This window comes from Gordonia zhenghanii, from assembly GCF_021738965.1.
Lineage (GTDB): Bacteria > Actinomycetota > Actinomycetes > Mycobacteriales > Mycobacteriaceae > Gordonia > Gordonia zhenghanii.
Map to the genome: position 1 here is coordinate 286146 of NZ_JAKKOQ010000001.1, position 461373 is coordinate 747518.

The following is a 461373-nucleotide window of genomic DNA, read 5'->3' on the forward strand; positions in this document are numbered from 1 at the left end:
CGACGACCATCTCGACGACGTTCGGCTTCTCCACGATCCGCTCGACGATGTGATCGACGGACTTCTCCACGACTTTCTCGACGACGTTGGGACGTTCGACGATCTTCTCGACGATCCGCTCGACGGGCTTCTCGATGATCTGCTCGATCACGTTGGGGATCTCGAGGAGTTTGTCGACGATGTGATCGACCGGCTTCTCGACGACCTGCTCGATGACGTTGGGGACTTCGACGATCTTGTCGACGACGTGGTCCACCGGTTTCTCGACGACGTTCTCGATGACGTTGGGCTTCTCGACGACGCGCTCCACTTCGTGGTCGACGTCCTTCTCGATGACCTTCTCGATCACGTTCGGCTTCTCGACCACCCGCTCGACGACATGATCGACGATCTCCTCGACGATCTTCTCGACGACGTTCGGCTTCTCGACGATCCGCTCGACGACATGATCGACGTCCTTCTCGACGACCTTCTCGATCACGTTCGGCTTCTCGACGATCCGCTCGATCTCACGATCGACCGACTTCTCGACGATCTTCTCGATCACGTTGGGCTGTTCGACGATCCGCTCGATGACCCGGTCGATGGGCTTCTCGACGACTTCCTCGACGACGTTCGGCTTCTCCACGACCCGCTCGACGACATGATCGACAGGCTTCTCGACGACCTTCTCGACGACGTTCGGGGTCTCGACGATCCGCTCGACGACCTTGTCGACGGGCTGTTCGATGACCTTCTCGATGACGTTCGGCTTCTCGACGATGCGTTCGATGACGTGGTCGACGGTCTTCTCGATCGGCTTGTCGACGAGTCGCTCGACGACCACGTCGCGCGGTACCTCGACGACCTTGATGACCGGCTTCTCGACGATCACCTCGATGATCTTCTCGACCGGCTTCTCGACGGTCTTGTAGATCACCTCTTCGACGGGGACCTCGATCTCCTTCTCGACCGTCGTGTAGACGTTCTTCTCGACCGGGACCTCGATGACGTGCTCGATGATCTTCTCGACCGGCTTCTCGACGGTCACTTCGATGACCTTCTCGACCGGCTTCTCGATGACCTTCTCGACGATCGACTCGACCGGGACTTCGACGATCTTGTCGACGAGGGTGACGATCGGCTTCTCCACCATGCGTTCCACGGTGACGGGCTTGTCGACGATCTTGTCGGTGATGTCGACGATGAGCTTCTCGATCACGCGCTCGACCTCAGCGGGCCGTTCGATGACTTCGTCGACGACGGTGACGATGAGTCGCTCGACGAGCCGCTGGATCTCCACCGGCTTGTCGGCGATCTGGTCGAGAACGGTCACGATCGGCTTCTCGACGAGTCGCTCGATCTCGATCATCGTCTCTTGGATGTCGTCGACGACGGTCACGACCGGCCGTTCGACGAGGCGCGGGAGTTCGACGGGCTTGTCGACGATCTCGTCGACCACGGTGACGACCGACTTCTCGACCATGCGCGGCAGTTCGACCGGGGTCTCGACGATCTCGTCGACGACGGTGACGACCGGCTTCTCCACCATGCGCGGCAGTTCGACCGGGGTCTCGACGACCTCGTCGACCACCGTGACGATCGGCTTCTCGACGCGCCGGACGAGTTCGACGGGCTTGTCGACGATTTCGTCGGTCATCGTGACCGACGGCTGTTCGACGACGCGCGGGACTTCGACGGCCTTGTCGACGGCCTTGTCCACGACGGTGACGATGGGGTGCTCGACGACGCGTTCGACGTCGACGGGGCGCTCGACGATGTCGTCGACGATGCTGATGACGGGCTTCTCGACGAGGCGGGGAATGCTGACCGGCTTGTCGGTCAGGTCGTCCTCGACGGTGACCACGGGACGCTCGACGATGCGCTTGACGTCGACGGGCTTGTCGACCACGTCATCGACGACGGTGACGACCGGCTTCTCGACGAGCCGGGAGACGGTGGCCGGGCGGTCGACGACGACGTCCACCGTGTCGACGACGAGGCGTTCGACGATTCGCTCGAGCGTGATGGGCTTGTCGATCACCGTCTCGACGGGCTCTTCGACGAGCCTCTCGACGGTGTATCCACGCTCGACGACATTGTCAACGACCTCCAGCGGAGGGTTCATCATGTCCGGGCTCGTCATGTCCCTGTCGTCGCCTTCAGCCATCACCACTCCTCGAACCGGGTTCCACCTCTGCGGACAACGCTTCCACAAGGACGAGTTTTCCACGCCGCGCCACGCGGCACGACTCCAAGTCCACAATAGGTGGCCTGCGGCCTTCGGGTCGCCCGCCCCGGTCCAACGCAAAAACCCCCTGCCTGAGCAGGGGGTTTTGCGTGGCCAGAGTCGGGATCGAACCGACGACCTTCCGCTTTTCAGGCGGACGCTCGTACCAACTGAGCTACCTGGCCAGAGAAGTGTCGGTACCGAAACCGAACCTCAAGCGACCCTGACGGGACTCGAACCCGCGACCTCCGCCGTGACAGGGCGGCGCGCTAACCAACTGCGCCACAGGGCCATATTAAATTGTGCGTCTCGACCTTAGCCGATCAGCTCCTGTTCACCGAATCAGGTGTGGAGCTTCTCGATGTGAGTCGATCTGCGTACCCCCTACGGGATTCGAACCCGCGCTACCGCCTTGAAAGGGCGGCGTCCTAGGCCGCTAGACGAAGGGGGCCGGTGCTTGTTCCCGCTGGGAGCGAGGACAACTTTATGGCACGTGGTTCGTAAAACACAAATCGCGTGGTCAGTTACTGTTTTCAACCCCATCGTCCGCCGGTCGACCTCCTCCGCCGGTCGAGCCTCAATGCTGGTCGAGCGGAGTCGAGACCCCTGCCCCACAACCGACAAGAGCCCCCGCGACGGACGTCGACGGGAGCTCTCCCAGTGCCCCCAGCAGGGCTCGAACCTGCGACCTGCGGATTAAAAGTCCGTAGCTCTACCAACTGAGCTATAGGGGCATGCCGCTCAATGCAGCGCTTCTACCTTACATACCGGTCGTAGCGGCCCGGAATCACCCACTCGCGCGAGGAGCGCCGCCATCACCTGTCAGCGCGCTGACTCGACCCCGGCCACTGCGCCGACCGCTTCGACGAGAGGCGGAAGGAAGTCTTCGGCTCCGAGCACGCAGCAGGCGTGACCGCCGTCGACGTCGAACCGGCGGGCGCCGGGGATTCCGTCGACGAGCAACTGCTGGCGTTCGGGCTGGACGATCTTGTCGCGCGTGGACACCACGACGGCTGTCGGCACGTCGATCTCGGACAGCCACGGCCGCGAATCGAACCGGGCCATCGCGCCGGCGAACTCGCCTTGGTCGCCGAGGTTGGTGGACGTCATCTGCGCGAACGCCCACCGAATGTGGTTGCCCTGCCAGTCGTCGAGTCGTTCGGCTGCCGGTGTCGGGAGCACCTTGTCGACGACCTTGAGCGCTTTCCCGATTCGTTCCTCTGCGGCGAGCCGTTCCGGGTCGAGGCTCGAGAAGAACGGTCCCGTCGAGCACAGGACGAGTGCGCCGACTCGGTCGCGGTGACGCTGCCAGGCGAGTTGCGCGATGCCGCCGCCCATCGAGAAACCGGCAGCCGTGAAGCGGTCGATGCCGAGTTGGTCGGCGACGGCGACGACGTCGTCGGCGCAGTCGTCGAGGGAGAAGTCGGCAGAGCGGATGCCTCGGCCGTGCCACCGGTGGTCGATGGTCACGACGTGGAAGTCACGGTTGAGCGCGGGAATCGACGGATACCAGCACAGCAGCCCGGAGGTGCTGACTCCGTGCAGCAGAAATACCGTCGGCGCGTCAGCGGGCCCGGACTCGGTGATGTACGTGGTTCCGCGCCCAGGCAGTTCGAGGGACCGGCCGTCGGGCAGGTCTCGGACCGGGTACGGCTTGGCGGCGTGGCGTGCAGCTCGTCGGACGGTGCCCAATCCGTTCACGGCTGCGTCACGAAGACGCGTACCGCCGGTTGGCGAGTGATCGCCGGTCTGCGCGGTTGGTTCGGTCATGGAGACGAAACTACACCTGCCGGCTTGGACGAATCTGTGAATTCGTATCAGATGTGACGTCGATCTGACATACTGTGCCGTCGTGATCCCTATCGACCGCCCGAAACTCGAAGGCTCGATCGCCGTCGGCGACAATCGTCGCCGGCGCATCGGTTTCTCCGAGTTCGGCTCCCCCGACGGCCCGACCATCGTGTGGCTCCACGGCACCCCCGGTGCCCGTCGCCAGATCCCCACGGAAGCACGCGAGTACGCGGAGACGCGAGGCTTCCGCTTGATCGGCCTCGACCGCCCCGGAGTGGGCTCGTCCACAGCGCACTCGTACGACTCGATCGCCGACTTCGCACATGACTTCCAGACGGTGTTGAACACGCTCGGCGCCGACCGATTCTCAGTGATCGGGCTGTCGGGCGGCGGCCCCTACTCGCTCGCCGTCTCGCACGTACTCGCCGACCGAGTGGTATCGACCGGGATCGTCGGCGGCGTCGCCCCGGTGAACGGTCCAGAGGCCATCGACGGCGGCGCCATGGGGTTGGCCAAGCACGCTGTCGGACTGATCGACGTCGCAGGCAAGCCGATCGGCAAGGCGCTGAGCACGGCCCTGTCCGTGGCTCGACCGATCGCCGATCCGGCGATCGGCGTGTACGCGCGCTTCTCCCCCGAAGCCGACCGTGAACTGTTGGCGCGCCCGGAGTTCCGCGCGATGTTCTTGGACGATCTCCTGCACGGCGGCAGTCGACGCATGGACGCGCCGTTCGCCGACCTGCAGTTGTTCGTCCGCGACTGGGGATTCCGCGTCGCCGACGTCCAGGCCACGATCGAGTGGTGGCACGGCGACGCCGACAACATCGTGCCGTACGAGCACGGCGTCCACATGGTCTCTCTGCTCCCCGACGCCACGCTGCACACGCTGCCCGGCCAGAGCCACCTGAGCGGCCTGAACTGGTCCCTCGAGATCATCGACACCCTCCTCGACGCCTGGGACTGATCTCTATTCGCCGGTCGAGCGGAGTCGAGACCTCGAGCGGCCCCCCGCTGGTCGAGCGGAGTCGAGACCTCTACCCCGTCGTCGCGAGTGCGGCAGCCAGCCCGAGGACGACCGACAGCAGCGCCACTTCGATTCCGGCGTTGCGGATGGACGTCGCTTCGTCGACGCCGTGGCGACGGGCCTTCGCGAGCCACGCCGTGCGGTGCCATCGCGCGAGTGCCGCGGCGGCGGCGAGGAGGACGATCTTGGCGACGAGGATCCGACCGTAACCGGTGTCCCACCATTGGGATCCGACCCCGATGCGGGCGACGGCCGCGACCACGCCGGTCACCGTGAGGACGGCGACGACTCCGAGCGCACGCTCGGAGAACGCAGGCAACGACCGCGCCCATCCGCCGCGTCCGCGGACCGTCAGGACCAATGCGCCGAGAGATCCGATCCACCACGCTGCGGCGAGCGCGTGCGCGCCGACGACGAGCGGCACCCACGACGACTGTCCCGCGTGTCCGGTGACAGATGTGACGAGGATGCCGACGGCGGCGATCGCGGCGACCACGTAGGCGTTGATCTGCGTCGACCCGCGGGACGTCCACCAGGCCCAGGCGAGGACGGAGAGGGATCCGAGCACACAGACGACGATCGGGAGTCCGGACTCGACGCCGGTGGTGAAGTCGCCGACTCCGACCTCGAATGCGCTGACGCCGACGCGTTGCGCCACTTGCAGCCACGCCGCGACGAGCGATGTCGCACCCCAGACCGCGGCGACGACGGCCACCGCGTCCGGGGACGGTTCGGCGTCCACGAGGCCGAGCATGCCGAGCCCGAACAGCAGGCTGACGGCGGTGATGGACAGTCCGTCCGCCCAGGCGGACGGCTCCGGGCGCGCGAGGAGCCACGCGAGTGCCACCCCGACGACCACGGCGAGCACCGCTGCTGCGGCGACGAGTGCGCGGCGACGGGTCATCCGGGGATCAACTGCGGCGACGCACCAGGACGAATGCGAGGCCTGCACCGACCAACAGGACCACCACGACGATCGGAACGATGATGTACCAAGCCTTTACGCCGCCTTCACTCTCCGACGGAGTCTCATAGTCCTCGGGCACCACTGCTCCGGGCGTGCCCTCGCCTGCCGTGGTGAGGGTGAAGGTCGTCTGGCCTTGAACGGGGTGCCCGTCGGCCGACGTGACCCGGAAGTTGACCTTGTACTCGCCCGCGGGGCCGAGCCCGTCGATCGGGACCGAGATGTCACGACCGTCGACAGTCGGCTCGCCCTTCTGCCAGAAGTGGCCGTCCGGGCCGACGACCTTGAGGGTCGCGTACGCCGTCTGCAGGTCTTCGTTGAACGTCAACGTCACCCGATCGGGTGCGGTGTCGAGCGACGCACCGTCTTCGGGTGACGCTCCGGTCCGCGCCGAATGTGCCGACGCCGGGCCCGCGAAGAACCCGCCGAGCAGCGCGACGACAGCGACGACGACGGCGATCGCCGTCGACTTGGTGAACAACCGGAACATCAGAACTCCCTGCCTGGAAAGGATTGCCAGATGGGTCCATCGTTGCACGCCCACTACCCTGTACGTGTGTCGGTCTACTCACATGGTTTCGCCCGCATCGCGGCCGCCGTTCCCCCTGTCGCTCTCGCCGATCCCGCGGAGAACGCGGCCCGCACCATCGCTCTTCTGGCGCGCGCCCACGACGAGGGCTCCGCGCTCGTGGCGTTCCCCGAACTGGGTCTGTGCGGATACAGCGTCGACGACCTCGTTCAGCAGGACGCGCTCCTCGACGCCGTGATGGACGCGCTCATGGCGGTCGTCGAGGCGACGCGGAGGTACTCGCCGGTCGTGCTCGTCGGCGCCCCGCTGCGGATCGACGATGCCCTCTACAACTGCGCGGTCGTCGTCCACGACGGCCGGGTGCTCGGGGTGGCTCCGAAGTCGTATCTGCCGAACTACCGCGAGTTCTACGAGCAGCGGTACTTCGCGGCGGCCCGCGACGCCGTCGTCGACACCGTCACGCTCGGCGACCATGAAGTCCCGTTCGGCGCCGACCTCATCTTCGAAGCGGTCGACCTGCCCGGCCTGCGCTTCCACGTCGAGGTGTGCGAGGACGGTTGGGTGCCGATCCCGCCGAGCACGTGGGCGGCGCTCGCGGGCGCGACTCTGCTCGTCAACGTGTCCGGCAGCCCGGTGACCGTCGGCAAGGAGGAGTACCGGCGTTCGCTCGCGGCGAGTCATTCGGCGCGCAACGTCGCGGCCCACGTGTATGTGGCGTCCGGATTCGGGGAGTCGACCACTGATCTCGCGTGGGACGGCGACGCGTTGATCGCCGAGAACGGCGCGATCCTGGCCCGGTCGGAGACGTTCCGGACAGACGCGCAACTCGTCGTCGCCGACGTCGATCTCGACCGGATCCGCCAAGAGCGATCTCGCATGATCAGCATGCGCGACCAGGTCGGCGACTTCGCCGACCGGGCGCGTGAACTCCGACGCATCCCGTTCGAGTTGGACCCTGCCGAATTCGTCTCCGGGAGCAGCGTCGACGATCTGCGTCGCACCGTAGCGCGGTTCCCGTTCGTTCCGACCGGTGTCGCCGATCGCGATGAGCGGTGCCGTGAAGTCCTCGACATCCAGGTGCAGGGTCTGGTCGGGCGGTTGAACGCCACCGGCATCCGCAAGATCATCATCGGCGTCTCCGGCGGTCTCGACTCGACGCTCGCGCTGCTCGTCGCCACGGCGGCCTTCGACCTGCTCGGACTCCCCCGCTCGGACATCCACGCGTACACGATGCCCGGATTCGCGACCGGCGACGCGACGCTCGCCCGCAGCCACGTCCTGATGGACTCGCTCGGCGTCACCGGAAACGAGTTGGACATCCGGCCGTCGTGCATCCAGATGCTCACCGATCTCGGACACCCGTTCTCCGACGGCGAACCCGTCTACGACGTCACCTTCGAGAACGTGCAGGCAGGCGAACGGACCTCGCACCTGTTCCGGCTGGCGAACTACTTGGGCGGCATCGTCCTCGGCACGGGCGACCTGTCTGAGCTCGCGCTCGGCTGGTGCACGTACGGGGTCGGCGACCAGATGTCGCACTACAACGTGAACGGCTCGGTGCCCAAGACCCTGATCCAGCACTTGATCCGGTGGAAGATCACGACCGGCGGCTACCCGGATGCGACGGTCGGAGCGCTGCGCGAGATCGTCGACGACGTCATCTCCCCCGAGCTCGTTCCGGCTGACGCGGACGGCAATGTGCAGAGCACCGAAGACACCGTCGGCCCCTACGAGCTGCACGACTTCTTCCTCTACCACCTGACCCGTTTCGGTTACCGGCCGTCGAAGGTCGCTTACCTGGCCCGTCAGGCGTGGGGAGACAAGACGCGGGGCCCGTGGTCGGACATGCTGACCGACGCGCAGCGCAACGAGTACGACGACGCGACCATCGCCACATGGCTCGAAGTGTTCTTGAAGCGGTTCATGGCCAACCAGTTCAAACGGACGGCGATGCCGAACGGACCGAAGATCGGCTCCGGCGGCTCGCTCTCCCCGCGCGGCGACTGGCGCTCCCCGTCCGACGCCCCGTCGACCGCCTGGCTCCACGAGTTGCGCGGCGACGACTGAGCCCGGTCGAGCGACCCTCTGCCGGTCGAGCGACCCTCGCTAACGCTCCGTCAGTAGATCGAGACGAGCAGGTCCAGACCGTCGGCCTGGCACAGGCGGTGCATGTTCAGGACGTCCGCGAACGCGGTGCGCAGGCGTTCCGCGGGGCGGTCGGTCCAATCGTCCGGGTACACCTCGGCGGCGGTGAAGGCAGCGAAGTCGGCGGCCCCGACGAGTGCGTCGACGTCCACAGCGTCGAGTGCGGCGATGATCCGCGACAGGTCGTCGTGCGGGGTCACTCCCACGAGTTCGTCGCTCTCGAAGGCATACACACCGACCACCGCCTCGCTGAGCGGGTCGTCTTCGATCGGCTCAGCAGCGGGCGCGCCCGCCAGGAGGAAGTGCAGACCGTCCCACGCGGTGTCGATGTCGACGGACGGCGCGCCGGCCGCGAGCACGCTCTCGACGTAACTGACCGCGTCGTCGGGGTCGACGTCGCCCAACCGGTCGGCGAGACCGACGGGCACGCCCGCGTAGACGGCGAGCACTCCCACGTCAGCCCTCCGACACGTCGAGCGTCTCGCCGCGGTCGACTGCGTCGAGCAGCAACGCGAGTTGGTCGTGGAACGCTCGCGCCATCGCCGAGATGTCGCTCGCGAGATCGGTGCAGGTCAACAACCCGACGTTGAGTTCGGTCCCGGCCGAGAACACGGTCATGTTGAGCCCGAGCCCGTGGAAGATCGGGGCGAGCGGATACACCGATTCCACGCGCCCGCCGAGCATGTACATCTCAGACGACGGTCCGGCGACGTTGGAGATGATCGCGTTGAAGACCGGCGGGTGGAGCGCCGCGACGCGCCGGTCGCCGTACAGGCGCATTATCGCGCCCATCGAGTTCCCGGGCGCGAACTCGGCGAACGATCGCAAGATGTTGTCGTCGATCTCGTGGAAGTGCGCCTTCGACAGGGTCGCGTACTCGCGCGCCACGCGAATCCGCTCGAGCGGGTCGGCGACGTTCGACGGAAGCCGAGTGAACATGCCGTTCACCTTGTTGGTGCCGGACTCGACCAGGTCCTTCTCTTCGGCGCCGCGCACCGAGACCGGCACGAGTCCGACGAGCGGGGCGTCCGGCAGTTCGTTGTGCGCTTGGAGGTATTCGCGGAGGGCTCCACCGGCCATGGCGAGGACGATGTCGTTCATCTTGACGCCGAAGTGGTCCTTCACGCGTTTCACGTCGGCTATCGGGAGCTGCGTCAGCGCGATGGAGCGACGAGACGACAACGGTGCGTTGAATCTCGTGTGCGGCGCGAGGAACGGAGCGGGCATTCCCTGGCCGCTTCGGACGCGACGGAACCATTCGAACGGAACCGGCACCGTCTTCGGGACGAGTTTGAGAGCGGCGACGGGACGCTGCAGGAAGAAATTGACCGCGCCGCCGACTGCGAGATCGCGGCGGGACGCCGCGCCCGCGGTGGTCGCGACACGTTCGGGATCGAGTTCGGGCGGTTCGGGTGTTGCGGTGGCGAGTTCGCCGAGGAGGTCGGCGACTGTCGCGCCGTCGACGCATGCGTGGTGCATCCGGAGCATCAGCGCGATCTTGCCGCCCGCCATGCCTTCGAGGATCCAGATGTCCCACAGCGGCTTCTTGCGGTCGAGCACCTGCCCGATCAAGTGGCTGCAGGCCTGCGCGAGTTCTTCGACGCGGCCGGGCGACGGCACCGCAATGCGGTGGACGTGGCGTTCGATGCGGAAGTCGTCGTCTTCGATCCACACCGGGTGGTCGACGTTGGTGAGCGAGTCGGCGAGCTTGCGCCGAAGCGATGGGAGCGCAGTGACGCGTCGAGCCATCTCGGCGCGCATCGCGGCGAAGCTGTAGCCGCCGGGAACCGTGGACGGGTCGAGTTGGAGGATCGTGGCGACGTTCATCACCTGCGACGACGTCTCCAAATATAGGAATGAGGCGTCAAGCCCACTCAATCGCTCCATGCCACAAACCTCTGTCCTCGTGCGTCTTTCACATTAGGCCGCGTGCTGGCCCAGCCACAGCAACCACAGCCCTCACAATAGACCCGCGCACCGGCACAGAATGCGGCGGTCACGGACTGCGAAACGCGACGCGCCCCCGCCGGCATGGCGGGGGCGCGTCGACGCTGATCAGCTGAAGGTCTGCGTCAGACGCTGGCCTTCTCCTTCTTGGCGGCTTCGCGTGCCAGGAATCGGTCGCGCTGCTCTTCGAACCGCTTGGCGTCGACCTCGGTCTTCTCGAGGTACGCGGCGAGTTCCTCGCGGGCCTGCTCGCCTCGCGCGGTGAAGTCGTTGCGCTCGAAGATCTTCCACTTGCGCATGATCGGCCACACGACGTCGTCGAGGTGCTGGCGGATGTCGTAGATGCCGTGCTTGGCCATCGTCAGGCTCATCCGGCGGAAGTTCGGCATGCCGATGCCCGGCATGTCGAAGTTGCTGACGACGCCTGCGATCGCTTCCATCGCCTGGTCCGGCGCGAGGTCGAGCGCGGCGGCACAGATGTTGCGGTAGAAGATCATGTGCAGGTTCTCGTCGGCCGCGATGCGCTGCAGCATCCGGTCGGCGACGGGGTCGTTGCACGCCTTGCCCGTGTTCTTGTGGCTGACGCGGGTGCCGAGTTCCTGGACGGCGACGTAGGCGACACCGCGCATGAGGCCGTTCAGGTCGTCCGAGTGCGCGCCCTTGGTCATGTTGGCCATGCGGTCGTTCTCGAGGGCGACGGGGTCGACGCCGCGCGTGACGACGAGGTAGTCGCGCATCACGATGCCGTGCCGGTTCTCCTCGGCCGTCCACCGGCCGACCCAGGTCCCCCAGGCACCGTCGGGCGAGAAGTACTCGGTGATCTCACGGTGGTACGACGGCAGGTTGTCCTCGGTCAGGAGGTTGAGGGTCATCGCCGCCTTGGCGACCGGGTCCAGCCGAGACTGCTCGGGGTCCCAGTCTTCGCCGCCCATCGCCGCGAAGTTGCGGCCCTCGTCCCACGGCACGTAGTCGTGGGGATGCCAGTCACGCGTGAGCGACAGGTGACGGTTCAGTTCGGCTTCGGCTGCCGGCTCCAGTTCGGTGAGGAGCTGGACTTGAGTGAGGTCGGGCACGGGGCTGATGCCTCCTGAAATAGTAGGCCTGTGACCCACCGCACAATAGGATAGTTGAGTTCTGGTTGCAACTACTGACGTTGCAACTTCTGCGATGGGGGTTGTGTCCGCTGATCTTACCGCGAGTCACACCTAAAGCGAGTCTGCGTAGAGCGGGACGGTGACGACTTCGACGTTCTGGACGTTGTCGGCCGCGAGGAGTCCCCGTACCGCATCGGCGGTGCGCGCTTCGGCGAACACCATGCGAACAGGCTTGTCGCCTGCCGCAGCTCGCGCGTCTCGCGCCTGCGCCGCCAACTGCTGGGTTCCCGCCCATCCGGCGTCGAGTGCACCGTTCGATCCGACGTGCGCGTCGTATCCGGGGCCGTATGTCAGGAGCAGGGTTCCGTCCTTCTCCCGACCGTCGAAGGCGAAGTCGCCGACTTTGTAGACGTAACCGGACGGGACGAGCGCGATCTGGTGATTGAACCGTCGCGCTTCCTCGGTGGCCTTGGGCGCGGTCATGGCCCAGCCCTTGGCCGACTCGCTGACGGTGATGCCCGTCTTCGCTGCGGCGTCGAGCACCGCAGGATCGACTTCGCCGTTGACGGTGACGGTCATGCGCGACGACGAGTTGACGTCGGCGTTCTCCGGGAACCGCACCGAACAGGTCACTCGGCCGCGGCCGTTGACCGGCATCGTTCCCTTCGCATCACACTTGCCGATATCGCGGCCATTCGAGGTCATCGACGAGGTGAGAGCGACGTCGACCGTGCCCCGCGCCAGACCGGGCGTCGTGTTCGACAGGTTGTAGGTGACGACGCAGCGGGAACCGCCGCAGTCGAGACCGCCGTCGGGATCGGCGACGACGATCTCGCGCGAACCGAGCTTCCCCGTCTGCACCAGGCCCTTCGCAGTCGAGTAGAAGTCACGGATCCCGGCGTCGTCGACCGGCGACACCGTCAGATCGGCTGAGGCCATCGCCAGATCGCCGCCGAAGCCCTTGCCGAGCGGTCCGCGCACCGCGACCGCGGCCCCGTCGTCGTCGACGCCGACGGTCATCGCGGTCGCCTGGTAGCGGCGGACGCCTTCGACGCCGCCGTCCGCGTCTTCGACCTCGACCTCGGATACTCCGACGGGATCGACGCCGTTGTTGACCCGACGGTCCGGAGTCTCACTGCCGCGAGCGAGCGGGGTGCCTTTCACTTCGGTGCCGCCGAGGCTGGTGTCCTGCTGGCGGAGGACCGCTCCGAGTCGGGCCGGGCGCAGTGCGTCGCGGAGGTCGATACCGAGGGTGGCCTCGTCGACGGCCACCCACTTACCGGTCGGCGACTCCTCGGTGAACACTCCTGCGGGCTGCTTCTCTCCGGGCCGCTTCTGCCAGAACTCCTTGTCGCCGCGAGCGTAGGTCTGTCCGGCGATCTGCAGCCACTCGGCGCTGCCGTTGCCCTCCATGCTGATGTCGCCGTGCACGTCGCCCGCCGCAGTGACAGTCAGGTCGGTGGCCTTGATCTTGACACTGCCGCTGTCGAGCTTCGAGGTGATCGTGCCGTTGTACTTCACCGCCGGGGCGTCGGCCAGGGAGGTCGACGCCTTCACGAGTCCCTGCAATGCCTGCATCTGCTCGTCGGGGACGGCTGTCCCGTCCGACGACGGGGCGAGGACCCCGGACAACGTCACGGCCAGCACCACGATCACCGCTGCTGCGGCTCCGCCTGCGGCTACAAGGTTCTTACGCACGGATCGGTTCTCCCCACCTGATCAAGGTCGCGGTCAGCTTCGGATCGATACTCGCACGGTCGGCCCGCACCCGAACGATTCGGTCCATTCGGTCGGTGGACCCGACCACCGGCAAGCCGATCTACTCCAGCGGCATGGAGTTCGCGAGTTCGAGCAACTGGTCCTTGGTCGCATCCGGTGCACCGATTCCGATCCATGTGTCCGCATGGTTCTCGGGCCGCAGGTGGACGACGTGCTTGGCTCCGTCGTAGTAGCCGGTACCGAACCGCCACTTCACGGCTTCGATCCCGGGACGTCGCGACGCGGCGGCGAAGACGGTGTCGGTGGCCTGGGTCGAGTCGAGCCACGCGACCGACAGCACGAGTTCGTCGCTGTCGCACGCGATTCGAGCACGCGACAAGACGTCGCCGCTTCCGTCGTCGGCCCGGCCGATCTCGTCACTGAACCCGTAGAGCGTCCACCCGCACTCGATGCTCTTCCAGCCGGTCAGGTCCGGGGCCTGCGGCAGCAGATCAGGGAACTGCTTGACGAACGGGGCGTACACACCCCAACTGGATCCGGCGGTCACTTCGCTCGCCGAGCTCGACGCCGACACGACGCCGCCAGAGACCGCGCGCACTGTGTAACGGTGCTTTCCTGCCTGCGCCTCGTCGTCGACGTACGTGGTCGAGTCTCCGTCGTAGACGACGACCGCGTCGTCGCGGAGCACCTGGTAACCGTCGGCGCCGGACACACCGGTCCACGCGATCTTCACGCCCTTGGCGTCCGCCGACGTCGTCAGTCCCGACGGCGCGTCCACCGCTCCAGATCCGCCGACTGTGAAACGGACGGCGAACAGGCATACGAGGAAGACGACGACGGCCAGTCCCGCGATCGCCCACCAGACCCGCCGAGGGCCGTTGTGATCAGACATCAGAACGGAAGCCTCCCCAGAAGATCGCGAGCCTGCTTCGTACTCTTGGTCCCCGGATAGGCCACCTCGACGAAGGTCCGAGAATGCGGGCCGTCGTCTTCGTCGAACGTGAACACCGACCGCGACTCGCCGTCCTCGGCACCCGTGTGGATCATGCCTGTGCGGTTCTGCGCCGACTTCATGGTGTACTCGGTGTCGTCGCGGATCGGGGTCCGACCGGTCGCGCCCAGACTCGCGGTGTCGTGGTCGGGGTAGACGAAGATCCGGACTTGGTATTCCGTCGCGCCCGAATCGCCGTCCTTAGTACAGAGGATGCTGGCGGCCGGCCGCCGATCGGAGGCCCTCGGCCCTTCCGCTCGACACTCCAGACCGTCGAATCCGCCGGTGCTCACTGGTGTCGCGGGCAGCAGTTGCGGATACATCGCGGCGACGTCGCCGAGTACGCCCCAGGTGAGACTCACGTCGACCGGGTCGGATGAGGAGAAGTCCGATCCTCCCTTGGTCGTGCTGCGCGCGGCGACCGAATACGTGTGCTCGCCGGGGAACGGCGTCGTGTAGGTGAACGAGGTGTCGCTCACGGTCCTGATCACCTCGTCGTCTTCTTTGATGAGATATTCGCTGGCGCCGGGGACGCCGTCCCACGACATCTCGACGCCCTTCGCCGTCGCGTCGACCTGCACTCCCGTCGGCGTCCCGAGTCCGCCGCCGGACGCCCACGCGAAGCCGCCGCCGATGCCGACCGCTGCCGCAAGCACGACCGCCGCCGAGGCGACGACCGGAACACGCCGATACCACGGCGCCGCGGCAGAATTCTGCGGAGACGGCTGCCCGGCGTCCGGCCCGAAAGCGCCGGTCGCGGTGTTGCGCACGGGCGCCCCCGGCGTGTTCGCGAACGACGGCGGGACCACCGGGCCCCGCCCGGTGAACAGTGCGGTACGCAGCGCCTGCGCGAACGCCAGGCACGACGGCGGTCGCTGGGTCGGATCTTTGGCGAGTCCGACGGCGAGCACCGCGTCGACGGCGGGTGACAGACTCCGGTTCCGTTCGCTGGCGCGAGGCGGCTCGGCGAACATGTGCGCCGTCATCAGTCCCTGAATGCTCGTCGAGTCGTACGGCGAACTGCCGGTCAGGAGTTCGAAGGTCGTCGCGGCCAACGAGTACAGGTCGGTCCGACCGTCGACGGCGCGACCGTCGATCTGTTCGGGCGAGCAGTACCGCATGGTGCCGACCGTCGTACCGGTGCTGGTGAGCTCGCCGGCGGCGTCGCCGAGCGCCTGCGCGATACCGAAGTCGGTGACTTTCACCGCGCCGGGGAGGATCGGATCCTGGCCGGGGGTGATCAGGATGTTGGCAGGCTTCACGTCGCGGTGCAGCACTCCGAAGCGGTGCGCCACGTCGAGACCCGCGGCGACCCCGTCGACGACGTTCGCGACCAGCCGCGCGTCGAGCCCGCCCGGCGACTGCTTGACGATCTTCGACGCATCGGTGCCGGGCACCAACTCCATCGCGATCCACAGGACGTCGTTCAGCGCGCCGCGGTCGTAGACACGGACGAGATTGGGGTGGACCAGTGGCGCGACAAGATCGGCTTCCCGCTCGAAGCGCGCACGAACGACGGGGTCGCTGGCGTGCGCCGAGCGCAGCACTTTCATCGCGTCACTGCGCGGGAGCCGGGGGTGCCGGACTCGGTACACCTCGCCCATGCCGCCCGCTCCGAGCACGGCTTCGACGCGATACCCCGCGACCTCGTCTCCGACTTCGAACATGCGCCGCATGCTACCGGTAGGCCACCCAACCACCCGATTGCACGCAGGTCGGGTGAATGACCCGCGCTAGGGGCGAAGCTACGGCGTCGGACCGAAAACTGGAACGTGTTCCACTTTGCTTCCAACTCCCCTACCATCGGCCCTCATGACCGATTCGTTCAGCGCCCGAGAACTCGATGCGGCGTTCGCCCAGTTCCAGAAGACCGTCGCCGAAGTGGCCGAGCATCGGGACTGGGACGTGTGGGCCGACCAGTTCACCGAAGACGCCGACTACATCGAACACGCATACGGCACCATGCACGGACGCGACGAGATCCGCGTCTGGATCAACAAGACGATGACCGAGTTCCCCGGCAGCCACATGACCGGGTACCCGTCGCTGTGGCACGTCACCGACCCGTCCACCGGTCGGGTGATCTGCGAGGTCGACAACCCGATGCGCGACCCCGGCGACGGCTCGGCGTTCACCGCAACCAACATCACGATCCTCACCTACGCAGGCGACGGCCTGTGGAGCCGCGAGGAGGACGTCTACAACCCGATGAAGTTCGGCCTCATGGCTCGCAAGTGGTGCGACCGCGCCGCCGAACTCGGCACGCTCGACGACGATGCCCGTCAGTGGATGGAGACCACCGGGAAGATGTTCGCGCGGCGGAGATAGCCCACGCGACCACCGTAAACCTACGGTTGAGTAACAACGCGGTTGTGATGCGCGACAAAACTGGTGGCGATGAACTTGGGACCACTGCCCAACTGACGTAGCCTGAAGGGATATAAGTGCACGTCGACCGCAAGCGAGCCGACTCACACCCGATAAGCCGCATGCAGAACCGACCGGAGGAATTTTCACCGATGGCACGCGAACTGACTCAGATCGAGCTCCTCCGGGAACTCGAAACGGTCGCCGAGGACAACGTCAATCGGCACCTCAAGACCGCCCGCGACTGGAACCCGCACGACTACGTTCCGTGGGACGACGGCCAGAACTTCGCAGCTCTCGGCGGCGTCGACTACGACCCCGAGCAGTCCAAGCTCGACGAGGTCGCCAAGGCCGCGATGATCACCAACCTCCTGACCGAGGACAACCTGCCGTCGTACCACCGGGTGATCGCCGACAACTTCTCCATGGACTCCGCGTGGGGCCACTGGGTCGGCCGCTGGACTGCCGAGGAGAACCGCCACGGCATCGCCATGCGCGACTACCTCGTCGTCACGCGCGGCGTCGACCCCAACGCGCTCGAAGAGGCGCGCATGATCCACATGACCAACGGGTACGACCCGATCCTCGCCGCCGCCGACCGCGCCGACGAAATGCTGGCCAACGGCGAAGAGATCGGTCTACTCCACTCGGTCGCATACGTGACCTTCCAGGAGCTCGCGACCCGCGTCAGCCACCGCAACACAGGCAAGGCGTGCAACGACCCGATCGCCGACCGGATGCTGCAGCGCATCGCCGCCGACGAGAACCTGCACATGATCTTCTACCGCAACATCTGCGGTGCAGGCATGGACATCTCGCCCGACCAGACGCTGCGCGCCGTCACCGACATCGTCACCAACTTCCAGATGCCCGGTGCAGGCATGCCGAACTTCCGTCGCCACGGCGTTCTCATGGCCAAGCACGGCATCTACGATCTGCGCCAGCACCTCGAAGAAGTGATCCAGCCGGTCCTGCGCAAGTGGAACGTCTTCGAGCGCAACGACTTCTCCCCCGCTGGCGAGAAGACGCGCGAGGAACTCGCCACGTTCCTCGACCAGCTCGACAAGGATGCGACGCGGTTCGAAGAGATGCGCGACCGCGCCCTGGCCCGAGAGGCAGCCAAGCGCGAGAAGAAGGCATCCTGAACACCGCGACACTCGATGCCACCGAATCCCGACCGGACTTTCTGACCGGTCGGGATCCGTTGCGTATCGGCCCGATCGAACTCGCCAGCCCGGTCGTCCTCGCGCCGATGGCAGGCGTCACCAACGTGGCGTTCCGCGTCCTGTGCCGTGAACTCGAAGCGCAGCGCACCGGCACGGTCTCCGGTCTGTACGTCTGCGAGATGGTGACCGCCCGCGCACTCGTCGAACGCCACCCCGTCACCATGCACATGACGACGTTCGATCCGAGCGAGACGCCGCGGTCGATGCAGCTCTACACGGTCGACCCGGAGTACACGTACCAGGCGGCCAAGATGATCGTCGACGAGAACCTCGCCGACCACATCGACATGAACTTCGGCTGCCCCGTCCCCAAGGTGACGCGTCGCGGCGGCGGCTCCGCCATCCCGTACAAGCGTCGACTGTTCCGCAACATCGTCGCTGCGGCCGTGAAGGCCACCGAGGGCACTGACATCCCGGTGACCGTCAAATTCCGTATCGGGATCGACGACGACCACCACACGCATCTCGACGCCGGACACATCGCCGCCGAAGAAGGCGCGCAAGCCGTCGCCCTTCACGCACGGACCGCCTCCCAGCGCTACTCGGGCACCGCCGTGTGGGACGAGATCGCCCGACTCAAAGAACACGTGACGTCCGTTCCGGTCCTCGGCAACGGCGACATCTTCGAAGCCGACGACGCGGTCGCCATGATGGAGCAGACCGGATGCGACGGCGTCGTCATCGGCCGCGGATGCCTCGGCAGGCCGTGGCTGTTCGCCGAACTGTCCGCACGACTGCGCGGCCTCGACGCCCCCGTCCCCCCGAACCTCGGCGAAGTGGGCCAGATCATGCTGCGCCACGGTTCGCTCCTCGCCGCACACCACGGCGAAGACAAAGGCATGCGTGAGATCCGCAAGCACATCGCCTGGTACCTACGCGGGTTCCCGGCAGGCTCCGACCTGCGTTCGCAGTTGTCGCTCGTGAAAACCCTCGACGACCTGCAGCGACTCATCGACGGACTGCCCGCCGACACCCCGTTCCCCGAGGACGCTCACGGCCCGCGCGGCCGCCAAGGATCGGCCGCCTCCGTCGCACTGCCCGACGGCTGGCTCGACGACCCAGAAGAAGACATCGTGCCCGAAGGCGCCGAGATCATGCACTCGGGCGGCTGAGCCCGCCGCGACGGCACGTCCATCATTAAACTTTCAGGTCGGGCCTCTATCATGTTCGAAGCCCCTGACCAGTAAGGTTCCTCCGTGAGTTCAGATCGACCCGGCGACGACCAGTCGGACGCCCAGCCGACACCGCCTCGGCGGTCCCGTCGCGGCGGACGGTCGTCCGACTCCTTCGACTTCCGCGACCGCTTCGGCGACACCGGAGCACTCCCGCGAGTCGACGGGCTCCGCGAGCCGTCCAGCCGCGAAGAGTACGTGCGCCCGCGCGGTCGGCTCACGGTCCGTCAGCTCATGGAGCAGATGGACGCCGAAGCCGCCGCATCGCGCGGCGCGGCGCAGCGGCCCGAACAGCAGCAGCCGGAACGCCGACGACGACCCAGCCGCCCGGCGCCCCCGACCCAGACTCCCCCGGCCCATACTCCTCCGACCCAGTCGGCTCCCCCGCCGCAACGTCGGGCGCCCCGACCTCCGACCCGACCGGCAGGCCCGCCGGTCCCATCCGCATCGGAACCTGAAGAGACCCGGTCGATTCCGCCGGTCGCCGGATACGAGTGGGAGCCCGTCGACCTCTCCGACGAGGCGACGGCGGCCCGCGCCGCCAGCGAGTCACGCGGTCAGACTCCCCCGTCATCGGCCCCCTCGTCATCGGACCCCTCGTCATCGGACCCCGCGGAGCCGACGCCCGAGACCGACTCCACACCGGACACCGAGAAGATCCCCGCCGTCGCTGCGGCCACGACCGACGCCGCAGGGAGCGACTCCGACCGACCGCGGCGTCGACCGCTCGAACCGACCCCGGACCTGACCGCCGCGATCAAGCGGATCCGGCCGAGTCAGCCGACCATCACCAAGAAGGCGCGCACCCGCAAGACCGCGACCACCAGCGGTCGAGTGCTCGTCGCCCTCGCCTGCATCCTCTCCCTCGTCGGCACCGGATACGTCTGGAACCTCAACCGGACGTTGAACGGCGCCTGGAACGTCGTCGCCGCCCTGAACCCCGACGACGCGAACGTCCGGGACAAGGAGGGCCAGCACGGCGACGAGACCTACCTGATCGTCGGCACCGACACTCGAAACGGTCAGAACGCCGACGTCGGGGCCGGCGAAGCAGGCACCGTCGAAGGCGCTCGCGCCGACACCATCCTTCTGGTCAACGTTCCTGCGGACCGGAGCCGCGTCGTCGCAGTGTCATGGCCGCGCGACCTCGCCGTCGACCGGCCCGAGTGCGAGCAGTGGGACTTCGCGACCAAGGAGTACGGCTCCGCTCTTCCTGCCGCGAACGACGTCAAGATCAACAGCGTCTTCGGCGACGGCGGTCCCTCGTGCCTGGTCAAGACGATCACGCAGATGAGCGGCCTCGACATCAACCACTTCATCGCCATGGACTTCGCCGGCTTCGAGCACGTCGTCCGCGCCATCGGCGGCGTCGAAGTGTGCTCCAAGGTCCCGTTGTTCGACGACCAGATCGGCTACATCGTCAAGACCGCGGGCCGCAACATCAAGCTGACGCCCAAGCAGGCGCTCAACTATGTGCGCGCGCGCCACATCGCGGTGGAAGGCAATGGCGACTACGGCCGCATCAAACGCCAACAGTTGTTCTTGTCGTCCCTTCTACGGTCCACCCTCTCGAGCGACGTCATCACCAACCCGAACAAGCTCACCAAGATCGTCAACACGTTCATCGACTACAGCTACGTGGACCAGGTGGACACCAATGCGCTCATCGATCTCGCTCAGTCGATGCAGGGGATGGACGCGGGCGCCGTCACATTCCTGACGATCCCCACCGCGGGCACCTCCACCGACGGACAGTTCAACGAACTTCCGCGCACCGACGCCATCGACGCCATCTTCAACGCGATCATCGACGACGAGCAATTGCCCGGTGAGAAGAAGAAGGCCGACGAGAAGAAGCCAGAGGCGCCGACGACGACGAAGGCACCCGAGCGCAACGAGATGACCGCTCAGTATGCGGCCAACTTGATGGTCCGCGTCCTCAACGGCGCCGGTGAGCAGGGGCTCGCCGAGACCGTGATGAACGAACTCATCCGACAGGGCGTCGAGGTCTCCGGCATCGGCGATGCGTCGGTCGACATCGACCAGACCGTGGTCCGCTACGGCTCCGGCGAGAAGGACTCCGCGGCGACCGTCGCATCGATGTTCCCCGGCGCCAAGATCCAACTCGACAAGACGGTGAAGACCGGCGTCCAGGTGATCCTCGGAGCCGATTACGGCGGCATCGAGACCGTCGGGGCACTCCCGGACGCCGGCTCGACTCTCACCACCGGCCAACTGCCCGAGAACACCTCGCACGGCGACCTGCCAAACGATCTCGCCATCACCAATGCCGGGGACACCACGTGCAGTTGACACGCCTCCCAGAGTTCACGCCTGATTCACCCCGGACTCCGGTCTGCGTTCCACACCGATCAGTACACTCGGCCTATGCGTGACGCCTACCAGGAGCAGATGGCTGCCCTGAACTCTGTCCTCGGCCAGATGGTCGACGAAGTCGGTCGTGAGATGGCACTGGCCACTCGCGCGCTCTTGGAGACCGACCTCGAACTCGCCGAGCAAGTGATCTCCGACCACGACGCCGTCACCAAGCGCTCCGTCGAAGCCGAAGACCTCGCCTTCCAACTGATGGCGCTGCAGGCTCCGGTCGCGGGTGACCTCCGCTCGATCGTGTCGGGATTCCAACTCGTCTCCGAGATCGACCGGATGGGCGCGCTCGCCCTGCACGTTGCCAAGGTCGCCCGCCGCCGTCACCCCGCGAAGGTCCTGCCCGACGAGGTCGCAGGCTACTTCGAAGAGATGGGCCGTCTCGCCGTGGAGCTCGCAGGCAACGCGCGCCGCGTCGTCGAGACCCAGGACTACCATGATGCGCTCACCCTCATGGACGACGACGACGCGATGGACGACCTGCACCGTCACCTGTTCACCGTCATGATGGACCGCGAATGGGAGCACGGCGTCGCGGCAGCCGTCGACGTCACCCTCCTCGGTCGCTACTACGAGCGCTACGCCGACCATGCCGTGCTCATCGCCCGTCGGGTCGTGTTCCAGGCGACGGGCAAGACGCCCGAGCAGTTGCTCGAGGCGTCGTAGAGTCCTTGCCGTCGCAGGCATCGACGGGGCATTGACACTGCTCCAACCGTTCGGCAGTCTGGATTCACGTACGTTTTGAGAACGTTCGTTTCCAGAATTCTCGCCCCTCACAGAACGGCGAACTACATGCCTGACCTCAGTAAGTTCTACATCGACGGCCAGTGGGTCGCCCCCGCTGGCGGCGCAACCTCCCTGGACGTCATCGATCCCGCAACCGAGCAGTCGGTGGGAACAGTCGCCATCGGCGGATCGGCCGACGTAGACGCCGCAGTCGCCGCAGCCAGGCGCGCATTCGACACGTGGTCGCAGACCAGCGCCGACGACCGCATCGCCGTCATCGGCGCAGTCATCGCCGAATACCAGAACCGTGCAGCCGACCTGGCCGCCGCCGTCACCCAGGAAATGGGCGCCCCCGCCGGGCTCGCATCGGCGGCCCACGTTCCGATGGGGATCGCCCATCTGGCCACCGCAGCCGAAGCGCTCAAGACCTTCTCGTTCGCCGAAGATCGCGGATCGTCCCGCATCGTCAAGGAACCGATCGGCGTGTGCGGCTTCATCACGCCGTGGAACTGGCCGCTCAACCAGGTGATGTGCAAGGTCGCGCCCGCTCTCGCGACGGGCTGCACGATGATCCTGAAGCCCAGCGAGGTCGCCCCGCTCTCGGCGGCAGTCGTCGCCGAGATCTTCGACGCGGCAGGCGTTCCCGCCGGTGTGTTCAACCTCGTGAACGGCGACGGCCCCGGTGTCGGCACTGCGCTCGCATCGCATCCGGACATCGACCTGATCTCGTTCACCGGGTCTACCCGCGCGGGCGTCGAAGTGGCCAAGAACGCGGCGCCGACGGTCAAACGCGTCGCCCAGGAGCTCGGCGGCAAGAGCCCCAACATCCTGCTCGACGACGCGTCGCTCGGCTCGAACGTCGCCGCGGGAATCTCGACGATGATGCTCAACTCGGGGCAGTCGTGCAACGCGCCGAGTCGCATGCTCGTCCCCGCCGCACGCCTCGACGAGGTCACGTCCGTGATCGAGACGACGGCAGCCGACATCACCGTCGGCGACCCCAACACGAGCGTCCGGCTGGGACCTGTTGTCTCGCAGCCACAGTTCGACAAGATCCAGGGCCTCATCGAACGCGCAGTCGCCGACGGCGCGACGCCGGTGGTCGGCGGACCGGGTCGGCCGGACGGCCTCGACACCGGCTACTACGTGAAGCCTACCGTGTTCACCGGGGTCACCAACGACATGGAGATCGCCCGCACCGAAGTGTTCGGTCCGGTCCTCGTCGTCATCGGCTACGACGACGTCGACGACGCCGTCGCCATCGGCAACGACACCGAGTACGGCCTCGCAGGCTATGTCTCCGGCGAGGACGTCGACGAGGTCCGCCGCATCGGCTCCAAGCTGCGGGCCGGCTCGATCTCTCTCAACTCTGCGCAGCTCGACCCGGCGGCCCCGTTCGGCGGCTACAAGCGCAGCGGCAACGGTCGCGAATGGAGCGACTACGCCTTCGACGAGTTCCTCGAAGTGAAGTCCCTGCTCGGCTTCGCGTAGAAGTCCCGGCCACAAGCCGGTCGAGCCCTAACCGCCGGTCGAGCCCCTAACCGCTGGTCGACCAGCAAAGATGGGCTCGACCAGCAAAGATGGGCTCGACCAGCAGAGGTAGAGGTGGGCTCGATCCCTCTTACCCGAAGCGGCCGGAGATGTAGTCTTCGGTCTCTTTCAGTTCCGGGTTGGCGAACAGCTTGGCGGTGGGGCCGGTCTCGATGAGCTCCCCCGGCTTGCCCGTCGCCTTCAGATTGAAGAACGCGGTCTGGTCGCTGACGCGAGCCGCCTGCTGCATGTTGTGGGTGACGATGACGATCGTGTACTCGCTCTTGAGCTCGGCGATGAGGTCTTCGATCGCGAGAGTCGAGATCGGGTCGAGCGCCGAACACGGCTCGTCCATCAACAGCACCTGCGGCGACACTGCGATGGCGCGGGCGATGCACAGGCGCTGCTGCTGTCCGCCGGACAGTCCGCCGCCCGGCTTGTCGAGACGGTCCTTCACTTCGTTCCACAGGTTGGCTCCGCGCAGGCTGGCCTCGGCCACCTCGTCGAGCTTCGCCTTGTCGCGCACACCGCCGAGCTTCAAGCCGGCGACGACGTTGTCCCGGATCGACATCGTCGGGAACGGGTTGGCGCGTTGGAACACCATGCCGACCGTGGTGCGCACACCGACCGGGTCGACGTTCTTGTCGTACAGGTCGAGGTCGTCGAGCTTCACCGAGCCCGTCGTGTACGCACCCGGCGTCACCTCGTGCATGCGGTTCAATGTCCGCAGCACCGTCGACTTGCCGCAGCCGGACGGTCCGATGAACGCGGTCACCGACTTCGGTCGGATCTTCAGGGAGACGTTCTGCACGGCGTGGAACTCGCCGTAGAAGACGTTGAGGTCTTGAATGGTCAGGCTCTTCGCCATGGTCAGTGTCCTTGCTTCGCGGGTCCGGTGAACTGCGAGATCAGTCGGGCGATGAGATACACGATCGCAACCGCGATCACCAGCGTCAGCGCTGCGCCCCATACCGTCTCGTAGCCGCCGGGGCCCTTGTTGTACTCCTGCAGCATCATCAGCGGCAGCGACTGCTGGTTCCCGTCGAACGGGTTGACGTTCATCGCGCGCGTCGCACCGACGAGGATGAGGACCGGAGCCGACTCCCCCATGACTCGTGCGACGGCCAGCATGATGCCGGTGATGATGCCCGACATCGCGGTCGGCAGAACGACCCGAAGGATCGTCTTCCACTTGGGCACGCCCAGTGCGTATGCGGCCTCGCGCAGATCCTGGGAGACGATCTTCAGCATCTCCTCGGTGGCGCGGACCACCAGCGGCACCATCAGCAGGACGAGGGCGAGGGCGACGACCAGACCGGATCTGGGCAGGCCGAGCGTGGTCCGCCAGACCGCGTACACGAACATCGCCGCGACGATCGACGGCACACCGGACAGGACGTCCACCATGAACGTGGTGACGCGTGTCAACACACTCTTGCGTGAACCGTATTCGACCAGGTAGATCGCCACGAGGACCCCGAGAGGAACCGCGACGGCCGCGGCGATGGCCGTCTGGATCAAAGTGCCGACGATCGCGTTGGCCGCGCCGCCGTACCGTTCGGACTCCAGCCACCAGCTCGGGTCGAGGACCGGGCCGATTCCGCGGGAGACGAGCGTCCAGAGGAGCCAGCCGAGGGGCAGGATCGCGAGGAGGACGGCCAGCGACACGCTGACCCGGACAGTGCCGTCCGTCAGCTTCCGACGGGTCGACATAGTTGTCAGTTCCATGCTCACGCCTTCCTGGCGATCACCGCGCGAGCGGCCGCGTTGACGATGAAGGTCAGGGCGAACAACACCAGACCGGCCGAGATGTAGGCGCCCGTCTTCAGCGGGTCGTCGAACTCAGCTGCGTTGTTGGCGATGATCGTCGCGAACGTCTCGCCGCTCTCCAACAGGTTGAAGTTGATCGGGCCCGCCGTCGAGATGATCAGCATCAGCGCCATCGTCTCGCCGAGCGCACGTCCCAGTCCGAGCATCGAGCCCGAGATGTATCCGGAGAAGCCGAACGGCAGGACCGCGAACCGGATCACCTCCCACTGGCTGGCACCGAGGGCGAGGGCGGCCTCACGGTGACCGTGCGGGGTCTGTGCGAACACCTCACGGGTCACTGCGGTAATCACCGGCAGGATCATCACGGCGAGCACGATGCCCGCTGTCAGCACTGTTCCGCCGGTCGACATGTTCGCGGCGTTCTCCGGCCGGGCGAAGAACGGCAGGAACCCGAGGTTGTCCACGAGCCATTGGTTCGGGCCGGTCATCGCCGGACCGAGGACGAGGATGCCCCACAGGCCATAGACGATCGACGGGATCGCAGCGAGCAGGTCGACGACGTACGCGATCGGGGCGGCCAGACGTTTCGGCGCATACTCCGACACGAACAGTGCGATACCCAACGACACGGGCATCGCGATGATCAACGCGATCACCGAGACCAGGACGGTCGCATAGAACTGCCGCGGGATACCGAAGGCGAGTTCCCCGGACGTCGTCCACGGCCCCTGGAAGGTGAAGAAGTTCGCGGTGTTCTCGGCGAGCGCAGGGATCGCTTGGATCAGCAGGAAGATCGCGATCAGACCGATCACGACGGAGACGAGCAGGCCGGAGCCGGTGGACAGGGTGCGCATCACGCGGTCCCCCGTCCGCGATACGGCCGAGCCCGTCTGGCGCGACGAGCCTCGACGGCCCGAAGGCGGAGCGGGCTGCTTGTGCGCAGCTCGCCCCGCCTCAGGTTCCGTCGAGGCTGCTCTGTTCACCGAGCCCTCGACAGTGGTGTCCGGACTCGTCACAGTGCGTCGATCGTTCCGCGCAGAGTCTGCTTGAACGCCTCGGGCAGCGGCACGTAGCCTGCCTCAGCGAGCCCGCCCTGTCCCTTGTCGAGAATGGTGGAGAACGCCGACTTCAGGTTCGCGGACACCTGCGTGTCGTCGTAGCCGGTGGAGCAGACGATCTCGTAGGTGGTAAGGACCAGCGGGTAGGCGCCCGGCTCCTTCATCTTGTACAGCGCGTCGGTGTCGACGACGAGGTCCTTGCTGCCCGGCGTGACGAACTTAGCCGTGTCGAGGGCCTTGCCTGCCGTCTCTGCGGTCAGCGCGGTGGGGCCTGCCCCGAAGTCGATCTGCGAGACGCCGAGATCGTTCTCGGTGGCGAAGCCCCACTCGACGTAGGCGATCGAGCCCGGCGTCTTCTTCACTGTGTCGCCGACGCCGGTCGACTTCGCTGCGGCCGAACCGCCGTGACCCGTCCACTCTTTGCTGTGCTCGTACGGCCAGTCCTGCGGAGCCGCAGCGTTGAGGTACTTGGTGAAGTTGTCCGTGGTGCCGGAGCTGTCGCTGCGGTGCACCGGGATGATCTTGGTCGACGGCAGGTCGACGCCCTTGTTCAGGGCGGCGATCGCCGGATCGTTCCACTCGGTGATCTTCGAGTCGAAGATCTTCGCGAGGGTCGGCGCGTCGAGCGTGAGCTTGTCGACGCCGTCGATGTTGTAGGCGAGGGCCACCGGGCCTGCGACGAGCGGCAGATGCCATGCATCGTTGCCACCGCAACGCTCCTTGGCCTTGGCGATCTCGTCGTCCTTGAGCGGCGAGTCGGAGCCGGCGAAGTCGACGTCGCCCGCGATGAACTTCTTGATGCCGTCACCCGAACCGGAACCGGTGTAGTCCAGGTTCACGCTGCCGTCCTCGGTGAGGACGTCGGAGAACATCTCCATCGCCTTCTGCTGGGCGGTCGAGCCCTCGCCGGTGATGGAGCCCGCGTCGGACGAGCTGCTGCATGCGGACAGGACAAGGGTGGCTGCCACTGCGGTGGCAGCGGCGGCACCGGCGCTGCGAACGAGCTTGGGGTTGACGCTCATGGGGTCGATGGCCTTTCGGTCTGCTTCGTGGGATTCGAAGAGAACGTATCCAGGCACGGTTAGGCGGAGGCGACGTGTCGGTGGCCGGGTGAGAAACAATCGGGACGAGTAAAAGAACAAAAGGTGTCGCGCAGACGAATCACCTGTTGCGGCGTCACGCCTTTCGATATGTGATGTCGGCGCGATACCTCGTGAAGCCGAGTCGGGCGTACGTGTGCAGGGCCGCGGTGTTGTCGCCTTCGACGTACAGTTCCACTCCGCTCAGGTCCCGTTCGGCTAGATAGTGCAGACCGGCCAGCGTCAGGAGATTGCCGAGCCCGCGCCCCTGCGCGCTCGGGTCCACGCCGACGATGTACACCTCGCCGAGGTCAGGCTTGTCGACCTTGGTCCAGTGGAAACCGAGGAGCGTGTCGGGATCGGCGGCGTCGAACGCAAGGAACACGCCGGCCGGGTCGAACCAGGCCGCCCCGGTCCGCTCGTCGACGTCGCCCTGCGTCCAGCCGCCCTGCTCGGGGTGCCAGTCGAAGGCCGCGTTGTTGACGCGAAGTATCTCGTCGTCGTCGCCGGGACGATAGGTGCGGACGACGAGGTCGTCGCGTTGCGCCAGTTCGAGCAACGGCTCGGACAGCGGTCGCCGCAACTGCAGCAGTTCGCGATGACGCTCCAGTCCCAGCACGTCCGCGACCCGACCGGCCGCAGGCAGGTCGCCGTGCGCCCACACCTGCGGTCGGTCGCCGAGCTCGGCCGCCGCGTCGAGCACTGCATCGACGAGCACCCGCCCCTCGCCCGCACCGCGGTGTTCGGGGTGGACGACGGCCTCCGCCATCGGAGCCTCCCCGTCTCGAGCGTCGAGAACGTTCCCGTAACCGTGCTCGGTGACGATGTGCAGCGCTCCGCCGTTGCGGACCGCGAGACGGTGCTGCTCGCTGAGCGGCTCGACGCCGTCGACTCGCTCGGCCTCGTCCAGCACGGTCAGTGCGTAGTCGACGTCTGCCGCGGTCAATGCGCCGCGCACGATTCTGCTCGGGAAGGAGTTGCTCATGCGTTCCGAGGATAGTCGGCCCTCATGCCGATCGAGCGGACCGAGTTCTCAGTCCGGCTCGCCTGCACCCGACTCGTCGGCTGCGCGACCGACCGACGGCTTCACCGCCTTGTAGCCGACGTTCCGCACCGTGCCGATCAGCGACTCGTGATCCGAGCCGAGCTTGGCGCGCAGGCGACGCACATGGACGTCGACGGTGCGGGTCCCGCCGAAGAAGTCGTAGCCCCATACCTCGTGGAGCAGTTGGGCGCGGGTGAAGACGCGACCAGGGTTCTGCGCGAGGTATTTGAGGAGCTCGAACTCCTTATACGTCAGGTCGATGGGTTTACCGCGCAGCCGGGCCGTATAGGTGCTCTCGTCGATGACGAGCTCGCCCAGCGTCACCTTGTCCGACAGCTCGGGCTCCGGTGCGGTGCCGCGAGCCGCCGTCAAGCGGAGTCGGGCGTCGAGTTCGGCCGGCCCCGTGCCGGGGAGAAGGAAGTCGTCGATCCCCCAGTCCGAGTTGACCGCGACCAACGAGCCTTCGCCGACCACAGCGACCACACGGGAGCCGGTCGATTCGAGCAAGCGGCACAGACTGCGGGCGCTCGTGAGGTCGGAGCGAGCGTCCACCAGGACGAGCTCCGCCTCGGAGGCGCTCACCAGCGACGACGTGTCGGCCGGAGCCAATGTCACGTCGTGGGGCAACAGCGTCAGGGATTCCAGTACAGAGTCCGACGAAGACTCCGACGTCAACAGCAACAGGTCCACTCACCACTCCGCTCTCGTCGTGGCCTCTTGGCTGAACTGTCGATCGACGCTGGTCGCAGCTCGTGAAGATGTGATGTCAGAATAGACCCGATGTCCCCATCTTCCCGAATCCGACCCGTGCGCCGCGTCGCGCAGATCGCCGCCGTCACCGCCGTGGCGGTCGTGATCGTCCTGGTCATCGGCTTTCTGGTGGACAATCTCGCGGCGTCACGGGCTGAGCATGGCGTTGCGGTGGCGGTCGAAGAATCACCGCGTGTGGACTTCGAACCCGAAGTGACGCTCGGCGGCTTTCCCTTCCTGACTCGCGCAGGCGACGGCCGCTTCCCGTCGTTGGCCATCAGCGCGCGAGGCGTCACGATCACCGGCTGCGGCGACCGCGGCGAATGCACTGCGACGCTCGACGCCCGACTCGACGACGTCACGACCGGCGACGTGTGGAACGTCGACGCGGCGACGCCCATCCACGCGGGCGCCATCACCGCCGAGACCCGCATCGACTCGGTGAACCTCGGACGACTCATGGGGATCACCGATCTGTACATCAACACCCCCGCACCCGAGGGCAAGGCCGGCGGCGGCGGTCCCGGCGACGGACTCCTCGAACGCACCGACGGCATCATGCTCAGCGGGACCGTCCCCTACCCGGGCTCGCCCGAATACGAGCACGGGCTCCCGCCGTCGGCGTCCGGTTACACGGCGCCGAAAGTGAAGATCAGTGTCAGCGCCCGAGTGTTCGTCGTCGACGGTCTCGTCCACGTCGAAGCCACCGACCTGTACGACGGCCCCGAGGACCACTACTCCGCTGACGTCCCGCCGGAGTTTCGCGCACACGTTCTCAAACGCTTCTCCAGCGTCCTGCCACCGCTCCCGATGGCGTGGAACACCGTCCCGAGCAAGGCTCTGAGCAGGGGAAGCGACTTCATCGTCACCGGGAACAACGATCAGAGAATTGTCAAGCCCATCGATTACTCCACCGCCGTGATCCCGGGATCCTGACCCTCTGGCGTTGTAAAGTTTCGACGTCTCCACCCGGACTGCGACAAGCCCACGGGTGACAGCGCTCGTATCGCTTCGAAAGGAACACACATGGCACGCCCCGATGTCCTGGTCAGCGCCGATTGGGCTGAGCAGAACCTCAATACCGACAAGGTCGTCTTCGTCGAGGTCGACGAGGACACGTCGATCTACGACCTCAACCACATCCCGGGCGCCATCCGCCTGGACTGGCGCGAGGACCTTCAGGACGGAGTCCGTCGCGACTTCCTCGACGCCGAGGGCTTCTCGAAGCTGCTCAGTGAGCGCGGCGTCGCCAACGACGACACCGTGGTCCTCTACGGCGGCAACAACAACTGGTTCGCCGCCTACGCGTACTGGTACTTCAAGATCTACGGCCACAAGGACGTCCGCCTGCTCGACGGCGGTCGCAAGAAGTGGGAGCTCGACGGCCGCGAGCTGAGCAGCGACACCGTCAACCGCGAAGCCACGAACTACGTCGCGCAGGCAGCCGACACCTCGATCCGCGCATTCCGCGACGAGGTCATCGACTCGATCGGTTCCAAGAACCTCGTCGACGTCCGCAGCCCCGACGAGTTCTCCGGCAAGATCGCCGCACCCGCCCACCTCCCGCAGGAGCAGGCACAGCAGCGCGGCCACGTCCCGGGAGCCATCAACATCCCGTGGTCGTCGACGGCGAACGAGGACGGCACGTTCAAGTCGGACGAGGACCTCACCGCGCTGTACGCGGAGAAGGGCTTCGACGACGCGAAGGAGACCATCGCGTACTGCCGTATCGGTGAGCGGTCGAGCCACACCTGGTTTGTCCTGCAGGAACTGCTCGGCAAGACGAACGTCAAGAACTACGACGGCAGCTGGGTCGAGTACGGCTCGCTCGTCGGCGCACCCGTCGAGCGCTGACTGCCCGTCTTCACTGAGAGGAAATTCCCACATGTGTGCAGCACCTAAGCAGGGCCAGTCCCTGCCTGCAGGCGTTGACGTCGAGAAGGAGACCGTCCTGACCGGACAGGTCGTCGACGGTTCCGGCAACCCGGTCGCAGGCGCGTTCGTGCGCCTGCTCGACGGCACCGGCGAGTTCACCGCCGAGGTCGTCGCATCGGCCACCGGCGACTTCCGGTTCTTCGCCGCTCCCGGGACCTGGACGCTCCGCGCGCTCAGCTCGCAGGGCAACGGCGACGTGACCCTCTCGCCCGAGGGCCCCGGCGTCTACAACCAGGACGTCGCTGTCGCGAAGTAGCACCAGAGACTCGATGCCCCCGGTCCGTCGGACCGGGGGCATCGTCGTCTCCGGCCCCGTCGTGCGACACGGTGTGACATATCCTGCACTCGCCGACCACCGTCGTGCGGTCGAATCCGTCCGCGGTAGAATCTGCTACGTGGTCCTCTTCTTCGAAATCCTGCTTGGTCTCGCGTCCGTGCTCATCGTGTGGTTCGCGTTGTACACCGTCTACCGCCTGGTCAACGACGAATCATGACTCGGTCGGGCAACGAGGCGATCTCCGACGCCGAGCTTCGCGCTCAGGAGACCGCCGGTAGAAACGTGCCCGTGATCGGTGACGTTCCACTCCCGGTCGACACCGCGAATCTGCGCGAGGGCCCGGACTTGAGTCCTGCCCTGCTCGCACTGCTCCCGATGGTCGGCGTCTGGGAGGGCGAAGGCGAAGGCCACGACCCGATCAGCGGCGACGACTACCAGTTCGGCCAGCAGATCGTCGTCAGCCATGACGGCGGCGACTACCTCGTCTGGCAGTCCCGGTCGTGGAAGGTCGACGACGACGGGGCCTATGTGAGCCCCGACCTCCGTGAATCCGGATTCTGGCGGATCAGCGAGGACGACGACATCGAGCTGCTCCTCACCCACGCCGAGGGCGTCATCGAACTCTTCTACGGACGTCCGCTCAACCAGACGTCCTGGAACCTGACCACCGACGTCACCCTGCGCACCGAGACCGGCGTCCACACCGGAGGCGCGAAGCGCCTGTACGGGCTCGTGCCCGACGGCGACCTGGCCTACGTCGAAGAACGCGTCGACGCCGACGGCGAACTCACGCCTCGGCTGTCCGCGAAACTCCGTCGCGTCATCGGATAAGCAAAAACTGACACCGCTCAGCGTTCGCATCGGCCTATAGGCCGGTGCTCACGCTGAGCGGTGTCAGTTCTGAATCTGATTCGGCTCTATGCGCCGGTCGACGCCAGTTCCGCGTCGATGCGGAGGACGCCGGAGCCGTCGCCGTCCACCATGCGGAGACGTCCGAGGATCTCCGCGACCGTGGACTCTTCTTCCACCTGCTCGGAGATGAACCAGTCGATGACCGGGCGCGAGTCGAGGTCGCGCTCGTCCTCGGCCTGGCGGTACAGCGTGCGGATCCCCTCGGAGACCGCACGCTCGGCCTCGAGCGCGATCTCGAAGACGTCTTGGATCTTCTCGACCTTGATCGACGGGATGCTGATGTCGCCGATCACCGGGTGGTTGTCCCGATCGGTGAGGTGGTCGATGAGTCGGTCCGCGTGGGCCAACTCTTCGGCCGACTGAGCGCGCAGCCACGACGCCATGCCGGGCAGGTCGCGCACATCCATCTCGATCGCCAACTGGCGGTACAGGAACGACGACTCGTACTCGCGGGTGATCTGCTTGATGAATTCGCCTTCGAGTTCTTCGCTCATCTTCATGGCGGTTTCCTTACGTTTCAGAGAGACAGAATTCAAGAATGACGAGGATTCAAGAATTCTCGAATTCTTCCGGACACAATCCAGAATAGCCACGAATATAGATCCGTCCAGCCAGGTACGGCATACCTTATCTGCAGGTCAGGGCCATTTGATCGGCGAATTATATGAGGCTTTCCTATCTCAAAGAAGGTAAGGGTAAATAACCTTTGAAGGCGATTCCGCTGGTCAGCTGATTTCGATGATCGGCACATCGTCGACGGCGGCAGGCTGATGCGTGATCACCACCACGATTCGCTCCGGACCGAAGATATCGGCGGGGTCGCAGATCCGGCGCAACATCTCGGGTTCATCGGCCGGATCGAGATGCTCGGTCGGTTCGTCGAGAACGACGATCCGCGACGCGTGCACCAGAGCCCGAGCTACGAGTAGTCTGCGCCGCTGGCCGCCGCTGACCGATGCGGCGCCGGCCAGCTCGGTGTCGAGCCCCGCCGGGAGCGCCGCCAGCCAACCGCCGAGCCCGACGTCGGCCAGCGCGTCGACGATCTCGCCGTCGGTGACGTCGCCGCGAGCCACCCGGAGGTTCTCCCGGACGGACGTCGAGAACAGGTGCGCCTCCTCGGCGAAGTACGCCGCCGACTCTTCGAGGGCGGCCGGCTCGCTCGTCACCGATCCGCTGAGCGGTGCGAGCAGCCCCGTGAGCGTCATCCCCAGTGTCGACTTCCCCGCTCCGCTGCGGCCGGTCACCAGGAGCCGGTCGCCGGGCCGCAGATCCAGGTCGACGCCGCCGTCCGGGCCGAGCGCCTCCTTGCGCCCCCACTGCAGGCCGCGCGCGGTCAACGACGCCGGACGCGGATCGAACACGGGATCGGCGGTGAGCGTCGTCGATCCTGCTGCGTCGACCAACGCCATCACGCGTGCCGCGCTCTGCCTTCCGGACTCCCAGGCGATCGCCGCGTCGGTCAACGGCCCCGTCGACTCGAACGACGACAACGGCAGCAGGACGAGGACGCCGAACAGCATCGGTGTGACGACGCCGTCGGACGATGATGCGTCCATCAACGATCCGGGGAGTCGCGACGCAAGGTCGACGGCGATCACGGCTGCCGCGACGACGCTGACGAGCATCGCGACCGGCGTCATCGACGTCGCGGCCGCCTGCCGCGCCGCGGCGGCGTCGACGGCGCGAGCGTGCCGGTCGTCGGCGTCCCGCAGTCGGGCCAGCGCCCGGTCGCGACGCCGAGCCACGGTGAGTTCGCCCGCGTGCCAGAGCAGTCCGGTGACGTCGGCGCCCACCTGTTCGCGGGCGTGCGCGCCTGCGGCGACGATCCGCGTCGATGCGCGCGCCCCCACCAGCGGTGCGAGCACTCCGCTGATCACCAGGGCCACCGCGAGGACCACGGCCGACACCGGGGAGACGGCCGCCATGATCGCCACGGCGGTGAGCGAGGTGACGGCGCCGACCGCCATCGGCACCAGGCCTCGGACCACTGCGTCGCCGATCTCGTCGACGTCCTCCGCCGTACGGGCCAGCAGCGCGGACCGGTCGGATCGGACGGTCACTGCGGGGTCACCTCCGGCGAGAGCGCGGTATACCCGCGCCCTGGCGGTCGCCATCGCGCGCAGCGCGACGTCGTGGGTGGCGAGACGTTCGAGATAACGGAACACGGCACGGGAGATGCCGAGAGCGCGTACGGCGGTCACGGCGACGGACAGGTACAGGACCGGCGGCATCTGCCAGGCCCGCGTGATCAGCCACGCCGACAACGCGGCGAGGGCGAGCGCCGACAATGCACCGCCCGCGCCGAGACCGATCGCGACGAGCGGCGTACGACGCCGCACCCCGGCGAAGGCGAGAGCGCGCAGCAGTGGGTCGTCACCGAACATCGGCGGCCTCCGGCGAAACGGCGACGACAGCGTCGGCGATCGCGAGCGCCGCGGGGCGATGCGAGACCAGTACCACGGTGGCGCCCGCAGCGGCCCGCGCGACAATCGCGTCCAGGACCCGATCCGCAGTGTCGTCGTCGAGGTGGGCGGTCGGTTCGTCGAGGAGCAGGAGCGAGGCGTCGGAAGCGAGGACCCGGACGAGTGCCAGACGCTGCCGCTGGCCAGCCGATAGCCCCGAGCCGTCGGAGCCGAGCATCGTCGCGGCGCCGCGCGGAAGATCGGCGAGGACGTCGTCGAAGCCGACTGCCGCCCCGGCTCGGTGCACAGCGTCGGTGTCCAGCTGGCCGAAGACCGACAAATTCTCGTCGACCGTTCCCGGGACGATCACCGGGTGCTGCGGCAGCCACGCCACCTGCGCGTGGAAGTCGCCGGGTGCGAGCTCGCGCACGTCGATCCCTCCGATGCGGACCGCGCCCTCGTCGGGTGTCTCGAGCCCGAGGATCGCCGACAGCAGCGTCGACTTGCCCGATCCGTTGGGGCCCGCGACCACGGTGATCCGGCCAGGCGCACACTGCGCGCTGACTCCGCGAGGGGTCCAGCCGTCGCGGGTACGGATTCCGATGCCCTCGACGTCGACGGCCCGTCCCGCGACGTCGAGCGACCGGTCGCCTGCCGTCCGGCCGGTACGCGCGCAGACGTCGAGCACGTCGCGCGCAGCGTGGATTCCGTCCTGCGCCGTGTGGAACGCCGAACCGATCCGTCGCAGCGGCGCATACGCCTCCGGCGCGAGGACGAGGGCGAGCACGCCCGCGTTCAGGCTCATGTCCCCGAACACCAGCCGCAGCCCGATGCCGACCGCGACCAGCGCGACACTCAACGTCGCGAGCATCTCGAGCACGGCCCCGGACAGGAACGCGATCCGCAGCGACGACATGGTGGTCCGGCCGAACTCGCGGCCGAGTTCGTCGACGCGACGGGTCGGGCCGACCGCGCGACCGATGGCGCGCAGCGTCGGGAGTCCGGTCAACAAGTCCAGCAGCTGCGCGCTCTGCGTGCTCATCGCGTCCAGCTTGCGCTCGGTCCGGTCTCGGGTGAGCAGCCCGATCAAGACCATGAACAACGGAATCAGCGGGATGGTGATCACGATGATGACTGCCGACGGCCAGTCGGCCCACGCGATCACGGTGATCACCAGCGGAGTGATGATCACCGTCGACATCAGGGCTGGCAGGTAGTCGGCGAGGTAGTCGACGAGGGCGTCGAGCCCGCGCAGCACGATGGTCGACGAGCGGTCGCGTTCGGCCGCGAGACGGTGCGGCGACGTCCGGGTCGCGTCGGTCAGCGCATCCAGCGCACGCACCCGCAGCTCGGCGATCGTCGCCAACGCCGCCCGATGGGCGTACCGCTCCTGCAGGTACGACATGCCTGCCCGCGCCGCGAACGCCGCCGCGATCACCGCCACGTGCACGGCCTGGGCGCCGAACGTCCTCGACGACGGATCGGTGACGAGGTCCCCGAGGAGTCCGGCGAGGGCGACGGCCCCCGCGATCACGGCGATCACCGTGCCTACGGAGAACGCTGCGACTGCGATGCTGTAGCGACGCGCCGACGGCGAGTACTGCAGGAGTCGCGGATCGAACGGCGGGGTCCTAGCGTCGTCCGACATCCGGAGCCCCCTCGCGCAACGGCAGGCCGCCGTGCTCGGGGATCCGGTCGACGGAGAGCCGCTGACGGAACACCCAATACGTCCACGCCTGGTAAGCGATCACGACGGGAGTCATGATCCCGGCAGCCCAGGTCATCACCACCAGCGTGTAGTGGCTCGACGACGTGTTGCCGACGGTCAGGTTGTACGCGGCGTCCGTCGTCGACGGCAGCACGTTCGGGAACAGCACGCAGAACAGCAGACCGACGGTGCCCGCGATCGCGACGCACGTCGCACCGAACGAGAGCCCCTCACGACGCAGACACGCGCCGACGACCATCACGACGGCGGCGGCCGCGGAGATCCCGACGATCACCCACGTCCAACTCTTGCCGTACTCGAGCTGGGTCCACAGCAGGAAGGCCGCGGCGACGACAGCGGTCGGGACCGCCAGGCGCCACGCGAGGGTCTGTGCCTCGTCGCGGAGGTCGCCCGTGGTCTTCAATGCGAGGAACACGGCTCCGTGGGTGATGAACACGAGGACGGTCGTCAGACCGCCGAGGAGCGCATACGGATTCAACAGGTTGAAGAACCCGCCCGTGTACTGGGCGTCGGCGCCGATCGGGATGCCGCGGACGACGTTCGCGAACGCCACGCCCCACAGGATCGCGGGCAGCCACGACCCGAGACCGATTCCGACGTCACACCACGCGCGCCATTTCCGGTCGTTGATCTTGCCGCGCCACTCGATGGACACGACGCGGACGATCAACCCGATCAGGATCAGGAACAGCGGCAGATAGAACGCCGAGAACATGGTCGCGTACCACCCGCCGAACGCGGCGAACAGCGCGCCGCCGCCGGTGATCAACCAGACCTCGTTGCCGTCCCAGACCGGACCGATCGCCGACAGGAGCACTCGACGACGTTTGTCGCCGTCGGGCTCGCTGCGACGGCCGAGAAACGGGAGCAGCATGCCGACACCGAAGTCGAAGCCCTCCAGGACGAAATACATGACGAACAGGACCGCGACGAGCGCGAACCAGAATGTCTCCAGACTCATCGGTGCACTCCCTCTAGTACGCGAACGACAGTGGCTTGGCGGAGTCGGGGTCCGAGTCCGCTCCGACGTCGGGGGCGATCGCGTCCTTCTCGTTGGGTCCGTCGATCACATAGCGTCTCTGCAGGTAGAACCAGACGACGCCGAGCGCGCCGTACAGCAGGGTGAAGCCGATCAGCGAGGTCAACACGGTCGGCGACGTGTGGTTGGAGACGCCGTCCTGCACCAGCATGTGGATGCGGAGCGGGTCGCCGTCCGGGTCGGCCCAGTTCGGGACGACGACCCACGGCTGGCGGCCCATCTCGGTGAAGATCCAGCCGGACGCGTTGGCCAGGAACGGTGTCGGCAGCATCCACAGCATCACCGTGCCGACTCTGCGCGGGACCACGCTTCGCCTTCGTCGCAGATACCAGAGACCGGCGATGGCGACGACCACCGAACCGAGCGCCCACGTGATCATGGCGCGGAAGCCCCAGTAGGTGACGAACAGGTTCGGCGCGAAGTTCTGGTTCGGCATGTTCAGCGCCTGCTGGTACTGAGCCTGCAGTTCGTTGACGCCCTGAACCGTGCTGTCGAAGGTGTGGTCGGACAGGAACGACAGCATGTTGGGAATCGCGATGATGTGCTCGATGTTGTCGCAGTTGTTCTGGCGGCCGATGCTCAGCACCGAGAAGCTCGCGCCGGTCTCGGTCTCGCACAACGATTCGGCCGCTGCCATCTTCATCGGCTGTTGTTCGAACATGAGTCTGGCCTGTTGATCACCGGTGATGAACAGGCCGATGCCGGACGCGAGTATCACCCAGAGGCCGAGAATCGTGACCGGTCTCCATAGGGTGGCGTTGTCGCGACGCGACTTGTCAGGAGTCGCGTCGATCTGGCTGGGCGACGTGGTCGCGGGCACCTGCGAGTCGTCGCCCGAGACTGCGGCCTCCTCGAGCTTGCGGGCACGGTAACCGTTGCGCGCCATCCACCACAGACCGATGACGGCGACGAAGGTCGACGCGGTGAGGAACGCGCCCGCGATCACATGGGGGAACGCGACGAGGGTCGTGTTGTTGGTGATGACGGCCAGGAAATTGTTCATCCGCGGGCGCTCGCGCGCCTCGTCCCAGACGGCGCCGACCGGGTGCTGCATGAACGAGTTCGCGGCGATGATGAAGTACGCCGACGCGTTGACGCCGATCGCGACGAGCCAGATGCACGCGAGGTGCACGCGACGCGGCAGCCGGCCCCACCCGAAGATCCAGAGCCCGATGAACGTGGACTCGAGGAAGAACGCGACCAGGCCCTCCATCGCGAGCGGTGCGCCGAACACGTCGGCGACGTACCGGCTGTACTCGCTCCAGTTCATGCCGAACTGGAACTCCTGCACGATTCCGGTCGCGACACCGAGCGCGAAGTTGATGAGGAAGAGCTTGGAGAAGAACTTGGTGGCTCGCAGCCACTGTTCGTTTCCGGTGCGATGCCAGACGGTCTGCATCACCGCGATCAGTGGTGCCAGACCGATTGTCAACGGCACCAGGATGAAATGATAGACGGTCGTTATTCCGAACTGCCACCTGGAAATATCAACGACATCCACGCTCGCCTCACAATCATCGATTCCAAGAGCCGGTGCCCCGAGGCCTCCTGCCGAGCCCTCTTACTACGGAGCGTAGTAGCAATAGGCTGGAATACAAGCCCTTCGTGACCTACGAGACCATGACCATCATCCCGCTGCGGTCGCCTCGATCACGAGCTTTTTCACATCGACGGCGCGATTCGATCGTTCACGAAGCACACAGTCGTCGATTCGCCGCACCCGTGCCGCAAGAGTCAGTGCTGAGAGCAGCCACACGCCGTCCGCTCGGATCAGGTCGTCCGGGGTCATTCGCCGGTGCTGCACCCGAACGCCGTGTCGGTCCGCCGCGTCGAACAGCGCCGCCTGTGTGGTCCCCGCGAGTATCCCGTCGTCTGGCGGCGTCGCGGTCAGCCCGCCGTCGATCACCGCGACGACGTTGGCGCGCGGACTCTCGAGCACCGAGCCCGCGGCCGAGAGGTAGATCGCGTCGTCGAACCCGAGACCGCGGGCGTGCCGCAGAGCCGCGGTGTTGCGCGCGTAGCTCAATGCCTTGGCTCCGGACAACTCCCACGGCGCAGCGACGTCCGGATCGTGAGCGCGAGTCAGAAGGGTCACACTGATGCCGTCCCGCCGAGCGGTCGCGGCCCGTTCCGGCACCGGGGACACCGTCACGAACGCGGTCGCCGCGCTCGGTTCGGATTCGCGACCGCGGGTGTAGACGATGCGCAGCGCGCCGTCGATCGACTCGCCCCACGCCTCCTGGGCCACGAGGACCGCCCGACGCAGCTTCGCGACGTCGGGCTCGGGCAGATCGAGCCGTTCCGCGCCGTCGACCAGCCTCGCCACGTGTGCGTCGACGAGCCGGGCTCGACCCTCGCGCACCAGAATTGTCTCGAAGACCCCGTCGCCGTGCAGGACGCCGAGGTCGTCCGCGTACACCAGCGGCGCCTCTGCATCACGGAGGAGCCCGTCACCATCGACCACGATCACGTCGTCCACCGTAGACTGGCGACATGTCTGCGGAATCGATTCAGCCCGCTCCCTCCCCCGTCCTCACGTCGACGCCCGGAGCCGTCCCCACCCCCGACGGCGATCGGAGCCCCGGCGTCGCCTGGCACTACGGCGATCCGCTCGGTGAACAACGACACGCGACGCGCAGCGCCGCCGTCATCGATCGCAGCGACCGCGGCGTCATCGAACTCGCCGGCCCCGAACGGCTCACCTGGCTCCACACGATCTCCTCGCAGCACGTGTCGGGACTCGCGAATCGCCGCAGCGCCGAGAACCTCTCCCTCGATTTGAACGGTCGCGTCGAAGACCACTTCGTCCTCACCGACATCGACGAGGTCACCTGGCTCGACACCGAAGCCGACCGGAGCACTCCGCTGTTCGAGTTCCTGGCCAAGATGGTCTTCTGGGCGCAGGTCACTCCCACCCACCGCACGGACATGGCGGTCCTCACCCTGGTCGGGCCGGACACCCGTTCCGGAGCGATCGCCGAACTGCTCGACATCCCCGCCGACGCCGACGTCTACGCCGCAGGCGACCTCCCCGAACTGCATCACGACGACGAACCGCTCGGCTTCTGGCGCGTGATGCCGCCGATCGGCGAAGGGCGGTCCACGCCGGTCGTCGACGTCGTCGTACCGCGCGACGACCTGACCCGCTGGTGGAACGAACTGACCACGGCGGGCGCGCACCCGGCGGGCATGTGGACCCTCGACGCGCTGCGCGTGGCCGCGGGGCGCCCGCGACTCCACGTCGACACCGACGAACGGACCATCCCCCAAGAAGCCGACTGGATCGGCGGGCCGGACGAACACGGAGCCGTCCACCTGGACAAGGGTTGCTACCGCGGCCAGGAGACTGTGTCGCGCGTCGCGAACATCGGGCGCGCGCCGCGTCGCCTCGTCCTGCTCCACCTCGACGGCAGTTCGGCCACGCGCCCGGAGACCGGCTATCCGGTCACCGCGGGCGGACGCACGATTGGCCGGATCGGCACCGTCGTCGACCATTTCGAACTCGGTCCCATCGCGCTCGCACTCGTCAAACGGTCGGTACCCGTCGACGCTGAACTGATCACGGGCGAGGACGAGTCGGGCGCCGCCGCGCGGATCGACGCCGATCTGTACACGTCAGACGACGCGGTCCCGGCCGGGCGCGCCGCGCAGGAACGGCTCCGCGGACGCTCGTGACCTTGTGAGACTCGTCATGTGACGCCTTTCGCCGTGTTCTCATGCGGACGCGAGGAGACTTAATTGCGTCCGCGCGCTAGACTGTCAGTACGAGAACTACTAACGAATAGAACGGGGCCGCCACTAAGATGGCCGCCCCGTCATTGTGCGAGGGGGTCCCATATGGGCCGCGGCCGGGCTAAAGCAAAGCAGACGAAGGTTGCACGTCAGCTGAAGTACTCCACTCCGAGTACTGACTTCGACAGCTTGCAGCGTGAGTTGTCAGGCGGGAGTGGCGAGCATTCGTTCACCGACACCTGGTCGGACGACGACAGCCGAAGCGACGAGTGGCGACACGCCTGACGGCTGTCTCCACACCTCTATCGCTGCGAAGCCATTCGTGCGGAAATCCCCCACTCCTGCTACGGCGGGTTGGGGGATTTCGACTCGCTTCGTCCGCTCAACGAACGCGACAACCACACGAGGAAGGCCGTCGACCTACGCGAGGTCGGCGGCCTTCGTCGTTCGGGTGATCAGAACCGCGAATGGTCTCCGACCAGCTGAGCGGAGCCCTTCTCCGCAGAGTCGGCACGCTTGATCGAGCCGAGGACCCAGTTGTCGACATGGCGGGCGGTGAGGATCGCCTGCGCACGATCGGTGTCTTCGGGAGCGACGATCGCGACCATGCCAACGCCCATGTTGAAGGTCCGTTCCATCTCGGCGCGTTCCACGCGGCCGCGCTGCGCGATCAGCGAGAAGATCGGGGCAGGCGTCCACGAACTGCGTTCGAGGACCGCTTCGAGGCCGGTCGGGATGACGCGACCGAGGTTGTCGGCGAGGCCGCCACCGGTGATGTGCGCGAACGTGCGGACTTCGGTCTCGGCGGCGAGCGCCAGGCAGTCCTTCGCGTAGATCCGAGTCGGCTCCAGAAGTTCTTCGCCGAGCGTGCGCTCGAACTCTTCGACGTGGCCGCCGAGGTCGAGGTGACCCCATTCCAGGAGCACCTTGCGAGCCAGCGAGTAGCCGTTCGAGTGGAGACCCGACGACCCCATCGCGATGGCGACGTCACCCGGCCGGACCCGGTCGGGTCCGAGGATCGAGTCGGCTTCGACGACGCCGACGCCGGTCGCCGAGATGTCGTAGTGGGTGTCCTCCATGACGCCCGGATGCTCAGCCGTCTCGCCGCCGAGGAGCGCGCAGCCCGCGTCGACGCAGCCGTCGGCGATGCCCTTCACGATGTCGGCGACCATCTCCGGGATGACCTTGCCGACGGCGATGTAGTCCTGCAGGAACAACGGCTGTGCTCCGCAGACCACCAGGTCGTCGACGACCATCGCGACCAGGTCTCGGCCCACGGTGTCGTGAACGCCCATCGCCTGCGCGACGGCCAGCTTGGTGCCGACGCCGTCGCTCGACGCCGCCAGGACCGGTTCCCGGTAGTCGCCCTTCAGCGAGAACAGCCCGGCGAATCCGCCGAGACCGCCCATGACTTCGGGCCGCGTCGCCCGCTTGGCGTGCGGCGCGAACAACTCCACAGCACGCTCACCCGCATCGATATCAACACCGGCTGCCGCGTACGACGCACCGCCCGCTGCATTCCCGGATGCCTGGTCGGCAGCCCCGTCCGTCATGGTGGCGCTTCTCCTACACACTCGCTAAAGGCGTGGCCGAACACCGACCGTCGCCATGGTCAACGCACTCACGCTACCTGAGTGCGGGGGAGATTCTCTCTCCGAGATCAGAAAGTCAGGGGCGCATGACTGCGCTGACGTTGTCGTTCGGAGCGGCGAGCCGGTCGGGGCCCGCATCCTTCGACGCAGGCATCATCGTCTCCAACACTGCTTTGCCCATCGCGGTCTCGGACGGGAGTTCGATCGGGTACGTGCCGTCGAAGCAGGCCGCACACAGTTCGGAAGGCTTCTCGCCGGTCGCTTCGACCATGCCCTCGACGCTGATGTAGCCGAGGCTGTCGGCACCGATCGCCTGACGCACGCCGTCTACCATGTGCTCTTCGGACTCCATGCCGTTGGCGATGAGTTCGGCAGGCGACGCGAAGTCGATGCCGTAGAAACACGGCCAGCGGACGGGCGACGACGCGATGCGCACATGCACTTCGACGGCCCCCGCTTCGCGGAGCATGCGGATGAGGGCACGTTGGGTGTTTCCGCGCACGATCGAGTCGTCGACCACGACGAGCTTCTTGCCGCGGATCACTTCGCGCAGCGGATTCAGCTTGAGGCGGATGCCCAGCTGGCGGATGGTCTGCGACGGCTGGATGAAGGTGCGCCCGACGTAGGCGTTCTTCATCAGACCCTGCCCGTACGGGATCCCCGACTCCTGAGCGAACCCGACGGCGGCAGGCGTCCCGGACTCGGGGACCGGGATCACCAGTTCGCCTTCGGCCGGCTGTTCACGTGCCAGGCGACGGCCGATGTCGACGCGCGCTGAATGCACCGAACGACCGTGGATCACGCTGTCCGGGCGGGCCAGGTAGACGTGCTCGAAGATGCAGAGTTTGGGAGTCGGCTCGGCGAACCGAGTGCTGCGGACGCCGTTGCTGTCGATCGCGAGGAGCTCGCCCGGTTCGATGTCGCGGACGAACGACGCGCCGACGATGTCGAACGCCGCGGTCTCCGAAGCGACGACCCAGCCGCGGTCCAGTCGGCCGAGCGAGAGCGGACGGATGCCGTGCGGGTCACGTGCCGCGTACAGGGTGCTCTCGTCCTGGAAGGTGAGGCAGAACGCGCCCTTGAGCGTCGGCAGGAGTTCGACTGCCGCCTGCTCGAGAGTCTTGTCTGCGGCGCCGTGTGCGAGGAGGGCTCCGACGACGTCGGAGTCGGAGGTCGCCGTGGTGTGCGGACCGTACAGTCCGAGTTCGCGCGCACGAGAGGCGAGCTCAGCGGTGTTGACGAGGTTGCCGTTGTGTCCGAGCGCCACACCGCTGCCCGCGTCGGTGTGCCGGAAGATCGGCTGCGAGTTCTCCCACGTCGTCGAACCGGTGGTCGAGTATCGGCAGTGCCCAACCGCGACGTGCCCGATCATCGAGGCGAGCGTCTGCTCGTCGAACACCTGGCTGACCAGGCCGAGGTCTTTGAAGACGAGGACCTGCGCGCCGTCGCCGACGGCGATTCCGGCGGCTTCCTGCCCGCGATGCTGCAGCGCGTAAAGGCCGTAATAGGTGAGCTTTGCGACGTCCTCGCCGGGCGCCCACACCCCGAAGACCCCGCATTCCTCGCGCGGCTCGTTCTCGACCTCGTCCGGCTGCGTAGCTGCGAGAAGATTGCGGGAGTTGATCGAAAGATCAGTCACTAGGCGACGCTCCATGTCGTGGGCTGGACGGGCGTTCCCCAAGCGTACTTACTCGCAGGCCGGTTACGAAAGCTGCGCGACGTCGAAGTGCGCAGACTAACGGTCACCACGTGACGAACGACATACAGGCCACGGCCACATACAGTCACCACCGAAGGGAATCGACAGTGCAAGCACGATCAATGACCCTGACCGCGGCCGCCGCTGTAGGGACCGCCGCGGCGGCGAGCAGTCGTCCAAGCGCGTCGTCGGACCGGACAACACGCTCGAATTCCCGAGCGTGAAGACCGGAGTCGGTCGTGTCACGTTCGTGGCGTCCGTCTCCAACACCAGTTCGTTGAACCCGAAGCATCTGACGTCCGGCCAGTGCAGCGCCGAGCAGAAGGCGTTCTAGGACGCCGCTTCTCTAGGACGATGCTAGGGCCGTAACGGGATCACCGGCAGGTAGGCGGCGACGTCGCCTGCGTGATGTCCGGACACGCTCACTCGGTGATCGTCGACTGCGGCGTCGAACGAATCGAGACCCGTCGCCAGGAGGAGCCATTGGCGAGGCGACGTCTCGAGGACGTTCGGCGGCGTCCCGCGTGTGTGGCGGACCCCTTCGATGCATTGGACGGCGACGAACGGCGGCACCCGCAGTTCCACCGAGTTGCCGGGAGCGTCCTGGCCGACGGTGCGCGCCGTCGTCCGGACGGCCGCGGCGAGCTCCTGCCGCGACGGTGCCGGGAGCGTCTCGTCGCGCAGCCAGTCGGCGACGGCGAGCACGGCGGCGCGCGTCTGCGCCGGGTCGACTCTGTCTCTGGGCCCCATCGGACTACCCGGCGAACGGCGCGATCGCGCCGCGGTCGACGATCTTCTCGACGACGTCGTCGTCGGTCCGCTCCTGACCGATCCGCAGGGTCTTGTTGCCGCCGTGGTAATCGCTCGATCCGGTGGTGATCAGGCCGAGGTCGGAGGCGATGCCCATCAGTTCGGCGCGGGCCGCGTCGTCGTGGTCGGGGTGGCGGACTTCGAGTCCGGCGAGCCCGACGTCGACGAGGGTCTCGAGGACGGGTGCGGACAGCACGGCGGCCGCGGTCCGGGCCCGCGGATGCGCGATGACGGGGACACCGCCCGCCGCGACGATCATGGTGATCCCGTCCACGAGCGACGTCGACCGCAGCGAGACGTGGTGTGGTCCGCCGTCTTCGAGGATGCCCTCGAAGGCCTCCCCGACCGACCCGATGACGCCTGCGTCGACGAGGGCGCGAGCGATGTGCGGTCGACCGATGTTGCCGCGGCCTGCCCTGTCCCGGACCTGCTCGAGGCTGATCGGGTATCCCGCTGCGACCAGGCTCTCGACGATCCGTGCGCCCCGGTTGGTGCGTTCGTCGACGATCCGCTGCCATTCGGCGGTGATCAACGGATGGTCGCGGTCGAAGAGGTATCCCAGCAGGTGCACCGACACCAGCGCGCCGTCGCCGCCCGGATGCTTGGTCGAGAACTCGGCTCCGGGCAGCACCCGCATGCCCGACGGCACATGCTCGGCGGCCTGGTCCCATCCGTCCGCCGTGTCGTGGTCGGTGAGCCCGACCGTCGTGAGTCCGGCCGCCTGCGCGGCCGCCAAGAGTTCCTCCGGTGTGTCGGTCCCGTCGGAGAAGCGGGTGTGCGTGTGGAGGTCGGCAGTGAGCATGAGTCGATAGTAGTGATCCGCGGTAGAACCCCGACCATCCCACTAACCCTCTCGTTGGTGTCAGTGGGTGACACCAACGAGAGGGTTAAGCGTCGAGATCGACCCCGACTTCCAGAGCGGAGTCGCGCACCAGGTTTTTTGCGCGTTCTGAGTTCAATTCCGCGGCCGTGTGACGAGGTGGCGCATTGCGCCGCGTCGTCCCGAGAAGTCCCAGGTAGCGGAAAACAGCACGAGACCGCCCGGTGGCGGAATGCGCTGCGGCGTGTCAAGACCCACCACCATGGCCGAGTGAACGGTACCGAAACGCGTCTACTGTCCCATTGATGCAGTTCAGGACCGATGTTCGACGACGCCTTCGCGCTGATGACGCCCGTGTCGTCAGCGACGTGCTGCGTCGTGGCATCGATCGCGGTGACCACACCGGCGCGTTGCACGAGCAGACGCTCAGCCACGAGTTCGGGGTGTCCCGCAACGTCGTCCGAGATGCACTCTCGATCCTCGCGGGCGAAGGTCTGATCGATCGGTCGCCCCGCGTCGGAACGCACGTCGTACGACGCCGAGCGGTGCACGGCCTCGACGCACTCCGCGGACTGAAGGAGACGCTGAGCGGTCACGGCGAGGTCCGAAACGAAGTCCGTGTCGCCACCCTGGTCCGTCCGCCGGCGTCGATCGCCCACCGGCTGCGGCTCGAAACCGGCGACGACGCCGTGTACATCGAGCGCACCCGATACCTGGGGGACGAGCCGCTGAGCCTGGACCTCACCTACCTGGTCCCCGACCTCGGCATCCCGCTCCTCGAGCACGACATCGAGTCCACCGACGTCTTCGCGTTGCTCGAGCAGGTGTCCGGACGTCGTCTCCACTCCGCGGAGCAGTCAGTGGAGGCCGCCGTCGCCGACCCCCACTCGGCCGCTGTCCTCGGCATCGCTGCGGGGTCGGCCGTGCTCCTACTCGAACGCCTCGCCTGTATCGGGCCGGACGCACGCCCCGTCGACCTCGAGTACATCCGTATGCGGGGCGACCGAATATCACTGCACACCAAGTCGTTCCGTGACCCGCAGTCACGAAGCCCCCGCCCCGAACAACAACCGATCGGAGATCTCCCGTGAGTCTCTTCAACAACCGCACCGACGTTCCAGTGACCATCGACGAATCGCTGTGCATCGACGGATGCACCTTGTGCGTCGAGGTGTGCCCGCTCGATTCGCTGGCCATCAACCCGGAGTCCGGCAAGGCGTTCATGCACGTCGACGAATGCTGGTACTGCGGGCCCTGCGCCATCCGCTGTCCAACCGGCGCGGTGACCGTCAACATGCCGTATCTCCTGCGCTGACCGCTCCAACCGGCTCGCCGTCTCGTCCCCTCTGCTCGCTCACCCCACACAGCCCCGTGAGGTCCCCACATGTCCAGAACCCCCTTTTCCATACGGCGTCGGCCGGTAACACGGCGCGGACTCACCGTGGCGGCACTGACCGCCGCCGCGGCTCTCACCGTGTCCGGCTGCTCCCTGTCGCCCGGCGACTCCTCCGACGCGACGACGGTGGTCGTCGGCTATCAGTCGAAGACGATCAACACCGTCACCGCGGGAACCCTGCTCCGCGAACGCGGCGACCTCGAGAAGCGTCTGGACGAGGTGACTGAGCGAACCGGGGAGAAGTTCACGGTCCGGTGGGAGGACTACGACACCGGAGCACCGATCACCACCGGGATGATCGCCGGAAAGATCGATATCGGCTCGATGGGCGACTACCCGATGCTCATCAACGGATCACGGGCCAACGCGAATCCCGCTACCGCCACCTCGATCCTCGCCGTCACCGGTTCGTCTCCACGAGGTTCGCTGAACATGGTGGTCACACGGCCTGACTCACCGATCCGTTCCCTCGGCGACCTCGCCGGTAAGCGTGTGTCGGCGAGTGAGGGTTCGGCAGGCCACGGCACCCTCCTGACCGGCCTGGCGCGCGACGATGTGGCAGGGGTCGACGTCACCAATCAGCAACCACAGGTCGGCGCGTCCGCACTCGAGAGCGGCAAGGTCGATGCGCTCGCCCAGTTCGTCGCCTGGCCCGGACTGCTCGTGTTCCAGAACAAGGCACGCCTGGTGTACGACGGGGCGCAACTCGGCGTCCCGACGCTGCACGGAACGATCGCCCGCAACGGCTTCGCCGATGAGCATCCCGATGTCGTGGACGCTTTCCTGAAGGCTCAACTGGACGCCACCGAGGCGCTGGGCGACGACCCGCTCGGTGCAGCCCAGACAGTGGCGAAAGCAAGCGGCCTCCCGCCCGAAGTCGTGTACCTCTACAACGGTCCGGGCGGCACCGACTTCAATCCAGCGATCAAACCGTCCCTGGTGAAAGCCCTCGAGGGCGACAAGCCGTACCTCAAATCGATCGGATCGTTCCCCAACCCGGTCGACCTGAACACGTTCGTCTCGGACACCGCATTACGCAAGGCCGTATCGGAGACCGGCGGCGACTACGACGCACTGCTGAACCGACAGACGAACGACGCACAGGCGAACGGCGAAGTGTGGTTCTCCGGCAGCGACACCAGGAAGACCGCGGACTCGACGTCCGTTCTCCGTCTCGTCCGAGACGCCCGGAAGCAAGGACGGCACGTCACGGCCGCCTACATCACCGATCCGACCCTCGGCACGCGCTGGTTCGCCGATCACGCGGTGTGGCTACGCGACGGCGCCGCGTTCACCGCGTTCACCACGGACGACAGCGCTCGCACCTACCGACAGACGCATCCGGCAGCCGTCCCCGTCACCTACGAGCAGGCACTGAACGAGGTGACCGGATGACTACTCGAACCCCGATCGCTCCGATCGACGCCGACTCGCTGCGCGAGGGGCCCGAGATCGACCCGGCGGCAAACGATTCCACGGAACAGAGGGGTGCGGCCACGTCGCGACGAGCACTCGTCTGGCCGCTCCGGATCGTCACCGTCCTGGCAGCCGTCGGGCTCTGGCACCTACTGGCCGCGTCGGATGTGGTGCTGTGGCTGCACTTCGACGTGATTCCGACCCCCGCCGACGTCGCGTCGGCGTGGTGGGATCGCCTGCAAACGAGCGAGTACTACCTCGACCTCGGCCAGTCGCTCATCCGCATCGGCTCCGGATTCGTTCTCGCCGCGGCGATCGGCATCCCGCTCGGGATCGCTCTCGGACGGCCGACGTTCGCCGAAGGCACGCTCGGCGCACTCACGGAACTGGCTCGTCCGATCCCAGCGATCGCGTTGGTGCCCATCGCGATCCTGGTCTTCCCCAGCGACGAGGGCGGGATGGTGTTCATCACCTTCATTGCTGCCCTGTTCCCCATCGTGGTGTCGACGCGGCACGCGGTCCGCGCGCTGCCGACCATCTGGGAGGAGTCAGTCCGCACGATGGGCGGGACTCGCCGAGACGTCGTATGGCGCGTCATCCTGCCCGGCATCACACCGGGAGTGTTCGGCGGCCTGTCCGTCGGCATCGGAGTGTCCTGGATCTGCCTCATCTCCGCGGAGATGATCTCCGGCAGGCTCGGCGTCGGATACCGGACGTGGCAGTCGTACACCGTCGTCGACTACCCGGGTGTCTTCGTCGGCATGTTCACCATCGCTGCGCTCGGCGCCGTGACGTCCGGCGCCATCGAACTCATCGGACGTCGCATGACTCGCTGGCTCCCGCGCGGCGACCATCGCTGACCGATAGGAAGGACACCACCCGCTATGAGCACCACCATCGACCTCGTCGACCTCACTCTGCGGCACGGCGATCGCACCATCATCGATCGACTGACGTTGTCGGTGTCCGCCGGTGAAGTCGTCGTCGTCACCGGACCGTCGGGATGCGGCAAGTCGACCCTGTTGCGCGCGGTCGCCGGTCTGCGCCCGATCGATTCGGGCGCTGTCATATCGCAGGGCCAGCCCGTCACCGGCACCTCAGGCAACCGCGCGATGGTCTTCCAGGACGATGCGCTGCACCCGTGGCGCACCGTTCGCCGGAACATCCTGTTAGCGCTGACCCTGCGCGGTGTTCCGCGTTCGCAGCGGAAGGCGCAGGCCCGACGGTGGATCTCCGAGATCGGTCTCGACGGGTTCGCCGACCATCTGCCCAAAGAGCTGTCCGGCGGCATGCGTCAGCGTGTCCAGTTGGCTCGCGGCCTCGCAGGCGCGCCGCGAACACTGTTGATGGACGAGCCGTTCGGAGCGCTCGACGCCCAGACTCGTTCGTCAATGCAGCAGTTGCTGATCCGAACTCTCGAGGCGCATCCCGCCACGGTTCTGTTCGTCACCCACGACATCGATGAAGCCGTGCTTCTCGGCGATCGGGTGGTGGTGCTCGGACGTGCGGGTGAACCCGTCCGCGCTGTCGTCGACGTTCCCCACCCGCGAACACCGGGCGCCGACAACACGGTGGCGCGCAATGCCATCGCCGACGCACTGCCCCGATCACACGACCTCACACCTAGCAAGGCGGCATCATGACCAGCCCCGAATCGACCACGTCCACCGGCGCATCGTCGCACGAGTTCACCGCCCCCGCCGTCGACGACGCGCACCGCCTGGACTGCGACGTCCTCATTATCGGCGGCGGCACCGCCGGATCAATGGCGGCGTTGACCGCTGCCGAGAACGGCGCCGACGTCCTCCTCCTCGACAAAGCGCACGTGCGGCACTCCGGCGCACTGGCGATGGGCATGGACGGCGTCAACAACGCCGTCATCCCGGGCAAGGCGACTCCGGAGGCCTACGTCGCCGAGATCACTCGGGCCAACGACGGCATCGTCGACCAGAAGACGGTCTATCAGACGGCCACCCGCGGTTTTGCGATGATCTCGCGACTCGAGCGATACGGCGTGAAGTTCGAGAAGGACGAGTACGGCGAGTACGCGGTGCGCCGCGTCCACCGTTCGGGGTCGTATGTGCTGCCCATGCCGGAGGGCAAAGACGTCAAGAAGGTCCTGTACCGGGTCCTGCGCCGTCGGGACATGCGGGAGCGCATCACCATCGAGAACCGGCTGATGCCGGTGCGGGTTCTCACGGAGAACGGACGCGCGGTCGGCGCCGTCGCATTGCATACGAGGACGGGCGACTTCTACGTCATCGGCGCCAAATCGGTGATTCTGGCGACCGGGCCGTGCGGACGCCTCGGACTCCCGGCCTCCGGTTACCTGTACGGGACGTACGAGAACCCGACCAATGCCGGCGACGGTTACTCGATGGCGTTCCACGCAGGAGCCGAACTCTCCGGAATCGAGTGCTTCCAGATCAATCCGCTGATCAAGGACTACAACGGGCCCGCGTGCGCGTATGTTGCGAATCCGTTCGGCGGATACCAGGTGAACGCGGACGGCGACCGGTTCGTCGACTCCGACTACTGGTCGGGCGACATGATCGGCGAGGTGAAGCGCGAGATCGAGTCGGCTCGCGGCCCCGTCTACTTGAAGGTCTCGCATCTTCCGGAGGAGACCGTCGGCGCGCTCGAGTCGATCCTGCATACGACAGAACGACCCACTCGAGGGACCTTTCATGCGAACCGCGGGCACGACTACCGCACCCATGACATCGAGATGCACGTCTCCGAGATCGGGCTGTGCAGCGGCCATTCCGCTTCCGGAGTATGGGTCGACGAGAACGGCGCGACCACCGTCGACGGTCTGTATGCGGCAGGCGATCTGGCATGTGTGCCGCACAACTACATGATCGGCGCATTCGTGTACGGCGAACTGACCGGACAGCACGCGAGCGACCGAGCCCGCGACATCGCGTCGCCCACCGACCTTCCCGCCGATCAGATCGCCGCGGCTCACGAGTTGATCTACCGTCCCCTTCGCCATCCGGACGGCCCGCCGCAGCCTCAAGTCGAGTACAAACTGCGACGCTTCGTGAACGACTACGTGGCACCGCCGAAAGCGTCGACCAAACTGGGCATCGCCATCGAGACCTTCGAACGGATGCGCAGTGAGATCGCCGAGATGGGGGCACGCACACCGCACGAATTGATGCGGTGCGCCGAGGTTACGTTCATTCGCGACTGTGCGGAGATGGCTGCGCGCAGTTCGTTGACTCGGACCGAGAGTCGTTGGGGCCTGTATCACCAGCGCGACGACATCGTCGAACGCGACGACGAGAACTGGGGTTATCACCTCAACATCCGCAAGACGTCGAATGGCGAGATGCAGTTCATCGGGCGCCCCGTCGCCCCCTATCTCGTACCGGTAGAAGGACTCGATCACCTTCCCCCGCAAGACCGTTCGGTCATCGACATCGAGCAACCCGGCATCCGAGTCGGCCCCGGAGGCACTGCACCGGGCGTCGTCGAATCGCCGCGGTCGCCCGCGGCTCCCGTGTCGGAGCCCCGCGCACCGCTGTCCCCGCGCATCGCGGAACTGGTCGCACTCGAATCACCCGAGATGGCAGATGTCCTCGACTACCTCGCCGACTCCGACGCAACGGTGCGCCGTACCGCGGTCGCCACCCTCACCGAGCACACACCGGACGGCTTCGACATGGCTCTGGCCCGCGCACTGAGCGACGACGATCCCGGCGTCCGACACCTGGCGATCGATTCACTGCGCGAACTGGTGGAGGTGCTGTCCGCGAAACCACCGTTCGTGGAGAGTCTGCGCGAGAGTACGTCGTCCGACGACCACCGGGTGCGCGCAGGCGTCCTCGACCTGCTTCGGGCACTACGCGAGGGCGACACCGATCTGTTCACCGACCGGCTCGGCGACCCGCACCACGCCGTGCGCATCGAAGCGATCCGTGGGCTCGTGTCACTCGACTCCGCCGAGCAGATCGCGTCTGCAGCATCCGATCCGAACCGCGAGGTACGTGTGGTCACCGCGCAGGGACTCGCGACAGTCGGCGACGGCGCCGACGCCGTCCGCACGCTCGCTGCGGACCCGGACCCACTCGTCCGCGCAGCGGGTCTGGCTGCACTCTCGACGCTGGGCGATCCGGCGACCGACTCGAGAATGCTCCAGAAGGCGCTGCGCGACAACGCATGGCAAGTTCGCAAGGGTGCGGCGACAGGACTGTCCGTCGCTCCCAGCGACGATTCGGTGGTGGCGCTGACCCCACTGGTCACGGACCCGCACGGAGACGTGCGCAAGGCTGCGGTGAACACGATCAGACAGTGGTCGACGCTGCTGCCGGTCAGCGACCTGCTCGAGGCTGCTCGACTCGACGAAGACGCTGACGTACGAGCGGCGGCCCGCTGACCCTCGCCGGGGCGGGCGCGCTCAGCCCGTCACCAGCCCCCGCCCGGTGATCAACGGCAGATCGAGCGCGGTGACCAGCCCCGGATCGGCGGCGACCACAGCGGGAACGGCGTTGACCAGACGCTGAGCGGTGACGATCATCCCGGACACATTGTGGTCGCCGTCGCGACCGTGGTGCGTCATCTCCACCGCCATGACCGGCTCACCGGTCACCTCGATGCGGTAGCACCCGTCGCCTTCCGCAGGAGTCGGCCAGTCCGGGCACTGGTCCGGATGCGTGCGGGTGTAGTGCTCCAACACGATCCGGTCCACGCCGTCGACCTGCCCGACCACTTGGAAGTGCAGCGCCGCCATCGTCCCATCGGGAATCGTCAACGAGACCGTGTCGACGTCGCCCTCCGCGGCGACACGATCGAAGCGTTCGACGAGCGGCTCGTCGAGGGTGACACCGAGTCCAGCCGCGAGCTGTCGCACGACGCTCCCCCACGCCAGCGACAGGACACCGGGAGTCAGGAGCATCGACTGATGGTCCATCGGCTTGCCGAAGCCGAAGATCTCCGACATCACCACCGGCTGGTAGTACGTGGAGTAGTCGGCGATCTCCATGACCCGGACTTCGTCGATCTGCTGGGAGAGACTTGTGATCGACAGCGGCAGAACATCGTTCGCAAAACCGGGGTCGATCCCGTTGACGTGCAGGCTGGCTCCGCCTTCGGCCGCCGCCTTCTCGATGGCGTTGACCATCGCCTCGGGGAGGACGCCGTACGGGAACTGCAGGACCACCGGCCCCGACGAGACGACGTTCACCCCGGCTGCGACGAACGCGGTCAGGTCGGCGATCGCTTCGGCGACACGGTCGTCGGTCATCGCCGTGTGCACGATGGCGTCCGGCTTGAGCGCCAGGAGCGCGTCCCGGTCGTCGGTTGCGATCACCCCGAGGTCGCGGTCCAGACCGGCGAGCCGCCCGGCGTCCTTGCCTACCTTGGCCGGATCGGACACCCACACTCCGACGAGTTCGAGATCGGGGTGGGCGTCGATACCAGTGATCGCATGTCGGCCGACGGTTCCGGTGGACCATTCCACTACGCGCAGAGTCATGGTCTCCACGCTAAAGCCGATCGCCGAAACATGTGGCCGATTGACTGGACAGGTGTCCGGATCATGGTTCCGGGCAGCGCCCGGGCCTACGCAGGAACTTCGTACGTGTACGTGTACGTCGGGTCGGGGGTCGAATCGGTGTTGATCGCCCACGCGATGATGAGGACGATGACGATGACCGCGAGCACCACGCCGATCCCCATGCTGATCCACGCCCACATCGCGGCCTTCTTGGACGATTCCGCGGCCTGGGCGGCCTCGGTCGTCCGTCCCGCATACCAGAGTCGGCCGACGGAGTTCGCCTTCGTGAAGCCGACGATGCCCAACACCAGCGGCGCGATGCCGACGAGCGTGCCGTAACAACTGAGCGTCAGAATACCGCCGAGAACCATCGCAACGACCGATGAGATCTGCCCGGTCTGCGGCGGGCCCGCCGGCGGTCGAGCCCCGAACTGCTGTCCCGGATACGGGTAGGGCGTCCCGTACGGCACCGGAGCCGGCGCCGGTGGCAGGGGTGGCGGAGCGTACTGAAACCCGGGATCAGGCTTGGGCACACCGACCTGTGTCGGCTCGTACGCGGCCCACTCGGAGTCGTCGGACTGCGAACCGTAGGGGTTCTCCGGAGTAGTCACTGCAGATCAGACCTTCAGACTGTCGAACGGTGCGACGGGAATGTTGCGGATCACCAACCAGCCGAAGATCACCACGAGAACCACCGTCGGCGTGTAGCGCCAGTGCTGCCAACTGCGGACACGTCGCCCGCGCCACAGTCCGACCGTGTACGTCACGAACGCGACCGCGAGGAGCGCGAGAGCGACCACGACGACGGCGTTGTAGTGCAGTGCCGCGCCGAGGTCGCCGTGCAACAGGCTGTACACCGCTCGCGACGCTCCGCACCCCGGGCAGTCGATGTGCAGCAGGGTCTTGGTCGGGCACGGCGGGATGATGCCGCCCGGAGTGGTCGGATCCGCGAACCACACGAACGTCGAGGCCGCGCCCACCGCCGCGACGACCACCGCCGGCCCCGCGACGCGATGCCGCGAGACGGCTGTCGCGACCCCCAGCATCCGGTCGGTGGTACTCGCGGCGTGGACGGTCATGGCACTACACCGTCGAAGTGGAGACGGCTGCCGCGATGACGACGACGTAGATGATCACGAGGATCACCCACGACGCCGCCGCGGCGATGGCACTCCACATGGCGAACTTCTTCGCGTCGTCGGCGGCCTGCTGCGCGCCGGCATAATCGCCCATCGCCCACAGCTTGCTGACCGACGTCGCCTTCACGATGGACACCACACCCAGCGGCAGGCAGCAGAGCACAGTGCTCAGGATGGCCCACACCAGATTGTTCTCAGGTTCCATCCCCGGGTGCTGACCGTAGCCGTATTGCGGCTGCCCGTATTGCGGCTGACCGTACTGGGGCTGACCGTACTGGGGCTGACCGTACTGGGGCTGACCGTACTGGGGCTGACCGTACTGGGGCTGACCGTACTGGGGCTGGCCATACTGCTGCTGACCGAACTGCTGTTGGTCGTACTGGGGCTGCCCGCCGTCCGGTTTGTTGAACGGATCCTGGCCGAAGCCGCCCGGGTTCTGCGGAGTAGTCATCTAGCTCTTTCGTCGTGTGCAGAGATCGAGATCCGATCAGCTGCTGAAATCGTAATAGCCCGCCGAATTGCCGGTCGCGGCCAACACGATGAGTGCGACGACCCACAGGACGATCGCCACAGCGAAGACGATCCACCCGATGTTCGACCACTTCTTCGCTTCGTCGGCCGACCGATGCGCGCCCGCGGCGTCGCCCCGCTGCCACTGCCCGTTCACGGCGTTGGCCTTGACGATCGCGACGATTCCGATGATGCCCGCGACCAGACTCAGGCAGGTGACGCACGTCGCCAAGAAACCGAGGACGGTGAGGACGATGGCCGAGATCATGTTGTTCGCAGGCGGGGGTCCCGATGCGCCCGCGGGCCCGGCCGGATACGGGTTGCCCGGGTACTGGTTGCCCGGGAAACCGGCCCCCTGGTAGCCGGGTGCAGCCCCGTACTGGGGCTGACCCTGCTGGGGCTGTCCGAACGGATCCTGCGCGGCCTGCGGTGTCTCGCCGAATTGAGGTGTCTCGCCGAATTGGGGCGGCTGCTGAGGATCCGGCTGCGTCGGATCCTTCTTCAGGTTGGGAGTCTGTCCGAACTGCGTCTCGGCGAACGGATCAGGCTCGACGTTCGGGTCGCCGTTTTCTCCGGGCGGATTCGTCATGTCGTCCCCTCGTCGTGCCGACCACCGGATTGGGTCGGCGCGCACTGATAGTAACTGGTCGCCGACCCGATCGGCCCGAACTGCGGTCAGCCGAACAGCTTCGGCAGCGTCCCCTCGTGAACGTCGCGGAGCTCGTCGAGCTTCACCGCGAACTGATCCTGGACTTCGAGCTCGTCACTCCCCTGGTCGACCACCCCGATCCGTGTCCACGGCATCGAACGCGCGGTCAGCATGCCGGTGAACCGTGTCTCCTCGGTCCGCGGAACGGCGACGAGAACGCGGCCCGCCGACTCCGAGAAGAGCCACACGAACGGATCGACGCCTTCGGGAAGCAGGACCCGGCAGCCGGTCTCCCCGGCGAGCGCGGCTTCGGCGACGGCCTGGATCAGACCGCCCTCCGAGATGTCGTGCGCGGCCGAGACCAGTCCGTCGCGGGAAGCCGCGACCAAGATGTCGCTGAGCAGGCGTTCGCGCTGCAAGTCGACCTTCGGCGGCGTACCGCCGAGATGATCGTGCTCCACCTGCGCCCAGATCGACCCGTCGAACTCGTCACGGGTGTCGCCCATGAGGACGAGCATCTCGCCTGGCTCGGTTCCGATGCCGGTCGGGATACGGCGCCGCACGTCGTCGATCACGCCGAGGACGCCGACCACCGGCGTCGGCAGGATCGCCGTGCTTCCGGTCTGGTTGTAGAAACTCACGTTGCCGCCGGTCACGGGGATCCCCAGTTCGGCACAGCCGTCGGCGAGACCACGCACCGCCTGGCTGAACTGCCACATGACGGCGGGATCCTCGGGCGAGCCGAAGTTGAGGCAGTTCGTGACCGCCGCAGGCGTGGCGCCGGACACCGCGACGTTGCGGTATGCCTCGGCGAGCGCGAGTTGCGCGCCGGCATACGGGTCGAGATAGGTGTATCGGCCCGACGCGTCGGTCGAGATGGCCACGCCGCGGCCGGTCCCCTCGTCGATGCGGATCATGCCGGAGTCGGCGTGCTCGGCGAGGACGGTGTTGCCGCGGACGTACCGGTCGTACTGCTCGGTGATGAACTTGCGGCTGCACAATGCCGGGCTGGCCAGCATCTTCAGGAACGTCGCACGCAGCTCACCGCCGGTCTCGGGGCGGGCGAGTCCGGACGTGGTCGACGAGACGACGGCGTCCTGCCACTCCGGGCGAGCGAGCGGGCGGTCGTAGACGGGCCCGTCGTGGGCCACGGTGCGCGGCGGCACGTCGACGACGCAGTCGCCGTGCCACATGATCTCCAGGTGCTCACCGTCGGTCACCTCGCCGATCACAGTGGCCAGCGCATCCCACTTGCGACACACGGCCATGAACTTGTCGACGTTCTCCGGGGTGACGACAGCGCACATGCGCTCCTGCGACTCACTGGAGAGCACCTCGGCCGGGGTCATGCCCTCGGCGCGCATCGGCACCTTCTCCAGGTCGATGCGCATACCGCCGTCGCCGGCGGCCGCGAGCTCGCTCGTCGCACACGACAGGCCCGCACCGCCGAGGTCTTGGATGCCGACGACGAGGCCTTCACGGTAGAGGTCGAGGCAGCATTCGATGAGCACCTTCTCGGTGAACGGGTCGCCGACCTGGACGCTCGGCAGCTTCTTGCGCGACGGGCCGCCCTCATCGGAGTCGTCGAACGTCTCCGATGCCAGCACCGAGACGCCGCCGATGCCGTCGAGCCCGGTCCGGGCGCCGAACAGGATGATCTTGTTTCCGGCGCCCGAGGCGAACGCCAGGTGCAGGTCTTCGGTGCGCAGCACACCCGCGCACAGTGCATTGACGAGCGGGTTGCCCTGGTAGCTGGCGTCGAACACCGTCTCGCCGCCGATATTCGGGAGACCGAGCGAGTTGCCGTAGCCGCCGACGCCGCGCACCACGCCGTCGACGACGCGCCGGGTGTCGGCGGCGTCTGCGGCGCCGAAACGCAACTGGTCCATCACGGCGATCGGACGCGCGCCCATCGCCATGATGTCGCGGACGATGCCGCCGACACCGGTAGCCGCGCCCTGATAGGGCTCGACGTAGCTCGGATGGTTGTGCGACTCGACCTTGAACGTCACGGCCCAGCCATCGCCGACGTCGACGACACCGGCGTTCTCACCGATGCCCGCCAGCATGCCTGCGCGCATCTCGTCGGTGGTCGTCTCGCCGAAGTATTTGAGGTGCTTCTTGGACGACTTGTAGCTGCAGTGCTCGGACCACATCACCGAGTACATCGCCAGTTCGGCGTCCGTCGGCCGACGACCGAGGATCTCGCGAATACGGGCGTACTCGTCGTCCTTCAGACCCAGCTCGGCGTACGGCTGGGCGACGTCCGGCGAATCGGCGGCGTGGGAAACGGTATCTACCTGGGCGCTCACATCGGACAGTCTATGCGAGCCTCCACCGACGACGCCGATCGACCAGGTTGCCCGATTTCTCCCCGTATCGAGACGCCGAGGATTAGATTCGTCCCCGACAGCCAGGTTTCGGGGGGACTCATGACTGATCTGCGTGCACGCGACTGCTTCGACGCCGGTATCGCCGGTCTCGGCCTCACGGTCTGCGACGATCCGCCACCGCCTCGGACCGCGTTCACCCGCGCGACCGAACTGGACCCGACCATGGGCGACGCCTGGCTCGGACGCCTCGCGGCGGGCGACCGTTCGGGCACCGTCCTCCACGGTCTCTACCTCGCCCGCGGGACGATCGGAGTCCAGCAGCGTCGCGTCGGGCTGCCCCGCGGGGCCCTTTCCGGGCTCGCGCCGATCGGCCTGTTCATCGACTATCCGATCACCTGTGCCTCGCGTGCTGCGGCGGCGTACGCGTCGTCGTTGATCGACGGCGACGACCTCGACGGTTCGCGACGGGTGCTCGACGACGTCGATCCGAGCGAACCGGTGGCCGCCTACTGCCTCAGTGTCTGGCATCTTCGGGCAGGCGACTGGCGAGCGGTGCTGAGCGCGACGAACCGGCGTGACGGCTGGGCCGATCCGGTGCTGTCGGCGGCCGCCGACTACGTCGCCGGAACGGCCTGCATCCAACTCGGCCTGTACGACGAGGGGATCCGCCTGCTCTCCGCAGCACGCGAGAGCCGCCTGGACAACTGCCGCGCTGCCGCGACGTTCGCCATCGGGATGGCGTTGCGGACACGCGGTGACGAGGCGCAGGCGCGCGCCTGCTTCCAGGAGGCGTACGCCCTCGATCCTCGACTGTCGGACGCAGCGCGCGCACTCGAGGACCCGTCGTATCGCCTGGTCGTCGAGACTCCGACCGATTCCACCGACACTGTCGCCGGTGACACCGACCGTGCCGACGTCCTCGCTGCGGCCGACGCCGACCTCGCTGCACAGATCGGCCTCACCGCGGTCAAAGACCAGGTGGACCGGCTGCGGTCGGCGGTCCTGCTCGCGAATCTTCGTGCAGCGAAAGGGCTTCGGACGTCGACGCGGAGCCTGCACCTCACGTTCACCGGCCCACCCGGCACCGGCAAGACGACGGTGGCTCGGATCATCGCCCGGATGTATCGCGGTCTCGGCCTCCTCGCGAGCGACACAGTGGTCGAGGTCAGCCGGAAAGACCTCGTCGGCGAGCACCTCGGATCGACCGCGCCGAAGACGTCCGCGGTGATCGATTCGGCGTTGGACGGCGTGCTGTTCATCGACGAGGCGTACACGCTGATCCAGGAGGGACTGTCCGGCGGCGACGCGTTCGGACGCGAAGCACTCGACACGTTGTTAGCGCGCATGGAGAACGACCGAGACCGGCTCGTCGTCGTGATCGCCGGGTACGACGACGAGATCGACCGCCTCCTCTCGGCCAACGAAGGGCTCGCGTCGCGCTTCGCGCGCCGGATCCGGTTCGGGTCGTACTCGCCGAGCGAACTGGTGCGGATCGCCGAGTCGATGGCGCACGCGCGCGACGCCCGACTCTCAGCGGACGCGGAGACCTGCCTGTCCGCGTCGTTCGAACGGCTGTGTACGACGACTGTCGGCCGGCGGCCTGCGATCGACGTCGCGGGCAACGGCCGTCTCGTCCGCAACGTCATCGAGGCCGCGGAGGAGGAACGCGAGCACCGTCTCGCGTCGAGCATCGACATCGACCGCCTGTCGGAGACCGACTTGATGACGTTGACCGGGCCCGACGTCCGCGCAGCACTGTCGCGCTACACCGTGCGGTGAGCGATCTGACGCTGGCACCGACCCGCTGCGAAGCGTTACCGTCGAGAGATGCGCACGATCGGAACCTCGTTCGTGAGTCGGGCTCATCCGTCGTGAGCACCGACGTCGAACAGACCAGACTCCGACGCAAGGCGCACGATCTCGGCCTGATCGCGATCCTGCTCGTCGGCGTCACCGTGTTCGCTGCGATCGGCGGAGCCCTCTGGACGGCGGGTTCCCGCGATCCGTCGGTCGGCGACTACGTTCGCGACGTGCTGATCACCGCCTGGATTCCGGCAGTCGCGGCCGGCTCCGTGTACGCGCGAAGCCGAGTCCTTCGACGACGGGCCGTCACATCCCCAGACGCTGCAGGATCGCCTCGGCGACGTCGGCAGGCGAGCCGTCCGGCGGACGGATGACGAACTCCGGTGTCACGGGGCGTTCGTACGGCGAGTCGATGCCGGTGAACTGCAGGATCTCGCCTGCCCGAGCCTTCGCGTACAGGCCCTTCGGGTCCCGGGCCTCGCAGTCGTCGAGCGGAGTGTCGACGAACACCTCGAAGAACGGGAGGTCCCGCGCGGCGTGAATCTCCCGCGCACGCTGTCGTTCGGCAGCGAACGGGCTGATCAACGACACAAGCGCCACGGCGCCGGAGTCCGCGAAGAGTGACGCGACTTCGGCCGTCCGACGGATGTTCTCGCGTCGATCGTCGTCGCTGAAGCCGAGGTCGGCGTTGAGACCGTGCCGCAGATTGTCGCCGTCGAGGAGGTAGGCGGGCCGCCCTTCGGCGACCAGCCGTCGTTCCAGTTCCGTCGCGATCGTCGACTTGCCCGATCCGGACAGCCCCGTGAGCCAGATGGTGGCTCCGCGGTGGGCGCGATGCTCGCGCGTCACCTTCCCGGATTCCCAGACGACGTTCGAGTCGTGGGCGACCGGTGCTCCGATCATCCCGGCCGCAACGGTCGCGTTCGTCGCCTCGTCGATCAGGATGAAACTGCCGGTCTCCCGATTGCGGCGGTACTCGTCGAACATCATCGGCCGCTGACAGTGCAACGACATGCGGCCGATCTCGTTGAGTTCCAACCCGTCGGCGGTCGGGTCGCGGTGCAGCGAGTTGACGTCGAGTCGGTACGTCAGCCCGGTCACCGACACCCGTGTCTCCCTGGTCCCGCACAGCATCAGGAAGGTGTCGCCCTCCGACATCGACCTCGCGTCGGAGAACCAGCAGACCATCGCGTCGAGGTCACGACCGACGTGCGGCCGGTTGCCGGGACGGACGATCATGTCGCCGCGGACGATGTCGATCTCGTCGGCCAGTTCGATGGAGACGGCCGAACCCGCCGACGCCTCCGACCACTCTGCGCCGCCCGGCCCCCAGAGCCTGGTGATCTCGGTGCCGAAGCCACCAGGCAACGCGACCACCTTGTCGCCGACGGTCAGTCCGCCGCCCGCGACGGTCCCCGCGAACGCCCGGTGGTCGAAGCCGTCCGCACGCTGCGGCCGGATCACGTACTGGACCGGGAATCGAGCGTCGATGAGGTTCTTGTCCGAGGCGATGTGCACCGATTCGAGATGCCCGAGCAGGGAGCGCCCGGTGTACCAGTCCATCGTCTCGGACCGTTCGACCACGTTGTCTCCGCGCAATGCCGAGACCGGAACGAACGTCACGTCCGTGACGTTCAGTTTGGCCGCGAACGCCGTGAAATCGTCGACGATCTCGTCGTAGCGCTCCCGTGAATAGTCGACGAGGTCCATCTTGTTGACGCACACCGTCAGGTGCGGAATCCCCAGCAGCGACGACAGGAACGCGTGCCTGCGCGTCTGCTCCAACACCCCTTTGCGGGCGTCGACGAGGATGATCGCGAGATCGGCGGTCGACGCGCCGGTCACCATGTTGCGGGTGTACTGCACGTGCCCCGGAGAGTCGGCGACGATGAACTTGCGTTCCGGGGTCGAGAAGTAGCGGTAGGCGACGTCGATCGTGATGCCCTGTTCGCGCTCGGCGCGCAGGCCGTCGGTGAGCAGCGCGAGGTCGGCCTGCTCGTCGCCGCGCTGCGCACTGGTGCGTTCGATCGCGTCGAGCTGGTCGGTGAAGATCGACTTGGAGTCGTAGAGGAGTCGCCCGATGAGCGTCGACTTCCCGTCGTCGACGCTGCCTGCGGTCGCGATGCGGAGCATGTCGTCGGCCATCAGAAGTAGCCTTCCTTCTTGCGGTCTTCCATTCCGGCTTCGGAGATCCGATCGTCGGCGCGGGTCGCGCCGCGTTCGGTGACGCGGGTCGCCGCTACTTCGGCGATCACCTTCTCGGTGGTGTCGGCGTCGCTCTCGACGCAGCCGGTGCATGTCGCATCCCCGACCGTGCGGAATCGCACGCGTTCGACATGCGCCTCCTCCCCCGGGAACTTCTCCAGGAATCTGGTGTCCGCCAACAACATCCCGTCACGCGGGACGACCGGGCGTTCGTGCGCGTAGTAGATCGACGGCAGGTCGATCTCTTCGGCTCCGATGTACTCCCAGATGTCGTGCTCGGTCCAGTTGCTCAGCGGGAACACCCGGATGTGCTCGCCGCGCGCATGCCGCCCGTTGTAGAGGTTCCACAGTTCGGGTCGCTGATTTCGCGGGTCCCACGCGCCGAACGAGTCGCGGAAGCTGAAGACTCGCTCTTTGGCACGTGCCTTCTCCTCGTCGCGCCGGGCGCCGCCGAAGACCGCGTCGTATCCGCCGTCCCGGATGCCGCGGAGAAGTGCCGCGGTCTGCAGCCGGTTCCGGGAGTTGCCGGGACCGGTCCGTTCCACGACACGACCCGCGTCGATGTCGTCTTGAACGCTGCTGACCACGAGCCGAGCTCCGGTCTGCTCCACGAGCCGGTCGCGGAACTCGATCACTTCGTCGAAGTTGTGGCCGGTGTCGATGTGCATGAGGGGGAACGGGACCGGCGCGGGCCAGAATGCCTTGCGCGCGAGGTGGAACATGACCACGGAGTCCTTGCCGCCGGAGAAGAGCATCACCGGACGCTCGAAGGTGGCCGCGACCTCTCGGAAGATGTGCACGGATTCGGCTTCGAGTTCCTCGATCACGATCAGAGGCCTCCTTGACGTGTCGAATATTCGACACCTAGTGTTGCGAATGTGTCACAAACAGTAGGACGGCAGTCGACCCGACGTCAACCGTCGCCCCCGACTCGGCGAGCAGCCGTCGTGATGGACTGCGTCGTGACCCTCGCAGGCCACTCTCCCACTCTGGCCGACATCGTCCGCGAGACGACGTTGCCGCGCGCAACGGTGCACGCAATCGTGTCCGAACTCGCCGATCTCGGATGGCTGCGACGTCACGACGACCTGACACTCGCGGTGGGGCCCGCGTTTCTGGCGACGGCACGTACCGCGATCGGCGACGATCCGCTCGCGACCGCCGCACGCCCCGCTCTGGAGCGCCTCGTGGCCGAGACCGGAGCCGTCGCCTTCCTCGCCCGCCGCGTGGACACCGACACGATCACCGTCGTGGAGTATTGCAGCCCCGCCGGTTCGGGGCGTCCCGCTACGGAAGGCTGGGCCGAGCCGGGCCGCCCCATCAGCCTGCAGCCGCCGATCTGCCGAGAGTTCGTCGCGTGGTCGGACGCTGCCGTCCGCGACGCGTGGATCGACCGCGCGCTCGAGCCCGAGCGAGACCGACTGCGCGCGGTACTCGCCGAGGTCAGACGACGCGGTTACTCGATCGAACGGATCACCGACGATCACCGATCGGTGATCGGCGCACTCACCGGCCTCGAGACAGTCCCCGCCGACCTGCGGGACCGCGTCCGAACCCTGCTCGGCGAACTGTCGGCGATCGACTACCTCGCCCCCGAACTCACCGACGACGCCGACGTCGGAGCGGTCACCGTCGGTGCGCCGATCACCGACGACCACGGCCGCGTCGTCGGCTCTATCGTCGCGTGCCCGCATACGACGATGCCCGGACGCGAGTTGAAGCAGTGGGGCGAGAAGACCGCCCGGGCAGCACGGCACGCTTCGGTGTAGTTTTTACAACTACAGGTTGTAAAAACTAAGGAGACGCCCCGATGCCCGACATCACGCTCGACGTTCGCGAGATTCCGAAGCCGCAGCGGCACCCCAAGATCTTCTCGTTGTTCGACGGCCTCGCAGTCGGCGAGGCGATCATCCTCGTCAATGATCACGATCCGCGTCACCTGCACGACGAGTTCGAAGCCGACCGTGCAGGCGGCTACTCGTGGGACTACCTGGTCCGCGAGAAGCGCGACTACCAGGTCCGAATCGGCAAGACCACCGCGGGGACGCCGCCCCGCAAGCTCGGCAACACCGCCGAGCTGACGAACGCGGCGGTCGACGCGGCCGACGTCGCGTGGAAGCTGACCTCGCCCGACCGACACCTCGACTCGAACCTGATCCGTCTCGCAGCCGACGGCGAGATCGCCGCGCACGCGGGCGGCGAGGTCGACGTCCTCGTCCACGTCATCGCGGGCTCCGGGCAACTCGGCACCGAAGCGGGCGATCTCGAGGTGGCCGCAGGCGATCTCCTGTGGCTGCCCCGTCGCTCACAGCGGGCGTTCCGGGCCGGACCAGACGGACTGAGCTATCTGACCGTCCACACCCACCGGGAGCCGACGTTGAACATCGAGCCGCTCGCACTACGAGAAGCGTAGTCATGACGTACGTCATCGCTCAGCCCTGCGTCGACGTGATGGACCGCGCCTGCGTCGAGGAATGCCCCGTCGACTGTATCTACGAGGGCGGACGCAGCCTGTACATCCATCCGGACGAGTGCGTCGACTGCGGCGCCTGCGAGCCCGTGTGCCCGGTGGAGGCCATCTTCTACGAAGACGACGTCCCCGACGAGTGGGAGCCGTACCTCAACGACAACGCCGAGTTCTTCACCGAAGTGCTCCCCGGGCGGGACGCACCGCTCGGGTCGCCGGGCGGCGCCGCCAAGCTGGGCCCGACAGGCAGCGACGCGCCGCTCGTGGCGTCGTTGCCGCCACAGGAGACCGACACCTGATGAGCGTGCGCACCACCGTCCTCGACGCGTTGCGCGACGCGGCCTCCCCGGTGACGGTCGCGGACCTGTCCGCGCAGCTCGACACCCCGCCGACCACGGTCCGGTTCCATCTGAAGTCGCTGACCGACGACGGGCTCGTCCAGGCTGCGCCCGGTGCGGGCACCGGGCGCGGCCGGCCACAGATGCAGTACCGGCTGCGGCCTGCCATGGATCCGGCGGGTCCGCGCGATTACGGATTCCTCGCCGACGCCCTCGTCGACGCCCTCGACGGCACGCCCGACGGTCCGCAGCGCGCGATGGCCGCCGGTCACGAACTCGGCCTCGCTCGCGCGAGCACCGACCGCGGGGCGGCGCAGGACGTGATGACGGTGCTCGCCGATATGGGGTTCGCACCGTCCGTCGCCCGCGGTAAGCGCAGCGGGGACGGCACTGCCATCAGGCTGGGCCGATGCCCGTTCCTGGAGGCCGCCCGGCGCCGGCCCGGGATCACCTGCTCGGTCCATCAGGGACTGATGCAGGGCGTCTTGGACGCACACCGCGACGGCGGGACCGTCGCCCGCCTCGACGCGTTCGTCGACGGCGATCACTGCCTGGCTCAACTGTCCGACAGGTCCCGGTGACACCGCGCGGACACCGGGTCGACGTCGACCTCTACACCGCGGCGGGCGCCGCATTCGTAGTCGTCGGCGGACTGGTCGCCGCCGTGGCGAGCCCCCTCGATCTGGCCAAGGGAAGTTGGCTCGCCGCCTATCTCGTCCTCGTCTGCGGCGTCGCACTCATCGTGATCGGTGTGGCGCAGCAGCAGCTGACCACTGCCGTCCCGACACCGATGCAAATGTGGCAGCTCGCCGGCTGGGGTGTCTCGAACGCCCTGGTGATCGCCGGTTCGCTCAGTTCGATTCCCCTGATCACCGACGCCGGGTCGATCGTGCTCTTCGCGACCCTTGTACTCACCGCCTGGCTCGGTCGAGGACTCCTGGGCGCTCGCCGCGCTGCCGGATACGTCTACATCACGGTCCTGATCGTCCTCGCCGTCAGCGTCCCCATCGGCTCGGTCCTCGCCCACGCGCGAGCCTGAGGGACGGGCGGAGGGCAGCCGCCCGGGCTACCAACCAAGCACTTGCTAGGTTAGAGTCGATCGCATGAGCACTGCCGTGATCCCTCCAGCACTGGGTCCCGACGACCTCGGCCCCGACACCTCGCCCGTCGCCTACGAGACGGGCGGCCCGGACGGCGCCGTCGCCTACGTGACGTTGAACCGACCGGATTACCGGAACGCCCAGAACTCGGTGATGACGTACTCGCTCGACGCCGCGTTCCGCAAGGCCGTCGACGACTCCGCGGTGAAGGTGATCGTGCTGCGCGCCAACGGCAAACACTTCTCAGCGGGTCACGACATCGGTACGCCGGAACGCGATTTCGACACGTATTACCCGAATACGGCCACCCTGCATTGGGATCACACTCGCGGCGACGGACAGCCGTTGGACAGCAGTCAGCGTCTCGCCCGCGAGATCGAGGTGTACGTGGGCATGTGCCGCCGGTGGCGCGACATGCCCAAGCCGGTCATCGCCCAGGTGCACGGGGCGTGCATCGCCGGCGGCCTGATGCTGGCCTGGGCGGCCGACTTCATCGTCGCGTCGGACGACGCCTTCTTCTCCGATCCCGTTGCACGCATGGGAATCCCCGGAGTCGAGTACTTCGCGCACGCGTTCGTCCTCGGCGCTCGCCGGGCCAAGGAGATCCTGTTCACCGGGCAGCGGTTCACCGCTGCGGAGGCTCTCGACTGGGGCATGGTCAACCATGTCGTCCCCCGCGACGAGTTGGCGGCGAAGGTCGACGCGATCTGCGAGCAGATGGTCGCGATGCCGATGCAGGGGCTGTTCCTGAGCAAGAAGGCCGTCAACATCTGCGAGGACCAGATGGGGATGCGCAACGCGATGGACTCGGTGTTCGGCTGGCATCACTTCGCCCATGCAGCCAACGACGCCGACTCCGGCGACTCGCTCGGCGGCATGGACGCCAAGTCGATGAAGAACGCCGCCGAGAAGAACGACACCGAGAAGGGCACCGCCTGATGGACCTCCTCTTCGACGACGCCGCCCAGGAGTTCCGCGCCGAGGTGCGGTCGTGGTTGGCCGACAACGTTCCCGCGCAACCGCTTGGGTCGATGGACACCGCTGAGGGCTTCGAAGCTCATCGTCGCTGGGAGGCGACGATGGCCGAGGCCCGCATGTCCGTGGTGAGCTGGCCCGAAGAGTTCGGTGGGCGCGACGTGCCGTTGCTGCACTGGGTGATCTTCGAGGAGGAGTACTACCGGTCCGGCGCACCCGGTCGGGTGAGCCAGAACGGTATCTTCCTGCTGGCCCCAACACTTTTCGAGCACGCCAACCCCGATCAGCTCGCCCGGATCATGCCGCGCATGGCGCGTGCCGACGACATCTGGGGACAGGCGTGGAGCGAGCCGGAGTCGGGCTCCGATCTGGCATCGCTGCGGTCGACGGCCACCCGGACCGACGGCGGATGGCTGCTCAACGGCCAGAAGACGTGGAGTTCGCGGTCGAGTTTCGCCGATATGGGCTTCGGTCTGTTCCGGACCGACAAAGAGGCGAGCAAGCATCGTGGCATCACGTACTTCATGTTCGATCTGACAGCGCCCGGAGTCACCGTCCGGCCGATTCCGCAGCTCGACGGCGAGCCGGGCTTCGCCGAACTGTTCCTCGAGGACGTCTTCGTCCCCGACGATCCCGCCGACCCGGGGAACTCCGGGGTGATCGGCGCGGTGGACAACGGCTGGAAGGTCGCGATGAGCACGGCGGCCAACGAGCGCGGCCTGTCGCTGCGTTCGCCCGGCCGGTTCCTCGCCGCGACCGACCGCCTCGTCGCGCTGTGGAAGGAACACCGCGATGCGACGCCCACGTCGGACGAAGCGGTGGCCGACGCGTGGATCGGTTCGCGCGCCTACGAGTTGTCGACCTATCAGACGGTGAGCCGTCTCGCCGCGGGCGGACAGCTCGGCATGGAGTCGTCGATCAACAAGGTGTTCTGGTCGCAGTGGGACATCGCCACTCACGGAACGGCACTCGACCTCCTCGGGCCGGACGCCGAACTCGACACCGGCTGGATGGACGGTTACCTGTTCTCACTGTCGGGGCCGATCTACGCCGGTACCAACGAGATCCAACGCAATGTGATCGCTGAGCGACTGCTCGGCCTGCCCCGCGGAGACCGATAGACATGGAATTCCTTCTCAACGACATCCACACGGACCTCGCGCAGACGGTCGACGGCATCCTCGATCGTGCCGGCGGCGTCGCCGTCGCCCGAGCGTGGGCCGAGAACGGGGATCATTCCGCCGCGCTCGACGTCTACCGGCAGCTGGCAGAGGCCGGGATCACCGGACTACTTGTGCCCGACGAGATCGGCGGAAGCGGTGCAGGCGCCGTCGAGATGGTGGCGGCCGTCGAACGCCTCGGCTACGGCGTGCTGCCGGGTCCGGTCGCCGAGACGTTCGCCGTCGTGCCCGCTGTCCTGGGCGCGGGACCGCAGTTGGACGCTCTGCTCGGCGGAACTCCCGCGACGTGCGCACTCCCCCCGGTGTGCCCGCGAGCAACCAATCCCGACGTCGCGACGCCGTACCTGATCACCGACGACGGCGTGTTCGCCGCGACGCCCGGCGAGCTCCGCGCCTCGGTCGACCCGACCCGCCGCGTCGCCGAGCTGTCGTCCGACGAGCCGCCGATCGAGCCCAGTCCCCTGCTGATCGAGCGGAGTCGAGATCTCGGAGCCCTCGCCACGGCAGCCCAACTCATCGGACTCGGATCGGCGATGCTCGACCTGGCGGCCGACTACGCGAAGTCGCGTAAGCAGTTCGGTCGAGAGATCGGATCGTTCCAGGCGGTGAAGCATCATCTGGCCGACGTCGCGATCGCGATCGAGATGGCGCGTCCACTGGTACACGGCGCGGCCGTCGGGATCGACGGTCAGGCGCCGGACGGAACCGGCGTGGGCCGTGACGTCTCGGCGGCCAAGGTGGCGGCGGGTGACGCCGCGCATCTGGCGTACCGCCACAGCCTTCAGGTGCTGGGGGCGATCGGCTACACGGCCGAGCACGACTTGTCGTTGTACCTGACGAAGACCCGCGCGCTGCTGTCGGCGTGGGGAACGCCCGCCCACCATCGGGCCCGGATTCTGGAGACCCTGTGACCTCGTCCGTCAGCGCCGACGAGCGCGCCGCCCTCGCCGACTCGATCCACGACGTGCTGCGCAAACGATCGACTCCCGAGTCGGTTCGCGCGGCCATGCGCGGCAGCGGGCGTGTCGACCGTGACCTGTGGGGCACGCTGTGCACCGAGGTCGGGGTCGCGGCTCTCGCCGTGCCGGAGCGCTACGACGGCGCCGACGTGTCGTGGGCGGAGACCGCCCTCGCCGTCGAAGAGATCGGCGCGACGCTGTCACCTGTCCCGATGTTCTCCTCGGCGGTACTCGCGGTCGGCGCGCTGCTCGCGTCGGAGGACTCCGACGCCGCGCAGCGTCTTCTCCCCGGACTCGCTTCGGGCGAGAAGACCGGAGCGTTGTGCTGGGCCGGAGCGGCCGGCTGGGATGTGCCCGGGGTGCAAGCCGAAGCCGGTCTGCTGTCCGGGACCGCGGAGTATGTGATCGACGGCGAGTCGGCGGACGTGTTCCTGGTGCTCGCCGGAGCAGGCGACGGCGGTCTGATCACGCTGCACGAGGTGGACGCGTCCGCACCCGGCGTCACCGTGACCGCGCTGCCCGTACTCGATCCGACGCGAGCGTTGGCCAGGGTCTCGTTCGACGAGGTGTCTGCGACCGCGATCAGTTCGCCGCCCGACATCGCCGACCGGATCCGCACGCTCGCGTGGGCGATGCTGTCAGCCGAGCAGGTCGGCGGGGCGGCGCGAACGCTCACGCTCACCGTCGAGTACACGTCGGCGCGTCAACAGTTCGGCCGGACCCTCGCATCGTTTCAGGCGCTCAAGCACCGGATGGCCGACATGTTCGTGTCCGTGGAGGCCATGCGGTCGATGTCTGCGGCGGCCATCGCCGCCGTCGTCGACGGCCGCAGCGATGCCGCCGAACTCGCGGCGGCGGCCCACGTCCAGTGCTCCGAGGAGTACATGCGGGTGACGGGCGAGGCGATTCAACTCCACGGCGGAATCGGCATCACCTGGGAGCACGACGTCGGCCTGTACTTCAAGCGCGCGCAGGCGGACGCCCAGTTGTTCGGACAGCCGCACACGGCTCTGCAGTCGATGAGCCTCTAGCCGCACTCAGCCACTGCCCGTGACCGTCAGTCCGATCAGCGCCACGTTGAGGACGACGACGGCGACGACGGCGGCGACGGACGCCCAGCGCAGCCACGGGCCGTCGACGAACTGGCCCATCAGCGTGCGGTCGGACGTGTAGCGACGCAGCGGGATGATCGCGAACGGGATGCCGAAGCTCAGCACCACCTGCGACACGATCAGCGCGGTGGTCGGATCGATGCCTGCGGCGAGGATGATCAGCGCGGGGATCAGGGTCACCGCCCGTCGCACGATCATCGGGAACTGCTTGCGCAGCATGCCCGCCATGATCGCGCCACCGGCGTACGAGCCGACCGAGGTCGATGCGATACCGGAGGCCAGCAGTCCGACGGCGAACGCACCCGCGACGACGGGTCCCAGTGCGTCGCGGACCGCGGCGTGCGCCCCTTCGATGCTCTCGGTGCCCGGGTGTCCGTACAGGCTCGTCGCGGCGAGTACCAGCAGCGCGATGTTGACGATGCCCGCGAGCACGAGCGCGACCCACACGTCGACTTTGGTGGCGGACAACAGCTTCCGGATACGCTGCGGGGTGGTCGGCGCCCCGTGCCGGTCGACGACGAGCGACGAGTGCAGATAGATCGCATGCGGCATCACCGTCGCGCCGAGCATCGACGCGGCGAGCAGGACCGTCTCGGCTCCGTCCAGACGAGGGACCATCCCGCCGAGCACGCCGCCTGCGTCGGGCGGGCTGACGACGAGTCCGGCGAGGAACCCCACCACGATCACGGCGAGCAGTCCGACGATGATGGTCTCGAACTGTCGCTGCCTGCGACGGTTGGCCGTGGTCAGCAACGCGATCGAGATCACGCCGACGATCACGCCGCCGAGCGGCAACGGCAGCCCGAACAACAGATGCAGTGCGACGGCTCCGCCGATGACCTCCGCGATGTCGGTGGCGCCCGCGACGACCTCGGCCTGCGCCCAGAACGCGAGCCGCGACGTGCCGGGGAGACGGTCGCCGAGCGTCTGCGGCAGCGTCCGTCCGGTGACGACGCCGAGCTTGGCCGACTGGTACTGGACCATCACGGCGATCCCGTTCGCCACGACCAGCACCCACACCAGGAGGTACCCGTACTTGGCTCCCGCAGTGATGTTGGCGGCGACGTTGCCCGGATCGACGTATGCGATCGCGGCGACGAAAGCGGGACCGAGCAGGGCGCCTGCCCTCACATTCACGTACTTTCGCCTCATCCGCAACATTGGATAAGGGTAGCTAGTCCATCAAAGTTCGGTCAACCGAACTTTACTGAGGCGAGCGTCTCATTGTGCGACGAAAAGGGTCTCGACTCCGCTCGACCAACGAAAAGGGCTCGACCAACGAAAAGGGCTCGACCAACGAAAAGGGCTCGACCAGCGGGAAGGGCTCGACCAACGGGACAGCGATCAGGCGAAGGCGGCGCGCACCTGCTCGGCGGTGAGGCCGTAGTCCTCCAGCGAGTACTTGTGCGCGGGTTTGCGATCGCCCGACTTCGACTCGGCGTCCAACGCCGTCATCGCCGCGCGAGCCTCGTCGGACATAGCGGTACCGAGAGCGTCGTAGACGCGGCCGACGGCGGCGAACGGGTCGGCCCGCAGCTCGTCGAATCCGACGTCCACGAACTGGGCCGGATCGTATTTCGCGCGGGCCGCCGAGAACTCGCGGAGACCTCGCGACCACAGCTCGAGCTGTGTCCTACCGATCGTGGCGCCGGTGAACACCGTCGAATGACCTTCGGTCGCATGCTCGGCGAGACTACACATCGACGGGATGATCGTCTCCGGAGCGCGGTGGGTCTGCACGACGATCGCGTCCGGGTAGGCCGCCATCAACGCGTCCAGCGCGAACAGATGACTCGGGTTCTTGAGCACCCACCGTTTGCCCGGATCGTTGGACCCGATCAGCTGAAGATTCCGGCGATGCCGCTGGTACGCGGGTGTCCAGTCCTGTGTCTGCAACCAGTCCGAATACGTCGGCAGGTATGCGAGCGACTCGTACGAGATCGACATGAGCGACTGCCGCAGCAGCTGCCAGCACTCCTCCACTTCGCTCGCGCTCATGTAGTGCAGCCCCATGAACTCGGGATTCTCGACGTGATGCTGAGTCAGACCGGCGTCGATCTGTTGAAACACCGGATTGTCGGCCCACGTCTCACGCGGCGGACGCGGCTGCGGGAACTCCGCGAGCCACATCTGGAGCCCCTGGTGTGCCGGATCGGCAGCCAGCAGACGGTGCAACGCAGTGGTGCCGGTACGCGGGAGACCGGTGACGAAGACCGGCCGGTCGATGGCGACGTCCACGTAGCCCGGATTGTTCTTCCACCCGGCCTCGCTGAGCAGACGCGCGATCAACGCGCCCTTGAGGAAGAACCGGAACATCTTGCTGCCGACCTCGGTGAGGCCTGCGTCGGCTCGATAGGAGTCGAGCAGCACCTGGAGGCCCTCGAGGTAGTCCTGGTCGCCGAAGTCGTCGAGACCGACGGCCCGAGTCGCGGCGGCGTGCAGGTCGTCGACTGTGCCGACCGTGGTGCGCGGCTCAGACATGGTATTCACCGCAGTTGACGTCGAGGGTCTGCCCGGTGACGGCGTTCGCCATCGGCGACGCCAGGAACACGGCGGCGTCGGCGATCTCGTCCGGCTCCGGCAGCCGCTTGAGATCGCTCTTCGACGCCGTCTGCTCGTACACCTGCTCCGGCGTGATCCCGTACTTCTTCGCGACCTCGCCGAAGTACCATTTGAGCTGGTCGTCCCAGATGTATCCCGGTGCGACGCTGTTGATCCGGATGCCCTGGTCGCCGAGTTCGGTGGCGAGCGACTGCGACATCGCGAGCAGCGCCGACTTCGCCACCTTGTAGCTTCCGTACCGCGGCTCCGAATGACGGATCACCATCGAGTTGATGTTCACGATCGATCCCCGGTTGTCCGCGAGAGTCGACGTGAACGCTTTGATCACTCGCAGCGTGCCGAGCACGGTGAGCGACAAGCTGGCCTCGATCTGATCGAAGTCGGTGCGCGCCAACGGCTTCATCGACGGCATCGCGAACGCATTGTTGATCAGGACATCGGCGCGGCCGAACTCGTCGACGGTCTTCGCGACGAGGTTCTCCACTGCAGCGTCGTCGGTGATGTCGGTCGGCACGACGAGGACCTGCGCCCCGAGGTCGCGGACTTCGGCCGCCACGTCGTTCAGCCGCGACTCGGTACGCGCACCCAGCACGACCTTCGCGCCGTTCGCCGCGGCCCGCAGGCAGAGTGATCGGCCGAGGCCCGGGCCGACGCCCGATACGACGACGACCTTGTCGGTCAGAAGTGCCATGGTGCAGGTCCTCTCGGGGATGAGCGCTAGCCCAGCATGCGGTTGGCGAAGGCGCGCTGCCGCTCGGCGATCCGCGCGGACCAGCCTGCGGCGTCGATGCGGTTCTCGTCGTAGAACGGGAGATGGTCGGGGACGTCGGCGTCGTCGACGACGACGCACGTGGGGCCGAGTTCCGGTCCGACCGGCTCGTCGACGCGCTGCCACCGGAACTGCAGGATTCCGCGGCGACGCCCCGTCGTCTCCACCCAGTTGGCGACGCCGGGATCGTTGGCCGAGATCACCAGTCGGATCATTCCGTCCGGGTCGGTCTGCGCCTGCGCCGAGTTGAGCGAGGTCTGATGGTTGACGTAGTCGAGCGAGATGTACCAGAGGCTGCCCAGCTGGAAGCCCTGGTACGGCGCGTCCGAGCACGGAACCGTGACCACCATCGACGTCCCTGCGGGCAGATCGAAGTGGCCGACCGACGAGTACTGCGTCGCCAGCCCGCCCGGCGTCGTGCGGGGCGCGGTGAACGTGTTGACCGGCTCGTCGAGGTAGAACCACTTCGGGAAGTTGAACCACGTGTCGATGCGCGCCTTCAACATCGCCGCCGCTATCGCGTAGCGGCGTGCGGCCTTGGCCTCCGTCAACTCCGGCGGCGGCGTGCCCGCGGTGTCGACGCGTTCGATCGTCACCGAACCGCGCCGCTGAGTGGCCCAGTCCGAGTAGACCTCGCGCACCGCGAGCATCGACGCGCCCTCGCCGAGCAGGAAGTGCCCGGCGCCCGAGTCGGTTCCGTTCGGACCGAACGTGATCTCGAACGATCCGTCGTCGGCGATCTCTATCCGACGGTCGTCGAATGCGTCGTCTCCGCCGGGCACATTCGTCGGGGTGTAGTCGCCGCGCAACACCTGGAAGCTCAGGTCGGCCGTCGTCCCGCGCACACCGCGCACGATGTACGTGGCGTCGGCTTCGACGGCGGCGTGGTAGTAGATCGTGTCCGGGTTGTCCAACCCCATCTTCGCGTACGGCCCGGTGGACGTGACGAAGGTCGGATGGCTCTTGCTGTGCGTACGAGCCAGCTGCAGGATCGACGAGATCCCGCCAGCCAGATAGTCGAGTCCTTCCGCACGGTCCGCGTCGGTCTCGGCGAACTCGGCCGCCGCGATGCGTGCTTCCGCCTCGGCGATCGCATCGGTGAACGGCTTCGTCACCGGCGATTGCTGTGCGTCGTCCCCGGCTACAGCCATGTGTCCCCGCCGTTCCACGTGAGGAAGTTGTCGAGCTCCTCCTGGGCGGGCGTGACGCGCGGATGCTCGGTCGACAGGTAGCCGCCGCGGTAGAACAGCAGCGGCTTGTCCTGCAGTACCTCGCCGAGGACTTTCGCCCGGCCGATCACCACTTCGTGGTCGCCGCCGTCGTTGACGTTCTCGACCGTGCACTCCACCCAGGTGAGGCTGTTGCGGATCACCGGCATCCCCTCGGGCGACCGATCCCATTCGACGGATGCGAACTTGTCCTGTCCGGGCGCCCCGAACACCGCGCTGACCGCCTGCTGCTTATTCGACAGGACGTTCACGACGAACGAACCGCGTTCGGCGATGACCGGCCACGTCCGCGACGTCTTCATCGGGCAGAAGACCACCAGGGGCGGATCCAGCGACAGCGCAGCGAAGCTCTGACACGCGAACCCGACGGGCTCGTCGTCGGCGTTCATCGACGTGATGACGGTGATTCCGGTGCAGAACTGGCCCATCGCGGTCCGGAACTGCCTCGAGTCGAAGTCTTCGGTGCCGTACGGGGAGAGGGGAGCCACGTCGATCAGCCCTTCATTCCGATGGTGAAGTCGTGGCCCCACAGGCTGACGGCCGTCGATTCACGCGCGACCCAGTCGTCGTCGTCCACCGTGCGTCCCTCGCAACCGAACTCGACGTCGAATCCGCCAGGCGTCTTCATATAGAACGAGTACATGAGGTCGTTGACGTGCCTGCCGAGAGTCGCCGACATCGGCACCTTCTTGCGCAGCGCGCGGTCGTGAGCCAACCCGACGTCGTCGGTGTTCTCCACCTCGACCATGAGGTGGACGATGCCGGTGCTGTTGGGGATCGGCAGGAACGCCAGCGAATGATGGCGCGGGTTGCAGCCGAAGAAGCGCAGCCACGGCGGCTCGTCGCCCTCTTCGCGCCCGACCACCTGCGGAGGCAGACGCATCGAGTCCCGCAGTTTGAAGCCGAGGACGTCCCGATAGAACGTGAGCGCCTTCGCGTCGTCCGTCGTGGTCAGCACCACGTGGCCGAGGCCCTGCTCGCCGGTGACGAACGTGTGACCGTACGGGCTCACCACGCGTCGGTGCTGGAGCGCGACGCCCTGGAATGCTTCGAGCACGTTCCCGTCCGGGTCTGCGAACACGATGAGTTCGGCGACGGCACGGTCGGCGATCTCTTCGTCGGTGCCCTCGCGGAACTCGATGCCCGCGTCGGTCAGGCGATCGCGCACGTTCTGCAGCGCGGCGGCGTTGGTGCACTCCCACCCCGAGCACGCGAGATGGTCGCGGTCGGACGGGACGATCACCAGCCGTGCCGGGAAATCGTCCATCCGAAGGTAGAGAGCGCCGGGAATCGACCCCTTGCCCTCCACCATGCCGAGGACCTTCAGCCCGTACTGACGCCACGCATCCATGTCGGTCGCATCGATCCGCATGTAGCCCAGGGACCGGATGGGGCTCTGCTCGTCAAACATTCTCAATCCTCAAGAAGTAGAAGTGATCTGGAGACCCTGGCCTCACACCATGGTGTCGCCGATGGGGATGCCGAACTCCCCGTTGCCGTAGGCGACGTAGGCGCGCTCCGGATCGTTCGCCGCGTGGACGCGACCGGCGTGTGCGTCGCGCCAGAATCGCTGGATCGGCGTGCCGTTCTCGAGTGCGTGCGCACCGGAGTTCTCGAAGAGGCGATCGATGGCGGTGATCGCACGGCCGGTGGCGCGGACCTGGTCGCGGCGGGCGGCCAGACGCATCTCCATCGGCACCTCCTCGCCTGCGACGATCAGGTCGTACTCGTCCTGCAGGTTGCCCGACAGTTGACGCCATGCGGCGTCGATGTCGCTGCCCGCTTCGGCGATCCGGACCTTGGCGAACGGATCGTCCTTGGCCTTCTCGCCCGCGTACGCGGCGCGGACGCGCTTGCCCTGGTGTTCGACGTGCGCGGTGTACGCGCCGTACGCCATTCCGACGATGGGCGCCGAGATCGTCGACGGATGGATGGTGCCCCACGGCATCTTGTAGACCGGAGCGGTGTTCTTCTCCAGGCCCGGAGCCTGGCCCGTGCTCATGGCGCGGAAGCTCAGCATGCGGTGGGTCGGGACGAAGGCGTCCTTCACCTCGATGGTGTTCGACCCGGTACCGCGCAGCCCGACGACGTTCCACACGTCCTTGATCGTGTAGTCGCTGCGCGGGAGGAGGAAGCTGACGAAGTCGACGGGCTTGCCGCCCTTGAAGACCGGGCCACCGACGACCACCCAGTCAGCGATCTCGCAGCCGGACGACCAGGCCCACGAGCCGTTAACCGTGTAGCCGCCGTCGACCACTTCACCGGCGCCCATCGGCGCGTACGACGACGAGATGCGGACACTCGGGTCATCGCCCCAGACGTCTTCCTGCGCCTGCTGCGGGAACAATGCGAGATGCCAGTTGTGGATGCCGACGATGCCTGCGACCCAACCGGTGGACCCGCAGGCGGTCGCGATGCGGCGGACTGCTTCGTAATAGGTCACCGGGTCGGACTCGTAACCGCCCCACTGCGCAGGCTGCATGAGTTTGAAGAATCCGGTGGCGTCGAGCATCTCGGCGACCTCGTCGGGCACCCGGCGCGCGTCCTCGGTCGACTGCGCGCGTTGCTCCAACTCGGGCAGCAGCGCGTCGATCTTGTTCAGAACCTCCTGCGCGGCTTCGCTCCGCTGTGCTCCCATGGGCCACTCCTGTTCGCTCTTCATGTCGATCACTCCTGTCAATATTAGAACACGTTCTCATTCTGACTGGAACCTGTTCTACTATTGAGTCATACGAGTATCGCGCCAGCCCCGACGCGACCAGACACGAGCAGCAAACAGACATCGAGGAGGAACAGATGACTGACACCGACATCCGTGAGATCGACACCGGAACCCCGCCCACCCGCTTCGCACGAGGTTGGCACTGCATCGGCCTGGTGGCCGACTACACCGACGGCAAGCCGCACTCGTTGGAGATCTTCGGCACCAAGCTCGTCGTCTGGGCCGACAGCGAAGGCAACGTGAAGGCGCTCGACGCCTACTGCCGCCACATGGGCGCCGACCTGTCGCAGGGCAAGGTACGCGGCGACAACATCGCCTGCGCGTTCCACGGCTGGGAGTGGAACGGCAAGGGACGTTGCGCAGGCGTCCCCTACGCCAAGCGTCATCCGAAACTGGCCAAGACCCGCACCTGGCAGACGATGATCCGCAACGGACAGGTCTTCGTCTACAACGATCCGGAAGGCAATCCGCCGCCCGAGGACGTGGTCATCCCCGAGCTCACCGAGTACGGCGCCGACGGATGGACCGACTGGACCTGGAACCGTCTGGTGATCACCGGCTCCAACTGCCGCGAGATCATCGACAACGTCGTGGACATGGCGCACTTCTTCTACGTGCACTACGCCCTGCCCGACTACTTCAAGAACGTCTTCGAGGGCGAGACCGCGGCACAGTACATGAACAGCCGCGGCCGCCCCGACATCGCTCTGACGTCGGCGTACGGCGACAGCAAGCTGGAATCGATCGCTGCGTATTACGGTCCCTCGTACATGCTCAATCCGATGGTCCAGTACTACGGCGAGTTCGCTGTCGAGACCATCCTCACCAACTGCCACTACCCGATCGACTCGAACTCGTTCGTCCTGATGTTCGGCGTCATGGCGAAGGTCCCCGAGGGGCTGACCGACGCGCAGGGCACGAAGATGGCGAAGAAGATCAGCGCGGGCATCGAGGTCGGCTTCCTCCAGGACGTCGAGATCTGGAAGCACAAGACCCGCATCGACAACCCGCTCCTCGTCGAGGAGGACGGCGCCGTCTACCAGCTCCGACGCTGGTACGAGCAGTTCTACACCGATGTCGACGACGTGACCGACGAGATGACCGGCCGCTTCGAGTACGAGATCGACACCGAGAAGGCCCTGGAGAACTGGGACATCGAGGTGCAGGAGAACCTGCGGATCCAAGCCGAGGAGAAGGCTGCCGAAGAAGCGGCAGCCGATTCGGGCGCATCGGTCTGATGACCGAGCCAGGTGCGGCCGGCGCCGGCGGTTGGGCGAAGGCGCCCGACTACTCGGCCGATCCAGAACGCCTGTCGACGATCGCGGCGGCCACCGCCCGCGATCGTCGGCACTATCTCTCAGGCGGGATGACCGAGATCGAGTGCCGTACCTGCCACGCGTGCGTCATGGTCAAGAAGACCAGTCCGCACCACACCAGCGTCCAGTGGACCGACGACGCCCGCGCTCGATGCACCGAGATCTCGAAGATCCGCGCCGACGGCGGCAACCCGGCGATGCTTCCGTCGTGCCCGCGCATGTCGGCGAGCATCGAGCACGGTGTCGCCGAGGGCATCATCCCGCGCGAGTCCCCGACGAAGGATCCTGACGGGTACTGGTGAAGCGCTGCATCGCGCTCCTCACGAGTGGACACTGAAACCGACCACCATTCGTGAGGAGAGGTTTCAGCATGCCCGACTACACTGCGGCCGACGGCGCTCCGATCTGGTTCGATCTGGCCAGCTCCGACCCCGACCGCGCTGCCGCGTTCTACGGTGAACTGTTCGGTTGGGACGTGTCCGAGCCGAACGCCGAACTCGACGGCTACCGCAATTTCTCGGCCAACGGCCGATTGGTCGCCGGGCTGATCCAAGCACCGGGCGAGGGCGTCGCAGACGTCTGGTCGGTCTACTTCAAGGTGGCCGACGCAGCGGCCGAAGTCGAGAAGGCGCAGAGTGCAGGCGGCAGCGTGATCGTGCCCCCGATGCCGGTCGGCGACCTCGGGGTGACGGCACTCCTGACCGACCCTGCCGGGGCGGCGTACGGACTCTGGCAGGTGGGCTCCCATGCGGGATTCAGCGAGCGCGGGACGCATGGAACGCCGTACTGGTTCGACGAGATGACGATGGACTACGCCGCGTCGACCGACTATTACACCCGGACTCTGCACTGGGAGCTCGAGGAAGTCGGCACCGGCGGCGATCCGAATTCGACAGGCCCCGACCGCTATTCGGTGGTCACACCGCCGGGAGCAGCCGACAGCGCGGCGGGCATCATGTCTGCGGCCGGGATGTTCGGCGACGGCCATCCGTCGTTCTGGCAGGTCTACATCACCGTCGACGACGTCGCCGCGACCCTCGCGAAAGTGACCGCACTCGGCGGCGAAGTCCTGATGCCCGGCGAGGTGACCCCGTGGGGAACGCTCGCCTCGTTCAAGGACCCGATGGGCGCCGCGATCTGCCTGGGCCATCCGCCAGCCGGGATGTGACGACGTGGCGGCCGATTCACTGGGACCGGACTGGGCCAGGCACGGAGCGGGTTGGGCAGCGAACGACGCGGTCTTCGACCGGATCTTCGCTCCGGTCACCGACGCGATCCTGACGGCGGCGGACCTGACCGGAGCCGTGCTCGACATCGGCTGCGGCACCGGAACGCTCCTGGAACGAGCGAGCGACCTCGGAGCCTCGGCGGTCGGCGTGGACATCTCCGCGGACATGATCGACGCCGCGGCGCGCCGAGTCCCGCAGGCGAACGCGGTGGTCGCCGACGCACAGACCGCCGATCTGCGCGCACTCGCCGCCGGGGAGGGCTTCGACCGCATCGTCTCGCGGTTCGGAGTCATGTTCTTCCCCGACCCGGTCGCCGCGTTCACGAACATCCGCCGTTCGACGGCGCCAGGTGCATCGATGACTTTCATGTGCTGGCAGGACGGGCACCGCAACCCGATCTTCACGCTGGGAACCAGCACGCTGATCAAGGCTCTCGATCAGAAGCCTGCCCGGCCGGAGCCCGGCAGCCCGGGACCGGTGGCCTTCGCCGACCCGGACTACCTGCGCGGTGTCCTCACCGACGCAGGCTGGTCGAACACGAGGATCGACGACTTCTCGTTCCGTGCCGATTACTCGTCTGCGGACAGCGACGGAGTCGAAGAACGTCTCGCCGTCATTCTCGCGACCAGCACCGGACAGTCGGTCGAGGAGGCGGTCCGCGCGAAGCTCGGTGAGTCCGGCTGGTCAGACCTGCTCGACGGCGTACGCGAGAGTCTGCGCGCCGAACGAGCAGATGGCATCCTCACGCACGAGGGCCACTGCTGGCTGGTGTCGACGAGAGCCGGGACGTGACGACGATCGACCCGTAGCGTCAAAAACTTTTTCGACAACCGACCCATCTGCTCCGCCTTCTCAGCCGAAGTACTCCTGACAGCTGACGAAGGAGGACCGCGTGAGCACAGACAATCTCGTCCATTCCACCCGGACCGCGGCGGAACTGCCGCTGACCGCCGCACAACGCGGCATCTACTACGCCCAGCAGATCGACCCCGATGTGCCGATGTCGGTCGCTGCGTTCGTCGAGTTCCACGGCAACGTCGATGCGGACCGACTCGAGATCGCGGTGACCGAGGCTGCCCACGAGACCGAGGCAGGTCTGCTGCGACTGATCTGGAACGAGGAGGACGAGCCGACCGTAGTGGTCGACGGCGACCGCGACGTCACACTCGGCAGGCGAGACTTCTCTCGACACTCCGATCCGCGCGCGGCGGCCGAGAACTGGATGGACGAGCACCGTGCCCACGTTCCCGACCTGTTCACCGATCCGCTCCTCCAGACGTACCTGTTGACGCTCGGACCCGACCACAGCATCTGGTACTGCTGGGGCCATCACCTGGCCTTCGACGGGTACGCCGCGATGTACATGATGCTGCGAGTCGCTCAGCGCTACACGGCAGGCGACGGCAGCGCCCTCCCCGAAGCGACGATCGCATCGATGGCCGAGGTCGCAGGCATCGACGATGAATACCGCAGGTCGGACCGGTTCAGCGACGACCGCGACTACTGGTCCAAGCGCCTCGGACGAGACGTCGACGCCCTCCCGACCACGTCGTTCTCGGGTCGAAGCGACGTGGCGGCTCCCCTGGCGACCATCGTCTCCGAGTCTCTCGACGACGACGTCGTCGAGCGAATCCGGTCACGCGCCACAGCTCTGCAGGTCCGACCGGCCTCCGTGATCACCGCGGCAGTCGCCCTCTACCTGGCCCGGTTCAACGACACCGCAGACGCCATGCTCAGCCTTCCGGTCGCCGCGCGCGATACCGCGTCACTGCGCACCTCCGCCGGACTCACCTCCAATGTGGTGCCCGTCCTGGCGAACATCGACGATGCTGAGCACCCGTGTCGAGTCGACGACCTGATTCGCAGCGTCAACAGCGACATCAAGCAAGCCGTGCGACACCAGCATTTCCGTCACGAAGACATCATGTCCGAGATTCTCAGCGCAGCGAACGGTAAGCGCGGCTTCTTCGGACCGATGGTCAATGTGATGTTGTTCTTCAAGCACATCGATTTCGGGCCGCTGGCCGGCGCGCTGCACATCCTGTCGACCGGACCGGTCGAGGACGCCTCGGTGAACGTCTACGACTCGATCTCCGGCGGCATGCATCTGGACCTCGAAGCCAACCCGAACGTGTACGACGACGCCGACGTCCACGCGCATCATCAGCGACTCGTCCACTTCCTCACGCGTTTCGTCACAGCCGACCCTGCGCTGCCGGTCACCGCTCTCCCCGTCGCGACCACCGACGAGATCGCGCTGGCAGACCGGTGCTCGGTCGGTCCGACCGTCGACTACGGCGAGGCGACGCTGACCGATCAGCTCTCTGCTGCGTACCGTCGCTTCGGCGACTCGACTGCACTCATCGACCCCGACGGGACGACCCTCACATACGACGAGGTCGGCCTCCGTGTGGCTGCGACGGCAGCCGGCCTGCGCGCCCGCGGAGTCGGAATCGAAGACGTCGTCGGCGTGATGTTGCCGCGCGGCCTCGACCAACACATCGTGCTGCATGCGGTTCTCGCGACCGGAGCCGTCTTCGTCCCCTTGTCCCCGGACGAACCCGACGCACGGCGCGAGCGCATCCTCGACATCGCCGAACCGGCACTGGTCGTCGTCGACGACGACCAGGAGCCGATCCCCGCACCGACCGCTACACCGCAGTCGCTTGAGGCGTCGGGCATCGCCGGATCCCCCGAATTCACAGCGCCGCCCACGACCGTCCACCCCGACAACGGCGCGTACCTGCTGTTCACCTCGGGCTCCACCGGAGCCCCGAAGGGGGTTCTCATCACCCATCGCGCTCTGGTGAACCGGCTGTCGTGGATGCAATCCGAGTACCCGCTGACATCCGACGACCGAGTTCTCCAGAAGACGCCTGCCAGTTTCGACGTGTCCGTATGGGAGTACTTCTGGCCGCTGACGGTCGGAGCCGCGGCGGTCGTCGCCGCACCGGACGGTCACCGCGATCCGTGGTATCTGCGACGCGTGGTCGAGGAGACCGGCGTGAGCGCGATGCACTTCGTGCCGTCCATGCTCGCGGTCTTCGCCGAGACCCTCGGCTCCGACCCCGAGACGATCGACCGGACCCGCTCCGCCCTCACCTCGGTGCGCACCCTCTTCACCAGCGGCGAAGCACTCACCCCGGGAGTGGTGAGCGCAAGCGCAGCACTCACCGGGGCACCGATCCACAATCTGTACGGGCCAACCGAGGCCGCCATCGACGTCACACACCACAACGCCTGCGATCGGACTGAGCCGGTCATCCCCATCGGCATTCCGGTCCACAACACCACCGCATACGTGCTCGACCGGCGACTCGACCCCATGCCGACCGGAGCGATCGGCGAACTCTATCTCGGCGGCGTGCAGTTGGCTCGCGGATACCTGGGTCGCTCCGCCCTCACCGCCGATCGTTTCGTCGCGGACCCGTTCGGCGGCGGTCGGCTGTACCGGACCGGCGACCTGGTACGTCGGCGTCGCGACGGCGAACTGGATTATCTGGGACGCACCGACTCGCAGTTCAAGATTCGCGGTCGCCGTGTCGAACTCGGCGAGATCGAGAACGCGCTCGCCGATCTCCCCGGCGTCCTGGCTGCGGGCGCGGTCGTCCGCGACGACCTGCTCGCCGAGCGGATCGTCGTCGGCTACGTCAGCGGTGACGGACTCAGCAGTGACGGGATCAGCAGTGACGGGATCAGGGACCGCGATCTGCGCGGCGAACTGTCTGCGACGCTTCCGTCCCACATGATCCCGACCGTCGTAGTCGTCTGCGACTCACTTCCCACCACCTCGAACGGCAAGCTCGACCGCCGGGCACTTCCCGATCCTGATCTGGGCGGACCGGCCGGAGGCAACACCGAGCGCGACACACCTGCCACCGATCTGGAGCACCTCGTCCACGACACCGCGTGCGCCGTGCTCGGCGTCGACGAACTGCCCATGACGGTAGGTCTGATCGAAGTCGGCGGAAACTCGCTGGCAGCGACTCGCGTGGCCGCACGACTGTCCACCGCCACCGGCGTCCGTCTCGGGATCCGCCACATCCTCGACGCGACCGACATCCGCGGAATCGCCGAGGCACTGCGCACGCGCGGCGTCGCCGACGATGCACCCGCTGCTGCCGCCCGGTCCACGCACGCATCGATCGACGGACCGGTACCGCTCTCGCCCGCACAACGGCGCCTATGGCTCGCCGCACGTCTGGACTCCGCATCGGCCGCGGTATACAACATTCCGTTCACCGTCCGGCTCATCGGCGACCTCGATGCCGACGCGCTCACTGCGGCGCTGAACGACGTCGTCGCACGACACGAACCGCTGCGCACCACCGTCCGCGACACAGACGGAGTGGCGTTTCAACAGGTGTGGCCTGCGGACCGGCCGCTCCTGGACGTGGAGCGAGCCGACGCCGGGACACCCGAGAGCGTCAAGGACTTCGCCTCGCGGCCGTTCGACCTGACCGCGGACCTCCCCATTCGGGCTCGCCTGATCTCTCATGACCGGCACGACCACACCCTCGCCGTCGTGATCCATCACCTCGCCGCGGACGGCTGGTCACTCGGTCCGCTCGCCGACGATCTCGCCGCGGCCTACCGCGCGCGGCGCGTGGATCAGGCTCCGACGTGGGCCGAGCTGCCAGTCACCTACCGGCAGAGCGCCGCGGACCGGCACGCCTGGCTCGACGATCCTGCGTCGGACGCCGGCGCTCAGCTCGAGTACTGGGCGCGCGTCCTCGCCGATGCCCCCGTCGACACCGAATTGCCCTACGACCGTTCCCCGTCGCACGCCGATCGCCGTTCGGGCGCACATGTGCGGGCGCCGATCGACGCCGCCACCCGCGGTCGTCTCATGTCGCTGGCGAGCAGGTACGACACCACGCCGTTCATGGTGGTGCACGCGGCGGTGGCCGCGCTCCTGCGGACGATGTCGAGCATCGACGACGTCATCGTCGGAACTCCGGTTTCGGGACGCGGCGACGACGAACTCGATCCGTTGATCGGCATGTTCGTCAACACTCTCGCGCTGCGTACTCCGGTCGACAAGAACGCGGCGTTCTCGGACCTCCTGTCCATCGTTCGCGAACGCGATCTGGCCGCATTCGACAACGCGGACGTACCGTTCGATCGGGTGGTCACCGACTTGAACCCCGCTCGCAGCAGCAGCGGCCAGCCCTACTTCGACGTGTCCGTCGCACTCGAGGACGCCGCCCAGATCCGTCTGGACATCGCAGGCCTCGCCGCGACTGCCGCCAAGATCGATATCGGGACCAGCAAATTCGACCTCGAGTTCACCATCATCGACCGTGCCGACGACAGCCTCGGGATGGATCTCGACCTCGGCTACGCCGACGAACTCTTCGACCGGGTGACAGCCGCGGGCCTGGCCTCGCGCTACGTCCGACTCCTGCAGACGGTCACCGCCGAGCCCGGCATGTCGATCGGGGACGCGTGCGTACTCGATCCCGCGGACCGTCTCGACCTCGTGCCCGCGGTCGGCGGCGGACGACGCCCCGTGGAACATCTCACGCAGTTGCTCGGTTCGGCAGCGGCTGCCGAACCGTTCCGTCCCGCGATCGTGGATGCGGCGGGTCGCCTGCGGCTCACCTATCGCGAACTGGACGAGGCCTCCAACGCTCTCGCCAGAACCCTCATCGACAAGGGCGCCGGACCAGAGAGCTATGTGGCGGTGTCCCTGCCTCGCGGCGTGGACTGGATGGTCGCGGTGTGGGCCGTCGCCAAATCGGGCGCGGCGTGGGTACCGGTCGACCCCTCATACCCACCGGTCCGGACCGAGTTCATGCTCGACGACTCCGGTGCGTCCGTCATCGTCACCGACACCGCGTCGGCGACGCAGTTGCCGACCACGACCGCGCACACAGTGGTCGTACTCGACGCAGACGACGTCCGGACTCCGCGGCCCGGCGACGACGTCTCGGCGGTCACCGACGCCGACCGCATCGCGCCGGTCGACGTCGATCAGCCCGCGTACCTGATCTACACCTCCGGGACCACTGGTCGACCCAAGGGCGTCGTGGTGAGCCATCGCGGTCTCGCCGACTTCGCCGCCGAGCAGGTGTCCAGTCTGTCGCTGACCGGAGACAGCCGCACGCTGCATCTGGCGTCACCGAGCTTCGATGCGTCCGTGCTCGAAGTGATCATGGCGGTCAGCGCCGGGGCGAGCATGTGCATCGCGCCTGCGGACATCGTCGGCGGCGGTGAGCTGTCCGCACTGATGGCCGACGCCGCGATCACCCACGCGTTCCTCACCCCGTCGCTCCTGACGACGATGTCGCCCGACGACCTCCCGCGCTTGCGCACCCTGGTCATCGGCGGCGAGCATCCCAACGCCGAGTCCGTCCGGCGCTGGTCGGCCGGCCGTCGTCTGATCAATGCGTACGGCCCCACTGAGACCACCGTGGTCGCAACCATGTCGCAGGGCCTGGATGCGACCGACTCGGTGACGATTGGCCGGCCCATCCGCGGCGTGTCCGCGCTGGTGCTCGACGAACGGCTCCGACCGGTGGCGCCCGGCGTAGTCGGCGAGCTGTATCTGTGCGGCTCGCACCTCGCTCGGGGCTACCACGGGGCACGGCCGTTGACGTCCAAGCGTTTCGTGGCGAACCCGTACGGCGAGTCCGGCGAACGGATGTATCGCACGGGCGACCTGGTCCGCTGGACCGCGAGCCACGCCCTCGAGTTCCGCGGACGCGCCGACCATCAGGCCAAAGTGCGAGGCCATCGCATTGAACTGGGCGAGGTCGATGCCGCACTGCTCGCCGACGACGCCGTTCAGAACGTCGTCACGATCGTGTCCGGGACTCACGACGCCGCTCGGCTCGTCGCCTATGCCACGGCGCCCCGGGGCGAAGTACTCGACGACGCCGCGCTCCGCGGCGTCCGTGACCGACTCACCGACCGGCTCCCCCGCCACATGGTCCCTACGACGATCATCGCGCTCGATGAGATCCCGGTGACGCACGCGGGCAAGATCGACACCCGGGCGCTGCCCGCGCCCGAGACCACGTGGGATCGACACGCGCGCACTCCCCTGCGGGGCGACGCCGAACTCGCGGTCGCCGACGAGATCGCTCGCGTGCTGGGCATCAGCGCCGATCATCTCGGCCGCGAGTCCGACTTCTTCGAGCTCGGCGGCAACTCCTTGTCGGCCACCCAGTTGGCGACGGCACTCGAGAATCGCACCACCGCCCACGTGCCCGTGCGTGCCCTGTTCGACAACCCCGACGTCGCCGCGATCGCTCGGCTGATCGGCGACACCGCTGACACCGGTCTCGTCCGCGACGAGCAGCCGAGGGCCCCACTCGTGCACGACGACAATCCCGACGGCCCTGCCGAACCCGGTTCCGCTCAGCAGCAACTCTGGTTCCTCAATCAGCTCGCGGGCCCCGACGAGGGCGCGGCCTACAACATCGCGTTCGCTCTCCACCTGGACGGCGACCTCGACGTCCAGGCGCTCGAGGGCGCGCTACGGCACACCGTCGGCCGGCACGAGCCGCTGCGCACGCGATACCCCGCACACGACGGGCACCCGACACTCGACGTGCTCGAGGACGTCGACGTGACGCTGACTGAGGATCTCGCCACTGACGACGAATGGGAGCAGCAGGCACGCGCGATCGCCGCGCAGCCGTTCGACCTGACCGTCGAAGGCCCACTCCGCCTGGCCTTGCACCGTCTTCCCAGCGTGGACGACCGACCGGCACGGCACCGACTGACACTGGTCATCCACCACATCGCCGCTGACGGAGCCTCCATGACTCCGCTCGCCCGCGACATCGGGTCGGCGTACGCCGACCTGCACGCTGGTCGTGACCCGCAGCAACCGGCGCCCGCCTTCTCCTACAGCGACTATCTGCGCTGGCAGGCCGCCGGACTCGCAGGCGGATCGCACTCCCAGTCGGCGACGCGCTTGGACGAGCTCACCTCGTGGTGGCGCGAGAACCTGGCGGGGATGGGCCACGCTCCCGTCCTCGCATCCGATCTCGCCACCACCGACCAGCCGACCGCGACCGGCCGCGCGGGCGTGATCGAGACAGCGTTCGAGGACGACCTCCGCGCCGCCCTGCAGACTCACACCGTCTCGGGAATCACCGATTTCATGACTGTGCACGCGGTCCTCGCAGCTCTGCTCCATCGGATGTCTGCCGACCCGTCCGCACATGTCGAGACCGGGGTAAGCGACCTCGTGATCGGCACACCGGTCGCAGGCCGACCAGATCCCGGACTCGCAGATCTGGTCGGGATGTTCGTGAACTCGGTACCGCTGCGCACCCGTGTCGACTCGAATGCTCCGTTCACCGAGTTGCTCGCCGCCGTCCGCGACGCCGACCTCGACGCCATCGCGAACGCCGACATGCCGTTCGAGAAGTTGGTGGCCGCCATCGCACCGCCTCGCACCGGACGACACCCGCTCTTCGACATCGCCGTCACACTCGACGACGCCGTCGGCGGCGGCGCCGAAGTCCAGCTCCCAGACGTGACTGCGTCCGCCCATGAGATCGGTACCGGCGGAGCACGTTTCGGCCTGGAACTGCGCATTCGTGACGGCGTCGCGCGCTTCACCTACGACGTCGGGCTCTACAGCGAGCAACGGATCGCCGACCTCGCACAGCGATTCACCGGACTCGCCCGACAGATCGCCGACGACCCCGAACGTCGGATCGGCGACTTCGAACTCACGCGCGCAACCGACGGCCCCGCCGACGCACACGCCGCAGCGTCCGAACCGGTCCACCTGGCCGACCTCGTCGACCGCGCGGTACGTACCCGACCCGACGCCGTCGCCCTCGACGACGGCGCCGTCCGACTCACCTATCGCGATGCGGGCCGGCTCTCGGACCGGTGGGCGCGAGCCCTGACTGCGTGCGGTGTGGGCTCGGACGACATCGTCGCGGTCTCAATCGAGAGGTCGACGGAGTCGGTGCTCGCCACGTGGGCGATCGCCAAGACCGGAGCCGCCGTCATGCCGGTGGATCCGAGGTATCCGGCCGGCCGCGTCCACCACATGCTCGCCGACTCTGGTGCCACGATCGGCATCACCACGTCGTCGCATCGCGACGATCAACTCCGACCGAGCGGTCCCGCTGATCTGCGGTGGATCACCGTCGACGAGTTGACGGCGGACCTGCCTGGTGCGCGCGGCCTGTTACGCGATCGGCCGGCTCGACGAGTCGACGGCTGCGCGTACATCGTTTACACCTCCGGCACCACCGGAGTCCCGAAGGGTACATCGATCACCCACCGCGGGCTCGCCGCGTTCGCCGCGACCCAGACGCGCCGCTACGGCGTGGATTCGACTAGCCGGACCCTGCACTTCGCTTCGCCCGGCTTCGACGCCGCGATGCTCGAACTGCTCCTCGCGCTCGACGCCTGCGCCACGATGGTGATCGCCCCTACCTCGATCTACGGCGGTGACGAACTGACCGAGTTCCTCGCCGAGGAACAGGTCACTCATGCATTCGTGACCCCTGCGGCGATGTCTGCCGCTGCCCCGCGTGACCTTCCGGACCTGCGGTGCCTCGGGGTCGGCGGCGAGTCTTTCGGCCGCGAGCTCGTCGCACGGTGGGGAGCCGATCGCACCTTCTTGAACTGCTACGGACCGACCGAGGCCACCATCGTGGCGATGATCGCGTCGATTACCCCTGGCGCGCCGATCACCATCGGCACTCCGGTGGACGGTGTCCGCGCCGTCGTTCTCGACTCACGTCTTCGGCCGGTGCCGCCGTTCGTCCCCGCCGACCTGTACCTGATGGGGCCCGGCCTGGCCCGGGGCTACCTGAACCGGCCCGGCCAGACGTCGACGGCCTTCGTCTCGGCGATCGACGGATCGGGCCGACGCATGTACCGGACGGGCGATCTCGCCTCGACCGATCTCACCGGAACCGTCACCTTCCAAGGACGCAACGACCGGCAGGTCAAGGTCCGCGGATTCCGTATCGAACTGGACGAGATCGACTCGGCTCTCGCCGGGCACCCAGACGTCGGCGCCGCGGTCACCGAGGTTCATGGGTCCGGCGACGCAGCTCGCCTGGTCAGCTATGTGACCGGCCTCGGCGACGGTTCGGCGAGGCCGGCGGAGATCGTCGCGTTAGCCGCGCAGCGGCTCCCCCGGCAGATGCTTCCGTCGATCATCGTTCCGATCGACGCGATCCCGATGACGGTCAACGGCAAGGTCGACAGGGCCGCGTTGCCCGCACCCGAGCCTGCTGCGCACACCTCGTCGCGCCGCCCGGCGGGCGACGCAGAGGAGGTGCTCGCCGACCTGGTCGCCGACACCTTGGGACTACCCGATGGCAGCGTCGGAGCCGACGACGACTTCTTCGCGCTCGGGGGCACCTCGCTCGCAGCGACGACGTTGGTCAGTCGGATCAACGCCGTTCATCGCGGCGATCCGATCCGCGTCCGGTCGGTCTTCGACGACCCGATCATCGCCCGGCTCGCGCGGCTGCTCGATATCGATCCCAATGTAGATCCCCGGGTCGATCCGAGCACCGCGCACGACGACGTCTCCGCGATCGTCTCACCGGATCGTCCGATGCGCTTTCCGCTGGCGCCCATGCAGCGCCGGATCTGGTCGCTGCACCGCAGCGATCCGGACGCCCTCGACTACGCGATGCCCTTCATGCTGCAGCTGCACGGCACCCTCGACGCCAAAGCTCTGCGCGACTCCCTCGTTGATGTGGTTACCCGCCACGCCGTTCTGCGGACGTTCTACACCGACACTGCCGACGGTCCCGTCGGCATGGTGTCCGACGATCCCGAACAGGTCGTCGGTGACATCCAGACCGACGGCATCGAGGCAGATGCGACCGGTCCCGAGTCGATGCTCGCCGCCCTGCTCGCGCGCCCGTTCGACCTCACCCGCGACGCACCGCTGCGGGCGCTACTCACCGGCGACGGCGAATCTCACGCACTGGTCCTCGTCCTGCACCACATCGCCGCGGACGGCGGGTCCATGCCGACCATCGTCGGCGACCTGCTCGAGGCGTATCGCGACCGAACCGGAGCTGCCTCGCACCGCGCGCCGCGGCCGCCTGCGATACCGGACTACCGCGATTACGCACTCGCATCAGACGCCGTCCGCGAATCTGCGGATCTCGAGTACTGGACGTCCGCGCTGACCGGCGCTCCGGCCGTCACGAGTGTGGACGCCGATCCCGCACGGGCCGATCAGACCGGCGGATCCACCGTCGAACTACCGATCGACGACGCGCTGCGCGACGAGGTCGCCGCCTTCGCTCGCACCAACTCGACGTCCGCGTTCACCGTCCTTCACACCGCGCTGGCAGTGCTGCTCAATCGACTCGGAGCCGGTGACGACCTGGTGATCGGAACGCCGGTCGATACGCGCGCCGCGTGGAGCCCTGGAACCGAGGCAGGCCTGGACCTGCGCGCGATGGTCGGAATGTTCGTCAACACCGTCGCGCTGCGCACGACGATCGATCGAAACGCGAGCGCACAATCACTCCTGGAGCGTGTGCGGTCTCAGGACCTCGATGCCTGGGATCACCTCGCAGCGCCATTCGACGACGTGGTCTCGACTCTCAATCCGACTCGCGTCTCGGGTCGTAGCCCGCTGTTCCAGGTAGCCCTGTCAGTTCACGACTTCGTCGGCTCGATCGCAGGCGAGCAACTTCCGGTGTCTGCGGATCTGGTCGGCGAGATCGCCGAACTCGATACGCACACCGCGAAGTTCGACTTGCAGTTCACCGTCACCGGAATGAACTCGCAGTCGAGGGAGCCTCGGCTCGCGTTGACATACGCGCGAAATCGATACGGTCATGCGGACGCAAAACAGCTAGGTGTGCGTCTGCTGCGTGTGGTCCGCGCCCTCGTCACCGACCCACAACGCTGCATCGGCGACATCCGCATCACCGATCCGCTAGAAGTCGCTCGCCTCGCTCCGTTGTCCGGGTCCTCGGCGACGCGTCCGCGCACATACTCGGATCTGCTCGACGACGCGGTCCGGCGTAACCCCGGCGGCGTCGCCGTCACCATCGGGGACCCCGCGAGGACCACGGTCGACGTCACCTATCTCGACATGTACGAGCGGGCCAACCGCCTGGCCCGACAGCTGTTGAACCGGGGCGTGGCGCGAGACCCGGAGTCGGTCGTCGCCGTGGCGATCCCCCGGTCACTAGAGGCGATCGTGGCGATCTGGGCGATCGTCCGGACCGGAGCCGCGTACGTCCCCATCGACCCGATGTACCCGGCTGACCGGATCGCGCACATGCTCCACGACGCGGGCGCCGGCCTGATCATCACGACGTCCGATCACGCGAGCACACTGCCCGCTCGCGGCACGCCGACCCTCGTGATCGACGAGTCCGCCGTGCGACGAGAGCTGGCGTCGACCTCACCCGCGCCGATCAGCGACGACGAGCTGCCGCGGCCGATCGACCTCGATCAGTTGGCCTACATGATCTACACATCGGGTTCCACTGGAACTCCCAAGGGCGTGCTCGTTCCGCACCGCGGGCTCGCCGCAGTCCACGACGAGCTCGCCGCCCGCATGTCGCCCGACACCACCTCGCGCGTTCTGCACTTCGCCTCACCGAGCTTCGACGCCTCAGTGCTCGAGTTCCTGTTGGCGGCGGCAGGCGCATCCGCTCTGGTCGTCGCACCGACGACTGTCTACGGCGGAGCCGACCTGGAGGGCGTCATATCGCGCAGGCAGGTGACACACGCGTTCATCACTCCAGCGGCCGTGTCGACCATGTCGGCCGACGACACGTCATCGCTCACCACGCTCGCGGTCGGCGGTGAAGCCGTCTCGACCGACCTGGTGCGGATGTGGGCCCCTGGTCGGACCCTCCTCAACGTGTATGGCCCGACCGAGACGACCATCATCACCACGGGCTCGGAACCTCTGGTCGCGGACGATCGCGTCACCATCGGACGTCCGAACAACGGGGTGTCAGTCGTCGTTCTCGACAATCGTCTGCACCCGGTTCCCGCGGGTGTTCCCGGCGAGCTCTACCTCCTCGGGCCCCAGGTCACCCGCGGCTACCACGGGCGCCGCGCACTGACCTCGACGCGCTACCCCGCGGCCCCGATGGTCCTCGGTCCCGAGTTCGCCGGGCAGCGAATGTACCGTACGGGCGACCTGGTCCGGTGGAACCACGACGGACACCTCGGTTACATCGGTCGCACCGACGATCAAGTACAGGTGCGTGGCTTCCGCGTCGAACTGGGCGAGATCGACGACGCGTTGTCTTCGGTGCCCGGTGTCCGTGCCGCCGTCACGGTCGCCGACCACACGCCCGGCCAGACGGTTCTACACAGCTATGTGACACCCGCCGGCGATTCGGGGGCGCTCGGCTGGGCCCCACTCGAGCCAGGATCGGTACGTCGGGCCCTCGTCCGGCGACTGCCCCGGCACATGGTCCCCAGCACAGTCACCGTCTTGGACCGGCTCCCGCTGACCGCGGTCGGAAAAGTCGATCGACGCGCACTGCCTCGCCCGACCGTGCCGACGACTGTCGGCGGCGACGCCCCGATCGGTGCTGCCGAACAGCGGATCGCCGACACGTTCGCGGACGTCCTCGGGGTCGACTCGGTGGACCGCGGCGACAACTTCTTCGACCTCGGCGGCGACTCCTTGCGTGCGACCACGCTCGTGACGAGTCTCCGGCAGGCGGGCCTTCAGGTCACGGTTCCCGACGTGTTCGCTGCGCCTACCCCCGCCGAACTCGCGGCCGACCTGGCCGACGACGCCTCAGATCGTCAGTCGTCGCCTGCCCTGGCCCCACTGTTGACGCTGCGGCGGGGCGACCCGGGCGCGGGCATGGCTCCGCTGTTCGCGATCCACCCGGCGATCGGCCTGGCGTGGAGTTTCACGACGCTGCTGCCGCACGTCGACGACGACCGTGCGGTGTACGGACTGCAGAATCCCACGCTGTCGGGAGCCCAGGCCGCAGAGTCGATCGAAGAACTCGCCGCCGACTACCTCCGGCGTATCCGCGAAGTGGCTCCGCACGGACCCTATCGACTCCTCGGCTGGTCCCTGGGCGGACTGATCGCGCAGGAGGTCGGAGTCGCACTGCAACGCGCCGGGGAACGAGTGGAACAGTTGACACTCCTCGACTCGTACGTGTTGGCCGATCACGCCGGCTTAGCGGGCGGCGAATCCCTGCGAGATCTGCTCGGAGAGTTCGGCATCGACACCTCCGACATGGTCAACGATCCCGACGGGTCGGCCGTCTCGACCGCCGTCCGCGCTGCGGGCGGACCGTTGGCCGAGCTGTCCGACGACGACCTCGAGGCGGTCCGTGCGACGTTCGAGTCCGCCGCGTCCCTCGCCTGCCGGTGGGTTCCGCGAGTCTTCGAAGGCGATGCCGTGTTCATCACCGCCGACCGAGGTGGCACCGGAGTCGAGGCCCGCGCCGACTGGATCGATATCGTCACCGGATCCCTCGCCGACGTACACGTCGACTGCACTCATGCCCGAATGTTGCTGCCCGACAACGTTGCTCAGTACGGGCACGTTGTCGAGAACAGTCCATCGAACCAGGGACGCGGCGACCGCCGCGACACCCCACGAGAGGAGAACTGATGAGCCCCAACCCATTCGACGACACCGACGCCACCTTCACAGTGCTGGTCAACCACGAGCTGCAGCACTCATTGTGGCCCGAGTTCGCACCTGTGCCCCACGGTTGGACGCCGGTGTTCGGTCCCGAAGGGCACGCCGAATGCCTCGAATACGTCGAGTCCAACTGGACCGACATGCGGCCGGCGAGCCTCGTCGCATCGATGGAGCGGGCCGCAGACCGCAAACGCGCCGCCGCCACGCAAGCGACGATCATCGATCACCGGGAGGAAGTCCGTGGGACGGCACAACGCAAGCACGCTTGAGCGGGAGGCCCCGCCGGGCGGCTGTGACAGCGACGACGCCCCGACCGCGGGCCTCGCACCCGTACGCCACTCGACCGACGCCCTCGTCCTGCGAGGCGTGACGAAGACGTTCGCTAGTGGACTGCTCGGGCGAGGTCGGCCGCATGTCGCGGTGGATCAGCTCGACCTCACTGTGCCCGCCGGATCGATCCACGCGATCCTCGGCCCCAACGGCGCGGGCAAGACGACCACGGTGTCGATGATTGCGACCCTCCTGCGTCCCGATTCGGGCGAGATCCTGATCGACGGCGTCGACGCAGTCGCCACGCCGTCGGAAGTCCGCGGACTCATTGGGGTGTCCGGTCAGTACGCGGCCGTCGACGGCAACCTGAGCGGGTTCGAGAACCTGCGCATGGTGGCACAGCTGTACGGAATGACGAGACGGGAGGCCTCGGCACGGGCACGCGAGATGATCGACGAGCTCGATCTCGTGGCCGCAGCGGACCGACCGATGCGAACCTACTCGGGCGGCATGCGGCGCCGCCTCGACCTCGCGGGCGCCCTGATCAACCGTCCACGCCTGGTGATTCTCGACGAGCCGACGACGGGGCTCGATCCGCGCGGGCGCAGGCAGATCTGGGGCGCGATCAAAGAGCTGACCCGCACCGGGACCACGATCCTGCTGACCACCCAGTACCTCGAGGAGGCCGATGAACTCGCCGACGACGTCACTGTCGTCTCGGCGGGCGCCGCTCACGCACGCGGCACACCGTCCTCGCTCAAACGTGAGTTCGGAGACGCCGAGCTGACCGTCGAGGTAGCACGTACGGGGGCTCTCCGAAGCGCGGTGGATGTGATGACCACTCTCGCGGATGTCGGTTCCGGACCTCCAGAGCAGCTCGACGACGTGCGTTTTCGCGTTCGGGTCGAAGCCGGGAGCCGCACCGCAGTACGTGCGGTGACGGCCCTGAACCGGATCGGGGTCGAGGTCCTCGACGCCGGTGTCACCGCACCGACCCTCGAAAGTGTCTTCCTCGCCTTGACCGAACCGATCGCCACAGACGACGAAGGAGGTGCATCTGATGTTCGCTGACACCGCAGTCCTGGTGGAACGCAATCTGATCACTGTTCGCCGCATACCGACACTGTTGCTGAGCGCGACCGTGCAACCGCTGATGTTCGTGTTCCTGTTCGCTTACGTGTTCGGCGCGACTCTCGGCGGTGGTCAGTATCGGGAGTTCCTGATGGCGGGCATCTTCGCCCAGACCGTCCTGTTCAATTCGGCGTTCACCACCGTCGGACTGGCCAACGACATGTCGACCGGCATCGTCGATCGCCTCCGGTCTTTGCCCATGTCGAGGCTCGCGGTGATCGCAGGCCGCGTCACATCCGACATGCTGCTGGGCATGGTAGGGCTGACGGTGATGGTCGCGTGCGGATTCGCGATCGGGTGGCGTATTCGCGGGAGCGCAGTCGACGCGATGATCGCTTTCGCGCTGCTGCTCCTGTTCGCGCTTGCCATGGCGTGGGTCGGCGCGATCACCGGGCTGGCCGCGCGAAACGTCGAGGTCGCACAGAGTGTCGGATTCCTCTGGATGTTTCCGGTGACCTTCCTCTCGAGTGCCTTCATTTCGGCGGCCAGCCTCCCCGGGCCGCTGCGCGCGATCGCCGAGTGGAACCCAGTCACTGCAGTGGCCACCGCGTCCCGCGATCTTTTCGGGAACGCCTCGCCTCCGGACTTCCCAGACCCGACCGGATGGCCCGCCGACCACGCACTCGTCTACGCACTCATTTGGAGTGGAGCCCTGTTGATCGTGTGCATCCCGCTCTCGCTCTGGCTGTACCGTCGATCAGCAAGTCGATGAGGATCGCTGCAGAGGCATTCCAAAACCCACGAAGTACCTGTGTCAGCACTGCGAGGAGGTGACCATGCACCCGAATCAGACCGGCAATGGCGATGATCGCTCACAACCTGACCTGTCGCGGCTGCTCGCCGCATCGGCCGCAGGCGACCAAGCTTCGTTCGCACGCCTTTATGATCTCACCAATGCACGCGTATACGGGCTGGTCCTTCGCGTGCTCAAGGACCGCAGCCACGCCGAGGAGGTGGTGCAGGAGTCGTATCTGCGCTATTGGCAGCAGGCCGACCAGTACTCCGCAACGCGCGGCAACGTGGTCAATTGGATGCTGACGATCGCCCACCGCCGATCAGTCGACCGGATCCGGTCCGAGGAGTTGTATCGCAGGCGCGGTTCCGAATACGCGAACGCCAACGCCGCAGTTCCGCCGACACCGGTCGTCGAACTCGTCGAGCAACACGATGAGTCGGTGACGCTGCGCATTTGCCTCAGTCGACTCACGAGTCTGCAACGTGAGGGCATCGAACTCTCCTATTTCGACGGAATGACCTACCCCGAGGTGGCCGCGCACACCTCGACACCGCTGCCGACGATCAAGTCGCGCATCCGCGACGGACTGCGCAACCTGCGTAACTGCGTTAAGACCGGAGAACAATGACTGACCGAGAGTGGCTCGACGACCACGTCGAGCTGTATGCCATCGACGGCCTCCCCACCGACGAGCACGACGAGGTGCAGGCCCTGCTGGATCAGCTCGACGCCGAGTCTCGGATCGAATACGACGACCGCGTCACCGACGTCCGCGAACTCATGCACGACTACGCGCGGCGATACACACGAGATGCACCCGCGACGCTTCGCGCCCGCGTCCTCGCCGATTTCGACGCAGGCGCTGGCCACCGGGGCGACCCGCCACACCAGGAGCCACCGACCGACCTGTCGTCCCGAAGGCGTCACCGCATGGCTGTCGCGGTCGGCGCGGCCGCCGCGGTCGTGGCCGTCCTGTTCGGCGGCGGCGTGCTCGTCGGAAATTCCATCACGCCTGACGAGCCGTCCACGACACAGCAGGCCGATGCGGTGGCCGCCGTGTTCAGCGCCCGGGACGCCACGCTGTCGGTCGGCGACCTCAACGATTCACGCGGCGTCCTCACCGTCGTGAGTTCGAAGTCCCGTAATCAGGCGGTCGCGACCGTGCGAAACATCGACAACCCAGTGCCGGACGACCGGACGCTGCAGTTGTGGAGCATGGGGAGCAGGCCGGAGCCCGTCTCCGCCGGACTCCTCAATGGCTCTGCAGGCTCGCCAATCCTGATCGACGCCCTCGACTCGACCACCGCCTTTGCGGTCACGGTCGAGCCCAAAGGTGGCTCGACGGCTCCCACGACGCCTGTGCTCGGACAAGTAGCGGTGTGAGGACGGCGTTCTTTCCCCGTCGATCCGACTCGTCTACCCTGTCCTATAACACGTTCTATAACTTGTTCTAGTTTTGTGGACTCGACCACGCTAGAGGGCGAAGGGAAGTAGATGGACAACGAGGAGTTCGACGTCATCGTCGTCGGAGCAGGCGCAGCCGGACTGTCGGCAGCACTGACCGCGAAGACTAAAGGCCTGAACACCGTTCTGATCGAGAAGTCGCCGTACTGGGGCGGCTCCACCTCGCGGTCGGGTGGCGGCGTGTGGATCCCCAACAACAGCGTGCTGCGCCGCGACGGCGTCGAGGACACCGTCGACGATGCGCGCCGCTACGTGCACGCGATCATCGGTGAGCACGCTCCCGCCGAGAAGATCGACACCTACATCGACCGCGGTCCCGAGACTCTCGACTATCTGATGGCCAACGCCCCCCTCGACCTCGAATGGGTCAAGGGCTACTCCGACTACTACCCCGAGGCCCCCGGCGGCCGGTCGGGCGGACGCTCCGTCGAGCCCAAGCCGTTCGACGCCGCGCGCCTCGGCGACGACCTCGACACGCTGCACCCGCAGTACACGAAGGCTCCGCTGAACATGGTGGTGCTCCAGTCCGACTACCGCTGGCTCAACATCGGCATGCGTCACTGGCGTGGCATCCAGCGGATGCTGAAGGTCGCGCTCCGCTTCTTCATCTCGCGCACGCGCGGCAAGAAGATGATCGCGATGGGCGCAGCACTGGCTGCCGAACTCCTTCTCGGCTGCCGCCAGGCACACGTCGACATCCGGCTGAATACCCCGCTCACCGATCTCATCACCGAAGACGGCAAGGTTGTCGGCGTGATCGCCGAGGTCGACGGCGTTCCGACCCGACTCCTCGCCCGCCGCGGCGTGATCCTCGGGGCAGGCGGATTCGAGAACAACGCAGCGATGCGCGCCGAGTTCCAGCGCGCCCCGATCGGCACCGAGTGGACGACGGGCGCCCCCTCGAACACCGGCGACGCGATCAACGCCGCACGAAAGACCGGCGCAGGCGTCGCGATCATGGACGACGCGTGGTGGGGTCCGACGATCCCCCTCCCGAAGGGCCCGTGGTTTGCACTGTCGGAGCGATCGGTTCCCGGGTCGTTCATCGTCAACCTGCGCGGCGAGCGCTTCATGAACGAGTCGCTGCCCTACGTCGAGGCCGTGCACAAGATGTACGGCGGCGAGTTCGGTCAGGGCGAAGGGCCCGGCGAGAACATTCCGGCATGGCTGGTCTTCGACCAGCGGTGCCGTAACCGCTACATGTTCGCCGGCGTCACCGCCCGCCAGCCGCTGCCCAAGAGTTGGCTCAAGTCGGGTGTGGTCGTGAAGGCCGCCACCCTCGCCGAACTGGCCGAGAAGACCGGTCTGCCTGCCGACAAGCTCGCCGAGACCACCTCGCGGTTCAACGGCTTCGCCCGCGCAGGCAAGGACGACGACTTCCATCGCGGCGACAGCTCGTACGACCACTACTACGGCGACATCACCAACAAGCCGAACCCGAGCCTCGGCCCCATCGACAAGGGTCCTTTCTACGCGGCCAAGATGGTGCCCGGCGACCTCGGCACCAAGGGCGGCGTCACCACCGACGTCGCCGGACGCGCGCTGCGCGAGGACGGCTCGGTCATCGACGGGCTGTACGCGGCAGGCAACACGAGCGCGCCGGTGATGGGCCACACGTATGCGGGCCCCGGCGCCACGATCGGCCCGGCACTCGTGTTCGGCTACCTCGCGGCGCTCGACGCCGTCGCAAAGTCGTCGGCTTCGACCACCACCCGCGCGGAGGCCTGACCCATGCCCATCGATCCAGCAGTCGCGGTCGGCGCCGACCTCGGCGAGCAGACATTCTCGTGGACGCCGCGCGAGGTCGCGCTCTATAACCTCGCGGTCGGCGGCGCGTCCGATCCGATGGACACCGTCGGCCTGCAGTACGTCGACGACGCCGCACCGAAGGTCCTGCCGTCATTCGCGACTGTCGCCGCGAACTTCCTGGCGACACAGGCTCCCAAGGTCGAGTTCCCGGGCGTCGACATCGATCTGGCCAAGGTCGTGCACGGCAGCCAGCAGGTCCGGGTGCACCGACCACTTCCCGCGTCCGGCACCGCGACGATGCGCACTCGGATCGCCGAGGTCCAGGACAAGGGCTCGGCCGCCGTCATCATCCAGGAGTCGGAGACGGTCGACGAGTCCGGAGCCGCGCTCTGGACGGCTCGCTCGTCGATCTTCGCGAAGGGCGAAGGCGGTTTCGGCGGCGAGCGCGGAGCGTCGACGCGCGTCGAGCTCCCCGACCGCGACGCCGACCATCGCATCACCGTTCCGACGCTCCCCCAGCAGGCGCTCCTGTACCGGTTGTGCGGCGACCGCAACCCGCTTCACAGCGACCCGGAGTTCGCACGGGGAGCCGGGTTCGACCGTCCGATTCTGCACGGCCTGTGCACGTACGGATCGGTCTGTCGCGCTGTCGTCGACCAGATCTACGGCGGTGACGCGTCCGCGGTGGTCGACTACTCGGTGAGTTTCGCCGGAATCGTGTTCCCCGGCGAGACATTGCAGATCGACGCCTGGGAAGATGGCGGACGACTGCTCGCGGCAGTGAGCGTCGTCGAACGAGACGGCGCCGCGGCCCTGGGCAATGTCGTAATCAGCACTTCCTAGCCGAAAGGACCTGCATGTCCACGTCTCTGCTGCCCGTTCTCGACGATAACCGAGAGGCGATGACGTCCGACTTCACTGATGTCATCGACGCGGAGGTGAAGAAGCAGTCCGGTCTGTCGGGCACCGCGGTCAAAGCCGCGTACTCGGCCGCACAGAAGGTGAAGCCCGGCGTGGTCGCGAGCGCGACCAACAAGATGCTGCCGGACTTCCTGACCGCGCTGTCGCCGTTCTGGGACTCGAAGCCCGCGGGCACGCCGTTCGGCGAGCATCTGGCGAGCAACGGCGACGCTGCGGCCGAGGCTCTGCTCGCCGTCACCGACGGCCGGGCCGCATCGGCGCCCTCGGGCCTGGCCAAGGCGTACAAGAGCCTGCGCGGCAAGGCGAAGGGCTACGTCATCGACGCTCTGCCCCCAGTGGGCGGGGTCATCGAGAAGTACGCAGCCCGGTAGGCCCTCAGACGATGCCCGGATCAGACGCCGTTCGACGCACCTCGCGTCGGGCGGCGTCTGTCGTCTTTCGGTCAGGCAGCTGTGGTGACGATGAGGACGAGAACCGCGATGATTCCGACCACCCCCGCCACCAAGGCCAGCAGGCGCCCGATGTGGAGTCGGACATCGCTCAATTCGGGAGACCGCGCAATTCGATCTGCAGCCATGATCATCCACTTTCGTTCGTGTGGGGCGGTTATTTGCCCGTGTGACTACAGTTACACGAGTTACCAGAGAAACAGGTGAACTGACGATGCGTGTCGGATATCGAACGGGTGACGGATCGACGTCGCTCCGAGTCGGGTGGCTCGTCCTGATCACGTGCGCCGCAGTCAGCTTAGTCGTAGCGGGGATCGCCGCACTCAACACGGCACTGCCCGACATCGCCGCAGACACCGGTGCCACGACCGGTCAGATGACCTGGATCCTCGACAGCTACACGCTGATCCTCGCCGCCCTCCTGCTTCCGGCAGGCGCGATCGGCGATCGCTTCGGACGCCGCAGCATCCTGTTGATCGGCCTCGTCGTCTTCGGCCTCGGTTCACTCGCCGCGATCTGGGTCGACAGCCCGACCGCACTCATCGTCACCCGCCTCGTCGCGGGCGCGGGCGCCGCGCTGATCATGCCTACCACCCTGTCGTTGATCACAGCTGGTGTCCCGAAAGACAAGCGCGCCTTCGCTATCAGCGTATGGGCGGCCGTCGCGGGCGTCGGCGCGATCGCCGGTTTCTTCGTCACCGGCGTCCTGCTCAACTACTTCCACTGGCACTCGGTGTTCATCACGTTCGCCGCGTCGACGGCCATCGTCTTCGTCCTCGTCCTGACCATCGGCTCGTCGAAGGACGAGCACCCCGGCAGGTTCGACGTCATCGGGTCGCTCACGTCGACCACGGCGATCGCAGGCGTCGTGTTCGGTCTCCTCGAAGGGCCGCACCGCGGTTGGACCAACCCGCTGGTCCTCGTCAGTCTGTGCGCGGGCGTCGCATTGACCGCAACCTTCATCGTCGTCGAACGCCGACGGACCGCCCCTCTGCTCGACGTCGACCTGTTCCGCAACCGCGCGTTCGCGGCAGGCTCGGTGTCGGTGATGTTGCAGTTCCTCGCGTCGTTCGGTCTGTTCTTCCTGATTCTGCAGCAGTTGCAGTTGGTGTTCGGCTACTCGCCGCTCAAGTCCGCGGTCGCGTTGTTCCCGCTCGTCCTCGGCGTCGGATCGTTCGCACTGATCGGCAATTGGATCGCCGTACGATTCGACTCGCTGCGATTCGTGATCTCGATCGGCATCGCCATGACAGCGGCAGGCGTGATCGCACTCGGCGTCTTCGACATCGACGTCTACTGGAAGGTCGCCGTGATGCTCGGCGTCTGCGCAGTCGGCATGGGTCTGGCCATGGCCCCGTCGACCACCGCGATCATGTCGAACACTCCGGTGGACAATCAGGGAGTCGGGTCGGCAGTCAACGACACCGCCCGCGAGATCGGCGCGGCGATCGGAATCGCGTTGGCGGGCAGCATCATGGCCGCAGGCTATGAGAGCCGGATCGGGCCGACCGCCGACGCAGCTGCCGCGAAGATCTCACCCATCGACCCCGACGCCGCCGCGGCCGCAGACGAGGCGATCCGCAACTCGATGGCGGGTGCGGTGAAGGTCAGCGACCAACTTCCGCCGATGGCATCGAGCCTGGCCGACGAGATCACCGCGGGCGCACGGGCCGCGTTCGAAGAGCCGCTGCAGACGTCGTTCGTGGTCCTCGGCAGCGTCCTTGCGGTCGGCGCGGTGTTCCTCGGTTGGTTCACTCCGCGCAAAGTCGTCGAGGACGCCCTGTAACCCGTGGACACTGCACTCACCCAGTCGTGGTCGCACCGAATCGGAACCGACCCGGTGCTCGTCTACCCGGACGGCTGCATGGACTTGGTGTTCGACGGCGAGACCGTCTCGGTGGCAGGCGCCGACACCGGTCCGAGGTTCGTCTCGCGTCGCCCCGGCGACCTCGTCTCGGGCGTACGGTTCGCTCCCGGCGTGCTGCCAGCCGTCCTGGGTGTCCCCGCCGGTGAGTTCACGGATCGCACAGTTCCATTGGCTGACGTTTCGCCCGCGCTCGCTCAGCGACTGCGAACACCGCAGGACGCACAGGCCGCCGCGTCCGTCGCTGTCGAGTCCTGGATCGGTCCGGCCGTACTGGCGCTGTCCCGAGGCGAGCGAGCGGCGCAGACCGCCGATCTACTCGGCCTCAGCGAACGTCAACTCCATCGCCGCTGCGTCTCGGCGTTCGGATACGGCCCGCGCAAGCTGCAGGTGATCCTTCGCGCGGGCGATGCCATCGAGATGCTGCGCGGCGGTCTCTCGCTGTCGGACGCGGCGACGGCAGCAGCCTACGCCGACTATCCGCACCTGTACCGAGACATCGTCCGACTCACCGGACGCCGCCCGGCCGAATTCAGTCCCGCCCCGTAGTTCAGTCCGCGCGTAGTTTCAGGCGCCAGCCGCGTACAGGTCGACCTCATTGCCGTTCGGGTCGCGCACCGTCGCATAGCGCTGGCCCCACGGTGCATCGAACGGCGGGCGGACGATCTGCGCGCCGAGACCGGCGAGATCGGCGACGACGTCGTCGACCGCAGCGGGCGACGGGCACTCGAACGCGAGGCTCATCGGCGACGAACCCTTCTGCGGCCGTGTCCAGTCGGGATCGAATCCACGGACCGTCGACACCGGATCGAACATCACCCGGAAACCGCCGAGGTCGGCTTCGACGTGCGGTGCATCGTCGGCGGCGACCGGGATTGGCAGGCCGACCCGGCGATAGAACGCGAGGGTCGCCTGCAGGTCGTCGCACACGATCGACAATGCGTTGAGGCGGGGCGCGGAAGCATTCGTCTCTGTCATGCCGATGACGTTAGACCGACATCATTCACATCGTCATGAACGTTTCGGACGTGCGCACTCTGCCATACCACTGTGCCGTCCCTCACGCCCGTAAGCTAGCCTTCTTCGCGATCAGGACATTCTCGCGAGGAGGCGCCCCCAGATGGGTCGACACGACACCTACACCGACGACGGTGCTGGCCACAGCACCGGGTTGCGGGTCGGTCTGTCCGTCGCACTCGTCGCAGTCCTCGCCGTCGGCGTGTACGTCGTCTGGGACAAGACCCGGCCGTCGTGCGACGAAGTCCAGTCCGTCTCGGTGATCGCCGAAGGCGACCTCGCCGACTACGTGACCGACATCGCCGACCAGACCGAGAGCTCGTCCTGCTTCGATTTCACGGTGGAGGCGGTGCCCGCCAGCCACGTCGACGACCGTCTCGCCGGTGATCAGGCCCCCGACATCTGGGTCGCCGAGTCGCAGTCGCGAATCCGCCAGGTCGGGACCGCGCTGGGCCACACCTGGTCCGGGATCGGCCCGTCCATCGGAACGTCGCCGATCGTCGTCGCGGGCCGGGACCTGCCGAAGATCCAGTCCTGGTCGAAGGTCCTCGCCATGCCTCCGCTGCGCGTCGACCCGCCTGCGACCAGCGACGTCAGCAACGCCGCCGTCATCGGCGCGCTCGCCGAGATGTCGGACGGCTCGATGACCCACACCCAATTGATCGAGACGTTGACCGGTCGCGCCCTGCGCATGAACGACGAGGACGGCACGCCCGACCTGAAGAAGATGGCCGCCGATGACGCGCCGTCGATCGCGCTCGTCTCCGAACGCACGTACGCCACGTTCACTGCCGAGTCCGGCGCCGAGGCTCCAGAAATCACGGCGACTGTTCCCGCGACCGGGACCGTCGCCCTCGACTACCGCGTCGCGAACGTCGCCCCCACGGGTCGGGCCGTGACGTCGAACGACGCGATCATGGCGCTCGCCGACACGGTCAAGACCGACGACGGCGCCCGCATCCGCGCCGAGCATCACATCCGACCGGCCGACGGCTCACCGCTGCCCGACGGCGAAGGCGTCGGGAAGGTCGCCATGACCGATGCTCCCGATCGTGCGTTCATCGACAACATCGGCCGCAAGTGGACGGCCTTGACCCGGCCGATCCGCACACTCGTCGTCCAGGACGTGTCGGGGTCCATGCGCCAGGAGGCGGGCGGGCGATCGCGCGCCGCCCTGCTTAAGGAGGCATCCCTCTACGGCCTCGGCAAGCTCCCCAAGAACACCGCGCTCGGCTACTGGGAGTTCAGCATCGACCGCGGCGGCCCCGGTGTCCCCTACCGCGAAGTCGCTCCGATCGCACCGGTCATGGGCAAGACCGACGGAGTCCCCAACCGTGACGTCCTGGGTACCGCCATCGACACCAGCCTCAAGAATCTCGGCGGCGGCACCGGTCTGTACGACACCGCGCTCGCCGCGTTCAAACAGGTGTACGACAGCTACGATCCCGCGTACTCGAACAGCGTCATCCTCATGACCGACGGCCGGAACGAAGACCCGCACTCGATCACCCTCGACCAACTCGTGTCCGAACTGAACATCATGAAGAACCCGGCGCGACGTATCCCGATCGTCACCATCGGCATCTCCGACGACGCGGACGCCGATGCGCTCAAACGGATCTCGGATGCGACCCGCGGCAGCACGTTCATCGCACACGATCCCAAGGACATCGGCTCGATTCTCCTCAAGGCCGTGTCGTACCGCGTCGAGGACGCCTGAGCGCAGACGCCCGGAAAATCAGGTGCGCCCGTGTCGCCGCCTGGGTAACGTCGCCGCCACATGTCTACTCCTGCACATACCTCGATCACTCTGCGCGACGTCACGTTCGCCTGGCCCGACGGCTCGGTCGCACTCGCGCACCTCGACGGCGCGTTCGGCCAGGGACGCACCGGGCTCGTCGGCCGCAACGGCTCCGGCAAGTCGACGCTTCTGCGCCTGATCGCCGGCAAGCTCGCGCCGACGAGCGGCCGCATCGACACATCCGGCGACGTCGGTTACCTGCCGCAGACGCTCACGCTGCAGGCCGACACCGACGTCGCTCGACTCCTCGGCGTCGACCGAGTTCTGGCAGCACTTCGTGCGATCGAGTCCGGCGACGTCGACGAGAAGCATTTCGAGACCGTGGGAGACGACTGGGACCTGCCTGCACGCATCGAAGCGGCACTCGAGCGGATCGGCTTGTCCGCCGACCATCTCGACCGTCGGGTAGCCGACGTCTCCGGCGGCGAGGCCATGCTCCTCGCCGTCGCGGGCCTGTCCCTGCGTCGCACCCCGATCACACTTCTCGACGAACCGACCAACAACCTCGATCGGGCTACGCGCGCGCGGCTCGCCGACCTCGTCGACGACTGGCCGGGGACGCTCATCGTGGTCAGCCACGACCTCGAACTCCTCGAGCGCATGGATGCGACCGCCGAGCTGTACGACGGTTCGATCACGACGTTCGGCGGCCCGTACAGCGCCTGGCGTGAGTCCGTCGACCTCGAGCAGGCGGCAGCTGTGCAGGCCGCGCGCACCGCTCAGCAGGCTCTGAAGTCCGAGAAGAAGCAGCGGGTGGACGCCGAGACGCGACTGGCCCACCGCGCTCGCACCGGCAAGAAGGCGCAAGCGGACGGCGGGCTGCCCAAGATCCTCGCGGGCGCGCGTAAGCGTCGAGCACAGGAGTCCGCCGGAGCGCTCCGTGGGACCCTCGACGGCAAGGTCGAGTCGGCGCAGGCCGCCGTCGACGCCGCCGACGCACGCATCCGAGACGACGACGACATCACCCTGGATCTGCCCGCTCCGGACCTGCCGCGCGGTCGCCGTCTGATCGAGTTCTCCACCGTGCACGGCGACGTCGTCGTCCAGGGCCCGGAACGCGTCGCCGTCGTCGGCCCCAACGGATCCGGGAAGTCGACACTCCTCACCCGACTGGTCGGCGGCGACGGCCTGTCGACCGACTCGTACGGATATCTGCCGCAGCGCCTCGACGGACTCGACGACGCGGCGAGCGCCCTGACGAACGTCCAGTCCGTCGCACCCGCCGCCACCCGGGGCGATATCCGGAATCGCCTCGCGCGCCTCCTCATCCGCGGCGCAGCCGTCGACCGGCCGGTCTCCACTCTGTCCGGCGGCGAGCGCTTCCGAGTGTCGTTGGCGAAGCTCCTATTCGCCGAGCCGCCGCCCGAGCTGCTCATCCTCGACGAACCGACCAACAACCTCGACGTCACCAGCGTGCGCCAGTTGACGCAGGCACTCGACGCCTACCGCGGCGCGCTCCTCGTCGTCAGCCACGACTACCAGTTCCTACGGGAGATCGGGATCGACATCGTGCTCGAACTCGATGCGAACGGGACGATGCGGCAGATCCCCGAACTCTAGAACTGACGCTCAGCCCGGCAGATCGATGCTCGGCATCGTCGGCAGGTCGGACTTGTCCGGCAGCACGTCCTTAGCCGCTCCCGGGCAGAAGGATCCCATGGCCGCGCCGACGACGGCTGCACCCTGCCCGGAGTTCGCTGCCTGACTGACGCCCTTCGCAGCGTCGGAGACGCTGGTGCCGTTCTCGAGGTCCTTGCAGATCTTCTGACCGACCGAGACTGCTTCGTCGTCGTCAGCGAACTTGACTCCGGTCACCTTGACGGCCGACAGGTACGCCTGCCGCTGCGACGAATCCGGTGAGTCCGAACTCGAGTCGTCGGATCCACACGCTCCGGACACGAGCGCGACAGCGACGATCATCGGGGCGACGAACGCGGTTCTCAGACGCATGACGGATCTCCGTTTCTCGGGGAAGGCAAGTGCACTCACTCTAAGCGCACGGACCGAACTTGTCGGTGATTCAGTCCGTCGCGGCGGCGGACTTGGCCCAGCGGTAGTCGGCCTTGCCCGCAGGCGTGCGCTTGACCTCGTCGACGAAGACGATGCTGCGCGGAACCTTGTACCGGGCGATGGTCTGTCGGCAGTGCTCCTGGATCTCCTCCAGCGACGGCTCGGCCGCACCGGCGTTGAGGCTGGCGACGGCTCCGACGCGCTGGCCGTACTTCTCGTCCGGAACCGGCACGACCAGCGCGTCCGCGATCGCCGGGTGACCGTGCATCGCGGCCTCGACCTCTTCGGCATACACCTTCTCGCCGCCCGAGTTGATGCACTGGCTGCCGCGGCCCTGGAACACGATGTGCTTGTCTTCGGTGAGGTAACCCATGTCGCCGAGCACCGAGATCCGGCGGCCGTCCGGCAGGGTCGGGAACGTACGCGCCGACTTCTCCGGGTCCTTGTAGTAACCGACCGGTACGTTGCCGACGCGGGCGATCAGACCCGGCTCGTTCGGCGTGGTGATCTGCTCGAACCGTTCGTCGACGACCATCATCCGGTCGGTCGGCGGCACCGACAAGTTGCCGCTCTCGTCCATCATGATCTCGCCGTCGTTACCCGATTCGGAGGCGCCGAAGTTGTCGCGCATCAACATCTCGGGCTTCACCGCGAGCATCCGGTCTCGGACGGACTTGCTCCAGATCGCGCCGCCCGACGTGATCGAGAACAGCGACGACATGTCGGTGGAGTCCTTCTGCCGCTCCATCGCCTGCACCAGCGGGATGCCCATCGCGTCGCCGACGATCAGAATGATCTGCGTCTGGTCGCGGGGAATGTTCTCGATGATCTTCTCGGCGTCGAAATCGCGTTCCAGGATCAGTCGGGAGCCGAGTGAGATGAACGTGAACAGCAGGTACGACGCCGCGCCGTGCATCAGCGGCGCCGCGATGAGTGCGGCGATCGACGGGAAGTTCGGCACCTCCCGGGTGATCTCGTCGAGATCCTCACGCGGGTCGCCGTACGGGTTGCCGCCCGAGATCGGCTTGCGGAAGAAGTCGTCGTGTCGCCACACCACGCCCTTCGGGTACCCGGTGGTGCCGCCCGTGTAGATGATGTAGTGCTCGTCGCCGGTACGGGTCTCGAAGTCCCGTGTCGTCGACGCGCTCGTGTGCCCGCCGAAGTCGACGATCTCCACGGTCCGTCCGTCGAGAGCCGCGGCGGCCGCCGACAGCTCCTGGTCGACGTCGCCGATCACGAAGACAGTCGTCAGCAACGGAAGCTTCCCCATCAACCGGGCGACGGCCTGCTGATGCTCGGGCAGCTCGACGATGATCGCCTTCGAGTCTGAGTTGTCGAAGATGTACTCGAGTTCGGCGTCGGTGTAGCGGTAGTTGACGTTGATCGGTGCGGCCCGCACCTTGAGGAGCCCGAGCAGGCTGGTGACGTGTTCGACGCTGTTCTTCAGGAACAGCGCGACGTGATCGTCCAGCCCGACGCCGTGGGCGGCCAGCATGTGCCCGACCTGCGTGGTGAGCGCGTCCATCTGGGCGTACGTGTACGAGGCGCCCTCGTAGCTGAGGACGACGCGGTCGGGCACTGTGTCAGCGACAGTCTCGAACACGTCGGCGAGGTTGAACTTCATCTCGGGTGTCTCCTAGAGGTGGGATCCGTGAGGTGGAATCAGAGTGTGAGGACCAGGCCCGACGTCGGGACGCCGGTGCCTGCGGTGACGAGTGCTCTCGACGCGCCGTCGACCTGGTTGACGGACTCGCCACGGAGTTGGCGGACAGCTTCGGCGATGCCGTTCATTCCGTGGATGTACGCCTCCCCGAGCTGGCCGCCGTGGGTGTTCAACGGCAGCCGGCCGCCGACTTCGAGTGCGCCTGGCTCGGCGACGAAGTCCTTGGCCTCGCCGCGCCCACAGAAACCGAGCTCTTCGAGCTGGATCAGCGTGTACGGCGTGAAGTGGTCGTAGAGCACGGCCATGTCCATGTCGTCGGGGCGCAGGCCCGACTGTGCCCACAACTGCCGTCCGACGAGCCCCATCTCCTGCAGCGCAGGCAGCTCGTCCCGGTAGTAGCTGGTCATGATGAACTGATCGGTTCCGCTGCCCGACGCCGCAGCCGCGATCGACACCGGGGTGGTGCGCAGATCCTTGGCTCGTTCGGGCGAGACCACGACGATCGCGACGCCGCCGTCGGACTCCTGGCAGCAGTCGAGCAGGTGCAGAGGCTCGGCGATGTACCGCGAGTTCTGGTGGTCCTCCAAGGTGATGGGCTTTCCGTGGAAGAACGCCTTCGGGTTGACGGCCGCGTGCTTGCGGTCGACCACCGCGATTCGACCGAAGTCCTCACTGGTGGCGCCGTACTCGTGCATGTAGCGCTGCGCGGTCATCGCGACGAACGCGGCAGGCGTCGACAACCCGTGCGGATACGAGAACGCATTGTCGGTGCCCGACGAGTTCTCCTGATTCGCGACGGCCGCGTTGACCTGGCCGAACCGGTTTCCCGACCGCTCATTGAACGCCCGGTAGGCGACGGCGACGTCGCACACGCCGGTGGCGACCGCCATCGCCGCCTGCTGCACGGTGGAGCACGCTGCTCCACCGCCGTAGTGGATGCGCGAGAAGTACGTCAGTTCGGGGATGCCGACGGCGCGGGCGACGGCGATCTCCATGTTCGTGTCCATGGTGAACGTGACGAGGCCGTCGACGTCCGCCGCGGCGAGCCCGGCGTCGTCGAGGGCCGCGTTGATGCATTCGGCGGCCAACCGCAGTTCGCTGCGGCCGGAGTTCTTGGAGAAGTCGGTCGCACCGATTCCGGCGATCGACGCCTTCCCCGACAGTGAGCGGGACCCGTCTGTTCCGGTCATCACGCCTGCTCCTTCCGAGTGAAGACGACTGTGGAGATCACGTGCTTGCCGAGCGAGTTGGTCCCGGTCACGGCGACGGTGACCCGTTCGCCGTCTGCCCCGCCTGCCTCGACGTCGGTCACCTCGCCGGTGAAGGTCAACGCGTCGTAGGCGTACCAGGGCACTCCCAGTTTCAACGCGATCGACGCGATCGCAGCCCGTGGTCCCGCCCAGTCGGTGACGAAGCGCTCCACCAGACCGGTGTCGGTGAGGATGTTGACGAAGATGTCCTTGGACCCCTTCTGGTGAGCGAGGTCCCGATCGTGGTGCACGTCCTGGAAGTCGCGGGTGGCGATAGCAGTGGACACCACGAACGTGGGGGTCGCGTCGATCGTCAACGGGGGCAGCGCTGCGCCCACCGAGATGGTTCCGGCGGTCACTGAACGCCTCCTTCACTGGGCGTGAACGCGTACAGCGTCCACGCGGGCCGGTCGCCGTCTGCCGGGAAGTCGAGGAACGTGACCTGCACGGGCAACCCGATCCGGACGTCTGCCGGGTCGACGTCCCGGAGTTCGCCGAGCAGCCGGACTCCCTCGTCGAGTTCGACGAGGGCGACGACGAACGGCAGCGGACGGCCGGGAACTTTGGGTGCATGGTGGACGACGTGGCTGTACACCGTGCCCCGGCCGGAGGCCACCTGATAGTCGGTGGCGCCGAACTCGCCGTCGTCGCCGCGCGGCTTCCAGCTCGCGGGGATCGGCGGATGCCGCAGCGAACCGTCTTCGAGTCGCTGGATGCGCAGTTCGTGGGCGGCGACGCCGTCCCAGAAGAACGCGGTGTCGCGGGAGGCCGTCGGCCGGATGAGCTTCGCGGGATCGAGGTCGGGAGCCGGGTTCGCGGGCTTGTTCGAGCCGGGAGCGAACTTGAGGATGCGGAAGTTCATCTCCGCGACGACCTCGTCGGTGTCCTTCACTCGCCACGTGTTGCGCGTGGTGAAGAACCAGCCTTCGCCGAGCGCCGTGTGCTTGGGCCCGACGACGTCGACGAGCTCGGCAGACAGCGTCATCTCCTCGCCGGGCGCGGTGTACCGGTGGTAGACGGTGTCGCAGTTGGTCGCGACTACCGAGGTATAGCCTGCCGCGTCAAACAACGCGGTGGCCTGCCCCAACGGATCGTCGTCGGCGCGGACGCCGTGGAGTCCGCGCATGGTCCACACCTGGGCCATCGCGGGCGGTGCGACGATCCCGTCGTGCCCGGCCGCGCGGGCCGCGTCGTCGTCGACGTAGATCGGGTTCGCATCGCCCATCGCCTCGACCCAGTTGTGGATCATCGGCCGGTTGATCGGGTCGCGTCCGACGGTCGGCGCGCTCGCGCCGGACGCCTTGATCACGTCGGCGGCCGCGCGGATCTCGTCGACGGTCGATTCGGGAGTGATCGTCGATTCTGGAGAGCTCACTGCGACTACCTCTTCACTCGCGGCAGGCCGAGGCCTGCGGTGCCGATCATGTCTCGCATCACCTCGTTGACGCCGCCGCCGAACGTGATGACCGCGTTGCGTTTGGCCATCATGTCGAGCCAGTCGACGAGGTCGGCGGTCGCCGGGTCGGCGAAGTCGGCGTAGCGGCCGATCACCTCGTCGACCATCCGGTGGATCGCCTGCACACGTTCGGTGGAGAACACCTTGGTCGCGGCAGCGGACGCCATCGAGATCTCGCCGCTGGACGCGACCTGCCAGTTGAGGAGTTCGTTGAGCCGCTCGTACACGTCGATCTTCGCGAGCGTGCGACGTACGTCCGGCTCATCGTCGACGCCCGTCGAGCGCGCCCACTCGCGGACTTGGTCCGCGATTCCGCTGATACGTCCCGACGGTCCGAGCATGACCCGCTCATGGTTGAGCTGGGTGGTGATCAGCTTCCAGCCGTCGCCCTCCTCGCCCACCCGCATCGACACCGGGACTTTGACGCCGCTGTAATAGGTGGCGTTCACGTGATGCGCCCCGTCCGCGGTGATGATCGGGGTCCACGAGAAGCCGGGATCGCGGGTGTCGAGGATGAGGATCGAGATGCCCTTATGCTTGCTGACCTCGGGGTCGGTCCGGCAGGCCAACCAGATGTAGTCGGCGTCGTGGCCGCCGGTCGTGAAGATCTTCTGGCCGTCGACGATGTAGTTCTCGCCGGTCTCGTCGAGAACGGCCTTGGTCGTCAACGACGCGAGGTCGGTTCCGGCGTCGGGCTCGGTGTAGCCGATCGCGAAGTGCACGTCTCCCGCCAGAATGCGCGGCAAGAACTTGGCCTTCTGCTCGGTGGTGCCGTACTTCTGCAGGGTCGGTCCGACGGTCTGCAGGGTCACCGACGGCAGCGGCACGTCCGCGCGGATCGCCTCGTTGGTGAAGATCTGCTGCTCGATCTCGCCGAAGCCGCGGCCGCCGAACTCGGTCGGCCAGCCCACGCCGAGCCAGCCGTCGGCGCCCATCTGCTTGATCACCTTGCGGTAGGTGGGGCCGTGGCGTTCGGTACGCATCGTGTGCGCGTCGTCGTCGCTGATGAGCGTGGAGAAGTAGACGCGCAGTTCGTCGCGGAGCGCGAGCTGGTCGTCGGTGAGCGCTATGAACACGCGAGCACCCCCAGAGTGCGATCGGAGCCGCCGACCAGTCGGGCGAGGTCTTTGGCGAGGGAGAAGTAGCGGTGCAGCGGGTACGTCACGTCGACGCCGACACCTCCGTGCAGGTGCGTCATGGTCCGCATCGTGGCAGGCAGTTCGGACGCCACGGTGTAGAGCGCGGTGCCGAGGTCGACCGTGGCGTCGCGCCCCTGCGCGAGCTCCCACGCGGCGGCGACGGCGACGAGATCGAGCGTCGCCGACACCACGTACACGTCGGCGAGCTGCTGACCGACGGCTTGGAACGCTGCGATCGGCTTCCCGAACTGGTTGCGGGTGCTGACGTGCTCGGCCGTCCGCGCGATGGCGCCGGTCAGCAGACCGGACGCGTAGGCGGCGAGTAGCGCACGGTAGACGTCGACGAGCCGCTCGACGGGCGCGTCGAGCACCCGGTCGGCACGGGCGCCGTCGAAACGGACGGTGCATTCACCCCACCCGGACGACGACGTGGTGCGCGTGATCGTCACTCCGTCGGCGTCCGCGGCGACGACGGCGACGCCTGCGTCGGTCGTCACGAGAAGACGCTGTGCCGCGTCTGCGTGCAGGACACCGATCTTGACGCCGGTGACGACGTCTCCGGCCGATCCGCCGGTCACGGTGGTCGCCTGCGGGTCGCCGAGGGCCGAGCCGGGCTCGCCGATCGCGACGGCGACGGCTCCGAAGTCCTCGCGCACGGTCAGACCTGCCGCCAGCGTCCCGAGCAACGGGGTGACGACGGCGTCACGACCGGCGCGGGTGACCAGCGGCCGGAGGGAGTCGACGTCCAGGTCGTCGCCGCCGACGGCCTCGGGCAGCGGCATCGCGGGGAAGCCGGCGTCGACGAAGGCCTTCCACGCGGCATCGTCGAAACCACTGCCGTCGAACCGGCTCTCCCAGTCCGGCTCCAGACGGCGCACGACTTCGTCGGCGGCCTCGTCGACGGCTGCGGCTGCGGGGTCCAAGGTGAAGTCCACCCGTGCCTCCAATCTACAGAATTAGAACTTGTTCTATTTGTATCAGATCGACTGTGCGACCGGTCACGTGTTCACCCGCGGGGCAGACCGAGAATCCGTTCAGCCGCCGCGTTCTTGAGGATCTGGGTGGTTCCGCCCGCGATCGACAGGCAGCGGTTGAGCAACAACAGCTCGGTCGCCGTCGTCGACGCGAGGGCCTCGACGCCGAGCAGATCGGTCGCGAACTCCGGCACCGCCTGCCGGTGGACGACACCGATCAGTTTGCGGACGCTCGACGTCACACCCGGATCGGTGCCCGAGAGTCGCTGGACGACGGCGCGGGCGTCCAAGACCCGGCCGATGTGCGCGTCGGCGATGATTCCGCCGAGCACCCCGGTCTGCTCGGCGTCGAGGTCGACGCCGTCGATCTGCGTCAACAGCGCGTCGACCTCCTTGCCGAGCCCGGAACCGCCCATCGCGACGCGTTCGTTGGCGAGCGTTGTCCGCGCCAACCGCCAACCGCCGTTGATCTCGCCGACCACCATCTCGTCCGGCACGAACACTTCGTCGAGGAACACCTCGTTGAACATGGCGCGACCGGTCAGCTCTCGCAACGGGCGGATGTCGATGCCCGCAGCAGCCATGTCGACGAGGAAATAGGTGATGCCCTTGTGCTTGGGGGCGTCGGCGTCGGTGCGCGCTAGGCAGACCGCCCACTGCGACATGTGCGCCTCCGACGTCCAGATCTTCTGGCCGGTCAGCAGCCACCCGCCGTCGGTCCGCACCGCCCGGGTCCGGAGCGACGCGAGGTCCGAGCCGGCTTCGGGCTCGCTGAACAGCTGGCACCAGCGGATGTCTCCGGCGAGCGTCGACGACACGAACTTCTCGCGCTGCGCGTCGGTTCCATGCTCGAGGATCGTCGGCAGCGCCCACCCGGCGATCACGAGATCGGGCCGGACGACGCCGACGCGGTCGAGCTCGGTGTCGATCAACAGTTGCAGCGCAGGACCGGCTCCGAGACCGTAGGGCTCCGGCCAGTGCGGGGCGAGGAGCCCGGTCCGTGCGAGCGCGGCCCGACGTTCCGATTCGGGTGCGGCGGCCACCTCCTCGGCCGCCGCCGCGATCTCCGGGCGACGATCCTGCACAGAGTCGAGGTCGAGCGAGAACTCGCGGCGCATCCCCTTACGTCCCAGCTGTGCGAGCTCGGCGCGCGCACCGCTCCCCTGACCGAGCAGCATGCGCGCTGCCAGTGCCGACCGCAGGTACAGGTGCGCGTCGTGCTCGAACGTGAAGCCGATGCCGCCGAGCACCTGGATCGCGTCCTTGGTGTTGGCAGGCGCGAGGTCGGCGACGAGGACAGCTGCGGCGAGTCGACTCAGCCGAGCCTGCTCCGCCTCGCCGGCTTCCAGCGCGGACGCGAGGTCCCACGCCGCGGCCGCGAGCTGTTCGCTGCGGGTGAGCATGTCGGCGCAGATCTGTTTGATCGCTTGAAACGAGCCGATCGGGGACCCGAACTGGGTGCGGACCTTCGCGTAGTCGACGGCCACATCGAGGGCGTGCCGCGCGACGCCTGCCTGGTAGGCGGCGATGCCGAGCGTGAGAACGGCGACGAAGGTCTCGCCTGGCCCCGACTCGACGGGACCCAGTTCGACGAGCGACGCGACGTCGACGCCGGACAGTCGGACGCGACGCGGGACAGCGGTGCCGTCGAGCGGGCCGTCCATCGCTGCGGCGTCGACCGTCACGGTGGACGCGTCGATCAGCCACCACCGCGCGTCGCCGTCACCGAAGTCGAACGGCGCCGCGACTGCGACACCGTCCGTCCAACCCGGCACCGGGCCGAGGTCGACCGCTCCGTCGACCACGACGAACGGGGCGCCCGTCGCCGTAGCCGCGGCGGGAGTCACCACCGGCTGTTCGCCGCCAAGCAGCGAGTCGGCTTCGGCTGCGCCTTGGGAAGCGGTCACGTAGGCGGCGGCCACCGTAGGGGCGAGTGGACCGGGAACCAGCGATGCTCCACACGCTTCGAGCATCACCGCGACGTCGATGAAGGTACCGCCCGCGCCGTTCCGCGATTCGTCGACGGCTGCCCCGAAGATCCCGAGTGCGCCCAGTTCGGCGAATGGCGCGCGCCACGAGGCTCCCGCATCGTCTACATCGGCCCGCACCGCCTCGACCACTGATTTCGCGGCCGCCCACTCGGTGACACTGTCGTATACAGCCTGCTGATCGGATGACGTGGCGATAGTCACGGGATATTCCTCTGCGTTTCTGTTGGTGCGGCCAATTAGAACCTGTTCTAATGACACCTAGGGTGTACACCACGCGAAGTGCCGCTGCCAACCAGCGACAGCCCGATCATCGAGGAGGACGCCGCACATGGCAGGCCCGGCCAGCACCACGAGCGAGAACCACCCGGCGCCACCACCGGCCCCTGCTCCGACGTCCGGAGCCGAGGTCGGCTCGGCGGCGCAACGCGAACGACGGCGCCGAATCCTCGATGCGACGCTCGCGCTCGCATCGAAGGGCGGCTACGACGCGGTGCAGATGCGCGCGGTCGCCGACAAGGCCGAGGTCGCCGTCGGAACCCTCTACCGGTACTTCCCGTCGAAGGTCCACCTCTTGGTGACCGCACTCGCGCGCGAGCTCGAACGCGTCGAAGGTCGCGTCGACCGCACCCAACTGCCGGGCGAGAACGCGATGGAGCGCTTGAAGTTCGTCCTCGACATGATCACGTTCGCGATGCAGCGCGACCCGCTGCTGACCGAGGCGATGACGCGAGCGTTCATGTTCGCCGACGCATCGGCCACCGTCGAGGTCGATCGAGTCGCAGGCACTATCGACCGACTCCTCGCAGGCGCGATCCTCAATCCGGACGATCATCAAGAGCCGTCGGAGAAAGAACTCGCGATCGCGCGAGTCATCTCGGACGTGTGGATGTCGAACCTGGTCCAGTGGCTCACCCGCCGCGTCTCGGCCGCCGATGTGACGAACCGGATGGCGCAGACCGTCCGACTTCTCCTCGACAAGTAGGCCCCCGCACCAATACCACTCACGCGCGAGCCGGGATCACGCCGCGCCGAGGTCCTTCGCGATGGACGGCCACGTGGTGTGCAGGTCGCGCTGCCAGTACTCCCACGAGTGGGTACCGGTCGGACGCGTCGTCAGCTTCGTCTCCACGCCTGCCTTGTCGAGCGCCTGCTTCATCTGCTGGGTGCAGCTGTTGACGACTGCCTCGATCGCTCCGCCCATCAGGACCTGATCGAGGAGCACCGCCGGATCACCGTTGATCAGGCGTGCGCTCGGCACGTCGTAGCGACCAGGCAGGCCGGTGCCGGTGGTCATGTAGACCTTGACGCCCTTGAGCTTGTCGGCGTTCAGGTACGGGTCGTTGGCCTTCCAGCCGGGGCCGTCCAACGGTCCCCACATGTTGGTGATGTCGGCGCGTCCCCGGTCACCGACCACGGTCCGGATGTACGCCTGCCCCAGCGGGTCGCTCGTCCGGGCGCATCCGCTGTAGGCGGCCACGGAACGGTAGAGCTTCGGTGCGGCGATCGCGAGGTTGAACACCGACGTGCCCGACATGGAGATGCCGGCGATCGCGTTGGCCCCGGTCGTGTCGAACGCTTTGTCGACGAGCGGCGGCAGTTCCTCGGTGAGGAACGTCTGCCACTTGTTACGGCCGAGCACCGGGTCGTCCTTCTGCCAGTCCGTGTAATACGAGAACGCGCCGCTGTTCGGTGTGACGACGTTGACGTGTTTGCCTGCGAAGAACTTCCGGTAGTCGGTCTTGGCCTTCCACGTCGCCGAGTCCTCACCGCCGCCCGCACCGTTGAGGAGATAGAGGACCGGAGCGGGCCGTGCGTCATTCTCCGGGTGGAGCACGCTGAGCGAGATGTTCCGCCCCATCGAGGCCGAGTACACCTCGAGCGAGGTCTCCCGCGAGGTGACAGCAGCGGTGGAGACGATGCGTGACGGAAGCGGGGCCGTCGCCGGAGTGCTCGGCGCCTCGGTCGACGGCGTCGCGGTCGGTTCCGCGGACGCGGTGCCCGCGCCAGAACACGCTGCAACAGCAACAGAGAGTGCGGCGACCCCACGCACGACAGACACTCGCATCATTAACCCCACCAGTCCCTTCAGAAACAACTGCCACAGCAGTGTAGCCCGTCGCGACGTATTTCGGGAACCGCAATCAGCTCCCCATACCCGACAACACGCCGCCACACGCCCCTTCCGATGCGGGAAGCCACTCGGCGGGCGAGTAACCTGCCTACAGTCACCAAACGCGCCCGCGCGCGCCCCGAAGGACGAGACGGACCGCTACACCTATGTCAGATAACGCAGGCGACCCCACCGGCGAGAAGGTCGTGACCACGGCGCAGGCCGATTCCACCCCGAAGGGCAAGCCGGTCAAGAAAGACCGTCACCTGTACCAGATCGACTTCGTTCGGCTGGTCACGTTCGCCGGGGTGATCCTCGACCATGTGATCCTGGGCATGGTCCCGTACACCGCCGTCGTCGCGCAGGGCGTCGGTCTGATGCTCCGCTACACCCGCTACTGCTTCTTCGCGCTCACCGGGTTCGTGCTGACCTACCAGTATCGCAATCGCGAACTGCACGCTCCGTCGTTCTGGCGCAAGCGGTACAAGCTGATCGGCCTGCCGTTCCTGGTGTGGTCGCTGTTCTACTGGCTCAAGAAGCACTACGACGCAGGCGGCATCGACGGCGTCACCGGCATCTTCGCGAGCGTGCACGACGTCGAACTCGCGGTGAAGAGCATCGCGTACGACCTCATCACCGGCCACGCCGCATACCACCTGTATTTCATGTCGGTGAGCATGCAGATCTACCTGGTGTTCCCGGCCGTGCTGTGGATGATCAAGCGGACCTGGGGCTACCACCGCTATCTGCTCGCGCTCAGCGCTCTCGTCCAGGCGTGGTTCATGTACCAGATGGTGCGTGGCGCCCCGTCCGCACTGTTCGAGTCCGGCGTCCTCGGCGCACTGTGGCGTTACCTGCCGGTGACGATCCTGCCGTACCAGTTCTTCATCTTCGCCGGCTGTCTCGCGGCATACCACTTCGACGCGTTCACCGTCTTCATGAAGCGGTGGCGCTGGTTCATCGTCGGAGCCGGACTCGCCACGATCATCACCACGCTCGTCTACTTCGCCCGCAAGGCGAACCTCGCGACCGGCATGGCAGATCCGGCCGCGGGCACCGAGGAGATGTTCCGTGCGACGAACGTCTTCATGCTGCACAACGCGTTCGCGCTGTTGTCGATCATCTGCATTCTGTACATCCTCGGCACGATCTGGCAGGCACGACGGACTCCCGGTTCCACTCCCGACACGATTCTGCGCAAGGGGTCGGACCGTTCGTACGGCATCTACCTCGCGCACGTCTTCGTGTTGTCCGAAGTCATGAGCACCACCCGAGCGTGGACCGACCTCAGCCTGTTCTGGAACATCTTCTTCACCTACCTGATCACGATCATCGTGACCGTGGCCCTGGTGGAAGTCCTGCGGCGCAGCCCAGTCAGCCTCATCACCACCGGCCGCGAGCGTGAGGACTGGCGCCAGCAGCGTCCGTTCGAGTCGGCCCTCATCGCCGCGGGCGGAATCGTGTTCGGCCTCGCGCTGCGTTTCTGGGGAAATACGTCGATCGGCTCGCTCATCGCCGCGATCGGCGCGCTGCTCCTCCTGTCGGCGGCTGTGGTCGCTTACCGCCAGCTCTCGGAGACTCGCGAGCAGCGAGCCAACGATATCGCCGCGGGCCTCGCGGCCGGCGCTCCGTCGCAGGTGAACGAGATGGACGATCCGGTGACCGACGCTCCCGTCGACAAGTACACGGCTGCCGACGATGCGAAGCCGGTGAAGAAGTAGCCGGTTAGCGCATCTTGTCGATGACCAGGCGCGCTACCCCGTTCTTACCCGCATTCGTCGGGTGATACGGCGGCGTGCCGGGGAAGCCCTGCAGCCACGGGTCGGGCGAACACACTGTGTGCGCCTTTCCGGTCTGCGACGGCTGGACGAGCATCGAACCGGTCGCGTGAGCGGCCTGTGCGGTGACCGCTGCGAGGGAATCGGCGACGACTCCCGTTTCGACGATCTCCCACGGCGCGAGCGGCAACTTCCGGCAGGCGACGTCGGCGACCGAGACCACCGGCGGATAGTCGACGAACACGATCTTCGCCTTCGGAGCGCGGGCCCTGATCGCGTGCACGATCTGCTCCATCCGACGCTCGACCGAGGCGAACGACGCGGGGGCCGGCGCGGGCGACGGGGTCCGATTCGCGTTGCAGTGCAGCGGGTGGACTCCGGCCATCGCAAGGTTCACGCAACTCTGGACTCCGAGCCGACCGATGTAGCCGACGTCGTTGCCACCGGTCGTGAGCGTGACGACATCGGTGTCCGAAGTGACGGCGTCGATCTGGGGAGGCTTGTGGTAGCGCTTGGACGGCTTCAGAATGTCGGAGGTCGTGGACCCCGCGCAGGTGACGTCGACGAGTCGGTATCCGAGAGCGTCGGCCACCTTGTTCGGGTAGTTGTCCTGGCTTCGACCGCAGTTACTGGGGCCGCGTCGATTCGATTCCGGTCCGGATGCGAACGAACTGCCCATAGCGACGTAACGGGGTTTCTCGACAGGCGAATTCTGGGCCGCCATCAACGGTCGAGCCGAAGCAGTTCCGTCGGCGTCGCGCGCAGTCGCGATCGAAACGCCGACACCCGCCACGACCGCCATCGTGAGTACGACGATCAGAACGCGCGACAACGGGATTCGAGACGAAAGCATGACTCGTAGTTTCACACAGGAACCTGTGAAGAACACGAATCCCCAGGACGTTCCGCGTGTGATCTTCGACCTGGACTCAAGACACGAGTGTCACCCTCGCGGAGGACCGAAGTTCGGCGGCTGCTGGCCATAGTTCGGGGGCTGCTGGCCGAAGTTCGGGGGCTGTGCGGGACCGAAGCCGGGCTGCGGACCGAAACCCGGGCCGATCGGACTCTTCGGTCCGCCGAGCTTCTCCGGGAACACCGTGGCGAGCATGGCCACGGCGCCCACCGCCAGAGCGATCAGCGAGAAGACGAGAGTCAGCCACAGGCCATACCCTGCGCTCGCATCGCTGCCGTCCACGTCCCCCACGTCGCCGCCGAATGCTCCGAGCGGATCCGCGACGAAGACGATGGTGGCAATGGTCGTCGCGAACCCCGCGGCGGCGACGATGACCGCGCCGATGCCCGGGAAACGACGAACGGCGAGCAGGGCACCGCCCACGATGAGGAGAACGCCGAAGACGATCGTCCAGATCGCCGGCGACCCCGGGCCGTCACCGCCGGATTCGTCAGGGTCGATCTGCGACTCGTCGATGAGTCCGTCCGGAACCCCGTCCGGCATGCTGATGTCGACATCACTCGAGTCGACACCCACTCCGGTGACCGTCATCTCCAAGTTCACCTTCATCTCGCCTGCACCCGGAATGGGCTCAGAGATCGTCGCGCTCAGCGACAACCACGTCAGGAAGCTGAACACGATCAGCAGCACACCTACGACGACCGCACCGAGACCGACCATGAAGGTTCTCTTGTTCGGTGCAGCGGTCGGCGCGAGAAGCCGACTCTGCAACGACGGCTTCGCCGCAGGCCCGAAGTTGGGCGGCCCGAAGTTGGGCGGCGGCTGGTTAGGGGGTCCGTACGACATGATTCTGCTCCCGACTCGCTGCATTCACGACCGGCAGGAGCGCCGATCGTCGACATCTGAATCGTAGACGGCCTCCGGATTCTTGTTCGGGTCGCGTCATTCGTCCGACTCGGAAGATCCGACTCCGACGCGGGAAACGACGAACGACCGGCGGGTTGTCCGCCGGCCGTTCGTCGTGAGGGGTCTCGAGTCAGGCGTCGCTGTCGCCGCTGCCTGCCGTCTTGGTCAGTTCGACCGCGTCGTCAGGGATGTCGCGCGGCTTCTCCGAGCCGGCGAAGGTGAAGAGGGCGTCGTCGCCGTCGCCTTCGCCGTCCCAGTTCTCGACGTCGACCAGAATGATCTGGCCACCCTTGATCTCGTCGAACAGGATCTTCTCGGAGAGCGGGTCCTCGATCTCGCGCTGGATGGTGCGACGCAGCGGGCGCGCACCGAGCACCGGATCGAAACCGCGCTTGCCGAGCAGACTCTTGGCCTTCTCGGTCAGCTCGATCGCCATGTCCTTGTTCTTGAGCTGAGTCTCGACACGGGTGATCATCAGGTCGACCATCTCCAGGATCTCGTGCTCCTTGAGCTGGTGGAAGACGATCACGTCATCGATACGGTTCAGGAACTCGGGGCGGAAGTGCTTCTTCAGCTCGTCGTTGACCTTCTGCTTCATCCGCTCGTAGTTCGAGCCGCGACCGTCATCGGTGCCGCTGAAGCCCATGCCGACGGCCTTGGAGATGTCGCCGGTGCCCAAGTTGGACGTGAAGATCAGCACCGTGTTCTTGAAGTCGACCGTGCGACCCTGGCCGTCGGTGAGACGGCCGTCCTCGAGGACCTGCAACAAGGTGTTGTAGATCTCCGAATGCGCCTTCTCGATCTCGTCGAACAGCACGACGGAGAACGGCTTGCGGCGGACCTTCTCGGTCAGCTGACCGCCCTCGTCGTAGCCGACGTATCCCGGAGGCGCACCGAACAGGCGCGACGCGGTGAACCGGTCGTGGAACTCGCCCATGTCGATCTGGATGAGCGCGTCGTCGTCACCGAACAGGAAGCCGGCGAGCGCCTTCGAGAGCTCGGTCTTACCGACGCCCGAGGGGCCGGCGAAGATGAACGAGCCCGACGGACGCTTCGGGTCCTTCAAGCCGGCACGCGTACGACGGATCGCCTTCGAGACGGCCTTGACGGCGTCCTCCTGGCCGATGATCCGCTTGTGCAGCTCGTCCTCCATACGGAGCAGACGTTTGGTCTCCTCCTCGGTGAGCTTGAAGACCGGGATACCGGTCCAGTTGCCGAGGACCTCGGCGATCTGCTCGTCGTCGACCTCGGCAACGACGTCGAGATCACCTGCACGCCACTGCTTCTCACGCTCAGCTCGCTCTGCGACGAGCTTCTTCTCCTTATCGCGGAGGCTCGCGGCCTGCTCGAAGTCCTGCGCATCGATCGCCGACTCCTTCTCCTTGCGCGCGTCGGCGATGCGATCGTCGAACTCGCGCAGGTCTGGCGGAGCGGTCATCCGGCGGATGCGCATGCGTGCGCCGGCCTCGTCGATCAGGTCGATCGCCTTGTCCGGCAGGAAGCGGTCGTTGATGTAACGGTCCGCGAGCGACGCGGCAGCCGCGAGCGCACCGTCGGTGATCGACACCTTGTGGTGCTGCTCGTAACGGTCGCGCAGGCCCTTGAGGATCTCGACGGTGTGCTCGACCGACGGCTCGCCCACCTGGACCGGCTGGAAACGACGTTCCAGTGCCGCGTCCTTCTCGATGTACTTGCGGTACTCGTCGAGGGTGGTCGCACCGATGGTCTGCAGCTCGCCGCGCGCCAGCTTCGGCTTCAGGATGCTGGCCGCGTCGATGGCGCCTTCTGCGGCGCCCGCGCCGACGAGCTGGTGCAGCTCGTCGATGAACAGGATGATGTCGCCGCGGGTGTTGATCTCCTTGAGGACCTTCTTGAGGCGTTCCTCGAAGTCACCGCGGTAGCGGCTGCCCGCGACCAGGGAGCCCAGGTCGAGGGTGTACAGCTGCTTGTCCTTGAGCGTCTCGGGGACGTTGCCCGACACGATCGCCTGGGCGAGACCTTCGACGACGGCGGTCTTGCCGACGCCGGGCTCACCGATGAGGACCGGGTTGTTCTTGGTACGACGCGAGAGGACCTGCATGATCCGCTCGACCTCTTTCTCGCGCCCGATGACGGGGTCGAGCTTGCCCTCCGACGCGGCGGTCGTGAGGTTACGACCGAACTGGTCGAGGACCAGCGACGTCGACGGGGTCCCCGCGTCGGACGAGCGCCCGCCGGTGCCTGCCGTCTCCGGCTCCTTGCCCTGGTAGCCCGAGAGCAGCTGGATGACCTGCTGGCGGACCCGGTTCAGGTCGGCGCCCAGCTTGACCAGCACCTGCGCGGCGACGCCTTCGCCCTCGCGGATCAGACCGAGCAGGATGTGCTCGGTGCCGATGTAGTTGTGGCCGAGCTGCAGAGCCTCGCGCAGGCTCAGTTCGAGGACCTTCTTGGCGCGCGGGGTGAACGGGATGTGGCCGGACGGAGCCTGCTGGCCCTGGCCGATGATCTCCTCCACCTGACTGCGCACGGCCTCGAGTGAGATGCCGAGCGACTCGAGCGCCTTTGCCGCCACGCCTTCACCCTCGTGGATGAGGCCCAACAGAATGTGCTCGGTGCCGATGTAGTTGTGGTTGAGCATCCGCGCTTCTTCTTGCGCCAGGACGACAACCCGGCGTGCGCGGTCGGTGAACCGTTCGAACATTGTTCTCCCTCGATTGCTTGCGCCCCGGTCGTTGCCGCGCAACCGCGGCAGAGTATGACGACCAGCCCTACGTCCACCTTAGTGGTCGTGCCTGGCCGCCCGCTCATTACTCCGGTCTCGGGCGGACGCCGTCGACCACGATGGGGGTCTGAGGTTGACAACGCTGCACGCAGGACTGATGTTCCCGCGCGACTACGCCGTGAGCGAACGCCGCTCAATGCACCCCCGCCAGGCACGGATTCACCCGAACCGGACCCGCCGACCACATTATGCGTGTTACTTTGCGCCACACCATAAAACACTCGGCAAGTCGGGGACCGGCCATGACACGCACACGAACACGCACGCCACTGACAGTCAAGTGGCGGTACCTCACCGTGGTCGCGATCGGATCGGTGATCGCGCTGTTCGGATCGTTGGCCGTCGCGCCCGACGCGAACGCCGCCAATCACTTCTTCGGCGACATCTCCGACGTCGCCGTCGACCGAGCCGACTGCGGTCCCGGATCGAGTCCGGAGCGGGCCCTGCAGGGGCAGGTCACCGCCGAGGACCGGAACTCGGGCCGCTCACGTCGGGGCTACCACTGCAACCTCTCCGAACTCGGCAACGTCCGCGGCGCCGGGGGCGGCATCACGTCGGTCACCTACGACCACTGCAGTTACACGGGCAGTCTGTTCCCCGGGAACAATCTCGTCCGTCAGCCCGGCGTGCAGGTGGTCGACGTCGCGGATCCCAGCGCCCCGAAGGTCGTCGGGTCGTTGACGGCTCCGGCGATGCGCGGCGGCACCTGGGAGACCCTCAAGGTGAATGAGAAGCGCAAGCTTCTCGCCGCCACATCGGTCCCGTTGCTGTGGGGCGGCGGATACTTCGCCGTCTACGACATCTCCGACTGCGAACACCCGCGCCTGCTCAATCGCGGCCCCGGCACCGCGACGCCGCTCCCCTTCACCTCGCACGAGGGCGGATGGTCGCCGGACGGCCGCACGTACTGGGCGTCCGGCGTCTTCCCCGGACACCTCAGCGCCATCGACGTCTCGAATCCTGCGTCGCCGCGCGTCATCTGGCAGGGGTTGCACAGTTTCCTCGGGCACGGGTTCGGCATCTCCCCCGACGGTAAACGCATGTACCTCTCGAACATGGCGGGCATCACCGTCCTCGACATCAGCTCCATCCAACGACGAGCACGGTTCCCGCAGGTTCGACACGTTGCCGCCTACCTGTGGCCGGACGGTCAGCTCAACCAGCACTCGATCCCGGTCACCTACCACGGCAGGCCGCACATCATCACCGCAGACGAAGGCGGATCGGGCGGTGTCAAGGTGTTCGACGTGACGCGGGTCAACAAGCCGAAGTACAAGGCGCAGATCAAACTGGAGATCAACCTGCCGGAGAACCTCGACACGAATCTCCGCGACTCGATGGGCAACAGCCTGTTCAGCAGCAACCCGCACTACTGCGCGGCGGACCGCCCCGACGATCCGACAACGCTCGCCTGCTCGTGGGAGTCGTCCGGCATCCGCGTCTTCGACATCCGCGACCTGTCGAAGATCCGCGAGATCGCCTATTTCAACCCGCCTGCGCAGAAGAACGCGACAATCGTCGACCTACCGAACTCCGCGCACGTCCTCGGCTCGATCATCGGTGTCCCCGCCATCGAGTTCCTGAGTCTCGGCATGTCGATCGTGAACGGGAAGGCCAAGCTCAACGACGCGCTCGGCCCCCGTTCGGGAATGGTCGTCGGCGGCGACATGTCCACCGACTGGTGCTTCTCACCACCCGAGTTCCACGGCGACCAACTGTGGACGACGTGCTCCGACGGCGGTTTCTACGCATTGCAGTTGAGCCCGGACGTCTACACGCCGCCCGCAGACCAGGAGTCCGTCTCGGGATGACACGAGCCACCATCGCAGCGTGCGCAGTGCTCGTGGCACTCGTCGTGGCCGCCGCAGGGTTCTTCGGCGGAGTCGCCTGGGAGAACCACCGCGCCGAACAGCATTCGCACGAACCGACTCCCGCAGACATCGGGTTCGCTCAGGACATGGGCGTGCACCACGACCAGGCGATCCTGATCGCGAACACGTTGACGGCCGACGTCGCGCCGGAGATCCGCGGCCTCGCCGATCGGATCGCCGCGACGCAGACCGCGGAGGCGGCCACGATGCGCGGATGGCTGGACTGGTTCGCGCTGCCGCTCACCTCCGAACATCCGATGGAATGGATGCATCCCGGCGAGCACGAGCACTCGACACCGCCGGACCCCGACGAGCCGCCGATGCCGGGGCTCGCGAGCGCGGACGAGATCGCCCGACTGTCGGACGCCCGCGGGACGGCGGCGGAGATTCTGTTCCTGCAATTGATGACCCGACATCATCGTGGCGGCGTCGAGATGGCGACGGCCGCACAGAACTCGGACACTGCGTCGGCGGCCACCCGAAGGCTTGCGCTGTCGATGATCACCGAGCAGGGCGACGAGATCGGGCAGATGACCCTCCTGTTGCGCGCTCGTGGGGTCGCCCCGTGACTCGTCGCCTCCCCTTCGGTATGGACTCCTTCGGTATGGGCTCCTTCGGTATGGGCTCCTTCGCCGCCGTCGGCGCAGCAGCGCTGGTCGTGGCGGCCGGCCTGGTCCTCGGCCAGCCGACGGGCGCCGAGAACACCCGCGGCCACGGCGTGTTGGACGACTACGCATCGACGCCGTCGACGGCATGGACTCTGGACGACCAGTCACTGCCCGGTCTGACCGGCGACGGCGACATCACGATCGCCGACACCTCCGGCGACGACTGGCTCGTCTCGTACACCGCCGGAATCCGGCGCATGTACGTCCTCGTCGACGCCGGCACCGGCGCGCAGCGATGGGATGAGCCGGTGAACGCCGGGTTCGGCGCGTGCGCGTTCGACGAGTCTGGTGACATCGGCTGCTCGGTGCGGACGCGGACCGACGGCCCCGACAACGGCTTCTTCGTCGTCGACCGCGAGAACGGCAGCCTGGAACTGACGTCGAGAGGATCCGACACTGCGGAACTGGTCGGGCTGGGCGCCGACTTCGTGCACGTCAACGACAGCGGATACCAGGTGTCCCGACGTTCGCCGTCCGGCGACGAGCGCTGGACTCGCACGTTCGCCGCATCCGCGCGGCCGAGCGTCACGGACGGCGTCCTGACCGTCGCGACTGCGGACGGCGCACGGTTCGTCATCGATCCGGTTACTGGCGAGGATGTCGCAGCCTGTCAGGACTGCGAGGTGACGACCTACCCGACGGGACTCGTCGTCTCCCGCAGCCACGACGGCACCACGACGCTCGACTTCTATCGCGTGTCCGACGGCGTCGTCGATCCGACGCGTGTCTCGAGCGCCGACGGCCTCCGAGTGGTCCCCGGCCTGTCGACTCTGCCGGTGGTCACGGCGGCGGGCGACACCGTCCTGCAAGCGCACGGCCGCTATCAGGTCATGGATCCGGCGACCGGCGACGCCGTCTGGGAGGTCTCGGACACCGAACTGTCCAAGGCGCACACCCGCCCGTGTGGACCGCAGGTGTCCTTCGCTCTCAAGGACCGCTCACGCGTCTTCTTCGCACTCGACGACGGCTCCCGGGTCGGCGAGCTCGCCGAACCCGAGTTCGGCAGACCCGAGGCCGACGTCGACATGCTGTCGTGTGTCGGCGCGTCCGAGGACGTCGTGGTCTTCGGGAACCGGAGTCAGCTCACCGCTTTCCGTCCGTCGACCGGCGAGCAGGCGTGGGTGCTGCCGATCAACGGCGACGCGACCGACGTCGACGGGCGGATCGTGCTCAACCAGGGCTCCACGCTCAGTGTGCTGACCCCGAACTAGGTTCGCACTACCGCAGGGCTGCGCGGATCGCTTCGACGAACGGCGTGCTCGGAGAGCCTCGGAGGTCTGCGAGGTCCGTCGACGACGAGTCGAGGGCGCCCTGAGCGGCTCCGCCGTCGGAGTCGGAGAAGACGGCTGCCGCCCCCTCGGGCACGCCGGCTCCGACCAGTGCCGCCTTGTAGTCGGCGACGGGGAGGTCCTGGTAGCGGACCGGCTTTCCGGCGATCTCGCCGAACGCGGCCGCGATGTCGGGGTACGTCAAGTGCTGCGATCCCGCGAGCTCGTAGACGCGGCCGGCCTCCGGTGCGAGGAGAGCAGCGGCTGCCGCATCCGCGTAGTCGGCCCGTGCGGCCGGCGCGACCACCGCGGCGCCCGCCGAACCGGCGAAGACACCGCTGTCGATCGCGGCGGGCGCCGAGGCCGCATAGTTCTCCGAATACCAGCCGTTGCGCAGGAGCGCGTGGTCGAGGCCGCTGTCGGCGAGGTAGGCCTCGGTCTCCCGGTGTTCGGCCGCCAGCATCAACGGCGACGTGTCGGCGCCGAGCAGACTCGTGTAGGCGACGAAGCCGACGCCTGCCTTCCGTGCCGCGTCGATGACGTTCCGGTGCTGCGGCGTCCGCTTACCGACTTCCGGGCTGGAGACCAGCAGCAGGCGGTCGACGCCACCGAGCGCTGCGTCGAGGGTCTCCGGGCGCTCGTAGTCGGCGAGACGGACGACGACGCCCGCTTCCCGGAGTGGCGTCGCCTTCGCGTCGTCGCGCGCGAACGCGACGATGTCGGACGGAGCGACGCCCCGCGCGATGAGGGCAGAAATCGCCGCACCGCCGAGGCCGCCGGTCGCTCCGGTCACTGCAAACGTCGTCATGGGGTTCTCCTTCGATCGGGCGGCGCTGCCATGGACTGCAACGCCTCTACCCATTGATCATGCACTTACTTTTAGTGCAGTGCAACAGAACCAGTCAGCACGCGCGATACGGTGGGTATAAAGTGGCAGACATGACCGCGTTATCCCCGGACGTCTTCTCACGCGACTGCGAGTCCCGGCCCGTACTGCAGGACGCGACGAGCCGCTGGGGACTCCTCGCGCTCGTGGCGCTCCGCGACGGCGAGCTCCGGTTCAACGCGCTACGACGCCGAGTCGACGGGGTCAGCGAGCGGATGCTGTCGTCGACCCTTCAGTCGCTCGAGCGCGACGGATTCGTCGATCGCACTGTGTTGCAGGCGATTCCCCCACGGGTCGAGTACTCGTTGACTGATCTCGGGACCGAGGTGGCATCTCGCCTGGCAGGCCTGATCGACCTCGTCGAAGGCCGGTTGCCCGAAGTCCAGAAGGCTCGCGAGGACTACGACGAGCGCTAGCGGATCGCGAACATCTCAGCGCTCCAGGAACGCCCGCAGCGCCTTGGAGTACATGGCGACGTCGTCGACGCCCATGAGTTCACGGCAGCTGTGCATCGCGAGTTGCGGAGCACCGACGTCGACGGTCAACAGACCGGTGCGCGTCGCGGTGAGCGGTCCGATGGTCGAACCACAGGGCAGGTCCGCACGATGGACGTACCGCTGCAGCGGCACACCTGCGTCGCGGCAGGCCATCGCGAACTCGGCCTCCCCCGTCGCGTCGGACGCGTAGCGCAGGTTCTGGTTCACCTTGAGGACCGGTCCGCCGCCGACGGCGATCTGGTGGCCGTGTTCGTGCCGGTCCGGGTAGTTGGGGTGGGTGGCGTGCGCCATGTCGCCCGACGCGCAGACGCTTGCCGCCATGGTCTGCAGGAACTCGTCGCGGCCGCCGCCGTTCGCGGCGACGAGCCGTTCCAGCACGGTGACCAGGAAGTCGCTGGACGCGCCCCGCTCAGAACCCGACCCGACTTCTTCGTGATCGAACAACGCGAGCACGGTGACGCTGCGGCCCGGCCGCGCGTCGAGAAGCGCTCGCAGTCCCGCGTAACAGGTGCCCTGGTTGTCCAGTCGCGGTGCGCTGAGGAACTCACCGCCGGCGCCGACGATGCGTGCGGGCGTGACGTCGTGCGCCATCAGTTCCCAGCCGAGCACCGCTGCGGGGTCGACCTCTGCACGCTCGGCGACGACGTCGACGATGGACGCCTTCTCGTCGAGGCTCCACAGCGCGTCGACATGCCGCTGCGGGTCGAGGTGCACGCCTTTGCGGTCGTCGGACAGGTGGATGGCGAGTTGCGGGACGCGCAGGATCGGCTCGTCGATCCGCACCGTGGCGTGGGCGACGGACGAGCCGTCGGCGTACGCGAGCCGCCCGGACAGTCCGAGGTCGCGGTCGAGCCACGAGTTGAGCCAGGCGCCGCCGTACGGTTCCAGTGCGACTGTGGACAGCCCCGCGGCCCGCCGGTCCGGGTGCTGCTTGACGCGGAGGTTGGGGCTGTCGGTGTGCCCGCCGATGATGCGGAAGGGCGCACTGCCCGGTCGGCCGACAGTGTCGAGAACGGAGCCGTCCCACGCGATGATCGAGCCCCCGCGCACGACGTAGCCGCGTCGGACGTCGACAGGCCACGGCTGCGCCTCGAACACGCGCACATAGCCCGCGGCGTCGAGGGACTCGGCGACGCTCGCGCACACGTGGAACGGCGACGGCGAGGAGTCGATGAACTCGCCGAGGCCAACTGCGGTCGCCCCTGCCCCTGTCTCCATCACCGGCTCCGTCAGACGGCTGCCATGACGGCGTCGAGCGCCGAATAGAACAGGCCGAGACCGTCGTCGGACGGACCGGTGAGGGCTTCGACGGAATGCTCGGGATGCGGCATGAGGCCGACGACGCGACCGTTGGCACTGGAGATGCCCGCGATGTCGAGCTGCGATCCGTTCGGGTTGTCGCCCGCGTAGGTGAACACGATGCGGCCTTCGCCCTGCAGTTCCGCGAGGGTCTGCTCGGATGCGACGTAGCGCCCCTCCCCCGATTTCAGCGGAATCAAGATCTCGGCGCCCGGCTCGTAACGGCTGGTCCACGCGGTGACGTTCGATTCGACGCGCAGCCACTGGTCGCGGCACACGAAGTGCAGACCCTGGTTGCGGGTGAGCGCACCGGGCAGCAGGCCTGCCTCGCACAGGATCTGGAAGCCGTTGCAGATGCCGAGGACCGGCATCCCCGTGGCGGCCGCTGCGATCACTTCGCCCATCACCGGTGCGAACTTGGCGATCGCACCGGTCCGGAGGTAGTCGCCGTACGAGAAGCCGCCGGGGACGACGACCGCGTCGACGTCCTTCAGGTCGGCGTCGCCGTGCCACAGGTCGACGGCTTCGCCGCCTGCGAGGCGGACGGCACGGGCGGCATCGACGTCGTCGAGTGTGCCCGGAAAGGTGATGACTCCGATACGTGCGGTCATCGGCTGCTCACTCCGCCACTCGGGAGACGGCGAACTCCTCGATGACCGTGTTGGTCAGGAGGTCTTCGGCGATGCGCTCGAGGTCGGCGTCGCTGACCGAGTCGTCGACCTCCAACTCGAATCGCTTGCCCTGTCGGACGTCTGCGACGCCCGCGAATCCGAGACGTCCCAAGGCGCCGACGATCGCCTGCCCCTGGGGATCCAGGATCTCGGCCTTCGGCATGACATCGACCACTACACGTGCCATCAGGCAACCGCTCCTTCGGTGAGAAAGTCGTACGGCGGTAGCTTACCTGGGCCTCAGAGCGCAGCTTCGATCGCCGAGACAACTTCGGGTGCGTCGGGCTCGGTGCGTGGCCGGAACCGTGCGACGGGCTCACCGTCGGAGGAGACGAGGAACTTCTCGAAGTTCCACTGAATGTCGCCTGCTTCGCCGTCGGCGTCCGGGGTCTGTGTCAGCGCCGTGTACAGCGGATGGCGGTCGTCACCGTTGACGTCGGCCTTCTCCAGAAGCGGGAAGCTGACGCCGTACGTGGTGGAGCAGAAGGTGGCGATCTCGTCGGCGGTGCCCGGTTCCTGGCCCATGAACTGGTTGCACGGCATGCCGACGACCGTCAGCCCCTTGGGTCCGTAGGTCTTCTGTAACTGTTCGAGGGCCGTGTACTGCGGGGTGAGTCCGCACTTGGACGCCACGTTGACGACGAGCAGCGGGCCGGTCAGGTCGCCGAGGCTCATCGGCGAGCCGTCGAGTGCGTTCACCGGGATGGACTTGATGTTCGAGTGACTCATACCCCACAGCCTAATCACGGTGAGCAACCTCACGAGTCGTTGTGTTGCAGCAATAGTTGCGTGCCCGTAAGTTCTTTGAGGTGTCTTCTCCCTCTGTCGTAGACGAATCAGTCACTGCCACCTGTGCGGTGCTGTTCCGATTCCTCGACGCACTCTCGTGCCAGCAGAGCGCTCACGCTGCGGATTCACTCGCCGCGCTCGACATGCCACTCTCGCACCTGCGGATGCTCTTCACGCTGGGTCGCAAGGACGAAGCGGTCTCGGTGAACACACTGGCTGACGCGGTCGGCCTCTCGCTCGCAGCGGCGGGCCGGGGCGCCGATCGTCTGGTCGGGCTCGAACTCGTCGATCGGCGAGAAGACCCCGACGATCGTCGAGTCAAGCGACTCTCGCTCACCGACAAGGGGCGCACGCTGCTTGCCGAACAGTTCACGCAGCATTCAGACGATCTCGCTGACGTGATCGCCACACTGCCAGAGCAACTGCGAAACACCTTGCGCAGCACTCTGTCCGACGTCCTCACCCACCTCTCACCAGAGAAAGTGACCTCATGACTTCATCCGTCTCGGCCCCTGCGCCGGACAAACTCGGCCGCGATGTGTTCATCGTCGCCGGTGTGGTCGTCCTCGGCGCGATCATGTCGATCCTCGACGTGACCGTCGTCGGCGTCGCACAGAACACCTTCGCGCAGGAGTTCTCCTCGACGCCCGCAAGCGTCGCATGGTCGATGACCGGCTACACGCTGGCCCTGGCCGCCGTGATCCCGATCGCGAGTTGGGCCGCTTCACGCTTCGGCACCCGAAACGTGTACCTCGCCTCACTCGTCCTGTTCCTGATCGGCTCGATCCTGTGCGCCTTGGCCACGAGCATCGGCACCCTGGTCGCGTTCCGCGTCATCCAGGGTCTCGGCGGCGGTCTGCTCATGCCCATCGGCATGATGATCATGACCAAGGCGGCAGGCCCGGCTCGCGTCGGCTCGGTCATGGCCGTTCTCGGCATCCCGATGCTGCTCGGCCCGATCGCCGGCCCGATCCTCGGCGGCTGGCTGATCGAGATCGCGTCGTGGCACTGGGTCTTCCTGATCAACATCCCGATCGGCCTCATCGCCATCGTCTACGCCTGGTTCGTGCTGCCCTCCGACAAAGACAAGGTCCGTCCGTCGATCGACGGCATCGGCCTGCTGCTGCTGTCCCCGGGTCTCGCGCTGTTCCTGTTCGGCGTCTCCTCGAGCGCCGAGGAGTCGACGTTCTCGGTGCCCAAGGTCTACCTTCCGATGATCTTCGGAGCCCTGCTCGTCATCGGCTTCGTCTTCCACGCACTGCGTTCGAAGAATCCGCTGATCGACCTGCGTCTGTTCAAGAACCGCACCCTGATGGTCTCGGTGCTCACCATGGTGACCTTCATGATCGCGTTCTTCGGCTCGTCGCTGCTGTACCCGCAGTACTTCATCGGCGTCCGCGGCGAGACCACTCTGATCGCCGGTCTGCTGCTGGCCCCGCAGGGCATCGGCGCCATGCTGACCATGCCGATCGCAGGCAAGATGACCGACAAGATGGGGCCGGGCAAGTTCGTGCTCGGCGGCCTGGTACTCCTCGTCATCGGTGTCGGCGCGTTCGTCTTCCTCGGCCCGGACACCTCGTACCTGTACCTGTGCGGCGCACTGTTCATCCAGGGTCTCGGTATGGGCATGACGATGATGCCGATCATGTCGGCGGCTCTCGCCACCCTGAAGCCCGAACAGGTCAACGACGGCTCCACGTTGGTGAACGTCGTCCAGCAGACTGCGTCGTCGATCGGCTCCGCCGTGATCACGGTCGTCTACACCGGACTGCTGACCGCAGGCGCCACCCTCGCAATCGGTTCGAACGTCGCACCGGACATGGTGCCCACGGACGTGCCGCAGGGTGTCCTCGACCTCGGATTCGACGATGCCGCCTCGGCGTTCGCCACGACGTTCATCATCAGCACCGTCCTGGTCGCGCTGACGCTCATCCCGGCGTTCTTCCTGCCCCGCAAGAAGATCGCGCAAGCCGAAGGAGTCGAGACCCCGGTCTTGGCGCACTGACGCACACTGCGAAATGAACTGTGCCCCGCTGCGAAAGCAGCGGGGCACAGTTCTTTGCAGCTACACAGTCACGGCACCGGACTCACGCAGGATCCAGGCGAGTTCGTACGCCGTCTCCTCCCACTGCTTGTACCGGCCGCTCACGCCGCCGTGGCCTGCCGACATCTCTGTCTTGAGCAGGACAGGACGACCAGAAGTCGTCGATTCCTGGAGTCGCGCAACCCATTTGGCCGCCTCGGTGAACAGCACTCTGGTGTCGTTGAGCGACGCGAGAGCGAGGATCGCCGGGTAGTCGCGCGGGGCGACGTTCTCGTACGGCGAATACGACTTCATGTAGTCGTACACATTCGGGTCGTGGTACGGGTCGCCCCACTCGTCCCATTCGGTGACGGTCAACGGCAGGGTCGGATCGAGCATCGAGGTGAGAGCGTCGACGAACGGGACCGCCGCCAGCACACCGCGGAACAGTTCCGGCGCCATGTTCGCGACCGCGCCCATCAGGAGTCCGCCCGCCGAGCCGCCGTCGGCGATCAGCTGCTGCGGCGACGTGCGGCCGGTGTCGATGAGATGGCGTGCGACGTCGATGTAGTCGGTGAACGTGTTGCGCTTGTGCATGAGTCGGCCGCCCTCGTACCACGGCCGACCGAGTTCGCCGCCGCCGCGGATGTGCGCGTAGGCCATGACGACGCCGCGGTCCAGAAGCGAGAGTCGGGACACCGCGAAACCCGGGTCGATCGGGGTCTCGTACGCGCCGTATCCGACGAGCAGAACCGGTGCCGGGCCGTCGGCGAGGTCGCGGCGCCGCACCAACGACACCGGGATGCGAGTGCCGTCCTGCGCGGTCGCCCAGTCGCGGGTCGCGACGTATTCGGACGGGTCGTAGTCGCCGAGCACCGTCTGCCGACGCAACAGGGTCCGTTGGCCGGTCGCTACGTCGAGGTCGAGCGCCTCGACCGGGTCGACGAAGCTCGTGTAGACGATCCGCAGACGGGGTGTGCCCCACTCGGGGTTCGATCCGAGACCCGCAGAACAGAGGTCCTGGTCGAAACGCACTTCGACGAAGTCGTCGATCGTCGGAACACCGCGCACCGCACGCAGATCGGCGACGGCCAGCTTCGGGAGCGCATCCGATCGGTACGACAGCACGAGATAGTCACGGAAGCTGTCGACATCCTCGATGCGGCGCGACGGATCGTGCGGGATGAACGGGCGACGCGCTCCGATGTCGTCGACGGGCGCGATGTCCACCGCGTAGTTGACGGCCTTGGCGCCGTCCACCTCCCCGTTGTGCACGATCAGGAAGTAGTCGTCGCCGTCGATGCGCGCGTGGTCGACGCCGTACTCGGTGCCCGGAGTGCGCCCCGCGACGGAGACGAACTCGCCGGTCGGGTCGTCGGCCGACAGCACGAACATCTCCGACGTCAGCTTCGAGTCGGCCCCGATCAACAGGTATTCCTCGCTCGGCGTCGATCCGACGCCCACCCAGAAGTGCTCATCGGGCTCGTGGAACACCTTCACGTCGTCGGCGCCTGCGCCGACCTCGTGACGCCACACAGTGTCGGGTCGCCATGCGTCGTCGACGGTGAGGTAGAAGACGAACCGGCCGTCCTTGGACCAGGTTGCCCCGCCCGCGGTGTCGCGAACTTCACCCGGCAGGTCGATGCCGGTCCCGAGGTCGCGGAATCGCAGTGTGTACCGCTCGTCGCCTTCGGTGTCGACGCTGTACGCGAGTCGCGTGCCGTCGTGCGACACCGACAGCGCGCCCATGCTGAAGAACTCGGTGCCTGCGGCTTCCCGGTTGGCGTCGAAGAACACTTCCTCGCTGGGAAGCGCGGCGTCGACCGAGACCTCCGGCGGTGTCCAGTCGTCGTCGCCGCGGATCGGGCACCGGCAGTACTTGGCGTAGCTCTGTCCCTCGGTGGTCCGTGCGAAGTACCAGTAGCCTTCACTGCGCGTGGGCAGCCCCATGTCGGTCTCTTGGGTACGCGCCTTGATCTCGCCGAAGATGGCCGTCCGGAGATCCGCGAGGTCGGCGGTCTGCGCTTCGGTGTGCGCGTTCTGACCGTCGAGGTAGGCGATCACCTCAGGGTCGGTCTTGTCGCGCAGCCACTCGTAGTCGTCGACGAACACGTCACCGTGGTGGACGCGCTCGGAGCGAACCTTCTTCGCGATCGGTGCGGCCGTCATCAGACTCGGTCCGCCCAGTCGGCGAAACGCAACTGCGAGATGCGTTCGTAAGCTTCGATATAGCGCTGTCTGGTCCGTTCGACGACGTCGGCCGGGAGGGCAGGCGGCTGTTGCTCGGACGCCTTGTCCCACCCCGATTCGTCTCCGGTGAGCCAGTTGCGGACGATCTGCTTGTCGAAGCTCGGCTGCACCTGCCCGGGGGTGTACGCCTGCGCGTCCCAGTACCGGGACGAGTCGGGGGTCAGAACCTCGTCGGCGAGGACGAGTGATCCGTCGGCTGCCTGCCCGAACTCGAACTTGGTGTCGGCCAGAATGATTCCGCGATCGGCGGCGAGTGCGGCTCCGCGTCCGTAGATGTCGAGCGTCGCATCGCGGAGCTGGTCGGCCAGTTCGCGGCCGACGGTGTCCGCGACCTGCTCGAAGGAGACGTTCTCGTCGTGGTCGCCGACCGCGGCCTTGGTCGCGGGCGTGAAGATCGGCTCCGGCAGCTTGTCCGACTCCCCGAGTCCGTCGGGCAGCGCGACGCCGCACACCGAACCGGTGGCACGGTAGTCCACGAGTCCTGAGCCGGTCAGGTAGCCGCGTGCCACGCACTCGACGGGCACCATCGGCAACTTCTCGACGACCATCGACCGTCCGACGAGTTCGGCCGGGATCCGCTCGTCGTCGGGTCCGCCGGCCAGGTGGTTCGGCACCCCGAGAGCGTCGAACCAGAAGAAGCTGGCCGCCGTCAGTATCCGCCCCTTGTCGGGGATCGGCGTCGACAGGACGAAGTCGTAGGCGGAGATTCGATCCGAGGTGACCAACAGCAGGGTCGTCTCGTCGATCTCGTAGATGTCACGGACCTTGCCGGACGCGATGTGTCGGTAGGACTCGAGTGCTGGACGCATGGAGTGGGTGAACCTAACGGGTCGGTCTTCGTAGAGTGGGTCGTCGCTTGCGTCGGCTCAGAGGATCGGTGCGGGCGCGTACGCCGCGGCGGCCGGGTAGGCCTCGATCCACTTCTGCGCTTGTTCGACGACGGAGGCGACTTGGGCTTCGGCCGCGCCGGAGAACGCTGACTTGTCAGCGATCAGCGCGTCGAGCTGCGCCCGATCGAGCGGGATGCGGCTGTCGGCGGCGAGCCGGTCGATCAGATCCGGTTCGCGCCCCTCCTCGCGCATCGCGAGAGCGACGGCCACGGCGTTCTCCTTGATCGCCTCGTGCGCGCTCTCGCGGCCGACGCCTGCGCGCACCGATGCCATCAGCACCTTGGTGGTGGCGAGGAACGGGAGGTAGCGGTCGAGTTCGTTGGCGATGACGGCCGGGTAGGCCCCGAACTCAGCGAGCACCGTCAGGAACGTCTCGATGAGTCCGTCGATCGCGAAGAACGCGTCGGGCAGTGCGACTCGGCGCACCACCGAGCAGAACACGTCGCCCTCATTCCACTGTGCGCCGGAAAGCTCGCCGGTCATCGACGCGTAACCGCGCAGGATCACCGCGAGCCCGTTGACGCGCTCGCAGCTGCGGGTGTTCATCTTGTGCGGCATCGCCGAACTGCCGACCTGCCCCGGCTGGAAGCCTTCGGTGACCAGTTCGTGGCCCGCCATCAGGCGGATCGTGGTGGCCAGCGACGACGGGCCCGCCGCGACCTGGACGAGCGCGGAGACGACGTCGTAGTCGAGGGAACGCGGATACACCTGGCCGACGGAGGTCAGTGCGTTGGAGAAGCCGAGATGCTCGGCGACCGCGCCCTCGAGCTCGTCGAGTCGGGCGGCGTCGCCGTCGAGCAGGTCGAGCATGTCCTGGCTGGTGCCCATCGGCCCCTTGATGCCGCGGAGCGGGTACCGGGCGATCAGCTCGTCGACGCGGGTCAGGGCGATCATCAGCTCGTCGGCCGCCGACGCGAACCGCTTGCCGAGGGTCGTCGACTGCGCGGCGACGTTGTGGCTGCGGCCGGCCATGACGACCGTCGCGTATGCGGCGGCGCGCTCGGTGATGCGGGCGAGCACAGCGACGCCGTGGGCGCGGACGTGCTGCAGCGACAGCAGGACCTGCAATTGCTCGACGTTCTCGGTGAGGTCCCGGCTCGTCATTCCCTTGTGTATGTGTTCGTGGCCGGCGAGAGCGTTGAACTCCTCGATCCGCGCCTTCACGTCGTGGCGGGTGACGCGCTCGCGGTCGGCGATCGAGCCGAGGTCGATCTGATCGACCACCTTCTCGTAGTCGGCGATCGCTTCCGCCGGCACATCGATCCCGAGGTCGCGCTGCGCCTTCATCACCGCGATCCAGAGCTGACGCTCCAACGCGATCTTGTGCTGCGGCGACCAGATCTGCGCGAGATCCGCAGACGCGTACCGATTGGCGAGGACATTACTGATAGCAGGTTTTCCCACGTTGTGCAGTCTAGTGCCGGTTCATCGTCGGAGCGAAAATCGCGTATCCTCGACACCATGTGTTACCCCGTCACCTGCAAGACCTGCGGCAAGACAACCTGGGACGGCTGCGGTGCCCACATCGACGAGGTCATGACTCCGCTCCCCCAGGACCAGCGCTGCACCTGCCCTCGCTGACGAGTGCAGACGTCACCAGTCTCCCGTCGCACTCTTCTCGCCGGCGGAACAGGCCTCGCCGCAGGCCTGGCCGGGTTCGGGCTCGCAGCGTGCGCGTCGGACGATGCCGTGGCCCCGCGTGGTGCCGCGCACACCGGCGCGGACGACGAGCTGGCCATTGAGACGACGCCCCCGACCATTCCCGACGATCCGCCGCTGATCACCGGCGAGTTCGTGTCCGCGAAGATGGCCGGGCGGACCACACGGTGGGCGATGACGCGGCCTCGCGGCGTGACCGGCGAACTGCCGGTCGTCATCGTCGCGCACGCGTTGAACATCGACGAGAAGTCCATCTTCAGCAAGGGCCTCAACATTCAGAGCGTCGTCCAGCAGCATGTCGATGCAGGCAATCCGCCGTTCGCCGTCGCGTGCGTCGACGTGGACCGCAACTACTTTCACCTGAGGACCGACGGAGCCGACGGCGCCGCGATGATCATCGACGAGTTCATCCCGATGCTCGAGGCGAGCCCGGAACTGAATCTGCGGACCGACAAGATCGGGCTGTTCGGGTGGTCGATGGGCGGCTACGGGGCGTTGCGGATCGGCGCGATCCTCGGCCCGCAGCGGGTCGCGGCGATCGCTGTGAGCTCGCCCGCGATGTGGGCCGATCCCACTCAGTTCCCACCACGCGCCTTCGACTCACAGGCCGACTACCGGGCGAATTCGATGTTCGGTCAGCAGCACGTGTTCGCGAACATCCCGTTGATGATCAGCGTCGGAACGTCGGACCAGTTCTACCTGTACACGCGTCAGTGGGCGGCGAACCTGCATCCGCCTGCCGCGTTCGCGACGGGACCGGGTGGGCACACCACCCGCTACTGGCGTTCGGTGCTCCCCGACCAGGTCGCGTTCCTGGGCCGCGAGTTCACAGCCTGATCCGGCCGTCTTCAGCGGCCTTGCCGATGTCCGATCGGAAGTGTGCGCCGTCCAGGGTGATCGCGTCGAGTCGGCGATACGCCTGAGCCCGTGCCTGCGCGAGGTCGGCTCCGCGGCCGACGACGGACACCACCCGGCCGCCCGAGGACACGACGTCGCCCGCGTCGTTGTTCTTGGTGCCCGCGTGCAGCACGCCTTCCGAGTCGGCCCCGGTGATGACGTCGCCGGTCCGGGGAGTGCCCGGGTAGCTGTGGGCGGCCAGGACCACGACGACGGCGCTCCCGTCGAACCAGCGCAGCGGTTCGAGCTCGGCCAGCGTGCCGTTCGCGACCGCACCGAGCACCTCGCCGAGCGGGGTCTCGAGCAAGTCGAGGACGGCCTGGGTCTCGGGGTCGCCGAAGCGGCAGTTGAATTCGACGACGGACGGCCCGTCTGGTCCGATCGCCAGTCCCGCGTACAGCAGGCCGGAGAAGCCGACTCCGCGGGCGACCATCTCGGCGGCGACGGGTTCGACCACGTCGGTGACGATCCGATCGACCATGCCGTCGGGCAACCACGGCAACGGCGTGTACGCGCCCATCCCGCCGGTGTTCGGACCCTCGTCGCCGTCGCCGACGCGCTTGTGGTCCTGAGCAGGCAGCAGCGGAACGACCGTCTCGCCGTCGACGAGGCAGAACAGCGAGACCTCGGGTCCGTCGAGGAAGCTCTCCAGCAGTACCGGGTTCCCGCCCTCGATGACCGCGACGGCGTGGTCGCGAGCGGCGTCCCGGTCCGGTGTGACGACGACGCCCTTGCCTGCGGCGAGCCCGTCGTCTTTGACGACCCAGGTGGGTCCGAACCGGTCGAGTGCTGCGTCGACGTCGGCAGCTGCGGTGACGCTCTCGGCTCGCGCAGTCGCGACACCGGCTGAGGCCATGACGTCCTTGGCGAACGCCTTGGACCCCTCGATCTGCGCGGCGGCCGCGCTCGGACCGAAGACTGCGATTCCCGCCTCGCGGAGCGCGTCGGCGACCCCGTGCACCAGCGGGACCTCGGGTCCGATCACGACGAGGTCTGCGCCGATCTCGCGAGCCAGAGCGACGACGGCGTCCCCCGAGTTCGCGTCGACGGCGTGGTTGGTCGCGACCGTCGCGGTCCCGGCGTTGCCGGGCGCCGCGTGGAGTTCCGTCACCGACGGGTCACGGTCGAGGCCGAGGAGAAGGGCGTGTTCGCGGCCGCCCGAGCCGATCACCAGTGCGCGCACGCATCACAGCGTAGCGGGTGTGAACTTCTCGCTGAATTCGATGATGAGGGTCGGCAGCACCGGCGCCAGTGACCCGACGACGACGGCGATCAGGAGTGGGGCGCCAGCGGCGACCAACACGATCCCGATGACGATCGGGACGAGTGCGGCGACGACGAGGACCAGTTCCATCCCGGAGGGTCCAGCGAGGTAGTAGTGCGCGACGATCACGCCGACGGTGAAGACCGCCAACGGAATCGCGACGGCCAGCATCACCATCAGTTCGGAGTCGTGGGTCTCGCCCGCTATCCACTTCGATATCAGGTGCATTCCCGCTCCGACCGCCGCGCACGCGATGAAGACCGGGATCATCCCGTACCCCCACGGGAAGCAACGCTCCCGGTTCGCGTCGAGCGCTTCGCCGTTCGGCATAACCGAGTACAGCCACCACATCGCGAAAGTGACGCCGAGGGCCGTCGCACCGAGCACCGCGGTCTGCATCGTCCACCCGGTCAGACCGATCTCGGCCTGCAGGACGGCGACGGTGCCGACGACCCCTTCGCCGAGGGTGATGACGATGAGCGTCGAGTACCGCTCGGTGATGTGAAACGGATTCCACGGAGTCTTGGCAATCCTCGTCTCCGCGACCAACGGTCCGAGGAACTCGACGACGGCGCACGCCGCGATCGCGATCAGCGTCGTCCGGAGCCCCATCGGCGCGAGCGCGACGACCGTCCAGCCGACCTGCGCGACGATGCACGCCACCGCATACGTCAGGCAGGTCGATCGGTACTCCGCCGACTCGCGAGCGGCGCGCAACCACTGTGGAACCAGCCCGATCCGCATCACCATGTACCCGAAGACGATGACCTTCAAGTCGACGTGGGCGTGCGCGTCGATCGACGAGAACACTTGCGGCACACCGACAGCCATCACGGAGACGCCGATCATCTGGACGAGTACCGACAGGCGGAACCACGGGTCGTCGGTGTCGAACGCCGACGCGAACCAGGCGAAGTTGATCCACGCCCAGATCGCGCTGAACGAGACGAGGACGTAGCCGACGACGGCGACGAAGACCTTCCCGTCGGCCAGGTAGTCCGCGAGTTGGACCCCGGCCACCGAGAACAGAACGACGAAGATCAGGTCGTAGAAGACTTCCAGTCCACTCCCGGCCCGCTCGCCTTCGTCAGGGTCTCGCCCCGCCATCCGTCGCAACTGAGTTCGCACAGGCACGTAGTCAGCCTAGTTCTTGCGCGGGCTAGTCACCGCTCAAGTCGTACAGCGTCACGTCGTCGAGATCGGTCCTGCTGATCGAGCGGAGTCGAGATCCGTCCTGCTGATCGAGCGGAGTCGAGATCCGTCCTGCTGATCGAGCGGAGTCGAGATCCGTCCTGCTGATCGAGCGGAGTCGAGATCCGTCCTGCTGATCGAGCGGAGTCGAGATCCGTCCTGCTGATCGAGCGGAGTCGAGATCCGTCCTGCTGATCGAGCGGAGTCGAGATCCGTCCTGCTGATCGAGCGGAGTCGAGATCCGTCCTGCTGATCGAGCGGAGTCGAGATACCTCGCCTCCGCTCGATCAGCAAGAACAGGGCTCGATCGTCATCCTCGCGCGACGTGTGCTCGACCAACGCGACAGTGACCAATACACGCACAGTAAGAACATTTGTTCGACTCTACTATTGTGTATGTCACTACACTCGCTTACAATTAGAACAACAGTTCGAATTAGCTCCGAGTGCCGGAGCCGACACGGAAGGGGTGATGAGGATGGACAGCATGTGGTCCAAGGTCGACCTGTCGGCAGTCGGGGTGGGCCGGCAGTCGGGCGGCGCGCTGATCAACGCGTTGCAAGCTGGCGAAGGTCTGTTGATGTTCCTGCGCTGGCAGGCGATCTATGCGATGTTGACCGCTGCGGCGGGCGAGTCCGGCGTTGCGTTGGACTCGGTCGATCGTCGCGTCGTCGACGTGTTTGCGAGCGTCTCGCGCGAGGTAGCGATCGCACTTCGGGTCGCAGCATCGACCGCTGACCGCCAGGCTCATCTCGCGGTGGAGGCGTTCGAACGACTCCCGCAGGTGGCTCGACTGATGCGTGACGGCGTGATCTCGGTGGCGGCGTTCGGCGAGATCGTGTTGCAGACCACCGGCGTCGAGGATGCGGACATGATCGCCGCGGTCGACGCGACGACTGCGGCTGATCTGCGGGAGTTCGGCGGGGTGTCGCGGAAGGATGCGAGCGACGTCGCGCGCCGCGCGGTCGCCGAACTCGATCCCGACGGGCTGCGCGCACGCCGTGAGGCGCGCGGCAAGGGCGTGACCGTCTCGACCGACGTCGACGGCGCCGACGTCCTGATCGCCACGACTGTGCAAGACGCGGCGGTGATCGATGCGAGCATCGACGCGGTCGCCGACTCGGTGTGCGCAGACGACACCCGCACCCGCGGCATCCGTCGCCACGACGCCGCCGTCGCGCTCCTCACTCGCAGCGAGTTCGGTTGCGGCTGCGGCAATCCCGAGTGCACGGCGACCGCGCCCGCCAGTGTCGTCGCCGATCGGTTCGCGAGCGTCGTGGTGCATGTCGTCGCCGACGCTTCGACGCTCTCCGGCGAGTCGGAGAAGGCCGGCTGGCTCGACGGTTTCGGTGTTCTCGATGCTCACCACGTCCGTGAGATCGCCGCTCGCTCCGATGCGGCCATCCGCCCGCTCGACATCGCGGGCCTCGCCGATCGGACCGCTCGAGCAGGCGATCCGTACCGCCCGACCACCGCCTGCGACACCGCGGTCCGGGCGGTGTTCGGATCGTGCAGCGAACCGGGGTGCGCGCGTCCGGCGTGGCGATGCGACCTGGACCATGTGTGCGAGTTCGACCACGCACGTCCCGAGGCGGGTGGCGCGACGTGCGTGTGCAACCTGAATCCGAAGTGCCGTTATCACCACCTCTGCAAGACTTTCGGCGAGGGATGGGTCGACGATCAGATCGTCGACGCGAACGGGGTGATCTGGACCGAGGTCACCGCCCCGAGCGGTTACAGCGTGCGATCGCGTGCACGTAATCAGTGGCTGCTGCCCGACCTCGGGCTGGTGCCGTGCCGACACGGCGAGCCCGTCGCGCGCGGGACCGTCGAGACGAGCACGCAGCCCGAGCGGTCGCGGACTCGCACGCAGGCCAAGCACGCCTACCGGATGCGGATCCGGTCGCAGCGGCGTTTCGAGCAAGCGTGCGCGGCGGCCGCGCACCACGCGGCGTTCGTCGAGGACGGCCCGCCACCGTTCTGAGGGCTAGTCCTGTTCGCCGCGTAGGCCGTACGTCAGGATCGCATTCCCCGCGCTGGTCTGAGCTGCCCGGATCAACCGCAACCGAGTCAACGGCACCGAGTCGTCGAACAACCTCCGCCCCTCACCTGCGAGCACCGGATGGGTCGTCAACGTGAGTTCGTCGATGAGGCCGGCGAGGAACAGCGAACGCACCGTCTCGACACCTCCGACGACCGAGATGTCGCCCTCTCCCCGCTCCCGGAGATCGCGCACATACGCGATCGGGTCATCACCGACGACGACACTGTTCCACGGAAGGTCACCGGAAAGCGTCGTCGAGACGACGTGCTTGCGGACCGGGTTGATCCATTCAGCGAACGGGTCCTCCGCGTCAGGCCAGTACTCCGACCACTCCTGCCATAGCTTCCGGCCGATGACAGCGTCGGTCACTGATCCGATCGACTCCCCCATCATCTGGCCTTCTTCGGGCCCGAACGCCCCGAACTGCCATCTGTCCGGACTCTCGGCGACCCCGTCGAGGGAGTGGAACAGGTGTGCGGTGATCTTGCGGCTCATGACAGGCCCTTTCGTCTCTCCGAATTGTTTACACCTGTGTAGACCGCGCCCATCGACGAAACTGATCGGTGCACGCAGAATTCACTCGCGGCCCGCCGAGATCCACGTCGGATCCGCGACGATGTTCCGGCCACCCGCGACGAGCGACGCGACCGAATCGAGGGCGGCAACGGCATCCTCGTCGAGGACGACGTCGACCGCTGCAGCATTCTCCGCCAGCCGTGTCGTCGAACGCGTGCCTGGAATCGGCGCGACGGCGACACCCGCTCGACGCCCCGCTGCATACAGCCAGGCGAGAACCGCCTGCGCATTCGTGACACCGAGTCGCGACGCGACCTCGGACACGACCGCGAGCGCCCGCTGATTGACGTCCCAGTTGTCGCCCATCCGCGCAGTCCGGCCTCGCACGTCCGACGAGACCTGCTCGCGTGTCAGCGTTCCCGTCAGGAATCCGCGGCCGAGAGGTGAGTACGGAACGAACCCGACACCGAGCTCGGCGCACGCCGGGACGACGTGCGCCTCGACGTCCCTCGACCACACACTCCATTCGCTCTGAACCGCAGCGATCGGGCGGACCGCGTGCGCCGCACGCAGTTCGGCCGCCGTCACCTCCGACAGCCCGAGATGACGAACCTTGCCCGCGGCGACGAGCTCCGACATCGCGCCGACCGTCTCTTCGACGGGGATCTCCGGGTCCCGCCGATGCAGGTACCAGAGGTCGATCACGTCGGTGCCGAGCCGTCGCAGCGACGCGTCGCAGCATTCGCGGACGTAAGCGGCATCGCCTCGGGTCGCTTTGGCGTCCGGCGTCGAGCCGAGCCCGGTGATGCCGAACTTCGTCGCAAGCGTCACCTCGTCACGCCTGTTCGTGAGAAGTCGTGACACGAGCTCCTCGTTGGTTCCGGCCGGTCCGACGGCGCCCGCCTTCGGCTGCCCGTAGACGTCCGCCGTGTCGATGAGAGTGACGCCCGAATCGACGGCGGCGTTCAAGACGCCCAACGCTGCGTCCTCGTCGATTCCGCCGTAGACGTGGGTCAACGCCATCCCGCCGAAACCGATCGGCGACGTCATGAGGCCGTCGCCGAGAGTGATCCTGTCCATGAAAATGGTCTCCTTCACGTTCGTTCAGTGGGTCCGACGCTGCTCGTCGAGCTCGTCGGGATCGATGATCGGCTGCTCTGCACAGTCCTGACCGGCGTCGATGAGCTCCCGGTAGTGCCGGATCTTGACGTCCACGGCGTCCAGGTCGTCGGCGAGTTCACGGATCCGCGACTCGATCTCCTCCCGGTGATCCTGCAACAGCCGCATCCTCCTCCCGTGAGTCCGCGCTCCCTGCCCGACCATGGTCACGAAATCGCGCATCGCCGCAACCGGCATCCCGGTGCGACGCAGCCGGACCAGCAGATCGATCATGCGGACCGTCGGATCGTCATACCGCCGAACACCCGCCGAATTGCGCGGCACCGCGGGGATCAGTCCTTCGGACTCATACCAGCGCAGAGTGTCACGCGAGAGACCGGTCCGAGCCGACACGTCGGCTATCGAGAGCTCATTGGACGTCATGAAGAAACGGTAGAGCTTGGAGTGCACTCCAACGCAAGGAACGCCGGCCTGTGGATAACGCGTTCGATCTCGTCGCAGGTCGCCTATACGTTGGTTCCCATGAACACTCCACCGGTTCTGACCGACGCGCAGCGCTCCGTCGCCGGACGCGTCATCACCTCGCTCGCCGGACCCGACGCCCGCCTCCGCGACGATCAGGAGACCGCCGTCGCGACACTGGCGACTCCCGGGTCGCGCGCGCTGGTCGTGCAGGCCACCGGTTGGGGCAAGTCGGCCGTCTACTGGGCGGCCACCGCAGTGGTCCGATCGACGGGCGGCGGGCCGACGCTGATCGTGTCGCCCCTCCTGTCCTTGATGCGTGACCAGGTGGCAGCGGCGGGCCGGGCCGGACTCTCTGCAGCCACCCTCAACTCCAGCAATGTCGACGAATGGTCGGCGGTGGAGAGCGATCTGCTGTCCGGGAGCCTCGACGTCCTGCTGGTCTCTCCCGAACGGCTCGCCAACCCGGGATTCGGCGCCCGGGTGCTCGACGCGCTCGCCGGACGGCTCGGCTTGGTCGTCATCGACGAAGCGCACGCGATCTCCGACTGGGGACACGACTTTCGACCCGACTACCGTCGGGTCTCCGACGTCCTGCAGAACTTGAATCCGCAGACCTCGGTGCTCGCGACCACCGCGACGGCGAACCAGCGGGTCACTGACGACATCGCCGACCAGTTGGGCGAGGCCACCCTGGTTCTGCGCGGACCACTGGCCCGGAAATCGTTGCACCTCAACGTCGTCGACGGGCTGTCCCCGATTCAGCGGTACGGCTGGGTCGCGCAAGAACTTCCGTTCCTCCCCGGCTCGGGCATCATCTACGTGCTGACGGTCGCCGACGCCGACCGGCTGGTCACCGCCATCCGAACGGTGTGCGGCGACGACACTCCGGTGGCCGCATACACCGGTCAACTGCCCGCCGACGAACGTCACGAACTCGAGGACGCTCTCCTGGACAACCGAGTGAAGGCGTTGGTCGCCACATCGGCGCTCGGCATGGGTTTCGACAAACCCGACCTCGGGTTCGTCGTGCACGTCGGCGCACCGCCGTCGCCGGTGGCCTACTACCAGCAGGTCGGTCGTGCCGGCCGTGCCCTCGACGAAGCCGTCGTGGTCCTGCTCGCCTCCCGGCTCGACGACTCGATCTGGGACTACTTCGCGACCGCCACCATCCCCGATCCGAAGCGGATGGACCGGATCCTCGACGCGATGAACGAGGCAGGCACTCCGTTGAGTGTGCCGAATCTGGAGTCGGCCACCGGAATTCGACGCGGCAAGGTGGAATTGGCCGTCAAGCAGCTGGCCGTCGACGGTGTCGTGGAACGCACCTCGGACGGATGGGCGGCGACTGGCAGACCGTACGTCTACGACGCACCGCACTACGAGGGCGTCGTCGCCGTACGACAGCGCGAGGCCGACATCATGCGCTCGTTCGTGCGCGGCGAACGCTGTCTGATGCGACTGCTCACCGAGTCGCTCGACGATCCCGCGGCGCAGGACTGCGGTCGCTGCTCGGTGTGCCGCGGCGAACTCACGCCGGGACTGAATGCCCGTCCCGACGAGGAGACCGTCGCGACCCTGTCGGCGGTCCTTCGACGGGACGCGCAGATCCTCGCGCCCCGAAAGATGTGGCCCGGCGGGTCATTCGGCCGCCGAGGCCGGATCTCGCCCGACCTCGCAGCCGAAGCGGGTCGCGTCCTCGCCTTCGCCGACGCACCACAGTGGGGCGACGTCCTCGGCTCCGCCAAGAACGGCGACGCGACGGCACGCGAACGACTCGCCGAGTCAGCAGTCGCCGTCCTCGGCGACTGGGGACGACGCGGCGGCATCCGACCGGAGACGATCGTCTCCCTCGACCTACAGGGCGGCGACCTGGCGGCCGACCTCGCGCAACGACTCCGCACCGTCGGTCGTCGGCCGGGGACCGACTATCCGGTACTCGGCGGCCCGATCCCCAGTCGGGACGCGACCAGCGCGACCGAAGCCGCCTACTGGCGCGATCACCTCGGGCAGGCTCCGACCGACGTCGCAGGCCTAGCGGTGCTCCTCGTGGTCGACGAGACGTCGTCGGGGTGGCCGGTCACGCTGGCCGCCGCCTCGCTGCGGGAGGCCGGAGCCACCGCGGTGCTGCCGATGCTGGTGCACCAGACCGTGTGAAGTCAGACCGGCGGGACGTTCAGTCTGCGACGTACTCGCCGTAGCCGAGACCACGCAGACTCGCGCGGATCTTGGCCGCAGCGTCGTCGAGTGACTCCGGCGACGGGTCTTGCTCGGCCTGCGAGAGGTCGAACACCTCCAGCGTGTGCGCCGGGAACACGTGGATGTGGAGGTGCGGCACTTCCAGACCCGCGATCAACAGGCCCATGCGCGGCGCGTCGAACGCGTCCTTCACCGCGCGGCCGACCTTCTGCGAGACGTCCGTCAGGTGCGTGAACGTCGGGGTGTCGATCTGCTCCCAGTGGTCGATCTCCTTGCGCGGCACCACGAGCACGTGGCCGGGCGTCACCGGGTTGATCGTCATGAACCCGACCGACGTCCCGTCCTTCCAGACGAAACGTCCGGGCAGGTCTCCGTTGATGATGTGCGTGAATACCGAAGCCATGCCCCGACCTTACTTCTCTGGCTCACTGCTCGCGTGGGAGCGCGAACCAGAAGCGCGCACCGTGCCCCGGTTCGGACAGCACACCGACGCGGCCCGAGTGCGCGTGCACGAGGGCGGCGACGATCGACAACCCCAGGCCGCTTCCCGACCCCGAGTCGTCGCGGTGCCGTGACGGGTCGCCGCGGTAGAAGCGTTCGAAGACGTGCTCGCATTCGTGGGCGGTGAGACCGGGCCCCTCGTCGGCGACCTCGACGACGACGTCGGGGCCGTCGACTCGTGCGGACACCGTGACGGCCCCGCCGGTGTGCGCGATCGCGTTGCCGACGAGGTTCCCGAGAACTTGACGGAGCCGCAACCGGTCGCCGGAGACCACCGTCGCCGGATCGAACGCCGCCAGGTCGATGTCGATCGTCCGGTCCGGTGCCGACGCACGTGCCGCCTCCACCGAGTCGACGATCAATGGCAGGACGTCGACGGGCCCGACGGACAACGGACGCTGCGCGTCCAGCCGTGCGAGCACCAGCAAGTCTTCGACGAGCATCGTCATCCGGTCGGCCTCCCCGGAGATACGACGGACGGCGTCGGCGGGATCCGACGTGCCGCCGATCGACATGAGGTCGGCGAAACCTTTGATCGAGGTCAGCGGGGTGCGCAACTCGTGCGATGCATCGGCGACGAACCGCCGCATCTTCTCCTCCGACGCCCGCGCCTGCTGCTCGGACGCCTCGGTCGCTGCGAATGCGCTCTGGATCTGGACGAGCATCGCGTTGAGCGACTCGCCGAGGCTCCCCACTTCGGTGTTCGCGGGACGCGCTGGCACTCGCCGGTGCAGGTCTCCGCCCGCGATTGCGTGCGCGGTCTCCTCGACCCGTCGCAACGGCCGCAGACTCGTGCGGACCAGCAGGTAGCTGAGGACGCCGATGGCGATCAGGACGATGCAGCCGACGCCGACCTGCAACCAGATCAACCGGGTCATGGTGGCGTTCACGTCGCTCAACGGGATCGCGACGATGCTCGACATCCCGTTCGAGGTTCGCTTCACCACCCGCCAACTCGGACCGCTTCCCGCTGAGTGGACGGTGCGCGGCGAAGCGTCGCCGTCCGGCAGCGACGACAGGTCCGGTGCCGACTCGAAGTCGTTGAACTGAATCTGCAAGCCGTTCGGGAGCGTCGACGCGACGAAGTACTGCGACGGTGGACGACGAAGTCCGGGCGGCCCCGGGGCGTCGTCGCTACGCGGCCCGTGCGGTTGTGCCCAGCCGTTGACTGCGTCGTTGAGTCCCTCGTCGACGCGGGAGACGAGGTCGGCGCGCATCGCCGAGGTCACCGCGACACCGGAGGCTCCCAGTCCGACGAGTACCAGGACCACCGTCAGCAGAACCAGAGTCACTCGTAGCGGCATCGCCCGCATACGCGCGGTGAGCGCGTTCACGTACGCGGTTCACGCAGCACGTAGCCGACGCCGCGCAGCGTGTGGATGAGGCGTTGCGGACCGGTGTCGACCTTGCGCCGCAGGTACGAGACATACGATTCGACGACGTTCACGTCGCCGCCGAAGTCGTAGTTCCACACGTGGTCCAGGATGCGCGGCTTGGACAGGACCGTCCCGGCGTTGACCATGAAGTAGCGCAGAAGCGTGAACTCGGTCGGCGAGAGCGCGACGAGTTCGCCGTCTTTGAACACCTCGTGAGTGTCCTCGTTCAACTCGATGTCAGCGAACACGATGCGCGACGGCTCGGTGGCCTTGTCGCCGTGTCCGTTGCGCCGCAGCAAGACTCCGATCCGCGCGACGACCTCCTCGAGGCTGAACGGTTTGGTGACATAGTCGTCTCCGCCGATGGTGAGCCCGTTGACCTTGTCCTCGACCGAGTCCCGAGCGGACAGAAACAGAGCAGGCGCATCGATCCCGTCGGCGCGGAGCCTGCGCAACAGCCCGAATCCATCCATTCCCGGCATCATCACGTCGAGGATCAGGACGTCGGGTCGGTAGGTGCGAGCGATGTCGATCGCCGCCGGACCGTCCGCCGCGGTCCGCACTTCGTGGCCTTGGAACTTCAAGGACACTGACAGCAGTTCGCGGATGTTCTCCTCGTCGTCGACGACAAGCACTTTGGCGGCAGGGGTCTCGCTCATAGCAGTCAATAATGCACGTCCAGGCTCTGTTCGGGCTGTCCTTATGCTGGGAGATTCCTGTGAACCGGGTTCTTCATCATCGGGGAGGCGAACATGCCCTGCGTGAGCCGGACGTCACCCAACCACTCGGCGAGCTCGGCCGCCTTCGATTCGAGAGCCCGAACGCCTTCGGGCGGAACGTCTTCCAGGAGCTGGATGCGGACAGCGCCGTCGCCGGATCCGCCGTCCTGAACCCAGCCGCCGACGATTCGGCCGTCCCACCACGCCGTCTGTCCACCGTTGCCGTTGGTGTCGAAGAGATGCCGGACGTGGCTGTCGTCGAGATAGAACGCGCGCTGCTTCCATCCCATCGTAGTCGGGTCGAGTCCGGGCAGCAGCAGTGCGCGCGGCTCCACCGGGTCGAGGGGTTCGACGTCGTCGGCGAGGAGATAGCCGACGTCGCCCGACGACAGATCCACTTCGACGACGTCGAGAGCCGCGAGCGCGGCGCGGACAGCCGTCTTCGTGGACCCCAGCCACCAGACGAGGTCGGTCTCGGTGCCGGGGCCGAAGGACCGCAGCCAGCGAGCCACCAGGTCGCGGAGGCCGTCGGCGGCGGTCACCGCGGGGAGCGACTCGCCGAGCCACGACGACATCGACGTCCAGCCGGGGCGGGACGCGAACCAGTCGGCTCGATTCGTGCCGCGGACCACCTCGCCCGCGGCCGCCAGGTGATTGAGCAGCCGCGGCAGCATCTGCGACGGGCCGCCGTACTTCTTCCCCACATCGCGCACGATTGCGATATCGAAGTCCGGCAACGCTTTTCGAATCTCTGCCGCGGTCAACTCGGTACCGTCCAACAGGGCGAGGACCGCGGTGCGCGCGTCCGCGATCCAGGCTTCCGGATCCACGGGGCCGTCATCGCGTCGCAGGTCGCGCAGGAGGTTCGTCCGTTCGGACGCCGCGACACGACTGCCGACGGCACCGACTGCGTCGGCCAGGACCGGACGGCTCATCACGAAGAGAGTCCGCCGCATCGCCAGTTGCTTCACGACGCTGCGCTCGGCGTAGAGCGCAGCGTCGACGGTCTCCCTCCGAATTCCGGGGCCACGCGCCCACACCGACAGGTGCACGGTCGACGCGGTGGTCGCGTGCAGTCCGACCATGGCGTCGGCGACGTCGACGACAGATGTCGCTGGCCCGACCCCGGCTGCGCCCGCCAGCAGGTGCCGCCGCTGGAGGCGGTTGCGGCGTTGAGCGTCATCGACGAACGGTCGGGTCACGGCAGGCCCGAACCGCGCAGGGCCGCGACCGCGTCGAGTTCCACACGCTGCCCCGGATAGGGCAGCACGGTGACGGAGACGATCACGGCGGGCGGGATCTCGCCGCCGAACTCGGGCGCCAACGCCTCCCAGACCGCGGCGAGGTCGGCGCGCTGCGACGTCGCGATGTAGACGGTCAGCTTCACGATGTCGTCGATCGCGGCGCCGCGCTCGTCGAGCAGGACCGACAGGAGCCGGAACGCGTGGGTGACCTGTGCGACCGGATCGTCGGGCCCCACCACGGCTCCGTCCGAGTCGAGCGGCGACACCCCCGCTGTGTAGAGCATGGTCGCATCGGAGACCTCGGCGCTGTAGGCGAACCCGCCGTCGAACAGCTTCTGCGATCCGTGCCTGCGCACGCGTGGTCGAGTCATCGGAAGCTCAACGCCTCCTCGCCCCACGCCTGCAGCATTGCGTCGTCGAGCCCGAGAGCCGCCGTGTCCTCCGCGCCGATCCGCAGCGACGCGTGCCGGTCGTCGGTGTACGACTCCCACACCGCACCGCCACGGTCGCTGCCGTCACCGACGCGCGGATCCCCGGAAGCAGCGAAGTTGAGCCAGCGCCGCTGGACGCGGCGGCACACCTCGTCACCGGTCTGCCGTCCGCCGAGCCGGTACATCGGGTCGCGCTTCGTCGACGCCGGATTGCCCCACACGTACGGCAGTTCGGTGGCGTGGGCGGCGCCGAATCCGATGAAGCGCAGCAGCGGCGTCGCCCAGTCGAAGCGGTACAGGTGCACCGGAGCCTGCCGGTTGTGGGCTTCGGCGATCCACAGCGCCGGCATCCGGAAACCGATGTCGCGGGAGATCGCCATGCTCCGCACACTCGCCTTCACGTGTTGGTACGACTCGTCGAGGTGGTCTGGTTCGGGCAGCGGAAGATCGGGCTGCTCGGTGCCGATGTGGGCGAACATCGCGTCCACATGCTCGGACTTCACCGGCATCAACGGTGACGACATCCACTTGAACAGCGACGTCTCGTGCCGGTTGGTGCCGATCAGCAACGGCACGGGCAACGACGCGTCGGCGTCGTACACGTGCAGCGGATCGTCCGGGATCAGGTCGCCGTCGATGACGGGTGTGTGCGCGATGGTGCCCGGGAAGTCGCGCGGGACAGTCAGGAACGCCCGCTGCGACCCCGCGACGAGCGGGCCGGCCGGGACGTTGCGGAGCATCCCGGGTCGGACCTTCTCCTGCGGCAGCGGCGCGAGAGTGATCTCGGCGTGCTTCTCCGCCCGTTCGCGGCCGTAGACACTCGTCGCGGGCGAGCTCTGGGCGATCGCGCGGTGCACGAGTCCCTCCGCGTCCGGCATCGTCAGCAGGGTGGTGACGATGCCGCCGCCCGCGGACTCGCCGAACACGGTGACGTTCGACGGGTCGCCGCCGAAGCCCGCGATGTTGCGATTGACCCACCGCAGGGCGGCGAGCACATCGGACATGCCGCAGTTGGCCTCGTACGTCTGGTCGGCCGTCGACCACGCCGACAGATCCGTGAAACCGAACGCCCCCATCCGGTAGTTCACGGTGACGATCACCGTCGGCGTGCCCGCGCTGTTGCCCGTCGTGATCAGGGAGACCGGGTTGTACATCGGCTGCGAGCCCGCACCGCACAGGTAGGCTCCGCCGTGGATCCACACCATCACCGGGAGTTCCGCGTCGCTCGCCGCCGCACCGCGCGGCGTCGCGACGTTCAAGTAGAGGCAGTCCTCCTCCTGGCGAGCGCCGTCGGCGAGTTCGATCACCTGCATCACGGGTTGCGGACACACCGGCCCGAAGGCGTCGGCCGGGACGACGTCGGCGTGATACGCGGGCTCCACCGCATGCCGCCACCGCAACTCGTGGACCGGCGGCCGCGCGTAGGCGATGCCCTTCCAGACGTCGATGGAATCCCCGGAGACGCCGCGGACCGGTCCGTAGGAGGTGTCGACGACCAGATCATCGGAGTGCACGACACCATTGTGCCGTCAGAAGTCCCGGTCCCGCAGTGCGAGTGCGCCCACGCATCCGTACGCTCGCTGCCATGAGCATTCCGCTGTTCTTCCGCGAAGACTCGTTTCTGCAGCCGATGGAGCTGACTCTGCCGGAGGGGATCGCCGTCGTCACCCAACGGTTCTACGACGTCCGAATAGAGGATCTGCGGGACATCTTCGACGAGTCGTTCCAGACGCTCGCCCAGACGCGGCCCGTCGGACCGCCGTACGCGATGTACGAGGGCGACCCGACCGACGTCTTCGACCTGACGATCGGATTCCCGGTCGCAGGCCCCGTCGACGTCGACGATTTCGGCGACATCGCCAACGAGGTGTTCCCGTCCGGCCCGGCGTTGATCATGAGCCACATCGGCGGCTTCGACGGCCTCGGCTCGGCATGGGACTCGTTGATGGAGGTCCACGCGGTCAACGGCGGCCGGACGCCCCGCGCGACCATCGAGATCTACGTCAACGACCCGTCGTCGACGCCGCAGGAGGATCTGCGTACCGACCTGCTGGCCCTCTACTAGTCACACCGACTACAGGTCACACCAACCCCAGGCGCTTGGCCATGTCGGAGACGAACACTCCGTTCGGGTCGATGCGGCGGCGTACCGCGGTCCACTCGTCCAGCCGCGGGTACATCGCGGCGAACGTGGCGGGCGACGTCGTCGAGTCCTTCGCCGTATAGAGGCGTCCGCCCGCGTCGAGGACCCGGCGGTCCAGGTCGGCGACGAGACGGTCGAGGCCTCGGGAGATCCCGAAGTCGAACGTCGCGGTCAGCCCCTCCGTCGGAAACGACAGCGGGGCACGGTTGCCCGCACCGAACTTCTTCAGGACGTTGAGGAAGCTCGCGTGTCCCGAACGCCGGACCGCGCGCAGGAGCGGAGCGAACGTGTCGAGACTCTCCGGCGGAAGCACGAACTGGTACTGCAGGAATCCTCGCCGCCCGTAGAAGCGGTTCCACTCCCCCATGATGTCCAGCGGGTGCAGGAAGCCGGTGATGTTGTGGATCTTCCCGGTGTAGTCGGAGCCGGTCCGGAAGTACGCCTCGCTCATCGCCCCGAACGTGTACCGGTTGCCGAGCCCGCTAGGGAAGACGTCGGGCACCGTCAGATACTGCGGAGCGTCGAACTTCAACGGATCCTTCCGGAGTTTCGCGGGCAGTTCGTCGACCGATGCCAGCCTGCCGCGGGTGAAGTATCCGCGCCCGAGTCTCGGCCCCTTGCTCACCGCGTCGAACCATCCGGCGCTGTAGTCGGCGGCGTCGGACCATTCGCTGCGGTGCAGCTCGATCGTCTCCTCCACGCTGTGCGTGACGACGCCGTCGGCCAGGAAGTACGCGGTGTCTGTCGGCTGCACCCGGAGACGTGCCCGGAGCACAATGCCGGTCAGGCCGAGACCGGCGACGGTCGCCCAGTACAGCGAGCCGTCCGGGTCGTCTGCCGTGCCGTCGGGGCCCACGGTGAGAACGCGACCGTCGGCGATGAGCAGATCGAGGTCGGCCACCTGGTCGCCGAAGCTGCCCGTGCTGTGGTGACTCTTGCCGTGGACATCGTGCGCGATGGCCCCGCCGACAGTGACCTGACGCGTCCCGGGAAGAACCGGCAGCCATAACCCGAGTGGAACCAAGATTCTCAGCAAGCCGTCCAGAGTGACGCCTGCATCGACGTCGGCGATCAGCTCTTCGCCGTCGATGCGGTGGATCTGATCGAGTGCGGTCATGTCGATCGTGAGACCCGCACGGTTCTGCGCGGACTCGTTGTACGAGCGTCCGAGGCCCCGCGCGATCACACCGTGCCGCAGGTATCGAGGGTCGTCGGAGTTCTCGTCGGCGACCCGCGAGACGGCACGCGCGATGGCGTCAACATCGCGGGTGGCGAGTACTGCGGCGTGGACCCCGTTGGTCCGCGACCACCCGTCCAAGTAGCGGGTCTGCACGACATTGTCAGCTGTTGAAGTCACGGTCGCGAACGTACAGACGGTCACTGAGAAGATCGTGCGATTCAGATGAGAGGACCCGTGAATCGAGTCGGAGGGCTACCTCCATCACACTCGTGCAACGCACACGTCTCCCCCGGCGAAGTAACCGGAGGAGACGTGGTTGGAGCCCCCTGTCAGGATTGAACTGACGACCGCTCGCTTACAAGGCGAGTGCTCTACCACTGAGCTAAGGAGGCGTGCGGCCAAAGTATAACGGTCGCCTCTCATGTGTCCGGACTAGCATCGTCTCTGTAACAGTCGCGGCACCACGCACCGACCGAAATGACCGAGAGGAGGCCGCGCACGTGCGTGCGTTCATCCGCCGAGGGCTCAACAGGGTTCTCGGAACAGCCCAGGCCACGATCGACACGATCGAGCCGGGCAGCATCTTCGTCGCGCCTCGCAAACCGATCGCGATCGACGACGAGGCGGCGATCACCGAAGTGCTCGACCTCGCCGCGAAGATCGGGGCCGTCCTCCTCGACTCCGGGACCGGCGCCATCGACACCCGACGACAGATCGAGTTCGTCGCGGGCATCTACGGCCTCGACGACGTCGACATCGACGTCACGTTCAACACGATCATCGTGTGCGCCCAGCGCGGCAACAACCTTCCTCCCGTGACGTGCGTCCGCACCGTCTACGCGCGGTCGCTCGACTTCACCCGACTGGCCCACGTCGACCGGTTGGTGCGGCGCATCCGCCAGCTGGCGATCAGCCCGGCGACCGCCCACGGCATCGTCGACGAGATCACCCGGGCTCCGCACCACTACCCGTACTGGGTGGCGAACGCCGGTTGGGGCGTCATGGCGTCGGGCATCTCGATCCTGCTCGGCGGCACCTGGGTCGTCTGGTTCACCGCACTGATCACGACGGTCATCATCGTGAGCATCAATCGTCGGCTGGCGCGCGCCGGAACCCCCATCTTCTTCCAGCAGTTCGCCGGCGGATTCATCGCCGTCGTGCCCGCAGCGCTCCTGTTCCATTGGCGGGAGGAACTCGGCCTCGGCGAATCGTTCGCGCCGTCGCAGATCATCGCGGCGGGCATCGTGGTCCTCTTGTCGGGACTCTCACTCGTCGGCTCGGTGCAGGACGCGATCACCGGAGCCCCGATCACCGGCACCGCGCGGTTCTCCGAAGTCGTCTTGCTGACCGGCGGCATCCTCGCAGGTGTCGCGCTGGGGCTGCGGATCGTCGAGAGCGTCGGCGTCATCCTGCCCGGCCTGGGAACCCAGATGCCGTTCGGACCAGCCGATCTCGCCGCCCGCATCGTCGGCGGCGCGATAGCCGCCGGAGCGTTCGCCGTCGGCAGCTACGCGGAGCGTCGCGCGATCCCCGTCGCGCTCGGCGCGGGCGCCGTCGCGTCCGCGGTCGCGTTCGGCCTCGCGCTCACCGACTCCGGCACCATCTTGAGTTCCGCGACGGCCGCCGTCGTCGTCGGCCTCGTCGGTGGTCTCGCCGCACGCCGTGCGCTCACTCCCCCGCTCGTCGTCGCCGTCGCCGGGATCACTCCGCTTCTGCCTGGTCTGGCGATCTACCGCGGCCTGTACGGGATCATGAGCGACCAGTCACTCGTCGGATTCAGCCAGGTGGCAGGTGCGTTGACGACCGGCTGCGCACTCGCCGCCGGCGTCACGCTCGGTGAGTTCATCGCCCGGTCGCTGCGTCGACCCCATCTCCCGAGCCGGATAATACGGATCCCACAGCGTCCTGACCTGCGCAGACCTGTGGTCCGCAAGCCGCACGGAAACCGCAACGGCACCAGCGCTTGACCCTCACGCGACGTCAGCCCCGACTATCGAAGGCGTGAGGATGACACGCAAGGACACCACGTGGACAGTAGGACAGCTCGCCGACCTCTCGGGCGTGACGGTGCGGACTCTGCACCACTACGACGAGATCGGCCTGCTGCACCCCACCGACCGAAACAGCGCCGGATACCGCCTCTACACCGAGGCGGATCTGGTTCGGCTGCAGCAGATCGTGGTGTACCGCAGGCTCGAGATGCCGCTCGATGAGATCGCCGACCTGCTCGACGGGTCCGACGACGCCGTCGACCATCTCCGCAGGCAGCGTGCCACCGTCACCGCCAGGCGTGACGAGCTCGACACCCTCGTCGACGCAATCGATCAAGCATTGGAGCGAGAGATGAACAACCGACCGGCGACCGACGACGACCTGCGCGAACTGTTCGGGCACGGGTTCTCCGACGAGTACCAGGCCGAGGCGGAGGAACGCTGGGGCGACACCGACAAGTGGGCCCAGTCGCAGGCACGGACCGCGCAGTACACGAAGGCCGACTGGGCGCAGATCAAGGACGAGCAGGACGCGGCCAACAACGCGTTCATCGCCGCCATGCGCGCCGGGGAACCCGCAGACGGCGACGTCGCAGTGGCGATCGCCGAGCGCGTTCGGGTCCACATGAACGATCGGTTCTACGACTGCGACCACGAGTTCCATCGGTGCCTCGGCGAGATGTATGTGAGCGATCCGCGCTTCGCGGCGACCTACGACGATCTCGAACCGGGACTGTCCCAGTACGTTCGCGACGCGATCGTCGCCAACGCCGATCGGCACGGTGGATCCGACCACAGGTAGAATCGGCAGCATGCCTGCTAAGACCACTGAAATCACCACAGACGAGGAACTGGCAACGATCGCCGACGAGACTGCGCTCTCCGCGCGTCGAGTCGTCGCCGCGTACGCCGCCGACGCCGACGAATGCCGGATGCTCCTCGCCATGCTCGGAATCGCACCGGACGAACCGGCAGCCTGATCCGGCATGGCTGACTTCGTCGTAGTCGCCAATCGTCTGCCGGTCGACAAACGTGTCGAGCCCGACGGGTCCACTTCTTGGAAGCGTGCACCCGGCGGGCTCGTCACTGCATTGACCCCGACTCTCGCCTCTCATTCGGGCGCGTGGGTCGGCTGGAGCGGTGTGCCCGACTCGTCCGACGACCCGCAGATCGACGGGATCGACATCCGTTCGGTTCCGTTGTCGAGCGACGAGATCGCCGACTACTACGAGGGTTTCGCCAACTCGACTCTCTGGCCGCTCTACCACGACCTGCTCGTGGAACCGGTCTTCGACCACGACTGGTGGACGACGTACGTCGCCGTCAACGAGCGCTTCGCGCAGGCTGCCTCCGAGGCCGCCGACCCCGGGGCGACCGTGTGGGTGCACGACTACCAGCTCCAACTCGTCCCCGCCCTCCTCCGCGAACTGCGCCCGGACCTGCGCATCGGATTCTTCCTGCACATCCCGTTCCCGTCGTACGAGCTGTTCACGCGCCTCCCGTGGCGTGCGGAACTACTCCGCGGGCTACTCGGAGCCGACCTCGTCGGCTTCCACCTCCCCGGCGGAGCCGAGAATTTCTTGACCCTGGTGCGTCGAGTCCTCGGTGTCGAGGCGTCTCACGACCCGGTCGGCGTCCGCGACGGGCTCGGCACGATTCGCGACGGCGCTCGGACGATCCGAGTCGGATCGTTCCCGATCTCGGTCGACGCCTCAGACGTCGCCGAGCAGGCCGCGGCGATGACCGAACGCGCTGCGGCCATCCGTGCCGAACTCGGCGATCCGGCGACCGTCCTGTTGGGCGTCGACCGCCTCGATTACACGAAGGGCATCGACGTCCGGCTCGACGCGCTCGACGGCCTGTTCCGCGACGGCCGACTCGACCCCGCCGACACCGTCCTGGTCCAGTTGGCCAGTCCGAGCCGGGAGAACGTCGACAGCTATATCAAGGTCCGCAACCGGATCGAGCAGTCCGTCGCGCATATCAACGGCACCCACGGGACCGTGACGAGCCCACCGGTCCGATACCTGCTCCAACCCGTGCCTCGCGACGAACTGCTCGCCTACTTCCTGGCCGCCGACGTCATGCTCGTGACCCCACTGAGGGACGGTATGAACCTCGTCGCCAAGGAGTACGCGGCCTGCCGTTCCGACCTCGGCGGGGCCCTCGTCCTCAGCGAGTTCACCGGTGCCGCGACCGAGATGGACCAGGCGTACCTGGTGAACCCGTACGACCAGCGGAACGTGCAGGACGCCGTCTTCCGCGCGGTGACCGACGACCCGCAGGCGCGGCGCGAACGGATGTCGGCACTGCACCAGCAGGTCCTCGACTTCGACGTGGACCTGTGGTCGCGGAGCTTCCTGCAGTGTCTCGCCGAGGCAAGCCAGTGAGTCCGACGGCTCGGGCGACCCCGCTCGGCGACGCACTCGTCGAGTTCGCGTCGCTGGACCGCGTGCTCATCGCCTCCGACTACGACGGCTGCGTCGCGCCCATCGTGTCGCGTCCCGAGGACGCGGTGCCCGATCCGGCATCCGCAGCGGCGTTGACCGCTGCCGCCGACCTCCCCGGGACGTGGGCTGCACTCGTGTCCGGGCGGGCACGTGCCGACCTGTCGGCACTGTCCGGCCTGGGTGACCCGGTGACGCTCGTCGGGAGCCACGGCGCCGAGTTCGAGTCCGGATTCGACGAGCCGCTCACCGTCGAGCAGAAGACTCTCCTCGCCGCGGTCGTCGCCGAGTTCGAGTCCATCGCGACACGGTTCCCCGGCACCAGCGTCGAGACGAAGCCCGCGAGCACCACCCTGCACGTCCGGAACGCCTCCGACGACGATGCCCGCGCCGCGCTCACGCTGGCCGTCGAGGGTCCCGCGTCATGGGCGGGGGTCCACGTGACGCACGGCAAGTCCGTCATCGAACTCGCGGTCATCGAGACGAGCAAGGGACACGCGCTCGACCGTCTCCGCGACCGCGTCCACGCGCAGGCCGTGCTCTATCTCGGCGACGACATCACCGACGAGAAGGCGTTCGCGCACCTGAACCTGCCCGGCGACGTCGGCGTCAAGGTCGGCGACGGCGCGACTGCCGCCAAATTCCGCATCACCGGCCCCGACGAGGTCGCACAGGTGTTGACCGCGGCCGTCGAGTTGCGCGCGAGCGCTACCCGGTCTTGACGTTGCGGCGGGCGCTCGCCTGATCGCGCGGCATCAGCACGATCTGGTCGAGGTTCACGTGCGGCGGGCGGGACGCGGCGAACGCGATCACGTCGGCGACGTCCGTCGCAGTCAACGGCGTGAGCCCCTTGTAGACGGCGTCGGCGCGCTCGGCGTCCCCGTCGAACCGGACGAGCGAGAACTCGGTCTCGACCATGCCCGGCAGGATCTCGGTGAGCCGGATCGGCTTGCCCAGCAGTTCGGGTCGCAGCGTCCGGTGCAGCACGGACTGGCCGTGCTTGGCGGACGTGTAGCCCGAACCGTTGTCGTAGGTCTCGATCGCCGCGATCGAGGTGATCGTCACGATCAGTCCGTCACCCGACGCCTCCAGGAGCGGCAGCAGTCCCTTCGTCACGCGGAGCGTCCCGATGACGTTGGTCTCCCACATCCACCGCCAGTCGTCGAGGTCGGCGTCGGCGACCGTCGCCAACCCCTTCGCACCGCCCGCGTTGTTGACCAAGACGTCCACCCGGTCGAGCGACGCGACGAACGTCTCGACCGACTCCGCGTCCGTGACGTCGAGATGCTGTGCGCGACCGCCGATCTCGGCTGCCAGCGTCTCGATCCGATCGGTTCGACGCGCCCCGACGACGACGTGGTAGCCGTCGCTCGCGAGCGCGCGGGCCGTCGCCTCTCCGATACCCGAACTCGCGCCGGTCACCACTGCGACTCTGCGTTGCCGTCCATCGCCCGAATCAGTTGAAGTAGTCATGGTTCTCCAGTCTAAGAGACTGCTCGCCGCCCCACCCGGCTGCTAGATTCGACGCCATGATCGGTAGCGGAGTGGTCCCAGCGAGTCTGCGCGTCGGGACCGGTCCGACCGCTGCCGTCCTGCACGCGATCCGGGTGCACGGGCCGGTCACCCGCGACCAGGTCGTGGCCGCCGTCGACCTGTCGCCCGCCACCGTCAACCGTCAGGTCAACGCACTGCTCGACGCGAAGCTCGTCACCGAGCGCGCCGACCTCGTGGACCCCGGGGCCATCGGTCGCCCCAAACTCCCGTTGACCATCGACCGGGACCACTTCTGCGTCGCGGGCATGCACGTCGGCGCGCGTCGCACCGCACTCGTGGTCGCCGACCTGCGCGGACGCACCCTGTATTCGCACGCCGTGCGGACCACGGACGTCACCGACCTGTGCGCCCAGCTGCGGGTGCTCGCGAATCGCTTCTCGGGCCGACGCGTCCTCTGGGGAGGCGTCGCCATCGGCGGGGCGGTCGACAGCGAGTCGGGCGTCGTCGACCACCCGATCCTCGGGTGGCGACATCAGCCGCTCGGCGACGAACTGACGGCGGCGCTCGACGTTCCCGTCTCGGTGTCCGAGCACGTGCAGGCGATGGCCGCCGCCGAGCTCATCCTGTCCGGCGCGGCAGCCCGGGGGCCGTCCGGTCTGTTCTTCTACGCTCGCGAGACCGTCGGCATGGCGATGACGTTCGGCGGCCACGTACATCAGCCCGCCCGCGGCGCTGGGACCATCGCAGGCCTGACCGTCGTCCCAGGAGAACTCGCCGACACGGCCGTCGCCGGGCTCCAGTCGGTGATCGGCACGCAGTCGCTGCTCGACGCCGCCGAACGTCTCGGCATCGAGGCGGGAGCCAACCGGCTGGCCGACGAGCGGGCCCGCGTCCTCGGGCAGGCCGTCGCAGCGATGCGCGACGTGGTGAACCCCGACGAGATCGTCGTCGCGGGCGACGCGTTCGCCGCCCACCCGCAGGGGCTGGCTCCGGTCCAGGCCGCATTCGACGAAGCGACCCTGATCGACCGACCGCTGGAGATCGTCCCGACGTGTTTCGGCGTCCACGTGACCGAGGCTGCGGCCGTCGCCGTCGCGTTGTCGTCCGTGTACGTCGACCCGCTGGCCGTCGTCTGACGCGCTACTCGGCGAACCCGTTCAGCACGGCGCGCGAGCCGGACAGCCCTAATCGGCTCGCTCCTGCCTCGATCAGTTCCGCGGCGAACTCGGCCGTCCGGATTCCGCCGCTCGCTTTGACGCCGATCGACGGCCCGACGGTGTCCCGCATCACCCGCACCGCGTGCACGCTCGCGCCGCCGGACGGGTGGAAGCCGGTCGAGGTCTTCACGAAGTCGGCTCCGCCGTCGACGGCCTTGCGGCACACCGCGGCCAACCCGTCGTCGCCGATCGTCTCCAGCAGGACCGCCGACTCGACGATCACCTTGAGCACGGTGTCGGCCCCGACGCCTTCGCGGACGGTGAGGACGTCGGCGAAGACCTCGTCGTAGTTCCCGGCGACAGCGGCGCCGACGTCGATCACCATGTCGACCTCCTGCGCGCCGTTCTCGACGGCGAACCGCGCTTCGGCCGCCTTCACCAACGAATGGTGCTTGCCCGACGGGAAGCCCGCGACGACGCAGGTCGTCAACGGCCCCGTATCGATCGGGAGCATCGACGGAGACAGACAGACCGAGTAGACGCCCAGGTCGGCCGCTTCGCCGACCGCCGCAGCGGCGTCGGCGCGAGTCGCTGCGGGACGGAGGAGCGTGTGGTCCACGAGGGCCGCGACCGCCGCCCGGTTCAGGTTGCTTTTCGTCACAACATACGAGCTTGGCACACTTGGACGGGTGAGCACCTCCACACCCTCCTCCCCCGCACCCGTCTCGCCTGCAACCCAGGACGACGATCGGCGGATCGTCTTGACCCTCGGCTGCCCCGACCGCACCGGCATCGTCGCCGCGATCTCCGGATTCATCGCCGAGATCGGCGGCTGGATCACCGAGGCCCGGTACCACTCGGACGACCAGTCCGGCTGGTTCTTCACCCGGCAGGCGATCCGCGCAGACAGCGTCGACCTCGACGTCGACGAGCTCCGACGCCGCTTCACCGAGGTGGCCGCGCGGATAGGGCCGGAGGCCGAGTGGTCGATGACCGACACCGGCGTCGAGAAGTCCGTCGTCCTACTCGTCAGCCGGGACAGCCACTGCCTCATCGATCTGCTCGGTCGCGCCGAACGCGGCGAGTTCCCGGCCACCATCCGCGCCGTGATCGGCAACCACCGCGACCTCGAAGAGCTGACGACGCGCTTCGGCGTGCCGTTCCACCACATCCCGTTCCCGGCCGACGGCAAGCCTGCGGCGTTCTCACAGCTGCGCGAACTCGTGGACGGCTACACCCCGGACGCGATCATCCTGGCGCGATTCATGCAGATCCTGCCCGCCGACCTCTGCGAGGCGTGGGCGGGACGAGCCGTGAACATCCACCACAGCTTCCTACCGAGCTTCATCGGCGCCCGCCCCTACCACCAGGCGTTCGACCGGGGCGTCAAACTGATCGGCGCGACGTGCCACTACGTGACCGCCGACCTCGACGCAGGCCCGATCATCGAGCAGGACGTCAGCCGGATCAACCACGACTACTCGACCGCGGACATGGTCCGTCAGGGTCGCGACATCGAAGCCCTCGTCCTGTCCCGCGGAGTCCGCTGGCACCTCGAGGACCGCATCCTCGTCCACGGCCGAAAGACCGTCGTCTTCACCTGACCTAGATCGAGCAGCCGCCGGACGAGTCGCCGGACGACGTGTTCGACTCCGACGCCGCCTGCATGTTCACGTCGTCGCCGGCGAAGCTGAAGTCGACCCCGGTCTTGCCGACCGTGAACTTGTCGACCTTGATCTGCTTGAACAGCGGGCCGAACATCGACTGGGTCACCTGATCGACGATCGGCTGGGCGAAGTCGGACGGCAGACCGAACATGAGCGCGGTCGCGTCGGTCACCTGGAAGGAGACGGCTCCGTCGGCCAGCTTGGGCTTCAGAGTCACAGTGGCGGGGACCGAGATGATCGCGATCGGCACTTCGGTACTCACCTTGATCGTCCCGGCCTGCTCGTCGGCAGTGATCCCGGTGATCTTCGCGCTCCCCTGGGTCTCCGAACTGTTACTCAGCTCGGTGATCCGGTCGTACGGCAGGATTCCGTTGCCCTCGAGGTGCTGCACCGTTCCGCCGTCGGTACTGATGCCTTCGGCCCTCGCGTGCAGGCGCATGTCGGCGGCGTCGCCGTCATTCGTGTCGACCTGAACCCACGGGACGTCGCCGCCGAACACCGACAGCAGCATCGGTTTACGCGACACGGACACCTCGGTCGACGCACCGGTCAGGTCGCCGAACGCGTTCTCGATACAGCCGGTCACTTTGTTGCGCATGTAGAGCTCGGTGCCGACGCCCGCGATGATCACGACCAGGACCAGCGCCAGTGCGACGAGCGAATAGGTGCGTCGACGCCGCTTCTTGTCGCCCGCAGGCGCCGAGCGGGTGACGGGTGCGCTCGGCGGCGGCCCCGCCGGAGTCGTCCCGGTCGGCTCGAACTCGCCGGTTCCCGGCGTCTCGAATTGCTTGGTCGACGGATTCGCCTGCGAATAGGCGTGCGTCGGGGGTTCCGGCTGGGACTGTGGTGGCTGGGGTGCCTGGGCCTGGGCCTGGGCCTGGACACGGTTCTGGTCGATCGGACCGGTGACGACCTCACCCGTGGGGGTCTCTTCGGACTCGGGGGCAGGATCGGGCGTTGCGCCCAGCTCGTTCTCGTCCTCGCGGTTCTGATCCGCGCGGTTCTCGTCCTCGCGGTTCTGATCCGCGCGGTTCTCGTCTTCTGTCACTTCGCATCCGTCCCATCCAGTCGGGGAATGTCCCGGCGGTTGGCGAGCGTCGCCAGCGCCGTACGCGCCTTGTCGGTCCGGGACAGATCGAGATCGTGCAGATCAACCCGCTCGCCGGAATCGTAGTCGGCGACAACGCTACCGAACGGATCTGAGATTCGGCTATGCCCAATCCCGGTGGGCGCTGAGGATTCCCGGACTGCGGCATCGGCAGGCGACGCCTGGCCGACCGCTGCGACGTAGGACACCGAGTCCAGCGCCCGCGCCGACGCAAGCAACTGCCACTGCGCGAGCTTTCCGGGGCCTGCCCCCCACGACGCAGGCACGACGACGAGCTGCGCCCCGCGTCGAGCGAGTTCGGTGAACAACTCGGGGAAGCGGATGTCGTAGCACGTGGCCACCCCGATCCGGTGCTCACCGAGGTCGAAGACGAGCGGCTCGTCGCCCGCCGCGATCGTGTCGGACTCACGGAACCCGAATGCATCGAACAAATGAATCTTGTCGTAGGCCAGTCGCTGGAGTCCCGGCCGGGCCACCACGAGCGTGTTGCGGATCCGGCCGTCTGGCGACGGTGTGAACATTCCGGCGACGACGGTCACACCGGTCTCGTCGGCGACGCCGGAGACCCCGGACGCCCAGGGACCGTCCAGGGGTTGTGCGACGTTGCGCAACGACACACCGAACCGGCACATCGACGCCTCGGGGAACACGATCAGCTCGGCGCCGTCGCGGGCCGCGCGCCGCGTCTCTTCGACTATCCGCGTCAGGTTCGCCTGGGGATCGGTCCCGGTGGAAATCTGGGCCATTGCGAGTCGCACGCGACCTCCTTCTCGAGACGAGTCGTTCTGTCAGCGCTGATAGCGCGTGGATCCTTCCGGTCCGCTCGTCGAACTCACCAGCTTCGCGAAGCAATGGTCCTTGTCGAGGGACTGACTCGCACACCACGACAATGCCTGCTTCGGATTCGCGAACGGCTGGGCCGACACGATGATCCACCAGTTCGGGCTGGAGAAGACGGGCCAGTCCGACGACCGAAGCAGTTTAACGTTCGGGTAGCGGGCCTTCATGCTCTCGTACTCGGCGAGGATCGACTGGTTGTCCCACGTCCGCCCCTCGGCCACGACTCCAGGCCATTTGGCGCTCACCTGGGCCACCCACCGTCCGTCGTAGTCGGCCCGGACGGCTGCGGTGTCGATCTGCGACTGCGACGCGATCGTCGAAGCGGCGTCCGCCTCCGGATCGGTGACGACCGTCGGCGGCGTCGTGTCGGTGGCCTGCTGTGTCTCGACGGTCTCGACGGCCGTCGCGGGGTCGGTCTGATCGTCGGAGTTCGCGACCTTCACCCAGATCACGACGGCGGCGACGACCAGGGCGAGGACGCACGCGATCGCGAGTCCGATCGCGATGCCGCGAGCCACGTTCGAGGGCTCTTCCCAGATGAGGGTGTAGGTCGGCCGGGCGCGTCGGTCCGCAGATAGACGTCGAGATCTCCCGACGATGGAGGTTCCTACGCCATCCATCGGAAAGACCTCGACGTGTCCGACGCTACCCTGCCGGCCGGCTTCGGCCGCCCTGACCTGACCGCCTTCGCGTCTTATCCCAATCGCCTCTGATCGGGTCTGCTGATCCTCTCGACGAGAACGCAGCGACATCACAGCCACCCAACCCCGACCGTCCGGGAAGCCGGGACACGTCACATGGCCTGTGCTGCGGGCGTGTCGAGTGGGTCGTCCAGGGGCGACGCAGGAGCGTCGACGCGACGTGCTGAGAGGTGGTTTTAGTCGAGCACTAGCACACCGGCTACAGGCGTGGCGATAGGTCAGGAACGGCGTCGCTCCCTACGCAGGAGGGAGCGCAGAGTCTCGGCGTTCGCGTAGCCGACCCGTAGCGCGATCTCGGCGGAGGTGAGGTCCGTGGTTGCTGAGAGGTGCCGAGCTCGTTCGATGCGAAGCCGTTGGACGAAGCCGAGCGGAGTGAGGTTGAGCGCCGCACGGACTCGTCGTTCGAGGGTGCGCCGGCTGGTGCCGAGCGACTGCGCGACGAAGGCGACGTTGAACGGTTCGTCCAGGCGGGCGCGCACGAAGCGTTCGAACTCGACGACGATCGGGTCCTCGTGCCGGAGATGTTCGTAGGCGACGAAGGCCGCCTGCGACGGGCGCTCGTCGATGATGAGGAGCTTGGCGACATGTTGGGCCAGGTCGGGGCTGATCGATCGCACGAGTGAGAGCGCGAGGTCGATGTGGGCGAACGCGGCGCCGGCGGTGACGAGGTTCCCGTCGACCACGACCATGGTGTCGAGATCGAGGGCGACGGTCGGATAGCGCTTCAGGAACTCCGGCCCCAGGAACCAGCTGGTCGTCGCCCGCCGATGATGCATCCGTCCGGTCTCGGCGACAGCGAACACGCCGGTGCACGCCGCGGCGATCCGGGTGGTCGCCTCGTCGAGGCGCCCGAGCGAGGCGATGACCGAACGAGCATCTCGGCTGTGGAGGGCGTCGTTGGTAGCGGCGGCCGTAAGGGTTCCAAGCGCAGGGACGACGACCACGTCGAACTCTGCGGACTCCGACAGCGGGTGGTCCACCGACAGGGTCATCGATGCCGTCGTGGTCACTCGCCGTTTCGGTCCGAGGATGGCGAGTTGGATCGGGTCGATCCGCGGGTCGACATCGCGGCGGGCTCCGTCGGCCACCCGCACGATGTCGATGATCGACGCGATAGCCGAACCGAAGCAGCCGTCGATCGCGATCAGTCCGATACGCATGACGTAAACAATAGCAATACTGCCGTATACGCCACTTCCCACCGGCCCTCGCTCGTCATACGCTGAACTCGTCCCACGAAGAACCCCGATTTCAAGGAGAGTCCCTCATGTCCACACCCGCATCACTTCCGTATGCCTTCGTCGCCAAGATCGTCGCGGCCGATGGACAGCACGACGCGCTCGCCGATCTGCTCGGCGGCGCTGTCGCACTCGCCAACGAAGAAGCAGGAACGATTGTCTGGTTCGCGGTCAGGACCCACGCCGACACCTTCTGGATCTTCGATGCATTCCCCGACGAGGCCGCTCGCGACGCCCACGCCAACGGCGCCATCGTCGCAGCCCTGATGGCCAACCAGCACCTCCTCGGCGCAGCACCCGAGATCCTGGCGGCCGACGTCCTCGCGTCCAAGCTCCCGTAGTCCGCCAACGCACGAGACGATCGCGCCCCGCCGAGCCGTCGCCAGGTCGCGACGCAACGCCATGCTGCGTTGCCGAGCGGTGCGAGGCCTATCGGCACACGGACAGGATGCCGGCCGCGAGTGCTCAGCCGGCGAGGGGTCCGTCGCAGAGGAGAGCGACGTCGGTGTCGGGCAGAGCCGTGAGGCCAGCGCATCGCGCGACCACCCGAACCGAACCGCCCCTGCCCTGCGTTTCCGCAGGTCAGGGGCTGTTCGCCGGAGCCGCCTGTCGGAATCGAACCGACGACCTAATCACGTCGGCTTTGCGTCTATCGCTTGATGCGCCCACTGGGCGAACGAGCCTCTGACCTGCGCAAACGCCGAGCGTGGGGGACGCCGCCATCCGGTGGTGACCGACGACGATCGACCAGTACCGACCGTTTCACCGGAGCTTGCGGCGGCGTCGAAGCCGAGCAAGCTCCATTCCTTTAGCTCACCGCGCCCTCCTCCGGTCCCGTCGTCGTCGAAGACGTTTCAGGGGTCTTCTCAGATGACGGTGTAGGTCGGCCGGGCGCGTCGATCCGCAGATAGACGTCGAGGTCTCCCGACGACGGAGGTTCCTACGCCATCCATCCGAAAGACCTCGACGTGTCCGACGCTACCCCGCCGGCCGGCTTCGGCCGCCCTGACCTGACCGCCTTCGCTCGACTCGACGGCCTCGGTCTGAGCGTGACCGGACAACGACTTGAACCGGATCGTGCGGTCCTCGCGTGCCGCGTGGTGGAACCAGATCCGTGGTGCCGACGGTGCGGCAGCGAAGGCGCTGCTCGTGACACCGTGATCCGGCGGTTGGCCCACGAGCCGCTGGGCTGGCGACCGACCGTGCTGGAAGTTGTAGTGCGCCGCTACCGCTGTGCCGACTGCGGACACGTGTGGCGCCAAGACACCAGCGCCGCGGCGGAGCCACGCGCGAAGCTCTCGCGCACCGGGCTGCGGTGGGCGCTGGAAGGGATCGTGGTCGCACACCTCACCGTCGCCCGTGTCGCCGAGGGACTCGGGGTCGCGTGGGACACCGCCAACAACGCGGTCCTGGCTGAAGGCAAGCGGCTGCTGATCAACGACCCCACGCGGTTTGAGGCCGTGAAGGTCATTGGCGTTGATGAGCACGTCTGGCGCCACACCAGGCGTGGCGACAAGTACGTCACCGTGATCATCGACCTCACCCCGGTCCGCGATGGCGCCGGCCCAGCAAGGCTGCTGGACATGGTCGAGGGCCGGTCGAAGGCGGCGTTCAAGACCTGGCTCGCCGACCGCGACGACGCCTTCCGTGACGCGGTCGAGGTGGTCGCGATGGACGGCTTCACCGGGTTCAAGACCGCCGCTGCAGAGGAGATCCCGGACGCGGTCACGGTGATGGATCCCTTCCACGTCGTGCGCCTGGCCGGTGACGCCCTCGACAGGTGCCGGCGCCGGGTCCAACTCGCGATCCACGGGCACCGTGGGTTCAGAGACGACCCGCTCTACAAGTCGCGGCGCACGCTGCACACCGGCGCGGACCTGCTCACCGACAAGCAGAGCGACAGGCTACGCGCGCTGTTCGTTGATGACGCTCACGTCGAGGTCGAGGCGGCCTGGGGTGTCTACCAGCGCATGATCGCCGCCTATCGCCACGAGGACCGGCAACGTGGCCGCGAGCTCATGGAGAAGCTGATCACCGACCTCAGCGCCGGCGTCCCCAAGGTGCTCACCGAGCTCACCACCCTGGGCCGGACCCTGAAGAAGCGAGCCGCCGACGTGCTCGCCTACTTCGAACGACCCGGCACCAGCAACGGGCCGACCGAGGCGCTCAACGGACGGCTCGAACACCTGCGCGGCTCCGCACTCGGGTTCCGCAACCTGACCAACTACATCGCCCGAAGCCTGCTCGAGACCGGCGGCTTCAGACCCCAACTCCTACACCCCCGATTGGGATGAGCCCGTTCGAGTTGCGCGGCGGCGGACCGTAGGGATATTGGCCGGTCTGGGGATACTGGCCGTTCTGGGGATACTGGCCGTACGGGTACGGCTGCTGACCGCGATCTGGCCTCGACATGGGCTAATCGTAGTCACCCGACGGCCGGTTATGGCCGTCTCGCCGGATCAGGCCAGGTTCTTGGCCACCCACTCCGAGGTGAACTCGGCTTCCCCTCGAAACAGGTCGACGAGGTTCACCAGCATGAGCTGTTCGAGCTTGCCGTTGACGAACGGCAGATAGACCTTGACCTCGGTGGTCTTGCGGACCGTGCAGCCGGTCTCGGTGTCGAACAGCTCTTGCTCGCCGGTCAACGAACCGGGGCCTGCCGGTATCGACGCCGTGTATGTGCCGGGGGTGCCCGCTGCGTCGAACGCGCCGAGCGTCTCGACACGCGTGATGATCATGTCCTTCATCATCACGGTCTGCGCTATCGGCGGGAGCATGTCGCGCGTGAGCGTCTGCTTGAGGACGACCCGCATGCCGCCGGAGCCGGTCTCGAACTCTTCTACGTTCGAGATCGGCGTGAGTTCCCGGAATCCGTCCATGAGGTCGTCCCAGTACTGTCGCTGCATCTGCGCCTGGTAGAGCTTTTCCGCCGGCTGCTCGTAGCGGGCGGAATAACTGAGCCGTCGTGCCATGACGCTCAGAGTAACCGCCTGGTTAACCCTGGTGAAAATCGACGGTGGCGTCGTGCTCCGCATCGAGAAGGTGAACGACCTGCTCGACGACGGCTTTCTCGACGCGACCGCCGACGAACGGGATCGCCACGTCGACAGCACCCGTGTACTGCGCGGTTGCCTGCGCACCGGTGATCACGATGTCGCCGGAGATCTTCGCGGGCGCCCCCGTCACCGACGCCTCCATCCGTCCGATGATGGTGTCACCGGAGAGTCGGAAGACACACGTGCGCGGGATCTCGAGGTCGCCCGGACGGATCGCGGTGACGGCCTTGGGCAGATTCGACTCGTCGACGCCCTGCTTCGTCGCGACGGTCACTGCATCGCCGTCGATCTCGAACGACTCGAGCGAGCCGTGATCGGAGTTCGTCGCGGCCAACAGGTCACGCCAGTACTGCTCGGTCGTGATCAACGCCCAATAATCTGTGACGGAGAACGGGTAGGAGACCGAGTGCTCGAAGTTGCTCGACATGGATGAGAGGTTACCGTTACCGACATGACTCACGCACAGCCGCTGTCGGCGTTCACCACGTTGCGTCTCGGCGGCCCCGCCGACGCCGTCGTGGACTGCACGGACACGGACGCGCTGATCGACACGGTGACGGCCCTCGACCGCGCCGGGACTCCCGTGCTGCTCATCGCGGGCGGATCGAATCTGGTGATCGGCGACGACGGTTTCGCCGGAACCGCCGTCGTCATCGCGACCGACGGCGTCGAGTTCGGCTCCGACGACGCAGGCCCGTACGTCACGGCGCAGGCCGGCGCCGACTGGGACTCGCTGGTCGCCGCGACCATCGATGCGGGGTTCGGCGGGCTCGAGTGCCTGTCGGGGATCCCGGGCGCCGCCGGGACCACCCCGGTGCAGAACGTCGGAGCGTACGGAGTGGAGGTCGGCGACCTGCTGCGCGCCGTACGCCTCCTGGACCGGGCGACCGGAGACACCCGGTGGGCAGGTCCGGACGAGCTCGCGTTGGGCTACCGGACGTCGAACCTGAAGGGCCGCGACGACCACGTCGTCCTGGCCGTGAGTCTCCGCCTCAACGACGGCGGGACCTCGCAGCCGATCGCCTACCGTGAGTTGGCCCGTCGGGTCGGCGTCGACGAGGGTGCGACCGCGCCCGCCGTCGACATCCGCGCGACGGTGCTCGAACTGCGGAGGAGCAAAGGCATGGTCCTCGACGCAGACGATCACGACACGTGGAGCGCCGGATCGTTCTTCACCAACCCGATCGTCGGCGACGACGCGATCGACGGCGTCCTTGACCGCATCCGGGCGGTCGTCGGCGACGACGCCGCAATCCCGCAGTTCCCGGCGGACGGCGGGTCGAAGCTGTCGGCCGGCTGGCTCATCGAACGAGCCGGTTTCACGCGCGGCTACCCGTCTGAGGACGCCGCGGCCCGACTGTCGACCAAGCACACGTTGGCGTTGACGAACCGCGGCGCAGCGAGCACCGCCGACCTCGTGGCGTTGGCGGGGACCGTCCGGCGCGGGGTGCTCGAACGCTTCGGCGTCGAACTGCACCCCGAACCGGTGTTCGTCAACTGCTCTTTGCCGCGCTGACGTCGCCCAGAACCGTGTCGAGCAGTCGGTTGTACCCGGGGGCCCGCTCGATCGGCAGCATGTGCCCGGCGCCCGGGAACTCAGTGAGCGAGTGAAGCACGCCGTTGGCACGCAGCACATCCGCCAACTCTTCGGCGTGGACGGGACTGGTCAACCGGTCCTGACTGCCGACGACGACGGCCGTCGGAACGGTGATCTTGTCGAGACCGAGTCGCACGTCCAAGTCGTACATGGTCGCGCCCCACGCACCGCGCGCCGTCGGTGAGCACGCTGCGATCTGGTCGTTACTGAAGTCGACGTGCGCCTGACGGGCGACCGGACCGAGCGCGATGTAGTGCGTGATCCGCTCGCTCAACGGGGTCGTGGGGATCGGCAGCGGCGTCGACACGAAGGCGCGCTCGACGTACGGCTCCAGCGGTCGGACCAGGGCGGGCAGATCCTCGGGGACCAGCAACTGCCGTTGGACGACTGTGAACGCCCCGGTCGAGGTGAGGACGATCGCCGACACCTTCTCCTCCATGCCCGCACCGAACTGCGCGGCCCACGACATGATCGACATGCCGCCCATGCTGTGTCCGATGAGAACGGCGCGCTTCCCGTCCGGAACCACTTCGTCGAGGACGGCCTGCAGGTCTTGGCCGAGGAGGTCCGGGCTCAGCTTGGTCTTGCCGAGTTCGGAGAGCCCGTGTCCGCGCTGATCGTAAGCGACCATCGCGCGGGCCTCGCCGAAGTGCCGCATCTGGCCGTTCCAGAAGCCGGTGTTGCAGGTCCAGCCGTGGACGAAGACGAGGATCTCGTCGGCTGCGTCGACGTCACCGGAAGTGACGACGTGCAGCAGTGTCCCGTCGGCTGCCGCGACCACTGACGACTTGGTGTTCGACGGCTCCTGGAGCATCAGGTCGGGGCCGTCCTGCACCGGAGTCGGGTAGCGGAACGCCTCGCGCAGCAGCGAGCCTGCGATGACGGCGAGTCCACCGCCGACGATCCCGGCGCCGAGACCCCCTGCGACGGCCAGCGCCTGTACTCCCCGGCGCCATCCGCGTCGTGAGTCAGCCATGTCGTGCCCCTATCTATTCCGCCGCGACGTCCGAGCTCGGATCGCGCGGGTTATCGAAGTATCGGCCCGCCTGGCCGACGGCCCTCGAGATCTCGTCGTCGAGCGCCTTGCTGAACGCGGACTCGACGATCTCGTGCGCCATCGGGCGAACCGTCTGGATCAGCTCCGCGATGCGGGTGAACTTCTGGTCGCCGAGACCCGGAAGGTTCTCGTCGAAGTACTTGTCGGTGATGAGGGAGACGAAGCTGTGCGCGACGTCTTCGAGGTCCTGCTCCACACGCACCCACATGTCCAGCAGGACGTCGATGTCGATGCCAGCCTTGACGAGCGCCTCTGCGCCCGCGAGGACCTCGGGGTTGCGCACCGCGTAGTGCGCACCGTCCTTGGCCAGGAGTCCCAGCTTCTGGCTGATCGCGATCGATCGGTCGGACGCCCCGAGGGATTTGCGCAACTCGGTGATCGTGATGGTCGCTGCACGCTTGATGTTCTTGAAGCGGCTGTTCTTCGGCGACTCACGCAGGACGTGCTCTACCTTCATCCCGTAGTGAGCGGCATGCAGGAGTTCGCTGATGGTGGCGAACGTGTAGCCGCGCTCGAGCATGCGGGATATCAGGTTGAGCCGGACGAGGTGCTCGTCGGAGTACCAACCGGTACGACCTCGGATGGTTGGAGCGTGGAGGAGCCCGCGGTCTTGATAGACGCGGATGTTGCGAACGCTGACGCCGGACACCTCGGCGAGGTCGTTGATGCGGTACTCGGTCACTTCTGAGCCTGTCGCTTCCGCCTGCTGTGCCGCGGACCGATCATCCGAGTTTCCGGAACCAACTGCGCTTGAGGATCTCGTCGACCCGCACGCGGACGTCCACGATGTAGACCATCACCGCGATGACGCCGACCAGGAACAGGACGAGCACCGACATCCCGCCGACGACGAACAGCCAGATGAGAATGTTCGCGACGGCGAGCAGCGCGACCCAGAACGTCTTCGACTGCGCGTCGACCGCCGTGTAGGCGTCGGGCCTGGTGATCACCGCGTGCACGAGTGCGGCGACCGCAGACAGGCCCGCGACGACGCCCAGCGCCAGCAGGATGTATTGCCGGGCGTCGAGAACCACTGATTGAACGCTCACACTGCCACCTTACCCATGTGCGTTGTCACTGATCGTCGGCCTGGCCGTTCTCACGGCGGAACGAATCGTAGATCTCCAGCAGCATCTGCTTCTGTCGCTCGCTGATCGAGTCGTCGACGAGGAGCGCGTCCCGGACGGGGCTGGCGGGTCGCTCTTCGAGGATGCCTGCGTGCACGTACAGCACTTCGGCCGAGACGCGGAGCCCCTTCGCGATCTGGGCGAGGACGTCCGCCGACGGTTTGCGGAGTCCGCGTTCGATCTGCGAGAGGTACGGGTTGCTGACACCGGCACGTTCGGCGAGTTGACGCAGGGAGACCTGCGCCGACAGTCGTTGCGTACGGATGAAGCCGCCGATGTCGTGGGCGGCTGCCGCGACCGCTTCGGCCGGTCCCGGATCGCCGACCGCGTCGTCGTCGGACTTGTCTGTAGAGCTGCTCACGTTCGGATCTACCTTCTCTTCTCGCCCGTACACCAGTGTGCCGAAGCCGTGCTAGCAGATGCAAGCACCTGGGGTGGTGTGGCTTGTCACCCGGCGAGAGGTCACCCGAAGACGAGAACCGAGACCGTGTAGATGGCGAGGCCTGCCAACGAGCCGACGACAGTGCCGTTGATTCGGATGAACTGGAGGTCGCGCCCCACTTGCAGCTCGATCTTGCGGCTGGTCTCCACGGCGTCCCACCCGCGGACGGTCTCGGTGATGACGGAGATGATCTCGGTCGAGTAGTTGTCGGCGACGTGCCTGGCGACCCGCGCGACCCAGGTGTTCATCTTGGCCTGCAACGGCGCATCGTCCCGGATCCGGACACCGAGACGGACGATCGCGTCGGAGATCGACGTCCGGAGCGTGGAAGACGGGTCGTCGAGCATCTGCTCGATGACGTCCTTGCCTGCCTGCCAGGCGGTTGACGCCGCCCCGGTCACTTCGTCGCGGCCGAGGAGTTCGGCTTTGATCCCTTCGAATTTGGCGATCGTCGCCTCGTCGTACTGCAGTTCATGCGCGAAGTCCTTCACGAAGTCGTGCATGGCACGTCGCAGATCGTGGTCGGGATCGGCACGCACCTTGTACGTGAACTCCACCAGTTCGCGGTAGATCTTGTCGCCGACCAAGTTGTTGACGAAACCCGGCACCCACGTCGGTCCGTCGCGGTCGACGACGCGGTCGATGAGGTCCTGGCTGTCGATCGCCCACTCGTGCGCGCGCTCGCACAACATCTGGATGATCGGCTCCACCCGGTTCTCGTCGACGAGCTGCTCCAGGACTCGACCTAGAGGCGGAGCCCACACCGGCTCGGCCGCCCACGAGAGCACTGCTTGGATGAACTTCTCGACGTCTTCATCGCGAAGCATCTCCGAGCCGAGTCGAATGGCACGCGACACCTCGTCGTTGACTCGCGGCGCGTTGACCGGGTCGGCGAGCCAACCGGACACGCGACGTGGCATGTCCAGATCGACGGCGCGTTCGACGATCACCTCGGGGGTCATGAAGTTCTGTTCGACGAACTCGCCGAGTTGCTCCCCGATCTGGTCCTTCTTCCGCGGAATGAGCGCAGTGTGCGGAATCGGGAGACCGAGTGGTTGGCGGAACAGCGCCGTGACCGCGAACCAGTCGGCGAGCGCACCGACCATGCCTGCTTCGGCGGCGGCCCGCACGAATCCGACCCAGGCCGCGGTGTCCGAGCCGTCGCGATGCTCGATCCAGCGCATCAGGAAGTAGATCGCGGCCGCTCCCACGAGCAGTCCGGTGGCCACGATCTTCATCTTGCGCAGATCGCGCGCACGCTGCTCGTCGCCTGCCGCACCGAATCCTGTCGGAGTCGATCGCCGCGACTGCTGCTGGGATCCCAAGGTTGTCGACACGTACACAGTGTTCCCGAACTACTACTACTGTTGCTAGGTGATGCCTTCCCTGAATCCGTTGTCGACCGCTTCGGTCGCTGTGAACGCCGCCCGCACGCTGACTCGAGAACTCGAGCAGCGGATCCTCTCCCCCGCCGTCGAAGCGGTCGCCGGGGACGGCCGTAAACAACGGTGGGAACACCACAAGCAGGCACGACGCACCGAGTTGACGACGGGCACCCTCAAAGCGATCCGGGCCCTCGGCCCGAATGCAGGCATGGACGAGATCGCCGCGCACATCGGGGTGTCGAAGACCGTGCTGTACCGGTACTTCACCGACAAGAACGATCTCGCAGCGGCCGTGACGGTCACCTACATGGAGTCGACGCTGCTGCCGCTGCTGACCGACGTGCTGACCGACGACCTCGCCGACTACGACTTGGTCCGCACCGTGATCGGCGTCTACGTGGACACCGTGTCAGCGGATCCGAACGTCTACGTGTTCACGACCGGTCGGTCGTCGGGCAGCAATTCCGCCGCCTACACGGAGCGGATCTTCACCGGTGCCGTCCGGTCGACGATCGAGCAGCGCCTCGGTGCGCGCGGCGCGCAGACCGAGGGGGCCAAGACGTGGGCCGCGGCCATCGTCGGCGCGATCATTCGAGCCGTCGACGCCTGGCTGGCGACCAGGGAACAGCCGACGAAGCAGTTGGTCGACGAACTGACGATGCTGGTGTGGAGCGCGCTGGTGGGGATCGTGACCCGGAACGGCGATCCGGAGGCGTTCGCCGCGGATCCGTTGCCGATGCCACCGATCCAGAGCGACGCGCCGTGAGCGGCTGGACCTCGGGTCCGCGGAAGACGCTGCGGGCGCGCACGATCGGCGCCATCGCGGACGTCGATCCGGAGTCGACGCCCGGGTACGACGGCGACAAGAAGTCGGGTGCGCACGACCTCGCGGAGATCGGCGAGACACTGTCCGCACTGCAGGAGCAGCTGTACGCGGAGGGACGCAGCGGCGGCGACCGATCAGTTCTCGTCGTGCTGCAAGGCATGGACACCGCGGGCAAGGGCGGCATCGTCCGGCACGTCGGCGGACTGATGGACCCGCAGGGCCTGACGGTGACCGGTTTCGGGAAGCCCACCCAGGCCGAGTCGGAGCACGACTTCCTGTGGCGCATCCGAAACGCGCTGCCCGCGCCGGGCCGGATCGGCATCTTCGATCGGTCGCATTACGAGGACGTGCTTCCCGTACGCGTGCACGAGTTGGTTCCGGAGTCGGTGTGGCGTGGGCGCTACGACGAGATCAACGCGTTCGAGGCGGAGCTGGCGGCGTCCGGAACCTCCATCGTCAAATGCGCTCTGGTGGTCTCCAAAGCCGAGCAGAAGTCGCGGCTGGCCGAGCGACTGGAGCGCCCGGACAAGTTCTGGAAGTACGACCCGAACGACCTCGCCGAACGCGCCCTGTGGGACGAGTATCTCGAGGCCTACCAGGAGGTGTTCGACCGTACGGACACCGATGCCGCGCCGTGGCACCTGATCCCGGCCGACCGCAAATGGTTCGCCAGGCTCGCAGTGGCCCGGCTCCTCGTCGAGACCCTGGAGTCGCTCGACCTGTCGTGGCCGCCCGCCGACTTCGACGTCGAGGCGCAGAAGAAGCGAGTGGCCGCGCTAGCGGATTGACGCCGCGACGACTAACGCCGACCGCGTCGCAGTGACGTGGTCGGCGTGAGTCGAGCTGGCGCAGGAGGTCTTACTTGCCTGCGGCGGGCTTGGTTGCCGGAGCCTTCTTGGCTGCCGGGGTGGTCTTGGTCGCGGTCGCCTTGGCCGGGGTGGCCTTCTTGGCGGCGGGGCGAGCCTTGGCCTCGACGGTTCCGGCGGCGCCTGCGACCTTCTGGGCAGCGGTGGTGCTGTCGGCCTTCACCTTGGTCGCAGCGTCCTCGACCTTGGCAGCGACGGTCTGCGCCTTGTCGGAAGCCTCGGAGAGGTCCACGGCTGCGTCCTCGACCTGGTCGGCAGCGAGGCCGACGATTCCGGCCGCACGCTCGCCGACTGCACGAGTCTGCGAGGAGACGACGCCGAGCGCGTCTTCGGTGAGGTCGACGGCGTCGTTGTAGGCCTTCTCGACGCGGGTGAGGTTCTCGGCGACGGCGTCGTTCTCACGCAGACGTGCGAGGGCGCTCTCGCCACGCTCGGCCAGCGAGTTGTAGAGGCCGGTCGCGGTCTCGATGTAGGGGTCGGCGAGCTTGCGGAGCTCGTCGGTGGTGAGCTTGCCGCGCAGCTCGTCGAGGCTCGGGACCTCGTCGGGCAGCTCGCTGATGCGGGTGCGGGTGCTCTCGATGCGTGCCTGGGTTGCTTCGCGGCGTGCTTCTGCGCGGGTACGCAGATCGGCGACGGCGTCCTTGACTTCCTGGACTGCGGCGTCACCTGCGCCGACGACGGCGAAGACCGGGGTGGGGATGGTGCGTTCGGCGGTGCTCATGGGAGCCTCCTGTTCACAGGTTTTATCTGACACTACGAGTATCGCCGCGTCTGCTAGCAACTGCAAGCGTTTTGCTAGCTAACGTGGTTGAAGTCACCATTCGGTGCCGCAAATCAGCACACCGGAAACCTCTTCGACCTGCATTGTTATCACGCCTGACATGATCGATCGATCAATATGAGTGCCTCGCCGAGTGCTAGCAGGGCACGCCTCCAGGGGCTCAGATGTCGGCGACGACCCGGTCTCCGTACCGGTAGAAACCGTGCCCGGATTTCTTGCCGAGCCGCCCTTGTGCGACCATCCGGCGCAGCAGAGCAGGCGCTGCGTACATCGGCTCGTCGAACTCGCTGTGCATCCGTTCGGCGATCGCAACGACGGTGTCGAGCCCGACGAGGTCGGCCAGGCGCAACGGGCCGAGCGGATGCGCGACGCCGAGCACCATCGCGGTGTCGATGTCGTCGACGGTCGCGAAGCCGTTCTCGACCATCCGCACCGCCGACAGCAGGTACGGCATGAGGATCGCGTTGACGACGAAACCCGAGCGGTCCGACGAGCAGATCACATGCTTGCCGAGGACGTCGTGGGCGAACTCCCGCACCCGTCGCGCAACGTCGTCGTCGGTCTCCGCCGTCGTGACGAGTTCCATCAACGGCAGCGCCGGGACCGGATGGAAGAAGTGCATGCCGACCACTCGCCGGGGACGGGACGTCGCCGCGCTCAACGATCCGATCGGAATCGACGACGTGTTCGACGCGAGGATCGTCGCCGAGCCGACTACCGCGTCCAGTCTGCCGAGGAGTTCGGTCTTGGCGACCTCGTCTTCGACGATGGCCTCGATGACGAGGTCCCGGCCGTCGAAGTCGGCGAGATCAGTGGTGAATCGAAGCCTGCTCGACACATGGTCGCGCTCGCGTCCGGTCAGCGTCCCACTGGACACCGCCTGACCGAGGGAGTCGAGGATGCGAGTCCGGCCCGCGGCCACGAGGTCGCGCGACTGCTCGTGCACGAGAACGTCGCACTGCGCGCGGGCACACACCTCGGCGATGCCTGCGCCCATCCGGCCCGCACCGACGATGCCGACTCGAGCGATGTTCTCGCCTGCCATGTGGAGATCCTGACGTGTGAAAGGTTGCGAATGCACACGATCCCGGGTCGAGCGGAGCAGTGCCCCACCCGACCCGGGATCGTCATGGCTTCAACCAGTTCCCAGTGAACTAGCCAATTCCTAGTGAACTAGCCATTCCTAGTGAAACTGGCCCTCTTCGGTCGAGCCCTTGAGAGCTGCGGTCGAGGTGTTCGGATCGACGGTGGTCGCGATCCGGTCGAAGTAGCCCGCGCCGACCTCACGCTGGTGCTTGGTGGCAGTGTAACCGCGCTCTTCAGCAGCGAACTCGCGCTCCTGCAGCTCGACGTAGGCCGACATCTGGTTGCGGGCGTAGCCGTGGGCCAGATCGAACATCGAGTAGTTGAGGGCATGGAAGCCTGCCAGGGTGATGAACTGGAAGGTGAAGCCCATCGCGCCGAGCTCGTTCTGGAACTTGGCGATCGTGTCGTCGTCCAGGTGCTGCTTCCAGTTGAAGGAAGGCGAGCAGTTGTAGGCCAGGAGCTGGTCCGGGAACTCGGCCTTGACCGACTCGGCGAACTTCTTGGCGAGCTCCAGGTCGGGCTTGCCGGTCTCCATCCAGATCAGGTCGGCGTACGGTGCGTAAGCCTTGGCGCGAGCGATGCAGGGCTCGATGCCGTTCTTGATGCCGTAGAAGCCCTCAGCGGTGCGGGTGCCGTCCAGGAACGGCTGATCGCGCTCGTCGACGTCCGAGGTGAGCAGCGTTGCAGCCTCGGCGTCGGTGCGGGCGATGACGACCGTCGGGGTGTCCGCGACGTCGGCGGCGAGACGCGCCGAGGTCAGGGTGCGGATGTGCTGCTGGGTCGGGATGAGCACCTTGCCGCCGAGGTGGCCGCACTTCTTCTCCGAGGCGAGCTGGTCCTCCCAGTGGGTGCCTGCGGCACCCGCTGCGATCATGGACTTCTGCAGCTCGTAGACGTTGAGGGCGCCACCGAAGCCGGCTTCGCCGTCGGCGACGATCGGGACGACCCAGTTGTCGACCGAGTCATCGCCCTCGACTGCGGCGATCTCGTCGGCGCGCAGCATCGCGTTGTTGATGCGACGCACGACGCTCGGGACCGAGTTGGCCGGGTACAGCGACTGGTCCGGGTAGGTGTGACCCGAGAGGTTCGCGTCGCCTGCGACCTGCCAGCCGGAGAGGTAGATGGCCTTCAGGCCGGCACGGACCTGCTGGACCGCCATGTTGCCGGTCAGCGCGCCGAGCGCGTTGATGTAGCTGCCGTCGCCCTTAGTGACGCCGTCCCACAGGATCTCCGCGCCGCGCTTGGCGAGGGTGTTCTGTTCGACGACCGAGCCCTGGAGCTCGACGACCTGCTCTGCGGTGTACTCGCGCTTGATGCCCTTCCAGCGGGGGTTGGTGTCCCAATCCTGCTGGATCTCGGCGGCGGTACGCGGCTTTCCGACGTTGCTCATAGCCTTCGCTTTCGTTAGAACTGCGACTTCGCAGTGTCTGCTTTCGGTCTTGGCGATCATCAGTTGCGAACCGACTCACACCTTGAGGCGATGCCTGACACGAGGTTGCCACAGACGAAACGTCCTGGTCCAGACCATTCCAGTGTTAAGTTCAGGCACCCTATTGTCAGATTTTGCAAATCTTGCGAATATAAATTGGTGCAGCAAGTCGTCCCATGCAACAAAAAAGTACGCGCGTACTGGGAAAACAGCGCGGCCGATTCCGACACACTCGCCGACCATGTCCCGCCTACTCGCCCCCGGCATCCGCCACAACCTTACGGCACTGTGATGGATATCACCTACTTGCCAGTAGGGATCTACCGCTGCGAAGCTCGCTCGACGGCGGACCGCACGAGTCCCGCGAAGGTCTCCTCGGTGATCGGCGGCTCGCTCCGAGCCGTTCCGGGCGCGTCGTTGGAACCCGCACCGACTTGCACGGTGAAGACGCCTGCGGGCGCCTGCACGAGCACGTTCGCCAGATACGTGCTGCGGGACCGGACCGATCCGTCGGCCAGCGTGGTCACCGAGTCGGTGCGCAGGAGGTACGACTGCTCCACCGACTCACGCAACGAGTCGTCGTACGGGGCGGGCAGTTCTGTCGCCGTGTTGACGATGCGCGCGCCGGCGAGGAAGCCGGTCGTCGGCGTCGACGTCACGACCCGGCAGGGACCGCTCGTGTCCCGACGATCGGCGTCGACACTGCGGCGCACCGTGCTGACGAGTTCGGTAAGCGTCCCGCCGTCCGCCTGCGCGGCGAGCAGCACCGTGTTGTCCTCAGTCAGGTGCGGGGTGAACGCGGCGTCCGCCGTCGGCCGACACTGCTCGGGCTCGAACCCGACCTTCGCCGCCTGTTCGAGCGTCGACCGGTTCGCGGCGATCATGTCGTCCACTTGGTACGGCACCGCGGTGAAGCCCGTGGGCAGTTGGTCGCTGGGCAGGAGACGGCCAGCGAGGGTCGTTCCGACTCCGACGGGCTCGCCCGCACCGCATCCGGCGAGAAGAGTCGCCGCGACACCGGCGACGACTACCGCCATGATGGTGGGCGTGATGGAGGATCTGCTGCGCACGCGGTCACGGTACCGGGTGCGGGCGGCGCGAGTGGAGACCAACGGACAGGCAGGCAGACAGGTGGGAAACGTCCCGGCATGAGCGGCAACAAGATGTACGTCGGTGCACGACTACGCAGACTGCGCGCCGAACGCGGTCTCTCTCAGTTGACGATGGCGTCGACACTGGGCATCTCGGCGTCGTACCTGAATCAGATCGAGCACGACACCCGCCCGCTCACCGCCCCGGTGCTGGCCCGGATCACCGAGATCTTCGGTATCGACATCGGCTTCTTCGATCCGCAGGACGATGTGCGCCTGGTGGCCGAACTACGGGAGGCGCTCCTGGACGAGGACCTCGACTTCGATCCCGCGGCAAGCGACGCCAACGAGGTCTCCACGATGGTCAGCTCCCACCGCGTGATCGCCGAGGCCCTCGTCGGGATGTACAGCCGGTACCGGGTGGTGTCCGAGCAGTTGGCCGCCGCGACCGCCGGACGAGGCGACCACGGTGGCCGGGGAGCGATCTCCGCACCGCATGAGGAAGTCCGCAACTTCTTCTATCAACGCCGCAACTACGTCCACGAACTCGACGAGGCCGCCGAGAACCTGACCTCACGCATGCGGATGCACTCGGCGGATCTGCGCGCCGAGCTCACCGCGCGCCTCGAGGACGTCCACGGCGTCCGCATCGTGCGGCGCGTCGATCTCGGCGACAACGTGCTGCACCGCTTCGACCCCGAGCGTCGGCAACTCGAGTTCTCGGCTGCTCTGGGCGCCGGTCAACGCGGATTCAAAGTGGCAGCCGAACTCGCCTATCTGGAGTTCGACGACCTCATCACCGAACTCGTCGAGGGCGGCGGATTCTCCAGCGACGACGCGGCGGCGCTGGCCCGCCAGGGGCTGGCGAACTACTTCGCTGCGGCCGCGGTACTGCCGTACGCGCAGTTCCACGGGGCCGCCGAGGAGTTCCGCTACGACATCGAACGACTGTCGGCGTTCTACGCCGTCTCTTACGAGACCATCTGTCATCGGCTGTCGACGCTGCAGCGTCCGAACCTGCGCGGCGTCCCGTGGACGTTCGTCCGGGTCGACCGGGCAGGCAACATGTCCAAACGGCAGTCGGCGACGGGCTTCAACTTCTCCTCCAGCGGCGGCACCTGCCCGCTGTGGAACGTGTACGAGTCGTTCACCTCCCCGGGCAAGATCCTCACGCAGATCACCGAGATGCCCGACGGCCGCGACTACTTCTGGGTGTCCCGCACCGTCGAGCGCCGCGCCGCACGGTACGGCCAACCCGGAAAGACCTTCGCGATCGGCATGGGCTGCGAACTGCGGCACGCCAACCGCGTCATCTACTCGGACGGCGTCGAGATCGGAGCCGATGCGGCGAGGACGCCGATCGGCGCGGGCTGCCGCGTCTGCGACCGTCGCAACTGTCCGCAGCGCGCATTCCCTCCCCTGGGCTCGACGCTCAACATCGACGAGCACCGCAGCACCGTCTCCCCATACACGATGTCCTGAGCGCACGATGTCCTGAGCCGGGCCCTGGAATCCGATCCTGGACTACGGTCGAGACATGAGCACACCTCGCGTCTCACCCGGAGCCTTCGGCGACCTCGGCCCGATCAACTGGCTGGTGGTGCGGGCCATGTCGATCGCGACCGGCACCGACAACGCCCACATCTTCGCCACGCTCGGCCGCAGCAAAGGCCTGTTCCGCGGCTGGCTGCACTACTCGTCCCGCATGATGCCGTTCGGCGAACTGTCTCGGCGGGAGACGGAGATGATCATCATCCGCGTCGCCCACCGGCGTGAATGCGAGTACGAACTCGATCACCACCGCCGCCTCGGAGCCAGGGCCGGAATCGACGACGCAGCCTTCGCCGACATCGTCGAAGGCCCGGACGCGGGATGGGGCGACCGCGAACGAACGCTGCTGCTCGCCGCCGACGAACTCGTCGCCGACCGCGACCTGTCGGACACGACGTGGGACTCGCTCCGCAGACATCTCACCGAGCGTCAGGCCGTCGCGTTCGTCCTTCTCGTCGGCCAGTACGACTCCCTCGCCACCACGATCGGCGTTCTGCGCGTGCAACGCGACGAGTTCGCGTCGAGCCGTTGACGGGCTTCGCCCAACGCATGATGGGCAACCCGGCGTTCTCTCTGGTCTACGAGAAGGCCTGGCGACCGCTCTTCACTCGCGGCTTCAGCCTCGGCGGGTCGGGCACCGCCGACTACGACCGAGCCCTGCGTGCCTACCTCGCCCGCCCCGGCGAACGTCACGTCCTCGACGTGGCCTGCGGTCCGGGTAACTACAGCGACGACGCGGCACGCGGCCTCACCGGCGACGGCCGGTACATCGGCATCGACTACTCCGCGGCCATGCTCGCCCGAGCAGGCCACGACCACCGCGCCGAGCGAGTGACGTTCGTGCGCGGTGACGCCCACCGCCTGCCGTTCGCCGACGACTCCTTCGACACCGTCCTGTGTCTGGCCGCTCTCTACTTGATTCCGGACCCGCTGCCGGTCCTCGACGAGATGGCTCGAGTGTGTGCACCCGGCGGCGAGATCATCGTCTTCGCGTCGGCGCGGAGCTCGGTCGCAACACTGCCCGGCGGGGCGCTGGCGGCCGGACTCGCCGGTCTCCGAATCTTCGACCTGCACGAGTTGGTCGACCGGCTGCGATCACTCGGGCTCGAACACCTCGAACAGACAGTCACCGGCGTCGGCCAGTACGTCCACGCCCGAACACCGAAAGTCCCGTCATGACGAACCCTGTATTCACTCACCTCACCGGTCTCGCCGATCCGAACCCCGACGGGGAAGGCGACCGGCCCGCCATCAAACGCATCAACCGCAGCGACTCGGAGACCGTCGTGCGGTTGGCGTTCCGCGCGGGCCAGGTGATGGCCGAGCATCTCGCCGCCCACCCGATCCTGGTGCTCGGACAGACCGGCGCGATCGACTTCACCGTCGACGGACACACGGTCCGTCTGGAACCCGGATCAGCGGTCCGAGTCGACGCCCGCACTCCGCATTCACTGCATGCGGAGACCGATGGGACCGTCACGTTGGTGATCGTGCACGGCAGCTAGAGCTCCGGCTTCTTAGAACGCCCGGTAGTCCCGGGTCGACATCCGTGGACCGCGCCGCTCCGGCATACCGCTAGCCACCTCGCACAGTCGGATCACCCGGTATCGCTGACCGCGGTAGGGCTCGAGCAGTTCGAGCATGCGCCCATCGTCGATCCGCTCGCCGATCAGTGCGGTCCCCACCACCGACGGCGTGTGATAGTCGCCGACGGGAACCGCGTCCGGGTCGCCGAGCGCGCGGATCCGGGTGTGCGCGGCCGTCCACTCGCCGACACCGCGCAGCGCGGTCAGGACGTCGGCCTTCGACTCGACGTCGACGAGTGCCGCCGCCCGGACCGTCCTCATCCGGACCGGCTCGATGCCGCTTCGATGCCAGTCGGATTCGGTGATGTCGCGCCAGACCTCGCGGGGCGGCGGCACTCGCATGTCCGGCGGCACCGGTCCCGGCGCGGGCTCACCGTAACGGCCGAGCAGGTATCGCCAGCCTCGGTAGGCCTCGGTGCCGGTCACCTTCTGCTCCAGGATGGACGCGACGAGCGCCTCCCAGACGCGACTCGTGCGACCGATGCGCAGCCCCGGAGCGCGGGCGACGAGCCGCGCGAGGACCGGGTCGTCGACGCTCAGATCCTCCGGTCGGTCGGCGGCGCCCAGCATGTCGGGCGCCCGCTCGAGGAGCCACTGCGCTCCCGCGCCCCAGGCGCGAGCCGTGATCTGTCCACCGGTGCGGGCCACCGTCACCGTGCCCGGCCCGTCCGGAGTGTGGACGGAGCGCCAGATCGAACCGTCGGGCGCGACCCGATACGCCGGGTCCCCGGCACCACGCCGATGCACTCCGAGGACGGCTGTCATCCGAGTCGCCTCGGGGCACGCCCATCGACGGTGCGCAACGGTCACCGTGCCATTGTGCCGGAGCGAGACCAGAGGCGTCGTCTTGCGCCAGAGGGCATCGTTTCCATGCCACATCGGTCTGAACGGTTCTATCGACGGGCGGCGAGAAACACACTTGCTGTGTGACGACAAAAATTCTGCACAACGCCCGCTTGATCGACGGAACCGGCGCCGACGCCGTCCCCGACGCCGTTCTCGTGATCGATGACGGAAAGATCACCTACGCAGGGCCTTCCGCCGGAGCCCCGCAGATCGACGAGTCGACGAATCCCGTCCGCGTCGACGTCGGCGGCAACACCGTGACGCCGGGTTTCTTCGACTGCCACGTCCACTTGTCGCTTCCCGGCACCAAGGGCTCGCCCATCATGGCTGCGATGGTGCCCGAGTCGTATCGCTTCTTCGAGCTCATCGGACGCCTGAAGACGACGGTCGCCGCGGGCGTCACCACGGTCCGGGACCTGATGGGCGTCGACGTCGGGGTGCGCGACGCCGTCAAGCACGGGCTCGTCGAGGGCCCGCGCCTCCTGGTCGCCGACAAGATGTTCAGCCAGACGGGCGGCCACGCTGACTTCCACATCCCGTCCGGGCTGGACGGCACGGGATTGATCGGCGGGGTGATCGTCGACTCCGTCGATGAGGCACGCAAGGAGGCTCGCGCGCTGCTGCGTGAGGGCGTCGACGTCCTCAAGATCGCCTCGAGCGGCGGCGTCACTTCACCGTCCGACGATCCCGATTGGTTGGGCGCCCGCACCGAGATCGTCGCCGCGCTCGTCGAGGAGGCGCACAACTACGGCGGCCGCAAGGTCGCCGCGCACGCGATCGGTCTCGCAGGCATCCAGGCTGCGATTCAGGGCGGAGTGCAGAGCGTCGAGCACGGCTATGCACTCACCGACGAGTTGCGGACCGAGATGGTCGAGCGCGGCCAGTTCCTCGTGCCGACGCTCATCGAGACACTCAAACCCGACACCGCGACCCCGCAGGCCGTCGCGAAGAGCAGCAAATGGCATGCACTGGCTCACGAGTCGATCCAGGCCTCCGTCGAGGCCGGAATCAAGGTCGCCGTCGGCACCGACGCCGGTCTGGTCCCCGACCACGGCGACACGCTCGGCGAACTCGGCTGCCTGGTGAAGTTCGGCGGCATGACCCCGATGCAGGCGATCGTCGCGGGCACCAAGACCTCGGCGGAGCTCTGCGATGTCGCCGAGACCCTCGGCACCCTCGAAGCCGGCAAGCTCGCCGACGTCGTCGTCGTGAAGGGCGATCCGACCACCGACATCGACTCGCTCGCCGACAAAGACAACATCCTGCTCGTACTCAAGGAGGGAAAGGCCGCCAGCAACCGCGGGGCCTACACGATCTGATGTGCACTCGTGTCCTCTGGCCGGACGCCGACGGTTCGGTCATCGTCGGCCGGAACATGGACTTCCACCAGAATCTCCACACCAACCTCTGGAAGCTTCCGCGCGGCGTCAAACGTGACGACCGTGTCGACGGCGCGTTCACGTGGACTGCCAAGTACGGCAGCGTCGTCGCAGGCGTCTACGACATCCTGTCGACCGACGGCCTCAACGAGAAGGGGCTCGCAGGCCACATCCTCTGGTTGGCCGAGTCGGACTACGGCACGCCGTCGTCCTCGCGCACCCAACTCGCGATGTCGGTGTGGCTGCAGTTCTATCTCGACAACTTCATGACGGTCGACAAGGCCGTCGCGTGGTCGAACGAGCACAACCCCCAGGTCGTTCCGATGGCCGACCCGACGGGCAAGAGCAAGCCTGCGCTCCACCTCGCCCTCGACGACGCGACCGGAGACTCGGCGATCTTCGAGTACATCGACGGGGAGTTGAGGATCTTCCACAGCCGGGATCACCTGGTGATGACGAACTCGCCGACCTACGACAAACAACTCGAGTTGGTGCGCAAGTACCAGGGGCTGGGCGGTGACGACCCCCTGCCGGGTACGTGTCTCGCGGCCGATCGGTTCGCCCGCGCGTTGTACTACGTCAACGACCAACCGACACCGACGTCACAGGTCCAGGCGATGGCCGCCATGATGAGCATCATTCGGAACTGTGCGCAGCCGTTCCGCAATCCGGAGCCGGGCAAGCCGGACGCGTCTCAGACGCTGTGGCAGGTCGTGATCGACCTGACGAACCTCCGGTACGCGTTCGAATCGACGACCACCCCCAACTTGGTGTGGGTCGACCTGGCCGATCTCGACTTCGCCGAGGGCTCCGGGGAGGCCAAGCTCGACCTCCTGAGCGAACTCGCGGTCCAGGGCGGTATCGCAGGTGAAGTCCACGCCCATTTCCGCAAGCATCACAGGTTCCACATCGTCTCGATCAAACAGGCCGAGCTCATCGGTGAAGCCGTCGTAGAGGCGACCAAGTCGCGTAGCAGCGTGAAGTCCGCGGAACGTCGTGTCCGCGAGATTCACGAGCTCGTCGAGAAGAAGCTGGTCGCAGTCGTCGACGCCGAATAGCCGCACGGCGACGGGTCCTGAAGAAAGTAGCGATGTCCCACGCTTTACCCGATCACCTAGGTCCTGCCGACGAGAACGAGATGCTGACCCTGGTCACCGAAGTCGGTAACGCCCTCAACCGCTCGTCCTATCCGGTACCGCGGACCACCCAAGTGCTCCAGGAGATCTGCGCGGCGTACGACACCGACATCGCGGCGCAGGTGTTCGCGAACTATCTCATCGTGCTCGACCGCGACGCGAACCAGATCCAGATCACGAACACCGGGCCCATCTACCGGTTCGATCAGATCGCCGACACCGAGAGCATCGTGCACCAGGTTCGTCACGGCGAGCTCTCGCCTCGCGCCGCGATCGACGCATTGCAGAAGATCGCGGACTCACCGCCACCGGTGAACACCGTCCTACGCGCTGCAGGCTATGCGTTGATGGCGTTGGGCTTCGCGTTCTGTTTCCGCATGAGCGTCACCGCGACGATCGCCGCCGTCGCCGTCTCGATCCCGTTGGCAGGCGTCATACTCTGGGGGCACGTCAAGGGAACGCTTGCCGCACTCATGCCGGTGCTGCTGACCTTCGTTTCCGCGTTAGCCATCACACTCTGGGCGGTACACGGCGGCCTGGAAGACCCTGTTCGACTCGCCGTGATCCCTGTCGTGACGCTCATTCCCGGAGCCGCCCTGGCCACCGGGCTGATCGAGATCACGGCGGGCGACATGGTCGCCGGGACGTCCCGGCTGGTGTACGCACTCGTGATTCTGTTATCCATGGCATTCGGGCTGGCGTTGGCGATCGACATCGCAGGGATCACGTCGGCCGATCTACAAGACCTCACGAACTCACAGGCGCCCTCGTGGGTTCTGGCCTTGTCCGCACCGGTGTTCGCGATCGGAGCGATGTTGTACTTCTGCACCCCGCGATCCCTGTGGTTCTGGGTGATCGGCCTCTCGATCGGCAGCTTCTGGCTCAACATCGCCTTGGCCAAGGTCATGCAGTCGGCGTTCGCAGGCGGTGTCGCGGTCGGCGCCGCCCTGTTAGTCGCGTGGGCGATCAACGCCCACGTGAAGAGCCGTCCGAGTGTGCTGTCGATGTTCCTCCCCACCTTCTGGCTCATGGTCCCCGGGTCATTGGGGTTCGTCGCCGTCAGCGGGGCCATCACCGCCGACCAACAGTTGGGAAGCCTCGGGACCAATGCTGCGCTGTCGTTGCTCAGCATGGCGGTCTCGATGATGATCGCGAGCGTGATCGCGCCTCTGATCACGGGGCGACTGCCGCGATTGCGCAGAACCCCGAACCACCGAGCCCCGTCCGGCAACCGCCACCGATGAGGAGCGTCGCCGAACGGGGTCTGGGCCGAACGGGGTCTGGGTGTTCTTTACAGGTTGATCATGTGACCGATCGCGCCGTGGAAGGTCTCCTGCAGCGCTTCGCTCATGGTCGGGTGGGTGTGGACGTTGCGCGCCAGTTCTTTGGCGGTCAGGTCCCACTTCTGCGCGAGGGTCAGCTCGGGCAGCATCTCGGAGACGTTGTCGCCGACCAGGTGGCCGCCGATCAACTCGTCGTCGGCGCCGTCGGTGATCAGTTTGACGAAGCCTGCCGGAGCTCCGAGGCCCTGCGCCTTGCCGTTGGCCGAGAACGGGAACTTGGTGACCTTGACGTCGTAGCCTTCGGCCTTCGCTTGCTCTTCGGTGAGACCGAAGGACGCGACCTGCGGCTGGCAGAACGTGGCGCGCGGCATCATCCGGTAGTCGCCGAGCGGCATGGTCTCGGCGCCTGAGATGGTCTCGGCGGCGACGACGCCCTGGGCTTCGGCGACGTGCGCGAGCTGCAGCTTGGCGGTGACGTCGCCGATCGCGTAGATGCCGTCGACGTTGGTCCGCATCCGGTCGTCGATGGCGATGGCTCCGCGGTCGGTGAGTTCGACGCCGGTCTTCTCCAGGCCGAAGCCTTCGACGCGCGGTGCGAATCCGACCGACATGAGGACCTTGTCGACGGTCAGACTGCCGTCGTTGCCCTTGGCGTCCTTATAAGACACGACCACCTGGCTGCCCTGGTCGTCGATGGTCTGCACGCCGGTGCCGGTCATCAGTTTGATGCCGAGCTTCTTGTACGCCTTGGTCATCTCCTTGGAGACGTCGGCGTCCTCGTTCGGCAGGATACGAGGCATGAACTCGACGATGGTGACGTCGACGCCGTAGTTGGCCAGCACGTAGCCGAACTCCATGCCGATGGCGCCCGCGCCGACGATCACGATCGACCTCGGGAGGTCCCGCGTCATGATCTGGGTCTCGTAGGTGACGACGTTCTCGCTCAATTCGACACCGGGCAGGAGTTTGACGGTGGAGCCGGTGTCGATGATGACGTCGTCGAACGTGATCTCGCGGTCGCCGACCCTGATGGTCTTGGCGTCGACGAACGTCCCGTAGCCGTCGATCTCGGTGATCTTGTTCTTCTTCATCAGGAAGTGGACGCCCTTGACGATGCCGTCGGACACGGTCCGACTGCGATCGAACGCTGCACCGAAGTCGAACGACACGTCTCCGCTGATCCCGAAGGTCTTCGCTTCGTGATTGAAGACGTGCGCGAGTTCCGCGTTGCGGAGCAGTGCCTTGGACGGGATACAGCCCACGTTCAGACAGACACCGCCCCACCACTTCTCTTCGATGACGGCAGTCTTCTTGCCGAGTTGGGAGGACCGGATCGCGGCCACATACCCACCAGGGCCACCACCGAGGACAACTGTTTCAAAATGTTCAGCCACGACGTCAAGCCTAACGCGCGTCGTCAGGTCGCGACGCGTGTCCGTGATGGACATTTTCAATCAATGTTTGAATCAACGATTGATTAGTGGTTCACTTCACGTCATGGCGACAGACGTGACGCGCACCCGACTCCTCGACGCCGCCGAGCAACTGCTCACCACCACGCCATACGAGGATCTGCGGCTGCGCGCGGTCTGCGCTCAGGCCGGCGTGAACCCAGCAGCCGTCCACTATCACTTCGGCTCCCGAGAAGCCCTGGTGACAGCGCTACTCCAAGACCGGCTGGAACCGTTCTGGGCCGCAGCCCTCGACGAGTTGGCCCACGGCCGCGCCACCGTCCGCGAGATCGTCGACGCGATTCTCGCCCCACTCGCCCGACTTAGGGACGACCCCGTCGCCGCATCGCTGCTCAAACTGCTCGGCCGTTTCGTCCTGGCGCGCCCCGACCTGCCGTGGACCGCCACCTGGTTCCAGACCCAGGCTTGGGTGGCCATTCTCACGTCGGCGACCGGGGTCGACGACGCCACCGCTCGCCGTCGGTGGCGGTTCGCGTTCGCGATCCTGATGACCGAGCTCTCCGCGCCGACTCCACCGAGCGTCGCCGCCGTCGACGCACTCGGCGACTTCCTCACCGCGGGCCTGAGCGCCCCGCTCTCGACTGCCCCGCTCGCAACTGCCCCGACCGACTGATCAGCCCGAACCGAAGGAAACACCAGCCCATGTCTCCCCTGTCCACCACCGATCCGTTCGCCCCCGCCACGCTGGGGCCGATCACTCCCCGTAACCGGCTCATCAAATGTGCGACGTTCGAAGGTCGCACCCCCGACGCTCTGGTGAGCGACGACCTCATCGAGTTCCATCGGGAGGTCGCCGCGGGAGGAGTCGGGATCAGCACGGTCGCGTACTGCGCTGTGAGCCCGGAGGGACGCACGGACCGCCACCAGATCTACCTGCGCCCCGAGGCGGCCGACGGCCTCCGGCGACTCACCGACGCGATCCACGGCGGAGGCGCGTTGGCCGCCGCACAGTTCGGCCACGCCGGACCCGTCGCGAACTCGATTTCCAACCGTGCCGCCGCGCTCGGGCCGGGACGCATCCCCGCGCCGATGGGCATGGCACTGACCCGACGGATGGACGCCGACTCGATCGCGACGTTGACCCGCCAGTTCGCGGACGCGGCGCGTCTGGCCGTCGACTGCGGCTTCGACGCGATCGAGATTCACTGCGGCCACAACTATCTCCTCAGCTCGTTTCTGTCGCCCCTGTTGAATCATCGACAGGACAACTACGGCCGCACCGTCGAAGGGCGCGCGCGGCTGGCCCGCGAGGTCATCGAAGCCGTGCGCGAGGCCGTCGGCGATCAAGCCGCGGTGTGGGCCAAGCTCAGCATGTTCGACGGGGTCGGGAAGCCCGGCGTCGGCAGGGGCGGCCACCCGTGGAGCGGACTCAACGTCGACCAGGCCTGCGAGACGGCCCGTCTGTTCGAGGCTGACGGATTCCTCGACGCCATCGAGCCGACCGCGGGCAGCTCGTTGCTCAACCCGATGTACCTGTTCCACGGTGAGGCGCCACGGACCGAGTTCGCGGCGGCGTTCGACGGCGTGATGCGCGTCGGCCTCAAGGCTGCGGCTCCCGTGTTCCTCAAGCACTACCCGTATCGGGACGCCTACCTGCTGCCCTTGGCGCAGGAACTCCGCAAGGCGGTGTCGATGCCGTTGATCCTCCTCGGCGGCGTCACCGACCGGTCGTCGATGCAGACCGCTCTCGACGAGGGATTCGACTTCGTCGCGATGGGTCGCGCACTGCTGCGCGAACCCGATCTGCCGCTGATGATCCAGAACGATCCGTCGACGACGTCCCGATGCGTGCACTGCAATCTGTGCATGCCGACCATCTACTCGAAGACGCGTTGCCCAATTCGTGACGGAGAAGTTCCGGATCCCCTGTCACCTGCAGGTTCATCCGAATAGACGACCTGGGTTTGCGGGGTTCGAGTTTCACTCCCGCGCCAATAGTGCTACGGATTACTTAGTCCGTTCGGGGGGAACGACCCTCGATTGTCTACCGGCTGAGAAGCCTCACCGGCCCGGCAGAGTTTCGCATTCGCCGGGTCGGCTACGTATCGGAGGCACGATGGCAGACGCGCCAGCAACCCAAGACTTCGCCGCACCCAGTCCCAAAGCCATTCGCAAGGCGATCACAGGGTCGGCGATCGGTAACGCGACCGAGTGGTACGACTACGGCGTCTACGCCGCGACCACCACATATCTCACCGATGCCTTCTTCCCCGGGGAGATGGGCGGGATCGGCACGATGCTCGGTTTCGCCGTGTCATTCGTGCTGCGGCCGCTCGGCGGCTTCGTCTGGGGTCCGATCGGCGACAGGCTGGGCCGCAAGGCCGTTCTCGCCATGACGATCCTGCTGATCTCGGTGGCCACGGCGCTGATCGGTGTGCTGCCGACGCACGCCTCCGTCGGTGTCTGGGCCCCGGTTCTGCTGATCCTGCTGCGCGTGGTGCAAGGCTTCTCCACGGGCGGCGAGTACGGCGGCGCGGCGACCTTCATGGCCGAGTACGCGCCGGACAACAAACGCGGCAAGCTGGGCAGCTTCCTGGAGTTCGGCACCCTCGCAGGTCTGTCGGCCGGTACCGGCTTCGTGTTGATCATGACCACGCTCGCGGACCACAACATCTTGCTGGACACCGACGACATGGCGACCTGGGGTTGGCGTGTCCCGTTCCTGTTCGCACTGCCACTCGGCCTGGTCGGCCTGTACCTGCGGTCCCAGCTCGACGACTCCCCGGTGTTCACCGAGGTCGACAACGAGCGCAGCAAGGAAGCTCACGACAAGCACATCGACGAGCCGTCGATGCTCGGGCAGCTCAAGACGACCATCGTCGACTACTGGAAGCCGATCGTCATCATGTTCGGCATGGTCGTGGCTCTCAACGTCACGCAGTACACGCTGTTGGCCTACCAGCCGGACTATCTGAAGAACACGCTCGGCATGGACGAGACGCAGGGCTCGATCGTGATCCTCATCGGGCAGGTCGCGATGATGGCGCTCATCCCGTTCTTCGGAGCGCTGTCCGACAAGGTCGGCCGCAAACCCATGTGGTGGACGTCGCTGATCGGGCTGTTCGTCTTCGCACTTCCGATGTACTGGCTGATGGGTCAGGGACTGGCGTGGGCGATCATCGGATTCCTGATCCTCGGCCTGTTGTACCTGCCGCAGCTCTCCACGATCTCGGCGACGTTCCCGGCGATGTTCCCGACGCACGTTCGCTACGCAGGCTTCGCGATCGCGTACAACGTGTCGACCGCTGCGTTCGGCGGCACCGCCCCGCTCGTGAACGAGTCCGTAGTCGAGAGCACCGGCTGGCTCGAGTTCCCGGCGTTGTACATGATGCTCGCCTGCGTGGTCGGCATGGTCGCCCTCGCCTTCCTCAAGGAGACTGCGGGCGCGTCGCTGCGCGGCACCGACATCCCCGAGCAGCACGCAGGCCCGGAGACCGAGGTCGAACTCGCGAAGACGACGGGCTAGTGCCCGCTGCCGCAGGTCTCACCCGCCGCCGAACCGAACCACGGCATTCGCCTGCGCGCAGGGTTCCGCCGTCGCTGTTGAGGAACGCCGAGACGGTCTTGGCGATCACGTGCTCCATCCGCACGTCCTTCTCACCGGTACGCAGGTTGATCCGCGCCGTCGATTTGAACTCGAGCCGATCGGACTCCCCCGCCTCGGGGAGTTCACCGATCGGTGCAACGTCCGGGCGCTGGAAGCGGGCAGCGGCGAGCCCATAGACGAACTGATCCTCCAGATGTGCGGCCGGTCTCACCGCAGACAAGCATATCGACGCAGCATCGGCCCTATGCCGTTCACCGCAGCACTCCGCACGTAACGTGGATCCGGTGACCGATGCGAACACGAACGACCCGCACCTGTGGCTCGAACAGATAGACAGCGACGAGGCGCTCGACTGGGTGCGCGCCCACAACGCCCCGACCGTCGACGAGTTGACCGGCTCGGAGCGGTTCACGCAGATGCAGGCGGACACGCTCGAGATACTCGACACCGACGACCGAATCCCGTACGTGCGGCGTCGCGGGGAGTATCTCTACAACTTCTGGCGGGACGCGGCGCATCCGTACGGCCTGTGGCGGCGGACGACGCTCGAGCAGTACCGCGCGAATTCACCCGAGTGGGACGTGCTGATCGACGTCGACGCCCTGCGCGACGCGGAGGGCGAGAACTGGGTGTGGGCTGGGGCGTCCATGTTGCGACCCGACTACGAGCGCGCACTGGTCTCGCTGTCGCGCGGCGGAGCCGACGCGACCGTGGTCCGCGAGTTCGACGTCGCGTCCCGCGACTGGGTCGACGGCGGCTTCGCGCTGCCGGAGAACAAATCGAACGTCTCGTGGATCGATCGCGACACCGTGTACGTGGGCACCGAGTTCGGCGAACAGCCCGACGGCGAGGGCTCGTGGACGTCGTCCGGGTACCCGCGCGTGGTGAAACGGTGGAGACGCGGCACCGACCTCGCCGACGCGCAGACGGTGTTCACCGGGAGCGTCGCCGACGTCGCGATCGGGGCGGGCTTCGATCCGACGCCGGGCTACGAGCGCCACTTCGTGTACCGGGCGACGGACTTCTACAACAGTGACGACTTCGAGATCGTCGACGACGAACTCGTCTCCATCGATGTCCCGTCCGACGCGTCGCACGCCGTGCATCACAACCATCTGATGGTGTCGCCGAAGTCCCCGTGGACCGTCGGCGGCGTCGAGCGCGCCCCGGGATCGCTGATCGTGTTCGACTACCCCGCTTTCCAGGCGGGCGATCGCACCCACCGCGTGCTCTTCGAACCGGACGAGCACACGAGCCTGCAGGACTACGCGTTCACCCGCTCGCGGCTCGTCCTGACGACGTTGCACGACGTCGCGACCCGGCTGCAGACATTCGAGATCGACACGTGGGAGCCTGCCGAGCTCGCGGGCGTCCCCGAGTTGGCGACCGTCGGCGTCCTCGACGTCGATCCCGAGCACAGCGACGAGATCTGGCTGTCGTCCAGTTCGTTCACCCAGGCGCCGTCGCTGCTGTACGGCGACGCCACGACCGGCGTGGCGCCGATCAAGTCGTCGCCCGAGCACTTCGACGCGGCGAACGTCGTCGCCGAACAGTTCTTCGTGACCTCCGACGACGGAGCCGACGTCCCCTATTTCGTCGTCAAACGCGACGACGTGACGACCGGGCCGACCCTCCTCTACGGATACGGCGGATTCGAGAACTCGTTGACCCCCGGCTATCTGGGAGTGACGGGTCGCAATTGGATCGCGCGCGGCGGGACCTTCGTGTACGCGAACATCCGGGGCGGCGGCGAGTACGGTCCGACGTGGCACACCCAGGCCCAGAAGGCCGGCCGCCACCTCGTGTACGAAGACTTCGCGGCCATCGCCCGCGACCTCGTCGCACGCGGTCTGACGACACCGCAGACGCTCGCTGCTCGCGGCGGCTCCAACGGCGGGCTGTTGATGGGTGTCATGACGACGAACTACCCGGAACTGTTCGGCGCACTCGTCTGCCAGGTCCCGCTGATCGACATGCGGCGCTATCACCTGCTGCTGGCAGGCGCGTCGTGGATGGCCGAGTACGGCGATCCCGACGACCCGTCCGACTGGAAGTTCATGTCGAAGCACTCGCCCTATCAGCGAGTCCGCGCCGACGTCGAGTACCCCGAACTCCTGGTGACGACGTCGACGCGCGACGATCGAGTCCATCCCGGCCACGCTCGCAAGTTCACGGCGCGGTTGGAGGAGACCGGACACCGGGTCCGGTACTACGAGAACATCGAAGGCGGCCACGGCGGCGCCGCGGACAACAAGCAGTCGGCCTTCAAGGAGGCCCTGGCGTACGAGTTCCTATGGCAGACAGTCGGCGCGCGAGGCTCGGTGTGAACCGTCTTCGCGCAGTGGCGGTCGCCTGTCTGCTCGTCGTCCCACTCGGGGTCGGCGCGTGTTCGAGTGCGGCGTCGAACGACGCGGGCGCCGACCGCGACTGCATCACCGAATTCGATGCGAACACCGACTACTTCCCGAACAAGTCGACGATCACCGACGCTTCCGGCCTGAGCATCGAATACCACAAGTCGTACCAGGTCATGACGGTCAAGGAACCGATGGCGGGCGCCGCGCCCGTGTCGTATGTCCTGGTCCGCTGCGGTGCGCCTGCCCCGAGACTCGACGGTGCGCTCGCCGACGCACCTCAGGTCCAGGTCCCGATCCGCACCATGTATTCGGGGTCGACGACGCATCTTCCCGCGATGGCCGCGTTGGGCGCCGCCGACACGGTGACCGGCGTCAGTTCCGCCGACTACGTGTCGACGCCGGAGATCCGTTCGCGCATCGACGCCGGACAGGTGAAACAGTATGCGGACGCCGGCGTCCCGAACGTGGAGCGCGTGATCGCCGCGCGTCCCGACGTCCTGGTCTCCGACGGCTACGAGGACGCGTCGCTCGCCAAGCTCCGGCAGGCCGGGGTCACGGTCCTGTCCGACGCCGACTGGCTGGAGAACGGACCGTTGGGTCGCGCCGAGTGGATCAAGTTCTTCGCCGCCCTCACCGGACGTGAGAAGAAGGCCGCCGACGTGTTCGACGAAGTGAAGCGCGACTACAACGCGGTCGCGACGAAGGTCGCGAACGCGCCGAAGACCGACGTGCTGCTCGGCGGCATCGAGAACGGCGCGTGGACGATGGCCGCGGGCGGGAGTTACTTCGGGCGCATCATTCGCGACGCTCACGGCGAGTACCCGTGGGCAGGCGATCAGTCGACGGGGTCGGCACGCCTGTCCATCGAGTCGGTCATCGACCGGTCGCGGAACGCCGACGCCTGGATTCTGTCGGACATGACGGTCAACTCGCTCGCCGAGCTGTATCAGCAGGACGAGCGGTACCGCGTGTTCGCACAGCCTGCGAAGCAGGCGTGGAACTCGACCAAGGCGGTCAGCGAGACCGGCGGCAACGACTACTTCGAGCGCGGCGTCCTGCGACCCGACCTCGTCCTGGGCGACGTCGCCGCCGTCCTGCATCCTGAGCTGTTCCCCGACCACGACTTCGCGTTCTACCGGCAACTGCCCGCACAGTGACCCTTACGCGGCGGACCGTGTGGACGGTGCTGATCGTCGTGGCCGTCGCATCGGTGTTGGCGACGGCCTCCATCGGTGCGGTCGTCGTCCCGCTCGCCGACGTCTTCGATGTGTTGACCGGCGGCGCTGCCGCCGACGACGGTCACGACGCCATCCTCCGACTCGTCCGCCTGCCGCGTATCGCGACGTCGGCGATGGCGGGCGCCGCCCTCGGTGTCGCAGGTCTGCAGATGCAGACCCTGTTCCGGAACGCGTTGGCCGACCCCTACATCCTCGGGGCGAACTCGGGCGCCAGTCTCGGCGTCGCGGTCGTCGCGCTCGCCGGCGGCGCGAGTGGCCCGGCGTTCGTCGGGGTGCTCGCCGGTTGGGGCCGCCTCGGCATCGTGCTCGCGGCCGCGGCGGGTGCGGCAGCCGTTCTCGCGGTGATCCTCCTGCTCGCGGTGTGGGTACGCAATGCCGTCACCCTGCTGTTGATCGGGGTGATGCTCGGATCGGTCACCGGAGCCCTGGTCTCCGTCCTCATCGTGTACGCCGACCCGAACGCGGTGCAGAAGTACATGATCTGGGGTCTCGGCACGTTCTCGTCCGCGTCGTGGAGCGACCTCGCCGTGGCCGCGCCGATCGTCGCCGCGACCATCGCGGCCGCGTTCTTCACTGTCCGCCAACTCAACGCGCTCCTCCTCGGCGAGGGCTATGCGCGCTCGATGGGCGTCGACCTGCGGGTGGCGCGCACGGTCACTCTGCTGGCGGCCGCTCTGCTGACCGGGGTGGTCACCGCGTTCTGCGGGCCCGTCGGATTCCTCGGACTCGTGATTCCGCACCTCGTTCGCGGCCTGCTGCGGACATCGGACCACCGACCGTTGATCCCCGGCTGTGCACTCGTCGGAGCCACCCTCGCCGTATGGTGCGGAACCCTCGCCGACCTGCCGGGCGAACAGATGTCGTTGCCGCTCAACGCCGTCACCGCCGTCATCGGCGCACCCGTCGTGATCACCGTGCTGCTGCGCGGACGCAAAGAGGGAGGCATCGTATGACCGGACTCGCACTCCGCGATCTCACGATCGGCTACCGTGGCCGTCGCGGACGGACTGTCGCGTCCGACCTGTGTGCGACCGCGGAGACCGGGCGCCTCACCTCGCTGATCGGACCGAACGGGGCGGGCAAGTCGACGCTGCTGCGCACCGTGTGCGGACTGCAGCCGCCACTGTCGGGGACGGCGGCTCTCGCCGACGGCACCGAGGTCTCGTCGCTTCCGGCGGCGACGCTCGCGCGACGCATCGCCGTCGTCACCACCGACGCCGTCGATCCTGGACGACTGACCGCGTACGACGTGGCTGCGCTCGGCCGCACCCCCTATCTGTCGCCGACCGGACGCATGTCCGCCAGCGACCGGGCCCGGACCGGCGACGCACTGGACGCGGTCCGCGCGAGCCATCTCGCCGACCGGCCGTTCCACGACCTGTCCGACGGCGAACGTCAACGTGTCCTCGCCGCCCGGGCGCTCGCCCAGGAGCCGGAACTACTGGTGCTCGACGAGCCGACGTCGCATCTCGACGCCCCGTCGCGCGTCGAGTTCCTCGACCTGCTGGCGGCTCTCGCGCGCGAGCAGTCGATCGCCGTCCTCATGTCCTCGCACGAACTCGAGTTGGTGATGCGGCTGTCCGACGAGGTCTGGCTGCTGCGCGGCGACGGCGACATGGACACCGGTTCGCCTGCGGAACTCGCCCGCGACGGCTCGGTGTCCGCCGCGTTCGACCGTGGCCGACTCCGCTTCGACGCCGATCAGTTCGCCTTCGTCATCGACGACCGGCGACCCCACGCACAATGAGTCCGGCGACCACGACGAGGGCTCCGGCCGCACCCACGACCAGGGAGACGGTCACCAAGTCGGACGAGACCCCGTCGGCGACCACTTCGACTGTTCGACGAGCAGCCTCGTCGGTGTCGGCCGCCTTCTCGCCTGCGAGCGAGCGGATGTACTGCGCGATCGCGTAGGCGCCCGCGGCCGCGAGGAGGACGCCGACGCCCAGCCAGGCGAGGACGGTGCTCCGCCGGTTCGCGGTGAGCAACGCGAGAGCGGCGGCGACGATCGCGACGATCACCGAGATCCACGACGTGGACGTCACCAGGTCGCCCGTCGACTCCATCGATCCGGCGGTCAACCGGTGTTGGTCGATGCCGATGTAGATGGGCCGGTCGACGGACACCGGGACCGGCAGACTCGCCGACGCGAGCACCCGGTTGACCATCGGTGTGACGTTCACATCCATGACGTGGGTGTCCGTGTCCGGTCCCGGCGCGGTGAACAGCCAGTCGTGCTGCTGCCGCGCGATGTCCTGGAAGTCCTGCACGAATCCGTCGCTGCGCGTGTAGTCACGGGCGAGCGGCTCCACGACGGCCCCCGCCAGCGGAATGCTGGTCTGGTCTTCGACGGACGCGGTGATCTTCTGCGTGAAGTAGTCCTGCACCTCGGCGTTGCGTGCGGCGGCACCTGCCGACGCCGTGAACCCGTCAGCCGAGACCACTCGCTGCGACACCCACATGCTGGGCACGGCGACGATCACGGCGATCATCGCAATGACGGTGAACAGTCCGGAGGCAACACTTCGCACCCCGCCGAGGTTACCGGAGACCGGGAAGGCGTCACTCCCCGACGAGGTCGCGTGCACGCCCGACGATCATCGGGTCGGGCGCCGAGACGATCGTCTCGTCCTTGCCGTCGTAGTCGTGAAGGCTGAGGACGTACCGCATGGCGTTGATGCGGGCGCGTTTCTTGTCGTTGCTCTTCACGACGGTCCACGGCGCGTGGTCGGTGTCGGTGTCCAGGAACATCTGCTCCTTGGCCTCGGTGTAAGCCTCCCAGCGGTCGAGCGACGCGAGGTCCATCGGCGACAGCTTCCACTGCCGCACGGGGTCGATCTGCCGGATCGCGAAGCGGGTCCGCTGTTCGAGCGGAGTCACCGAGAACCAGAACTTGACCAGGTGGACGCCGTCGTCGACGAGCATCCGCTCGAACGCCGGAGCCTGTTTCATGAACTGGTTGTACTGCTCGGGCGTGCAGAAGTTCATGACCCGCTCGACCCCGGCGCGATTGTACCAGGAGCGGTCGAAGAAGACCATCTCGCCCGCGGCGGGCAGATGCTGCACATACCGCTGGAAATACCACTCGGTGGACTCCCGTTCGGACGGCTTCTCCAGTGCTACGACGCGCGCGCCGCGCGGGTTCAGATGTTCGTTGAACCGTTTGATCGTTCCGCCCTTGCCCGCGGCGTCGCGGCCCTCGAACAACAGCAGGTGACGCTGACCGGTCTGCTTAGACCATTTCTGCAGCTTCAACAGCTCGATCTGGAGTCGACGCTTGGTGACCTCGTACTCGCGACGGCTCATCCGCTCGTCGTACGGGTAGTCCTCACGCCAGGTGTCGACGACGTTGCGTTCGGGCAGCGTCACCAGGATCGGATCGTCGTCATCGTCGTCGACGATCGCGAACCCGCTGGTGTCGCGCAGATCGACGATCCGCTGCAGTGCTTCGCGGCCCGAGACGAGGCTTAGGTCTGGACCGGTGGCCTGCTGCGGTCGCACGTGTCCGTCGATGTTCTCCACGCACTCAAGGCTAACGCTGCGCGGCCGATTCGGCTCAGTGGATGTCGACCGAACCCGACTTCACGCAGTACTGCCCGGTGTTCGAGTCGTACGCCGCACCGAATCCGCCTGCGCACACCGCGCCTTCGGGACCCGCGTACGCCCGCCCGCCCCAGCCGCCGACGGCGATCGAGGTTCCGCCGTCGCGTGCCATCGAGATCGACGTCGATCGCGGGCCGGTGGAGAACGAGTATCCGGTGCCGCCTCGGACGCCGCTCGACAGCGCCTGTGACTGCGGCTGCAGGTTGACGGCCGTCGCGCTTCCACGCTGGGTCGCCACCGCGGTCGCGACGCCGCTGTCGCTGGTGTCGCGGGCGTCGGCGCGCGATCCGGGGCCCGCGTTGGCGATGCAGTGACTCAAGCCGTCAGCGCGCTCGACCCGGTTGTTGTCGGTGGCCGAACACGTGGTGTCGGCCGATGCGGTCCCACCACCGAAGAGAGCCATTGCGCCGATCGCTGCGCCGCCTGCAATACCCGCGAACAGAACCCGGATACCGTTGCTCCCCTTGAAAATTCGCACGCTTAAATCCTCTCCCGCGCTGGCGCGGTCACCGTGATGAGTTGCGTCCGCCGAGCGAGCGGAGCCGACCCCGATCCTACTCTCGCGTAGCCCCCGAGGGGGCGATCGTTACCGACGCGATGCACAAGGGTCGACCCCACCTGAAGCCAGTCGGATTCAGGCGGGGTCGTTCGGGTGTTCGCGGGTGTTCACCGCGGCACGCGGTTGGTCAGGAACGTCGCTTGGCTTCTTCGGTGAGACCCTTCTTCGCGGTGTCGACAGCCACTTTCTGTCCACGCTTGATGATCAGTCCGGGCATCTTGATCTTGAGATCGACGGTCAACTCGAAGGAGACGTGCGAGCCGTCGCCCTTCGGGGTGACGGTGTACTTGCCTTCCTGCTGCGCCAACTGCGAGCTCTCGACGAGGCTCCAGGCGCACGTGTTCTCGGTCCAGGTGTAATCGAGGACCTGATCGTCGGTGATCCCGACGGCAGTCACGGACGCCTCGACGCGTGCCGGGCTTCCGTCCTCGTGTTCGGTGAGGATCTTCGCCGACTTGTGGGGCCCCGACCATTCGGGGAGGGCCTCGACGTCGAGCAGGATCTCCATGATGACCGACGGCGGGGCGTCGATATCGAATTCCGTAGTTGCAGTGACAGCCATGGCGATGAATCTACCCGGCCGAGGAGAGCAACGGCCCGATTTCTCCCACCACGTGTTCGAGCGGTTCCAGACTCCGGTGGGCACGGCACAGGACGACGGCGCCTTCGATCGCGGCGAGGGTCGTCACCGCCAACGATCGGGACCGGTCGCCGTCGACGCCGCGAGAGCGAAGGCTCGCCGCGAGCCCGTCCTCCCAACGGACGAACTGCCGCTCGGCGATGTCGGCGATCGCCGGGTCGGTCTCACGAGCGGTCGCGGCAGCCGAGACCACGTTGCCCGCAGCGAAGTCGGTGTCGGCGAGCATGCGCCGCCACATGTCGGCGATGTCGGCGACGAGGTACGCGGGCGACGATCGGGCGGCCTGCGCCAATCCGTCGTCGATCCGATCCGCTCCGTACAGGACCGCCTCGGCGAGGATCTCGGATCGTCCGCCGGGAAAATGGTGGTATACCGAGCCACGCGATGCGTCGGCGGCCGCGAGGACGTCACCGATCGACGTTCCGGCGACGCCCTTGCGGGCGATGAGGTCGGCGGCCTGAGCCACCATCTCGGCGCGAGGCGACATCATTCAGGGAAGGGTCATTCGAGGAAGGTCGCGCGCAGGGTGTCTGTGACGGACTCGTCCAGCCCCAATCCGTCGGCGAAGTACCGCTCGAGCGAGCCGAAGCGCGTGTCGACCTCGTCGAACGCAGCGACCAGGTACTCCTCGCGGACACCGAGTATCGGCAGCAGCAGGTCGGGGTCTCCGCCCGCTGCGGCGAAGGCGTCGAAGACCGGTTTCAGCGCAGGTACCAGGCGCTCGTTGGTGAGCAGGTAGTCGGTGAAGACGTCCTCGCGCGACACGCCGAGAATGGTCAGCAGAACGGCTGCTGCCCACCCGGTCCGATCCTTGCCGGTGGTGCAGTGGAACGCAACGGGCGCGGCGTCTTGGCCTGCGAGCCCCTGGAAGAAGCGGCGGTAGGCGGTGTGTGCGCTCGGCAGGTCGACGATGCTCCGGTACGTCCCGGTGATCGCCGCAACCGCCTGGCCGCCGCTCAACTCGGCGTTGACTTTGGCCGCCATCGCCGGATTGTCGAGGAAATGACGGAGGTTGGCGGGGATCGCGGTCGACGAGTCCGCGAGCACGTCCAACGGAAGATTGACGACACCGTCGAACTCCGGGTCGGGAGTGGCCGCACGTTCACTGGCCGAACGCAAGTCGTAGACGGTGCGCACCCCCAACGACTCGAAGCGCCGCGCGTCGGAGTCGGTCAGTGCGCTGAAGTCGGCGGTGCGGTACACCCGTCCGGCCTTGACTCGCCGACCGTCCGCGGTCGGCCAGTCGCCGAGGTCTCGTAGGTTCGGGAGAGACGCGATCGGACTCGGAGCTCCGGGCTCGACGTTCGAGGTCTGCTCAGCAGTCATGGATCGAGATTATCCCGGACCGATCGCCGATAGTCTGAGTTCGTGATATCTGCAGCCGCTCTCCCCCACGATCTGATCGCCCGCGTCGACGAGACGGTCGACGCCGACACCGACCGGCTGGTCGAACTGTTCAAGGACATCCATCGCAACCCCGAGTTGGCTTTCGGCGAGGTGCAGACGTCCCGACTGATCGAGAAGGCGTTGCAGAACCTCGGTTTCGATGTCACGAAGGGCATCGGCCGCACCGGCATCGCCGCCACCCTCCGCAACGGCGACGGTCCCGTCGTCATGTATCGCGCCGACATGGATGCGAACGCCATCGAGGAGCAGACGGGACTGGACTACGCGAGCGAAGCCCGGGTGACGTGCGAGGACGGCTCCGTCGTGCCCGCAGCGCACATGTGCGGCCATGACGCGCACGTCACGTGGCTGATCGGGATGGCGAACGCGATCGTCTCGGTGCGCGACTCCTGGTCGGGCACTGCGGTGTTGATCGGCCAGCCTGCCGAGGAGCCGATCACCGGAGCCAAGGCGATGGTCGACGACGGGCTCTACAACTTCATCCCGCGCCCCGACGTCCTCATCGGCATGCACACGATGCCCGCAGCCGTGGGGACGGTCTCGTCGTCCCCCGGCCCGCGGCTGGCGGGCACCGACCAGGTGGACATCGTCTTCCACGGCGTCGGCGGCCACGGCTCCGTGCCGGATGCGACGACCGATCCGGTGCAGATGGCGGCGCGCGCCGTCGTCGACTTCGGATCGATCGTCTCCGAACGGGTCGACCCGGCACAGACCGCCGTCCTCACGGTCGGCGCGATCTCGGCAGGCGTCGACAACAACGTCATCCCGTCGCAGGCGGTGATCAAGACGAACATCCGCTGGTACGACCCGCAGGTCCGCGAGACACTGCTCGACGCGATCGGATCGGTCGCCGAACAGGTCGCCCGCGACGCCGGAGCCGACGCCGAACTGCTCCCGGAGATCGTCATGAAGGGCGGTTCCCTCCCCCTGGTCAACGACCCCGAGCTCGCCGACTCGATGGCGCGGTCGCTAGCTTCGATCATCGGCGACGACCAGGTCCTCACCGATCTGCCGGCCGCGACGGCGTCCGAGGACGTGCAGATCCTGAAAGGCCCGTACCCGGACATGCCGTTCAACTATCTGATGGTGGGCATCGCCGACCCGGCGAGCGCCCCGTTCGCGTTGCACACCCCGCATTACGTCGTCGACCTCACCGCTGTTCCGTACGGCACGAAGATCGCTGCGTACGCGATGCTCGGGCTTCTCGGAGCGAGCTGACCGGACTCATCACGGACTCGGCTGCATCTCCGCGAAGATCCGCGGCAGGGCCGACCGGCTCGCCTGTCGCACGTGATGCTCGCCTGCCCGACGCGCCCCGTCGACGTCTCCGGAGACGACGGCGTCCCGGATCGCGCGGATCTCGGCCAGCGTCTCGGGATGCCGCTCGGGCAGTGCCAGCGAGTAGCGCCGCAGCAGGTTGATCCGGACACGCAGCAGCCGGAGCGTCGACGTCAACTGGTCGTTGCCCGCGCCGAGCATCAGCACGTCGTAGAACTCGTCCTTCGCGGCGATGATCTCGGTGAGGTCGCCGCCGTCGACGGCAGCCTCCAGCCGTTCGATCACCGCCCACAGGCGCTGTTTGTGCTCGAGGGTCCCGCGCCGCGCGAAGAGACTGCAGGCCAGTGACTCCAAGGACTCGCGCAGTTCGAACATCTGCTCGGCGTCCGCATACGACACCGTGACGACCACGGCCCCACGGTTGGGCTCGATGGTCACGAATCCCTCCGCCTCGATCTGCCGCAACGTCTCCCGGACGACGGTGCGCGAGACGTCGAAGTCCTCGCACAGTTCGCGCTCGTTGAGTCGCGAACCCGGTTCGAGCACACCGGTGCTGATCCGGTCGCGGATCGATTCCGCAAGACGTCGACGAGTCGGCGCCGCCACTGCAGCAGTCTCGTCCCCGCCCATCACGCTCCTTCTCGGATCGTCATACATCTCCCGATCGTCATACAGTCTCGTCTCAGCCACATCATGCCAACAACGAATGTACTCGCAGGTAACTCGGTGTTGATTTCAATCATTTCACCGACGATAACCGTGATCGGGTCCACATCAGTGGAGGATTCATATGGATCGTCATACAATCTCAAGTATCTCGCCCCTGAATCACAAGGAAGTCCGTGACGTCTGCACCCGCCCCGATCGACTACTCGCTCTCCCGTTCCTGGCTCCTCGCCAACGGCGACCGCCCCGACGGCTTCGCCGATGCGACCGCGTCCGAAGCCGACCAGGTGATCTTCGACCTCGAGGACGCGGTCGCCCCCGCACGCAAGGCGACCGCCCGCGACACCGTCGCCGACTGGCTCGCACGCCCCGGACACTCGGGCTGGGTTCGGATCAACGACGTGGACTCCGGATTCTGGAGCGACGACATCGCTCGCCTGCGCTCTAACCCCGGACTGCTCGGCGTGATGCTCGCGAAGGTCGAGTCGGCGGCCCACGTCCAGGACACAGTCGCCGCGTTCGGCGGCCGCGTCCACGTGATCGCGCTCGTCGAGTCGGCCCTCGGTGTCGAGGAGGCGACGGCGATCGCTCGCGCAGGCGCCGTCCGGCTCGCGTTCGGCAGCGGCGACTACCGCCGAGACACGGGGACCGCCGCGACCGATCTCACGATGGCCTACGCCCGCTCCCGGCTGACCAACTCCTCCCGCGTCGCGCGACTCCCGAACCCGATCGACGGGCCGACGCCCGGGCCGGACCTCGACCTGCTCCGCACCCAGACCGCTGCCGCACGCGATCACGGAATGACCGGCCGCCTGTGCCTGTTCGGCGCGCAGACCCGCGTGGTCAACGAGGCGATGAGCCCGACCGAAGCCGACGTCGACTGGGCTCGCGAGTTCCTCTCCGATTTCGCTCTCGCAGGCGGCCAGGTCCGCGACGGAAGCGACAAACCGCGCCTGTACGAAGCCGGCCGGATCACCCGCCTCGCGTCCGCGTATGGCGTCGCCGCCCGAATCTGACGCCCGCTGGTCGAGACACGCCGAAGGCCGGCCACCCTCGCGGGTGACCGGCCTTCGGTTGAGTTCTGCGTGAACTGCTGATCGTCAGATCAGAAGCCCATGCCGCCCATCTCGTCGCCGCCCGGCATTGCCGGTGCAGCGTTCTTCTCGGGCTTGTCGGCGACGACGGCCTCGGTGGTGAGGAACAGAGCCGCGATCGAGGCTGCGTTCTGCAGCGCCGAGCGGGTGACCTTCACCGGGTCGTTGATGCCTGCAGCGAGGAGGTCCTCGTAGCCGTTGGTCGCAGCGTTCAGGCCGGTACCGACCGGCGAGTTGCGGACCTTGTCGGCGACGACGCCCGGCTCGAGGCCTGCGTTGATCGCGATCTGCTTGGCCGGAGCCTCGAGCGCGACGCGCACGATGTTGGCGCCGGTCGCCTCGTCGCCCTCGAGCGTGAGGCCGCCGATGGCCGCCTCCGACTGGAGCAGAGCCACGCCGCCGCCTGCGACGATGCCCTCTTCGACGGCAGCCTTCGCGTTACGGACTGCGTCCTCGATGCGGTGCTTGCGCTCCTTGAGCTCGACCTCGGTCGCGGCGCCGGCCTTGATGACTGCAACGCCGCCTGCCAGCTTGGCCAGACGCTCCTGCAGCTTCTCGCGGTCGTAGTCGCTGTCGCTCTTCTCGATCTCCGAGCGGATCTGCGCCACGCGGCCTGCGATGGCCTCGTTGTCGCCTGCGCCATCGACGATGGTGGTCTCGTCCTTGGTGACGACGACCTTGCGAGCGGTACCGAGCAGCTCGACGCCTGCGGTCTCCAGCGAGAGGCCGACCTCTTCGCTGATGACCTCGCCACCGGTGAGGATGGCGATGTCGGCGAGCATGGCCTTGCGACGGTCACCGAAGCCCGGAGCCTTGACGGCGGCGGACTTGAAGGTGCCCTTGAGCTTGTTCACGACGAGGGTCGAGAGGGCTTCGCCCTCGATGTCCTCGGCGATGATCAGCAGCGGCTTGCCTGCCTGGATGACCTTCTCCAGCAGCGGCAGGAGGTCCTTGATGGTCGAGATCTTGCCCGAGACCAGCAGGATGTACGGGTCTTCGAGGACGGCTTCCTGGCGGTCGGCGTCGGTCACGAAGTAGCCCGAGATGTAGCCCTTGTCGAAGCGCATGCCCTCGGTGAGCTCAAGGCTCAGTCCGAATGCCTGGGCCTCTTCGACCGTGATGACGCCTTCCTTGCCGACCTTGTCCATCGCCTCGGCGATGAGCTCGCCGATGGCGGGGTCGCCCGCGGAGATACCGGCGGTAGCAGCGATCTGCTCCTTGGTGTCGATCTCCTTGGCGGACTTCAGGAGCGACTCGGTGACGGCCGCGACGGCCTTCTCGATGCCGCGCTTGAGGCCGAGCGGGTTGGCGCCGGCTGCGACGTTGCGCAGACCTTCGCGAACCAGCGCCTGCGCCAGAACGGTTGCGGTGGTGGTGCCGTCGCCTGCGACGTCATCGGTCTTCTTGGCGACTTCCTTGACCAGCTCTGCGCCGATCTTCTCGTACGGGTCGTCCAGCTCGATCTCCTTGGCGATGGACACGCCATCGTTGGTGATCGTGGGGGCGCCCCACTTCTTCTCCAGGACGACGTTGCGTCCCTTGGGTCCGAGCGTGACCTTGACGGCGTCGGCCAGGCTGTTCAGGCCGCGCTCGAGTCCGCGACGGGCCTCTTCGTCGAAAGCAATCTGCTTTGCCATTGGTAAGTGATCCTCCGGTGGGGGGTGACACTAAGTTTTCGTAGGGTCGGACTCGATGCCCGCGACGGACGACCGGGGTGTCTAGTGACCGGCCTCACCGTTCCGACCTGGCACTCACACGCCGTGAGTGCCAGGTTCCGTTTTAGCACTCGCCCATGGAGAGTGCAAGGTCGGCCGACTCGTCCGCTGGTCGGGCCGGAACGACTACCGTCGACTCATGTCCGGCGAACTCATCGCGATCACGGTGCTGGGAACAGTCCTGGCCGCCGTCCTCATCGTGATCGCCCTGCGCACCCGGCGCGTCGTGTCCACTCCGGCCGAACGCGCCGTCCATGACACGCTGCACACCGCAGCACTGGCGGCCCGCCCGCTGCGAGACGGACTCACCCGCGACTCGGCGGCAGCCGCCGTCGGCCCGCTGCGATCGCTCACCACCGCGGAGGGCGTGGCCCTGTACGGTCCCGACGCCGAAATCCTCGCGCGCGACGGCGACGATGACCTGTGGACACCACCGGTCGCCGCGGCCGCCGCGCGACTCGCGGCCACCGCGCTGAACGAGCAGCACCCGAGTGTGCAGCGCGACCCCGGCGGCAGCGCAGCCATCGCCCGGCGGCTGCTCGCCGCCCCGCTGCTCACCGACGACGTCGGTGCGGGCGTCCTCGTCGTCGCGACCCGCGACGAACCGGGGCCCGGCAAGATCGGGACGATCACGGAGGTCGCACGATACGTCGCGAGCCAACTCCAGCTCGCCGAACTCGACGCGTCCCGCGCACGGCTCGACCGGGCCGAAGTCCTCGCCCTGCGCGCCCAGATCAGCCCACACTTCATCTATAACGCGTTGAACACCATCGCGTCGTTCGTGCGCACCGACCCCGACCGCGCCCGCGAGTTGATCCTCGACTTCGCGGACTTCACCCGGTACTCGTTCCGTGCCGCGGGCGAGTACACACCGCTGGCCGACGAACTGCGCAACATCGATCGCTACCTCACTCTCGAACGAGCCCGCTTCGGCGAAGGACTCACCGTCAAGTTGCAGGTCGCCCCGGAAGTGCTCGGCGTCGTCCTGCCGTTCCTCGCGTTGCAGCCACTCGTGGAGAACGCCGTCCGTCACGGAATGGCAGGCCGTAAGACCGGCACCGTCTCGATCATCGCCCGCAACGTCGGCTCCGACTGCGAACTCAGCGTCGAAGACGACGGTGCAGGCATGGACCCGGAACTCCTGCGGACCGGGGCCATCGACGCACTCGACCCCGCGGGGCCGGCCGAGTCCGACGGCGCCCACGTCGGCCTGACCAATGTGGACCAACGCCTACGGTCGGCGTTCGGCAACGACTACGGTCTGATAGTCGAGACCGCTGTCGGCGCGGGCACCAAGGTGAGCATGCGGATTCCCAAGTTCGCCGCCGGGATCCGGGTCGACTCGTAGCCGAGACGCCCAGCCGAGACCGAAGAGGACAGCACACACGATGACTGGCACGCGATGACCGGACTGATCGTCCTCGCCGTCGACGACGAGGCTCCCGCCCTCGACGAACTCGCATTTCTGCTGAACCGCAACGGAGCCGTCGACCAGGTGCTGACTGCGTCCGATGCGACGTCCGCGCTGCGCGAGCTCGCCGATCATCGTGTCGACGGAGTGTTCCTCGACATCTCGATGCCCGCCCTGTCCGGAATGGAATTGGCAGGGGTCCTGGCCAAGTACGCGGACCCGCCGCCCGTCGTCTTCGTCACCGCGCACGACGACCGCGCGGTGGAGGCGTTCGGCGTCGGGGCCGTCGACTACCTTCTGAAACCGTTGCGCGAAGACCAGTTGACACGGGCCGTCGAGCGTATCGCCGCACACGAGCGTCCCCGCCCCGACGAGTCCGTCGGCGACGACGCGGTGATCCCGGTCGAGTCCGGCGGCGTCACCTCTCTGGTGCGACGCGACGCGATCTCCTGGGTCGAAGCAGTCGGTGACTACGCCCGCCTGCACACCGACACCGGATCTCATCTGGTCCGGGTCACGCTGTCGACGCTCGAGTCCAGGTGGCAGACCGCAGGCTTCGCACGGGTGCACCGCAGTTACCTGGTGAACCTTCCGATGGTGGTCGGTCTACGGTCCGCAGGCGCGTCGACCATGGTCCGCGTCAAGGCCAACGGCGTATCGCAGGCCGTGGAGCTACCGGTGAGTCGACGACAGGTGCGCGAGCTCAAGGACCGTCTGGTCCGCGACCCGATGCGCACCATTCGCAGCGGCGGTCCGGCGAGCTCGGGCAGCTGACGTGCCCGAGCGTCCACCACGCGAACGCGTCGTCCTGTCTCAACGACGCGGCGCCCGCATGGTCCGCACCCGAGTGCAGGTGGCGCAGCAGAGCGGAGTCGGCGAACACCTCGTCCGCGGGCTCGTACGCGCGCAACTCGGCCTCGCACTGCGCCTGGGACTCGCCGTGGTGCTGATCTTCGTCGCAGTGCCCATCCTCGGAGCCACCGTCGATCCGTTCGCGGCATCCACCGTGTTCGGGGTCCGACTCAACTGGATCGTGCTCGGCGTGCTCCCCTATCCCGTGCTCTACCTGGCCGGCCGTCTCTACATCCGGCTCGCCGAACAGGCCGAACGCGATTTCATCCGGCTGACCGATCATGATCTCGACTCCGCTCGATCAGCGGAAGGACCCGCTCGATCAGCGGAAGGACCCGCTCGATCGGCGGAAGGACCCGCATGAGCGATCACGCCACCCTCCTCACCGTGGTCGCAGTCCTGGCGGCAGCGATCGGCACGCTCGCGGCGGGCGCGTACGCGGGACGCGGCGCCCGCTCCACATCGGACTTCCTGGTCGCGTCCCGCAGCATCGGGTCGGGGTGGAACGCAGCCGCGATCGCAGGCGAGTACCTGTCGGCGGCGTCGTTCCTCGGCGTCGCCGGACTCGTGGCCAAATACGGCGCTGACGCCCTCTGGTACCCGATCGGGTTCACCGCCGGATACCTCGCCCTGCTTCTGTTCGTCTCCTCGCCGCTGCGCAGGTCGGGCGCGTACACGGTCCCGGACTTCGCCGAGTTCCGCCTCGCGTCCAAGAACGCGCGCAAGGCGACGATGATCATCGTCGTCGCCATCTGCGTGCTGTATCTGGTCCCGCAACTGCAGGGAGCCGGCCTCACCCTGAACATCCTGCTCGGCCTGCCTCCCTGGATCGGCGTGGTCGCGATCGGACTGCTCGTGATCGCCAACGTCGTCGGGGGCGGCATGCGGTCGGTGACGTTCGCGCAGGCCGTCCAGTACTGGCTGAAGCTCACCGCCGTCGCCGTGCCGGCTCTCGCGCTCGCCATCCTGTTCATCCACCACGACGAGGACCTCGGCGACCCGCTCCCGCCGCGCGTCGAGAGCGCCACCACCGTGAGCATCGACCGCACGGTGTCGGTGACCGTCGCCGACCCGACCGGCGTCCGGATCGACGGACGCCAGGCCGAGGCCGGGACCATCACTGTCGACGGCGGGTCCACGGTGACGTTGGCCGAGGGCTCCGCGACCCCGGTGGTCTCCGACGCCCCTCAGACCGGCGCGCAGTGGGCGACGTCGGGCGGCGGATTCGGCGGCGACCACCCCCTCTACCAAGTGCTCTCACTGATGGCTGCGACGTTCCTCGGCGCCGTCGGTCTCCCCCACGTCCTGGTCCGCTTCTATACGAATCCCGACGGGCGGGCCGCGCGGCGCACCGCACTGAACGTCATCGCGGCACTGTCCGTGTTCTACCTGTTCCCGACGATCCTCGGGGCCCTCGCGCGAGTCTGGACGCCGCAGGTGCTGACCACCGGAAACACCGACGCCGCCGTCCTGCTCCTCCCGACCGCCGCGATGTCCGGAATCTGGGGGACACTGCTCGGCTCCCTCGTGGCCGCCGGCGCGATCGCTGCGTTCCTCGCGGCCTCGTCGGGCCTGCTCGTCAGCATCGCAGGCGTCATGTCGACCGACCTGCTGCCTGCCGGTGTCCGCAGCTTCCGGATCTGCGCGCTGATCGGCGGGCTGGTGCCGATCGGCCTGGCATTGGGTGCGGGAACGCTCGACCTGTCCCGGTCAGTCGGTCTGGTGTTCGCCGTGTCCGCATCGACCTTCTGCCCGCTGCTCCTCCTGGGAATCTGGTGGCGAGGGCTCACTGCGGCCGGCGCGATCGCGGGACTCGTCGTCGGCGGCATTGCCTCGGCGACGGCCGTCGCCCTGGTCGTCAGCGACGCCGTCGACGACTCGCTCGCAGGCGGGTGGCCGACGGCGATCGTCGACTATCCGGCAGCGGTGACCGTGCCGGTCACGTTCGCCGTCATGATCGCCGTCAGCATTGCGACTCGGTCGTCGCGACCAGCGAACGTCGCGAGCGTCTTCGCGGCGATGCACGTGCCCGAGCGGCTCGGTCTGGGCGTCGAACGAACACCCTGACCGCCGCGGGGCCCACCGTTCGTCGGTGCCGGACGACCGTTCACCGCACGACGCACGGACCTCATCGATCAGATCACAAACAGTATCGTCTGTGATCTGACTCTCCTTCATTCTTCTCACATGCGAATCCACTATCGACTCTCACGTGCAGTCGACTCTCAGGTGAAGGAGTGATCGTGTCCGAACAGGCACCACCGCCGACCGAGCGGCCCCAACCGACGCCCGAAGAATTCCTGACCGCGCAGGCGAGTCCGGAATTCACCAAGCTCCGCCGAACTCTGCTCCGGTTCATCGTCCCGATGTCCGTGTTCTTCCTCGTCTGGTATGCCGTCTACGTCCTGCTCGGCGCGTTCGCGCACGACTTCATGGCGATCGAAGTGTGGGGGAACATCAACCTCGGCCTCGTTCTTGGTCTGCTCCAGTTCGTGACGACGTTCGCGATCACCGGCGCCTACGTCAAATTCTCGGGCCGTGACCTCGATCCGGCCGCCGAACAGATCCGCCAGAACTTCGCCGACGGCGTATACGCAGACCCCGCGGAGGGAACCCGATGACCATCAACCTTCTCGCCGCCGAGCCCGAAGCCGTCGGCAACACAACCGTCAACATCTCGATCTTCGTGGCATTCGTCGCGGTCACCATGTTCGTGGTGATCCGCGCCAGCCGGAAGAACGCTTCGGCGTCGGAGTTCTTCACTGCCGGTGGCGGTTTCACCGGCCAGCAGAACGGCATCGCCATCGCGGGCGACTACCTGTCGGCCGCCAGCTTCCTCGGGATCGCAGGCGCGATCGCCGTCTACGGCTACGACGGCTTCCTGTACTCGATCGGCTTCCTCGTCGCGTGGCTCGTCGCGCTCCTGGTGGTCGCCGAACTGTTGCGCAACACCGGTCGGTTCACGATGGCCGACGTGCTGAGCTTCCGGTTGAAGGAACGGCCCGTTCGCATGGCCGCCGCGCTGTCGACCCTCGTCGTCTCGCTGTTCTATCTCCTCGCCCAGATGGCCGGGGCAGGCGGCCTGGTCGCGCTGCTGTTGAACATCCACGACAAGACCGGCCAGAGCGTCGTCATCGCCGTCGTCGGCGTGCTGATGATCGCCTACGTGCTGATCGGCGGCATGAAGGGCACCACGTGGGTGCAGATCATCAAGGCCTGCCTGTTGATCGCGGGCGCCGTCGTGATGACTGCGATCGTCCTGGTCAAGTTCGGGTTCAACATCTCGCACCTCCTCGGCGAGGCACAGCACATGATCTCCGGTTCGGCCGACGAGGCCGTCGCCTCGCGTGACGTGCTCGCCCCCGGAGCCAAGTACGGCGGCTCTACCGAGTCGAAGATCAACTTCCTCTCCCTCGGCCTCGCACTCGTTCTCGGCACCGCGGGTCTGCCGCACGTACTGATGCGCTTCTACACCGTGCCGACCGCCAAGGAGGCTCGCCGTTCGGTCGTGTGGGCCATCTCGCTGATCGGAGCCTTCTACCTGTTCACCCTGATCCTCGGTTACGGTGCCGCCGCCCTCGTCGGCCCGGACCGGATCCTCGGCGCTGCGGGCGGCGAGAACTCCGCGGCTCCGCTGCTGGCGCTCGAACTGGGTGGCACCGTCCTCCTCGGGATCGTGTCCGCGGTGGCGTTCGCGACCATTCTCGCCGTCGTCGCAGGCCTCGCGATCACCGCGTCAGCGTCGTTCGCCCACGACATCTATGCGTCGGTTATCAAGCGCGGCAAGGCATCCGAGTCCGACCAGGTGCGTGTCTCGCGGATCACCGTCGTCGTCCTCGGCATCGTGAGCATCGTCCTCGGCATCCTCGCCAACGGCCAGAACATCGCGTTCCTCGTCGCCCTGGCGTTCGCCGTCGCGGCCTCGGCCAACCTGCCGACGATCGTGTACTCGCTGTACTGGCGCCGGTTCAACACCCGCGGCGCCCTGTGGAGCATGTACGGCGGCCTGATCTCGTGCATCGTCCTCATCGTCTTCTCCCCCGCCGTCACCGGCGGCCCCAAGGCGATGGTCTCGAGCATCGACATCTCGTACTTCCCGCTGGAGAACCCGGGCATCGTCTCGATTCCGCTCGCGTTCCTCCTCGGCATCGTCGGGACGCTCACCTCGCGAGACCGCGGCCAAGCAGCCAAGAACGCCGAGATGGAAGTCCGGTCGCTGACCGGTGTCGGAGCCGAAGGGGCCGTCGCCCACTGACTCACTGCCCACTAACTCGCGGTGACCTCACTGCGACATGCAGAAATCAGTACGCTCAGCAGACAGCGCGGACTAATAGTCCACCGCGGTCGCTGAGCGTACTGATTTCTGCGGTGGGGCTATGCGTCCTGGATGCGCGCGAAGGGGCGGGCGGCCTCGAGTTCGTAAGACAGTTCCAACAAGGTGCGTTCGTCGCCGATGTCGGCAGAGAAGTGGACGCCGACCGGCAATCCGTCGGGAGTCGACGCGAGCGGCAGAGTGACCGCGGGCGTCCCGCTCACATTGTTCGCAGGCGTGAACGAGACGTAGTCGATGAGCTTGTCGAAGATCTCGTCGAAGTCACCCGTCGGCGACAGGTACCCGATCTGCGGCGTCGCGTGCGCGAGCGTCGGCGACAGAACGACGTCGAACTGATCACACAGACCACGGAAGGCCGCCGTCCCCTTGTTCAGTCGGCGGATCACGAACGGCAGCCGGTACATGCGCCGGAAGAACCGGCCCGACAGGGCTTGGGTGAACGGGTCGAGCTGCGAACGGTCGAATCCCTTCCCGACCGTCTTCGGACCGAACCGGTCGATGCCGAACGCCATCATCGCCCAGTAGTCGGCGAAGTCGTCGATGTACGACCGTTCGACCGGCAGCGGGACCGTCTCGACCCGGTGGCCCAACGACTCCAGCAGTTCGACGGTGTCGTTCAACGCAGAATTCGTCGGCGCGTCCAGCAGACGCCCGGTGATCGGCGCATTGACGAGTGCCACCCGCAGCCGACGACTGCCGGGTCCCTCGACGTGACCGATCGGCGGCAGACCGCCGGTGTCACGACGCGATTCGACATCGGCGAGGAACGCGGCACTGTCCCGCACCGACCGGGTGAGGACACCGTTCGAGACCAAGTCGATCGGAAGTTTTCCAGCCATCGCGGCGGGGGCTGTCCGCCCCCGCGACGGCTTCAACCCGACCAAGCCGCACGCGGCGGCCGGAATCCGAATCGAACCGCCTCCGTCGTTCCCGTGCGCGATCGGCAGCACGCCCGACGCGACGAGAGCCGCTGCGCCGCCGGAGGATCCGCCGGAGGAGAAGTCCGTGTCCCAGGGGTTCCGCGTCGGCGCGCGGTCCGCGAACTCGGTGGTCGCCGTCAGCCCGAAAGCGGGCGTCGCGGTCGCGCCGATCACGTTGAATCCGGCGCCGAGGAACTCGCCGGTGAACGCCTCGTCCGCCGATGCGGACGCAGCGGGCGTCGCTGCCGACCCGTTCCGCGTCGGCACGCCGCTGAACGCGGTGTTGTTCTTGATCGCCGACGGCACACCGGCGAACGCCCCGTGGAAGTCGTCGCCGGTCCGCGCCCGCGCACGCTCCCGATCGTCGAATGCGATCGCCGACAACGTCGGCTCCACCCGGTCGAGGCGAGCCAGTGCGGCGTCGAGGACCTCGGCGGCGCTGACCTGGCCGGACGATATCCGTTGCGCCACGTCGAGGGCGTCCGAGTCACCGAGAGCATCATCGCCGAAGGCGTGAACGTGTTTCATGTCTTCGCAGCGTACTGCGAATCGTCGCGCCGCTCGATACCAAGGAGTAGGAAAGAGTTCATGCAGCTTCGTTTCACCCCCGAAGAGGAAGCGTTCCGGGCCGAGCTCCGCGAATTCTTCACCACCGAGATCCCCAAAGACATCCGACGGCGCAACGCCGAAGGCAAGACGATCCACCCCGACGACGTCGTCACCACCACCCAGATCCTGAACACGCGCGGCATCGCCGTGCCCGCCTGGCCCGTCGAAGCAGGCGGACAGGACTGGACTCCGGTGCAGCACCACATCTGGCGTGAGGAGATGGCGCTCAACTTCGTACCCGACCTGCTGCCGTTCAACGCGGGCATGGTCGGTCCCGTCATCGCCCAGTTCGGCAGTGAGGAGCAGAAGGAGAAGTTCCTCCCCGCCACGCGGAACCTCGATCTCTGGTGGTGCCAGGGATTCTCCGAACCCGAAGCCGGCAGCGACCTCGCCTCGCTCAAGACTCGCGCAGTCCGCGACGGCGACCACTACATCGTCAACGGCCAGAAGACGTGGACCACCCTCGGCCAGTACGCCGACTGGATCTTCATGCTCGTGCGCACCGACCCCGATGTGAAGAAACAGGCGGGCATCAGCTTCCTGCTCATCGACCTCGACACCCCCGGTATCGAGATGCGGCCGATCCAACTGATCGACGGCGGTCACGAAGTGAACGAGGTCTTCTTCAGCGACGTCCGCGTCCCAGCCGAGAACCTCGTCGGCGAGGAGAACCAAGGCTGGACGATAGCCAAGTTCCTGCTGGGCAACGAGCGGTCCGGCATCGCTCGCGTCGGCTACACCAAGACCAAGCTGGCGCGCGCTAAGCAGCTGGCCGCCGAGATCACGACTCCGACCGGCACTCTGCTCGACGATCCGGCGATCGCCGCCCGCCTGGCCGAACTCGAGAATCAACTACTCGCCCTGGAGATCACCCAGTTGCGGGTGGTCGCCGGTTCGTCCGACGGCAAGCAGAACCCGGCGTCGTCGCTGCTGAAGCTGCGCGGATCGCAACTGCAGCAGGACGCGATGGAACTCCTCGCCGACATCGCCGGGCCCGACTCCCTCCCCGTCGCAGGCGTCGACGCCGATGCGGCCAACGGCACCGCCGACGTGCTCTCGCCCGAGTGGGCTCAGCTCACCGTGCCGACCTACCTCAACTACCGCAAGGTCACGATCTACGGCGGCTCCTCGGAGGTCCAACGCCAGATCATCGACAAGGCCGTGCTCGGACTGTAGGTCCCCGTCGGTAGAGCGTCCCCCCGCTGGTCGAGCGTCCCCCGCTGGTCGAGCGAAGTCGAGACCCCTGAACCTGAAAGAGAACCCATGCAATTCGATCTTTCCGAAGAGCAGGTGATGTTGCGCGACACCGTGCGCGACGTCCTGACCTCCACGTACAACGTCGAGAAGCTGCGCGAGGTGACCGACACCGATCTCGGTTGGAGCCGCGACGTGTGGCGTTCCCTCGCCGAGATCGGCATCCTCGGCCTCGTCTTCAGCGAGGACGACGGCGGGATGGGCGCAGGCCCCGAAGAACTCTCCGTCGTCATGGAGGAGATCGGCGCGAGCCTGGCGCCCGAGCCGCTCCTGGGGTCGGTGATCGTGCCCGGCATGCTCGTCGCCCGCACCGCCGACGACGCCACCCGCGCCGAGATCGTCGCCGGGCTGTCGTCCGGCGCACGGATGCTGGCGTTCGCCCACACCGAGGCCGGCGACCGGTGGCCGCACACCGCGGTGGCGACGGCAGCCGCCGACGGCAGGCTGACCGGCACCAAGACCCTCGTCGATCACGGCGACTGCGCCGACACGTTCGTGGTCTCCGCGCGCGAACCCGACGGCGCGATCGCGCTCTACCTGGTCGCCGCCGACGCGGACGGGCTGACTCGCACCGCGTACCGCACGCACGATCGACGACGCGGAGCGCAACTCGAACTGTCCGGAGCGCCGGGCACGCGTCTGCACGGCGGCACGGACGCGGAACAGGCGATCGCCGACGTCGAGGTCGCCACCCAGTCGGCGCTGTGCGCCGAGGCCGTCGGAGCGATGACCTGCGCATTGGACATGACGACCGACTATCTGAAGTCGCGCAAGCAGTTCGGGGTCCCCCTCGCCACGTTCCAAGCGCTGTCGCACCGAGCCGCAGAGATGTTCGCCTCCGCCGAACTGGCCCGCAGTATGAGCACCTATTTCACCGCGTCGCTCGCCGACGGCGACTACGATCCGATCACCGCGTCGCGGGCCCGTCTGCAGATCAACCGGAGCGGCCGCCACGTCGGGCAGGAAGCAGTCCAGATGCACGGCGGCATCGGGATGACCGCCGAATACCCCGTGGCCCACTACGTCAGCCGCCTCACCGCGATCTCCCACACGCTCGGGGACGCCGACGCCCATCTCGCACGACTGTCCGGGTCGGTGGCCGATTGGGAGATGGTCACCGTCGGCTGAGCGATACAGTCGTCGCATGGAACCGCTGGAGATCTTCCGTAGCGACATCGCCGACGTCACGTCGTACGGCCTGTTGTCGGTCGCGTTGCTCATCGTCGGATTCGCCGCGCTCGACCTGGTGACTCCCGGCAGCCTGCGCACCAAGGTGTGGGTGGAGCAGAACCGATCGGCCGTGGTCCTGTCGGTCGCTCAGTCGGCAGGCCTGGCGATCGCGCTCGCGGCGGGGATCGGCGCGTCGACCGAGTTCGAGTTGTCCAAGGGCGTGCTGTTCACGCTCGGCTACGGCATCGCGACCATCGCGCTGATGATGTTCTCGTTCGTCCTCGTCGACTGGCTCACCCCCGGCAAGCTCGGATCCGTACTGCTCGACGAGGCCGACGGCGGTTACTCGCGTGCCGCGTGGCTCAACGCGGTGGTGTTCGTCGCGATCGGACTCTTCGTCGCTGCCGCCTTGTGACGCGTAACCAGTTGTCACAGAAACTGGCCGCTGGTCTATTGTGACGGGCAATACAACCGTTGGAAGGACATCCCATGGCTGCACCCATCATCGAAGACTCCATCGACGTGACCGCGTCGCCCGAAGCCGTCTGGTCGGTCATCAGTGATCTGCCGCGGATGGGCGAGTGGAGCCCGCAGTGCAAGAAGATGGTCGTCTTCGGCGGCGAGGTGAAGCAGGGCGCCCGCACGCTCAACGTGAACCGCCGCGGTCCCCTCTTCTGGCCGACGACCGCCAAGGTGGTCGCCTTCGAGCCGAACCGGGAGATCGCGTTCCGCATCGCCGAGAACCACACGGTGTGGTCGTACCGGATCGAGCCGACCGAGACCGGGTCGCGGGTCACCGAATCACGGGCGGCCGCGGGCGGCAAGACGACGTCGGTGTCCGCGTTCCTCGTCGACAAGGTGTTCGGGGGCAACGACTCGTTCGAGGACGAGCTCCGCGCGGGCATCCGTGAGACGCTCGGCAAGGTCAAGCGGGCAGCCGAAGGAGCCTAGTCCGGCGACCTCTAGACTTACCTCAACGCAAAGCGCTCACGGACGACCCGCTGCCGGAGCCAGACGTGAGGAGACTCCCGGTGGCACGACGCCCCGCTCAACCCGACGATCGCACCGGTGTGGCGCATCTGATCGACCTGTTCAACGCGACGGTCCCGCCCGTGCACCGGCGCGGACTGCCGTTCGTCGCCGCACCGGCCGCCATCGCACTACTCGGACGCAGGCACCCGTGGCTCGCCCGCTCGGCCGCGGCCGCCGCCGCCGCGTCGGCCCTGTTCTTCCGGCACCCGTCCCGGGTGCCGCCAGTCGGGGCCGGTCTGGTCGTCGCCCCCGCGGACGGAGCCGTCGCTCTGGTCGACAAGGCCGTTCCGCATCCCGAACTGGGTCTCGGCGATCAGCCGTTGCCCCGCGTGTGCATCTTCTTGTCGATCTTCGACGTCCACGTTCAGCGCGTCCCGGCCGCCGGCCGCGTCGTCTCGATCGAGCACAAGCCCGGCGAGTTCCTGTCGGCCGACCTGCCCGAGGCGAGCACCGCGAACGAGCGCACGTCGATGACGATCGCGACCGGACCGGACGGGACCGGGCCGCAGGTCGGCGTCGTCCAGATCGCCGGACTCCTGGCTAGGCGCATCGTCAACGACGCATCGGTCGGCGACGAACTGGTACTCGGCGACACGTACGGGCTGATCCGCTTCGGATCCCGCGTCGACGTCTACCTGCCGGCAGGCAGCGTGCCGAAGGTGTCGGTCGGGCAGCGGGCCGTCGGCGCCGAGACCGTCCTCGCGGACCTGACCTGATGCCCGACACGCCGACTCGACGCCGCCCTCGCAGACTCCGCCGCGACGGCACGCCACGCCGCAGGCTGCGCGTCGCGGGCCGTAACTCGCGCGCGGACACCCGCCGCCGTTCCCTGCGCGACGGTCGCATGTTCCTACCGTCCGCGCTCACCATCCTCGCGCTCTGCGCAGGCCTCACCGCGGTCCGGTCCGCGGACGCGGGCCACATCGACCTCGCGATGGGACTTCTGGTCGTCGCAGCCGTCCTCGACGGACTCGACGGACGCGTCGCTCGACTCATGGACGCGACCACCAAGATCGGCGCCGAGATCGACTCCCTGGCCGACGCCGTCAACTTCGGCGTTGCGCCGGCACTGATCATCTACTCGACGGTTCTCCGAGGCCAGGAAGGCGTGGGCGAAGACCTCGGCTGGGTGCTCGTTCTCATCTACTGCGCGGCGATCATCCTGCGATTGGCCCGCTTCAACACCCTGCTCGACGACGACGCCGCCCCCGGTTACACGAAGGACTTCTTCGTCGGCGTCCCCGCACCGATCGCCGCATTGACCGCATTGGTGCCGGTCGGCGCCATGCAGCACTTCGGCGAAGGCTGGTGGACGTCGACGGCTGCCGTCGGCGCGTGGCTGGTCTTCGTCGCCGTCCTCGCCGTGAGCCGGTGCCCGACGCTGTCGTTCAAGTCGGCGCGGGTGCGGCCGAGTGCGCTGGCCGGACTCCTCATCGTGGTCGCCGCGGCAGCCGCCCTCCTGATGACGTTTCCGTACCTCCTGATGATGCTGGCGGTCCTGGCCTACCTCGCCCACATCCCGTTCGCATGGCGGATGCAGCGGTGGGCCGCCTCGCACCCCGATCACTGGGACGCAGCACCCCGCGACCGGCGCATCCAACGACGCGACGAGCGACGCGGGGAACGACGAGCCTCGAACGGCGTGCGGCGCCGCACGATCCCGCGGAAGCCGTCCGCGGCCCGCTTGGGCCTGCGTCGCCCCGTGGCTCGAGAGAATCAGATTCCCGACCCCTACGACCCGGAGGACTGACCCGTGAACCGGGCCCCCGCGACGCGGCCGTCGCTGACTCTGACCGCTCGACTGAACACGTCGGCGGCCGACTCGCGTCGCGGCCTGGTGCGGGTCCACCCGGAGGTCCTGGCTGCGCTCTCGCTGACCGAATGGGATGCGATCGGCATGACCGGGGCCCGGACCATGACGTCGGTCGTCGCCCGCGCAGGCGACGACGTGCCGCCCGGGGTGCTCCTGCTCGACGACATCACGTTCACCAACCTCGGTGTCCGCGAGAGCACCCAGGTCGTCGTCGGACCAGCCGTCGTGCCCGGCGCGTCACGCGTCACGGTCAGCGGATCGTCTGTCGCGATGTCGGCGGTCAGCGAAGCCACTCTCCGTCGTGCTCTGCTCGGCAAGATCCTGACCGTCGGCGACACGGTTGCCCTGCTGCCGCGAGACCTGGGACCCGAGTTGTCGGCGAGTCCGGCCACCCGGTCGCTGGCGAACACGCTCGGCATCACGTGGACCAATGAACTCCTCACCGTCACCGCCACCGAGCCTGCGGGTCCGGTGAGCGTGCAGACGGGAACCGCCGCACTCTGGGCGGGCCGGGACAGAGATGTTCCGACAGACAGCGCTCCTACGCCCGCGGCCGCACCGGCCGAACCCGTCAGCCCGGAGCCCCCGCGTCCGGTCCGGCCCGTCTCCGAACTCGTCGGTGTCGACACCCAGGTCGACCGCCTCACCGAATGGCTGACCGTCACGCTCGACACCCCCGACATCCTCCGGTCGCTGGGGGCACAGCCTCGCCTCGGCGTCCTGGTGACCGGCCCCGCCGGGGTCGGCAAGACGACGGTCGTCCGCGCGGTGTGCGCCGGGCGCCCGTTCGTGGAACTGGACGGTCCGACCACCGGGGCGCTCGCCGCGGACGGTCGCCGAACGGCCGTCGCCGACGCGATCGCCCGGCTGCGCGCACAGGGCGCCGGAGTCCTTCTCATCCCGGAGATCGACGCACTGCTCCCGGCCGCCGCCGACCCCGTCTCCACGCTGATCCTCGACGACCTGCGCGACGCGATCGGCACCGGACAGCTCGTTCTCGTCGCCACCACCGCCGATCCGGCCGCGATCGATCGGCGACTGCGCGCGCCCGACGTCTGCGACCGCTCATTGTCGATCGGTCTGCCCGACGCGAGCCTTCGCGCACGTCTACTCGCCGCCATCCTCACCGACGTCCCCGCCGACGGAGACCTCGACCTCGACGACGTCGCAGTCCACACTCCCGGATTCGTGGCCGCCGACCTCGCCGCGGTGGTCCGCGACGCCGCCCTGCGCGCCGCCGCCCGCGCCGCCGCCGACGGGGCCGAGCCCGCGCTGCGCACCGCCGATCTCACCGAAGCCCTGGCCGTGATCCGTCCCACGTCGCGGAACTCCTCGCCCGACGTCGCGCTCGGCTCGATCACTCTCGACGACGTCGGCGACATGGTCCAGACCCGTCAAGCCCTCACCGAAGCCGTCCTGTGGCCGCTGCAGCATCCGGACACGTTCGCCCGCCTCGGTGTGCAACCCCCACGCGGCGTCCTCCTGTACGGCCCGCCCGGCTGCGGAAAGACGTTCGTGGTCAGGGCCCTCGCCGCCTCCGGCCGGATGTCGGTGCACACGGTGAAAGGCGCCGAACTCCTCGACAAGTGGGTCGGTTCGTCCGAGCGCGCCGTCCGTGATCTGTTCGCCCGCGCCCGGGAGTCGGCTCCGTCGCTGATCTTCCTCGACGAGGTCGACGCACTCGCTCCCCGCCGCGGCGGCTCCACCGACTCCGGGGTCGCCGATCGAGTGGTGGCCGCGCTGCTCACCGAACTCGACGGAGCCGAGCCGTTGACGGACGTCGTGGTGTTGGGGGGCACCAATCGCCCCGACCTGATCGACCCCGCGCTGCTGCGCCCCGGCCGTCTGGAACGTCTCGTCTTCGTTCCGCCGCCCGATGCGGCAGCACGCGCCGACATCCTCCGCGCGTCGTCGCGCAACGTGCCACTCGACGGCGTCGACCTCGACGAACTGGCCGATGACCTCGACGGATACTCGGCCGCGGACTGTTCCGCGCTGCTGCGCGAAGCAGCACTCGCGGCGATGCGACGGGACATCGAGGCGGCGACTGTCACCGCAGACGACGTCTCGACCGCCCGCACGGCCGTGCGCCCGTCTCTCGACCCGCAGCAGGTGGCAGAACTCGAGGCGTACGCGCAGCGACGCCAGGCCTGATCAGACCCAGTCAGTCGGTCCGCGTGACGTCGTAGAACGCGGTCGACCCGCCACCTGCTGCATCAGCGGAGACGCCGACGCGCACCCACAACGTCCCCGGGTCCACCGACTTGGACAACAACACCGTCTGATTCGCCGTGTCCCCCGCACGACTCGACTCCTCGAAGCCATCGTCTTCGAGGAGTTTCGTCGCATTGGCGAGCGGATTGCCGTCTGCCGCGCTCCCCTGGATCGTCACTCGCCACGAGTCGCCCTCCCCGGACGCGGCGAGGACGGTGCCGTCGACCAACGGGACGTCGTCGGACGGAAAGTCTGCGGGCAAGGACGTGCCGGATCGATCCGAATCGTCGCTCCCGCAGGCGGTCAACGCGCCCCCACCGATGAGCACTATGACGAGGATTGCACAGACGCGAAACAAAGCCTTCATGTCCGAAACGGTAGAGTAGACCTCGGCAGAACACTTGTTCCGACACCCCGCCCACCCCCTGAAGCCGACGGAGTGCCCTTTTGATCGTCGTGATGATCGCACTGGCAGTCGGTGCGCTCGTGTCACCTCCGATCATGAAAGCCTGCGGCACTCGCGGCTTCTACATCCTGGCGGCGATGCCTGCGGCGGCCCTCGTCTGGGTGATCGTCAACTGGCCCGATTCCGACGCCGCACCCCAGACCGAGAAGTTCACGTGGGTGCCGAGTCTGCAGATGGACATCGACGTGCGTTTCGACACGCTGTCGGCGATCCTGTCGGTCCTCATCCTCGGCGTCGGCTCACTCGTCCTGATCTACTGCGCGAACTACTTCGACATCATGCGGCGCCGGGTCGCGACGTTCGGCGGCGAGATCGTCGCCTTCGCAGGCGCCATGTTCGGACTCGTCGTCAGCGACAACATGCTGGTCCTCTACGTGTTCTGGGAAGCGACGACGGTCCTGTCGTTCATGCTCGTCGGCTTCAACATGGTCCGCGCCACGTCGCGCCGCGCCGCGACGCAGGCGCTCCTCGTCACCACGTTCGGCGGCCTCGCCATGCTCGTCGGCATCATCATGCTCGGGGAACGCACCGGCAGTTATCTCCTGTCGGACCTGATCGCGGACCCGCCGGGCGGGGGCGTGTACATCAACGTCGCGGTCGTCCTCGTGCTCATCGGAGCCCTGTCGAAGTCGGCGATCGTCCCGTTCCACTTCTGGCTTCCGGGCGCGATGGCCGCACCGACCCCGGTCAGCGCGTATCTGCACGCCGCGGCCATGGTGAAGGCCGGCATCTATCTGGTCGCCCGACTCGCGCCCGCGTTCGCCGGACTGCTCAGTTGGCAGATACTCGTCCTGGGCCTCGGCGCGGTCACGATGGTGCTCGGCGGTTGGCGCTCGCTCCGCGAACGCGACCTGAAACTGATCCTCGCCTTCGGCACCGTCTCCCAGCTCGGTTTCATGATGGTCCTCGTCGGCGTCGGCGACGCCGGGGTCGCGATGGCCGGGCTGTCGATGGTCGTCGCGCACGCCATGTTCAAAGCCTCTCTGTTCATGGTCGTCGGCATCATCGACCATGCGACCGGCACTCGCGACATCCGTCTCCTCGCGCGGTTGGGCCACCGGCTCCCGGTCCTCGCCGCCATCGCCGCGGTCGCAGGCGCCAGCATGGCGGGCCTGCCGTTCACGATCGGCTTCGTCGGCAAGGAGACCGCGTTCGGGACCCTGTGGGACACGGGAGCCCTGAACCCGAGCGTCGCGCACTTCGTCGACATCGTGCTGCTGATCGGCTCGATCATCACGTTCGCATACACGTCTCGATTCCTGTGGGGCGCATTCGGCCGAAAGGTCCGCCGTCTCCCCACGCGCGCCGTCGCCACCTTGCACCCACCGAACGTCGCCTTCCTCACGCCACCCGCGATACTCGCCGTCCTCGGCGTCGTGTCCTCGTTCGTCGCGCACCAGGTCGGCGACCTGTTCGAGCCCTACGCGGAGAGCCTTCCCGACTTCGGACACCCGGTGGAGCATCTCGCGCTCTGGCACGGGTTCGGACTCCCCGTGGTGTTCTCGATCATCGTGGTCGTCGGAGGCTCCCTGCTGTTCGCCGTCCTGCGGGCGCGGCGCGCCCGAGTGTTTAAGAACCCGCCGCCGCTCAACGCCGACCGTGCATACGACGCGACGCTTCGCCTGGCCGACTCCGTGTCCCTGTGGGTCACCCGGAACACGCAGCGCGGTTCACTGCCGATCACCCAGGGCGTCATCCTGTCGACCGCGGTCGTCCTCCCGTTGATCGCGTTGGCGCTCGGCAACCGGAACGCGCTGTCGATCCGCGGCTTCGACACCCCCGAGCAGTTGATCGTCGGCGTTCTCATGGCCGCCGCGGCACTCGCGACGACGATGCTGCGCAACCGTCTGGCCAGCGTCCTCATCCTCGGACTCACCGGGTACGGCTGCGGTGCGCTGTTCGCGATGTACGGAGCCCCCGACCTGGCGCTGACCCAGTTCCTGGTGGAGAGCGTCACGCTCGTCGTCTTCGTCCTGGTGCTTCGCAAACTGCCGAGCGAGGCTGCGCCCCGTCACGAAGGCGGGTTCCGGGTCGGTCGGGCGTTGATCGGCGCGGCGTTCGGTCTGATGCTGGTGCTCGTCGGCTTGTTCGCTGCGGCCGCGCGTTCGACCGAGCCGCTGCAGGTCCGTCTCGGCGACGCCGCCTACGAGTTCGGGCACGGTTCCAACACCGTCAACGTCCTCCTCGTCGACATCCGCGCGTGGGACACTCTCGGCGAGATCTCGGTCCTGATCGTCGCCGCCACCGGTGTCGCGTCCATGGTGTTCCGCAGCCGCCGCTTCGGCGCCGTGCCGCGCGTCACCGACGCCGTCCGGGCACAAGCGGGCCTCGACGAGGACGATTTCGTCGCCGAACGCACCACCTGGCTGGCCGGCAGCGAACTGCGCGATCCGCGCCACCGCACGATGGTGCTCGAAGCCACCACCCGCGTCGTCTTCCCCACCCTGGTGGTCCTGTCCGCCTACCTGTTCTTCGCCGGACACAACGCACCGGGCGGCGGCTTCGCGGGCGGTCTCGTCATGGGGCTCGCCCTCGTCCTGCGCTACCTCGCGGGCGGCCGTTACGAGCTCGGCGAAGCGCTCCCCGTCGAAGCCGGAACCATTCTGGGCGCGGGCCTGCTCGTGTCGGCGACGACCGCCGTCACCTCGCTGTTCCTCGGCGCCCCCGTCCTGTCGTCTGCGGTCATCGACCTGCACCTTCCGGTATTCGGCGACATCCACATCGTCACGGCGATGTTCTTCGACCTCGGCATCTACCTGATCGTCGTCGGACTCGTCCTCGACATCCTCCGCAGCCTCGGCGCACGCCTGGAAGTGGCCGACGACGCTCCGCTCACCGGCGGCCTCCCCGCGCAGCGTCGGCAGGAGGTGCGCAAGTGAGCGTCGACCTCGGCCTGCTGATCGTCGCGGGCGTCCTCGCGGCCTCCGGCGTCTACCTGCTGATGGATCGCAGCCTGATCCGCATGCTGTTCGGCCTCATGCTGGTCGGCAACGCCGTCAATCTGCTGATCGTCACGCTCGCCGGACCGCCCGGACACCCGCCGGTACGCGGACGCGAGTCGGCGGGCCAGACCAGCGACGCCGATCCGCTCGCCCAAGGCATGGTGCTGACGGCGATCGTCATCACCATGGGCGTCGCCGCCTTCGTGCTGGCCCTCGTGTACCGCCTGTTCGTCATCAACCGGCGCAGTCGTGAAGCGCCCCCGCCCGACGTCGAACCGACGTCCCTCGAGTCCGTCGTCGACGACGATCTCGGCGACGACCCGGAGGACGTCAAGATCGCGAGCAGTTCCCTGCAGACGTTCGGCGACCGCGACCGCAGCGACGACCCGCTGACCGGAGCCGACACCGTTGCGGGCGACTTCTTCGACGACCACGGCAACCCGCTCACCGCCGAAGAGTTCGAAGCCGTCCACCAGAGCGTCATCGAAACCGATCTGATGCCCGAGGAAGCCGACCTGCTCGCCCACCTGCCGGAAGACTCCGACGACATGCCGAGCGCCCCAGTAGAGAACGTCACAGTAGAGAACGTCGCAGAAGATAACGCCGAGACCGAGGGAGGTGATCGATGATCCCGCAGCCGTCGTGGATCACCGTGCTGATCGCTCTCCCCACCCTCGTACCGCTGCTCGGCGCAGCCCTCACACTGCTCCGCGGACGCAGCCCGACCTTCCAGCGAGCCGTCAGCGTCGGCGCGATCGGCGTCGCTCTGATCGCGTCGTCGATGATGCTGTACCTGACGAGCGTCCACGGGCCGTTCGCCGTGCACGTCGGCGGCTGGGGCGACCGGGACGGCGGCGGCTCGCCGCTCGGCATCACTCTCGTCGTCGACCCGCTCGCCGCCCTCATGCTCGTCGTGTCGACGACCGTCCTGCTGTGCGTCGTCGTGTACGCGATCGGCCAGGGCATCCGGGACGGCACGACCGAACAACCGGTCTCGATCTTCCTGCCGACCTACCTGATCCTGACCGCGGGCGTGTGCAACGCGTTCCTGGCCGGCGACCTGTTCAACCTGTACGTCTCGTTCGAGGTGCTGCTCGCCGCGAGCTTCGTCCTGTTGACGCTGGGCGCCAGCGCCGAACGCGTCCGAGCAGGCGCGTCGTACGTCATGGTCTCGATGGTCTCCTCACTGATCTTCTTGGCCGGCATCGCATTCGCGTACGCCACGACGGGGACGCTCAACCTGGCCGAGATGGCGGTCCGCCTCGACGCCGTCCCCGACGGGACCCGCAACGCCCTGTACGCGGTGCTGCTCGTCGCCTTCGGCATCAAAGCCGCGGTCTTTCCACTGTCCACCTGGCTGCCGGACTCGTATCCGACAGCGCCCGCCCCGGTCACCGCAGTGTTCGCGGGCCTGCTCACCAAGGTCGGCGTGTACGCGATCATCCGCGCGCACTCGCTCCTGTTCCCGGGCGGCGCGATGGACACCGTGCTGATGGTCGCCGGGCTGTTGACGATGTTCGTCGGCATCTTCGGTGCGATAGCTCAGTCGGACGTGAAACGACTCCTGTCGTTCACCCTCGTGAGCCATATCGGCTACATGATCTTCGGTATCGCCGTCGGCTCGTTGGAGTCGACCAGTGCCGCGATCTACTACGTCGCCCACCACATCCTGGTCCAGACCACCCTGTTCCTGGTCGTCGGTCTGATCGAACGTCAGGCCGGGTCGTCGTCGCTGCGCCGTCTCGGCGGACTCATCGCGAGTCCACTGTTGGCCGTGCTGTTCCTGATCCCCGCACTCAACCTGGGCGGCATCCCGCCGTTCTCCGGTTTCATCGGCAAGGTCGCCCTCCTGCAGGCGGGCACCGCCGACGGTTCGGTGCTGTCGTGGATCCTCGTCGGAGGCGGTGTCGTCACCAGCCTCCTGACCCTCTACGTGATGGCCCGCATCTGGACGAAGGGCTTCTGGCGGCCCCGTGCCGACGCCCCCGAGGGCGATATGGCGGCGAGCACGCCGTCCGCACTCGTCGAGGAGGGCACCGATGTGCTGCTCGACGACCGTGAGGACGTCGGCCGCATGCCCGTCACCATGGTGTTGCCGACAGCCGCGATGGTGGCCGTCGGTCTCGCCCTCACGGTCTGGGCAGGCCCGATCTTCGAGTTCACCGACAGCGGAGCACACGGCGTCCTGGACCGCGCCGTGTACATCAGTACCGTGCTGGGCCCCGGAGGCGGCCGATGAGCAACACCCCGTTCCCCGACCGTCCGCACGTGCGGCCCGCAGGCAAGAAGGCGATCCCGGCGTTCTTCGGCAGTCTGTGGCGGCTCACCGTCGTCGGCTTCGCGTGGCCGTTGACCAACGCGATCGTCTGGCTGCAAGAGCATCTGAAGTTCCCGAAGTGGGCGGGCGGTGACCTGCGGGAGTTCACGATGCGCCTGTGGGGCGTGGCGTGGCTGGCGTTCGTCTGGGTCCTGCTGTGGGGCGAGGTCACGTGGGGCAACATCCTCGTCGGCGTCGTGATCGCGATCGTGGTGATGACGCTGCTCCCCCTGCCTCGGGTCCCCGTCGAGGGCCGGATTCACCCTCTTGCCGCGTTGAAGCTCGTCCTCACCCTGCTCAGCAACTTCGTGGTGTCGTCGGCGCAGGTCGCGTGGGCGGCGATCAAGCCGGGGCCACCGCCGCTCGGCGCCGTCGTCCGCGTCCACGTCGCGATCAAGTCCGACCTGGTCTTGACGCTGGCCGTCGACTACATCAACTTGGTGCCCGGCACGATGGTCGTCGAGATCGACCATCTGCGCCGCATGTTGTACGTGCACATCTTCGACGTCCGCAAGCAGTCGCAGGTCGACTCGTTCTTCCGTCAGATGGCGTATGTGGAGCGGCAGTTCATCAAGGCGTTCGAGCGCGACTCCGAATGGCAGCCGAGCCCGTTCCACGGCATCGACGACGACTACCACCACGTACCGTTCAGTGATCGGCAGCGCGTCGCCGACGAGGAGCGACGTGTCCGTCGCGCGTCCCGTCGCCGTCACATCCGGCGACGGAAGGAGGACACATGACGTATGTGTGGACGATCGCCGCCGCGATGCTGCTCGTCTCCGTCGTCCTGACCACCTACCGGACTCTCCGCGGACCGAGTACGCTCGACCGACTGGTGGGCGTCGACGCGATCGTCGCCATCATGATCAGCGGTCTCGCGATCTGGGTGGCTGCTTCCGGTGACACGACGATCTCGGCGGCCATCGTCGTGCTGAGCCTCGTCAGCTTCATCGGGTCCGTCGCGGTGGCCCGATTCCGAGTGAGGGACGACGAATGATCGGAGACCGCAGATGATCAGGGATGTTCTCACCGCATTCTTCGTGCTGTTCGGCTCGACGGTCGCCCTGACCGCAGCGATCGGCATCGTCCGATTCCCGGACACGTTGAGCCGGATGCATGCAGCGACCAAACCGCAGACGTTCGGCATGATCCTGGTTCTGATCGGCGCGCTCATCCAACTCGACGGACACGTCGACAGCGGGATGCTCGTCCTGACCGGCCTGTTCACGCTCATCACGGCGCCCGTCATCGCCCAGCGAGTCGGCCGCCTCGTCTACCGTGAGCAGCGCATCGACGAGCATCTGCTCGACGAGAGTCAACTGCGGGCGCGCGACCAGGGGCACTGACCGGAGTCCGGACGGGCTACTCGAGTTCGTCGACCACCGACGCGACGACCTCACGCATGTCACCGGTGCGCGCGAACACGTCGTGCTGACGTTTGTAGCTGACACCGCGGGCGACGATGTCGCTGACGGATGCCAATTCGTCGGTGCAGCCCAACGAGGCGGCGACCGGTTCGAGTCGCACGAGGAGTTCGGCGAGGTCGTCGGTGACCAGCCGTTCCGAACAGTCGGCGTCTTGGATGACGATGGCATCGATGCCGTAGCGGGCTGCGCGCCACTTGTTCTCCTGGACGAGCCACGGCGCCATCTGCGGCAGGGTCTCGCCTGCGGTGAGACGACGATCCAAGTCGACGATCAGGCAGTGGATCAGCGCGACGATGCCTGCGAGCTCGCGGCGGTTCGAGACGCCGTCGCACACCCGTACCTCGATGGTGCCCAGGTGCGGCGAGGGCCGGATGTCCCATCGGATCTCGTTGAGGTGGTCGATGATCCCGGTGGTCTCCTGATCGGAGACGAACCGCTCGAACTCACTCCACCGCTCGAACTGGAACGGCAGTCCCGCGGTCGGCAACTGCTGGAACATCATCGCACGGTTGCTCGCGTACCCGGTCTCCCGCCCGCCCCACATCGGCGACGACGCTGACAGCGCCAACAAGTGCGGATAGTACTTGAGCAGTGAGGACAGGATCGGGAGGACTTTGTCGCGGCGGCTGATCCCGACGTGGACGTGCACGCCCCAGATCAGCATCTGCCGCCCCCACCACTGGGTCCTGGCGATCAGCTCCGCGTAGCGCGGACCTTCAGTCAGCTGCTGCGTCGACCATTCCGCGAAGGGGTGGGTGCCCGCGCCGTACAGGTCGACACCGACCTCGTCGGTGAGCGTGCGGACCACGTCGAGCGTCTCGCCGAGGTCGGCCATCGCCTCGGGCACTGTGTGACAGACGTCGGTGACGAGCTCGACGGTGTTGCGGAGCAACTCCTTGTGGATCCGCTCGGACCGGTCGACCCCGCGCGCACCGATCAGCTCGAACAGCTCCGGCGCGGAGTTCGACAGGTCGCGGGTGACGGGATCGACGAGCGCGAGCTCCCATTCCACCCCGAGCGTCGGCTCAGGCGACCCGCGGAACTCGATGTCGCTGATGCGGTCCCCCACCGGTGGCTTGTCCGACCGTTACTCGGCGATGACGCCGCACGCCAGGCGGTGCGAGCCGTCGGTGTCGCCGACCTCGTGGACGACGAGTGCCTTGCCCTGGATCTGTTCGAGCGCGAACGCGTCGGTCGTGCTGGTGACCGTCCCGGTGCCGTTCTGCAACACGGTGACGCTCGCCAGATCGCCGCTCTCGGGCTTGCCGGTGTGGCCGTCGACCTGCAGGTGATCACCGGCCGACGCGAACCCGTTCGACGCCTCGCATTTGCCGACGGAGTGGATGTGGACGCCGTGCGATCCCGGCGCGATCCCGGCGACGCGCAGGTTCACATTCACCGCTTCGCCCTCGGTCGTGAACGTGGCGGTGCCGATGCTGCCGCCGTCGGTGTTGCGCAATGTCACGGTCAGCTCTTCGACACCGCCGGACGTCGTGCCCGCGTTGACCTCGTCGCCGGGACGTGCCTGGTCACCGGTGATGACCGGCGGCGTGGTGCCCTTCTCGTCCGTCGGGTACTGATCCGGCGTACATCCCGCAAGCACGGCTCCAGCGGCGCCTGCCGCGGCGAGGACCGCCAGGACACGAGTGGTCGAGGTTCCGGTGGCGGCACCACTGTGGTTACGGGCGAACATGACGCTCCTTATGTGTTCCGTACGAGGAAGGGTTACAGGGTTCGGCATTGAATGATTTCTGACGCTCGGGTGTTACTCGGTGACGACGATGACTGCGAGTTCACCTTCGCACCGGGTGAACACCGCGGGCCGCGGATCCACGGAGGCGCCCCCGGGCACCACGTCGGCGACCTTCTGCGCGGCGGCCTCCTCGCCCTCGTCGTAGAAGACGGTGTTCTCGCTGATGCTGCCGGTCGAGAGGTTCTCGGCGCCGCTCACGTCGAAGCCCGACTGCTCGAGCGAGTCGGAGACTTTGCCTGCCAGCCCGGTCACGGTCCCTGCGTTGAGCACACACACCGATCCGACGTCGGCGGCGTCGGCGACCTTCGACGACGACGCGGGCGTCGACGCAGAGTCATCGCCCTTCGCGCTCGACTCCGCGGGGCCGGACTCAGTAGTGCTCTGCACGGCAGCGGTCGAAGCACTGTCGCCGTCGTCTCCGCTGGTGGCCGCACGGTGCCAGCCGAGGCCGATGAAGACCACGGCGACCGCCAGCAGCAGCATGGCGCCTGCCCGAAGGGGCAGTCGGTTGGTTTCTCGGTCAGCTTTCATCACGGCAACTTTAGCTCACGACGCCGCGTACGAGGCGAGGCGTCTGCACGACGCGCCTGTAGGACGCCTGTCAGATCTCGAATCCGAGGCGTCGGGCGGCCCGCGCCTTCTGACGCGAAGCGCGCAGACGACGGAGCCGTTTGACGAGCATCGGGTCGGCCGCGAGCGCTTCGGGACGGTCGACCAGCGCATTCAGAATCTGGTAGTACCGAGTCGCCGACAAGCTGAACAGCTCTTTGATGGCTTCTTCCTTCGAGCCCGCGTACTTCCACCACTGGCGCTCGAACGAGAGGATGTCGTGTTCACGCCGGGTGAGACCGTCGGGCCCGACCTCGTGCGGGTCGCCCTGCTGCCCAGCCTGCGCAGCACCGACCGAATCGTCGTCGTCTGGTGTATGCGCGGTTGCGCTGTCCATCTCGCTCCCTTGCAAAGCCTGCCGTTTCGTCATATCCACTCGTCGGTTTCGCGCTCCACACCGATGGCCGGAAGGCGAATCACAAACGTGTGGTTCGCCTCAAGAGTGTAGCCACCGAACCCCTGCCCTTCACGACGACTCACCGCGAACACGCCGCATTGTCCGGGTAAAGTCTGGCCACATGGCAATTCTTCCGATCTGCATCGTCGGCGAGCCGGTGCTCCACAACCCGACGACGCCTGTCGACCTCGACGACCAGGGACGTCCGTCCGCCGAGATCGTCGCACTGCTCGACGACATGTACGAGACGATGGACGTCGCGAACGGCGTCGGTCTGGCCGCCAATCAGGTCGGCCGCGGACTGCGCATGTTCGTCTACGACTGCCCGGACGGCCCGACCCGCCGACGCGGCGAGGTGATCAACCCGGTGCTGGAGACCTCGGAGATCCCCGAGACCATGCCGGACCCCGACGACAACGACGAAGGCTGCCTTTCAGTGCCCGGCGAAGGCTTCCCGACCGGGCGCGCCGACTGGGCCAGAGTAGTCGGCACCGACCGCGACGGCGCTCGCGTCGAGGTCGAGGCGGACGGATTCTTCGCTCGCATGCTGCAGCACGAGGTCGGTCACCTCGACGGATATCTGTACATCGACGTCCTGGTCGGCCGGAATGCGCGCGCCGCGAAGAAGGCCGTCAAACGCAACGGTTGGGGAACACCGGGCCTGACGTGGCTGCCCGGAGCCGACCGCGACCCATTCGGCCACGACGACGACTGAGGTCCACCATGATCGATCCGACTGTCGGCGATCGCATCGTCGTCCGCTACCGACTCGGTTCGGCCGACGCTCCGACCGGCGGTCCGTCGCAGTCGGATGTGACCGGCGTGCTGTCGATGGCCGACGAGCGGCATCTGACGATCGATCGCGACGGCGAGGTCGTCGTGATCGGGCGCGACGCGATCACGTCGATCCGCCTCCTGTCCCGACACGTGGTTCGGAACTCGGAGATCCGTGACGTCGAGCGCGCGCTCTGCGCGGGCTCCGATGCGACGCATCGCGAGGAGATCGACGGCTGGATCCTCTCGGCGGGCGGCTCGACGCCGCGCGGGCGTTCGGCGGTGCCCGTCGAGTTCAACGCCCCGTCGGCCGCCGTCCCCGAGATCATCGACTGGTACGACGACCTCGACCTTCCCGCGCTGGCACTGCTCCCCGACCGACTCGTCCGTCCCGGCCGGGTCACCATCGACGAGGCACAGGCGATGGAGGTCCTCGTCGCCGAGGCTCCCGCGATCGTCGACGGACTCACCCCGATCGACGTCGGGGACCGGCTGTGGGCGGTGGACGTCGAAGCGTCCGACGACGCTCTCCGGGCGGCGGCGCGACGGGCCGGATACGCGCTGCACCACACCGTCACGGTCGGCGAACTCGTCGAGACGTAGGCGAATTCGATTCCGCGGCCTCAGCGGTTACCGTGGAACGCGATGCCTCCTCCCAATCGCAGCCCTGAGCAGTCCCGTCGCCGCATGCTCGCATCGGCGCTCGGCGTGATCGTCCTGTTGGCCGTCGTCGCGTTGACCTGGTGGGTCGACGGACGCAACACCACCGACGCCGAACCGTCGGCCGCCGCCCAACCGGGGGTGAGTGTCGCCGCATCCGACTCCGGTTCCCCGGACCGGTCCAGGACTGCGGGGCGACCGTCGAACGATGTTCCCGCTCGCGTCCAGCAGACCCTCGACTACATCGACGCAGGCGACTGGCCGGACGCTGCGAATGCGCCGGGGACGCACGGCGGCGACACGTTCCGCAATTCGGAGGGACGCCTGCCGAAGAAGACGTCGAACGGCAAGAAGATCACCTATCGGGAATGGGATGTGAACCCGAAGCAGAGTGGGCGGGGACGCGACGCAGAACGGATCGTGACCGGTAACAACGGGACGGCCTACTACACCTTGGACCACTACGAGTCGTTCACCGCCATCCGGGGCCCGAAGGCATGACCGCCGTCGCCGCCACCGCGCCCTCCCTGTTCGGGACCGGATTCGCCGCGCGCCGGGTCGACGGCGCACAGATGCGGACAGTCGGCGGAGTACTGGACGCACTCGCGACGGCGTGGGACTTCCCGGCCCACTTCGGCCGCAACCGAGACGCCCTCGACGACTGCATGCGCGACCTGCCGACCGGTCTGCACACCCCCGAGGGCGCTCCGTCGACCGGCTGGTTGACGATCGTCGAGAACGCATCGCAGGTGCTCGCCGACGAACCGGACGCGCTGGAGTGGTTCGCCGAGTCGATCGACTTCTGGCGCGACTCCTACCGCGACGCACGGTTCGCCGTGCTGCTCGTCGACGACGACCCGGCCGCGATCCGCGAGAAGTGGGCCGCGGTCGGCGTCCCCATGACCGATCCGGCAGAGGAGATCTGAGCCGTGCGCCTGGCGACCTGGAACGTCAACTCGATCCGTGCCCGCTCGGAGGACGTCGTGGCGTGGATGACGCGCCATGCGATCGACGTGCTCGCACTCCAGGAGACGAAGTGCTCCAACGACCAGTTCCCGGTGATGAGCTTCGCCGCCCACGGCTACGACGTGGCGTTCCACGGCGACGGCGGCTACAACGGCGTCGCGATCGCGTCGCGCGTCGGCCTGGACGACGTCCACCTCGGGTTCGACGGCGAGCCCACGTACGACGGCAAGACGGAGGCCCGAGCGATCTCGGCGACGTGCGACGGCGTTCGTGTGTGGAGCCTGTACGTTCCGAACGGCCGCGCACCCGGCGACCCGCACATGAGCTACAAACTCGACTGGTTGGCGGCGCTCGCCGGGGTCACCCGACTGGAGTTGACCCACGACCCGGCAGCTCAGATCGCCTTGGCCGGCGACTGGAACGTCGCGCCGACGGATGCCGACGTCTGGGATCCGGCCTACTTCGCCGACCGCACCCATACGTCGCCCGCCGAACGCGCGGCCTTCGCCGAGTTCGCCGAAGCGGGATTCTTCAACAGCGCCGACCCATTCGCCCCAGGTCCGGACACCTATACGTTCTGGGACTATCAAGCCGGGCGCTTCGACAAGAACCAAGGCATGCGCATCGACTTCGCGCTCTGTTCCCCGGCCTTGAACGACCGCGTCTTCGACGCCTTCGTCGACGTCGCTGCCCGCCAACTCAAGGGCGCCAGCGACCACGCGCCACTGGTGCTCGACATCTCGTCGAGCTGATCACCGACCGGCCCGTCAGACGGGAGCCAGCGGGACCACTCCCGGGTGCGCTTCGAGGAACTTCCGCGTGAACGTGCAGACCGGCCGCACCCGGAGATCGTTGTCGCGCATGTAGGCCACCGCAGTCCCGGTCAGCCGGGTGGCCAGACCGTGCCCGGCGTACTCGTCGTACATGACGGTGTGCAGGATGGTCGCCACTCGACTGCCGTCGGTGTCGTCGATGCGGTATCCGAGGACTCCGACGAGGTCGCCTGCGACCCACAACTCGAACCGTTCGCGGTCGGGATTGTGCACGACCTGTGAGATCTGTTGGAGTAGCGATCGCGCACTGTGCTGCGGCGCCTGATGATGACGGTTCCTCAGTTGCATGACACCTCCCTGTGACAACAATCACAACACTACGGACGCAGGCGGGGTGCGGCAAGTCACATCAGTCACATCTGCATCACGGTTGGGTGTGCTTGCCACAACAGAGGGCACCGGCGCTAGGGTGGCTGACGTTAGGGTTGCAGACGTAGGTCTGACCTACACGACAATTACACACGCGGGGGCTCTCACGATCCGAGGGCTGAGATGGCGACCGGCGGTCGTCGACCGCTCGAACCTGTCCGGATAATGCCGGCGTAGGGAGGATTTCCATGGGCACCCCTGTATCTGCTGTGTCTACTCAGAGCGTCACCACGGGCCCGATCGAGGGCAGCGCGAAGCACTACGTGCAGGTCGACGACATGCGGGTCCCGGCCCGTCGGGTCAATCTGACCAACGGCGAACACCTCGACCTGTACGACACGTCGGGTCCGTACACCGACGTGAACGCGGTGATCGACATCGAGCGCGGCCTGCCCGCGATCCGCGACTCGTGGGCCAGGCCCGAGCCGGTCGACGGCACGGCGACGCAGCTCGCCTGGGCTCGCGCCGGAACGGTGACGCCGGAGATGGCGTACATCGCCGCTCGTGAAGGCATCGACGCAGAACTCGTCCGCAGCGAGGTCGCCGCAGGCCGCGCCGTCATCCCGGCCAACCACCGCCACCCCGAATCCGAACCGATGATCATCGGCAAGGCGTTCGCGGTGAAGGTCAACGCCAACATCGGCAACTCGGCGGTCACGTCGTCGATCGGCGAAGAGGTCGAGAAGATGGTGTGGGCGGCGCGGTGGGGCGCCGACACGATCATGGACTTGTCGACCGGCAAGGACATTCACGTCACGCGCGAGTGGATCATGCGGAACTCGCCGGTCCCGGTCGGCACCGTGCCGATCTATCAGGCCTTGGAGAAGGTCAAAGGCGATCCGACCGCGTTGACCTGGGAGATCTACCGCGACACGGTGATCGAACAGGCCGAGCAGGGCGTCGACTACATGACCGTCCACGCGGGCGTGCTCCTGCGTTATGTGCCGCTCACCGCGCGGCGCGTCACCGGCATCGTCTCGCGCGGCGGCTCGATCATGGCGGCCTGGTGCCTAGCTCACCACGAGGAGTCGTTCCTGTACACGCACTTCGACGACTTGTGCGAGATCCTCGCCCGGTACGACATCACGTTCTCCCTCGGTGACGGACTGCGCCCTGGGTCGATCGCCGACGCGAACGACGAGGCGCAGTTCGCCGAACTGCGCACTCTCGGCGAATTGACCACGCGGGCAAAGGCGTTCGGCGTCCAGGTCATGATCGAGGGCCCCGGCCACGTGCCGATGCACAAGATCGTCGAGAACGTGCGACTCGAAGAGGAGTGGTGCGAAGAGGCGCCGTTCTACACACTCGGCCCGTTGGCCACCGACATCGCGCCGGCCTACGACCACATCACCTCGGCGATCGGCGCGGCGATGATCGCTCAGGCCGGTACCGCGATGCTCTGTTACGTGACCCCTAAGGAGCACCTGGGACTGCCGAACCGCGACGACGTGAAGGTCGGTGTGATCACCTACAAGATCGCGGCGCACGCCGCCGACCTGGCCAAGGAGCACCCGCGGGCCCAAGAACGCGACGACGCGTTGAGCCGGGCACGGTTCGAATTCCGGTGGACCGACCAGTTCAACCTGGCGCTCGACCCGGACACCGCCCGCGAGTACCACGACGAGACGATGCCCGCGGAGCCTGCGAAGACCGCGCACTTCTGCTCGATGTGCGGCCCCAAGTTCTGTTCCATGCGCATCTCGGCGGACGTGCGCGCCTACGCCGAGGAGAACGGTCTGGTCACCGCCGAGGACATCGATCGCAAGATCGCACAGGAGATGGCCGCCAAGTCCGACGAGTTCGCCGCGGCAGGCAACCAGGTGTATCTGCCGATCTCGGAAGTGGAGCCGGCCTCGGCCGCGAGCGCATCGCAGTGACCGAGCCGCGCGTCCTGCCGACTGTCGGGCCCGGCCAGACACCGGCCCGCGTCATGACGATCGCCGGGTCCGACTCCGGCGGCGGCGCGGGCATCCAAGCCGACATGCGCACCTTCGCACTGCTCGGTCTGCACGCGTGCGTCGCGGTCACCGCGGTCACCGTGCAGAACACCCTCGGTGTCACCGGGATCGAGAAGGTCCCGCCGGAGACCGTCGCCGCCCAGATCAGGTCGGTGGTCTCGGACATCGGGGTCGACGCGGTCAAGACGGGGATGCTCGCGTCCGCGCCGATCATCGACGCCATCGCCGACACGTGCGACGAACTCGGGATCGGCGGCGGGCGCGACGTCCCGCTGGTCGTCGACCCGGTCTGCGCCTCGATGCACGGTGATCCGCTGCTCGCCGCCGACGCACTCGACACGCTGATCCGGCGGATGATCCCGCTGGCAGACGTCGTCACGCCGAATCTGGACGAGGTCGCATTGATCACCGGGATCGACGTCGTCGATGCGGCGACGCAGCGCGACGCAGCGCGCGCCCTCCGCGATCTGGGTGCCCGCTGGGCGCTGGTGAAGGGCGGACATCTCCGCGACAGCGAGATGAGCCCGGACCTCCTGTTCGACGGCGACCACTTCTTCTCGGTGGACACGCCACGCATCGACACGCCTCACGACCACGGCGCCGGCGACACCCTGGCCGCCGCGATCTGCGGGGCCCTCGCCCACGACTACTCGGCGCCCGATGCGCTCGAGTTCGCCAAGGCCTGGGTCACGAAGGGCTTGCAGTCCGCCTATCCGTTGGGCGCCGGGCATGGCCCGGTGAACCCGCTGTGGCGGGTGCACTCACCGAACTGAGTCGGCCGAATCGGTGGTCCTGGGATGCATCCTCATCGCGACGAGCACGATGAACGATGCGAAGAAGAAGCAGAGGGCTCCAACGAAGGTGCCGACGGTGGCGAGGACCGCATCGACGGTCGTCCCGGTGCGACTCACGAACGATCCGACCGCGGACACGCCGAAGGCGATGCACCCGATCATGTTGATCACGCCCGACCACCAGTCGGTGCTGCCGGGCGCCCAGACTCGGCGGGCGGCGTCGGCACGGGTGAAGGCCACGAGGACGAACAGTCCGCTGAGGAGGAATGCGACGGACCCGCCCGCATCCGGGTTCCACACCAAGTGCTGCTGGCCGTGGACCGTCTTGACTTCGAGCGCCGCGGCCGTGCTCACGTTGAACAGCAGAGTGCCGACGAACTGTGTAGACGCCGCCAGCCAATCCGCCCGCAGCATGACGCCGCTGCCGTAGGGCACCGAGGTCGTCATCGGACCGCTGCGCACCAATTGGATGAGCGCGGCCCCGGTGAAGAACCACGCACCGATGAAGTACGAGATGTTCGCCGCTTCGGCGCCTGCCCACGGGCCGAAGCCCGGAGCCGAGCCCAACGCGAACAGCGCCGAACCGATCATGAAGCCGATGCACTGTTTGGTCGTAGTCGCCGTCAGGAGCCCGGCGGCGAAACGGTGACGATCAGCACTCACACACATACCTTTCCGATGAACGCCGGGACGCCTCGAGCCGTACCCGACCCGAGGCGTCCGGCCGAGCGGTCAGTGGTGGAAAGCCCCGGTCTGGCCTTCTCTCGGCATCGGTCCGCTCAGACGTTCGAGGAACTCGACCTCCTTCGTGAGGTCCTCGAGCAGCGCGTCGGCCAGGTCTTCACTCAGCCCGGCACGCACGACGATGCGTTGGACGGTGACCTCCGCGAGATCGTCGGCCAGCGGGTAGGCCGGGACCTGCCATCCCTTCATCCGCAGCCGGTCCTGGAGGTCGTAGAGCGTCCAGTTGTCGGTGTACCCACTCTTCATCCGCCAGGCGAAGACCGGAATGGTGTCGCCCTTGCTGACGAGTTCGAACGGGGCCATCTCCGCGATCGCCGACGACAGTCGCTGCGCGACGTCGAGCGAATTCTGTTGGACGGCACGGTAGCCCGACCGGCCAAGGCGGAGGAACTGGTAATACTGCAGGAGGACTTGCGCGCCCGGTCGCGAGAAGTTGAGGGCGAGGGTCGGCATGTCGCCGCCCAGGTACGCACAGTGGAACACGAGGCTGTCCGGCAGGGCGGCCATGTCGCGCCACACGATCCACCCGACGCCCGGGTAGACGAGACCGAACTTGTGTCCTGAGGTGCTGATCGACGCGACTCGCTCCACCCGGAAATCCCATTCGAGATCCGGTTGGCAGAACGGAGCGATCATCGCACCGGAAGCACCGTCGACGTGGATGTGGACGTCGAACCCGGTGTCCGCCTGGATCTTGTCGAGCTTCGCAGCGATCTCGGCGACCGGTTCGTACGCACCCGTGTAGGTCTGCCCCATGATCGCGACGACGCCGATCGTGTTCTCGTCGACGTACTTCTCGAGGTCGTGGCCGTCGAGGTAGAGGTGATCCTCAGTGATCGGCACCCACCGGGGCTCTACCTCGAAGTAGTTGCAGAACTTCTCCCAGCACACCTGGACTGCGGTGGACAGGACGATGTTCGGACTCTCCGTCGACTTGCCCGCGTCCTTACGAGCCTGCTGCCAACGTCGCTTGAGCGCCAGACCGCCGAGCATGCACGCCTCCGACGAACCGATCGTCGACGTACCGATCGAGTTCTCGACGTCCGGGTTGTTCCACAGGTTGCCGAGGATCCGCCAGCACCGATCCTCGATCGCTGCGGTCGCCGGATACTCGTCCTTGTCGATCATGTTCTTGTCGACGGTCTGCGCGTAGAGAAGCTGGGCCTCTTTGTCCATGTACGTGGACACGAAGGTCGCCAGGTTCAGTCGCGAGTTTCCGTCGAGCATCGCCTGATCGTGGACGATCTGGTACGCGGTGCTCGGAAGGAGCATGTCCTCGGCCATCTCGTGCCGCGGAAGCGTGGTCTTCTCGCCCTCCCGATTGAACACCGGGTTGAGAGCCATCCGGTCGTTTGTTCCTGCTGCCATGTCCACTCCTTGTTTCACATCGGTCCGGTGCAGACGCGCACGTCGCACCGGTCAGGGTTCTTCATGGACCGAATACTATGTGCGCCGCAGAGGACGAAACCGCAGTTCGGCGGACGCGGAACCGCTAGCAGGCCACCGGATTCAAGCCGATTCTCGGGTCTACTCGGTCACACCTGCGGATATGTCGGCCCTCGACCGTCCGAACGCTGAGACGACTACCGTCAGCACGACATTTCTGGCACGCATTTACCACCTCGTGGCGCATATTTGACCACCCGATTCAGGGGTCACCGACTGGCAGCGCGCCTGCGCAACTCAGCCTTCGCGAGCGAGTTCTTGTGGACTTCGTCTGGACCGTCCGCGAAGCGCAGGGTGCGGATGCCCGCGTATGCCGCAGCGAGTGGGAAGTCCTGTGAGACACCGCCTGCGCCGTGCACCTGGATGGCTTTGTCGAGGATCCACTGGACGGTCGTCGGCGTAGCGATCTTGATCGCCTGGATCTCACCGTGCGCACCCTTGTTGCCGACGGTGTCCATGAGCCACGCTGTCTTGAGCACCAGTAGACGCAGTTGTTCGATGCGCACTCGAGACTCGGCGATCCAGTCCCGGATCACCCCCTGCTCGGCGAGCGGGCGGCCGAATGCGACGCGATCGGTCGCGCGGTCGCACATCGCCTCGATCGCCCGCTCGGCGAGGCCGATCGCCCGCATGCAGTGGTGGATGCGACCCGGCCCCAGCCGGGCCTGGGCAATGGCGAAACCGTCCCCCTCGTTCGCGATCACGTTCGTGACCGGCACCCGGACGTCGGTGAACCTCAGTTCCGCATGGCCGCCGTGACTGTGATCGTCGTATCCGAAGACCTCCATGCCGCGGACCACGTCGAGGCCAGGGGTGTCACGTGGGACGAGCACCTGCGACTGCTGACGGTGACGCGGCGCATCCGGGTCGGTCTTGCCCATCACGATGAGGACCTTCGCATTGGGGTTCATCGCCCCGGTGATCCACCATTTACGACCGTTGATGACATAGTCGTCGCCGTCCCGACGGATCGACAGCTCGATGTTCGTGGCGTCCGAGCTCGCGACGTCGGGCTCGGTCATGGCGAACGCCGACCGGATGTCGCCGTCGAGCAACGGCTGCAGCCACTGGGTCTGCTGCTCGGCCGTGCCGAACTCGTTGAGCACCTCCATGTTGCCGGTGTCCGGGGCCGCGCAGTTGAAGACGGCTGGCGCCAGATTGCCGCTGCGGCCGGTGATCTCGGCGATCGGCGCGTACTGCAGGTTGGTCAGCCCCGCACCGTTCTCGCCCGGCAGGAAGAAGTTCCAGAAGCCGCGAGCCTTCGCTTCGGCGCGCAACTCCGCCAGGATCGGCGCACTGTCCCACGCCCATTTGTCGTCGAGCTCGGCGAGCTGATCGTCGAACACCTTCTCGGCCGGATACACGTGCGAGTCCGTGAACTCGGTGACCCCGTCGATCAGTTCGCGAGTCGAGTCGTCGAAAGCGAAATCCATGTCAGTTCTCCTTCAGTGCCGCGACACCGGCGTCCAACAGTCCGAACACTCCGTCGCCGAGCTGGGAGAACCCGTCGCCGACCGTCTGCCCGTTCACATACCGGTAGTGGATGCCCTCGACGATGCCTGCCAGTTTGAAGCAGCCGAGAGCGATGTAGAAGCCGAGGTCGCCGAGATCCCGGTCGCTCCCCGCTGCGTACCGTTCGACGATCTCGCGCTCGCTCAGATAGCCCGGCGCCGCGGTGGCGTCGGTGACCGCGCCCGGTGTGATCTCGGCAAGCCGCCCGTAGATGAGCATGAGTGCGAGATCGGTGAGCGAGTCACCGATCGTCGACAGCTCCCAGTCGACGACCGCCCCCATCTCGTCCCCCGGCGTGACGAGGACGTTGTCGAGGCGATAGTCGCCGTGGACGATGCCGGGCGCAGTGTCGGCAGGCACCCGCTCGGAGAGCATCCTGTACAGCTTCTCCATCGCCGGGATCTCCCGCGTGTGCGCGGCGTCGAACTGTTTGCGCCACCGCCGGACCTGACGGCCGAGGAAGCCCTCCGGTCGTCCCGCATCGGCCAGTCCCACGTCTGCGGGGTCAACCCGGTGCAGTTCGACGAGGGTGTCGACGAGTCGCTCGGAGATCACCCGGGTCCGCTGCGGACCGAGTGCCGCGAGCTCGCTCTTCGCCCGATACGGCACACCGTCGATCTCGGACATCACGTAGAACGGTGCCCCGAGGACGTCAGGGTCGTCGCACATCGCGTACATGGTCGGGACCGGGACCGCAGTGTGTTCCAGAGCGGACATCATCCGGTACTCGCGGCCCATGTCGTGAGCGGTGGCCAGGAGGTGACCGACGGGTGGGCGACGCAGGATCCACGACGATGAGCCGTCCGAGATGCGGTACGTCAGATTCGATTTGCCACCAGCGATCAGAGTCGCGGTCAGATCCGAGCCCGCACCGGCCACGTGGTGGGGCAACCAGTCGCCGAGGACGGCCAGATCGAGTCCGGGATGATCAGATTCGGGGTGATCAGATTCGGTCATCAGAACGCGATCACCGAGACGGTCTCGGCCACGCAGGCGGGCTTGTCACCGCCTTCGCGTTCGACCGTCACCCGGTTCACCACCTGAAAGCCGGCGCCGGTCGCGGTCACCGAGACGATCTCGACACCCGCGCGCACTCGTGAGCCGACCGGCACCGGCGACGGAAACCGCACCTTGTTGCTGCCGTAGTTGACGCCCATCGTCGAGCCCTCGACCTTGTAGACCTGCCACGACAGCATCGGGATCAGCGACACCGTCAGGTATCCGTGCGCGATGGTCGACCCGAACGGCCCAGCGGCCGCTCGGGCCGGATCGACGTGGATCCACTGGTTGTCACCGGTCGCCTCCGCGAATCGGTCGATGCGTTCCTGGTCTATCTGCACCCAATCGGAGTACCCGAGGTGAGTGCCGACCGCGGCTTCGAGCTCGTCCGGTCCGTTGAGGATCTTCATCTGCGACTCCTGTGTCGTGTCTCGGTACGGCTGTCGTCAGTCTTTGGGTCCGCCCGCGACGTACAACACCTGCCCGGAGACGAAGCCCGCCCCCTCGCTCGCATAGAAGCTGACGGCGTGCGCGATGTCCGCGGGCTCGCCGACGCGCTGCACGGGGATCTCCTTGGCCATCGCGGCCTTGAAGTCGTCGAAGCTCATCCCGATCCGTTCGGCCGTCGCGGCCGTCATGTCGGTCGCGATGAAGCCGGGGGCGATCGCGTTGGCAGTGACGCCGAAACGACCGAGTTCGAGCGCGAGAGTCTTAGTCAGGCCCTGCATGCCTGCCTTGGCAGCCGAATAGTTCGCCTGCCCCCGGTTGCCGAGCGCCGACGTCGACGAGAGGTTGACGATGCGGCCCCACCCTTCCTTCGTCTGGTAGTTCTGCACCTCTCGCGACATCAGGAACGCACCGCGCAGGTGGACGCCCATCACCGCGTCCCAGTCGGACACCGTCATCTTGAACAGCAGGTTGTCGCGGATGATGCCCGCATTGTTGACGAGGATGGTCGGCGCACCGAGTTCGGCGGCGACGCGACTGACGGCGGCCTCCACAGCGACCTCGTCCGACACGTCGGCTCCGACGGCCAGCGCCCGGCCCCCGGCCACGACGATCTCGTCGACGACCTTCTGGCATGCCGCCTCGTCGAGATCGAGCACTGCAACGGCGTGACCGTCGGCCGCGAGTCGGCGAGCGACCTCTGCTCCGATGCCGCGTGCTGCGCCGGTGACGATGGCTGTCCGCTGAGTGGTCATGAGCTCTCCTTATCGAGGCCGAGTAAGCGATCGCTTATTTTCTACGCTCACTATGCCGGAGGGTGTGACCATCGTCAACAGGCTACGAACCCGTCGACGGCGTGACCTGGTGTCGGTAGTCGATGGGCCCGACGCCGTACCGCGATTTGAACCGGTTGCGAAAGGTTGCGACAGAGCGGAATCCGGACGCAGCCGAGACACTCCCGATCGGCAGCCACGGGTTCGACACGAGCATCTCCCGCGCAGTCCCGACACGGGCATCGGCGATCCTGGCCGCCAACGACTGATCGGTGTGCTCGAACAGGCGATACAGCTGACGACGGGACAGATGGAGTTCCACGGCGATACTGTCGGGGGTGAAGTCCGGATCACGGTGCCTGCGCGCGATGAGGTCGAGCACGACCTGGTGATGAAAGAGCGTGTCGTCCTGAAGGCGATAGTCGTGGTCGCATGCCAGTTCCGCCAGCGCAGCGGTGAACAGATCGACGGCTGCCAGTTCCGCGTCCGCCGACGGCGCCGGGCCGTCGAGCGCCGCAGTGTCGGCAGCGAACCGGCGAGCGAAGCCTGCGGCCGCCCGGGCGAGCGGAGTCTGTTTGCTGACCGGTCGACGAGGCTGCTCGGCGAGGCGTCGATGCCTGCCGAGCATGGCGAGCGGGATCACGTGACCGCACGGATCGGTGACTGCGGAAGCGCTGAGTGTGAACGGGCTCGTCGTCGCGACGAACACGAGATCGCCTGCCGAGTACTCGAACTCCTGACCCGCCTGCCGCACAACGGTCCGTCCTCGCATGGAGGTGACGGCGACCATCAGGAGTTCGTACGGCTCAGCGGCGATACGTTCGAGCGTCCGCTCCGTGCGAGCCGCCGAATGCAGGGCGCAGTACGACGCGGTCATCGACATTCGACGATCGAAGCGAACCGCCCGGAACTCGTCGGCGTCGGCCGGAACGATGTCGAGACCGCTCTGCCATTCGCGCAGGCCTGCGGTACCCGCGAAATGAGTGGGCCGAGCCAGTCGCTTACGGTCGACGCCTAGTCGCGCCTCCCACGCCGCGACGAGACGCGGCGTGAGTTGAGTTGCCGGCTCAGCGGATTCACGGACCCGACCGGCCATCCTAGCCTGCATCGGGCTGGTCGGCATCGAGCGCGTGGGAGCATAGTTCAACGTCGTCATACATGACCTCGATCAGTCGTCACGATCTACAGTCGGCGGGGAGGGAGCCGAGGCGAATACCGCCAAGACGGACATTACTTCCACTTCGGCCGTCCAGGGACGATTCCCCAAAAACCAGATCGGCCGATCAGAAATGCCGCACGGTAAAGTGAACCCGCGCACAGCACACCGGCCCCGATTCCCGCCTCGTCCGAGGAGCAGACAGTTGACCCGACCGCCACCCCCGAACAATCCCGAAGAGCCCGGGGCCAGCAGCAACGGCGGCTTTGACAACAGCGGCTACGACAACAGCGGCTACGACAACGGGGGCTATCCCGACCAGTCGGCTCCACACGACATGACGCAGACGCCGTACGGAGCGATCCCGAACGACTTGTACAGCGGCTCCCCCGGCGCCGCGACGGCGACCGCAGGCGCGACCGCGGCCGCCCGTCGCATGCAGATCATCGCGACACTCGCGTGTGTCGCCGCGGCGCTCGTGATCATCGCGTTCTTCCTCGTCGGCAATAAGGGCGGCGACAAGGAACCTGCACAGACGGTCACCAACGCCGTCACCGAGACCCAGACCGAGACCGCGGCGGGCGATGGCGCCACCGTCACCCGCACGGAGACCACGACGGCCACGCGGACGCAGGACAACACCGAGACCGAGCACCGGACCGGAACTCGCACCGTCACCGACACCCGGACCGTCACGCGGACGGCTACCGAGACGGAGACCGTGACCGTGGAGACGCCTGCCCCGGCCGACGGCGAGGGCACCGGGGACGACGCCAGCGCATCCGTCACCATCGGCGGCGAAGAGCGCTAACCCAGTCTTTAGTTAACCCGGTCTTTAGTTAGCCCAGTGCACGCAGCTGCGGCACCACGTCCTCGGTGAACGCTTCCAGGAAGCGGCGCTGGTCGGCACCCGGGTTGTGGAAGACGAGGTGGTTCAGGCCTGCGTCCAAGTACGGCTTGATCTGAGCGACGGCGTCGTCGGGGTTCGACGCGACGATCCACCGCTTCGCGACCTGCTCGATGGGCAGTTCGTCCGCCAGACGTTCCATCTCGACCGACGAGTTGACGCTGTGCTTCTGTTCCGGCGTCAACGACAGCGGAGCCCAGAACCGCGTCTGCTCCAACGCACGGTCGGGGTCGCGGTCGTACGAGATCTTGATCTCGATCATCCGGTCGATCGCGTCGAAGTCGCGCTCGGCCTTGGCTGCGCCTTCTTTGACCGCGGGGATCAGCTTGTCGGTGTAGAGCTCCATGCCCTTGCCCGACGTGCAGATGAATCCGTCGCCCGCACGACCGGCGTACCGGGCGACCACGGGGCCGCCTGCCGCGATGTAGACGGGGATCGGGGTGTCGGGGACGTCGTACATGTACGCGTCCTGGGTGGAGTAGAAGTCGCCGTCGAAGTCGACCTTGTCGCCGGTCCACAGCTCCCGCATCAGGCGGACCGATTCCCGCAGTCGGGCGAACCGCTCTTTGAACTCGGGCCAGTCGCCGCGGAATCCGGTCGCGTACTCGTTCAATGCCTCGCCGGTTCCGACTCCGAGCATCACCCGGTCGGGGAACAGACAGCCCATCGTCGCGAACGCCTGCGCGATCACGGCCGGGTTGTAGCGGAACGTGGGGGTCAGCACCGAGGTGCCCATCTGCAGTCGCTCGGTGCGTTCGCCGACTGCAGCCATCCACGCGAGCGAGAACGGCGCGTGACCGCCGTTGTGCCGCCACGGCTGGAAGTGGTCGCTGACCGTGACCGAGTCCAGTCCGAACTCTTCGGCGGCCATCCCGAGTTCGACGAGGTCACGAGGGCCGAACTGTTCAGCCGAAGCCTTCAATCCGAGTTTGAGCGATGCCATGCTTCTCCTTCGAGGGTGGGTGGGGTGGCCGGACTCGTCAGCGGAAGGCGTCGAATCCGGTGAGTGCCTTGCCGATCATCAGTTGGTGCATCTCGCTGGTGCCCTCGTAGGTGAGGACCGACTCCAGGTTGTTCGCGTGCCGGATCACCGGGTACTCGAGAGTGATTCCGTTGGCGCCCAGGATCGTCCGGCACTCGCGTGCGATCGCGATCGCCTCCCGGACGTTGTTGAGCTTGCCGAGACTGATCTGCTCGGGACGGATCGACCCGGCGTCCTTCAGTCGGCCGAGATGGACGGCGAGCAGGAACGACTTACCGACCTCCACCGCCATGTCGGCGAGTTTCGCCTGGGTGAGCTGGAAGCCCCCGAGCGGTTTGTCGAACACTTCGCGCTCGTCCGCGTAGCGGAGCGCGGTCTCGAGGCTGTCCCGGGCGGCGCCGACCGCGCCGAACACGATGCCGAAACGCGCTTCGTTGAGACAACTGAGCGGGCCCCGCAGTCCCTCGACGCCGGGCAGGACGGCGTCGGCGGGCAACCGGACGTCCTGCAGGACGAGTTCGCCGGTCACCGACGCGCGCAGCGACATCTTGCGGGTGATCTCGTTGGCCGAGAACCCCGGGGTGTCGGTGGGGACGACGAAACCGCGAATGCCCCGGCCCGGTCGGTCCGGATCGGTCTGTGCCCAGACGACGGCGACGTCCGCGACGCTGCCGTTGGTGATCCACATCTTGGCTCCGTTGAGGATCCAGTCGTCACCGTCGCGGCGCGCGGTGGTGCGCATCCCCGCCGGGTTGGAGCCGAAGTCGGGTTCGGTGAGCCCGAAGCAGCCGATCGCCTCGCCGCGCGCCATCGGAGGCAGCCAGGTCTCCTTCTGCTCGTCGCTGCCGAACTCGTGGATCGCGAACATCGACAGCGAGCCCTGCACCGAGATGAAGCTGCGCAGTCCGCTGTCGACGGCTTCGGCCTCCATGCACGCCAGACCGTAGGCGGTAGCCGATGTCCCCGCGCATCCGTAACCCTCCAGATGCATGCCGAACAGTCCGAGTTCGCCGAGCTCGAGTGCGAGCTCCCGAACCGGGAGGGTGCCGTCCTCGAACCAGCCCGCGATGTTCGGGCGCAGGCTCTTGGCTCCGTATGCGGCGACGGTGTCGACGATCGCCCGTTCCTCGTCGTCGAGTAGTCCCGCGAATCCGAACAGCTCGTCCACACTGCTGTGCGCCATAGGCTTCTCGTCTCCTGTTCCGGCGGAGTCCGCCGTCGATCGAGTGTCGGTTCTCACCTTACGACTGCTGCCGAACTCGCCGCGCTGCGAGGGAGCGGACGCTGAGGCATCATTATCGTGTCGCGCCGCGACATCTGTGACACGCCGACATCTCGACTGCTCTCCGGAGGACTACCCCGTGCCGATCCCCGCGGCTTATCTGCTCGCCGACCGGGCACCGCGACCTCGCACCCTCTGCGACGTCCTCGCGGAGACCGCACGCTCCCATCCGGACGCGCCTGCCATCGACGACGGCGACCGCCTCGTCACCTATTCCGAGCTCATCGCCCTGGTCCGTCGTGTGGGCGGCAGGCTGTCGGCGATCGGCGTCGGCCGCGGCCATCGCGTCGGGATCCGCATGCCGTCCGGCAACCGGGATCTGTACATCGCGATCCTCGCAACGCTGTGGGTCGGAGCCGCCTACGTCCCTGTGGACGCGGACGACCCGGACGAACGCGCTCGGCTGGTGTTCGGCGAGGCCGACGTCGACGCGCTGATCGACGGCGACGGCATTCACCGGCAGACCGAGCGCGCTGCGACGCAGCAGTGGGACGGTCCGGCCGAACCGGGCAGCGTGTCCCCGGTCGGAGCGTCGCCCGCGACGACGGAGGACGACGCGTGGATCATCTTCACCTCCGGCTCGACGGGCAAACCGAAGGGTGTCGCGGTGACGCATCGCAACGCCGCCGCGTTCGTCGATGCGGAAGCCGCGTTGTTCTTGCACGACGCGCCGTTGGGTCCCGGCGACCGCGTGCTGGCCGGCCTGTCGGTCGCCTTCGACGCGTCGTGCGAAGAGATGTGGCTGGCGTGGCGCAACGGAGCCTGCCTGGTGCCCGCGCCGCGCGCCCTCGTCCGTTCGGGCATGGACTTGGGTCCGTGGCTGGTGAAACGGGACATCAACGTCGTGTCGACGGTGCCCACTCTCGCATCGATGTGGCCTGCCGAAGCGTTGGAGATGGTCCGGCTGTTGATCTTCGGCGGCGAAGCGTGCCCGCCCGAGTTGGCCGACCGTCTCGCCACCGACGACCGCGAGGTGTGGAACACGTACGGCCCCACGGAGGCCACCGTCGTCGCCTGCGCCGCCCCACTGCACCGGGGCGAGGCCGTCCGCATCGGCCTCCCGTTGATCGGCTGGGATCTGGCCGTCGTGGACGCCGAAGGCCGACCGGTCGCCGACGGCGAGTCCGGCGAGCTCGTCATCGGCGGCGTCGGGCTGGCCCGCTACCTCGATCCCGTCAAGGACGCCGAGAAGTACGCTCCCGCACCGATACTCGGCTGGGAGCGCGCCTACCGCAGCGGCGACATCGTGAAGCTCGACAGCGCAGGTCTCCTGTTCGTCGGTCGAGCCGACGACCAGGTGAAGATCGGCGGACGGCGCATCGAACTCGGCGAGATCGACAACGCCTTGCAGAACCTCGCCGGGGTGTCGGGGGCGGCCGTCGCCGTGCGCAAGACCCCGTCCGGCAACGCCTTCCTGGTCGGATATCTCGCGTCGACCGATCACGACTTCGACGTGGCCTCCGCCCAGGCCGCATTGCGCGAGGAACTGCCCGCGGCCCTCGTGCCCCGCCTGGTCCTGATGGACGAGCTGCCCACCCGGACGTCGGGCAAGGTCGACCGCGACGCCCTCCCCTGGCCGATCGCCGGAGCCGCTTCCGACGACGAGCCGTCGGACCTGTCGGGCACCGAGGAGTGGGTGTCGGAACTGTGGTCCGACGTGCTCGGTGTCGCAGTGTCGAACACCCGCGCCGACTTCTTCGCCGAGGGCGGCGGCTCGCTCTCGGCCGCGCAGTTGGTGACGGCTCTGCGTGCCCGGTATCCGGAGGCCACCGTCGCCGATCTCTACGACCATCCGCGGCTCGGCTCGTTGGCCGAGATGCTCGACGCACTCGACCCGTCTGCCGCCGTCGAGCCGCGCGAAGTGGCTCCGGTCCCGTTCTCGACCGGTCTCGCGCAGACCGTCGCATCGATTCCGCTCGCCACCCTGACCGGAGTCCAATGGGTCACCTGGCTAGGCGTGGCGAACAACGTCGGCGATGCCGTCGCCGACCGGCTCGGTTACGACGCTCCCTGGCTCATCGACGTGAACTGGTGGGCGCTGCTCGCCGCGTTCCTGGTGTTCGTGACCCCGCTCGGCCGCATGGTGATCGCCGCCGTCGGCGCACGACTGCTTCTGTCGAAGGTCACGGCCGGGCGGTATCCGCGCGGCGGCGCCGTCCACCTGAGACTGTGGCTCGCCGAACGGTTGATGGCAGCAAGCGGTGCCCACAACCTGTCCGGAGCACCATGGATGCCGACGCTCGCCCGGGCCCTCGGCGCGCAGATCGGCGAGGGCGTCGACCTCCACTCGCTGCCGCCGGTCACCGGCCTGTTGCGGATCGGCGACGGCGCGGCGATCGAACCCGAGGTCGACCTCGCAGGCTGGTGGCTCGACGGCGACGTCCTGGTGATTGGCGAGATCGCCGTGAAGCCGGGCGCCACCGTCGGCAGCCGTTCGACCCTGTTCCCTAGCGCGGTGATCGGACGTGATGCGATCGTCGATCCCGGTTCTGCGGTGACCGGCAAGGTGAAGGCCCGTCAACGCTGGGGCGGCTCGCCCGCGCAGAAGCTCGGCAAAGCTAAACCGGACTGGCCGTCGCAGCGCCCGAAGTCCCGCCCGTGGTGGGTCGGCGTCTACGGTCTCACCGCGTTCGCGATCTCCGCCGTCCCGCTCGTCTCGTTGGCGGCCGGACTCGCCGTCGCAGGCAGTTGGGCGATCTCCGCCGACCGGTTGCGCACCGCGACCTGGCGGATGCTGGCGCTCGCTCCCGTAGGCGCGCTCGCCGCGATGGCCGCGTTCGCTCTCCTCACCCTCATCGGGGTCCGGCTGGCGTCGATCAAGATGACGGCGGGAACCCACCCGGTCCGGTCCCGAATCGGGTGGCAGGTCTGGGCCACCGAACGGATGATGGACGCGGCCCGCACCTACCTGTTCCCGCTGTACGCGAGCCTGTTGACCCCGTGGTGGTTCCGCGCGCTCGGTGCATCGATCGGCAAGGGCACCGAGATCTCGACGGCGCTGGTGATCCCGAAGTTCACCACCGTCGGCGACGACTCGTTCCTCGCCGACGACACGCTCGTCGCGTCGTACGAGTTGGGCGGCGGCTGGATGCGGATCGGGGAGGCGAAGATCGGCAAGCGGGCGTTCCTCGGGAACTCCGGCATGATCGCCCCGGACCGGAAGCTCCCGAAGAACGGTCTGGTCGCCGTGCTGTCCGCGGCGCCGCAGAAGGCCAAGAGCGGATCGAGTTGGCTCGGCAGTCCGCCGGTCCGGTTGCGGCGCACCGCGACGGAGACCGACTCCGCCCGTACCTTCGCCCCCGGGTTCGGGGTCAGGGCGGCGCGCGCGACGGTCGAGACACTGCGTCTGGCCGCGGTGATGGTGTCGTTCCTGATCGGTGTCTGTGTGCTGTTCGCGATGCAGATCGCCGCCGACAAATGGGGCGTGGTCGTCGCGGTGCTGCTGAGCGGTCTGATCCTGCTGGCGGCGGGCGCCGTCGCGGGCGTCGTGGCGTGCGTGGCCAAGTGGGCCGTCGTCGGACCGATCCGTCCGTCCGAGCACCCGCTGTGGAGTTCGTTCGTGTGGCGCAACGAACTGTCGGACGCCTTCGTCGAGACGGTCGCCGCACCGTGGTTCGCGAACGCCGCGACCGGTACCCCGGCGCTCACCCTGTGGCTGCGGTCGTTGGGTGCGAGCATCGGCAAGGGTGTCTGGTGCGAGTCGTACTGGCTCCCCGAAGCCGACCTCGTCGAACTCGGCGACGGCGCCAACGTGCAGCGCGGCTGCGTCGTCCAGACGCACCTGTTCCACGACCGCGTGATGGCGATCGACCACGTGCGGATCGGTGCAGGCGCCACCCTCGGACCGCACTGCGTCGCACTGCCCGCGTCCGGCGTTGGCGAGTCGGCGACCGTCGGCCCGGCTTCGCTCGTCATGCGCGGCGACGTCGTCCCGGCCCACACCACGTGGCAAGGCAACCCGATCGCGCCGTGGACTCCGCGCGCGTGAAGCGGGAGTCACATGGCCGCTCACCGGTAAGGTTGTCCGAGTACGCGAGCGACAGACGGAGAGGTAGTGCCGAGCAGACCTAAATCGCAGGAGCCGACCCTGCCGGGCGGTCACCACGAGCTCGACCCCTACATGCCGCGCAGCGGAAACCTCGGCTACCGGATCTCGCGGTACGACCTCGCACTCGGCTACCGCGTCTCCAGTAACCGACTGTCCGGTACGGCGACGATCACCGCGACGTCCTACCAGCAGTTGACGCGGTTCGCCCTGGACCTCGCGTCGTCGATGCGCGTCGACCGCGTGACGGTGAACGGCTCCCGGGTCCGCTACTCCCATCGGAGCGGAAAGCTGACGATCACGCCCAGCTCGCCGATCCCGCCCGGCGGCGTCGTCTCGACCGTCATCCGTTACAGCGGCACGCCGCGCCCCGTCCGCAGTCCGTTCGGCGACGTCGGATGGGAGGAACTCGACAACGGAGCTCTCTGCGCGAATCAGCCGAACGGCGCGCCGTCATGGTTTCCCTGTGACGACCACCCGGAGGCGAAGGCCTCGTTCCGCTTCGAGATCACCACCGACAGCCCGTACTACGCGCTCGCGAACGGGAGCCTCGCATCCAAGCAGCGTCGTGCCGGGCAGACGACGTGGACGTACGACCAGGTGGAGCCGATGTCGACGTACCTCGCCTCCATCCAAATCGGACAGTACGAGCACCGGACACTCGCCACCCGTCCGGTCCCCGTGCACGCGCTCGCCCCGTCCTCGCTCATGGCGAACTTCGACGAGAGTTTCGCCCAGCAGGTCGCGATGGTCACCGCGTTCACCGAGATGTTCGGTCCGTACCCGTTTCCCCAGTACACCGCCGTGATCACCGAAGACGAGCTCGAGATCCCCCTGGAGGCACAGGGCTTCTCCACATTCGGGTCCAACCATTGCGACGGAACGCACGAACACGAGCGACTCATCGCACACGAACTCGCCCACCAATGGTTCGGCAACGCGGTGACCGGCGCCCGCTGGCGCGACATCTGGCTGCACGAGGGTTTCGCCTGCTACGCCGAGTGGCTGTGGAGCCAGCACAGCGGCGGAAAATCAGCCGACGAGTGGGGCCGCCACTACTACGAGAAGCTGGAGCAGACGCGTTTCTCCACGCCGCTCGCCGATCCCGGCCCCCGGACCATGTTCGACGACTGGGTCTACAAGCGCGGGGCCCTCACCCTGCACGCGCTGCGTCTCCGTCTCGGCGACGGCGACTTCTTCGCCCTGCTGCGTCGGTGGACGGACAAGTACCGCTACCAGTGCGCGACCACCGAGGACTTCATCGCCCTCGCCTCGACGTTCACGTCGAAGCCCCTTCAAGATCTGTGGCAGGACTGGCTGTTCACGCCGGAGCTTCCCCCGTATCCCAGCCTGTAGCGCTCGGCAGCAGTCCGTCCGCCAGCGCCTGCGCCAACGACGGCGCAGCGACGTCTTTCGCGGAGAGCTCGTACTCGAGGGGCGTGCCGTCGCGGGCGAGCGTCGGCCACTCGATGCCCAGGTCCTCGTCCAACGGGTTCACTCCGTGCTCCGCCGTCGGGCGGTATCCGGTGGAACACAGGTAGGTGACGGTCGAGCCGTCCTGTAGCGAGCAGAAGCCGTGGCCGAGTCCTTCGGACAGGTAGACGGCCCGACGGTCGCGGTCGTCGAGGAGGACGGCGTCCCACTGCCCGAAGGTCGGCGAACCGTCCCGGATGTCGACGATCACGTCGACGATGGCTCCGACCGTGCACGTCACGTACTTGGCCTGACCCGGCGGGACGTCGGCGAAGTGGATGCCCCGCAGCACGCCTGCAGCCGACACCGAGGTGTTCACCTGCGCCAGTTCGAATCGGTGACCGATGGTCTCGGCGAGCACATCTGCCTTGAACGCTTCGAGGAACACGCCGCGATCGTCGCCGTGCTGGACGGGGGTGAACTCCCACGCACCGTCGATGCTCAGAGATCGTACCTGCATGCGGTCTACAGCTCCCGTCCGCGGTCGAGAAGGTCGAAAAGGTAAGCGCCGTAACCGGATTTGAGAAGCGGTTGGGCGAGGTCCCGGAGTCGTGCGTCGTCGATGTAGCCCAGGCGCCAAGCAATCTCCTCGGGCACTGCGATCTTGAGGCCCTGCCGTTGTTCAACGGTACGCACGAAGCTGCTCGCGTCCAGGAGAGAGTCGAAGGTCCCGGTGTCGAGCCAGGCCGTACCGCGTTGCAGCACAGTCACATTGAGCTTGTCTCGACGTAGATACTCGGCGTTGACGTCGGTGATCTCATATTCGCCGCGCTCCGACGGGCGCAGCTTCGACGCGATCTCGACGACGTCGTTGTCGTAGAAGTAGAGGCCGGGCACCGCGTACCGCGACGCCGGACGAGCGGGCTTCTCCGCCAACGAGATCGCGCGGCCTTCGTCGTCGAACTCGACCACGCCGTACGCCGACGGGTCGGCGACGCGGTAGGCGAAGATCGCGCCGCCGTCGACCTCGCCGAAACCGCGCAACTGGTTTCCGAGGCCGGGCCCGTAGAAGATGTTGTCGCCGAGGACGAGGACCACCGTGTCGTCTCCGATGTGGTCGGCGCCGAGCACGAACGCCTGCGCCAGCCCCTCCGGTTCGGGCTGCACGGTATAGGTGATGTCGATCCCGAACTGCGAGCCGTCGCCGAGCAGGTGCTCGAACGACGCGCGATCGTGCGGGGCCGTCACCACCAGGACCTCGCGGACGCCCGCGAGCATCAGCGTCGACAGCGGGTAATAGATCATCGGCTTGTCGTACACGGGCACCAACTGCTTGCTCACGCCCTGGGTGATCGGGTGCAGTCGCGAGCCGGTACCGCCCGCGAGGATGATTCCGCGCATGGCACGACCCTATCTGTAGAGTGGACCCGCCCACCGATCACCGCTGGTCGAGCCGTCCCGCCGGTCGAACGACGTCGAGACCCCGCCGGTCGAGCCGCCCCGCCGGTCGAGCGGAGTCGAGACCCCGCCGGTCGAGCTTCCCCGCCGGTCGAGCGGAGTCGAGACCCGACAGAAGGAGTGCCCATGCGAGTCCTCGTGACCGGCGGCGCCGGATTCATCGGCGCGAACTTCGTGCTGCGGACGCTCGCCACCCGCCCGGACACGACGGTCACGGTGCTCGACAAGTTCACGTACGCGGCGAACGCGGCGACGTTGGATCCGGTGTCCGACCGGGTCCGTGTGCTCCGCGGCGACATCGCCGACGCCGCCGCCGTGGACCCGCTGGTCGCCGCATCGGATCTGGTGGTGAACTTCGCCGCGGAGTCGCACAACGACAATTCGCTCGCCGATCCGTCGGCGTTCGTGCAGACCAACCTCGTCGGCACCTACACGTTGCTCGAGTCCGTGCGCAGGCACGGAGTCCGGCTCCATCATGTGAGCACCGACGAGGTGTACGGCGACCTCGATCTCGACGACCCCGCCCGGTTCACCGAGCAGACCGCGTACAACCCGTCGAGCCCGTACAGCTCGACCAAAGCGGGCAGCGATCTGCTCGTGCGGGCGTGGGTCCGTTCGTTCGGGATCGTCGCGACCATCTCCAACTGCAGCAACAACTACGGCCCGTACCAGCACGTCGAGAAGTTCATTCCCCGGCAGATCACCAACGTGCTGACCGGTGTCCGCCCGAAGCTGTACGGCGACGGCCGCAACGTCCGGGACTGGATCCACGTCGACGATCACAACGATGCGGTGTGGACGATCGTCGACCGCGGTGTGCCGGGCGAGACGTACTTGATCGGGGCCGACGGCGAGGTCGACAACCGGACTGTCGTCGAATCGATCCTCGAATGTCTCGGGCGGCCTCGCGACGCCTTCGACTTCGTCACCGATCGAGCCGGGCACGATCGTCGGTACGCGATCGACTCGACGCGACTGCGCACCGAGCTCGGGTGGACGCCCCGCTACACGGATTTCGCGTCCGGGCTGGCGGCGACCGTCGACTGGTATCGGACGCACAGCGACTGGTGGGCCCCCGCCAAGGACAGTGTGGAAGCGTCGTATGCACAGACCCAGACCGTCATCGACCGAGAAGGATCCTGATCTGATGCGAGTTCTCGTCACCGGCGGAGCCGGCTACATCGGCTCCCACACCGTCCTGCAGCTTCAAGCCGCCGGACACGACGTCGTGATCGCCGACGACTTCAGCAACTCGAAACCGGCGATAGTGAAGCGTCTGGTCGCGCTCTCCGGCGAGCCCGTCACCGTCTACACGGTTGACTTGACCGATGAGCTCTCGACCGAGCGGGTGTTCGCCGAGGAGCAGATCGACGCCGTCATCCATTTCGCGGGATTCAAGGCCGTCGGCGAGTCCGTCGCTGAACCGCTCGCCTACTACCGAAACAACCTCGACACGGCGTTCTCGGTGCTCAAAGCCATGAACCGGCACGGGGTGCGCACATTCGTGTTCTCGTCGTCGGCGACCGTGTACGGCGAGAATCCGGTCCGCGAGCGCACCGAGGACATGCCGACGTCGGCGACCAACCCGTACGGCTGGACCAAGGTGATGATCGAGCAGGTGCTGCGCGACCTGGCAGCCGCCGACGACTCCTGGCGCATCGCGATCCTGCGTTATTTCAATCCGGTCGGCGCGCATGCGAGCGGCGAGATCGGCGAGGATCCGAGCGGCACGCCCAACAACCTGATGCCGTTCGTCGCGCAGGTCGCCGTCGGGCGGCGCGAGAAGCTGTCGGTGTTCGGCGACGACTACGACACTCCGGACGGCACCGGCGTCCGCGACTACATCCACGTCGAAGACCTCGCGGGCGGGCACCTCGCCGCACTCGAGACCATCACGGCGAGCGACGACGCGCTGTCGGTGTGGAATCTCGGCAGCGGCCACGCATCGTCGGTACTCGAGGTGATCGCCGCGTTCGCTCGAGCCAGCGGCCGCGACATCCCGTACGAGGTGCTCCCACGCCGCGCAGGCGACCTGCCCGCCTACTGGGCCGACCCGTCGAAGGCCAACGCCGAACTCGGTTGGCGCGCAACCCGCACGATCGACGACATGTGCGAGGACACGTGGCGCTGGCAGTCGAAGAACCCGAACGGCTTCCCCGACGCGGACGAGTAGTCCCGGGCGCGCGTCGGCCGGCTAACGAACCGGGTTCCACCGCGGCAGCACCATCAGCGACGCCACCAGGAAGAAGAGCGCGCCGACGAACGTTCCGGCGTTCGCGAGCAGCGCGTCGGCCGTCGCGCCGGTCTTCAGGACGAACGCGCCGAAGGCCGACGCGGCGAACGCGATGCAGCCAGCCATGTTGAGCCACGTCGCCTGCCCATTCGCGAGCGCGCGGAGCCCACGCTTTGACCAGGCACAGCGCGAGCCCACCACTGATCAGGAAGCCGAGGCAGCCGATCGCGTCTGGCGCCCACACCTCGGTCTGCTCGGTGAACACGGCGCGCGCCCACACCGAGGCTCCCGTGCTCACGTTGAACAGGACTGTTCCGAACGACTGGATCGTCAGCGGCTCGCAGCAGCCTCGTCGCGCGTCAATTCGACGTCCGTGATCTGGCTTCGCATGGTGCTCGGCCCCGCGATCCGAGTGCGGTTGCCGACCACCATCACCACCACTGCGAGAAGCGCCATCGCGATGCCGAATCCGAACGTCTCACCGTAGCCGACCGATTCGAAGCGCTCCATGACCGCGGCGATGATGGCCGGTGACGCGAACCCGAGGTAGGTGAGTCCGTAGAAGACTGCCGTCAGTCCGGCGAGTTCGTCCGGTCGAGCGATCCGCTGCACTTCGAGCAGACCCGAGATCAAGGCCATGCCGTATCCGCAGCCGAGGACCGCCGCCGAGATCAGTGCCAACGCGACCATGTGGGTGGACGCGGCCACGATGGACGTACCGAGTCCGACGGCGACGAACAGCAGCGCGATGACACCGGTGCGGGGCGAACCCGGCTTGTCGAGCCGTTTGCCCAGCGTCTGGATCAGGAAACCTGCGGCGAGGCCGACGACGCAGCAAAGTCCCGCGAACGCGATCGACCAACTCGACGTCTCGTCCGTCATGAATGCTGGGATCACCGCGTAGGCGACGGCGCACGCGCCGAACACCCACGGCGCGACCGGTGCGACGAGCAGCCAGAAGCGCGGGTGCCGCGCCGACCGGATGCGCAGATCCTGGCCGAGGCTGCGGCCGGTGTCGCGCGGTGCGTGCGACTCCGGCGCCCGCACCAACGCTGCGAAGGCGATCCCGGACAGCGCGATGTTGATCAGGTACGAGAGCTGTCCCGGCCAGGGCGCCCACTGGGCGAGGACCGCAGCGACGCCGGCGCCCACACCGAAGCCTGCGGTGAGGCTCAACGCTGCGCGCCGAGCACCCGCCGTCGCGCTTGCGCCGTCCGCGTCGGAGAGTTCCTTGATCCAGCTGCCGCCGACGGCCATCGCGAGACCCAACGCGACACCGCTGGCGACACGGCCGACCACCAGCATCGGCACCGAATCGGACCCGGCGGCGAGCAGCGCCGAGCCGACCGCGGCGATCACCGGGGACGGAAGCATCAGCGGCCGACGTCCGTATCGGTCCGACAACAGACCACCGATCAACAGGGCCGGGACGATGCCCAGAACGTAGGTGAACAGGAGTGCATCGACGACGACCGGCGAGATGTCGGTGGTGGTGCGGTACATGACCAGCAGTGGGGTGAACTCGTTGCCACCCCAGGCCGCGGCGAAGACGGCGAGGCAGACGGCGGGCCAGCCGACACTGCGGACGGTGCTCATCGGTGTCCCCCGCTCGTGTTCGCGTTCGTTCGTTCGACGCCGTGGACGCCTGCGAGGTGAGTGGCGAGCAGGTCGGCGAAGCCGTCGGCGTCGCCGTCGCCGATCGCTGCGGCCAGCGCTGCGTGGTCGTCGTGGATCCGGTCGGCGATCTCCCGACCGAGGTGCAGTCGCGCTGCGGTCATCCGGCGTTGGCGTTCGCCGAGCGAGGTGTAGAAGTCCCCGAGGAGCGCGTTGCCGTCCGTGGCCACGATCAGCTGGTGGAACTGCGCGTCGAGTCGGGCGAACTCGGCCGCGTCAGACGGGTCCACGGCTCGATGCGCCGTGCGGTTCTCGTCGAGCTGTTCGACGAGGTCGGCCAGCACCGACGGCCGGTCGGCCACCGCGTGCATGGCGTGCGACTCGACGAGAACGCGCGCGTCGACGACGTCGCGAGCCTCCTGGTCGCCGACCGGAATGATCAGCGCACCGCGTTTGGGATACAACCGCATCCATCCCTCGGCCGCGAGTCGGAGAAACGCCTCGCGTACGGGCGTCCTGCTCACCTCGCACCGCTGCGCCACCTCCCCCTCGCTGATGAGCTCCCCACCCGGAAGCTCGCAGGTGAGGATGAGTTCCTTCACGTCTGCGTACACCCGGTCCGCTGCTGAATACGTCATAGACACAAGATGCATACTAGCGGCTTAGGGCGGCGCTCAAAAATCTCACAGACCGGACACCCGCCTACGTGCGCTACGTCACCCATGACAGAATCGGTACACACCCAGCAGTTCCGGCGTTGTCGGAGATCGAGGAGCAGACGTGACGAGTACGGCAGACGACAGCACGACCGGCCAGAACCTCGCGAACGTGCCCATCACCGATGACGAGATCTTCCGCTCCCACGAAGGCGGCAAGCTGTCGGTCGAGCTCCGGTCGCCGATCGACACGCAGCGCGACCTCTCGATCGCGTACACCCCGGGCGTCGCCCAGGTGTCGCGATCCATTGCGGCCGACCGCGACCTCGTCGACAAGTACACCTGGACCGACCGACTGGTCGCCGTGGTCTCCGACGGGACTGCCGTCCTCGGCCTGGGCGACATCGGACCGCGCGCGTCACTCCCGGTGATGGAAGGCAAGTCGGCATTGTTCCGTACGTTCGCCGGCCTCAACTCGATCCCGATCGTGCTCGACACGACCGACCCCGACGAGATCGTCGAGACCTTGATCCGTCTGCGCCCGAGCTTCGGCGCGGTGAACCTCGAGGACATCTCGGCTCCGCGCTGCTTCGAGATCGAGCGCCGCGTGATCGACGCTCTCGACTGCCCGGTGATGCACGACGACCAGCACGGCACCGCGATCGTCGTCCTCGCCGCACTCAAGGGCGCGCTGACGCATCTCGACAAGGACATCTCGGGACTCAAGTTCGTCATCTCGGGTGCGGGCGCCGCCGGCGTCGCGTGCGCCAAGATCTTGCATGCCGCCGGCGTGCCCGACATCGTGATCCTCGATTCGAAGGGGATCATCGGCGGCCACCGCGACGACCTCAACGAGTTCAAGTCGTATCTCGCGACGTGGTCCAATCCGCGCGGACTCTCCGGCGGTGCGGCGGAGGCGCTCGCGGGCGCGGACGTCTTCCTCGGCGTCTCGGCAGGAACCGTTCCCGAAGAGGCCATCGCGTCGATGAACGACGGCGCGATCGTCTTCGCGCTGTCGAATCCGGATCCGGAGATCCACCCCGAGGTCGCAGCCAAGCACGCGGCCGTGGTCGCGACCGGCCGCAGCGACTTCCCGAACCAGATCAACAACGTCCTCGCGTTCCCCGGCGTGTTCGCCGGCGCTCTCGATGCGGACGCTCGTCGCATCACCGAGGGCATGAAGCTCGCAGCGGCAGACGCCATCTTCGGCGTCGTCGGCGACGATCTGGCCGCCGACCACATCGTCCCGAGTCCTCTCGATCCGCGCGTGGCCCCCGCCGTCGCCAAGGCCGTCGCCGACGCCGCGCGTCTCGAGGGCGTCACCAAGTAGTCGCCCATTCCTGCTGGTCGAGCGGAGTCGAGACCCCATCGCCGATCGAGCCCATCCTGCCGGTCGAGCCCATTTCTGCCGGTCGAGCGGAGTCGAGACCCTCGCCGATCGAAACCCCCACAATGGACCTCATGACCACGTGGCACAGCGACGACCTCGACCTCCCCGCGTATCTCGCCCGAATCGGCGTCACCGGGGAGCCGTCGCCGACGCTCGACACTCTCGCGGCGCTGCATCGCGGCCATACGACGTCGATTCCGTTCGAGAACCTCGAGATCATGCTCGGGCGGGGCATCCCGCTCGACTTGGAATCCTTGCAGCGCAAGCTGATCGGCTCTCGGCGCGGCGGCTACTGCTTCGAGCACGTCACCGTGTTCGCGGCGGCGCTGGAGCGGATCGGGTTCCGGTTCACGGCATTGAGCGGACGGGTCACCCTCGGCGGCGACTGGTCGTCTCGCCCTCCGACGCACGCAGTGATCGTCGTGGAGTCGGGTGGACGCCGATACCTGTGCGACGTCGGGTTCGGACGCGGCCCGCTGGAGCCGATCGAACTGGTCGACGGCACCGACGTCGACCAGGACTGCTGGCGACTCCGCCTGACCTCGGAGCCGGTCGGCGACGTCTTCGGCACCGACCGGTGGATTCTGTGGCAGCGGGTGGGCGACGACTGGGTCGACCGCCACACATTCACTGCGAATCCGCAGTTCCCGATCGACTACCGGGTCGGCAGTCATTTCGTGTCGACGTCGCCGCGTTCTCCGTTCACCACTCGGCCGTTCGTCCAACGATTCGCCGCCGACGCTCATCACACGCTCGACGACTCGACGCTGACGACCGCCGCACCCGACGGGACGCAGACATCGCGCGAGGTGCCGGTAGACGAACTTCCGACGCTGCTCCGCGACGTCTTCGACATCGATCTGACCGACGCAGACGGCCGGTCGCTCGTCGCCTCGGAGACGTTGCGACGAGGCTCCGACCGACCTTGACGAGGCACGGATTCGACCATCCACAAGCCGTTTTGCTCCGACCACTATCCGGTCTGTAACATGGTCCAGGCTGCCGCGAGGCAGCGCGCCGCCTTAGCTCAGTCGGTAGAGCGATTCACTCGTAATGAATAGGTCAGGAGTTCGATTCTCCTAGGCGGCTCCATAAAGCATCAGGCAGAAGCCGGTTTCCCACTCGCGGGAGATCGGCTTTTTCTGTGCCTGGCACGTCCACGAAGCGGGCCCACTTCTCTTGTTTCTCACTTGTTTAGGTACATAGTGCATAGTAGCTACTGCACTTCTAGTACCTACGAGAAAGTGAGTACCCCTGTGACCGCCACCTCGCACGCCTCCACCACCGGGACAACTCCTGCGCCAAGCCGCTGGACACTGCCGATCGTGCTCGTCGCTCAGTTCGTCACGCCGATGTCGATCTCCGGCACCGCGATCGCCCTGCCGGAGATCTCCGGCAGCCTCGGCGCGCAGCCCACCGCCCTGCAATGGGTTGTCAACGGATTCAACGTCGCCTTCGCGCTCGGCGTCCTCGCATGGGGATCACTCAGCGACCGCATCGGCTACCGCCGAACCTTCGCCTTCGGCGCTGCCGTCTTCGCACTCGGCACCGTCGTCAGTTCCGCCGCGACGACGCTCCTGCTTCTCGACGCCGCACGCGCCGTCGCAGGCATCGGCGCAGCCGCCATCCTCGTCGGTGCCAGCTCGATGCTCTCCAGCGCCTTCGAAGGCTCGGCCCGCACGAAGGCCTTCGCCCTGTTCGGAACCATCAACGGCCTAGGCCTCGCACTAGGGCCGACCATCTCCGGCCTGCTCGTCGCCGGCATCGGTTGGCGCGGGGTCTTCCTCGTCCAGGCCGCCGTTCTCGCGCTCGCAGCGGTCGGCTCGCGGGTACTTCCGCGCAACAACACCACCGTCCCTCAGTACGGCAAGCGCCCGCCAGTCCTCGACCTGTCACTCCTGCGCAACCGAGAGTTCCTGGCAATGTGCCTGGTGCCCGTCGCCGGATCGATCGGCTTCGTCACTCTGCTGACGTACCTCCCGTCCGCACTGAGCGGCATCAAAGCGATGAGCCCGGGTGCGGCCGGACTGACGATGCTCGCCATGACAATCCCCGTCCTCCTCGCTCCGATCGCTGTCGCCAAGCTGGTGAACAACGTCCGCTCGGTCACCGTCGGATCAGTCGTGTACGCCAGCCTCGCCGCGCTCGTGCTCGGCAACGTCGGCATCCTGCTGCTCGCCGAGGACCGGTCCATCATCTGGATCATCGCCCCGATGATCCTGATCGGTCTCGGGTTCGGTCTGCCGGTCGGCCTCGTCGACGGCCATGCACTCGCCGTCGTCCCCGCCGAACGTGCGGGCACCGCGGCGGGACTGCTCAACTTCTTCCGGATCGGCAGCGAAGCGATTCTCGTCGCCGCATACGCCTTCGTCCTGTCCACGATCGTCGGACAGCACCTCACTGGTGGCGCCGCAGAAGACACCGCGGCCGGGCAGCCCGGCCAGCCCGACACGTACCAGACCGCGTTCAGTACCACCGTAATCTGCCTCGTCGCGCTTCTCGTCGTCCTGTCCCTCGCTATCGTCCTCGTCCGCGGCAAGAACGCCCGACGGTGCCGATCGGCCGATTATCACCGCGGAGACTCCGATCGCACATAGCTACCATGGACACCGTAGGTATCGGGATCATAGGAAGGGAACGTGGTCGTCATGGCCGACAAGGATGGCCACCCAGACCTCGACGAGTTCGACCTGTCGCGGATTCTGCACGCACTCTCCGACGAGAACCGACGCAGTGTCATCGTCCAGCTCGCCGAACAGCCCGATGAGACAGAGCAGTTCTGCAGCGCGTTCGGCATGCCATGGGCGCAGTCCACTCGCACCCACCATTTCAAAGTCATGCGGACCGCAGGACTGGTCTGGCAGCGCGACGTCGGCAACGGCCGGATGACGCGGCTGCGTCGTGATGACTTGGAGAAGGTCTTCCCCGGCCTGCTCGACCAGATCGTCACAGCAGATCGCGCTGCACGGGCGAACTGACCGAATCCACCCGGCCGACTGAACGTGTTGACACATTCTATAATGTGTCTCATTATCGACACATGAGCGATACTCCGTCTCCGACCTTCTCGCTCCGCTCCGGAGAGTCGTGGCGGGACCCGTTCACGATGTACGCGGCGCTGCGTGAGCACGATCCCGTCCACCACGTGGTGCCGCCCTCGGCTCCGGCCGGCGACTACTGGGTGCTGACCCGCCATGACGACGTGACCGCTGCGGCGAAGGACTGGCGCACGTTCTCGTCGGCGCAGGGACTCACCGTGACCTACGGCGAACTGGCGACGATCGGCCTCGCCGACAATCCGCCGATGGTGATGCTGGATCCGCCGTCGCACACCGAGTTCCGCAGACTCGTCTCACGCGGGTTCACCCCGCGCCAGGTGACGACACTGGAGCCGCTGGTGCGCGAGTTCGTCGTCGAACGCATCGAATCGCTGCGCTCACGCGGCGGCGGTGACATCGCCGCAGAGCTGTTCAAACCGTTGCCCAGCATGGTCGTCGCCCACTATCTCGGCGTCCCGGAGTCGGACCGGACACGGTTCGACGCGTGGACCGCGTCCATCGTCGGAGCCGATCCCGGCGGCGACCTCGGCGCCGCGATGACCACGGCTGCAGACGCGGTGCTCGAACTCACCGGATACTTCGCCGAGCTCATCGAACGCCGTCGCATCGAACCGGGCGACGACACCGTCTCGCACCTCGTCGCCGCCGGAATCGCCGACGACCCCCAGACCGACCCGGCGGGCCTCCTGTCCGTCTTGGCGTTCGCGTTCACGATGGTGGCGGGCGGAAACGACACGACGACCGGCATGCTCGGCGGATCAGCCGCACTCCTGACCACCGACCGCGATCAGCGGACGGTGCTCCTAGAAGACCCTGCGTCGATACCCGACGCAGTCGACGAACTGCTGCGCCTCACTTCTCCGGTCCAGGGGCTCGCGCGCACCACGACCCGCGACGTCGACCTGCGCGGCGTCACGATCCCGGAAGGCCGGAAAGTCTTGCTCTGCTACGGATCTGCCAACCGCGACCAGCACGTGTACGGCCCGGACGCCGAACGGCTCGACGTCCGACGCAATCCCCGCAACATCCTGACGTTCAGCCACGGAATGCACCACTGCCTCGGCGCCGCGGCCGCGCGGATGCAGGCCGTGATCACGCTCGAGGAGTTGTTGGCGCGGTGCCCGCACTTCGAGGTGGACGTCGACGGCATCGAATGGGCAGGCGGCAACTACGTACGCCGTCCGACGTCGGTACCGTTCACGCCATGAGCGATCGAGGCTGGACTCAAGGGGTACGACGATCCGCGGCCAAGGACCGGATCCTCGCCATCGCCGGGGAGTTGTTCGCCCGTCAGGGCCCCGACGCGTCGATGTCCGACATCGCGGCGGCAGTCGGCTGCTCCCGCGCCACCCTGTATCGACACTTCGACGGCCGCACCGCGCTGCAGCTCGCGTACGTCGAGCAGGTCGCCCTCACTATCGGCGCTGCAGTGGCGAATCGGACCGCCGACCTGCCCGATCCCGCCGACCGGCTCACCGAGGCGATCGTGTTCGCTCTCGCCGCCGTCCGCGACGACCCCGCGCTCTCGGCGTGGTTCTCGCCCGAAGGTGCGGGGCTGGCCAGCGAACTCGCTCTCTCGTCGACGGTGATCGAGACGTTGGCGCACACGTTCGTCGGCGACGACAGTTCGTCCGGAGTCGCGGCTGCGCGCTGGATCGTTCGGGTCATCGTGTCGTTGCTCGTGGTGCCCGGCGGGCCGGACGAACGCGCGACGATCGAGCGATTCGTGACACCCGCGGTCCTCGCGTCGCTCGCGTGAACCGCGTTCAGCCACTCACCCGGCCGACCCGAGTGCCAAACCGATCGCGCACGCTCCGACAGACCCGATCAGCGTGAGCATCGCGTACATCAGCCCGCGTCGCCCTCCCGCCCGGAGCGTGTCGAGGACCGACGTCGAGAACGTCGTATAGCCGCCGCAGAAGCCGGTGCCGACCACGGCCTGCCAGTCCGACGACGCGCCGTGGAACATCACGATGCCCGCGGTCACGCCGATGAGCAGCGACCCGGTCACGTTGATCGCCAACACGGGACCGCCGAACGCGCCCGGCCACCGTCGCCTGCTCATCTCGTCGACCACGAACCGCATCACTGCGCCGAGAGCACCCGCGATCACGACCAACACGGGGATCATGCGACGCCGCCCCGGAGCGCGACACCGCGCCGCGCGGCATGCACACCCAGCCACGCGGCAAGGACTCCGCCGCACACGCTGACCAGCGCGTAGACCACTGCGAGCACGACGTGCCCGCCCTTGCCCAACAGGCTCAGCTCCAACGCGAACGCACTGTAGGTGGTGAACGCGCCGCAGAAGCCGGTGCCCGCGGCGAGGCGGATCTGACGACGCACCCCGTGATCGCGTCCACGTCGGACCAACGACTCGAGAAGAGCGCCGAGGACGAACGCGCCGACGACGTTGACGACGAATGTCCCGACCGGCCACTGCCCGTCGTGCGCAGGCCACGCCTCCTCGGCCAGCCACCGCAGTGCCGTTCCCGCGGCGCCGCCGATGAACACGATCAGGAGATCGACCGTTCGAAATGGTCGTTGCGTCACCACCTGATCTCCTGTCCGACGTGTTCGAAACTACGGCGTCACCAGATTACGGTCGCCGCACGAATACAATCGAGTGCACTAGCCCGTCTTGCACCGAGGAGCCCGCCATGTCCGAATTCATCGACAAGCTCAAGCACAAGGCCGAAGAGGTCTCGGCGGCCATCGACAACGAGCTCACAGTCCTCGAAGGCGCAGGCGGCGACGATGTCTTCGCCGAAGACGATGACGAAGGCACCGCCGAGACCGTCGCCGAGGACGCCTGACCTCACTGAGCGGCCTGCGCCCACGTCTGCGACCATGACCTGTCATGGACCTGCGCATCTTCACTGAACCCCAGCAGGGCGCGACGTACGACGACCTTCTCGCCGTCGCCCGCGCCACCGAAGACCTCGGCTACGACGCCTTCTTCCGCTCGGATCACTACCAGGCGATGGGCGACGGCGACCCGCTGCCCGGTCCGACCGACGCATGGCTGACCCTCGCCGGGCTCGCGTTGCAGACCTCACGGATCCGGCTCGGCACGCTCGTCACATCGGCGACGTTCCGTCATCCGGGACCACTCGCCATCTCGGTGGCACAGGTCGATCAGATGTCCGACGGACGCGTGGACCTCGGGCTCGGCGCAGGCTGGTTCGCCGACGAGCACTCGGCGTACGGCATCCCGTTCCCCGGGCTCGGCGAACGCTTCGACCGCCTCGAGGACACCCTCGAGATCGTCACGGGCCTGTGGCGCACACCGATCGGCGAGACCTTCGACTACACCGGCAAGCACCTCTCGGTCGCCGACTCGCCCGCACTGCCCAAGCCGACGCAGTCGCCGCGCCCGCCGATCATCATCGGCGGTCACGGACCACGTCGTACGCCTGCGTTGGCGGCACGCTTCGCCGACGAGTTCAATGTCCCGTTCGCGCCCACGTCGACCGTGTCCACCATGTACGACCGTGTCCGCGATGCCTGCCAGACGATCGGCCGCGACAGCGACGACCTCGTCTACTCGGCGTCTCTCGTCCTGTGCTGCGGCGAGAGTGACGCCGAAGTCGCCGGTCGCGCGGCGGCGATCGGCCGCGAAGCCGACGAGCTTCGCGAGAACGGGGCCGCGGGCAGCGTGGACGAGGTCGTCGCGAAGATCTCCGCGTACCGCGAGATCGGCGTCACCCGTGTATACCTTCAGGTCCTTGATCTGAAGGACCTGGACCATCTCGCGCTCGTCGCCGACAAGGTGGCCCCGCAACTGAGGTGACCGGTTAGCGGCGCGCGCTCAACTGATCACCCAGCTTCACGACCATCGCGCCGACGGCGAACTTCGGCTTCACGTTCATGTCGAGGGCCTCACGGCAGTCGAGGACCGCCTCGATGCAGGCGAGGAGTTTCTCGGGCGACGCGTAACTCGCCATCGAGTCGATGACATCGTGCTCCTTGTCGGGATGCATCAACGTGACCCGCGCGCCGACCGACCTCGACAACGCGTCACGGAACAGTGCGGCGAGGTCGACGAGCGCACGATCGAGGACGTCGCGCGTGAGTCGGGTACGCCGCGACTTCTGCCGCCTCTCGAGTTCTTTGATGATGCCAGCCGTGCCTCGCGGCGGCCGGGCCGTCCCCTTCCCCGTTCCTCCCGCCCCGAGGGCTGTCATCAGCTCTTCGGTCTCTGCCGCGTCGGACTCGGTGCTCATGGCATCCGCGGTCTCGACCGCGGTCCGCACGAGTCTGTCGGCGGCCGCGAACGCCGTCGAGTCGCGGGTCGCCGCCCGCGCGAGGCCCAACGCCTGCTCCCGCTGCTCGCGCGAGAGTGGGTCGGTGGCCAGCCGCTTGGCGCGGCCGACGTGCCCGCCCGACACCGACGCCGCCCACCGCGCGGGCTCGGGGTCGATGCCGTCCCGTTCGATCAGGACCTTGGCGATGTCGTCGCTCGGCGGCGCGGTGAGCGCGACGTGTCGGCAGCGCGAGCGAAGGGTGATCGCAATGTCCTCCGGTGCCACCGACGGGGCGCACAGCAGGAAGATGGTCCGCGGCGGCGGCTCCTCCACGGCTTTGAGCAAGGCGTTCGCGCCGTTCTCCGTGAGTCGGTCCGCGTCTTCGACGAGGACGATCTGCCAGCGGCCCGTCGTCGGGCGGCGGGCGGCCAGCGACACGATGTCACGAATCTGCTTGACCGAGATCGACAGTCCGTCGGTCTGGATGAGCCGGACGTCCCCGTGCGTCCCGCTCAGCACCGTCGTGCAGGCTCGGCATTCGCCGCACCCGACCGCTATCGGGTCCAGACACTGCAGGGCCGCAGCGAAGGCTGTCGCAGCGACCGATCGACCGCTTCCCGGCGGACCGGTGAACAGCCAAGCGTGGGTCATCGATTCACGGACACCAACCGGAAGTTCGTCCACCGGATCGTCGGCGAACATCGACACCGCGCCGTCGGCGGCCTCCTCCAGGCGTGCGGCCACCGCTCGCGCCGACGTCGCGGCGTCGCGCAGCTCAGCGGCCAGCGTGTCCTGCCCGGTCATGCGGTCGAAGACATTAGTCACACCCGTCAGCCTAAGCCCCAGTTCAGACGACTGAACAATCGCAAGACGTTTAACAATTGCAAGCAGACGGCTACCGTGGAGTTCGTGGTTGCACGACGGTTGGGCCTCGCCAAGCCCGCGCATACGCTGCGCTGGCTGGCGCATACGCCGTGGCCGATCCTTGCCCTCGATCTCCTGCGTGCGAATCTCATCGGTGCGCTGTTCACGTTCGCGTTCCTGCGCTGGGGCATGCCGCCCGCCGACTCGTTCTCGATCGGCGACGCCGACGCCTTCAACCAACTCTCGTTCGCCGTCTACCTGGTGATCGCGGTGGCCGTCGGGATGTACGTGATCACTCGGCTCAGCTTCCCCGTCCTGATCTGGCACCGACGGCGCTCCCGACTCGACGACGCTGCCGCTCGTCGCCGTGCGTTGCGACTGCCCACCTTGCTGACGATCACCAACCTGGCGTTGTGGGCGGTCGGCGGCGTACTCCTGTCCCTCATCAACTGGAGCAACTCCTCGGGCAAGGACGCGATCCTCGTCGCCCTCGCGAGCGTCGTCGGCGGGCTCGTGACCGGTGTGCTCTCGTTCATGCAGTCCGAGCGCGTCCTCCGGCCGATCACGGTCGCCGCGATGGCGAACGACCCGGACAGCGTCCACGCGCCCGGCATAACGGCGCGGATCAGTTCGTTCTGGGCGGTCACTGTGGCCGTCCCGATGCTCGTGATCGTCGCACTGATCACGATGCAACGCCTGGACTACATCGACACCGACGCCGTCGGCCTGCAACGCCCCATCCTGTGGATGGCAGCGGCGTCACTCGTGTTCGGACTCCTCGCCATCACCCGCCTCGTCGGGTCGATCACCGACCCGATCAAACAACTGAGGATCGCCCTCGCCCAAGTCCGAGCGGGCAACCTGAACGTGGCCGTGAAGGTGTACGACGGCAACGACCTCGGCTCACTGCAGGCCGGCTTCAACGACATGGTGTCCGACGTCCGGGAACGGCAGGAGCTGCGCAACCTGTTCGGTCGTTATGTCGGCGAGGACGTCGCACGACGCGCCATCGAGACCGGGACCGAGCTGGGCGGCGAGGAACGCTACGTCGGTGTCCTGTTCGTCGACATCGTCGGCTCGACCCGCCTGGCCGTCAACCGTCCGCCCCGCGAAGTCGTCGAACTGCTCAACGAGTTCTTCCAGGTGGTCGTCGAAGTCGTCGGACGACACGGCGGTTTCGTCAACAAGTTCCAGGGCGACGCTGCCCTCGCGATCTTCGGGGCGCCACTCGATCAAGAGGACTTCGCGGGTGCTGCGCTGGCCGCCGCCCGCGACCTGCGGGTGGAGCTCGATCGACGTCTCGGCGACGTCGACATGGGCATCGGCGTGTCTGCAGGCAAGGCTGTCGCCGGGCACATCGGCTCCGAGCAGCGGTTGGAGTACACCGTGATCGGCGACCCGGTGAACGAGGCTGCGCGTCTCACCGAACTCGCGAAAGACGAGCCGACACGTGTCCTGGGGTCGGCGCGTGCCGCGTTCCTCGCCAGCGACGCCGAGGCCGCGCACTGGGCGATCGGCGAGGGTGTCGAGCTCCGCGGTCGCGGCATCGAGACGTTGCTGGCCCGCCCCGACATCGCCGTGAACTCCCCGACGTCGTCGGACTGACCCACCTCGTCCGAGACTTCGGACCACTATGTGGTCGCAAGTCTCGGACGGCAGGTGCTGCCCTTATTTCTCGGGGGCTGCCTTCTTCGCTGGTGTCTTCTTAGCCGCCGTTTTCTTGGCGGTCGTCTTCTTAGCTGCCGTCTTCTTGGCTGCTGTGGTTTTCTTGGCCGCTGTCTTCTTCGCTGCCGTCTTCTTGGCCGGGCTCTTCTTCGCCGTCTTCTTGGCGGCCTTCTTGGCCGGGCCGCGAGCGCGACGGTCGGCGAGCAGTTCCATCGCCCGCTCGGGGGTGATGCTGGCGACCTCGTCGCCCTTGCGCAGACTCGCGTTGGTCTCCCCGTCAGTCACGTACGGACCGAAACGGCCGTCCTTGATGACCATCGGGCTGCCGCTGACCGCATCGTTCTTGTCGAGCTCGCGCAACGGAGGCGCAGCGGCCGCACGACCGCGACGCTTCGGCTCGGAGTAGATCTTGAGCGCCTCGTCGAGAGTGATCTCGAACAGTTGCTGCTCGGACGTCAACGACCGGGAGTCGGTGCCCTTCTTCAGGTACGGACCGTACCGTCCGTTCTGGGCGGTGATCTCCTCGCTCGACTCCGGGTCCACGCCGACCACACGCGGCAACGACAGCAGTTTCAGCGCGTCGTCGAGAGTGACCGTCGAGATGTCCATCGTCTTGAACAGCGAGCCGGTCCGCGGCTTGGGACCAGCCTTCTTGGCTGTCTTCTTCGCGGTCTTCTTGGCAGTCTTCTTCGCCGTAGTCGTAGCGGTCGCGACACCGCCGCCCGCCGGGACGTCGTCCAGCGCGACGACTGCGTCGCCTGCCGGGACTCCCCCACCGTCGCGTGGCGTCGGCCCCGCCGGGACCGTCGGAACAGGAGCGCCCGCGGATCCGTCGTCGGGCTCGTCGTCGGCCGGAAGGATCTCGGTGACGTACGGTCCGAAACGTCCTTCCTTGGCGACGACCCGGTGACCGGTCACCGGGTCGACGCCCAGTTCCCGCCCCTCCTGCGGCGTCTCGAACAGCTTCTCGGCCACCTCGAGCGTCAACTCGTCCGGCGTCATGTCTGACGGCAGGTTGGCGCGCTTGAGATCCGGCTCGGCGTCCGGGCCTGCGACGTTGCGTTCCAGGTACGGCCCGTATCGTCCCACCCGGACGAACACCGGGCGTCCCTCAGAATCGTCGAACAATCGAATCGAGTTGACCTCGCGGGCGTCGATGCCCTCCAGGTTGACGCCGACGAGCTTCTTGAGCCCGCCGTGACGTGCGATGGCGCCTGCGGCGTCGTCATCGTCGGACGTCGCACTCTCGTCACCGAAGTAGAACTCGTTGAGCCACCGAGTCCGGTCCTGACCGCCGGACGCGATCTGGTCCAGATCGTCTTCCAGGGATGCCGTGAAGTCGTAGTCGACGAGACTGTTGAAGTAGCCCTCCAACAGGCCGATGACGGCGAACGCGATCCACGAAGGGACCAGCGCGTTGCCCTTCTTGACGACGTATCCGCGGTCCTGGATGGTGCCGATGATCGACGCGTAGGTCGACGGGCGGCCGATGCCGAGTTCTTCGAGGATCTTGACCAGCGACGCCTCGGTGAATCGGGCAGGCGGGTTGGTGGAGTGGCCGTCGGCCACGAGCGACGTCGCCGTCAACGACTGGCCTTCGGTCAGGTTCGGCAGCCGGTTCTCGGCGTCGTCGGACTTGTCGGCAGTCTGTTCGTCGACGCTCTCCACGTATGCGGACAGGAAGCCGGGGAACGTGATCGTGCGACCCGAGGACGCGAACGTGACCTCGTCGCCGGTGGCGGCGCGGCCACCGATCCGCAGGCTCATCGTGGTGCCGCGTGCGTCGGCCATCTGGGAGGCGACGGTGCGCTGCCAGATCAGTTCGTACAGGCGGAACTCGTCGGTGTCGAGCGCCGACGCCACCTGCCCGGGGGTGCGGAACGACTCGCCTGCGGGGCGGATCGCTTCGTGAGCCTCCTGCGCGTTCTTCACCTTGCGTGTGTACTGGCGCGGCGAGGAGTGGACGAACTTGTCGCCGTACAGATCGCGGGCCTGTGCGCGGGCCGCGTTGATCGCCGACTCCGACAGTGTCGTCGAGTCGGTACGCATGTAGGTGATGTAGCCGTTCTCGTACAGCCGCTGCGCGATGCGCATCGTGCGGTCGGACGTGAAACGCAGTTTGCGGCCGGCCTCCTGCTGGAGGGTCGACGTCATGAACGGTGCGTACGGGCGACGGGTGTACGGCTTCTCCTCGACCGACGTCACCGTCAGCGCGGCGCCGTCGAGCCCGGCGGCCAGCGCGTCGGCGCGGGCGCCGTCGAGCACGGTGACACCGGTGGCCTTCTTGATCTTGCCGTCCGCGCCGAAGTCGCGTCCCGTGGCGACCCGATCCTCACCGATGTTGACCAGGCGCGAGGAGAACGTCTGCGGCTTGGCGTCGGCTCCAGCGTCCATCGTCGCGGCGATGTCCCAGTAGTCGGCCGAGACGAACGCCATGCGCTCACGCTCGCGTTCGACGATGACACGGGTGGCGACGGACTGCACGCGGCCCGCCGACAGCTTCGGCATGACCTTCTTCCACAGGACCGGCGACACCTCGTACCCGTACAGGCGGTCGAGGATGCGGCGGGTCTCCTGCGCGTCGACGAGGTCTATGTCGAGGTCGCGCGGGCTCTCGGCGGCGGCACGGATCGCCGATTCGGTGATCTCGTGGAACACCATGCGCTTGACGGGGATCTTCGGCTTCAGCGTCTCGAGGAGGTGCCAGGCGATGGCCTCCCCCTCGCGGTCACCGTCCGTCGCGAGGTAGAGCTCGTCGACGTCACGCATCAACGCCCGAAGCTCGGAGACCGTCGACTTCTTGTCGGCCGACACCACGTAGAGCGGCTCGAACCCGTCGTCGACGTTGACGCCGAGGCGGGCCCACGGCTGCCCCTTGTACTTGGCGGGCACGTCGGCGGCGCCTCGCGGCAAGTCCCGAATGTGTCCACGTGACGATTCGACGACGTAGTTCGCGCCGAGGTACCCCGCGATCTTGCGCGCTTTGGTCGGAGACTCGACGATGACGAGTCGCCGGATGGCGGGGTCAGCACTGTCAGTGGCGGCCACTTAAGAGCCCTTCGGTCTGGAGTTTCGCTGTTCGATGCCGTTGTTTCGGTGTTCGGTTCCGTTGTAACGCTTCGATGCCGTTGTACCTTATATATGGCGCCGTCTGCACTCCACCCCAGGTAATCGAAAGAAGAGGCAGCCGGTCACTCCCCAGGCCACACCCCGTCCGGAGCGTCGCCTGGCCGGACTCCCACCGTCTCGGCGAGTCGGGTGAGTCGCTTACGCCCGGACACCCGCAAAGCGGGACTGTTTCCGCGCGCACCGATCAGGGTGGGTGCGATGCCGACGCGCATCAATGCCGTCGCGAGCGGAGCGTGGGTGTCCGGGGCGCTCGGGTCCACGCCGAGGACGTAGTGCTGGCCGTCGAACCGGCCCGACGCGAGCACCCACAGTCGCAGAGCACGCGCGCTCGGCGTCCAACCGTCCGGCACGGCTTTCACAGCACCGCTCGCCCATCTGCGGTGCAGCGCCGTGATCCGCGGGTTGGCTTCGGTGCGCGCGATCGGCGATCCCTCCTCGGAGATCAGCGTCTGCGCGTCCAGCCCGGTCTCGATGATGTCGGCCGCGATCTCGTCGGCCCGCCATTGCTCGTTCACGACTACTGACACCCGGGCGCCGAGGCTCGTGTGCACGGACTGCCCCTGCCCGGCGAGTAGACCCGCGAGATCGTCGATCACGGGGTCTTCGGTGTCCGCAGAGAACAGCGACATCTGGCTCACACGTTGATCCTACTGCGCTGTGCAGCAAACACTCCCAGCAGTGAAAGCAACACTCCCGGCCCCGCCGAAGCGGTGCCGGGAGTGCTGTCTCGTAAGTCTGTGACGCCCGTGAGGGCGTGCGCAATCAGACTGCCTGAACTCCGGTGGCCTGCGGGCCCTTGGTGCCCTGGCCGACCTCGAACTCCACGCGCTGGTTTTCTTCGAGGGTGCGGAAGCCGTTGCCCTGAATCTCCGAGTAGTGGACGAACACGTCGTCGTTACCCTCGTCAGGCGCGATGAAGCCGAAGCCCTTCTCCGCGTTGAACCACTTCACAGTGCCCTGTGCCATCTACTGCATTCCTAACTTCTCATCACCCGCCACGGAGCGTCCCCGGCGGGGGCCTGTTCCGACCGCCATACCTCGACAAGACCTCGCCATACGGCGATGGAACCGACTGCAGTACCACGTTCGCAACTGACTCCGTCCCTGAGACGGAGGGTGCGACCGCTTTTAGCTAACCATGTTTCGCGCCCGCGCGATACTGTTATCGCGCACCGAATCTAACTCCCCGGAAACCACGTATGACCGGCCTCGCGAGTAGGTTCGCGCACCCACCCCGGAACCGTTTGGAGCGACGTCGATGCAGCATGCCACCTACGGCAGCGAACTGCTCGGCAGAACCCTCGCAGGGACCGATTCCGACGCCGATTCGCCTCTCACTCACATGGCAGTGATCCCCACGCGCACAGCCGAATTCAGTGACTGGCCGGAGTGGGTCCACCCCGAGGTTCGCGGCGCGTTCGTCGAGCACGGTCTGCGCCGACCGTGGCGTCACCAGATCGAAGCCGCCGACCACGCCCACGCCGGACGGAACGTCTGCGTGTGCACCGGCACCGCATCGGGAAAGTCGCTCGCCTACCAACTCCCGATCCTCACCACGTTCGCTCAGGACCCCAACGCGACCGCGCTCTATCTGTCGCCGACCAAGGCTCTCGGCGCGGACCAACTGAGGGCGACGGCCCGAATCATCGCGGGCGTTCCCGCATTGAGTCATCTGCAGCCGAGCGCCTATGACGGCGACACCGATTCCGAGCTCCGACAGTGGGCGCGGATGCATTCACGCTGGATCTTCACCAACCCCGACATGCTGCACGTCGGGATCTGCTCGCAGCACGCCAAGTGGCGCCAGTTCTTCAGCAAGTTGAAGTACATCGTCGTCGACGAGTGCCACCACTATCGCGGCGTGTTCGGCTCGCACACCGCACTTGTCCTGCAGCGAACATTGCGGATCGCTCGCCGATACGGCGCAGACCCGGTCGTCATCGGGGCGAGCGCCACCGTCTCGAATCCGGCGCAGGCGCTGTCGCGGTTGATCGGCGACGACGTCGTCGCGATCACCGACGACACCTCACCGCACGGCGAACGCACCGTCGCGATGTGGGAGCCGGGCTTCGTCGACGGCAGCCCTGCCCCGGTCGGCGGCCCCGAAATCCTGTCCGGGACCGGCCGCGACGGTGAGAACGGGGCCCCGGTCCGACGCGCGGCGGGCGCCGAAGCCGCTCGGCTGCTCGCCGACTTCGTCATTGAAGGAGCCCGGACGCTGTGCTTCGTCCGGTCGCGTCGCGGAGTGGAGGTGACGGCGGTCAAGGCTCGCCAACTGTTGTCCGAATCTGCACCGGAACTGGTCGACCGAGTCGCCGCGTACCGCGCAGGCTATCTCGCCGACGACCGCCGCAAACTCGAGCAGGCGCTCTCGGACGGCGAACTACTCGGAGTCGCGACGACCAACGCCCTCGAACTCGGCGTCGACATCAGCGGTCTCGACGCCGTCGTCGTCGCCGGATACCCGGGGACTGTTGCCTCGTTCTGGCAGCAGGCGGGTCGTGCCGGACGGCGCGGCGAGGGGTCGCTCGTCGTCATGGTCGCCCGCGACGATCCGCTCGACACGTATCTCGTTCACCATCCCGACGCTCTCCTCAAGCGGCCCGTCGAAGCGACCGTCACCGACCCGACCAACCCGTACGTGCTCGGCCCACATCTGCTGTGCGCGGCCACCGAGTTCCCCATCACCGACGACGAAGCCGCCTCTTGGCACGCAGGCGAGGTGATCGTCGGTCTCGTCGACGACGGACTTCTCAAACGTCGCAAGGCCGGCTGGTATCCCGCGCCGGGCCTCGACCCGCACGGCGACATAGACATCCGCGGCGGCATCGGTGGTCAGGTCCTCATCGTCGACACGACCACCTCTCGGCTGCTCGGCACCGTCGACGCCACGCGCGCCATGACGTCGGTGTTCCCCGGTGCGGTGTACCTGCATCAGGGCGAGAGCTTCGTCGTCGACGAACTATCCCTCGACGAGGGCCTCGCCCTCGCGCATCCGGAGGAGCCCGACTGGACGACCACCGCGCGCGAGGTGAGCGACGTCGTCATCGACCGGGTCGTGCAGCAGCAGACGTTCGGTCCGGTCACCGTCGGCTTCGCCGAAGTCACGGTCAGCAGTCAGGTGGTCGGGTTCCTTCGGAAGGCCCTCACCGGTGAGATCCTCGACCAAGTGGCACTCGACATGCCCGAACAACAACTGTCGACGCGCGCCGTCATGTACACCGTCGAACCCGACGCGTTGGTCGCCGCCGGGATCGCTCCCGACAAGTTCCCCGGCGCACTGCACGCCGCCGAGCACGCCGCGATCGGGATGCTGGGCCTCGTCGCCACGTGCGACCGATGGGACATCGGGGGCCTGTCCACCGACGTCCATCCACAGACCGGCCTGCCGACCGTCTTCGTCTACGACGGATTCCCCGGTGGGGCGGGCTTCGCCGAACGCGGCCACGAAGCGTTCGACGACTGGATCGCCGCCACCGACGAAGCCGTCGCCTCCTGTGCGTGCACCAGCGGATGCCCGTCCTGCGTGCAATCACCCAAGTGCGGCAACGGAAACGAACCCCTCGACAAAGCGCACGCGATCAAACTCCTCCGCCTGATCGGCCGTCACTACCGGTCGTGACCGCGCCGGCCCGCGCGGCAGCAGTCGCGGCGTGTACACCGAAACCTCCCCGACGCACCCACGACGCGAACGACGGCGTCCTAGCCGTCGACCACGTGCGGCGGCCGCATCCTTGTCCGTGCCGACTCTCGATGCACAGGACTCGTCGGCACGAGCTTCAAGGGTGAGACGATCGGAGAAACTCGAATCCTGGCCGGGTCAAGTCCATGTATGCAAAGGTGACCACCGACGAGTTCAAAGAACGGTGCGAGGTGTAGTGATGCAGAATACGTGCGACACGAGCTGCATCCACGTTATTTTCGCGAAAAATGAATCGACCTACGATGAGGTTTTCGCAGGTGTAGCTGCCGACTCCGCTGACGCGTCGCGGATAGCGCGGGTTATCGACCACGGCCACGCCGCCTGTTGGACAGAGTTAGCCGAACTGGTTCAGCACCGGCGAGCCGGTCTCACGCAGGGGCAGCCTGTCCACATAGTATTCGATGGCGGGCACCCGCAAGACGCGCATGAGGTCGGATGGGATCCCGATACTTCTCCCGAACTAATGAGCGCGTTCGACGATAGATCCGCAGCGGTCAAGTATGCGGAGAGACTCGAATCGTCAGAGAACTCAGGGCCAGGACCGGTCCATATTTGGAGTGTTCCACTGGGGTGGTACGACGAGCGCCTGGCGGGTAACAGCGGTGCCCCACTGGCCGAGTGAACGTCGAGATCACGACGACACCGAACTCCTTCCTGGATCGCTGCATGGCGACAAACCCTGTCCAGCTCCCTGTTCGTTGGCCGGGGGCTCGTCGCGGTGCAAGCCGCGGCGTCCGTTGACTTCCGTGGGACAGCGCGAACAGCCCGGCCGGCGAGCGTCCGGCATGCGCAAAAGCCCGATGAGCATGAGAGTCAACGCCTGGACGGAGAGGCATCCGTGGGTTCGCATGGTCGCCGCCTATCGGTCGTCGCTACCGATCGTGACCGGACCGGCCCGCGCCGCAGCCGTCGCGGCGCGCACGCCGAAACCTCCCAGGCGTACCCGCACCACAACGCGAACGACGACGTCCTGACCGTCGACCACACAGTCGGCGACCGACGGCGAACCGTCCTGGACCGACACCCGATCCTCAGCGACCGCGCACGCATCACCCCGCCCGGACACCTGCGCAGACGCGGCCGCGAGCGCTCCCAGATCTGCCGCAGACTGTGCGCGATGTCGAGCGAGGACGGCGGCGCCGACGTAGAGCACAGCGAGGAGGATCGCGGCGAGGACGGCGATGACAGCGGCGCCCGTGATCGTCGAGAATCCCTTCTCGTCACTCACGCATTTCTGCTCACGAATCCGCACCGTCAGCACCGTTCGGTTCGACCGCCGCCACCGCTCGCGCGGACACCGTCGCCATCGGCAGCATCGGCAGGTCGGCCGATACGGTGACGGTCACCGTGTCGGCCGCAGCCGACACCGAGATCCGGGCGCCGCCGGGTGCGACCGACCGGCCGACGTCGGACGCCGACTCGTCTCCGACTGCCGCGAGCCGAGCCACCTCGCGGGCGGCGTCGGTGCACCGGATCTGAGTCACCACCCCGGTCACCGCGCCGACCCCGGTCACCAGGAAGACGGCGATCGCCGCAAGCGCGAACGCGGCTTCCACGGTCACCATGCCTCGCTCGTCCTCAAACAGGTCGCGCCCGCGGAGCCTGACAGACATGTCAGCTCACCGACGTGCTCAACGCCCTGGAGATGATCCCGGTCAGTGCGGACAAGATATTGTCACCGCTCACGACCGTGTACAGCAGTGCACCGAACGCGGCTGCAGCGACGGTGCCGATCGCATATTCGACCGTCGACATTCCGGATTCGTCGGCGATCAGCCGTCCGGTCAGCGTCTGAGTCTCGACCCACCGCTGCGTCAATCGATCTCGTGTCCCCCGACTCGTGCTCATGACTTCCCCCTCGTGTGTCGGCCCGCGGTTTCGAGCCTTCACAAGGTCAGACGCGCGCCCGCTGCATTCGGTTCCGCGCGATTCCACAGGGTCACACCGCGGTCAGCATTCCGGCGGCGAGACCGACCACGACGGGCACGATGCCCAGGCAGACGAACGCAGGCAGGAAGCACAGGCCGAGCGGCCCGCTCACTTTGACCCCGGCCTTCTCCGCTGCCTCAACCGCGTCATCGGCTGCCCGACGACGCGTGGCCGATGCGAGTTCGGCGGCGCCGTCCGCGAGCGACGCACCGACCCGCGAGGCACGACGCGCCAACGCCGCGAGTTCAGCGAATGAATCTTCCGCACCCGCGTCGGACGCCCACGCCGTCTGCCCGTCGGCGCCGAGCGCGAGGAGGTCGGCCGCTCGAGCCAACGGCTCGCCGATCACCGGCGGGGCGTGCTCTGCCGCGACCTCCGCAGCCGCCGACACCGGCAGCCCGGCGCGTAGACAGACCGCGAACAGGTCGTAGGTCGACGCGACGTCGAACGGGTCCGGAACACTTCGGGACCTGCCGAGCCACCGTGGTTCCCGTACCTTCTTCGGGCGCACGACGACCCGCGCGAGCGCCCAGTGCGGCGACGGCCAAACCCATAGTGCGACACCCGCCGACATCGCGGCGATCAACACGGTCATCGCAGGATCTTCTCGGTGATGGAGTTCGTCCACCAGACTCCTGCCGACGCGAGCGCGGCGCCGACCACCAAGAGAATCGAACCGATCCCCGGCGACACCAGCACGGCCAGCGGTGCGGCGCCCATCAAGTGTCCAAGACCGATGCCCAAGATCGGCAGCAACGCCAACACCATCGCGGTCGCGCGAGGCCCCGCCAGACCGGCACGAGTCCGCGACGCATGATCTGCGCGGGCCGACAGGTCGGACCGCAACATGGCCAGGAGGTCAGCCATCGGCAAGCCGCGGGTCGACGACGCCGCCCACGCCGTTGCCAACCGATCCACGCCGGCATCCCACTGTGCGCCACCGTGTTCACCGCCGGCTATGTCGGCGGGGTCGCCGCCGAGCTCGGCGCGAGCAGCCATTCGTGCGAGTTCGGCCGACACCGCAGACGGTCCGTCGCGGGCCAGTTCGTCTGCCGCGGAACGGCAGGCGAGCACGACCGGCGCGCCGACCGACATCTCGGCGATCATGAACGAGAGCGCCCGCCGCAGTTCGTCACGACGGCCGTCCCGCTCGGCCCTCCGCACCGACCGGCGACGCAACCCGATCCCGGTGACCGCCACGATTCCGGTCGCCATCCCTGGTCCGGCGCCGATGACAGCCGCGACGAGAACGGGCGCAGCCGCGAAGATCCACACCGGGTCGAGGCGATGCCCGGCGAGGCCGTCGTGCGTCAGATGCAACCGTGCTCGGGCGCCCGACCCCGGCCACACGAGCAACGCAGCTCCACCCGCGATGAGCAGCGGCACGGCGTTCACTGCGGTCCTCGGTCGGCGATCAACGCGTCGATCCGAGCCCTCGCCGCGGTGAATCCCGATCTGCGCGACCACGCCTGCTCGATCGTGGTCAGCCCGTCGTCGGTGCGCCGTAGGACTCCGATCTCGAGCAGTCCACGACGCCCGTCACGATCGCGGCCGAGTCCGAACACCAATTGGATCGCGGCAGCCAACTGACTGTGCAGCGCCGCCCGGTCCATACCGCCCAGTGCGGCCAGCGCCTCCATCCGCGCGGGGACCTCCGACGTCGAGTTCGCGTGGAGAGTGCCGGCACACCCGTCGTGCCCGGTGTTGAGTGCGATCAACAGGTCGATCACCTCGGCGCCGCGGACCTCGCCGACGACGATCCGATCCGGCCGCATCCGCAGCGCCTGCCGAACCAGGTCGCGGACCGGCACGTCGCCGACGCCTTCGACGTTCGCATTGCGGGCGACGAGGCGCACGACGTGCGGATGCTGCGGTTCGAGCTCGGACGCGTCCTCGACGGTGACGACGCGCTCGACCGGGTCGACCTGCCCGAGCAGCGCGTTCAAGAGCGTCGTCTTGCCGGATCCGGTACCGCCGACGATCAAGAATGCCAGCCGGGCTCCGACAGCGTCCCGCACGAGATCGGCGGCTTCACCGGGGATGGCTCCGGACGTGACGAGAGCATCGAACGTCTGCGTCGCGCTGCGGAGGACGCGCAGAGAAATACAGGTCCCGTCGACGGCCAGGGGCGGGATCACCGCATGCAGGCGCACCGTGACATCCCGGCGGCCCACACCGGACAACTGCCCGTCGACCCACGGTTGAGCGTCGTCCAACCGGCGACCTGCGCCGAGAGCCAGACGATCGGCCAGTCGGCGCACCGACGCCTCGTCGTCGAATCGGATGCCGGTCAGCTCCAGTCCGTCCCCACGATCGGCCCACACCCGGCCGGGTCCGACGACGAGGACGTCGGTGACACCGTGATCGGCCAGCAGCCCCTCCAGCCTTCCGGCACCGACCATCTCGGTCTGCAGATACCGCAGCACGTCGAGGAGGTCGGTGTCGCCGAGCAGCCCACCCGACTCGGCTCGAATCGCATCGGCGATCACTGCTGGCTCCGGATCGCTGGTCTGCGTCGCCAATCGGTCGCGGACACGCTCGAGCAGGTCGGCGCGTCCGACCGCGGTCACTGCACTGCCCCGTCGTGCAGCCTGCGGTACACGTCCTGCGCCGCCGCGGTCACTGCACTGCCCCGTCGTGCAGCCTGCGGTACACGTCCTGCGCCGCCGCGGTCAGTGGGCTGCGACGTCGCAGGCGGAGGCCGGACGTCTCGCACCGTTGCGCGAGCGCACGCTCGGGCCGATATCCGCCGAGCAGCGGCAGCCCGATCGCTCTCGCCACGTCACTCGCCCGGAGTCCACCGGGCGACGGCCCTCGCACCACGAGCACGGCGTCCCGGTCGCCGACCTGGCGCGCGGCGGTACGCCGGGTCGCCGATACCGCGTGGACCGACGCCGTGGTCACCACGACGACGAAGTCAGCACTGTCGACCAGTCCCGCTGCGACGGGTCCCGGCTCGCGTCCCACGTCGGCGACGACGACGTCACCGGTGCTGCGTGCCGCGTCGACGACCGCCAACACCGTGTCCGGGCGCAACGGTTCGACGTCGTCGCGAGCCGACGTGATCACGCTGATCCGGCCCGACCCCGGCAGCGCTGCACGCAACGCGGGACCGGCGATCGCGCCGCTCTCGCCGGTGACGTTCGACCACCGCAGCCCCGGCTCGTCCTCGACCCCGAGGATCAGGTCGGCGCCCGCGCCGGACTGGTCGGCGTCGAGAAGGAGCACCCGTTGTCCGGAGCTAGCGGCGACCAGTGCGACAGCGGCGGCCAACGACGACGCGCCCGCTCCTCCATGCCCGCCGATCACGGCGACGGCGCCTGCCGGTCGACGGACCGGGCGGCGGAACTCCGACAGCGCGCCGACCAGGCCGGCCTCCTCGTGCGGCAGCACGAATCCGCCCTGTGCCCCGAGAGCGAGCCCCGTCTGCCACCGCCGCGTGTCGTCTTCGGACGGGCCGACGACCACGACTGCCGGACGGCGCGGCGGATGCAGTTCGGTCAGTACCGCCGACGCGCCCGCGTCGACGGCGACCGCGCGGGCCCGCAGCCAGTCGTGACGGCAGGACGCGGCGTCGCCGACCACCATCGTGTAGCCGGCCGCCGCGGCACAGCGGGCGAGGTCGGCGTGGAGTTCGTCGGCGGCGAGAACGAGCAGGACGTCGGTCATGCCCTGATGATGCGACGATCACCCTCCATCGGGAAGTGCGTTATCCACAGCCTGGTATCGGTGCAGGTCAGAATCGCTGACCAGTGATCGGAGCGACGTTCTCGCACGGCACCTTCACCGGGTGCTCCGGATCCAGCGCGTTCAGGACGAAGTAGGCGGCCCGCCGCGAACTCGCGATGCCGACGTGTTCGCTGTGATCCGTGGAGCACGTCGCCTGGACGACGATGTTCTTCACCGATTCGCCTGCCCGCGGCTTCACGTAGCCGGATGTGTACGGCACCACGACTTCGTCGTTCCTGGTCATGATGTTCGTGTAGTCGATGCCCTTCACGTACGGACTGCCACCGCTCCAGATCTTCTCGTTCATGGGCGATCCGGCCATCATTCCGCCGCAGCCGCTGCAGATCGGCATGTCGCGGCCACCGAGAAGCTTCATGAACAGCGGCGTCGTGGGCGAGGTCGAGCCCGAGCCATGCCACAGTGGCGCGAGCGAGACGTACTTGGTGACCTTCTGCGCTCCGCCGAGGAACTTCACGTAATAGGTCGGCATATAGGTGCCTTGTGAATGACCGACGAGATCGACGGTCTCCGCGCCCGTCGCTTCGAGAACCTTGTCGACGAATCGATCGAGTTGTCCCGCGCTGACGTCGATCTTGCCCATCCCGCCGATCGCGGTGAACGGCCAGGGCAGTCCGGGGAGTGCGCCGTAGGTGAGTGCGAAGACGCAGTATCCGCGGTTGGCGAGCATCGCGGGATACGGACCCCAGTTCGTGGCTTTGGCTCCGCCCGTCCCGTGCACGAGCACCACTGGTCGCGGATGTTCGGGCGATGGCGTGCAGTCGAAATCGTTCGACCCCGGCAACGACTGGCCGGGATGCTGCAGTTCGTACGAGATCCCGCTCAGGAAGTTGTAGTTCTCTGGCAGCTTCTCGTTCGGCGCGGCGCTCGCCTGCGCCACGAGGGCGACGACACCGAGCAACGCTGCGCAGCACGCGATCAGCGAGTGTTTGACGATCTTCATGTGCGACCCCTGTGGACAGGCCCGAGCAGGCACTCGGCGGGATCGAACCTACGCGTCAAATCGCGACTGTTCTGTCGAAACGTCTCAATAGGCCCGAAATCAACGAGCCCCAGGAGTGTTCTCTGCGAATCCGCCCACGAATATCTGAGCCACAAACATAAGACGGCCTATAAATAGAAGACGACCCCGGCCAGGGGGGAGGAGGCCGGGGTCATCAGCAGTTCAGCCCCGGGGGGTCGGGCTGAACGCTTCCGGCATTGCCGGACAAATCCCAAGTTACCCTCGCCGCCGCGAAGATTGCAAGCCCAACTATTGCCGTTTTCTTGTTCCGTGGATCACATCGTGACGATGTACGATGTCGAACGTGAGCCAGGCAGATCCGACACGTATCGCCGCCTTCTTCGACCTCGACAAGACGGTGATCGCCCGCTCCAGCGCCCTGGCGTTCACCAGGCCATTCTACGACGGCGGCCTCCTGTCTCGCCGGACGATGCTCCGTTCCGCGATCGCCCAACTCCAGTTCCTCCTGGCCGCCGCCGACGCCGACAACGTCGACCGGTTGCGCAAGCATGTGACCGACATGTCGACCGGCTGGAACGCAGCGCAGGTACGGGCGATCGTCGCCGAGACCCTGGACGACGTCGTGCGCCCCGTCGTCTTCCCCGAAGCGCTCGAACTCATCGAACAACACAAGGAATCCGGGCACGACGTCGTGCTGATCTCGGCGTCGGGCATCGAGATGGTCGAGCCGATCGGCGAACTCCTCGGCGTCGACATCGTGCGCGCGAGCATCATGCGAGTGGTCGACGGCCATTACTCCGGCGATCTCGACTTCTACTGCTACGGCGACGAGAAGGCCACCGTCGTCGAAGAGTTGGCTACTGAGCACGGCTACGACTTGAGCCGCTGCTACGCCTACTCCGATTCGGTGACCGACCTTCCGATGCTCGACGCCGTAGGCAGACCCGCCGTGGTGAATCCCGACAAAGCGCTTCGCCGGCGCGCGGTCGAATCGGGGTGGGAGACCCTCGATTTCGCGACCCCCGCCGCAGCCACGCGACGGCCGAGTCCGACCACGGTGGGACGAACCGCTCTGTGCGCCACGGGGATCGGAGCGATCACCGCGGCGGCGGTCTACTACCACCACCTACAGGCCCGTCACCTGCGAGTTCACGCCGCCTGATCGATTCTCGCGAAACCCTTGCAGTGACGACGGTCACAGGGTATTAATGGGTTACGGAATCACAGAGACGGCCACGTTCAGACCGGCAGAGAAGGCCTGAACCCCCGGCACTGAGATTCCCAGCACGGGCGGCAAGCACCCACGCGGAGCACGCCGCATTGGCAGAAGCGTTGTGCGTCTGCGAACCCACGGGCCGTACTCGTGAACTCACACAGGGAAGGTTCTACTGTCTTTCGAGTACACATCGAGCTGAACGTGGGAACGCCGAGGCGATCCACACAACCCACCCAGCACGCCTGGTAACTTTCGTCCGTGCTCGCGGGCGGTACCTGGTCGAGATGACAATCGACCACAGGTGCCGCCCGCAATCGTGTGTGGGGCCCGATGTGCCGAGCGGGATCGATCAGCCGGAGACCGCGTCGGCGATCGACAGGGCTTCGACCGCTCCGGTCTCCATCGCCTCACAGCAGAGGACGATCCACTCCCCGATGGCCGACGGGTCGCCGGTGGCGAATGTCGTCGACAGCTCGCGGTAGTCGCTGATCCGCTTCAGCCACGTCACCTCGGGTACGCCGAGCAGGTGAGGATCGAGCCCGGTCGACGCCGCCACCAGTCGGGACGCGCCACGAGCGACGACACCGTTCCCTTCGGTGAACGGCGACAACGAGAGCAACTCGCCGTGCACGACGGCGGCCAGCACCGGCGCGGGAACGGTCGATCCCCCGGTGATCACCTGCCCCAGGAAGTCCAGGCGCTGCGCGATGTGCGGCTCCGCTCGTGGACGTCCGAGTAGGTTCGGGTCGTCGACGAGGCCCGCCGCGGCGAGCGTGTGCAGTCGGGCGAGAGCCTGCGCGGGAGCACGGCGGAACACCGAGACGAACTGGTCGATCCCGTCGGTGTCGAGCGCCTGCGCCACCCGGATCGCACCTTCGGTGATCGGATCGTCGAACTGCGCGTCGCGCTTGAGTTCGACGCTGCCGCCTTCGATGGCCGCCGACGAACGGCCTGCTCGCCACGACGCCTCACGAGAGGTCTTGTCCCACCCTCGGAGGTTCGCGCGATGGCGGTGCACGACGCCCAGCGCGTCGCGCGCCATTTCGGCCGCATGACGGACATCGGGCAAGTCGAGCAACGGGGCCAGCGGATCAGCACTCACACCCGCCACGATAGTCGGGCCCACTCCGACGGCGCCGAGCCGTCCGCCCGTCGCGCCTCGCCGACCGCTCATCGCGCGAGGCGCTCGCGCGACCGCTCCCCGCTACGCGCATGCAACGGGTGGTGACTACCCTCACAAGTGAGCGGTATCCGGTGCCAGGCAACTCTGCGCACGGTGCCCAGCGTGTTCCCAAGCGCGGCAGTCCGAGAATGAAAGGCAGTTGAGGAATGACCGAAGCCAGCAAGTTGTACTCACCCTCGAAAGAGTTCGCCGACAACGCGAACGCGACCGTCGAGATGTACGACCGCGCGGAGGCGAACCCCGACGAGTTCTGGGCCGAGCAGGCGCGACGCCTCGACTGGACGACACCGTTCGGTCAGGTTCTGGACTGGTCCGACGCTCCGTTCGCGAAGTGGTTCGTCGGCGGCGAACTGAACGTCGCGGTGAACTGCGTGGACCGCCACGTCGACGCAGGCAAAGGCGACCGGGTCGCCATCCACTGGATCGGCGAACCCGTCGACGACAAGCGGGACATCACCTACAGCCAACTCAAAGACGAGGTCTCGCGCGCAGCGAACTACCTATCGTCGATCGGACTGGTCGCGGGCGACCGCGTCGCCATCTACATGCCGATGGTCCCCGAGGCCATCATCTCGATGCTCGCGTGCGCCCGCCTCGGCCTGACTCACTCGGTAGTGTTCGCCGGATTCTCCGCGGCCGCGCTGCGCTCACGCGTCGACGACGCCGAGGCGAAAGTCGTCATCACCACCGACGGCCAGTTCCGCCGTGGCAAGCCAGCCCCGCTCAAGGAGGCTGTCGACGAAGCCCTCGGCACCGGCGCCGACGCCGCGAAGTCGATCGAGAAGGTCATCGTCGTCCGCCGCACCAATCATGATCCGGACTTGAACTGGGTCGACGGCCGCGACGTGTGGTGGGAGGACACGGTCAGCGAACAGTCCCCCGTTCACGAGGCGGAGTCGTTCGACTCCGAGCACCCGCTGTTCCTGCTGTACACCTCGGGCACCACGGGCAAGCCGAAGGGCATCGTCCACTCGTCGGGCGGCTACCTGACGCAGGCCGCCTACACCTTCCACAACGTGTTCGATCACAAGGAAGGGCGCGACGTCTTCTGGTGCGGCGCCGACATCGGTTGGGTCACCGGCCACTCCTACCTCGTGTACGGGCCGCTCTCGAACGGTGCGACCGAGGTGATCTACGAGGGCACCCCGAATTCGCCCGACGAGAACCGTCACTTCCAGATCATTGAGAAGTACGGCGTCACCACGTACTACATCGCGCCGACGTTGATCCGCACGTTCATGAAGTGGGGACGCGAAGTCCCCGACGCACACGACCTGTCGTCGCTCCGGTTGTTGGGCAGCGTCGGCGAGCCGATCAACCCCGAGGCCTGGCGCTGGTACCACGATGTCATCGGCGGCGGCCGCTGCCCGATCGTCGACACCTGGTGGCAGACCGAGACCGGCGGAATCATGATCTCCCCGCTGCCGGGAGTCACCGCGACCAAGCCGGGTTCGGCGATGCGCCCACTGCCCGGCATCAGCGCGGCGATCGTCGACGACAAGGGCGTACCGACGCCCGACGGCGAGCAGGGCTACCTTGTTCTGGACCGTCCGTGGCCGGGCATGCTGCGCGGCATCTGGGGCGACCCGGAGCGCTTCAAGGAGACCTACTGGTCACGGTTCGAGGAGCAGGGCTGGTACTTCGCGGGCGACGGCGCCCGCTTCGACGAAGACCACGCACTCTGGGTCCTTGGCCGCGTCGACGACGTGATGAATGTGTCCGGCCACCGGATCTCGACTTCCGAGGTGGAGTCCGCGCTCGTCGCGCACTCCGCAGTCGCCGAAGCCGCCGTGATCGGCGCCGCCGACGAGACCACCGGCCAGGGCATCGTCGCATTCGTGATCCTCATGGAGCACGCGACGCCGGGCGACGACCTCATCGCCGAACTGCGCCAGCAGGTGGCGGTCGACATCTCCCCGATCGCCAAGCCGCGCGAGATCAACATCGTTCCCGAGCTGCCCAAGACGCGTTCCGGCAAGATCATGCGCCGGCTCCTCAAGGACATCGCCGAGGGCCGCGAACTCGGCGACACCTCGACCCTCGTCGACCCGTCGGTCTTCGAAGCGATCCGCTCCCAGCGGGCGCAGTAGGTCTGAAGGGGCCACCCGAATCACATCGGGAGCGCCCCAACCGCGTGTGGGCGTCGGTACGAAACCGGCGGCATGGCAACATGAAGCCCGACCAACGTTCAGCAAGGGAGAACTCGTGAGCGGCAAACAGGACACCTGGCCTCCGCAGCCCGCCGACGCTCCGCGCGTCCCGTCGATTCCGATGTCGGATGCCAATCTCGGCAAGGACGGCGAACCAACGATCGGCAACCTCGTCAAGGACGCGTCGGCCAATGTGTCGACGCTGTTCCGGGCCGAGGTCGCACTCGCCAAGGCCGAACTCGTCAAGGAAGCGAAGAAGGCAGGGGCAGGCACCGGACTCATCGTCGGCGCCGCCGTCCTGCTGCTCTACGCGAGCCTGTTCTTCTTCGTGTTCCTCGGCTTCCTGCTCGACCTGTGGCTGCCGACGTGGGCCGCGTTCGGGATCGTCTTCTTGATTCTGATGGTCGTGTCCATCGTGGCGATCATCATCGGGTACGTCCTGTTCCGGAAGCTCCGTAAACCTGAGAAGACCATCGAGTCATTGTCGGAGATCAGCAGTGTGGTGCCGGGGCGCGAGAAGTCGTCGACCGGCGGCGTCGCGCACCCGCAGATCCCGCCCGCGAACGATCCGATGAGCCGCTGACGACTCTGCCCCGACGAGTTTGAAGAACCGACGAGTTTGAACACGACGCCGCCGGATCCCACTCACATCCGGTTCGACGGGCCGTGGCAGCACTTCGATGTGCGTGCGGGCGGGCTCCGTTTCCACGCTGTCGAGAGCGACCGGTCCATCGCCGACCGGCCGCTGGTCCTACTGCTGCACGGTTTCGGTGAGTTCTGGTGGACCTGGCGCCACCAACTGCCCGCGTTGACCGCCGCCGGGTACCGCGCCGTCGCCGTCGACCTGCGCGGTTACGGCGACTCCGACAAGCCGCCGCGCGGATACGACGGGTGGACGCTGGCGGGCGACACGCACGCACTGATCCGCGCCCTCGGGCACTCGTCGGCGTCCCTGGTGGGACACGCCGACGGCGGGCTGGTCTGCTGGGCCACCGCGACTCTGCATCCGCGCGCCATCGACCGCGTCGTCGTCCTGTCGTCGCCGCACCCGCGGGCGCTCCGGCAGGGCGTGCTGTTCAACGCGGAGGAACGCTCGTCGTTCCTCGCTCCGTTCCTGCACAACCAACTCCCCCGGATCGGCGAGCGACGTCTCACCCGCCGAAACGGCGCGTTCATCGACGAATACTTCCGAAGCCGGTCCGGTAGGCACTGGCAGGAGACCGCCGACTTCGACGAAGCGATCGAACGCAACCGGCTCGCCATCCAGATCCCCGGCGTCGCCCATTGCAGCCTCGAATACCGTCGGTGGGCGTTCCGCTCCCAGTTCCGGCCGGACGGCTGGCGGTTCATGGAAGTGATGGACAAGCGGCTCGATCACCCGTTCCTCGCCCTTCGCGGTCGGGAAGACGAATACATCCTCGACTCGCTGATGGCCGAGAGCGCGCACTGGGCCCGCGACTTCACCTACCGGTCGATCCCGGGCGCGGGCCACTTCCTGCACCAGGAAGCGCCCGACGAGGTCAACGCGGCAGTGCTCGAGCATCTGGGCGCCTGACCGTCAGAGCACCTCTGTGCCCGACTCCCGCGTCTAGTGCGCCGACACGCAGCGCTGCGTGTCCACCGTCGCCGAGCCCGACCGCTTCTCCGATTGTGCGAGATCGTTCTGGACCTGCTCGGCGGTCAAGACGAATCCCGTGTCGTCCGCCGGATCCTCGGACGCCCCGAACACCACACCGAACACGTTCCCGTCACGATCGATCATCGGACCGCCGGAATTACCGGACCGGATACTCCCGCGCACCGTGTACACCTCGCGCGACACCTGTTTGGCTCGCTGATAGATGTCGGGACCGTTCAGTTGGACGGTGTTGCGGATCCGTGCCGGCGTGATCGTGAACGGACCGTTCTCTGGATAACCGAGGACGATCGCGTCGTCGCCGGTGTCGCCGGCCTCGGTCGCGAAGTCGAGGGCGGGGGCACGCAGCCCCGGCACGTCGAGGACGGCGATGTCGGTGCGCGAGTTGAACCAGACGACGTTCGCGTCGAGTTGCCCACCGTCTTCGGTCTCGACGCTGAGCGAGTCCGTGCCCGCCACGACGTGCGCATTGGTCATGACGCGTTCGGGCGACACCACGAACCCGCTGCCTTCCAACGACTGTCCGCAACTGCGTGCGACGCCGGTGATCTTGAGGACGCTCGGCTCGACCTGCTGTACGACGGGGAGGTCGGCCAGGGCGGCGTCGGGCGCGTCGACGTTGGCGACGCGCGTCTGGCCGTACGGGCCGATGACCTCTTTGATGCCGGAGGAGTCGATCAGTTCGGTCAGTTCGTTCGGCAGATTCCGCAACCACTGCGGAGCGATCGCGTCGACGCTCTGGACGACTTTCGAGCCCTCCACCGCATCGGATATCCGGACCTGTTCGGAACTTCGAAGCGGGAACGAGAGCAGCCACACGGCCACCAGTACCGCGATGACCTGAAGCACCGAGCCGACACCGCTGTCCACCCGGCGGAGCGTCGGCGAGTGGATGTGGCTGCGCGCGGCTCGCCCGAGGACCATGCCCGACAACTCGCCGATCACGATCAGCGCGATGATCAGCATCACGCCGACGACGAGTCGCAGTCGCTGGTCGTCGAACCGTTCGATGACGACCGGAGCCAACAGGACGCCCGCGACCGCACCGATGACGACTCCGACGAACGCGAGCGCCGACGCCGCAGCACCCTGCCGATAGCCGCTCAACGCGGCCAGGAGTGCGACCACGAGGATGACGAGGTCGACCCACACGGCCCCGCTCACCGGGGCGGCTCCACAGCGAATCCGGATACCTGGCGGCCGCCGGTCGCGGCGATCATCTCCTCGAGCGGCCGGACGTCGTCGCGGTCCCACGGCACATCCCAGCCCGCGGTCTCGGCGATCGCTGCGAGCAGCCCGCCGGTGAACCCCCAGACCAGCATTCCGTCGTAGACGAACGCAGGCCCCTTGTACGTCGGCATGCCCGGGATCTCCCGACTCACCTGGAGTCGGTGCTCCGGACTCAAGAGCTCACGCAGGTTCACTCGGGTCACCCGCGCCGTCTCCCCTTCGTCGACCACACGCACTTCGGTGGGCCGCGACCAGTGCGCGAGCACAGGCGTCACCTCGAAGCCAGACGGAACGGGGAACCTCGGCAGCGTCGCGAGGACGTCGACACCGTCGGCGGTCACGCCGGTCTCCTCCCAGGCTTCGCGCATCGCAGTCCCGACCGGGTACTGGTCACCGGGGTCGCGGGCCCCGCCGGGGAACGCAATCTGTCCGCCATGAGTGCGCATCGTCGACGCGCGCTCGGTGAGCAGGATGTCCGCGTCGGCGGGGACGCCACCGGGATGGTCCGTTGCCGCGGCGAACGAGCCGCCGAACAGGACGAGGACGGCAGCCGAGCGGGTCGCGACGAAGTCGTCCGCGATCCGTGCCCGGTCACCGCCGCGCGCGAGCACCTTCTCGTTGACGACGGACACGTCGTCGGTGATCGCTCGCATCCATTCGGGCACGTCAGATCGCGGCACCAGGATCGTCGAGTCGTTTCGGTTCATGATGTCGCCCCCACGTCTACGCCGAGATGGTCGCGGACCGAAGCGGTGAGGTCCTGGTAGGTGTCGAAGACTCGTGGAAGCACTGCGGCGACAGTGCCGTCCGCCCGGATCATCACGGTCGACGGGAACACGCGCGGTGCGGCGACGGCTTGTGCGATGTCGCCCCGCGGATCGGTGACCACCGGAAGATGCGCATTGAGCTCCTGCAGGAACTTGAGCACGAAGAACTCCTTCTCCGCGCCTTCCTTGGCGTGCACGGCCAGAACGTTCAATCGGTCGCCCGACGCGGCGGCGAGTTCGTCGAACAGCGGGAGCTCCCGCCGGCACGGCAGACACCACACGGCCCACATGTTGATCACCAGTGGTTTGCCTGCGGTGACCGCCCCGAGGTCGATCACCTGCCCGTCGGCCATGCAGGGCGCGGAGACTCCGGCGAGTGCGCCCGCAGCCGGACCGGTCCCGCTCGGGCACGCAGCGAGAGCCGCTGCCGTCCGCGCCTGCGCGATCTCATCGGCGGACGCGCCTGCGTCGGTCACCCCGGACGTCGGAGTCTGCGACGCCGGCGACGACGCAGACGGCTCGTCGCCGCCGCGTGGCCAGAGCGCGACCACGAGCGCGACCACCACGACGACGAACGCGATCATCGCGCGCATCCCCGGCTGGGCCAGCACTTTCTTCGCAACGCCCAGCTTCTTCGCGTCGTCTGAGTGACTCACTCGGTCACCCCCGCGAGTCTCAGCAGGTGGTCGGTCTCCGGACCCTTCACGAGCGCTGCGGCCTCCATCGGATCGATCGGCCCCTCCCCGTACGACGGGCAGTCCTTGGCGAGCACGCACACACCGCACGCAGGCTTACGCGCATGGCAGACACGCCGTCCGTGGAAGATGATGCGATGCGAGAGGTCGGTCCACTCCTTGCGTTCGATGAGCTCGCCGACGACGCGCTCGACCTTGACCGGGTCGGTCTCGTCGGTCCAGTTCCAGCGCCGGACGAGCCGTCCGAAATGCGTGTCGACGGTGATCCCGGGAACTCCGAAGGCGTTGCCCAACACGACGTTCGCAGTCTTACGTCCGAACCCCGGCAGCGTCACGAGTTCCTTCAGGGTGCCGGGCACCTCGCCGTCGAACCGTTCGACGAGCGCCTGCCCCAGCCCCATGATGGAGTTCGCCTTGTTCCGGTAGAAGCCGGTGGACCGGATCATCTCTTCGAGTTCGGTGCGGTCCGCGCTCGCATAGGCGAACGCGTCCGGGTAACGCGCGAACAGGGCGGGCGTCACCTGGTTGACGCGGACGTCCGTGCACTGCGCGGACATGATCGTCGCGACGGACAGTTCGAGCGGCGTGGTGAAGTCGAGTTCGCAGTACACGTGCGGAAAAGCCACGTGCAGGGTCCTGTTCATCCGACGTGCTCGTCGGACCAGTCCCAGTCGGGTCTCCGGTTTGCGGCTGCTCACAACAATCCAGGTTAGCTGCCGTTCACGCCTGCGGGCTTCGGAGCGCGCCGCGAGCGTCGATGTGGTCACAACTCGGTGACGTCCGCGCTCCACGTTTCCCACGAGGCGACTGTTGGTGTTGACTGGGGAACCATGCAAGGACTGGCCGTACTTCTGTTCCCTCCGGTGCTGATGCTGTTCGCACTCGCCATGGAGAAGGTGCAGAACGGTCTCGACCGGTTGTCGGTCGGACGGGCTCACGTGGAAGAGTTCCTGGACACCGCCGACGAGACCGACCTCAGCAACCTCGCTAAGGACGGCCTCCCGGCCGCATTGGACGAACTACGTCAGCGTCGAAGCAACGACGAGACCGGTCAGCCGGTCATCCCAGCCGATTCAGACGCCCGAAACCGGGCCAGTTGACACACCCGGCAATTCAGACATTGCACACCACTGTGAATGCCTGCCGCACACGTGATCAATTCAACAACTATGCTTTTCCCAAGTAGTGTTGATCACTGAACGTGCGTTCGGAACAAGAGAGGTTCTTTAGGTGGAAGAAGTACTCGCCAGGGCAGGCATTTTCCAGGGGGTTGAGCCCACGGCTGTAGCGGCACTCGCAAAAGAGTTGCAGCCGGTCGAGTTCCCTCGCGGTCATGTGATCTTCCACGAAGGGGAACCGGGCGACCGCCTGTTCATCATCCTCTCCGGCAAGGTCAAGCTGGGTCGGCGTTCGCCGGACGGCCGCGAAAACTTGCTGACCATCATGGGTCCGTCCGACATGTTCGGCGAACTCTCGATCTTCGACCCGGGCCCGCGCACGTCGTCGGCCACTACGGTCACCGAGGTCCGCGCCGTCACGATGGACCGCGAAGCGCTTAAGAAGTGGATCAAGGACCGCCCGGAGATCGCCGAGCAGCTGCTGCGGGTTCTCGCTCGTCGCCTGCGTCGGACCAACAACAACCTCGCGGATCTCATCTTCACCGACGTCCCGGGCCGTGTCGCCAAGCAGCTCCTTCAGCTCGCGCAGCGCTTCGGCACTCAGGAGGGCGGCGCCCTGCGCGTCACCCACGACCTGACGCAGGAAGAGATCGCGCAGCTCGTCGGAGCTTCACGCGAGACCGTGAACAAGGCGCTCGCCGACTTCGCTCAGCGAGGCTGGCTGCGACTCGAAGGCAAGAGCGTCCTCATCGCGGACTCGGAGCGTCTCGCTCGCCGAGCACGCTGACCGGAGTTCCACTCGGCCACAGCTGAAAGACCTCGGTGGCGAGAGTTCACACCATTTCGGTGGTGCGGACTCCCGGCACCGAGGTCTTTTCGTCGGGGGTGGATCTCGACTCCGCTCGATCAGCGAGAGGAAGCTAGAGCGTCCGCAGGTACTGCAACTGCGCCTTAACGCTCATCTTGGCCGCGGGCCACAGTTCCTCGTCGACGTCCGCGTAGACGGCCTTGACGACCTTCATCGGTTTCGCCTCCTGCGGGGTCTTCCCGAGACGGTCGAGCGCTGCACGGATCTGGTCGAGACGTTCTTCCCGGTGTTGCTTGTAGAAGCGCGCGACGGGGCCGAGCTCGGGATGGTCCGGACCGTGTCCGGGAAGCATCGGCACGTCCGAGGAGTCGACGATGAGCCGATTCAGCGAGTGGAAGTAGTCGCCCAGCGTCCCGTCCTGGGGGTCGAGGACGGTCGTCCCCGAACCGAGGACGGTGTCACCGGTCAGGATCGCCCGCTGCCCGTCGCATTCGACGAGGAAGCTCGTCGAATCCAGGGTGTGGCCGGGTGTGTGCACCACCGTGATACGCAGTCCCGCAGCTTCGATCACTTCCCGGTCGGCCAACCGCGGCGCACCGACGGAGAAGTCCGACGAGTACGCGCGTGTGGGCGCTCCCGTCATCTTCCGGAACCGTTTGAGCGCGCCCACGTGGTCCTCGTGCCGGTGCGTGAAGAGCGTCAGCTCCACCTCACCCGCTGCGTCGAGGACGTTCTTCAGGTGTGCGCGATGCTTCCGCGGGCCGGGGTCGACGACCACCGCCCGTTCCTCGCCCGGTGCCCGGAGAATCCACGTGTTGGTTCCGTCGAGCGTCATCATGCCGGGGTTCTCGCACAGGACGACCCATGCGAACGGCGTCACCTGCCGAGCCCGACCGTAGGCGGGATGGACGAGATCGGTGTCGGTCATCGCCGGATCACGCGACCTGGACGACCAGCTCGACTTCGACGGGAGCACCCAACGGGAGCTCCGCCACGCCGACGGCCGACCGGGCGTGCACACCTGCATCGCCGAAGACCTCGCCGATCAAGTCCGACGCCCCGTTGATCACCGCAGGCTGGCCGGTGAACCCGTTCGCCGAAGCGACGAAGCCGACCACCTTGACCACACGCACTACCGCGTCGATACCGACTTCGGCGTGGACTGCGGCCAACGCGTTCAACGCGCACTGGCGGGCGGCGGCATTCGCCTCGTCCGGCCGGACGACGCCTTCGGCGCCCTCGGAGACCTTGCCGACAGACTGAAGCGAACCGTCGACCACCGGCAGCTGACCCGATGTGTAGACCATGTCGCCGACGCGGAGCGCGGGCGTATAGCTACCGACGGGCGCCACCACGGCGGGCAACGTGATGCCGAGTTCAGCGAGGCGAGCGGTCCACTGTCCACTCATCGCCGTCAGCCCTTCGGGCGCTTCAAGTACGCGACGAGCTGCTCACCGGTCGGACCGGGCAGCACGGTGACCAGCTCCCATCCGTCCGATCCCCACTGGTCGAGGATCTGTTTGGTCGCGTGCGTGAGCAGGGGGACGGTCGCGTACTCCCAGGATGTCGGTGCTGTCATGTCGCTCACCTTATCGGTTAACGAACTGTCCCGTAGGCGGGGCCGATAAGGTGAACGACGTGGTCGAGAAACATGTGACGGACGGTCCCACGAGTCAGTGGTCCGAGCAGGCACGCCAGGCGCGGCTGCATTTCGTGTCCGGCAAGGGCGGCACCGGCAAGACGACGGTCGCCGCCGCGCTCGCGCTGACGTTGGCGTCGCGCGGCCAACGCGTCCTACTCGTGGAATGCGAGGAGCGCCAAGGCATCGCGCAGCTCTTCGACACCCACCCGTTGCCGCCCGTCGACACCCAGGTCGCCACCCTCGAAGGCGGCGGATCCGTGTGGGCGCTCCCGCTGCAGATCGAGTACGCGCTGCTCGAGTACCTCGACATGTTCTACAACCTCGGATTCGCGGGCCGCGCCATCAAACGCGTCGGCGCGATCGACTTCGTCACCACCGTCGCCCCCGGGCTGCGCGATGTCGTCATCACCGGCAAGATCAAGGAGCGGGTCATCGCCCTCGACAAGAAGGGGCACCGGCTCTACGATTCGATCGTCGTCGACTCGCCCCCGACCGGACGCATCGGCAACTTCCTCGACGTGACGTCGGCGATGCGAGATCTCACGAAGACAGGACCGATCCGCAAGCAGAGCGACGGCGTCGCCAAACTCCTCCATTCCCCGGACACGATGATCCACCTGTGCACGCTCCTCGAAGCGATGCCCATCCAGGAGACGATCGAAGCCGTCGACGAGCTGCGGGCCAAGGAGCTGAACATCGGCGCGGTCTTCATCAACCGCGTCGAACCCGCCTACCTCCCCGACGATCAGCTCGACGCGATCGCGGAAGGCCGGATCGACGCCGACAAAGTGCGGACCTCGATGACCGAGGCCGGAGTCACCGTCACGGACGACGATCTGTCCGGGCTCTTGACCGAGACGGTCGACTACGCGTCGCGGACCCAGGCGCAGCAGGTGGCGCGTGCCGAACTCGACGACGTCGACACCCCACAGATCGAACTCCCGTCCGTCGAGAACGGCATGGATCTGGGCGGTCTGTACGAACTCGTCGACGTGTTGAAGAAAGCAGGGGTCTGATGCCCGACCTGAAGATGGGTGCGGTGCTCGCCGACCCGAACACGCGCGTGGTGATCTGCTGTGGATCCGGCGGCGTCGGAAAGACGACGACGGCAGCGTCGATGGCTCTGCATGCCGCCGAGAACGGCCGCAAGGTCGCGGTCTTGACGATCGACCCGGCGCGACGACTCGCCCAGTCCCTCGGTGTCACCGAGCTCACCAATGAGCCACAGCCCGTGCCGATCGCGAGCGCCGCCGCAGGCGGCGGCTCGTTGGACGCGATGATGCTCGACATGCGCCGTACCTTCGACGACATGGTCGTCGAGCACTCGACGCCCGAGCGCGCCGAAGCGATCATGGACAACGCGTTCTATCAGACCGTCGCATCGTCGTTCTCCGGCACGCAGGAATACATGGCGATGGAGAAGCTGGGCAAGCTCCTGGACGAGAACCGCTGGGATCTCATCATCGTCGACACTCCTCCGTCGCGGAACGCTCTCGACTTCCTGGACGCGCCGCAGCGCCTCGGGTCGTTCCTGTCGGGCCGCCTGATGAAGATGCTGGTCGGCGGCGGCCGCGGGGTCGGTCGTGTGGTGACCGGTGCGATGGGCATCGCGATGCGCGGTATCTCGACGATCGTCGGCGGAGACATCCTGCGCGACGTCGCGACGTTCGTGCAGTCCTTGGACTCGATGTTCGGAGGCTTCTCCGAACGAGCCGAACGGACCTACGCGCTACTCAAACGGCCCGGCACCCAGTTCGTGGTGGTCGCGTCCCCCGAGGCCGACGCGCTGCGCGAGGCATCGTTCTTCGTCGACCGTCTGTCGAAGGACACCATGCCGTTGGCCGGCCTGATCGTGAACCGCACGCACCCGAATCTGACGTCACTGTCTACGCCGGCAGCCGAATCCGTCCTGGACAAGGTCGACGACGAGCTCACCCGCGGGGTGCTGCAGGTCCACGTCGACCGTGCCGCGACAGCCAAGCGGGAAGTCCATCTGCTGCAACGGTTCACGTCGTCGCACCCGAGCGTTCCGATCGTCGGGGTGCCTGCGCTTCCGTTCGAGGTGGCCGACTCCGATGCGCTGCGCGCGGTGGCCGAACAGATCGTCAGCCGCGGCTGACGAAGCTGCTCGACGCGGCACAGAACTCGACTCGACTCGGCACAGATCTGACTCGGCACAAAGCAAAGCCCGGCGCGTGAGCGCCGGGCTGTCGGTCAGTTCTGGTCGGGGACGGCGCCGATGCGCTGCCTGCGCCTCTGTGCCTCGAAGAACGCGGCCCAGGAGGTGACCTCCGGGTGCTGGCGGAGCAGGGCACGACGCTGACGTTCAGTCATGCCGCCCCAGACACCGAACTCCACCCGATTGTCGAGTGCGTCGGCTCCGCATTCCATCTGTACCGGGCAATGCCTGCAGATCGTCGCGGCCTTACGTTGCGCGGCCCCTCGAACGAACAAGTCGTCGGGGTCTCCGCCGCGGCATCGCGCTTGCGCGACCCACGTTAGTCGGGTGTCAGTATCTCCGGACGGCAACGGTGCGAGAGTCATTGCACGATCCCACCTTTCACAAACCCATCGACACGAACCGGAGTTCGGTGCGCGCATAAGATCTCTTCCGTGACTCCACCCTACAATTCACGCTTTTGTGGGGTACCTCACGTCACCCACAGTATTGAGACGTCTATCGCAAATCAAGTCGGGGGCGGTACACGAGTGATGTCGATGTGCCGATCGGCCAGGTCGCTACTGCGGTGAGATCGCATTCACACGTATCCTGGCGACCGTGCGGAAGACATCGAACCTAGTCGGCCTGGCCGTAGCCTGCGTGATGGCGGGCGTCCTGGTGGCCGGACTCCTGTTCCCCATTGCGGGTGGGGTGGGAGTCCTGACCAACCGAGCCGCGGCGACAGTGGAGAACAGTTCGTCCGAACTGCTGGGCGGCACCGTCCCCGAGGTCACCACCGTGACCGACGCAGCGGGCAAGCCGATCGCGACACTGTTCGACCAGTACCGCTATCAGGTCGGCTACAACGACATCTCCCAGGACATGATCCGCGCGATAATCTCGATCGAGGACCGGCGGTTCCTCGAGCACGACGGCGTCGACTGGCGCGGCACCATCCGCGCAGCGTTGAAGAACTCGTCGTCGGGTGAAGTGCAGCAGGGTGCGTCCACGCTCGACCAGCAGTACATCAAGAACTATCAATTGCTGGTCCTCGCGCGAACCGAAGCCGAGCGGCAGGCGGCGATCGAGACGACGCCCGCCCGCAAGCTGCGCGAAGTCCGGATGGCGATGACGTTGGAGCAGACGCTCACCGAGCAGGCCAAGCGCGAGCAGGGACTCGACGACGAAGCCGCCAAGCAGGACGCGAAGAAGCAGATCATCACCCGCTACTTGAACGTCGTCCCGTTCGGCAACAACGCATACGGAATCGAGGCGGCGGCGCAGACCTACTTCGGCCACTCGGCCAAGGAACTGACCGTCGAGCAGGCGGCGATGCTCGCGGGCATGGTCCAGTCGAGTTCGGCGCTCAACCCGTACACCGCTCCGGAAGCGACCACCGTGCGTCGCAACACGGTCCTCGACACGATGATCAGCAACTTCCCGGAGCGGAAAGCGGAGTTGACCGCGGCCAAGGACAAGCCCCTCGGCGTGCTGCCGTCCCCGCGCACTCCCGTCCAGGGCTGCATCGGTGCCGGAAACGACGGATTCTTCTGCGACTACGTCCTGCAGTACCTCGCCGACAACGGCATCTCGCGGCAGACAGTGATGCGCGGCGGCTACGTCATCCGCACCACGCTCGACCCGGAAGTCCAGCGTTCGGCGATGCGCTCGGCCAAGGCACAGGCCAATCCCCACACCGACGGCATCGCGAATGTGATGAGTCTGATCCGTCCGGGCAAGCAGTCGCACGACGTGGTGTCAATGGTCTCGAGCCGTGACTACGGGCTCGACGCGTCGAAGGACGAGACCGTCGCGCCGCAGCCGTTCTCCATGGTCGGCGACGGCGCGGGCTCGATCTTCAAAGTGTTCACCACCGCTGCCGCGATGGAGAAGGGGCTGGGCACCGATTCGGTGCTGGCGATCCCGCCGAGCGTCGCCGTCTACGGCATGGGCGACAGCAACGGCCTCAACGGTTGCCCGGTCAACGCGTACTGCGTGAAGAACGCGGGCCCCTATCCGCCGAACGCATCGGTGACGCAGGCACTCGCAACATCGCCGAACACGACGTTCGTGCAGTTGCTCCAGCAGGTCGGCGTGAAGCCCGCCGTCGATATGGCGGTACGCCTCGGACTGCGCTCCTACAACTCCCCCGGGACGTCGGGCTTCGGCGACCAGAGCCTCGCCGAGCACATCAAGAAGGGTAACTTCGGTTCGTTCACGCTCGGTCCGTTCGCCGTCAACGCGCTCGAACTGTCGAACGTCGCCGCGACTCTCGCGTCCGGCGGCACGTGGTGCCCACCGAACCCGATCCAGTCGATCCAACAAGTCAAGCGCGACAAGTACGGCAACCGCGTGATGAACGAGAACGGCGACCCGGCGATGGTCCCGGTCCCGTTCACGCCGCCCGCCTGCGAGCAGGTCGTCGACAAGGGCCTCGCCAACACCTTGGCCAACGCGATGAGCGAGGACGATCGGGGCGGCGGCACGTCGGCGGCAGCCGCCGCATCCACCGGCTGGTCGCTTCCGCTGTCCGGCAAGACGGGCACCACCGAAGCGCACCGCTCGGCGGGCTTCCTCGGCTTCACCAACCAACTCGCCGCCGCGTCGTACGTCTACAACGACGGCCCGACCCCGGCCGGCATCTGCACCGCGCCGCTGCGCCAGTGCTACGACGGCGACGTCTACGGCGGTTTCGAGCCAGCTCGGACCTGGTACAACGCGGTGAAACCGGTGGCGACGAAGTTCGGTCCGGTCGCGATGCCGCCGAAGGACCCCGCGTACGTGGCAGGCAGTAACCGGGGACGGATCCCCAACGTGAAGGGTCTGCCCGCCAGTCAGGCGACGTCACGTCTGCAGGAGGCCGGGTTCAAGATCAACGAGATGGAGGTCGACAGCGGGCGCCCCCAAGGCACTGTGGTGTTCACCGCACCGTCCGACAGCGCGATGCCGGGCAGCACCATCGCGATGTATGTGAGCAATGGACGCGCCCCGCAGAAGGACGACGGCAGCGACGGCGGCGACAGTGGCGGCGGATCGACCGAGAAGACGGTCGAAGTCCCTGGTGTGGGGCCCGTGGTGATCGAGGTCCCGGACGAGTGACCTGATCCACGCCGCGGGCAAGGCTATCGTGGAGGCATGGATTCTGGTTCCGGTACAGGCGTCTCCGCGACGAACTTGGCTCGACTGTCCGCGGGAGCGGCGGGCGCCGCAGCGGCAGGCCTGCTCTATTCGACGGTGATCGAGCGCAACGCGTTCGCGCTCCGTCATGTGACCGCTCCCCTGTTGGAGGCGGGGTCGTCGCCGCTGCGCGTGCTGCACATCAGCGACATCCACATGACGCCGCACCAGCACTTGAAGCAGGCGTGGATCTCCGAACTCGACTCGCTCGAACCCGATCTGGTGGTCAACACGGGCGACAACCTCGCGCACCCGAATGCGGTTCCTGCCGTGGTCCAAGCGCTCGGCGGGCTGTTGTCGCGACCGGGCCTGTTCGTCTTCGGATCGAACGACTACTTCGGCCCGAAGCCGAAGAACCCGCTCAAATACTTCAAGAAGAACCACAAGCGGAGGCATGGCGAGCCGCTCCCATGGCAGGATCTGCGGGCGGCGTTCTCCGAGCGCGGCTGGCTCGATGCGACGCACACCGTCCGCGAGATCGAGGTGTCCGGTGTCCGCGTCGCGGCCGCCGGGGTCGACGACCCGCACATCGAACGCGACCGCTACGAGACCGTCGCCGGACGTCCCAACCCGCTCGCCCAGGTACGTCTCGGGTTGACGCATTCGCCGGAGCCGCGCGTCCTCGACTCGTTCGCCTACGACGGGTACGACCTGGTGATGGCCGGACACACCCACGGCGGCCAGTTGTGCGTCCCCGGTTACGGCGCCGTCGTCACGAACTGCCAACTCGACCGGTCCCGCGTGAAGGGACTGTCCCGCTGGGGGGCGGACATGGCGCTGCACGTCAGTGCCGGCCTGGGCACGTCGCCGTACGCGCCCGCCCGCTTCAGTTGCCGTCCCGAGGCGACTCTGCTGACGTTGACCGCCGTCTCCAACGGCGGGCACGACGCCGACGTCGACCTTCAGCTGCCCAGTCTGCAGGGCGTGCCCGTCTGATCGGCCTCGCCCGCGGCCCCGGGAGGGGTCGTCGTCAGAGGTTTGTGTGGCACCGTCCGATGGGAACGATCATCGGACGGTCGCTGACCGGGTCCTCGACGACACGCGATCGCAACCCGAACACCTCGAAGAGGAGCTCTTCGGTGATCACCTTCGACGGCGGCCCCTGCGCGACGACGGCGCCGTCTTTCATCGCGACGAGGTTGTCGCTGTAGCGGACGGCGAGGTTGAGGTCGTGCAGCACCATCAGGACGGTTCGCCCCTCCTCGTGGAGGTCGTTGACGAGGTCGAGGACGTCCAGCGCGTGCGAGAGGTCCAGGAACGTCGTCGGCTCGTCGAGCAGGATCAGGTCGGTGCCCTGCGCGAGGGTCATCGAGATCCAGACTCGCTGCCGCTGACCGCCCGACAGCGAGTCGACGGTGCGGTCGGCGAGGTCGCGGATGCCGGTCTGGGTGAGGACGGCGTCGACGATGTCCTCGTCGGTGGACGACCACTGCCGGATCCAACTCTGGTGCGGGTGCCTGCCGCGCGCCACGAGATCGGCGACGGTGAGACCCTCGGGCGCGATCGGCGACTGCGGAAGCAGTCCGAGCTTGGTCGCGACCTCTTTGGTCCGGTAGTCGGCGATGTCCTTGCCGTCGAGCACCACCGATCCCGACGACGGTTTGATCAAGCGTGCCAGGGTCCGCAGCAGCGTCGACTTTCCGCAGCCATTGGGGCCGATGATCGTGGTGACGACGCCGGTCGGCACGTCGAGGTCGAGGTCGCCGATGACGGGTCGTCCCCCGTATCCGGATGCGACTGATCGTGCGCCGAGCCGCGGTTTGTCGAGGTAGAGATCGGTCACCGGGAACTCCTGACGTTCTGTCGGATGAGGAGGTATACGAGGAACGGGCCGCCGACTGCAGCCGTGACGATGCCGACCGGCAGCGTCACGGGCAGCAGGGTCCGTGCGACGAGGTCGGCACCGGCGAGCAGGAACGCTCCGACGGCAGCCGATGGGATGAGGGGCGGCGACGACAGGCCGGTCAGCCGCATCGTGACCTGTGGCGACACGAATGCGACGAAGGCGATCGGGCCAGCACCGGAGACCGCGGCCGCGGCGAGGACGACCGCCGCGATGAGCAGCACCGCCCTGGTTCGACCCAAGCCGACACCCAGACCTTGTGCGACGTCGTCGCCGAGTTGCACGGCGCGCAGCGCGAACGCGGCGACGATCGCGACGACCGCTGCGATCGCGGTGAGAACACCCGTCCCGATGACTTGGTCCCAGGTACGAGCGTCGAGGGATCCGACGAGCCACGTCTGCGCCTGGCCGACCTGATCGATGTCGGCGCGCACCATCATCCAGGTGATCAGCGCATGCATGAGAGCGTTGACGGCCACGCCGATGAGGATCAAGCGCATCCCGTTCATGCCGCCGCGCGCCGCGAGCACGTACACGAGCACGCCGGTGATCAGCGCGCCGGCGAGCGCGATCCCCGGCATCCCGTAGCGGACGACGCCGGTCGCGGCGCCGCCCGCCGTCAGCAGGAACACCGCGGTGACGCCTGCGCCCGCACTGATTCCGAGAATGTCGGGGCTGGCCAGCGGGTTGTGCGAGATCGACTGCACGATCGCGCCGGACATCGCGAGCCCGGCGCCGACGATCACCGCCATCAACGCACGAGGGAGACGCAGGTCGTTGACGATGAAGGTGCTGAGTGCGTCGCCCCGGCCGATGAGGGTCTCGACGACCTGGGTGAACGACAGTGGGAGGTCGCCCATCCGGATGCTCATGCAGAAGAAGACGAACGCGCCGACGGCGGCGATCACGGTGACGATCACCGGCCGCGGACGCCAGACGAAGCTGACGACCCCGCCGAATCGCATCCCGATGGGCAGCCGTGGACGCGGCGCGGGAGCGACGTCGTCCGGGATCGGCTCGTGCTTGCTCAGATCGATCACAGTCGGACCGCCCGTCGCCACCAGACCAGCGCGACGAAGCACGGTGCGCCGACCAGTGCGACGACGATTCCGGCTTCCAGTTCGCTCGGCCGCGCGACGACTCGCCCCACGATGTCGGCGACGAGCAGCACGACCCCTCCCGCCAGGGCCGAGTACGGGAGAAGCCACCGGTGGTCCGGGCCGGTGAGGTACCGCGCGAGGTGCGGGACGACAAGTCCCAGGAACGCGATGCTTCCGCAGGCCGCAGTGCCTGCCCCGGCGAGGAGCGTCACGGACAGGAGGCCGACGCCACGGGCCGCGGTGACGTTCTGTCCGAGTCCGCGGGCGACGTCGTCGCCGAGATTGAGCAGGTTGACCGCAGGCGCGTTGGCGAACGCGAGCAACAGGCCGAGCACGATGAACGGCGCCGCGACGCCGATCACGTCGTAGCCCCGTCCGGCGACTGCACCCGCGTTCCAGAAGCGGAGGGCTTCGAGCGACTGATTGTCGTTCAACGCCACCGCGGAGGTCATCGCGCTCAGAAAGAACGAGACACCGGTACCCGCCAAGACGAGCGTCAACGGCGACGCCGCCGTTCCGCCGATGCTCGAGAGCCCGAACACCACGACGGACGCGACCGCCGCACCCGCGAACGCGAACCAGATGTACTGCAGCGGCGACGTGATGCCGCCGACGAAGATCGCGACCACGACGGCGAGCGCCGCGCCCTGCGTGATGCCGAGCAGTCCGGGATCGGCGATCGGATTGCGCGTGTGCCCTTGCATGAGCGCGCCTGCGACGCCGAGCGCGGCTCCGACGATGAGTGCGAGCAGCGTGCGCGGGATGCGCTCGGTCTGCACGATGATGGCGGCCTCGTTCAGCCTCGGATTCTCGGCGATCCCGTCACCGATGTATGAGTGCCAGAGTCCGTGCCAGACCAACGACGGCGAGATGGCGTTGGAACCGATCAGGAGCGACGCGACGACCATGACGGCCACGCTCGCGACCAGCGCGAGCAGACCGATCATCCGTTTGCGTCGCACGCTGGATCCGGGTGTACGGCCGCGCACGATCTCCAGGGTCGTAGGCATCGCAGTAATGCTAGCCTTAGCTCTCTTGCTGGGGCGATGCGGAGTGCCCAGGGCGGGGAGGGTCATTGTGCGGACACCGGGTGAGCGCCAGGGCCGTGCGTCTCCCCGCGGAACTCGCCGAGTCCGTAGCCGTGGGTGAATGCATGCGAAATGAGTTGCGCGAGGCGATCCCGAGCATCGGCGTCGCCTGCGACCCGTGCGCGCGGGAGGTCGGTGCGTTCCCCGGACAACAGCCGGAAGACTTCGTCTAAGGATCCGTCGATCAGAAGTTCGGCAGAGACCGTCGTGTCGACCACCGAGACCGAGACGCCGTCGCCGGTTGCGACGAGCAGAAGCGTGTCGCCGTCGATGTCGATCCGCGCGGTCAACTCGGGGCCGGGGCGATCAGAGGCGAACGCGTCGGGATACAGGGCCATCACAGCGAAGACGAGCCACCGGCCACGACTGTGCTTCTCGGTGTCTTCGACTTCCATCAGCGGCGCACCCCAGCGGGCGATCGCGACCAACGGTCGCCGCAACTCGCGCCCCCATGCGGTGAGCGAGTAGACGCGTGCCGCGACCGGCGCGGGCTCTTCCCTCGAAGTCACCACGCCGGCCTCCTCAAGACTCCGCAATCTCTGAGCCAGCAGATTCGTCGCTATTCCCGGCAACGATCTCTGCAGGTCCGAATACCTACTAGGACTGATGAGGAGTTCGCGTACCACCAGCATGGTCCACCGGTCGCCGATCACGTCCAGTGCTCGGGACAGTGCACAGAATTCTCCGTACGACTTCATGACCGCGATTCTACACTTGACAATAATCAGGTAGTGCTTGAAATAATAAAGTCGTGAACACGATCCTCAATCAGCGCCACAAGCCGCGCAGCCTCGTTCTGGTCGTACTGTGTGCAGCGACCCTGACCATCAGCCTCGCGACAACCGCGATCAACGTCGCCCTCCCATCCCTGTCCGTGGAGTTGCGCGCCGACACCCGCCAACTCCAATGGATCGTCGACGCCTACAACCTGTTGTTCGCCACGTTCGTCCTGGCGTTCGGGAGCCTCAGCGACCGGTACGGGCGAAAGGGTGCGCTGATCGGCGGCCTCGCGATCTTCGGCGGTGGCGCGATCGGCGCGATGTTTGCCGACTCTGCAGGTCAGCTAATCTTCTGGCAGGCCGTGATGGGACTCGGAGCAGCCTTCGTCTACCCGACGACGCTGTCGATCCTGTCGAATGTGTTCACCGAGCGCGCCGATAAGGCGAAGGCCATCGGAATCTGGGGCGCGACAACGGGACTCGGGGTGGCCTGCGGCCCGATTCTCGGCGGCTGGCTGCTCGAGTCGTTCTGGTGGGGCAGCGTGTTCCTCGCTCTGGCGATCGCCGCGGCAGTCTCCGTCGTCGCAGCCGCGTCCGTCGTCACCACCTCGAGCGACCCGGCGACACCGCGAATCGACTACGGCGGCCTAGTGCTCTCGGTACTCGCGGTCGGAACGCTCGTCTTCACCGTGATCGAAGCCCCGGACCGCGGCTGGGCGGACGCCATGACCGTGACCGGGTTCGTCCTCGCAATCGCGCTGTTCGCGCTCCTCGTGTTCTGGGAACGTGCTCGCGACGAGCCCATGATCGACGTGAAGCTGTTCACCAACATGCGGTTCACCGCCGCCAGCGCGTCGGTCACGTTCGCCTACTTCGCACTGTTCGGATTCATCTTCCTCATCACTCAGTACTTCCAACTCGTCCGGGGATACCCACCTCTCGAGACGGGGTTGAAGTTCATCCCGGTCGCCGCCTCGATCGCCGTGGGATCGATACTCGGAACAGCTCTCGCGGTCCGCCTCGGCAACAAAGTCGTGGTGACTGCCGGCCTGTCACTCTTCACGATCGCGTTCCTGTGGATCGCGACCGTGAGTCAGTCGACCAGCTACCTGGAGATCGCCCTGCAGATGATCCCGCTCGGACTCGGGCTGGGTCTCACCTCCGCACCCGCGACCGAGGCGATCATGGGCGCGGTCCCCCGCGACAAGGCAGGCATCGGATCCGCGATGAACGACGCCACCCGCGAGGTCGGCGGCACCCTCGGCGTCGCGGTGATCGGCAGCGTCTACGCCTCGCTGTACTCGTCCGGCTTCGCCGACTCCGGCGTCGCGCAGAGTCTGCCGACCGACGTGAAGGCCACAGTCGAGGAATCGATCGGGGCAGCAATGGTCGCGGCTGATCAGATAGGCGCGGCAGGCGACGGTCGAACGGCACAGACGCTCACTGATGCAGCAGACAGCGCGTTTCTCGACGGTCTCGCCGCCGGTTCGTATGTCGCCGCAGGAGTCACCCTGCTCGGCGCGATCGTCACCGCCGTCTTCCTGCCCGGACATCCGAAAGACACGGTGCCAGCAGAACATTCGGGTGCCGACGTATCGACGACGTTGCAGCCGCCAAGACTCACCAGTCGTTCTGCAGGGCGCGCCGCCCGAGTACGTCGACGAGTACTAGGGCTGCGTGAGTCTCCGCGACCCGGTCCGCGCTAGATCTACCGACCTTCTTCTCGGCTCGCCGTAATCGCTGCAAAACAGTATTGCGATGGATGTCGAGAGCCTGGGCAGCCTTCGCCAGACTTCCTCGCGCGTTGAGCACCGCCAACAGCGTCGCGCGCTCGTCTCGCTCGGGCGCCCCGTCCGCAGTGAGATCACCCAGCTCCGCTTTGACGAATCGCTGTGCAGCGTCGAGGTCATACGACAACGCGTCAGCCAGGGACACATCGCGGAAATGGACAGTTGCCGGCGCGGGTCGTTCTGCGATCTCGGCGATCCGCCGTGCCCGCGTGGCTTCGAGATGGGAGGTCCTGAACCCAGCCGCGCCGATATGGACCGACCCGAATGCGATGTGAACGTACGAGTCGTGATCGTTCAGCCGGCCAGTACTCGTCGCAGGCGGTAGCACGTGACCGGTGACAGTGATCCATCCCCAGACCGTCGTCGGACCTTCCGAGACAGTGAGGGGCCGACCGGCGCCGAGAGCTGACGCCGTCTTCTGAACGACGTTTTCGAGATCGCGACCGGGTTCGTCGGACCAACAGATCAGCGCGAGATGCCGACCCGTCAGGCGGTGCGACAGGACGCGCTCGGCTCGGGCTGGGTCGACGGGCTCGTCTGCGAGGAGTTCCCTCACGATGTCCGCCCGTTCGATCCGCGCCTCGTTCTGTTGCCGACTCAGAGTGGCGATGTACTCGCTGGCGATCTGACTCGAGATGCGGTCGATGTACCTCAGCAAGAACCGTTCGAGCTCAAAGAACACGGTGAGCGCTTCGGCCGCACCGTAGCCGGCAGCGTCGAGCCCTTCGCTGAGTTGCTCGACGAAAAACTCGTGACCCAGCCGGTAGAACCGCAATATGACATCGACGCTGTAGCCTCGTGCAGCCATGGCTCGTGCATGCTCCAGGGCGGTCACGGGCGCCCGCGCGGCCGACACATCGATACCGTGTCGCACCATCGACAGCGCCGCTTCGATGTTCGACGAGCAGGAGCCGAGGGTGAGGCCACGGATCTCGTCGTCGATGACGACCTCCGGAAGCCGGACGACTATGTAGTCCAGCATCGCGTCCGCCAGATCAGACGCGTTGGCCTGCAGGGAGGTCGCTAGAGCCTTAGCCTGACCGCCCGCCAGGACCGGTTCGCGTCGTGGGCCGCTCACGAGTCGCACCGCTGACGGGGATAATTCACCACAGCAGGAACCGTACTCGCCTCTCCAGCGATGTCGCCAGAACAATCTAGCAATCAGCACAGTCGATTCTGCTCTAGCTGTCACTGAATGCGCCGAAGTCACCTCGAAAATGTGCGCAGAGCACATCTCAGTGTGCGGCGGCGGCCTTGTTCCCCTGTCGCCACGCGCTTAGCGTCGAGTCACACAGCACGGAGGAGTGTCAACGATGGCGAACATGCTCGAACACCGAGGTGGCACAGACAGTGCCGCTGTACCCCTACCCGATACCGGCGAACGAGTGCCTGCCATCTCCTGGCCGATCGTCGGGATATTCGGACTCGGAATCGGCACCTTCGGCGTCTCCGCGTGGGCGGCGCTCACCGGTGCGCTACCCAGCGTCGCGACCATCGCCCTCAGCGCCGCATCGATCTTCGTGTTGTTCACCGTTCTTCATGACGCGTCGCACTACTCGATCAGCACTCGGCGCTGGGTAAACGTTGCCTTCGGCCGAGTCGCGATGTTCTTCGTCTCTCCGCTGATCTCGTTCAAGTCGTTCTCCTTCATCCACATCTCGCACCACCGAAACACGAACGACGGCGCCTCCGATCCCGATCACTTCATCAGCGGCAGTCCGCGGTGGCAGTTGCCCTTTCGGTTCCCAGCCATGGATCTCCCCTACGTCGGGTTCGTTCTCAGGAACATCAAGCGGCGCCCACGAGGAGAGATGATCGAAACGTTCGGCCTCGCCGCACTGGCAGTCGCCTGCATCGTCGGCGCGACGATGACCGGGCACCTGTGGACACTGGCCGTGGTCTATTTGATTCCCGAACGAGTCGCGATGTTCGTACTGGCCTGGTGGTTCGATTGGCTCCCTCATCATGATCTACCGGACACACAGCGCGAGAACCGTTACCGCGCAACGCGAAACAGAGTCGGCGGCGAATGGGTTCTCACGCCGTTGTTGTTGTCGCAGAACTACCATCTCGTCCACCACCTTCACCCCTCCATCCCCTTCTACCGATACGTCGCGGCGTGGCGAAAGAACGAGCAGGCCTACCTCGACCGAGATGCGGCACTCATCACCGCATTCGGCAAGGAACTGGACGCCGGGAGCTACGACGAGTGGAAACGCCTCAACGGACAACTGGCTCCGCTGCTACCGCTGAGGGTTCCCGCCGGCTCCACCGCCACCAAAGCGACCGCCCACACCATCCCAGTCGCAGAGGTGCGGCACCTCACCGCAGACAGCATCGAGCTCACTCTCGATGTGCCCGCCGATCTCCGCGACCAGTTCGCCTTCCGACCGGGACAGCACATCACCATCCGGCACACCGTTGGCGGTGAACAGATTCGCCGCAACTATTCGTTGTGCACACCGGCAGCGTCAGGCGACATCGCCATCGCTGTTCGGCGCGTTCCCGGTGGAGTGTTCTCCAACTACGCAGTCGAATCACTCTCCGCAGGAGACTCGCTCGAGGTGATGACCCCGACCGGGAACTTCGGGCCACAACTCGATGAGTTGGCGCGCGATCACATCGTCGCCGTCGCCGGTGGCAGCGGTATCACACCGATCCTTTCGATCGTGCGCACCGCTTTAGCAATCCAGACCGAGACGCGCTGCACGCTCTTCTACGGGAACCGGAGCGCCGACACGACGATGTTCCTCGACGAGCTCAGAGACCTCGAGTACCGCTACGCGGATCGGCTTCGCGTAGTTCACATCCGGTCTGCTGAGCAGAACCACCCCGCAGACCTTCGGGGGCGAATCGATATCGACCTGATCACCGAGCTTCTGCGCGAGGATCTGCGTTCAGTCGACAGCTGGTTCCTGTGCGGACCCGCGGAGATGACCACCACCCTCTACGGCAGCCTGATCGAGCAGGGCGTTCCGGACGACCGAGTGGACATCGAACTGTTCCACGGCGTCCAACGGAGCGGCGATCCGGACGGTGGCACCGCCGCCACCGCGACCGTCACCTTGTCCGGAATCGACCACGAGGTCGAGGTGGCATCCGGAGACTCGATCCTGGAAGCCTCGCTCCGGGGTGGCCTCGACGCCCCATACGCCTGTATGGGCGGGGCGTGCGGGACATGCACGGCCAAGGTGGTGTCCGGTACCGCGACGATGGACCAGAACTTCACACTCGACAGGGGACAGGTCGAAGCCGGTTACGTCCTCACGTGCCAGGCGCGTCCGACGTCTTCGTCGCTCTGCGTCGATTACGACTGACGAGAGCGAAACGAGGAGGCCCCCGGTCTGCGTCTCCGCAGCCCGAGGGCCTCTTCTGCAATCTCAACCTTGCGTCGGGGTGGCGGGATTCGAACCCACGACCTCTTCGTCCCGAACGAAGCGCGCTACCAAGCTGCGCCACACCCCGTGTTCAACCTGATACAGCGTACAACGACGACCTTCGAAGTATTAAATCGGCTGGCCAGAGCAGGTCTTGAGCCGATGTCCGTTGTTACGAGCCGCTTGACCAGTATGTGGTCACGCGGCTCGTAGCAGGGGGGCTCGACTCCGCTCGACCAGCAGGGACTCCGCTCGACCAGGGGCCGAGGACCTACTGGTAGGAGATGAACCAGGGTTCCGGGTTCACGCGGAGGGTGCGACGGGGAGAGAAGGTCGGACTGTCTTCGGTGTAGAAGTTCTTCCAACCGAGCCAGACGTTCGGCGGCAGTCCGCGGACGATGCGGCGCCATGTCTGCATCTTGACCGGTGGTGTCCCGTGCCCGTCGGCGTGGATCACGGTGGCGAGTTCGGGGTGCGACGTGTCGAGCAGCTTGCGGTCGCCGAGCATCGCAGCGTCGAACTGGTGCAGGACGAACGCCTTCTGCGGCAGGTTGTCACGGTGAACGAGGGCAGCCAGCCAGTCCGCGGTCCGATTGACCTCGGCGGGATCGACCGAACCGATCTGCGTGAGATGCTGCTGGTCGGGCTTCAAGCGCCACTCCGGATCGAGCGCCAACCCGACATGCGGGCGGCGCAGGAGGTCGCGGTACTTCTTCGCCTGCTTGAGGAAGTCCATCCGCCCCGGCTGCAGGTCGAGCGTCACGTAGACGCCAGCCTTCTCCGCCGCGTCGATCCACGGACGCAGCGCGGCCGGATCAGTCATATTCGTATAGTTGCCGCCGTCGCCGGGAGCGGCCGACGCGACCGTCGCGATGATCTCGAAGGCCGGAACGACGGGAGCGTCGGAGATCGAGTCGTACAGGCGCGCGGCCCGTTTCACACGACGGATCGACGCGTCGACGTCCTGCGCGCCGAGCGGACCGAGGTCAGCGGTGCCTGGTGCACCGTACAGCGCGACAATGCGGCGGCCGGGGAACATGAGTTGCCCGCCGCCGGGAAGTTCGGTGACGGTCCGCGCCGCGTCGATCTGCGTCGCGACCGTCTTCTCGTCGCCGAATGCGCCGATCGCGAGGACCGGGCGCTCCGGATGTTCTTTCAGCGCGGCGACGGCCTCGCCGCTCGCACGCGGGTCGCCGACCGGGAGCCCCACGACCGACGCGCCGGACGATTCGGCTGTAGCGAGCGCGTCCGGTCCCCCGGCGACGAGCACCAGCGCATCCTGTCCTGCCGCGCCAGAGGCCACCGCCGGGGTCGGGTCGTCGTCGGAGACCGGGACCCCGAGATCAGGAACGTCGCCGACCGCCAAGACACCGGTAGTGTGCAGTCGCGTCAGTTCGTCCTTGACGGCGGTCACATCGTCGCCGACCTCGAACATCGGAACGTGGTTCTCCGCAGCGAGGTTCCGGGCTCGCCCCACATCGGCGCCAGAAGCGCCGGCGCCGAATGCGACGACGGTCGGCGCAGAATCGAAGAGGGTGCGGCTCGCGAGCACCGCGCCGGACACTCCCGAGTCGCGGACGACGGTCAGCTGTTTCAGCGCCACCGACTTCGACTGTGATGCGGCCCCGCCGGACACCGCGACCGACGATGCGGTCAGCGCCCCGACGAGGAGGATCACCGCAGTGACGATGCCCGGATGTGCTCGAGGGCCCGCCCACTGGTCCGTCATTGCACCTCAGCGGGCTCCGAATAATCGACCGTCACGCGCGGAGTGGTTGCGGCCTGGAACGCTGCGGCTCCGGCGAATCCGAGCGCGGCGAGTGCGAAGACGACGGTGACTGCCAGCAGGACGCCCCACAGGATCATCGCGACGAGTCCGTCGAGGTTGTCGAGCGCGAGTGCGCCTGCGCCTGCAAGGACCGCGCCGAGGAGTGCCCAGGCGACGCTGCGCAGACGCGGCCCGATCACCGAACTGTAGAAGAGGCGGCGGTAGACGACCGTCTCGAACTCGTCGACCGCTGCGAGCCGCACGGCGTCGCCGTCGGCCAGTTCACGCAGACTCCGCGCGAGTTCGGCGTCGCGAAGCAGCGACGCCGACTCCCGCTGGCGGTAGGCGACGAACGCAATCGTCGCGACGGTCATGGCGAAGAGGCCGATGCCTGCTGAAAATGCCCAACTATTCACGTGGGACAACCTACCGCCAGCGGGTCAGGAATTGAAACGTGTTTCACACACGCGAGGTGACGGTGCTGGCGATGTTGCCGCGCGTCGCCTTCGAGTACGGGCAGAAGCCGTGTGCGGCGAGCGCCAGTTCGTTGGCCTGTGCGGTCTCGAGGCCCGGCAGGTAGACCGAGATGTCGGAAGTGAGGCCGAATCCGTCGTCGGTGTCGTCCTTGCCGATGCCGACGGTCACGCTGACCTCGGTGCCCTCGGGGACGGTGACGCTCGCGTTCTTTGCGACGAGGCGCAACGCACCCATGAAGCATGCCGCCCAGCCGGCCGAGAACAACTCTTCGGGGTTGCTGCCGTCGCCGTTGCCACCCATCTCGACGGGCGGGGCCAGAGTCAGGTCGATGCGTCCGGTCTCGGACACCACTTCACCGTCACGGCCGCCGCCACGGGACGTCGACGAAACTCGGTACACAGGGCTCACGGTCATGGGTGTCTCCTTGTTCTCGCGTGTCGTCGCCGACGGTTCGCGGCGCGCGATCTCCAACCTACCCGCCGGGCGCGACCCGGATGGAACGCACGCGCATCGTGCTGGGCAGCCACCGTCCGACGCTGCGGCGCAACGTCATCAGCATGGAGACGATCAGCAGCGCGAACTGGACCCACGCCATGGCCCACACCCATCGGGGCGAATCGGGATAGTTGAACAGGAGATCTGCACACACCGGCACGAACAGCAGGATGACGACGACGGTGGCCAAGTAGACGTTCCGCAGATTGCGGCTGTGCCCGCGCGCGATGCCGACCAGCATCAGCCACGAGACGGCGACGACGATCGGGATCCCGATGAGGAAGGCCGGCGGCCAGAACTGCGCGAGCGAATGCGCTTTCTCCGCCGAGTCGACGTCGGGAACGTCTTCGAGGCCCGGCTGCAACCGGTCCGCGAGCCGCGACGTCGTCGCCGACAGATTCACGAATCCGTAGACCACCCAGATCAGTCCGGCGACCGACGACAGCAGCCACGCGACGCGGGCGTCGCGCACGAGGGCAACGGGCGGCGGGCCCGGGTCGACGGGTCGCGTCGGGTAGCGGTCGCGGTGGTCGGCGTCCTTGGACTGACGGGCGATCTCGGCCAGGTCTTCGGCATCCAGCTCGGCCTGCGTCGGGATCCGGTCCGGGTCGTGGTCGGGGAACGTCATGGGGCGATCTTAAGCATTCGGGTGGCGGTCCCCTGCCAGAGCACACCTCCCGGCCCGATCATGCCGGTCAGCTGCAGCGGCTCGTCGATCGGCGCATCACCGACTTTGCGGGTGACGACCCGCGCTCCGGTCCGGAAGTCGACGCCGACGTAGTTCACCGATCCGACCTGCTGCGGACCCGGCCGATACGGTCCGTACGCGAGACCGTGAATGAGCCCGTCAGCGCGGGAGAGCCGCGGCAGCGTCGCCATGCGGTCGCGATAGTTCTCCCAGACCCGCGTGCACCTCCCGTCGACCACGTCGATCCTCGTCATGGCCCCGGTGAACGGAGCCGTGGCCGGCCGGCTCGGTCCGGTGACTGCCATCGGTGGGTACTGGTAGCCGTACGTGCTCGGGATCACGAGACGCTCGCCCCACGCCATCGGCGAGTTCTCGGTCCCCTGCGGCGATCGGGTGAACGCCCGCATCGAGCAGACAGTGGCGCCGGTGTCCGCGTCCAGGACGTAGAGCCGCGGGATCTTCGCGCTGTCGACGATCGCGACCCAACTGTCGCCGCCGGGTCCGAAATAGGTCGGCGTGGTACCCGATCCCCACGTGAGCTGGCCCGGCTTACGCGCCGGACCGCGGTCGTACGCGTGCCGCCACACCCGCCGCGGGACACCGTCGTCGCCTGCACGCATCTCGTACAGCGCGTGGGTGGTGAGGACCGATACGCCGTCGCGCCGAACGGTCAGCCCGTTGCCGAGTTGTTCGCCGCGCGGCAGACGTGTCGCGGCGACCCGCCCCTGCGGGCCGACGGTCCCGACGACGCCCTTCGACGTCGCGAACCAGGTGCGGCCGTCGAAGTCGGGGGCGAGCCCGGCCACCTGGTCGGCGCCGATCTCCTTCGAGATGTCGACGCGGCGGTCGATGCGTAGTCGCCACCCGTGCGAGGTCCGGTGATGCCCGACATGCACGATCGACCCACTGCCGTCGGCGACGACGACTCGGTTCTTCTCGTCGAGGTATCCGTAGACGCCGCCGAGCAGCCCGCCCTTGGTGAGCGGCAGGGTGGCGACGACTCGTGCCGACTTCGGGTCGAAGAGGGTGACGACGGGCGTCGCGACCTGCGGCGGATCACCCGCGAGGTACGCCGTGCACAGCGAGACCGGATAGCCGTCGCTTCCCACGAACGTCGCCGCGCACACTCCGCCCGGGACACTCGACGCCGCGAGATGACCCGACTTGCCGGGGCCGCGCAACTGCGTGCTGTCGGTCGACGCCGCGTCGCCGTGCATGAGCGACGTCCACGCGGTGGCGACGCCGGGCACCGTCCCCGCGGGCGGCGCTGCTGCCGCTGGAGCGACGCCGAAACACGCCGCGGCGGCCACCGCCGCTGACAGGACTCTCATCAGACGATTCACGCGATCGAGTGGACCACGTTTCGCCGTCGGGCGGAACGGTAATGCGCGAGTCTCCCTGCTGGTCGCGAGTCTCCCTGCTGGTCGAGCAGTCTCCCTGCTGGTCGAGCGGAGTCGAGACCGATCTCGACTCCGCTCGATCAACGGGAAGAACGCTCGATCAACGGGAAGAACGCCCGATCAATGGGAAGGCCGCGACCTCAGCGGTTGAACTCGGTCAGGAGGAAGTTCGTCGCCGGAAGCAGCTTGAACACCATCGGAATCCCGTGGTTCACGACGAGGCCGGGGAAGATCGGCGGCGTGTAGTCGCGAGTGAGTGTCACGTCCGCCCCCTGCTTGCGCCAGTCCTTGGCCAAGGTGACGACCTGTCCGGTCGAGACGACGTCGTCGTTGACTGCGGTCGAGAGCAGGACTGGAGCGTTCGGTTTGAGCGACCCGATGCGCTGGTCATCGACCATCTTCTGAACCTTTGGGTATCGCTTGATCACCGAGGCGAGCGGTTCGCCGGTCCGCGTCCACTGATTGGTCCGTGCGAAGCCGAAGGCCAGAATCGAGTCGGGGATGCACTGAGTTGCAGTGTCGTGCAGGGCACGCTTGCCCTGCTTGTTCAGCTCCTTCTTCAAGACCGGCGCCAACTCCGGGTACCTGGCGGCGAGACCGTTGACCACGTAACCGATCGCACCGGCGATGAGGGTGCCTTCGAGCTTGTTCATGACTTTCGAGACGTCCGCAGACGGCGCACCCGCGTAGGTGGCCTTCACATTCAGGTCCGACGCGTACGTCTGCGCGAGTTCTGCGGCCGACGCTGCCGCTCCGCCGCCCTGCGAATAGCCGCTGAACGCGACCGGCGCGTCCTTCGGCGCCTTCGCGACCTTCAGTCCCGCTCGTGCGGCGTCGAGCATCGCGTGGCCCGTCTCGACCCGGTTCAGGAACGAGTGAACGCCAGGAGTGCCCATGCCGGCATAGTCGGTCAGGACGACGCGGACGCCGTTGAGCAGCATCAGGTACATCTCGGGGGCCGTGTAGTTGACGCCGAGGCTGGGCTTGGTGACATCGACCTTCAACGGAAAGTTCATGATCTTCGAGCCCGCGCACTGGTCGCCCTGCCCGATGGTGCCGTGTCCGATCACGAGAGTCGGGCGCTCGCCCTTCCCTTTCCACTTCGCGGTCGGCTCGACCACGATGCCCGTCACCGCGGTCGGTTCACCGTTCTGGAGCGTCGAGGTGTACATGATCCGTTTCGCGGTGCCCGGCCACTGCCCCTTGACACCGGGGATCTGCAGCATCAGATCGGTGTGCTGACTTCGGATCACCGAACCCGGCGTCGCGTCGTATTTCGACGGCGGAACGTAGAAGTTCCCCGCCGCGCCCGCAGTTCCCACATCGCCCACCGCGATGAGCCCCGCGGCCGCGACGACGGCCACCAGACCGGCGGCGACAGTCCGTCGAGACGCCCTGAAAGATCGTGAGACTACTCCCGAGCATTTTTTCATTCGTGCAATGTAGCGCACGTTTGTCGACTGTTGTGACTGGTAACACCATCGTCGCGCCAGTAGAGTTCCCAACCGGACACCCGCTCACGCCGCTTACGGGTGCTCGACCAGCTAGGCAACCGATCAGCGGTTGAACTCCGTCAGGAGGAAGCTGGTCGCCGGAAGCAGCTTGGTCAGCATCGGGACCGCGTGGTTGACGACGAGGCCGGGGAAAATCGGCGGCGTGTAGTCACGGGTGAGCTTCACGTCGGCGCCCTGCTTGTGCCAGTCCTTGTACAGGGTGACGACCTGCCCGGTAGGGATGACGTCGTCATTGACCCCGGTCGAGAGCAGGACGGGGGCGTTCGGCTTGAGCGATCCGATGCGCTGGTCGTCGATCATCTTCTGGACTTCGGGGTATCGCTTGATCACTGAGGCGAGCGATTCGCCGGTCCGCGTCCACTGGTTGGTCCGCTGGAAGCCGAACGCCAGGCCGGAGTCGCCGATGCACTGGGTCGCGGTGTCGTGCAGCGCGCGCTTGCCCTGCGCGTTGGTCTCCTTCTTCAGGATCGCGTCCAACGCCGGGTAGCGGGCGTCGAGACCGTTGATCGCGTAGCCGATCCCGCCCGCGATGAACGTGCCGTCGATCTTCGTGATGACCTTCGACAGGTCGGCGGGCGGCGCACCGGCGTAGGTGGCCTTCACATTCAGGTCCGACGCGTAGGTGGCTGCGAGCTCCGCGGCCGACGCTGCGGCTCCGCCGCCCTGCGAATAACCGGAGAACGCGACCGGCGCGTCCTTCGACGCCTTCGCGACCTTCAGCCCGGCGCGCGCGGCGTCGAGCATCGCGTGACCGGACTCGAGGCGGTTCACGTACGTGTGGACGCCTGGGGTGCCCATGCCGACGTAGTCGGTGATGACGACGCGGACGCCGTTCAGCAGCATCAGGTACATCTCGGGCGCCGTGTAATTGACGCCGATGCTCGGCTTGGTGACGTCGACGGTGAGTGGGAAGTTCATCATCTTCGAGCCTGCGCACTGATCGCCCTGCCCGACGGTGCCCGGGCCGACCACGACGGTCGGGCGCTCACCCTTGCCGGTCCATCTCGCGGTCGGCTCGACGACCGTGCCCGTGACCGCCGTCGGCTTGCCGTTCTGGAGCGTCGACGTGTACATCATCCGCGTCGCCGTACCCGGCCACTGCCCCTTGACCCCGGGGATCTGCAGCAGCAGGTCGCTGTGCTGGCTTCGGATCACCGAGCCCGGCGTCGCGTCGTACTTCGACGGCGGCGTGTAGAAGTTTCGCGCCGCGTCCGCAGTTCCCGCATCGCCCATTGCGATGGCCCCTGCGGCCGCGACGACGGCGACCAATCCGGCGGCGACAGTCCGTCGAGACGCCATGACAGATCGTGAGACTACTCCCGAGTATTTTCTCATGCGTGCAATGTAGCGCACGTTTCCCGAATTCTGTAACGCCGGACACCGCCGCGGCGATAAGTGGGGCCCGCAAACGATTTCGGGGCGGTGACCGCACTGCGGTCACCGCCCCGAAGGCTCAACGAACTGACTCAGATCACACCAGCAGTTCGGCGATCTGGATCGTGTTCAACGCTGCACCCTTACGCAGGTTGTCGCCCGAGACGAACAGTGCCAGTCCCTTGCCGTCTGGAGCGCCCGGGTCCTGTCGGATGCGTCCGACCAGTGAGACGTCCCCGCCTGCCGCGTCGAGCGGAGTCGGAACGTCGACGACCTTGACGCCTGCCGCGTCGGCGAGGATGGCGCGCGCCTCGTCGGGCGTGACTGACTCGTCGAACTCGGCGTTGATCGACAACGAGTGACCGGTGAACACCGGCACGCGCACGCAGGTGCCGCTCACCAGGAGTTCGGGCAGGCCGAGGATCTTGCGCGACTCGTTGCGCAGCTTCTGGTCCTCGTCGGTCTCACCCGAACCGTCGTCGACGTAGTCGCCTGCGAGTGCGACGACGTTGAACGCGATCGGCGCGACGTACTTGACCGGCTCACCCAGGTCGACAGCATTGCCGTCGTGCACGAGCTTCTCGGCTTCGTCGACACCGTTACGCACCTGACCGGCGAGCTCGGCGACGCCAGCCAATCCGCTGCCGGAGACCGCCTGGTAGCTCGACACGATGAGACGCTTGAGGCCCTTCGCGTCGTGCAAGGCCTTGAGGACCGGCATCGCCGCCATCGTGGTGCAGTTCGGGTTCGCGACGATGCCCTTCGGCGGGGTCTTCGCGAGTTCACCGTTGACCTCGGCGACCACCAACGGCACATCGGGATCGCTGCGCCACGCCGACGAGTTGTCGATGACGGTGACGCCCGCCGCGGCGAACCGGGGAGCCTGCACCTTCGACATGGTGCCGCCAGCCGAGAACAGCGCGATGTCCAGACCCGTCGGGTCGGCCGTCGTCGCGTCCTCGATGACGATCTCCTCGTCGCCCCACTGCAGCTTCTTGCCCGCCGAGCGCGGCGACGCGAAGAACCGGATCTCGTCCACCGGAAAGTTCCGGTCCGCGAGGATCTGGCGCATGACGCCACCGACCTGGCCGGTCGCGCCGACTACTCCGAGCTTGACGCCCATCACTGTCTCCTGTCGCTTGGTGAGTTCGGCACGCTCATCACTACCGGCCCGTCCCCGCGTACACGACGGCTTCCTCGGTGCCACCGAGGTCGAACGCCGCGTGCAGCACCTGCACGGCGCGGTCGAGGTCGTCGTCGTCGACGAGCACCGAGATGCGGATCTCCGACGTCGAGATCAACTCGATGTTGATGCCCGCTTCGCTGAGCGACTCGCAGAACGTCGCGGTGACGCCGGGGTGGCTCTTCATACCCGCGCCGACCAGGGACACCTTGCCGATCTTCTCGTCCAACAGGACCTCGGCGAATCCGAGTTCGTCCTTGAGCTTGCCGAGTTCGGTCACCGCGAGCTCGCCGAGTTCCTTCGGCAGCGTGAAGGTGATGTCGGTCTTACCGGTGTCGATCTTCGACACACCCTGCAAGACCATGTCGATGTTGATCTCGGCGTCGGCGACGGCGCGGAACACCTTGGCGGCGTACCCCGGCTTGTCTTCGATGCCGACAATGGTCACCTGAGCTTCGCTGCGATCGTGCGCAACGCCGGTGAGAATCGCTTCTTCCACGGGGATGTCCTCCATCCAGCCGGACACGATTGTGCCCGGGTTTGTCGAGTACGACGAGCGCACATGAACCGGAACGTTGTAGGCGCGCGCGTATTCCACGCACCGGAGCATCAGCACCTTCGCGCCGCACGCCGCCATCTCGAGCATTTCTTCGAAGGAGATGTTGTCGAGGCGTCGCGCATTCGCGACGATGCGCGGATCCGACGTGTAGATGCCGTCGACGTCGGTGTAGATCTCGCAGACGTCCGCTTCGAGCGCCGCCGCGAGGGCGACGGCGGTCGTGTCCGATCCACCGCGCCCGAGAGTCGTCACGTCCTTCGTGTCCTGCGAGACGCCCTGGAACCCGGCGACGAGCACGATCTTGCCGTCGTCGAGAGCGCTCTGGACACGACCGGGCGTGACATCGATGATTTTGGCCTTACCGTGGCTCGACGTCGTGATGACGCCGGCCTGCGACCCGGTGAACGACTGTGCGTCCTCACCGAGGCTTTCGATCGCCATCGCCAGGAGCGAGTTCGAGATGCGCTCGCCGGACGTCAGGAGCATGTCCATTTCGCGCTGCGGCGGATCGGGATTGACTTGCTGTGCCAGATCGAGGAGTTCGTCGGTGGAGTCACCCATCGCCGACGCGACTACGACAACGTCGTTGCCCGCGCGCTTGGTCTCCACGATCCGTTCGGCGACGCGACGAATGCGCTCGGCATCTGCCACAGACGAGCCGCCGTACTTCTGGACCACCAGTGCCACGTCGTGCACCCTTCCTTGTCGTACATTCGGTCAGGCGACGATCTTACCGGGCGCGGACACCGCTGCGCAGACGCTGCGGCCCTGTGTGACGTCGGCTACGTCCGGCCTGTCCGTAAGATCTGCGGGGATGACTCCCGCCCTCCGATGGCATCCGGCCGCCACTGCCGTCACCGTGTACCTCGCTATACGTCTCGTCGGCGTCGTCGTTCTGGCCTGGTTCGGGGCCATTCACGACGTAGGCCTGACCGACCTGCTGTCCCGCTGGGACGGCGTGTGGATGCTCGACATCGCTGATTACGGATACGAGGGCGTGCCCGAGTCGGGCACCGATGCCCAAGGCGTGCACACGGATACGACGGCATACGCATTCTTTCCCGGGTACCCGGGGCTGGTCGGGTTGTTCGCAAAGCTCCCCTTCGTCAGCCCCTTCGGCGCAGGGATCGCCCTCAATGTCCTGTTCGGAGCCGTCGCTGCAGTCGGGGTCGCGCGACTCGGCGCGATCTGCGCCGAACGCCTCCGCCCTGGTATCTCCGATACCACCGCGCGCAACACCGGCTTGCTGCTCGTCGTCCTGTTCGCCGCGGCGCCGATGGGCATCGTCCTCTCGATGACGTACACCGAGGCGCTGTTCTGCGCGCTCGCCGCATGGGCGCTCGTCGGTGTTCTCGAAGAGCGATGGCTGCTCGCCGGCTTCAGCGCATTCGCAGTCGGACTGGTCCGACCGACGGGCATCGCGGTGATCGTCGTCGTCATGCTCGCCGCGATGATCACCCATCACGAAGGCCTCCGCGCCTGGATCGCCGGGATCATCGCACCGCTCGGTTACCTCGGGTATCTGTGCGTGGTCTGGGCCAAGACGGGGAGTCCGTCCGGCTGGTTCCGGATTCAGACCGAAGGCTGGGACACGTCGTTCGACGGTGGGCAGGCCGTCGTGACGTTCCTCTACGACACGTTCACCGGCTCTCTCGACGCGGTCGCGGTCTTGACCGCGTTCGTGATCGTGGCGGCCATCGTCCTGCTCGTCTGGTCGTTCGTCGACCGTCTGCCGTGGCCCGTCCTGATGTACGCGACGCTCGTCAGTGCGTCGGTGCTGCTCTCGAGCGGCCTCATGCCGTCTCGCCCGCGACTCATGCTGCCCGCGTTCGTCATCCTGATCCCGCTCGCGATCCGGCTCGCCCGCTCGTCACGTCTCGCCGCGATCTCCACCTCGGTCGGCGTGACTCTCGTATCGGCCTGGTTCGGCGCTTACATGCTGACCGTCTTCGACTTCGCCATCTGAGGTGATTCGACGGTGCGCGCCGTGGCGATAGTGCGACGACCACAAGTACTCTTGCCACGGGCAGAACGCCCCAGCCAATGCACCCAGTCGGTGCGGCCCAGCCAGTCCTGATCCTCAGGAGCGAAGCTCATGCCAGGTCCGTCGGCCCCCGACCAGGGCGCAACCCGTCGCACCTGGCTCGGCCTGATCGTCCTGCAGTTGCCGGTTCTCCTCGTGTCGATGGACTTCTCGGTGCTGTACCTCGCGATGCCGACGATCAGCGATGCGCTCGAACCCACGGCGACCCAGCAACTCTGGATCCTCGATATCTACGGCTTCATGATCGCCGGACTGCTGATCACGATGGGCAACATCGGCGACCGGATCGGACGCCGGCGAATCCTCCTGACCGGCGCAGCGGTGTTCGGCGGAGCCTCGGTCCTCGCGGCGTTCGCGACCGACCCGATCCTGCTGATCGCGGCTCGCGCACTGATGGGTCTCGGCGGTGCCACGTTGATGCCGGCCAGCCTCTCCCTGATCGCCAACATGTTTCCGATCGCCCGCGAACGTGCGCGTGCGATCGGCGTGTGGACGGCCGCGTTCGCAGGCGGCGCCGCTATCGGCCCGGTGATCGGCGGCACGCTCCTGCACCACTTCTGGTGGGGCGTCGTGTTTCTGATCAACGTGCCGGTCTTGGCGATCCTGTTCTTGGCCGGCCCGTCATTGCTCCCGGAGTTCCGCGCCCGTCAGACAGAACGGTTCGACGTCCTCGGCGTGGTGCTGTCGCTGGCCGGGATCCTGCCGGTGGTCTACTCGGTCAAGACGTTCGCGGTCCACGGCCCCACCCCGACGGCCGTCGCCACCGGTCTGTTCGGACTCGCGATGCTCGCCCTGTTCATCCGGCATGAGAAACGCGCTGCCACACCACTTCTCGTGTTGTCGCTGTTCGCCAACGCCGGATTCAGCGCAGCGTTGGCCGTCGCCCTGGTCGGCATGATGGCGCAGGGCGGTCTCGCGTACCTGACGAACGTGTACCTGCAGTCCGTGCTCGGGTACGACGTCCTCACCGCCGCCCTCGCAGGCATCCCGATGGCGGTGACGGTCGCCGTGTTCTCGATCTACGCCGATCGGGTCACGCGGCTGGTCGGCGTCCGTTTCGCACTGGCGGGCGCAGTGCTCCTCGCCGGATTCGCCGCCGTCGCGTTGGTGTCGTTGTCGACGTCGAGCCCGCTGTGGGTCTTCATGGTCATCACCGCGGTCGCCGGCATCGGGTTCGGCGTCCAGTTCTCGTTGGTGAGCGAAGTAGTCGTCGGGTCGGCGCCGCCCGAGAAGTCCGGTGCCGCATCGGGTGTCTCGGAGACCAGCTTCGAACTCGGCACTGCACTCGGCCTCGCGCTCCTCGGGTCACTCGCCACCGCGGTGTTCCTCGCGCGCGACGACGGGCACGGCTTCGCCGACTCCCTCGGGGAGACGCTCAAGCAGTCCGGTGACGCCGGCCCCGTCGCCGATGCGGCCCGCGCGGCCTTCGTCGACGGACTGCACGTTGCAGCGGTCGCGGGCGGCGGCCTTCTCCTCGTGGTCGGCGTGGTCGTCGCCGTCGCGATGCGCGGTGCCTCGGCGAGCGGACCCGAACCGGTGCTAACATGAGATTCATGCGTGCATTGCTTCTTCTCGGCTGCCGCGGCGGGGTCTGATCGACCGGCCCTCCGTCGCGGGGCCTCTTTACGCGCCGGTCAACCCCATCATCTGTTCTGATCAGGAGATTGACCATCATGGCACCAGCTGACGCTTTCACTTCCGGACCGAGCCGCATCATCACGCCGTCCGGCCCCATTCCCGACGGCCAGCCGACCTGGAACCCCCAGCGCAATTCGGCAATGCCCGCCCACCGCTACCGCAGCTTCGCCGACGAGGTCGAGAACGTCGCACTGCCCGACCGCACCTGGCCGGACAAGGTGATCGATCGCGCTCCCGCGTGGTGCGCAGTGGACCTGCGCGACGGCAACCAGGCGTTGATCGATCCGATGAGCCCGGCCCGCAAGCGGCGGATGTTCGATCTGCTCGTACGCATGGGCTACAAGGAGATCGAGGTCGGCTTCCCGTCGGCCAGCCAGACCGACTTCGACTTCGTCCGCGAGATCATCGAAGACGGCGCGATCCCCGCCGACGTCACCATTCAGGTCCTGACGCAGTCCCGTCCCGAACTGATCAAGCGCACCTACGAGGCCTGCGCCGGGGCGACCAATGTGATTGTCCACTTCTACAACTCGACGTCGGTGCTGCAGCGTCGTGTGGTGTTCCGCGCCGACAAGGACGCCATCACCAAGATCGCCACCGACGCCGCCAAGTCGTGCCTGGCTCAGGAGCAGCGGTACCCGGACACCAACTGGCGCTACGAGTACTCGCCGGAGAGCTACACCGGCACCGAGCTGAGCTACGCGAAGGAGGTCTGCGACGCGGTCACCGAGATCATCGCACCGACCCCCGAGCGGCCGATGATCATCAACCTGCCCGCGACGGTGGAGATGGCGACGCCGAACGTGTACGCCGACTCGATCGAGTGGATGCACCGCAACCTGGCCCGCCGCGACTCGATCATCTTGAGCCTGCACCCGCACAACGATCGCGGCGAAGGCGTCGCAGCCGCCGAACTCGGCTACATGGCCGGCGCCGACCGTATCGAGGGCTGCCTGTTCGGCAACGGCGAGCGCACCGGCAACGTGTGCCTGGTGACGTTGGGCATGAACATGTTCAGCCGTGGCGTCGACCCGCAGATCAATTTCTCCGACATCGACGAGATCCGCCGCACCGTCGAGTACTGCAACCAGTTGAACGTCCCCGAGCGTCACCCGTACGGCGGCGACCTGGTCTACACCGCTTTCTCCGGCAGCCACCAGGACGCCATCAACAAGGGCCTGGACCAGATGAAGGTCGACGCCGACGCCGCCGATCAGGACGTCGAAGACCTGTTGTGGCAGGTTCCGTACCTGCCGATCGACCCGAAGGACGTCGGTCGCAGCTACGAGGCCGTCATCCGCGTGAACAGCCAGTCCGGCAAGGGCGGCGTCACCTACATCATGAAGGCCGACCACGGCCTGGACCTGCCGCGTCGCCTGCAGATCGAGTTCAGCCGCGAGATCCAGAAGATCACCGACGGCGAGGGCGGCGAGGTGAACCCGAAGGCCATGTGGGACGTCTTCTCGCAGGAGTACCTGGAGCCGGTGACCCCGCTGGAGGGCGTCCGCAAGAACCTCCACACCGCCGAGGGCGACGCTGGTGAGGATCGCATCGAGGCAGTCGTGAAGGTCGACGGCGTCGAGAAGGAGATCAGCGGCACCGGCAACGGCCCATTGGCTGCGTTCGTGTCCGCGCTCAGCACCGTCGGTTACGACATCCGCGTCCTGGACTACCACGAGCACTCGATGACCGCGGGCGACGACGCGAGCGCCGCGTCGTACATCGAGACCGAGATCAACGGCGAGACCGTGTGGGGCGTCGGCATCGCACCGTCGATCACCAACGCGAGCCTCCGCGCCGTCGTCTCTGCCGTGAACCGCGCCAACCGCGTCGAGGCTCCTGCTGAGGAAGCCGCCGAAGGCGCCCGCACCTGGGCGCCGTAGCGCTTCGCTGAACACGTTAACGCTGTAGATTGCTGCCACATACTGGCAGTGATCTACAGCGTTAGTGCTATAGACCTCAGGAACCGGCCAAGTACAGTGCCCGAGCCTCTCGCGCGTTCCTGCCCCGCAACTCGTGGAGCACCTCGGGCGGAACGTCGACGAACTCGTAGTCGGCGTCGAGGCTGCCGACAGCCACGCCGATCCAGCGCGCGTCGTCGATCTGCATCGTGACCAGCGCGCCGTCGGCGTGATCGGCGACCTCGGCGTGACGACCGATCCGCGTTCTCACCAGATCGGCGTCGGCGTGCACGAGGACCACCACCGCATGTTGTTCGCGACCCGCGCGGAGACTGGTGCGGACGTACGCCGCAGGGTCGTCGCCCGGCACTCGCCGCGGGTTGAACCGACGCTTCTCCGGACGCGCGTCGTGCAGCCGGTCCAGCCGAAACGTCCGCCAGTCCTGCCGGTCGAGGTCGTACGCGAGGAGGTACCAGCGACGCCCGACGGGCACCAGCCGCAACGGCTCGACCCGACGACGTCCGGCAGCGCTCCCCGACCGTGCGGCAGGCGCGTAATGGAAGGTCAGTTCGGTCGCATCGCGGCAGGCCAGGGCCGTCGTCGTCAGCGCTTCTGCCTCGACGGCGGGCGCCTCGGAGCCGTCGAAGGCCGTCACACTCATCGCCCGTAACGCATCTGCGCGACGACGCAGCTTCGGCGGCAGCACCTGGGTCACCTTGGCAAGAGCCCGCACCGACGCCTCGGCAAGTCCTGCCGCAGGCCCCGACGCAGCGCTGCGCAGGGCCGCGACGATCGCGACGGCTTCTTCTTCGTCGACCACCAGCGGCGGCAGCGACCCGCCGGGCGACAGCTGATATCCGCCTCCCACTCCGCGGACCGACTCGACCGGATAGCCGAGTTCACGAAGGCGTTCGACGTCTCGTCGGACGGTGCGCTCGGTGGTGTCCAACCGCGCCGCGAGGTCGGCGGCCGCCCACAGTCGATGCGCCTGCAGCAGCGCCAGCAGCTTCAGCGTCCTCGTCGTCGTATCGGCCATGATCCGATCATGCCGCATACAACGGACAGATACTGACCGGATTATTCGATCGAGGTAGCGGACGGTTCCTGACCACATCGGTTCGTAGCGTCACCGGTGACAGCATCCGGACCCACCTCAGGAGACACAGATGACCGCAACCGTCGCTCTAGAGTCGCCACCCGACGATCCACCTGCCATCGGCGGCCGGGCCAGGACGATCGCACTCGTCTGCCTGCTCGCCGCGTCGTTCATGGAACTCATGGACGCGACCGTCGTCAACGTCGCGCTGCACACCATCGCCGACGACCTCGGCGCCTCGGCCACCGCATTGCAGTGGATCGTGGCCGGCTATCCGCTCGCCTATGCGATCGGACTGGTCCTCGGCGCACGACTCGGCGACCGGTTCGGTCGGCGACAACTCTTCATGCTCGGTCTCGTCGCCTTCGGCGCGGCATCGCTGGCCTGCGGCCTCGCCGGGACCCCCGAACAGCTGGTCGTGTTCCGACTCGTCCAGGGCGCCGCAGCCGCCCTCATGGTGCCGCAGGTCCTCACCAACATCCAGGTGCTGTACCCGCCGGCCGAACGAGGCCGCGCGATGGGGCTCTTCACGTCGATCATCGGCATAGCCGCGGTCGCCGGCCCGGTCCTCGGCGCAGTCATCACCGACGGCGACTGGTTCGGACTGTCGTGGCGGCCGGTGTTCCTCATCAACGTCCCGATCGCGGTGGTCGCGGTGATCGCGGCTCGCGCGTTCATCCCGGAGACCCACGCGGACCGACCTGCTCCCATCACACTCGGGTCCGTCGCGCTGCTCGGCGGATCCCTCGCCGCCGTCATGGCCCCGATCACGCTCGGTCCGGAGAATGACTGGCCCGCATGGGGATTCATCGTCATCGCGGCCGGCGTCGCCGGGCTCGTCCTCTTCGCCTACCGACAGTGGATCGCCGAGCGGACAGGCTACGTTCCGATGGTCCCGCCGTCGGTGTTCGCGACGGCGTCCTTCCGCAACGGCGTGCTCGCATTCGCCGCGCTGTTCATCCCCACCGGCGGCTACTTCCTCGTCCAGTCGCTGCACATGCAACTGGCGCACGGCTGGTCGGTTCTGCACACCGGGTTGATGTGGATTCCGTTCTCCATCGCGGTACCGATCGCGGCAGGCCTGTCCGCGACGATTCTCGCCCAACGATTCGGCAAGCACGTCCTCCAGGTCGGCGCGGTCGTGTTGATCACCGGCATCACTTCGATGATCGTCGCGAACGAGTCGGCGCATCCGGCGGCGTGGTTCACCGTCGCACTGATCATCGCCGGTCTCGGGTTCGGTCTGATCGTCGGCGCCGCAGGACTTCTCGTCCTCAACGACGTCCCGGTGGCACAGGCCGGTGCGGCGTCGGGCGTGTTCAATACGGTCCAAGCCTTGTCGGTGGCGGTCGGTGCCGCCGTCATCGGCACCGTCTACTCGACGGTGGCCGAATCGTCCGGATTCGACGACGCCTACCGAGCCGCGATGCTCGGCATGATCGGTCTCCTCGCACTCGGCGCGGTGATCGCGCAGACTATGCCGCGAGTCGTCGCCGTCCGCGCAGACACGTCATTGCCGTGAAGTTCAGGCGCGAGAAGGGGGGCCGCGGGGCCAGTTTTCTCCGGGGGGCGGAGGGGCGCGCGGGGTGTGGTGGGGGGCGTGACGACCTGGCGCGCGAGGCCCCGCCGCGGGAAATGTTCCCTCGGAGGCCCTTCTCGCGCCTGAGTTTCTCTCCGGTCAGCTCACCGAGTCCATCGCGCGCGCCGCAGCGTCGGCCATCCGGCCGACCACAGCGCGGGCAATGGGACTGACCAGGCCCATGTTGGCGAATCCATGAATCATGCCGCTCGCACGTTCGAGGGTCACGGCGACGCCCGCCCGCTCGAGTGCACTCGCATACTCGAGCCCTTCGTCGCGAAGCGGATCGAAACCGGCGACGACAACGTGGGCGGGCGGAAGCCCGGTGAGGTCGCCCTTCAACGGGCACGCCCTCGGATCGTCCAGCATCTCCGGCGACGGCAGATAGGTGCGCGTGAAGAAGTCCATATCGGCCGAGGTCAGGAAGAGACCCGTTCCGAACTCATGGGACGACGGACGTTTCGTCGACAGGTCGACCGCCGGATAGATCAGCAGTTGAAGACACGGCTGGACGGCGTCGTCGCGCACCTCCTGGGCGATGACGGCACTGAGGTTTCCGCCGGCCGAATCGCCTGCGACGACGATCTTCCGCGGGTCGATCCCCCAGTCCGCAGCCTTCTCGACGGCGAACCGGAACGCTGCGACGCAGTCGTCGACGGCGGCCGGGAACACGTGCTCGGGAGCCATCCGGTAGTCGACCGACAGCACGTCGGCGCCCGATCCGACCGCGAGCGCGCGAACCAGCGAATCGTGGCTCGCACGACTGCCCACGACGAATCCGCCACCGTGCAGGAAGACGATGAGCCCGCGTGCGCCCTTCTCATCGACCCGATATCGAGTCGCCGGAATCGGACCGGCGGCCGACGGAATCGAGAGGTCTTCTTCGATCGCGAACGGCGGGAAGTCTTCCGCCAACGCGACGGACGTCTGGTCGAGCAGGACGCGAGAATCGTTGACGTCGCCGTTCATCAGCGCCGCCCCCGGAACGTGCCGCGATGCGAAGGCAACGACTGCAGCTTCCGGCGCCAACCGTTCGCCGTCGGAGTTGACCCTCGTCTTCCGCGCGAACACGTCGAGCGGAATCCGAGCGAGCGTCCTCATCGCCGACCGTTGGACGCGGGATTGCAAGGACAGGTTGACCGTTGTAGCTCGACTCACACGGGAGAACTTATCACCAGTCGATGACAAGGTCGGTGACGGTACTCACTCGATCCCGGACATCTCGTCCATGTCCTCGAGGGTCTTGCCCTTCGTCTCTTTGACGAATCGTGCGACGAACATCAACGACAGGACTGCGAAGACCGTGTACATCCCGTAGGCCACGCCGAGGTCGAAGGACTTGAGCCCGGGGAACGAGATCGTGACCGCCCAGTTCGCGGCCCACTGGCCGGCTGCTGCCAGGCTCAACGCCGCAGCGCGAATGCGGTTCGGGAACATCTCGCCGAGCAGCACCCAGACGACCGGGCCCCAACTCATTCCGAAGAAGATGACGAACAGGTTCGCAGCGACCAACGCGACCGGTCCGGCGATGTCGCCGAGAATCGGATCTCCACCGACGACATCGGCCGTCGCGAAGCAGACCGCCATGGTGCCGAGGGTGATCGACATTCCCGTCGAACCGATCAACAGGAGTGGTTTACGTCCGATCTTGTCGACGAGGGCGATCGCGACGATCGTCACGAGAACGTTGATCACCGAGGTGATGACGCTGATCATGAACGACTGGCTCTCGTCGAAGCCCGCGGCCTCCCACAAGATGTTGGAGTAGTAGAAGATCACGTTGATGCCGACTGCCTGCTGGAAGACAGACAGGAGCAGACCGATCCACACGACCGGGTAGACGCCGCCGGTCGGCCGGATCAGGTCTCGCCACGACGACTTGCGCTCGGTGGCCACGCTCGTCTGGATTCGGTTGATCGTGATCTCGAGATCGTGTTCGCCGAGCAGTCGTGTGAGGACGCGGCGAGCCTCCGGAATCTTGTGCTGGGAGATCAAGTAGCGCGGCGACTCTGGGATGGTGCTGGCGAGCACGCCGTAGACGACGGCCGGGATCGCCATGACGATGAACATCCAGCGCCACGCCTCGAGTCCGAGCCACAGGTCTTCACTCGCCCCGCCCGCGAAGTGCGCGAGGAGCCAGTCGACGAGCAGCGACGCGAAGATACCGAGGACGATCGCCATCTGCTGCAGTGAGCCGAGCCGCCCGCGAAGGTGCGCAGGCGATGTCTCGGCGATGTACGCGGGGGCGATCACCGATGCGATGCCGACGCCGACGCCGCCGATCACGCGGAAGAAGACGAGCGTCCACAGATCGTCGATCACCATGTCGCCGAGGCCTGCGCCGAATGCACTGACGAAGAAGAACACCGCGGCGATCCGCATGACGCGCAGGCGGCCTATCCGGTCGGCGATACGCCCGGCGAGCATCGCACCGGCGGCCGCTCCGAGCAGCGCCGATGCGACGGCGAAACCCAGGTAGAGGTCGCCGACGTCGAAGTGCTCCTTGATCGACGAGTTGGCGCCGTTTATCACCGCGCTGTCGTATCCGAAGAGCAGCCCGCCGAGAGCTGCGACGGATGCGATCCGGACGACTCCCTTCGCGGACCCTTCGCCGTCCCCGTGGATCGATTCGATCTCTGGGGTCGCCCCGCCGTCCGCCATGCCCGTGCCCCGATTCGTCGATGATTGTCGTCGAGTCAGCGTAGATCCGCGGACCCCGTCGTGTCGGGAGAAACGCTGGCGCGGTGCGCTCCGTGCACGCCCCGCACAGTGTGGGAAACTCGTGGGATGCCAGCAGCCTCGCGTCTACCGCTTCGCACCCGCGCCGCGCTCGCCGCCGCAGCCTCCGCCCGGTGGGCGTCGCGCACCGCCGGCCGCGGCAAGGGATCGATGATCGGCGGGCTCGTCGCCGAGAAGATCGACCCTCAGATCATGCGTCGTCTCGCCGCGGGCAAGAAGACCGCCCTGGTGACGGGCACCAACGGCAAGTCGACCACCACGCGGATGACCGCTGCTGCGCTCGCAACGCTCGGCGACGTCGCCACCCAGGACGACGGCGCCAACATGGACGCGGGCATCATCGCGACCCTCAGCCTCCACCAGGACGCCCAGTTGTGTGCGCTCGAAGTGGACGAACTGCATGTGCCGCAGGTCGCGGACAACACGTCGCCCAAGGTCATCACTCTGTTGAACCTCTCGCGCGACCAACTCGACCGCGTCGGCGAGATCAATGTGATCGAACGCCGTCTCCGCGCCGCGGTCGCCGCACACCCGGATGCGGTGATCGTCGCCAACTGCGACGACGTGCTCGTCACGTCGGCCGCGTTCGACTCCCGCAATGTCGTCTGGGTTGCGGCGGGCGCAGGCTGGGTCGGCGACTCGGTCGGTTGTCCGCGGTCGGGCGAGCCGATCGTCCGGCGCGGCGACGACTGGTTCTCCAGTGGAGACGAGACGTTCCGTCGCCCGAGCCCGCAGTGGTGGTTCGACGACGACAACGTGCACGGCCCGAACGGTTTCCAGGCGCCGATGACATTGAAGGTCCCGGGCCGCGCGAACCGCGGCAACGCGACGCAGGCGATCGCGGCGGCCGTGGCGATGGGAGTCGATCCTTCGGCTGCGGCGTCGGCGGTCGGGACGGTCGGCGAGATCGCCGGCCGGTACGGCGTCCAACGCCTCGGCGATCATCGGATCCGCACTCTGCTGGCGAAGAACCCGGCAGGGTGGCAAGAGGCGCTGTCGATGGTCGACGACGACGCCGACGGCCTGGTCATCGCATTGAACGGACAGGTTCCGGACGGCGAGGACCTCTCCTGGCTGTGGGATGTGCGGTTCGAAGCGTTCGAGAACGCGACGGTGATCGCGGCCGGTGAGCGCGCGGCCGACCTGTCGGTCCGGCTGCTGTATGCGGGCGCCGAGCACACGGTGGTCGACGATCCGTTGGCCGCGATCCGTTCGTGTCCTCCGGGGCGGGTGGAAGTCCTCGCGAATTACACGGCGTTCCGTGATCTGGCGATCGCGTTGGATCGTGCGGGCGCCGGGAGCGAAGCGAGCGGGCCCGTCCGGCCAGGCGCCGGGAGCGAAGCGAGCGGGGAGGTTGATCGATGAGCGAGTCGACGCTGCGGATCGGGCTGGTGTTGCCGGACGTGATGGGCACGTACGGTGACGGCGGCAATGCGCTCGTCCTGCGCCAGCGAGCACGCATGCGCGGGATGGACGCCGAGATCGTCGAGTTGACGTTGGACGGCGACGTCCCCGACTCGCTCGACGTGTACACGCTCGGCGGCGCCGAAGACGCGGCTCAACGGCTCGCCACGCGGCATCTGACCGAACATCCGGGTCTGCAGCGCGCCGCCGAGAAGGGGACTCCGATTCTCGCGATCTGCGCGGCGATCCAGGTGCTCGGCCACTGGTACGAGACGTCCGGGGGCGAACGCGTCTCGGGCATCAGCATGTTCGATGTGACGACGACGCCGCGGGAGACCCGGGCGATCGGCGAACTCATCACCGACCCGACGCTGGACGGGCTGACGCAGCTGTTGTCCGGCTTCGAGAACCACCGCGGTGCAACGATTCTCGGTGCCGCGGCCAAGCCACTGGGCCGGGTGCGTCACGGTGTCGGCAACGGCGGAGCCGAAGCAGTGGAAGGTGTCGTCCAGGGCAGTGTGATCGGCACGTACATGCACGGTCCTCTCCTCGCCCGGAACCCGGAGTTCGCCGACTACCTGCTGTCGAGGGCTACCGGCGCGGACCTCACGCCGCTCGATCTCCCGCAGGTGGACCGGCTGCGCCGGGAACGGTTGGCTGTCGGTCGGTAGGGGGTCTCGACTCCGCTCGACCAGCGACGCTGTCTCAACAGACTCCGCTCGACCAGCTACGGCAACTGGGTCAACGAAGCGGTGATCGGGGCCTGCGGCACCTTGGTCACCGCTGTCCGGCCGGTGCGCAGGTACTCCGCGATCGCGGCGTCGAGCGGCTTGTTCGATCGTCCGAGCTGACCGTGGTCGCCGCCGCCGACTGTGATGAGATGCGCGCCCATCGCTTTCCGGGTGGCCATCGACGCACCGTACGGGGTCTGCGGGTCGCCGACGCTCTGGATCTGCAACGGTCGAACCGCGAGCTTGTTCCGCAACGGGATCAGTGAGGTGACGGGGGTGGAGCCAGCGCAGCCGATCCCCGACTTGTAGGTCAGGCCCGCAGTCTCGAAGACGTCGCCGGTGACGAGGCTCTGCAGCATCGCGGCCGGGGTCAGGAACGGGTCCTTCGCCGACCAGTCCTCATTGCACAGCATGAGCGACTGCATGTCCTGCGAGTTGGTGACGAGCCTGACCATGTCCGCAGATGGTTTCTCCGACGTGCTCTTTCCGGTCATTCGCAGGGCGACCATCGGCCAGTAGTTGCGGCTCGGCGCCACCTGACGGGTCATCCCGAGGAGCGGCGACGTCGCCTGCACCTTGCCGGTCGACAGGGTCGCGACCAGGTTCTCGATGCGCGCTCGCGCGTCTGCAGTGAGGTTCACTCCGTCGATGTATTGCTGTGCAACCGCTTTCAGACCGGCGGGAACGTCGCCGACGCGCGCGGGCGGAGCGCCGAACGACGGCGGGACGCCCGCTTCACGCTCCACCTGGACGCTCCACCGTTGGTAGACGGCCAGCGGCGTCTTCCCGAGGTGGTACACGTCGTCGTGGTCGGCGATCCACGCCATCATGGCGTGCGCGCGGGCCTTGTAGCCCGCCGTCTGATCCTGCAGCAGTTCGCCCCACGCGCGTTTCGGGTCCATCGCCGAGTCGAGGACGAGCCGGTCGGTGTGCGACGGGAACAGCGTCGCGTACGTCGACATCAGCCAGGTCCCGTACGAGATCCCGTACAGGCTGACCTTCTCGACGCCGAGTGCTCGTCGCACCTGCTCGATGTCGCGGGCGTTGGTCTCAGTGGTCAGCGTCTTGGTGTATCCCGGCGTGTTCTTCTCGCAGCGCTCGCGGTTCAGCGCTCCGGCTCCGCCGGACGCGGTCGACGCGTCGACCTTGTCGCAGTTCACCGGTGTCGATCCGATCAGCCCGCGTGGCTGGACGGCGACGAGGTCCCATTCCTGGCGCATCTGCGCGGAGGGCGCGCTCGCGGTGAACATGCCGATCCCGTCGCCGCCGGGGCCGCCGGGGTTGCCGACGAGGACGCCTCGTTTGGCGCCGGTCGCCGGGAGCTTGCTGACAGTGACCGAGATCGTCGGACCGTTCGGCTTCGAGTAGTCGCGCGGGACGCGGAGCGTCGCGCACTGGGTGTCCGCGGACGCGCCGTGTATCGGGTCGCACGACCCCCATGCCAGCGCCTGGGGTGCTGCGTCTGCGACGGCTGGAAGCGCCGCGGAGAGGAGTCCTGCTGTGACGGCGACGGCGCCGACGACAGCCGATGCGCATCGAATTGAGCGGAAGACGGGAATCACTCCTCGTGGGCAGGCGAGTTCGTTCGGACTACTTATACCGCACGGCGTGAGCACCGGCGCACGCAGCGCTAATCGATGCCGAGGACTCGACACCGATCGCAGGCGCCGTCGACGGCGTACCAACCGTCCTCGAACTGCTGCCACGCGGCCAACTGCGCGCGGGCAGCCTCTCCGTCGCGGGAGACGGTGCGCTCCAACCGTTCCTGCGGCTCCGGTCCGTCGATCCAATAGGCAGCCGTCAGTCGGTCGGCGACGGTGCGCCGCGCAGCGGTCACCCCCTCGACGATGAGAATCGGTTGCCACCTGATCCACACCGACGGACCGATCTCGGGGACGCCGTCGGTCCACACCCGCGGCCGGAAGACGTAGTCGTGTCGCTTCTCGAACGCTCCGATGACGTCCCGCTCCAGCTCCGGCCACCACGACGCCGGGTCGTCCCACGTCGCGAACTCGTCGGTGCTGATCAGGACGGACCTGCGTCCACGGCCGGCGAGCGCGCGGACGAGTTCCGTGGCGAACGTGCTCTTGCCCGAACCGGAGCGGCCGTCGATGGCAATGAGTCCCGCGGTCAGTCCGTCGCGTACCGCGACCTCGTCGGCGAGCCGAGCCCACCGGGCCGCCCAGTCGTGCGGCACGCGTCAGGCCAGGACGCGTCGGCCGGAGAGCGCACGCCCGAGCGTCAGTTCGTCGGCGAACTCGAGGTCGCCGCCCATCGGCAGGCCGGAGGCCAGACGCGTCACCGACAGGCCCGGGAAGTCTCTGAGCATGCGGAGCAGGTAGGTGGCGGTCGCTTCGCCTTCGGTGTTCGGATCGGTTGCGACGATGATCTCGCTGACCACGGAACCGTCGGACTGCTCGGCGAGACGCTTGAGGAGCTCCCGGATCCGCAACTGGTCGGGGCCGACGCCCGACAACGGGTCCAGCGCTCCGCCGAGGACGTGGTACCGACCGTCGAACTCGCGGGTCCGCTCGATCGCGTAGATGTCCTTGGGCTCTTCGACGACGCAGATCTTGGTCCCGTCGCGACGCGAGTCGCCGCAGATGCGGCACAGTCGATCGGCGGCGATGTTGCCGCACTCATCGCAGAAGGTGACGTCGTCGCGCACTTTGACGAGAGCGGCCGTCAGACGGTCGATCTCGGTCTTCTCACCTGCCAGCAGGTGGAATGCGATCCGCTGAGCACCCTTCGGCCCCAGCCCGGGGAGTTTCGCGAGCTGGTCGATGAGGTCTTGGATCGGCCCTTCGTACATGTCCAGTCAGCCGAGTCCGGGCATTCCGCCGGTGAGCGGACCCATCGTGTCCTGTGTGAGGGTGTCGCGGTTGTGCGCGAGGTCGGCGAGGGCGCCGACGACCAGATCTTGCAGGGTGTCGATGTCGTCGGGGTCGACGACGTCGCGCGAGATCTCGATGGCGGTCACCTCACCGACACCGTTACCGGTCACCTTCACCAGGCCGTTGCCTGCCTGACCGGTCACCTCGGTGTTCGCGATCTCGTCTTGCGCCGCGAGCACCTTGGTCTGCATCTCCTGCACCTGCGCGAGGAGTCCAGACATCGGGTTGTCGCCGTCGCCACCGCCGAGCAGTGCGCTGGGATCGAATGCGTCAGTCACATGGTCCAGGGTAGTCGGTCCCGCTAACGAAGCAGTCGCTCGACGTGTTCGGCGAGTTCGTCGACGGTCGCGTCGCCGTCGGTGACGACGGCGAACGAGATCACCTCGTCGCCGAACAGTCGTGCAGCCCTGGGGATCAGGGCGAACTCGAACCGGTCGCCGACACGCCGCCACTGAGTCACTGCGCCGTACACGGGCGCGCTGGCCCCCGTCGTCAGGCAGTATTCGTCGGCGCGCGGACCGCCCGGCAGGTCCCGCTGCAACTGGACGCACGCGTCGGACTCCTCGTCCAAGAACACGACGGCCTCGCATCCGAGGTCGGGGTGCCGCTCGTACGAACCGAAGATCGCCATGCCTGCAGGCTACGGCAGGCGTCAGAGCGTCAGAGCGCTTGTGAAGCGTCGTCGTTCCCCGGTGAACGGATCGTCGAACGCCACGCTGTATGCGAGAAGACGGAGCGGCCGAGTGAAATCGTCGACGGTTGCGGCGACGCGCTCGCGATCGACCTCCGGGTACAGCGGGTCGTCGACGATGGGGACGCCGAGGCCTGCCATGTGCAGGCGCAGTTGGTGCGTCCGGCCGGTCGACGGCGCGAGTCGGTAGAGCCCGAGCCCGTCGTCGCGGACGGACTCGAGTTCGATGTCGCTGATCGCGTTCACCTCACCGTCGACGACGCGGGCACGCAGATCGCCGGAGTCCTTCTCGATCCGGTTCTGCACGCGAGTTCCCGCCGTGAGCGCCGGATCGGCGAGGGCCAGTGCCCGATACTCCTTCGTGACGCGGCGCTGCGCGAACAGATCCTGGTACGCCGCACGCGCATCCGGACGCCGCGTGAACAGAAGGACGCCCGCAGTCAGTCGGTCCAACCGGTGGACGGGCGCGACGTCGTCGCCGAAGGATCGACGCAGACGCACCAGAGCCGTCTGTGTCACGTGCGCGCCCCTCGGCATGGTCGCCAGGAAGTGCGGCTTGTCGACGACGATCAGCCGATCGTCGACGTGCAGGACCGGCATCTCGAACGGAACCGCAGGCTCGTCGGGCAGGTCCCGATAGAGGTACACCGGGACCGGTCGCACGACCGGAGCGTCCGGATCTATCGGGGCGCCGTCGGCGTCGACGATTTCGCCCGCCTCGACACGTCGGCGTACATCGTCGATCGACCACCCGGCCAGGACAGGAGCGCGCAGGAGGATCTGCGCGACGCTCAAGTCCTCGTCGCTCACACGAAGAACCACCCGGGTGGCGTCGACGCCGTCCCGGGTGGCCAGTGGTTTGACGCGTCTGCGTCCTCTCCTGCTCAGATCACTTCTCGAGACGAGACTTCAGGTTGTCGAGCAGTTCGGTCTGAATCCGGTTGAGGCCCTTGGGCGCGAACGTCTTCTCGAAGAAGCCGCCGATGCCGCCCGCACCCTTCCAGCTGGTGGTGGTCTCGACCTGTGCGGCGTCGCCGACCGACGTCACCGTGTAGGTGGTCACCATCGTCGAGTTGCGGTCGGTCTCGGTGATGCGGTCACCGGCGACGGTGATGTCGGCGAGGACGTCGCGCGAGCGCTTCTCGGTGGCCTGCAGGACCCAGTGGACGACGGTGCCCGCGCCCTGGCCGCCTTCGTCGACGCGGTAGTCGCGGTAGTTGGACGGCAGGATCGTCGGACGAACCTGCGCGTAATCGGCGAGCGCGGCGAAGACCGTCTGCGCGGGCGCGGCGATCTGAGCGGTGGTGGTAGCGGTGACCTGTCCCACGGTGGGTGACTCCTCTTCATGGACTTCATGCCTGGGTGGGTTCCGGCGGCCTGAGGCAGGAACCCGTGCGTGAACCACGGTACTGGGGTTGGGTCTAGCCTGGTTCTGTGGCTGTCAATCGTCTGGAGTATCAAGGCTCTGAGTTCACCGATGGAGTGCAGCGGCTCGTCGCCAGTTACGCCGCGATCCCGGAGGGATCGACCGTCCGTCTGGCGAAGAAGACCTCGAACCTCTTCCGCAAGCGTGCCGACGTCGACGTGCCCGGCCTCGACGTTTCAGGCCTGGGCAAAGTGATCTCCGTCGACCCCGCCACCAAGACTGCGCAGGTCGCGGGGATGTGCACCTACGAGAGGCTCGTCGACGCCACGCTGCGCTACGGGCTCGCCCCGACAGTCGTCCCCCAACTCAAGACGATCACGCTCGGCGGAGCAGTCACCGGGATGGGTATCGAGAGCACGTCCTTCCGGAACGGGCTCCCCCACGAAGCCGTTCAGGAGATCGAAGTCCTGACCGGCGCGGGCGAACTCGTCGTCGCACGGCCGGACAACGAGTACCGCGACCTGTACTCCGGCTTCCCCAACTCGTACGGAACCCTCGGCTATTCGGTGCGTCTCGCGATCACTCTGGAAGAGGTCAAACCGTTCGTCGAACTGCGCCACGTCCGGTTCACCGATCTGCGCACCCTGCAGGACACCATGACCGCGATCATCGCCGACCGCGAATATCAGGGCGAGCCCGTCGACTACCTGGACGGCGTCGTCTTCAGCGGCGACGAGAGCTACCTGGTCCTGGGCCGACAGACCGACGAGCGCGGCCCCGTCAACGACTACACCCACGGCGAGATCTACTACCGGTCGATTCAGCACGATGACACCGAGACCCCGAAGCGAGACCGTCTGACGATCCGCGACTACCTGTGGCGGTGGGATACCGATTGGTTCTGGTGTTCGCGTGCATTCGGCGCGCAGAACCCGAAGGTTCGTCGTTTCTGGCCGAAGAAGTATCTGCGCAGCAGCTTCTACTGGAAGCTGATCGGCTACGACCACCGCTGGAACATCGGCGACCGGATCAACGCACGGAAGGGGCTGCCCGCCAACGAGCGCGTCGTGCAGGACATCGAGGTCCCGATCGACGCCGCGGCCGACTTCGCCGAATGGTTCCTCGCCGAAGTGCCCATCGAGCCGATCTGGCTCTGCCCGCTGCGCCTGGCCGAGCCCTCTGCGGGCTCCGCCGACGCGCAGCCCTGGCCGCTGTATCCGTTGGAGCGCGGCCGCACCTACGTCAATTTCGGGTTCTGGTCCGCCGTGCCCGTCACCCCCGGCAGCCCCGGGTACACCAATCGGCGGATCGAGAAGAAGGTCGACGAGCTCGGCGGACACAAGTCCCTGTACTCGGAGTCGTTCTATCCCGAGGACGAATTCTATGAAATGTACGGCGGGGCCGCGTACCGCGAACTGAAGTCGCAGTACGACCCGAAGGCGCGGCTCCTCGGCTTGTATGAGAAAACGGTGAAGCAGAAGTGAAGTTAGCGAACATCTTCGAGAAACTGGTCGGCCAGGAGCTCAACATCCGGATCACGGCGTACGACGGCAGCGCCGCCGGACCCGAGGACGCCGAGTACGGACTCAATCTGAAGACGCCGCGCGGGACCACTTACCTGGTGACGGCGCCCGGCGACCTCGGACTCGCTCGCGCATATGTCGCGGGTGACCTCGAGTTGACCGGCAACCATCCCGGCGACCCGTACGACACCCTGCAGGCGTTGGCCAGCGACCTCAAGTTCACCAAGCCGAGCCCGTTGGAGATGGCTCAGCTCGTCCGCGACCTCGGCGTCGAGCACTTCAAGCCGATTGCGCCGCCACCGCAGGAGTCGCTCCCGAAGTGGCGCCGGTACGCCGAGGGATTCCGGCACAGCAAGGATCGCGACGCCGAGGTCATCAGTTATCACTACGACGTCTCGAACCGGTTCTACGAGTTGGTCCTCGGTGACTCGATGACGTACACGTGCGCCGTCTACCCGAATGCGGACACCGACCTCGAGGAGGCGCAGGACAACAAGTACCGGCTGATCTTCGACAAGCTGCGATTGAAGCCGGGCGACCGACTCCTCGACATCGGATGCGGCTGGGGCGGCATGGTCCGTTACGCGGCGCGCAAGGGTGTCCACGCACTCGGTGTCACCCTGTCCAAAGAGCAGGCCGAGTGGGCGCAGCAGGCGATCGTCGATCAAGGGCTCACCGAGTTCGGCGAGGTGCGCCACAGCGACTACCGTGACGTCACCGAGACGGGGTTCGACGCGATCTCGTCGATCGGGCTCACCGAGCACATCGGCGTCGCCAACTACCCGAAGTACTTCACGTTCATGCGTGACAAGCTGCGTGAGGGCGGCATGATCCTCAATCACTCGATCACGCGTCCCGACAACAGCGCTCGCAGCAAGGCAGGCCCGTTCATCGACCGCTACGTGTTCCCGGACGGCGAACTCACCGGCAGCGGCACGATCATCGCCAAGATGCAGAACGTGCCCGGCCTGGAAGTGCTGCACGAAGAGAACTTCCGCACCCATTACGCGATGACCCTGCGCGACTGGAACAAGAATCTCGTCACGAACTGGGACGAGGCGGTCGCCGAGGTCGGCGAAGGCACCGCACGTCTATGGGGCCTCTACATGGCAGGCTGCCGGATCGGCTTCGAGCGAAACATCGTCCAACTGCACCATGCTCTCGCGACGAAGCTGCCCGCCGATCAGACGGACCTGCTCCCCTTGCGTCCCTGGTGGAAGCCGTAGTCGTTCGCTCTCGCTGATCGAGCTCGGCCACTGCTGATCGAACCCTTCGGCTCCGCTCAGGAGAACCGGAGTCGAGATCACTCCAGCGGTCGGGCGCCCAACTCGGATGTCATCAGGTCGACGGCCACCTGGTGGGGGTCGAGCCGAGGGTCCGCAGCCGTGCTCTGGGCCTGCGCGACCATCTCGTCGCGCTCGGAGTCGGTCAGGTCCTCGTCAGCGGTGAGCGGCTCGGGTTCGGGTTCCGGCTCAGGCTCCGGTTCCGGAGCCTGCTCCTCACGCGGACGGCTCGGTCTGGTGAACGTCTGACGCGGCTTGGCCTGCTCGGCGGGAGCAGTCCCGGCCTTCGACGGCGGCGGCGTGTCCGGTGACGCTTGGACGACGCGGACGCTGTGGCCGGGACCGAAGACGTCGACGACTGCGTTCGTCAATGCGCGCAGGCCACGTTCGTCGGACAGTCGGCCGACGAGCGCGGTGTGCGGATGCCCGAGCACGATCTCGGTTCCGACCACGTCGTGGACTGCTGCCGACGACAGCATGGCTTCGAGCACCGTGCTCTGCAGACGGACGGCGGCTCGAATGTCGGGCCACCTCGCCGACACTGCGGGCACGGTCAAACCCTCGGCGACCGGTGCCTGCTGCGCTTCGGGTTCGACGGCCGGTTCGGGGGCACGACGCGGCGCCTCGTACGGCTCGGGCGGGATGTCCGACGGCGGCTCCGGCGGCAGCGGAATGTCGTCATACGGATCGGACATCGCCGCCGGCCTTCGGGGGGCTTCTGGCCGCGACGGCTCGCGACGAGGTTCGGGAGCGGTGGGCTGCCGGGCCTCTTGCTGCTGGGGCTCCGGCTCCGGCTCGGGTCGACGTTCCGGCTGCGGCGGTTCCGGCGCGGTCGGCTCTGGCGCACGGACCGCCGGGGCCGGTGTGGGCTCGGCCCTTTCGACGGGCTCCGCTGTCCGCTCGGGCTCGGACGCTCGAATCGGCTCGGATTGCTGGACCTCAGGCTCCCGAACGTCAGGCTCCCGGACCCCAGGCTCCCGAACCTCGGTCTCCGACTTGACCTGCGCCTGAGCCACCGTCTCCTTGGCCTGGTCGGCCGCCTTGCGTTGCGACGGCCGGACGAAGCGCGGCTCCTGTCCGTCGGCGGCGGGGCCGTCCGGCGCCGGCTGCGCTGCGGCACCCGCCGCGGGCGCCGCACCGGCGGGGCGTCGTTCCAGCATCTCGATGCGCTGGAGCAGAGCTGCGTCGTCCGCAGACACGGCGGGCAACAGCATCCGCGAGCACATCACCTCGAGGAGCAGGCGTGGCGACGTCGTCCCCCGCATGTCGCCGAGCGACGCGTGGGCGACCTCGGCGTAGCGGGTCAGGGTGGCTGCGCCGAGATGCTCGACCACCGCCTTCATCCGGGCCAGTTGATCGTCGGGCGCTTCGACGAGTCCGCGCTCGGCCGCGTCGGGCACGGCTTGCAGGAGGATCAGGTCGCGGAAACGGTCGAGCAGGTCGATGGCGAAGCGCCGCGGATCGTGCCCGGCGTCGACGACGCGTTCCACCACTTCGAACAGGGCGGCTCCGTCGTTCGCGGCGAGAGCGTCGACCGCGGCGTCGATCAGCGCAGAGTCGGTGACTCCGAGGAGGCTGAGCGCTCGGTCGTAGGTGACGCCGTCGTCGCCGGCGCCCGCGAGCAGTTGGTCGAGGATGCTCAGCGAGTCACGCGGGGATCCGCCGCCTGCCCGGATCACCAGCGGGAACACCTCGGGGGCGACGAGGACGCCTTCTTGCGAGCAGATGTTCTCGAGCAGTCCGCGCATCACCGGCGGGGCGAGCAGCCGGAACGGGTAGTGGTGGGTCCGCGACTTGATGGTGGTGAGCACCTTTTCGGGCTCGGTGGTCGCGAAGATGAAGATCAGATGTTCTGGCGGCTCCTCGACGATCTTGAGGAGCGCGTTGAAGCCGGCCGAGCTGACCATGTGCGCCTCGTCGATGATGAACACCCGGTAGCGCGACTCGGCCGGCGCGTAGAAGGCACGGTCGCGGAGATCGCGGGTGTCGTCGACGCCGCCATGACTGGCCGCGTCGAGTTCGACGACGTCGAGGTTGCCCGGCCCGCCCGGACCGAGGGAGACGCACGACGAGCAGGTTCCGCACGGTGTGGACGTCGGGCCCTGCACACAGTTGAGGGAGCGCGCGAGGATTCGTGCCGACGACGTCTTACCGCAGCCTCGCGGACCCGAGAACAGGTATGCGTGGTTGATGCGTCCGGCGTCGAGAGCTCGGCTCAACGGCTCGGTGACATGCTCCTGGCCGACGACTTCGGCGAACGTCGCCGGACGGTACGTGCGATAGAGGGCCACACGTGCACACTACCGGCGGTCACCGACAGCGGTGACAGGCGGATCGGTGCTCGCGGACGGCCGCAGGCAGAGCCCGATCGTGGCGGTCGCGACCACGACGAGGAGCACGTTGTACGGCTGCACCGCGAACCAGCCGATGACGTCCAGGTCGTGCTTGAAGAACAGGCCCGTCAGGTACGCCTCTTCGACGCTCCGGTTGGCGTACCAGATCGGGTAGGCGAGGTGCGTCCTCCACGCTGCCGTCGCCAAGACTCCGAGGACCGTCAGAGCGCCGATGAGTCCTCGGCGCCACCGACCGGCGCCGTCGATCAGGTGGTGGACGGCCACGACGAGCAACGGGACGAACCACACCCAGTGGTGTCCCCACGAGACCGGCGACACCGTGCACGACGCCATTCCGACCAGCGAGAGAGCGAGCAGTTCCTGTCCTCGGCGATGTGCGAGGACGGCGGCCGTCATGACGAGCGCGAGGACCACCACAGCCGACGCGATCCAGATGACAGTGCTCGGATGATCCGTGCTGTAGACGTTGGCGATCCCGCCGCGGATCGACTGGTTGCCGACGGTCTGCGGCGACGACACCCGGTCGGAGTCGAACACGGTGTCGGTCCAGAACTTCCACGAGGCGGCCGGCAGCACGATGAAGCCGACGAGCACCGAGCCGACGAATCCCCCGATGACGCCGACGACGGTCTTCCATTGTCTGACAGCTGCGAAGTAGACGACGAACAGCATCGGCGTGAGTTTGATGCCCGCAGCCAGTCCGGCGCCCAGACCGCGCAGCCGACTGCCTTCGGGGCGAATGAGGTCGGCGACGATGAGCAGCATCAGGAAGACGTTGATCTGCCCGAACCAGATGGTGGACCGTACCGGTTCGAGGAGGGCAGACGCTGCGACGAGCGACGCGGCTATCACGCGGAGCCGCCACGTGACGTCGTGGCCGAGGCTGCGGAATCCGAGGACGATCACGAAGTAGAGCGCGACGAAGATCCCGATCGTCCACACCGCGTGCGCGGTCGTCGCCGACATCAGCGCGAACGGGACGAACAGCGCCATCGAGAACGGCGCGTACGTGAAGTCCATCTGGCCGAGGAGCTTCGCGTCGTAGAGGTCGCCGCCGTCGAGGACGACTTGCGCGCCTGCCCGGTAGACGTCGAGGTCGAGGAAGTTGTCGAAGAGACCCCAGTAGGGCGTGCTGTAAGGGACGATGACGTACTGCAGCCACAGCGACAGAGCCCCGGCGATCACGAACCCGATCAGCGCGGGCGTGGAGCGTTCGAGCTTCACATGGCCTGCCTACTGGGCGTCGAGCAGGACCTCGGTCGCGCTCAGCAGTGCACAGGTCGCGACACCGTCCATCGCGGTGCGCAGTTCGTCGGTCGTCGGGAACGTCGGCGCGATGCGGATGTTCCGATCGTGCGGGTCCGTCTTGTACGGGAAGGCCGATCCCGCTGCGGTGAGCGCGATCCCGGCGTCCTTCGCGAGTTCGATCGTTCGGGCCGCGGTGCCGTCGATCACGTCGAGGCTGATGAAGTAGCCGCCTTCGGGCGTCGTCCACGAGGCGATCTTCGCGGTGCCGAGGCGGTCGTCGAGGATGTCGAGGACGAGACGGAACTTGGGTGCGATGATCTCGCGGTGACGCGCCATGTGGGCACGGACGCCGTCGGCGTCCCGCAAGAACTGAAGGTGGCGCAGCTGGTTGATCTTGTCGGGGCCGATGGTGGCTGCCGAGATGTGCTTCTCGTACCAGTCGAGATTGGCCTTCGACGATGCGAAGGCGGCGACGCCTGCCCCGGCGAAGGTGATCTTGCTGGTGGAGCCGAACACGTAGACACGGTTGGGTTGCCCGGCCTCGGCCGCCATGTCGAGGATCGGCAGCGGCTCCGGAGCGTTGTCGACGAGGGTGTGGACGGCGTACGCGTTGTCCCAGAAGATACGGAAGTCCGGTGCGGCGTCGAGCGCGAGGAGCCGGCGGGCGACGTCGTCGGTGACGGTGTAGCCCGTCGGGTTCGAGTAGGTGGGGACCAGCCACATGCCTTTGATGGACGGGTCCGCGGCGAGCAGTTCGGCACAGGCTTCGACGTCGGGCCCGTTGGGGTTCATCGGCACGTTGATCATCTCGATGCCGTACTGCTCGGTGATACCGAAGTGGCGGTCGTAACCGGGGACCGGGCACAGGAACTTGATGGGTTCGGCTGACCAGGGGCGCTCGGAGTCGACGTTCCCGCGCAGGAGCGAGAACACGACGATGTCGTGCATCACTTCGAGGCTGGCGTTGCCGAGTGCGAGAGTGCGGTCCGCGCCGGTGGCGAACAGTTCGCCGAACAGTTCGCGGAGTTCGGCGAGTCCGGTGACGCCGCCGTAGTTACGGCAGTCGGTTCCGCCCGGGCTGAGGTAGTCGTCCCCCGGCAGGGACAGCATCGGAGTCGCCAGATCGAGCTGGTCGGTGCCCGGCTTTCCGCGGGTGAGGTCGAGTTTCAGGCCTGCAGCGCACAGCGTCTCGTAACGCTTCTGCAGGTCTTCCTGGGTGTGGCGGAGTTCTTCGACACTCATCGAGTGAAAGTTCAACGTGAACCTCTCGCGCAAGCCAGTCCCGGCTGCAACTTTGTATACGCCTGGAAATAGGGGATCCCGCGCACCCGAGAGAGCCCGTTGACCCTTGCTGCCTTCCGGCCCTGGGGGAGTTCACAGGATGCACGCCGCGCGGGATCCGTAGACCAGTGTAGCGGTCGCGTTTTGTGATCGGTAGCCGGTACCGGCTAGCATCCTCGGTGGAGGATTCGCCTAGTGGCCTATGGCGCTCGCCTGGAACGCGGGTTGGGTTAATAGCCCTCAGGGGTTCGAATCCCCTATCCTCCGCCAAAGCTGTGGACCCCGTCTGAGGAACGAAGACGGGGTCCACAGCTTTATTTGGTTGAGCGGATTCGGGAGGAACGAAGTGACGGTTCCCCTATCCTCCGCCGCCAGAGCTCAAGCGCAGATCTCGGACACCCTCGTCGCCCAACCCCACGCCCCCGCTTAAGCCAGCGCAAGGTACGGCGCAAGCGCGAGCAATGCCACGACCAGCGCGATCTTCAGCACGCGATTCGGCAGCGCGTGTGCGATCCGCCAGCCGACGAATACGCCGACCAGCTCGGGGACGCTGATCAGGACGGCAAGTTTCCAGTCGATGCTCCCCTGTGTCGCGTAGCCGACCGAGCCGACGACGGCGATCACGATCGACTGCACTTGGCTGGCGGCCAACGACTCCAGGACCGGTATGCCGCACGCGATCAGCGCCGCCGATCCTCGTCGAACTCTCTCCTACGAGCCCCGTGACCACATACGGGTAACGCGGCTCGTAGCAGGCGGTCGCGAGCGTGAAGGACGGTCGGAGTCCGTCACTCGGGCGACGACGCGTGCGGACGATGGTGCAACCCCAGCCACCCGCGAAGCCATTTCGTGAAGCGACTTTCGCTCGGTGGCGGCGGAGCCGCCTTGCCCGCATGCCACGTGAACGCGGTGTCGAGGAAGGCGACCAGCGGGACCGCGAGCAGTCCGCCGACGAGACCGGCGAGCATCAGACCGAACGCTATCGCGAGAATGACGGCCGCCGGATGCAGTCTCACCGAACGTCCGAGGACGAACGGCTGCAGGACATGGCCTTCGAACGTCATCACGAACACCAAGATGGCCAGCACGATGACGGCATTGACCCACCCCTGCGTCGTCAATGTGACGGCGACGGCGAGCGAGCCTGACACGAACGATCCGACGATCGGAATGAACGATCCGAGGAAGATGATCAGAACCAGTGGCAGCACAAGCGGGACACCGAGGATCGCCAGCCCGATCCCGATCACGGCAGCGTCGATGGCGGCGACGAGGACCGTCGCCCGGACATAGGCCTCGAGCGTTCGGAATCCTGCGGCGCTCGCGCCCCGAACCTGCTCGCGGCTGCCCTGCGGGACGAGCCGGGTGACGTAACCCCAGAGCCGGTGGCCGTCGTACAGAAAGAAGATCAGCAGAAACACGGTGAGCAACGCGCCGCTGCCGAGGCGCACACCGAATTCGGCGGTACCCAGAGCGCTCGACGCCAGGGTCGCCTCGTTGGTCTTAGCCCAGTGGATCAGATCCGTCGAGATGGAACTGATGGTGCTGTCGCTGACGGGAAGTCCGCTGTCGATCAGCCATCTCCGAGCGTCGTTCACCGTCTCGGCGAACTCGGCCACCAGCTCGGAGCCGGACGCCACGCCTTGCTGCACGGCGAACGCCAGCAGTCCGAGGACGATCAGGATCGTGACGATCACCGCTGTCAGGACGGCCACCACCCGCGGCACCCGCTTACCGGTGGCCCACTGGACCACCGGGCGCAGCATCGCAGTGAACAGCAGCGCCAACGCCACCGGGAACAGCACGTCTTCGAATCGCAGGAACAGCCACCCGACGACCGCGACGCCCACGCCGATGACGAGCAGCCGCCACGTCCACGCGGCAGTGGCCCGGACAGCAGGAGCGACCTTGGCGTCGTCTTCCTCGCGAAGAGTCAGGCGACGCGGTCCGTCGGAATAACCAGGTTCACCAGGCACGACGCTGACCTTATCGCCAACTGCACGTGCAGACGTCCGACTTCGTCGATGGTGCACATTCCTGCGTGAAAGTCGGCACCGATTGAGCCTCCGCACCTTCGGCCAGACAGCAATTCATCATCTGTTGATTTATTTCAACGGTCGTGGAATAGTCTGCTGTGTACCCGCGACTCTGGAGATGAAATGACAGACGACGACCTGGTCATCGGCATACAAGGACTCCGCAAGTCGTTCGGGGAGTTCGAGGCGTTGCGCGGCGTAGACCTCGCCGTCCCCCGCGGCGAAGTCCATGGCTTCCTCGGCCCCAACGGGGCAGGTAAGTCGACGACGATCCGAGTCCTCCTCGGACTCCTCAAGGCCAACGCAGGCCGGATCCGACTGCTCGGCGGCGACCCATGGACCGACGTCGTCGATCTGCACTCCCGACTCGCATACGTGCCTGGCGACGTGTCGTTGTGGCCGGGGATGTCCGGCGGCGAGGCCATCGACCTCCTCGGATCTCTGCGTGGCGGCCTCGACGAGAACCGACGGAGAGATCTCATCGAACGCTTCGAGCTCGATCCGACTAAACGCGGCCGCCAGTACTCGAAAGGAAACCGACAGAAGGTCGCGATCGTCGCCGCCCTCGCCTCCGACGTCGAACTCCTCATCCTGGACGAGCCGACGAGCGGCCTCGATCCACTGATGGAGAACGTGTTCCAAGACGTCGTCAGTGAGGCCGTCGATCGGGGTGCCACCGTCCTGCTGAGCAGCCACATCATGAGCGAAGTCGAGACCCTCGCCGACAGACTCAGCATCATCCGGACAGGCGAGATCGTCGAGACCGGCACTCTTGAGGAGCTACGTGGTCATGCGCGCACGACGATCCACGCGACGCTCAAGACCGTGCCGTCCCGTGAGCAGGTGTCAGTTCTGCACGAGGCCACGTTCGACGGCAACCGTCTGACCGCGACCGTCGACACCGAGCGGATCGACGAGGCGATGGCGACGCTCGCCCCGTTCGGCTTCACTTCACTCGACGTCGCACCGCCCTCCCTGGAGAGTCTGTTCCTACGCCTGTACGAGAACGACGCGAAGGACACGCAGTGATGGCGCTGTCCACGCAAGTCGCCGGGGCCGGGCCACTGTTGCGGGCGTCGCTCCGTAACGAAGTCCGCTCCTTCGCGCCATGGATTCTGATCCCGATCGCCCTCTCGGTCTCGTCGGTGATCGTGTATCCGCTGTTGTTCCCCGATCTGTCCGAGCGGATGTCGTTCGCGACGACGATCGGCTCCAACCCCGCCCTCGGCCTCATCTTCGGACCGGCATTCGACTTGAGCACCGTCGACGGATTCAACGCGTGGCGCAGCCTCGCGCTCGGCGGCTTCGCGGTGGCACTCGGCGCGATCTTCATCGTCGTGGGAGCCAGTCGCGGACAAGAGGATTCGGGCCAGGCCGAACTCCTGGCCTCCGGCGTCCTCGGCCGCCAGTCCCGGCTGCTGACCGCCGTCGCGACGGGTGTGCTGATGTCGGTGATCGCCGGTGTCGCGACCGGGGTCGTCACCGTATTGTGCGGCGGCTCCTGGGGGGCGTCGATGGTCTTGGGCGCAGGCTTCACCGCGATGGGCGCGACGTTCGCCGGAGTCGCAGCCGTGACCTCGCAGATCGGCGCCGACGCCCGCACCGCGAGTTCGATCGCGGTCGCCGTACTCGGCGTCCTGTTCGTCCTGCGCGGCTTCCTCTACTCGATCGACGCCCCCTCGTGGACGTCGTGGATCAACCCGCTCGGGTGGGTCACCGAGACCCGTCCGGCGAGCGGCGACCACTGGTTGCCGCTGGTCTACGCAGTGATCCTCGCAGTGTTACTCGTCGCGGTCGCGTTCGCACTGCAGAGCTCACGTGACTTCGGGCAGGGTCTGGTCGCCGCTCGACCCGGTCCCGCACGCGGCTCGATTCGCAGCCCGTTCGGGCTCGCCGTCCGCCTCAATCGCTCGCCCGCGATCTCCTGGTCGATCGCATTCATCGGGCTGGGCGTCGTCTTCGGCTACTTCACCGGATCGGTCAAGGACATCTTCGCGTCCAACCCGGCACTCACCGAGGTCTTCGCCGCGGGTGCGGCGTCGCCCGACGATCTGTCGAGCGCGTTCGTCGTGACCATCCTGAGCCTTGCCGGAATCATCGCCTCGATCTGCGGAGTCCAGACCATGAATCGGGTGCGAGCCGAAGAGCTCGACGACCGCGCAGAGCCAGTGCTCGCCGCCGCAGTCAGCCGAATCGGCTACCTGCGCAGCAACGTTCTGATTGCACTGGGCATCCCCGCCGTCTGCGTCCTCGTCGCAGGTGCGGTCATGGGTGTCTTCGTCTCGTTCGCCGACCTCGGCCTCGACTTCGGCGACGTGATCCGGCAAGCCCTCGCCACGCTTCCAGCCGTGTGGACCGTCGTCGCGCTCGCGGTCGCCGTCATCGGTGCGCGGCCTGCGGTCCGCATCGCAAGTTGGGCGGGCGTGCTGGCATCGTTCGTCCTCACACTGCTGGGACCGAGCTTCAAGCTCCCCGACTGGGCCCTCGGCATCAGCCCGTTCTGGCATGTCCCCGACGTCGCCGTCGATTCGTCGAACGGGCTCGGTCTGATCTGGATCAGCCTGTTCACTCTCGCGTTCCTAGCCGTGGGCACGGCTGGCTTCCGGCGGCGAGACACTCCGTAGTGGTCTCGACTCCGCTCGACCGGCGAGAAAGGGCTCGACCGGCGAGAAAGGGCTCGACCGGCGAGAAAGGGCTCGACCGGTGAGAAAAGGGCTCGACCGGCGAGAACAGGGAGCTCAGCTGGTCACGGCGACGGCGGCGCGGGCGATGGCCAACTCTTCGTTCGTCGGCACCACCAGGACGGCGACCTCGGAGTCGTCGGTCGAGATCAGACGAGGCTCGTCGGAGCGGATCGCATTGCGCTCGGGATCGATGATCACGCCGTAGCGCTCCAGGCCTGCCAACGAGTCGGCGCGCACCGGCGCGGCGTTCTCACCGACGCCTGCCGTGAACACGATCGTGTCGACCCTGCCCAGTTGGATCATGTACGCGCCGATGTACCGACGCAGACGGTGGAGGTAGACGAGGTACGCCTTCGCGGCCTCGTCGTCGCCCGCCTCGACGCGTTCGAGGATCGCGCGGAAGTCGTTCTCGCCGCACAGCCCCTTGAGTCCGGACCGCTTGTTGAAGAGCACGTCGATGTCTTCGATCGACATGTCGGCGACCCGCGCCAGGTGAAAGACGATGCCCGCGTCGATGTCGCCGGTACGGGTCCCCATCACGAGGCCTTCGAGCGGTGTCATGCCCATCGTCGTGTCGACCGGGACGCCTCCCCGAATCGCCGACGCCGAGGCTCCGTTACCCAGGTGCAGAACGATCTGGTTGATGTCACTCGCCTTGCGGCCCAGGAACTCTGCGGCACGCTGCGACACGTACTGGTGGCTGGTCCCGTGGAAGCCGTAGCGGCGGATCGCGTATTTGGCGGCGACCTCCGCGTCGAGTGCGTAGTGAGCCGACTCGTCGGGCAGCCGGCTGAAGAATGCAGTGTCGAAGACCGCCACCGCGGGTACGTCCGGAAGAAGCGCGGTCACCGCGTCGATACCGGTCAGGTTGGCCGGATTGTGCAGGGGTGCAAGCGAAGAGATCCGCTCGATCTCCGAATGCACGCGCTCGGTGATCAACGTCGGCTCGAAGAAGCTGCGGCCGCCGTGCACCACGCGGTGACCGACTGCCGCCAGCCCCGATTCCGCGATGTCGACGCCTTCCTCGGCGAACAAGTCCACGACGAGGGCGATCGCCGCTTCGTGATCGGGCAGCGGCAACTCACGGCGGACTTCGGCGCCTCGGTACCAGTGCTTGATCGATGCGGCCTGCTCCCCGATCCGCTCGGCCAGGCCGTCCGCGATGACCTCCTCGGTCTTCGGGTCGAGTACCTGATACTTCAGCGACGACGAACCCGCGTTCACCACGAGTACGGACCCGGCGATGACCTCACTCATGCCACTCCTCCCTTGTCTCGACTCCGCTCGACAAGCGAAAGCTGTTGCGCCTGGATCGCGGTGATCGCGACGGTGTTGACGATGTCGGACACGAGCGCGCCGCGCGACAGGTCGTTCATCGGCTTGTTCAAACCCTGCAGGACCGGTCCGATCGCGATGGCTCCTGCACTGCGCTGGACCGCCTTGTACGTGTTGTTGCCGGTGTTGAGGTCCGGGAAGATCAGCACCGTCGCGCGGCCTGCGACCGGCGAATCGGGCATCTTCGTCTCGGCGACGCTCGGTTCGATCGCGGCGTCGTACTGGATCGGCCCTTCGACGAGCAGTTCCGGTGCACGTTCACGCACGAGTTCCGTTGCGGCCTGGACTTTCTCGACGTCCTTACCGGAACCCGATCCCCCGGTCGAGTACGAGAGCATCGCAACGCGCGACGAGATCCCGAACGCTTCCGCGGTACTCGCCGACGAGACCGCGATGTCGGCGAGCTCTTCAGCTGTCGGGTCGGGGACCACCGCGCAATCGCCGTAGGTGAGGACCTTGTCGGCCAGGCACATGAAGAACACGCTCGACACGGTGGAGACGCCGGGCACCGTCTTGATGATCTCGAATGCAGGCCGGATCGTCTGAGCCGTCGTGTGCACGGCGCCCGACACCATGCCGTCGACGCGGTCGGTGTGCAGCAACATCGTCCCGAAGTACGACTCGTCGCGCACTGCCTCCAACGCCCTCTCTCGCGTCATTCCCTTGCGCTTGCGCAGCTCGGTGTAGACGTCGGCGAACTCGTCGATCAGATCAGACGACGTCGGATCGATGACGTCGACGTCCGTGAGGTCGATGCCGAGCTCATTGCCGCGGCGACGCACCGACTCGGGATTTCCGAGCAGCGTCAGCTTCGCGACCCGTCGCCGCAGCAGCCGATCCGTGGCGCGCAGTATGCGGTCGTCACCGCCCTCGGGTAGCACGATGTGCTTGAGATCCGACCGCGCCTGCGTCATCAGCTGATACTCGAACATCTGCGGGGTGACGACCTCCGGGACGTGCAGATTCAGTTCGTGGACGAGTTCGGTCGCCGACACGTGTCGTTCCATCAACGCGAGCGCGGCGTCGATCTTGCGGGCCGATCCCGACGACATACGGCCTCGGGTGTCCGCCGCGATACGTGCCGTCTCGTACGTGCCGTGCCTGCTCATCAGAATCGGCAGCGTCGGATGCAGCCCTTTGACGAGACCCTCGATCATCGGATGCGGACGCATGCCGCCGTTCATGACGATGCCGGCCAGTCGCGGAAAGCCTTCGGCCGCATTGGCGTTCACGAGCGCGAGTAGCACGTCCGACCGATCTGCGGGCGCGATCACGACCATCGACTCGCTCAGTCGCTCGAGGATGTGCTCGACGGTCATGCCGCCGACCATCACCTCGAGAGCCTCCCGGTCGAGCAGATCGCCGTCGCCGCTGTAGAGGGTGGCGTCGAGAGCTTCCTGGAGTTCGCCCATCGTCGGAGCCGTCAACAACGGGTGCTCGGGCAGAGCCCACGCGCGGACGCCCGTGTCCCGCAACCCATTGGCGATGTCGATCAGCGATGCCGGGTCGCAGCGGTTGGCGACGATGCCGACAGTCGACGCGTGCGAGTTCTTGATGTCGACCATCAGCATCTCGGCGAGCGAACGGATCTCGGCGGGCTCTCTGTCGAGCGCTTTGACGACGAGGATGATCGGCGACGACAGGTTCGCGGCGATCCGGGCGTTGTAACTGAGTTCGGACGGCGACGCGATGTCCGTGTAATCCGACCCGATCACCAGCACGTTGTCGCACTGATCCGCGACGGTGTGGAACCGAGCGACGATCTCACCGATCGCGGCGTCCGGGTCCGCGTGCACGTCGTCGTAGGTGACTCCGATGCAGTCCTCGTACGCGATGTCCACCGACGTGAACTGCAGAAGCAGATCCAGGATGTAGTCACGTTCACCGGAGTCGGCTCGCGAGATGGGACGGAACACGCCGACACGTCCACCGGTCGCGGCCAGCAGGGCAAGGACCCCGAGCGCGACCGTCGACTTGCCTGTGTCTCCTTCGGCCGATGCTACGTAGATGCTGCGGGCGCCAGAGCCTGTCATGGCGTCCAGCCTATCGGCCATCGCGTCCTCTCGACCGAGCATGCGCGGCAGGTCGTCGAGCAGAATCGACAAAAGGCGCCCGCGACGAGGTGAGCGGTAGGCCTCAGATCGACACGCAGCAGACTGGAGTCACCGAACAGCGATCACCGAACAGCGATCACCGAACGACGATCACCGAACGACGGCGCGCACCACCAGATCGGCAACCTCGTCGTCGGACATCGCACTGCCGGGCACCAACATGCACGAGTAGACCATCCGCACCAGGAACTCAGCTGCCGCACGCGGATTCGGGTACAGCGCCGACGCTTCCGCGTCTGTCACGTCGACGATGCTGACGTCGACGACGCGTTGGACGAGGCTCGGACGTGTCTCATCGGTCGAGATGATCGCTCGGACGATCTCCTCGGGTTCCTCCCGCAGCATGTACTGGAGGGCTTCGTGGGCACGGATGTACTCGAGCGACCCGACGACGCGCGCCCGGACGACTCCGGCTACGTCAGGTTCGTCGGCGCCCCAGGTCGTCAGATGCTGTCGTAGCTGATCGAGTTCGTGCGAGACGATCGCATCGACGAGCGCATCGCGTCCGCCGAACATGCGGTACGCAGTCGCACGCGCCACTCCGGCGTGCCGAGCGACCGATGTCAGGCTCAACGCTTTCGCCCCGAAACGCGACACCAGGCCGACACCGACTTCGAGCATCCGGTCACGATCCATGGGAAAACGTTATCGAATCAGAGCCGGGTCCGTATCCGCAGGTCGATCTACTCCCTGATGTGGATGGCCGCTTCTTCGGCGCTCGCGCCCGCACCGTCGACGCCCGCATCGACGCCGAACACGTTGGAGTGCTCGTCGGACGAGACCAGCCGCCCGGATCGCTGGTCCCCCGCGTCGTCGTCTTCAGGGAAGTCCGGGTCGTAGTCGTCGTCGCCGCTGGACGCATCGGGCACTTCTTCGGCGAGACGCGAGTCGAGAGTCTCGTGTTCGTGTCCGGCAGGCTCGTAGTCGGGCGGTGAGTAGCCGCGATCCAGGATGTCGCCGACCTCCTCGTCGAGCAGCGTGTCCTCCGGTTGGAGCTGGTCGCTGTCGTCGGCGGCATACCCGTCGCCGTACTCGTCCGAGTCGTTCATGACTTCAGCGTAGGTCGTCACCGACGCCAGGACTCGTAACTGCGCGGATCGTCTATCGGCTCGATGTGAATAGTGCACCGAACGTCGTCGACGGCTGCACGGAGTTCCGCCTCGACCGCCTCGGCGAGGTCGTGTCCGCGGCGCACCGTCCAGTCCCCGGGCACCAACATGTGCAGTTGGACGAACCGCAGGTGTCCGGCCTCCCGACTGCGGACGTCGTGGAAGTCGACGCCGTCGGTCCGGAACGATTCGAGCACCGCGTCGACGGCGGCGCGGTCGGCCTCGGGGATCACGGTGTCCATCAGGCCCATCGTCGAATCCCGCACCAGGCGCCAGCCGACCACGACGATGTTGATCGCGACCGCGATGGCGACGATGGCGTCGAGTCGCGCCCACCCGGTGAGCGCGACGAGCGCGACCCCGACGATCACGCCGGCCGTCGTCCAGACGTCGGTCAGCAGATGCTTGCCGTCGGCTTCCAGCGCCGCCGACCGGAACTTCCGTCCGACCGACATCAACTTCCACGCGACGAGTCCGTTGACGACGCTGGCGATCACCGAGAGCCCGAGACCGATGCCGACCGACTCGAGTTCACGAGGGTTGATGAGACGTTCGACCGCCGAATAGCAGATGAAACCTGCGGCGACGACGATCATCGCGCCCTCGAGAACCGCTGAGAAGTACTCGCTCTTGGAGTGCCCGAAGTTGTGATCGTCGTCGGATGGTCGAGCCGCGATCCGCAGCGCGATGAACGCACCGACTGCGGCGACGAGGTTGACGACCGACTCGGCTGCGTCCGACAACAGGCCGACCGACCCGGTGATCCACCAGGCGACGGTCTTGAGCGTGATCGTCGCGACCGCCGCCGCGATCGACACCAGCGCCCAACGACTCAGATCGCCTCGCTCGGTCATGCCTCCAGGATGTCATTCACGCACCGGACCCATGCGCCAGTTCGGTTTACGGTCGCCTGACAGGACAAACCGGACCCGGAGGCAGGCCTTGATCGTCGCACCCGCACAGCGGTCGTCCGCCGTCATCCCCGCCGACGCCGTCGTAATGGGCGTCGGGGCGTTCGCGGCACTCGGCTCGTACCTGATGCCGTGGTATGGGAGCGTCGCCCGGCCGGCACAGCACGTAACCGGTCTCGGGTTTGCCGACGATCCGGCGATCGAACTGCATTCGGTCCGCCTGAACTGGATGATCGCGGCCGCCGCGATCATCGCTCTCGTCCTCGCAGCGCGGCGCCTGACCGGTCGTGCGGACCGCTCCTGGCGGAGAGTCACAGACCTGGTCGTCACGCTCGCCGTCGTCGGATCCGTCTTCGACCTGCTCACCGTTCCCGACCAGATGGCTCCAGCGCACGGACTGGTGTTCGCGGTCGCCGGTGCGGCGACGACCGCCACGGGTGCACTGCTGTGTCGGCGCCGGATCGGGCAGGTCACGACCTGAGAGGTGCGATTCGCCAGCACCGACATGTGATCCAGGGCACAATGGAGCCATGCTCGACGAGTTGAACTGTCACGCCCGAGACCTGTACGACGCAGGTGAGTTCACCGGTGCGCTCGCCGACTACTCGGTCCTCCGCGAGATCCGGTCTCGCAGAGAAGGCCCCTATTCGGTGAAATACCTTGCTGCCCTGCATGACTGCGTGCGATGCATGTCCCACCTCGAACTGTGGACGGATTCAGATCTGCTGTGCAGTGAACTCCATGCCAAATATGTGCGCACCCACGGCCGCGGCGGCAGCGACACCGTAGACGTCGCCCGCCATTGGGGGTGGGCGATGGTCCACCTTCATCAGGCCGATCCCGTCGCGGCACTGTGCATCACGACTGCCGACGCGATGTGGGACTCCGACCGATCCGGCGCAGACCTTCTCCTCGGCACCGCGGCCGCGCAGTCGCACGAGTCGACCGAACTCGCCGACTCGGGTCTCGTCGACGGCGTCTCCTTGCGGCACGCCGAAGAACTCGTCACCGCGTTACGTCGGTGGACCAGGGCGCTCACCGACGACGGTGCCCGCATCTCGGTCACAGCAGACTCGCTGTCGCCGCAGGCCGTCGCCGCGTGAGTCGGTAATCGGCCGGCCCGGCCGGATCAGACCTTCCGCTTGGCCGGCAGCGTGAACAAGGTCGCGACGCTGACGGCGATCAGCATGATCGCGAGGATCCACAAGATAGCGCCGAGCGTCGCAACGGCCGGGAGGACGATCATCGCAATACCGGCGAGCACCGACACGACGCCCGACAGGATCACCAGCCACCGGGGTGCGACGTAGGCGGACATCCGGGCGCCGAACAGATCTTGGAGCCCGGAGAAGATCCAACCGACACCGATGAAGATCCCGAGGAGGGTCAACGATTCAGCCGGACTGAGGATCGCCAGGACACCTGCGGCGAGCACGATGACACCGAATGCGGCGAGCAGCATGCGGGTTCCGAACGGAGCCGAGGTCGTCGCGAACGCGACGAACAGTCGCAGCAGTCCGGTGACCACTAGGGCCGCACCGAACAGGACGGCGACCACAGCCAACGTCGCGCCCGGCCAGACGAGGGCGACGACACCGAGTGCGATGCCGACGATCGACGTCGTGATGAGGAACGAACGCACAGCGTTGACCGCTGCGTCGGGCAAAGCGGACGGGGCCGAATTGACAGTCATACGCCAAGCGTAACGTCACAGAATATGTCGCAGCCGTCGTTCTTCACTCCGGGTGACTCAGGTCGCGCGGACCCGACCGATTTCGCGTCGAGCCTGTGGGGCCCGGACTCGTTGAACGGTCCGGCAGTGTGCGCCCTCGCCGCGTACGCCGCCGAACGTGAGAACTCGCGCGACGGATGGCTGCCCGCCCGGTTCACCCTGGAACTGTTCAAGGCCGCTCACCGCGTCCCGACGAGCATGAGCACCGAAGTACTCCGCGACGGCCGCCGGATCCGCGTCGTGCAAGTGCGTATCCACCAGCATGCGAGCGACGACACGACGGCGACGCTCGTCGCCCAGGGCAACGTGGTGTTCCTCAAGCAGGGCTCCAATCCCCCGGGCGCGCGCTGGTCACGTCCCGACGAACCGATCGCCGTCCCCGAGTCGACCGACGCCGACCAGCTCACCTGGTTCTCCGACGCCGAGACGGACTGGAGCCAGGACATGGGGTCCTTCCAGAACGGCAACCGTCGCCGCCTGTGGAGCCACCCGATCCGCGTCCTGCCCGACGAGCCGCTCACGCCGTTCCAGCGCGCCGTGATCTCGGCCGAGAGCACCAGCCTGGCCACCAACTGGGGCGAGGGCGGAATCGGATTCATCAACTGCGACCTGACGGTGGCGTTGAGCAGGCTGCCGGTCGGCGACCGGGTCGGCGTCGAGTCCGACAGTCATCTCGAGGACGCAGGCGTCTCGGTCGGCACCGCGACCTTGTTCGACAGACGAGGCCAGTACGGCGTCGGCCTGGTGACCGCCGTCGACAACTCCCGCGCCATGATCGACTTCCAGAACGTGACGCTGCCGTCGACTTCCGCGGGCGACGACCGCAACGTCTAGACACACCCGCGACCGCTCCGAACCCCATATCGTTGACTCATGCGTATCGGAGCACATCTTCGCCAGGACGAGAACCCTGTCGCCACCGCGAACGAACTCGGGATCGACATCTTCCAGATGTTCGTGACCGATCCCCAGAAGTGGAACAAGCCGGAAACCCATCCGCACGCCGAGGAGATCCGCGAGTCGCCGATCGACGTCGTCGTGCATTCGAGCTACCAGATCAACGTCGCGAGTCTGAACAATCGGCTCCGGATGCCGTCGCGCAAAGCGGTCGAACAGCAGGCCGCTGCGGCGAAGGACCTGGGCGCCATCGGCCTCGTCGTCCACGGCGGGCATCTGCGCGACGGCGAGGACGCCGCGGAGGGATTCGCCAACTGGCGAAAGCTGTTCGAGCGGCAGGCCGACAAAGGCGGCTTCGGCGTCCCGATCCTGATCGAGAACACGGCGGGCGGATCGCACGCCATGGCCCGCACTCTCGAGTCGATCGAGCGACTGTGGGACGCCGTCGGCGACTTCGACGAGGCCGGATTCTGCCTGGACACCTGCCATGCCTGGGCGGGCGGTGAGGATCTGGTCGGGCTCACCGAGCGGATCAAGGCGATCACCGGCCGCATCGACCTGATCCACCTCAACAACTCGCGGGACGAGTTCGACTCCGGTCGCGACCGGCACGCGAACATCGAATCCGGACACATCGCACCGGAGGTCCTCGCAGCGTTGATGAAGACGGCGGACGCACCAGGCGTCTTGGAGACCCCGTCGGACGGTGTGGCCGACGACCTCGCCTACCTGCGCAGCCATTGATCAGCGAAGAGCGCGACATCCGCTTGCATTTGTTAGCAGCACCACATCTCACACAGTTGCCTCCGCAAGGACCGAACGATAACGTGTCAACTGTTACCGGCAAGTAACATAGCCGGACAGCCTCCCAAATACCGGTTAGGAACGTTCTCATGGGCCATTACAAGTCCAACCTCCGTGATCTCCAGTTCAACCTCTTCGAGATGTACGAACTCGACAAGGTGCTCGAGTCCGGGGAGTTCGGCGATCTCGATCATGAGACCGCCGTCGACATGCTCCGCGAGGTCAAGAACCTTGCCGAGGGCGTTATCGCCGACTCCTTCACCGACGCTGACCGCAACCCGCCGGTCTTCGACCCGAACGAGCACAGCGTCGCCATCCCCGAGAGCTTCGCGAAGTCGTACCACGCGTTCATCGAGGCCGGCTGGGACAAGGTCGGTGTCGACGAGGAACTCGGCGGCCTGCCCGCTCCGCGGTCGCTGTACTGGGCGCTGGGCGAGATGATCCTGGGCGCCAACCCGCCGGTGTTCATGTATGCAGCCGGTTCGGGCTTCTCGAACATCTTCTACGACAACGCCACCGACGAGCAGAAGAAGTGGGCCACCATCTGCGCCGAGCGCGGCTGGGGCGCCACGATGGTTCTGACCGAGCCCGACGCCGGTTCGGACGTCGGCGCGGGCACCACCAAGGCGACTCGCCAGGAAGACGGCAGCTGGCACATCGAGGGCGTGAAGCGCTTCATCACCTCGGCCGACCAGGACATGACCGAGAACATCTTCCACCTCGTGCTGGCACGCCCCGAAGGCGCCGGACCGGGCACCAAGGGCCTGTCGCTCTTCTTCGTTCCGAAGTTCCACTTCGACGCCGAGACCGGTGAGCTGGGCGATCGCAACGGCGCATTCGTCACCAACGTCGAACACAAGATGGGCATCAAGGCGTCGGCCACTTGCGAGCTCAGCTTCGGCCTGCACGACGTCCCGGCCAAGGGCTGGCTCGTCGGCGAGGTCCACGCAGGCATCGCCCAGATGTTCGACGTCATCGAGCACGCCCGCATGATGGTCGGCACCAAGGCCATCTCGACGCTGTCGACCGGTTACCTGAACGCCCTCGAGTACGCCAAGGAGCGTGTCCAGGGCGCCGACCTGACCCAGATGACCGACAAGGCCGCACCGCGCGTCACCATCACCCACCACCCGGACGTGCGTCGCGCCCTGCTCACCCAGAAGGCGTACGCCGAGGGTCTGCGGACCGTGTACCTGTACACCGCGTCGCACCAGGATCCGGCTGCTGCGGAGATCGTGTCGGGCGCCGACGCCGAGCTCGCGCACAAGGTGAACGACCTCCTGCTGCCGATCGTCAAGGGCGTCGGCTCCGAGCGCGCCTACGAGAAGCTCACCGAATCGCTGCAGACACTCGGCGGCTCGGGCTTCCTGCAGGACTACCCGATCGAGCAGTACATCCGCGACTCGAAGATCGACTCGCTGTACGAGGGCACCACCGCGATCCAGGCGCAGGACTTCTTCTTCCGCAAGATCATCCGCGACAAGGGCCAGGCTCTGGCGCACGTCGCCGGACAGATCCAGTCGTTCATCGACGGCGGCGAAGGCTTCGCCGACGAGCGCGCACTGCTCAAGACCGCACTGGACGACGTCCAGTCGATGGCAGCCAAGCTCACCGGCTGGCTAATGGGCGCCCAGGAGGATCCGAAGCAGCTGTACCTCGTCGGCACCGCTTCGGTCCGCTTCCTGCTGTCCGTCGGTGACCTCGTCATCGGTTGGTTGCTGCTGCGTCAGGCCGTCGTCGCACAGGCCGCGCTCGACAACGGAGCAACCGGCGACGACGTCGCGTTCTACCAGGGCAAGGTCGCCTCGGGCCGCTTCTTCGCGAAGAACATGCTCCCGCAGCTGACCGCCGTCCGCCACATCGTCGAGAACAACGTCGACAACGAGCTCATGGAGCTCGACGAAGCCGCCTTCTGATCGGTCCTCACCAGCCGATAAGAAGCTGAAGGAGAGCCCCCGCCGCAACCCGGCGGGGGCTCTCTTCGTTTCTCACGAACAAATCAGCCCGGCCCTGGCGTGCCTTTCGCTACGTCGTATGGGCGGTCGAGACGAGGAGGACTTCGGCAGGTCCCGGCCCCGAGTTGGACACCTGATGTGACACGCGGGAGGGGAAGTGGATCGCGTCGCCGACGCCGAGAGCCATGACATCGGAACCGATCCGCGTATTGACGCTGCCGACCAGGACGTACAGCCACTCCTCGCCGTCATGATGGGCGTCCGGAGTGTCGTCACTACCGCTGGCGATGGTCAGATGAATCGCTTGCAGACCAGGAAACGCGCCGCTCAGCGAGGCGAGAAAGCCGTTTGCACTGGCGGTGTACACACGCTCGTCAGCGCGACTGACGTGATAGCTCGACTGGAACTGCTCGTCGACGAGTTGACTGAGCGACACCCCGAAAGCATGTGCGATCTCGATCAAGGTACCGACAGACGGCTGGCGAGTGCCTGACTCGATTCGCGAGAGCTGCGTCGTCGACAGACCGACCTTGTCGGCCAGGCTGGCGAGCGTCCATTGGCGGTCCCTGCGGTGCTGCCCCACGCGTCGACCGATCCAACTGTCGTCACGACGTTCTCTGCCTGCCACAGTCATCACCCTACCCCGGAATACCCATGAGGTAATAATGTTGCCTCTGCGGTTGCACGGCCGAGGTATCAGTGCCATCGTCGACTGCAACAGCGGCGGGATGACCGCCTCCTAGTCAGTCAGGAGAAGGGGCAGTATGAGTGCTGACACGAGGCGTGCGGGAACGAGGCCAACGACATTCGACCGACCTCACCACCTGACAGCCGTGGGCGCTCCGCTCGCCGTTGCTGCAGTGGTCTTGCTAGCAGTGAATCTTCGCCTGGTATTCGGCAGCTCGTCTGCCGTCATCTCTGATATTCGGACGGCATATGATCTGGGGCCCGCCAGTGCCGGCCTGCTCACCACCGGACCGGTGGCCTGCCTCGGACTGTTCAGCCCGCTGGCCCCCCGCGCGCTTCGTCATTGGTCGGTGCCGACGGTACTCACAGCGAGCCTCCTTCTGGTCGCCGCGGGTACCGCCGCACGCGGCATCGACGCGTGGGCGTACCTGCTCGCGGGAACCCTCATCGCAGGCATAGGCATCGCAGTCGCCAACGTGCTGGGCCCAGTGTTCGTCCGAGGGTACTTCGCCCACCGAATCGGCGTCATGACCGGACTGTTCACCGCACTCGTCAGTGCGTCGGCAGGTCTGGCATCGGGAGCGACTGTGCCGCTTGCCGACCACGTGTTCCACTCATGGCGGACGACGCTCCTGGCGTGGGCCCTGCCGACGACCCTCGCGGTCCTGGTCTTGGCGGCCGTCGCCATCCGTCACCGCCGAGTGCCGACGACGTCACCGCACGGACACGCGACTGCACCGACGTCGGGGCGCCGACTCCTGCAGTCTCCGACTGCGTGGGCCGTCACCGGCTTCATGGGGGTGCAATCGCTCCTGGCGTACTCGCTCATCGCATGGCTGCCGACGTTGTATCGCGATCGTGGACTCAGCGCCGAGGCCGCAGGCCTCGTCCTCACAGTCCTCAGCCTCGCGAGCATCGCTACTGCGCTGATCGTTCCCATCGTCGCCGCACGCCTACACGATCAGCGACTGCTCGCGGTCTCAGTCGTCGCCCTCTCGGTCCTCGGCCTGACCGGAGTGCTCGTCAGCGGACAACATCTCGCACTCTGCTGGGCGGTCCTGCTCGGGCTCGGGCAAGGCGGACAGTTATCGTTCGCGCTCGCCGCGATGAACCTCCGGGCCCGAGATGCGGCAACCGTCGCACAACTGTCCACCATGGCGCAGTCGATCGGATACCTGATCGCCGCCCTGGGACCCGTGGCCACTGGACTCCTTCACAGCGTCTCCGGCGGATGGACCGTGCCGATAGTCGCACTGACCGCGCTCATGGCTGCACTCGCCGCGTGTGGGTGGGCAGCCGGACGGCCGCACTCCATCAGCGCCGAGCCTGATGCCGTGCCCGCCCATGCCGACGGCTGACCTTGCGAACTATTCGGTGTCGAACTCGAGATCGACCAGCAGTTCGGCGGCGATGCGCTCCAGATCGGCGCGGATCTCGGCTAGCTCCGCGCTCGGCGGGACCCGCACCTCGATCGTCGCCTCGAACAGCGTCCCGCCGGCCATGGGCGCGTCGCGGGTGCCGGTCGTCAGCTTCTCGATCGTCACTCCGCTCCGACTCAACGCCGTCGACAATTCGTGGACGATGCCCGCCCGGTCCGTCCCGAGCAGTTCGATCCGCATCGCTGACCACTCGTCGTCCTGGGAGGCTCCGCCACCGCCCGAGTGGACGGCCACCTCGAGAAGACCGTCGAGTCCGGTGACGGCCGCGACGAGCCCGTCCTCGCGTTCGGCAGGCACCGCGACGACGACGATCCCCGCGAACTTTCCGGCCAGCTGTGTGAGCTGACTCCGCTCCCAGTTTCCGCCGTTCCCCGCGACGGCGTCGGCCAACGCCGACACGAGGCCCGGACGGTCGTCACCGATCACTGACAGCACCAGATTTCGCATGCCGCAAGCGTATCGGGCGCCGCCCCCCGGGCACCGTGCGTTCTGCAGTCAGAGGGCTTCGATAGCCTCCAGGCAGTACGAGGAGACACCGTCCGCGCGCACGACACCCGAGGAAACGACCGAATGCAGCCGCCGCAGAATCTTCACGCTCACGACATCGCGATCTGGCACACCGCCCACATCAATCAGGTCATCGAACGCGGCGACTTCAGTAGTCTGCCGCAGCTCGGCACTCCCTTCGCGCTCGCGCGGGATGAACGGGCGCTCGCCCAGGGCGTCTTTCGCCTGTACAACTTCGAGGCTGCAGGCAACGGATCGTACGTGCACCAGAACGGCTTCGTCTTCGGCACCGGCGCCGTCGGCTGGGTCAGCACTCACCACCTTCATTTCGCGACACCGTACAAGTACTTCCAGTGGGACTTCGGCTCTATCCACTCCATGACGTTGGTGGGCCCCGGCCAGGTTCAGTTCGCGGGCCAGTCGGTAGACGGACCGATCGCGTGGATCCTCGAATCTGATTGGGCTGAACTGGCATTCACGATCTGGGCACGAGCCCGACACGCACAGCACCCGCAATTCATCACGGCCGGGTGGATCCCTCCGGGCTGGCACGAGCGCGCCGCGCACGCGGGCTGGCAGTTGTCATGAAATACGAATGGCCGCCGCTGTCGAGACAGCGGCGGCCATTCTAGGTGTTCGGCTGGTTCCGAACTACTTCGGTGGCATCCGGATGCCGCCGTCGACGCGGATCACTTCAGCGTTCATGTAGGAGTTGGTGATGAGCTCCTCGACCATCGAGGCGAGCTCGTCCGGCAGACCGAGGCGCTTCGGGAAGAGAACGCTCTCGCCGAGCTTCGCCTTGAACGCTTCCGCGTCCGGGCCTTCGCCGTAGATCGGGGTGTTGATGAGTCCGGGAGCGATGCAGTTGACGCGGATGCCGACTGCCGACAGGTCACGCGCAACCGGCAGGGTCATGCCGACGACGCCGCCCTTCGACGACGAGTACGCAGCCTGACCGATCTGGCCGTCGAACGCCGCGACGCTGGCGAGGTTGACGATCGCGCCGCGCTCACCGTTCTCGTTCGGCTCGTTACGGCTCATTGCGGTGGCGGCCAGGCGGACCGAGTCGAACGTGCCGATCAGGTTGATCGCGATGACCTTCTTGTACAGGTCCAGGTTGTGAGCGGACGCGAATTCGCCGTCACGACCGACGGTGCGCTGCGCCCAACCGATGCCAGCCGAGTTGACGACGGCCTTCAACGGGCCGAGCTCGGTGGCCTTGTTGACGGCAGCTTCGATCTGCTCGGTGTCGGTGACGTCAACGGAGACGAAGACGCCGCCGATCTCCTTGGCGAGAGCCTCGCCGTCTTCGGCCTTGAGGTCGGCGATGACGACTTTGGCGCCTCGTGCGGCGAGACGGCGGGCCGATGCCGCGCCGATGCCGGACGCGCCACCGGTGACGATTGCACTTGATCCAGTGAGTTCCATATTCGGAGCTTAACTAATCGGTGACAGGCGACACAGGGTGGGTGGCGGCGCGATCAGCGGTAGGGATCTCGACCCTTCGACTCGCTTCGCTCGCTCAGGACGGCGCTCCGCTCGATCAGCGTCAGTTGGGCTCGATCAGCGGCAGCGGACGATGGGTTCCGGAGCGTACTTCACCGTGCGGGTGTGACGGGAGATCTCGTTGCCCGACTTGTGGTCACTGATGATCCGGGTGTCCGAGGCGGTGAAACCGCCCGCGCCGCTACTCGGGACGCAGTCGTCGCCCGCCGGCACGTTCACTACTTCCGGAGAGGTCGCGTTGACTCGCGGGCCGGTCACCGAGTCGACGTCCAGCGTCTTGGTGCTCCACATCCGCACGGTGATGTTCGACGACGACCACTGCGTCTCGATGTAGATCCCGTGCGACGTGTTGTTCGTGAACTGCAGGTCGATCAGCCCTTCGAAGACCGTCGCCTCGCGCGCTTCCGGATACCGGGAGATGTAGTAGGCGTGCTCGGTGTGGCCTGCGTCCTCGAGCCCCGCGAAGTACGCGGCGTTGTACAGAGTGGTCGCGAACTGGGAGATACCGCCACCGACGGCTTTCGACGGCCGTCCGTGGTCGATGATTCCCGACTCGACATATCCCTGAGCCGTCCCACGCGTGCCCGTGTAGCCGTTGAGCGAGAAGGTCTTTCCCGGCAGTACGACGGCGCCGTCCACCTCGTCTGCGACGAGCCGGATGTTCTCACCCGACGGTCCACTGAAACCGCCGGTGGTGAACTCGGAGACCACCTCGGTGACACCGAGCTTCCGCGCCGCGGCGGTGTCGAGCGACGGCTTACGGATCTTGTATGGGAGCTGTTCGGAACGGTCGTCGGCGAGGGCCGCCGTGGCGATCGTCGACGCCGTCTTGCGCCAGTCGACTCGGGCTCCGTCGCTCGACGGCACGACCTGGGGCGACCCACCCGACATCCGGAACGTCGCATCGACCGCCTCGGATTCGGTCGGCGCCGTGCGATCGCCGAGTACCTTCTTGGCCTCCGCGCGGTCGACCCGCGGCTTCAGTCCGCCGCGGCCGTCGGCCACGAAGCTGACGAGTTCGCCGAGATCCCGACGATCCACCGAGATCGTCCGACCGCGACCGTCCAGCCGGACCGGCGACGACGTGACCGTGCGAGCCTGATCGGCGACGACGGCGTCGACCGTCTGCGCTGACACCGTCGGCGAGAACGGCTCCATGGCCAAATCGATCGGTCCGCCTGCGAGCCATTCGTCCTCGACTGAGTGCAACGCCGAGTCGCGATCGATCCGCATCCCCTTGGCCGGGTACTCGGCGACCGGCGTGATGCCGTCGAAGTGCACTCCCCCTTCGACGGCGGCCTTCTCGAGGACCGGCTTCTGTTTGTCGAGGGCGGCGTCGAACGCGGCGCGGTCGATGCGGACCACGGGATGGACGTCGCGGCGAGCGCCGAACAATGCAGACACCCTGGTGAGCGGGTTACGCGGCTGCGTCTTCAGTACGTCGAGCGTCGCGTCGACGTCGAACTTGGCGCCCAATGTCTGCGGGTCGATAGTCGCCGTCCCCGACGACGTCCGCACCGTGATCGGTCCGTGGGCGACGACGTCGAGGCGGTTCAGGATCTCCCGCGCCTGCGCATCTGTCTTATTGCCGAGATCGAATTCGGCGATGTGCACACCGCGAGCGGTCTTACCGTGTCCGAGCGCGTAGTCGAGAGCGAATCCGAGGCCGACGAGCAGGATCGCGGCGAGGAGTCCTCGCACGATCCACCATCGGGCGCCCGCGCGGCGTTCGCGTCGTCGTAATTTCACAGCAGTTCGATCATATGCGGATAGCAAGACTCCGGCTGAACCGCCGGGTCGGGGGTCTGGCGGTTCAGCCGGAGCTACCAGGTCTATAGCTCCGAGTTCGATGGACGTTACACACTCGGCGAAGGTTTTTCCCGATAGACGTCACACGTCAGCTTCGTCCTGGTCATCGCCTGTCATCATCTGCAGGACTCGCCACATCGCGTCGATCATGACGCGTCGCTCGTCCTCGTCGAGTCCGGTGAGGAAACTCTCGGTGAGGCTCGCGAGTCTCGTGCGCGCCGCGCGCAGCGCCGTCCGCCCGTCGTCTGTGACGTGGTGCCCCATCGCCCGCCCGCCGAGCGACTCTCGACGCACCATTCCGCATTCGGCGAGCCTGGTCAGCACTTGACTGACCGCCTGGGGCGTCGCGTGCGTGGCCTCCGCCAGCTCGCAACCCGTACTGCCCGGCAGTTCGTCGATCGCAGCCAGCACCGGGATCTGTGCCTGCGACAGCCCGAGCTCGGCCAGACCGGGCGCAGCCTTGCGGAACAGCGCCAAGTCGAGATCGCGGATCATGAGCGCGAACTTCAAGGCCGGGTCGTCGGCGTTCCCTGAGGACAGTCGGGTCACGGCAGGCTCACGGTCTCCTCGGCCGCGGACCGACGTCCGACGACCCGCAGAGCGGTGCAACCGGTGCACAGAATGCCGAACACGACGGCCGCCGCGATCGCGGTCAGGCTGAATCCGTGCAGTTGGGCAGCACTCAGTGCGCCGTGGAGCTCGAGGTCGGGGAACTGAGCCTGCGCGACGGCCCCGCCGTGCTGGATGCCCTGTGCGTCCACCGTCTGCTGGACGGCCGCTGACTGTGCGCCGTCGACACCCGCGTCAGTCAGCTTGTCGGGCAACGCACTGATCGCCCAGGACGCGGACATGATCGAGAAGACCGCCGGTCCGAGCGCGCCACCCGTCTGTCGAACGGCGTTGATCGCAGCACTCGCCATTCCCGCTTGACGGAACGGGACGGCGTTGACGGCTGCCGCGGTGACAGTGGCCAACACCCCGCCGATCCCGATGCCCGTGAGGATCAGGCGCAGATCGGACTGCCAGACGGGCGCGTCGTTGTCGATGAACGCCAGGAGCAGCATGGACACCGCGGTCCATCCGCAGGCTGAGGCGAGAACGGACTGAGCGTTGAAACGGTGCAGCGCACGACCGGCGATGTTCGAGCCCAGGACCGACCCGCCGATGAGGAAGATGTATCGGTTCGCCACTGCCATCGGGCTCAGGTCGAGGGCACTGAAGTAGAGCGCGAGACCGAAGTTGACGCCGAGATACGCGAACATCGCGATCGTCGCGACCAGCGCCGACATCGAGAAGTTGACGTTGGCGAACACGCGGAGGTCGAGCAGGGGCGCATCGGATCGCAGTTCGACGACGATGAACCCGCCGAACGCCACGACCGCGACCACGAACGCCACCGACGAGTTCACACTCGAGAATCCTTCTGCACCGCCGTTGATCACGCCGTATACGAGTGCAGCGACACCGACTGCGGTGAGGATCTGTCCGGGAACGTCCATCGACGTGCCGTCGCCGCCGCGACTCTCCGGAACAAACCGCACGCCGAACACGAGCACGAGGGCAGCAGCGACGACAACGGGAATGAACAGCCAGTACCAGGCCACCGAGTCGAGGATCGCGGCCGAGACGTACACGGCGACCGCCATCGCCGCCATCATCGCACCCGACCAGGCAGCGATGAGCACAGCGCGTCGACGGTGATCAGGTTCGGCGACGCTGATGATCGCCAATGTCGTCGGAATCAGCGCGGCGGCGCCTGCACCTGCGAGTCCTTGCCCGACCCAGATCAGATAGATGGCGTTGCCGCCGTCGACCAACCCTGCGGAGGTAGCAACGAGGCCGCCTATCAACGCGAGGACGAGTCCGATCACGAGCACCCGGCGGCGTCCCCACTTCTCGGCCCACGCGCCGAACGCCAGGATGAGGGCGGCCATCGGGAGGACGAGCATCGACACGACCCACTCGAGGTCGGATGCACTGGCTTGAGTCTGTCGCGCGATCTCCGACAGCCCGACGGTCGCCGCCATGATCGGCAGGTAACCGACGAAGATTCCCGCGCAGGCGACCGCAGCGATCGGTCCGGTTCTCTGCTTCGGACTCTCGTCTGACTGCGACCTCGTCGCCTCGCTCTGAACACTCATGCCGACCATTGAATCAAGCCCTTGATTCGTGGCGCCAAGCGAAATCGCCGTCAGGTGAGAAACCTCACCTGCAGATGCAGTTCGCCGGCCCGACCGTGTGGTCGGACCGGCGAACGTGTCTGTCACTCACTCAGCCGCGAGCAGATCAGCCTTCGACGATGGCGGTGACGCCCTGGCCCCCTGCCGCACAGATCGAGACGAGGGCGCGACCGCCGCCGTTCTCCTTGATCTGCTTCGCGGCCTGCGCGATGATGCGGCCGCCGGTCGCAGCGAACGGGTGACCTGCCGCGAGCGACGAGCCGTTGACGTTCAGCTTGCTGCGGTCGATCGATCCCAGCGCCTTGTCGAGGCCGAGCCGCTCACGGCAGTACTCGTCCGACTCGAAGGCCGCGAGGGTGCTGAGCACCACCGACGCGAACGCCTCGTGGATCTCGTAGTAGTCGAAGTCCTGCAGAGTGAGTCCGTTGCGCTCCAGCAGGCGCGGGATCGCGTACGTCGGAGCCATCAGCAGGCCGTCGGGACCGTTGACGTAGTCGACGGCGGCGGTCTCGGTGTCGACGAGGTACGCCAGAACCGGGAGCTTCTTCTCTGCGGCCCACTCGTCGCTGGCCAGCAGCACGGTCGACGCACCGTCGGTGAGCGGGGTCGAGTTGCCCGCGGTCATCGTCGCGTCGCCCAGGCTCACACCGAAGACCGGCTTGAGCGTGGCGAGCTTCTCGACCGACGAGTCAGGACGCAGGTTCTCGTCGCGGGTCAGGCCGTTGAACGGCGTCACCAGGTCGTCGAAGAAGCCGCGGGCGTACGCCGCGCCCATCTTCTGGTGACTGGCGGCCGCGAGCTCGTCCTGGTCCGCGCGCTTGACTCCGAACTCCTTGGCGGTGATGGCGGCGTGATCGCCCATCGACATGCCGGTGCGGGGCTCGCCGTTCTGCGGGATCTCGATGCCGAGCTTCGGAGCCAGGCCGAGAGCGGCCTTGATGCGGTCTGCGGTGCTCTTGGCCCGGTTGACCTCGAGGAGCTGACGGCGAAGGTCGTCGGAGACGGCGATCGGGGCGTCGGACGTGGTGTCCACGCCGCCGCCGACTGCCACGTCGTATCGCCCGCTCGCGATGCCGTCGGCCACTGCGGTGATCGCCTGAAGGCCGGTGCCGCAGGCCTGCTGCAGGTCGAATGCCGGGGTGTACGCCGACAGGCTCGAGCCGAGAACCGACTCGCGGATCAGGTTGAAGTCGCGCGAGTGCTTGAGCACGGCGCCGCCGGCCACCATGCCGAGCTGTTCGCCCTGCAGGTTGAAGCGGCTGATCAGGCCTTCGAGAGCTGCGGTGAACATCTCCTGGTTGCTGACCGTCGCGTAGCCGCGGTCCTGACGGGCGAAGGGGATGCGGTTGCCGCCGAGGATGGCGACCGGACGAGGCTTGCGGGGTTCGGGCTTTTTAGGCGTGTACGAGGCCACTGGGATCTCCTGTGTGAAAACGGCAGCGCCCTTAGCCCTGCCTGATGGGACCGTTTCTTGTCATCATTCTTACTCCAGAGTAAGTTCATTGTCGACCCCGGTGACCGGGGCGAGCACATGATCGAGGCGGTATCCGCGAGAAGTGCGACGACGCAGGTAGATTGTGCGGCGAACGTCACAGCGCGCAGCGATACCCGACTCACCGGTGTCCGCTTATGGTCACCACACAGGTACCGACTCGAAAAGTATTCGACCCATCAAAGGAGTCCGTCGTGGCAGGCAGTACCGATCTCTACTCATCGTTCGTGAACTCCGGCCCGGGCGGCTTCATCGCTGGCCAGCTCGGTCTCCCCCAGCCCCCGACCCTGCGCCGCTACTCGGCGTCGAAGGCGCCGCTGGGCGGCCCGGTGCAGCTGGGCGGTTCCGGCCGCCTCGTCGAGCCGATCCGCGAGATCCTCTCCGCAGGCGAGGATTACGCTCTCGTCGAGAACAACACCACCGGCCGCGGCGCAGACAAGCTCGGCGCCGCAGTGTTCGACGCGACGGGCATCACCAAGCCCGCCGAACTGGAGCAGCTGTTCGAGTTCTTCACCCCGATCATGCGCTCGACCGGCAACTCCGCTCGCCTCGTCGTCCTCGGCACCACGCCTGAGCTGACCAAGACCCCGGACGAGCACGTCGCGCAGCGTGCGCTCGAAGGCTTCACGCGTTCGCTCGGCAAGGAACTCCGCAACGGTGCGACCGCCCAGCTCGTCTACGTCTCCCCCAAGGCCAAGACCGGCCTGTCGGGCCTCGAGTCGACACTGCGCTTCCTGCTGTCGGGCAAGTCCGCGTACGTCGACGCCCAGGTGATCCGCGTCGGCGACGCCGCGGGCACTGCGGTCGAGAACTGGGACAAGCCGCTCGCAGGCAAGGTCGCGCTGGTCACCGGTGCAGCCCGCGGCATCGGCGCCACCATCGCCGAGGTCCTCTCGCGCGACGGCGCCCACGTGATCGCCGCCGATATCCCGGCTGCAGGCGAGGCCCTGTCGGAGACCGCGAACAAGGTCGGCGGCACCGCACTGCCGCTCGACGTGACCGCCGACGACGCGGGCGAGAAGATCGCCGAGCATGTCCTCGAGCGTCACGGCGGCCTCGACATCATCGTCAACAACGCAGGCATCACCCGCGACAAGCTGCTCGCCAACATGGATTCGGGCCGCTGGAACTCGGTGATCGGCGTCAACCTGATCGCTCCGCAGACTCTCGTGAACGAGCTCGTCGAGCGCAAGGCTCTCCGCGAGGGCGGCGCCGTGATCGACGTCTCGTCGATCGCAGGCATCGCGGGCAACCGCGGCCAGACCAACTACGGCACCTCGAAGGCAGGCGTCATCGGTCTGGTCGACACCTACGCCCCGATCCTGGCCAAGGCTGGCATCACGATCAACGCGGTCGCTCCCGGGTTCATCGAGACGGCGATGACCGCCGCGATCCCGCTGGCCACCCGTGAGGCGGGCCGTCGCATGAACTCGATGCAGCAGGGCGGTCAGACCGTGGACGTCGCCGAGACGGTCGCCTACTTCGCGAACCCGGCCAGCAACGCGGTCACCGGCAACGTCGTCCGCGTGTGCGGCCAGAGCCTGCTGGGCGCCTGATGTCCACCGTCACCCTCACCTCGGTCCCCGGACCGGCGACGATCTACCCGAAGGCCGTCGGCGCCATGTTGCCGGTCATCGGCAAACCGGCTCATGTCGCCGCGGACGCCGCCGTTCCGGACACCGTCTACCGGCTCGAGAACATCACGATCGACCGCGGCGAACTGCAGCGGTACTGCCACGCGACTGGACTGCCGTTCGGCGCGACGGTCCCGGTCACGTACTTGTTCGTACTGTCGTTCCCGCTGGCGATGACGGTGATGGTCGACCCGAAGTTCCCGCTGGGAGCTATCGGATCGGTGCACGTCGAGAACACGATCGAGCGGTTCCGCGCGATCGGCGTCGACGAGCCGCTGACCGTCGAGACGCACGCCGAGAACCTGCGCGAGCACCGCAAGGGCATCCTCGTCGACATGGTCTCCGAGTTCTTCGTCGGTCGTGAACGCGTCGCAGTCCAGACCAGCACGTTCCTCAAGCAGCAGCGGACGAGCCTGTCCGGTGGCGAACGCGGCCCGGCCCCCAAGGACGCCACTCCGCCGCCGCCCGACCGGATCGTCTCGGTGGACCTGGGTCTCATCAGGAAGTACGCGGAGGCCTCCGGCGATCGGAATCCGATCCACATGGCCGATCTGTCGGCCAAGGCCTTCGGTTTCTCGCAGGCCATCGCGCACGGCATGTGGTCGGCGGCGACGGCCCTGGCGAATGTCGAAGGCTCGTTGCCCGGCGCAGTCACCTACTCGGTGCGCTTCGGCAAACCGATCCTGTTGCCCGCCAAGGTTAACGAGTACATCACCGCGGTCGACGGCGGCTATGACGTGTCGCTGCTCAACCGCAAGAAGGGCTATCCGCATCTGACGGCGACAGTTCGTCCCCGCGGCTGAGCCTCCAGCTATAAAGACTTCGGCACTTTCTTTCGGCGCCAGGCCGAAAGAAAGTGCCGAAGTCGTTTCAGGTCTTCAGGATTCGTCGTCGAACGACGAGCCGACGCCGACGAGACCGCGCCAGGTGATGCCGAGCAGAAGTTCCGTGGCGTCGTCGAGGTCGATGTCGCCGTCGGAGATGCGGTCGGCAACGGCCTCGCCCGCACCGACCAGCGCGACCGCGGTGAGCTCGAAGTCGATGTCCCGTGCACCCTCGACGGTGGTGCCGCGGCGGATCAGGTCCGTGATCATCCGGGTGATCGCCTGACGGCTCTCGATGACGACGTCGGCGAACGCCGCGGTCCCGATCGACACGCGGTACAGGACGCGCCACGACTGGGCGTTCTCGTACACGTATCGCAGGAATTCGCGGACCAGCGTCCGCGCCTGATCACGTTGTCGCAGTTCGGGATCGAATCCTGCGCTCATCGCGTCGAGGAAGCGACCGGACTCGCGCGCGATGCACGCACTGAACAGTTCGTCTTTGGAGCCGTAGTAGAGGTACAGCATCGGTTTGGAGATCTGCGCCTGCGCGGCGATGGCATCCATCGAACTGTCGGAGTAACCGTGCTCGGCGAACACCGTGATCGCCGCGTCCAACATCTGCTGCTCGCGGACTGCACGGGGCAGCCGCTTCGTCCCGCTCACCATGCCTTCGAACTTACCATCCAGTAAGTTGCGTCAGCAGGTGATCACGCCTTTAGCGCGGAGGATGCGGACGACCGACTCGTCGACACGCTTTCGCGACAGCTTCTTGCCGGCCACCGCCTTCTCGAGCGAGTCGAGGACGGAGCCGACCTTGTCCGTGGTCAGCCACAGCGCGACGTCAGATCCCGCGTTGATCGCCTTCCGGACCGCGACCTCGATCGGGTACTTCTCGCTGATCGCCTTCATCCCGGACAGATCGTCGGAGAACACGACGCCGTCGAACGGGACTCCGCCGTACTGCGTTCCCTTGCGGAGCATGCCGATCGCGCGCGGACTGATGCTCGACGGCGTCTCCGGACCGGTCAGGCCGGGGACGATCAGGTGACCGACCATCACGCCTGCGTCGCCCGGATCCTTCAACAGAGTCTTGTACGGGACCAAGTCGCTTCCGATGAGCGAGTCGAGCGGCGGCGTCTGCACGTTTCCGGTGTGCGAGTCGCCCGATCCGTGGCCGTGTCCCGGGAAGTGCTTGTAGACGGGCATGATCCCGGCGTCTTCGAGACCCTTCGCGAAGGCTTCCGCGTATTCGGCGACGACGGCCGGATCGTTCGAGAAGGAGCGATCGCCGATCACCTCGTCGTCGTCCTCGTCGCTGACATCGGTGCTCGGCGCGAAGTCGACGGTGATGCCGAGCTTGCGCATGTCCTGGCCTGCGTCCTTCGCCAGGGCGCGAACCTGAGCGGGCGTCTTGGTCTGGGCCAGAACGCGGGCGGACGGCATGTCGATGCCCAGCTGAGAGAGACGGCTCACACGGCCACCCTCCTGGTCGACGGTCACCATCAGCGGATACTTCTGCGCCTTCGACAGTCTTTTCACGGATCCGTCGGAGAGCATGCCGAGATCACTCCAGCTGCCGACGAACACGCCGCCGATGTGCTCTTCGGACACCACCTGCTTCGCGTCTGCCGCCCCGGTGACGCCGACGACCAGAAGCTGAGCGAGTTTGTCCCGCAACGACATCGACTTCAGGTCCGATGCGCCGCAGGCCTGAGGTGCCGAGGTGCTCGCTGGCGTCGACGTATGGCTCGACAGCGCGGTCGTGGTCGTCGTCGACGACGGCGGTGCGGCCTCCGGTTCGGAACTGCTGCAGGCGGCGGCCGACAACAGGCCGGCAGCCGTGACGGCGGCGATGAAGCGACGAGAAGCGCGCATGCGACCAGTTTCGCACGCCGAGCCTCCGATTCTCGGGTGGTACCTTGTGCTTCATGGTTCGCGACCGGTTGATCTACGGGATTATCGCCGCGGTCGTCGGCGTAGTCGTCGGCGTCGGCGGCGTCTTTCTGGGCGGTGTGCTCGCCTCTGAGACGAAGCCTGCGACCGACGTCAATAGCTTCAACAGCCAGGACGGGTTCGTTCAGGGCTCCGTCGAATACGGTTCCCGCGGCGGCTCCGGGGCCGACAACTCCTGACGTCCAGACCCCTGACATCCGACTCCTGACGTCCCGACAAGTCCTGGCAGATCAGTGAGTCACGACCGGCTTCTCACGCGACGCGGCATCGGCGTCACCGCGTTGATCCTCACGCTCGTGTCGTTCTGGCAGGCACCCGGCACGATCTCTCCGGACACCAAACTCGACCTCACGGCCGATCCGATCGGCTTCCTCGCGCGGGCCACTCACCTGTGGTCGTCGACGATGCCGATGGGTCAGATCCAGAACCAGGCCTACGGATACCTGTTCCCGCACGGCGCGTTCTTCGCGCTCGGCGATCTCGCGCACGTCCCACCGTGGGTGATCCAACGGCTCTGGTGGGCCGTCCTGCTGACCGTGGGGTTCGTCGGCGTCGTCCGCGTGGCCGAAGCACTGCGAATCGGATCGTTCGGCTCACGCCTGATCGCCGCCTGCGTGTTCGTCGCGTCACCGCGCGTCCTGACGACCATCGGCACCATCTCGTCGGAGACGCTGCCGTTGATGCTGGCGCCGTGGGTGCTGTTGCCGGTGATCCGCGTACTCGACTCTGGGTCTACGAGCACTGGGTCGACGAGGCAGGCATGGCGGGAGGCCGCACGATCGGCGTGCGCTGTCGCGTTGATGGGCGCGGTCAACGCCGTCGCGACCGGCGCAGCGGTCAGCGTCGCCGTCCTGTGGTGGCTCGCAGCCACCGCCTCGCACGATCGGGATCGTCGCCGAATCGGCCTGCGGTTCGCCTGCTTCTGGATTCCGGCTCTCGCAGCAGCCTGCCTGTGGTGGGTGGTTCCACTGCTGATGTCGGCGCGGGTGTCGCCGCCGTTCCTCGACTTCATCGAGTCCGCTCAGGTCACCACCGAGTGGACATCGCTGACCGAGGTGCTACGCGGGACGTCGTCGTGGACGCCGTTCGTCTCGGGCGAGCGCGCGGCAGGCGCCGTACTCGTGTCCGAGTCGGCGGCCGTCCTCGCGACCGGAGTGCTGGCGGCAGCGGGACTCGCCGGACTCACCATGCGCGCGATGCCCCACCGCCGACGGTGGCTGGTCCTACTGGTGATCGGCCTCGCATGCATCTGCCTGGGCTACCCGGGCGCGCTCGGCTCGCCGATCGCCGAGACCGTGCGGAGCTTCCTCGACGGCAGCGGCGCAGCGCTGCGCAACGTCCACAAGTTCGAGCCGCTGGTCCGACTGCCACTGGTCGTCGGCGTCGCACATCTGCTCGGGCGGGTGCCGTTCCACGCGCTGGCCGCGGCGCCGTCGAAGGCCAACGGCTGGGCTCGTCCGGCAGTCGCGGCGATGGTTGTCGTGACGGCGGCGTTCGGCACCGGTTCGCTGGCCTGGACGGGCGGAATCGCACCGGCGTCCAGCTATGACGCGATTCCTGACTATTGGCACCAGACGGCCGACTGGCTCGACGAGCACGCCGACGACTCCCGCGCCCTCGTCGTCCCGGGAGCCCCGTTCGCCGACCAGATCTGGGGCCTGACCCGCGACGAACCACTCCAAGCTTTATCGGACGCTCCGTGGGCGGTGCGCGACGCGATCCCGTTGACGCCGCCGGGCGCTATCCGCGCGATGGACTCCGTTCAGCGCGCACTCGTGTCGGGACGCGGCTCCGCAGCACTCGCCGACACGCTGACCGCGCAAGGCGTCGGGTACGTCGTACTGCGTGCCGACCTCGACCCGAAGACGTCACGGTCGGCGCGACCGATCGTCGTCGCCGACGCTCTGCGCCGTTCACCCGGCGTCGATCGGGTCGCCCAGTTCGGCCCCGAGGTGGCTCCGCCGACCGTCGACGGCGTGGTCCTCGACGACGGTCTGCGTCCGACGATGCCCGCGGTGACCGTCTATCGAGTCGGGGCGGGTCGCTCGTTGGGGCCGTTGCTGACTCCCCTCGACGAGGCGCCGCGCGTCGACGGCGGCCCCGAGTCGCTCGCCGCGATCAACGAGGCCCGAGCCCGCACCGGCCGCCCTGCGCTCGGGACCGCGCTCCTCACGCCGGACGCCCGTCGCGCCGGAGTCGGCGACGGACCAGGACGGACCGTCACCGACACTCCCGCCGACCGGGAGACCGACTTCGGTCGCGTCGACGACCACTCGTCGTCGATCCGAGCGCCCGGCGATCCGCGGCTGACCAAGAACGCCGTCGCCGACTACCCCGTCGACGGCGCGGCGCCCGTCCAGGGCCAATGGCTGCTCAACAACCAACCGGGACAGGTGCGGGTCACCTCGTCGGGCTCGGCGGCAGACGCGACCCAGCCGGGCCGGACGGTGCCCGCCGCATCGACGACGGCGGCGTTCGACGGCGACGCGAACACCGCGTGGGTCAGCCGCGGCCTCGAGTCCGCGGTCGGGCGGTGGGTCGCACTCGAGTTCACGCAGCCGCGCCGAGGCCTTGCGTTGACGGTGACGACGGCGAAAGCGCTCGGCCCCGACGTATCGTCGCTGCTGGTGACCACAGATGCGGGCAGCACGGTGGTCACCGATGTGGAACCCGGGGTCCCCACCAGGATCGTCGCGCCCGCAGGCGAGACGAAGCGCGTGGAGATCCGCGCGACGCGCACCTCGAACGACACGGCTGGCAACCAGTTCGCGCTCGCCGACGTCACCCTCTCGGATGCCGACACCGGACTGGACTACTCGGTCCGACACCGTGTGGTTCTCCCCGAACTCGATGCAGCGGACCGCGTCGACGCGTGGGTGCTGCACAACGAGCTGGGCAGCCGCGCCGAATGCGTGTGGGACGACGACCGCGTCCGATGCGCCCCGACGCTCGGAATCGCACCAGAGGCGCCCGGAGCGTTCGGACGCACCCTCTCCGTTCCGACCGACACCGAGGTGACGCCGAGCGTCGTGCTGCGGCCGAAGGCAGGCGGAGCCCTCAATGACCTCCTGGCGAGCCCCGGCGTCGTCGCCGCGGATGGCGCGTCGAACGTCACCGACCCGCGCGGCAACGCTTCGGCTGCCGTCGACGGCGATCCTCGCACCGTGTGGACCGCACCCGAGACGCCGACGGCGACCGGCCAGAAGAAGCCGACGAAACCGTCCCTCACCCTGCATCTGCCGACCGTGCGCACGGTGTCCGCGTTGAAGCTGACGCTCCCGGACGACTATCCAGCGCGACCCACCCGGGTGAGGGTCGACCTCGGCGACGACGAACAGACCGTCCGGGTCCGCGACGACGGGACCGTGCAGTTGACACCCGCGCGGACGGATCGGATCGTCGTGACGGTCGATGAGACGAGCGATCTGATCGACGTCAACGACCTCGGCTTCGCCCGGCAGTCGCCCGCGGGCATCGCCGAGATCGCGGTGCTGCCGACCGTGCCGGCACCGTCCCCCGATCTGGACCGGCCGATCGTCATCGGGTGCGGAACCGATCCACAGGGCCCCCTCGGTCTCGGCCTGTCAGCGGGCGGACGAGTCCAGCGACTGCAGGTGTCGACGACGGCGCGGGCGTTGCGCGACGGCGACCCGGTCGTCGCCACTGTGTGCCCCGGCACCCCGCTGCGACTGCCTGCGGGCGAGCAGGAAGTGACGGCCAACCCGGGCGACGCATTCACCGTCGACTCGCTGGAACTCCGCACGTCCGGCCCCGATACGGTCGGCGAGAGCGTGCCCGCGCGGACCGGATCGTGGGACGCGACGTCACGTGACGTGCTCGTCCACGCCGCCGACTCGCCCCGGATCCTGTCGGTCCCGGAGAGCACCAACCCCGGTTGGCACGCCCGCATCGACGGCGACGAACTGGAGTCGGTCGTCGTCAACGGCTGGCAGCAGGGGTGGATCGTCCCCGCGGGCGCCGCCGGGACCGTGGCCCTGACCTTCGACCCGGACACCCCGTACCGCTGGGCCCTGCTCGTCGGCTTCCTCCTCGTCTCCGCCCTGTTCGCCGCGGCCTTCCTCCCGCGGCCTCACCGTTGGTCGAGCCCTCACCGCCGGTCGAGCCCTTCCCGCCGGTCGAGCCGTTCCCGCCGGTCAAGCCGTTCCCGCCGGTCGAGCCCTTCGACTCCGCTCAGGAGAACCGGAGTCGAGACCCCGATCAGGAGAACCGCAGCCGAGACCCCGCTCAGGAGAACCGAAGTCGACACCCCGCTCCGCCTCGCTCTCGCGGCCGCCTCACCGCTCGCCGCCGCCTATCTGCTGACCGGACCGTGGGGTCTGGCGATAGCAGTGGTCACGGGCGTCTTCGTGGCCTATGCCTCGCCCACGACGCGCGTCACGCTGGTCTTCGGCGCCATGTCGGTCGCGACGGTCGCGCTCGCGACTGGTCCGTGGAATTCGGGGACCGACTATTCCGGGTACGACGTCCTGCCTCAGTCGGCAGCACTGGTCGCAGTGTCCGCGGCCCTGTTCTCGGCGTGGCTCCCCCGCTTCTCCCGCCGAGCGAGGGCTCGGCGACACGGTTCTTCGACGAACGTGTAGCTCGCGGCCGACACCGGCACGGTGACGACGACGGTCAGCAGCCAGACACTGACGAAGTGCCCGTCGAACGAGGGGATCCCGAACAGGCCGAACACCGAGGCGAGTACGGCGACGTGCCAGATGAAGATGCCGTACGACCACCGTCCGAGGGCGGCCATGACCGGCGAGTCGAGGAACCGGAACCGGTCGTCGCGCAGGACGAGCGGCGCGAGGATCGCATACGCGCCGAGGCCGCCGAGCAGCATCTTGGCCGCGTACTGCGGATCGTTCATGGGCGCGAGGCCGACGGGACCGGCGAGCGGTGTGGACGCGAGGCCGTAGGCGATCACCAGGACCGCGAGCATCAGCGGCCGATTGGTCGACACCCGGATGATCGGCGACGCCGTATCGATCTCTCCGGCGCGCACAGCGGCGACGATCTCCGCGAGGACGAATCCGGCCGCGAACCACGGCAGATGCCCGAAGACCCAGTTCTTGCCCTCGACGCCCGCGGCGAGCGGCAGGAGGTTCGCCAGCCACGCCCACCCGAGGCTGAGCGCGCTGACGCCGAGGATCAACGGGATCCGTCGACGCGCACGTCGCCCCCGCAGCGCGAGCAGCCCGTACCCGATGAGTGGAAGCAGCAGGTAGAACGCGGCCTCGACGGACAGACTCCACATCTGGGTGAGTCCGGACGCCAGGGTGAGCGGGACGAACACCTGGGTGAGCGTCAGGTTGGCGATCCACACGGTCGGTGACGCGTCGCGCGCCTGCGGCAGCAGCAACAGGACCGCGGTCACGACGATCGCGTACGCGGGCCAGATGCGGACGAATCGGTGACGGAGATAGCGGCGCACGTTCGGCGGGTCGTTCTGGCCGCGGGCCGCGCTCGCGTACGGCCGCCACAGCAGGAACCCGCTCAACGCGAAGAACAGCGCGACGGCGAGGTCCAGCCTGCCGAGTACGGGGCCGATCACCGGCCAGTGCAGTGATCGAGTCTGGAAGGCGACGTGCGTGGTGAGGACGCCCAGTGCGGCGACGGCTCGCATCCCCTCGAGCTGCGGATAGAAGCGCCTGGTCGGCGCACTCGCAGCTGTCATGTCCGGTCATTCATCGTCGGGTACACAGTAACCGTCCCGCTCAGGAGCGTGCCCTACAGTCGACGACATGACCGAGACCCCGTCGCCCCGTCTGCGTGCGCGAGATCTGCTGGCACCGGTGGCGTTCTTCCTCGGTGCGCTGCTGTTGGCCGCGGCGATCGCGGTGGGCCCGGTGGTCGGCGAGTCGCTGAAGAAGGTGCCCCTCGACGTGGATCTGACGTGGGTCGCCGACGGCTCGGACGGCTCACGCGTGTTGAACCGCTGCTCCATCGACGAGCCGCACGCGCAGGTGCTCGACGCTCAAGTCCAGCAGCGACGACGCATCGTCGCGGTCCGCCCGGCCGACTCGGACGTGGTCACGTTGCAGGCAGGCACGTCGCTCGGTGTCAGCGAGTACAGCGTCGACGGGAAGTCGGTGGACGCCGACGACGTGTGCAAGGAACAGACGCTGGCGGCGACGATCGACCGGGTGACGATCGACCGCCGCACCGCCCTGCCCACCGGGCAGCCGTCCGAGGTCCAGTACGACGACGAGAAGGGGGCCGTGCAACTCCCGGACCGGACCGGATTCACGTATCTGTTGCCTTTCGAGTTCTCCGGTTCGGACCTGCGGTACTTCGACATCGTGAGCCGGACCTCGGTTCCTTTGGTGCGCAAGGGCACCGAGACCATCGCAGGCCGGGAGACCCTGCATTTCACGGCGTCGATCCCCGACACGGACCTGTCCCGGTCCGACACGCGCGCGGTGATCACGCGACCCGCGTCGTGGTTCGGCACGTTCCCCGGAATCCGCCCTGACCGGCCGTTGACGGCGACCCTGCACCACCGGTCCGAACGCGACCTGTTCGTCGACGAGACGACGGGCGTCATCATCGACGAGCGGGTCCGGATCGTCGAGGAGTACCGATTCACCCCGACGATCGCATCGAACTCACCGGAGCTCGCCGACTTCGTCCTCACCAACGTCGACACGACGGTGCGCAGCGATCGGGAGAGCCTCCAGGACGCAGCCGACGCCGCATCGTCTCGCGACTGGCCCGTCGTCCTGACCACGCTGATCCTGCCGATCGTGTTCGGCACACTCGGACTCGCGGCGCTGGCGTTCGGGATCGTCGTCACGGTGCGTGATCGGCGACGCCGGTAGGGGCGGGATTCGAAAGTCAGCCGTCGGCTGACCGAACCCATGCCCACGTCGCGACAACGGCGACCGCGGCCGCACCCGCCGCGATGGTCGCGAGCGTGACCACGGAGTCGGCGACGGTCACGATCAACACCACTTCGACGACGAGCGCCACGAAGGCCGGAACGGCGCCACGTGCGCGGTTACGCGCGATCGCGGCCAGCAGCATCAACTGCAGCACAGCGAGCAGCGATCCAGTCAGCGCGAACAGCCACATCCACGCGGCGACCGGTCGGTAATCGTCCGAGATCACCACCGGAACAAGCGGGCCGCAGGCCGCGGCGAGAACGGTCACGGTGCACCCGATTGCGGCGAGCACCCCTACTGCACGACGCAGCGCGTCGGCGGATCGGACTGGATCGGCCAACCGAGGGTAGACGACGACGCCGATCGCCTGCGGCAACCAGAACGCGGCCTTGGTCGCGACGGCGCCCAACGCGTACACACCGGCGTCGTCTGCAGACAGGACCGCCCGGGACAGCAGCAGATCCACCGACACCGCGACGATCATCACGAACTGGACGCTCGACGCCGACAGCACGTCGACCATCGAGACCGGTGGGCGGGCCCGGCCGTCGCTGGGAGACCGACCGGCATCGGTAGCGCGGGTGCCGCCGACCGCGACGCCTGCGACGGCGACCGCAGCGATCACGGTGCCGACGGTCCCCGCAGCGAGCGCGCCGGTCGGTCCTGCGCCCAGGGCGAGCGCGACGACGACCGGAACCGATTTGGCGACGCCGACTCCGGCGAGGACGCCGCCCAGGAGACCGAATCTCCCGGTGCCTTGGAGGAAACCCTGCCCGCCTGCAATGACTGCCAGCGGTGCAGCTCCGGCTAACGCGGCGAGGGTCGTCGACCAGGACGTGTGCGCGATCTGCATCATCACCCCGACGCCGACCGCGGAGCCGATCGCGACGAGCACGCCGACGACGCCGGTCAATCGCCACAGACGACGGCGCGACGTTCCCGTCACCACTTCGCGAGCAACCACGGCCTGCAGCGCCAGGGCAGGCACCGAGAGGACGAGCATCGCCGCGTTGAGAACCGAGAACTCGCCGAAGCCGTCGGGTCCCAGCACACGACTCGCTGGAACCTGCACGACGTAGGCGAGCAGGTTCGCCAGCAATGTCCCGACGGTGACCGCGCCGAGTGCGCGCACGGAGCCACCCGGCCGCTGCGCACGCGCGGTGATCGTCATGGAACCAGTGTGCCCGTACCGGCGGGTAGACTTGCGCGGCGGCATCCGCCGGACCACCCGTAGAGCACTACACCAGGCAGAGAGTCGATGTACGACACCGAATTCACCGCGCCCGATCCCACCGACATCGGATCCCGGATCGACCCGGTACTCGCGCGCAGCTGGCTGCTCGTGAACGGCGCCCAGCACGACCGTTTCGAAGCCGCGTCCCATTCGCGCGCCGACATCGTGGTCCTCGACATCGAAGACGCCGTGGCGCCGAAGGACAAGGACACCGCGCGCGACAACGTGCTGCGTTGGTTGGGCGCCGGACACGCGGACTGGGTGCGCATCAACGGTTTCGGCACTCCGTGGTGGTCGGCGGACATCGACGCCCTCGCGTCGACGTCGATCGGCGGCGTCATGCTCGCGATGGTCGAATCCGTCGACCATGTGACGGAGACGGCGCGGCGTCTGCCGAACATCCCGGTGGTCGCACTCGTGGAGACCGCGCGCGGACTGGAGCGCATCACCGAGATCGCATCGGCCAAGGGCACGTTCCGCCTGGCCTTCGGCATCGGCGACTTTCGCCGCGACACCGGCTTCGGCGACAATCCGACGACGCTCGCCTACGCTCGCTCACGGTTCACCATCGCGGCGAAGGCCGCGGGTCTGCCGTCGGCCATCGACGGGCCGACTGTCGGATCGAATCCCCTCAAGCTCAACGAGGCGACGGCCGTCAGCTCCGAGTTCGGCATGACCGGCAAGATCTGCCTCACCCCCGACCAGTGTGCGGCGGTCAACGACGGCCTGTCGCCCTCGTTGGACGACATCAGCTGGGCACGCGAGTTCTTCACCGAGTTCGAGGCCGACGGCGGCGAGATCCGCAACGGCTCGGACCTGCCGCGCATCGCGCGGGCGACGAAGATCCTCGACCTCGCACGCTCGTACAACATCGTGTCGAAGGACTACGGCGTCTCCGACCAGTCGCACGCCTCCACCGACACCTTCCACTACTGATCCGATGCTCTACCTGATCAGCGCCCTTCTCACCGCGCTGATCTGTGGGCCGCTCTTTCCCGGCTTTCTCGTATACCGCGACGCCGTCTCGGTGCCGCAGTTCTCGCTGTCGGCTGCCGCATTCGGCATCGACGGCTCCGCCCCGCGCGCCGTCCCACAGGACGCGTTCCTCGGGCTGGCGTCGCGTGTGGTCGACGGCGGCTGGGTCCTCGCGCTCCTGACGACGGCCGCGGTGTTCGGTGCGGGCGTCGGATACGGTCTGCTCGCGCGGCGCCTCGTGCCGCACGCAGGCACCGCGGGCGCGGTCGTCGCGGCGGTCGTCGGGATCTGGAATCCGTTCGTCGCCGAACGGCTTCTGCAGGGCCATTGGAGCCTGCTGATCGGGTACGCGTCGCTCGGCCCCATCGTGTTGGCCGTCCTGAACCTCGCGCGCGAGCGTTCCCTGCGGCCGATCCTGATCCTCGTGGGACTGTTCGCGGTCGCAGGATTCACGCCGACCGGTTCGATTCTGGCGCTGGCGGTCGCGGCCGTGACTGCGATCGCGGTGCGCCCGGGGCTGCGCACGACGCTGCTGTGCCTGGTCGGCTGGGTGGTGACGGCGTCGCCCTGGCTCGTCGCGGCGGCAGTGTCCGACTCGGCCGGATCATCGGGCGGCGCAAGCGCATTCGCTCTGCGGTCCGAACCTGGCCTCGGTTCTCTCGGCACGGCTCTCGGCCTGGGCGGGATCTGGAACGCCGACGCCGTGCCCGGCAGCCGATCCTCTTGGTGGGCTGCCGTCGCCACGGTCGTCTTCCTCGCCGTGGTCGCGGCCGGAGCCTTCGCCCTGCTGCGGGAGCGCCGCGAGCCGACGGGCCCGGTCCTCGCGCTCGGCCTACTCGCCGTGACCGTCGTCCTCCTCGTGACGCTCGCCTCGACGGGCCCCGGTCTGAGCGTGATGGATGCGCTGATGACTCACGTTCCGGGCGCAGGACTGCTGCGTGATGCGCAGAAATACCTGGCGTTGGCGGCCCCGTTCACCGCGATCGCCTGCGCGGCAGCCGTCGGCGCGCTCCGTCGGCTGGTCCCGGGCGGGTTCGCGGCAGCCGCCGTCGGACTCCTGATCGTCGCGCCGCTGCCCGACCTCGCGTGGGGTGTCGGCGGTCACGTCCGATCCATCGAGATCCCTGCCGACTACGCGGAGGTCACCGAGGCGATCGGCGACGGCGGCGGGACGTCGGTCGCTCTCTGGCCGACTGAGACGGTCCGGAATCTGTCGTGGACGCACGGACCGTCGTTGTCCGTGCTCCCCCGGATGATCGACGCCCCCGTCATGGTCGACGGGACGTTGATCGTCGACGGCGAGCCACTCGATGCACCGACCGGACGGACCGCCGATGTCGTCACTGCCCTCGACGCCGGCGGCGATCCCGCCGCTCTCGCCGCACTCGGCGTCGGTTGGGTGGTCAGCGAGGAGTCGAGCGCGCCGCCGCAACTCGCGGCTCACGCCGACGAAGTCGTCACGACCAACCATCTCCGCTTGTTCGCGATCCCGGGCGCCGCGCCCGCCCCGTCGCCCAGCACCTCGACCTGGATCGCGGCGATCACCGCTCTCGCCGTGTGGTTCGCCGCCCTCGTCTCCGGCGCCATCGCTGCCACTTTGTACCGCTTCCGCCGTTTCCAACCTTCTTAACCCTCTCGTAGGTGTCACCTGGTGACACCTACGAGAGGGTTAGAGGCCGTGGAACAGTTCTTCGAAGCCGTCGGCGGTCGACGCCCACGAGTAGTCGCCGGAACGCTTCTTCGCAGCGTCGCCGAGTCGGGTGAGCCGGTCGCGGTCGGAGACGAGCGCTGCGACCGCATCGGTGAGTTCGTCGAGATCGTCCACGAGTACCCCGGTCACACCGTCGACGATCGAGTCGGTCAGTCCCGCGGAACTGCGGTATCCGACGGTGGGCACACCGTGCTGCGCGGCTTCGACGACGGCCAGCCCCCACCCCTCCTTCCGGGACGGCATCAGATGGAGGTCGGCGCACGCCAGTAGTTCGTGTTTACGTGCCTCGTCGACGTGACCGTGAAAGCTCACCAGGTCGAGAATCCGGAGATCGGCTGCAGCGGAGCGTAGTTCGTTGTCCCACCAGCCCCCGCCCACGACGTCCAGGTGCGCGTCGACGCCTCGTGCGGCGAGAGCGGCGACGGCCTGCAATGCGTGCTCTACCTGCTTGTGCGGTACCAGGCGGGACACCGCGATCAGCCGGACACCCGGGTGGCTCCGCTGTCCGTTCACACCGTCGGGCACCGGGTCGACGCCGTTGCGGATCACGGTGATCCGGCCGCGGTCGACGCCGAGTTCGACGAGTTCGACGGCCGACGGCTCGGACACCGTGACATAGCTGCTCGAGCGGTGGATCCACGGTGACAGTTCGGATTCGACGAACCAACCGATCCTCGCCAGCATGCGGCCTGCGACCGGCCACTGCTCGCGGTGGCAATGATGAACAAGGAGGACCGTCGGGGCGTCGACCAGCAGACGCGCGAAGAACGGGACTCCGTTCTGCGTGTCGACGACGACGTCCGGTCGATAGCCTGCGAGTCTGCCTCGACCGAATCGTGCGGCGACGAGCGTCGCGGCGGCACGCAGATAGACGGTGAGACGTCCCCCGCCGCGGAGGACACGCATTCCCGCGGACGTCTGACGACGCGGAGCCCCCGGATAAGCCGCGGTGAGGAACGTGACTCGGGCCCCTCGGCGCGCGAGCTCGGCTCCGACGCGTTCGAGGTAGCGCTCGCTGCCGCCGCCCTGCGGGTGACCTGTGTCGCGCCAACACAGGAGCAGCACATCGGTCGGCGGGGTCACCCGATCCAGGGTATGCGACGCTAGAGCGATGCCGCCGTCGAGACCGATGCCGTCGAGCTTCGCGCGCCGGGCCACCGTCGCCCGTTCGGTACGACTGTTTCGCGAGTTCCGTCACGAGCAGACCGATCCCGACCGCTTCTACGGCGCCTTGGCCGACGACACCGCGACCACGATCGCCGATCTGCACCCCGGTTCGATCGCCGGCTCCACCGTCCTGGACGTCGGCGGAGGGCCAGGCTTCTTCGCGGATGCGTTCGCCGCCCGCGGCGCCGCCTATCTGTCGGTGGAACCCGATGCGGGCGAGATGCACGCGGCGGGCCTCGATCACCGGACGGCGGTCCGCGCGCAAGGCCAGCATCTGCCGTTCCAGACGGCGAGTGTCGACGTCTGCTATTCGTCGAACGTCGCCGAGCACACCGACCAGCCGTGGGAGATGGCCGACGAGATGGTCCGCGTGACCCGCCCCGGCGGCATGATCGTCCTCAGCTACACGCTGTGGTGGGGCCCGTTCGGCGGCCACGAGATGGGCTTGACCCACTATCTCGGCGGCCACCGCGCAGCTCGCATGTACACGCGTCGGCACGGACATCCGCCGAAGAACTTGTTCGGCGAGTCACTGTTCCCGATCACCGCAGCCGCGGGTCTGCGCTGGGCGCGCACGGCGCCCGACGCGACGCTACGACTCGCCTTCCCCCGCTACCTGCCGCGGTGGGCGTGGCCGGTAGTGAAGGTCCCCGGCGTGCGGGAAGTCGGCGCGACCAATCTCGTGCTCGTGATGGTGAAGCGGTAGCGGGGGTTTCGACTCGCTTCGCTCGCTCAACCAACTACAAAGGGGCGCTGCTCAACCAGCTACCGGAGACGCCGATCAGTGCGGCAGCTTGCCCTTGCACGAGAACGGTCCGCCGCCCGAGGTCGACGACGCCAACAGTTCTTCGCCCTGCATGATCGTGCAGGTGATCCGGCCGCGGACGACGATGCCAGACAGTTCCGCGTGCTTGCCCTTGAGCGTCGTCTTCTGCTGCCACGGGGTCCCGGTGATGACGACGACCTGCTTCTTGTTGCCCGATCGGTACGTGACGCCGACAACCTCCCCGTCGCCGGTGAGCTGGTAGGTCACGCTGCCCGGCTCCCCGGTCGGCCGGGTGTGCGTCGATTCGGGAGTGGAGGTCGGCGTCGACGTGGAAGTGGACGTCGGCGTGGACGTGGTGGAGGTCGGCGACGAGACGACGACCGTCGTCGGGGCAGCGCTCTCGGGCGAGGACGTCCTGTCCCGAACGATGAGCACCGCGACCACGACCACCGCGACCAGCGCGAGGAACGTCACGATCGAGAGCACCACCGTCCGTCTGGTGTTCGGTCTGCTCATGTCTGCACCTCGTGCTGGTGGTCGCGATCGCCCGACCTGTCCAGTCGAGCTGTCACGATTCTACGATCGCCTCCAGCGGCCGAGTCCGGGCAGCGGTGATCGCAGGCCACAGCGACGCGACCACACCGACCACCGCGGCTCCGACGAGCGTCCCACCGATCAGCCCCCACGGAATGACGACCCCTTCGAGTCCCCAGTAGGCCAGAGTCCGGACGAGCGGGATCGCGATCGCCAGCCCCAGGACCACACCGAGCAACGCTCCGAACACGGCGATGTACGTCGACTCCAAATAGATGGAGCGGCGGACCTGCGACCGGGCCATACCGACGGCGCGCAGCATGCCGATCTCCTTCTTGCGCTCCACCACCGACAAGGCGAGCGTGTTGACGATGCCGAGGACGGCGATCGCCAACGACAACGCGAGCAGCGCATACAAGGTCACCAGCATCTGGTCGATGGTGGACGACACCGTGCTCTTGAACTCTTCTCGGTCCTGGATCTGGACGACGAGATACTGCTTCGTCACATCCTCGATCTGGGTGCGCAACTCGTCGGCGTCGACGCCGGGCTTGCCCTTGATCCAGATGGGTGAGGCCTGTCGCATCGACTCGACCGGCACCAGTTTCAGATAGGCGTCCTTGCCGACGATCCGCGGTCCGACCACTTCGCTGTCCTCGTACACGCCGGTGATCGTGACGGGCACTGCGTCGCCGGTCGGTGCGGTCAGTGTGATCTTCTGGCCGAGCTTCCACCCCTGATCACGTGCGGTCGACTCGTCGATCGCGAGGCCGTCGCCCGGCACGTCGATGCTGCCTTGGACAGCGTTGACGACGGCGACGTCGTTGAGCGATCCGCCGAGCGCAGCCGTCATCCAGACGGGTTTGTCGTCGACCTTCGCGGTCGCCACTGCCTGACTGATGACGACCCCGGCGTCGGGGACCTTCGCGCGGACCGTGTCGGCGACGCCGATCGGCAACGGCCCGTTGTTGGTCGACGACATGATGAAGTCAGCGGTCACGCCCTTGTCCACGGCGCTGTTCACGGTCCCCTTGAACGAGGTGCCGATGGTGCCGATGACGACGACGAGCATCAGCCCGAGAGTCAACGCGAACGCAGTGGCCGCCGAACGGCGCGGATTGCGGACCGCGTTGGTGTGGGCGAGCTTGCCGACGGTCCCGAACGGCTTGGCGAAGAGCGCCCCGAGCGCGCCGACGAACGGCTGCGACAAGGCCGGCGCGCCCAGCACCACAGCGACCACCGCGAGGACCGCACCGAGGCCCACGATCAACGCGCGTGCGGTGCCTTCGCCGAGCCCGCCGATCACCAGGGCGAGGACGCCCAGCACGCCCAGGATCGCTGCCACGAGCGTCCGCTTGCGCAGGGAGCCCGCTCCGGGTTCCACGGTGCTCGACCGCATGGCTTCGACCGGCGGGATGCGCGATGCACGACGCGCCGGTATCCACGCGCTGAGCATGGTGACGACGACGCCCACGAACAGTGCGGCGATGACTGCCGTCGCACCGATCTGAATGCCGTTGGACGGCAGCCCCTGCGACTCGGTGAACGCGAGCAGGAGCGCCGCCACACCGATACCGAGGCCGAGGCCGACGAGCCCGCCGATCACGCCGACGATCGACGCCTCCAACAGCACCGACCGCGACACGTCCTTCCGGCTCGCGCCGATCGCGCGGAGCAGCGCCAACTCCTTGTTTCGCTGGGCGACGATCATCGAGAAGGTGTTGTAGATGATGAACGTTCCGACGAGCAGCCCGATCGCAGCGAAGGCGAGGAACACCGCCTGAATGATCGTGAGGAACTGATCGATCTGGGACTTCTGGTCTTCCCGCACCTGGTCGCCCGTGCGGACCTGGTACAGGTCGTCGACGGTCTTCGCGTCGCCGAGCGCGCCGTGGACGGCGTCCCGCAACTGGGTGTCCGAGACGCCGGGCTTAGCGGTCATGTCGACGACCGAGACGTACTCGCCGTCGGAGAAGTACTGGTTCGCAGTGTCCTTGTCGAACGCGATGCCGACGAAGCCGCCAGTGGACGTCGGCATGTCGGAGAGTCCGACGACCGTCACCTGCAGGGGATCGGAGATTCCGGTTCCGAGCACGACTGTCGTCGTCGATCCGACATGCAGACCGGCCTTGTCGGCCGCGTCCTTGTTGATCAGGATCTCGCCCTCTTTCGCCGGCGCCCGACCGTCGACGACGGTGTTCGAGTCGCCGATGCCCTGGTCCGGTGGCAGATACGCCGACGCGACGCTCGGCGCCCCACCGGTCTGGATCGCCTTGCCCGACGAGTCGGCGACGGTGACGGGACCGCTGACGTTCTCGACGATGCGGTCGATGCCCAGCTGGTCCTTCTGTTTCCGGAGCTGGTCGACGACGTCGACGGGCACGCCCGGCGACTGCGAGTCGGCAGCCGTCACCTCGACGGCGACGCCGCGCGCAGCGTTGTCGAAGATCGAGTTGAACGCCGACGAGACCGTCGACGTGAAGATGAGCGCCGCTGCGACGAAACTCGTGCCGAGCACCACGGAGAAGACGGTGAGGACGAGCCGAAGCTTATGTGAGGAGAGACTGCGGACAGAGACTTTCCGCATCACCGAGGACGCCATGATCACTGCTGCCCGGTAGTCGCGGAGCCGGGCGCTGCGTCGTCGAGGTGCTTCATGACCTCGAAGACGTCGTCGGCGGTCGGCCTACGCAATTCGCGGACCAGCGCGCCGTCGGCCAGGAACACGACCCGGTCGGCGTAGGCCGCCGCGCGCGGGTCGTGGGTGACGATGACGACGGTCTGCCCGAACTCGTCGGTCGCCGCACGCAAAATGTCCAGGACCTCCCCGGACGAGCGGGAGTCGAGGTTGCCGGTCGGCTCGTCGCCGAAAATGATGTCTGGTCGTCCGACGAGGGCGCGGGCACACGCGACGCGTTGCTGCTGGCCGCCGGATAATTCGCTCGGACGGTGGCTCAACCGGTCTTTGATGCCGAGCCTGCCGATCACTGTGTCGAACCATTCGCGGTCGACGTCGCGGCCCGCGATGCCCTGAGGGAGCGTGATGTTCTCCTCCGCGGTCAGCGTCGGCACCAGGTTGAACGCTTGGAACACGAAGCCGATGCGGTCGCGCCGCAGCTTGGTCATCTCCTTGTCGGACAATCCGGCCAGTTCGACGGACCCGATGCGCACCGTCCCCTCCGTCGCGGTGTCCAGACCGGCCAGGCAATGCATGAGCGTCGACTTGCCCGAACCCGACGGCCCCATGATCGCGGTGAACTCGCCCGTCTGGAACCCGATGCTCACGCCACGCAGCGCATGGACGACGGTGTCGCCCGATCCGTACGTCTTGACCACGCCCTCGGCGCGTGCGGCGAACTGCTCATCCTGGGCAACGGCTGCGTGTGTCATACGTCAAGAGTTCCAAACACTGGGGCGAAGCGCTATCCGGAATCTCCCTGAGGACGATCGTGATTCACATGCGGGTACCTCCCCGCCGCTGATCTGCCCTGTTCAGGGCGACCGTTCGCCAGACGATACGGACGAACTGTGTTGTGAGACAACGGTGCGAAACGGCAGTGAAATAGAACGAGCGGAGCCGAGAAGATCTCGACTCCGCTCGATCAACAGAGGTACCGCTCGATCAGCAAGTTGCCGCTGAATCAGCTCAGGCGCTCGCGGAGGCCGTCGAGCTCGTTGCGGAGCGCGGTCGGCAGCTTGTCGCCGACGAAGGAGAACCACTCCTCGATGCTCGGCAGCTCGTCGCGCCACTCGTCGGTGTCCACGGCGAGCGCCTCGGCGAGGTCGTCGACCGATACGTCCAGCCCGGTCAGGTCAAGCTCTTCGGGCTTGGCGACGATGCCGATCGGCGTCTCGACACCCTCGACACGACCCTCGATGCGGTCGACCATCCACTTGAGGACGCGGCTGTTCTCGCCGAATCCCGGCCACAGGAAGCGGCCGTCGGCTCCGCGGCGGAACCAGTTGACGTAGAACACGGCTGGCAGTTCGGCGCCGTTGCGGCGACCGATGTTCAGCCAGTGCTCGAAGTAGTCGCCGACGTGGTAGCCGAGGAACGGCAGCATCGCCATCGGGTCGCGGCGAGTGGTGCCGACCTTGCCCTCTGCGGCAGCGGTCTGCTCCGAACCGACCGTCGCACCCATGAAGACGGCGTGCTCCCAGTCGCGGGCCTGCGTGACCAGCGGAACCGTCGTCTTGCGACGTCCACCGAACAGGATCGCCGAGATCGGCACGCCCTGCGGATCGTCCCACTCGGGAGCGAGCGTCGGGCACTGCGACATCGGGGTGCAGTACCGCGAGTTCGGATGCGCGGCCTTGGTGTCCGAGTCCGGCGTCCAGTCGTTGCCGAGCCAGTCGACGAGGTGGTCGGGCGCCTCGCCGATGCCCTCCCACCAGACGTCGCCGTCGTCGGTACGGGCGACGTTCGTGTACAGGGTGTTGCCAGCCTCGATGGTCTGCATCGCGGTCGGGTTCGAGTCCATGCCCGTCCCCGGTGCGACACCGAAGAAGCCGAACTCGGGGTTCACGGCGTACAGGCGACCGTCCTGGCCGTAGCGCATCCAGGCGATGTCGTCGCCGACGGTCTCGGCGCGCCACCCCGGCAGGGTCGGCAGGATCATCGCGAGGTTGGTCTTACCGCAGGCCGACGGGAACGCGGCCGCGATGTAGTAGACCTTCTCCTCGGGCGAGATCAGCTTGAGGATCAGCATGTGCTCGGCCAGCCAGCCCTCGTCGTGCGCCATCGCCGACGCGATGCGCAGCGCGTAGCACTTCTTGCCCAGCAGCGCGTTGCCGCCGTAGCCCGAGCCGTACGACCAGATCACGCGATCTTCGGGGAACTGGACGATGTACTTTTCTGGGTTGCACGGCCACGGCACGTCTTCCTGGCCTGGCTCGAGGGGAGCGCCGACGGAGTGCAGTGCCCGCACGAAGAAACCGTCGGTTCCGAGGGTTTCGAGGACCTTCGGGCCGACGCGGGTCATGACGCGCATCGACATGACGACGTACGCCGAGTCGGTGATCTCCACGCCCAGCTTCGGATCGTCCGAGCCGAGCGGTCCCATGCAGAACGGGACGACGTACATGGTGCGACCACGCATGCAGCCGCGGTACAGCTCGGTCATCGTCGTGCGCATCTCTTCCGGGTCGACCCAGTTGTTGGTCGGTCCGGCTGCTTCCTCGGTCTTGGAGCAGATGAAGGTGCGCGACTCGACACGGGCGACGTCGGCGGGATCGGAGAGTGCCAGGAACGAGTTCGGCTTCTTGTCGTCGTTCAGCTTCACCATGGTGCCGGCCTCGACGAGCTCACCGGACAGGCGAGTCCACTCTTCGTCACTACCGTCCGACCAGACCACCTTGTCGGGCTGCGTGAGTTCGGCGACCTCGGCCACCCATTCCAGCAGTCCGGCGTGTGTCGTCGGGGCGTTTCCGGGTTCGAGGCCCGGAATGGTCGCAGCGGTCATGCGGATCTCCTCAGTAACGGCAATGCCCACGCCAGTAGTTCCGTCCAGGCGCAGTTGACGTCGAGGATACGCGTTGTACACAGCACTTCGGCACTCGGTTGGGCGAGGAATTCGTCACGGTAGGCGGCCGAGTGACGTGGGTCTCCATGGGAGCGGTTCGTCGCATTCATCCGAGACGGTGACTCGACCGGCCGTGTCCAGCCGTGTCATTCGGTCTACCCGGCCGTCTCCGTCGGTGTCCGTGAGGATCACCGGGTCGCCCGCGGCCTCCGTCGTTATCGAGTCGGGGACGCCGTCGGCGTCGGCATCGAGTTCGGCGGGGCCGAGGTCCCACAATTGTCCGTCGTCGTAGATCCAGAGGTCGTCGCCCGCGTGCGCGGCCGCAGACGATCCAGCGTCGGCGACGTCGCCGTCCGCGGATTCGATGCCGAACCAGTCCTCCATCGTGCCTTCCGTGAGCCTCTATAAGGTTAGACGTTCCGCGCGGGCGTTCGGTTCCATGCTTCTCGCCCCACGGCGGCTTCGACGTCGCTCAACTGTGCGGCCAACCGGTGCTCCAACGCAGTCCGCCGCAAGGTCACGGTGTCCGCCGTCCACCGCCGCAGCGCGGTGCGGGTCGAGGCCGTCCGACGCACGCCGACGATCCAGGCGGCCACCGCGAGTCCCGTCAGCGCGGTGAGCGCCGTCCCCGTCCATCCCAGACCGGCCCATTGCGCCATCGGCGAGACGAGAACCCGCCCGGCGCCGAACCCGGCAGTGACTCCGAACAGCAGCATCACCGCGTCCTCCGCATTGGGACGTCGTTCCGGCGGCGGTGCGACCGCCCCACTGGTGCGCGCCCTCACGTGCGGACTCGACGGTCTCGGACCGCCGATCTCCGGCGAGCCGAGGGCCGCCACGGCGCGCACCCGGTCGAGTCGCTCGGCGAGCAGCGCATCCGCAGCGACGTCGACGGCCGCCATCGCGTCGCTCAGCCACTGCGTGTACTCGTCGACATCGCGGCGGCGCACTCTCGCGCACTCCCGATCGGCGGTGACGGCGAGTCCCTGGATGCTCTCGCGAGCCGCGGTGACCACATCCGCGCGTGCCGCACTGACGCCCGCGCGGACCCCGGTCAACCGGTCGGCGCGGGACGGTCCGACGGGCGGCCGTCTCATTGCGCCTCCAGCGCACCGCGTCGTGCCGAGTGTGACGACCTCGGTCGGTGGGCGCACCGGCGTCGACTCCCCAGGTTCGACGCCGGCGAACCAGCGCCGCACATCGTCGAGACCGCCGCCGGTCTCGACCGAGACGGCGAACAGTGCGAGGCGACGGTCCGGATCGAGGATCACCCGAGCGCGCGCCACGAGGTCGGGCCAGTCCGGGTACCGGTCCACCCGGGTGGCCACGAGCGCAGTCGACACCCCGCGATCGGCGAGGTCGGCCAGCAGGTCGCGTTCTTCGGCGCCCGGCTCGCACGAGAGATCGAGCGCGACGACGACGCATCGCCCCGCAGCGTCCCTTTCTCTCGCAGTGCCCCTGTCTCGCACAGTGCCCCAGCCTGACGAGGTTCCGCCGAGGGCGGCTGCGAGACCGTCAGGATCAGCGCCGACCACACCCACAACGTGCACGCAGGCATCCCCGCCGTCGCCGGCCCACTCACTCATGGGTGCACCCCCACGAGCGCCTGTTCGGCGCCCTCGCGTGCCGCCCCGCGCGCAGCGAGCAGTCGCAGATCCGCGCACAGTCGGCGATCCCGCAGCGACGCGACTTCCCCGGACACCGCGCGGACGGCATCGGCGACGGCGTCGATCCCGCTCGCGTCGTGCAGCCTCGTCGCGATGTCGGCACCCGACAGCTGTGGCTCTGCGGCCAACCAGTCCTGCGCCGCCGCGACCCCGCGGATTCCGTAACTCCTCACGACGTCGTCGCCGGGTTCGGCGGCGCGCAGCACGGCGAGCGCTGACGGGCCGACCGTCGCCGACGCCCAGAGCGCGGACACCGGAACGACCGGACGGCCGAGGACATCGGCTGCCGCGGCGGCCTCGGCTCGGGAGTCGTCGCGGACATCGGCCTTGCCCGCGACGACGATCAGCGGCGTCTGCGCGCTACACGCGCGGACGTCGCATCTGCGTGCTCCGGAGCCGATCACGCGGACGAGGAGGTCAGCCCCGCCCGGCGGGTCCGCGTCGCCGATCACCGTGCAGCACAGTCGAAACCGTGACCGCAAGGCGGCCGCCACGGTGTGCGCGCCAACGCCTGGATGCCCGCTGACAGCTACCGCGAGCGGCGCCATACGCCGCCGTCTGGCCGCCGCGAACGTCTGGTGTTCCCCCATCTGGACGCCTCCCCCGAGAGTCGAACCCGACGCTACCCGCCGCCGATGGCCGACGGCGCCGGTTGCAGACATCCGGGTGTCGGTTGTGGATAACGGCCCGACGTGCGACACCATGGAGCGGTGAACAACGACGAGAACCCCGTCGACGAGCCGTCCGCCAGCCGCGACAACTCGCGTCTGTACCCACGCGTCACGAGCTTCCGCTTCCGCCGCGGTTCGCTGACCACCGGTCAGCGGCGCAACTGGGAGACGCTGTGGCCGACGCTCGGCCGCGATCTGCAGACCGGGCAGGACGCCGCCGACGACGAGCCTCCGCTCGACCAGACGCAGTGGTTCGGCCGGAAGGCTCCGCTGGTAATCGAAGTCGGCAGCGGCACCGGTATCTCCACGGCTGCGATGGCCGAAGCCGAGCCCGACGTCGACGTGGTGGCCGTCGAGGTTTACCAGCCGGGTCTCGCCCAACTCGTCGGCCTCGTCGATCGCGGCGGCCTCGAGAACGTCCGCATGATCCGCGGCGACGCGACCGTCGTGTTCAGTGAACTCGTGGCGTCGAACAGCCTGACCGGTGTCCGCGTGTTCTTCCCGGACCCGTGGCCCAAGACGCGCCACCACAAACGTCGGTTCCTGCAGTCGGGGACGATCGAGTTGATCGCCGACCGACTGGCCCCCGGCGGCGTGCTGCACATCGCGACCGACCACGCCGATTACGCGCTGTGGATCGCCGAACTGCTCGCCACCCAGCATCCGGACCGAGCTCACGTGGTGCCGTTGACCTTCGATTCGCCCATCCTGTTGGAGCGGCCGACGACTAAGTTCGAAGGGCGAGCCCAGGTAGAAGGCCGCGAGGTCAACGAGTTCGTCTACGTTAAGCCGTACCCGCGCGTCCAGGCGAGCGGTCAAAGCCAGGAGGACCCCTCATGACCGCCCCCGAGTTCGCCGAATCGATCACCGGAACCAGCCCGACGCGGCGCGTCCTCCTCGTCTGGGACGCCCCCAACATGGACATGGGGCTCGGCAGCCTCCTCGGCGGCCGTCCCACCGCCGCGCACCGTCCCCGCTTCGACGCGCTCGGTCGCTGGGTACTCCAACGGACCGCCGCGATCGGGGCAGCGACCCACGCCGACGTCGAGCCCGAGGCGACGGTGTTCACGAACATCGCGCCCGGAAGCGCCGATGTCGTTCGACCGTGGGTCGAGGCCCTGCGAAACGTCGGTTACGCCGTCTTCGCGAAGCCCAAGCTGACCGACGACAGCGACGTCGACGAAGACATGCTCAACCACCTCGAGGTGCGACGACATTCTCCCGGCCTCGCCGGTGTGATCGTCGCCTCCGCAGACGGGCAAGCGTTCCGGGAGCCGCTGCTGGAGATCGCCGCCGAAGGCGTCCCGGTCACGGTGATCGGTTTCCGGGAGCACGCGAGTTGGGCACTCGCCGCCGATGAACTGGAGTTTGTCGACCTCGAGGACATCGCCAGCGTGTTCCGGGAGCCCCTCCCGCGCATCAGTCTCGACTCGCTGCCCGACGACGGCGCATGGCTCACCCCGTTCCGTCCGCTCAGTGCACTCCTCAAGTGAAGATGAGAGTCACGTACCGAAACCTGAGCGTTTCGCCCCTGGTAGTAGCCGCATTCTCTCAGGTGTAGCTGAGACAATCGCACTTTCGAGTGTTCGCGAGAAGGAAGGAAGCCGGCGTGTTCGGATCCATCGGCTCATTCGTGTACCGAATGCGCTACGCCGTCATCGCTGTGCTGATCGCACTGATGGGCGGCCTCGGTCTGTACGGCATGGACCTGTCGAAACACCTGTCGCAGAGCGGTTGGTTCGATCCCCAGTCCGAGTCCGTGACCGGCTCGGTCGTCGCCGACGAGGCCCTCGGTCGCGACCACAAGTCCGACGTCATCCTGCTGATCACGCCACCCGAGGGCACGTCGATCGACGACGAGGCCTTCGGACAGAAGATGCTCAAGCTGACCGACGACTTGATCGCCGAGCACCCGGACGTCGTCAGCCGTGAAGTCGACGACGACCACGCAGGCCTGATCAGCCCGTTCGATTCCGCCGACAACGGTGCCAGCCAGATCGCGGCCGATCAGAAACGCGACCGGATGTGGACCGACGACCGTCGGCACGGATTCATCTCGATCGGTGTCAACGGCAACGACGACACCACGATCCTCAAGAACTACAAGTCGATCGAACCGTTCTTCGACGGTCTCGACGAACGCTACGAACTGCCTGGCACACAATTCGAACTCGCCGGCCTGCAGCCGATCGCGAGCGCGATGAGCGACGGCATGGACGCGGACATCCACCGCGCCGAGGTCATCGCGCTGCCGGTGGTCGCGATCATGCTGCTGTTCGTGTTCGGCGGCGTCGTCGCCGCGATCCTCCCGGTCTTCATCGGCGGTCTGACGATCGCCGGTTCGCTCGGCATCACCAAGCTGATCGCGCAGGCCACCGAGCTCAACATCTTCGCTCAGTCCGTCATCACCCTGATCGGTCTCGGTATCGCGATCGACTACGGGCTGTTCGTGGTCAGTCGCTTCCGTGAGGAATTGGCCGAGGGGTACACGCCGAAGGCCGCCATCCGAAGAACCGTGATGACGTCGGGCCAGACCGTCGTCTTCTCGGCGACCATCATCGTCGCCGCGCTGGCCTGTCTGCTGATGTTCCCGCAGGCGTTCCTCAAATCCGTGGCGTACGGCGCCATCGCGTCCGTCGGGCTCGCCGCGATCCTGTCGATCACGGTCCTGCCTGCGATTCTGGCGATCCTCGGCCGTCGCGTCGACGCGTTGAGTCTGCCGTTCCTGAACCGCACCAAGACCCGGGAAGAGGTCGAGGCCGGGTTCTGGGGCAAGCTCGCGTCCTGGGTGATGAAGCATCCGCTCAAGACGGCGATCCCGACCGTCCTGCTCCTGCTCGCGTTGATCATCCCGTTCGGCAACATCGCGTTCACCGGGCTCAGCGAGAAGCTTCTGCCGCCGGACAACCAGAACCGTATCGCTCAGCAGCACTTCGACGAACTGTTCCCGACGGAGCGCACCGAAGAGCTGAAACTCGTCGTCGTCTACGACCAGAACGGCGACGACGTCGCGACCAAACTGCAGTCCATCGCCGACGAGGCGAACACGATCCCCGGCTTCACCAAACCGTTCTCGCCCGACGCCGACGGCGGCGCGCTCGACGGGATCTACGGCAACGAGCAGAACGGGCTCGGCGTCACCCAGATGTCGGCAGGCCTGCAGAACCGCGACGACGCCCCCGATGCCATCACATCGTTGCGCGACATCGACACCCAGGGCTTGCGCATGTACGTCGCAGGCACTCCAGCCCTCACCCAGGACTCCATCGACGGCTTGATGACCAAGCTGCCGTATATGGCGATCCTGCTGGTATTGGTGTCCGGACTCCTGATGTTCCTCGCGTTCGGGTCGGTGATCCTGCCGATCAAGGCCGCGTTGATGACGGCTCTCGGCCTCGGTTCCACTCTCGGCATCTTGACGTGGATCTTCATCGACGGGCACGGCTCGTCGATCGCCAATTTCACGCCCGGCCCGCTGTTCGCGCCGATCCTCGTGCTGATCATCGCGATCATCTACGGGCTGTCGACCGACTACGAGATATTCCTGCTCTCTCGCATGGTCGAGGCCAGACAGAACGGCGCGTCGACGACGGAGGCCATCCGCGTCGGCACCGCCAACACGGGCCGAATCATCACCGCTGCCGCGGCGATCCTCGTCGTCGTCACCGGAGCCTTCGGTCTATCGGACATCGTGATGATGAAGTACATCGCGTACGGCATGATCGCGGCGCTGATCCTCGACGCCACCGTGATCCGCATGCTACTTGTGCCTGCCGTCATGAAACTGCTCGGCGACGACTGTTGGTGGTCGCCGCGCTGGATGCAGCGTCTGCAGCAGAAGATCGGACTCGGCGAGACCACCCTCGGCGACGAGCCGGATGAGAAGGAGAACAGCACGTTCGCGACCCTCGGCGCGTCGTCCGGCGGCGTGGTGGCCGCAGCGGAGGCTCCGACGACGTCGATGAAGCGCATCAGCGAACGGCCGGTCGCCGGGCGTGCCGAGCCCACTGGCGCGCGCCGCGCGCTCAGTCGTCGCGACGAAGGCTCTGACGTCGACGCGAGCGACACGCACGGTACCGAGAGCACGCTGGACGAGCTAATCTCCGACGACGCGCCTGCCAAGGGCCCGGAGACCGCTGCGAAGCCCGCGGCGAAGGCCGTCCCGAGGACAGCGGCACCCAAACCTGCTGCACCTAAACCTGCTGGGCCTAAGCCTGCCGCTGGGGCTAATGCCGCCCGACCACGGACTGCCGCACCGGCGCCCGCGCAGGCGTCGACCAAGCGTAAGAGCGACGGCCCGGACACCGGTTCCTGGCGACTCGGGGCAGGCGGTGTCCGCCAGACCTCCCGTGACCTGCGGCCGCGACCGCAGCAACGAGCGGGAGCACCGGTCGAGACACCCGACTCATCGGGTCGGGTCGCCCCCGCACAACAACCCGTGCGTCCGCAGCGTCCGACGTCGCAACCGCTGCCCGCGCAACGTCCCACGCCCGCGCAGCGCGCCACCGGGTCACCGGCCCCACGCGGACCGCAGCCGAGGCCCACAGCTCCCCAGCCTCGCCCCCGGCAGGCGCCGCCGACGCCCCAGACGCCGGCACCGCCCACGTCGGGTCGGCGGCCTGCCCCGGAGTCTCAATCCGGACCGCCCCGATCTGGACCGCCCCGATCTGGGACACCCCAGACCGGGACACCGCAGACTGGGACACCGCAGACTGGGACACCGCAGCCCGCTTCGGACAACGACGAACAGTCAGCCGAGTCGCGGTCGGCCCGCGAACTGCGGCCGGACCGCGGGAACGAAGGCAACCAGATCAGCGTTCAGGAACTCCTGCGTCGCAGTCGGGGTCATCAGTCAGATGAGGATTGACCGCCCGTAGGGTGTACGTCATGCCCGACGACGCTGACGCCACGGCCGACGCCCCCGATTCGCCGTCGGGCAAGCGTCGGCCGTGGCGTCTCTGGCTTCGGTGGGGCGCGATCGTCGTCGTCATCGTCGTCCTCGGCGTGGAGGGCTATTTCGTCTGGCCCAAACTGCGGGACACGTGGGAGCACATCGGCGAGCTCCGCTGGGAGTGGGTGCTCGCCTGTATCGTCGCCGCTGGCCTGTCGATGGACAGTTACGCGCAGGTGCAACGGGCTCTCATGCGCTCGGCAGGCGTCAAAGTCAGTCAAGCGGAGTCACTCGCGGTCATCCTCGCCTCCAATTCGGTGTCGCAGACCATGCCCGGCGGCCAGGTTCTCTCCCCCGCGTTCGTCTACCGGGAGAGTCGCAAGTGGGGCGCCACGCCGGTCATCGCGTCCTGGCAGGTCGTCATGTCGGGTCTGCTCGCGGGTGCAGGCCTGGCCGTGCTCGGTCTGGGTGGCGCGCTGCTCGCCGGAGCCAAGACCAGCCCCTTCTCGGTGATCTTCAGCATCGCAGGCTTCCTCGTGTTCGCCATCGCCGTCCAATACCTGGCCAGTCACCCGCAGATGCTCGAGAACGCAGGTCTCCGCGTCCTCGGCTGGGTCAACAACGTCAGGGACAAGGCGGCCGACCACGGGACGGCTCGACTCAAACAGATCATCGAACAGTTGGAAGCCGTCCAGCTGAACCGGCGCGACGGCGCGATCGCGTTCGGGTGGAGTTTCTTCAACTGGGTCGCCGACGTCGCCTGCCTCGCGTTCGCGTGCTACGCCGTCGAGGCCCATCCGTCATTCGCCGGCCTCATGGTCGCCTACGCTGCGGGAAAGGCGGTCGGCACGGCGATCCCGCTGCTGCCCGGCGGCATCGGCGTCGTCGACATCACCATTCAGTTGGCGCTCACCTCGGCAGGCATGCCCGCGGGCCTCGCCCTCACCGCGGTCCTCATCTACCGCGTCGTCAGCTACATCCTCGTCGCCGTTGTCGGCTGGGTCGTGATCGCAGTGCGCTACCGCGGGGCGTTCAAGTCGGACGTCACGCTCGACAAGGAGATGGCCGACGACCGCGCCCGCATCGCCAGGGAGGACGACGGGCCGTCGACGGCGACGGCGACGGACGCCACCGATACCGACGGCGACCCGAATGACGGTCGCTCACCCGCGTGAGATCGGCGCGCCCCATGCTCCGACTACCGTGGAGACATGACCTCCCGTGACACGACCGCATCGCACCGGACCCCAGCGCACCGGACTTCCGTCGGAATCGTCGCACTGGCCGCCGTCGCCGACATCGTCGCGATCTGTGTATTCGTCGCTATCGGTCGGCGCAACCACGACGAAGCGGGGACGGTCAGTGGATTCCTGACGACTGGATGGCCGTTCCTGGTCGGAGCCTTCTTCGGATGGTGCGTCACCGTCGTCGCGACGGGCAGGCGGTTCGCTCCGGGACGGCTGCTGCCGGCCGGCGCAGTCGTATGGGTGTCGACTGTCGTCGTCGGGATGGTTCTCCGAGTGTTCGCCGATCAGGGGACCGCGACGTCGTTCATCGTCGTCGCATCCGTCGCCACCGGGATACTGCTCCTCGGCTGGCGTTCGATCGCGGCTCTCGTCGCACGGCGCAGGTCGTGAACCGCGCTAGCTGCTGTTCAACACCTTGAAGTACTTCTGCGCCACTTGGAGGGCCGCAGTGCCCGAGGTCTCGCCTTCGCAGTAGATCACGATGACCCTGCCGCCCTGCAGGCCGACGAACCAGCCGGGCCCCTGCGGACCGTTGGTTCCGACGAGGGCGCGCAGCCCCGGAGCTCCGGTCAGGTCGCTCGCGTCACCGGTTTTCGCGATGGCCGCCATCGATCGCAGGATCTCGCGTGCCACCTCCGGTTCGAAATGCTCGAGCTTGCCGTCGGTGACCTTCGTCGTCGCGCCCTTGATGATGTACGGGGCCACGGCGTCGGTCGCACCGTCCGACGCCCGCGACAACGCGACGCCGAGCGCCCCCATGTTCAACATGGTCGACTTGTAGTCGTTCGGTTTGAAGCTGGCGCCCGACACCTTCGGTTTGGTCGTCGCCGTACGCGGAAGGCTCACGCCCGGCGCGGTGAACTTAACTCCGAGGCCGAACCGGTAGAGCATGTCGTTAGCGGCGCCGGAGTCGCCCTTGGAAGCGCGGTCGACCGCCTCGAACACCGGATCGAGCGTCGACCCGGTGGCGTAGGCGGCACCTGCCTCCACGTCACTTCGCGTGGCGGCGTCGTTCCTGGCCATGGCGAGAATGCCGCCCGTTGACGCGTCGAACGTCATCACCGTCGCAGGCTGCGCCACTTCGACGACGGTGTTGCGGAGCACCAACTGTTGATTCTGATCGACGGTGGTCGGGATGTCCTCGGCCGGCGGCCCCTGTTTGCCTGCCAATCGCTTCGGCCGGGTTCCCGGCGTCACGAGTTGAACCTGCCAGCCTGCGGTCGCGTCGCGCACCGCGGTCCAATAGTTGGTCAGACCTCTCTCTAGCGGGCTCGACAGTCGGCGGTCGTCCATCACCAGTTTGCCGACGGGGCTGATTGTTACGCCGGTGATCTTCTCCGGCTCGGACGCAAGCATCTTCATATCCGACTCGCGCACCGTCACGGCGACGACGGAACGGCCGTCGGCCTCGTCGACCTTCTTGCCAATCACCGATGCCGTGACGAGCGGCGCGATCGGCTCGATGGCGTCGGCCAGCGCGGAGATCGCCGCGCCGGACTTACGGCCTGCGGCTTTCGGATCGAAGGTGATCTCGTTGACGGGCACCATCTTCATGAACGTCTTGCCGGTGCGGCTGTCGACGGTGGGCGCAGGCGTCGCGTCGGTGCGGACCTTCTGCAGCCGTGATCCTGCCGGCATGTTCTGGTAGACGAGTCCGGGCTCCCACTGGACCTTCCACCCGCTCGACAACTCGCGTGCCGTGCCGGACGTGCTGGTCTCGAACGATCCCTGGCCCGGCCATTCCCACGTGGTCGTCATGGTGAACGACGCCGTGCCGTCGCTGTACTCGACCGGCTTGTTGACGGTGGTCTCGATCGTCTTGGCGCCCATTCCCGCGAACGTCGCACTGAGTGTCTCGGCAGCGGGAGCAGGCGCAGTCGTCAGCCCGGACGCCGCGTCGACGTCCTGGGCCTCGATCGCGCCCGCGAAGCTGCCGACGATTCCGGCCACGTCGGTGTCGTCCCCCGACCCACACCCCGTGACCATCGTCAGTGTCACGGCAGCGACTATCGCCGCCGCAGCACTGTTTCCCCTCCACACCATGACACCAATTTTCACTCTTTTCACATGCGTTTCACCGCACTGGACCTCACATTACCGAATCGTTCTGGTCACGATCGCGCATCGCCGCCGTCTGCACGGCCGAACGAGGCCCTGTCCGCATAATAGAGGTATGTCTTCGATGATTCTGCGCGCCACCGATCGTGTCGCCACCGAGACACCATGGTTGACCTCGTCGCACAGCTTCTCCTTCGGTGACCACTACGACCCGACTAACACCCACCACGGCGTCCTGATGGTGCACAACGAGGACACCATCGCCACCGGGCAGGGCTTCGACACCCACCCGCACGCCGAGACCGAGATCCTCACCTGGGTCCTGTCCGGATCGCTCGTCCACCAGGACTCCGAAGGAAACTCCGGCCTCATTCACCCCGGACTCGCCCAGCGCATGAGCGCGGGGACCGGCGTCCTGCACTCCGAACGCAACGACCACGCCACCTCGACCGACCCGGTCCACCTGATCCAGATGTGGGTGTGGCCCGACGAGAACGGACTCGACCCCAGCTATGAGCAACGGGACGTCACCGCCGACCTGACACCCGGCTCCCTCGTGCCGATCGCGTCGGGCGATCGCGCCCACGACTCCGCGATCCGCATCGCCAATTCGGGTGCCACTCTGTACGCGGTCCGACTCAACGCCGGAGGCGCGGCCACGGTCCCCACCGGCCGCTTCACTCATCTGTTCGTCACCGCCGGAGCCGTCACCGTCGACGGCGATCGTCTCGACACTGCAGACGCCCTGCGCGCCACCGATTTCGGCGGTTCGACGATCACCGCGACCACCGACTCCGAAGTCCTGATCTGGTCGATGTCCAAGCGCCTCGGCGAATAGCGCCTCTTCGCTGGTCGAGCGGAGTCGAGACCCTCGCTGACCGAAGGGTCGAGACCCTTCCACACCGAGACCGTGCACTATGGAGTGTGTGACTACCGAACAGATCTCAGGACTGGACCTGGAATGGGTCGACCCCGCGGTGCGCGTCGCCGACGACCTCTTCACCCACGTGAACGGCAAGTGGCTCGAGTCGCACACGATTCCAGGTGACCGCAGCATCGACGGAGCCTTCCACGTGCTGCGCGACAATGCGGAAGCCGACGTCCGCGCGATCGTCGAGGAGTGCGCGGAGAAGCCGACTGACGCGACGTCGACGATGATCGGCGACCTGTACGCATCGTTCATGGACACCGAACGGATCGAAGACCTCGGACTCGAAGCGGTCCGCGACTATCTGACGGCGATAGCGACCATCGCCTCGAGCACCGACCTGTCCCGCACGCTCGGCTCCCTCCAGCGAGTCGGCGTCCGCGGCTTGTTCGGCTTCTACGTCGACACGGATGCCCGCCGATCCGACCGCTACCTCGTCCACGTCGGCCAGGGCGGTCTGGGGCTGCCCGACGAGTCGTACTACCGCGAGGAGAACCACGCCGAGACGCTGACCGCGTACCGCAAGCACGTGGCCGCGATGTTCAAATTGGCAGGCATCGACTCTCCCGAGGACGCGGCGGCGACTGTCGTCGACCTGGAGACGCAGATCGCCGGCCATCACTGGGACGTCGTGCGCCGTCGCGACGCCGAGGCAACCTACAACCTGCGGACCCTCGCCGAGTTCACCGACGGTACGACTGGGTTCGACGTCGCCGCATGGCTGACCGGCGTCGACGCTCCGAGCGACGAGACCTTCGCCGAGATCATCGTCGGCCAGCCGTCGTTCTTCAGCGGAGTCGGCGAGCTCGTCGCGTCGCGCCCCCTCGACGAGTGGAAGACCTGGCTGCAGTGGAAGCTGCTGAACTCGGTGGCGCCCTACCTGTCGAGTGCGTTCGTCGACGAGAACTTCGCGTTCTACGGGACCACGCTGACCGGGGCCGAGGAGATCCGCGACCGGTGGAAGCGCGGTGTGGGCTTCGTCGAGTCGGCTGCCGGTTTCGCGGTCGGTGAACTTTATGTCGCGAAACATTTTCCGCCTGCGGCGAAGGCCCGCATGGACGAGCTGATCGCGAACCTCGTCGAGGCGTACCGCCGCAACATCTCCGACCTCGACTGGATGACGCCCGCCACGCGGGAACGCGCATTGGCCAAGCTCGACAAGTTCACGCCGAAGATCGGCTACCCGGCGAAGTGGGTCGACTATTCGACGCTGCAGGCCGACCGTGACGATCTGATCGGGAACCTGCGTCGCGCATCGTCGTTCGACACGTCGCGGGAACTGGCCAAGATCGGCGGACCGGTGGACCGGGACGAATGGTTCATGACTCCGCAGACCGTCAACGCCTACTACAACCCGGGCATGAACGAGATCGTCTTTCCCGCCGCGATCCTGCAGGCGCCGTTCTTCGATCCCGCCGCCGACGACGCCGCGAACTACGGCGGCATCGGTGCAGTGATCGGGCACGAGATCGGGCACGGCTTCGACGATCAGGGCGCCAAGTACGACGGCGACGGCAACCTCGTCGACTGGTGGACCGACGACGACCGCGCCGAGTTCAGCAAGCGCACCACCGCCCTCGCAGCCCAGTACGACCAGTTCACCCCCGACGGGCTGGACGAGAAGTACAAGGTCAACGGCGAGTTCACGCTCGGCGAGAACATCGGCGATCTCGGCGGGCTGTCGATCGCACTGGTCGCCTACCGCATCGCGACCGAGGGCTCGGGCGAACCTCCGGTCATCGACGACCTCACCGGCGAGCAGCGGGTGTTCTTCAGTTGGGCGCAGATCTGGCGGACCAAGACGCGCGACGCCGAGTCGATCCGCCGTCTGTCGATCGACCCGCACAGCCCGCCCGAGTTCCGCTGCAACGGCGTGGTCCGCAACGTCGACTCGTTCTATTCGGCGTTCGACGTCACCCCCGGCGACGCCCTCTACCTCGACCCCGCCGAGCGGGTGCACATCTGGTAGTCGCCGCCGGTCGAGGCCTGTCCCGTTGGTCGAGGCCTGTCCCGTTGGTCGAGCGAAGTCGAGACCCAGCCACAAACGATCTCGACTCCGCTCGATCAACGTGGGGGCAGGCTCGATCAACGTGGGGGCAGGCTCGGTCAACGTGGGGGCAGGCTCGGTCAACGTGAGGGCAGGCTCGATCAACGTGGGTACGGCTCGATCGGCGTGAGTAGGACTCGTTTAGCGCGGGCTCGTCGTACTGGTAGACAGTCACCATGGCCTCGCGCAGGGTTTTTCGCATCGTCGTTCCGGCTGTCGCTCTGCTCGTCTGGCTGGTGATCGCCGGAGTCACCGGGCCGCTCGCGGGCCAACTGAGCCAAGTGTCCACCGACGACGCGAGCTCGTTTCTGCCGTCGTCGGCCGAATCGACTCAGGTCCAGGAACTGCTGCATGCGTTCACCGACACCGAGTACTTTCCGGCGATCGTCGTGGCCGAGCGCGCAGACGGGTGGACCGATGCTGACTCGACCTACCTGTCCGACGCTCTCGCGCCGCTGCAGGGGACCGATGGATTCGCGCCACGGTTCTCGCCTCCCCTGGTCTCCGACGACCACCAGGCAGCTCAGCTGATCGTTCCGGTCTCCACCGACGGAAAACCGTCCGACGCTGTCGAACGACTGCAGGACGCTCTCGCCGAACCACCGCCCGGAGTGCGCACCTCGCTGACAGGTCCGGCAGTGCAGTCCGCCGACATGTCCGCAGCGTTCGCCGGAATCGACGGCATCCTGCTGCTGGTTGCCGGAATCCTCGTCCTGATCATCCTCGTGCTCGTGTACCGATCGCCGATCCTGCCGATCGTCGTGCTCCTGTCGGCGGTGTTCGGCCTCGCACTCGCCTCGGGAATCGTGTACGCCCTCGCCGACAGCGGTGCGCTCGAACTCAACGGACAGAGTCAGGGGATCCTGTTCATCCTCGTCTTCGGCGCCGCCACCGACTACGCGTTGCTGCTGGTCGCGCGGTACCGCGAGCAACTCACCACCGACGACGATCCGCGTCGAGCCCTGGTGACCGCATGGCGCGCAACTCTGCCGCCGATCGCCGCGTCGGCGGGCACTGTGATCCTCGGCGTGCTCTGCCTGCTGTTCTCCGACCTCAACTCGAACCGCAGCCTGGGGCCGGTCGCGGCGATCGGCGTCGCGGCGTCGCTACTGGTGTCGGTGACCTTCCTCCCCGCGGCACTCGCGCTGCTCGGTCGGACCGCATTCTGGCCCCGCCGTCCGACGACCGACGACACAGGCCAACCGCATCCGCTGTGGAAGCGCGTCGCCGACGTCGTCGCGGCCAAGCCCCGGCGCACGTGGGCGGCGACACTCGTGGTCCTGGTGATCGGCGCGGCGTTCGCTCCGATGTTCCGCGCCGACGGCGTCGCGACGACCGACTTCTTCCTCGGCGACGCCGACTCCGTCACCGGCGCGCAGTTGCACGACGCTCATTTCGACGCAGGCTCCGGCTCGCCGACCTGGATCGTCACGCCCGCAGGCAACGCAGACCGAACTACGTCCGCCGTCCGGCAGGTATCGGGTGTCGCTTCCGCCCAGGTCCTCGTCGAGGACGGCGCGCCGGTCGTTCGCGATGGTCGCGCCGCCGTAGAAGTGGTCCTCGCGGACGACCCGGACTCACTCACCGCGCAAGACACGGTCGTCGCGATCCGAGACGCCGTCGGCGGTCACGACACCCTGGTCGGCGGTCCGACCGCCCTCGACCTCGACACCCTGGTCACCGCGCGCCACGACCGGAACCTCGTGATCCCACTCGTCCTGATCGTCGTGCTGGCGGTGTTGATCCTGCTGCTGCGATCGATCGTGGCCCCGCTGCTGCTACTCGGGACCACCGTGCTGTCGTTCGCGACCACGCTCGGGGTCGGCGCTCTCCTGTTCAACGGCCCGTTCGGATTCCCCGGCGCGGATCCGGTCGTGCCCCTGTTCGCATTCGTGTTCCTCGTCGCTCTCGGCGTCGACTACAACATCTTCCTGATGACCCGAGCCCGCGAAGAGACGCGACGTCTCGGGACGCGCGCCGGCATGCTGTCGGCGCTGACCAGCACCGGCGGAGTGATCAGCGCTGCGGGCATCGTCCTCGCAGCGACATTCGCAGCGCTCGCGGTTATCCCGTTGCTGTTCCTCGCTCAGGTGGCGTTCCTGGTCGCGTTCGGTGTCCTCGTTGACACGCTGATCGTGCGATCACTCCTGGTCCCGGCGGTCACAGTCGACGTCGGACGACGGATCTGGTTCCCGTCGAAGCTGTCGAAGGATTGACGCGCGTCACTGGTCGGCGTTTCCGGCCTTCCACGTGTTCCACGGGACCGACCAGTCGCCGTAGGTGTCCCACACGGGAAGCTCCGGTCCGCCCGAGTTCGTGATCTCCACGACGTCCCCGATATTGAAATGGTCGAACATCCACTGCGCGTTCTCGTTGCTCAGGTTGACGCAGCCGTGCGAGACGTTCGCAGAGCCCTGCTGTCCGGTCGACCACGGTGCGGCGTGCACGAATTCGCCGTCGTTGGAGATGCGGAGATTCTTGAACACCGTCTCCTTGTAGTAATCGGGATCGCCTTGGCAGACGCCGAATGTGCACGAGTCCATCACGACCTTGTCCAGCCGTTCGGACACGACGTGCGGCCCCTCGTGCGACGGCGTGCTCGGATCACCGAGGCTCATCGGCATCTGCTTGACCTGTTCGCCGTTGTGGAAGACGGTGAGCAGTTCGGTCGAGCCGTCGGCCTTGGCGACCCACGAGTCGTGGACCGTGTAGTCGACGGAGTTGTCTTCGGCCCCGTAGATCCCGTCGCCGAGGTCGACTCCGTAGACGTTCGCCTCGATATGGATCTCGGTTCCGGGCTGCCAGTAGTCCTTGGCCCGGTAGTGCACGTTCTGGTCGTCGGTCCAATACCAGGCTCCGGGCTGCTCCGGGGTGGTGGTCACGGACAGGTGCTTCTCGACCTCGGCCTTGTTCGTCACCGGTTTGGTGAACTGGAAGACCATCGGCTGTCCGACCCCGATCCCCTGGTCGGCGACCATCTCAGGCGCAGGCACCACATTCGCGTACGCGGTGTCGACCGGGTCGATGGTCGAGACCTCGAACGTCTTGCGAGTGTGTCTGCCGTCGTTGTTGACCGCGTCCGTCGCCACTGTGTACGTGGTCCCGTATCCGAGGTCCTCGGTGGTGTGCCAGGCCGCGCCGCCCTCGGTGGGCACGCCCTTGACCTGTTTGCCCGCGGGATTGGCGACCGTGACCGTCTCGAGGTCGCCGCCGCTCGCGCGCACCACGATCTCGTCGGTCGGATTGACCTTCTTCGCCGGGCTGGCGAGCGAGACCTTCGCCGGCGGCTCCGAGGGTCCGCTGCCGCTGCCGCCTGAGCACGCCGCCGCCAAGAGTGCTGTCGCGAACAGGCACAGCGCCGCGAGTCCGCGCGGCGTGCGCCGACCCTGCCCCATCACGTACCGGTTCATCGCACCTGTCCGTCCGCGGCGGCGAGCGCAGCTGCGGTCGCACCCGACGCGGCGCCGGTCACGGCGAGGACCGACGGCCAGGCTCCGATCTTCTTCGCGAGCGGGTGCGACGCTCCGAACGCGCCGAGATAGACGGCCGCGAGTCCGCCGGTCACCGCGGGGCCGCGCGTCGACCACGACCTGCCGGCGGCCACGCCCGCTACTGCCAGTACCACGCCGCCCAGTTCACGTCGACCGGTATACCGAGCAGCGGCATAGCCGCCGATCAGACCCGCTGCGACGACCGGTACCGAAGAATCGATCTGCATTCCCTCGAGGGTACTCCCGGCAGGGAAATAGAACACGTTCTATTCTGTTCGTATGGACGTGACATATGAGGGAACCCGCCGAGAGATCGCCACCGACAAGGGAGTGATCCGCTACCACGAGGCAGGCGAGCACAACGACGACGTGCTGTTGCTGCTCCACGGCAGCGGACCGGGTGTCACCGGGTGGCGCAACTACCGAGGAAACCTGGAGTTCTTCGCCCGGACCCACCACTGCTACATCGTCGAATTCCCTGGATTCGGGGTGTCCGACGCCGTCGAAGGACACCCGGTCCTGACCGCGGGCTCTTCGGTCATCCGGTTCATGGACGCGCTCGACATCCCCTCCGCCGCGGTGATCGGCAACTCGATGGGCGGAGTCGTCGGGATCAACCTCGCGATCAAACACCCGGACCGCATGTCGAAACTCGTCACGATCGGCGGCGTCGGCCCGAACCTGTTCAGCTCCAGCCCTTCCGAGGGACTCCGCCTGCTCCAGGAGTTCACCGATGCACCGGACCGCGACAAGCTCGTCCGCTGGCTGAATTCGATGGTCTACGACCGCGCGCTCGTCACCGACGATCTGCTCGAGGAACGGTGGGAGGCGGCGATCAATCCGGACGCGGCGAAGACCGCGTCGATGATGTACGGCTCGGCGGCGTTCGAGATGCAGCAGAAGTTCCTCGCCGACGCCGATTTCCCGCCCTACTGGGCGATGATGCACAAGGTGAAGTGCCCGACGCTGCTGACGTGGGGGCGCGACGACCGGGTGAGCCCGCCCGACATGGCGCTCGTCCCGATGCGACTCATCCCCGACGCACAGCTCAACATCTTCCCCAAATGCGGGCACTGGGTGATGATCGAGGCGAAAGCGGCGTTCGAGGCGTCGGTGTCAGCGTTCCTGTCTGGGACTTCCTGAGTCTGGGGCTTCCTGAGTCTGGGGCTTCCTGACGGTCAGCGCCGTCAGCGCCTCGCTTGTGTGATCGCCGGAGCCATCACGCAGGCGAGGTCGGCGGCGACGTCGAAGTCGGCCTCCGGCGGCATCGCGACATAGCTCAGCGCCATCCGGGTGATCGTCCGAGCGATCCGACCCGAATCGGCGGCCCGCATCGCGATCCATGACTGCTGCAGGAGAGTGTCGAGCTTGGCCGTCGCCGCTTCGATCAGCGGAGCCGAATCGGTGGTGATGAGTCTGAGGAGGTCGGGCTTGGCCTCGCCGCTCACCAGGGACGCGATCATGGGATCTTCTGCGGCACTGGCGAAGAACCCGGCGAAGCCGACGGTGAACGCGCCTTCGACGTCGTCACACGTCGACTCGACCGCTGTCGCGATCTCCTCGGTGAACTGGTCGACGAGCCGCAGCGCATACGACTGCGCCAAGCCGTTGCGCGAGGAGAACTCGTTGTACACCGTCTGCCTGCTGACGCCCGCGAACTGAGCGACGTCGCTCATGGTCACCCGCGCCCAGTCCTTCTCCACCAGGAGTTCCCGCAGACCGTCCAGCAGCGAGTTCCGTAGGAGCTGTTTGCTCGCAGACGCGTACGACTGTCGGTCCCGGGTCGGAGTGCTCACGGCATCCAGCCTACGGCGAGCCGACAGCGACGCCGTCGGTCATCCTCGCGCCACCTCGACCATGTCGAAGTCGGCTTTCGCTGCTCCACAGTCCGGGCAACTCCAGTCGTCCGGGATGTCGTCCCACCGAGTGCCCGGCGCGATGCCGTCTTCCGGCCAGCCCTCCGCCTCGTCGTATTCGAATCCACACTGAGCGCACTGGTACAGCTTGTAGTTCATGTCGTGCTCCTGCCCTCGATGAAATCCGCCTTCTCCCGGACACCGCAGTCCGGGCACGGCCACTCGTCCGGGACATCGGCCCACGCCGTGCCCGCCGGATACCCCTCGCGCGGCGCGCCGACGGACTCGTCGTACGTGTAGTCGCAGACTTCGCAGTAGTAGGCGGCCATGCTCACGCCTGCCCGTTCGCGGCGAGCAGACGCGCTTCCTTGCCCGGCTGCAGGTTGGCGCGAGTCAGGTCGCCGTCGTAGTGGGCGATGACCCGCTTGTCCATGACCTTGCGCCAGAGCGGCGGAAAGTACGCGACCGTGATCATGCTCGCGTAGCCGGACGGCAGGTTCGGCGCCTCGTCGAAGCTGCGGAGCGTCTGGTAGCGACGTGTCGGGTTCGCGTGATGATCACTGTGCCGCTGCAGGTGGTAGAGGAAGATGTTGGTGCAGATGTGGTCGCTGTTCCAGCTGTGCGACGGCGCGGTGCGCTCGTAGCGTCCCCGCTCATTCTGTTTACGACGCAGACCGTAGTGCTCGAGATAGTTGACGGTCTCCAACAGCGAGAAGCCGTAGATCGCCTGGATCACCATGAACGGCAGGACCTGCCAGCCGAAGATCGCGGCGAGCGCACCCCACAGAACCACGGACATCGCCCACGCGTTGAGGACGTCGTTGCTCTGGTGGAAGACGGGCTTGCCCGCCTTCCGCAGCCGGTTGGCCTCCAGCGACCACGCCGACTTCAGGCTGCCGACCACGCTGCGCGGCAGGAACGACCAGAACGTCTCGCCGAACCGCGAGCTAGCCGGGTCCTCTGGAGTGGCGACCCGGACGTGATGGCCGCGGTTGTGCTCGATGAAGAAGTGGCCGTAGAAGGTCTGCGAGAGCGTGACTTTCGAGAGCCACCGTTCCATCGACACCTTCTTGTGGCCGAGCTCGTGCGCGGTGTTGATGCCGATGCCGCCCATCAGCCCGATGGACAAGGTCAGCCCGATCTTCGAGGCGAGGCCGAGTGATCCGCCGTCGACTCCGAGCCAGCTGAGGTCGCCGAAGCGTCCGCCGGGTCCTGCCGTCCACAGGTAGGCGGCGAAGACGAGGCTCGCGAACTGGAACGGGATGTACACGTAGGTGCAGTAGCGGTAGTACTTGTCCGCCTCCAACTCCTCCATAGCCTCTTCGGGCGGGTTCTGGCCGTCGGGGCCGAAGAACACGTCGAGGATCGGCAGGAGCACGTAGATCAGCATCGGGCCGATCCACCACCAGATCGGCGAGACGGCGCCGAGCCAGCCCCAGTCGAGAACGCCCGATAGCCAGTTCATGAGCGCGATCAGCCCGGTCGCCAGGAAGACCGCGGTCGGCGGAACGAGCCCCAGCAACCAGAGGTGCCGCTTCTTGTCTCGCCATTGCGTCGCGTCGACGAGTCCGTCGTCGACTGTCGGGTTCGCCATCGTTCGCTCCTTCGGTTCACCTCTCATAAACTTGACACTAACCGCTGTCACGTCACCTGTCTATACATTCCAATACTTTTGTAAAGCTTGCGGAGGCTTCGATCGTTCGATCGCTACGATCGGGTGCATGGAGTTCTCGAGATTCGTCGCTATCGGCGACTCCCAGACCGAGGGCATGTGCGATGAAGCAGGCCCCGACACGTATCGCGGATGGGCGGACCGTCTCGCCGCGCAGTTGGCGGAGATCAATCCGGAGTTGCGCTACGCGAACCTGGCGATCCGCGGAAAGAACACCCGGAACACACTCGACGAGCAACTCGCGCCCGCGCTCGCCATGAAGCCCGACTTGGTCGCCGCACCGCTGGGCATGAACGACGTGATCGGCCGAGCCGACCTCGACGTCGTCCACGCCGACCTCGAACAGATCTACGGCTCGCTCGCCGCGACCGGTGCGACGGTGATCGTCTCCACGTTCCCGGACATCGCCCAGATCAACCCACTCGGCCGCGCATTCGAGTCACGACTGTTCGAGGTCAACGACATCATGCGAGGATTCGCACGGCGACACGGGTTCGTGCTCGTCGACCTCTTCGCCGCGCCCGTTCTGCGGGACCGCCGATCCTGGTCGACCGACCGACTGCACGCGTCTAGCCTGGGCCATGACCGTTTCGCAGCGGGCGCCGCACACGCACTCGATCTGCCCGGGTCCGACCCGCACTGGGGCAGGCCGCTGGGCATCGCAGGCGAGCCGAACCCCGTACGGCGGACCGTCGACGACGCGCGCTGGCTGGTCGAGTTCTTCACCCCGTGGATCGTGCGGAAGCTGCGCGGCCGCTCGCTGGGCGACGGCCGGACGCCGAAGCGACCGGAGCTGAGCCCAGTGCTCGCAGCGGACGACGTGAACGCCCGCGCACAGAAGTCCTGACATGCAATGAGCAGGTCAGAGAAATTCTCTGACCTGCTCATTGTGGTGCGCCCGTAGGGATTCGAACCCCAAACCTCCTGATCCGTAGTCAGGTGCTCTATCCGTTGAGCTACGGGCGCGTGCCCGGATCGAGTGTACCCGATCCGATATTCAATTCTTCCGAGGGCGTGACCCCGGTCGGCGGAGGCGAGAGGATTTGAACCTCCGGTCCCGTTTTAGCGAGACAACTCATTAGCAGTGAGTCCCATTCGGCCGCTCTGGCACGCCTCCAGCGGAGTTCCTATTCCGAACTGCCGAGGCAAAACATTACACAGGCACCTCTCGCAGACGCAAATCGGCGACCGGATGTGCGTCGCTGCCCTGGTCAGGCATACATTCAAGGGGTGACACCGCGTATGAGACCAGATCTGGAGTCCCTGCCCGCCTACGTTCCGGGCAAAACGTTTCCCGGCGCGATCAAGCTTGCGAGCAACGAGGTGACCCATCCCCCGCTGCCGAGCGTCATCGCTGCGATCACCGACGCTGCGTCGACCGCCAATCGCTACCCGGACAACGGGATGGTGGAACTCACCGACGAACTCGCCAAAGCCGTGGCAGTGACCCCCGCCGAGATCCAGGTCGGGTGCGGGTCCGTGATCCTGTGCCAGAACCTGATCACCGCGACCTCGGGCCCCGGCGACGAGGTGCTGTTCGCGTGGCGGTCGTTCGAGACGTACCCGCTCGCCACTCGGGTCGCGGGTGCGACACCCGTCCAGGTGCCACTGACCGGCGAGGCGGTTCACGACCTCGAAGCGATGGCGGCGGCGATCACCGACCGCACTCGGTTGATCTTCGTCTGCAATCCGAACAACCCGACGGGCACGGTCGTTGCGGCGCAGGCTCTCCGCGACTTCCTCGACGCAGTGCCGAGCGACGTCGTCGTCGCCCTCGACGAGGCCTACTTCGAGTACACGCGACTCGACGGCCCCCTCGCCTACGACGCACTGGAACTGCGCCGCGAATACCCGAATCTCGTTGTCCTGCGGACCTTCTCGAAGGCATACGGACTCGCCGGGTTACGCGTCGGCTACGCGGTCGGCGACCCCGCAGTGATCACCGCGCTCGGCAAGATCCACGTCCCGTTCAGCGTCGGAAGTCTTGCCCAGGCCGCCGCCGTCGCGTCGCTACGCGCCGAGGCCGAACTCCTGGCCCGTACCGACGCGGTGGTCACCGAGCGGACGCGCGTCACCGCACGTCTACGCGACCTCGGCTACTCGGTGCCCGACTCCCAGGCCAACTTCGTCTGGCTCGCCCTCGGCGACGACGCAGCGCCGTTCGCCGCAGCGTCCACCGAGGCCGGGGTCATCGTGCGTCCGTTCGCGGGCGAGGGCGTGCGAGTCACGGTCACCGAACCCAGCGAGAACGATGTGTTCCTGGCGTTCGCGCAGGAGTGGGCGCGGCGCTGAGTCTCGACCCCTTCGCCTCTCAGGAAATTCAGGCGCAAGCGGACCTTCCGAGGGAAGTATCCCCTCGGAAGGTCGTATCCGGCCTGAATTTCCCGGCGAGCAGGGTCTCGACTAGCGGGCGCGGAAGCTCGGCCCTAGAGAGCCGGGGCGAGAGCCTGCCAGGCGCGGGGCAGATCCTGCTTCCAGTAGTCCCACCGGTGCGTGCCGATCAGGCGGAAGTTCGACTGAAACGGGATGTCCTTGACGCGCAGTTGTGCAGCGAACTCGAGCGAGCAGCGGTTGGCTCCGACTTCGAGGGCCGAACCGGCAGCGATCTGAGCGTCCTCGGGCCCGTCCTTGGGGTCGATGTCGGCCTTCAGGTCCAGCGGGCCGATAGCACCCGAGCCGGACGACAGGAAGATCGCCTTGCCGCGCAGAGTGTCGATCCGGTACGCCGGGTCGTGCGCCCGCCACGTCGCACCGCCCGGCCGTCCCCACATGTTCACGGCGTCAGCTCCGGTCTGGCCGAGGGTCGCGCGAACGTAGGCTTCGTTGGCAGGCCCGGTGATCGGCGGGCATCCACTGAGCGAAGCGACCCCCTGGTACAGGTCCGGGTGCCGGGTGGTCAGCGCGAACGCCGACTGTCCGCCCATCGAGAGTCCGAGAATGCCGTTGCGACCCGAACCCGAGAACTTCGCGTCGATCAGCGGCGGCAGCTCTTTGGTCAGGAAGGTCTCCCACTGAGGCTTCCCGACGACCTTGTCCTCATGCTTCCAGTTCGTATAGAACGACGCCGCGCCGCCTGCCGGCAGCACGACGTTGACGTTGCGCCCGGCGAAGTAACGTCCGGCGCCACCCTTGGTGATCCAGTCGCTGACGTTCTCGCCCGCTTCGGAGCCGTCGAGCATGTACAGAGCGGGGCGAGGAGCGTCGCCGCCGGGCGTCAGGACCGTGACCTTCACCTTCTCGCCCATGGACGGTGAGTCCACACTCAGATCGACCCGGTGCGTCGACACCTTCTTGAGCGCCACGATCCGTGCGACGTCTTTCTTCGAGGGAGAAGCCTGGGCGATCGCAGTAGGAGCAAGCATCGCCGCAGCAGCGACGACGGCCGCGACTGCGACAGATCGGGTAGATCGAATGGACCACATGGTGGCTAAGAGTACCTGTTCTGACCTGAGAACGAATGTCCGATTTATTTCGGCACGGTCAAGCGCCTGGAACGCCGCTTCTGACCGCACCCGACCTGGCTAGACTCGGCGAATGGCCCCCGCTGCATTCGCGTTCGTCGCTCAGGTTCCCGTCCGCTGGTCAGACATGGATGCGTTCGGGCACATCAATCACGCGCGCATGGTGACGCTCATGGAAGAGGCCCGGATCGCGTGGCTCCTCAGCGCGGGCGAGGAGTACGCGCCCCTCATCAAGAGCGCCATGATCGTCCACGTCGACATCCGGTACCAGGGGCAGTTGCGCCACGACGACTCCCCGCTGCGCATCGGCATGTGGATCAAGCACCACCGTTCGGTCGACTTCACGATCGGCTACGAGATCCGCGGTGCGCTCGCCGACGACGCCGGGCGGCCCGCGTGCACGGCGAGCACCCAGATGGCGGTCGTCGACATCGAGAACCACCGATTGCGGCGACTGACCGACACCGAGAAGGCCTATCTGAAGGAGTGGGGCGCGGCGTGACCTACGGCTCGTAGCGCTGCGGCAGTTCCCGTCGCACGCCGGGCCCCAGCTGCGCGATGCTGCCCTGCAGTACGTCGCGATAGATACGCAGCTGCTCTTCGCCGCTGCGCACCTGTTGGGACAGCCTGCGGGTGTTGTCGGCGCCGAGTTCGCGTTCGCCCGACCGAGCCAGCAGATGGTCGATCCGCTCGTCGATGGTGGACGCCCGATCGAATTCGTCGAGCAGTCGGAGTTCGGAGGCCGCTGACTCGACGGTCGCCGCGATCTCACTGAACGCGAGGACCCGGTCGATCAACTCCGACCACACGGGACGCAACGCGCTCTCCCGCGCTTCGATGTGCGCGATGAACCCGGCGTCGAAACCACCGTTGTTCTTCGCCTGATCGAGGTCCACGCGCAGGGCGCGCAGCGCGATGACGTCCGACGCGATCTCAGCGAGCTCGGCGTGCAGGTTCACTTGGACGCGCTGCATCTCGAAGTGATCGGACATCCACGCGGGATTGGTGCGGATCCGGTCGTAGTAGTGGCCCGCGACGAACAGCAGCGTCTCGTATCCGTCGGCGAACGACGCACCGCGGGACGCGGTCCCGGGCGCCACGGCGTCCGGACCGAAGACCTGCGCCGCCATCTCCTCGACCTGTCGACGTGGGCCGCGGCCACCGACCTGCCCGACGACGCCGACGAACTTGTCGAACACGTCCGATCCGGCCCGACGCGCTCCGGTCGGACGGTACGGGACAGGGGTGCACAGCAGGCCGGAGAACAGCTGTTCACGTTCGGCGATCTCGAGGTAGACGTTCTCGCGCCGTTCCCGCCGCACCGCACGGGTTCCACTCGGCATCACACCCTTCGCCGTGACGACGGACCGCCGCGCGTCCTCGCGGCGACGGCTCAGCACCGCGAGGCGGGACCGCACGACCGGCACGACCAGACTCGGCAGCACCGTGGTGCCGAGGTACTTCTCAGCGTGCAGAATGCTGCGCTGCACCCGTCGGAGCTCGCTGTAGCCGTTCGACGGGGACGGCAACGGGAGGTTCGCCGACGCCCGGCGGACGACGGTCCCCCGCGCGGTCGGAGTGAGGTACCCGGACGCGATGAGCAGGCAGGCGAGATCGGACAGTTCGGACGGCTGTCCAGGTACCCGAGCCTCGCTCGTCCATTGCCGTAGGTCGGCGGCGGTGACCGAACGATCGGGTGCAGACATGACACCATGCTACCGGCGCGCGGAGATCACGCGAGGAGGTGCGCGTCACCTGCTCGCGACTCGCCACAGCGGTGACGTCGCCCGATGCAGCACCCAGGCGATCGGGACGCTGATCGCTGTGGTGACCAAAAACGCCAGGAGCACCGATCCGGTGAAGACCTGATAGCCGAGCAGGTCCATCACGAGCTCGAGGACCATGACGTGGACGAGGAAGAACTCGTAGGAGATCTCCCCGAACCACACCATCGGACGCGACCCGCACAGCTTCGACCACCAGTCGGACGGGTCGACGACGAGGGGACCGACGAGCCCCACGGCCACCACCGCGTACAGCAGGTGCTTGACGATCGCCGCACCCGCATCGTTCGGGACGATCGTCGGCTCGCCCGCGAACGCTCCCGCCGACACCGCGAAGGCGACGACCGCCGCGGCGACGCTCGGCGCGGCGGGCCAGGAGCGCACCAGCCGGCCGAGCACGGCGAGGAGCATTCCGGCGACGAACCAGAGTGCGAACGTCGGGGCCCACAGCCGGGCCGTCGGGTCCACGCCGTCCTCGTGCGTCGCCAGCGTCCAGATCGGCGAGACGAGGAGCAGGCCGACGAGCACCGCGATCAGCAGATCCGGCCGCCAGCGATCCCGGCACACATAGCGGGCCAGCGGCCACGCGATCAACGGCAGCGCGATGTAGTAGACGACTTCCGCTGCCAGACTCCACATCTGGGTGAGACCGGCGTGCAGGTGCCCGAACCCGTACACCTGGGTCAACGTCAGATTCCGGAGGAGTCCGGACCAGCCGTGACCGAGGTCGGACGAGTCGGTGCGGAACACGAAGATCACGTAGACCACGACGACGGTGATCACGTATGCGGGAACGATCCGGCGCACCCGATGCCAGGCGTACCTCCCCAGGCTGGGGTGGTCCCCGGTCTCCGACTGCAACGCCCGCACCCACGGCGAGAACAGGAGATACCCGGACAGGACGAAGAAGATCGTCACCCCGACCTCGAACCTGGCGAACAGCCGCCCCTCGTAGTCGTCGGTGTACTGCCCGGTCCAGAACGCCGCGTGGGTGAGGCAGACGGTCAGCGCGGCGATCGTGCGGATGCCGGTGAGCGCGGGCCTGCGGGCGGACGTCCGGGCGTCACCGGTCGACACGGTCAGATCCAGCCCCGCTCGTGCGCCACCCGCGCCGCCTCGGCGCGCGTCGACGTCCCCGTCTTCCCGATGGCGGACGAGAGGTGATTGCGAACCGTCCCCTGCGACAGGTGCACGCGTCCCGCGATCACGGCGACGGTCCCGCCGGAGCGCGCCTCGGTCAACACTTCCGACTCCCTCGGCGTCAACGGGTTCTCACCGCTGGTGAGGCTCTCCGTCGCGAGCATCGGATCGATGACGCGCAGCCCCGCGTGCACACGACGGACCGCGTCGGCCAGCTCCGCTGCGGGCGTGTCCTTGACGACGAACCCGGACGCTCCCGCGTCGATGGCACGCCGCAGGTAACCGGGCCGACCGAACGTCGTGACGATCAACGACCGCACGCCGGGGAGCGTCGCCGACACCTGTGCCGCCGCGTCGATGCCGTCGAGGCCCGGCATCTCGATGTCGAGCAGACACACGTGGGCTCCGGCGTTCCGCGCCGCGTCGACGACCTCGTCGCCGCGGGCGACCTGAGCGACCACCTGCAGATCCGACTCGAGGTCGAGGAGTGCGGCGAGCGCGCCGCGGACCAGAGCCTGGTCGTCGGCCAGCAGCAGCCGGATCGTCTCACTCATCGGTTCATCCCATCATGGGTCGAGACGGCGGGGGTCGAGGTGGCGGGGGTCGAGCCGGTGACGGTCGCGGAGACGACCGTCCCGTGCGCATCGGACTCCACCCTCAGCACACCGCCTGCGTCGGCGACCCGTTCGGACAGGCCACGCAGTCCGGTCCCGTACGTGAGCATCGCCGAGCCGTCACCGTCGTCGGCGACGGTGATCTCGCCGCGGCTGATCCGGACTCGACACGACGACGCGCCGCTGTGCCGGACGACGTTGGTGACCGCTTCGCGCAGCACCCACGCGAACAACGTCGCATACGGGGTGTGAACGTCGGCGGGGTCTGGCACGTCGGCGACGATCCCCGCCGCGGACAACGCGCTGGCGGCCGACGCCAGACCGGTCGGCAGTTCCGGCACCCGCAGACGGCCGACCGTCGAGCGCACTTCGGCGAGCGCCTCTCTGGAGAGCGCGTTGACCTCCGCGATCTCTGCTTTCGCGCGCTCCGGATCGAGATCGACGAGACGTCCGGCCAACTCCGTCTTCACCGAGATGACCGTCAGCGAGTGCCCGAGGATGTCGTGGACGTCGCGCGCCACACTCTCACGTTCGGCCACCACCGCCAGTCGGGAGTTGAGCTCGTGCTGCCGATCGAGGCTCGCCGACCGCTCGTACTCACGTTCGCTGACCGCCCTGATCGCGATCATCGTAGTGCCGATCGCGACCATGATCGCGAAGGTCCCGAAGTCGACGTCCCAGCCGAGAAGCACCGGCACGAGGTACACCGCCGCGATCAGACCGACGATGACGATCACCTGCACCCGTCGGGGCGCGGTGAACGACACCACGGCCATGAGGAAGCCTGCGAGGCCGAACGCGCTCTCGTGGATGATCGGGAACATCAGTCCGGCCAGGACGATCAACGTCATCGTGATGTACCAGCGGGCCCGGTCGTAGTCGGCGTCACCGCGCGGCGCCGAGTTCATCAAGAGGATGCAGGCGACGAGGTAGACCAGCGCGAACACCCCGAGGTCGACGAACCCCAGAACACGCACCAGAATCGAGTTGTCCGACGTGGCGACCGCGATCACCGGGTAGAGCAGAAAGATCATCCAGACGGCGCCGAACACCCAACGCCATTGGCGCCAGGGCATCCGGTCGTCGTCCCGGAGCGTCGCGATCCGCTCGCGAGAGAGGATCGAACCGGCGAAGCTCGGGCTCATCGACGGTCCTCCTACTGGCGGTTGCTACTGCGAGAGTAGAAGAACGCTGCTGCGACGGCGAACGACGCGGCCCAGAAGACGGTGTTCGCGATCATCACCCACAGCGGGATCACCGTTCCGTACACGGTCATACCGTCGTCGAGCGGATAGCGCGCCAACGACACGACACCGAACATCGGAGTGAACTCGGCGATCCGCAGCATCGCGCCGCTCAACGGGACGAACACGTTGCCCGCGAACGCCAGCAGAGCGAGGATGCCGCCGAGGACCTGCATCGCACCGTCGGATTTGAAGACGCTGCCGAGCGCGAGACCGAGTGCCGCGAACGACGCCGAACCGACCCAGCCGATACCGAGGCACGCGATCCACACGGCGGCGGGTGCGCTGGCGCCGCTGACCGCGCCGACGACGGCCAGGATCACGACGGGCAGTGCGCTCGTCGCGAGGGCGAGAGCGATCTTGGTCGACACGTACCCGGACGGTTTGAGCGGCGTCATCATGAGGGTGCGCGTCCACCCCGCTTGTTGTTCGATGGCGACCGACGCCGCATTGGACGCCGCGGCCAGGACCGCGCCGTAGACGGCCATGCCGACGAGGACGTAGAACGCGACGTTGCCGTCGCCGACGCTGTCCTCGCTCGACTGGGTGGCGCCGAAGACCAGGTACAGCAGTGCGGGCATCGCGATGGTGAAGATCATCGCGCGACGATTCCGCAGTACGCGGCGGACATCGGCTTTGAGGTAAGTCGGCGCGATCACGGCGCCGGTGGGGACAGACATGTCGGATCCTTTCGAGATCTGGTCGAGCTGGTTTGTGGAGCCGGTGAGGTCAGGCTGCTGAGTTCGAGCTGCGGGCGGTCAGCGTGACGAACGCGTCCTCGAGATTGTGCGCAGCGATCTCGACGTCGCGCGCCTCGGTACTGGTCAGCAGGTGGCGGGCGAGGCAGTCGGAGTCGGCGAGCGACAGATACAGGCGTCCGCCGCGCTGCTCGCGCACCTCCAGGTCGGGGAACACTCGGCGCAGTCCGGGCACGGCGGCCTCGTCGAGGACGGCCGACACGATGCGGCGGCTGGCGCGGGTGCGGATCTCGGCGGTCGAGCCGTCCGCGACGATGGAGCCGCCTGCGATCATCACGATCCGGTCGGCGAAGGCGTCGGCCTCCTCCAGATAGTGGGTGGCGAACACGACGGTCCGGCCACGCCCTGCGTCGGCACGCATCGCGGCCCAGAACGTGCGCCGCGACTCGACGTCCATCCCGGCGGTCGGCTCGTCGAGGACGATCAGGTCCGGATCGGGCAGCAGAGCGAGCGCGAACTTGAGACGCTGCTGTTCGCCGCCGGAACAGCGCGACACCTTGCGGTCGGCGAGATCGCCGATGCCCGCCCGCGCCATCACGGCGTCGACGTCGGCCGTCCGATCGTGCAGGGACGCAACGACGTCGACCGTCTCGCCGACGGTGAAGTCGTCCATCAGACCGCCGGTCTGCATGACTGCGGCGACCCGTCCGTCGCGCGCTGCTCGGCGGGCCGGACGCCCGAAGACGCGGACTTCACCGCTGTCCGGGGCGGTGAGGCCGAGGATCATGTCGATCGTCGTCGTCTTCCCCGCGCCGTTGGGTCCGAGGAATGCGACGACCTCTCCGGCACGGACGGTGAGGTCGATCCCTTTCACAGCGTCGACCACGGAGCCCTTCGGTCCGTGGAAACGCTTGGTCAGTTGCGTGACGTGAATCGCCGGTGCTGGGTTCGTGAAGTCTGGGTTCGTGAAGTCTGGGTTCATACCTTCACGATTCCGCTCCGGAGGCCTCGAGACCTCGCGCAGATGTCACCTCTTGACCATGACGTCTGTCAGGGGCCACGACGCTACGTGACGCCGATCACGAAGTGTTTGGCACAATTGAGGGCAGAGTGCGACCGGAGGATGCGATGTCGGATGGCGAGGCGACCGTCACCCGGGTGAGGCGTGCCTACGAACAGTTCTTGGCTGGCGTCAATCCGCCCGAGGGCATGGTGCGTTCCCTGGTCCAGGAGTCGTGGGTCCGGTCACGCAGCCGCGGGGTGACCGACGCCGCGGACGTGACGTCGGACGCCATGTCCGACAGCGACTTCGCCGAATACCGTGCCGAGCACCGGCTGGCCCAAGTGCGACCGTTGATCACCTCGCTCATGCTCGACGACATCGCGGACGCCGGCGTCGTGGTAGCCCTGACCGACCGGCGCGGCCGCCTCCTCTGGGTGGACGGCGATCGATCGACGCGCGGCAAGGCCGCGACGATCAATTTCGTCGAAGGAACTCTCTGGAGCGAGGAGCAGGTCGGGACCAACGCGCCGGGACTCGCCCTCAACTTGGACCGCGGCGTCCAGATCATCGGGCCCGAACACTATGCGAGCCCAGTCCAGAAGTGGAACTGCGCGGCCGCTCCGGTCCACGATCCGACGACCGGCGAGGTGATCGGGGCCATCGACGTGACGGGCGGGGACGCGGCTGCGGCGCCGTTCGCGCTCGCCGCCGTGCGGTCCGTGGTGGCGGCCGTGGAGCGGGAACTGCGCTCGCTGGCCGTCGATCTCTCCCCCGCAGCCGTACTCGCCTCCCGGCTGACCGTGCTCGCGGGCGAACCGGTGTGGCATGCGCCGGGCCGGACCAGGAATGTGCTGTCGCCCCGGCACGCCGAGATCCTGCTCCTGCTGCACTTGCACCCGGACGGCCTGTCGACCGACCGCCTCGCCGACCTGTTGTCCGACGACGACCTCGGCTCGGTCACCGTTCGCGCCGAGATCTCCCGGCTCCGCCGCGAAGTCGGCGACGTGCTCGCCTCCCGCCCCTACCGACTCACCGGTCACGTGACATCCGACGTCACCGACGTCCGCGCTGGCATCGCCGCCGGGGAGTTACGCGCGGCCGTGGCGTCGCTCGGGCGCGGCGGTCTCCTCGCCGACTCGCTGGCTCCCGGTATCAGCGACGCGTTCGACGAGATCCGCGAAGACCTGCGATCGGCGGTCTTCGCCAGTCGGGACCTCACCGCGCTGCAGGCGTGGGCGGCCTCACCGCACGGCCACGACGACTTCCAGGCGTGGACGGCACTGCGTCGCGCCCTTCCGTCAGGTCACCCGGACGCCGCGATCGCCGCGGGCCGGGTCCGGTTGTTGAACCGCCGTTTCGGCGTGTGACCGAACCGTTCCCGCCCGCGGGGAATCCGGGCTACTCCGAGTTCTTGTACGGCCGCATCGGCCCGGGGGTCCACAGCCCGCCGTGCTTGGCCTCGCCGACGTCCAACTGCGCGGTGCCCTGCGGAACGAGTGGGACGTAACGACGCAGGGTCCCCCAGTCCTTGGCCCACGCGTTGCGCAGGTATCCGGGCTTGGTGATCGACCGCAGCGAGTTCTCGGTGATGCCGAGCGGGCCGCCGTAGTCGCCTGCCATCCAGCGCTGCGAGTTCACGCGCTCGCCCTCGGCGTCGGGAGTGATCCGCCACTGCGGCACCTCGAGCACCCCGTTGACGGCTGCCGCGGGCCGCTGGCACGGGAACGCCAACGCGACCTCCCAGTCGAGCAGGACCGGAGCCTCGCTGCCGACCAACGCGTTCAACGTCGTCAGACTCGTGACCCGCGGCGGCGTGACGGCCACCCACTGGTTCGGGGCGGGCGAGACGTCGTCGGCCACGACTCGTACCGTCGTCGCACGCGGAGGCGCATCCTTCAACGGGAAGCGCAGGTTTCGCCATTCGGGCGCTCCACCCGCGTCCAACGGCGTCATCGACGCCACTGTCTTCACCGATCCGTCGGATTCGACGCGACCGAACTCCAGGCGCACCTTCTGTCCGTTGTTGACCACGTTCCAGTCGTCGATGTACTCGATCTGACCGGCCACCGACATGGTGACGAGCGGCGCGTCGTCGCTGCGCTCGGGCAGCGCGTACCAGTCGGAGGTGAGGTTGCCGCGACCGCCGGGCGCGCCGTACGTGCCGAGCACCGGGACCCGCTTCTGGTCGAGCCCGAACGGCAGCTTCACCGTCGAGCCGTTGACTCCTCGCGTACCGACGTTGCCGCCGCCGGTGTCCGCTGAACCCGAGTCGTTCGACGTGTCTTTGGAGTCGTCGTCACTGGACTGCTGGATGGCCCCGCTCGAACCGTCGCTGTCGGATTCGGAGTCCTGAGAGTCGGCGTCGAGGTTGGCGGACACGCCGTCGGGGGCGAAGCCTTCGGATCGGCCCGCCAGCGCTGCGGCGACGCCGACGCCGCGCTGTCCCTTGACGTCAGCAGGCGACAGCAGACCTTCGTTCGGGTCGGCTTCGACGAGCACGTCCTCGGCGAGTGCACACGGCTTGCCGCGGAACGAGTCCGCGTTCGAACTCGTCCACGTCCACGAATCGCCGAGCGCCGCTTTCCCGAACGATGCGAACGTGAACAGCAGGACGATGGAGCACACGATCGACAGCGAGTACGTCGGCATCCGACCGATCAGGCCGGTCCGCGGCGGCACGGGTTCGAGCCCGGACTGGTCGAGCTGATCGTCGCGGTAGTACTGCCATACGCCGAGCAGTGTGATGGCGACCGCGACCAGCAGGATCGGCCAGAACAGGCCGACGCCCCCGATGTGCGGGGTGTCGTCCGACCACGGGATCCCGTAGCTGCCGACGTACCACCACTGGTTGCGGCCGGCGAATGCGACGGCGAGCGCGTAGGCGGCTGCCGCGGCGAAGAACGTTCGATTGCAGCGCCGCGTCAACACGGCGGGCCGCACCATCGCGGTGGCGGCCGCCGCGAGTACGCCCGTGAGACACGCTATGGCGCCCAGTTGGTGGGTGGCCTTGGTCGGGACGAACGCGAGCACGACGACCGCGCCGGCCACCACGGAGATCAGCCGCCACAGCGGCGAACTCGGAACACCGGGCACCCGTCGCCGGCTCAGCAGGACCAGGACGATGAGCAGGACCGCCAGGATCGTCACGAAGATGCCGATACGCCGTGCGATCGAGCCGTCGGGGGTCGGGTTCAGCAGCACGTAGTAGCGCATGCCTTCGTTCCACCACTTATTGGTGGGACCGACGATGCCCTGGACGCGGACACCCTCCATGATCGACGCGATCGTCTGGTCGGCGAATATCTCGTAGAGGACCGCCAGTCCGGAGGCGAGGAGCGGCATCAGCATCGGCAGCCACCCGTCGCGCCCGCTGCGCGTGCGCAGCCGGGCGACGAGCGGACGGAGCCCGGCGAGCAGCGCCACCGCGGCGACCGCACCGACGGGATGGATCGTCAAGGTCAACGCTGCGGCGATGATCGCAAGCGCCCACGGGACGAGACGGCCGGTCGCGATACCGCGTTCCACGAGGATCCAGGTGGCGAGGATGCCGACGGTGATCGCAGGCTCCACGCGCAGGCCGTTGTTGAACGGCAGCCACACCGCGAGGAAGGCGAGCGCGGCCGCCCAGTACGCGGCGCGCGACGTGCGGACCGCGCGGCCGAGTCGCGGCAAGGCGAACCGGCTGATCAGGAACCAGCCCGCGAGGCCGAACAGGAGCGGCAGCAGTCGCAGCCACGGCACCGAGGTGCTCACCTGCATCCACAACGACAAGTACTGGTAATGCCAGCCGAACGGGTCCTGCGGCACACCGAAGTAGCGGTAATAGTTGTCCAGATAGCCTGCGCCCGGAGCGATTCGTCCGACCGTCACCTGGTAGCCGTCGTCGGCGGTGTTGCCGCCGATGAACAGCCAGACGGCGAGGACGGCGGTCACGAGCACGTCCGGGATCTTCGGTCGCCACCAGCCGCGGGCCAGCATGCGACGCAGCTTCTTCCCGTCGCGGGCGTCGAGGACTGCGAGCGCCGCGATGGACAGCAGCGTCAGCAGGACGCCCAGGATCAGCAGCCCACCCTTGAGCGTGGTCGGGCTGGAGATGAATCGGGTGTCGACGGTCGAGTGGAAGCTCAGACCGTCGGTCGACGCCGTCTTCGGCAGATCCGTGTAGACGCCGATGATCTGCGGACGAGTGTTCGGGTCCGGCGCGTCGAACGTGGTCTGCGCGTCGGGTGCGGCGAAGCCCTCCACCGCACCGCTGGTGCCGTCGGTGTCGGCGTGCACCACGATCCGGCAGTCCGCCGATCGTTGCGCATCCGCGCGCGGCACGTTCATGACGACGGCGTTGCGCTGCGTCACCAGGATCCGGTCGGCGGTCGCGCGGACGAACAGACCGACGGTTCCGGCCTCTTCACCGGCCGCGGGCACCGTCGACAGCAGCACGCCGCCTGCCGCCGGGAGGTCCGCGGCGAGCCGGCACGGCACCGCGAGGTCCATGTCGACCGGAACGTACGAGACGTTGGGCGCCGCGACGCTCTGCACCACCGGCGACGAACCCTGCTCGGTGGCCTGCGGCCAGTTCAGTTCGGTCTGCGTATATGAGACCGGCAGGATCGGTGCAAGAACGGCGAGCAGTGCACCGAGGGCTCCGGCCACCACTGCGACGATCTTGGCGATCTTCACGGTGCGCGCACTCGGTCCGCTCGACCGGTCGGCAGCATTCTGATCGGCAGCGTCCTGGTCGGCAGGTTTCACGTCATCCACTTCACTCATTCGGGGCCACCGCCCTGATCGGTCCAGTGCGGTGCCAGCCCCAGCCGGTGCTCGTTCCGGTGGTCAGGTTCGCTTGCGGCGCGTCGGGCATCAACGGGGTCAGCTTGATCAGCGCGCCCCAGTCCTGATGCCAGTCGTTGTCCAGATAGGTCGAGGCGGTGGACGGCTGAGTCACCGAGTCGACGACCCCTTCGATGCCGCCGCCCGAGATGTGCTGCCACGACTTCGACTTCGATCCGGCGGTGATCTGGTCGGGGGAGATCTGCCAGGCAGGCACGTCGAACACGCCGTTGCGCGCCGTCATCGGCTGCTGGCACGGGAACTGGGCGCCGACCGACAAGTCGAGCAGCACCGGCTGCTCGTGACCGACCACCTTGTCGAGCGTCTCGAGCCGAGGTGCACGCGGCGGTGTGAAGGCCAGCCATTCGTCGGGGTTGACGTTGGAGTCGTCGGCGACGATCCGCATCGCCGTCGCGTCCCGCGGCACCTGAGACATCGGGATCCGCAGGTTGCGCCACGGCCGGTTGGCTCCCCAGTCCGGGTCGACCGGGGTCACTTGGCCGACCTTCTCGAAGTCGGTGCCCGCGCCTGGGCGCCCGAACTCGACAATCAGAGACCGGCCCGGGCGGGACGCGTCGTCCTCGTCGATCGAGTGGATCGAGCCCGCTGCCGAGATGACCAGGAGCGGCGACACGTCGCGGGCGGGCAGTCCGTACCACGACGACGTCAGTGTCGCGGTGCCGTCGTCGTACCCGTAGCTGCCCAGGACCGGAGTGGTGGCGGGGTTCAAGCCGAACGGCAGAGCCGCCGTCGATCCGTTGACGGTCTCTGGGCCGCGGCCGCCGGTGGTGCCCGGGGTTCCGAGGGTCACCGAGAACGACCGCGACACCTTGCGACCGGTGTGGATGGTGCCTGCCCCGATCCCGATGTTCTCCGGGACCAGGTCGTCGGCAACGCCGTTCGGGGTGAAGCCGCGCGATTCGCCCGCCAACGCCTTCGACGCGTCCTTCGCGCCGAGCGGGGCGAGCATGCCGTTGTTCGAATCGGGTTCGACCAGGACGTCGTCGGCCATGCCGCAGGTGTCGCCGGTGAGCGACTGCAGGTCGGCGGACAGGTGCGAGTAGGTGTCCGAGCGGTCGACGGCAGCTCGTGCGAACAGCGCGAACTCGGCGAGCAGCAGCGCGACCACGATGATCAGCATCGGAGCCGACCGAATTCCCGAGCGCCACCCGGACCGCTCTGGAACCGGCCGCGGCGGGCGCACATGGCACCAGATCGCGGCGAGGAAGCAGAGACCGGTGAGGACCAGGATGATCGTCGGCATCGGCTGCCCGGCCAGGCCGGGGATCTTGTCGGACCACGAGATGCCGAGGTCGAAGCTCCAGCCCCACGCGTTGGCGCCTGCCGTCGCTCCGGCGCACGCGAGCATGAGGGCGGCGAGGTAGATCCAGAAGTCGCGGGCGCTGCGGCGAGCCTGCTGGGCCATCACGACGGTGACGACAGCGGCGAGCGCCGACCCCAAGCCGGTGTAGATGCCGAACTGGACGGTCCACTTGGTCGGCGTGAACGACAACAGCAGGACGGTCAACAGGGTCGCGCCGACCAGACGCCACACCGGTCCGCGGGCGATCCCCGGGATGTGCTTGCGGCGCAACAGCACTGCGAGGGTCGCGAGCAGCGCGAGGATCAACATCAGGACCGGGAGGCGGCGGGCGAGAGCTCCGTCGTCGTGCGAGAGGGTCAGGAAGTAGAAGCGAAGCAGTTCCTGGTACCACGCTGCGGTCGGGCCGACCGTGTATCGGACCCGGATCGCTTCGGCGACGGCGGCGATGGTCTGTTGGCGGAACACCACCAGCACGACGAGCGCGAACGCGGCGCCGACCGGTGCGGCCAGCGAGAGGAGCCCGACGTCGCGGCGGCGAGCACGGACGACGCGCAGCATGGGGCGAGAGCCCGCGATGAGGACGGCGATCGCAATGACTCCGTGCGGCGCGACGGCGAGCGTCAGTCCGGCGAACAGTGCGGCGAGCGCAGCGGGCAGCAATTGGCGGGTGGCGACGGTGCGCTCGACCATCCACCACGTGAGAAGCGAGCCGAGGACGATGACCGTCTCGCTGCGCAACCCGCTCGCAAACGGCATCCAGAACGCGACGAACACTGCGGCTGCAGTGAAGACCGCGAGGTGGGAGCGGTGCAGAGCCACCCCGAGACGCGGCAGGAGGACGCGGGACAGGATGAACCACGAGACGAGGCCCGCGATGAGCGCCGGGAGTCGCATCCAGAGAGTTGCAGTGGAGATCTCGGCCCAGTGGCCGAGGAACGAGTAGTACCAGTCGAACGGTGCTTCGGGCACGTTGAACCAGCGGTAGTAGTCGCCGAGGAATCCGGCGTGGTCGGCATTGCGGCCCATCGTCAGGATGTAGCCGTCGTCCGACGATCCGGCGCCGAGGAAGTGCCAGACGACGAGCGCTGCCGTCACCAGGACGTCCGGGACGCGCGGGATCAGCAGTCGCCAGCGACCGGCAGGCGCGAACCGGTGCCGGTATCCGCCGAGCACGTCGAGGCGATAGGCGGCGAACAGCGCGACGAGCGCCGAGATCACCCCGACGATCAGGACGAGCCATTTGAGGACGGTCGGCGTCACGTCGAACCGATTGTCGACGTCGACGTGCACGGCCAGTCCGGCCTGCTGTGCAGCGTGGACCTGGTTCGCGTCGAGCCCGGTGAACACTCCTGCCACCAGAGGCTTCTGTGCGTCCTCGTTCGTGACGGCGGGCCCGAGTCCGACGAACTGCGCGAAGACCGTCGGACCGTCGGTCCACACGTGGAGACTCTTCGCCCGGTCTAGATCGGCACGAGTGGCCGACGTGACCTCGGTGCCGCGCACGACGACCGACGCCCCCTTCGACGATGCCGTGACCACGAGTGCGTTGTCGCGGAATCCTTCGGCGGACGACGGCATGGTCGCGACGATCGTCGTCGACTCGTCGTGCCTGAGCGTGTCGCTGCCGACCGTCACGTCGAGCGCGGCGGGCGTCTGCGTGGCGAGGGGCGCGACGACGGACCCGTTGGCTGGGTCGAGTCGCTGTCCAGCGGGCCAGTCGATAGTCGCGTCGTGTTGCGTGACCGGCAGGAACGGTGTCGCTACCGCTGCTGCGATCGCGATCACACCGGCGACAGCCGCGATGATCGCGTACGTCCGAGCGCGCGCTGTATCCGGAGTAGGCATCGCGTCGATGCTAAGCCATGCCGCCTGAGTCTTACGTGAGTGATCGGCCGCAGTCAGGGTTCGCGTTGCAACGTCACTGCAACCATCGCGGCCCTATCGTGTGTGACACATCACTAACTACCCCGCAACGTGACATGAGAAGGAGTCCGCAATGACGGTCTATGCAAAGCCGGGTACCGACGGTTCGGTCATGAGTTTCGAGTCTCGCTACGACAACTGGATCGGTGGCAAATGGACTCCGCCGGTCAAGGGGCAGTACTTCGAGAACCCGTCGCCGGTCGACGGCCAGACCTTCTGTGAGGTCGCACGTTCGACCGCCGAAGACGTCGACCTCGCGCTCGACGCCGCTCACGCCGCAGCACCCGCATGGGGCAAGACGTCGGTCGCCGAGCGCGCCGTGATCCTCAACAAGATCGCCGACCGCATCGAGGAGAACCTCGAGAAGGTCGCCGTCGCCGAGTCGTGGGAGAACGGAAAGGCCGTCCGCGAGACGCTCGCCGCCGACATCCCCCTCGCCGTCGACCACTTCCGTTACTTCGCCGGCGCCATCCGCGCCCAGGAGGGCGGCATCTCCGAGATCGATCAGGACACCGTCGCCTACCACTTCCACGAGCCGCTCGGCGTCGTCGGCCAGATCATCCCGTGGAACTTCCCGATCCTCATGGCCACGTGGAAGCTCGCGCCGGCACTCGCCGCGGGCAACGCCATCGTCCTGAAGCCCGCCGAGCAGACGCCGTCGTCGATCCTCTACCTGATGAGCCTCATCTCCGACCTGCTGCCGGACGGTGTCCTCAACATCGTCAACGGATTCGGTGTCGAGGCAGGCAAGCCGCTGGCGTCGAGCCCGCGCATCCGCAAGATCGCGTTCACCGGTGAGACCACCACCGGCCGCCTGATCATGCAGTACGCCAGCGAGAACCTGATCCCGGTGACCCTCGAACTCGGCGGCAAGAGCCCGAACATCTTCTTCGACGACGTCATGTCGTCCGACGACGGTTTCCTCGACCGCGCGCTGGAGGGTTTCTCGATGTTCGCCCTCAACCAGGGCGAGGTCTGCACCTGCCCGAGCCGCGCGCTGGTCCAGAAGGGCATGTACGACGAGTTCATGGAGAAGGCCGTCGCGCGGGTGGCCGCGATCAAGCAGGGCAACCCGCTCGACACCGACACGATGATGGGCGCACAGGCGTCCAGCGACCAGTGGGAGAAGATCCGCTCCTACCTGGCGATCGGTCAGGAGGAGGGCGCGAAGGTCCTCACCGGCGGCGAGCCCGCCGACCTCGGCGGCGACCTGTCGGGAGGCTTCTACATTCAGCCGACCGTGTTCGCGGGCAGCAACAACATGCGTGTGTTCCAGGAGGAGATCTTCGGCCCGGTGCTCTCGGTCGCGTCGTTCTCCGACTACGACGAGGCGATCTCGATCGCGAACGACACCCTGTACGGCCTCGGTGCGGGCGTGTGGAGCCGAAACGGAGCCGTCGCCTACCGCGCGGGCCGCGACATCCAGGCGGGCCGTGTGTGGACGAACACGTACCACGACTACCCGGCGCACGCGGCCTTCGGCGGCTACAAGCAGTCCGGTGTCGGCCGCGAGAACCACCTGATGATGCTCGGCCACTACCAGCAGACCAAGAACCTCCTGGTCGGTTACGCGCAGAGCGCCAAGGGCTTCTTCTGAGACACCCGCAGTCTCTCGCCCGGGCCGGCGATCCCGGCCCGGGCGAGCACCACTTCCCGCTCTTCATTTCGCCGGTCGAGCGGAGTCGAGACCCCTACGCTGAAACCACCCCGACAACGAGAGGACGACGGCATGTCGAAGGCCCCTGATCGCGTGACGGCGACGGAGTCCGCCGTCGATCTCCTCACAAAGCTCACCGAACTGAACGGTGGCCTGATGATCCACCAGTCGGGCGGATGCTGCGACGGCTCCGCGCCGATGTGTTATCCGGTCGGCGAGTACCGGATCGGCCAGCGGGACGTGCTGGTCGGCACCATCGATCTCCCTGACCCGCTCCCCTCGGTCCGTGTCTGGATCAACGGCGACCAGTTCCAGCTGTGGAAGCACACCCAGCTGATCCTCGACGTCGTCAAGGGACGAGGCGCGGGATTCTCGTTGGAGGCGCCCGAAGGCGTCCGGTTCCTGTCGCGTTCGCGCACGTTCAGCGACGACGAGAACGCGCTCCTCGAGGCGTCGCCGCCGAAGGTCGGCGCCGACTTCGAATAACGGAACTCAGCGGCACACCCAGGTCCGGATGAACGTTCGCAGTTCGTCGTCGGACCGGGGCGGATGGTTGGGGTAGAGCTGAAAGCTCAGCCAGATCCGCATCACGAGTTCGGCGAGCCCTTCCAGTGCGTGGCTGTCGTACCGTTCACGTTCCCAGTCGACGTTCAACCGCCGGAGCATCTCCGCGCCGAGCGCGACAGCACCCGACGAAGTGGCCTCGCGGGTGAAGAGCTCCCCTTCGCCTTCGCGGAGCATCAACCCGAGTGCGGGCTCGTCCGGGAGTCTCCGGAGGCAGTAGAGGATCGTCTCGGTGATCGCGTCGTCGACGGTCTCGACCCACGCGAGTTCCTCGCCCATCCGGTCGAGGAAGTCGCCTGCCCCGGCCGCGGCGACGGCCGAGAGCATGTCGTGAACCGACGAGAAGTAGCGGTACACCGTCTGACGGGTCACCCCGGCTTCTTCGGCGACGTCACCCAGTCGCGTCTTCTGCAACCCGAACCGGTCGACGCATCGCGTGGCGGCCTGCAGAATCCGATCGCGAGCCTCATCGGCGCTCTGCGGCAGATCCCCCTGCCAACCACGAGTCCTCACACCGGCCATGTTCTCACACGGCCGACGGCGTCTCGGTCTCCGCCGGATCGGGTGCGGCCAGCTCGACACGAGCACGTCGTCCGCGGCGAAGCGCCAGAATCAGGACACCGACGGCGACCACATAGCAGCCGATCACATACGGCAGGCTGCCCGTCGGCGTCCCGGACTCCGGCGACGCATCGACACCGGTCACCCCGTCCACGGCCCCGAAGTACGACGGCAGCGCGACGATCCAGAGCACGGCGTGCACCCCGAGGAACAGCCATGGGAAGAACCGCAGGAACGGCGCCGCCTCGCGGGCCGCCTCGGTCGAGGAGTCCTTGCGGCGCACCTGCCACGCGAGCAGCGCGAGTCCCGCCACCCAGACACCGAACACCTGGATCGCGAAGACGATGGTCTGCGCGGTCGTGTTCGCGCCGTCGCCTCGTCCGAACACCGCGGTCGTGATGGACAGGAGAGGCATGGAGACCACCGCGACCACGCCCGCGACGACGATCCGCCACGTCAACGACCAGCCGCGGACGGATCGACCCCGTGTCGTCGGGTTCTTGACGAGCACGACGCACATGAAGGTCAGGACGGCGAACGAGACCGTCGCGAACAGCCACGCGCTGCTCCACGGAACCGATTCGAACAGCGGGACCGCCGACGGGTTGCCGAGGACGCCGGGGCGAGCGCCGTAGAACGGTTCGTCGACGTTCCACTCCCACCACTTCAGTTGCGGGCCGAGCTGGTCGAAGATCTCGTAGAACGTCTGGTAAACGAGCCCGACTACCACCGCTCCACGCAACGCGGACCATTTGCGGCCGTCGAAGAAGCCGAGAGCGCGGACGATCTCGTAGGCCACCTGGCTCATCGCCGGGTAGAAGCACACGATGTAGAGCGGCAGCCGGTCGTACATGAGGTCGACGGTGAACACGTTGTGCGCGAACATGAATCCCATCGCGTCCTGCATGCCGAACCACTCCGGGAAGTACAGGGGCGGTTCGATGATGAACAGGTAGACGAGCGAGCCGATCCACAGTGCGAGGTTCGTCGGGTCACCGTCACGGCGGAGTCTGCGGATCGCGTGGACGAGCGCGAGGATCGCACCGATGACGATGACGAGTTCGAGGATCGGGAGCGTCCAATTCTCGAGTTCGAACGGGTTGCGCAGGGTCACAACGGGGTTCGCGTCCTCGCATACGAAGCCGAGGTACCGCGTGATGACGTATGCCGGAGTGTCCGGATCGCAGATAGCCATCGTCGCTCCCTACGCCCGTGCCAGCGACCGCGGGTCGGAGCCGCGTTCGATCACCTGGGCGCGCCCGCCCGGGGTCGCGGTTCCGTCCCGCCAGATGTCCGACGGCGGGTCGAGTTCGCAGTCGAACCCCATGGGCAGGCGAGTCCGGCCGAGGAGTCGCTTCACTCCGTGTCGGACGAGGCCGAACAGGACTCGTGGGCTCTTCACCATGTCAGTCACCGACTCGTCGAGGTTGAAGACGGCGGTGAAGTGCTCTTCGACCTTCGCGTCTTCGCGAACGGTCGCCGAGATGTGATTGAACAGCGGCCACGCAGCCCGGAACGCCAGTTGCTGCCGCCACTTCGGCGCGATCTCGGTGCCTTCGGCGTTGGCGTACCCCTGGTCACGAGCGAGGGCGAGTGTCCAGATGTCGTCGAGGAGCGACCGCTGCGCTGCGAAGTAGTTCTTGGTGAACGCGCCGTCGATCGTCGCCGCACCGGCCAGATGCTCGTCGAGGAGTACAGCGCACTTGCTCGCCGAACTCATGCCCTGCGCATAGAACGGGTTGAAACCGCAGATGGCGTCGCCGATCACGACGAGGCCGGCTGGCGGATTCTCCAGCTGGTCGTAGCGACGACGACGGTTGCCCGTCGAACGCGTGACGAACACGTCGGAGATCGGCTCGCACATGTCAACAGCTCGACCGAACGCGGGCGCGCGAAGTCGGTGGACGGTGTCGACGAAGTCGTCCGCCTCACGCGGCATCGGGTGCCCCCATGAGCCCATGGTCACCAGGACACGGTCGTCTTCGATCGGGAAGATCTGGCAGAGGAAGTCGTGCTCGGGCGGGTGGGGACTGGTCTGGGCGGTCGGCATCACCGACATCTGCGCCCACCACCACGAATCCGGCAGGTCCACAGGCTTCTGATACCAGCGGGACGTGTAGGTGACACCTGCATCGAGGGATTGGACCGGAGCCTCCGGCCAGCCGGCCTTGGTCAGCCACTTGGCGACCTGCGAGCCGCGGCCGAGGGTGTCGATGACGAGGTCCGCGTCCACGAGTTCACGGTCGGAACCGGTCTCGCGACCGGTGACCCACACGCCGGTGACCCGCCCCGACGAACTGTCCGCATCGGCGGTCTCGAGCCCGACGACCGACACACCTTCCTCGACGTCGACGTTCGTCACCTCCGCGAGTCGAGTCCGCAGGGTCCGCTCGATGAGCAGTCGTGACGAGTAGACCATCGACATGGTGCTCTCGCCGCGGGGAATCCACCCGGAGCCCTCGCAATGCGCTGCCGCCTGCGACGGCATCATGTGCAGGCCGCCCGCTTCGATGAGTGCGTCTTCGAAGCCGGGGAAGATCCGGTCCATCGCGCGACGCCCGGAGTTCAACAGGAAGTGCGGATGCTTGCTCTGCGGCACGCCGCGGCGGTGCTCCGCGTCGTCGGGAATCACATCGCGTTCGAGGACGAGTACTTCGTCGAAGTACGGAGCGACGGCACCCGCCGCACACATTCCTGCAATGCTTCCGCCGAGCACGACCGCCCGAGTTTCCAGTCTCATCCCAACACCTTTACGTCATACAATTTTTGAGTGTTGTCACATCGTAAAGTGTGGTGCGGGCCACGTCAACGAATGTCGGCGGGAACGACAGCCTCGGACCGAATTCTGTGCCACTCGCACCACGCTGGGCTGGGGCGATAACGGGCAGTGATCGACGATGGCGCGCACGTGTATTGGCGTCCGAGACGCACCACGTGCTGACCTGGCCGTATGCAGACACGCGGGGGCATCGGCGTTCACGACACCGACAGTCCGGACCCAGCCGCCTCGATCGAGAGGTTAGATTCAGAACATGGACATGGTGCGCCACATGCGGGTGTTCGTCGCCGTCGCCGAAGAGGGCCACTTCGGTTCGGCGGCCCGGAGGGTGGCGCTGTCTCAACCGGCCGTGTCACAGATCCTGCGACGGACCGAACGCGAGCTCGGCGTGGAACTGATCCGGAGGACTCAACGCGGAGCGGAACTGACCGACGCGGGTCGAGCCATGCTTCCGCGAGCCCGACTCCTCGTCGGCGACGCCGAACGGCTGACCGCGGACGCCCGCAGATTCGACGACGCACGACAGACTCTGCGGTGGGGCGTAGCCGATCAGTGCGGCCGCCGGGTCGCCGCTGTGTGCGCGAGCCGCATCTCGGATCGATCCAGGGAGCAGGCTCCGACAGTCGGCTCCACAGTCGGCCTCATCGAACGGGTGGCATCGGAACTGCTCGACGTGGCCGTGGTGGAACATCCGGCGCTCGTCTCCGGACTCGAGTCGACGGCGTCGATCCGATTCTCGCGCGCAATCGTCATCCCGTCGTCACATCCCGCCTCGACCGTCGATCGTCCCCGCCTCGCACAGTTGTCGGACTTGGAGCTGGCGTATGCCCCGCGCACGACGAATCCTGCGGGCTTCGACCAATTGATCGACGAACTGCGCGCGGCCGGAGTGGACCCTCGCACGACCGCCGCGACGTCGGTCCTGGAGGCCACTGCATTGATCGCGTCGGGGCGCGCGTTCACAGTGACTGCGGATCCGAGCGCCTTCGGGACGGTCTCCGGCGTCTCGGTGATGCCGGTGGACCCGGATCGCCTGCGGATACGACTTCACGTGGTCTACCGATCGACGACGCACCGCGACCTGGCCGAGCAACTCGCATCGGACCTGTGGCGACTGTCTCGGTCGACGCGATGACCGCGGACGGTCTCGACCGCGTCGTCACCGACATCTTCACCGATGCCGGATGCGCGGGCTGGTTGCATGCTCGGTCTCTCGCCCCGGACGGCGGCTCGTACGGATGGCGCGCCACGGAACCGGTGGTCCTGGCGTCGGTGTACAAGACCGCGTTGCTGGTCTCCTTGTGCCGACTGGCCGATGACGGCGGCATCGACCTCGCACAGAGCGTCACGACCGACCCCCAGTCGGTGACCTCGGGACCGACTGGCGTGTCGATCCTGCCCGACCCCACGACGACCAGCCTTCGCAACCTGGCGTTCTCGATGATGACGGTCTCCGACAACGGCGCCGCCGACATCATCTTGAACGCGGTCGGTGTCGACCGACTCGCCGCCGACATCAAGGCACTCGGCCTGGATGACACGAGGGTCGTCGAGGGCGTGAGCGAGCAGTACCGACGCCTGCGCGCCGAGACCGGGACAACGACCACCGAGGAGGCCTTCGCCGTGCTCGCAGATCCAGATACGGACGTCCAGGTCTCGGCCTACGGCGTCGCCTACTCGGCAGCCGGGTCGCCGGTCGACTGCACGCGCCTGTTGGCGCAGATCTGGAACGACACCGCGGCGTCGAACGAATCCTGTGCCCTCGTCCGCGAGACGATGCGCAGACAGGTGGTGAGGTCGCGTATCGCGTCCGGATTTCCCGCGCCGATGCGCGTCGCCGGAAAGACGGGAACAATCGGCGTCATCCGCAATGAGATCGCCGTCGTCGAGACCCCGGGCGAGTACCCGGTCGCGGTAGCAGTCTTCACGATGAGCGCGCGTGCCGGTGTCGAGCTGCCTGTCGTCGATCGTGCGATCGGCGACGTCGCACGGGCCGCCGTGACCGAGTTGAGGCAGCCGTGCTGAGACGGGCGCGTCACATCGCGATCCCGGCGGTCGCGATCCTCGTCGGTGGCCTCGCCGTCGCCTGCGGATCAGACGACTCGCCGGCACAACAGCTTGCCGATGCGCTGACCCGGCACGATCCGGTCGCAGCCGCCGAGACGACGTCGGCGCAGAAGACTGCGCAGAAGACCATCACCGACACGTTCGACGGGATGGGAACGGCCACCGCGGACGTCGCGGTGAACGACGACGACACCGAGTTCACGTGGACCTGGAAACTACCGAAGGATCGGACCGTCACCTATCGAACACCGGTGGAGACCTCCGGCGACCTCGTGCAGTGGTCGCCGACCGTCATTCACCGGAAGCTGCAAGCGGGCGGACGTCTGCTCTACAGCGACCTCAAGACGTACGACACCCCGGTCACCGACCGACAGAACCGCCCGCTCCTCACCTGGCAGGAAGTGACTGTCGTGTCCCTCGACGCGAGCAAGCCGGAGTCGGCGACAGCACTGGCCCGACGATTGAAGTCCGTCGCACCGGAGGTCTCTGCGTCGTCGATCCGTGCGGAACTCCGCGGCAAGCAAGGCGCACACACTGTCGTGACACTCCGCGAGGAGGACGCGAAACGGGTCGGATCCCTCGACCGCATCTCCGGTGTGACCACCCGCGACGAGGGACGACTCCTCACTGCCCACAAGAACCTCCGATCACCGGCCACGGGCGGACTAGAAGAACACTGGCGGACGGTCGTCGACAAGGCTGCGGGTGCCGCGGTGAGCCTGGTGAACGCCGATGGCGAGCCCACAAGCGACGTCCAGTCGTTCCCGGGCACGACCCCCGACGCGGTACGCACCACGCTCGACGTCGCGCTGCAGCAGGCCGCGAACGACGCCGTCGGAGGATCCAAGCGCCCGACGATGCTCGTTGCGATCCGTCCGTCCACGGGCGGGATCGTCGCGGTCGCCCAGAACTCGGCCGCCGACGAACAAGGCCCGATCGCTCTGACCGGCCTGTACGCTCCGGGCTCGACGTTCAAGACGATCACGACGGCCAGCGCCCTTGACGCCGGCGTCACAACGGGCGACGCTCGCCTTGCGTGCCCGGGGTCGCAGACGTTCGGTGATCGGCGGATTCCTAATGAGGACGAGTTCGACCTCGGGACCGTCCCGCTGCACACCGCGTTCGCCCGCTCGTGCAACACGACGATGGCCGGTCTGTCGACGAAGCTCGGCGACACCGCTCTGCGCAACACCGCCCAGACCTTCGGTCTGGGTATCGACTACACCGTGTCCGGACTGACGACGATCACCGGCAAGGTGCCATCCGCGGACACTCCCTCGAAGAAGGTCGAGAGCGGGATCGGACAAGGCGCAGTCACAGCCACTCCGTTCGGCATGGCTGTTGTCGAAGCGTCGCTCGCTGCACGAAAGACGGTGACGCCTACGCTGATCGACGGCCTCCCGACCGCGGCCGACACGGCACCGCACACGATCCCCGATTCGATCGCCACGCCTATCAGGTCGGCGATGCGCGAGGCCGTCACATCGGGTACGGCGACGAGTCTGCGGGATATCCCAGGTCTCGGCGGCAAGACCGGAACGGCCGAGTTCGGCGACAACGAGCACTCCCACGGCTGGTTCGCAGGCATTGTCGGAGACCTCGCCTTCGCGACTCTCGTAGTCGGCGGCGACAGTTCGGCGCCCGCGCTGAAGGTCAGCGGCGATTTCTTGCACGAAGCGCAAGGTGATCTGCCACGGCGGTGAACCGCCGCGGCAGGTCAGACTGCGTCGAGGAGCCGGGAGAGCATGGCCTCGATCGCCGAGCCCGCCCCACGGGGCGGACCGTGCGGCAACAGCCCCGGGCTCTGCCCGACGTGGTGAATCGGGTTGACCTGCCACCGATCGGCGGATCCGGACGGCCGCCAACCGACCCGCCCCGTGTCGGCGCCCGACCCCAGGACAGCCGTCTCCCACTTACCGGGGCCGGCGCCCTCGGCGCGGTTGTGCTTACCGCACGCGGCACCCAGGTTGTCCACATCGGTGCGGCCACCGTTCTCCCACCGCGTCGTGTGGTGCGCCTCCGTCCGAGCGAACGGAACGTCGCATCCCGGCCCGGTGCATCCGCGGTCGCGGGCGAACATCGCCAGACGCTGCGCCTTCGAGGCGAAACGCTTGCCACGACCCAGGTGGAGCACCTCACTCGTGTGGTTCTTGAACACCGCCAGATGAGCAGTGGCATGCGCAGCCAGCTCCACGAGCTCGGCGACCGGAATGCGAGCACCCGTCGCCGTCAGCGCGACGCCGGCTTCAGCGGCGAGCTCCTGGTCGGTCACCGTGACCACGAGTTCGGCGGGAAGCCGCGTCGGGCGACCCAGCCCGCTATGCCCGAGAACGAAGTCGGCCATCGCCGCGAGCGCATCGTGATTGCGCTGCGCAGTCGTGCGCGTATCGCGCTCGCGCGCGGCGTCGAGCACCGCGGCGTCGAGCCCTTCCTGATCGATCGCGCCGTGCGGCGAATCAGGATCCTCCGGATTGTTCATTCCCGGCGCTGCCCACGCACCCAGGATCACGTCGAGCTTCGCGCGCAGCGCCGGAGTGATCGAGCCCTGCAGCTTCGACATCAGGCGAGCGTCCTGCGGGGCGACGGTGAACCCGCGCGTGCGCCGACGGTCGGCGTCGTCGGTCAATTCCCCGTCGGGGTCGAGGTGCCCGAGCAGCCGAGCGCCCGCAGTGCGGACGCCTTCGGGCGACAACGTGCGCGCGATCTCGGTCAACTGCCCTTCGGCCTCCGCGACGGTCTCCGCGTCGACCCGAGCCGGAATCTTGTCCATCACCGCGTCGATCTCGGCGACGTGCCCGCGGGTGATCGCGCCCTCGCGCAGCGCCTGCGCCGCCGCCGGATTGCGGGGCGGCAGGAGATCGCCGACGATCGACCGGAACTCGCCCGTTGCGAACATCAGCTTGGTCCGCACCGCGGTCTCGCGCACCCCGAGCCGCAGACCATTGCACAGATACTTCTGCACGGTCTGATAGCCCTTGGCCTGAAATGCGAACCGATCCGACAGCGCGATGATCAGACTCGTCGTCGCAGCCTCATTTCGCGAACGCGTCTGCTCGTTCGTCTCAGCTGCGACGAGCAACTCCTCACTCGACAGGGACGAGAACGAGACCTCGGCCAGCTTCGCTGCCACCGCATCGGCCAACGCGAACAGCGCGGCGGGCGACTCCGGAAGCACCTCGCCCACAGGCATCGAGTTCTCCACCGGAATCACCCCCTTTCTCTGCTGGTCAGACCCTGTTCTCACCTTCTGACTAAACACTAGCAGCGGGGTCCGACAATTCCGTATCGCCCGATTCTCATCAACTAACAGCGAGCACACCGCCCAGCCCGAGAACACTGACGAGCACCGTCGCGCAAGCCGCCAGAATGAACGGCCGAGACCCGACAGACCGGAACAGCGACAACCGGACACCGGTGCCAAGTGCGAACATCGCCCCGGTCAGAGCGATCACCTGAATCTCCTTGCCGACGTCGAGGACGGGGGGCGGAACGATGCCGATCGAACGCAACGCGACTAAGGCGAGGAATCCGAGAACGAACAGCGGAGCCAGCGGAGGACGCTTCTGGCCGCCCCCGACCGCCGACCGCTGCCGAACGCTGATCACCGCGAGAACGGGGGCCAGGAGGACGACGCGGGCCAGCTTCACCACCACTGCGACGGAGAGTGCGCTGCCGCCGATCACACCGCCTGCCGCCACGACCTGCGCGACCTCGTGAATCGATCCTCCGGCCCACATTCCGGCCTCGGCGTCCGACAGCCCGAGAACGTTCGCCAGGAACGGAAGCGCCGGGATCATCAGCGTCCCGAAGACGACGACACATCCGATGGCGGCCGCCACGTCTTCCTCGTCGGCGTCGATCACACCGTCCACCGCGGCCACTGCCGCGGCGCCGCAGATCGAACTCCCGCACGCGATGAGCAGGCGCTGAGTGAACGGGATTCCGAGCAACTTGCCGATGTAGAGGGTTCCACCGAGACCGCCCGCGACGATCACCACCACCATCACGATCACGCCGAAACCGAGACCCAGGATGTCGCCGAGCACCAGTTGCAGACCGAGCAGGGCGACGCCGATGCGCAGCACGGTCTTCGACACAATCGCCAATCCTGGCTTCACCGCGGCAGGCAGCGTCACCGCGTTGGCGCACACCGCCCCGAGGATGATCGCGATCAACAGTGGGCTGACAGCGGGCAGCACGACGTTGATCGCGACCGCGGCCGCAGTGCCCAGGCCTGCGAGCGCAAGGCCCGCCGCCGTGCCGGAGGCCTGCGCATTGAAAATCGTCATGTGTCCAGCCTCGTAGGTCCGACGCGGAACAGGTAGCCGGCTCATCTACATGGACACATATCGTCCTGATATGCATAAGCCATGTCGGAGACCCATCTTCGCAGGTTAAGGTGACCGCGTGGATCTACGATCGCTCGACCTCGGCGCGCTAGAGCTGCTCGTCGGCGTCGACGACCAGGGCAGCTTGAGCGCGGCTGCACGCGCATGCGGCATCGCCCAGCCCAACGCGAGTCGGTCTATCGCGCGGCTCGAACGACAGCTCGGCGTCCCGCTGCTCAAACGTGCGACCGCAGGATCCAAGCTCACCCCGCACGGCACCGTGCTGGTGCATTGGGCTCGACGCACCGTCGACGACGCGACCCGCCTGCTCGACGTCGCTTCCGGCCTGCACGTCGATCACACCGCCGAACTGACGGTCGGCGCGTCGATGACCGTCGCCGAGCATCTCCTCCCCCGGTGGCTTGGCACATTCCGTAGCCGGTTCCCCGAGGTCACCGTCCATCTTCGGGTTCAGAACTCGTCGACGGTGTTCGTGTCGCTGGCGAACGACGCATGCGACCTCGGATTCGTCGAGTCCCCGACTGTTCCGTCGAAGCTGTGCAGCACGGTGGTCGCCCGCGACCGATTGGTCCTCGTCGTGCCGCCCGAGCACGCGTGGACGAGGCGACGACGCCAGGTGACCGCCGAGGAACTCGCCGCCACCGGACTGCTGGTCCGCGAACCCGGTTCGGGGACCCGGACGACGCTCGACGAGGCTTTATCCGAGTACCGACGGGCCGAGCCACTGCTCGAACTGGGCAGCAGCGCCGCGATCCGCACCTCGGTGGCAGCAGGCGTCGGACCCGCCGTCCTGAGCACGCTCGCGATCGCCGACGACGCCCGCTCCGGAACCGTGCGAACTGTTGATGTCGCCGGACTGGACCTTTCGCGATCACTTCGCGCAGTCTGGCGGCCGCCTCGTGAATTGACCGGGCCAGCCGCCGATCTCGTGCGAATCGCCAAGGCCGACATCCGATGACCGGTGGACAGCCCGGCTACGACGCGATGGCCCAGACGTACGCGGACCTGTTTCCAGAGGCCTTCCATTCCCCCGTCGAACGCGCCGCCGTCGATGCGGTCGCCGAGCACGTCCGCGGAACCGGGCTCGGCCAGACGATCGTGGACGTCGGTTGCGGGACCGGGCACGTGGCGGCCCATCTGACGGATGCTGGTTTCACGGTGAGCGCAGTGGACCCGAGCGCCGGAATGCTCGATCAGGCCCGACTGTCGCACCCCGACTTGACCTTCGCCCAGGACGACGCGACGCTGCGCAGTATCGATCTCGGCGCAGCCGCTGGCGTGCTCGCGCGCTTCAGCCTCATTCATGTGGTGCCCGACGAAGCTCGAGTCTGCCTGCACGACTGGGCGTCTCGGTTACGTCCCGGGTCGGTGCTGCTCGTGGCAGGACAATCGACCGACGATCCCGGTGTCGAAGAGTTCGACCACGCCGTCGCCCGCGCATGGCGTTGGCACCCCGACACGATCGTCGGCGCGTTGGCCGAGGCCGGATTCGACGAACTGTGGCGGACGGTGAGTCGCCCCGCCGCCGGATTCCACCGCTTCCCCGAGTTCCACGTGTGCGCATCACGGCGGTAGGCGGTCGAGCCCGCCTGCTGGTCGAGCCCTTCCTGCTGGTCTAGCCCCACACCGCTGGTCGAGCGGAGTCGAGACCGCAACGCGCGCAGAGGATCTCGACTCCGCTCGATCAGCAGGAGCTCCGCTCGATCAGCGTGAGGAGTTCCGCTCGATCAGCGTGCGCGCTCAGCGACTCCGGCGCCGACCAGGGGCGGGTCTGCGCTTACTCTTGCCCGGGACCTTCCCTGCGGCTTCACGGGCGGCGCGTTTGGCTGCGGCCTTCTCCTTTGCCGACCGCTTGGGCGCGGGCTCGGCCTCGCCGCGCGACGAACTGGCACGCCTGCCGCGGACGATGCCGATGAAGTCATCGGCCAGCGCCGCCGTCGGGTCCGGCCACAGCAGCCCGACCGTGCTGGTCGCCGCGTCGACCACCGGACGGTAGACGAGGTCCTTGCGGTGGTGCAGCCGCGCCAACGACTGCGGGACGAGTAATAGACCGGTCCCCGCCGCGACGAGTTCGATTGCATCCGCGGTGGTCTCGGGCCGATGATCGACCGATTCTCCGGGACGCTCGGACACCACGAGCGGCTCGTCGAGTGGCCACAGGAAATGTTCGTCAGTGAGGTCGTCGAGCGTGAGTTCGTCGCCCGCCGTCAACACATGATCCTTGGGCACGACGACGACCGTCGTCTCCTCGTACAACGAGATGCAATGGTGCGGACCGGGATCGGTGTGCGCGAGCGCGTCCGGAATTCGCGTGATCGCCATGTCGACAGTGCCGTCGGCGACCGCCGGAGCAGTCGCGGCCACGTCGAGCGCGACGAGCTCGAGAGGCACGTCTTCGCGACGGTCTCGCCAGATTCGCACCCACTTGGCCGGCGTCACGCCGGGCACGTAGGCGAGGCGGAAGCGCTGCGGGGTGTCGGCCGTACTCACGGATCGAGGCTACCGCCCGATACCCTGAAGTCATGAGTTCGCAGTCGATGAAACCGGCCACCGCCGCCAAGAAGCTTGACGTGTACCTGCCGGCGACCCCGGCCGAGTTCCGCAACGGCGCCATCACGCGTTCTGAACTCACTGCGCTGCAGGCAGATCCACCGCAGTGGCTGCTCGATCTGCGCGCGAACGGTCCGCATCCGAAGAATCTCGTCGCAGGCAAGCTCGGCATCTCGAACTCCGGGCTGATTCGTGGCGAGATCACCGAGGCCCTGACCACCGAGCAGATCAACGCACTCCTCGAAGAGATGCCGGACTGGCTGGCCGCCGAACGCGAACAGCACATCGAGGTGCTGCGTGAGGAGCGACGAGTCCGCTCGTTGCACGCCGATCGTCGTCGCGCACGGGAACAGGCCGAGGCAGACGCCGAGTCCGAGTGACCGACTCATGAGCAGGTTCGGCTGACCTGCGTGCCCGAACGTGCCACGCTGGTCGGCAGTGCGATCGCCGCACTGCGCCGACGGAGGGACCAGACACGTGATGGATCTGCAGGAGATCTCGGACCGCTTCGAGATCCAGCAGTTAATGATCGACTACTCGACCGCCATCGACTCGCGTCGCTTCGACGACCTCGACCGACTGTTCACCCCGGACGCCTTCATCGACTACAGCGCATCCGGCGGCACGCAGGGGCGCTTTCCCGAAGTGAAGGCGTGGCTCGCCGACATCCTTCCTAGATTCCCCGCATACGTCCACCTGCTCGGCAACTTCGACCTCAAGGTCGACGGCGACGCCGCGACCGGACGGACCATGTGCTTCAACCCGATGGTCCTGTCCGAAGAGCCGAAACAGGTCCTGTACTGCGGGATCTGGTACGTCGACGAGTTCATCCGAACCGCCGACGGATGGCGTATCGCTCGCCGCGTTGAAGAGAAGAGCTTCGATCAGATCATCTGACCGCGTGTCCGCGGCTCAGTAGCCGCGTCCCACCTCGATGAGCGCGAGCAGTTCCTCCCCCGCCGCGAATCGTCGCAGATTCTCGGCGAGGTACGGCGCCATCTCCTCGGTGAGGCGACCGTTCGGGTTGGCGACGTGCGGCGTGATGACGACGTTGTCGAACTCGAACAGCGGATGATCGTCGGCGGGCGGTTCCGGATCGGTGACGTCGAGGGCTGCTCCGCCGATCGTTCCCGCCGTCAACGCGCGCTCCAACGCCGCTTCGTCGATGAGCGGACCACGCGCCACGTTGACGATCCACGAGTGCGGCTTGAGGAGGGCGAGAGTCCGATCATTGATCATCTGCTGCGTCTCCGGGGTGTCGGGAGCAGCGAGGACGACGTGGTCCGCCTGTGTCAACGCCTCGTCCATCCGATCCGACGCGACGGTGACGTCGGCTCCGTCGACCGGTCGGCCGGACCTGTTGACGGCGAGAACCCGCGCCCCGCAGGCCTTCAGCAGCGGCGTGAGTTCGCGTCCGATCCCGCCGGCTCCGACGATCGCGACGGTGCTCCCACGCAATGTCCGCACAGCCGGATCCACAGCGTCCTTCGCCCACCGGGTCTTGGACGACCGGACGATCTGACGGGTGCCGCCGAGCAGCAGCGCGAGCGCATGCTCGGCGACGCCGCGCGCATAGAAGCCGGACGCATTCGTCCAGATCCGCTCCTTGTCAAGGACTCCGGCGTCGACGAACCCTTCGATACCCGCCGTACTGAGCGCCACCCATTGAATGGTCTCGGGAAGTTCCGGGAACCCGTCCGGACCGCCGATCCATACCAGGACCCGCGCCTCAGCGAGCGGAACCACGGTTCCGCCCGTCTCCTCGACGGCCGAGACGAGCGGGCGGTCAGGTACCGGTTCGACGGCAACACGCAACGAGTTCATGCGGTCACATCTATCACGGTCCGAGCCGGCCTCGCACTACTTCCCGTGTCGCGCGTGAGTGGTACGTATGCGGCTGTAGGAAGACCTATAGACCGACCTTTTGCCTGAGCGGTACCACTCACGCGCCGCTACCTCCCTGCTGTCCCCCGCCCCTGCTGCCCCCGCTGCGTGCCGTACGCAGCCAGGAACACATCGACGCCCGCCCGAACCATCTCGGCCGAGCTCACCCCGGCCACCGAGTCGACCGACCCCGCGGTCAACTGGACGAGATGGAGCGCAGCGATCCGCTCGTCATCGATGGCGAACACCCCGTGGTCGGCATGCCTGCGCAAGTGCTCGGCGATAGCGTCCCGGACCCGACGAGGGCCCGCCTCCTGCCAGGCGGCGAGGACGGTCGGGTCGATGTGCTCGGCGTCCGCATTGACCTGTCGGACCATGGCGAAGTGCAGCGCGGTCTCCGGCTCGGGCGTCGCCCAGGCTTCGCCGAACGCCACCAGGTCGGCTCGGGGATCGTCGACCCGATCGAGAAGCGTTGCCGCGCGAGCGATCTGGCGTTCCGCGACCGCTGTCGCACTGTCCAGGATCACGGCACGGAAGAGTGCCTCCTTATTGCCGTACTGGTTGTAGATCGTCCGCGTCGAGACACCGGCCTCCGACGCCAGCACTCCGATCGACGCGCGACTGAATCCGTCCCGCGCGAAGACGCGCAGCGCCCCGTCGAGCAGGTCTCGCTGTTTATCTGCACGCATGTCGCCCCTCAGATCCGAAGTACATTAACCATTGTACTAAGTGCAATGCTCGTTGTACATTGAGGCTATGAGTACACACCCGACACCCCAGAAATCGGACCTCGTCCGCATCGCCGTCATCACCGGGAGCACCCGGCCGAATCGACGCTCACGCCTCGTCGCCGAATGGGCGCAGGCGAAGGCAGCGGCAGTCCTCGGCGATCGCGCCGACGTCACTGTCGTCGACATCGCCGACTTCGCGCTCCCCTTGCTCGACGAACCGGTCGCAGCTGCCGTCGGCGAGTACACGCACGAGCACACGAAGCGTTGGGCGCACACGATCGGCGAGTTCGACGGTTTCGTCTTCGTCACACCCGAGTACAACCACTCGATGCCCGCAGCATTGAAGAACGCGATCGATTTTCTGTACGCCGAATGGAACGACAAAGCGGCGGGCTTCGTCAGCTACGGACTCGACGGCGGCGTTCGCGCAGTGGAGGCCCTGCGTCTGACATTGGCCGAGGTCAAGATCGCCTGCGTCCGGAGCGGCGTCGGCCTGAGCCTGTCCGCCGACTTCGATCTGGACAACATCACCGAACCGGGAACCGTCTCTCCCGGCCCCCGCGCCGACGCAGTCTTCGACCGGATGATCGACGAAGTCCTCGCCTGGTCGACAGCGTTGCGGCCGTTGCGAATCGGGGCCCGGCCATGACACCGACGACCGCACCGGCCACGTCCGACCGCATCGATCGAGCCACCTGGAGACTCTGCTGGGTGGTCGTCCTCGGCGCCTTCGCGAGCGGACTCGATGCATCGATCGTCAACATCGGTCTCGATTCCATCACCACGCAGATGGGCTCGACATTGTCGACGACGCAGTGGATCGTCAGCGGATACCTCCTGGCGCTCGCCGTGTCGCTACCGATGGCCGGATGGCTCGGCCGACGGTTCGGCGCCGGCCCCGTCTGGCTGACCGCCCTCGGATTCTTCACCGCGGCGTCACTCGCCTGCGCGGTCGCGTCAACTCCCGAAGGACTCATCGCCGCTCGCATCGCTCAAGGGCTGGCAGGCGGCGTCCTGATCCCCACCGGGCAAGCGATCTTGGGAGCGGCAGTCGGCCCGCACCGCCTCGGGCGGGTGATGGGCGTGCTCGGGATCGCGGTGAGCGCAGCCCCCGCGATCGGCCCGCTCGTCGGCGGACTCGTTCTGCACTCGCTGACGTGGCCGTGGCTGTTCGCGATCAACATTCCGATCGGCATCGCGGGGATCGCGCTCGGCCGCCGGGTGATGCCGTGCAGTCGATCGTCAGACCCCGGTCCGCTGCACTGGGCGGGTCTGGCCACCATCAGCGCAGGTCTGGCACTTCTAGTGCTGGCCACGACCAGGTGGGGCGACGCAGGCCGCATCGATCCGACGACTGTCGCCATCGGCGCGGGTGCCGCGCTGTCGCTCGCCGCGTTCGTCGTCGCCACCCGGCGGACGTCGCACCCGTTGCTCGATCTGAATCTGTATCGCCTACCCGCGTTCCGCGCCGGTTCGACCGCCGCAGTCTTCTCCGGCGCACTCGTCTTCGGCAGCGGCGTGGTCCACGCGTTGTACTTCCAACTCGGTCACGGCCAGGGCCCGCTCCAGGCCGGAATCAGTCTCGTCGGCGTCGCTGCGGCCACCGCCGTCACCGCGCCGCTCGCCGGACAATGGATCGACCGACGCGGACCCGCCCCCGCCGCGATCGTCGGAGGCCTGCTCGCTGTGACGACCACGCTGCCGCTGGCACTTGATCCGCTCGGACTCCCCACGCCTGCCGTCCAACTCGCCCTCGTCGCCTATGGAATCTCGGTGAGTCTCGTCGCGATACCCGCGGGCGTCACCGCCTATGCTGCGGTGTCGTCGCGAGAGCTCTCGGACGCGATCACCCAGGTGAACATTTTGCAGCGCATCGGAGGATCACTCGGCGGTGCCGTGTGCGCGGTGATCATTGCGTCGCACACCGGCGACCTGCCGACGGCATTCCGCCTCGCGTTCTGCGCCCTGACGGTCGGCGCAGTCGGCTCGTTGTGCGCCGCGACGATGATCGCATCGTCGACGGTACGCCGATGAGCACTTATTCTGGCAGCGGAACGTTCTGCAGTCTCAGCTGTCCGCGGGCCAGCGTCTTCCCCGTCGAATCGTCCGTGACCTCGACGAGCCAGAGCTGCTGGGTCCGCCCTTGCTGGATCGGTTCGGCCACAACCGTCGCCCGACCACCCTTCGACGGCCGCAGGAAGTCGGTCGCATTGTGCACGCCGACTGCGAACTGACCGCGATCGGCGACCGCGGCGCTCGCACCGATACTGCCCGCACTCTCGACGAACGTCGCGTAGACGCCACCGTGCACGACGCCCCACGGCGTGTGATGACGTTCGTCGAGATCGACGTGGCCTTCCACCCGCGTGCCGGTCGCGACCGTCACCTCGAGCCCGGATGCCTTCAAGAACTCACTTGCAGCATCTATGCCCACGTCGGGCATTCCGGAACTGTCGGCCATGGTGTTCTCCCATCATCGGTACCTCCGCCACTTTCTGGCTTCTGTATTCGAAGTTAGATGTCGAACCAGCTGCCTGTCAATCGCGAAGTCAGCTAGGATTCGAAGTGTGAACTGGCTCGACTACGACACCGACAACTGCTCGGTCCAGCGCACGCTCGATGTTATCGGCGACCGATGGAGCGTGCTGATCCTGCGTGAAGTGTTCAACGGGATCCGCCGATTCGACCAGATCAAGACGCATACCGGTATCTCCGACTCGGTTCTCGCACACCGACTCCGCAAGCTTGTCGACGCGGGAGTCCTGCAGGTGAGGGACTACGCGGACCCTGGCGCCCGACGCCGCAAGGAGTACCGACTCACCGACGCGGGGCTCGACCTGCAGCCCGTCCTGTTGTCGCTGCGCGCCTGGGGCGACGCCCATCGCGCCGGACAGGAAGGGCCGTCACTCGAGATCCGGCACACCGACTGCGGCGCACGCGTCGACCTCGAACTGCACTGCGACGCCGGCCACCGG

General features: G+C 67.1%; 417 protein-coding genes, 10 tRNA genes, 1 other RNA gene and 1 riboswitch (2 of these 429 running past the window's edge). Of the genes, 194 read left to right on the top strand and 234 right to left on the bottom strand.

Annotated elements, in window-relative coordinates:
* The 6 genes from L5G32_RS01205 to L5G32_RS01230 all read right to left on the bottom strand — a co-directional run.
* Positions 1 to 2149: the 5' portion of a Pumilio-family RNA binding repeat-containing protein gene (locus tag L5G32_RS01205; RefSeq protein ID WP_237009184.1), read on the bottom strand. The gene continues 560 nt to the left of window position 1, outside the view; the window shows 2149 of its 2709 coding nt (coding positions 1–2149); the start codon lies at positions 2147 to 2149; the stop codon falls past the left edge of the window.
* Positions 2150 to 2320: 171 nt separating this feature from the next.
* A tRNA-Phe gene (locus L5G32_RS01210) sits at positions 2321 to 2394 on the bottom strand.
* A 33-nt stretch (positions 2395 to 2427) separates the two neighbouring features.
* A tRNA-Asp gene (locus L5G32_RS01215) sits at positions 2428 to 2501 on the bottom strand.
* 86 nt (positions 2502 to 2587) lie between these two features.
* Positions 2588 to 2660, bottom strand: a tRNA-Glu gene (locus L5G32_RS01220).
* 210 nt (positions 2661 to 2870) lie between these two features.
* Positions 2871 to 2943, bottom strand: a tRNA-Lys gene (locus L5G32_RS01225).
* Positions 2944 to 3031: 88 nt separating this feature from the next.
* A complete protein-coding gene (locus L5G32_RS01230) occupies positions 3032 to 3979 on the bottom strand; it encodes an alpha/beta fold hydrolase (protein WP_237009185.1) in 948 nt (315 codons plus the stop codon).
* Positions 3980 to 4061: 82 nt separating this feature from the next.
* Between L5G32_RS01230 and L5G32_RS01235 the strand changes: the two genes are divergently transcribed.
* The gene (locus L5G32_RS01235) at positions 4062 to 4964 is read left to right on the top strand and encodes an alpha/beta fold hydrolase (protein ID WP_237009186.1); all 903 of its coding nucleotides are present in this window, start codon (positions 4062 to 4064) and stop codon (positions 4962 to 4964) included.
* Positions 4965 to 5034: 70 nt separating this feature from the next.
* On the opposite strand, the gene L5G32_RS01240 is transcribed toward L5G32_RS01235, so the two are convergent.
* Both L5G32_RS01240 and L5G32_RS01245 read right to left on the bottom strand, forming a co-directional pair.
* The gene (locus tag L5G32_RS01240) at positions 5035 to 5928 is read right to left on the bottom strand and encodes a CopD family protein (RefSeq protein ID WP_237009187.1); all 894 of its coding nucleotides are present in this window, start codon (positions 5926 to 5928) and stop codon (positions 5035 to 5037) included.
* Between the two features lie 7 nt (positions 5929 to 5935).
* A complete protein-coding gene (locus L5G32_RS01245; RefSeq protein WP_237009188.1) occupies positions 5936 to 6478 on the bottom strand; it encodes a copper resistance CopC family protein in 543 nt (180 codons plus the stop codon).
* A gap of 66 nt (positions 6479 to 6544) precedes the next feature.
* On the opposite strand from L5G32_RS01245, the gene L5G32_RS01250 reads away from it, so the two are divergent.
* Positions 6545 to 8584 carry an NAD(+) synthase gene (locus L5G32_RS01250; protein WP_237009189.1) on the top strand — a complete coding sequence of 680 codons (2040 nt, stop codon included), beginning with the start codon at positions 6545 to 6547 and terminating at the stop codon, positions 8582 to 8584.
* A gap of 50 nt (positions 8585 to 8634) precedes the next feature.
* Here the strand turns inward: L5G32_RS01250 and L5G32_RS01255 are convergent, their stop codons facing one another.
* From L5G32_RS01255 to L5G32_RS01280, 6 genes are all read right to left on the bottom strand, one after another.
* Complete coding sequence (locus L5G32_RS01255) at positions 8635 to 9117, bottom strand: DUF1877 family protein (protein WP_237009190.1); 483 nt, start codon at positions 9115 to 9117, stop codon at positions 8635 to 8637.
* Position 9118: 1 nt separating this feature from the next.
* Positions 9119 to 10549, bottom strand: a complete 1431-nt coding sequence (locus tag L5G32_RS01260) for a WS/DGAT/MGAT family O-acyltransferase (RefSeq protein ID WP_237009191.1) — start codon at positions 10547 to 10549, stop codon at positions 9119 to 9121.
* A gap of 185 nt (positions 10550 to 10734) precedes the next feature.
* A complete protein-coding gene (locus L5G32_RS01265) occupies positions 10735 to 11682 on the bottom strand; it encodes an acyl-ACP desaturase (protein WP_237009192.1) in 948 nt (315 codons plus the stop codon).
* Between the two features lie 132 nt (positions 11683 to 11814).
* The gene (locus tag L5G32_RS01270) at positions 11815 to 13401 is read right to left on the bottom strand and encodes a hypothetical protein (RefSeq protein ID WP_237009193.1); all 1587 of its coding nucleotides are present in this window, start codon (positions 13399 to 13401) and stop codon (positions 11815 to 11817) included.
* A 121-nt stretch (positions 13402 to 13522) separates the two neighbouring features.
* The gene (locus L5G32_RS01275) at positions 13523 to 14314 is read right to left on the bottom strand and encodes a hypothetical protein (protein WP_237009194.1); all 792 of its coding nucleotides are present in this window, start codon (positions 14312 to 14314) and stop codon (positions 13523 to 13525) included.
* Positions 14314 to 16080, bottom strand: a complete 1767-nt coding sequence (locus tag L5G32_RS01280) for a serine/threonine-protein kinase (RefSeq protein WP_237009195.1) — start codon at positions 16078 to 16080, stop codon at positions 14314 to 14316. The genes L5G32_RS01275 and L5G32_RS01280 overlap by 1 nt, the downstream gene beginning before the upstream one ends.
* A 145-nt stretch (positions 16081 to 16225) precedes the next feature.
* Here L5G32_RS01280 and L5G32_RS01285 point away from each other — a divergent pair, with 145 nt between their 5' ends.
* The 6 genes from L5G32_RS01285 to L5G32_RS01310 all read left to right on the top strand — a co-directional run bounded on the left by L5G32_RS01285 (position 16226) and on the right by L5G32_RS01310 (position 23780).
* Complete coding sequence (locus tag L5G32_RS01285; RefSeq protein ID WP_237009196.1) at positions 16226 to 16741, top strand: nuclear transport factor 2 family protein; 516 nt, start codon at positions 16226 to 16228, stop codon at positions 16739 to 16741.
* Between the two features lie 191 nt (positions 16742 to 16932).
* Positions 16933 to 17925, top strand: coding sequence for an acyl-ACP desaturase (locus L5G32_RS01290; RefSeq protein WP_236997677.1), 993 nt, complete (start codon positions 16933 to 16935; stop codon positions 17923 to 17925).
* Positions 17926 to 18032: 107 nt separating this feature from the next.
* A complete protein-coding gene (gene dusB, locus L5G32_RS01295; protein ID WP_237009615.1) occupies positions 18033 to 19118 on the top strand; it encodes a tRNA dihydrouridine synthase DusB in 1086 nt (361 codons plus the stop codon).
* Positions 19119 to 19202: 84 nt separating this feature from the next.
* Complete coding sequence (locus L5G32_RS01300) at positions 19203 to 21491, top strand: LCP family protein (protein WP_237009197.1); 2289 nt, start codon at positions 19203 to 19205, stop codon at positions 21489 to 21491.
* 75 nt (positions 21492 to 21566) lie between these two features.
* Positions 21567 to 22229 (top strand): phosphate signaling complex protein PhoU, encoded by a 663-nt coding sequence (gene phoU / locus L5G32_RS01305; RefSeq protein ID WP_237009198.1) that lies wholly within the window; start codon positions 21567 to 21569, stop codon positions 22227 to 22229.
* 126 nt (positions 22230 to 22355) lie between these two features.
* Positions 22356 to 23780 carry an aldehyde dehydrogenase family protein gene (locus tag L5G32_RS01310; protein ID WP_237009199.1) on the top strand — a complete coding sequence of 475 codons (1425 nt, stop codon included), beginning with the start codon at positions 22356 to 22358 and terminating at the stop codon, positions 23778 to 23780.
* 130 nt (positions 23781 to 23910) lie between these two features.
* Here the strand turns inward: L5G32_RS01310 and pstB are convergent, their stop codons facing one another.
* The 6 genes from pstB to L5G32_RS01340 all read right to left on the bottom strand — a co-directional run bounded on the left by pstB (position 23911) and on the right by L5G32_RS01340 (position 29461).
* Positions 23911 to 24687, bottom strand: a complete 777-nt coding sequence (gene pstB / locus L5G32_RS01315) for a phosphate ABC transporter ATP-binding protein PstB (protein ID WP_237009200.1) — start codon at positions 24685 to 24687, stop codon at positions 23911 to 23913.
* A 2-nt stretch (positions 24688 to 24689) separates the two neighbouring features.
* Positions 24690 to 25547 (bottom strand): phosphate ABC transporter permease PstA, encoded by an 858-nt coding sequence (gene pstA / locus L5G32_RS01320; RefSeq protein WP_237009201.1) that lies wholly within the window; start codon positions 25545 to 25547, stop codon positions 24690 to 24692.
* Positions 25548 to 25549: 2 nt separating this feature from the next.
* The gene (pstC, locus tag L5G32_RS01325; protein ID WP_237009202.1) at positions 25550 to 26572 is read right to left on the bottom strand and encodes a phosphate ABC transporter permease subunit PstC; all 1023 of its coding nucleotides are present in this window, start codon (positions 26570 to 26572) and stop codon (positions 25550 to 25552) included.
* 29 nt (positions 26573 to 26601) lie between these two features.
* Positions 26602 to 27669, bottom strand: a complete 1068-nt coding sequence (gene pstS, locus L5G32_RS01330) for a phosphate ABC transporter substrate-binding protein PstS (RefSeq protein WP_237009203.1) — start codon at positions 27667 to 27669, stop codon at positions 26602 to 26604.
* A 154-nt stretch (positions 27670 to 27823) separates the two neighbouring features.
* The gene (gene mshD / locus L5G32_RS01335) at positions 27824 to 28711 is read right to left on the bottom strand and encodes a mycothiol synthase (protein ID WP_237009204.1); all 888 of its coding nucleotides are present in this window, start codon (positions 28709 to 28711) and stop codon (positions 27824 to 27826) included.
* A 48-nt stretch (positions 28712 to 28759) separates the two neighbouring features.
* Entirely contained in the window at positions 28760 to 29461 is a 702-nt protein-coding gene (locus tag L5G32_RS01340; protein ID WP_237009205.1) for a winged helix-turn-helix transcriptional regulator, read from the bottom strand.
* A 90-nt stretch (positions 29462 to 29551) separates the two neighbouring features.
* Between L5G32_RS01340 and L5G32_RS01345 the strand changes: the two genes are divergently transcribed.
* The 4 genes from L5G32_RS01345 to L5G32_RS01360 all read left to right on the top strand — a co-directional run bounded on the left by L5G32_RS01345 (position 29552) and on the right by L5G32_RS01360 (position 32564).
* Entirely contained in the window at positions 29552 to 30457 is a 906-nt protein-coding gene (locus L5G32_RS01345) for an LmeA family phospholipid-binding protein (RefSeq protein ID WP_237009206.1), read from the top strand.
* Between the two features lie 90 nt (positions 30458 to 30547).
* Positions 30548 to 31375, top strand: a complete 828-nt coding sequence (locus L5G32_RS01350; protein WP_237009207.1) for a sulfurtransferase — start codon at positions 30548 to 30550, stop codon at positions 31373 to 31375.
* Positions 31376 to 31406: 31 nt separating this feature from the next.
* Positions 31407 to 31712: a DUF1416 domain-containing protein gene (locus tag L5G32_RS01355; RefSeq protein ID WP_237009208.1), complete on the top strand. Its 306-nt coding sequence runs from the start codon at positions 31407 to 31409 to the stop codon at positions 31710 to 31712.
* A gap of 234 nt (positions 31713 to 31946) precedes the next feature.
* The gene (locus L5G32_RS01360; RefSeq protein WP_237009209.1) at positions 31947 to 32564 is read left to right on the top strand and encodes a heme-binding beta-barrel domain-containing protein; all 618 of its coding nucleotides are present in this window, start codon (positions 31947 to 31949) and stop codon (positions 32562 to 32564) included.
* A gap of 86 nt (positions 32565 to 32650) precedes the next feature.
* Here L5G32_RS01360 and L5G32_RS01365 read toward each other — a convergent pair whose 3' ends face one another.
* The 6 genes from L5G32_RS01365 to L5G32_RS01390 all read right to left on the bottom strand — a co-directional run bounded on the left by L5G32_RS01365 (position 32651) and on the right by L5G32_RS01390 (position 40285).
* Positions 32651 to 33145 carry a ferritin gene (locus L5G32_RS01365; protein WP_237009210.1) on the bottom strand — a complete coding sequence of 165 codons (495 nt, stop codon included), beginning with the start codon at positions 33143 to 33145 and terminating at the stop codon, positions 32651 to 32653.
* Between the two features lie 225 nt (positions 33146 to 33370).
* On the bottom strand, positions 33371 to 35029 hold the full coding sequence (cydC, locus tag L5G32_RS01370) for a thiol reductant ABC exporter subunit CydC (RefSeq protein WP_237009211.1): 1659 nt from the start codon (positions 35027 to 35029) through the stop codon (positions 33371 to 33373).
* Positions 35019 to 36695 carry a thiol reductant ABC exporter subunit CydD gene (gene cydD / locus L5G32_RS01375; RefSeq protein WP_237009212.1) on the bottom strand — a complete coding sequence of 559 codons (1677 nt, stop codon included), beginning with the start codon at positions 36693 to 36695 and terminating at the stop codon, positions 35019 to 35021. Before cydD ends, cydC begins: the two co-directional genes overlap by 11 nt.
* On the bottom strand, positions 36679 to 37737 hold the full coding sequence (cydB, locus tag L5G32_RS01380; RefSeq protein WP_237009213.1) for a cytochrome d ubiquinol oxidase subunit II: 1059 nt from the start codon (positions 37735 to 37737) through the stop codon (positions 36679 to 36681). Before cydB ends, cydD begins: the two co-directional genes overlap by 17 nt.
* Positions 37738 to 37750: 13 nt before the next feature.
* Positions 37751 to 39316 carry a cytochrome ubiquinol oxidase subunit I gene (locus L5G32_RS01385; RefSeq protein WP_237009214.1) on the bottom strand — a complete coding sequence of 522 codons (1566 nt, stop codon included), beginning with the start codon at positions 39314 to 39316 and terminating at the stop codon, positions 37751 to 37753.
* Positions 39317 to 39442: 126 nt separating this feature from the next.
* Positions 39443 to 40285 carry an aminodeoxychorismate lyase gene (locus tag L5G32_RS01390; RefSeq protein ID WP_237009215.1) on the bottom strand — a complete coding sequence of 281 codons (843 nt, stop codon included), beginning with the start codon at positions 40283 to 40285 and terminating at the stop codon, positions 39443 to 39445.
* A gap of 23 nt (positions 40286 to 40308) precedes the next feature.
* Between L5G32_RS01390 and ygfZ the strand changes: the two genes are divergently transcribed.
* Positions 40309 to 41490: a CAF17-like 4Fe-4S cluster assembly/insertion protein YgfZ gene (gene ygfZ, locus L5G32_RS01395; protein WP_237009216.1), complete on the top strand. Its 1182-nt coding sequence runs from the start codon at positions 40309 to 40311 to the stop codon at positions 41488 to 41490.
* A gap of 162 nt (positions 41491 to 41652) precedes the next feature.
* Positions 41653 to 41832 carry a DUF3073 domain-containing protein gene (locus tag L5G32_RS01400; RefSeq protein WP_237009217.1) on the top strand — a complete coding sequence of 60 codons (180 nt, stop codon included), beginning with the start codon at positions 41653 to 41655 and terminating at the stop codon, positions 41830 to 41832.
* 170 nt (positions 41833 to 42002) lie between these two features.
* On the opposite strand, the gene purM is transcribed toward L5G32_RS01400, so the two are convergent.
* The 4 genes from purM to L5G32_RS01420 form a co-directional block, all read right to left on the bottom strand.
* A complete protein-coding gene (gene purM / locus L5G32_RS01405; protein WP_237009218.1) occupies positions 42003 to 43100 on the bottom strand; it encodes a phosphoribosylformylglycinamidine cyclo-ligase in 1098 nt (365 codons plus the stop codon).
* A gap of 115 nt (positions 43101 to 43215) precedes the next feature.
* A complete protein-coding gene (gene purF, locus L5G32_RS01410) occupies positions 43216 to 44778 on the bottom strand; it encodes an amidophosphoribosyltransferase (protein WP_237009219.1) in 1563 nt (520 codons plus the stop codon).
* Positions 44779 to 45195: 417 nt separating this feature from the next.
* Positions 45196 to 45588, bottom strand: coding sequence for a sterol carrier family protein (locus L5G32_RS01415; RefSeq protein WP_237009220.1), 393 nt, complete (start codon positions 45586 to 45588; stop codon positions 45196 to 45198).
* A 4-nt stretch (positions 45589 to 45592) separates the two neighbouring features.
* Positions 45593 to 46450: a PHP domain-containing protein gene (locus L5G32_RS01420; protein WP_237009221.1), complete on the bottom strand. Its 858-nt coding sequence runs from the start codon at positions 46448 to 46450 to the stop codon at positions 45593 to 45595.
* Positions 46451 to 46773: 323 nt separating this feature from the next.
* On the opposite strand from L5G32_RS01420, the gene L5G32_RS01425 reads away from it, so the two are divergent.
* From L5G32_RS01425 to L5G32_RS01450, 6 genes are all read left to right on the top strand, one after another.
* Complete coding sequence (locus tag L5G32_RS01425) at positions 46774 to 47559, top strand: GntR family transcriptional regulator (RefSeq protein ID WP_237009222.1); 786 nt, start codon at positions 46774 to 46776, stop codon at positions 47557 to 47559.
* On the top strand, positions 47556 to 47783 hold the full coding sequence (locus L5G32_RS01430; RefSeq protein WP_237009223.1) for a 4Fe-4S dicluster domain-containing protein: 228 nt from the start codon (positions 47556 to 47558) through the stop codon (positions 47781 to 47783). Before L5G32_RS01425 ends, L5G32_RS01430 begins: the two co-directional genes overlap by 4 nt.
* A 69-nt stretch (positions 47784 to 47852) precedes the next feature.
* Positions 47853 to 49259, top strand: a complete 1407-nt coding sequence (locus tag L5G32_RS01435) for an ABC transporter substrate-binding protein (protein ID WP_372491600.1) — start codon at positions 47853 to 47855, stop codon at positions 49257 to 49259.
* Entirely contained in the window at positions 49256 to 50140 is an 885-nt protein-coding gene (locus L5G32_RS01440) for an ABC transporter permease (protein ID WP_237009225.1), read from the top strand. Before L5G32_RS01435 ends, L5G32_RS01440 begins: the two co-directional genes overlap by 4 nt.
* A gap of 24 nt (positions 50141 to 50164) precedes the next feature.
* Entirely contained in the window at positions 50165 to 50923 is a 759-nt protein-coding gene (locus L5G32_RS01445; protein WP_237009226.1) for an ABC transporter ATP-binding protein, read from the top strand.
* Positions 50920 to 53661, top strand: a complete 2742-nt coding sequence (locus L5G32_RS01450) for a fumarate reductase/succinate dehydrogenase flavoprotein subunit (protein ID WP_237009227.1) — start codon at positions 50920 to 50922, stop codon at positions 53659 to 53661. Before L5G32_RS01445 ends, L5G32_RS01450 begins: the two co-directional genes overlap by 4 nt.
* A 21-nt stretch (positions 53662 to 53682) precedes the next feature.
* Here the strand turns inward: L5G32_RS01450 and L5G32_RS01455 are convergent, their stop codons facing one another.
* The 6 genes from L5G32_RS01455 to purL all read right to left on the bottom strand — a co-directional run bounded on the left by L5G32_RS01455 (position 53683) and on the right by purL (position 59390).
* Positions 53683 to 54759, bottom strand: a complete 1077-nt coding sequence (locus tag L5G32_RS01455; RefSeq protein WP_237009228.1) for an NAD(P)H-dependent amine dehydrogenase family protein — start codon at positions 54757 to 54759, stop codon at positions 53683 to 53685.
* Positions 54760 to 54845: 86 nt separating this feature from the next.
* Positions 54846 to 55391: a CD225/dispanin family protein gene (locus L5G32_RS01460; protein ID WP_237009229.1), complete on the bottom strand. Its 546-nt coding sequence runs from the start codon at positions 55389 to 55391 to the stop codon at positions 54846 to 54848.
* A gap of 6 nt (positions 55392 to 55397) precedes the next feature.
* Positions 55398 to 55859 carry a DUF2752 domain-containing protein gene (locus L5G32_RS01465; protein WP_237009230.1) on the bottom strand — a complete coding sequence of 154 codons (462 nt, stop codon included), beginning with the start codon at positions 55857 to 55859 and terminating at the stop codon, positions 55398 to 55400.
* A gap of 4 nt (positions 55860 to 55863) precedes the next feature.
* Positions 55864 to 56370, bottom strand: coding sequence for a CD225/dispanin family protein (locus tag L5G32_RS01470; RefSeq protein WP_237009231.1), 507 nt, complete (start codon positions 56368 to 56370; stop codon positions 55864 to 55866).
* 36 nt (positions 56371 to 56406) lie between these two features.
* The gene (locus L5G32_RS01475) at positions 56407 to 57018 is read right to left on the bottom strand and encodes a CD225/dispanin family protein (RefSeq protein WP_237009232.1); all 612 of its coding nucleotides are present in this window, start codon (positions 57016 to 57018) and stop codon (positions 56407 to 56409) included.
* Between the two features lie 86 nt (positions 57019 to 57104).
* On the bottom strand, positions 57105 to 59390 hold the full coding sequence (gene purL, locus L5G32_RS01480; RefSeq protein WP_237009233.1) for a phosphoribosylformylglycinamidine synthase subunit PurL: 2286 nt from the start codon (positions 59388 to 59390) through the stop codon (positions 57105 to 57107).
* 120 nt (positions 59391 to 59510) lie between these two features.
* Here purL and eccA point away from each other — a divergent pair, with 120 nt between their 5' ends.
* The gene (gene eccA, locus L5G32_RS01485) at positions 59511 to 61190 is read left to right on the top strand and encodes a type VII secretion AAA-ATPase EccA (protein WP_237009234.1); all 1680 of its coding nucleotides are present in this window, start codon (positions 59511 to 59513) and stop codon (positions 61188 to 61190) included.
* A gap of 92 nt (positions 61191 to 61282) precedes the next feature.
* Positions 61283 to 61588, top strand: a complete 306-nt coding sequence (locus L5G32_RS01490; protein ID WP_237009235.1) for a hypothetical protein — start codon at positions 61283 to 61285, stop codon at positions 61586 to 61588.
* Here the strand turns inward: L5G32_RS01490 and cysC are convergent.
* Complete coding sequence (gene cysC / locus L5G32_RS01495; RefSeq protein ID WP_237009236.1) at positions 61521 to 63359, bottom strand: adenylyl-sulfate kinase; 1839 nt, start codon at positions 63357 to 63359, stop codon at positions 61521 to 61523. The genes L5G32_RS01490 and cysC overlap by 68 nt on opposite strands.
* Positions 63359 to 64246: a sulfate adenylyltransferase subunit CysD gene (cysD, locus tag L5G32_RS01500; RefSeq protein WP_237009237.1), complete on the bottom strand. Its 888-nt coding sequence runs from the start codon at positions 64244 to 64246 to the stop codon at positions 63359 to 63361. The genes cysC and cysD overlap by 1 nt, the downstream gene beginning before the upstream one ends.
* Positions 64247 to 64297: 51 nt before the next feature.
* On the opposite strand from cysD, the gene L5G32_RS01505 reads away from it, so the two are divergent.
* The 9 genes from L5G32_RS01505 to L5G32_RS01545 all read left to right on the top strand — a co-directional run bounded on the left by L5G32_RS01505 (position 64298) and on the right by L5G32_RS01545 (position 71470).
* Positions 64298 to 65188: an IclR family transcriptional regulator gene (locus L5G32_RS01505; RefSeq protein WP_237009238.1), complete on the top strand. Its 891-nt coding sequence runs from the start codon at positions 64298 to 64300 to the stop codon at positions 65186 to 65188.
* Positions 65189 to 65229: 41 nt separating this feature from the next.
* Positions 65230 to 65832 (top strand): DUF2249 domain-containing protein, encoded by a 603-nt coding sequence (locus tag L5G32_RS01510; RefSeq protein ID WP_237009239.1) that lies wholly within the window; start codon positions 65230 to 65232, stop codon positions 65830 to 65832.
* 2 nt (positions 65833 to 65834) lie between these two features.
* Positions 65835 to 66185 carry a ferredoxin gene (fdxA, locus tag L5G32_RS01515; protein WP_237009240.1) on the top strand — a complete coding sequence of 117 codons (351 nt, stop codon included), beginning with the start codon at positions 65835 to 65837 and terminating at the stop codon, positions 66183 to 66185.
* Complete coding sequence (locus tag L5G32_RS01520; RefSeq protein WP_237009241.1) at positions 66185 to 66805, top strand: helix-turn-helix transcriptional regulator; 621 nt, start codon at positions 66185 to 66187, stop codon at positions 66803 to 66805. The genes fdxA and L5G32_RS01520 overlap by 1 nt, the downstream gene beginning before the upstream one ends.
* Positions 66802 to 67263 carry a hypothetical protein gene (locus L5G32_RS01525; protein WP_237009242.1) on the top strand — a complete coding sequence of 154 codons (462 nt, stop codon included), beginning with the start codon at positions 66802 to 66804 and terminating at the stop codon, positions 67261 to 67263. The genes L5G32_RS01520 and L5G32_RS01525 overlap by 4 nt, the downstream gene beginning before the upstream one ends.
* A gap of 64 nt (positions 67264 to 67327) precedes the next feature.
* On the top strand, positions 67328 to 68263 hold the full coding sequence (locus tag L5G32_RS01530; RefSeq protein WP_237009243.1) for an enoyl-CoA hydratase: 936 nt from the start codon (positions 67328 to 67330) through the stop codon (positions 68261 to 68263).
* Positions 68263 to 69420: an acyl-CoA dehydrogenase family protein gene (locus L5G32_RS01535; protein WP_237009244.1), complete on the top strand. Its 1158-nt coding sequence runs from the start codon at positions 68263 to 68265 to the stop codon at positions 69418 to 69420. Before L5G32_RS01530 ends, L5G32_RS01535 begins: the two co-directional genes overlap by 1 nt.
* Positions 69421 to 69422: 2 nt before the next feature.
* Complete coding sequence (locus L5G32_RS01540; protein ID WP_237009245.1) at positions 69423 to 70391, top strand: acyl-CoA dehydrogenase family protein; 969 nt, start codon at positions 69423 to 69425, stop codon at positions 70389 to 70391.
* On the top strand, positions 70388 to 71470 hold the full coding sequence (locus L5G32_RS01545; protein WP_237009246.1) for an acyl-CoA dehydrogenase family protein: 1083 nt from the start codon (positions 70388 to 70390) through the stop codon (positions 71468 to 71470). The genes L5G32_RS01540 and L5G32_RS01545 overlap by 4 nt, the downstream gene beginning before the upstream one ends.
* 6 nt (positions 71471 to 71476) lie before the next feature.
* Here L5G32_RS01545 and L5G32_RS01550 read toward each other — a convergent pair whose 3' ends face one another.
* The 7 genes from L5G32_RS01550 to hsaA all read right to left on the bottom strand — a co-directional run bounded on the left by L5G32_RS01550 (position 71477) and on the right by hsaA (position 78749).
* Positions 71477 to 72712 carry an Nramp family divalent metal transporter gene (locus tag L5G32_RS01550; RefSeq protein WP_372491601.1) on the bottom strand — a complete coding sequence of 412 codons (1236 nt, stop codon included), beginning with the start codon at positions 72710 to 72712 and terminating at the stop codon, positions 71477 to 71479.
* Positions 72713 to 72895: 183 nt separating this feature from the next.
* Positions 72896 to 74032: a sulfotransferase family protein gene (locus L5G32_RS01555; RefSeq protein ID WP_237009248.1), complete on the bottom strand. Its 1137-nt coding sequence runs from the start codon at positions 74030 to 74032 to the stop codon at positions 72896 to 72898.
* The gene (locus L5G32_RS01560) at positions 74025 to 74804 is read right to left on the bottom strand and encodes an SDR family oxidoreductase (RefSeq protein WP_237009249.1); all 780 of its coding nucleotides are present in this window, start codon (positions 74802 to 74804) and stop codon (positions 74025 to 74027) included. The genes L5G32_RS01555 and L5G32_RS01560 overlap by 8 nt, the downstream gene beginning before the upstream one ends.
* A 26-nt stretch (positions 74805 to 74830) precedes the next feature.
* Complete coding sequence (locus tag L5G32_RS01565) at positions 74831 to 76033, bottom strand: hypothetical protein (RefSeq protein ID WP_237009250.1); 1203 nt, start codon at positions 76031 to 76033, stop codon at positions 74831 to 74833.
* A complete protein-coding gene (gene hsaB, locus L5G32_RS01570; protein ID WP_237009616.1) occupies positions 76024 to 76539 on the bottom strand; it encodes a 3-hydroxy-9,10-secoandrosta-1,3,5(10)-triene-9,17-dione monooxygenase reductase subunit in 516 nt (171 codons plus the stop codon). The genes L5G32_RS01565 and hsaB overlap by 10 nt, the downstream gene beginning before the upstream one ends.
* 65 nt (positions 76540 to 76604) lie before the next feature.
* Positions 76605 to 77522, bottom strand: a complete 918-nt coding sequence (hsaC, locus tag L5G32_RS01575; RefSeq protein WP_237009251.1) for an iron-dependent extradiol dioxygenase HsaC — start codon at positions 77520 to 77522, stop codon at positions 76605 to 76607.
* A gap of 42 nt (positions 77523 to 77564) precedes the next feature.
* Positions 77565 to 78749, bottom strand: coding sequence for a 3-hydroxy-9,10-secoandrosta-1,3,5(10)-triene-9,17-dione monooxygenase oxygenase subunit (hsaA, locus tag L5G32_RS01580; RefSeq protein WP_237009617.1), 1185 nt, complete (start codon positions 78747 to 78749; stop codon positions 77565 to 77567).
* 158 nt (positions 78750 to 78907) lie between these two features.
* Between hsaA and L5G32_RS01585 the strand changes: the two genes are divergently transcribed.
* From L5G32_RS01585 to L5G32_RS01645, 13 genes are all read left to right on the top strand, one after another.
* Positions 78908 to 80071: a 3-ketosteroid-9-alpha-monooxygenase, oxygenase component gene (locus L5G32_RS01585; RefSeq protein WP_237009252.1), complete on the top strand. Its 1164-nt coding sequence runs from the start codon at positions 78908 to 78910 to the stop codon at positions 80069 to 80071.
* Entirely contained in the window at positions 80071 to 80451 is a 381-nt protein-coding gene (locus tag L5G32_RS01590) for a hypothetical protein (RefSeq protein WP_237009253.1), read from the top strand. Before L5G32_RS01585 ends, L5G32_RS01590 begins: the two co-directional genes overlap by 1 nt.
* Before the next feature lie 68 nt (positions 80452 to 80519).
* A complete protein-coding gene (locus L5G32_RS01595; protein ID WP_237009254.1) occupies positions 80520 to 81317 on the top strand; it encodes a VOC family protein in 798 nt (265 codons plus the stop codon).
* A 4-nt stretch (positions 81318 to 81321) separates the two neighbouring features.
* The gene (locus L5G32_RS01600) at positions 81322 to 82170 is read left to right on the top strand and encodes a class I SAM-dependent methyltransferase (RefSeq protein WP_237009255.1); all 849 of its coding nucleotides are present in this window, start codon (positions 81322 to 81324) and stop codon (positions 82168 to 82170) included.
* A 100-nt stretch (positions 82171 to 82270) separates the two neighbouring features.
* Entirely contained in the window at positions 82271 to 95950 is a 13680-nt protein-coding gene (locus L5G32_RS01605; protein ID WP_237009256.1) for a non-ribosomal peptide synthetase, read from the top strand.
* Entirely contained in the window at positions 95950 to 96252 is a 303-nt protein-coding gene (locus L5G32_RS01610; RefSeq protein ID WP_237009257.1) for an MbtH family protein, read from the top strand. Before L5G32_RS01605 ends, L5G32_RS01610 begins: the two co-directional genes overlap by 1 nt.
* Positions 96224 to 97324, top strand: coding sequence for an ABC transporter ATP-binding protein (locus L5G32_RS01615; protein ID WP_372491602.1), 1101 nt, complete (start codon positions 96224 to 96226; stop codon positions 97322 to 97324). Before L5G32_RS01610 ends, L5G32_RS01615 begins: the two co-directional genes overlap by 29 nt.
* Positions 97314 to 98096, top strand: a complete 783-nt coding sequence (locus L5G32_RS01620) for an ABC transporter permease (RefSeq protein ID WP_237009258.1) — start codon at positions 97314 to 97316, stop codon at positions 98094 to 98096. Before L5G32_RS01615 ends, L5G32_RS01620 begins: the two co-directional genes overlap by 11 nt.
* Before the next feature lie 64 nt (positions 98097 to 98160).
* Entirely contained in the window at positions 98161 to 98748 is a 588-nt protein-coding gene (locus tag L5G32_RS01625) for a sigma-70 family RNA polymerase sigma factor (protein ID WP_237009259.1), read from the top strand.
* Positions 98745 to 99503 carry an anti-sigma factor gene (locus tag L5G32_RS01630; RefSeq protein ID WP_237009260.1) on the top strand — a complete coding sequence of 253 codons (759 nt, stop codon included), beginning with the start codon at positions 98745 to 98747 and terminating at the stop codon, positions 99501 to 99503. The genes L5G32_RS01625 and L5G32_RS01630 overlap by 4 nt, the downstream gene beginning before the upstream one ends.
* A gap of 111 nt (positions 99504 to 99614) precedes the next feature.
* Positions 99615 to 101312 (top strand): 3-oxosteroid 1-dehydrogenase, encoded by a 1698-nt coding sequence (gene kstD, locus L5G32_RS01635; protein WP_237009261.1) that lies wholly within the window; start codon positions 99615 to 99617, stop codon positions 101310 to 101312.
* A 3-nt stretch (positions 101313 to 101315) separates the two neighbouring features.
* A complete protein-coding gene (gene chsH3, locus L5G32_RS01640) occupies positions 101316 to 102176 on the top strand; it encodes an enoyl-CoA hydratase ChsH3 (RefSeq protein ID WP_237009262.1) in 861 nt (286 codons plus the stop codon).
* Positions 102177 to 102190: 14 nt separating this feature from the next.
* Positions 102191 to 102625, top strand: coding sequence for a DUF6918 family protein (locus L5G32_RS01645; RefSeq protein WP_237009263.1), 435 nt, complete (start codon positions 102191 to 102193; stop codon positions 102623 to 102625).
* 71 nt (positions 102626 to 102696) lie between these two features.
* Here L5G32_RS01645 and L5G32_RS19165 read toward each other — a convergent pair whose 3' ends face one another.
* The gene (locus L5G32_RS19165) at positions 102697 to 102831 is read right to left on the bottom strand and encodes a hypothetical protein (RefSeq protein ID WP_265738549.1); all 135 of its coding nucleotides are present in this window, start codon (positions 102829 to 102831) and stop codon (positions 102697 to 102699) included.
* An 86-nt stretch (positions 102832 to 102917) separates the two neighbouring features.
* Between L5G32_RS19165 and L5G32_RS01650 the strand changes: the two genes are divergently transcribed.
* Together L5G32_RS01650 and L5G32_RS01655 are read left to right on the top strand one after the other, a co-directional pair.
* Positions 102918 to 104489, top strand: a complete 1572-nt coding sequence (locus L5G32_RS01650) for an MFS transporter (protein ID WP_237009264.1) — start codon at positions 102918 to 102920, stop codon at positions 104487 to 104489.
* 3 nt (positions 104490 to 104492) lie between these two features.
* Positions 104493 to 105116, top strand: coding sequence for a helix-turn-helix domain-containing protein (locus tag L5G32_RS01655; protein WP_237009265.1), 624 nt, complete (start codon positions 104493 to 104495; stop codon positions 105114 to 105116).
* 18 nt (positions 105117 to 105134) lie between these two features.
* Here the strand turns inward: L5G32_RS01655 and L5G32_RS01660 are convergent, their stop codons facing one another.
* Positions 105135 to 105545, bottom strand: a complete 411-nt coding sequence (locus L5G32_RS01660; protein ID WP_237009266.1) for a VOC family protein — start codon at positions 105543 to 105545, stop codon at positions 105135 to 105137.
* A 142-nt stretch (positions 105546 to 105687) separates the two neighbouring features.
* On the opposite strand from L5G32_RS01660, the gene L5G32_RS01665 reads away from it, so the two are divergent.
* Both L5G32_RS01665 and L5G32_RS01670 read left to right on the top strand, forming a co-directional pair.
* Positions 105688 to 107304, top strand: coding sequence for a substrate-binding domain-containing protein (locus L5G32_RS01665; RefSeq protein ID WP_237009267.1), 1617 nt, complete (start codon positions 105688 to 105690; stop codon positions 107302 to 107304).
* Between the two features lie 60 nt (positions 107305 to 107364).
* Positions 107365 to 108945: an ABC-F family ATP-binding cassette domain-containing protein gene (locus tag L5G32_RS01670; RefSeq protein ID WP_237009268.1), complete on the top strand. Its 1581-nt coding sequence runs from the start codon at positions 107365 to 107367 to the stop codon at positions 108943 to 108945.
* 9 nt (positions 108946 to 108954) lie between these two features.
* On the opposite strand, the gene L5G32_RS01675 is transcribed toward L5G32_RS01670, so the two are convergent.
* The 8 genes from L5G32_RS01675 to L5G32_RS01710 form a co-directional block, all read right to left on the bottom strand.
* Complete coding sequence (locus L5G32_RS01675; protein WP_237009269.1) at positions 108955 to 109335, bottom strand: DUF732 domain-containing protein; 381 nt, start codon at positions 109333 to 109335, stop codon at positions 108955 to 108957.
* Between the two features lie 70 nt (positions 109336 to 109405).
* A complete protein-coding gene (locus L5G32_RS01680; protein WP_237009270.1) occupies positions 109406 to 111019 on the bottom strand; it encodes an AMP-binding protein in 1614 nt (537 codons plus the stop codon).
* A 38-nt stretch (positions 111020 to 111057) separates the two neighbouring features.
* On the bottom strand, positions 111058 to 112248 hold the full coding sequence (locus L5G32_RS01685) for a lipid-transfer protein (protein WP_237009271.1): 1191 nt from the start codon (positions 112246 to 112248) through the stop codon (positions 111058 to 111060).
* Positions 112248 to 112667, bottom strand: coding sequence for a MaoC family dehydratase (locus L5G32_RS01690; protein ID WP_308192003.1), 420 nt, complete (start codon positions 112665 to 112667; stop codon positions 112248 to 112250). The genes L5G32_RS01685 and L5G32_RS01690 overlap by 1 nt, the downstream gene beginning before the upstream one ends.
* Positions 112664 to 113683: a bifunctional MaoC family dehydratase N-terminal/OB-fold nucleic acid binding domain-containing protein gene (locus L5G32_RS01695; RefSeq protein WP_237009272.1), complete on the bottom strand. Its 1020-nt coding sequence runs from the start codon at positions 113681 to 113683 to the stop codon at positions 112664 to 112666. Before L5G32_RS01695 ends, L5G32_RS01690 begins: the two co-directional genes overlap by 4 nt.
* 5 nt (positions 113684 to 113688) lie before the next feature.
* Positions 113689 to 114840, bottom strand: a complete 1152-nt coding sequence (locus L5G32_RS01700) for an acyl-CoA dehydrogenase family protein (RefSeq protein ID WP_237009273.1) — start codon at positions 114838 to 114840, stop codon at positions 113689 to 113691.
* Entirely contained in the window at positions 114831 to 115838 is a 1008-nt protein-coding gene (locus tag L5G32_RS01705; RefSeq protein WP_237009274.1) for an acyl-CoA dehydrogenase family protein, read from the bottom strand. Before L5G32_RS01705 ends, L5G32_RS01700 begins: the two co-directional genes overlap by 10 nt.
* A gap of 71 nt (positions 115839 to 115909) precedes the next feature.
* Positions 115910 to 118069 carry an acyl-CoA dehydrogenase family protein gene (locus tag L5G32_RS01710; protein ID WP_237009275.1) on the bottom strand — a complete coding sequence of 720 codons (2160 nt, stop codon included), beginning with the start codon at positions 118067 to 118069 and terminating at the stop codon, positions 115910 to 115912.
* A 127-nt stretch (positions 118070 to 118196) separates the two neighbouring features.
* On the opposite strand from L5G32_RS01710, the gene kstR reads away from it, so the two are divergent.
* Positions 118197 to 118850, top strand: coding sequence for a cholesterol catabolism transcriptional regulator KstR (gene kstR / locus L5G32_RS01715; RefSeq protein WP_237009276.1), 654 nt, complete (start codon positions 118197 to 118199; stop codon positions 118848 to 118850).
* A gap of 36 nt (positions 118851 to 118886) precedes the next feature.
* Here kstR and L5G32_RS01720 read toward each other — a convergent pair whose 3' ends face one another.
* Positions 118887 to 119936: an alpha/beta hydrolase gene (locus tag L5G32_RS01720; protein WP_237009277.1), complete on the bottom strand. Its 1050-nt coding sequence runs from the start codon at positions 119934 to 119936 to the stop codon at positions 118887 to 118889.
* 209 nt (positions 119937 to 120145) lie between these two features.
* Here L5G32_RS01720 and L5G32_RS01725 point away from each other — a divergent pair, with 209 nt between their 5' ends.
* A complete protein-coding gene (locus tag L5G32_RS01725; RefSeq protein WP_237009278.1) occupies positions 120146 to 121699 on the top strand; it encodes an acyltransferase in 1554 nt (517 codons plus the stop codon).
* 4 nt (positions 121700 to 121703) lie between these two features.
* Here the strand turns inward: L5G32_RS01725 and L5G32_RS01730 are convergent, their stop codons facing one another.
* From L5G32_RS01730 to L5G32_RS01740, 3 genes are all read right to left on the bottom strand, one after another.
* Complete coding sequence (locus L5G32_RS01730; RefSeq protein ID WP_237009279.1) at positions 121704 to 122609, bottom strand: SGNH/GDSL hydrolase family protein; 906 nt, start codon at positions 122607 to 122609, stop codon at positions 121704 to 121706.
* A 90-nt stretch (positions 122610 to 122699) separates the two neighbouring features.
* Positions 122700 to 123515, bottom strand: a complete 816-nt coding sequence (locus L5G32_RS01735; protein ID WP_237009280.1) for a hypothetical protein — start codon at positions 123513 to 123515, stop codon at positions 122700 to 122702.
* Positions 123516 to 123705: 190 nt separating this feature from the next.
* Entirely contained in the window at positions 123706 to 126255 is a 2550-nt protein-coding gene (locus L5G32_RS01740; RefSeq protein WP_237009281.1) for an ATP-dependent Clp protease ATP-binding subunit, read from the bottom strand.
* 323 nt (positions 126256 to 126578) lie between these two features.
* On the opposite strand from L5G32_RS01740, the gene L5G32_RS01745 reads away from it, so the two are divergent.
* Genes L5G32_RS01745 through L5G32_RS01755 form a run of 3 tightly spaced genes read left to right on the top strand, consistent with a single transcriptional unit; the run spans position 126579 to position 130086 of the window.
* Positions 126579 to 128147, top strand: a complete 1569-nt coding sequence (locus L5G32_RS01745) for an LVIVD repeat-containing protein (RefSeq protein WP_237009282.1) — start codon at positions 126579 to 126581, stop codon at positions 128145 to 128147.
* Entirely contained in the window at positions 128144 to 128776 is a 633-nt protein-coding gene (locus L5G32_RS01750; RefSeq protein WP_237009283.1) for a DUF305 domain-containing protein, read from the top strand. The genes L5G32_RS01745 and L5G32_RS01750 overlap by 4 nt, the downstream gene beginning before the upstream one ends.
* Positions 128773 to 130086 carry an outer membrane protein assembly factor BamB family protein gene (locus L5G32_RS01755; RefSeq protein WP_237009284.1) on the top strand — a complete coding sequence of 438 codons (1314 nt, stop codon included), beginning with the start codon at positions 128773 to 128775 and terminating at the stop codon, positions 130084 to 130086. Before L5G32_RS01750 ends, L5G32_RS01755 begins: the two co-directional genes overlap by 4 nt.
* 7 nt (positions 130087 to 130093) lie before the next feature.
* On the opposite strand, the gene L5G32_RS01760 is transcribed toward L5G32_RS01755, so the two are convergent.
* Positions 130094 to 130951 carry an NAD(P)H-binding protein gene (locus tag L5G32_RS01760; RefSeq protein ID WP_237009285.1) on the bottom strand — a complete coding sequence of 286 codons (858 nt, stop codon included), beginning with the start codon at positions 130949 to 130951 and terminating at the stop codon, positions 130094 to 130096.
* 131 nt (positions 130952 to 131082) lie between these two features.
* Here L5G32_RS01760 and L5G32_RS01765 point away from each other — a divergent pair, with 131 nt between their 5' ends.
* Complete coding sequence (locus tag L5G32_RS01765; protein WP_237009286.1) at positions 131083 to 131445, top strand: winged helix-turn-helix transcriptional regulator; 363 nt, start codon at positions 131083 to 131085, stop codon at positions 131443 to 131445.
* Positions 131446 to 131460: 15 nt separating this feature from the next.
* Here L5G32_RS01765 and L5G32_RS01770 read toward each other — a convergent pair whose 3' ends face one another.
* Genes L5G32_RS01770 through L5G32_RS01785 form a run of 4 tightly spaced genes read right to left on the bottom strand, consistent with a single transcriptional unit; the run spans position 131461 to position 134225 of the window.
* A complete protein-coding gene (locus tag L5G32_RS01770; RefSeq protein WP_237009287.1) occupies positions 131461 to 132744 on the bottom strand; it encodes a M18 family aminopeptidase in 1284 nt (427 codons plus the stop codon).
* 11 nt (positions 132745 to 132755) lie between these two features.
* A complete protein-coding gene (purQ, locus tag L5G32_RS01775; RefSeq protein WP_237009288.1) occupies positions 132756 to 133436 on the bottom strand; it encodes a phosphoribosylformylglycinamidine synthase subunit PurQ in 681 nt (226 codons plus the stop codon).
* Positions 133437 to 133443: 7 nt separating this feature from the next.
* Positions 133444 to 133683 carry a phosphoribosylformylglycinamidine synthase subunit PurS gene (gene purS / locus L5G32_RS01780; RefSeq protein WP_237009289.1) on the bottom strand — a complete coding sequence of 80 codons (240 nt, stop codon included), beginning with the start codon at positions 133681 to 133683 and terminating at the stop codon, positions 133444 to 133446.
* 53 nt (positions 133684 to 133736) lie between these two features.
* On the bottom strand, positions 133737 to 134225 hold the full coding sequence (locus L5G32_RS01785; protein ID WP_237009290.1) for a glutathione peroxidase: 489 nt from the start codon (positions 134223 to 134225) through the stop codon (positions 133737 to 133739).
* Between the two features lie 80 nt (positions 134226 to 134305).
* Here L5G32_RS01785 and L5G32_RS01790 point away from each other — a divergent pair, with 80 nt between their 5' ends.
* Together L5G32_RS01790 and L5G32_RS01795 are read left to right on the top strand one after the other, a co-directional pair.
* Positions 134306 to 134779 carry a MarR family winged helix-turn-helix transcriptional regulator gene (locus L5G32_RS01790; RefSeq protein WP_237009291.1) on the top strand — a complete coding sequence of 158 codons (474 nt, stop codon included), beginning with the start codon at positions 134306 to 134308 and terminating at the stop codon, positions 134777 to 134779.
* Positions 134776 to 136290 carry a DHA2 family efflux MFS transporter permease subunit gene (locus L5G32_RS01795; protein WP_237009292.1) on the top strand — a complete coding sequence of 505 codons (1515 nt, stop codon included), beginning with the start codon at positions 134776 to 134778 and terminating at the stop codon, positions 136288 to 136290. The genes L5G32_RS01790 and L5G32_RS01795 overlap by 4 nt, the downstream gene beginning before the upstream one ends.
* A 60-nt stretch (positions 136291 to 136350) precedes the next feature.
* Here the strand turns inward: L5G32_RS01795 and L5G32_RS01800 are convergent, their stop codons facing one another.
* From L5G32_RS01800 to purB, 3 genes are read right to left on the bottom strand one after another with little or no spacing between them, the layout of a single operon-like run.
* Complete coding sequence (locus L5G32_RS01800; RefSeq protein ID WP_237009293.1) at positions 136351 to 138477, bottom strand: S9 family peptidase; 2127 nt, start codon at positions 138475 to 138477, stop codon at positions 136351 to 136353.
* A complete protein-coding gene (locus L5G32_RS01805) occupies positions 138477 to 139367 on the bottom strand; it encodes a phosphoribosylaminoimidazolesuccinocarboxamide synthase (protein ID WP_237009294.1) in 891 nt (296 codons plus the stop codon). Before L5G32_RS01805 ends, L5G32_RS01800 begins: the two co-directional genes overlap by 1 nt.
* A 57-nt stretch (positions 139368 to 139424) precedes the next feature.
* A complete protein-coding gene (gene purB / locus L5G32_RS01810) occupies positions 139425 to 140852 on the bottom strand; it encodes an adenylosuccinate lyase (RefSeq protein ID WP_237009295.1) in 1428 nt (475 codons plus the stop codon).
* A gap of 57 nt (positions 140853 to 140909) precedes the next feature.
* On the opposite strand from purB, the gene L5G32_RS19535 reads away from it, so the two are divergent.
* Together L5G32_RS19535 and L5G32_RS01815 are read left to right on the top strand one after the other, a co-directional pair.
* The gene (locus tag L5G32_RS19535; RefSeq protein ID WP_504928340.1) at positions 140910 to 141029 is read left to right on the top strand and encodes a DUF8730 family Cys-rich protein; all 120 of its coding nucleotides are present in this window, start codon (positions 140910 to 140912) and stop codon (positions 141027 to 141029) included.
* Positions 141030 to 141032: 3 nt separating this feature from the next.
* Entirely contained in the window at positions 141033 to 141944 is a 912-nt protein-coding gene (locus tag L5G32_RS01815) for an alpha/beta hydrolase-fold protein (protein ID WP_237009296.1), read from the top strand.
* Here L5G32_RS01815 and purD read toward each other — a convergent pair.
* Positions 141934 to 143187, bottom strand: a complete 1254-nt coding sequence (gene purD / locus L5G32_RS01820; RefSeq protein WP_237009297.1) for a phosphoribosylamine--glycine ligase — start codon at positions 143185 to 143187, stop codon at positions 141934 to 141936. The two genes, L5G32_RS01815 and purD, sit on opposite strands and share 11 nt — an antisense overlap.
* Positions 143188 to 143190: 3 nt before the next feature.
* The gene (locus tag L5G32_RS01825; RefSeq protein WP_237009298.1) at positions 143191 to 144402 is read right to left on the bottom strand and encodes a low temperature requirement protein A; all 1212 of its coding nucleotides are present in this window, start codon (positions 144400 to 144402) and stop codon (positions 143191 to 143193) included.
* Between the two features lie 535 nt (positions 144403 to 144937).
* Between L5G32_RS01825 and L5G32_RS01830 the strand changes: the two genes are divergently transcribed.
* The gene (locus L5G32_RS01830) at positions 144938 to 146443 is read left to right on the top strand and encodes a DUF222 domain-containing protein (RefSeq protein WP_237009299.1); all 1506 of its coding nucleotides are present in this window, start codon (positions 144938 to 144940) and stop codon (positions 146441 to 146443) included.
* Between the two features lie 3 nt (positions 146444 to 146446).
* Here L5G32_RS01830 and L5G32_RS01835 read toward each other — a convergent pair whose 3' ends face one another.
* The 3 genes from L5G32_RS01835 to L5G32_RS01845 all read right to left on the bottom strand — a co-directional run bounded on the left by L5G32_RS01835 (position 146447) and on the right by L5G32_RS01845 (position 148561).
* Positions 146447 to 146998 carry a dihydrofolate reductase family protein gene (locus tag L5G32_RS01835; RefSeq protein WP_237009300.1) on the bottom strand — a complete coding sequence of 184 codons (552 nt, stop codon included), beginning with the start codon at positions 146996 to 146998 and terminating at the stop codon, positions 146447 to 146449.
* 81 nt (positions 146999 to 147079) lie between these two features.
* Positions 147080 to 148099 (bottom strand): aldo/keto reductase, encoded by a 1020-nt coding sequence (locus L5G32_RS01840; protein WP_237009301.1) that lies wholly within the window; start codon positions 148097 to 148099, stop codon positions 147080 to 147082.
* Positions 148100 to 148123: 24 nt separating this feature from the next.
* Positions 148124 to 148561 (bottom strand): MerR family transcriptional regulator, encoded by a 438-nt coding sequence (locus tag L5G32_RS01845; protein WP_237009302.1) that lies wholly within the window; start codon positions 148559 to 148561, stop codon positions 148124 to 148126.
* Positions 148562 to 148660: 99 nt separating this feature from the next.
* Here L5G32_RS01845 and L5G32_RS01850 point away from each other — a divergent pair, with 99 nt between their 5' ends.
* A complete protein-coding gene (locus tag L5G32_RS01850) occupies positions 148661 to 150757 on the top strand; it encodes a RecQ family ATP-dependent DNA helicase (protein ID WP_237009303.1) in 2097 nt (698 codons plus the stop codon).
* A 19-nt stretch (positions 150758 to 150776) separates the two neighbouring features.
* Here the strand turns inward: L5G32_RS01850 and L5G32_RS01855 are convergent, their stop codons facing one another.
* The 6 genes from L5G32_RS01855 to L5G32_RS01880 are packed head-to-tail and all read right to left on the bottom strand — an operon-like array spanning position 150777 to position 156584.
* Entirely contained in the window at positions 150777 to 151202 is a 426-nt protein-coding gene (locus tag L5G32_RS01855) for an HIT family protein (RefSeq protein WP_237009304.1), read from the bottom strand.
* A 22-nt stretch (positions 151203 to 151224) separates the two neighbouring features.
* Positions 151225 to 152613, bottom strand: coding sequence for a sensor histidine kinase (locus L5G32_RS01860; protein ID WP_237009620.1), 1389 nt, complete (start codon positions 152611 to 152613; stop codon positions 151225 to 151227).
* A 17-nt stretch (positions 152614 to 152630) separates the two neighbouring features.
* On the bottom strand, positions 152631 to 153335 hold the full coding sequence (locus tag L5G32_RS01865) for a response regulator transcription factor (protein ID WP_237009305.1): 705 nt from the start codon (positions 153333 to 153335) through the stop codon (positions 152631 to 152633).
* Between the two features lie 41 nt (positions 153336 to 153376).
* Positions 153377 to 154597, bottom strand: coding sequence for a winged helix DNA-binding domain-containing protein (locus L5G32_RS01870; RefSeq protein WP_237009306.1), 1221 nt, complete (start codon positions 154595 to 154597; stop codon positions 153377 to 153379).
* A complete protein-coding gene (locus L5G32_RS01875) occupies positions 154594 to 155010 on the bottom strand; it encodes a RidA family protein (RefSeq protein ID WP_237009307.1) in 417 nt (138 codons plus the stop codon). Before L5G32_RS01875 ends, L5G32_RS01870 begins: the two co-directional genes overlap by 4 nt.
* On the bottom strand, positions 155007 to 156584 hold the full coding sequence (locus tag L5G32_RS01880; RefSeq protein ID WP_237009308.1) for a carboxylesterase/lipase family protein: 1578 nt from the start codon (positions 156582 to 156584) through the stop codon (positions 155007 to 155009). The genes L5G32_RS01875 and L5G32_RS01880 overlap by 4 nt, the downstream gene beginning before the upstream one ends.
* A 71-nt stretch (positions 156585 to 156655) precedes the next feature.
* Here L5G32_RS01880 and L5G32_RS01885 point away from each other — a divergent pair, with 71 nt between their 5' ends.
* The gene (locus L5G32_RS01885; protein ID WP_237009309.1) at positions 156656 to 157135 is read left to right on the top strand and encodes a GyrI-like domain-containing protein; all 480 of its coding nucleotides are present in this window, start codon (positions 156656 to 156658) and stop codon (positions 157133 to 157135) included.
* Between the two features lie 16 nt (positions 157136 to 157151).
* Here the strand turns inward: L5G32_RS01885 and dprE1 are convergent, their stop codons facing one another.
* Both dprE1 and L5G32_RS01895 read right to left on the bottom strand, forming a co-directional pair.
* Complete coding sequence (gene dprE1, locus L5G32_RS01890) at positions 157152 to 158570, bottom strand: decaprenylphosphoryl-beta-D-ribose oxidase (RefSeq protein WP_237009310.1); 1419 nt, start codon at positions 158568 to 158570, stop codon at positions 157152 to 157154.
* Between the two features lie 140 nt (positions 158571 to 158710).
* A tRNA-Thr gene (locus L5G32_RS01895) sits at positions 158711 to 158785 on the bottom strand.
* Positions 158786 to 158893: 108 nt separating this feature from the next.
* Here L5G32_RS01895 and L5G32_RS01900 point away from each other — a divergent pair.
* From L5G32_RS01900 to otsB, 5 genes are read left to right on the top strand one after another with little or no spacing between them, the layout of a single operon-like run.
* Entirely contained in the window at positions 158894 to 160360 is a 1467-nt protein-coding gene (locus tag L5G32_RS01900) for a threonine/serine exporter family protein (RefSeq protein WP_237009311.1), read from the top strand.
* A gap of 40 nt (positions 160361 to 160400) precedes the next feature.
* Entirely contained in the window at positions 160401 to 161186 is a 786-nt protein-coding gene (locus L5G32_RS01905) for a MerR family transcriptional regulator (protein ID WP_237009312.1), read from the top strand.
* A gap of 10 nt (positions 161187 to 161196) precedes the next feature.
* The gene (locus tag L5G32_RS01910) at positions 161197 to 161364 is read left to right on the top strand and encodes a hypothetical protein (RefSeq protein ID WP_237009313.1); all 168 of its coding nucleotides are present in this window, start codon (positions 161197 to 161199) and stop codon (positions 161362 to 161364) included.
* 6 nt (positions 161365 to 161370) lie between these two features.
* Positions 161371 to 162774, top strand: coding sequence for an alpha,alpha-trehalose-phosphate synthase (UDP-forming) (locus L5G32_RS01915; RefSeq protein WP_237009314.1), 1404 nt, complete (start codon positions 161371 to 161373; stop codon positions 162772 to 162774).
* Positions 162771 to 163553: a trehalose-phosphatase gene (gene otsB / locus L5G32_RS01920; protein ID WP_237009315.1), complete on the top strand. Its 783-nt coding sequence runs from the start codon at positions 162771 to 162773 to the stop codon at positions 163551 to 163553. Before L5G32_RS01915 ends, otsB begins: the two co-directional genes overlap by 4 nt.
* Here otsB and L5G32_RS01925 read toward each other — a convergent pair.
* On the bottom strand, positions 163540 to 164304 hold the full coding sequence (locus L5G32_RS01925; protein ID WP_237009316.1) for an SDR family NAD(P)-dependent oxidoreductase: 765 nt from the start codon (positions 164302 to 164304) through the stop codon (positions 163540 to 163542). The two genes, otsB and L5G32_RS01925, sit on opposite strands and share 14 nt — an antisense overlap.
* 56 nt (positions 164305 to 164360) lie before the next feature.
* Between L5G32_RS01925 and L5G32_RS01930 the strand changes: the two genes are divergently transcribed.
* Positions 164361 to 165461, top strand: coding sequence for an ROK family transcriptional regulator (locus tag L5G32_RS01930; protein ID WP_237009317.1), 1101 nt, complete (start codon positions 164361 to 164363; stop codon positions 165459 to 165461).
* A 4-nt stretch (positions 165462 to 165465) separates the two neighbouring features.
* Here L5G32_RS01930 and deoC read toward each other — a convergent pair whose 3' ends face one another.
* Positions 165466 to 166143 (bottom strand): deoxyribose-phosphate aldolase, encoded by a 678-nt coding sequence (gene deoC / locus L5G32_RS01935; RefSeq protein ID WP_237009318.1) that lies wholly within the window; start codon positions 166141 to 166143, stop codon positions 165466 to 165468.
* Between the two features lie 94 nt (positions 166144 to 166237).
* Here deoC and purU point away from each other — a divergent pair, with 94 nt between their 5' ends.
* A complete protein-coding gene (purU, locus tag L5G32_RS01940) occupies positions 166238 to 167086 on the top strand; it encodes a formyltetrahydrofolate deformylase (protein WP_308192007.1) in 849 nt (282 codons plus the stop codon).
* Position 167087: 1 nt separating this feature from the next.
* Here purU and L5G32_RS19315 read toward each other — a convergent pair whose 3' ends face one another.
* The 4 genes from L5G32_RS19315 to L5G32_RS01960 form a co-directional block, all read right to left on the bottom strand.
* Complete coding sequence (locus tag L5G32_RS19315; RefSeq protein WP_237009320.1) at positions 167088 to 168197, bottom strand: LmeA family phospholipid-binding protein; 1110 nt, start codon at positions 168195 to 168197, stop codon at positions 167088 to 167090.
* Positions 168194 to 169015 (bottom strand): carbon-nitrogen hydrolase family protein, encoded by an 822-nt coding sequence (locus L5G32_RS01950; RefSeq protein ID WP_237009321.1) that lies wholly within the window; start codon positions 169013 to 169015, stop codon positions 168194 to 168196. The genes L5G32_RS19315 and L5G32_RS01950 overlap by 4 nt, the downstream gene beginning before the upstream one ends.
* Positions 169016 to 169045: 30 nt before the next feature.
* Positions 169046 to 169717, bottom strand: coding sequence for a hypothetical protein (locus tag L5G32_RS01955; protein ID WP_237009322.1), 672 nt, complete (start codon positions 169715 to 169717; stop codon positions 169046 to 169048).
* 299 nt (positions 169718 to 170016) lie between these two features.
* Positions 170017 to 170958 carry a GlxA family transcriptional regulator gene (locus tag L5G32_RS01960; protein WP_143965599.1) on the bottom strand — a complete coding sequence of 314 codons (942 nt, stop codon included), beginning with the start codon at positions 170956 to 170958 and terminating at the stop codon, positions 170017 to 170019.
* A 107-nt stretch (positions 170959 to 171065) separates the two neighbouring features.
* Here L5G32_RS01960 and L5G32_RS01965 point away from each other — a divergent pair, with 107 nt between their 5' ends.
* Together L5G32_RS01965 and L5G32_RS01970 are read left to right on the top strand one after the other, a co-directional pair.
* Complete coding sequence (locus tag L5G32_RS01965; protein WP_143965598.1) at positions 171066 to 171377, top strand: putative quinol monooxygenase; 312 nt, start codon at positions 171066 to 171068, stop codon at positions 171375 to 171377.
* Between the two features lie 627 nt (positions 171378 to 172004).
* Positions 172005 to 173330, top strand: coding sequence for an ISL3-like element ISPfr2 family transposase (locus tag L5G32_RS01970; RefSeq protein ID WP_237009323.1), 1326 nt, complete (start codon positions 172005 to 172007; stop codon positions 173328 to 173330).
* A gap of 165 nt (positions 173331 to 173495) precedes the next feature.
* On the opposite strand, the gene L5G32_RS01975 is transcribed toward L5G32_RS01970, so the two are convergent.
* Together L5G32_RS01975 and L5G32_RS01980 are read right to left on the bottom strand one after the other, a co-directional pair.
* Positions 173496 to 174008, bottom strand: coding sequence for a DUF2505 domain-containing protein (locus tag L5G32_RS01975; protein WP_237009324.1), 513 nt, complete (start codon positions 174006 to 174008; stop codon positions 173496 to 173498).
* A gap of 22 nt (positions 174009 to 174030) precedes the next feature.
* Complete coding sequence (locus tag L5G32_RS01980; RefSeq protein ID WP_237009325.1) at positions 174031 to 174519, bottom strand: DUF2505 domain-containing protein; 489 nt, start codon at positions 174517 to 174519, stop codon at positions 174031 to 174033.
* Positions 174520 to 174543: 24 nt separating this feature from the next.
* On the opposite strand from L5G32_RS01980, the gene L5G32_RS01985 reads away from it, so the two are divergent.
* The gene (locus tag L5G32_RS01985; RefSeq protein ID WP_237009326.1) at positions 174544 to 175608 is read left to right on the top strand and encodes a UDP-N-acetylmuramate dehydrogenase; all 1065 of its coding nucleotides are present in this window, start codon (positions 174544 to 174546) and stop codon (positions 175606 to 175608) included.
* Here L5G32_RS01985 and L5G32_RS01990 read toward each other — a convergent pair.
* The 5 genes from L5G32_RS01990 to L5G32_RS02010 all read right to left on the bottom strand — a co-directional run bounded on the left by L5G32_RS01990 (position 175586) and on the right by L5G32_RS02010 (position 179553).
* The gene (locus L5G32_RS01990; protein ID WP_237009327.1) at positions 175586 to 176665 is read right to left on the bottom strand and encodes an alpha/beta fold hydrolase; all 1080 of its coding nucleotides are present in this window, start codon (positions 176663 to 176665) and stop codon (positions 175586 to 175588) included. The two genes, L5G32_RS01985 and L5G32_RS01990, sit on opposite strands and share 23 nt — an antisense overlap.
* Before the next feature lie 13 nt (positions 176666 to 176678).
* A complete protein-coding gene (locus L5G32_RS01995) occupies positions 176679 to 177428 on the bottom strand; it encodes a MerR family transcriptional regulator (protein ID WP_237009328.1) in 750 nt (249 codons plus the stop codon).
* 40 nt (positions 177429 to 177468) lie between these two features.
* Positions 177469 to 177795 carry a DUF2516 family protein gene (locus tag L5G32_RS02000; protein ID WP_237009329.1) on the bottom strand — a complete coding sequence of 109 codons (327 nt, stop codon included), beginning with the start codon at positions 177793 to 177795 and terminating at the stop codon, positions 177469 to 177471.
* Between the two features lie 25 nt (positions 177796 to 177820).
* Positions 177821 to 178234, bottom strand: a complete 414-nt coding sequence (locus L5G32_RS02005) for a helix-turn-helix domain-containing protein (RefSeq protein WP_237009330.1) — start codon at positions 178232 to 178234, stop codon at positions 177821 to 177823.
* 101 nt (positions 178235 to 178335) lie between these two features.
* Positions 178336 to 179553, bottom strand: a complete 1218-nt coding sequence (locus L5G32_RS02010; RefSeq protein WP_237009621.1) for a DUF445 domain-containing protein — start codon at positions 179551 to 179553, stop codon at positions 178336 to 178338.
* Positions 179554 to 179692: 139 nt separating this feature from the next.
* Between L5G32_RS02010 and L5G32_RS02015 the strand changes: the two genes are divergently transcribed.
* Positions 179693 to 180466: a TetR/AcrR family transcriptional regulator gene (locus L5G32_RS02015; RefSeq protein ID WP_237009331.1), complete on the top strand. Its 774-nt coding sequence runs from the start codon at positions 179693 to 179695 to the stop codon at positions 180464 to 180466.
* Positions 180463 to 181314 carry a polyphosphate kinase 2 family protein gene (locus tag L5G32_RS02020; RefSeq protein ID WP_237009332.1) on the top strand — a complete coding sequence of 284 codons (852 nt, stop codon included), beginning with the start codon at positions 180463 to 180465 and terminating at the stop codon, positions 181312 to 181314. Before L5G32_RS02015 ends, L5G32_RS02020 begins: the two co-directional genes overlap by 4 nt.
* Positions 181315 to 181384: 70 nt before the next feature.
* Here the strand turns inward: L5G32_RS02020 and L5G32_RS02025 are convergent, their stop codons facing one another.
* The 4 genes from L5G32_RS02025 to L5G32_RS02040 form a co-directional block, all read right to left on the bottom strand.
* A complete protein-coding gene (locus tag L5G32_RS02025) occupies positions 181385 to 182113 on the bottom strand; it encodes a heparin-binding hemagglutinin (protein ID WP_237009333.1) in 729 nt (242 codons plus the stop codon).
* A gap of 220 nt (positions 182114 to 182333) precedes the next feature.
* Positions 182334 to 183218 carry a 3-hydroxybutyryl-CoA dehydrogenase gene (locus tag L5G32_RS02030; RefSeq protein WP_237009334.1) on the bottom strand — a complete coding sequence of 295 codons (885 nt, stop codon included), beginning with the start codon at positions 183216 to 183218 and terminating at the stop codon, positions 182334 to 182336.
* Between the two features lie 138 nt (positions 183219 to 183356).
* The gene (gene aceA / locus L5G32_RS02035; protein WP_237009335.1) at positions 183357 to 184649 is read right to left on the bottom strand and encodes an isocitrate lyase; all 1293 of its coding nucleotides are present in this window, start codon (positions 184647 to 184649) and stop codon (positions 183357 to 183359) included.
* 359 nt (positions 184650 to 185008) lie between these two features.
* A complete protein-coding gene (locus tag L5G32_RS02040) occupies positions 185009 to 185758 on the bottom strand; it encodes a hypothetical protein (protein WP_237009336.1) in 750 nt (249 codons plus the stop codon).
* A 78-nt stretch (positions 185759 to 185836) separates the two neighbouring features.
* Between L5G32_RS02040 and ramB the strand changes: the two genes are divergently transcribed.
* From ramB to L5G32_RS02060, 4 genes are read left to right on the top strand one after another with little or no spacing between them, the layout of a single operon-like run.
* The gene (gene ramB / locus L5G32_RS02045; protein WP_237009337.1) at positions 185837 to 187261 is read left to right on the top strand and encodes an acetate metabolism transcriptional regulator RamB; all 1425 of its coding nucleotides are present in this window, start codon (positions 185837 to 185839) and stop codon (positions 187259 to 187261) included.
* 55 nt (positions 187262 to 187316) lie between these two features.
* Positions 187317 to 187862 carry a carboxymuconolactone decarboxylase family protein gene (locus tag L5G32_RS02050; RefSeq protein ID WP_237009338.1) on the top strand — a complete coding sequence of 182 codons (546 nt, stop codon included), beginning with the start codon at positions 187317 to 187319 and terminating at the stop codon, positions 187860 to 187862.
* Entirely contained in the window at positions 187859 to 188509 is a 651-nt protein-coding gene (locus tag L5G32_RS02055) for a class I SAM-dependent methyltransferase (protein ID WP_237009339.1), read from the top strand. The genes L5G32_RS02050 and L5G32_RS02055 overlap by 4 nt, the downstream gene beginning before the upstream one ends.
* The gene (locus L5G32_RS02060; protein ID WP_237009340.1) at positions 188506 to 188835 is read left to right on the top strand and encodes a cupin domain-containing protein; all 330 of its coding nucleotides are present in this window, start codon (positions 188506 to 188508) and stop codon (positions 188833 to 188835) included. Before L5G32_RS02055 ends, L5G32_RS02060 begins: the two co-directional genes overlap by 4 nt.
* A gap of 12 nt (positions 188836 to 188847) precedes the next feature.
* Here the strand turns inward: L5G32_RS02060 and L5G32_RS02065 are convergent, their stop codons facing one another.
* Positions 188848 to 189681 carry a DNA-3-methyladenine glycosylase family protein gene (locus L5G32_RS02065; RefSeq protein ID WP_237009622.1) on the bottom strand — a complete coding sequence of 278 codons (834 nt, stop codon included), beginning with the start codon at positions 189679 to 189681 and terminating at the stop codon, positions 188848 to 188850.
* A 161-nt stretch (positions 189682 to 189842) separates the two neighbouring features.
* Between L5G32_RS02065 and L5G32_RS02070 the strand changes: the two genes are divergently transcribed.
* The 3 genes from L5G32_RS02070 to L5G32_RS02080 are packed head-to-tail and all read left to right on the top strand — an operon-like array spanning position 189843 to position 193521.
* On the top strand, positions 189843 to 191081 hold the full coding sequence (locus tag L5G32_RS02070) for a metal-dependent hydrolase family protein (RefSeq protein WP_237009341.1): 1239 nt from the start codon (positions 189843 to 189845) through the stop codon (positions 191079 to 191081).
* Entirely contained in the window at positions 191081 to 192199 is a 1119-nt protein-coding gene (locus L5G32_RS02075; RefSeq protein ID WP_237009342.1) for a linear amide C-N hydrolase, read from the top strand. The genes L5G32_RS02070 and L5G32_RS02075 overlap by 1 nt, the downstream gene beginning before the upstream one ends.
* 32 nt (positions 192200 to 192231) lie before the next feature.
* Positions 192232 to 193521 (top strand): threonine/serine exporter family protein, encoded by a 1290-nt coding sequence (locus tag L5G32_RS02080; protein WP_237009343.1) that lies wholly within the window; start codon positions 192232 to 192234, stop codon positions 193519 to 193521.
* A 47-nt stretch (positions 193522 to 193568) separates the two neighbouring features.
* Here the strand turns inward: L5G32_RS02080 and lpdA are convergent, their stop codons facing one another.
* Complete coding sequence (lpdA, locus tag L5G32_RS02085; RefSeq protein ID WP_237009344.1) at positions 193569 to 194954, bottom strand: dihydrolipoyl dehydrogenase; 1386 nt, start codon at positions 194952 to 194954, stop codon at positions 193569 to 193571.
* A gap of 103 nt (positions 194955 to 195057) precedes the next feature.
* Here lpdA and L5G32_RS02090 point away from each other — a divergent pair, with 103 nt between their 5' ends.
* From L5G32_RS02090 to L5G32_RS02125, 7 genes are all read left to right on the top strand, one after another.
* Complete coding sequence (locus L5G32_RS02090) at positions 195058 to 195645, top strand: TetR/AcrR family transcriptional regulator (RefSeq protein WP_237009345.1); 588 nt, start codon at positions 195058 to 195060, stop codon at positions 195643 to 195645.
* Positions 195646 to 195674: 29 nt separating this feature from the next.
* A complete protein-coding gene (locus L5G32_RS02095; protein WP_237009346.1) occupies positions 195675 to 196925 on the top strand; it encodes an NADH:flavin oxidoreductase in 1251 nt (416 codons plus the stop codon).
* 163 nt (positions 196926 to 197088) lie between these two features.
* Positions 197089 to 198498: an MFS transporter gene (locus L5G32_RS02100; protein ID WP_237009347.1), complete on the top strand. Its 1410-nt coding sequence runs from the start codon at positions 197089 to 197091 to the stop codon at positions 198496 to 198498.
* Between the two features lie 356 nt (positions 198499 to 198854).
* Positions 198855 to 200906, top strand: a complete 2052-nt coding sequence (locus L5G32_RS02110; protein ID WP_308192004.1) for a prolyl oligopeptidase family serine peptidase — start codon at positions 198855 to 198857, stop codon at positions 200904 to 200906.
* Positions 200873 to 202093 (top strand): ABC transporter substrate-binding protein, encoded by a 1221-nt coding sequence (locus L5G32_RS02115; RefSeq protein ID WP_237009349.1) that lies wholly within the window; start codon positions 200873 to 200875, stop codon positions 202091 to 202093. The genes L5G32_RS02110 and L5G32_RS02115 overlap by 34 nt, the downstream gene beginning before the upstream one ends.
* A gap of 26 nt (positions 202094 to 202119) precedes the next feature.
* On the top strand, positions 202120 to 203127 hold the full coding sequence (locus tag L5G32_RS02120) for a FecCD family ABC transporter permease (protein ID WP_237009350.1): 1008 nt from the start codon (positions 202120 to 202122) through the stop codon (positions 203125 to 203127).
* Positions 203124 to 203921, top strand: coding sequence for an ABC transporter ATP-binding protein (locus tag L5G32_RS02125; protein ID WP_237009351.1), 798 nt, complete (start codon positions 203124 to 203126; stop codon positions 203919 to 203921). Before L5G32_RS02120 ends, L5G32_RS02125 begins: the two co-directional genes overlap by 4 nt.
* Here L5G32_RS02125 and L5G32_RS02130 read toward each other — a convergent pair.
* From L5G32_RS02130 to L5G32_RS02155, 6 genes are all read right to left on the bottom strand, one after another.
* Positions 203890 to 204705 carry a hypothetical protein gene (locus L5G32_RS02130; RefSeq protein ID WP_237009352.1) on the bottom strand — a complete coding sequence of 272 codons (816 nt, stop codon included), beginning with the start codon at positions 204703 to 204705 and terminating at the stop codon, positions 203890 to 203892. The two genes, L5G32_RS02125 and L5G32_RS02130, sit on opposite strands and share 32 nt — an antisense overlap.
* Before the next feature lie 31 nt (positions 204706 to 204736).
* A complete protein-coding gene (ppk2, locus tag L5G32_RS02135; RefSeq protein WP_237009623.1) occupies positions 204737 to 205687 on the bottom strand; it encodes a polyphosphate kinase 2 in 951 nt (316 codons plus the stop codon).
* A 43-nt stretch (positions 205688 to 205730) separates the two neighbouring features.
* On the bottom strand, positions 205731 to 206255 hold the full coding sequence (locus tag L5G32_RS02140) for a DUF6764 family protein (protein ID WP_237009353.1): 525 nt from the start codon (positions 206253 to 206255) through the stop codon (positions 205731 to 205733).
* Between the two features lie 208 nt (positions 206256 to 206463).
* A complete protein-coding gene (locus tag L5G32_RS02145) occupies positions 206464 to 206898 on the bottom strand; it encodes an SRPBCC family protein (RefSeq protein ID WP_237009354.1) in 435 nt (144 codons plus the stop codon).
* Positions 206899 to 206908: 10 nt separating this feature from the next.
* Entirely contained in the window at positions 206909 to 207466 is a 558-nt protein-coding gene (locus L5G32_RS02150; protein ID WP_237009355.1) for a TetR/AcrR family transcriptional regulator, read from the bottom strand.
* 11 nt (positions 207467 to 207477) lie between these two features.
* Entirely contained in the window at positions 207478 to 208302 is an 825-nt protein-coding gene (locus tag L5G32_RS02155; protein WP_237009356.1) for a tyrosine-protein phosphatase, read from the bottom strand.
* 42 nt (positions 208303 to 208344) lie between these two features.
* Here L5G32_RS02155 and L5G32_RS02160 point away from each other — a divergent pair, with 42 nt between their 5' ends.
* Positions 208345 to 209601, top strand: a complete 1257-nt coding sequence (locus tag L5G32_RS02160; RefSeq protein ID WP_237009357.1) for an amidohydrolase — start codon at positions 208345 to 208347, stop codon at positions 209599 to 209601.
* A gap of 9 nt (positions 209602 to 209610) precedes the next feature.
* On the opposite strand, the gene L5G32_RS02165 is transcribed toward L5G32_RS02160, so the two are convergent.
* Positions 209611 to 210291: a GntR family transcriptional regulator gene (locus tag L5G32_RS02165; protein WP_237009358.1), complete on the bottom strand. Its 681-nt coding sequence runs from the start codon at positions 210289 to 210291 to the stop codon at positions 209611 to 209613.
* Positions 210292 to 210503: 212 nt separating this feature from the next.
* On the opposite strand from L5G32_RS02165, the gene L5G32_RS02170 reads away from it, so the two are divergent.
* Positions 210504 to 211343, top strand: coding sequence for an HpcH/HpaI aldolase/citrate lyase family protein (locus L5G32_RS02170; RefSeq protein WP_237009359.1), 840 nt, complete (start codon positions 210504 to 210506; stop codon positions 211341 to 211343).
* Positions 211344 to 211432: 89 nt separating this feature from the next.
* Here L5G32_RS02170 and groL read toward each other — a convergent pair whose 3' ends face one another.
* A complete protein-coding gene (gene groL / locus L5G32_RS02175) occupies positions 211433 to 213058 on the bottom strand; it encodes a chaperonin GroEL (RefSeq protein WP_237009360.1) in 1626 nt (541 codons plus the stop codon).
* 217 nt (positions 213059 to 213275) lie between these two features.
* On the opposite strand from groL, the gene L5G32_RS02180 reads away from it, so the two are divergent.
* The 6 genes from L5G32_RS02180 (at position 213276) to L5G32_RS02205 (ending at position 219654) form a co-directional block, all read left to right on the top strand.
* Positions 213276 to 214484 (top strand): sensor histidine kinase, encoded by a 1209-nt coding sequence (locus L5G32_RS02180; RefSeq protein ID WP_237009361.1) that lies wholly within the window; start codon positions 213276 to 213278, stop codon positions 214482 to 214484.
* Positions 214485 to 214538: 54 nt separating this feature from the next.
* On the top strand, positions 214539 to 215321 hold the full coding sequence (locus L5G32_RS02185; RefSeq protein ID WP_237009362.1) for a LytR/AlgR family response regulator transcription factor: 783 nt from the start codon (positions 214539 to 214541) through the stop codon (positions 215319 to 215321).
* Between the two features lie 58 nt (positions 215322 to 215379).
* Entirely contained in the window at positions 215380 to 215763 is a 384-nt protein-coding gene (locus L5G32_RS02190) for a hypothetical protein (protein WP_237009624.1), read from the top strand.
* Entirely contained in the window at positions 215760 to 217466 is a 1707-nt protein-coding gene (locus L5G32_RS02195; protein WP_237009363.1) for a sodium/solute symporter, read from the top strand. The genes L5G32_RS02190 and L5G32_RS02195 overlap by 4 nt, the downstream gene beginning before the upstream one ends.
* A gap of 176 nt (positions 217467 to 217642) precedes the next feature.
* Positions 217643 to 218020 carry a DUF485 domain-containing protein gene (locus L5G32_RS02200; RefSeq protein WP_237009364.1) on the top strand — a complete coding sequence of 126 codons (378 nt, stop codon included), beginning with the start codon at positions 217643 to 217645 and terminating at the stop codon, positions 218018 to 218020.
* Positions 218017 to 219654, top strand: a complete 1638-nt coding sequence (locus L5G32_RS02205) for a monocarboxylic acid transporter (protein ID WP_237009365.1) — start codon at positions 218017 to 218019, stop codon at positions 219652 to 219654. Before L5G32_RS02200 ends, L5G32_RS02205 begins: the two co-directional genes overlap by 4 nt.
* A 119-nt stretch (positions 219655 to 219773) precedes the next feature.
* Here the strand turns inward: L5G32_RS02205 and L5G32_RS02210 are convergent, their stop codons facing one another.
* Positions 219774 to 221180, bottom strand: coding sequence for an amidase (locus L5G32_RS02210; RefSeq protein WP_237009366.1), 1407 nt, complete (start codon positions 221178 to 221180; stop codon positions 219774 to 219776).
* A 60-nt stretch (positions 221181 to 221240) separates the two neighbouring features.
* Here L5G32_RS02210 and L5G32_RS02215 point away from each other — a divergent pair, with 60 nt between their 5' ends.
* From L5G32_RS02215 to L5G32_RS02245, 7 genes are all read left to right on the top strand, one after another.
* Positions 221241 to 222437, top strand: coding sequence for an acyl-CoA dehydrogenase family protein (locus L5G32_RS02215; RefSeq protein ID WP_237009367.1), 1197 nt, complete (start codon positions 221241 to 221243; stop codon positions 222435 to 222437).
* Positions 222438 to 222524: 87 nt separating this feature from the next.
* Positions 222525 to 223643, top strand: a complete 1119-nt coding sequence (locus L5G32_RS02220; protein ID WP_237009368.1) for an acyl-CoA dehydrogenase family protein — start codon at positions 222525 to 222527, stop codon at positions 223641 to 223643.
* Positions 223644 to 223659: 16 nt separating this feature from the next.
* Positions 223660 to 224100, top strand: a complete 441-nt coding sequence (locus L5G32_RS02225) for a DUF350 domain-containing protein (protein ID WP_237009369.1) — start codon at positions 223660 to 223662, stop codon at positions 224098 to 224100.
* 74 nt (positions 224101 to 224174) lie between these two features.
* Entirely contained in the window at positions 224175 to 224636 is a 462-nt protein-coding gene (locus tag L5G32_RS02230) for an SRPBCC family protein (protein WP_237009370.1), read from the top strand.
* Positions 224637 to 224716: 80 nt separating this feature from the next.
* A complete protein-coding gene (locus L5G32_RS02235; RefSeq protein WP_237009371.1) occupies positions 224717 to 225433 on the top strand; it encodes a phosphatidylserine decarboxylase in 717 nt (238 codons plus the stop codon).
* Complete coding sequence (locus L5G32_RS02240; RefSeq protein WP_237009372.1) at positions 225433 to 226467, top strand: CDP-alcohol phosphatidyltransferase family protein; 1035 nt, start codon at positions 225433 to 225435, stop codon at positions 226465 to 226467. The genes L5G32_RS02235 and L5G32_RS02240 overlap by 1 nt, the downstream gene beginning before the upstream one ends.
* 3 nt (positions 226468 to 226470) lie before the next feature.
* A complete protein-coding gene (locus L5G32_RS02245) occupies positions 226471 to 228684 on the top strand; it encodes an AAA family ATPase (RefSeq protein WP_237009373.1) in 2214 nt (737 codons plus the stop codon).
* A gap of 10 nt (positions 228685 to 228694) precedes the next feature.
* On the opposite strand, the gene L5G32_RS02250 is transcribed toward L5G32_RS02245, so the two are convergent.
* A complete protein-coding gene (locus L5G32_RS02250) occupies positions 228695 to 229111 on the bottom strand; it encodes a hypothetical protein (RefSeq protein ID WP_237009374.1) in 417 nt (138 codons plus the stop codon).
* Between the two features lie 80 nt (positions 229112 to 229191).
* On the opposite strand from L5G32_RS02250, the gene L5G32_RS02255 reads away from it, so the two are divergent.
* The 6 genes from L5G32_RS02255 to mnhG are packed head-to-tail and all read left to right on the top strand — an operon-like array spanning position 229192 to position 235815.
* Positions 229192 to 232089, top strand: coding sequence for a Na+/H+ antiporter subunit A (locus L5G32_RS02255; RefSeq protein WP_237009375.1), 2898 nt, complete (start codon positions 229192 to 229194; stop codon positions 232087 to 232089).
* Positions 232086 to 232781, top strand: coding sequence for a Na(+)/H(+) antiporter subunit C (locus L5G32_RS02260; protein ID WP_237009376.1), 696 nt, complete (start codon positions 232086 to 232088; stop codon positions 232779 to 232781). Before L5G32_RS02255 ends, L5G32_RS02260 begins: the two co-directional genes overlap by 4 nt.
* Positions 232778 to 234391: a Na+/H+ antiporter subunit D gene (locus tag L5G32_RS02265; RefSeq protein ID WP_237009377.1), complete on the top strand. Its 1614-nt coding sequence runs from the start codon at positions 232778 to 232780 to the stop codon at positions 234389 to 234391. Before L5G32_RS02260 ends, L5G32_RS02265 begins: the two co-directional genes overlap by 4 nt.
* Positions 234388 to 235209, top strand: a complete 822-nt coding sequence (locus L5G32_RS02270) for a Na+/H+ antiporter subunit E (RefSeq protein WP_237009378.1) — start codon at positions 234388 to 234390, stop codon at positions 235207 to 235209. The genes L5G32_RS02265 and L5G32_RS02270 overlap by 4 nt, the downstream gene beginning before the upstream one ends.
* A complete protein-coding gene (locus tag L5G32_RS02275; RefSeq protein WP_237009379.1) occupies positions 235206 to 235466 on the top strand; it encodes a monovalent cation/H+ antiporter complex subunit F in 261 nt (86 codons plus the stop codon). The genes L5G32_RS02270 and L5G32_RS02275 overlap by 4 nt, the downstream gene beginning before the upstream one ends.
* Before the next feature lie 13 nt (positions 235467 to 235479).
* On the top strand, positions 235480 to 235815 hold the full coding sequence (mnhG, locus tag L5G32_RS02280; protein ID WP_237009380.1) for a monovalent cation/H(+) antiporter subunit G: 336 nt from the start codon (positions 235480 to 235482) through the stop codon (positions 235813 to 235815).
* Positions 235816 to 235831: 16 nt separating this feature from the next.
* On the opposite strand, the gene L5G32_RS02285 is transcribed toward mnhG, so the two are convergent.
* The 4 genes from L5G32_RS02285 to napA form a co-directional block, all read right to left on the bottom strand.
* Positions 235832 to 236965 carry a glutamate--cysteine ligase gene (locus L5G32_RS02285; protein ID WP_237009381.1) on the bottom strand — a complete coding sequence of 378 codons (1134 nt, stop codon included), beginning with the start codon at positions 236963 to 236965 and terminating at the stop codon, positions 235832 to 235834.
* A gap of 18 nt (positions 236966 to 236983) precedes the next feature.
* On the bottom strand, positions 236984 to 237589 hold the full coding sequence (locus L5G32_RS02290; RefSeq protein WP_237009382.1) for a superoxide dismutase family protein: 606 nt from the start codon (positions 237587 to 237589) through the stop codon (positions 236984 to 236986).
* 72 nt (positions 237590 to 237661) lie between these two features.
* A complete protein-coding gene (locus L5G32_RS02295; protein WP_237009383.1) occupies positions 237662 to 238180 on the bottom strand; it encodes a LytR C-terminal domain-containing protein in 519 nt (172 codons plus the stop codon).
* 70 nt (positions 238181 to 238250) lie between these two features.
* On the bottom strand, positions 238251 to 238595 hold the full coding sequence (gene napA, locus L5G32_RS02300; protein ID WP_237009384.1) for a nucleoid-associated protein NapA: 345 nt from the start codon (positions 238593 to 238595) through the stop codon (positions 238251 to 238253).
* Positions 238596 to 238776: 181 nt separating this feature from the next.
* On the opposite strand from napA, the gene L5G32_RS02305 reads away from it, so the two are divergent.
* The 5 genes from L5G32_RS02305 to L5G32_RS02325 are packed head-to-tail and all read left to right on the top strand — an operon-like array spanning position 238777 to position 241807.
* Positions 238777 to 239370, top strand: a complete 594-nt coding sequence (locus tag L5G32_RS02305; RefSeq protein ID WP_237009385.1) for a peptide deformylase — start codon at positions 238777 to 238779, stop codon at positions 239368 to 239370.
* An 8-nt stretch (positions 239371 to 239378) separates the two neighbouring features.
* Positions 239379 to 240032, top strand: a complete 654-nt coding sequence (locus tag L5G32_RS02310; RefSeq protein WP_237009386.1) for a GNAT family N-acetyltransferase, cg3035/Rv0428c family — start codon at positions 239379 to 239381, stop codon at positions 240030 to 240032.
* Positions 240033 to 240074: 42 nt separating this feature from the next.
* Positions 240075 to 240590 (top strand): guanyl-specific ribonuclease, encoded by a 516-nt coding sequence (locus L5G32_RS02315; RefSeq protein ID WP_237009387.1) that lies wholly within the window; start codon positions 240075 to 240077, stop codon positions 240588 to 240590.
* Complete coding sequence (locus L5G32_RS02320; protein WP_237009388.1) at positions 240587 to 241015, top strand: barstar family protein; 429 nt, start codon at positions 240587 to 240589, stop codon at positions 241013 to 241015. Before L5G32_RS02315 ends, L5G32_RS02320 begins: the two co-directional genes overlap by 4 nt.
* Before the next feature lie 3 nt (positions 241016 to 241018).
* The gene (locus L5G32_RS02325) at positions 241019 to 241807 is read left to right on the top strand and encodes an exodeoxyribonuclease III (protein ID WP_237009389.1); all 789 of its coding nucleotides are present in this window, start codon (positions 241019 to 241021) and stop codon (positions 241805 to 241807) included.
* A gap of 15 nt (positions 241808 to 241822) precedes the next feature.
* Here the strand turns inward: L5G32_RS02325 and L5G32_RS02330 are convergent, their stop codons facing one another.
* The gene (locus L5G32_RS02330; RefSeq protein ID WP_237009390.1) at positions 241823 to 242176 is read right to left on the bottom strand and encodes a GNAT family N-acetyltransferase; all 354 of its coding nucleotides are present in this window, start codon (positions 242174 to 242176) and stop codon (positions 241823 to 241825) included.
* A gap of 165 nt (positions 242177 to 242341) precedes the next feature.
* Positions 242342 to 242454, top strand: a riboswitch (TPP riboswitch).
* Here L5G32_RS02330 and thiC point away from each other — a divergent pair.
* Positions 242446 to 244134, top strand: coding sequence for a phosphomethylpyrimidine synthase ThiC (gene thiC, locus L5G32_RS02335; RefSeq protein ID WP_237009391.1), 1689 nt, complete (start codon positions 242446 to 242448; stop codon positions 244132 to 244134). Its footprint overlaps the riboswitch before it by 9 nt.
* A complete protein-coding gene (gene thiD / locus L5G32_RS02340; protein WP_237009392.1) occupies positions 244131 to 244988 on the top strand; it encodes a bifunctional hydroxymethylpyrimidine kinase/phosphomethylpyrimidine kinase in 858 nt (285 codons plus the stop codon). The genes thiC and thiD overlap by 4 nt, the downstream gene beginning before the upstream one ends.
* Here the strand turns inward: thiD and L5G32_RS02345 are convergent.
* The 7 genes from L5G32_RS02345 to L5G32_RS02375 form a co-directional block, all read right to left on the bottom strand.
* The gene (locus tag L5G32_RS02345) at positions 244977 to 245678 is read right to left on the bottom strand and encodes a hypothetical protein (RefSeq protein ID WP_372491612.1); all 702 of its coding nucleotides are present in this window, start codon (positions 245676 to 245678) and stop codon (positions 244977 to 244979) included. The genes thiD and L5G32_RS02345 overlap by 12 nt on opposite strands.
* A gap of 63 nt (positions 245679 to 245741) precedes the next feature.
* Positions 245742 to 247121: a glutamate decarboxylase gene (gene gad, locus L5G32_RS02350; RefSeq protein WP_237009393.1), complete on the bottom strand. Its 1380-nt coding sequence runs from the start codon at positions 247119 to 247121 to the stop codon at positions 245742 to 245744.
* 287 nt (positions 247122 to 247408) lie between these two features.
* On the bottom strand, positions 247409 to 248632 hold the full coding sequence (locus L5G32_RS02355) for an acyl-CoA dehydrogenase family protein (RefSeq protein ID WP_237009394.1): 1224 nt from the start codon (positions 248630 to 248632) through the stop codon (positions 247409 to 247411).
* 1 nt (position 248633) lies between these two features.
* Positions 248634 to 249668, bottom strand: coding sequence for a phosphotransferase family protein (locus L5G32_RS02360; protein ID WP_237009395.1), 1035 nt, complete (start codon positions 249666 to 249668; stop codon positions 248634 to 248636).
* Positions 249668 to 250120 (bottom strand): MaoC family dehydratase, encoded by a 453-nt coding sequence (locus L5G32_RS02365; RefSeq protein ID WP_237009396.1) that lies wholly within the window; start codon positions 250118 to 250120, stop codon positions 249668 to 249670. The genes L5G32_RS02360 and L5G32_RS02365 overlap by 1 nt, the downstream gene beginning before the upstream one ends.
* 36 nt (positions 250121 to 250156) lie before the next feature.
* The gene (locus L5G32_RS02370) at positions 250157 to 250912 is read right to left on the bottom strand and encodes an SDR family oxidoreductase (RefSeq protein ID WP_237009397.1); all 756 of its coding nucleotides are present in this window, start codon (positions 250910 to 250912) and stop codon (positions 250157 to 250159) included.
* Between the two features lie 82 nt (positions 250913 to 250994).
* Entirely contained in the window at positions 250995 to 252026 is a 1032-nt protein-coding gene (locus tag L5G32_RS02375; protein ID WP_237009398.1) for an AraC family transcriptional regulator, read from the bottom strand.
* 265 nt (positions 252027 to 252291) lie between these two features.
* Here L5G32_RS02375 and L5G32_RS02380 point away from each other — a divergent pair, with 265 nt between their 5' ends.
* Positions 252292 to 252897 carry a hypothetical protein gene (locus L5G32_RS02380; RefSeq protein WP_237009399.1) on the top strand — a complete coding sequence of 202 codons (606 nt, stop codon included), beginning with the start codon at positions 252292 to 252294 and terminating at the stop codon, positions 252895 to 252897.
* A gap of 28 nt (positions 252898 to 252925) precedes the next feature.
* Here L5G32_RS02380 and fgd read toward each other — a convergent pair whose 3' ends face one another.
* Both fgd and L5G32_RS02390 read right to left on the bottom strand, forming a co-directional pair.
* A complete protein-coding gene (fgd, locus tag L5G32_RS02385; RefSeq protein WP_237009400.1) occupies positions 252926 to 253936 on the bottom strand; it encodes a glucose-6-phosphate dehydrogenase (coenzyme-F420) in 1011 nt (336 codons plus the stop codon).
* Positions 253937 to 253973: 37 nt separating this feature from the next.
* Positions 253974 to 255158 carry an acyl-CoA dehydrogenase family protein gene (locus L5G32_RS02390; RefSeq protein ID WP_237009401.1) on the bottom strand — a complete coding sequence of 395 codons (1185 nt, stop codon included), beginning with the start codon at positions 255156 to 255158 and terminating at the stop codon, positions 253974 to 253976.
* A 178-nt stretch (positions 255159 to 255336) separates the two neighbouring features.
* Here L5G32_RS02390 and L5G32_RS02395 point away from each other — a divergent pair, with 178 nt between their 5' ends.
* Complete coding sequence (locus tag L5G32_RS02395) at positions 255337 to 259245, top strand: Pls/PosA family non-ribosomal peptide synthetase (protein WP_237009402.1); 3909 nt, start codon at positions 255337 to 255339, stop codon at positions 259243 to 259245.
* Positions 259246 to 259377: 132 nt separating this feature from the next.
* Positions 259378 to 260658: a M1 family metallopeptidase gene (locus tag L5G32_RS02400; RefSeq protein WP_237009626.1), complete on the top strand. Its 1281-nt coding sequence runs from the start codon at positions 259378 to 259380 to the stop codon at positions 260656 to 260658.
* On the opposite strand, the gene L5G32_RS02405 is transcribed toward L5G32_RS02400, so the two are convergent.
* Both L5G32_RS02405 and rfbA read right to left on the bottom strand, forming a co-directional pair.
* Positions 260624 to 261235: a dTDP-4-dehydrorhamnose 3,5-epimerase family protein gene (locus L5G32_RS02405; RefSeq protein WP_237009403.1), complete on the bottom strand. Its 612-nt coding sequence runs from the start codon at positions 261233 to 261235 to the stop codon at positions 260624 to 260626. The genes L5G32_RS02400 and L5G32_RS02405 overlap by 35 nt on opposite strands.
* Positions 261236 to 261240: 5 nt before the next feature.
* Positions 261241 to 262116 carry a glucose-1-phosphate thymidylyltransferase RfbA gene (gene rfbA / locus L5G32_RS02410; RefSeq protein ID WP_237009404.1) on the bottom strand — a complete coding sequence of 292 codons (876 nt, stop codon included), beginning with the start codon at positions 262114 to 262116 and terminating at the stop codon, positions 261241 to 261243.
* 183 nt (positions 262117 to 262299) lie between these two features.
* Here rfbA and rfbB point away from each other — a divergent pair, with 183 nt between their 5' ends.
* Positions 262300 to 263316, top strand: a complete 1017-nt coding sequence (gene rfbB, locus L5G32_RS02415; RefSeq protein WP_237009405.1) for a dTDP-glucose 4,6-dehydratase — start codon at positions 262300 to 262302, stop codon at positions 263314 to 263316.
* A 4-nt stretch (positions 263317 to 263320) separates the two neighbouring features.
* Positions 263321 to 264346 carry a UDP-glucose 4-epimerase GalE gene (gene galE, locus L5G32_RS02420; protein ID WP_237009406.1) on the top strand — a complete coding sequence of 342 codons (1026 nt, stop codon included), beginning with the start codon at positions 263321 to 263323 and terminating at the stop codon, positions 264344 to 264346.
* A 21-nt stretch (positions 264347 to 264367) separates the two neighbouring features.
* Here the strand turns inward: galE and L5G32_RS02425 are convergent, their stop codons facing one another.
* From L5G32_RS02425 to L5G32_RS02435, 3 genes are all read right to left on the bottom strand, one after another.
* A complete protein-coding gene (locus tag L5G32_RS02425) occupies positions 264368 to 264532 on the bottom strand; it encodes a hypothetical protein (RefSeq protein ID WP_237009407.1) in 165 nt (54 codons plus the stop codon).
* Positions 264533 to 264736: 204 nt separating this feature from the next.
* A complete protein-coding gene (locus tag L5G32_RS02430; protein ID WP_237009408.1) occupies positions 264737 to 266002 on the bottom strand; it encodes an MFS transporter in 1266 nt (421 codons plus the stop codon).
* The gene (locus L5G32_RS02435) at positions 265999 to 266658 is read right to left on the bottom strand and encodes a GntR family transcriptional regulator (protein WP_237009409.1); all 660 of its coding nucleotides are present in this window, start codon (positions 266656 to 266658) and stop codon (positions 265999 to 266001) included. The genes L5G32_RS02430 and L5G32_RS02435 overlap by 4 nt, the downstream gene beginning before the upstream one ends.
* Positions 266659 to 266800: 142 nt before the next feature.
* On the opposite strand from L5G32_RS02435, the gene L5G32_RS02440 reads away from it, so the two are divergent.
* The 7 genes from L5G32_RS02440 to L5G32_RS02470 all read left to right on the top strand — a co-directional run bounded on the left by L5G32_RS02440 (position 266801) and on the right by L5G32_RS02470 (position 272884).
* Entirely contained in the window at positions 266801 to 268006 is a 1206-nt protein-coding gene (locus L5G32_RS02440; protein WP_237009410.1) for an NAD(P)-dependent malic enzyme, read from the top strand.
* 131 nt (positions 268007 to 268137) lie between these two features.
* A complete protein-coding gene (locus tag L5G32_RS02445) occupies positions 268138 to 268995 on the top strand; it encodes an arylamine N-acetyltransferase family protein (RefSeq protein WP_237009411.1) in 858 nt (285 codons plus the stop codon).
* Between the two features lie 87 nt (positions 268996 to 269082).
* Positions 269083 to 269158 (top strand) — tRNA-Thr (locus L5G32_RS02450).
* A gap of 233 nt (positions 269159 to 269391) precedes the next feature.
* On the top strand, positions 269392 to 270663 hold the full coding sequence (locus L5G32_RS02455; protein WP_237009412.1) for an MFS transporter: 1272 nt from the start codon (positions 269392 to 269394) through the stop codon (positions 270661 to 270663).
* Between the two features lie 51 nt (positions 270664 to 270714).
* Positions 270715 to 271044 carry an ArsR/SmtB family transcription factor gene (locus tag L5G32_RS02460; RefSeq protein WP_237009413.1) on the top strand — a complete coding sequence of 110 codons (330 nt, stop codon included), beginning with the start codon at positions 270715 to 270717 and terminating at the stop codon, positions 271042 to 271044.
* A 62-nt stretch (positions 271045 to 271106) separates the two neighbouring features.
* Positions 271107 to 272333, top strand: coding sequence for a cytochrome P450 (locus tag L5G32_RS02465; protein WP_237009414.1), 1227 nt, complete (start codon positions 271107 to 271109; stop codon positions 272331 to 272333).
* On the top strand, positions 272330 to 272884 hold the full coding sequence (locus L5G32_RS02470; RefSeq protein WP_237009415.1) for a TetR/AcrR family transcriptional regulator: 555 nt from the start codon (positions 272330 to 272332) through the stop codon (positions 272882 to 272884). Before L5G32_RS02465 ends, L5G32_RS02470 begins: the two co-directional genes overlap by 4 nt.
* A gap of 15 nt (positions 272885 to 272899) precedes the next feature.
* On the opposite strand, the gene L5G32_RS02475 is transcribed toward L5G32_RS02470, so the two are convergent.
* Both L5G32_RS02475 and crcB read right to left on the bottom strand, forming a co-directional pair.
* Positions 272900 to 273256 carry a fluoride efflux transporter FluC gene (locus L5G32_RS02475; protein WP_237009416.1) on the bottom strand — a complete coding sequence of 119 codons (357 nt, stop codon included), beginning with the start codon at positions 273254 to 273256 and terminating at the stop codon, positions 272900 to 272902.
* Entirely contained in the window at positions 273253 to 273678 is a 426-nt protein-coding gene (gene crcB / locus L5G32_RS02480; RefSeq protein WP_237009417.1) for a fluoride efflux transporter CrcB, read from the bottom strand. Before crcB ends, L5G32_RS02475 begins: the two co-directional genes overlap by 4 nt.
* A gap of 107 nt (positions 273679 to 273785) precedes the next feature.
* On the opposite strand from crcB, the gene L5G32_RS02485 reads away from it, so the two are divergent.
* On the top strand, positions 273786 to 273941 hold the full coding sequence (locus L5G32_RS02485) for a hypothetical protein (RefSeq protein WP_237009418.1): 156 nt from the start codon (positions 273786 to 273788) through the stop codon (positions 273939 to 273941).
* Between the two features lie 44 nt (positions 273942 to 273985).
* Positions 273986 to 274918, top strand: a complete 933-nt coding sequence (locus L5G32_RS02490) for an LLM class F420-dependent oxidoreductase (protein WP_237009419.1) — start codon at positions 273986 to 273988, stop codon at positions 274916 to 274918.
* A 4-nt stretch (positions 274919 to 274922) separates the two neighbouring features.
* Here L5G32_RS02490 and L5G32_RS02495 read toward each other — a convergent pair whose 3' ends face one another.
* Complete coding sequence (locus L5G32_RS02495; RefSeq protein WP_237009420.1) at positions 274923 to 276197, bottom strand: DNA polymerase III subunit delta'; 1275 nt, start codon at positions 276195 to 276197, stop codon at positions 274923 to 274925.
* A gap of 84 nt (positions 276198 to 276281) precedes the next feature.
* Between L5G32_RS02495 and L5G32_RS02500 the strand changes: the two genes are divergently transcribed.
* Positions 276282 to 277841, top strand: coding sequence for an adenylate/guanylate cyclase domain-containing protein (locus L5G32_RS02500; protein WP_237009421.1), 1560 nt, complete (start codon positions 276282 to 276284; stop codon positions 277839 to 277841).
* A 63-nt stretch (positions 277842 to 277904) separates the two neighbouring features.
* Here the strand turns inward: L5G32_RS02500 and topA are convergent, their stop codons facing one another.
* The 3 genes from topA to L5G32_RS02515 form a co-directional block, all read right to left on the bottom strand.
* Positions 277905 to 280949 (bottom strand): type I DNA topoisomerase, encoded by a 3045-nt coding sequence (gene topA, locus L5G32_RS02505; protein WP_237009422.1) that lies wholly within the window; start codon positions 280947 to 280949, stop codon positions 277905 to 277907.
* A gap of 143 nt (positions 280950 to 281092) precedes the next feature.
* Positions 281093 to 281668: a hypothetical protein gene (locus tag L5G32_RS02510; RefSeq protein WP_237009423.1), complete on the bottom strand. Its 576-nt coding sequence runs from the start codon at positions 281666 to 281668 to the stop codon at positions 281093 to 281095.
* 124 nt (positions 281669 to 281792) lie between these two features.
* Positions 281793 to 281996, bottom strand: a complete 204-nt coding sequence (locus L5G32_RS02515; protein ID WP_237009424.1) for a cold-shock protein — start codon at positions 281994 to 281996, stop codon at positions 281793 to 281795.
* A 292-nt stretch (positions 281997 to 282288) separates the two neighbouring features.
* Between L5G32_RS02515 and sftH the strand changes: the two genes are divergently transcribed.
* Positions 282289 to 284652 (top strand): DEAD/DEAH box helicase, encoded by a 2364-nt coding sequence (gene sftH / locus L5G32_RS02520; RefSeq protein WP_237009425.1) that lies wholly within the window; start codon positions 282289 to 282291, stop codon positions 284650 to 284652.
* Between the two features lie 940 nt (positions 284653 to 285592).
* On the opposite strand, the gene L5G32_RS02525 is transcribed toward sftH, so the two are convergent.
* The 8 genes from L5G32_RS02525 to L5G32_RS02560 all read right to left on the bottom strand — a co-directional run bounded on the left by L5G32_RS02525 (position 285593) and on the right by L5G32_RS02560 (position 291352).
* Positions 285593 to 285961 (bottom strand): Rv3654c family TadE-like protein, encoded by a 369-nt coding sequence (locus L5G32_RS02525; RefSeq protein ID WP_237009426.1) that lies wholly within the window; start codon positions 285959 to 285961, stop codon positions 285593 to 285595.
* 10 nt (positions 285962 to 285971) lie between these two features.
* Positions 285972 to 286346, bottom strand: coding sequence for a TadE family type IV pilus minor pilin (locus L5G32_RS02530; RefSeq protein ID WP_237009427.1), 375 nt, complete (start codon positions 286344 to 286346; stop codon positions 285972 to 285974).
* Between the two features lies 1 nt (position 286347).
* Complete coding sequence (locus L5G32_RS02535; protein WP_237009428.1) at positions 286348 to 286581, bottom strand: DUF4244 domain-containing protein; 234 nt, start codon at positions 286579 to 286581, stop codon at positions 286348 to 286350.
* 91 nt (positions 286582 to 286672) lie between these two features.
* Positions 286673 to 287257: a type II secretion system F family protein gene (locus L5G32_RS02540; RefSeq protein WP_237009429.1), complete on the bottom strand. Its 585-nt coding sequence runs from the start codon at positions 287255 to 287257 to the stop codon at positions 286673 to 286675.
* Positions 287254 to 288057 carry a type II secretion system F family protein gene (locus L5G32_RS02545; protein ID WP_237009430.1) on the bottom strand — a complete coding sequence of 268 codons (804 nt, stop codon included), beginning with the start codon at positions 288055 to 288057 and terminating at the stop codon, positions 287254 to 287256. The genes L5G32_RS02540 and L5G32_RS02545 overlap by 4 nt, the downstream gene beginning before the upstream one ends.
* The gene (locus tag L5G32_RS02550) at positions 288054 to 289232 is read right to left on the bottom strand and encodes a TadA family conjugal transfer-associated ATPase (protein WP_237009431.1); all 1179 of its coding nucleotides are present in this window, start codon (positions 289230 to 289232) and stop codon (positions 288054 to 288056) included. The genes L5G32_RS02545 and L5G32_RS02550 overlap by 4 nt, the downstream gene beginning before the upstream one ends.
* A 49-nt stretch (positions 289233 to 289281) precedes the next feature.
* A complete protein-coding gene (ssd, locus tag L5G32_RS02555) occupies positions 289282 to 290331 on the bottom strand; it encodes a septum site-determining protein Ssd (protein ID WP_237009432.1) in 1050 nt (349 codons plus the stop codon).
* A gap of 67 nt (positions 290332 to 290398) precedes the next feature.
* A complete protein-coding gene (locus tag L5G32_RS02560; RefSeq protein WP_237009433.1) occupies positions 290399 to 291352 on the bottom strand; it encodes an esterase/lipase family protein in 954 nt (317 codons plus the stop codon).
* 355 nt (positions 291353 to 291707) lie between these two features.
* Here L5G32_RS02560 and L5G32_RS02565 point away from each other — a divergent pair, with 355 nt between their 5' ends.
* Positions 291708 to 292535, top strand: coding sequence for an HAD family hydrolase (locus L5G32_RS02565; protein WP_237009434.1), 828 nt, complete (start codon positions 291708 to 291710; stop codon positions 292533 to 292535).
* 403 nt (positions 292536 to 292938) lie between these two features.
* Here the strand turns inward: L5G32_RS02565 and L5G32_RS02570 are convergent, their stop codons facing one another.
* A complete protein-coding gene (locus L5G32_RS02570; protein ID WP_237009435.1) occupies positions 292939 to 293691 on the bottom strand; it encodes a Fic family protein in 753 nt (250 codons plus the stop codon).
* 227 nt (positions 293692 to 293918) lie between these two features.
* Between L5G32_RS02570 and acs the strand changes: the two genes are divergently transcribed.
* The 3 genes from acs to L5G32_RS02585 all read left to right on the top strand — a co-directional run bounded on the left by acs (position 293919) and on the right by L5G32_RS02585 (position 297477).
* Complete coding sequence (gene acs, locus L5G32_RS02575; protein ID WP_237009436.1) at positions 293919 to 295862, top strand: acetate--CoA ligase; 1944 nt, start codon at positions 293919 to 293921, stop codon at positions 295860 to 295862.
* A 115-nt stretch (positions 295863 to 295977) separates the two neighbouring features.
* The gene (locus L5G32_RS02580; protein WP_237009437.1) at positions 295978 to 296505 is read left to right on the top strand and encodes a phage holin family protein; all 528 of its coding nucleotides are present in this window, start codon (positions 295978 to 295980) and stop codon (positions 296503 to 296505) included.
* A gap of 36 nt (positions 296506 to 296541) precedes the next feature.
* Positions 296542 to 297477 carry an alpha/beta fold hydrolase gene (locus L5G32_RS02585; protein ID WP_265738550.1) on the top strand — a complete coding sequence of 312 codons (936 nt, stop codon included), beginning with the start codon at positions 296542 to 296544 and terminating at the stop codon, positions 297475 to 297477.
* 33 nt (positions 297478 to 297510) lie between these two features.
* Here L5G32_RS02585 and L5G32_RS02590 read toward each other — a convergent pair whose 3' ends face one another.
* The 4 genes from L5G32_RS02590 to nth are packed head-to-tail and all read right to left on the bottom strand — an operon-like array spanning position 297511 to position 300894.
* On the bottom strand, positions 297511 to 298722 hold the full coding sequence (locus tag L5G32_RS02590; protein WP_237009438.1) for a MarP family serine protease: 1212 nt from the start codon (positions 298720 to 298722) through the stop codon (positions 297511 to 297513).
* Positions 298719 to 299495, bottom strand: a complete 777-nt coding sequence (locus L5G32_RS02595) for an NUDIX hydrolase (RefSeq protein ID WP_237009439.1) — start codon at positions 299493 to 299495, stop codon at positions 298719 to 298721. The genes L5G32_RS02590 and L5G32_RS02595 overlap by 4 nt, the downstream gene beginning before the upstream one ends.
* Entirely contained in the window at positions 299492 to 300211 is a 720-nt protein-coding gene (locus L5G32_RS02600; protein ID WP_237009440.1) for a TlpA family protein disulfide reductase, read from the bottom strand. The genes L5G32_RS02595 and L5G32_RS02600 overlap by 4 nt, the downstream gene beginning before the upstream one ends.
* Positions 300208 to 300894: an endonuclease III gene (nth, locus tag L5G32_RS02605; RefSeq protein WP_237009628.1), complete on the bottom strand. Its 687-nt coding sequence runs from the start codon at positions 300892 to 300894 to the stop codon at positions 300208 to 300210. Before nth ends, L5G32_RS02600 begins: the two co-directional genes overlap by 4 nt.
* Positions 300895 to 301080: 186 nt before the next feature.
* Between nth and L5G32_RS02610 the strand changes: the two genes are divergently transcribed.
* Together L5G32_RS02610 and L5G32_RS02615 are read left to right on the top strand one after the other, a co-directional pair.
* Entirely contained in the window at positions 301081 to 301350 is a 270-nt protein-coding gene (locus L5G32_RS02610) for a hypothetical protein (RefSeq protein WP_237009441.1), read from the top strand.
* Between the two features lie 130 nt (positions 301351 to 301480).
* Complete coding sequence (locus L5G32_RS02615) at positions 301481 to 302155, top strand: Crp/Fnr family transcriptional regulator (protein ID WP_237009442.1); 675 nt, start codon at positions 301481 to 301483, stop codon at positions 302153 to 302155.
* A 133-nt stretch (positions 302156 to 302288) separates the two neighbouring features.
* Here the strand turns inward: L5G32_RS02615 and L5G32_RS02620 are convergent, their stop codons facing one another.
* The 3 genes from L5G32_RS02620 to sp36 are packed head-to-tail and all read right to left on the bottom strand — an operon-like array spanning position 302289 to position 303755.
* Positions 302289 to 303104: an MBL fold metallo-hydrolase gene (locus L5G32_RS02620; RefSeq protein WP_237009443.1), complete on the bottom strand. Its 816-nt coding sequence runs from the start codon at positions 303102 to 303104 to the stop codon at positions 302289 to 302291.
* Positions 303105 to 303111: 7 nt separating this feature from the next.
* Entirely contained in the window at positions 303112 to 303585 is a 474-nt protein-coding gene (locus tag L5G32_RS02625; protein WP_237009444.1) for a RidA family protein, read from the bottom strand.
* Between the two features lie 5 nt (positions 303586 to 303590).
* Positions 303591 to 303755 (bottom strand): Sp36 family protein, encoded by a 165-nt coding sequence (sp36, locus tag L5G32_RS02630; protein ID WP_237009445.1) that lies wholly within the window; start codon positions 303753 to 303755, stop codon positions 303591 to 303593.
* Here sp36 and bagA point away from each other — a divergent pair.
* Together bagA and bagB are read left to right on the top strand one after the other, a co-directional pair.
* Positions 303740 to 304834: an ATPase BagA gene (gene bagA, locus L5G32_RS02635; RefSeq protein WP_265738551.1), complete on the top strand. Its 1095-nt coding sequence runs from the start codon at positions 303740 to 303742 to the stop codon at positions 304832 to 304834. The genes sp36 and bagA overlap by 16 nt on opposite strands.
* On the top strand, positions 304834 to 305937 hold the full coding sequence (gene bagB / locus L5G32_RS02640; RefSeq protein WP_237009447.1) for an ArsA family ATPase: 1104 nt from the start codon (positions 304834 to 304836) through the stop codon (positions 305935 to 305937). The genes bagA and bagB overlap by 1 nt, the downstream gene beginning before the upstream one ends.
* Positions 305938 to 306032: 95 nt before the next feature.
* Here bagB and L5G32_RS02645 read toward each other — a convergent pair whose 3' ends face one another.
* Positions 306033 to 306362 carry a WhiB family transcriptional regulator gene (locus L5G32_RS02645; RefSeq protein WP_237009448.1) on the bottom strand — a complete coding sequence of 110 codons (330 nt, stop codon included), beginning with the start codon at positions 306360 to 306362 and terminating at the stop codon, positions 306033 to 306035.
* 280 nt (positions 306363 to 306642) lie between these two features.
* Here L5G32_RS02645 and L5G32_RS02650 point away from each other — a divergent pair, with 280 nt between their 5' ends.
* The gene (locus L5G32_RS02650) at positions 306643 to 309078 is read left to right on the top strand and encodes a penicillin-binding protein (protein WP_237009630.1); all 2436 of its coding nucleotides are present in this window, start codon (positions 306643 to 306645) and stop codon (positions 309076 to 309078) included.
* Positions 309079 to 309114: 36 nt separating this feature from the next.
* Positions 309115 to 310092 carry a metallophosphoesterase gene (locus tag L5G32_RS02655; RefSeq protein ID WP_237009449.1) on the top strand — a complete coding sequence of 326 codons (978 nt, stop codon included), beginning with the start codon at positions 309115 to 309117 and terminating at the stop codon, positions 310090 to 310092.
* A 34-nt stretch (positions 310093 to 310126) separates the two neighbouring features.
* On the opposite strand, the gene L5G32_RS02660 is transcribed toward L5G32_RS02655, so the two are convergent.
* The 4 genes from L5G32_RS02660 to L5G32_RS02675 all read right to left on the bottom strand — a co-directional run bounded on the left by L5G32_RS02660 (position 310127) and on the right by L5G32_RS02675 (position 313885).
* Positions 310127 to 310939 (bottom strand): ABC transporter ATP-binding protein, encoded by an 813-nt coding sequence (locus L5G32_RS02660; RefSeq protein WP_308192005.1) that lies wholly within the window; start codon positions 310937 to 310939, stop codon positions 310127 to 310129.
* Complete coding sequence (locus L5G32_RS02665; protein ID WP_237009450.1) at positions 310936 to 312039, bottom strand: FecCD family ABC transporter permease; 1104 nt, start codon at positions 312037 to 312039, stop codon at positions 310936 to 310938. The genes L5G32_RS02660 and L5G32_RS02665 overlap by 4 nt, the downstream gene beginning before the upstream one ends.
* Complete coding sequence (locus L5G32_RS02670; protein ID WP_237009451.1) at positions 312036 to 313109, bottom strand: FecCD family ABC transporter permease; 1074 nt, start codon at positions 313107 to 313109, stop codon at positions 312036 to 312038. The genes L5G32_RS02665 and L5G32_RS02670 overlap by 4 nt, the downstream gene beginning before the upstream one ends.
* Before the next feature lie 62 nt (positions 313110 to 313171).
* Positions 313172 to 313885 carry a winged helix-turn-helix transcriptional regulator gene (locus L5G32_RS02675; RefSeq protein ID WP_237009452.1) on the bottom strand — a complete coding sequence of 238 codons (714 nt, stop codon included), beginning with the start codon at positions 313883 to 313885 and terminating at the stop codon, positions 313172 to 313174.
* A gap of 53 nt (positions 313886 to 313938) precedes the next feature.
* Between L5G32_RS02675 and L5G32_RS02680 the strand changes: the two genes are divergently transcribed.
* Complete coding sequence (locus L5G32_RS02680) at positions 313939 to 315612, top strand: MFS transporter (protein WP_237009453.1); 1674 nt, start codon at positions 313939 to 313941, stop codon at positions 315610 to 315612.
* On the opposite strand, the gene L5G32_RS02685 is transcribed toward L5G32_RS02680, so the two are convergent.
* Entirely contained in the window at positions 315527 to 316774 is a 1248-nt protein-coding gene (locus L5G32_RS02685; protein ID WP_237009454.1) for a PucR family transcriptional regulator, read from the bottom strand. The genes L5G32_RS02680 and L5G32_RS02685 overlap by 86 nt on opposite strands.
* A gap of 235 nt (positions 316775 to 317009) precedes the next feature.
* Here L5G32_RS02685 and L5G32_RS02690 point away from each other — a divergent pair, with 235 nt between their 5' ends.
* Positions 317010 to 319013, top strand: a complete 2004-nt coding sequence (locus L5G32_RS02690; protein WP_237009455.1) for a fatty acid desaturase — start codon at positions 317010 to 317012, stop codon at positions 319011 to 319013.
* Between the two features lie 74 nt (positions 319014 to 319087).
* Here the strand turns inward: L5G32_RS02690 and L5G32_RS02695 are convergent.
* The 10 genes from L5G32_RS02695 to L5G32_RS02740 form a co-directional block, all read right to left on the bottom strand.
* Positions 319088 to 319161, bottom strand: a tRNA-Pro gene (locus tag L5G32_RS02695).
* 183 nt (positions 319162 to 319344) lie between these two features.
* On the bottom strand, positions 319345 to 320802 hold the full coding sequence (locus tag L5G32_RS02700) for a hypothetical protein (RefSeq protein WP_237009456.1): 1458 nt from the start codon (positions 320800 to 320802) through the stop codon (positions 319345 to 319347).
* A complete protein-coding gene (locus tag L5G32_RS02705) occupies positions 320799 to 321257 on the bottom strand; it encodes a hypothetical protein (RefSeq protein WP_237009457.1) in 459 nt (152 codons plus the stop codon). The genes L5G32_RS02700 and L5G32_RS02705 overlap by 4 nt, the downstream gene beginning before the upstream one ends.
* 43 nt (positions 321258 to 321300) lie before the next feature.
* Entirely contained in the window at positions 321301 to 321732 is a 432-nt protein-coding gene (locus tag L5G32_RS02710) for an organic hydroperoxide resistance protein (protein WP_237009458.1), read from the bottom strand.
* Positions 321733 to 321790: 58 nt separating this feature from the next.
* Positions 321791 to 322441 (bottom strand): hypothetical protein, encoded by a 651-nt coding sequence (locus L5G32_RS02715; protein ID WP_237009459.1) that lies wholly within the window; start codon positions 322439 to 322441, stop codon positions 321791 to 321793.
* Complete coding sequence (locus L5G32_RS02720) at positions 322438 to 323832, bottom strand: hypothetical protein (RefSeq protein ID WP_237009460.1); 1395 nt, start codon at positions 323830 to 323832, stop codon at positions 322438 to 322440. The genes L5G32_RS02715 and L5G32_RS02720 overlap by 4 nt, the downstream gene beginning before the upstream one ends.
* A 209-nt stretch (positions 323833 to 324041) precedes the next feature.
* Positions 324042 to 325334 carry a lipase family protein gene (locus L5G32_RS02725; protein WP_237009461.1) on the bottom strand — a complete coding sequence of 431 codons (1293 nt, stop codon included), beginning with the start codon at positions 325332 to 325334 and terminating at the stop codon, positions 324042 to 324044.
* A 123-nt stretch (positions 325335 to 325457) separates the two neighbouring features.
* Positions 325458 to 326750 carry a lipase family protein gene (locus L5G32_RS02730; RefSeq protein WP_443669352.1) on the bottom strand — a complete coding sequence of 431 codons (1293 nt, stop codon included), beginning with the start codon at positions 326748 to 326750 and terminating at the stop codon, positions 325458 to 325460.
* A gap of 136 nt (positions 326751 to 326886) precedes the next feature.
* Positions 326887 to 327912 carry an aspartate-semialdehyde dehydrogenase gene (locus tag L5G32_RS02735; protein WP_237009462.1) on the bottom strand — a complete coding sequence of 342 codons (1026 nt, stop codon included), beginning with the start codon at positions 327910 to 327912 and terminating at the stop codon, positions 326887 to 326889.
* Between the two features lie 40 nt (positions 327913 to 327952).
* Positions 327953 to 329218 (bottom strand): aspartate kinase, encoded by a 1266-nt coding sequence (locus L5G32_RS02740; RefSeq protein ID WP_237009463.1) that lies wholly within the window; start codon positions 329216 to 329218, stop codon positions 327953 to 327955.
* Positions 329219 to 329345: 127 nt separating this feature from the next.
* On the opposite strand from L5G32_RS02740, the gene L5G32_RS02745 reads away from it, so the two are divergent.
* From L5G32_RS02745 to leuA, 3 genes are all read left to right on the top strand, one after another.
* Positions 329346 to 330497: a hypothetical protein gene (locus L5G32_RS02745; RefSeq protein WP_237009464.1), complete on the top strand. Its 1152-nt coding sequence runs from the start codon at positions 329346 to 329348 to the stop codon at positions 330495 to 330497.
* A gap of 129 nt (positions 330498 to 330626) precedes the next feature.
* Positions 330627 to 332123: an MFS transporter gene (locus L5G32_RS02750; protein ID WP_237009465.1), complete on the top strand. Its 1497-nt coding sequence runs from the start codon at positions 330627 to 330629 to the stop codon at positions 332121 to 332123.
* Between the two features lie 125 nt (positions 332124 to 332248).
* Positions 332249 to 334096, top strand: coding sequence for a 2-isopropylmalate synthase (gene leuA, locus L5G32_RS02755; RefSeq protein ID WP_237009466.1), 1848 nt, complete (start codon positions 332249 to 332251; stop codon positions 334094 to 334096).
* A 76-nt stretch (positions 334097 to 334172) separates the two neighbouring features.
* Here leuA and L5G32_RS02760 read toward each other — a convergent pair whose 3' ends face one another.
* Entirely contained in the window at positions 334173 to 335150 is a 978-nt protein-coding gene (locus L5G32_RS02760) for a helix-turn-helix transcriptional regulator (protein ID WP_237009467.1), read from the bottom strand.
* Positions 335151 to 335280: 130 nt separating this feature from the next.
* Here L5G32_RS02760 and L5G32_RS02765 point away from each other — a divergent pair, with 130 nt between their 5' ends.
* A complete protein-coding gene (locus tag L5G32_RS02765) occupies positions 335281 to 336732 on the top strand; it encodes an MFS transporter (protein WP_237009468.1) in 1452 nt (483 codons plus the stop codon).
* 156 nt (positions 336733 to 336888) lie between these two features.
* Here L5G32_RS02765 and L5G32_RS02770 read toward each other — a convergent pair whose 3' ends face one another.
* Complete coding sequence (locus L5G32_RS02770) at positions 336889 to 337947, bottom strand: alpha/beta hydrolase (RefSeq protein WP_372491621.1); 1059 nt, start codon at positions 337945 to 337947, stop codon at positions 336889 to 336891.
* 45 nt (positions 337948 to 337992) lie between these two features.
* The gene (locus L5G32_RS02775) at positions 337993 to 339450 is read right to left on the bottom strand and encodes a sugar porter family MFS transporter (RefSeq protein WP_237009470.1); all 1458 of its coding nucleotides are present in this window, start codon (positions 339448 to 339450) and stop codon (positions 337993 to 337995) included.
* Positions 339451 to 339576: 126 nt separating this feature from the next.
* Here L5G32_RS02775 and L5G32_RS02780 point away from each other — a divergent pair, with 126 nt between their 5' ends.
* Positions 339577 to 340893, top strand: coding sequence for a Mur ligase family protein (locus tag L5G32_RS02780; RefSeq protein ID WP_237009471.1), 1317 nt, complete (start codon positions 339577 to 339579; stop codon positions 340891 to 340893).
* On the top strand, positions 340890 to 341603 hold the full coding sequence (locus L5G32_RS02785) for a type 1 glutamine amidotransferase (RefSeq protein WP_237009472.1): 714 nt from the start codon (positions 340890 to 340892) through the stop codon (positions 341601 to 341603). Before L5G32_RS02780 ends, L5G32_RS02785 begins: the two co-directional genes overlap by 4 nt.
* 56 nt (positions 341604 to 341659) lie before the next feature.
* Here the strand turns inward: L5G32_RS02785 and L5G32_RS02790 are convergent, their stop codons facing one another.
* The 7 genes from L5G32_RS02790 to L5G32_RS02820 form a co-directional block, all read right to left on the bottom strand.
* A complete protein-coding gene (locus L5G32_RS02790; protein ID WP_237009473.1) occupies positions 341660 to 343225 on the bottom strand; it encodes an alpha/beta fold hydrolase in 1566 nt (521 codons plus the stop codon).
* Between the two features lie 68 nt (positions 343226 to 343293).
* Positions 343294 to 343860, bottom strand: coding sequence for a uridine kinase family protein (locus L5G32_RS02795; protein ID WP_237009474.1), 567 nt, complete (start codon positions 343858 to 343860; stop codon positions 343294 to 343296).
* 3 nt (positions 343861 to 343863) lie between these two features.
* Positions 343864 to 344475, bottom strand: a complete 612-nt coding sequence (recR, locus tag L5G32_RS02800; RefSeq protein WP_237009475.1) for a recombination mediator RecR — start codon at positions 344473 to 344475, stop codon at positions 343864 to 343866.
* Positions 344476 to 344481: 6 nt separating this feature from the next.
* Entirely contained in the window at positions 344482 to 344835 is a 354-nt protein-coding gene (locus tag L5G32_RS02805; RefSeq protein ID WP_237009476.1) for a YbaB/EbfC family nucleoid-associated protein, read from the bottom strand.
* A 23-nt stretch (positions 344836 to 344858) separates the two neighbouring features.
* Positions 344859 to 345188 (bottom strand): hypothetical protein, encoded by a 330-nt coding sequence (locus tag L5G32_RS02810; RefSeq protein ID WP_237009477.1) that lies wholly within the window; start codon positions 345186 to 345188, stop codon positions 344859 to 344861.
* A gap of 21 nt (positions 345189 to 345209) precedes the next feature.
* Positions 345210 to 346070, bottom strand: coding sequence for a pseudouridine synthase (locus L5G32_RS02815; RefSeq protein ID WP_237009478.1), 861 nt, complete (start codon positions 346068 to 346070; stop codon positions 345210 to 345212).
* Between the two features lie 67 nt (positions 346071 to 346137).
* The gene (locus L5G32_RS02820; protein WP_237009479.1) at positions 346138 to 346575 is read right to left on the bottom strand and encodes an SRPBCC family protein; all 438 of its coding nucleotides are present in this window, start codon (positions 346573 to 346575) and stop codon (positions 346138 to 346140) included.
* Between the two features lie 107 nt (positions 346576 to 346682).
* Here L5G32_RS02820 and L5G32_RS02825 point away from each other — a divergent pair, with 107 nt between their 5' ends.
* Together L5G32_RS02825 and L5G32_RS02830 are read left to right on the top strand one after the other, a co-directional pair.
* Positions 346683 to 348098, top strand: a complete 1416-nt coding sequence (locus tag L5G32_RS02825) for an FAD-binding oxidoreductase (protein WP_237009480.1) — start codon at positions 346683 to 346685, stop codon at positions 348096 to 348098.
* A complete protein-coding gene (locus L5G32_RS02830) occupies positions 348095 to 349363 on the top strand; it encodes a class I SAM-dependent methyltransferase (RefSeq protein ID WP_237009481.1) in 1269 nt (422 codons plus the stop codon). The genes L5G32_RS02825 and L5G32_RS02830 overlap by 4 nt, the downstream gene beginning before the upstream one ends.
* A gap of 77 nt (positions 349364 to 349440) precedes the next feature.
* Here the strand turns inward: L5G32_RS02830 and L5G32_RS02835 are convergent, their stop codons facing one another.
* The 4 genes from L5G32_RS02835 to ffs form a co-directional block, all read right to left on the bottom strand.
* Positions 349441 to 351711, bottom strand: a complete 2271-nt coding sequence (locus L5G32_RS02835) for a DNA polymerase III subunit gamma and tau (RefSeq protein WP_237009482.1) — start codon at positions 351709 to 351711, stop codon at positions 349441 to 349443.
* A 9-nt stretch (positions 351712 to 351720) separates the two neighbouring features.
* The gene (locus L5G32_RS02840) at positions 351721 to 352998 is read right to left on the bottom strand and encodes a glycosyltransferase 87 family protein (RefSeq protein WP_237009483.1); all 1278 of its coding nucleotides are present in this window, start codon (positions 352996 to 352998) and stop codon (positions 351721 to 351723) included.
* A gap of 9 nt (positions 352999 to 353007) precedes the next feature.
* Positions 353008 to 354279: an aspartate aminotransferase type Ic gene (locus tag L5G32_RS02845; RefSeq protein ID WP_237009484.1), complete on the bottom strand. Its 1272-nt coding sequence runs from the start codon at positions 354277 to 354279 to the stop codon at positions 353008 to 353010.
* A gap of 52 nt (positions 354280 to 354331) precedes the next feature.
* Positions 354332 to 354426: signal recognition particle sRNA small type (gene ffs / locus L5G32_RS02850), an RNA gene on the bottom strand.
* Positions 354427 to 354484: 58 nt separating this feature from the next.
* Here ffs and L5G32_RS02855 point away from each other — a divergent pair.
* Positions 354485 to 354573, top strand: a tRNA-Ser gene (locus L5G32_RS02855).
* Positions 354574 to 354729: 156 nt separating this feature from the next.
* Here the strand turns inward: L5G32_RS02855 and L5G32_RS02860 are convergent.
* A complete protein-coding gene (locus tag L5G32_RS02860) occupies positions 354730 to 354987 on the bottom strand; it encodes a sulfite exporter TauE/SafE family protein (protein WP_265738643.1) in 258 nt (85 codons plus the stop codon).
* A gap of 104 nt (positions 354988 to 355091) precedes the next feature.
* On the bottom strand, positions 355092 to 356279 hold the full coding sequence (locus L5G32_RS02865; protein WP_237009486.1) for an AI-2E family transporter: 1188 nt from the start codon (positions 356277 to 356279) through the stop codon (positions 355092 to 355094).
* A 183-nt stretch (positions 356280 to 356462) separates the two neighbouring features.
* Between L5G32_RS02865 and L5G32_RS02870 the strand changes: the two genes are divergently transcribed.
* Positions 356463 to 357368: an ABC transporter ATP-binding protein gene (locus L5G32_RS02870; RefSeq protein ID WP_237009487.1), complete on the top strand. Its 906-nt coding sequence runs from the start codon at positions 356463 to 356465 to the stop codon at positions 357366 to 357368.
* Positions 357368 to 358963, top strand: a complete 1596-nt coding sequence (locus L5G32_RS02875; RefSeq protein WP_237009488.1) for an ABC transporter permease — start codon at positions 357368 to 357370, stop codon at positions 358961 to 358963. Before L5G32_RS02870 ends, L5G32_RS02875 begins: the two co-directional genes overlap by 1 nt.
* A gap of 114 nt (positions 358964 to 359077) precedes the next feature.
* On the opposite strand, the gene L5G32_RS02880 is transcribed toward L5G32_RS02875, so the two are convergent.
* The 5 genes from L5G32_RS02880 to L5G32_RS02900 all read right to left on the bottom strand — a co-directional run bounded on the left by L5G32_RS02880 (position 359078) and on the right by L5G32_RS02900 (position 364435).
* Complete coding sequence (locus L5G32_RS02880) at positions 359078 to 360280, bottom strand: acetate kinase (RefSeq protein ID WP_237009489.1); 1203 nt, start codon at positions 360278 to 360280, stop codon at positions 359078 to 359080.
* A complete protein-coding gene (gene pta / locus L5G32_RS02885) occupies positions 360277 to 362391 on the bottom strand; it encodes a phosphate acetyltransferase (protein WP_237009490.1) in 2115 nt (704 codons plus the stop codon). Before pta ends, L5G32_RS02880 begins: the two co-directional genes overlap by 4 nt.
* Before the next feature lie 171 nt (positions 362392 to 362562).
* A complete protein-coding gene (locus L5G32_RS02890; protein WP_237009491.1) occupies positions 362563 to 363108 on the bottom strand; it encodes a TetR/AcrR family transcriptional regulator in 546 nt (181 codons plus the stop codon).
* A 47-nt stretch (positions 363109 to 363155) separates the two neighbouring features.
* On the bottom strand, positions 363156 to 363521 hold the full coding sequence (locus tag L5G32_RS02895) for a DUF5709 domain-containing protein (protein ID WP_237009492.1): 366 nt from the start codon (positions 363519 to 363521) through the stop codon (positions 363156 to 363158).
* 17 nt (positions 363522 to 363538) lie between these two features.
* Positions 363539 to 364435: a cation diffusion facilitator family transporter gene (locus L5G32_RS02900; protein WP_237009493.1), complete on the bottom strand. Its 897-nt coding sequence runs from the start codon at positions 364433 to 364435 to the stop codon at positions 363539 to 363541.
* An 88-nt stretch (positions 364436 to 364523) separates the two neighbouring features.
* On the opposite strand from L5G32_RS02900, the gene L5G32_RS02905 reads away from it, so the two are divergent.
* Both L5G32_RS02905 and L5G32_RS02910 read left to right on the top strand, forming a co-directional pair.
* Positions 364524 to 364973: a hypothetical protein gene (locus L5G32_RS02905; protein ID WP_237009494.1), complete on the top strand. Its 450-nt coding sequence runs from the start codon at positions 364524 to 364526 to the stop codon at positions 364971 to 364973.
* 49 nt (positions 364974 to 365022) lie between these two features.
* Complete coding sequence (locus tag L5G32_RS02910; RefSeq protein WP_237009495.1) at positions 365023 to 365595, top strand: hypothetical protein; 573 nt, start codon at positions 365023 to 365025, stop codon at positions 365593 to 365595.
* A 26-nt stretch (positions 365596 to 365621) separates the two neighbouring features.
* On the opposite strand, the gene L5G32_RS02915 is transcribed toward L5G32_RS02910, so the two are convergent.
* Entirely contained in the window at positions 365622 to 366185 is a 564-nt protein-coding gene (locus L5G32_RS02915) for an HdeD family acid-resistance protein (RefSeq protein WP_237009496.1), read from the bottom strand.
* Positions 366186 to 366209: 24 nt separating this feature from the next.
* On the opposite strand from L5G32_RS02915, the gene L5G32_RS02920 reads away from it, so the two are divergent.
* The 3 genes from L5G32_RS02920 (at position 366210) to L5G32_RS02930 (ending at position 369841) form a co-directional block, all read left to right on the top strand.
* Complete coding sequence (locus tag L5G32_RS02920; RefSeq protein ID WP_237009497.1) at positions 366210 to 367058, top strand: acyl-CoA thioesterase domain-containing protein; 849 nt, start codon at positions 366210 to 366212, stop codon at positions 367056 to 367058.
* Positions 367059 to 367097: 39 nt separating this feature from the next.
* Positions 367098 to 367865: a deoxyribonuclease IV gene (locus tag L5G32_RS02925; RefSeq protein ID WP_237009498.1), complete on the top strand. Its 768-nt coding sequence runs from the start codon at positions 367098 to 367100 to the stop codon at positions 367863 to 367865.
* 149 nt (positions 367866 to 368014) lie between these two features.
* Positions 368015 to 369841 carry an acyl-CoA dehydrogenase gene (locus L5G32_RS02930; RefSeq protein ID WP_237009499.1) on the top strand — a complete coding sequence of 609 codons (1827 nt, stop codon included), beginning with the start codon at positions 368015 to 368017 and terminating at the stop codon, positions 369839 to 369841.
* A gap of 109 nt (positions 369842 to 369950) precedes the next feature.
* Here the strand turns inward: L5G32_RS02930 and L5G32_RS02935 are convergent, their stop codons facing one another.
* A complete protein-coding gene (locus tag L5G32_RS02935; protein WP_237009500.1) occupies positions 369951 to 370508 on the bottom strand; it encodes a helix-turn-helix domain-containing protein in 558 nt (185 codons plus the stop codon).
* A 136-nt stretch (positions 370509 to 370644) separates the two neighbouring features.
* Here L5G32_RS02935 and L5G32_RS02940 point away from each other — a divergent pair, with 136 nt between their 5' ends.
* Positions 370645 to 371925, top strand: coding sequence for an MFS transporter (locus L5G32_RS02940; protein WP_237009501.1), 1281 nt, complete (start codon positions 370645 to 370647; stop codon positions 371923 to 371925).
* A gap of 9 nt (positions 371926 to 371934) precedes the next feature.
* Here L5G32_RS02940 and L5G32_RS02945 read toward each other — a convergent pair whose 3' ends face one another.
* Positions 371935 to 372453 (bottom strand): glycine cleavage system transcriptional repressor, encoded by a 519-nt coding sequence (locus L5G32_RS02945; RefSeq protein WP_237009502.1) that lies wholly within the window; start codon positions 372451 to 372453, stop codon positions 371935 to 371937.
* Between the two features lie 123 nt (positions 372454 to 372576).
* On the opposite strand from L5G32_RS02945, the gene L5G32_RS02950 reads away from it, so the two are divergent.
* Positions 372577 to 373101 carry a hypothetical protein gene (locus L5G32_RS02950; RefSeq protein ID WP_237009503.1) on the top strand — a complete coding sequence of 175 codons (525 nt, stop codon included), beginning with the start codon at positions 372577 to 372579 and terminating at the stop codon, positions 373099 to 373101.
* Positions 373102 to 373164: 63 nt separating this feature from the next.
* Here L5G32_RS02950 and L5G32_RS02955 read toward each other — a convergent pair whose 3' ends face one another.
* The 5 genes from L5G32_RS02955 to L5G32_RS02975 all read right to left on the bottom strand — a co-directional run bounded on the left by L5G32_RS02955 (position 373165) and on the right by L5G32_RS02975 (position 379422).
* The gene (locus L5G32_RS02955) at positions 373165 to 373941 is read right to left on the bottom strand and encodes an SDR family NAD(P)-dependent oxidoreductase (RefSeq protein WP_237009504.1); all 777 of its coding nucleotides are present in this window, start codon (positions 373939 to 373941) and stop codon (positions 373165 to 373167) included.
* 135 nt (positions 373942 to 374076) lie between these two features.
* On the bottom strand, positions 374077 to 375768 hold the full coding sequence (locus L5G32_RS02960) for a VanW family protein (protein WP_237009505.1): 1692 nt from the start codon (positions 375766 to 375768) through the stop codon (positions 374077 to 374079).
* A 141-nt stretch (positions 375769 to 375909) separates the two neighbouring features.
* Positions 375910 to 376377: a MarR family winged helix-turn-helix transcriptional regulator gene (locus L5G32_RS02965; protein ID WP_237009506.1), complete on the bottom strand. Its 468-nt coding sequence runs from the start codon at positions 376375 to 376377 to the stop codon at positions 375910 to 375912.
* The gene (locus L5G32_RS02970) at positions 376374 to 377969 is read right to left on the bottom strand and encodes an MFS transporter (protein WP_237009507.1); all 1596 of its coding nucleotides are present in this window, start codon (positions 377967 to 377969) and stop codon (positions 376374 to 376376) included. Before L5G32_RS02970 ends, L5G32_RS02965 begins: the two co-directional genes overlap by 4 nt.
* A gap of 145 nt (positions 377970 to 378114) precedes the next feature.
* Positions 378115 to 379422 carry an acetyl-CoA C-acetyltransferase gene (locus tag L5G32_RS02975; RefSeq protein WP_237009508.1) on the bottom strand — a complete coding sequence of 436 codons (1308 nt, stop codon included), beginning with the start codon at positions 379420 to 379422 and terminating at the stop codon, positions 378115 to 378117.
* Positions 379423 to 379694: 272 nt separating this feature from the next.
* Between L5G32_RS02975 and L5G32_RS02980 the strand changes: the two genes are divergently transcribed.
* Both L5G32_RS02980 and L5G32_RS02985 read left to right on the top strand, forming a co-directional pair.
* Positions 379695 to 381056, top strand: coding sequence for a 3-oxoacyl-ACP reductase (locus L5G32_RS02980; RefSeq protein WP_237009509.1), 1362 nt, complete (start codon positions 379695 to 379697; stop codon positions 381054 to 381056).
* Positions 381056 to 381937 (top strand): MaoC/PaaZ C-terminal domain-containing protein, encoded by an 882-nt coding sequence (locus L5G32_RS02985; RefSeq protein ID WP_372491622.1) that lies wholly within the window; start codon positions 381056 to 381058, stop codon positions 381935 to 381937. Before L5G32_RS02980 ends, L5G32_RS02985 begins: the two co-directional genes overlap by 1 nt.
* Positions 381938 to 382012: 75 nt before the next feature.
* Here L5G32_RS02985 and L5G32_RS02990 read toward each other — a convergent pair whose 3' ends face one another.
* A complete protein-coding gene (locus L5G32_RS02990; RefSeq protein WP_237009510.1) occupies positions 382013 to 382627 on the bottom strand; it encodes a TetR/AcrR family transcriptional regulator in 615 nt (204 codons plus the stop codon).
* A 30-nt stretch (positions 382628 to 382657) separates the two neighbouring features.
* Positions 382658 to 383836: a glycoside hydrolase family 3 N-terminal domain-containing protein gene (locus L5G32_RS02995; protein ID WP_237009511.1), complete on the bottom strand. Its 1179-nt coding sequence runs from the start codon at positions 383834 to 383836 to the stop codon at positions 382658 to 382660.
* 53 nt (positions 383837 to 383889) lie between these two features.
* Here L5G32_RS02995 and L5G32_RS03000 point away from each other — a divergent pair, with 53 nt between their 5' ends.
* Complete coding sequence (locus tag L5G32_RS03000) at positions 383890 to 384093, top strand: DUF2613 family protein (RefSeq protein WP_237009512.1); 204 nt, start codon at positions 383890 to 383892, stop codon at positions 384091 to 384093.
* A 54-nt stretch (positions 384094 to 384147) separates the two neighbouring features.
* Complete coding sequence (locus L5G32_RS03005) at positions 384148 to 388515, top strand: alpha-(1->3)-arabinofuranosyltransferase (RefSeq protein ID WP_237009513.1); 4368 nt, start codon at positions 384148 to 384150, stop codon at positions 388513 to 388515.
* Here the strand turns inward: L5G32_RS03005 and L5G32_RS03010 are convergent.
* Positions 388407 to 389594: an acyltransferase family protein gene (locus tag L5G32_RS03010; protein WP_237009514.1), complete on the bottom strand. Its 1188-nt coding sequence runs from the start codon at positions 389592 to 389594 to the stop codon at positions 388407 to 388409. The two genes, L5G32_RS03005 and L5G32_RS03010, sit on opposite strands and share 109 nt — an antisense overlap.
* Positions 389595 to 389661: 67 nt before the next feature.
* Between L5G32_RS03010 and pgfA the strand changes: the two genes are divergently transcribed.
* On the top strand, positions 389662 to 390738 hold the full coding sequence (pgfA, locus tag L5G32_RS03015) for a cell envelope lipid trafficking protein PgfA (RefSeq protein ID WP_237009515.1): 1077 nt from the start codon (positions 389662 to 389664) through the stop codon (positions 390736 to 390738).
* A gap of 16 nt (positions 390739 to 390754) precedes the next feature.
* On the opposite strand, the gene L5G32_RS03020 is transcribed toward pgfA, so the two are convergent.
* On the bottom strand, positions 390755 to 391972 hold the full coding sequence (locus L5G32_RS03020) for a lipopolysaccharide biosynthesis protein (protein WP_237009516.1): 1218 nt from the start codon (positions 391970 to 391972) through the stop codon (positions 390755 to 390757).
* Between the two features lie 87 nt (positions 391973 to 392059).
* Between L5G32_RS03020 and L5G32_RS03025 the strand changes: the two genes are divergently transcribed.
* Together L5G32_RS03025 and L5G32_RS03030 are read left to right on the top strand one after the other, a co-directional pair.
* On the top strand, positions 392060 to 392971 hold the full coding sequence (locus L5G32_RS03025) for an HpcH/HpaI aldolase/citrate lyase family protein (RefSeq protein ID WP_237009517.1): 912 nt from the start codon (positions 392060 to 392062) through the stop codon (positions 392969 to 392971).
* A gap of 4 nt (positions 392972 to 392975) precedes the next feature.
* The gene (locus L5G32_RS03030) at positions 392976 to 394640 is read left to right on the top strand and encodes an MmpA family trehalose lipid delivery protein (protein ID WP_237009518.1); all 1665 of its coding nucleotides are present in this window, start codon (positions 392976 to 392978) and stop codon (positions 394638 to 394640) included.
* 39 nt (positions 394641 to 394679) lie between these two features.
* On the opposite strand, the gene L5G32_RS03035 is transcribed toward L5G32_RS03030, so the two are convergent.
* A complete protein-coding gene (locus L5G32_RS03035; RefSeq protein WP_237009519.1) occupies positions 394680 to 395804 on the bottom strand; it encodes a glycosyltransferase family 4 protein in 1125 nt (374 codons plus the stop codon).
* 28 nt (positions 395805 to 395832) lie between these two features.
* On the opposite strand from L5G32_RS03035, the gene L5G32_RS03040 reads away from it, so the two are divergent.
* Complete coding sequence (locus L5G32_RS03040) at positions 395833 to 396594, top strand: methyltransferase domain-containing protein (RefSeq protein ID WP_237009520.1); 762 nt, start codon at positions 395833 to 395835, stop codon at positions 396592 to 396594.
* A gap of 75 nt (positions 396595 to 396669) precedes the next feature.
* Here the strand turns inward: L5G32_RS03040 and L5G32_RS03045 are convergent, their stop codons facing one another.
* The 7 genes from L5G32_RS03045 to L5G32_RS03075 all read right to left on the bottom strand — a co-directional run bounded on the left by L5G32_RS03045 (position 396670) and on the right by L5G32_RS03075 (position 405039).
* Positions 396670 to 397170 (bottom strand): hypothetical protein, encoded by a 501-nt coding sequence (locus tag L5G32_RS03045; protein ID WP_237009521.1) that lies wholly within the window; start codon positions 397168 to 397170, stop codon positions 396670 to 396672.
* Positions 397171 to 397222: 52 nt separating this feature from the next.
* On the bottom strand, positions 397223 to 399775 hold the full coding sequence (locus L5G32_RS03050) for an ABC transporter permease (RefSeq protein WP_237009522.1): 2553 nt from the start codon (positions 399773 to 399775) through the stop codon (positions 397223 to 397225).
* A gap of 17 nt (positions 399776 to 399792) precedes the next feature.
* Positions 399793 to 400578, bottom strand: a complete 786-nt coding sequence (locus tag L5G32_RS03055) for an ABC transporter ATP-binding protein (RefSeq protein WP_237009523.1) — start codon at positions 400576 to 400578, stop codon at positions 399793 to 399795.
* A 251-nt stretch (positions 400579 to 400829) separates the two neighbouring features.
* On the bottom strand, positions 400830 to 402650 hold the full coding sequence (locus L5G32_RS03060) for a phosphoenolpyruvate carboxykinase (GTP) (RefSeq protein WP_237009524.1): 1821 nt from the start codon (positions 402648 to 402650) through the stop codon (positions 400830 to 400832).
* Between the two features lie 114 nt (positions 402651 to 402764).
* A complete protein-coding gene (locus L5G32_RS03065; protein ID WP_237009525.1) occupies positions 402765 to 403094 on the bottom strand; it encodes a DUF6802 family protein in 330 nt (109 codons plus the stop codon).
* A gap of 26 nt (positions 403095 to 403120) precedes the next feature.
* Complete coding sequence (locus L5G32_RS03070; protein WP_237009526.1) at positions 403121 to 404296, bottom strand: type 1 periplasmic-binding domain-containing protein; 1176 nt, start codon at positions 404294 to 404296, stop codon at positions 403121 to 403123.
* Positions 404293 to 405039: a hypothetical protein gene (locus L5G32_RS03075; protein WP_237009527.1), complete on the bottom strand. Its 747-nt coding sequence runs from the start codon at positions 405037 to 405039 to the stop codon at positions 404293 to 404295. The genes L5G32_RS03070 and L5G32_RS03075 overlap by 4 nt, the downstream gene beginning before the upstream one ends.
* Before the next feature lie 30 nt (positions 405040 to 405069).
* Here L5G32_RS03075 and trmB point away from each other — a divergent pair, with 30 nt between their 5' ends.
* The 5 genes from trmB to L5G32_RS03100 all read left to right on the top strand — a co-directional run bounded on the left by trmB (position 405070) and on the right by L5G32_RS03100 (position 411576).
* Positions 405070 to 405888 carry a tRNA (guanosine(46)-N7)-methyltransferase TrmB gene (gene trmB, locus L5G32_RS03080; RefSeq protein WP_372491623.1) on the top strand — a complete coding sequence of 273 codons (819 nt, stop codon included), beginning with the start codon at positions 405070 to 405072 and terminating at the stop codon, positions 405886 to 405888.
* A complete protein-coding gene (locus tag L5G32_RS03085) occupies positions 405885 to 406541 on the top strand; it encodes an NYN domain-containing protein (RefSeq protein ID WP_237009529.1) in 657 nt (218 codons plus the stop codon). The genes trmB and L5G32_RS03085 overlap by 4 nt, the downstream gene beginning before the upstream one ends.
* Positions 406542 to 406657: 116 nt before the next feature.
* Complete coding sequence (locus L5G32_RS03090) at positions 406658 to 409915, top strand: MMPL family transporter (protein WP_237009530.1); 3258 nt, start codon at positions 406658 to 406660, stop codon at positions 409913 to 409915.
* Between the two features lie 20 nt (positions 409916 to 409935).
* The gene (locus L5G32_RS03095) at positions 409936 to 411114 is read left to right on the top strand and encodes a lysylphosphatidylglycerol synthase transmembrane domain-containing protein (RefSeq protein WP_237009531.1); all 1179 of its coding nucleotides are present in this window, start codon (positions 409936 to 409938) and stop codon (positions 411112 to 411114) included.
* Between the two features lie 36 nt (positions 411115 to 411150).
* Entirely contained in the window at positions 411151 to 411576 is a 426-nt protein-coding gene (locus tag L5G32_RS03100) for a DUF3054 domain-containing protein (protein ID WP_237009532.1), read from the top strand.
* A 6-nt stretch (positions 411577 to 411582) separates the two neighbouring features.
* Here the strand turns inward: L5G32_RS03100 and L5G32_RS03105 are convergent, their stop codons facing one another.
* A complete protein-coding gene (locus L5G32_RS03105) occupies positions 411583 to 413184 on the bottom strand; it encodes an NTF2-like N-terminal transpeptidase domain-containing protein (RefSeq protein WP_237009533.1) in 1602 nt (533 codons plus the stop codon).
* Between the two features lie 175 nt (positions 413185 to 413359).
* Between L5G32_RS03105 and L5G32_RS03110 the strand changes: the two genes are divergently transcribed.
* The 3 genes from L5G32_RS03110 (at position 413360) to L5G32_RS03120 (ending at position 418435) form a co-directional block, all read left to right on the top strand.
* Positions 413360 to 414082, top strand: coding sequence for a pirin family protein (locus tag L5G32_RS03110; protein WP_237009534.1), 723 nt, complete (start codon positions 413360 to 413362; stop codon positions 414080 to 414082).
* 79 nt (positions 414083 to 414161) lie between these two features.
* Positions 414162 to 416141 (top strand): M13 family metallopeptidase, encoded by a 1980-nt coding sequence (locus L5G32_RS03115; protein ID WP_237009535.1) that lies wholly within the window; start codon positions 414162 to 414164, stop codon positions 416139 to 416141.
* Positions 416142 to 416395: 254 nt separating this feature from the next.
* The gene (locus L5G32_RS03120; protein ID WP_237009536.1) at positions 416396 to 418435 is read left to right on the top strand and encodes an MMPL family transporter; all 2040 of its coding nucleotides are present in this window, start codon (positions 416396 to 416398) and stop codon (positions 418433 to 418435) included.
* Positions 418436 to 418441: 6 nt separating this feature from the next.
* On the opposite strand, the gene L5G32_RS03125 is transcribed toward L5G32_RS03120, so the two are convergent.
* Both L5G32_RS03125 and L5G32_RS03130 read right to left on the bottom strand, forming a co-directional pair.
* Positions 418442 to 419629, bottom strand: coding sequence for a L,D-transpeptidase (locus L5G32_RS03125; protein WP_237009537.1), 1188 nt, complete (start codon positions 419627 to 419629; stop codon positions 418442 to 418444).
* Positions 419626 to 419937: a hypothetical protein gene (locus tag L5G32_RS03130; RefSeq protein ID WP_237009538.1), complete on the bottom strand. Its 312-nt coding sequence runs from the start codon at positions 419935 to 419937 to the stop codon at positions 419626 to 419628. Before L5G32_RS03130 ends, L5G32_RS03125 begins: the two co-directional genes overlap by 4 nt.
* Before the next feature lie 52 nt (positions 419938 to 419989).
* Here L5G32_RS03130 and L5G32_RS03135 point away from each other — a divergent pair, with 52 nt between their 5' ends.
* Positions 419990 to 420853 (top strand): alpha/beta fold hydrolase, encoded by an 864-nt coding sequence (locus tag L5G32_RS03135; protein ID WP_237009539.1) that lies wholly within the window; start codon positions 419990 to 419992, stop codon positions 420851 to 420853.
* A gap of 44 nt (positions 420854 to 420897) precedes the next feature.
* Here L5G32_RS03135 and L5G32_RS03140 read toward each other — a convergent pair whose 3' ends face one another.
* From L5G32_RS03140 to L5G32_RS03155, 4 genes are read right to left on the bottom strand one after another with little or no spacing between them, the layout of a single operon-like run.
* A complete protein-coding gene (locus L5G32_RS03140) occupies positions 420898 to 421506 on the bottom strand; it encodes a TetR/AcrR family transcriptional regulator (RefSeq protein ID WP_237009540.1) in 609 nt (202 codons plus the stop codon).
* 39 nt (positions 421507 to 421545) lie between these two features.
* Positions 421546 to 421725: a rubredoxin gene (locus tag L5G32_RS03145; protein WP_237009541.1), complete on the bottom strand. Its 180-nt coding sequence runs from the start codon at positions 421723 to 421725 to the stop codon at positions 421546 to 421548.
* Positions 421722 to 421895, bottom strand: a complete 174-nt coding sequence (locus tag L5G32_RS03150; RefSeq protein ID WP_237009542.1) for a rubredoxin — start codon at positions 421893 to 421895, stop codon at positions 421722 to 421724. The genes L5G32_RS03145 and L5G32_RS03150 overlap by 4 nt, the downstream gene beginning before the upstream one ends.
* 2 nt (positions 421896 to 421897) lie before the next feature.
* Positions 421898 to 423160, bottom strand: a complete 1263-nt coding sequence (locus L5G32_RS03155; RefSeq protein ID WP_237009543.1) for an alkane 1-monooxygenase — start codon at positions 423158 to 423160, stop codon at positions 421898 to 421900.
* A 127-nt stretch (positions 423161 to 423287) separates the two neighbouring features.
* Here L5G32_RS03155 and L5G32_RS03160 point away from each other — a divergent pair, with 127 nt between their 5' ends.
* Positions 423288 to 424085, top strand: a complete 798-nt coding sequence (locus L5G32_RS03160) for an SGNH/GDSL hydrolase family protein (protein WP_237009544.1) — start codon at positions 423288 to 423290, stop codon at positions 424083 to 424085.
* A gap of 43 nt (positions 424086 to 424128) precedes the next feature.
* Here the strand turns inward: L5G32_RS03160 and L5G32_RS03165 are convergent.
* A tRNA-Arg gene (locus tag L5G32_RS03165) sits at positions 424129 to 424204 on the bottom strand.
* A 62-nt stretch (positions 424205 to 424266) separates the two neighbouring features.
* Positions 424267 to 424355 (bottom strand) — tRNA-Ser (locus tag L5G32_RS03170).
* 113 nt (positions 424356 to 424468) lie between these two features.
* On the opposite strand from L5G32_RS03170, the gene hisC reads away from it, so the two are divergent.
* A complete protein-coding gene (gene hisC, locus L5G32_RS03175) occupies positions 424469 to 425530 on the top strand; it encodes a histidinol-phosphate transaminase (protein ID WP_237009545.1) in 1062 nt (353 codons plus the stop codon).
* Positions 425531 to 425664: 134 nt separating this feature from the next.
* On the opposite strand, the gene L5G32_RS03180 is transcribed toward hisC, so the two are convergent.
* A complete protein-coding gene (locus tag L5G32_RS03180; protein ID WP_237009546.1) occupies positions 425665 to 426660 on the bottom strand; it encodes an alpha/beta hydrolase in 996 nt (331 codons plus the stop codon).
* 112 nt (positions 426661 to 426772) lie between these two features.
* Between L5G32_RS03180 and L5G32_RS03185 the strand changes: the two genes are divergently transcribed.
* Positions 426773 to 427201, top strand: coding sequence for an acyl-CoA thioesterase (locus L5G32_RS03185; protein ID WP_237009547.1), 429 nt, complete (start codon positions 426773 to 426775; stop codon positions 427199 to 427201).
* A 1-nt stretch (position 427202) separates the two neighbouring features.
* Here the strand turns inward: L5G32_RS03185 and L5G32_RS03190 are convergent, their stop codons facing one another.
* Genes L5G32_RS03190 through L5G32_RS03215 form a run of 6 tightly spaced genes read right to left on the bottom strand, consistent with a single transcriptional unit; the run spans position 427203 to position 433161 of the window.
* Complete coding sequence (locus L5G32_RS03190) at positions 427203 to 428405, bottom strand: hypothetical protein (protein WP_237009548.1); 1203 nt, start codon at positions 428403 to 428405, stop codon at positions 427203 to 427205.
* Positions 428406 to 428450: 45 nt separating this feature from the next.
* Positions 428451 to 429560, bottom strand: coding sequence for an acyltransferase family protein (locus L5G32_RS03195; RefSeq protein WP_237009549.1), 1110 nt, complete (start codon positions 429558 to 429560; stop codon positions 428451 to 428453).
* A gap of 2 nt (positions 429561 to 429562) precedes the next feature.
* A complete protein-coding gene (locus L5G32_RS03200) occupies positions 429563 to 430177 on the bottom strand; it encodes a response regulator transcription factor (RefSeq protein WP_237009550.1) in 615 nt (204 codons plus the stop codon).
* Positions 430174 to 431382 carry a sensor histidine kinase gene (locus L5G32_RS03205; protein ID WP_237009551.1) on the bottom strand — a complete coding sequence of 403 codons (1209 nt, stop codon included), beginning with the start codon at positions 431380 to 431382 and terminating at the stop codon, positions 430174 to 430176. Before L5G32_RS03205 ends, L5G32_RS03200 begins: the two co-directional genes overlap by 4 nt.
* Before the next feature lie 11 nt (positions 431383 to 431393).
* Complete coding sequence (locus L5G32_RS03210; RefSeq protein ID WP_237009552.1) at positions 431394 to 432161, bottom strand: ABC transporter permease; 768 nt, start codon at positions 432159 to 432161, stop codon at positions 431394 to 431396.
* A 49-nt stretch (positions 432162 to 432210) separates the two neighbouring features.
* Positions 432211 to 433161, bottom strand: a complete 951-nt coding sequence (locus tag L5G32_RS03215) for an ABC transporter ATP-binding protein (protein WP_237009553.1) — start codon at positions 433159 to 433161, stop codon at positions 432211 to 432213.
* Between the two features lie 146 nt (positions 433162 to 433307).
* Between L5G32_RS03215 and L5G32_RS03220 the strand changes: the two genes are divergently transcribed.
* The gene (locus L5G32_RS03220; protein ID WP_237009554.1) at positions 433308 to 434549 is read left to right on the top strand and encodes a sigma-54-dependent transcriptional regulator family protein; all 1242 of its coding nucleotides are present in this window, start codon (positions 433308 to 433310) and stop codon (positions 434547 to 434549) included.
* A 31-nt stretch (positions 434550 to 434580) separates the two neighbouring features.
* Here L5G32_RS03220 and L5G32_RS03225 read toward each other — a convergent pair whose 3' ends face one another.
* Entirely contained in the window at positions 434581 to 437949 is a 3369-nt protein-coding gene (locus tag L5G32_RS03225) for an arabinosyltransferase domain-containing protein (protein ID WP_237009555.1), read from the bottom strand.
* Positions 437942 to 441178, bottom strand: coding sequence for an arabinosyltransferase domain-containing protein (locus L5G32_RS03230; RefSeq protein WP_237009556.1), 3237 nt, complete (start codon positions 441176 to 441178; stop codon positions 437942 to 437944). Before L5G32_RS03230 ends, L5G32_RS03225 begins: the two co-directional genes overlap by 8 nt.
* Before the next feature lie 151 nt (positions 441179 to 441329).
* Between L5G32_RS03230 and exaC the strand changes: the two genes are divergently transcribed.
* Entirely contained in the window at positions 441330 to 442853 is a 1524-nt protein-coding gene (gene exaC / locus L5G32_RS03235) for an acetaldehyde dehydrogenase ExaC (RefSeq protein ID WP_237009557.1), read from the top strand.
* Positions 442854 to 442985: 132 nt separating this feature from the next.
* A complete protein-coding gene (locus tag L5G32_RS03240; protein ID WP_237009558.1) occupies positions 442986 to 443399 on the top strand; it encodes a DUF779 domain-containing protein in 414 nt (137 codons plus the stop codon).
* 6 nt (positions 443400 to 443405) lie between these two features.
* Here the strand turns inward: L5G32_RS03240 and L5G32_RS03245 are convergent, their stop codons facing one another.
* Genes L5G32_RS03245 through L5G32_RS03255 form a run of 3 tightly spaced genes read right to left on the bottom strand, consistent with a single transcriptional unit; the run spans position 443406 to position 446778 of the window.
* Positions 443406 to 443990 (bottom strand): TetR/AcrR family transcriptional regulator, encoded by a 585-nt coding sequence (locus tag L5G32_RS03245; RefSeq protein ID WP_237009559.1) that lies wholly within the window; start codon positions 443988 to 443990, stop codon positions 443406 to 443408.
* A 13-nt stretch (positions 443991 to 444003) separates the two neighbouring features.
* Entirely contained in the window at positions 444004 to 445233 is a 1230-nt protein-coding gene (locus L5G32_RS03250) for a hypothetical protein (RefSeq protein ID WP_237009560.1), read from the bottom strand.
* Positions 445234 to 445242: 9 nt separating this feature from the next.
* On the bottom strand, positions 445243 to 446778 hold the full coding sequence (locus L5G32_RS03255) for an FAD-dependent oxidoreductase (protein WP_237009561.1): 1536 nt from the start codon (positions 446776 to 446778) through the stop codon (positions 445243 to 445245).
* A 292-nt stretch (positions 446779 to 447070) separates the two neighbouring features.
* On the opposite strand from L5G32_RS03255, the gene L5G32_RS03260 reads away from it, so the two are divergent.
* Genes L5G32_RS03260 through L5G32_RS03270 form a run of 3 tightly spaced genes read left to right on the top strand, consistent with a single transcriptional unit; the run spans position 447071 to position 450587 of the window.
* Complete coding sequence (locus tag L5G32_RS03260; RefSeq protein ID WP_237009562.1) at positions 447071 to 447952, top strand: LysR family transcriptional regulator; 882 nt, start codon at positions 447071 to 447073, stop codon at positions 447950 to 447952.
* A complete protein-coding gene (locus L5G32_RS03265) occupies positions 447949 to 448842 on the top strand; it encodes a serine hydrolase (RefSeq protein WP_237009634.1) in 894 nt (297 codons plus the stop codon). Before L5G32_RS03260 ends, L5G32_RS03265 begins: the two co-directional genes overlap by 4 nt.
* On the top strand, positions 448839 to 450587 hold the full coding sequence (locus tag L5G32_RS03270) for a penicillin-binding transpeptidase domain-containing protein (RefSeq protein ID WP_265738653.1): 1749 nt from the start codon (positions 448839 to 448841) through the stop codon (positions 450585 to 450587). The genes L5G32_RS03265 and L5G32_RS03270 overlap by 4 nt, the downstream gene beginning before the upstream one ends.
* Positions 450588 to 450601: 14 nt before the next feature.
* On the opposite strand, the gene L5G32_RS03275 is transcribed toward L5G32_RS03270, so the two are convergent.
* Positions 450602 to 452074 (bottom strand): HNH endonuclease signature motif containing protein, encoded by a 1473-nt coding sequence (locus tag L5G32_RS03275; protein WP_237009564.1) that lies wholly within the window; start codon positions 452072 to 452074, stop codon positions 450602 to 450604.
* Between the two features lie 109 nt (positions 452075 to 452183).
* Complete coding sequence (locus L5G32_RS03280; protein ID WP_237009565.1) at positions 452184 to 453173, bottom strand: YeiH family protein; 990 nt, start codon at positions 453171 to 453173, stop codon at positions 452184 to 452186.
* Positions 453174 to 453291: 118 nt separating this feature from the next.
* Between L5G32_RS03280 and L5G32_RS03285 the strand changes: the two genes are divergently transcribed.
* The gene (locus tag L5G32_RS03285) at positions 453292 to 454191 is read left to right on the top strand and encodes a LysR family transcriptional regulator (RefSeq protein WP_237009566.1); all 900 of its coding nucleotides are present in this window, start codon (positions 453292 to 453294) and stop codon (positions 454189 to 454191) included.
* Complete coding sequence (locus L5G32_RS03290) at positions 454188 to 454808, top strand: class I SAM-dependent methyltransferase (RefSeq protein WP_237009567.1); 621 nt, start codon at positions 454188 to 454190, stop codon at positions 454806 to 454808. The genes L5G32_RS03285 and L5G32_RS03290 overlap by 4 nt, the downstream gene beginning before the upstream one ends.
* A 165-nt stretch (positions 454809 to 454973) precedes the next feature.
* On the opposite strand, the gene L5G32_RS03295 is transcribed toward L5G32_RS03290, so the two are convergent.
* Positions 454974 to 455723: a LysR substrate-binding domain-containing protein gene (locus L5G32_RS03295; protein WP_237009568.1), complete on the bottom strand. Its 750-nt coding sequence runs from the start codon at positions 455721 to 455723 to the stop codon at positions 454974 to 454976.
* Positions 455724 to 455770: 47 nt separating this feature from the next.
* Between L5G32_RS03295 and L5G32_RS03300 the strand changes: the two genes are divergently transcribed.
* Complete coding sequence (locus L5G32_RS03300; RefSeq protein ID WP_237009635.1) at positions 455771 to 456163, top strand: DUF5997 family protein; 393 nt, start codon at positions 455771 to 455773, stop codon at positions 456161 to 456163.
* Positions 456164 to 456260: 97 nt separating this feature from the next.
* Complete coding sequence (locus tag L5G32_RS03305; protein WP_237009569.1) at positions 456261 to 456680, top strand: nuclear transport factor 2 family protein; 420 nt, start codon at positions 456261 to 456263, stop codon at positions 456678 to 456680.
* A gap of 15 nt (positions 456681 to 456695) precedes the next feature.
* Here the strand turns inward: L5G32_RS03305 and L5G32_RS03310 are convergent, their stop codons facing one another.
* Both L5G32_RS03310 and L5G32_RS03315 read right to left on the bottom strand, forming a co-directional pair.
* Entirely contained in the window at positions 456696 to 457607 is a 912-nt protein-coding gene (locus L5G32_RS03310) for a D-isomer specific 2-hydroxyacid dehydrogenase family protein (RefSeq protein WP_237009570.1), read from the bottom strand.
* A gap of 128 nt (positions 457608 to 457735) precedes the next feature.
* Positions 457736 to 458356, bottom strand: coding sequence for a TetR/AcrR family transcriptional regulator (locus L5G32_RS03315; RefSeq protein ID WP_237009571.1), 621 nt, complete (start codon positions 458354 to 458356; stop codon positions 457736 to 457738).
* Positions 458357 to 458423: 67 nt separating this feature from the next.
* On the opposite strand from L5G32_RS03315, the gene L5G32_RS03320 reads away from it, so the two are divergent.
* On the top strand, positions 458424 to 459047 hold the full coding sequence (locus tag L5G32_RS03320; RefSeq protein WP_237009572.1) for an NADPH-dependent FMN reductase: 624 nt from the start codon (positions 458424 to 458426) through the stop codon (positions 459045 to 459047).
* Positions 459044 to 460432 carry a DHA2 family efflux MFS transporter permease subunit gene (locus tag L5G32_RS03325; protein ID WP_237009573.1) on the top strand — a complete coding sequence of 463 codons (1389 nt, stop codon included), beginning with the start codon at positions 459044 to 459046 and terminating at the stop codon, positions 460430 to 460432. Before L5G32_RS03320 ends, L5G32_RS03325 begins: the two co-directional genes overlap by 4 nt.
* Before the next feature lie 4 nt (positions 460433 to 460436).
* On the opposite strand, the gene L5G32_RS03330 is transcribed toward L5G32_RS03325, so the two are convergent.
* Positions 460437 to 460859, bottom strand: a complete 423-nt coding sequence (locus L5G32_RS03330; RefSeq protein ID WP_237009574.1) for a PaaI family thioesterase — start codon at positions 460857 to 460859, stop codon at positions 460437 to 460439.
* A gap of 106 nt (positions 460860 to 460965) precedes the next feature.
* Between L5G32_RS03330 and L5G32_RS03335 the strand changes: the two genes are divergently transcribed.
* A protein-coding gene (locus L5G32_RS03335) for a winged helix-turn-helix transcriptional regulator (RefSeq protein ID WP_237009575.1) crosses the window boundary here: on the top strand, positions 460966 to 461373 show its 5' portion. The gene runs 63 nt beyond the window's last position; 408 of the gene's 471 nt are visible here — the first part of the coding sequence; it begins with the start codon at positions 460966 to 460968; the stop codon falls past the right edge of the window.

Bases quoted from the DNA above. Each gene is read 5' to 3' on its own strand.
- L5G32_RS01230 (WP_237009185.1), bottom strand. From the start codon at position 3,979: ATGACCGAACCAACCGCGCAGACCGGCGATCACTCGCCAACCGGCGGT.
- L5G32_RS01240 (WP_237009187.1), bottom strand. From the start codon at position 5,928: ATGACCCGTCGCCGCGCACTCGTCGCCGCAGCAGCGGTGCTCGCCGTG.
- L5G32_RS01245 (WP_237009188.1), bottom strand. From the start codon at position 6,478: ATGTTCCGGTTGTTCACCAAGTCGACGGCGATCGCCGTCGTCGTCGCT.
- L5G32_RS01260 (WP_237009191.1), bottom strand. From the start codon at position 10,549: ATGGAGCGATTGAGTGGGCTTGACGCCTCATTCCTATATTTGGAGACG.
- L5G32_RS01275 (WP_237009194.1), bottom strand. From the start codon at position 14,314: ATGTCTGATCACAACGGCCCTCGGCGGGTCTGGTGGGCGATCGCGGGA.
- L5G32_RS01280 (WP_237009195.1), bottom strand. From the start codon at position 16,080: ATGTTCGAAGTCGGAGACGAGGTCGCGGGGTATCGCGTCGAAGCCGTG.
- L5G32_RS01285 (WP_237009196.1), top strand. From the start codon at position 16,226: ATGACCGATTCGTTCAGCGCCCGAGAACTCGATGCGGCGTTCGCCCAG.
- L5G32_RS01290 (WP_236997677.1), top strand. From the start codon at position 16,933: ATGGCACGCGAACTGACTCAGATCGAGCTCCTCCGGGAACTCGAAACG.
- dusB (WP_237009615.1), top strand. From the start codon at position 18,033: ATGGCAGGCGTCACCAACGTGGCGTTCCGCGTCCTGTGCCGTGAACTC.
- phoU (WP_237009198.1), top strand. From the start codon at position 21,567: ATGCGTGACGCCTACCAGGAGCAGATGGCTGCCCTGAACTCTGTCCTC.
- L5G32_RS01310 (WP_237009199.1), top strand. From the start codon at position 22,356: ATGCCTGACCTCAGTAAGTTCTACATCGACGGCCAGTGGGTCGCCCCC.
- pstB (WP_237009200.1), bottom strand. From the start codon at position 24,687: ATGGCGAAGAGCCTGACCATTCAAGACCTCAACGTCTTCTACGGCGAG.
- pstA (WP_237009201.1), bottom strand. From the start codon at position 25,547: ATGGAACTGACAACTATGTCGACCCGTCGGAAGCTGACGGACGGCACT.
- pstS (WP_237009203.1), bottom strand. From the start codon at position 27,669: ATGAGCGTCAACCCCAAGCTCGTTCGCAGCGCCGGTGCCGCCGCTGCC.
- mshD (WP_237009204.1), bottom strand. From the start codon at position 28,711: ATGAGCAACTCCTTCCCGAGCAGAATCGTGCGCGGCGCATTGACCGCG.
- L5G32_RS01345 (WP_237009206.1), top strand. From the start codon at position 29,552: ATGTCCCCATCTTCCCGAATCCGACCCGTGCGCCGCGTCGCGCAGATC.
- L5G32_RS01350 (WP_237009207.1), top strand. From the start codon at position 30,548: ATGGCACGCCCCGATGTCCTGGTCAGCGCCGATTGGGCTGAGCAGAAC.
- L5G32_RS01355 (WP_237009208.1), top strand. From the start codon at position 31,407: ATGTGTGCAGCACCTAAGCAGGGCCAGTCCCTGCCTGCAGGCGTTGAC.
- L5G32_RS01360 (WP_237009209.1), top strand. From the start codon at position 31,947: ATGACTCGGTCGGGCAACGAGGCGATCTCCGACGCCGAGCTTCGCGCT.
- L5G32_RS01365 (WP_237009210.1), bottom strand. From the start codon at position 33,145: ATGAAGATGAGCGAAGAACTCGAAGGCGAATTCATCAAGCAGATCACC.
- cydC (WP_237009211.1), bottom strand. From the start codon at position 35,029: ATGTTCGGTGACGACCCACTGCTGCGCGCTCTCGCCTTCGCCGGGGTG.
- cydD (WP_237009212.1), bottom strand. From the start codon at position 36,695: ATGTCGGACGACGCTAGGACCCCGCCGTTCGATCCGCGACTCCTGCAG.
- cydB (WP_237009213.1), bottom strand. From the start codon at position 37,737: ATGAGTCTGGAGACATTCTGGTTCGCGCTCGTCGCGGTCCTGTTCGTC.
- ygfZ (WP_237009216.1), top strand. From the start codon at position 40,309: ATGTCTGCGGAATCGATTCAGCCCGCTCCCTCCCCCGTCCTCACGTCG.
- L5G32_RS01400 (WP_237009217.1), top strand. From the start codon at position 41,653: ATGGGCCGCGGCCGGGCTAAAGCAAAGCAGACGAAGGTTGCACGTCAG.
- purM (WP_237009218.1), bottom strand. From the start codon at position 43,100: ATGACGGACGGGGCTGCCGACCAGGCATCCGGGAATGCAGCGGGCGGT.
- L5G32_RS01415 (WP_237009220.1), bottom strand. From the start codon at position 45,588: ATGGGGCCCAGAGACAGAGTCGACCCGGCGCAGACGCGCGCCGCCGTG.
- L5G32_RS01420 (WP_237009221.1), bottom strand. From the start codon at position 46,450: ATGCTCACTGCCGACCTCCACACGCACACCCGCTTCTCCGACGGGACC.
- L5G32_RS01425 (WP_237009222.1), top strand. From the start codon at position 46,774: ATGCAGTTCAGGACCGATGTTCGACGACGCCTTCGCGCTGATGACGCC.
- L5G32_RS01435 (WP_372491600.1), top strand. From the start codon at position 47,853: ATGTCCAGAACCCCCTTTTCCATACGGCGTCGGCCGGTAACACGGCGC.
- L5G32_RS01440 (WP_237009225.1), top strand. From the start codon at position 49,256: ATGACTACTCGAACCCCGATCGCTCCGATCGACGCCGACTCGCTGCGC.
- L5G32_RS01445 (WP_237009226.1), top strand. From the start codon at position 50,165: ATGAGCACCACCATCGACCTCGTCGACCTCACTCTGCGGCACGGCGAT.
- L5G32_RS01450 (WP_237009227.1), top strand. From the start codon at position 50,920: ATGACCAGCCCCGAATCGACCACGTCCACCGGCGCATCGTCGCACGAG.
- L5G32_RS01455 (WP_237009228.1), bottom strand. From the start codon at position 54,759: ATGACTCTGCGCGTAGTGGAATGGTCCACCGGAACCGTCGGCCGACAT.
- L5G32_RS01465 (WP_237009230.1), bottom strand. From the start codon at position 55,859: ATGACCGTCCACGCCGCGAGTACCACCGACCGGATGCTGGGGGTCGCG.
- L5G32_RS01470 (WP_237009231.1), bottom strand. From the start codon at position 56,370: ATGACTACTCCGCAGAACCCGGGCGGCTTCGGCCAGGATCCGTTCAAC.
- L5G32_RS01475 (WP_237009232.1), bottom strand. From the start codon at position 57,018: ATGACGAATCCGCCCGGAGAAAACGGCGACCCGAACGTCGAGCCTGAT.
- eccA (WP_237009234.1), top strand. From the start codon at position 59,511: ATGACTGATCTGCGTGCACGCGACTGCTTCGACGCCGGTATCGCCGGT.
- cysC (WP_237009236.1), bottom strand. From the start codon at position 63,359: ATGGCCGACGACATGCTCCGCATCGCGACCGCAGGCAGCGTCGACGAC.
- L5G32_RS01510 (WP_237009239.1), top strand. From the start codon at position 65,230: ATGCCCGACATCACGCTCGACGTTCGCGAGATTCCGAAGCCGCAGCGG.
- fdxA (WP_237009240.1), top strand. From the start codon at position 65,835: ATGACGTACGTCATCGCTCAGCCCTGCGTCGACGTGATGGACCGCGCC.
- L5G32_RS01520 (WP_237009241.1), top strand. From the start codon at position 66,185: ATGAGCGTGCGCACCACCGTCCTCGACGCGTTGCGCGACGCGGCCTCC.
- L5G32_RS01530 (WP_237009243.1), top strand. From the start codon at position 67,328: ATGAGCACTGCCGTGATCCCTCCAGCACTGGGTCCCGACGACCTCGGC.
- L5G32_RS01535 (WP_237009244.1), top strand. From the start codon at position 68,263: ATGGACCTCCTCTTCGACGACGCCGCCCAGGAGTTCCGCGCCGAGGTG.
- L5G32_RS01540 (WP_237009245.1), top strand. From the start codon at position 69,423: ATGGAATTCCTTCTCAACGACATCCACACGGACCTCGCGCAGACGGTC.
- L5G32_RS01550 (WP_372491601.1), bottom strand. From the start codon at position 72,712: ATGTTGCGGATGAGGCGAAAGTACGTGAATGTGAGGGCAGGCGCCCTG.
- L5G32_RS01555 (WP_237009248.1), bottom strand. From the start codon at position 74,032: ATGTCTGAGCCGCGCACCACGGTCGGCACAGTCGACGACCTGCACGCC.
- L5G32_RS01560 (WP_237009249.1), bottom strand. From the start codon at position 74,804: ATGGCACTTCTGACCGACAAGGTCGTCGTCGTATCGGGCGTCGGCCCG.
- L5G32_RS01565 (WP_237009250.1), bottom strand. From the start codon at position 76,033: ATGGCTGTAGCCGGGGACGACGCACAGCAATCGCCGGTGACGAAGCCG.
- hsaB (WP_237009616.1), bottom strand. From the start codon at position 76,539: ATGGGCCAGTTCTGCACCGGAATCACCGTCATCACGTCGATGAACGCC.
- hsaC (WP_237009251.1), bottom strand. From the start codon at position 77,522: ATGTTTGACGAGCAGAGCCCCATCCGGTCCCTGGGCTACATGCGGATC.
- hsaA (WP_237009617.1), bottom strand. From the start codon at position 78,749: ATGGGAGCACAGCGGAGCGAAGCCGCGCAGGAGGTTCTGAACAAGATC.
- L5G32_RS01585 (WP_237009252.1), top strand. From the start codon at position 78,908: ATGACTGACACCGACATCCGTGAGATCGACACCGGAACCCCGCCCACC.
- L5G32_RS01590 (WP_237009253.1), top strand. From the start codon at position 80,071: ATGACCGAGCCAGGTGCGGCCGGCGCCGGCGGTTGGGCGAAGGCGCCC.
- L5G32_RS01595 (WP_237009254.1), top strand. From the start codon at position 80,520: ATGCCCGACTACACTGCGGCCGACGGCGCTCCGATCTGGTTCGATCTG.
- L5G32_RS01610 (WP_237009257.1), top strand. From the start codon at position 95,950: ATGAGCCCCAACCCATTCGACGACACCGACGCCACCTTCACAGTGCTG.
- L5G32_RS01620 (WP_237009258.1), top strand. From the start codon at position 97,314: ATGTTCGCTGACACCGCAGTCCTGGTGGAACGCAATCTGATCACTGTT.
- L5G32_RS01625 (WP_237009259.1), top strand. From the start codon at position 98,161: ATGCACCCGAATCAGACCGGCAATGGCGATGATCGCTCACAACCTGAC.
- L5G32_RS01630 (WP_237009260.1), top strand. From the start codon at position 98,745: ATGACTGACCGAGAGTGGCTCGACGACCACGTCGAGCTGTATGCCATC.
- kstD (WP_237009261.1), top strand. From the start codon at position 99,615: ATGGACAACGAGGAGTTCGACGTCATCGTCGTCGGAGCAGGCGCAGCC.
- chsH3 (WP_237009262.1), top strand. From the start codon at position 101,316: ATGCCCATCGATCCAGCAGTCGCGGTCGGCGCCGACCTCGGCGAGCAG.
- L5G32_RS01645 (WP_237009263.1), top strand. From the start codon at position 102,191: ATGTCCACGTCTCTGCTGCCCGTTCTCGACGATAACCGAGAGGCGATG.
- L5G32_RS19165 (WP_265738549.1), bottom strand. From the start codon at position 102,831: ATGGCTGCAGATCGAATTGCGCGGTCTCCCGAATTGAGCGATGTCCGA.
- L5G32_RS01650 (WP_237009264.1), top strand. From the start codon at position 102,918: ATGCGTGTCGGATATCGAACGGGTGACGGATCGACGTCGCTCCGAGTC.
- L5G32_RS01660 (WP_237009266.1), bottom strand. From the start codon at position 105,545: ATGACAGAGACGAATGCTTCCGCGCCCCGCCTCAACGCATTGTCGATC.
- L5G32_RS01665 (WP_237009267.1), top strand. From the start codon at position 105,688: ATGGGTCGACACGACACCTACACCGACGACGGTGCTGGCCACAGCACC.
- L5G32_RS01670 (WP_237009268.1), top strand. From the start codon at position 107,365: ATGTCTACTCCTGCACATACCTCGATCACTCTGCGCGACGTCACGTTC.
- L5G32_RS01675 (WP_237009269.1), bottom strand. From the start codon at position 109,335: ATGCGTCTGAGAACCGCGTTCGTCGCCCCGATGATCGTCGCTGTCGCG.
- L5G32_RS01680 (WP_237009270.1), bottom strand. From the start codon at position 111,019: ATGAAGTTCAACCTCGCCGACGTGTTCGAGACTGTCGCTGACACAGTG.
- L5G32_RS01685 (WP_237009271.1), bottom strand. From the start codon at position 112,248: ATGACCGGAACAGACGGGTCCCGCTCACTGTCGGGGAAGGCGTCGATC.
- kstR (WP_237009276.1), top strand. From the start codon at position 118,197: ATGGCAGGCCCGGCCAGCACCACGAGCGAGAACCACCCGGCGCCACCA.
- L5G32_RS01720 (WP_237009277.1), bottom strand. From the start codon at position 119,936: ATGATGCGAGTGTCTGTCGTGCGTGGGGTCGCCGCACTCTCTGTTGCT.
- L5G32_RS01725 (WP_237009278.1), top strand. From the start codon at position 120,146: ATGTCAGATAACGCAGGCGACCCCACCGGCGAGAAGGTCGTGACCACG.
- L5G32_RS01730 (WP_237009279.1), bottom strand. From the start codon at position 122,609: ATGCTTTCGTCTCGAATCCCGTTGTCGCGCGTTCTGATCGTCGTACTC.
- L5G32_RS01735 (WP_237009280.1), bottom strand. From the start codon at position 123,515: ATGTCGTACGGACCCCCTAACCAGCCGCCGCCCAACTTCGGGCCGCCC.
- L5G32_RS01740 (WP_237009281.1), bottom strand. From the start codon at position 126,255: ATGTTCGAACGGTTCACCGACCGCGCACGCCGGGTTGTCGTCCTGGCG.
- L5G32_RS01745 (WP_237009282.1), top strand. From the start codon at position 126,579: ATGACACGCACACGAACACGCACGCCACTGACAGTCAAGTGGCGGTAC.
- L5G32_RS01750 (WP_237009283.1), top strand. From the start codon at position 128,144: ATGACACGAGCCACCATCGCAGCGTGCGCAGTGCTCGTGGCACTCGTC.
- L5G32_RS01760 (WP_237009285.1), bottom strand. From the start codon at position 130,951: ATGACGACGTTTGCAGTGACCGGAGCGACCGGCGGCCTCGGCGGTGCG.
- L5G32_RS01765 (WP_237009286.1), top strand. From the start codon at position 131,083: ATGACCGCGTTATCCCCGGACGTCTTCTCACGCGACTGCGAGTCCCGG.
- L5G32_RS01770 (WP_237009287.1), bottom strand. From the start codon at position 132,744: ATGGAGACAGGGGCAGGGGCGACCGCAGTTGGCCTCGGCGAGTTCATC.
- purQ (WP_237009288.1), bottom strand. From the start codon at position 133,436: ATGACCGCACGTATCGGAGTCATCACCTTTCCGGGCACACTCGACGAC.
- purS (WP_237009289.1), bottom strand. From the start codon at position 133,683: ATGGCACGTGTAGTGGTCGATGTCATGCCGAAGGCCGAGATCCTGGAT.
- L5G32_RS01785 (WP_237009290.1), bottom strand. From the start codon at position 134,225: ATGAGTCACTCGAACATCAAGTCCATCCCGGTGAACGCACTCGACGGC.
- L5G32_RS01795 (WP_237009292.1), top strand. From the start codon at position 134,776: ATGACTTCATCCGTCTCGGCCCCTGCGCCGGACAAACTCGGCCGCGAT.
- L5G32_RS01800 (WP_237009293.1), bottom strand. From the start codon at position 138,477: ATGACGGCCGCACCGATCGCGAAGAAGGTTCGCTCCGAGCGCGTCCAC.
- L5G32_RS01805 (WP_237009294.1), bottom strand. From the start codon at position 139,367: ATGCGTCCAGCACTCGAGTCCTACCGACACATCGCGTCCGGCAAGGTC.
- L5G32_RS19535 (WP_504928340.1), top strand. From the start codon at position 140,910: ATGTGTTACCCCGTCACCTGCAAGACCTGCGGCAAGACAACCTGGGAC.
- L5G32_RS01830 (WP_237009299.1), top strand. From the start codon at position 144,938: ATGGACAGCATGTGGTCCAAGGTCGACCTGTCGGCAGTCGGGGTGGGC.
- L5G32_RS01835 (WP_237009300.1), bottom strand. From the start codon at position 146,998: ATGAGCCGCAAGATCACCGCACACCTGTTCCACTCCCTCGACGGGGTC.
- L5G32_RS01840 (WP_237009301.1), bottom strand. From the start codon at position 148,099: ATGGACAGGATCACTCTCGGCGACGGCCTCATGACGTCGCCGATCGGT.
- L5G32_RS01845 (WP_237009302.1), bottom strand. From the start codon at position 148,561: ATGACGTCCAATGAGCTCTCGATAGCCGACGTGTCGGCTCGGACCGGT.
- L5G32_RS01850 (WP_237009303.1), top strand. From the start codon at position 148,661: ATGAACACTCCACCGGTTCTGACCGACGCGCAGCGCTCCGTCGCCGGA.
- L5G32_RS01855 (WP_237009304.1), bottom strand. From the start codon at position 151,202: ATGGCTTCGGTATTCACGCACATCATCAACGGAGACCTGCCCGGACGT.
- L5G32_RS01860 (WP_237009620.1), bottom strand. From the start codon at position 152,613: ATGCGGGCGATGCCGCTACGAGTGACTCTGGTTCTGCTGACGGTGGTC.
- L5G32_RS01865 (WP_237009305.1), bottom strand. From the start codon at position 153,335: ATGAGCGAGACCCCTGCCGCCAAAGTGCTTGTCGTCGACGACGAGGAG.
- L5G32_RS01875 (WP_237009307.1), bottom strand. From the start codon at position 155,010: ATGACTCGACCACGCGTGCGCAGGCACGGATCGCAGAAGCTGTTCGAC.
- L5G32_RS01885 (WP_237009309.1), top strand. From the start codon at position 156,656: ATGAGCATTCCGCTGTTCTTCCGCGAAGACTCGTTTCTGCAGCCGATG.
- L5G32_RS01905 (WP_237009312.1), top strand. From the start codon at position 160,401: ATGACACGCAAGGACACCACGTGGACAGTAGGACAGCTCGCCGACCTC.
- L5G32_RS01910 (WP_237009313.1), top strand. From the start codon at position 161,197: ATGCCTGCTAAGACCACTGAAATCACCACAGACGAGGAACTGGCAACG.
- L5G32_RS01915 (WP_237009314.1), top strand. From the start codon at position 161,371: ATGGCTGACTTCGTCGTAGTCGCCAATCGTCTGCCGGTCGACAAACGT.
- L5G32_RS01925 (WP_237009316.1), bottom strand. From the start codon at position 164,304: ATGACTACTTCAACTGATTCGGGCGATGGACGGCAACGCAGAGTCGCA.
- L5G32_RS01930 (WP_237009317.1), top strand. From the start codon at position 164,361: ATGATCGGTAGCGGAGTGGTCCCAGCGAGTCTGCGCGTCGGGACCGGT.
- L5G32_RS01955 (WP_237009322.1), bottom strand. From the start codon at position 169,717: ATGGATGGCGTAGGAACCTCCATCGTCGGGAGATCTCGACGTCTATCT.
- L5G32_RS01960 (WP_143965599.1), bottom strand. From the start codon at position 170,958: ATGCGTATCGGACTGATCGCGATCGACGGCTGCTTCGGTTCGGCTATC.
- L5G32_RS01965 (WP_143965598.1), top strand. From the start codon at position 171,066: ATGTCCACACCCGCATCACTTCCGTATGCCTTCGTCGCCAAGATCGTC.
- L5G32_RS01975 (WP_237009324.1), bottom strand. From the start codon at position 174,008: ATGGCACGACGGCTCAGTTATTCCGCCCGCTACGAGCAGCCGGCGGAA.
- L5G32_RS01980 (WP_237009325.1), bottom strand. From the start codon at position 174,519: ATGTCGAGCAACTTCGAGCACTCGGTCTCCTACCCGTTCTCCGTCACA.
- L5G32_RS01985 (WP_237009326.1), top strand. From the start codon at position 174,544: ATGACTCACGCACAGCCGCTGTCGGCGTTCACCACGTTGCGTCTCGGC.
- L5G32_RS01990 (WP_237009327.1), bottom strand. From the start codon at position 176,665: ATGGCTGACTCACGACGCGGATGGCGCCGGGGAGTACAGGCGCTGGCC.
- L5G32_RS02010 (WP_237009621.1), bottom strand. From the start codon at position 179,553: ATGAAGATCGTGGCCACCGGACTGCTCGTGGGAGCGGCCGCGATCTAC.
- L5G32_RS02015 (WP_237009331.1), top strand. From the start codon at position 179,693: ATGCCTTCCCTGAATCCGTTGTCGACCGCTTCGGTCGCTGTGAACGCC.
- L5G32_RS02025 (WP_237009333.1), bottom strand. From the start codon at position 182,113: ATGAGCACCGCCGAACGCACCATCCCCACCCCGGTCTTCGCCGTCGTC.
- L5G32_RS02030 (WP_237009334.1), bottom strand. From the start codon at position 183,218: ATGGCAGGCGAGAACATCGCTCGAGTCGGCATCGTCGGTGCGGGCCGG.
- aceA (WP_237009335.1), bottom strand. From the start codon at position 184,649: ATGAGCAACGTCGGAAAGCCGCGTACCGCCGCCGAGATCCAGCAGGAT.
- ramB (WP_237009337.1), top strand. From the start codon at position 185,837: ATGAGCGGCAACAAGATGTACGTCGGTGCACGACTACGCAGACTGCGC.
- L5G32_RS02050 (WP_237009338.1), top strand. From the start codon at position 187,317: ATGAGCACACCTCGCGTCTCACCCGGAGCCTTCGGCGACCTCGGCCCG.
- L5G32_RS02060 (WP_237009340.1), top strand. From the start codon at position 188,506: ATGACGAACCCTGTATTCACTCACCTCACCGGTCTCGCCGATCCGAAC.
- L5G32_RS02065 (WP_237009622.1), bottom strand. From the start codon at position 189,681: ATGACAGCCGTCCTCGGAGTGCATCGGCGTGGTGCCGGGGACCCGGCG.
- L5G32_RS02075 (WP_237009342.1), top strand. From the start codon at position 191,081: ATGTGCACTCGTGTCCTCTGGCCGGACGCCGACGGTTCGGTCATCGTC.
- L5G32_RS02080 (WP_237009343.1), top strand. From the start codon at position 192,232: ATGTCCCACGCTTTACCCGATCACCTAGGTCCTGCCGACGAGAACGAG.
- L5G32_RS02090 (WP_237009345.1), top strand. From the start codon at position 195,058: ATGGCGACAGACGTGACGCGCACCCGACTCCTCGACGCCGCCGAGCAA.
- L5G32_RS02095 (WP_237009346.1), top strand. From the start codon at position 195,675: ATGTCTCCCCTGTCCACCACCGATCCGTTCGCCCCCGCCACGCTGGGG.
- L5G32_RS02100 (WP_237009347.1), top strand. From the start codon at position 197,089: ATGGCAGACGCGCCAGCAACCCAAGACTTCGCCGCACCCAGTCCCAAA.
- L5G32_RS02115 (WP_237009349.1), top strand. From the start codon at position 200,873: ATGGCAGACAGTCGGCGCGCGAGGCTCGGTGTGAACCGTCTTCGCGCA.
- L5G32_RS02125 (WP_237009351.1), top strand. From the start codon at position 203,124: ATGACCGGACTCGCACTCCGCGATCTCACGATCGGCTACCGTGGCCGT.
- L5G32_RS02145 (WP_237009354.1), bottom strand. From the start codon at position 206,898: ATGGCTGTCACTGCAACTACGGAATTCGATATCGACGCCCCGCCGTCG.
- L5G32_RS02150 (WP_237009355.1), bottom strand. From the start codon at position 207,466: ATGATGTCGCCTCGCGCCGAGATGGTGGCTCAGGCCGCCGACCTCATC.
- L5G32_RS02155 (WP_237009356.1), bottom strand. From the start codon at position 208,302: ATGACTGCTGAGCAGACCTCGAACGTCGAGCCCGGAGCTCCGAGTCCG.
- L5G32_RS02165 (WP_237009358.1), bottom strand. From the start codon at position 210,291: ATGGGCGGGGACGAGACTGCTGCAGTGGCGGCGCCGACTCGTCGACGT.
- groL (WP_237009360.1), bottom strand. From the start codon at position 213,058: ATGGCAAAGCAGATTGCTTTCGACGAAGAGGCCCGTCGCGGACTCGAG.
- L5G32_RS02180 (WP_237009361.1), top strand. From the start codon at position 213,276: ATGTCCGGCGAACTCATCGCGATCACGGTGCTGGGAACAGTCCTGGCC.
- L5G32_RS02185 (WP_237009362.1), top strand. From the start codon at position 214,539: ATGACCGGACTGATCGTCCTCGCCGTCGACGACGAGGCTCCCGCCCTC.
- L5G32_RS02190 (WP_237009624.1), top strand. From the start codon at position 215,380: ATGGTCCGCACCCGAGTGCAGGTGGCGCAGCAGAGCGGAGTCGGCGAA.
- L5G32_RS02195 (WP_237009363.1), top strand. From the start codon at position 215,760: ATGAGCGATCACGCCACCCTCCTCACCGTGGTCGCAGTCCTGGCGGCA.
- L5G32_RS02205 (WP_237009365.1), top strand. From the start codon at position 218,017: ATGACCATCAACCTTCTCGCCGCCGAGCCCGAAGCCGTCGGCAACACA.
- L5G32_RS02210 (WP_237009366.1), bottom strand. From the start codon at position 221,180: ATGAAACACGTTCACGCCTTCGGCGATGATGCTCTCGGTGACTCGGAC.
- L5G32_RS02215 (WP_237009367.1), top strand. From the start codon at position 221,241: ATGCAGCTTCGTTTCACCCCCGAAGAGGAAGCGTTCCGGGCCGAGCTC.
- L5G32_RS02220 (WP_237009368.1), top strand. From the start codon at position 222,525: ATGCAATTCGATCTTTCCGAAGAGCAGGTGATGTTGCGCGACACCGTG.
- L5G32_RS02225 (WP_237009369.1), top strand. From the start codon at position 223,660: ATGGAACCGCTGGAGATCTTCCGTAGCGACATCGCCGACGTCACGTCG.
- L5G32_RS02230 (WP_237009370.1), top strand. From the start codon at position 224,175: ATGGCTGCACCCATCATCGAAGACTCCATCGACGTGACCGCGTCGCCC.
- L5G32_RS02240 (WP_237009372.1), top strand. From the start codon at position 225,433: ATGCCCGACACGCCGACTCGACGCCGCCCTCGCAGACTCCGCCGCGAC.
- L5G32_RS02250 (WP_237009374.1), bottom strand. From the start codon at position 229,111: ATGAAGGCTTTGTTTCGCGTCTGTGCAATCCTCGTCATAGTGCTCATC.
- L5G32_RS02265 (WP_237009377.1), top strand. From the start codon at position 232,778: ATGATCCCGCAGCCGTCGTGGATCACCGTGCTGATCGCTCTCCCCACC.
- L5G32_RS02270 (WP_237009378.1), top strand. From the start codon at position 234,388: ATGAGCAACACCCCGTTCCCCGACCGTCCGCACGTGCGGCCCGCAGGC.
- L5G32_RS02275 (WP_237009379.1), top strand. From the start codon at position 235,206: ATGACGTATGTGTGGACGATCGCCGCCGCGATGCTGCTCGTCTCCGTC.
- mnhG (WP_237009380.1), top strand. From the start codon at position 235,480: ATGATCAGGGATGTTCTCACCGCATTCTTCGTGCTGTTCGGCTCGACG.
- L5G32_RS02290 (WP_237009382.1), bottom strand. From the start codon at position 237,589: ATGTTCGCCCGTAACCACAGTGGTGCCGCCACCGGAACCTCGACCACT.
- L5G32_RS02295 (WP_237009383.1), bottom strand. From the start codon at position 238,180: ATGAAAGCTGACCGAGAAACCAACCGACTGCCCCTTCGGGCAGGCGCC.
- napA (WP_237009384.1), bottom strand. From the start codon at position 238,595: ATGGACAGCGCAACCGCGCATACACCAGACGACGACGATTCGGTCGGT.
- L5G32_RS02305 (WP_237009385.1), top strand. From the start codon at position 238,777: ATGGCAATTCTTCCGATCTGCATCGTCGGCGAGCCGGTGCTCCACAAC.
- L5G32_RS02310 (WP_237009386.1), top strand. From the start codon at position 239,379: ATGATCGATCCGACTGTCGGCGATCGCATCGTCGTCCGCTACCGACTC.
- L5G32_RS02315 (WP_237009387.1), top strand. From the start codon at position 240,075: ATGCCTCCTCCCAATCGCAGCCCTGAGCAGTCCCGTCGCCGCATGCTC.
- L5G32_RS02320 (WP_237009388.1), top strand. From the start codon at position 240,587: ATGACCGCCGTCGCCGCCACCGCGCCCTCCCTGTTCGGGACCGGATTC.
- L5G32_RS02330 (WP_237009390.1), bottom strand. From the start codon at position 242,176: ATGCAACTGAGGAACCGTCATCATCAGGCGCCGCAGCACAGTGCGCGA.
- thiC (WP_237009391.1), top strand. From the start codon at position 242,446: ATGGGCACCCCTGTATCTGCTGTGTCTACTCAGAGCGTCACCACGGGC.
- L5G32_RS02345 (WP_372491612.1), bottom strand. From the start codon at position 245,678: ATGTGTGTGAGTGCTGATCGTCACCGTTTCGCCGCCGGGCTCCTGACG.
- gad (WP_237009393.1), bottom strand. From the start codon at position 247,121: ATGGCAGCAGGAACAAACGACCGGATGGCTCTCAACCCGGTGTTCAAT.
- L5G32_RS02355 (WP_237009394.1), bottom strand. From the start codon at position 248,632: ATGGATTTCGCTTTCGACGACTCGACTCGCGAACTGATCGACGGGGTC.
- L5G32_RS02360 (WP_237009395.1), bottom strand. From the start codon at position 249,668: ATGACCGAATCTGATCACCCCGAATCTGATCATCCCGGACTCGATCTG.
- L5G32_RS02365 (WP_237009396.1), bottom strand. From the start codon at position 250,120: ATGAAGATCCTCAACGGACCGGACGAGCTCGAAGCCGCGGTCGGCACT.
- L5G32_RS02370 (WP_237009397.1), bottom strand. From the start codon at position 250,912: ATGACCACTCAGCGGACAGCCATCGTCACCGGCGCAGCACGCGGCATC.
- L5G32_RS02375 (WP_237009398.1), bottom strand. From the start codon at position 252,026: ATGGCCGGTCGGGTCCGTGAATCCGCTGAGCCGGCAACTCAACTCACG.
- fgd (WP_237009400.1), bottom strand. From the start codon at position 253,936: ATGGCATCGCTCAAACTCGGATTGAAGGCTTCGGCTGAACAGTTCGGC.
- L5G32_RS02390 (WP_237009401.1), bottom strand. From the start codon at position 255,158: ATGGCGCACAGCAGTGTGGACGAGCTGTTCGGATTCGCGGGACTACTC.
- L5G32_RS02400 (WP_237009626.1), top strand. From the start codon at position 259,378: ATGCCGCGCAGCGGAAACCTCGGCTACCGGATCTCGCGGTACGACCTC.
- L5G32_RS02405 (WP_237009403.1), bottom strand. From the start codon at position 261,235: ATGCAGGTACGATCTCTGAGCATCGACGGTGCGTGGGAGTTCACCCCC.
- rfbA (WP_237009404.1), bottom strand. From the start codon at position 262,116: ATGCGCGGAATCATCCTCGCGGGCGGTACCGGCTCGCGACTGCACCCG.
- rfbB (WP_237009405.1), top strand. From the start codon at position 262,300: ATGCGAGTCCTCGTGACCGGCGGCGCCGGATTCATCGGCGCGAACTTC.
- galE (WP_237009406.1), top strand. From the start codon at position 263,321: ATGCGAGTTCTCGTCACCGGCGGAGCCGGCTACATCGGCTCCCACACC.
- L5G32_RS02425 (WP_237009407.1), bottom strand. From the start codon at position 264,532: ATGGCTGGCTGCATCGCGTTCGCCGCGTCGGCCTTCGGCGCGTTCGTC.
- L5G32_RS02430 (WP_237009408.1), bottom strand. From the start codon at position 266,002: ATGAGCACCGTCCGCAGTGTCGGCTGGCCCGCCGTCTGCCTCGCCGTC.
- L5G32_RS02435 (WP_237009409.1), bottom strand. From the start codon at position 266,658: ATGACGTATTCAGCAGCGGACCGGGTGTACGCAGACGTGAAGGAACTC.
- L5G32_RS02445 (WP_237009411.1), top strand. From the start codon at position 268,138: ATGACCACGTGGCACAGCGACGACCTCGACCTCCCCGCGTATCTCGCC.
- L5G32_RS02460 (WP_237009413.1), top strand. From the start codon at position 270,715: ATGGCCGACAAGGATGGCCACCCAGACCTCGACGAGTTCGACCTGTCG.
- L5G32_RS02465 (WP_237009414.1), top strand. From the start codon at position 271,107: ATGAGCGATACTCCGTCTCCGACCTTCTCGCTCCGCTCCGGAGAGTCG.
- L5G32_RS02470 (WP_237009415.1), top strand. From the start codon at position 272,330: ATGAGCGATCGAGGCTGGACTCAAGGGGTACGACGATCCGCGGCCAAG.
- L5G32_RS02475 (WP_237009416.1), bottom strand. From the start codon at position 273,256: ATGATCCCCGTGTTGGTCGTGATCGCGGGTGCTCTCGGCGCAGTGATG.
- L5G32_RS02485 (WP_237009418.1), top strand. From the start codon at position 273,786: ATGTCCGAATTCATCGACAAGCTCAAGCACAAGGCCGAAGAGGTCTCG.
- L5G32_RS02490 (WP_237009419.1), top strand. From the start codon at position 273,986: ATGGACCTGCGCATCTTCACTGAACCCCAGCAGGGCGCGACGTACGAC.
- L5G32_RS02515 (WP_237009424.1), bottom strand. From the start codon at position 281,996: ATGGCACAGGGCACTGTGAAGTGGTTCAACGCGGAGAAGGGCTTCGGC.
- sftH (WP_237009425.1), top strand. From the start codon at position 282,289: ATGCAGCATGCCACCTACGGCAGCGAACTGCTCGGCAGAACCCTCGCA.
- L5G32_RS02530 (WP_237009427.1), bottom strand. From the start codon at position 286,346: ATGTCTGTCAGGCTCCGCGGGCGCGACCTGTTTGAGGACGAGCGAGGC.
- L5G32_RS02535 (WP_237009428.1), bottom strand. From the start codon at position 286,581: ATGAGCACGAGTCGGGGGACACGAGATCGATTGACGCAGCGGTGGGTC.
- L5G32_RS02540 (WP_237009429.1), bottom strand. From the start codon at position 287,257: ATGACCGTGTTGATCGCCGCGATGTCGGCGGGTGTCGCACTATGGGTT.
- ssd (WP_237009432.1), bottom strand. From the start codon at position 290,331: ATGACCGACGTCCTGCTCGTTCTCGCCGCCGACGAACTCCACGCCGAC.
- L5G32_RS02560 (WP_237009433.1), bottom strand. From the start codon at position 291,352: ATGAAGATCGTCAAACACTCGCTGATCGCGTGCTGCGCAGCGTTGCTC.
- L5G32_RS02565 (WP_237009434.1), top strand. From the start codon at position 291,708: ATGTCGAACGTGAGCCAGGCAGATCCGACACGTATCGCCGCCTTCTTC.
- acs (WP_237009436.1), top strand. From the start codon at position 293,919: ATGACCGAAGCCAGCAAGTTGTACTCACCCTCGAAAGAGTTCGCCGAC.
- L5G32_RS02595 (WP_237009439.1), bottom strand. From the start codon at position 299,495: ATGAACCGAAACGACTCGACGATCCTGGTGCCGCGATCTGACGTGCCC.
- nth (WP_237009628.1), bottom strand. From the start codon at position 300,894: ATGAACAGGACCCTGCACGTGGCTTTTCCGCACGTGTACTGCGAACTC.
- L5G32_RS02610 (WP_237009441.1), top strand. From the start codon at position 301,081: ATGCAAGGACTGGCCGTACTTCTGTTCCCTCCGGTGCTGATGCTGTTC.
- L5G32_RS02620 (WP_237009443.1), bottom strand. From the start codon at position 303,104: ATGACCGACACCGATCTCGTCCATCCCGCCTACGGTCGGGCTCGGCAG.
- L5G32_RS02625 (WP_237009444.1), bottom strand. From the start codon at position 303,585: ATGAGTGGACAGTGGACCGCTCGCCTCGCTGAACTCGGCATCACGTTG.
- bagA (WP_265738551.1), top strand. From the start codon at position 303,740: ATGTCGGTGCTGTCATGTCGCTCACCTTATCGGTTAACGAACTGTCCC.
- sp36 (WP_237009445.1), bottom strand. From the start codon at position 303,755: ATGACAGCACCGACATCCTGGGAGTACGCGACCGTCCCCCTGCTCACG.
- bagB (WP_237009447.1), top strand. From the start codon at position 304,834: ATGCCCGACCTGAAGATGGGTGCGGTGCTCGCCGACCCGAACACGCGC.
- L5G32_RS02645 (WP_237009448.1), bottom strand. From the start codon at position 306,362: ATGACTCTCGCACCGTTGCCGTCCGGAGATACTGACACCCGACTAACG.
- L5G32_RS02650 (WP_237009630.1), top strand. From the start codon at position 306,643: ATGGCGGGCGTCCTGGTGGCCGGACTCCTGTTCCCCATTGCGGGTGGG.
- L5G32_RS02655 (WP_237009449.1), top strand. From the start codon at position 309,115: ATGGATTCTGGTTCCGGTACAGGCGTCTCCGCGACGAACTTGGCTCGA.
- L5G32_RS02670 (WP_237009451.1), bottom strand. From the start codon at position 313,109: ATGCCTACGACCCTGGAGATCGTGCGCGGCCGTACACCCGGATCCAGC.
- L5G32_RS02675 (WP_237009452.1), bottom strand. From the start codon at position 313,885: ATGAAGTCGTACGGAGAATTCTGTGCACTGTCCCGAGCACTGGACGTG.
- L5G32_RS02690 (WP_237009455.1), top strand. From the start codon at position 317,010: ATGGCGAACATGCTCGAACACCGAGGTGGCACAGACAGTGCCGCTGTA.
- L5G32_RS02700 (WP_237009456.1), bottom strand. From the start codon at position 320,802: ATGACGGACCAGTGGGCGGGCCCTCGAGCACATCCGGGCATCGTCACT.
- L5G32_RS02710 (WP_237009458.1), bottom strand. From the start codon at position 321,732: ATGACCGTGAGCCCTGTGTACCGAGTTTCGTCGACGTCCCGTGGCGGC.
- L5G32_RS02715 (WP_237009459.1), bottom strand. From the start codon at position 322,441: ATGACGTTCCCCGACCACGACCCGGACCGGATCCCGACGCAGGCCGAG.
- L5G32_RS02720 (WP_237009460.1), bottom strand. From the start codon at position 323,832: ATGAGAGTCCTGTCAGCGGCGGTGGCCGCCGCGGCGTGTTTCGGCGTC.
- L5G32_RS02725 (WP_237009461.1), bottom strand. From the start codon at position 325,334: ATGAAAAAATGCTCGGGAGTAGTCTCACGATCTTTCAGGGCGTCTCGA.
- L5G32_RS02730 (WP_443669352.1), bottom strand. From the start codon at position 326,750: ATGAGAAAATACTCGGGAGTAGTCTCACGATCTGTCATGGCGTCTCGA.
- L5G32_RS02735 (WP_237009462.1), bottom strand. From the start codon at position 327,912: ATGGGCGTCAAGCTCGGAGTAGTCGGCGCGACCGGCCAGGTCGGTGGC.
- L5G32_RS02745 (WP_237009464.1), top strand. From the start codon at position 329,346: ATGACTCCCGCCCTCCGATGGCATCCGGCCGCCACTGCCGTCACCGTG.
- L5G32_RS02750 (WP_237009465.1), top strand. From the start codon at position 330,627: ATGCCAGGTCCGTCGGCCCCCGACCAGGGCGCAACCCGTCGCACCTGG.
- leuA (WP_237009466.1), top strand. From the start codon at position 332,249: ATGGCACCAGCTGACGCTTTCACTTCCGGACCGAGCCGCATCATCACG.
- L5G32_RS02760 (WP_237009467.1), bottom strand. From the start codon at position 335,150: ATGGCCGATACGACGACGAGGACGCTGAAGCTGCTGGCGCTGCTGCAG.
- L5G32_RS02765 (WP_237009468.1), top strand. From the start codon at position 335,281: ATGACCGCAACCGTCGCTCTAGAGTCGCCACCCGACGATCCACCTGCC.
- L5G32_RS02775 (WP_237009470.1), bottom strand. From the start codon at position 339,450: ATGGCGGACGGCGGGGCGACCCCAGAGATCGAATCGATCCACGGGGAC.
- L5G32_RS02780 (WP_237009471.1), top strand. From the start codon at position 339,577: ATGCCAGCAGCCTCGCGTCTACCGCTTCGCACCCGCGCCGCGCTCGCC.
- L5G32_RS02785 (WP_237009472.1), top strand. From the start codon at position 340,890: ATGAGCGAGTCGACGCTGCGGATCGGGCTGGTGTTGCCGGACGTGATG.
- recR (WP_237009475.1), bottom strand. From the start codon at position 344,475: ATGTACGAAGGGCCGATCCAAGACCTCATCGACCAGCTCGCGAAACTC.
- L5G32_RS02810 (WP_237009477.1), bottom strand. From the start codon at position 345,188: ATGGCGATCTTCGGTTCGTACGAGCGGCACCCCGACCTCGGATGCGAG.
- L5G32_RS02870 (WP_237009487.1), top strand. From the start codon at position 356,463: ATGACAGACGACGACCTGGTCATCGGCATACAAGGACTCCGCAAGTCG.
- L5G32_RS02875 (WP_237009488.1), top strand. From the start codon at position 357,368: ATGGCGCTGTCCACGCAAGTCGCCGGGGCCGGGCCACTGTTGCGGGCG.
- L5G32_RS02880 (WP_237009489.1), bottom strand. From the start codon at position 360,280: ATGAGTGAGGTCATCGCCGGGTCCGTACTCGTGGTGAACGCGGGTTCG.
- pta (WP_237009490.1), bottom strand. From the start codon at position 362,391: ATGACAGGCTCTGGCGCCCGCAGCATCTACGTAGCATCGGCCGAAGGA.
- L5G32_RS02890 (WP_237009491.1), bottom strand. From the start codon at position 363,108: ATGGATCGTGACCGGATGCTCGAAGTCGGTGTCGGCCTGGTGTCGCGT.
- L5G32_RS02895 (WP_237009492.1), bottom strand. From the start codon at position 363,521: ATGAACGACTCGGACGAGTACGGCGACGGGTATGCCGCCGACGACAGC.
- L5G32_RS02900 (WP_237009493.1), bottom strand. From the start codon at position 364,435: ATGACCGAGCGAGGCGATCTGAGTCGTTGGGCGCTGGTGTCGATCGCG.
- L5G32_RS02910 (WP_237009495.1), top strand. From the start codon at position 365,023: ATGCTCGACGAGTTGAACTGTCACGCCCGAGACCTGTACGACGCAGGT.
- L5G32_RS02915 (WP_237009496.1), bottom strand. From the start codon at position 366,185: ATGACTGTCAATTCGGCCCCGTCCGCTTTGCCCGACGCAGCGGTCAAC.
- L5G32_RS02920 (WP_237009497.1), top strand. From the start codon at position 366,210: ATGTCGCAGCCGTCGTTCTTCACTCCGGGTGACTCAGGTCGCGCGGAC.
- L5G32_RS02925 (WP_237009498.1), top strand. From the start codon at position 367,098: ATGCGTATCGGAGCACATCTTCGCCAGGACGAGAACCCTGTCGCCACC.
- L5G32_RS02930 (WP_237009499.1), top strand. From the start codon at position 368,015: ATGGGCCATTACAAGTCCAACCTCCGTGATCTCCAGTTCAACCTCTTC.
- L5G32_RS02940 (WP_237009501.1), top strand. From the start codon at position 370,645: ATGAGTGCTGACACGAGGCGTGCGGGAACGAGGCCAACGACATTCGAC.
- L5G32_RS02945 (WP_237009502.1), bottom strand. From the start codon at position 372,453: ATGCGAAATCTGGTGCTGTCAGTGATCGGTGACGACCGTCCGGGCCTC.
- L5G32_RS02950 (WP_237009503.1), top strand. From the start codon at position 372,577: ATGCAGCCGCCGCAGAATCTTCACGCTCACGACATCGCGATCTGGCAC.
- L5G32_RS02955 (WP_237009504.1), bottom strand. From the start codon at position 373,941: ATGGAACTCACTGGATCAAGTGCAATCGTCACCGGTGGCGCGTCCGGC.
- L5G32_RS02970 (WP_237009507.1), bottom strand. From the start codon at position 377,969: ATGAGTGTTCAGAGCGAGGCGACGAGGTCGCAGTCAGACGAGAGTCCG.
- L5G32_RS02985 (WP_372491622.1), top strand. From the start codon at position 381,056: ATGTCCACCGTCACCCTCACCTCGGTCCCCGGACCGGCGACGATCTAC.
- L5G32_RS02990 (WP_237009510.1), bottom strand. From the start codon at position 382,627: ATGGTGAGCGGGACGAAGCGGCTGCCCCGTGCAGTCCGCGAGCAGCAG.
- L5G32_RS02995 (WP_237009511.1), bottom strand. From the start codon at position 383,836: ATGCGCGCTTCTCGTCGCTTCATCGCCGCCGTCACGGCTGCCGGCCTG.
- L5G32_RS03000 (WP_237009512.1), top strand. From the start codon at position 383,890: ATGGTTCGCGACCGGTTGATCTACGGGATTATCGCCGCGGTCGTCGGC.
- L5G32_RS03010 (WP_237009514.1), bottom strand. From the start codon at position 389,594: ATGACAGCTGCGAGTGCGCCGACCAGGCGCTTCTATCCGCAGCTCGAG.
- pgfA (WP_237009515.1), top strand. From the start codon at position 389,662: ATGACCGAGACCCCGTCGCCCCGTCTGCGTGCGCGAGATCTGCTGGCA.
- L5G32_RS03020 (WP_237009516.1), bottom strand. From the start codon at position 391,972: ATGACGATCACCGCGCGTGCGCAGCGGCCGGGTGGCTCCGTGCGCGCA.
- L5G32_RS03025 (WP_237009517.1), top strand. From the start codon at position 392,060: ATGTACGACACCGAATTCACCGCGCCCGATCCCACCGACATCGGATCC.
- L5G32_RS03030 (WP_237009518.1), top strand. From the start codon at position 392,976: ATGCTCTACCTGATCAGCGCCCTTCTCACCGCGCTGATCTGTGGGCCG.
- L5G32_RS03040 (WP_237009520.1), top strand. From the start codon at position 395,833: ATGCCGCCGTCGAGACCGATGCCGTCGAGCTTCGCGCGCCGGGCCACC.
- L5G32_RS03045 (WP_237009521.1), bottom strand. From the start codon at position 397,170: ATGAGCAGACCGAACACCAGACGGACGGTGGTGCTCTCGATCGTGACG.
- L5G32_RS03050 (WP_237009522.1), bottom strand. From the start codon at position 399,775: ATGCGGAAAGTCTCTGTCCGCAGTCTCTCCTCACATAAGCTTCGGCTC.
- L5G32_RS03055 (WP_237009523.1), bottom strand. From the start codon at position 400,578: ATGACACACGCAGCCGTTGCCCAGGATGAGCAGTTCGCCGCACGCGCC.
- L5G32_RS03060 (WP_237009524.1), bottom strand. From the start codon at position 402,650: ATGACCGCTGCGACCATTCCGGGCCTCGAACCCGGAAACGCCCCGACG.
- L5G32_RS03065 (WP_237009525.1), bottom strand. From the start codon at position 403,094: ATGGAGGACTGGTTCGGCATCGAATCCGCGGACGGCGACGTCGCCGAC.
- L5G32_RS03070 (WP_237009526.1), bottom strand. From the start codon at position 404,296: ATGAGTGAGTGGGCCGGCGACGGCGGGGATGCCTGCGTGCACGTTGTG.
- L5G32_RS03075 (WP_237009527.1), bottom strand. From the start codon at position 405,039: ATGTCTGCAACCGGCGCCGTCGGCCATCGGCGGCGGGTAGCGTCGGGT.
- L5G32_RS03085 (WP_237009529.1), top strand. From the start codon at position 405,885: ATGACCGCCCCCGAGTTCGCCGAATCGATCACCGGAACCAGCCCGACG.
- L5G32_RS03095 (WP_237009531.1), top strand. From the start codon at position 409,936: ATGCCCGACGACGCTGACGCCACGGCCGACGCCCCCGATTCGCCGTCG.
- L5G32_RS03100 (WP_237009532.1), top strand. From the start codon at position 411,151: ATGACCTCCCGTGACACGACCGCATCGCACCGGACCCCAGCGCACCGG.
- L5G32_RS03110 (WP_237009534.1), top strand. From the start codon at position 413,360: ATGTCTTCGATGATTCTGCGCGCCACCGATCGTGTCGCCACCGAGACA.
- L5G32_RS03115 (WP_237009535.1), top strand. From the start codon at position 414,162: ATGGAGTGTGTGACTACCGAACAGATCTCAGGACTGGACCTGGAATGG.
- L5G32_RS03120 (WP_237009536.1), top strand. From the start codon at position 416,396: ATGGCCTCGCGCAGGGTTTTTCGCATCGTCGTTCCGGCTGTCGCTCTG.
- L5G32_RS03125 (WP_237009537.1), bottom strand. From the start codon at position 419,629: ATGAACCGGTACGTGATGGGGCAGGGTCGGCGCACGCCGCGCGGACTC.
- L5G32_RS03130 (WP_237009538.1), bottom strand. From the start codon at position 419,937: ATGCAGATCGATTCTTCGGTACCGGTCGTCGCAGCGGGTCTGATCGGC.
- L5G32_RS03135 (WP_237009539.1), top strand. From the start codon at position 419,990: ATGGACGTGACATATGAGGGAACCCGCCGAGAGATCGCCACCGACAAG.
- L5G32_RS03145 (WP_237009541.1), bottom strand. From the start codon at position 421,725: ATGAACTACAAGCTGTACCAGTGCGCTCAGTGTGGATTCGAATACGAC.
- L5G32_RS03150 (WP_237009542.1), bottom strand. From the start codon at position 421,895: ATGGCCGCCTACTACTGCGAAGTCTGCGACTACACGTACGACGAGTCC.
- L5G32_RS03155 (WP_237009543.1), bottom strand. From the start codon at position 423,160: ATGGCGAACCCGACAGTCGACGACGGACTCGTCGACGCGACGCAATGG.
- L5G32_RS03160 (WP_237009544.1), top strand. From the start codon at position 423,288: ATGGAGTTCTCGAGATTCGTCGCTATCGGCGACTCCCAGACCGAGGGC.
- L5G32_RS03180 (WP_237009546.1), bottom strand. From the start codon at position 426,660: ATGTGGTCCATTCGATCTACCCGATCTGTCGCAGTCGCGGCCGTCGTC.
- L5G32_RS03185 (WP_237009547.1), top strand. From the start codon at position 426,773: ATGGCCCCCGCTGCATTCGCGTTCGTCGCTCAGGTTCCCGTCCGCTGG.
- L5G32_RS03190 (WP_237009548.1), bottom strand. From the start codon at position 428,405: ATGTCTGCACCCGATCGTTCGGTCACCGCCGCCGACCTACGGCAATGG.
- L5G32_RS03200 (WP_237009550.1), bottom strand. From the start codon at position 430,177: ATGAGTGAGACGATCCGGCTGCTGCTGGCCGACGACCAGGCTCTGGTC.
- L5G32_RS03205 (WP_237009551.1), bottom strand. From the start codon at position 431,382: ATGAGCCCGAGCTTCGCCGGTTCGATCCTCTCTCGCGAGCGGATCGCG.
- L5G32_RS03210 (WP_237009552.1), bottom strand. From the start codon at position 432,161: ATGTCTGTCCCCACCGGCGCCGTGATCGCGCCGACTTACCTCAAAGCC.
- L5G32_RS03215 (WP_237009553.1), bottom strand. From the start codon at position 433,161: ATGAACCCAGACTTCACGAACCCAGACTTCACGAACCCAGCACCGGCG.
- L5G32_RS03220 (WP_237009554.1), top strand. From the start codon at position 433,308: ATGTCGGATGGCGAGGCGACCGTCACCCGGGTGAGGCGTGCCTACGAA.
- L5G32_RS03225 (WP_237009555.1), bottom strand. From the start codon at position 437,949: ATGAGTGAAGTGGATGACGTGAAACCTGCCGACCAGGACGCTGCCGAT.
- L5G32_RS03230 (WP_237009556.1), bottom strand. From the start codon at position 441,178: ATGCCTACTCCGGATACAGCGCGCGCTCGGACGTACGCGATCATCGCG.
- exaC (WP_237009557.1), top strand. From the start codon at position 441,330: ATGACGGTCTATGCAAAGCCGGGTACCGACGGTTCGGTCATGAGTTTC.
- L5G32_RS03240 (WP_237009558.1), top strand. From the start codon at position 442,986: ATGTCGAAGGCCCCTGATCGCGTGACGGCGACGGAGTCCGCCGTCGAT.
- L5G32_RS03250 (WP_237009560.1), bottom strand. From the start codon at position 445,233: ATGGCTATCTGCGATCCGGACACTCCGGCATACGTCATCACGCGGTAC.
- L5G32_RS03255 (WP_237009561.1), bottom strand. From the start codon at position 446,778: ATGAGACTGGAAACTCGGGCGGTCGTGCTCGGCGGAAGCATTGCAGGA.
- L5G32_RS03260 (WP_237009562.1), top strand. From the start codon at position 447,071: ATGGACATGGTGCGCCACATGCGGGTGTTCGTCGCCGTCGCCGAAGAG.
- L5G32_RS03265 (WP_237009634.1), top strand. From the start codon at position 447,949: ATGACCGCGGACGGTCTCGACCGCGTCGTCACCGACATCTTCACCGAT.
- L5G32_RS03275 (WP_237009564.1), bottom strand. From the start codon at position 452,074: ATGCCTGTGGGCGAGGTGCTTCCGGAGTCGCCCGCCGCGCTGTTCGCG.
- L5G32_RS03280 (WP_237009565.1), bottom strand. From the start codon at position 453,173: ATGACGATTTTCAATGCGCAGGCCTCCGGCACGGCGGCGGGCCTTGCG.
- L5G32_RS03290 (WP_237009567.1), top strand. From the start codon at position 454,188: ATGACCGGTGGACAGCCCGGCTACGACGCGATGGCCCAGACGTACGCG.
- L5G32_RS03300 (WP_237009635.1), top strand. From the start codon at position 455,771: ATGAAACCGGCCACCGCCGCCAAGAAGCTTGACGTGTACCTGCCGGCG.
- L5G32_RS03310 (WP_237009570.1), bottom strand. From the start codon at position 457,607: ATGAACTCGTTGCGTGTTGCCGTCGAACCGGTACCTGACCGCCCGCTC.
- L5G32_RS03315 (WP_237009571.1), bottom strand. From the start codon at position 458,356: ATGCGTGCAGATAAACAGCGAGACCTGCTCGACGGGGCGCTGCGCGTC.
- L5G32_RS03320 (WP_237009572.1), top strand. From the start codon at position 458,424: ATGAGTACACACCCGACACCCCAGAAATCGGACCTCGTCCGCATCGCC.
- L5G32_RS03325 (WP_237009573.1), top strand. From the start codon at position 459,044: ATGACACCGACGACCGCACCGGCCACGTCCGACCGCATCGATCGAGCC.
- L5G32_RS03330 (WP_237009574.1), bottom strand. From the start codon at position 460,859: ATGGCCGACAGTTCCGGAATGCCCGACGTGGGCATAGATGCTGCAAGT.